Here is a 461,373-nt window from a genome sequence, read left to right as displayed (position 1 = left end):
GCATTACGGTCACTGAAGTTAAAGGTTTTGGCCGTCAGAAAGGGCATACCGAGTTGTATCGTGGCGCGGAGTACGTCGTCGACTTTCTACCCAAGGTAAAAGTGGAAGTGGCCGTAGACGACGCCCGTTTGGAGAGCGTATTGGATGCGATCTGTAGTGCGGCTAACAGCGGCAAGATCGGTGACGGCAAGGTGTTTGTGACACCGCTTGAAGACGTTATTCGGATTCGGACAGGCGAGCGCGGTGCAGATGCCGTTTAACGCTGCTTTTTCGGATCATTTCTATAGTTCAACGGGGAACTTACAATGAATGAGTTGACTGATCTGAGCTACGCGCTCGATACGTTCTACTTTCTAATTTGCGGTGTGCTCGTCATGTGGATGGCAGCAGGCTTCTCCATGTTAGAAGCGGGCTTAGTACGCTCCAAAAACACCGCTGAGATCCTGACCAAAAATATTGCGCTGTTTGCCATTGCCTGCACCATGTACCTGCTGGTGGGCTACTACATCATGTACTCCAGCAGCGCTGGCGGGTTCCTGCCCAATCTGGGCTTCTTGATTGGCGCTGAAAACAGTGTGGATGCGGTTACCGCAGGCGGCGATGACGCGCCCTACTACTCCATGCGTTCTGACTTCTTCTTCCAAGTCGTGTTCGTGGCAACCGCCATGTCGATTGTGTCGGGCGCCGTCGCTGAGCGTATGAAACTATGGGCATTCCTGGCCTTTGCTGTAGTAATGACCGCGTTTATCTATCCGGTGTCTGGCTACTGGACTTGGGGTGGTGGCTGGTTGTCTGAAGTGGGCTACTCTGACTATGCGGGTTCCGGCATTGTGCACCTTGCCGGTGCGGCGGCTGCGTTAGCGGGTGTGATCGTGCTAGGCCCACGTAAAGGCAAATACGGTAAAGACGGTTCTATCCACGCTATTCCCGGTGCCAACATGCCGCTGGCGACGCTGGGTACCTTCATTCTGTGGATGGGCTGGTTCGGCTTCAATGGCGGTTCCGAGCTCAAGTTGGCGGCCGTTGATTCCGCTAACAACGTGGCACAGGTGTTTGTAAACACTAATGCAGCAGCGGCGGGTGGTGTTATTGCCGCACTGATTTTGGCCAAACTGTGGTTCCGCAAAGCGGATCTGACCATGGCCTTGAACGGCGCCCTGGCTGGCCTGGTGGCCATCACCGCTGATCCGCTCTCTCCGACCGCACTGAGCGCTACCATTATCGGCGCGATTGGCGGCATCATCGTGGTCGCAGCCATCGTCACCCTCGATAAAGTGAAGCTGGATGATCCGGTCGGCGCGATCTCGGTTCACGGTGTTGTCGGTATCTGGGGCGTGCTGGCAGTGCCGCTGAACAATGACGGTGCATCATTCGGTGCTCAAATCATCGGTATCGTAGGTATCTTCGCTTGGGTATTCCTGGCCAGCCTAGTGGTATGGCTCATTCTGAAAGCCATCATGGGCATCCGGGTTAGCGAAGAAGAAGAGTATGAAGGCGTGGATATCGCTGAGTGCGGTCTTGAAGCCTATCCCGAATTTGGTATTAAGAAATAAACAGCGGTATTAAGAAATAATTTAATGCTGACCTAGTGAGCAGGCGTGCTCCTTCTGGCCTCCCCTTAGTGGGAGGCTTTTTTATTCTCTGTCGATAGCGGTGTATGCTGGTAGTTAGCGGTTAACGGCTGCGACATTCGCAGCCGTTCAACCCGACCCCATCACGGCCACCCAGTTAGAGGATATGGTAATGAAATTGATTACAGCGATTATCAAGCCGTTTAAGCTCGACGATGTGCGCGAGTCACTCTCCGATATCGGTGTACAGGGTATTACAGTGACGGAAGTGAAGGGCTTTGGGCGCCAGAAAGGGCATACCGAGCTGTATCGCGGTGCTGAGTATGTGGTGGACTTCCTGCCCAAGGTGAAGCTGGAAGTCGCCGTGGACGACGACATGGTCGAGCAGGTGATTGATGCCATCACCCAGGTGGCGAACACAGGTAAAATCGGCGACGGCAAAATCTTTGTGATGCCGCTGGAGCAGGTGATTCGTATCCGTACTGGCGAAACGGGCAAAGACGCGGTTTAACGGTGAAGGGTAAGGTGTGAATGGTAAGTAGTGCCGAGTAGACAAAGCCCCTGTGGATGCTCTCCCCAGGGGCTTTGTATGAGTGATGCGATCATTCTGGCGGCTATAAACTTTTTTCTATTCACCACTCACTCATTACGATTCACTATTTACGTCTCACTTCTCAACAAACGCACGCTCGATGACGTAGTCGCCCGGCTCGCCCATGCGCGGCGAGATATTCAGACCCAGCTCGTCAAGTAGCGCGCTGGTATCGTCCAGCATGGCGGGGCTGCCGCAGATCATTGCGCGATCCTGGCGCGGATCAATGGGCGGCAGGCCGGTGTCTTCAAACAGCTTGCCCGTACGGATATGGTCGGTTAGGCGCCCCATGGTGTGGAACTCCTCCCGAGTAACGGTGGGGTAGTAGACCAGCTTTTCAGCGATGTCTTCACCCAGGTATTCATGGGCTGGCAACTCTTTGGTGATAAAGTCGGCGTAGGCCAATTCAGAAACTTCCCGCACACCGTGAACCAGCACTACCTTCTCGAAGCGCTCGTACACTTCAGGATCCTGGATCAGGCTCATAAACGGCGCCAAGCCGGTACCGGTGGAGAGCATGTAGAGGTTGCGGCCCGGCAGTAGGTCATCGCATACCAGTGTGCCGGTGGGCTTGCGGCTAACCATGATCTGATCGCCTACTTTCAGGTGCTGAAGGCGTGAAGTGAGCGGGCCGTCGGGTACTTTAATGCTGAAGAACTCAAGGTGGTCTTCGTAGTTGGGGCTGGCAATGGAGTAAGCGCGCATCAGCGGCTTGCCGTTCACTTCCAAACCAATCATCACGAACTGACCGGTTTTGAAACGCAGGCTGCGCTCGCGGGTGGTGCGGAAGCTGAACAGGGTATCGTTCCAGTGATGGACGCTAAGCACTTCTTCCAGAGCAAACTTACTCATGCCGTTTTCTCCATTAGTCGATGCTGGCGCTAGTCCGCATCGGTCATATTCTTAAAAAGAATAAAAATGATTAAATATGTTGCCAGCAAGTCTAAGCAAAGGGTGGTATATCTGTTAAGCGAATTATATTGATAACGGTTATCTGAAAAATAGATATAGATCAAATAAAGGTCAGACTCTATGCACTACACCCTGCGGCAGTTGGAAGTCTTTGTGGCGGTTGCTCAGCATGAGAGCGTCTCCCATGCGGCGCGGGCGCTGGCCATGTCTCAGTCGGCAACCAGCACGGCGCTTGCGGAGCTTGAGCGGCAGTTCGACTGCCAACTGCTGGATCGGATTGGTAAACGCTTAAAACTCAACGCACTGGGTTTTCAGCTGTTGCCCAAAGCGGTGGCGCTGCTGGATCGCGGCGAAGAGATTGAAGAGCTTCTACGTGGCCAGAAAGGGGTTGGGTCGCTGGATGTAGGGGCTACGCTGACCATTGGCAACTATCTGGCCACGCTGCTGATCAGCGATTTTATGCAGCGCCACCCCGGTAGCCGGGTGCGCTTGGCAGTGCGCAATACGCGCCATATTATCGAAGGCGTGCGCCAGCACTCGCTGGATTTAGGCTTGATCGAGGGGCAGTGCGACGATGACATGATCATCAGCCAACCCTGGGTGGAAGATGAGCTGTGCGTGTTTTGCTCGCCGCGACACCCACTGGCAGGCCGCGAGCACCTTGAACTTGAACAGCTGCTGCGTGAGGACTGGATTATGCGCGAAGAGGGCTCTGGCACCCGCATGACTCTGGAGCATGCCGCGCGCCACCGCCGCAGCCGGTTTAACACCCTGCTAGAGCTAGAGCATACGGAAGGTATTAAGCGTGCCGTGGAGTCAGGGCTGGGGATTGGCTGTGTCTCGCGCCTGGCACTGCGAGATGCCTTCAGGCGCGGCAGCTTGGTGCCGCTGCCTACGCCGGAGTTGGATCTAAAGCGTCAGTTTACGTTTATCTGGCATCGGCACAAATACCTCACCACCGGCGTGCGCGAATTCCTGCGCCTGTGCCGTGAAATGACCGCTGGGGCCAAGCGCAGCGACGATATTGCGCTGCCGCCGATTCCTTAAGCGTTTATCGCTCAGTCAATTCGGGAGCAGGCAACTGATGGTTGCTAGGGGCGTTTTTTGGCTCAAGTGTAAAGCCGCCTACCAGCGCAGCGAGCCTATCCGCCTGATCGTTTAGCTGTTCAGCGGCGGTCGTCGACTCCTCCACAAGCGCGGCGTTTTGCTGGGTCATTTGGTCTAGGTCGGTGACGGCAATGCTCACCTGGCTAATGCCCTCGCTTTGTTCTCGAGCGGCCGTACTGATATCTCCCAACATTTGCGTTACCCGCGTGACGCTTTCTGCTAATTCGTGCATTGCCGACTCCGCATCTCGAACCATTTGGGTACCGCTTTCAACCTTGCCAGCCGAAGTATTAATACGCTGGCGGATATCCTTGGCGGCTTCGCTACTGCGAGAGGCTAATTTGCGAACTTCGTCGGCGACCACGGCAAACCCACGACCGTGTTCGCCAGCCCGGGCGGCTTCCACAGAAGCATTCAGGGCAAGCAGGTTAGTCTGAAAGGCGATGCCGTCGATGACGGTCACGATGGCCTGAATTTCATCGGAATTGGATCGAATATCATCCATCGTTGCCACGACTTGCTCAAACGCGCTGTCGGTACGCGAGGCTAACTGCGAGGCGGTTTGTGAAAGCCCACTGGCTTCTTGCGAGGCGTGAGTGGTATGGCTAACGGTGCTGCTGATTTCTTCCATCGCAGAGGAGGTTTGCTGCAGGCTGGCAGCGGCCTGTTCAGTGCGCCGTGAGAGGTCGTGGCCACCTTGAGTAATTTCATTAGCCGCGTGGTTGACGGCTTCACTACTACGGCGCACATCCACCAGAATAACCTGAATTTTTTCTGCAAAGGCATTGAACTGCTCAGCTACCGCGGCACTTTCATCTCGCCCATGCACCGGTAGACGTTGGGTAAGGTCACCATGGCCTGAAGCAATCTCTGCCATGCGGCTTGCAAGCCGCTTAAGAGGCCGTGCGATTCGCCCGCCAATCCACCATAGCGCTGCCACCCCCAATGCTGCCAGAAGTAGCCCTACTACCGTCATGCCCAGCGTATTTTGCTGGCGCTGCTCGCTGAGAACTGCTTGCAGCTCGCCTAACTCCGCAAGCGCTACGTCTTCAGGGAGCTGGAGTACCAACACCCAGGGGAGGCGAGTATCGCCAATGGTAATAGGCTGATAGCGCTGCAGTAGACCATCGTTAACGCTGCTTTGCAGGCTACCTTGCTCTGATGCCTCTCGGATGCCCGCGAGAATTGTACTGCTAAGGGAGTCACTGGCAGGCGAGCCCAGACTCTTTGCGCCTGCCGTGTCGGCGACTAGCCCCCCACTTCCCGCGACGAGAGCCATGCGCCCAGCGCCTTCGTATAGCGCTTGGTTGGCATCGCTTAGCAGGGTTTGGATAAAGTTAAGGGAGAGGTCTACCCCCGCAACGCCACGAAACTCGCCATCCACCAAAATGGGGGCGTTAAACGAAGTGACCAGTTGCGTCTCGCCGCCATAGTCATAAGCCGCCGGATCGATAATGCAGGGAACTAGGGTTTCACGAGGGCAAAGATAGTATTCTCCTTCCCGAACGCCGCTGGGAAGGCGTTCTTCACTCTCCATGGTATCTCCCAGCGGCAGCACTTCTAGAGTTTCATCCTCGGTGCGGTACCACCAGGGCATAAAGCGACCGCTACCGTCATGGCCATAGCGCTCATCTCCTGCATATCGTGCGTCGTCACCAAACGCATTGGGCTCCCAGCCGATAAATGCATCCAGCAGTGTCGGGTTGTCGGCCACAGTTTGGCGCACTAAGTTAGATAGTTCGCGGCGGTTCAGGTAAAGCGAGCGGCGCCCCTCTTCATCCTCCATACCCATCAAAGCATTAGTAGTCGCCAATTGATTGGCGATAGTCATGGCATTGTTGAGTTCGCGCTGAATACGCCCGCCCTCTGCTTCGGCAATGGCATCCAAGCGCGCATTCAATGCACTTTTCATCAATGCGCCGGTATGCTCATTCACCGTTTGCTGGGTGCGGGCCGCGGCGACCAAGTTATAGATGACTAGCGCAGCCACAATCGCGAGCAAGCAAGGGCCCGCAAGTGCGACGACAAAAGAGCGTAACGAACGAAAATGCATAGCGTTACCCCTTAAGTAATGTGATGGCGGCGGTTGTCATGTGCTTGGTACTGCACTTGCAGGGCAGGTGCCGCGGCGTGAGACAGCTTAAAACTACTGATAGTGCCTGCCAGATGATCGGCCTGTTCTTTTAGCTGCTCGGCGGCGGTCGTGGACTCTTCCACCATGGCTGCGTTTTCCTGAGTCATGCGATCCAGTTCTGCGACGGCAATGTTGACCTGATTGATGCCATCGCTTTGCTCGCTGGTGGCCGCATTGATCTCCTCCAAAACATCGGTAACGCGGGTAATATGCGCGACGATGTCTTGCATGGTAGATCCCGCATTACGCACTAAAGTGGTGCCATTGTTAACCTTGGTTTGAGAGTCCTCAATCAGCTTTTGAATATCGTTGGCGGCATCACTGCTACGCCCAGCCAGCTTGCGTACTTCGTCGGCCACCACGGCAAAACCACGGCCATGCTCGCCAGCGCGGGCAGCTTCCACCGACGCGTTAAGCGCCAGCAGGTTGGTCTGGAATGAAATGCTGTTCATCAAGGTGACAATCTCACCGATCTTATCCGAAGCGTGGGTAATGTCTTCCATGGTGGTCACCACATTTGCTACAACCTTCCCACCTTCGTTGGCTACCTCTGAGGCGGTTTGGGAGAGCTTGTTGGCTTCTTTTGCGGATGCAGCCGTGTGTTGAACCGTGCTGGTGATTTCCTCGATCGATGCAGAGGTCTGCTGCAGGCTAGCGGCAGCGTTATCGGTGCGACGGGATAAGTCCTGGCCACCCATGGCGATCTCATTGGCCGCGTGGTGAACAGATTCACTGCTGGTGCGTACATCGATTAATACGGCCTCCATTTTGCCTACGAAACGGTTGAAGGCCTTGGCAATTTGTGTGACTTCATCATTACCCTCTTCGGGCAAGCGTCGGGTTAAATCGCCCTCTCCCGATGCGATATCATCCATCGCATTACGAACTCCCAGCAAGCGGCGTAGCAGCAGAGAAAGCAGCAAACCGAAGACCACTGCCGTGATTGCGGCCACAATCAGCAGCGTGACTATCGATGTAGTGGCGATGGCGCGCAGGCCCGCTGTTGCCTCGTGTTCGTCCAGTGCCACAATCAACTGCCAGCCACTGCTACCACCCACGTTATTGCCCATTAGCAACGTATCGCTGTTTTGCAGTGAAAGCGATTGGGGTTCATCGGCTTGGGCGATTTCGCTAAGCCGGGTGTTGGTCAGTTCATCGCTCAAACGTGTGGAAGGTTCGAGCGTCATGTCAGCGTCAGGATGCGCGATCAGGGTGCCGTCTTCAGTGGTTAAAAAGCCGAAACTGGACGGCGTAGGGGCAATGCCGGTAACAATTTCGATCACATCCTCAATAGTAATATCCGCACCAATGACTGCGGCCAGCTGCCCATTACGGTAGAAAGGGCGTGCAAAGGTAACGATTAAGCCCCCCGTTTGGGCATCCGTGTAAGGTGCCGTAATAATGGTCTCTTGCGCTTCGGCTGCGCCTTGGTACCAGGGCCGCTGACGCGGGTCGTAATCGCTGGGGGGCTGCCATCCATCGGAAAAAATAGCGTCTGGTGTGGAAGGATAAGCAATGTAGGCTGTCATAAAGCTGCCTGAGCCAGCCAGTTGTCGAAGTGCGGCAAGTGGGTCATCGCTATTGGCTGCATCATCCATGCTGGAAAGCATGGTATAGCGTGCGTTAAACCACTCGTTGATAGCTTGCGTATTACCGTTAACCACGGCGCTAAGATTGCGCGTTATTTGCTGGCTATTATGGTGTTTTACGGTGGTGTAACTGGCAATGCCGTTAACCACCAGGGCGAGGGTAATCGCCACTAATGCAGCCAATAGGATGCGTGCTCGGAGGGTAGATAGCATGGTCGCTCTCGACGTAGAAGTGCATGTCAGTACTCAGGGGGAGGTACCGTTTATAATGTCTTCTAGGCTATCGGCGAGAGCGACCCTTTCTTTAGTCTTACATGGTCTTTAAGTTTTGGATATTACTAGCGTAAATCACTAACTGCTTGTTGAATATCGGCCATTGAAGCTTTACTTAGATCTTTTGATAGGGAATGAATCACCAGCTTTTGGGTAGGGGCATCGAGTTTATCGCGTAAAAGCCCTAAAAATTTAGGTGGCGCCACCATAATGAGCTTCTTCATACTGTTGCCTACTCGAGCACTATAAAGTCGCTGAGCGACCTCTTTCGCAAACAACTCGTTTTCGTGCTTAGTAGCCGTTCCCTCTTCGCCAGCCGAGCGAGAGGTAGTGGACATCGACTCATGCACATCGCCTCGACCGTCGGTGACCAAGTCACCTTCGTGTAGACGTCCTTCAGCGTGAACCATGCTTTCTTGCTCTGCCAACGTTAAGGCATCTCGGGTAAAAATGCGTGCGCGAGCGGCGTCGGCTACCACGATATAGGTTGTCATCGCTGTGCATACTCCATGTCGTTGATGGTCATCTAACCATGGCAAGCGTTTGGCGTTAGGTCAAACGCTTGCCTCGGCTTAAGCAACGTGGGTTACAGCACCTTGCTACGCAGCAAGCTGGTGACGGCTTCACCAATCAGTACCAGCACAATAATGGCAATCAAAATGGTCGCCACGGTAGGCCAGGCAAAGGTGTCAATTGCGCCCTGGAGGATAACGCCGATACCCCGGCGCCCACCAACCCAAGTACCGTCGATTCGCGGATATTGATATCCCAGCGGAGGATGACGATGGCAAAAAACGCGGGCATGACCTGAGGCACGATTGCATAGGCGACCACTTTGGCCTTGGAGGCCCCGGTGGCTTCCATGGCCTCTACGGGGCGCCGGTCAATCTCCTCTATTGCTTCGCCCATCAGCTTGCCGATAAAGCCAATCGAGCGAAACATGATGGCGAGTATGCCCGCTAATACCCCAGGGCCAAAAATGGCCACGAACAGCAGCGCCCAGATGATGGTGTTCACCGAACGGCTTGAGACCAGAATGAAGCGACCAAACCACAAAAGGCGCGGTTGGGGGTAGTATTCTGGGCGGCGATGTAGGCCACCGGGAGCGCCAGGAAAATCGTCAGAAAGGTAGCCAGCGTAGCGATATGCACGGTCTCGATCAGCGCTGCGATAATGCCATTGAGCCCCGCCGCACTGGGTGGCCACATGCGTGCGCCAAGCCCGGAGATTTGGTTGGGCGCATCCCACACCCAGGGCCAGAAAATATCAATATCGCGCACCGCCCAAACCACTAACATCAAGGTAGCTAGCAGAACGGCGTAACGAATCAGGCGCTGTTTGCGGTCATAGCGTTGCCAAATACGATCGGCAAGCTGCTGTGCGTGATCTACCATATTTTTTTCCTTACCCAGCCGCTGACACCTTCACTGAGCAAAATGACCGCGATGATAATGAGCAGAATCGCAAAGGCGAAATCGTAGTCGTAACGCCCAAAGGCATTCATCAGGGTGCCTCCAATGCCGCCTGCCCCAACGATTCCGACCACCGCTGATGCGCGCAAGTTACTATCCAATTGGTACATGGATAGCCCTACCTGGCGTGGCAGAATTTGCGGAAAGACCGCATAAAACAGAATGGCCACATAGCCTGCGCCGGCGGCTTTCATCGCCTCTACTTGGCCCCAATCAATCTCCTCGATCTCTTCGGCGAGCAACTTGCCCACAAAGCCGATGGAGTAGAGTGTCAGAGTCAGAATACCTGCGAGTGGGCCAAATCCAACGGCAGCGACAAACAGGATGGCAACAATTACCGGATGAAAGCTGCGCGATACGATAATCACCGACCGGCCAATCACATAGATAGGCATTGGGGCGATATTACGTGCCGCCATCACGGCAAAGGGAATAGAGAGTAAAACCCCCAATAGCGTCGCCAGAATGGCGATTTGAAAGCTCTCTTTAAAGCCTGTCAGCAGCAGCTCGTAGCGCTCTAGGCTGGGTGGGAAGCCGCCGCTAAATATGCGTGCCGCGCGGGGCAATCCTTCAGAGATCCGCGCCCAGTTGAACGGCAGCGAGCCGAACGCCCAGACCAGATAAACCACGGCAACCACGATTAACCCATAGCGTAGCAACGGGTTGGCAATGAACGGCGGCTTTCGCCAGGTGCGGGGCGCCGTTGAAGGGGCCTCAGGCGGAGTCATGTGAGGGTTCCTCCGCTGGCGTATCAGTAATCGCATCGTCCGGCGCTTCAATGCCACCGTAGATGGCGTCTAACGCGTCTTTGTTGAAATCGGCAGGCAACCCATCAAAGATCATCTTGCCGTGGCGTAGGCCCACAATCCGCTCGGTATAGGTTTTGGCCTGTGCGACGTTGTGAATATTGATGAGTACTGGCAGCGAGAGCTCACTGGCCAGGCTTTGCAGCAGTATCATGATTTGCTCGGAGGTGCGTGGATCCAGCGAGGCAGTTGGTTCGTCCGCCAGCAGAACATCAGGCTCCTGCATCAGGGCTCGCACGACGCCTACCCGCTGGCGCTCGCCACCGGATAGCTCATCAGCGCGCTTGTTGGCGTAATGAGCGATTCCCACCCGCTCCATTAGCACAAACGCACGCTCAATATCTGCCTGAGGGTAGCGGCGCGATATCGCTTGATAGAGATTCACATAACCCAACCGCCCGGCCAACACGTTCTCCATCACGGTCAAGCGATCCAGTAGGTTAAAGCCTTGGAACACCATGCCGATCTTGCGGCGAGCACGGCGCAGCTCGGCGCCTTTCAGGTTCACCAGCTCATTGCCGTTGAGTTTGATAGAGCCGGAGGTTGGTTCGACCAGACGATTGATACATCTCAGCATGGTGCTTTTGCCCGCACCCGAGGCGCCTACGATAGAAACAACGCTGTTTCCCTCTACCTTGAGGTCAAGCCCTTTCAGCACGGCTTCATCGTGGCCATAACGTTTGACCAGATTGGTAATTTCCAGCATGTGTCCGCTTCCATCGTCGAGACAATAACCGCACCGCCGGCGGCGGTGCGCTACGTTTACTCTTCCAGGTTTTCTGGCGTATAGCTCACGTTATTGGCCGCTTGGATGGTACGAATTACCTGCCAGTTGTCTTGGTAGTTGATGGGTATGAATTTCTCGACGCCCTCAAACTCTTCACCAAGTTCGGTGCCGACAAAATCAAAGCTAAAAAAGGCTTCCTCTATTTTCTCGACCAGGTCGGGATGCAAGTTGTGCGCGTAGTTATAGGAGGTAGTGGGGAAACGGTCGGATTCGTAGATCAGGCGCACGTCTTCTTCATCGTAAAGACCGCGTGCTGCCATCCGCTCGACGACTTCTGAGGCCACGGGGGCCGCGTCGTAATCCTTGGCCACCACGCCCAGCATGGATTGGTCGTGGCTACCCGAATAGACCACTTCGTAATCCTCATCGGGGGTGATGCCGAGTTCCGGCAGTAGCGCACGAGGGGCTAAATTGCCCGAGTTTGAGGTGGGTGAGGTATGGGCAACGCGTTTGCCTTTGAGATCCTCAACCTCATGGATATCAGAGTCAACATGAGTAAATAACTGCAGGGTGTAACCGAATTGGCCGTCATCAGAGCCCATCAAGGCAAACGGCACGGCACCGGCCAAATTCACCGCAAACGGCGTAGGGCCAGTGGAGAAGCCAGCGATATGCAGCCGACCGCTGCGCATGGCTTCAACTTGGGCAGCGTTTGACTGTACGGCGAAGAAACGCACATCCCGTTCGGTAACCTCGGCCAAGTGATCGATAAACGGCTGCCAGATATCCGAATAGATAGCCGGATCCTCCACGGGGGTATAAGCAAAAATCAGCGTGTCTGGATTGACCCACTCAGCCTCATCGGCAGGGCGATCCGCCACCATATCGCCATCTTCATCACAATAGATGGTATCCAGGGCGCCACGTTCGCACTCCGCGAAGGCATGGGTAGAGAGCAGGGTGAGCGGTAGTAGGGATGTAGCGATAAGTATCGCAAGCGGGCGCTGGCGGAAGAGCGAAGTTGTCATGGTGAGCCTCGTTTGTGCGTTATTGTTGTGTTCTTGCTATGGGTCAGGCTGTATTTCCTTGGCTGCGTTTTGCCACTATTGAAAGCGGAAACTGTTTCGTAAGTGGACATTCCGCGTCAAGGATGGTTATTTTCGAAAGTAGACACCTTCAATCTAGGGTTTGTGACAAACTTATGTCAAATACTTTACAGCCGCTCTCCGACCATTGGCGCAACCGCTATTTATTCATGCGCCACGGCCATAGTCAGGCTAATCAACAGAGGGTGATTGTCAGCTCGCCGGGGCGCGGGGTGGAAAACTTTGGTCTCTCCGAGCATGGTGAGCAACAGCTTGCCCAGCTCGTTGCCGACTGGCAGTGGCCTGTGCCGACCCGCGTGGTGCATTCAGACTTTTTGCGTACCACCCAAACCGCTGCCCATGTGGCGGCCAGGTTCGAGTTGGTACCCAGCGTGGATACGCGCTTGCGGGAACGAAATTTTGGCGAACTAGAGGGTTGGGGGACGAGCACTATCCCAGTGTATGGGCGTTAGATGCCGAGGATGCTGAACACCAGCACCATGGAGTAGAAGCGTTGAGCCGGGTGGCGAGCCGTATGCAGGCGGTGATCGGTGATTGGGAACAACAGGTAAGCGGGGAAGTCATTCTGCTCGTCAGTCACGGTGATCCGCTGCAAATTCTGCTGACTGCCCTGGCCGGGAAACCGCTGACGTCCCACCGTGAGCAAACCCCGTTAGCACCCGCTAGCATTACTCTTTATGGGCATGGCGTGTAATCCACTAAAAGCTGTGTGGTAGTCTCTAAGAAAAGTAAAGAGAACCTGCTATGCCTGCTCCTTTTTCGCCGGATGCGCCGAGCCTGCTGAATGCCCTTGCTGTGGGCAGCCGCGCGCTCATCGACGCGCACTTTTGGAGTGAGGGCGTCGATCAGCTATTGGCGGCGCTAGGGGAAGCGTCGGGTGTCAATCGGGTGTGGATATTTCAAACCATAGAGCGCAACCCAAACGGTGTCTTGCAGGATTTTGTTTTTGAGTGGGCATCTTCATCGCACTATCGTGAGCGAACGCAAAAACGCTTTCGCTTTTTTACCACGCTGATCGACGATCCCGAGTATGAGGAAATGGTCAATCGTCGGGAGCGTGGTGACTCACACACCTGTATTACCTCGCAGGTGGATTTGGGGTCGCTGCGCGACAATTTGGAAAGCCAGTCGATTTTATCGATGGTGACCGTTCCGATTATGGTGGATGGTCAGTGGTGGGGCACTTTGGGCTTCGATGACTGTGAGCGTGAAGTTGACTGGGAGGGAGCGGGGTTGCAGGCGCTAGTGATCGGCGCTGAACTGATCGCTTCGGCTATTTATCGTCAGCAGCTTACCCGCAGGCAGCGGCAGGTTGATCTGCTGCAGCAGGTCGCCGCCTGCGGCACCTGGGAGATTAATACTCGCAGTGGCGCAACCTGGTGCTCTTCGGCGTTGCTGCTTTCGCTGGGTTATCCTGGTGATTATGCAAGGCTCCCATTGCGCCGCTTACTGGCTCACGCCATGCCCACTGACCGCTTACGGGTGTTTGGTTTGATCCGCGAGTGCCAACAGCGGCTGCAAACCCAATGCCGCATTGATGTTCAGCTCAGGGTCGCATCCGGGCAATGGCGTTGGCATGAGCTGGTGATGGAAAGCTACTACTCCGATGATGGCTATTTAGCGCGTATCGGCGGCCTAGTCATCGATATTAGTCAACGTAAAAAAAGCGAAGAGCAGGCCTGGGCGGCGGCGGAGTTTGACGCCTTGACCGGCACACGCAACCGACGTGGCTTGGCTAATCACTTAGCACAACTCAATGAGCAAGCTGAAGCGGCAGCCTATTATTTGCTGATGATTGATATTGATTACTTCAAACATATCAATGATCGCTACGGTCACCCCGCGGGGGATACGCTGCTGGTGGAGATGGCAAAGCGAGTACACGAGGCCCTGCGGCCCGAGGATTGTCTGGCAAGGTTCGGCGGTGAAGAGTTTGCTGTTACGGCGGGTGATTTATCGCACCAACAGGTAGTCCAGCTGGGTGAGCGTATTCGCCAACGAAGTAGCCCAGCAGCCGTTTTACCTGACGGCGGGTGATTCGCAAGCGCCGATGATGGTGACACTCACCGTCAGCGTGGGGATTGCACCTCTGGCGCTCACCAGTGATTTAGACCACAGTCAGGCAGTAGCCGTTGCCCAGGCCGACCAAGCGCTCTATGCCGCCAAAGAGGCGGGGCGAAATCGCGTTGTGGCTCACTGGCAGCCGTGATGACGACGACTGATGAGGTTTATTGCTGCGACGGTGGAATCCAGGCAATCATATCGACTTCCACATCAGCGCCGCCAGCCAAGCCGGTTACCCCGATACAGGTGCGGGTGGGTAGAGGCTGGGGAAAGTAACTGGCGTAGACCTTATTCACTTCGTCGAAGTGGCCCATATTGGTAATGAACACCCGGGACTGCACCACATATTCGAAGGCACTTCCGACTTCTTCCAGCACAATCGCCAGGTTCTGCATTACCCGATGAGTCTGTTCGGTGAAGGTGCCCAAAAGCATCTCGTTGGTCTCTGGCACCGTCGGCATCTGGCCAGTGATAAAGACCAGATCACCTACGCGGCAGGCGTGGGAAAAAGGCGCAATCGGTTGCGGGGCGCGGTCGATAAACAGCTTTTCAATCATGTTTTTATCCTTTTTTAATGTTTTTAAAACATCATGGGCCTCAAGTGAGGCCCATGATGACGAACTTATCCACAGCTGCTTTGTCGCTGGGGCTGTGTATTAATGCCCCAGAATCTGGCTTAAGAACAGCTGGGTACGTTCAGACTGCGGGTTGTTGAAGAACGGCTCTGGCGCGTTCTCTTCAATGATTTGCCCCTGATCCATAAAGATCACCCGGTCGGCGACGGTTTTGGCGAAGCCCATTTCGTGGGTCACGCAGATCATGGTCATGCCCTCTTCCGCCAGTTCCACCATAACGTCCAGCACCTCTTTGATCATCTCGGGGTCGAGGGCGGAGGTGGGCTCGTCAAACAGCATCACGTCGGGGTGCATGCACAGCGAGCGGGCAATCGCTACACGCTGCTGCTGACCGCCCGAGAGTTGCCCCGGGTACTTAGTTGCCTGCTCGGCAATGCGCACCCGTTCTAGGTACTCCATGGCTAGCGCTTCAGCCTCTTTGCGCGGCTTCTTTTGTACCCACATTGGCGCAATACAGCAGTTTTCCAGCACTGATAAATGCGGGAACAAATTGAAGTGCTGAAACACCATGCCGACACTACGACGAATCTGCTCAATGCGCTTAACGTCTTGGGTCAGCGGTAGACCGCCCACCACAATTTCACCTTTTTGGTGCTCTTCAAGGTGGTTAATACAACGAATCAGCGTTGATTTACCCGAACCTGAAGGGCCGCAAACCACGATACGTTCGCCGCGTTTTACCTCAAGGTAGATATCCCGCAGTACGTGAAAATCGCCGTACCACTTGTTAACGTTATGCATCTCGACCATCAGGTCAGAAGCACTGGTGTCAGAGGTGTTGGTGGCTGCTTGTGTCATGTTGAAATCCTACTTAAAACGTAATGAGATGCGGCGTCAGTGCTTATGGCCGGTGTTTAGCTTGCGCTCCAAGTACTGGCTGTAGCGCGACATGCTGAAACAGAATATCCAGAACACGAACGCGGCAAATACATAGCCCTCTACCGAGAAGCCCAGCCAGCGCGAGTCGGAAAGCGCCGCTTGCACAATGCCCAACAGGTCAAACAGCCCGATGATCATGACCAGGGTGGTGTCTTTAAACAGTGAGATAAACGTATTGACGATGCCAGGAATCATCATTTTCAGTGCCTGAGGCATCACGATTAGCCCCATGCGCTTCCAATACGTCATCCCCAGTGCCGCGGCGGCCTCATCTTGCCCTTTGGGAATCGCCTGCAAACCACCGCGAATAACCTCGGCCATATAGGCACTTTGGAACAGCGTCAGGCCGATTAGCGCACGTATAAGGCGATCCACGTTAAGTTCAGACGGCAGGAACAGCGGCAGCATCACCGAGGCCATAAACAGAATGGTGATTAGCGGCACACCGCGCCAAAACTCGATAAAAATCACGCAGAAGGTTTTGACGATGGGCATGTTCGAGCGTCGCCCAAGGGCTAATACAATGCCAATAGGCAGTGCGCCAATCATCCCCACGCTAGCCAGTAGCAGCGTCAGCATCAAACCGCCCAGCGGTGGGTGGAGACACGCGGTAGATCAAAGTAGCCGCCGTGTAGCAGCACGTAGGCGATCACCGGGAAGATCAGCAGCGCAAACAGTGTCATCCAGCGCTTAAACGGCAGGCGCGGAATGACCATCCAGGCAATAATGCCCGCGAACATGGCAAACACGATATTGGCGCGCCAATACTCCTCACTCGGGTAGAGGCCGTACATAAACTGGGAAAAGCGTGCGTTAACGAATACCCAGCAGGCGCCCACCCGTGTGCAGTCTTCGCGGCTGTCGCCCACCCAGTTGGCATCAATAAATGCCCACTGAACCGTTGGCACCACGAGTAGATAGAGCACGTACAGGCCCAGTAGCGTGAAGATGCTATTGATAGGGCCGTTGAACAGATTGCCTCGTAGCCAGGCAACTGGCCCAATGGTGCCTTTAGGAGCCGGGCGCTGAGGTATGGTTTCTTTATTGTGAATCATGGGGTCGCCTCCGGCCTAGCGTTCGACCAGCGCAACGCGAGCGTTGAACCAGTTCATGAACATGGACACCAGCAAGCTGATGATCAGATAAACCGCCATGGTCATGGCAATGACTTCGATTGCCTGACCGGTCTGGTTGAGCGTGGTGCCGGCAAAAACCGATACCAGGTCGGGGTAGCCGATGGCGGTGGCCAGTGACGAGTTTTTAATCAGGTTGAGGTATTGGCTGGTGAGTGGCGGAATAATGACGCGCATAGCCTGGGGAATGATGATTAGGCGCAGCACTAGCTTGCGCGGCAAGCTCAATGCCTGGGCGGCTTCCGTTTGGCCATGGGGGATGGCTTGGATGCCCGAGCGCACAATCTCCGCAATGAAGGACGCGGTATAGATAGACAGCGCCAGCCACAGGGCCAAAAATTCAGGGATAATGGTAATACCACCGCCGAAGTTAAAGCCGCGCAGTACCGGCATCTCCCAGGTCACCGGTACACCGGTAGCGACCAATACCAGCAGCGGTAGGCCAAAGATAATCACCAGCGACATCCAGAAAACCGGCAGGCGCTTGCCGGTGGCTTCGTGACGGCGCTTGTTCCACATGACCAGTGCGATGCTGGCAATAATGGCTACCACGAAGGTGGCTGGGATAAGACCAAATCCTGATTCGAACAGCGGTTGAGGCAGGTACAGCCCGCGCACGTTCAGGAAAATGGCTTCGCCAAAGGCCATGCTCTCTCTAGCGCTGGGTAACGTCCGCAGTACCGCGAAGTACCAGAAGAAAATTTGTAGCAGCAGCGGGATATTACGAAACGTTTCGATATAAGCGTTAGCTAGCCGGGCGATCAACCAATTGGGCGATAGCCGCGCAATACCGACGATAAAACCAATAATCGAGGCAGCTAACACCCCCAATCCACCGACTAGCAGCGTATTGAGCAAGCCAATCACAAAAGTGCGGCCGTAGGTACTTTGGGAGGAGTACTCGATTAAGCTTTGACCAATACCAAAGCCGGCTGTGTTGCCCAGGAAGCCAAAGCCAGTGGTAATGCCGCGAGCATTCAGGTTGGCTTGGGTATTGCCGATAATATAGATCAGGAAAGCCGCGACAACGGCGACCAATATAAGCTGAAAAATAAGTGCGCGCTTAGCGCGGTCTCGCCAAAACGGCGGCTTGTGGCCAGCGGGGCGAACGTTAGGTCTTACAGACATGGATGGCGTCTCCGCTACACGGAAGGTCAATCAAATGGCCCGCCACGACCTTTAAACAGATACCTGTGAAGAGGGCGGCGGGCCGGGGTCAAGCGAGACGCTTAGCGAATCGGGGGAGCGTACTGGAAACCACCGTCGGTCCACAGGGCGTTAACACCGCGCTCAATTTCCAGCGGCGAGCCCATGCCCACGTTGCGGTCGAAGCTTTCAGCGTAGTTACCCACTTGGCTAATAATGTTGTAGGCCCAATCTGCTTCTAGGTTCATGCCTTCACCGTAGTTGCCGTCTTGGCCTAGCAAGCGAGCGATGTTGGGGTCTTCAGAGTTAAGCATTTCTTCAGCGTTTTCACTGGTGACGCCGTACTCTTCGGCGTTAATCATGGCGAACAGCGACCATTTCACAATGTTGAACCAAAGATCGTCACCCTGACGAACCACAGGGCCTAGTGGCTCTTTGGAGATAACGTCAGACAGGATCATCGAGGCTGAAGGATCGTCTAGCTGAATACGTAGCGCCGCTAGCTGAGAGGTATCGGAGGTTAGCACGTCACAGCGGCCGGCCTGATAGCCACCCACGGTTTGCTCAGAGGTATCAAATACGATCGGGTTGAATTCCATGTCGTTAGCACGGAAGTAGTCAGCCAGGTTCAGCTCGGTAGTGGTGCCAGACTGAATGCAGATGGAGGCGCCGTCGAGTTCATCAGCACCGGTAATACCCAGGTCACGGGATACCATGAAGCCCTGACCATCATAGAATGTTACGCCGGTGAAGTTCAGGCCCAGGGTGGTATCGCGGGTAGTCGTCCAGGTGGTGTTACGTGAGAGAACATCAACTTCACCAGACTGCAGGGCGGTGAAGCGCTCTACGGCATTGAGTGAAATATAGTTGACGGCTTCTGAGTCGCCGAGCACCGCTGCCGCTACTGCGCGGCATACATCAACGTCGATACCTTGCCAGTTACCGTCGTCGTCCGGAGCTGAGAAGCCCGGCAAACCATCGCTCACACCACACTGAACGGCGCCACGCTCAATGGTATCTTCCAGGGTGTCGGCTTGAGCAGTTGCCATTCCCGCCAGGCTAAGTGAGCCAGCGGACGCCAGAAGCGCTAAGTGTTTTTTTATTGAACATCTAGTTTCCCTCGAAGTTATTGGAATCAGCTACTGAAATCAGTTAATGAAACCAGTAGTTGAAATAGTTATGCATGCCGTAGCATGTCACTAAACCTAGCAAGGAAGATGCCAACAAGGGTACAGGCGTTAATTCAGCGCTTTTCAACGCTACTCAACGAATTCGAGACGAAGGTCTAGGTGCAAAAAAGGTTACCGCCCACCTCGCATTGCACCGTAATAGGGCAAGCTGAGGTGGGCGGTAACACGAAGGCAGGTATTAGGCGTGGTTTACTCGGCTGCGAATGCCTTGCGCATAAATGGCGGAAGGGCGAGCGCACCGCGATGGGCGTCAACGCTATAGTATTCAAGCGGCAAGTCGTGGTTGGTGGCTGCCTGCTCGCGGAACGTATTCACGTCGGTGGCTTTACCCGCCAATGTTACGCTCCACCAGCCTGAAGGATAAACCGGCTGCGGGAAGGGCAGCGTGGCAACGCTGTCAAAACCGGCTTTCAACATGTCGTTGCGCAGCTCTCGGATGATCGAGCCACTGTGGTAAAGCGGTGATTCGCTCTGCTGCACCATTACGCCGCCGCTTTTCAAAATACGGTGGCAGCGCTTGAGAAAATCGGTTTTAAACAGCCCTTCAGCGGGCCCAACCGGGTCGGTGGAGTCGATAATCAGCACATCGATGCTCTCATCAGGTGCATCGTCCACCCACTTGACGCCGTCGGCGAACAGCAGTTCAGCGCGGGGGTCGTTATTCGACGCTACCAACGACGGGAAGAAGCGCTCAGAGGCCTTGGTGACCTCTTCGTCGATATCAATTTGGGTAACTTTCTCGACACTCGGGTGGCGCAGCACCTCTTTTAAGGTGCCGCAGTCGCCACCGCCGATGATCACCACACGTTTGGGATCTTGGTGGGTAAACAGCGCCGGATGCGCAATCATCTCATGGTAGAGGAAGTTATCGCGATCAGTCAGCATCACGCAGCCGTCCAGCACCATTAGGTTGCCGTAGGTTTCGGTGGCGTAGACCTCTAGATGCTGGTATTGGCTCTGCACATCCAGCAGTTTTTCAGAGATCTTCAGTGAGAAAGCGCTGCCGTGGCTATCAAAGACTTCGGTAAACCATTGGTCGTCGCGTAAATCGCTCATCAATTGGCTCCTGAGTGCTGTGCATTTGTGTGCGTTGGAATATCGCGGTGATACTGCGGGCTTAATTCGTGCAGCGCCTCCATAAAGGCAGTGACGTTGTCGGGGTTGGTAAACTGGCTGATACCGTGGCCCAGGTTAAACACGTGGCCAGGGCCATGGCCGTAGCTTTCCAACACGCGGGCTACTTCAGCGCGGATAGCCGAGGGGCGGGCAAACAGAACGTTGGGATCAAGATTGCCCTGTAGCGCCACTTTGTGACCAACCCGGGCACGGGCATCGGAAAGCTCGGTAGACCAGTCGATCCCCAATGCATCGGCACCGGCGCAGGCGATATGCTCAAGCCACTGGCCGCCGTTTTTGGTGAAGAGAATCACCGGTACGCGGCGACCGTCGTGCTCGCGGATCAGTCCCGAAACGATCTGCTCCATGTAGCGCAGCGAGAACTCAAGGTACGCAGGGGTAGAAAGTGCGCCGCCCCAGGTATCAAAAATCTGCACCGCTTGGGCGCCCGCGCGAATTTGGGCGTTCAGGTAGTCAGTTACCGCATGCGCCAGCGTATCCAGCAACTGGTGCATGGTATCCGGGGTATCATAAAGCATGGTTTTCAGATGGCGGAAGTCCTTGCTGGAGCCGCCCTCCACCATGTAAGTCGCCAGCGTCCAGGGGCTGCCTGAGAAGCCGATCAGCGGCATGCGGCCGTTCAGCTCACGACGAATGGTCGACACCGCACGCATCACGTAATCCAGGTCGCGCTCGGCGTCGGGCACGCTTAGCGCGGCGACTTCTTCCTGTGTACGCACGGTTTTGCGGAATTTTGGGCCTTCGCCGGTTTCAAAATAGAGCCCCAAGCCCATTGCATCGGGAATGGTTAAGATATCTGAAAACAGAATGGCCGCATCAAGCGGGTAACGCTCCAAGGGCTGCAGGGTGACTTCGCAGGCCAGGTCATGGTTGCGGCAAAGATCCATAAAACTGCCCGCATCGGCCCGGCTGGCGCGGTATTCCGGCAGGTAGCGGCCCGCTTGACGCATCATCCACACCGGGGTGCGGTCGACGGGCTGGCGCGCTAGTGCGCGAAGAAAGCGATCATTTTGCAAAGGTGTAGTGGTCATAGACACTTGCTCTTAGGAAATTTGCCCGCATCGTATTGGAAACCGTACTTGGGAGCGTACTTGAAACCGTTTTGGGGATCGTATGAGGGCAATTGTACTTGAAGATAGGTGTTAGGGCGGCGTACTCGATGGCAAAAATCGTCGCACCCGGCCAATTTTTCTCCATTATTTAGTCGCCTTGTCAGCGTGAGGCGGGCGCCGCTTCCTGTTAGAATACTGACCCACTTTGCCAACACTGGTGTGGTTAACTGGTTTGGTCAATCAGCGAGGTAACCTGTGACCATTCGCTTCATTGCCGCTTCCCGGCTGCCCACGCCCTGGGCAACGTTTACTATGCATGGCTTCGAAGATGAGGCTACCGGCAAGGATCATATCGCCTTAACGTTGGGTGATGTGACCGGCGGCGAGCCGGTGTTGGGGCGGGTGCACTCCGAGTGTTTGACCGGTGACGCACTCTTCTCCATGCGCTGCGACTGTGGCTATCAGCTCCAGGAAGCGCTAAAACGCATCGCTGAAGAGGGCCGCGGCGTGCTGTTTTACCTGCGCCAAGAGGGGCGGGGAATAGGCCTGTTAAACAAAATTCGTGCCTACCACCTGCAAGATCAAGGTGCTGATACGGTCGAGGCCAACGAGCAGCTCGGTTTTGGCGCCGACATGCGCCGCTATGATCTGTGCGTGCCGATGCTTAACCATTTGGGCATCACAGCGTTAAGGCTCATGACCAACAATCCGCGCAAGGTGGATGCCCTCACCCGCGACGGCGTGAATGTCGTCGAACGTTTGTCGATCACCACCGGCCTGAACCCTCATAACGAGCAGTATCTCTCAACCAAAGCGGGCAAGCTTGGCCATATGATGGCCCTGGATGACTTCACTCACGCCAGCGATGTGGATATTGAGCGCAAGGGGTGATAATGGCTTGGAGAGGGTGTTTATTGGAATATGACTAATAGTTATCGTTAAATGTTAGTTAAACATTGGAATGCCATTGCGGCAGCGGATGTACGGTTTTCAACGCCGAGCTTTCGAAAGACTTGCTCTAAGTGTTTGTTAACAGTGCGAGGGCTCAGTTCGAGTATTTGGCCTATTTCACGGTTGGTCTTGCCCTGTGCAATCCATAGCAGCACTTGTGATTCACGGTTAGTCAGCCGAAGTTGGCTTTGTAAGAGCAGGCTTTCACTGTCCCCATTCTGATGCAGCAAGCGAAATAAGTGTTCATTTGCGGTAGATTCACCCAGGTATCTCAATCTTAAAGTGTTATGCGACAAGGGCAGAGCTAATTGATCGCCGGTTTGCGGCGTTCTTATTAGCCAGCGCTGAATTTGTTCGGCAAGCTCTGTGCGTGGGTTGATACTGCTCTCTTCAGTTATGTTGATCCACTCCTCGGCCTGAGGCGTACCCAAAGCCATCTTCCTTGTGTATCTGTTGAGAATGATACTTGGCCAAGTTTATCAAGGGCAGTGTGAGCACTTTGGGAGAGGCGGGCATTATTGAGGTGTACGCGAATACGAGCCACCAGTTCCTTCGGCCGAACGGGTTTTGTCACATAATCCACGCCACCAGCCTCAAGTCCCCGCACGACATCTTCGGTATCCGTCAGTCCTGTCATAAATATAATGGGTACGCTGGCTAACTCGGCATGTAGCTTAAGATGACGACAAGTCTCAAAGCCATCCATGGTAGGCATTAAGGCATCCATTAGAATTAAGTCGGGTGTCATTTTCTCAGCGATTGAGATTGCTTGAGCCCCACCCATCGCCACTAATGCTGTTAATCCAGCCTGCTCTAAAGCATGGTGAATCATTCCCAGGGAGTCGGCGGAGTCATCAACGACCAGGATGAGATCCTTACGCTGAATTGGGTTCATGGCAATTTCTCCAGCAAACGCATCACTTGGTGGAAGTCAAAACGATCTAAAGCATTTTCCAGCGCTGATACCAGTGAAGAGCTGATCTTTCCATGATCCTGGGCTTCGTTCAGACTGTTACGTAAACCGCTTATATGGCCGATTTCTACTAGCGACACGAGTTCTTCCCGTAATACCGCGTCAATATAAGCTGGGACTGTCATTTGAGCCTGAGCAGAACTAGGTGAAGAGGGGGGCTGATGATGCCATTTCAGCTGTAGCTGGCGTGCCAGGGTGTCAAGGAGTGCTCCCTGTTTGAAGGGCTTAATCAAGTAGTCGTTATGCAACCCTTCAGATAATGACTCAACTTGGCTCTCACGTGCGTTGGCCGAGAGCATGACAATAGATCCATGAAACCCTTGCTGGCGCAGGTGGCGAGCTGTTTGCCATCCGTCTGTGTGCGGCATGGCGATATCCAACAATATCAGGTCAGGAAGAGAACGGTTGGCTAGCCCTAAACTAGTAATACCATCGGGTGCTTCTAATATGGTAAATCCAAGTGGTGTTAGCATGTCACTAATTAGACCCCGATGAGAGGGATCATCATCGACTACCAGCAGGGTGCGTCGTTCACCTTGATATCCTTGCACGACATGATGGGACGATCTTACAAGCTCTAAGGGCTCGATACTGGACAGCATTACTGAAAGCCGAAACTCACTGCCGCGTCCTGGTGTACTAACTACTTGTAGATCCCCACCCATGATATCAGTCAGTAGTTTAGTAATTGTTAAACCTAGTCCAGTACCGTTGGCGACTGGAACGCCGGGTTTGCGCACCCGTTCAAAGGGTTTGAAAATTCGCTGAATATCTTCCTCTTCTATACCCACGCCGGTATCGCGAATAGTGAATTCTGCTACCTGATTGCGGTAGCGAAAGTTGAGCGATACCTTGCCATGGTTAGTGAATTTAATGGCATTGGAGAGCAAATTAATAAGTATCTGACGCAATCGCTTTTCATCGGTAATGACCCATTCCGGGATACGCCCCTGGCTAGTAAAAGTGAAGTCGATGCCTTTTTCCTGAGCCTGAAGACGAAACATGGCAACAAGCTCATCAATTAACTCGCTGATGCGTACTTGGTTGCGATAAAGCTCCAGGCGGCCCGCTTCAATCTTGGAAATTTCCAACAACCCTTCGATCAAATCAGATAGATGTTCAGTACTGCGGCGTATGATGGCGACCGCTTTGCGTCGCTCCGGTGGGATAGTGTCATCGTGCTCCAGGAGCTGGGCATAGCCGAAAGCGGCATTAAGCGGCGAGCGTAGCTCATGGCTGAGGCTCGTCAGGTAGCGGCTTTTAGCCTGATTGGCCGCTTCAGCAAGCTCTTTTGCTTTTTGTAACTCTCGGTCAGTTTCCTCATGAGCATCGATCTCCTCTAGTAGCATACGTGTTTGACGATGGGACTCCTCATGTGCCACCACCCGGCTCTCGCTGGCCAGCACGAAGAGCCAAGCCACTACGCCGCTAACAATAACGAGAATGGCGAATATTTTAGCTAGAGTGGTAGCCATTAACGCCTTCACATCCGGTGTAAGGTCTGGGAGTTGGTAGAAAACCAGTATTAAGAACCCGGCAATAACCAGAGTTACCAGCATCAATAGGCTGGCGAAATGGCCCATTCGGGAGTTGAAATGCTTGAGCATATGATCAGGTAGCAGAGCACCCAACCAGTCCATTAATTGCTCTTGGAAGGTGGCATGCTGCTTACAGGCATCGTTACAGCGAGCATCCAGAGAACAGCAGAGTGAGCAGATAGGCGCATTATAAGCAGGGCAAAAGGCCATATCTTCGCTATCGAAATGGTGCTCGCAAATGATACAGGCTTGGCCTTGGACGACCGTTTTGGGTTCTGGGGGACGGGCGATGTAATAGCGTCCCTTGGTCAACCAAGCGATAGCGGGCGCGCAGATGAACGCGGTCAGCAAAGCCAAAAAGGAAGCCAGTGCTGCTGCCGTGTCGCCCAGAGCCCTGCCCTGGCGGCGAGCGCAACGGCCGCCGCCAGGAGCATGGCGCCGAAACCAACTGGATTGATGTCGTAGAGATAAGCGCGTTTGAACTCGATATGGCGTGGGCTGAGTCCCAACGGTTTGTTGATGACGAGATCGGCCACCAGCGCGCCTATCCAGGCCATTGCGACCATGGCGTAGTTGGCCAAGATGACTTCAAAAGCGCGATAAATGCCTATCTCCATGAGTACTAGAGCGATCATTACGTTGAAGAGTAGCCATACCACGCGACCTGGATGGCTATGGGTAAGTCGAGAAAAAAAATTGGACCAGGCGATGGATCCAGCATATGCATTGGTGACATTAATTTTAAGCTGCGAAAGTACGACGAAGATGCCAGCCAGAGCCATCAACATGGCAGGGTGTGTAGTGACATGGCTGAACCCTACCAAGTACATATGCATTGGCTCCTGAGCTAGCTCTGTGGCCAAGCCATGATGAAGAGCAAGTACCGCAAGGAACGAGCCTGCCAATGCCTTGATAGCGCCAATGATGATCCAGCCTGGTCCTCCAGCGAGCATGGCAGCCCACCATCGCAAGCGTTTATCCGGCTGAGCTTCGGGTAAAAAACGCAGGTAGTCGACTTGTTCGCCTATTTGGGCGACGAGTGAAAACATCACCGTGGTGGCTGCCCCAAACAGCAATAGATCGAACCCTTGAGTGCCGATGAGAGGGTTGTCGAATGCCAACCAACGTGGGAGTGAGTCGGGATCCTGCAGAAGAATAAAAACAAAGGGCGTCAGTTGCAGGATGATCCACAGTGGCTGAGTCCACACTTGGAAGCGGCTAATGTAGGTAAACCCATGGGTGACGATGGGGATCACCACCAGAGAGCTAATGACGTAACCCAGGGTAAGCGGAACGTTGAACAGCACCTCTAGTGCCATCGCCATGATGGCGGCTTCTAAAGCAAAAAAGATGAATGTGAAGGTGGCGTAGATGAGGGACGTCAGCGTAGAGCCAAGATATCCAAAGCCGGCGCCGCGAGTGAGTAGGTCAATATCCACTCCGTAGCGCGCCGCATAGTAGCTGATAGGGATACCGAGCAGGAAGATAACAAGCGTGACCACGGCGATGGCGGCAATAGCATTCGTAATGCCGTAGTTGAGGGTAATAACGCCCCCAATCGCTTCCAGTGCCAAAAATGAGATAGTTCCTAAAGCCGTCAGAGCAACACGCTTAGCACTCCAGCGCCTTGCGGATTTGGCTGTAAAGCGAAGCGCAAAATCTTCTAATGTTTGATTAGCGACCCATTTATTGTAGTTGCGTCTAACCGGAAATATTCGTTGTTTTGTGGTCGTCATAGCGGGCCTTGTATCGGCCAATGGGTATCGGCCAGTAGGGTTGGATGACCTCTTAACGCTCAATGCTGAAAAGAATGATGCAACGTCCATGCCCGAGGCGTATGGGTGAGTCTAAACGGTGGGTTAGGGGCTAGGTATGGGGTAAATGACGTAGTGGCCTGGTGCATTCCCCGCATGGTTGCCTTACTTAGGTCTCCCCATACTCGATAGCGAGGGATCCAACAAGATTCCGCGGTTTTTGAAGATCTAGCTTTCGCTGACTTGGGGACTCACCATTATGACGACGAAACATACCACTCGGTCGCACTTGCGGCGCCTTTTATTGACCGGAATTGTGGCGCTGCCTATTGCACTAAGTATCTCGACGCACGCTTTAAGTGCACCACCTACCGAAGAGGTCAATACCACAGGGCTTGCCGTGACTGACGATACGGTACAGGTGGGTATTTTGCATTCGCTGACGGGCACTATGGCCATCAGTGAGACTGGTTCGGTCGAAGCCGAACAATTGGCTATTGAGCAGATCAATGCTCAGGGCGGTGTGCTTGGCCGTCAAATCGTACCGATCATTGAAGACGGGGCGAGTGATTGGCCAACCTTCGCTGATCGAACGCGGAAGTTGCTCACTCAGGATAATGTTCCGGCCATCTTCGGTGCATGGACGTCGGCTTCGCGTAAGGCAATGCTGCCGGTACTGGAGCGTGAGAACGGTCTGCTTTACTACCCAACGTTCTATGAAGGGCTCGAAGAGTCGCCTAACGTCATCTATACCGGCCAGGAGGCTACTCAGCAGATATTGGCAGGCATCAACTGGGCATGGAATGAACAAGGAGCACGAACGTTCTACCTGATTGGCTCGGATTATATCTGGCCACGTACCTCAATGAAGATTGCCCGCATCCACATTGAAGAAGTGCTTGGTGGTGAAGTGTTGGGTGAGGATTACGCCCCGTTGGGTCACACTTCCTTCGGCTCCAACATCAACCGTATTCGTCTTCGCAAACCGGATGTCATTTTTGCGGCGGTAGTCGGTGGCAGTAACGTGGCTTGGTTTCGCCAGCTTAATGCCGCTGGGATTAATGCCGACAATCAAACGTTGCTGACCATTTCGGTCACTGAGGATGAAGTTCTCGGTATTGGTGGTGAGAACGTCGAAGGCTTCTACTCCTCGATGAAGTATTTCCAGAGCCTAGATAACGACAATAACGCTGCCTTTGTGGAAGCGTTCAAGGAGCGTTGGGGTGAAGACAGCGTTATTGGCGACGTTTCACAAGCCGCCTATCTCGGGCCATGGTTATGGAAGGCAGGTGTCGAGAAAGCGGGCAGTTTTGACGTAGACGCGGTTTCCGCCGCCATGGCCGACATCGAGTTGACGACAGCGCCGGAAGGTTACGTCCAAGTGCATCCCAACCGCCACTTATGGAGCAAAACACGCATAGGTCGCTGGAATGAAGATGGTCAAGCTACCGTTGTGTGGGAGTCTGAGCTCGTCGAACCCAACCCTTTCCCTGAAGGTTATCAGTAAGCCTCGCTACGTATCACAGCGGCGCAAGCCGCTGTGATGCCTAACGCTTGTTTTATCTAGACCTTACTTAAACTAGATCTTATTTAGCAGCGTTGCCGAATTTTAATTTTCATTAAAAGTAAGAGGGGAGGCCGCCATGAGTGGATTCACTACCCAGGAACTACTGGCGATTTTTGCCATGCAAGGTTTTGCTGGCGTGAGCTTTTTTAGTGTCTTGCTGCTGATGGCCTTGGGGTTAGCCATCATCTATGGCCAGATGCGCGTGATCAATATGGCACACGGCGAATTCATGGTGATTGGTGCCTACGCCACCTATCTATGCTCCATCACCCTGGGTGCCTTGCCCGGGATGGCTGACTACTATCTTTTCTTTGCTATTCCCATCGCCTTCGGTAGTGCTTTTCTGGTCGGCTATGTGGTCGAGATTGTGCTTATCCGGCACCTGTATCACCGCCCCTTGGATACCTTGCTGGCGACCTGGGGCTTGGCTTTGATTATGCAACAAGGGTTTCGGTCGGCCTTCGGTGCGCGGGAGGTGAGCGTATTGGTGCCGGATTGGTTACGTGGCTCTTACAGCCCCCATGATGATCGATATTCCACTTAACGGTATCGCCATCTTGGTGCTTACCCTGCTGGTGACATTAGGTGTGTGGTGGTTCCTCTATCGCTCGCGCTGGGGACTGCGTGTGCGCTGTACCACTGCTAATCGTGATATGAGCGGTGCGGTGGGCATTAACACCAAGCGGGTCGACCGAGTCACCTTTGCGCTCGGCTGCGGTATTGCCGGTATTGCTGGCGCTGCGTTTACCACTATTTCCTCCACAGGCCCCACCAGTGGATCGCTATATATCGTCGATACCTTCCTTGTGGTGGTATTTGGCGGCGCAGGCAGTCTAGTAGGCACGATCGCGTCGGCCTTCTCCATCGCTCAGGCCCAGTCACTTATGGAATTCTTCCTGGGCTCCTCCATGGCCAAGGTACTCACGCTGCTAACGGTGATCGGCATTCTGCTGCTGCGCCCTGAAGGGCTCGTGGCTAGTAAGGTTCGCCGCTAAGGAGACCCATCTAATGAACAAACTTTTCCGGTTTTTCCAGGATCGTCACGCCGGTTTAGGCAGTATTTTGCTGCTGGCAGTTGTCCTGATGGTCGTTATGCCGCTTGTGTTTGATATTTACCGTCTGAACTTGGCAGGTCGATACCTGACTTACGCCTTCGTGGCGCTTGGCCTGGTGCTTTGCTGGGGATATGGCGGGATTCTCAGTCTTGGTCAGGGAATTTTCTTTGGCATCGGTGGTTATGCCATGGCGATGTTTCTGAAGATTGAAGCCTCAGATCCAGAAAGCACCAGCATTCAGACCACGCCGGGTATACCCGACTTTATGGATTGGAACCGTATTACTGAATTGCCGTGGTTCTGGGTTCCCTTCAACAGCCTAACGTTCACCATCATTGCGGTGCTGGTGCTACCTGCGGCTTTTGCCTTCTTGATTGGTTTCGCCATGTTCAAGCGGCGCGTTAGTGGCGTTTACTTTGCCATTATTACCCAGGCCCTAGCGGTGGTGCTAACCATCCTGATCATCGGCCAGCAGGGCTATACCGGTGGCATCAATGGCATCACCGATCTGCGAACCTTGATGGGATGGGATATCCGCGATGATAGCGCCCGTTATCTGCTTTATTACCTTAATGCCATGTTGCTTATCGGCTGCCTGCTGATTGGCCGCTGGGTACTTAACTGCAAATACGGCCGCATTTTGACCGCCTTGCGTGACAAGGAGGAGCGGGTGCGCTTTTCCGGCTATGACGTGGCCAACTTTAAGGTGTTCATCTTTTGCCTTGCCGCGTTTATTTCCGGCATCGGTGGCGCGATGTTCACCCTTCAGGTTGGCTTTATGTCGCCCTCCTTCATCGGCATCGTGCCCTCCATCGAGTTTGTGATTTTTGCCGCAGTAGGCGGGCGCCTATCACTGGTAGGGGCGTTTACGGGGCGCTATTGGTTAGCTTTGCTAAAACCATGTTTGCCGAAGCCTACCCGCAACTATGGCAGTTCCTGATTGGTGCCGTTTTTATCCTGGTGGTGTTAGTGCTGCCTTACGGATTGGCGAGTATTTACGGCCGCTTTGGTCACCGCCTGCGTGCCCCTTTTGAGCGCTGGCTCGGTGAAAAAAGGGCTCACTCATCTGCTTCAGGTGATGGTTTTCAAGCGCCATTGCCAGAGACGCTGCAGGAGAAAAGGTCATGAGCTCTAACACCAATTTTCTACTCGCCATCGAAAATTTGACGGTCTCTTTTGATGGTTTCAAAGCCATAGAAGATCTGAATTTATATATGGATGAGAGTGAGTTAAGAGTCATTATCGGGCCCAACGGCGCGGGTAAAACCACGCTGCTGGATATGATTTGTGGAAAAACCCGTGCCAGTGAAGGGTCGATCAAGTTCAGGGGAAAGGAGCTGACTCGGATGCGTGAGCATCACATTGTTTGGGAGGGCGTGGGGCGTAAGTTTCAAACACCTTCCATCTACGAGGAGTTGACTGTGTTTGACAACCTCGAAGCCTCTTATCCACGTGGACGAAGTGTCTTCGGCGCCTTGGTGTTCAAACGTGACGAGGAAGTGCTCCGCCGTATCCATGAAGTGGCCCAGGAAATCCAGTTAGAAACGCGTCTTGATGAACCGGCGGGCTTGCTCAGCCATGGCCAAAAGCAATGGTTGGAGATCGGCATGCTGCTTATTCAGGATCCGGAGCTATTAATGTTGGATGAGCCAGTAGCCGGGATGAGCGTGAGTGAGCGTGAAGAAACGGCGCATCTGCTACGCAAGATTGCAAAAGGGCGATCAGTGATCGTGATTGAGCATGATATGGAGTTTGTCGCCTCACTGGGCGGCAAAGTGACGGTGCTTCATCAAGGAAAAATTTTGGCGGAGGGTGACATGCAGGCTCTCAAACAGGATCAGCGCGTCATTGATGTTTACCTGGGCCACTAAAGGAGGGCGCCACCATGCTTGAAGTCAACGATTTACGCGTTAGTTATGGTCAGAGTGAAGTGATCCACGGCATCAATTTCGCCATGAATCAGGACGAAACCTTGGCTGTTATGGGTCGCAATGGCATGGGCAAAACCACCCTGTTCAAAGCCTTGATTGGGGTGCTGCCAAGCGGGGCGGGAAGCATTCGCTTGGAGGGTAAAGAACTGATTGGCCTGCCCGCCCATAAGCGCGTCGCCGCAGGTTTAGCCTACGTCCCCCAAGGGCGCATGATCTTTCCCAATCTCACCGTGATGGAGAACATCGAATCCGGGCTTGAGACCGCGAAAAGCCGCAAAGTACCCCGGGAGATATTTGACCTTTTCCCAGTATTACTGGACATGCGCAACCGCAAGGGCGGCAATCTCTCTGGCGGCCAGCAACAGCAGCTCGCCATTGCTCGTGCACTGGTCACCGAGCCCAAGGTGTTGCTGCTTGATGAACCTACCGAGGGTATTCAGCCCTCAATCATCAAGGAGATTGCGCGGACACTTAATGACATTCGTGAGATGAAGAAGATCGCCATTTTGGTTTCCGAGCAAGTACTCAGTTTTACCATGGAGATCGCCGATCGGCTCACGGTCATCGAGCGGGGCGAGCTTATTCACGAAGAAACACGCGCCACCGCCGATCAAGCCAAGATCGCCAGTTATCTGTCTGTTTAATCCTGCTTTTTAATCAGTGCTCAACAAGCACAGGAGTGAATTTTATGCGTCATGGCGATATTTCCAGCAGTGCTGATACCGTCGGCGTAGCGGTGGTCAATTACAAAATGCCGCGCCTACATACCCGTGAAGAGGTGTTAGACAACGCCCGTAACATCGCAGAAATGATCAAAGGCATGAAAGTGGGTTTACCGGGAATGGATCTGGTGGTGTTTCCCGAATACAGCACCATGGGCATTATGTATGACAACGAGGAAATGATGGCCACCGCCGCCACTATCCCTGGCGATGAAACGGCGATTTTTTCAGCCGCCTGCCGGGAAGCCAACACCTGGGGCGTGTTTTCACTCACCGGTGAACGGCATGAGGATCATCCCCACAAGGTGCCCTACAACACCCTGATATTGATCGATAACCAGGGCGAGATAGTACAGCGGTATCGTAAGTGCATTCCCTGGTGTCCTATCGAAGGGTGGTATCCCGGCGACACTACCTACGTCACTGAAGGCCCGAAGGGCATGAAACTTAGCCTGATCATCTGTGACGACGGTAACTATCCGGAAATCTGGCGCGACTGCGCCATGAAGGGGGCCGAGCTGATCGTGCGTTGCCAAGGCTATATGTACCCCGCCAAAGAGCAGCAGGTGTTGATGTCTAAATCGATGGCCTGGGCCAACAACTGTTATGTAGCGGTGGCGAACGCCAGCGGCTTTGACGGGGTTTATTCCTACTTTGGTCATTCGGCGATTATTGGCTTCGACGGTCGCACGCTCGGTGAGTGTGGTGAAGAGGATATGGGGATCCAGTTTGCCCAGCTTTCGATCAGCCAGATTCGCGATGCCCGTGCTAATGACCAGTCGCAAAACCATCTGTTCAAACTGTTGCACCGGGGCTACTCAGGTGTTCATGCCTCGGGTGACGGTGATAAGGGCATCGCCGATTGCCCCTTCGATTTCTATCGTACCTGGGTTATGGATGCCCAGAAGGCGCAGGAAAACGTCGAGGCGCTAACGCGCAAAACGATTGGCGTTGCCGAATGCCCAGTGGGTGAGTTACCCGTCGAAGGCAAAGAGCGTGGCGCAGGGCAAGACTCACACTGAAAGGCCGCAAAGCCCTGGGGAGTTATAAATTGCCCTTTATTAATGATCGCCTGGAGGGGAGTCGTGAGATCGCTGATCTGGAGCGGGAACCAAAGGCCAACGGAAGGCCTTCACGCTTTCGGTTTGACCCTGCACAAGTAATGCAGCGATTGCGCGAACGTATTGTTGGCCAGGAGCACGTACTCGATGCCATGGAGGCGATGTTGTACGTCGTCAAGGCCGATATCGGCGCCGAGGAACGCCCGCTAGCAGTCAATCTTTTTCTAGGGCCCACCGGTGTAGGTAAGACCGAGACGGTACGGCTGCTAGCAGAGGCTATTGTTGGCCGTGCAGATGCGCTGTGCCGTATCGATATGAACACGCTTGCTCAAGAGCACTATGCGGCGGCACTGACGGGCGCCCCGCCGGGCTATGTGGGTAGCAAAGAGGGCCATACGCTATTTGATATCGATGCCATTCAAGGCAGTTACAGTAAACCCGGTATCGTGCTGTTCGATGAACTGGAAAAGGCCTCGAAGGAGGTGGTGCGTAGCCTGCTTAACGTAATGGACAGTGGCCAGTTAGTACTGTCGGGCGGTACACGGAGGATTGATTTTCGTAACACGCTTATTTTTATGACCAGCAATATCGGTGCTACTGACGTGGTGGTCTATCGCGGCCGTTTTGAGCAGGGTTGGCGTCGCTGGTTAGGTCTGAAGCCAAGCAAAGAAACCCGCGTGCAAGAACAGGCGCTGCAACGCCATTTCGACCCTGAGTTTCTTAATCGTATAGACCGCATATTGCCTTTCGAGAAGCTGGATGAGAATTGGTGGTCGTCCCTGTTGGATATCGAGCTCGCGAAACTCGATAAACGCCTCGCTAAACAGCAAATCACGCTGCAGCTAACTGACGAAGCTCGAAACTGGTTGTGCGAGAAACGCGACCCAAAATTTGGCGCTCGTGATTTAGCACGAAGGCTGCGTGTGACGTTAGAGCCAGCGCTGGCCAGCGCTCTGCTGACGTATCCAGATAAGCAGTTATTCCAAGCCAGCATCAACGAAAAGCATTCGCTTAGCGTTCTTCCCATCGCCACTCAATAGTTTTGATACGTCATATAACGTAGTGGCCGTGGTGTATTAGCTTATGGTTGCCTGAGTAACTATTTTACATAGTGGTACAGGGAAAACGGGTTTCTCTATAACCATTATTCGACGTTACGTGAAAGGGGTATGTGTCATGGCTGAAACAATCATTAAAATTGACCTTAATCAGTCACCTTACGAGAACGAGCAGATTCACAATCGATGGCATCCAGATATCCCCATGGCCAGCATGGTGAAGCCTGGTGATGACTTTATTATTGAATGCCATGACTGGACCGGAGGACAAATCCATAACAATGATAGCGCCGACGATGTGCGTGATGTGGATTTAACTCAGGTTCACTTTTTATCAGGCCCAGTGGGTGTTGAAGGCGCCGAGCCTGGCGATCTACTGGTGGTCGATATTCTCGATATTGGCACCTTTGAAGAGAGCCAGTGGGGGTTCAATGGCTTCTTTTCCAAACAGAATGGCGGTGGTTTTTTAACCGAGCACTTCCCAGAGGCACAGAAGTCGATTTGGGACTTTAATGGCATGTTCACCAAGTCCCGCCATATTCCTGGTGTAGAGTTTGCCGGTCTGATCCATCCCGGCTTGATCGGCTGCCTGCCTTCAAAAGAGATGCTGGATGAATGGAATAAGCGAGAAAAAGCGCTCTACGATACCGAGCCTGATCGCATCCCCCAGTTGGCCGCGCTGCCCTACGCCGATACGGCGCATATGGGCAAATTGTCAGGCACTGCCAAGCAGCAAGCTGCCGCTGAAGGTGCACGCACTGTGCCTCCGCGTGAACATGGTGGTAACTGTGATATCAAAGACTTATCACGGGGATCCACCATTTACTTTCCCGTTTATGTCAAAGATGGCGGGCTATCGGTAGGCGATTTACACTTCAGCCAAGGTGATGGGGAGATCACTTTTTGTGGCGCCATTGAGATGGCCGGCTGGATTCATTTGCGCGTTAACCTAATCAAAGGAGGCATGGAGAAGTACGCCATCAAGAACCCCATCTTTAAGCCGAGCCCCATAACGCCTAAATACGATGATTATCTGATTTTTGAAGGAGTATCGGTAGACGAACAAGGCAAACAGCACTACTTGGATGTCCATGTTGCCTATCGTCAGGCCGTTCTCAATGCCATCGAATATTTAAAGAAATTTGGTTATACAGGAGCCCAGGCATACTCACTACTGGGATGCGCACCCGTACAGGGGCATATTAGCGGTGTCGTCGATATTCCCAATGCTTGTGCAACTCTTTGGTTACCAACCGATATTTTCGATATTGATGTGAAGCCGAATGCCAATGGGCCCGGTGCCCAAGTCGCCCAGGGGGCTGACTTACCACTCTCAAAGGATAAGTAGCGGTTAATAGCATTGAGATAGGCGGCGGCGTCTTAACATCGCTGCCTGTTTGAAACAGAAACTATTAAGGAGAAAGAGGTATGCCTCTCTACGACTATAAATGTGCTGCCCATGGCTTATTCCACGAGCTGGTTCCCCTACGAGAATCAGGTGATGCTCACGTTTGCCCAACTTGCGGAACGCTATCCCCTAGAGTACTGATGGTTGCCCCTCAGCTGTTAATGATGGACGCCACAAAACGTAATGCTTTTGCTCGCAATGAAAAAGCCGCACACGAGCCTAGGCATGGGAATCAGAATAGTGAGCACGAGAGCGGATGCTGTCATCGAGAACGTCATAAACCCCAGGTATTTTATACGGCGGAAGGTAATAAAATGTTTCCCTCAGCACGTCCGTGGATGATTAGCCATTAAGCCCCCGATCGCTTCTACCGCACCACTCACGCCAATGATGTAGATATTGAGCGTAAGGGGTGATAATACTGGGGCATGGCATGTTAGGAGCCTCAGATTGAAAGCGGTCTATGAAAAGCAGTGTCGAGAACAGCGTGAAAACCCTCCCGAAGAGCAGGGCGAATTCAGCGTTGTCGAAGAGTACCTGAACAGCATCACCCACGGTATCGGTGCTGTGCTCAGTCTGGTGGGAATGGTAGTACTGTTGGTTGCGGCGAGTTACGCTGCCCATGCCGACCCGTGGAAAATCGTTAGCCTGAGCCTGTACGGCACCACGCTAGTCCTGCTTTATACCGCTTCGACCCTTTACCATGGCATCCCTCATCGGCGCTGGAAGCAGCGCCTTCAGTTACTTGATCACTGTGCGATTTATTTACTCATCGCGGGTACTTACACGCCTTTTTTACTCGTCAATATGCGTGGCACTACAGGCTGGGTTTTGTTTGCCGCCGTGTGGTCGCTGGCGTTGGTGGGGATCGCCTGCATACTGCTATGGCCTCAACGTTTTTCGATATTACGTGTGGCGATTTATCTACTCATGGGCTGGATGATCGTGCTGGCATCAGGAGAGATGGCGGCAAGTCTTTCAACGACCGGCATTGCCCTGCTGGCCGCAGGAGGAATTACCTACACGCTAGGGGTGATCTTCTACGCAGTGCGTGCGATCCCCTACAACCATGCGATTTGGCATCTGTTTGTAGTGGCTGGCAGCATCTGTCACTACTTTGCCGTTTATAGCGCCGTTCTACCGCACGTTTCAGCTGCTTAATGGTTAATCGCTCGACTTCGAACCATTGCCTGCTTGAACCCGCCTGTAAATTAGATGGTTTTTAAGGGGTTAAAAATACCTGTAACTCGCAGTTTCCCACTGTAGACTAAACGTTAAACTTAAGTTTTAGGATGTTGAGCCGACAGTAGTATCAGGTTTAGATGCAGACCTTGATGTATTTAACGCCGTGCATCCTGAAAAAACACAGTGGGTTCGTATAGTGATGTCTATTGCCACACCCAAAACGACATTCAATAAGCTTTTCCAACAAGAGGATTGTCATGAGCACTGTTAACAACGCCCACGACACGACGATGCCGTCGGTACTGGGCAAAAAAGACAGTACTGATGAGATGGTGCATCGCATAGGCCACTTAACGCGCCTACTGCGGGACAGCATGAAAGAGCTGGGCCTAGATCAGCAGATTAGCCAGGCGGCGCAGGCAATACCGGATGCCAATGACCGGCTCAACTACGTTGCCTCAATGACGGAGCAGGCCGCAGAGCGGGCATTGAATGCCGTTGAGCGCGCTCAACCGGTGCAAGACAGCCTTGAAGAAGAAGGCGCTGCGCTTAATGAGCGCTGGCAGGCGGCGGCAGCTAAGCTCGCGGCAGTAGAAGGTGATGCTAAGCTCGTCGAGGATACACAGAACTTTTTGAGCAGTAAGCTTCCCACCGCAACCGGGGCTACTCAAAAAGAGCTGCTTGAAATCATGATGGCCCAAGACTTTCAGGATCTCACCGGTCAGGTGATTAAGAAAATGATGGAAGTCATCAAGCTCATCGAAGAGCAGCTTGTTCAGGTGCTGGTCGATAATGTTCCTCACGTCACCGACGGCGTTAAGATGGAAGATGACCGCGATGAACATGCCAAGCTTCGTAACGGGCCGCAGGTGAACCAAAATAAGACGGATGTGGTGGCAGGGCAGGATCAAGTAGACGATTTGCTTGATGACCTTGGCTTTTAAGCAACGCCCGACTAGTTTAAAAACCGTTGCCACATACTGCCAGCAACGGTTTTTAAAGCGTTTAGATGTTGATTAACTCTCTGCTGCTGCCTGCTCTTTTTCGATTGCTCTAGCCATCGCGGCGCGCTGAATATGGCGTTCGCGATAGGCCAATAGCGGTTCGGGTAAGCGGTGCTTCATGCTGACCGCCCACGATAAAGTATGGGTTAAAAACAGATCCGCAAGGGTAAAGGTGTTACCCACCAAGTTTTCTTGCCCGTTGTAGCGGCGCTCCAGCGCGCTTAGCGCACGCTGAAACTCCCATGCGCAGACCGGCAAAATAGCGGGAACGCGTTTATCTGTGGGCAGGGCAAACTTATGCTTGGCCTGATTCCACAGTGGCTGCTCCATTTCGGTGACGATAAAGCTGAGCCACTGGTCGACCTGAGCTCGAGCGGCAGGGCTGCTGGGTAGGAGGTGCCGTCGCCATATTGCTCCGCTAGATAACGGCAAATCGGCACTGATTCAAATAGCGATACTTCTCCATCTTCAAGAACTGGCACCTTGCCATCCGGGTGACGCGCCAAATGCTTGGCTGTTTGCCCCTCGCCTTTATCCAGCGCCACATGCTGGCACTGATACTCTAGGCCTAACTCTTCAAGCGTCCACGCTGCTCGTAGCGAGCGGGAGTGGGGAAAGCTGTACAGCGTGATCATGGCGTGCTCCTGGCGAAAAAACGATTCTTTAATCTAGCGGTCGTTAGCGACGCTGTCGATTCTCTTCCTTGCCCACAGGTTTTTTTAACTGGGCTTTGGGGGAGTGTCCAACGGTTCGTTTAAAGGCGGTGCCGAAAGCACTCTGTGACATATAACCCACGGTTTCAGAAACCTCTGCGATACTTAGGCCTTCCTGAATCAATCTTTGCGCCAGCTGCATTCGCCAATGCAACAAATAATCGATCGGTGATTTTCCTACAGCTGTTCGGAAGGCATTAGAGAACGAAGATCGCGACATGCCGACTCGATGTGATAGGTCTGCGACTGTCCAGGGGCGACTAGGCTCAGAATGCATGAGGTCTAACGCGGCGCCAATTTGAGAGTTATTCAGTGCTCCAATCCAGCTGGTTAAAACATCTTCAGGTTCCGCTGTGGTGCCAGCATATTCCCGTTTTGCAAAAGCACGTAGAAGTTGAACCAGCAGCATGTCAGCTAAATGTCGCCGCATTAAACCGAAACCAATCTCGGTACGACGGATTTCGGTATCCAGGATTTCTAAAGTATGTCGCAAAGAGGCTGCCGATGGTGCAGCAGCCGGAATTCGCATGAATGGCGGTAGAGTGTCGATCAATAATTGCGCGTGTAGATCATCTAATAGAAAGCTTCCAGCAAGCAGTACTGTCTCGGCGCCGCCGTAATGACCAGTATCGGAATGTTCCCAGTCGATAACGGCCACTCCGTCCTCGGCCAAGAGGTTGGGATCACTGGCAATAACGTAGGGTGGCGTGTGCGAAAGAAGGAATACATCACCTTCATCAAGCCAGATATGTTCTTGGTTTGGATATATCAGCCAGCAGCCTCCACGCATAACGGCTGCGAATTTAAGAGCAGGTTTTGCAGGAAATCGAAGTGCCCAGTCCCCACCGGCTTCGAGTCTGGTACATCGCGCACTACGCAAATCGAGTAGCGAAAATACTTCCGTTAGCGTATCGCTCATTATTAATACGATCTCTATAAAAAACTGTATTTTCCAGCATAGATAAACCAGTTGAGGCTCACCATAATATTTTCATTAACCGAGAAGGGGGATATGAAATGACGGGTATCAGCGGCAAGGTTATCGCTATCACGGGAGCAAGCAGCGGCATTGGCCGAGAAACCGCACTTAAGCTGGCTGGAGTGGGGGCAAAGCTAGTTCTAGGGGCTCGCAAAAGGGAAGCGCTGGAAAGCCTCGAGGAAGAGATAACGCTGATGGGGGGCGAAGCGGCCTTCGCAATAACGGATGTCTGCGTCCGCGAGGATCTGCAGAGACTGGTTGACGTTGCCTGTCAGCGGTTTGGTCAGCTTGATGTTTTCATTTCCAACGCAGGCATCGGCCCCATCTCAATGTTAGATGAACTGCGCGTTGACGATTGGGATGCGATGATTGATGTAAATTTGCGTGGAGTCATCTATGGCATCGCGGCTGCACTACCGATTTTCCGTCGGCAGTCCTCGGGGTACTTCGTGAGTGTGATTTCAACAGCCGGGCTAAAGATCGTTCCAGGGCAGGCAATTTACGCAGGTACAAAAAATGCCGTACGCACTATCCACGAGGGACTTCGACAAGAAGCAGGCCCCAACCTGCGAGTAACGGGGATATCTCCCGGCATAATTCGCACGAGTTTTGGCGACGCTATCCCTTCTCAAGAGCTTCGAAATAAGGTTGCGGACAGCATGGAGTCAATAGCCATTGACCCTGCTGCTGTTGCATCGGCCATCGCTTTTGCCATTGCCCAACCACCCGAAGTCGATATTGGAGACATTGTCGTTCGGCCAACGGCGCAAGGGTAAGATCAAAGGCCTAGAGCTATCGAAGTTACCCTTGTGGGGCCTCGTTAACTAGCTTTTGGAAATTGGCGATTGCGGTCAGACTAAGCGTTCCCCCTTGCCTCGCGGATCCGCTCGTAGGCATTGCCGATTTCGCTGGTGCGTGCCTGTGCGATATCACGCATGCTCTCGGGCAGGCCTTTGCCGGCCAGTTTGTCCGGGTGGTTTTGGCTCATCAGACGGCGGTAGGCTTTTTTGATTTCAGCATCGCTGGCGTCATCAGAAACCCCCAATACGCGGTAAGCGTCCTTGAGAGCCTCTTCGCTGGCGCCTTGAGAGTTCGCGGCCGCGCCGTGCAACATCGCTTCGATCTGCTGCACTTCGGCGTCGCTGCAGCCTACGCCCCGGGCGACACGTAGAATCATCTCGTGCTCGGCGGGGTGAAGCACGCCATCTGCGGCGATAGCAGAAAGCTGAACCTGGATAAATACCTGGCGCAGTACCGGCTGGCGTTGGGTTAAGCGGTTAACGGTGGCCAGCTCGGCGTCTAGATCGAAGTCATCGGCGCGGCCACGCTCGAAGGCGGCGCGAGCCTTGGCGCGCTGTTCGCCCTGGAGGTGCATTTGATCAAACAGCTTTTCGGCAACGTCCAACTCGCCGTCGGTCACTTTACCGTCGGCTTGGCATAAGCAGCCCATCACCGAGAAAATCGACTCCAAAAAGCCTTCCTGGATGCGCATCCGGGCGATATTCAGGCGACGGCTAAGGCGCTTGCCTAGCCACCAGCCCAGGCCACCGCCAATCAGCAGCCCTACCGGGCCTCCAAACGCAAGGCCAATCAAGGCGAAAATAATAATTAGAAATAGCATATTAGTCTCAACGTAATTTAAAAAATAATGGCTTATGGCAGTCGAGCGCGAATAGCCTGCTCAATGCCTTCGATATCCAGCTGACAGTCGGCAAGCAGCTGCGCGGGTGTGCCGTGCTCTATAAAGGCGTCCGGCAGGCCGAGATTGAGCACTTCCACCTGAACGCCTTCGGCGTGGAGCAGCTCATTCACGGCGCTACCTGCGCCACCGGCAACCACATTTTCTTCCAGTGTCACCAATAGTTCGTGCTCGTCGGCTGCGTGCAGCACCGCATCGCGATCCAGCGGTTTGATGGAGCGCATATTGATATGGGTTGCGTTGAGTCGTTCGGCGACTTCCGCAGCGGCGCTGTTGAGGCTGCCAAAGGCGAGCAGCGCAATACGCACACCATCGTTGTCGGCATGGCGGCGCACTTCCGCTTTGCCAATGGCGAGTGGCTCAAGATGCGCGGGAATTTCCGCACCTGGGCCGGTGCCACGGGGGTAGCGCACAGCAGCAGGGCCAGGGTGGTGATAGGCGGCACTCAGCATGGCGCGGCACTCGGCTTCATCCGCCGGGGCCAGAACCACCATGCCGGGCACACAGCGCAGAAAGGAGAGATCCATGCTGCCGTGGTGCGTGGGGCCGTCTTCGCCCACCAGGCCCGCGCGATCAATGGCGAAAGTGACGTCCAGGTTCTGCACGGCAACGTCATGAATCAACTGGTCGTAGCCGCGCTGCAGAAAGGTGGAGTAAATCGCCACCACGGGTTTCATGCCTTCGCAGGCCATACCCGCCGCGAGCGTTACCGCATGCTGCTCAGCAATCGCCACATCGAAATAGCGCTGAGGGTACTCTTTTGAAAAGCGAATCAGGTCGGAGCCTTCGCGCATGGCGGGGGTAATGCCCATCAGGCGCTTGTCGCTTGCCGCCATATCGCACAGCCATTCGCCGAACACATTGCAGTATTTTTTCTTCGCGGGTGGCGGGGTAACCACCGGTTTCTTGACCGTAGTCGCGTTGGCTAGCGTTTCGGGTTTTTCCAGCTTAGTAATAGCGTGGTAGCCAATCTGATCCGCTTCGGCGGGCAGAAAGCCTTTGCCTTTCACCGTCTTGATATGCAGAAACTGCGGGCCGTCGAGGTCGCGCAGGTTTTCGATTGTATGGGTTAACGCGTCTAGGTCATGGCCATCAATGGGGCCTACGTAGTTAAAACCCATCTCTTCAAATAGCGTGGCGGGGCTGACCATGCCTTTCATGTGCCCTTCAGTGCGCCGGGCAAGTTCCAGGGCGCCGGGCAGGTGCGAAAGCACTTTTTTACTCTCTTCGCGTATTTTCAGGTAGGGCTTGCTGGAGAGCACCCGGGCTAGGTAGGTCGCCATGCCGCCGACGTTCTCGGAAATCGACATCTCGTTGTCGTTGAGCACTACCAATAGATTGGCATTCACGTGGCCAGCGTGGGCGAGGGCTTCAAAGGCCATGCCGGCGGTCAATGCGCCGTCGCCAATAATCGCGCACACGTGACGCTTATCGCCCTGTGCCTTCGCTGCCAGTGCCATACCCAATGCCGCCGAAATCGACGTGCTGGAGTGGCCGACGCCAAAGGTGTCGTACTCGGACTCGGCGCGGCGTGGAAATGCTGCCAGACCGCCGTGCTGGCGAATACTTAGCATGGCCTCGCGGCGGCCGGTGAGAATCTTGTGCGGGTAGGCCTGATGGCCCACGTCCCACACTAGTCGGTCGTGGGGCGTTTGGTAGACATGGTGCAGGGCAACGCTCAGCTCGACCACGCCGAGCCCAGCGCCAAAGTGACCGCCGGAAACACCCACGCTATAGAGCAGGTAGGCGCGTAGCTCGTCGGCCAGTTGGGCGAGCTGGGAGGCATTCATGGCCCGCAGCGCGGCGGGGTGGTCAAAGGAGTCGAGCAGCGGCGTCGTTGGGCGCTCGCGGGGGATTTCGTCGAACAGCTTCATGGGCATCTTTAGTGGTCGCGCTCGATCATGTAGTGGGCTAAGTCGGCCAGCGGTGCAGCACGCTCGCCTAATGGGGCGAGTGCGGCAATGGCCTCGTCAATCAGGCTGTGCGCTTTGCGTTGAGCACCCGCTAACCCCAGCAGGCTGGGGTAGGTGGGCTTGGCGCGTGCGGCATCGGCGCCTGACGTTTTGCCTAGGGTAACGGTATCGCCGGTCACATCTAGGATGTCGTCGTGAATCTGAAAGGCTAGACCAATGGCGCGGGCGTAGCGAGTAAGCGCGTCTAAGCGCGGGTCATCGTCGTCGACGGCTACCAGGCCGCCCAAACGCACTGCAGCGACGATCAGTGCGCCGGTTTTATGGGCGTGCATATGGGCCAGGGCATCGACATCTGGGTGATCGCCGACGGCGTCTAAATCCAGCGCCTGCCCCGCCACCATGCCGTCACGGCCAGAGGCGGAGGCCAGGGTGTGCACCAAATGGCTCAGCCGGGGGTGCGCATTGCTGGCCAACACTTCGAAGGCCAGCGCCTGCAGGGCGTCTCCGGCCAGAATCGCACTCGCTTCATCAAAGGCTTTATGCACAGTGGGCTGACCACGACGCAGGTCGTCGTCATCCATGGCTGGAAGATCATCATGGATCAACGAGTAAGCGTGGATTAGCTCAATGGCCGCGGCGGGGGCATCCAGAGCATCGTCTTTAGCACCGAGTGCCTGACCAGCCATATACACCAGTAGCGGTCGCAGGCGTTTGCCGCCGGCCAGCAGGCCATGGCGCATTGCCGCCTCGAGGCGTGGCGCTACCGCTGGGCGGTTATCAAACAGCGCCGCTAGGGTGGCATCTACGCGGGCATTGCTGGTCTGACGCAGGGTGGCAAGCTGGCTAGGCTGCATGGCTACCATGGGGGCGTCTCCTTGCTCTCATCCTCGGCCGCATCCTTAGGGTCGTCGGGGCCAGTAAAGGGCGTTACGTTTAAACGTCCTTCGCTATCTTCACTCAGCGCCCGCACCTTGAGTTCGGCGCTATCCAGGCGCTGCTGGGCATCGCGGGTCAGCCGCACGCCCTGTTCAAACGCGGTCAGTGCATCTTCCAATGAGAGCTCGCCTGACTCGAGACGTTCAACGATGGTTTCGAGTTGCTCAACCGTCGCGGCAAAGTCCTGTGGGGGTGATGTCGTGTCACTCATTGGGGGGTGCCTGTAAACCGGTATGTTTTTTAAATAAGCTTAAATAAGCCCACAGTATACACCGAGGCTGGGGGGCGGCGTCTGCCCTCTTCGAATACAGCTTGTTGCGCGACTTGCGATCCATTCATTGTCACCACGCAGACTTTTCATCATTCACACCCGGCCTGAACGATGCGGGTTGTGCTACGATATGCGGCTCCCGTGAACCGATACACGGCGCATGCCGCCGACCATAGAGGTTGATTCAGCCATGGCCAAAACGTCCCTGGACAAGAGCAAGATCAAGATCCTGCTACTCGAGGGCGTCCACCAAAGTGCGGTGGACAATTTTCACACGTCAGGGTACGCCAATATTGAGCACCTGCCGACGTCCCTTGATGAGGATGCGCTGATCGAAAAGATCCGCGATGTTCACTTCATTGGTATTCGTTCCCGCACCCAGTTAACGGAGCGCGTGTTCGAGGCGGCAGAGAAGCTAGTCGGCGTTGGCTGTTTCTGTATCGGCACCAATCAGGTCGATTTAACCGCTGCCCTCACCCGCGGTATCGCGGTATTTAACGCGCCGTACTCCAATACCCGTTCGGTGGCCGAGCTGGTGCTGGCAGAAGCGATTATGCTACTGCGCGGTATCCCAGAGAAAAACGCCCGCGCTCACCAGGGTGGCTGGCTGAAGTCAGCGAAGAACTCCCACGAAGCGCGCGGTAAAACGCTGGGTATCGTTGGCTACGGCAGCATCGGCGCGCAACTTTCGGTGCTGGCCGAATCGCTGGGCTTTAACGTCATTTACTATGATGTCGTCGCCAAGCTGGGTATGGGTAATGCAAACCAGGTAGCAAGCCTTGAAGAGCTGCTGGGTCGTTCCGATGTCATTAGCCTGCACGTGCCTGACCTTGCCTCTACCCGCTGGATGATCGGCGCAAAAGAGATCGCTGCCATGAAGCCCGGTGCGATCTTTATTAATGCCTCCCGCGGTAGCGTCGTTGAAATCGAACCGCTTGCCGAAGCGCTTAAAGCGGGCAATCTCAACGGCGCGGCGATTGACGTCTTCCCGGTAGAGCCGAAAGGCAACGAAGAAGAGTTTGAGAGCCCGCTGCGTGGCTTGGAGAATGTGATTCTGACCCCGCATATCGGTGGCTCTACCCTGGAAGCTCAGGAGAATATCGGTATCGAAGTGTCAGAAAAGCTGATTACTTACTCTGATAACGGCACCACCGTGACCTCGGTCAACTTCCCCGAGGTGGCGCTGCCCGCTCACCCGGACAAGCACCGTTTGCTGCATATTCACGATAACGTACCGGGCGTGCTGTCGCAGATTAACCGCGTGCTGTCTGAAAATGACATCAACATCTCCGGTCAATACCTGCAGACCAACGAAAAAGTCGGTTATGTGGTCATTGATGTAGATAAAGCCTACGGCCCCCAGGCGCTGGAAGCATTGAAGCAAGTGGATCACACGCTGAAAATTCGTGCGCTCTACTCGGCGCAAAATAGCTAACGCAATTGGTTAAATAAGTTGGCTGTAAAAACGGCGCCTCTTGCGAGGCGCCGTTTCGGTTTAGGCAGTTTAGTAGGTTCGGTCTTTAAGCAAGATCAAACAGCAGCACTTCGCCTGCTTCTTTGCCGGTAAGGTTAATCGCCTCATCCGGTTGGAACGCCGCGGCGTCGCCTGCGCTCAGTGTCTCACCGTTAACCTCCATTTCGCCGTTCACCACATGCAGCCAAGCGTAGCGCAAAGGCGGCGCTGTTGCCTGCTCGCCAGCATTAAACAGCCGCGCAAAGATTCACATCCTGGTTGATGCTCACAGACCCGTCGCGGCCTTCTTCAGAAGCCACTAAACGCCATTGCCCTTGACGCTCAGCGCTAGGAAAAGCCTTTTGCTCGTAGCTGGGCTTAATGCCGAGCTGCTTGGGTTCAATCCAGATCTGCAGGAAGTGCAGCTCATTCTCCTTGGAGTGATTGAACTCGCTGTGCAGCACGCCGGTGCCCGCCGACATGCGCTGCACATCGCCCGGGCGCATCACCTCGCCATTGCCCATGTTGTCTTTGTGCTCCATCTCACCTTCAAGCACATAGGAGATAATCTCCATATCCCGGTGAGGGTGGGCGCCAAAACCATGGCCGCCCGCTACGCGGTCTTCATTGATCACGCGCAGAGCGCGGAACCCCATATGGTTGCGGTCAACGTAGTTGGCAAAGGAAAAGGTATGGAAAGAACGCAGCCAGCCGTGGTCGGCGTAGCCCCGCTCGTTTGAACGACGAATAATCATGGTGTGCTCCGCAGGTTGCGTGAGATTGAATAATGACAATATACGCCTTACTGACGCTCCGTGGGTGAAGCTTTCTGCACGTTCCTGTCGAATAAATCGATGTATTAAATGTGATTGCCAGCGCTAAACTTTTGGTTAGCTTTCGAGTAAAATCCTGGCCTCTTCTAACCCGGTCCGCCCTTTGCGAGGGTGACTACCAGGAGTTTTGCATGTCAGTAACTATTCAAACGCCGCCCATTGTGGTCGCTGCGCTGTACAAATTTGTCACCCTCAATGACTTTGAAGCGCTGCGCGAACCGCTGCGCCAAACCATGCTCGATAACGATGTAAAGGGCACTCTGCTGCTCGCCAAAGAGGGCATTAACGGCACGGTGGCGGGTAGCCGCGAAGGTATCGACGCACTGTTGACTTGGCTGACTGCTGACCCACGCTTGGCTGATATTGATCACAAAGAGTCTTTTTGTGACGAAACGCCGTTCTACCGCACCAAGGTCAAACTCAAAAAAGAAATCGTCACCCTCGGCGTGCCGGATATCGACCCTAACGATACCGTGGGCACTTACGTCGAGCCGGAAAACTGGAACGACATCATTGCCGATCCGGAAGTACTGGTGATCGATACCCGCAATGATTACGAAGTGGCGATTGGCAGCTTCGAGCGGGCGATCGATCCTAAAACCACCACTTTCCGAGAGTTTCCTGAGTACGTGCGCGAGCACTACGACCCGGAAAAACATAAGAAAGTAGCGATGTTCTGCACCGGCGGCATCCGCTGTGAAAAAGCCTCCAGCTTTATGCTTAAAGAAGGCTTTGAAGAGTCTACCACTTAAAAGGTGGCGTGCTGAACTACCTGGAAAAAGTCCCGGAAGAGCAGTCGCTGTGGCGCGGTGAGTGCTTTGTGTTCGATAACCGGGTCACGGTGCGCCACGACTTAAGCAAAGGCGAGTTCGAGCAGTGCCACGCTTGCCGCATGCCGATCTCCGCCGAGGATATGCAGTCTTCTGCTTACGAGCCAGGGATTAGCTGCCCCCACTGCATCGACTCGTTGCCGGAGAAGACCCGCGCGGCGGCCCGTGAGCGCCAACGCCAAATCGATTTAGCCAAACAGCGCGGCGAGCCGCACCCCTTAGGCCGTGACACCCGCCTAATGAAAAAATGAAGTAGCGCACTTGTAGGTAAGATTTTTAAACAAAAACGTACGTAAAGCTTGTGCGCTAGACTGATGGGCAAAGTGTTACTCAACCTCAGGAGTTCACCATGCCCATCACCACTGATGACCTTTCCACAACGGCCTCCCTCCTACAACGTTTTGACCAGCAAGGCCTCACAACGCTGACGATGAGCGCGCCAGAGCGCTTTAACGCGCTCTCGGAAGCCATGTTGCAAGCGCTTCACGACGCGTTAGCCGAAATTGCCGACGATAGCAGCGTGCGCTGTGTGGTACTTGCCGCCGAAGGCAAAGCCTTCTGCGCCGGGCATGATCTGAAGCAGATGCGTGCCAACCCCGATAAAGCCTACTATCAAGCGCTGTTTGCCCGCTGTAGCGAAGTGATGCAGGCCATTGTGCACTTGCCTGTGCCGGTCATCGCCAAAGTGCAGGGCATAGCCACCGCTGCGGGCTGCCAACTGGTGGCGAGCTGTGATCTGGCTGTGGCGGCGCGCAGCGCACGCTTTGCTGTTTCCGGTATCAATGTTGGCCTGTTTTGTTCTACTCCAGCGGTAGCGCTTTCCCGCAACGTTGCGCGTAAACACGCCATGGAGATGCTGCTTACCGGGGAGTTTATAAGCGCGGATCAAGCCGCTGAGTGGGGGTTAACCGCGTGGCAGATGATGACGCGCTGGACGAAGCAACTGAAGCCCTGACCACCAGTATCTGCGCGAAAAGTGCTGTTGCAGTGCGCACCGGAAAAGCCATGTTTGCCCGTCAGTTGAGCATGCCGCTCGACGAAGCCTACGCCTTTGCCGGGGAAACCATGGCCTGCAATATGTTGGCCGAGGATGTGGGTGAGGGGATCGATGCGTTTATAGCCAAGCGGCTACCGCGCTGGAACCATCGCTGAATGAATGGAATTCGTTTCCGTAAACGCGACAATTGCCATGTTGTCACGTTATCCTGACGCCCTTTGTATTTTAGGGAAGGCGCCGTCAGCAAGGGCGCTTTTAGTAAGTAGTAGGAGCGCTTTTGGGAGCGTCTTTTAGCAGTGCCTATTTGGAGAAAGCCAAGTGAGTGAAGCCAAACGCAGGACGGTCGGTCGTCCGGCGAGTACCGCCAGAGCTAGCGGAGGCCATAGCCAGTCGTTGGTGCGTGGCTTAACGCTGTTGGAGTACCTTGCGGCCAGCCCGCTTGGTTTAGCCCTTTCAGATGTGGCGGAGATGGCTGAGTTGGCGCCCTCTACCACCCACCGCTTGCTGCAAGCCTTGCAGAGTCAGGGGTTTGTGACCCAGGAGAACGAGCAAGGCCTATGGCGCATCGATGTCAAAACCTTCCGTATCGGCAATAGCTTTCTTGAAGCCCGCGACGTGGTGGCCACAAGTCGCCCTTTTCTACGCCGTTTAACCGCTGAGACCGGCGAGACCGCTAATTTGGGCATTCGCGATGGGGTCACGGCGGTATTTTTAGCGCAGCATGAATCACCGCAAATGATGCGCATGATCACCCGCCTAGGTTCCCGCGCGCCGCTGCATGCCTCCGGCGTAGGTAAAGCGCTGCTAGCGTGGATGCCCGATGATGAGCGCGCCAAACTGCTGGATGGCAGCGAGTTGGCAAGAGTGACCGCCAATACGCTCTATCAATCCGACACACTTCAAATGGAAACGGAGCAGATTCGCGCCCAAGGCTTTGCCTGTGACCGTGAAGAGCATGCCATTGGCCTGCACTGCGTGGCCGCCTGTGTGTTTGATGAGCACGGCACGCCGTTGGCGGCGATATCAGTGTCTGGCCCGGTGGCGCGAATCCCGGAGGCTCGCTTACTCACCCTGGGGGCGCTGGTTCGCCAAACGGCCGATGAGATAACCCAGCAGTTGGGTGGGCAGGTGCCACGTTAACGTGGCTCACTGAGTCTATGCTAAGCCTGTTTTTTGTCGCCCTGGTCAGCGCCACGCTGCTTCCCGGTGGGTCTGAAGTGTGGCTAGCGCGGCTGTGGTGTCTCGGTGAGCCGCCTCTGGGGCTGTGGGCGGTGGCCACGGCGGGCAACACTCTCGGCAGCATGATCAACGTGGCGATGGGCCGCTATGCGCGTCAGTTTCAAGATCGCCGCTGGTTTCCGGCCTCGCCACGCAGCTTAGCCCGAGCGGAGCGCTGGTATCATCGCTTTGGCGAGCTAAGCTTGCTGATTTCCTGGGCACCGATTATTGGTGACCCCCTCACTGTACTGGCCGGCGTTTTCCGGCTGCCCTGGTGGCGGGCGCTAGCGTGGATTGTGGTCGCTAAAGGTGTGCGTTACGCGGTGGTGTTACTGCTGGCACAGCAGTGGCTATTACCGCTTTGCCAGTGAAACGCCTTATTAATCAAGTCATGTTAACCTGTACAACTTTTTCACAAGCGGCGCTGGCAGTGTAGAGTGTAAGCAACTTGGGCTGCCTATTATTGGCTTGCGTAAAACTAAGCAGCCGTTAGATTGAACAGAACACTCACCCAAAAGGAGGTTTAGGTGTGAAGCCACTTCGTTTATTACCCTGGCTAGGTGTCTGGCTATTGGCAATGATTGCCTTAATAGCCACGCCAGCAATGGCGCAGAGCGCGCCAAGTGAGTCGGCCAGCGCCGATGGTGCAGCATCCTCTGAAGAAGCAGCGCCTACGTCCTATGAGGCGCTGGCGAACCTGCTAGAGGATGAGCAGTCGCGGCAAGAGTTGATTGAGATGTTGCGCAATCAAGCCTCAGCGCTGCCCAATGGCGTTGCTACCGAACTCTCCCCGGAAGCGGCCGCTCAAGGCAGTGAGATAGCGCCGGAGGATGTCTCGCTGCCACGCCAACTCGCTGAGCTCACCAGTCGTGTGGTAAGCGATGTGGGGGGCCAGTTCGAGCAAGTGGTAGGCATTGTCGGCGGTCTGTTTTCTGGCCAAGAGGCAGACAGTGTCTTTGATATGGCCGCCTTCACCAGTGCGGCGATTAATCTGGGTATGGTGATTGTCGCCACCTTTGCACTGTTTATGATTGTTCGGCGGTTGGCTAAGCCGCTGTTTACCAAAATCAGCGGCTGGTCGCTGAATGGTAAAAATTTAACCCCCGTTTTACGTTTGGTTTTCTGCGTGGCGATTGCGGCAGTCATCGATGTGCTGATTGTCGGCTTGGCCTATGTGGGTGGTAATCTGCTGGCCACCTTTGCGATTGGTGAAGCAGGGGAGCTCTCGACCCGTGCCTCGCTGTTTTTAAATGCGTTCTTGATTATTGAACTGCTCAAAGCCGGTGTGCGGATGCTGTTCTCTTCGCGCTACGAAGGGCTGCGGCTACTGCCTATCTCTGCCCAGGAAGCCTCCTACTGGAACCGTTGGTTAGCGCGGCTGATCGGCATGGTCGGTTATGGCCTGATGGTGGTAGTCCCGCTGGTTAACTTCTATGTGGCGGCCTCGCTGGGTCAAGCGGTTGGTACGCTGATTATGCTGTTGGCGTTTATCTATGCGGTGGTTGTGGTGCTAAGAAACCGCGCCCGTCTGCGCGATAACCTGAACGAGATGGCGGCAAAATCAACGCTGACTGCCAGCCGCGTCTCTCTGCAGCTATTTGCACGTACCTGGCACCTGTTCGCGCTGTTCTATTTCTTGATCGTATTTGTGCTGACGTTAACGCGCCCTGGCGATGCGCTGCCGTTTGTAATGTTTGCCACCTTGAAGTCCCTGGCTGCCATTGTTGTGGGGTTATTGGTCTCCTCGCTTCTTACCCAGACCATTGGCCGTCGGATTACCCTGTCGGACGATCTGCGGCGCAAACTACCGCTGCTTGAAAAGCGCTTGAACAGCTACGTGCCCAATGCGCTTCGCGTGCTGCGTACGATCATTCTGATTGTGGTCATCATGATGGTGCTGAACGCTTGGGGCGCCTTTGACCTAGCTGCCTGGTATGCCTCTGAAGGTGGCGCCGTGCTGGTCGGTAACCTGACCAGTGTTGCGGTGATTTTGATCGTGGCGCTCGCCGTGTGGCTGGGTCTGGCAAGCCTGATCGAGCATAAGCTCAATCCGGAAACCGGCTACGGTGAGCCCTCGGCGCGGGCAAAAACCCTGCTCAGCCTGTTTCGTAATGCCCTGGCAATCGCTATGGTCACGATTACCGGCATGATCGTGCTGTCGGAAATTGGCATTAATATCGGCCCACTGATTGCCGGTGCCGGTGTGCTTGGTCTAGCGATTGGTTTTGGCGCCCAGAAACTGGTGCAGGACGTTATCACCGGGGTGTTTATCCAGGTTGAGAATGCCATGAACACCGGTGACGTGGTGACAGTAGGCGGCGTGACGGGCACCGCCGAGCGGCTCAGTATCCGCTCTGTAGGGATTCGTGATCTATCCGGTACTTATCACATCGTGCCGTTCTCCAGTGTGGATACCGTATCTAACTACATGCGTGAGTACGGCAACCATGTGGGCGAATACGGCATTGGCTATAACGAGAGCATTGACGAAGCCATTGAGCAGCTCAAACTGGCCTTTGAGGATCTCAAAGCCAGCGAAGAGCACGGCAACAAGCTGCTGGCTGATCTCACCGTTGCGGGGGTTACTGCCCTGGCAGATAGCTCTGTAAATATCCGTGTGGTGATTAAAACCACGCCGGGTGATCAGTGGGCCGTCGGCCGTGCCTACAATCGTCTGGTTAAACTGCGCTTTGATGAGGCGGGTATCGAAATACCCTTCCCGCACACCACGCTCTACTTTGGCGATAACAAAAACGGCAACCCACCGCCTGCCCATGTGCGGGTATTGGAGTCGACCGCTAAAGAGAAAAAGGTGGAGGAGTCAGCGGTGGCTACACCGGCTGCTAAGAGCGACACCCAGCAGGACGTGCAGAAGATTAGCGAACCTGACCATCTAAAGCCCGACCACGACGATGTTGATGAAATCTAAGGTGTTGATGAAACCTAAACGGTGCTCATCTTAGCATTCAGCGGGGCCGCCTTCGGGCGGCCCCGCTGCGTTTGGAGCAGAAGAAATTTTAAAGCCAAGTTCTTAAGTAAAGTTCTTTAAGCCGAGTAATTTTCCGAGTGACGCCCCTCTAGGTTGATTGACTCTCCGCCATCGACAAACAGAATCTGCCCCGCTACAAAGGGGTTGTCCAACAAGTAGTGCAGAGCTTGTACAAGGTGGTCGGGGTGCCCCTGGCGCTTGAGCGGAATGCCTTCAATACGCCACTCAATATAGGCGCTAGTGCGCTGGGAAGCGGGCAGTACCACGCCAGGGGCGATGCCGTTAATGCGAATGCGCGGTGCGAACTCCAGTGCCGCCATACGAGTCATCTCCGCTAGGCTCTTTTTCGATAGCAAATAGGCTGCATAGGGATACTGGTGATAGGCCACCTTATTATCGATGATATTGATCACCTGGCCCTCTTGAACGGTTTCGGCAAAGTAACGGGTGAGCAGTAGCGGGGTAAACATATTGACCCTGAACTGTGTCTCCAGCATCGCCAGCTCGGTCGTCGAGATCGGCGCTGGTTCATAGGCAGAGGCGCTGTTCAGCAGCAAATTAAGCCCTGGGAAGCGCTGTTTGGCCGACTGGAGTAAGTCGTTTAAGTCTTCGTTTAAAAAATCGCAGGAAAATATTTCGCACTCCCGCCCTTTAGCGCGGATACCGCTGGCGACCTCTTCGGCCTCTTTGCGGGAGCGATTAACGTGTAGAGCAATATCAAAACCGGCATCAGCCAACGCTTCGGAGAAGAATCGGCCCAAGCGGGTAGCACCGCCGGTTACCAGAGCAGCCTGATGATGCATAAAGCGTTCCCTACTGTTTTATTGGTATAGGAAGACTTTCTGCGTGAGTGTAGCGTTTGTCAATAACTTATACACAGCTTGCACGTGGCACGTGCTTAGAGGTATTGATAGATGAGTCCTGCTTACAGGGCCATTCAAGAAGACGTCACTTTTAACAGGATGTCGCTATGCCACCAACGACGTTGTTTACCAAACAATCTGAAGCGCTCCATGAGTGCTTGATCTCTTTAGGTTCTAACATCGACCCAGACCACTATGTGGCTCAGGCGGTCGATATCATTAACCGTGAGTGCAATCTGTTGGCTCGTTCCAAAACGATTCGCACCCAGCCGGTGGGGTACCAGCAGCAACCCGACTTCCTAAACGCCGCGCTATTGGTGAGCACACCGCTTGAGCGTGAAGCGTTTCGTGCTTATCTCAAAGGGGTGGAAGATCGTTTGGGCCGTGTTCGGGGAGCGATTAAATCGGGGCCACGTACCATGGATCTAGACATTGTGGCTTGGGATGGAGAGGTGGTCGATGACGGTTACTACCTGCACGACTACGTGAAAAAGCCCGTCGATGAAGTGCTGGCGAGTAGTGGCCGCAGCCTTGAGCCTCAAAAGTGTTCATGATTTTTGCGTTTAGGCCGATAGTAACGTCATAGCCTCCAGATTTTGGGGGGGCTACCCTTTTGCCCGAGGTGTGCGTTGTTCAGCCTAAATACCAATTTGATGTCGCTTATCGTGCAGAATAATCTGCGCGGCAGTCAGCAGGCCATGCAGACCGCAATGCAGCGCCTCTCTTCTGGGCTGCGCATCAATAGTGCCAAGGATGACCCTGCCGGCCAGGCGATTGCCAACCGTATGACGGCGCAAATCAAAGGTATGACCCAGGCGATCCGCAACACCAATGATGGCATATCAATGGTGCAGACGGCGGAAGGCTCGCTTAATCAGATTAACGACAACCTACAGCGCATCCGTGAGCTGAGTGTACAAGCAGCTAACGGCACCAACTCTTCCGACGACCTGGATTCTATCCAAGACGAAATTGATCAACGTTTAGAAGAGATTGAGCGCATCGCCGGGAAAAGTAACTTCAATGGCATTGGGCTGTTGAACGACACTAAATCACTGAACATTCAAGTGGGGGCTAACGTTGGCGATACCATTGCCGTTCGTTTTGAAGCCATGAATTTACAGGGGTTGGGTCTTGATGGTTTGGACGTGACTGAGGATTTCAGTGGGACGGATAAACCGATAGATAGAGTGGATGAGGCGATCAAGCGGTTAGATCGCCAACGTAGCTATTTGGGGGCGGTGCAAAACCGTTTTGAAAGCGTAATTGATGGCCTCAATAACAGTATTGTTAACACCTCCGCTGCCCAGTCGCGTATTCAGGATGCCGATTATGCTAAGGAAGTCTCCAACCTTGTGCGCGCCCAGATCCTGCAGCAGGCAGGCATTGCTATGTTGGTTCAGGCCAACCAGCAGCCGCAGATGATTCTGCGCCTGCTGGAAGGGCTATAAGGTAAGCACTGTAGCGCAGCTCTCTTAATCAATAATGCCCTGTTCCCGTGCCATGGCGTAGGCCGCTTTAGGGCCATCCCACAGTGAGGGCAATAGAATGAACGATACTGGGATGGCGGTTATCACAATAAATTGTTGAAGGGCCGAAATTTGGCCAGCTCCCATATATAACAGCACCGCCGCCATAACCGCCATGGCGATCCCCCAGAAGGCGCGTATATAAGGGCTTGGATCGTCGTGGCCTGCGCCAACAACCGCAATGGCGTAGCTCATCGAGTCACCGGTGGTGGCTACGAATATCGTCGTCAGCACTAAAATGGCTAGCGTCATCCAGGCCCCGCCCGGCAACGCTTGGGCAACCGTCAAGGTGGCGACATCAAACTGGAAGTTATTAAGCGCCTCGCTTAGCTCAATGGCGCCCGTCATTTGGTAGTAAATACCCGACCCGCCGAGCAGGGTAAACCACACGGTGGTGGCAATGGGGGCGAGAACTGCCACTGCGATGATCATCTCGCGGATGCTGCGGCCGCGGGAAATACGCGCCACAAAAATCGCCACCAGCGGGCCAAATCCGATAAACCACGCAAAGAAGAATACCGTCCACCACTGCATCCACCAGGCGGGAGCGGTTTCTGCTGTGATGGTTGCCATGGGGAAGAATTCACTAATATAAACACCCATGCTGGAAAGGTAGCTATTGAATAAAAATAGGCTAGGGCCAAACACCATAATCACGCCGCCCACAGCAAGGGCCAGGAACACGTTGAAACGGCTAAGCATCTGCATCCCTTTATGGACGCCACTCATGGCTGAAAGCACGTACATGCTGGCTAACACCGCTAATATGACCAATTGACTGGCGTAACTATTGGGAAGACCGAACACTTCATGCAGGCCAAAACTGACCTGTGTCGCTAAAAAGCCAATAGGGCCTACCGTACCGGCGACAACCGCGATGACACAGCAGGCATCAATGATTCCACCCAGAGGGCCACGCATTAGCCGCTCTCCCAATAGCGGATAGAGCAGGGTGCGTGGCTGTAACGGCTGGCCTTTCACATAGTGAGCATGGGCCAGCACGATCGCGGTTAGCGATCCCAATACCGCCCAGCCAATAAATCCCCAGTGCATAAATGACTGCCCCAAGGCGTTGGAGACGGCTTCCACCGTACCTGCTTCGCTCTCAAAAGCGGGCGGCGTGACGATGAAGTGGTAGACCGGCTCCCCGGCGGCAAAAAATACCCCGCCGCCCGCAAGTAACGTACACAAAATAATCGAGAGCCACTTAAACGTGCTCATTTCTGGTGCATCTAAGTTGCCGATTTTGGCTTTTGCTGCGGGTGTGAGCGCCAATCCCATCGCAATAAAGAAAGTGAGCAGCAGAAGCAATTGGAAGTAACTACCCAAGGCTAACGCCGTCCAGGCGAAGCCTCTGCTGATGGACTCAGCGACTAGCGTCACGTCGTAAAGTGATAGCGACAAAAAAGCGACGATAAAGCCGATGCTCAAGAGCAAAACAATAGGATCGCCGAGCGAAAGCCGCCCAGAACTGTAAGTGTCAGGGGCTTCGCCGATAGAGGCGGGGTGATTCATGTTAAATACCTTGTAGGGGGGAGGGCCAGCTAAAACAGCAGCCTATTAACACCTTTTGTTAAGCGGCGTAGTGCTGGTTAACGTGCCAAATAACAGGTAAAAAAAAGCGCCATTCAAGGAATGGCGCAAGACAGGAAACTGAGCTTAGTATATCGCCAATTTAGACCAACGTCTAATATGTTTTAACTTGGTGCGTTGCTCAGGTGCAAATGCACCATTTTGGCCATATAGCGGAGGGCAGCGGCACTTAACTGTCTACCTAATAGCATGAAAATTAAATAAAAAATCAATAATGGCAGTATTGCTGCAATGCTAAAGCATATTTTGTATACAAGGTATGCTCACGATGATGACCTCCACTTCTAAACGCCGTTTTTCTACTTCAACACTAGGCTTTCCCACTGCAACACCAGGTTTTTCTACGGCGCGCCTGCTCACCGGCTGCGCGGCAGCGCTGATGTTAATACCGGCTATCAGTTACGCCGACGATACCCAAATACGTTTTCAGCTGGATTGGCGCTTTGAAGGCCCCTCCGCGCCGTTTTTGATGGCTGAAGAGAAAGGCTACTTCGCCGACGAAGGGTTGGACGTTCAGATTGATTCCGGCAGCGGCTCGGCGGGTGCGATTAATCGCGTGGCGTCCGGGGCCTATGAAATGGGCTTTGGCGATCTTAATGCGCTGGTCGAGTTTCTCGCCGAAAACCCCGATGGCCCCGGTATCCAAGGCGTCTATATCGTCTACGACGGCACCCCCGCCGGTGTTTGCCCGCAAAGACCGCGGCATCGAGAGCCCGGCTGATTTAGCCGGTAAAACCATCGCCGCCCCCACCTTCGATACCGGCTACCGCGCCTGGGGCGTGTTTGCCGCGGCTAATAATCTGGACGCCGACGCGGTGGAGTGGCAAAACGTCGACCCTACGCTGCGCGAAACGCTGCTAACCCGGGGCGATGTGGATGCAATCACTGGCTTCTACTTCACCAGCCTGCTCAATCTTGAAGAGCGGGAATGAGCGAGGACGAGCTGACTATTATGCCGTTCCCAGACTACGGCGTGCCCCTGTACGGCAACGCCATTATCGCTAGTGAATCCTTCGCCGAAGAAAATCCGGAAGCCGTGCAGGGCTTTCTGCGCGCCTTCAACCGCGCCCTGGGCGACACTATTGCCGATCCCGAGGCTGCCATTGAGTATGTTAAAAACCGCGATGGCCTGATCGATGTGGAAATGGAGACTAGGCGCTTAAAACTTGCTCTGGATGGCGTCGTCGACACTCCTGAAGTGCGCGAAAATGGCGTGGGCGGAGTGGATGACGAGCGCCTGGCTCAGGCGATTCAACTGGTTGCCGATGCTTACGACCTCACGTCAATTCCTTCGCCCGATCAGGTGTTTAGTTCAAACTACTTACCTGCCCAGGAAGAACGCATGCTGTTTCCGGCCGAGGGCGAATAAGCATGTCGGCAGCATTTGTCACCTTTGATGACGTTAGCCTGGCCTACGATGCGTCGGGTAACGCCATTGAGGATATCAACCTGAGTATCCACGAAGGCGAGTTCGTCGCTTTCGTGGGCCCCTCCGGCTGCGGTAAATCGACCTTTATGAAGCTCTGCACCGGGCTGCATGCGCCTACCACTGGTGCCGTGCAAGTGGATGGAGAACCGGTCACCGGGCCGTTGAAGATCTCCGGCATGGCGTTTCAAAACGCCAACCTGCTGCCCTGGCGCACCACACTGGATAACGTCCTACTGCCGTTGGAGATCGTTAAACCCTACCGCCATCAGTTTCGTAAACGGCGCGAAGAGTTTGTCGGCTGGGCGCGCAAGCTGCTCAAGACCGTGGGGCTTGAAGGCTACGAAGAGCAGTACCCCTGGCAGCTTTCCGGTGGTATGCAGCAGCGGGCATCGATCTGCCGGGCGCTGATTCACCAGCCGCGCCTGCTAATGCTGGATGAACCCTTCGGCGCGCTGGATGCGTTTACCCGCGAGGAGCTGTGGTGCGTGCTGCGCGATCTGTGGGAAGCGCAGCGCTTTACAGTGGTACTCGTGACACATGACCTCCGCGAGGCGGCGTTTCTGGCCGATACCGTCTACATCATGAGCCGCCGCCCAGGCCGGGTGATTGAGCGCCGTGAAATAGAGTTGCCGCGACCCCGTGCACTGGAAACCACTTACCAAAAACCCTTTATTGATCTGGTTCAGGAGCTGCGGGCTCAAATTGGCGAAGTGCGCAGCACTTAATAAAAGCCCCCAGCACCTGATGAAAGGCGCACTTATGACGAAAAATAATCAGTTAATTGAACGACTGGCGCCGTGGATAGCGGTGGTCGCGTTGGTTGTTATCTGGGAAGTAACGGTGCGGGTGTTTGATGTGCCCAGCTTTATCTTCCCCAGTGCCTTGGAGACGGCCCAGGCGCTGGTAACTTATTCCGAGCCTATCGCCATGCACTCCTGGCAAACCTTCTGGACAACGCTGATTGGCTTTGGATTGGGTGTGGCCGTGGGGCTGGTGTTGGGCTTTATTATCGGCTCGTCACGCTTTCTATATAACGCTTGCTACCCACTGTTAGTCGGCTTTAATGCCATTCCCAAAGTGGCTTTCGTGCCCATCCTGGTTGTCTGGTTTGGGATTGGCTCGGTGCCGGCGATACTCACCGCCTTTTTAATCTGCTTCTTCCCTATTGTGGTGAACGTGGCTACCGGTTTAGCCACGCTGGAGCCTGAGATGGAAGACGTACTGCGAGTGCTGGGCGCGCGGCGTATCGATGTGTTGCTGAAAGTGGGCCTGCCACGCTCGCTGCCGTATTTCTTTGCCTCGCTAAAAGTCGCTATTACTCTGGCGTTTGTAGGCACAGTAGTGTCAGAAACGGTCGCCTCCAATCAGGGCATTGGCTATCTGATGATGAGCGCCGGTTCGCAAATGCGCATGGGGCTGGTCTTTGCCGGGCTGCTGGTGATCAGCGCCATGGCCATGGTGATGTACGAGCTATTTGCCCAACTGGAAAAACGCATGACCGGCTGGGCGCACCGTGGTCAGAATCGCTAGGGCCAGTGCGCAACTCACCAGCGGTAAAGCAGTGAAGCGCTGGTGGTGTTGTCGGTGCGCTCGCTGGTGTCGTCAGGCGGTTGGGAGTTGTGCTTGATTTCATGAGATAAGCGCAGCGACAGCTTTGAATTGAGCCTTGCCGTGAGCGCTGTAAGCGACCGCGACGTGGTATTTTGGTCGGTGTACTCAAACGACATTTCCTGCTGAATATCGGCGTAGTCAGAAAAAAACCATTGATAATCCAACGCTGTATAAGCCACTGCTAACCGATAATCGCCATGTTCGCGTAGTCGGTCATGACGATAGCCTGGCCCTGCCTCCAGCGAAAAAACATGGGTATCGTTCTCTAAAATCTGACGCCCATAGCCACCGATGGCAGAAAGCTGCTGGTCGTAACCGGCAAAGCGATCCTTCTCCCAGCGGGCAAACCCAAACAGATAGTGGGGGCCATCCAGTTCATAGCGTTCGCGTCCTGCGACTAAGTACTGCTCGGCGCTGGTTTTGTCATCCTTGGTGACGTTACGCACTTCACCACGCAGCGAGTAGGTGAAGTTACCGGTAAGCCACGTCAGCAGCGTTTTACCGATCAGCGTCTGGCTATCGGTATTGCCCGAGAGGCGGGTAAAGCCCAGTTCAGCATCGCCACTGAACACGGGCGCATCTTCCTGGGGAGGCGGTGGAGCGTAGAACGGGTTGGCATATGCCACGGTTAGCCATAGCGGCCAGCAGGCCAGCAAGAGTATCCATCTAACGATCGCCACTACATCCCTCCTTGATTTCGGCATTGGGCCATTATATCAGCGAACGATGACTCTGGGGTGACGGCGATTAACGCCGTTGGCTGGCGCGTGCCATAATGGCGCGGTCACGCATTTCGAGTCTACCTATGAGCGCTTCCCGCCCCCGAACGTTAGCCGACCTGCAGCGCTGGCGCCGCACTCGCGCAAGGCGCAGCTGGTATAAACGCAGTTTTCGCCTTCAGGTAATGCTGTTAGTCGGACTACTGTTGGCAGGCATGCTACTGGCGCAGGGCACCTACCTCAATCACCGCAAGGCGGAAATTATAAGCCAGCAGATGGGCGAGCGAGCGCTGGCGGTGGCCAAAACGGTGGCGTCGATGCCGCAAATTATCAACGCCTTTTCAATTCCCGACCCCTCTTTCATTATTCAGCCCCTCGCAGAGCGCGTTCGCCATGAAACGGGCGCGCGCTATGTCGTTGTAGGCAACGCCCAAAGTATTCGCTATTCCCACCCCGTGCCGGAGCGGATTGGGAAGCCAATGGTGGGGGGCGATAATGACCAGGCGCTGATTCATGGCCAATACTATGTATCCGAGGCAACCGGGTCATTGGGCACTGCCATTCGTGGCAAAGCGCCCATTTGGGATGAAGAGGGCAATATCATTGGCCTGGTGTCCGTCGGCTTTATGATGGATCGCGTGGCCATGGACGTAGCCCGCTACAACAGCTTTGGCTGGGCGCTGGTGGCGCTGATGATTTGTCTCGGCTTTGCCGGTGCTTACTGGCTATCGCAGCATCTTAAAAAGGTCATTTTAGGCCTGGAACCCTACGAGATTGCCCGCTTGGCTATGGAGAAAGAGGCCATTTTGCAGTCGATCCATGAGGGCATTCTGGCGGTTAATCGTGAAGGTCATATTACCTTGGTCAACCAGCAGGCGCGGCGCTTTCTCAACCTGGACGATGAGCATGTGCTGCTGGGGCAGCCCATCCGCGAGGTCGTGCCCAATTCGCGGCTATTGGAGGTGCTCCGACGCGGAGAGCAGGAGTTCGACCAGGAGATGTGGCTGGGCGATCACCCGGTAGTGGTCAACCGCGTGCCGATTCTGCACGAAGGCGAGATTGAGGGGGCGGTGGCCACTTTCCGCAGCCGTCGCGAAATTGTCGATCTTTCCCACGCGCTTACCCAAGCCAGCCGTGATGTGGATATGCTGCGTGCCCAGGCCCACGAGTTTTCCAATAAGCTCTATACCATCTCAGGATTACTGCAGTTAGAACGCATCGAGGAAGCCCTCGCGCTGATCCATCAAGAAACCGAACGCGCCCAGGCGCAGATGAGCTTTTTAATGCGCAACGTGGCCGACGCCGTGCTTAGCGGTACGCTACTGGGTAAACTTACCCGGGCGCGGGAGCTGGGCGTAGCGTTGGAAGTCGATGAGCAAAGCTCGCTCTCCTGCCCGCTAATGCCCACCGGCCAAGAAGTGATGATGAGCGTGGTGGGTAACTTGCTGGACAACGCCTGCCATGCAGCGCTGAATGGGCCGAGTAAAGCGCCCAAAGTACGCCTGTTTTTCACCGATTTGGGGGAGCAGCTGTTGATCGAAGTGGAGGACAACGGGCCCGGAGTACCTGCCCAGCTCGCCGAATCGATTTTCCAGGAAGGCTTTTCGACCAAAACGGGCAAACACCAGGGCATTGGCCTGGCGCTGGTAGCCAGGCTCTGCCGCCAGCACGGCGGCGCCGTGACCCTGGAGGAGAGCGAGCTGGGGGGCGCATGCTTTATCGCGGTGCTCGACCGCTCGCTGTGTGCGCAGCAAGACCAACAGCAGTCTCAACAACAATTTTAAAAACAATTTCATCAACAATTTCAAAAACAGTGACCACGACGGCTAGGGGGGAACGCAATGTCTGATGGGCAGTACGGCATTTTGGTCATTGAAGACGATTTTCGCATTGCCGATATCCACCGGGCCTTTATTGAACAGAGCGACGGCTTTTATGTGGTGGGCATGGCGCGCAACGGTAGCGAAGCCAAGGCGATCATGGCGGAACAGGCCACCAACATCCAGTTGATCTTGCTCGACGCCTACCTACCCGATGTTGAAGGCCTGGAGCTGCTATGGGCGATTCGCCGCGACTACGTGCATGTGGATATCGTCATGGTTACCGCTGCCCGGGAAGTGGAAACCATCAGCGAGGCGCTGCGAGGCGGGGTATTCGACTACCTGATCAAGCCCATTGAAGCCGCGCGAATGACGCAAATGCTGACTCGCTTCCGTCGCGAGCGTGAAGCCTTGGCTAACCGTGCCGAGATGAATCAGGATGAACTGGACTCCGTGCTGGCGCGCCTGAAGCCCGGCGAGCCGTTGCGTGCTAAAAGCCAAACCCTGCCTAAAGGTATTGATCGGCTGACGCTGCGCCGGGTGATTGATGCCCTGGCCGACGCACCCGACTCGCTCACCGCCATGCAGATGGCGCGCATCATGGGTGCCAGTCGCTCAACCGCCCGCCGTTATTTAGAGTTTTTAGTTGCCGAGCAGGCGGTGAGTGCTGAGCTGGGCTATGGTGATGTAGGGCGGCCTGAGCGCCGCTATCGGCTGTTGGAGGCAGCACACGAGTGGCTGGCTTCTCTATAAGCGCATGCTATAAGTAAGTCGGCGTGAACAAAATGAACAAAATGCCCATAAAGAACATTTTGTCTTTTATGCGCACAAGCTTGTCGGTCAGGGGCGTGGTCTTCTAACGTTCGCGGCGTGCAGTCTCACAATAAGAAGCTTTAAACAACAAACTCATTACACAACAAAACTGATACGTGGAGAACGCCATGATTCTCAAGCCTGCCTTTAAATATATAACCCTGCTGGCCCTTCCACTGGCGGCTGTTACAGCCTTCTCTAGCACTGCCGCTGCCTTCGAACCGGAGGGTAAGGTGGAATGTATCGCTCCGTCCGATCCAGGCGGCGGCTGGGACTTTACCTGCCGCAGTGTGGGTAATGTCATGCAGGAGCTTGATCTAGTACCGGCGAATGTACAAACCATCAATATGGCTGGCGCTGGTGGCGGTGTGGCGTTTGCTCATACTATAAGCAAGCGCGCCGGTGACGACCATCTGCTGGTAGCGGCGTCCACGGCTACTACGACTCGTCTGGCTCAAGGACAATTCCCTGGGCTGACCGCCGATCAGGTCAATTGGATCGGTGCTCTAGGTGCGGATTACGGGATTATCGCCGTAGCCGCTGATTCCGAGATCGATGACCTGAATGAATTGATGGACTCACTTAAGGAAGACCCGCGTAGTGTCAAGTTCGCCGGCGGTAGCGCTAAGGGCGGTTGGGATCATCTTAAAGTGTTGATTGCTGCTCAGGCAGCCGATGTCGAGAATCTTCCGCGTATTGCCTACCTTTCGTACAACAATGGTGGTGAAGCGTTAACCCAAGTGATCGGCGGGCACGTAGACGCCTTTACCGGTGATATCACCGAAGCCCAAGGGTTTATGGAGTCTGGCGACTTGCGCGTCCTAGCGGTACTCTCCGAAGAGCGCCTACCGGGCGACCTGTCTGATATCCCCACCGCACGCGAGCAAGGCATCGACGCCCTTGGCCCCAACTGGCGCGGCTTTTATATGCCTGCGGATGTCTCCGAAGAAGCTAAAGCGTATTGGACCGATGCCATGGACACTATTTACCAGAGTGAAGAGTGGCAGAATGTCATGGCTCAAAACGGTTTGATGCCTTTCCACATGACCGCTGGTGAGTTTGAAGAGTTTGTACTCAACCAGATCAGTGACATTGAACAGCTCTCTAAAGATATTGGATTGATTCAGTAATGACTTTCAATGACCGCATCTTTGGGGTCTTGATGATCGTCCTGGCCGTTGCGTACGGCTGGGCCGCGACTCAGTTCCCGGAGCCGTTTGGTGGGGCCGAAGCCGTCGGCCCTGACACTTTTCCGAAATTGCTGGCCGTGGTACTGGCAATTTCCAGCCTTTATTTGATTGTACGCCCTGATCCCGACAACGCCTGGCCTTGGAGCCGTACGGGTGTCGAGCTAATCATCGCCGTGGTGGTGCTGATCTTTTACGCCATGCTGCTTCAGCCGCTGGGCTTCATTATTAGCACTACGCTTGCCGTGGGAACGCTTTGCTGGCGCATGGGGGCTCGGCCGTTCAATGCTTACATGACCGGGGCAGTCTCGGCAGTAGTCGTGTACTTTCTGTTTAGTTTTGCACTTGATCTCGCCTTACCGCTGGGTCTGTTGTCATTCCTGGAGGTGAACTGATGGAAACTCTAGGTTACCTAATGGATGGTTTTGGCGTTGCTCTGCAACCCCATAACCTGATGTTCGCCTTGCTAGGTGCTTTTCTTGGCACGTTGATCGGCGCTTTGCCGGGGTTAGGCCCTGCCAATGGCGTGGCCATTCTGATACCGCTGGCATTTAGTTTAGGGCTCGCTCCAGAAACGGCTCTGATTATGCTGACGTCAGTGTATGCGGGTGCCATGTACGGTGGGCGTATCTCATCGATTCTGTTAAATATTCCCGGCGATGAACCGGCCATGATGACCTGTCTTGATGGTTATCCTATGGCCCAGAAGGGCAAGGCTTCCGAGGCACTGGCGATCTCTGCGGTGGCCTCTTTTATCGGTAGTCTTATCGCCACTATTGGTTTGATCTTGCTGGCACCATTGTTGGCTAACTTTGCTTTAACGTTCGGCCCTGCGGAATATTTTGCGCTCTTCCTGCTGGCGTTCGCTACCTTAGGCGGTATTACCGGTAAAAACCCCATCAAAACAGTGGTTGCCGCCTGTATTGGCCTAATGATCGCCACGGTGGGTATCGACAATACCGGCGTGCAGCGCTACACCTTCGGGTGCTCGAACTTTTTGAAGGCGTGGACTTCATCATTGCTATCGTCGGTCTGTTTGCCATTTCCGAGCTGCTCTTCTTCATCGAAGAGCGTGCAGGCGGTGGTAAAGAGAAGATGAAGGTCAACAAACTTTCGCTCTCCTGGAAAGATATCCGCGAAATTCTTCCCACCAGTTTTCGCGGTGGGGTGCTAGGGTTTGTCGCCGGGGTGCTGCCTGGTGCTGGTGCTTCGTTGGGTAGCTTCATCAGCTATACCCTTGAAAAACGTGTGTTGGGTAAGAAAGGCTATTTTGGACAAGGCGACCCGCGTGGTGTGGCTGCTCCAGAATCTGGCAACAACGCTGCTTCGAGCGGTGCTCTGGTTCCCATGCTAACCCTAGGTGTGCCGGGTAGTGGTACTACTGCAGTACTCTTAGCGTTGTTGATTTCGCTCAATATTACCCCTGGGCCGCTGATGTTCACCCAGAATGCCGACATCGTCTGGGGCGTGATCGCAGCACTATTGATCGGTAACTTTTTGCTGCTGATCCTTAATATTCCGTTGGTGGGCATCTTCGTCAAGCTGCTGTCCGTGCCGCCGATGTACTTGCTGCCGATCGTCACGATGATTGCCTTCGTGGGTATCTACTCGATCAGTAACACCATCTTTGACCTCTACTTTATGGTGGCCTTTGGGGTGGGTGGTTATGTCCTGCGCAAGCTTGAGATTCCGCTGGTGCCAGTGATTCTTGGCTTGTTGTTGGGGCCAGAGATGGAGAAGAATCTGCGCCATGCCATGGATATCTCCGATGGCGACTGGATGATTCTTTGGGATAGCGGTCTGGCTATCGGCCTTTGGGTTTTTGCTGGATTGGGCTTGATCCTGCCTTATATTGTGGGCCCTCTGCTGCGTCGTGGTATGAAGGCAACCCCCAATTCAGGTTCGCCTGAAAGCGATTAAATACTTAAAGAAGTAATGTTGAGCAACGGAGCGCCGACGGAAGTCGGCGCTCTTTTTTTATTTCCGTTTTTGACGGGTAACAAAGAGTGGTTATGTAACTGATAAGTAATCACTGGGTTGCTGTTATGTATTTTAAAAGCCCGCGTATCTAATTGGTGCACCGAATCTTATTGGTGCATTGGCAGGGTGCTTTAGCTGCTTTTCTGCGCTTTATTTTGGTGCATATTGAGAAAGTCGAGATTTTCTGATGATTATTAAGTGGCTGATTAGATAGCTATAAGACAACTTTGTGCCAATCTGGCGCACCCCTTGCAAGAGCTGTTGGCTAGTAGACGTATTGGGGGGAGCTAACACAACCACCCCAAGTGCGAAGCCAATCATCAAGCCCCGGTCATAACAAACCCCAGTCATAAGGGGCGCAAGGAGATTAACAATGCACACTCTCAAACGCTCGACACACCCTCGCCCATACCTTTCAAGTGGCCGTTTCGCGACCGCTTTACTCACCACTGCCATCATGGGGGTCAGCACCCAGGCTATCGCCCAGGACGACGACCCGATCAAAGTTGGTATCCTGCACTCCCTCTCCGGCACCATGGCGATTAGTGAAACTGTCCTCAAAGACACCGTCGAAATGCTTATTGAGCAGCAGAACGAAGCCGGTGGTTTGCTGGGCCGTCAGTTAGAGGCCGTGGTGGTTGACCCGGCGTCTAACTGGCCGCTGTTTGCCGAACGCGCCCGGGAGCTGCTGGATCAGGAAGAAGTGGACGTGATTTTTGGCAACTGGACGTCGGTTTCGCGTAAATCCGTACTGCCCGTTGTAGAGGAGCTCAACGGGCTGCTGTTCTACCCGGTGCAGTATGAAGGCGAAGAGTCCTCTGAAAACGTCTTCTACACCGGCGCAGCGCCTAACCAGCAGGCGATTCCTGCGGTTGAATACCTTATCAACGAAGTCGGTATCGAGCGCTTTGCGCTAGTGGGTACCGACTATGTCTACCCGCGCACTACCAATCGTATCCTCGAGGCCTTCCTCAAGGATGAACACGGCATCGCGGATGAGGACATCATGGTCAACTACACGCCGTTCGGTCACTCCGATTGGCAGAACATCGTGGCAGAAATTCGCCGCTTCGGTGAAGAGGGTAAACCGACCGCCGTAATCTCGACGGTTAACGGCGACGCCAACGTGCCGTTCTATACCGAGCTCTCCAACCAGGGTATCGACGCTGCCGATATTCCCGTCATCGCCTTCTCTGTGGGTGAGCAGGAGCTTACCGGTATTGATACCGGCCCGCTGGTAGGCCACTTGGCTGCCTGGAACTACTTCATGAGCGTCGATAACGATGACAACTACGACTTTATCGATGCCTGGATCGAGTACACCGGCGACGATATGGCCGTGACCAACGACCCAATGGAAGCGCACTACATCGGCTTCAACATGTGGGCCGAAGCGGTTCGCAAAGCGGGCACCACGGACGTCGATACGGTGAAAGACGCCATTATCGGTGTGACCGTGCCTAACCTTTCCGGCGGTTATGCAGCCATGATGCCCAACCACCACATCACCAAGCCAGTGTTGATCGGTGAGATTCAGGACAACGGCCAGTTCGATATCGTGTGGCAGACGCCCTCTACCGTGGCCGGCGACGCCTGGTCTGACTACCTGCCTGGCTCCCGTGACCTGATTGCCGATTGGCGCAAGCCGATGGAGTGCGGCAACTTTAACGTCGTGAACGGCTCGTGCGGTGGCAGCACCGCAGCAGAAGAAGCCGAAGCGGCACTGGCTGAGTAAGCACGTCTACCGCAGTGGGAATGACTTCTTTTAAAACTGCCTGCTCGCTGGTGCTAGGGCAGGTTGATGCGAGGGTCTTTTTCCAGGGATGGAAAAAGTAGCGCCCATGGATGGGTTTACAGCGCCCTCGCGGAAACCTGCACTGGCACCGATATATTCAGTTACCCTCTTAGATAACCAAAGGAAGAACCCCATGAGGCGTTTCCTTTCCTTGGCGCTGCTCTGCTTCCTGCTGTTGGGTATGACCCTCACAGCACAGGCACAATCAACAGACGCCGCCAGTAGCTCCACTAATGATGCGGCCGCGCTCGAACTGTTGGAGGCGCTGGACGTTGAGTCTTACGCCGCCAAAGGCGAAGCGATTACCGCTATTCTGCAAAGCGACGACGAGCGCGCCCGTGACTGGCTGCAAGCGCTGTTGGATGGCCGCTTGCAGCGCACCGAAGACGGCCGGTTCGTGCTGGTGCTAGAGAACCGCGGCCGCGACTGGCCGGTGGCCGATGTCCTAACTGGCGAAGCGCTGGGCGAGATGTCCCGTCGTGATCTGGAGCGTATCGGCATCAACAACAACCTGCGTAATCAGTTGCGCAGTGCCATCGCGGTAGTTGACCTTTACTCGCCTAATGTGGAGCGCCGCCGCACCTCGGCCGAGCGCCTGTTAGGGGAAGTAGATGGTGAGCTGGTGCCCACTCTCGACGACTTGATCGAACAGGAAGAGGACGAGCAGGTGCGTTACCGGCTGACCCAGGCCGTGGCGATCTACCGCGCCGAAGCGGGCGAAATGGCTGGGGTCGAAGCGCTGGACGGCAGCCTACACCCCCGTTCCCGCGTGGCATTGAGCCGGGCAGCCAATAGCGATGATCCCGTCGTCGCCAATGCCGCTGCCGCTTCTCTGGCGGGCATTGAGCAGCAGCTCAAAATCAATCGTGGTCTGGAAACGCTCTATTTCGGCTTGAGCCTCGGCTCAGTGCTGGTGCTAGCTGCTATTGGCCTGGCGATCACCTTCGGGGTCATGGGCGTGATCAACATGGCCCACGGCGAGCTGATGATGCTGGGCGCCTACACCACCTGGGCGATGCAGCAACTGCTGCCCGGCCAGCCTGGGCTGGCGTTGATTCTATCGATTCCCGCGGGCTTTATGGTCGCTGCTCTGGCGGGTGTGGCGATCGAGCGCGGTGTTATCCAGTTCCTCAAAGGCCGCCCGCTGGAGACGCTGCTGGCGACCTTTGGTATCAGCCTGATTCTGCAGCAGCTGGTGCGCACGGTGATTTCACCGCTTAACCGTACCGTCATCACCCCCGAGTGGATGAGTGGTTCGCTAGTGGTGAATGATGCGTTGTCATTAACGCTTAATCGCATGTACGTGCTCGGCTTTGCGCTGGTGGTATTTGCGGGTCTGATGCTGATCATGCGCCGCACCCGGTTGGGGCTTGAGGTGCGCGCCGTGACCCAGAACCGCGCCATGGCCCGCTCCATGGGCATTCGCGCCACTCGCGTGGATATCATGACCTTTGCGCTAGGTTCGGGTGTGGCCGGGCTTGCCGGTGTCGCGCTCTCCCAGCTCACCAACGTCGGCCCTAACCTGGGGCAGAACTACATCATCGACTCCTTCATGGTGGTGGTGTTCGGCGGTGTGGGTAATCTATGGGGCACTCTGGTTGCTGGCTTATCGCTGGGGGTGATCAACCAGGTGCTGGAACCCTGGGCAGGCGCGGTATTGGCCAAAATTATCGTGCTGGTGTTTATCATCCTATTCATTCAGAAACGCCCGCGTGGACTCTTCCCGCAGAAGGGCCGGGCTGCGGAGGGCTAAGCGATGTCTTTAACGACCGAATCATCGACGAATTTTTGGCTAACACGCCCATTCAGCGAGCGTTCTACGCAGATTTTTCTCGGCGTGCTACTGGCCGCGCTGGCGCTGGTCACCCTCCTGCACGTGGCAGTGCCGCCGGATAACCCGCTGCATGTGGGCGCCTATACGGTCAACCTGTTTGGCAAGTACCTGAGTTACGCACTGCTGGCCGTTGCGGTGGACTTGGTGTGGGGCTATCTGGGCATTTTAAGCCTGGGGCATGGCGCCTTTTTCGCCATTGGCGGTTACGCCATGGGCATGTACCTGATGCGCCAGATTGGCGATCGCGGTACCTACGGCCACCCGGTGCTGCCCGACTTTATGGTGTTCCTGAACTGGGACAGCCTGCCGTGGTTCTGGCACGGTTTCGATATGGCTTGGTTCGCCTTTGCCATGGTTCTGCTGGCGCCGGGGCTGCTGGCGTTAGTGTTCGGCTTCTTGGCGTTTCGCTCACGGGTCACCGGGGTATATCTGTCGATTATCACCCAGGCACTGACCTTTGCCTTGATGCTGGCGTTCTTCCGCAACGAGATGGGCTTCGGCGGTAATAACGGCCTGACTGACTTCCGCGAAATCGTCGGTTTTGACCTGCGCAGCGATGCCACGCGCCTAGGGTTGTTCCTGGCCACCGGCGTTGCGCTGGCGCTGGGGTATATCCTGTGCCGTGCGATTGTGACCAGCAAGTTGGGGCGGGTGAGCGTGGCCACCCGCGACGCCGAAGCGCGTACGCGATTTCTCGGCTACCGGGTCGAGCGCTTTCAGCTGTTTGTGTTTGTGGTCTCGGCGATGCTCGCAGGTCTGGCGGGCGCGCTCTATGTTCCTCAGGTGGGAATCATTAACCCCAGCGAATTCTCGCCGATTTTCTCCATCGAGATTGTGCTGTGGGTAGCGCTGGGCGGTCGTGCCACGCTGTATGGCGCGGTGATAGGCGCCATTCTGGTCAACTACGCCAAAACCATCTTTACTGGCGTAATGCCCGATGCCTGGCTGTTTGCCCTGGGTGCAATGTTCGTACTGGTCACGGTGTTTCTGCCCAAGGGTGTGGCGGGGCTGTTTCGCTACCTCAAACGCCGTAAACGCGAGGATCAAACGACTGATCCTGACCATCCACACACGTCCAAGGAGGCCTCCGCATGAGTTTGCTGCAATCGCTGTCCCAGCGTGACCGGGTGTTCGATTTTATGGCGCCCCAAGCCTCGCCGGTGGACGTTCGCCATGGGCCGATACTTTACATGGAAGATGTCACCGTGAGCTTCGATGGCTTTAAAGCCATCAATAACCTCAACCTAACCATCAACGACGGTGAGCTGCGCTGCATTATCGGCCCCAACGGGGCGGGCAAAACCACCATGATGGATATCATCACCGGCAAAACCCGCCCCACCAGCGGCAGCGTATGGTTCGGGAGCCGCCATAACCTGCTGCACATGAACGAGCCCGATATTGCCAGCCTGGGCATTGGCCGCAAGTTTCAAAAACCCACGGTATTCGAAGCGCTCTCGGTGTTTGAAAATCTGGAGCTGGCCATGGCGGCGGACAAGCGGATTTTTCCTACCCTGACCGCCCGCATGACCGGCGAGATCAAAGACCGCATTGATGAAGTACTGGAAACCATCGGCCTGACGGAGCTGCGTCACCAGCCCGCGGGTATTCTTTCCCACGGCCAGAAGCAGTGGCTGGAGATCGGCATGCTGCTGATGCAGCGCCCGCGTCTACTGCTTGTGGATGAACCGGTGGCGGGCATGACCGAGCAGGAGATGGAGCGCACTGCCGAGTTGCTCACCGGGCTGGCCGGTAAACAGTCCGTGTTGGTGGTCGAGCATGACATGGGCTTTGTGCGTTCGATTGCCCGCCAGGTGACGGTCTTGCATCAGGGCAGCGTGCTGGCGGAAGGCACCATGGATCAAGTCTCCAACGACCCCAAAGTAATCGAGGTCTACCTGGGTGCCGATGACGAGGAGGCCGCCTGATGCTAGCGATCGAAAAGCTCAACCAGTTTTACGGCGAAAGCCACACCCTCTGGGATCTCGATCTTGAGGTACCCGCCGGTCAGTGTACCTGCGTGATGGGACGCAACGGCGTGGGTAAAACCACGCTGCTGAAAGCCGTGATGGGCGAAGTGGCCGTCAAAAGTGGCGAGCTGCGCTACACCTCCGAGACCGGCGAGATCGAGCTGACTAAAAAAGCCGTTGAGGCGCGCTCGCGGTTGGGAATTGGCTACGTGCCCCAAGGGCGGCAGATATTTCCGCTGCTGACCGTAGAGGAGAACCTGCGCACCGGCCTTGCCGCCCGCAGTGACGGGCTGAAGAAAATCCCAGAGCGGGTCTATGAACTGTTCCCAGTGCTAAAAGAGATGAAACACCGCCGTGGCGGCGATCTCTCCGGCGGGCAACAGCAGCAGCTGGCGATTGGCCGCGCACTGGTCATCGAACCCAAACTACTGATTTTGGACGAGCCAGGGGAGGGCATTCAGCCCAATATCGTCGCCCAGATTGGCCAGGTGATTCGCCAGTTGATCAACGAAGATGGCCTAACGGTGCTACTGGTAGAGCAGAAGCTGCCCTTTGCCCGTAAATACGCCGACCGCTTTGTGATCATGGATCGCGGCCGACCGGTGGCCAAAGGTGAGATCAGCGAGCTCTCCAATGAGCTGATCAAGCAGCATCTGACGGTTTAAGTTATCCACACCCGGTTACCGTCTGCCCGGCCAAGCGGTTGTCGAAAGGCGGTCGCTTTTTTGCGCGCGGATGAGCGGTGTTTCCAAAAGCTGGGCTTCAAACGCTGGGCGGCGGTTCCACCGGCGCCTGGCGTGCCCGTTGGCGTTTGACCAGTTGGGTAATCACGCCGTAGCGTGGCCCTGCCAGAAAGGCGAGCATCAGGAATACGCCGGTCATGACGGCCATCATGCCGCCAATGGAGACGTTGAGATACACTGCGAGGTAGTAGCCAGAAATACTCGAGGCGATAGAAATTAGCGCACCGATGATAAACATCATCCACAGCCGGTCGGTCAGCAAATAGGCGGCGGAGGCGGGAACAATGGCAAAGGCGATAAACAGCACCGCGCCTACCGCATCAAAGGCCGCCACGGCAGTGGAACTAGTTAGCATTAGCAGCACATAGAAAAGAATCGAGGGCATAAAGCCGAACGTTTTGGCCAGCGCCGGATCGAAGGTGGCCAGCTTCAGCTCCTTATAAAAGAGTCCGATAAACGCGTAGTTGAGCACCGTCATCACGCTCATCGATACCAGCGCCTGGGGATGGGCAGGCCGAAGATGTCGAGTGTATCCAGCCAGACAAAACCGATCTCACCGAGCAGCACGGTATGCGTGTCGATATGCACATCATTGGCATAAATATTCAACAGCAGCACGCCGATAGAGAACAGAGCCGGGAAGACCAGGCCGATAGCGGTATCCTGCTTGACCCGTTTGGTGCTCGCTAAGGCTTCGGTGAGCAGGACGGTTAACAGCCCAGTGAGGGCGGCCCCGATCAGTTGTACCGGCCCGCTCTGTTGCTTGGTCAGCAGCCAGACGATGACGATGCCAAACACAATCGAATGGCTGATTGCGTCGGATAACATGCTGTTGCCGCGCAGCACTAAAAAGGTGCCCACCGCCGAGGAGGCGATGCCTACCATCGCGCCCACTAGCATAATGGGCAGGGCAGTTGTGGTCAGTAGCTCTGCCATCATGATGCTAATTCCTCAAAGGCCGCGACCACTCTTCTAGCCTCCGCCTGGCCCTGTGCCGTTAGCCCCCAGCCGTCGTCGCTTGGGGTGGCACCGCGTGGAGAGCGGATTAGGTAGCCTTGCTGCTTAAGCTTGTTGAGCATCCTGCGTGAACCGAGTGTTGAGGGGGCGCATGAGGGATCGGCCGAGTGTTTATATAGCGCATAAAGTAGCTGCTGTTTCTGCAGCGCTGACTTCTGGCGATAGTGCTTTATCACACCCCACAGCAGGCCACGGCCGGGCGCCAATGCCAACGATATAAGCACGATGGCGGTTGCGGTAAGGACAATCAGCGGGCCGGTTGCCAGGCCACGCGATAGGGTGCTGATGGTTGCCCCTGAAACACCACTGACAATACCGACGCCTGCGGCGATGGTGAGCATGCCGCCTAGGTGGCGGCTCCACTGTCGGGCGGCGGCCGCGGGTGCCACGATCATGGCGGCCATCAAAATCACACCGACCATCTGCAGGCCGACGACGACTGCTAGCGCAACCATAGCGGTGAGCGATGCTTCAATCACGGTGATAGGCATGCCGAGCGTGCGGGCGTACTCCGCATCAAAGGTGACCAGCTTGGCCTGTTTCCAGAAGACGGCAAGCAGCAGCAGTGTGACCAGCGTAATGCTGCCCATCACCCATAAATCGGAGCGCAGCGTCGCGGCGGCCTGGCCGAAAAGAAAGGCCTCAAGACCGCCCTGGGAGGCGTTATTGGTACTCTGGATATAGGTGAGCAGAACGATACCCACGGCAAAAAAGATACTGAGGCAGGTGCCCAGGGCTGCGTCCGTTTTCAGGCGGCTTAAGCGCGTCAGCATCAGCATAATCAGCGCGGCGGCGGAGCCGGTGATCAGTGAACCAATAATAATCCCGCCAATATCCCGGCTGCCGGTGATGATAAAGCTTAAACAGATGCCGGGAAGGGCTGCGTGGGAAATTGCGTCTCCCAGCAGGCTTTGGCGACGCAGCACCGCAAAACAGCCCAGCGGGCCGCTGATCAGCCCCAGCAGCGAGGCGCCAATGACTACATTCTGAAAGGTGTAGTCAGATAAAAGCTCAAGCCACACCATGGGTTACTTCACCTTTGAGGCGGCAAACATTAACGATTCATTGTCGTTAAGTAGCGCGATTTGGCCGCCGTAAGCCTGGCGCAGGTGATCGATCTTGAACACCTCCTCGGCCTTGCCGCTGGCGATGACTCGCACGTTGAGTAGCAGTAGCCAGTCAAAGTAGGTGCGAACCGTTTGCAGATCGTGGTGTACCACAATCAGCGTTTTGCCCGCGTCGCGCAGGTGGCGCAGGATATCGATAATGGCCCGCTCGGTGGTGGCATCGACGCCAGCCATGGGTTCATCAAGAAAATACACATCGGCCTGCTGCACCAGCGCGCGAGCCAGAAACACGCGCTGCTGCTGGCCACCAGAAAGCTGGCTAATCTGTCGTTCAGCGAAGGCGCTCATACCGACCATTTCAAGTGCTTCCTGCGCTTCATGGCGCTCTTTGCGACCCGGTCTCTTGAGCCAGCCCAAGCGCCCGTAAAGCCCCATGGTGACCACATCCAGCGCCGTGGTGGGAAAATCCCAGTCAACGCTTGAGCGCTGGGGCACGTAGCCCACCCGTTTACGCTGTGTGGCGTAGGGCCGTCCATGCACCATCACCTCTCCCGACAACGACGGCACCAGCCCAAGCAGGCTTTTGATCAACGTACTCTTGCCCGCCCCGTTAGGGCCGACAATGCCCGCCATGACACCGGCGGGGATATCCAGATCGATATCCCATAGCACGGGCTGGTTATAGTAGCTCACCGTCAGGTTTTTAATGCTCAGTGCGGTGTCTGTAGGGTTGAATATCGCCATGGATGCACTGCCTTATCGAATGCTTATTGAGCGAGTTGCCACTCGCTGGCCCAGTCATCCAGTGCCTTTGGCAGCGGGGCCAGCGAACCGCCTAGCGCCTCGACAATGTGCTGGGTGTTACGGTAGATCATGCCCATATAGGTACCATCTACCGTGCCTTCATCGCCCATGGCGTCGGAATAAAGCTGGCCGCCGATGGTCACATCATGGCCTTGCTGCCTTGCGGCATCGATCACTGCCTGAATGGTGCGCGGGTTGATGGTGCTCTCGACAAATATGGCGGGCACGTTACGGGCAACAACGCTATCCGCCATGCTGCGAATATCGGCGATCCCAGTTTCGGTTTCGGTACTGATGCCCTGAATCCCTTCCACCTCAATGTCATAGGCACGACCAAAGTAGCTGAAAGCGTCGTGGGCGGTGACAAGAATACGCTGCTCTTCGGGGATGCTGGCAATGCTCTCTTTAACCCACTCATGCAGGGCTAGCAACTGAGCCTGATAACGCTCGGTATTGGTTTCAATCGACGTGGCGCACTCAGGGCGTGCTTCGCTCAATGCATCGCTTAGGGTGGGCAGTGTTTGGGCCCATAAAGAGACATCCATCCACAGGTGAGGGTCGACTCCGTAGACATCCTGAGCGGTGATCAACGACGCCGGATCAATGGAAGCGGGCGCCACGGCAAGCGTGGGTGTTCGTGCCGAGAAATTCTCCAGCACGCTCCCCAGCTGTCCTTCCAATGAGTAGCCTGAATAGAGAATGTGTTCGGCGCCCCGCAGCAAGGCCACGTCGCTAGCGCTTGCCTGATACAGGTGGGGGTCTACGCCGGGGCCCATCATGGCTTCCACATTAACGCATTCGCCGCCTACTTCCTGCGCTACATCGGCAATCATCCCAATCGTTGCCACCACGTTTAAGGGCGTTTCATCGGCAGTTGCCAACGCACTAAAAGGCAGCGTTCCCAATAGAATCACGGCATATTTTGTTGCCATTATTTAGCTCCAGACTCGTCATGAGGTAGATGGGCTGAAATTGCTTTGTGTAAACTGATTGTCCCGAGGAAAGAAGTATAGCCTTGGCTAAGTTTGTGGCGCTATTCATGAAATGTCAAGCGGATAAAAGGCGCTGAGGTGGGCTGAAAAGGGGAGCCTGAGTTATGGCGGGAGTAAGCGCAAGGTGCGCTACTCACGTACCTCTACGCCAGGTAAGGCATCAACAGGCCTTGGTTATGTTTTGGAGCGTCACTCGCTTACCGATTGGCCCTATAGTATGGCGAAGCACCGCTGCCGCGCCGCCATGCGAGCCGCTTGTGGGCTTATTCGCTAAAACCCTGCTCTGTGTTCGGTTGACGAAAATGCTTGGCGTGTAATATTGGCTGTTGATCAATAAGAAGCAGGTGGGGTATGCGCTATAAAGATAAACATCAGCTCGCCGCCGAGTGGCAAGCGCTTCTGGAGCGCACGCCCAAACCGTTGCGGCAAGCAGTCGAGACGTTGGTAGAGCACCACGGGCAAAGCTTTGCTGACCACTTTTACCGGGTGATGTTGGAAGACCCGCATGCTTCGCTGTTTCTCTCCAACGATCAAGTGGAGCAGCGTTTACACCCCTCAATGCAGCGCTGGCTGAAGGCCATGTTTGCCGTTGAGCACGCCGATTTTGAGTCCCTGGTTGAGCAGCAGGAAAAAGTGGGGCAGGTGCATGCCCGCATCGATATTCCGGTCAACCTGGTGCTAAGCGGAGCGCGGCAGCTTAAGCAGGTGTTTTATCAACAGATCAACGCCACGTTCAAAAGCCCGCTATCGCCGGGGGATGCCTCGGTGTACGTCTCCGACCATATTGATATGGCCATGGAAATCATGAGCCACGCCTACTCGGTGGCCAGTGACCGTAATGCGCGCACTGAAGAGGCGTACAAGCTGTTTTCACTCACCCAGAGCATTGGCGACGAGCGTGAACGCCAGCGTTCGGCGTTGTTGAATTGGGAGAATGCGCTGATGTTTGCCATAGCTGCCCAGCAGGATATCGCCACGCTGCCGCGGTTATCCAATTCCGATTTTGGTCTGTGGTACTTCCATAAAGCGTGCATGCGTTCGAGGGCGTGCCGGAGATTGCCACTATTTCACGCCATATTCAGCAAGTGGATCGTGAGTGGCTGGAAGTGCTGATGCATGAAGATGCTAGCCAGCGACTTAAGGCGCTGGGCGAGATTCGTGATGCCGCCCGTACGGTGTTGATGCTGCTCGACAATGTATTAGAGCGCGCCTCCGGTTTGGATGCAGGGCGCGACAGCTTAACCCGGTTGCTCAACCGCAAGTTTTTGTCAGTGGTGCTTAGTCGCGAAATAGACATTGCCCGCCACTCGGAGCACTGCTTTGCGCTGTTGATGGTAGATATCGATCACTTCAAATCGATCAACGATACCCATGGGCACGACGCCGGCGACAACGTGCTGCAGCAGGTGGCGAGCATCCTTGATCGCTCCACCCGTGGGGGGGATTACGTGTTTCGCATGGGCGGCGAGGAGTTTTTGATTGTGCTGGTCAATACTGACCATGACGGCAGCCGGTTATTTGCTGAGCGTTTACGCCAATCGGTGGCTAAGGAGCCGATGCTCGCCGGTGCCGATACGCTGCTTAACGTGACGATTAGCGTGGGTGTAACGCTTCACGATGGTCACCCAGACTATCACCACTCCCTGCAGCGTGCTGATCAGGCCCTTTATGAAGCGAAGCGCGGCGGGCGTGACCGGGTCGTTGTGCAGTAATGGTGTGAAGAGTGAGTGCAGGCTGAGCACTAAGCAAGTAGTGAGTGCATTTATTTGGTGCATTTGAGGTCTGATGTGGTGCTGTTTTGGTGCGCCTAGATGCGTGGCACTGCCAGTCACCGCCGTTCATCCCTACCATTGACCGCACAGCAGGGCTTTTCACCATTTTGGCGCATTAATTGCTTACCTATGTCAAAGGCTTAGTGAAAAGGAAGCGGTAGCAACCCATGATCCTGTGCGAACTCGCCAAACCACACATTGCCTCTGGCCACCGCTTCGATGCAGGCCGCCATTGGGCAGCTTCGTTAGCACTCACCTTCGCTCATCGGGGCAGTGCTACTCGCATGGTGCAGGCGCGTCATCAGGGACCACTGCGGGTGCAGCGCCCTTTCTATCCCGAAGGGCGTAGTGAGGCTTGTCATGTTTATGTGCTTCACCCGCCGGGCGGGTTAGTCAGCGGCGATGCGCTTACCATTAGTGCCCATGTAGAGAGCGGTGCCCATGCGCTGCTGACGACTCCGGCTGCCAATAAACTCTATAAAGCCGACAGCCAGGGCGTGGCATGGACGCAGCATACCCGGTTGAGCGTTGAAGATGGCGCGACTCTGGAGTGGCTGCCCCAGGAGACCATCGCCTTTGATGGTTCCAAGGGTGAACAGCGCACCCAAATTGACCTTCACGGCAGCGCCCGTTGCCTGGGCTGGGAAGTGATGGCACTGGGCCGCCCGGCCAGCGACTTACCCTATGTTTCCGGGCGTATTGAGCAGCACTTCCGCTTAACCCTGGATGGCAAACCGCTGTGGCTAGAGCGCCAACCGCTAGACCCACTACACCCACGCTTTGCCGGGCGCTGGGGGCAGGGCGGTGCCACGGTGCAGGCCACGCTCTGGGCAGTGGGGATTGCCGACGCGCCTGCTGCCATTGAAGCCTTGCGTGAAGCGCTGCCGGATAACCCGCGCTGGGCGGTCACCGTCCGCCACGGTGTTTTGCTGCTGCGCTATTTAGGCAACTCGCGTAACGAAGCCTGGGCGTTATGCGAACAGGCTTGGCAACTGCTGCGCCCCCGCTGGATCGAGCGTGAAGCACATACACCACGAATTTGGCTAACCTAATTAGCATCACTGCGATGCACTGCTGGAGACACATTCCATGGAATTAACCCCAAGAGACAAAGACAAGCTGCTGCTGTTCTCAGCCGCCCAATTGGCGGAGCGCCGCAAGGCGCGTGGTTTAAAACTCAATTACCCGGAAGCGGTGGCGCTGATCAGCTTCGAGATTATGGAAGGCGCCCGGGATGGCCGCAGTGTGGCGGACTTAATGAGCTATGGCCGCGAGATCCTTAGCCGTGAGGATGTGATGGATGGTGTCGCCGAGATGGTCGACGAAGTGCAGGTGGAAGCCACTTTCCCCGACGGCACCAAGCTGGTCACTGTCCATACGCCTATTGTGTGAGGGGTGAGAAGTGAATGGTTAGGGGTGAATAGTAAGTGGTGAAGAGCGGTGTTACTCATCACACCTAACGCCTCACTCCTCACAAGAACGAAGGAGCAAGTAGATGATTCCCGGTGAGTACAAGTTAAAAGAAGGTGATATCGAGCTGTGCGCGGGGCGTGAGCGGATTAGCGTCGAGGTGGCCAATACCGGCGACCGCCCGATCCAGATCGGCTCCCACTACCACTTTGCCGAAGCCAACCCGGCGCTGGTGTTTGATCGCGATAAAACCCGAGGCTTTCGTCTGGACGTGGCCGCAGGCACGGCGATTCGCTTTGAGCCTGGCCAGACCCGCGAAGTCACGTTGATTCCCTTTGTGGGCAAGCGCGAAATTTACGGTTTTCGCGGCGATGTCATGGGCGCGCTCGACGGAGGTAAACAATGAAACCGGTTAACAAGATCAGTCGGCAAGCCTATGCCGATATGTACGGCCCTACGGTGGGCGACCGCGTGCGCCTGGGCGATACCGAGCTTTGGATCGAAGTCGAACAGGATGCCACCCACTACGGCGATGAAGTGAAGTTTGGCGGCGGCAAAGTCATCCGCGACGGCATGGGTCAAAGCCAGCGCGCCGACGACACGGTAATGGATACCGTGATTACCAACGCGCTGATTCTGGATTGGTGGGGTATCGTCAAAGCCGACGTGGGCATTCAAAATGGCCGCATCGCCGCGATTGGCAAGGCAGGCAATCCTGACGTACAGCCTGATGTTGAAATCGTCATTGGCCCCGGCACCGAAATCATCTCCGGCGAAGGGAAGATCCTGACCGCGGGCGGTATCGACTCCCATATCCACTTTATTTGCCCCCAGCAGGTCGAAGAAGCGCTGATGAGCGGTATCACCACCATGCTGGGCGGTGGCACCGGTCCGGCGACTGGTACCAACGCAACCACCTGTACCCCGGCGCTTGGCACATCGGTAAGATGCTGCAAGCGGTGGACGATATGCCCATGAATATCGGCTTTCTGGGCAAAGGCAACGCCAGCCTGCCTGAGTCCCTAGAGCTCCAGCTCCAAGCAGGCGCCATGGGCCTCAAATTGCACGAAGATTGGGGCACCACGCCTGCCTCGATCAATAACTGCCTTAACGTCGCTGATGCCTATGATGTGCAGGTGGCGATCCACACCGACACCCTGAATGAGTCGGGCTTTGTGGAAGACACCCTGGCCGCGTTTAAAGAGCGCTGTATCCATACTTACCACACCGAAGGCGCTGGCGGCGGCCACGCCCCGGATATTCTCACTGCCTGCTCGAAAGCCTACGTGCTGCCCTCTTCTACCAACCCAACGCGGCCCTACACCGTCAACACCATCGACGAACATCTCGATATGCTGATGGTGTGCCACCACCTGGATCCCAATATCCCTGAGGACGTGGCCTTTGCCGACTCGCGCATTCGCCGGGAAACCATCGCCGCTGAGGATATCCTCCACGATTTGGGCGTGATCTCGATGATTGCCTCGGATTCCCAAGCCATGGGGCGGGTAGGCGAAGTGGTCTGCCGCACCTGGCAAACCGCCCACAAAATGAAGGTGCAGCGCGGCCTGCTGCCGGAAGATGAGGCCCTGGGGGCCGATAATCTGCGCGCCAAGCGCTATATCGCCAAGTACACCATTAACCCTGCGATCACCCACGGTATCGCTCACGAAGTAGGTTCCATCGAAGTCGGTAAGCTGGCGGATCTGGTGCTTTGGAAACCGGCCTTCTTTGGCGTGAAACCGGCGATGATGATCAAAGGCGGCATGATTGCAGCGGCGCCCATGGGCGATCCTAATGCCTCGATTCCCACCCCGCAGCCGGTGCATTACCGCTATATGTTCGGCGCTTTTGGCCGTGCGGCCAGCCAAACCCGGCTCAGCTTTGTCAGCCAGGCCGCGCTGGATGTGGGCATCAAAGAGACACTGGGGCTAAATAGCGAACTGGCGGCGTGCAAAAACGTGCGCCAAGTGCGCAAAAAGGATATGAAGCTAAACGATGCCTGCCCAGAATTAACCGTCGACCCGCAAACCTACGAAGTGCGCTGCGATGGCGAAATTTTAACCTGCGAGCCCGCCACCGAACTGCCGCTGGCTCAGCGTTATCATTTATTTTGAATAGCGCACTATGACCGCCAGCAAGTGCAGTGCCGGGGGTAGGTCTACGTGAGGGCGCTGTAAATACATCCCTGTACGCTACTTTTGCCATCCATGGCAAAAGACCCTCACTACGACCTACCCCCGGCTCGGCTACTGGGTGCTTAACTGCAGGTTCTGAACAGGATGATACCAATGCTTAAACTCATAGAACGCTTAGGGCCGATAGAGGAAAGCGCAGCGAGCGATACGCTCACGCTACCCTTTGAGCTACGTATTCGCGGGCGCTTAAAAGCCCAAAGCGATAGCGGCCGCGAACTGGGTCTGTTTCTGGATCGCGGCCCGGTGCTGCGCAGCGGCGAAGGTCTAAAAGCCGAAAGCGGCGAAGTGGTGCGTGTCTGCGCAGCGGTAGAACCGGTGGTTACCGCGCGAGTGAGTGCTGGCTTACCGCTGGCACGGCTGGCCTACCATCTTGGCAATCGCCACGTACAGCTGGCGCTGGGTGAAGATGAAAAGGGCGGCTGGGTGCGCTTTCCGCCGGATCACGTGTTGGAAGAGCTCGCCGAGCTGTTAGGTGCCGAACTAGAGCACCACAACGCAACGTTCGACCCGGAGCCGGGTGCTTATAACCAAGTAGGTGGCGGACATTCACATGGTCATTCGCACGGTCATTCGCACGGTCATTCACACGACCACGATCATGACCACTCGCATGAGCACCACCATGCCCACTGAACTCACTACGCTAGAAAGCCAAAGTGATGAGCTAGCGCTGCTAGGGCTGATGCAGTTGGTGAGCCCAGCGTTGCCCATCGGCGCCTTTGCCTTTTCCCAAGGTCTGGAAAGCGCCTTTGAGCTGGACTGGGTGCGCGATGAAGCCAGCCTCGCCGAGTGGCTAAACGGTGTGCTGGAAGATGGCTTAACCCGCTGCGAACTGCCAGTGCTGGCGCGGTTGCATGATGCGTTGGTCAGGCGTTTGGCCAGGCGGACATGGCAGAAGGTCGTAAATCAATTGCCGCGTGGGATGAGTGGCTGGCTGCTACCCGGGAAACCGCCGAGCTCGCCGCCGAAGATAGCAGGCTGGGCGCCTCGCTAAAACGCCTACTGGGCAGCTTGAACTTGTTGCCGAGAGAGCAGCAGTTGCAAAGTGAGGAATTACTCCCACCCTTGCTTCCGCCCCAAGCAGGTTATGTAACGCTGTTTGCCTACACGGCCCACGTCCGTGGCGTGTCTGTTCGCCAAACGCTGCTGGGGTTTGCCTGGGCGTGGATGGAGAACCAGCTAGCGGTGGCCTGTAAAGCCTTGCCGCTTGGCCACACCGCTGCCCAGCGAGTAATTGAACAACTGCGCCCCGCGCTAGTGAATGCCGTTAATCAGGCACTTACGCTGGATGATGAAGAGCTGGGCCCGGTGCTGCCCGGTCTGGCACTGGCTAGCGCCTTGCACGAAACCCAATATTCGCGCCTGTTTCGAAGTTAGATGGCCTAGAAGTTAACGAGGAGAGAACAATGACTCACTGTTTACGCGTTGGTGTGGGTGGCCCGGTTGGTTCCGGCAAAACTGCACTGCTCAAGCAACTCTGTTTAGCGCTGCGTGATTACTACGATATCGCCGTAGTCACTAACGATATCTACACCCGCGAAGACGCCGACTTCCTGCTCAAGCACGATGCCCTTCCAGCGGACCGTATTCTGGGCGTGGAAACCGGCGGCTGCCCGCACACTGCCATTCGTGAAGACGCCTCGATGAACTTGGCGGCCATTGATGAGCTCCAGGCGCGTCACCCGAAGCTGGAACTGGTCATGGTCGAGTCGGGCGGCGACAACCTCTCGGCGACCTTCAGCCCCGAGCTTTCCGACCTAACGCTCTACGTCATCGACGTCTCGGCAGGCGACAAAATCCCCCGCAAGGGTGGGCCGGGCATTACCAAATCGGATCTACTGATTATCAATAAAATCGATATCGCCGAGCAGGTGCACGCCTCACTAGAGGTAATGGAGCGCGACTCCAAGAAAATGCGCGGCGAGCGGCCCTTCGTGTTCACCAATCTTTATGACGGAGTAGGGCTTGAGGAGATCATCCGCTTTATTCTCGATAAAGGGATGCTGGATGAGCGGCGTCCGCAGGCCGAAGTGACCGCTAGCTAACGTCAATCGACCCGCGTAATTGGTTGGCGATTGGGGTCGACGTGCCATGGCAAGCCAAGGCGGGTATTGCGTTCCAATTCGGCAATCACCTGGGCGCCCAGCAGTAAAATGATGGCGCCCACTTCCAGGCTAATCAGTACGACCACCAGCGCTGCCAGCGAACCGTAGACGGCGTTAACGAACGAGAGATTGGCGAAATAGTAAACCAGCAACAGGCGAACCCCCTCCCACAGCAGTGCTGCCACAAAGCCCCCTACGATTGCCCGACGTAAGGCGATGCGCACCACCGGCAGCACTTTGTAGATAGCGCTGAACAGCAGGAACACCCCAGTGAAACTGGCCAGGTTAAGCACCGGCTCGGAAAATCCCGCCAGCGGCAGTTCCCGTTCAAATAGCAGCATCACCAGCGTATTAAGCGAACTGGCCAGGGTGACTACCAGCGTGAGAACCATAAGCGCCGCCCCCAGTACCACCATAAAGGCGTAGGGCAACATTACCGAAACCCAAACGCTGCGTTTGATATGCGGGCTATCCGGCGCATGGAAAATGATCGCCAGGGCGTCTTCCAGCATACGAAAGGCGAATGAGCTGAACAGGAGCAGAATGGGAAAGCTCAGAATGCCAATCACATCTCGCGATTCCAGCAGGCTGCGAACGGCCTCCAGCAACACTTCCGCGTGGGCAGGCGCCATATGGCGTGCCTGTACGGCCAGCACATTGAGTAAGTGCTGCTGATCGACGACTTGGGTTAACAGCACAACGAGCACGGCGAAAAGCGGCACGATAGAGAGCAGGATGTTGTAGCCCACTCCGCCGGCCAGCAGGACACCGTGATTTTTCAGGAAATTGCGTAATACGCGCCAAGCAAAGTGAGCCAACCGAGGGAGCAAGAGCAAGACAGCGCTAACAAATGGGTGGTTTCGAACCATGCTTGCTATTCTCCTTGGACATTAGGCCCTATCGCCATGATACGCTGATGGCGATGGCAAATAACAAGGGCAAATATCAAGGAAGTCACGAATTGCCTGATCTGGCTTCAGGAGAGAGTAGTAAGAGGCAGAAGCTAACTCACCGCCCAACAAACAAAAAGGTCGCCCTGACCAGGCGGTAGGGAGGTCAGGGCAACCGAAGATTGTGGTTAAGCGACTTGCTTAAAACGGGCCATCCCTGGCCACCACATCCTCACAGTGAACCTTTACTTTATGAATAACCTTAACTTAGGTTATGAACCTAACTATTAGTTGCTAATTATTTGAATCTTAAGTAAAAAAAAAAAAAAAACTGGTAAAGTTCGTGCACTTTAGGTCGATAAGGCTCCTATAACTACTAAAAACTCTTCACTCAAGACTGACTCTGGAGCTTGCTCACATATGTCCACTCCTTCTGCTCCCAAACGAGCCCTGGGTTTACAAACCAAGGTGCTGATGCTTGTACTGCTCCCTCTTCTGTTAGTGACGGTTGTGCTGGTCGGGTTTAAAGCCTACAGCAGCGCCCAAGACACCCGCGATACGTTGGCAAACCAGCGTGAAATGCTGATTGAAGAGCGCCGCCATGCGGTGCGCGATATCGTCCAGATGGCGACTTCTGCCATCGAGCCCATTTACGAACAAGCCGGTGCCAACGATGAGGCAGCCAAGCAGCAGGTAGCCGAGCTGGTGCGTTCCATGCGCTTTGAAGATAACAACTACATTTTTATCTACGACTATGACGGTAACAATATCGTCACGGCGCCTGCACCGGAGCGTGAAGGTACCAACATGATCGACGCGCAAACCCCCGATGGCACTTATCTGATTCGCGAGATCATTCAGCTTGCTCAGAGTGGCGGGGGCTTCTACAGCTATATGTGGGATTACCCAGGTACCGACAGAATTGAACCCAAGCACTCCTTCGTTGACCGCCTTGAAAAATGGGACTGGCTCATTGGTGCAGGCGTTTATGTCACCGATGCTGACGATGCTATTGCCGAACTTGAAGCCGCGGCCGCCGCCGATTTGCGCCAGGGCATTATATTTGCCTCCTTGTTGGGTATGGGTCTATTTATTGTGATTGCACTGATAGCGTATGGCTTGGTGCGTCGCACGCTGGGGCCGATCAAGCGCACTACTGCGGCTATGCACGATATTGCCCAGGGGCGCGGTGATTTAACCCGTCGCTTAGCAGTTGAAAGCGGTGACGAAATTGGCGAGCTTAGCGTTCAATTCAACGCCTTTGTAGCGCGGATGCAGAACACACTTCGTGATGTACGCAGCAGTACGCTCAGCGTGCACCAGGCCGCGGGGGAGATCTCACAAAGCTCTGATGAGCTTGCCACCCGTACCGAGCAGGCGGCCGCGAACCTGCAACAAACCTCAGCTTCCATGGAAGAGATCACCTCGACCGTTAATCACAGCGCCGACAATGCCCAGCAGGCCAATACGCTGGTGCAGTCTACTGCTGATGTAGCCCGCGAAGGTGAGACCTCGATGGGGCAGGTGGAAAGCACCATGAGCGATATTAACGACTCCGCATCGCGCATCAGTGACATCATCAGCATGATCGATTCGATTGCCTTCCAAACCAATATTTTGGCGCTTAATGCCTCGGTGGAAGCCGCAAGGGCAGGTGAGCATGGCCGCGGCTTTGCCGTGGTGGCACAAGAAGTTAGAGTTCTGGCCAGTCGTTCCAGCGATGCTTCCAAAGAGATTCGTGCGCTTATTGATGCATCGGTTCAGCACACTAACTCCGGTGCGAAGCTGGTACGCAGCGCCGGTGATACCATGCGTGAGATTGTCTCCAGCGTGGCGAAAGTCACCGATGTAATCGGTGAGATCACCGCTGGCGCTAAAGAGCAGAGCAGCGGTATTGGCCAGATCAACACTGCCGTGGCTGAAATGGACACCATGACCCAGCAGAACGCCGCCATGGTGCAGGAGTCCACCACCGCTGCCGCCAATATGCGCCGCCATGCGGAGCACCTGAATCAGTTAATCAACTCCTTCGTACTTGGTGACGATGAGCCCACGCCGCGGCACGAAGCGCTAGCGTCTCCGGCCCCTCAGCAACGTGGCAGTGATAGCGCCATGAAGCGCCCTGCGCTTTCATCGCACTCCTCATCACAGCCATCATCAAAGCCCTCACCGGCAAAGCATGCTGCAGATGAGTGGGAAGAGTTCTAACGTTCACTACCAGTGCTTGTGATATCAGCGCTTGGGAAAGATGGGTATAAAAACGGGGCTTGCCATTTGGCAAGCCCCGTTGCGTTAACGACGGTGATGCTTATCCGGCATGCCGCCTGGCCAGTCCTTCAGCCAGCAAGATGACGGCCCGCTTTGCCAGCGGTGAAAGCGGGGCATCCTCGCGCTCCAGTGTGGCGACCAGGCGATGCTTCATGGAGCGTGCCCAGAAGGTTTCCAGGTGGCGGCAGGTGGCCGCTGCCGCCGTTTCTTCATCGCGACCGCCGCCCAGGTTAGCGGCGATCTGGTTGGTCATGTGAATCAGCTGGTTATCGTGGTGCGACGACATGGTGTATCTCCTAAGCCGTGGCCATTGCCGCCGTAGCGGGTCGATGGTAGATCAAATGGCGGCCGGGCCGTGCAAAGCCTGCCAACAGCAGCCCCGACGCCTGGGCCTGCTCCACAGCCAGGGCGGTGGCCGCCGAGACAGCCACCAGTGCGCCAATGCCGGCACTGGCGCACTTGTGAACCATCTCGTAGCTGGCGCGACTGGTGACGAGCGCGAACCCCTCACCTAGCGGGCTGGCCTCGTGGGCGAGCGCACCGATCAGTTTGTCCAGGGCGTTGTGCCGACCGACATCCTCGCGCAGTTGTCTAATGTTCCCCCAAACATCGCACCAGGCGGCACCGTGGCTGGCGCCAGTGGCCGCCTGCAGCGGTTGGTGGGCGGACAGCTCCCGCAGGGAACGCTGGATGGCGGCATCACTCAACGGCGGCGCCATGACATGGGGAATCGGCCGTATGGCCTGCTCCAGGGCTTCGGTGCCGCATAGCCCGCAGCCAGTGCGTCCTGTCAGGCTTCGCCGCCGCTGTTTGAGCTCGGCCATTCGCTGGCTGGCAATAGTGAGATGAATGGTGAGGCCTTGAGGCTGTTCGTGGATGTCTAGATCGTAGCACTCGTCAACGTTTGCCAGGATACCTTCGGAAAGGCTGAAGCCCAGGGCAAACTCCTCAAGATTCGTCGGGCTGGCCATCATCACTGCGTGGGAGATGCCGTTGTAGACCAGTGCCACTGGCCTTTCCAATGCCAGTAGATCCTCCTGGGCATCGGCGTACCAGCCGTTGGTACCCCGGTGCACTTCCACCCGCTGGCGCATCAGGGCTGCTTGCGGCGCTGGCGCCGTGCCGTTCATAGGTGAACTCATGGAACCTCCTGCTGGGCCTTGGCTAGGTAATTACGCTGGGCCAGGTCAAAGGCGCTAAAGCGTTGCTGCCAGGCCGAAGGTTGGCTGACCTTCTCTACCTGCACTGCCGTGACCTTGTATTCCGGGCAGTTGGTGGCCCAGTCCGAGTTGTCCGTGGTGATGACGTTGGCGCCACTGCCGGGGTGGTGGAAAGTGGTGTAAACCACGCCTGGCTGCATACGTTCGCTGAGCCGGGCACGCAGCACCGTCTGGCCGGCACGGCTGGTGATGCCCAGCCAGTCGCCGTCGCGGATGCCGCGTAGCTCGGCGTCAGAAGGGTGCAGCTCCAACACGTCCTCGTCGTGCCAGCGCTGGTTATCGGTGCGCCGGGTCTGGGCGCCCACGTTGTACTGGCTAAGGATCCGGCCGGTGGTGAGCAGTAGCGGGAAGCGGCGGTTGGCCCGCTCCTCGGTGGCCACGTACTCGGTAATCGCAAAGCGGCCCAGCCCGATGGGGAACTCAACCTCGTGCATGGTCGGCATGCCCAGCGGGTACTCGGCGTTGCAGGGCCACTGCAGGCTGCCGTGTTCCTCCAGCTTGGCGTAGCTGACGCCCGCGAAGCTTGGCGTCAACTGAGCGATCTCGTCCATGATTTCGGAAGGGTGGGTATAGTGCATCGGGTAGCCCAGCGCATTGGCCAGATCCTGGGTGACTTGCCAGTCTTCCTTGCCTGCCAGCGCCGGCATCACCTTGCGCACCCGGTTGATGCGCCGCTCGGCGTTGGTGAAGGTGCCATTCTTCTCCAGAAAGCTTGAACCCGGCAGCAGTACGTGGGCGAACTTGGCCGTTTCATTGAGGAAGATATCCTGCACGATCAGGCAGTCCAGCGACGTGAGCGCCGCCTCGACGTGCTGAGTGTTGGGATCGGACTGGGCAATATCCTCGCCCTGAACATAAAGCGCCTTAAAGGTGCCTTCGATGGCAGCATCGAACATGTTGGGAATGCGCAGCCCCGGCTCGTCGTCCAGTTTCACGCCCCACACGGCCTCAAAGCGGCCGCGGGCGATAGGGTCGGCCACGTGCTGGTAGCCAGGCAGCTCATGGGGGAAGGAGCCCATGTCACACGAACCTTGGACGTTGTTCTGGCCACGCAGCGGGTTGACGCCCACGCCTTCACGGCCAATGTTGCCGGTGGCTAAGGCCAGATTGGCAATGCCCATCACCATGGTCGAACCCTGGCTGTGTTCGGTGACGCCCAGTCCGTAGTAGATGGCGCCGTTGCCTGCCATGGCGTAGGTGCGCGCGGCTTGGCGCACGGCCTCGGCGGGTACGCCGGTAATCGCTTCGGTGGCCTCCGGGGAGTGGCGCGGTTCAGCAATAAACTCACGCCAGCTGTTATAGGCATCGGTGTCGCAGCGCTTGGCCACGAACGCCTTGTCCTCAAGGCTTTCGGTGACCACTACATGCCCCAGCGCGTTTATCAGCGCCACGTTGGTGCCCGGGCGCAGCGGCAGATGTTGGGCCTCGCTCATGTGCGGGGTCTTTAAAAGGTCGATACGGCGAGGGTCGGCGACGATCAGCTTCGCCCCCTGGCGCAGGCGTTTGCGCATCAGCGAGCCAAACACCGGGTGGGCATCGGTGGGGTTGGCGCCGATCACGATAATGGCGTCGGCCTTCATCACCGAATCAAAGGTCTGGGTACCAGCGGATTCGCCCAGCGTGGTCTTCAGGCCGTAGCCGGTGGGCGAGTGGCAGACCCGTGCGCAGGTATCGGTATTGTTGTTGCCGAATGCAGCGCGAATCAGCTTCTGCACCAGATAGGTCTCTTCGTTGGTACAGCGCGACGAGGTGATGCCGCCGATGCTCTCGCGGCCGTGCTCAGCTTGAATCGCCTTGAGACGGGCTGCGGCAAAGCCGATAGCCTCTTCCCAGCTTACTTCGCGCCATGGCTGGTCGATGCTGTCGCGGATCATCGGTGTGGTCAGGCGATCCGGGTGTGTAGCGTAGCCGAAAGCAAAGCGCCCCTTCACGCAGGAGTGGCCGTGGTTAGCGTCGCCGCCCTTGTAGGGCACCATGCGAACCAACTGATCGCCCTTCATCTGGGCTTCGAACGAGCAGCCCACCCCGCAGTAGGCACAGGTAGTCACCACGCTTCTATCCGGCACGCCGTGATCAATCACGCTTTTTTCCATCAGTGTGGCCGTGGGGCAGGCCTGCACGCAGGCCCCGCAGGAGACACAGTCCGAGTCCATGAAGGCTTTGTCTTGCCCGGCGGCCACCTTGGAGTCGAATCCGCGGCCGTCGATGGTCAGCGCGAAGGTGCCCTGGACTTCGTCGCAGGCGCGCACGCAGCGTGAACAAAGGATGCACTTGCTGGGATCGAAGGTGAAGTAGGGGTTGGAGTCGTCCTTGACGGATTTCAGGTGGTTCTCGCCCTCAAAACCGTAGCGTACTTCGCGCAGGCCCACGCTACCGGCCATATCCTGCAGCTCGCAGTCACCATTGGCGGGGCAGGTCAGGCAGTCCAGCGGGTGGTCGGAGATGTACAGTTCCATCACGTTGCGACGCAGCTTGGCGAGCCGCTCGTTCTGGGTGGTCACCTTCATGCCCTGCGCCACCGGCGTGGTGCAAGAGGCGGGAAAGCCCCGACGCCCCTCTACCTGCACGGCGCACAGCCGACAGGAGCCAAAGGCTTCCAGGCTGTCGGTGGCGCACAGTTTGGGAATGTTGATATCCGCCAGAGCCGCCGCGCGCAGTACCGAGGTGCCTTCCGGCACATTGATTGTCACGCCGTCGATATCAAGGCTCACCGAGGCAGTGCCGACGGCCTGAGCAGGGAAGGGCGTGCCGAGGTCTTTGCTATGCCCGGCGTTGCTGGCATGCTGACTGGGGTCGAAGTGCTGAATCATGATCTGTCTCCGTTCGCCGCCCGCTGGAAATCCTCAGAAAAGTGTTTCAGCGCGCTCTGCACCGGGAAGGGGGTCATGCCGCCCATGGCGCAGAGCGAGCCGTCTACCATCGTTTCGCAAAGATCACTCAGCAGGGCGAGGTTGGCCTCGCGATTGTCGTTGGCGCGAATGCGATCGATCACCTCCACGCCACGGGTCGAGCCGATACGACAGGGCGTACACTTGCCGCAAGACTCCTCCTTGCAGAACTCCATGGAGAAACGCGCCTGCTCGGCCATATCGACGCTGTCATCGAACATCACCACGCCGCCGTGACCGACGCCTGCACCGACCTCGGCGAATGTTTCGTAATCCAGCGGCATATCCCACTGGCTTTCGGGCAGGTAGGCACACAGCGGGCCACCGACCTGCACGGCGCGCAGCGGTCGGCCGCTTGCCGTGCCGCCGCCGAACGCTTCCATCAGGGTGCGCAGGGTGGTACCAAACGCCAGCTCCACCAAGCCGCCGCGCTGAACGTTGCCCGCCAACTGAAGCGCCAGGGTGCCCCGGGAGCGGCCCATGCCATGGGACGCGTAGGCCTCGGCACCTTCGGCGAGGATAAACGGCACGGCGGCCAGCGAGAGTACGTTATTGACCACGGTAGGGCGGCCGAACAGGCCCTCGATGGCGGGCAGCGGCGGCTTGAAGCGCACCAGCCCGCGCTTGCCCTCCAGGCTTTCCAGAAGAGATGTCTCTTCGCCGCAAATGTACGCCCCGGCGCCCAGACGTACTTCCAGATGGAAGGTGCGGCCGCTGTCGCGGAGGTCGTTGCCGAGATACCCGGCGGTCTCGGCGCGGCGGATGGCCTCGTCGAGGATCTCTTTCGCCAGCGGATACTCCGAGCGCAGGTAGATATAGCCTTGGGTGGCGCCCACCGCGAGGCCGGCAATCGCCATGCCCTCGATCAGCATGTAGGGGTCGCACTCCATCACCAGCCGGTCGGCGAAAGTGCCGGAGTCGCCTTCATCGGCATTGCAGACGATGTACTTCTGCCCTGCTGGCGTATCGAGCACCGTCTGCCACTTGATGCCGGTGGGGAATGCCGCCCCGCCGCGTCCGCGAAGCCCCGAGGCTTTGACTTCCTCGACGATATCCTGGGGCTCGCGTTGAAGCGCAGCCTCCAAGCCGCAAAAACCGCTATGGGCGCGATAATCCTCAATCGATAACGGGTCAGTAATACCGATGCGCGCGAAAGTCAGCCGCTGCTGGCGGGCGAGGTAGTCGATTTCTTCCGTGGGGCCCTGCGCCAGTGGGTGGCTGACGCTGCCTTCCAGCAGGCCGCTATCGAGCAGCGCGGTGACATCGCCGGGGGCTACCGGGCCGTAGGCGAACCGGCCGATGGGGGTGTCGACTTCCACCAGTGGCTCAAGCCAGCTCAGCCCGCGGGAGCCATTGCGCACCAGCGTGATGGGTTGGCCGCGTGCGGATGCCTCTCTCTCCAGTCGGCTGGCGATCGTATCGGCGCCCAGCGAAAGCGCGGTGGTATCGCGGGGTACATAAACGCGGATGCTCATCCCATCACCTCCAGTGGCCGGGTTTGTAGCTCATCTATCAATTCATCGAAGGCTTCCGGCGTGACGCGGCCGCGTACGCTGTCGTCCACGCGGATCGACGGGCCGCAGGCGCAGTTGCCCAGGCAGTACACGGCCTCGAGAGTAATTTCGCGATCCGCCGAGGTCTGGTGGTAATCGACCCCCAAACGCGCTTTGGCGTGGGCCTCGAGCTGGCGCGCCCCTACCGACTGACAGGCCTCGGCGCGGCAGATCTGCACAACGTGGCGCCCCGGCGGCGTGGTGCGAAAGTGGTGGTAGAAGCTGATGACGCCGTGCACTTCGGCACGTGTCTGGTGCAGGGCATCGGCGATGATCGGCACCGCTGCCTCAGGAATAAAGCCGATGCGATCCTGAAGGGCGTGGAGGATCGGCAGTAGGGCGCCGGGCTTGTGCTTCAGGGCGTCGACCTCGGCCTGAATAGCCTGTGGCGCCCACTCCTGGGAATGGTTCATGGTGCCTTCCTCACTACTGTTTATTATGTTTTAAATATGCACTTTTTTTCATATTTAAAAAGGCGTGCATCACGGTTGATCTAACGCTAGCATCAAGTTAATGACTGCAAAATATGAAATTGTTTGCCTATGAAACGGATCAAGGTAACGCCCACCTGGTGCTTTAGCGATGAAGATGGGCACCGTCTCGATACCAACCTTCTGCGCCTGCTGGGGGCGGTGCATCGTCATGGCAAGTTGACCCATGCTGCCGAAGAGGCGGGTATTTCCTATCGCCATGCGTGGAATTTACTGCGCCAGGGCGGGGATTTTTTTGGTGTCACCTTGGTAGAAATGGCGCGTGGGCGAGGGGCGCGGTTATCGCCGCTGGGTGAAAAGCTGCTATGGGCCGAACAACGCGCCACCGCTCGGTTAAGCCCGCAGCTTGATAGCCTGAGCTCAGAGCTTAACCTTGCCATCCAGCAGCACCAGGAAGGCGTGCACCCCGTACTGCGTCTCCACGCCAGCCACGGTTTTGCGATAGAGCTGCTGCCGCAGCATTTGGGGGATCTGCAGCTTGACCTGCAGTACTGCAGCCCTCTGGAAGCGTTGGCGGCGCTTAACCGCAATAGCTGCGATCTGGCGGGTTGCCATCTCCCCAGAGGCGCGGTGGGCGAGAGCATGCGGCGCAAATACCGCCGACTGCTCAAGCCTCGCTATCATCGGCTGGTAGGTTTTATCGCCCGCCAACAGGGGCTAATGGTGGCGCCGGGTAACCCGTTGGGGATTGATGGCTTTGCAGCGCTGGCCGACAGGTCGGCCACGTTTATAAACCGGCAGGCGTCGTCGGGAACCCGGAAGCTGTTGGATGGCCTGCTGACCGAGGCGGGTATTGCTGCATCCAAAGTGAACGGTTATGAGATTGAGGAGTACACCCACTCGGCGGTAGCGGCCTATGTGGCGGCGGGAATGGCGGATGCAGGCTTTGGTGTCGAGGCCGCCGCGCAGCGGTTTGGACTTGATTTTGTGCCGCTGGCCACCGAAGACTACTTGCTGGCCTGCCACAAACGCTCCCTGAAAGAGCCTAAATTTGACGATTTTTTGCAAGCGTTGCGCAGCGCTTCCTTCCAGGAGGCGGTGCAGCGCCTACCAGGTTATAGCCCGAGCCAGTGTGGCTGCGTGATTGAGATCGCCAGCTTTTTATAAGGTCGTGCTGATTGGAAGAGTGCTAGAGGTAGCTACGTGGGTGTAAGTATCATGAGTATCGCATTTAAACTATAGGCTCTCTCTTTAGCTAGAGAGGGCCTATAGTTCAGCAATATCATTTAGTGGATTGCGGTTATTCTAAAAGGTAGTGACCCACAAAATGATGTTGGGAAATAGCGTAAATACTCCTATGGCGCCAAGTAAAATAAGCCAGTAAGGCAAGGAGGCCTTTGCAGCAGATGTTAAATTAACTTCATTTTTAGAAATGGATGATAGGACAAAGAGATTGAGTCCTACGGGCGGCGTTATCATACCGATCTCTATAAGTAGCGTGACAATAATACCGAACCAGATGGGGTCGAACCCTAAGCTTGTGATCATCGGGAAGGTGATGGGGAGAGTCATGAGAAGCAGTGATATGCCATCAAAGAAACAACCTAGCACGATATAGACGATGACGATCATCAGCAGTATGCCATATGGACCTAGCCCAAAGTTGCCAATCGTTTCGACTGCAGTACGAGGAATGCCTAGTAGGCTGACGGCTTGAGAAAGGATCACTGTACCAATCAAAATCATACCGATCGCGGTAAACATGATCGAGGCGTGCTTAAACGCCTGCCATAGTCTTTTGAAGGTTAAATCACCCCATGTTAAACCTAAAACGATACTGGCCACTACGCCCAAAGCCGCCGACTCCGTAGGCGTCGCGATCCCCAGGTAAATAGTTCCCAGCACGAAGAAAATAAGTACGGGAAGAGGCCATATCTCCTTGAGTCCAGTTATTACGTGCTTGAAGGTCACTTTCTCTTTAAACGTAGGGGTTATTGGCTCGCCAATTTTAGAGCGGATCATGATCCATGTGGAAAAGGCGGCAGCAAGGAGCAAGCCTGGCAGCATACCAGCGATAAAGAGTTGGCCGATAGAGACGTTTTGAGTCGCTCCGTAGATGATCAATGCCAGGCTGGGAGGAATGAGAAGCCCAAGGGTGCCCCCTGCAGCTAACGTACCCACCACTACACTTGGCTTATACCCACGTTTTGTCAGTTCAGGATAGCCAACTGCGCCTATGGCGGCTGCGGTAGAGGTGCTTGACCCGCTAACCGCACCAAACAGCGTGCAGACGGCAATGTTGGTATGGAGTAATTGCCCTGGAACACGCGCGAACAGAGGGGTTAGGCCGTTATAAACGCGTTTTGACACGCCGCTTGCGAGAAGTATTTCACCTAAAAATATGAATAGAGGAACTGCGCTTAGCGTAAAATCCGTTAGCATGTTCCAAGTTGCGTTAATCGCCAAGGGGGTGGCGCCGTTAGCTTGAAAGTGAAGCAGGAGTAGACCCGTAAGCCCCAGCGCCGCCCCTAGGATTGCGCCACTGGTTAAAAATAGAACTAGCGCCCCGCTCAAGAGTAACCAGCTCATATCGCATCCTCCGCTGAGGCAGTGTCTGTCGTGGGCTGTTTAAAACCATGGCTGAGCTGAATCAAGATGCACAGCATCATGGAGAAAGGCATGATGGCCATCCACGGCCATAAGAGAATGCTACTGATATCCGTACGCGAATTGAGCGAGAACGAGAAGTTCATGAAATTCCAGGACTCAAAGGCGAAGATGGCGCAGAACGTGAGTAATACGACGACGCCAATAAAGTCCATTATCCTCGCGATCCCTGCTGGCATCAGGTTGACGAGTATCTCTATGCGTATGTGGCGGCCCTTATTGAGCACATAAGGTAGACAAAGGAAGGTCAATGTTAAGAACAGCAGCCCCGCCAGCTCATCGGAAAAACGCAAAGGATGACCACCCAGATAGCGCATCAAGGTGCTGACGAATATCAGTGCCGTCATTGCGATACCGCTCATAACGCCCAATAGAAAGAAGGCATAGGCGGTATGGTTCAGTACAGTGTTGATTTTTCTCATCATCACGACTAGCTCCAAAAAGAAAGAGCCAATAGGTATTGGCTCTCGATTGGTTTATGTACCCATTACTCTTCGGAGATCGCTTGAGTGACTGTCTCGTAGTAGCGTGTGCCGTCCTCGCCTGCGTTTTCCGCCATGGCTTGCCACGCCTGCCAAGCGGCGTCTACAAAGGTTTCAACGTCATCATCTGAGAAGTCGGGAAGCATGGTGATTCCCAATTCTTTACGCTCTTGACGCGCCTGCGCTTCACGTTCTGGATCAACCGCAGTGGCGCGGGTCTCGTTCCAAATCTCTTCACCGGCTTCTTCCAGAGCCTGACGTTGGTTGTCGTTGAGGCGGGATAGTGCTTGTTCACTGATACCAAAGAGCCATGGGGAGGCAGCCCAAGGGTGTAAATAAGACTCGTACTCGGTGACTTCTTGAAGCGAAACGGTGGGGGCCACGGTAGATAAGTAATAGGCACAATCTACAACGCCTGTTTGAAGTGCCATATACATATCGTTTTGCGGAATGACTTGAGCTGAAATGCCCAATAATTCAAAAGTATCCACAAGGTGTCTGGACCAGACGCGGACTTTCTTATCCTGTAGATCTGCCAAGGAGTGTACCGGCTCTTTGCAGTGCAAACCTACATCGAAAATAGGAGCAACGACGCCACCAACGATTTGAATATCCCAATCTGAGAAGCCGTCTTCATAGAGTTCCCTGATTACATCAAGAATTTCGTCATGTTGGGAAGATTCCGTAATGGCGCCCTGAGCATATACAGATGCCAAGGCAGGCGCATCACGTGTGTAATATTCACCATACAGTAGTGCCATATCGACCATGCCCTGCTGCAATACTCTCAGCATGTCGGCTTCTTTAAGACCTAAGGCGCCTGCATGGTAGACTTCGATGTCAAGCTCGCCATCTGACTTTTCACTCACTAAGCTAGCGAATCTGTTGATCTGCTCTGCTTCAGGGCGAGATTGTGAAAGCCCGCTATGGAATTTCAACGAGATGTTCTCTGCCTGGACACTCCCGATGGTTGTTAAGGACAAAAGAGTTGCAGCGCCCAGAGTAACTTTTTTGCTTTTAGGATTATTCATAAGTTTATTTCTCAGAGGACAGGGGGATGGATTTTCATCTTGAATCAGTTACGACTTTCGAAAAGGTATTTTTTGCGACACTAAGGGCCTAAATAGCGACATTTGATGAACTTTTAAAAAGTACGTGGCGATGGGTATGTTTTTGTTATCTGACGAAGTAAGGCGAGAGGAAGGTTCGCGCCGCGGGACGCTAGAGGCTAAGGTTGTGTTAGTAGTAGGCTCATGAGTGAAAATGACAAAGCCATCTCTACCCAGTGCGATATCGAAAAGTTCAGTGAAAGACGACTGATGTAATACTCGATTGGCTGGTACGGCTGAAATTCGTACTTTTACTATAAGGTTTTTAAATAATATAACTATTTTTACTTTTTAACCAGTCACGTAGGGGTCGTGTAAATTGTTCAACTTGATACAAGGTTGGGCAGGTTTTACATGATTGGGTTTGAGATCTTGTGGTGTTGGTGAATTCTAATTATCCTGATTTTATTGGCTTATTTTTCCATGGCGTGATTTTTGCTTAAAATAACTATGACTAAAAAAATTGAGGTTCATCATGAAGGATAAATTCTCAAGCATATTGAAAAATAAAAACATGGCTTACATTTCTTCGACTGACTCTTTAGGGAAGCCTAAGATAACAAAAAAAGTAGCTTTTATACTGCTAGAGAACTTTTCAATGATGGCTTTCACTGGCGCTGTGGATGCACTCGTTACAACGAATTTAATGCAATCTACTACGATGTATGAGGTCTTGGTGGTGGGTAGCGAGGCGCCTGCAACGGTTTCTGACTTAGGTATTGAGGTGGCCGCGGATTATTCGTTAGACCAGTTCGATGCTACAAGCCTCAATATTGATGTGCTGATTGTATGCGGTGGCCTGCGTGTACTTCCTAAAAAACCCTCCTACTGCGCAGCAAACTGAGGCATGCCGACAGCAAAGACATGATGTTAGGAGGGTTATGGAACGGCGCCTACTTCCTTGCAGAGGCAGGATTATTGAACGGCTACCAGTGTGCTTATCATCCTGATGGCCGCGCGATGATGGCAGAGCAGTTCTGGGATGTATCGGTATCTAGCCGTAGCTTTATTGTGGATCGTAATCGTATCAGCTGTGCCGGGGCGAGTAGCTCATTGAGCATGATGCTTGAAGTAGTCAGAACTGATTGTGGCAATGAGGTGGTCAGTGCAGTTGAAGAGATGCTTAGCTGTGATAAGGGCTTAGACTCCCCAGATATTTCAACGATAGGTGTCGATCAAAACCTCACTCTGCCAGAAAAATTGAAAATATCGCTGCAATTGATGAAAAATAATATTGAAGAGCCTTTATCTATATCCGAAATAGCTAATTGGGTCAATATTTCGAGACGCCAATTAGAACGTATGTTTGGTAATTACGTTAATGCTAGCCCTTCTCGATACTATATGGAACTTCGTCTAACGCGTGCGCGTCAGCTTCTTCAGCAAACTAACAAGCCCGTCGCCGAAGTGGCAGTTGCCACCGGTTTTGTGAGTATCTCTCATTTTCGCAGCTGTTTTTTCCAGCTCTTTGAAGTAACACCGGGACAGTTTCGAAAGTTGTGCCAAGCTGGCGAACATTCAATGTGAACTTCTTGTTTGAGTTCAAGATGAATGCACTGAGGCTAGATAAGCGTCACCTTAAAAAGAGAGCCAATAAGGCTCTCTTTAAAAAGTGCAAACGCTGACTTAACCACCCGACCAACCCAACATAATCGGCACGTAAACCACTAACAGCAGCACCCCGATCAGCCCCAGCAGGTAAGGGATGATCGCACGGGTAATGCGCTCCAGCGGTAGCTGGGTGATCGATGAGGCCACATAGAGGTTGATCGCCACCGGCGGGGTAATCATGCCGATGGAGAGCCCCACCACGATAATCAAACCAAAGTGGATCGGATCAATCCCCAACTGCAGCACCAGCGGTAGCAGCACCGGGGTGAGGATAATCAGTGCACTGGCGGTTTCGATAAACACCCCAGTGAGCAGAATGATCCCCACGATCAGCAGCATAATCACGTAAGGGTTGGTAGACAGCGACAACACGGCCTGGGCAATCCCCCGGCACTTGCCAGCTAGACAGCGTCCAGCTCAGCACCGCCGACATGGCAATCACCAGCATAATCACCGCGGTGGTCATCGCTGAACGGATCAGCAGCTTATAAATCTGGGGCAGGTTAAGGTCACGATACACAAACAGCGATACCAGCATGGCGTAGTTCACTGCCACCACGGCGGCTTCTGAAGGGGTGAAGATGCCCGAGAAGATACCCCCCAGGATAATCACCGGCGTCATCAAGCCCCAGCTGGCGTCTTTAAAGGTCGTCCAGATGGTTGCCAGCGAGAGCGGTGTGCCTTTGGGGTATTGGCGTTTATAGGCTTGAGCAATGGCAATCGCCATTAACCCTAAACCCATCGCCAGACCCGGTAAAAAACCGTTTAGAAACAGCTTAGAGACCGACTGCTGGGCGATCACCGCGTAGATGATCATCGGCACCGAGGGCGGAATCACCACCCCGATGGTGCCGCTGGCGGCGATCAAGCTGGCTGCTGAGGCCGGGTCATAGCCTTTGCGTTTTAGTTCAGGCACCAGACTGGAACCCACCGCTGCGGTGGTCGCGGCGCCAGAACCGGAGATTGCCGCAAAGAACATGCCCGCCATCACCGAGACCACCGAGAGCCCGCCGCGCATAAAACCGACCAGCGAATCGGCAAAGCTGACCAGCTTCTCGCTCACCTTACCCTGGGCCATTAAATCCCCAGCGAGGATAAACATCGGGATCGCGACCAGGGCAAAGGAGTTGATGCCCTGGAACATCTGCTGGGTGACGACCATCAGCGGCACGCCGGATTGATAGAGCGCATAGAGCGTGCTGGCGCCAATCGCAAAGGCAATTGGCACGCCCAGCAGCATAAACAGGAAGAACAGCCCAAACAGCAGCAGCGTCATAGCGACTCCTCCTGGGGCTGGGAGGTTTCACCGTTAATCAGCAGCTCGATGATATCGACCAGTGCATACCACGCCATAATCGCCGCGCAGATTGGCATCACCGCGTAGACATAGGTCATCGAAAGCCGCAGCGAGGCGGATTTCTGAAAGCTCTGTACCTGCATATAGCGGTAGCCGATAACGATCAGCGTGATCATGAACGCCAGCACCACCAGCAGAGCGGCAAGCCGGGCGATTTGGCGCAGGCGGCCGGGCAGGGCATCCACCACAAAGGTCACGGCAATGTGTCGCCCGCGCTGAAACGCCAAGGTGCCAGCTAAGAAGGTGATCCACACCAACAGAAAGCGGGCGACCTCCTCAGTCCAGCCCACCGCGGTGAATAGCACCCGGGAGACGATCTGCAGGGTAATCACCCCAATCAGCGCCGCCATGCCCGCAAAGACCACGGGCTGTAGAATGGCGTCCAGAAAGCGTTCAGTACGCTGTAGCAACATTACCAATGGATGCGTGTGAGTGGGCACTTACTTCACTTCCTCCTGGATGCGTTGCAGATAGTCACCAAACTGATCACCGTACTTCTCATACACCGGGGCAACGGCTTCCTGGAAGGCGGCGATATCGGGCGACTCATTAATTTCCATGCCTGCCTCAGCTAATTCGGCTAATTGCTCGGCTTCCATGATGGCATTTTGTTCTCGGGCATAGCTAGAAGCTTCGCTGGCGGCATCGAGTACGATCTCCTGAACCTCCTCTTGAAGGCCGTTCCAGGCGGGTAAGCTCATAATGAAGATCGCTGGCGCATAGATATGCCGCGTCATGGTGAGGTAGTCCTGGGTTTCCGCCAGATTAAAGGCATGGATGGCGTTAACCGGGTTTTCCTGACCATCAATCGTGCCTTGTTGCAGGGCGGTCAGCGCTTCTGTCCACGCCATGGGCACGGCATTGGCGCCGAGTTCCCGGAACGTATCCACATAAACCTCGTTCTCGATGACGCGCAGTGTTAGGCCTTCGAGATCCTGGGGCGCATTAATCGCGTGCTGACTATTGGTGATATTGCGAAAGCCGCGCTCAGCAAATGCCAACCCTTTAAGGTTCACATCCTCTAATTTGCCCAGTATTTCCTGGCCGATCTCACCATCCAGCACGGAGTAGGCAGATTCAGCGGAAGGGAAGAGGAAAGGCAGCTCAAATACCGAGAATTCATCAACGAAGTTGGCCACGGGCCCGTTGGTGATCACGCCCATATCGACAGTGCCGATCTGCATGCCTTCTAGAATGGTGCGCTCGTCTCCCAGAGAAGCGTTGGGGAAGATCTCGACAGAGACCGCGCCGTCGGTCTGTTCGCTGACTAACTGCTGAAACCGCTCGGCGGCGATATGGTAAGTATCTTCTGTATTTACCACGGTCGCTAAGCGCAGATTGGTAGGCGTTATTTCCTCGGCGTGGGCCATGAGCGGTAAACCAAGCAGGCCAGCGCATAGCAATGTCAAGTTTAACTGTTTGAATTTACTTGTATAACAGGATGCGGCGTGAGCGGTGAAGCGGGCGTTGTGATTCACATTATCTCCTAGTGGTGGCTGTTCTTATTGTCTTATTGGGCTTCATCTATATCACATCGAACTAACAGGGCAAATTACTTATTTTCATTCCACTATTCGCGATAATAATCCAAAAAATCTTTATAGATCTGGGGCTTGAGAGTGGTGATAGTTAGCGCTAGCCTGCAAACATTACGATTGATTAAATGCCTTGGAAGGCCATTGTAAGGCTTAGTCGATGGCTAAGTCTTGCTACCCATGGCAACGCCAGCTAAAACAGGAATAACCAATGGACAAGTTGCTTAACGACCTAGTAGCGGTAGTCGGCCCAGAAGGCGTGCTGCTCGGTGAAGATGTCTCCCAGCGTAGCGTCGACTGGTTTACCGGGGCGCCCTGTCGTGCCAAAGCCATTGTAAGGCCCCGCAACACCGAACAGCTTAGCAAAGTCATGGCCTTATGCTATCAGGCCGACCAGCTGGTGGTGACCCATGGCGGCATGACCGGCATTGTGCACGGTGGGGAAGCCAGCCCTGAGGAACTGGTGGTTTCCTTGGAACTGATGAACCAGATCGAAGAGATCGACCTAGTCGGCTCTACGATTCAGGTTCAGGCTGGGGTGACGCTCCAGCGTGTGCAGGAAGCCGCGGCGGAGATCGATATGCAGTTTCCGCTCGACCTTGGCGCCCGGGGCTCGTGCACCATTGGCGGCAATATCGCCACCAATGCGGGCGGAATACGGGTCATTCGCTACGGCATGATGCGCCAGCAAGTGCTGGGGCTGGAAGCCGTACTTAGCGATGGCACCGTGGTTAGCTCGCTGAACAAAATGCTCAAGAATAACGCTGGCTACGACCTCAAACAGCTATTTATCGGTAGCGAAGGCACGCTGGGTATCGTCACTCGCGCAGTGCTCCGGCTGCAGCCACATATGCCCAGCGAGCAAACCGCGCTGGTCGCGGTGCCCTCCTTCGATACCTTGACCCAGCTGTTACGCAGGGTCTCCCAAGAGCTCGCCAATAGCCTTAGCGCCTTCGAGGCGTTGTGGAATAGCCACTACAAGCTGGTGACCACCGAGAGCGGCAAGCACGCGCCCCCGTTGGCCGACGACTCGCCTTTCTACGCGATCATCGAAACCCTGGGGCTAGATGACACCCAGGATGCGGAGCATTTCTCAGAGATTCTGCAAAAGGCGATGGAAGACGGCTTGATCACCGATGCCGTGCTGGCCAGTTCCGGTGCCCAGCGCCAGGGCATCTGGGCGATCAGAGAGGATATCGAAGTGCTGGTGCATCAACTGAAGCCGATGTTCTCCTATGATATCAGCCTGCCGATTCCGCATATGGACGCGTACGTCGATACCCTGGAGCAGAACCTCAAGGCGCAGTTTCCCCAAACAGGTAAAATGATAGTGTTCGGCCATCTTGGCGATGGCAACCTGCACATCATGATCACGGTGCGCGACGACAGCTCGCAAAGCCGCCGCCAAGTGGAGCAGTTGGTTTACTCGCCCCTGAAAGAGTACGGCGGCTCGATATCTGCCGAGCACGGCATTGGTCTCGAAAAACGCGATTACCTCAGTATTTCCCGCTCCAGCGAGGAGATCGCTTTAATGAAGCGCATGAAGGTCGCTCTGGATCCCAAGCTGTTGTTGAATCGAGGCAAAGTCGTGGCGGTGGAGTGAGTTTGGCTATTTGATTAAGGGTCGCCCAGGGCGGAGGGGGCTGGTGTCATCAGCTCCCTAGTTAATTGCCGCAACCAGTGTATGCCAGGATCGTGATCCTTCCTTTCATCCCAGCTCAGGCAGACTTTGAACGCTGGGACGTCTAAGGGCAGAGCGTAGAACTTCAAGCTATTGTTGCGGCAAATGACCCTGGCCGCGCTCTCTGTCACCACGCAAAGCAGTGCTGTGGATGCCAATATCTCCTGCAGCGGATTGATGTAGGGCGTCTTGGCGACGATTTTCCGCTCTAATCCCAGCTCCCGCAGTTTTTCATTAATTAAAAGCGGGCTGTCCTCGCGATGGGATAAAGCGACCTGCGGTGAGTTTAAAAACGCCTCAAGGGTAATGGCGCTACTCTCGCCATGAAATGTCGCATCACCCACACAGCCAATCACATCGTCAAACAGGTACTCATGATGAGAGGTGAGCGGCAAGGTTTCGAACTGCACCACCGCCAGGTCGATATCGTGCTCTTGAAGGACTTGCTGGGCACCCTCTGCACTTGCGATACGCGTGGAGAGCATGTTGAAACACAAATCGGGCGCGTGTTCCAAACAGTGCTGGATAAGCTTGGGTTGCAGCTGTTGGCTGACATAGTCCACCAAACTGACACGAAACTCGCGCTTTGAGGTGGCAGGTGAAAACTCGTTATTGCTGTGGAGTGCTTGATCAAGGTAGAACAGCCCTTTGGCTACGGCGGCATCCATCTGCCGGGCAAGCGGGGTCGGTTGCATGCCCTCCAACGTCTTGATGAAAAGCGGGTCGTCCATTAACAGGCGGAGCTTTTTCAGCGAGTGGCTAACGGCCGGTTGCGTCAGGCACAGCGCTTGTGCGGTGAGCGTCAAACTCCTTTTCCAATACAGCGTGTGAAAAACCAATAGTAAATTGAGATTGATCTTATTGAGCCTGTTCGCCAGCTTCGTATGGGTGGTGTCAGCCATCAGGCGTGTCTCTTGGTTGGAAGGGCCGTTCCGGCGTGGGAACAGCCCTCAGCCATTGCTGTAAAAGCACTTTATCTACTGTCGGGCTTGCCTAGATGGAACGCGAGTTACTTAAGCGCTTCCTGGATACGCGGCAGGTAATCCCCGAACTGTTCGCCGTACTTCTCATACACCGGCGCGACGGCGGCTTGGAAGGCCTCCATATCGGGATCGTCGTTGATCTCCATGCCTGCATCACGCAGGGCCTGCAGCTGTTCGCTTTCCATCTCTGCGTTTACTTGGCGCTCATGCTCCGCGGCTTCCTGTGCCGCCGCTAGCAGCACCTCTTGGGCGTTTTCAGGCAGCTGGTTCCAGGCGGGCATACCCATCACAAAAATCGCCGGGGCGTAGGTGTGGCGGGAAAGGGTCATGTAGTTCTGGGTTTCATCCAGGTTGAACGAGTGGATCACGTTCACCGGGTTCTCCTGACCGTCGATAGTGCCTTGCTGCATGGCGGTGAGCGCTTCAGTCCACGCCATGGGAATCGCGTTGGCGCCCAGCTCACGGAAGGTGTCGGTGTAGACCGGGTTTTCCATCACGCGGATGCGCAGGCCGTCCAGATCTTCCGGCGAGTTTACAGCACGCTCGCTGTTGGTCAGGTTGCGGAAACCTCGTTCGGCGTAGGCCATGCCTTTCAGATTCACCTCAGAAAGCTTATCGAGCAGCTCCTGGCCAATCGGGCCATCGAGCACTTCGTAAGCGGCTTCCGGGGAGGGGAACAGGAATGGCAGTTCGAATACCGCCATCTCTTCGACAAAGTTGGCCACCGGCCCGTTGGTGATCACGCCCATATCCACGGTGCCGATCTGCATGCCTTCCAGCAGCGTGCGTTCGTCACCCAAGGTGGCGTTGGGGTAGATCTCAATATCCACCTTACCGTCGGTGCGCTCTTCCACCAGCTCTTCAAACTTGGTGGCGGCGATATGGAAACCATCCTGCTCGTTGACCACGTGGGCCAGGCGCAGGGTGACGGGATCCATATCAGCAAAATCAGCGGCGTTCGCGGCGCTCACCAGCGCCAGTGAGATGCCCAGTGCCAGCGTGCTACGTGCAAATGTTTTCATATTATTGTGTTCCCAATGGACTAAGGTGCAGAAGTGCTCCCAAAGCATGCACCACACCAGGGAAAACGGTCAATTGACTAAAGGTACTCAAGCGCCATACGGCTGGACACAGCGCCCCGGCACAGTTACGATACGCACCCACAAGCGCCCGTAGCTCAGTTGGATAGAGTATCGGCCTCCGAAGCCGAGGGTCGCAGGTTCAAATCCTGCCGGGCGCGCCAAACATCAGAAAAGGGGGCCTGCGAGAAATCGTAGGCCTTTTTTTTGGTTTTAGAAGCCGATGTTAGTCCTGTAACTTCTCTTCTTGCCACACATTCAGTTCTCCCCTCTTATGTCAGGGTTACTGACGAAATTGGTTGCCATGTCACTATATGATTTATTCTAGTGCTCCGACCCTAGGTTCTGGTGGTAATGTTGACTTAATTCCCATACCACGCAACGATCACCTGATCCGGCATGAAGGGTATATGCCAGCGTCTCAGGAAGAGAGCAGTCACTGCCAGAGGTACGGGGATTAATTATTATAATTTGAGGGCTAGCCGGAGTGATTTTGAAAGATTAAGGTATTTTATGAGCCATTTCGAAATCTGGAGACCTCCACTGAGCTATTTCCGTTCGATAGGAGGAATCATTCACTATATATCCAAGAGCCTAAATGAGGCTATTAGAGAGATATAGCTTGCTAGCTAATGCATTTGACTGATTAAGTGTCTTAAATGGATACGGTATTCATCGAAATAATTCAAATGGATACGGTTTTGGCCTCCTAGCCAATTGATCAACGAGACGTGCCCTCTCCTTATTGCAGTTGGCACTGGGTATATGAATAGAACGAGTGGTAGTCAGATGGCAAATATGCGAGTCAAGTACCATCCAAATGAGCACAGCATCCTTTATGGAGAAACCGGGGGAGCTTGCCCACTCTGCGGATTACCTATGATGTTTAAGAAAGCGAGTTCGAAACATCCTAGTATAGGCTACGAAATAGCTCATATTTACCCGTTGAATGCAAATGCTTCTCAGGCAGAAGCTCTGACAGGCTATGCAGAGCCCGCCGAGATAAATGGTCTTGAAAACGTCATTCTTTTATGCCCAACCTGCCACACAAAATACGATAAAGACTTCAAAATTGAAGAATATTGTAAATTACTTGATATTAAGAAAAATTACCTAAGTGAGGCTGAGGCAAAACTTACAGCCTCTCAGTATGAGATACAGGATGAAGTGCATGAGATACTAGATCTTATTGTTAACAACGATAACGATTATGGCGATCTATCAGCTACGGAGTTAAACGTTAGTTCCCTTCATGAAAAGCTAAAGACAGGTATTAGCCCTTTGCAGAAAAGGGACATTCGCTCAAATGCCATTGATTTCTTCGTGCCGATTAGAAACAAGATTCGCCTTATTGAGCAAAGGGATCAAGTCGCAATAAGAATTCTGCAAAACCAGATCAATACCTATTACCTGATTATAAACAGAAAAAATCCTGGAAACAAAGACATTGTTTTTAATCATATCGCTCAGTGGATAAGTTTAAAAACTGGAAAATCCATTATTGCGTCTAGAGTCCTCACTTCATTTTTTGTTCAAAACTGCGAGGTTTTCGATGCTGATTCCAACTAAATTCACAACTCTCGAAGAATCCACTATTTTTAAAATGCGCGCTATTTTAGAAGATAAACAAAACTGTGAGACTATCCCCGAACTGTTAGCCAGAACACTATATGGTTTCCAAGATGCTTCAGAATTCCTATATGCAGTAGACATCCTCTACGTCCTTGGAGCGCTTGATGTCAATGCCTCTACAGGAGTGATCGAATATGCTGAGTAAGATTACCTGCCCATTATTTAATCATGGCGAGATCTCCTTTCATTCGGGTTTGAACATAGTTCTTGGAGATGACGACGCTAAGAACTCCATTGGGAAATCATCAGCCCTGATGGTTGTTGACTTTGTTATGGGCGGCATGTCTCTATTGGAAGATAAAGTAGGTACAATTAAATCTCTTGGTCACCATGCCTATAGCATTGAGTTTGTTTTTGAAGGTAAAAGTTTCTTCTTCAAGCGGTCTACTGACTCATCCGATGTTATTCAAGTTTGTAATCAGTCTTATGAGACTCTGGAGGAGATCAGTGTCGATGCATATCGGGCTCAGCTCAAAACCTTATACAATCTGGATCATCTAAATAGTAGCTTCCGCTCACTCGTTAACCCTTTTAGCCGTATTTGGAACAAAGGTGGGCTAGACCCCGACCAGCCTTTCTCTGGCAATTTTAGGGAGCCAGCGGGAATAGCCATTGAACGGCTCATAGATTTTTTTGAGCGCACTGACGATATTTTGGAAGAGAAAGCCGTACTAAACTCCCATAATGAAAGAAAAAAGCTCATATCTAAATCGATGAGTGCAGAAATTATCCCCAAAATTAACAAAACTCAATATAAGAGTAATCAGAAATTAATAGCTGATAATACGGCTGCTATTGAAGTTTTAAAGCAAGGCTTCACTGGCGCACTTAGCGCATATGAAGCTCTTTTCGATGAGGGACTGCGTGCGCTGCATCAACAGAAAAATGATTTAATTACTAGGCGAAATGAACTGCTGACAAAAATAGACCGACTTAAACGTGATCTTTTAGGGGTGACGCCGAGGTTAACGGCCAACATTAGTCTTATCAAGGAGTTTTTCCCTGATGTTAAGGCTGAGCGGCTTGAACAAGTTGAAGCTTTTCACCAAAATATCAGCAAGATGGTGCAGAAAGAGCTCAAAAAAGAGCTGACCTTATATTCCAAGCATGAAACAAAACTTATTGCTGAGATTAGTGAGCTGGAAAGCAATATGCACGCTTCCCTAGACGCCAAGGGAACACCAGACGATCTTTTTGCGCGAGTTTTTGATCTTAAAGAGGTTACAGATAAAGCTGCTGAAGAGAATAAATTTTATGATCAAAAGGCGGCAGTCGCTAAGGAGCTGTTGTTAGCAAAAGAACGATTGGAAGCAATTTATGCTGGTATTTTTCTAGATATTGAGGCCAAGTTAAATTTTAAATTGAAGCAGTTCAATAAAGTCGTGTATGGGCCGAATAGAAATGCTTCGCAGATTAGAATCAAGAGTTCAAGTTCTTATAGCTTCATCTCCTCTGAAGACACTGGTACTGGAAAATCCTATGCAGGCCTGGTTGGTTTTGATCTTGCAATGCTCTCTTTGACACACCTTCCATTTATAATCCATGACTCGGTGATCTACAAGAACATTGAAGTGACTGCCACTGGGAATATTATTCGCATATTAGCGGCTGTTAAGCGTAAACAGATTTTCCTCGCTTTTGATGAAGCTGCGAAATTCGGTGACGCAGCAGAGCGGCGACTGCGAGCTCATACAGTGATTAAGCTGAGCCATGACGATCTTTTGTACAATAAAGATTGGAGGGAGCAGTAATAAAGAATGTTTTGGCAGAATACTACGACGTTAGTCTATCAGTCTCACGTATCAAATCAAACACCGGCGCAGCTTTGCCACGTCCGGGTATTTTGACTTGTCAGATCTAACGGTGCATCAGAAGATTGCAGTTTGGACATAAAATTAACACATTAGAAATGTCTTCACTACCGCCATGGTTAATAGGGGTAATATAGTGTAAATTTAAAACATTATTATCCTCTGTTGATTGTAAGCCGCACAATTGACATCGAGTGACATTTCTTCCTTCTAGTTCTATCTCTTTTAGTATTTTAAGTCTATTTTCTTGCCGGTGAATAAGTTTGTTACTCTTTGATTTTATGGTCCTGAATTCTTCTTCTGATTTTTTAACATCTTCTATAATGTTCTCGGAAACATTAAAGGCTTCAAGGAATTCAGAAAATATTAATAGATTTATTTCTTTGCCTGAAGATGCTTTTTTATATTCAGTAAGCAGCTCAAATTTAGGGGAGAAAGCCGATCCATTAGACTGGTTCCACCAGTCAGGTTTACGATCTTCGCTAACAAAAATTAAATCTTTTTTATATTTTTCTCCGATACATAATATTGTTAGCCAAACTATTAAGTCTCCCGCAGAATTTGCTTCTTTTCCTGAGTCTTTAAATCCTGGTGCGATTTTATGAGTATTCCTTCTTTCTAACTCACGCGTTATATATTCATCATCCTTGTCATGGCCAACAATGGTAGTGCCATTAAAATACTTACTATACATTTGAACTACAGGATCATTCGAAGACCAGTCCTTAATTTTGTTTGCTAATTTTTCACGGAAAAGTTATAGCTTTTCGCCACGCTTTCAAGTTGCTCTCTTTGCTGCTCTAATTCCTTAAACTCATTAGTACCTTTGAGTATCGCAGCTTCAGGTATTTTCAAGATAGAAATGTTGCGGTCACAAACTGTTTTGTATAACTCAGACAGCTTTTTATCCTTATTTGCTGCAAACTCTCTTGCTACATGCTCTGGCAAAAGCAACTGATCCCTTTTCGACAAAGATTCATAGACTTTTTCGATTTCTACAACATCTTCACTCCTAAGGGTATATGGTATAAGCAATACATTTGTATCTAGCACGACGATACAGTCGAAAATGGAGGCTAATGATAACTTTTTATAACTAGAAAAAATGTATTCTGTGCTACCAAACCTTTCTTGATAGGAAATAGATTTTTTTAAATCTTCTTCAACTGATGTCGGCTTTGACAATGATTACTCCTTATTAAGTTAAGTCTAACGGGTATTAACGGCCGATCCTATGATTGCATGAACATGCTGGCATACTTGTCTGAAAAAAATGTAGTCTGATAAGCTCCTCAAACCCATGAATTTTTAATTGTTAATATTAATTAGGTCCTGTGTCCAGAATTTGTGCGTCTTCTACATTTTGCCAGCATGCCCGTTCAGGACAATTTTTAGTAGCCATAAGCTGCCTTTTAGCTTTCAGGCTCACGCTCAATTCTCTACTGAATTTAGCCTAGCACAAGCCGCTTAATTGGGCTGAGACTTGTCAGTCTTCTTTTCAACGCTCCTTCTTGGCCTGCTGATTAGGGCTCGTAATATTCTCAAGCGTTGGCAGGCATGCAGCAGGCGCAGCCTTGATTAGATGGGAACTGGTGGGCAGAGACAAAGTGCCGAGGAAGCAAGAGCTCCGCGTAAGGTCGTGAGAACCTAGAGGCGGGGGTATGTGTTCATGGTCATCACGCTTGCCAGTGCGAAGTCTTGACTTTAAGCAGACATAAAATCGTTCCAGCGCCTTACCAAATAGTTACGCTCGTCCATGACGGTATTCCACATCGCGATACGGCACCTTCTTGTCTGGTAGTCTCCGCCGTCGCGGATTTCGCCTCGATGAATCATATCAGCGGTGCCACCGGGGCCTGGAAGGCTCTTGGTGGCAGGTTTGCCGCCATACCAAAAGTCCCACTCCGCAGCGGAAAGGTGAGGGCGCTTCATAGGAAGCGCCTTCATGGTAACGGTAAATAGAGTGCGTTACTTAAAACTCGACAGTCGCCGAAAGCTTGAAGGTACGCGGTTCGCCTTGAACCAGGTAGTTCGCAAAGGAGGTCGAGGCGCCGGACCAGTAGTTTTCGTCGGTCACGTTGTCGATGCCTGCGCGCCAGACCCAATTAGCGCCACCGACCGGTGTGGTAGCGCAGGCCGAGATCGAGGCGTGTCCAGGAGTCCAGCTGCAAGTCGTTGGCGACATCGGCGTACTGGGAGCCCGTGTGCAGGACGCGACCCGTGGCGGTGAGGCGTTCGATGAAGGGCGTGTCCCATTCGCCACCGAGCACAAAACGATACTCAGGGACGCCCGTGGCGTCATTTCCTTCGTTGCCATCCTGTGTTTTGGTGAGTTCGGCATCTATCCAGGTCGCGCTGCTGAACAAGCGCACTCCCGTCGTCGGCTCACCGTAAAGGCTTAGCTCCAGGCCGCGATTACGCTGCTCGTTATCCAGGTTGCCGACGCCATCGACGACCGCTGCAGAGGGTAGCTCGATCTGGAACAGGCTAATGCCACCGCCTAGGTTGCCGTAGTCGAACTTAGCGCCCACCTCTTGCTGCTCGGCATGGGCAATGCCCAAGTGCTGCCCAAAGTTCAGCGCTGTGGTATCGGTGACCGTGCCGCCATCCCGCAAAGCTTCGACATAGTTGGCGTAGAGCGAGATATTTTCCGTGGTCTTGAACACCGCGCCGACGGCGGGGTTACCCGACGATCGGCATAGCGATTGCTGCTGCCGTCGTTAGGACGTTCGTCGATCTCGAGTTCCTGATAGCGTGCGCCCAGCGTCAGCAACAGTCGGTCATCGATGAATCCAAGCGTATCGCTCAGCGTGACCCCTTGGGAGCGTGTGCGCGTCACGCTACCCCCCACGAAAGGCGTGCCATCCGGGCGAGATAAATCGACAGGATCGTAGATGTTGGTCGTGCCTGCCGCGAGGAAATTCCAGTCCGTGTCGAACTTGCGATAGGCGCTAGAGTAGCCAACGGTGATGTCATGGCTAACCGGGCCGGTCAACACATACCCACGAAGCCCCGCCTGGCTGGCGACGTTGTCGATATGGTTGTTGGTCTCGAAGTCGTTGACACTGGCGTTACCCCGCGTCATCGGTAAGGCGCGGAGTCGCCGACACGATGCCTTCGAGCGTGCGGTTACCCCCAAGGCCGCGAAAGCGGTCCAGGTGTTGGTGAGGTCATATTCGCCTCTGACCATGCCGAAATTGGTTTCTAGCTCGGTTCCACCGAAAGAGGGGGTGTAGTTCAACGAGGAATCCGGCGCAGCGGGCACCTGAGTGGCCGCGCCGGTGTTGACGCTTGAACGGCCGCCATCCAGGGTGAGCTTTTGATGACCGACATCGAACAATATCCGGCCTTTATCTCCACGGTAGTCGAGCCCAACGACAAAGGAGGTATCGCGCTGGTTTTCGTCATCAATGGCGTTGTCACCACGGCCGCGCATGGCACTTACCCGTGCCCCCCATTGCTTTTGATCACCATAACGCTGGCTAGCATCGACGCCCACTTCGCCGTAGCCATCGGAGCGGTAGCCACTGGATAGATTGAGCATCGGGTCATCCCCCGCATGCTTGGGCTCGATGTTGATGGTGCCACCAATTCCGCCGCTCCCGCCGATGGGAATGCCTGACGTAAAGGCGCTGGCGCCTTTGAAGACTTCGACGCGCTCGGCAAGGTTGCTGTTGATGATTTGTCGTGGCAGTACACCGTAGAGGCCGCCATAAGCCACGTCGTCACCGTTCAGGTCAAAACCGCGCACTTTGTACGCTTCGCCATAGATGCCAAAGCCCAGCCCTACCGATACTGAGGCATCGTTCTGAAGCGTATCGCCCAGTGTTTGGGATTGTTGGTTCTCCATCAGCTCACTGGTATAACTGATAACGTTGAAAGGCACGTCCATCGCGTCCTTTTCACCGATCAGGCCCACTCGGCCACCCGCCGCGATTTGGCCACCGGCAAAAGCCGGAGGTGGCGTATCTCCATAGGTCGGTACGGAGCCCGTGACGGTGACGGTATCCAGAGACTGATTGTCAGCACTCGTTTGCGCCCAGGCGGTCGCGGGCGTAATACCCATCGCGATCAGCGTCAGCGCGCGCAGAAGCCCTGCTTTACGGCGCTTAGCCGCTGTGTTGGAGGTGTTCCCAAGAGACATAGTGTCGATCCTATCGTTTTTACAGCAGCGCCCAGCCGCCACGTTTTTATGAAACCGATGTAAGAAAGCGGAGGCTTGGCTGTCGTGCCATGGTCACCTTTCCGGTATGGCTTTATATGATAAACAAAATGAGATGTATTAACATATGCGGATGACATTTTTCCGTACTGCCTTGCAAAAATCCGCATTGACGTCTCAATGTGATTCCTTTTTTCTGATGCTCTCGCTGCTATGTGCCACCGGTCGATGCTCTCTTTCTTGGCTCGCTGCTGTTTAACGGCCGCTTGCTTGCTGCCCTTTTCGAGTGCCCACGCGCAGTGGGCCACTATCAACTGGACCATTGCTGAAACGCTACTGGCCATTGAGGCGCCGCTGAGTGGTACCGCTCAACAAAATGGCTACCATGAGTGGGTAGGGGAGCCAAGGATCCCCGACGGCGTTGCAGATCTTGGCCTGCGATCACAGCCCAACCTCGAACTCATGGCGCAATCGCCACCGACGCAAACGTTCACTTCGCCGATGTTCGCCAGTTTGACAGAGCGTCTGGAGAGAATTGCCCCCGTCACGTCGTTCTCCCCCTATTCACCCGGCACTCATACCTGGCAAGAGATACAAACACTCACCCGGCAGCTAGGTGAGTTGACCGGCCACCGGCTGCAGGCAGCGCAGCTAATCAACGAAACGCATGCGTTGATGGACACGCTTAGCCAACAGCGCCCCGATGCACCGCCGCTACTGATGGTGCAATTCATGGATGCCCGCCATGTCAGGGTTTTTGGCGACAACAGTCTCTATAATGCGGTGCTTGAACGAATCAATTTGACCAATGCCTGGGATCGGCCCACCAACGCCTGGGGATTTTCACTCGTGGGTATCGAAGCGCTCTACGACTTTCCTGAGGCCACGCTAGTCGTTGTCGAGCCGGTGCCCGCTGGGGTCGAAGACACGCTGGCGAAAAGTGGTTTATGGCAACATTTACCCAGCGTTAAAAACGCCACTCTGTTGCGCTTACCACCGGTATGGAGTTTTGGCGCGCTGCCTTCCGCTCAACGCTTTGCTCGGGAGCTGGTTTCTGCCCTGGTGTTACGCAACCCCTTCGAGTAAGCGATTGCGCTCTTAATCCCATTTTTCGATCAGGCCAAATGCTAGATCAAGCACCGGCCTTAAGCAGACATAAATTCATTCCAGCGCCTTACCAAATAGTTATGCTCATCCATGACGGTATTCCACACCGCGATGCGGCTCATTCTTGTCTGGTAGTCTCCGCCGTCGCGGATTTCGCCTCGATGAACCAGATCAGAAGTGCCATCGGGGCCCGGAAGGCTCTTGGCGGCAGGCTTACCGCCGTACCAAAAGTCCCACTCAGCGGTGGATAGGTGAGGGCGGGTCAGTTCAGGGGTGGAAATGTAATAGCCTTGGCGGGCCATGACGGCGCCGGGCCATCCAGAGATCCACCAGTTGAGGTAATCATAAGCCGCATCTAGCGTGCGCCCCTTCACATGGCGTGAGATTGACATGCCACCGTACCAGGCGCGATAGCCCTCTGTTGGCGCTGCCATGCGCACCTGGATGTTGCGTTTTTTGAGGTCAGTCATGGCGGGTGACCACAGGCTTTCGATGCCGACCCGGCCGCGAACCATATCTGAAGAGGCTTGATCCTGATTGCTCCAGAAGGCGCGGAAGTGTTGCTGACGCTTAAGATTGATAAGGCAATCAATCAGGCTGTCGATCTCTGCCAGGCTGAGATTACCCAGGTCTTCGAACTCAACCAGCCCTGCGGCTTTTGCTGCCAGTGCGGCGTCTATTGCGCCGATGGCGCTGTCATTTTGCAGGCTGACCATGCCTTTCCAGCGCTTGTCCAACAACCAGCTCCAGCTCTCTTTGTTGATATCCAGCCCTTTGGGGAGCATGTCTGTGCGATAACCGAAGCTGTCCACATTGTGGCTAACAGGAAGCATGGTGATATGCCCACTTGGGCGAGAACCGTAGCTGCCATCGGGTTGAACATAGAGGAGGTTGACCGGGTTACTGCCTGCGCCCAGGGGCGCGTGGGGTGTCAGCCTTCCTGTCTTGGGGAGGTCATTGATCATATCCCAGTGTTTAATGCGATCCACCTGAATGGGTTGAATCGCATTAGCGGGCCACACGAAGTCCACGTTGTGAAACCATTGGTCATAGATATCGAAGCTGTCAGGGGTTAATACCCCCGCTTGCTGTGCGGCAACACCATCGAGCACCTCAAAGGTTAGGCGAAGGCCCAAGTCTTCCCGAGCACGCTTGCGAATGCTTTCAAGCAGCGTTACCGAGGTGCCGAGCACCCTTAGGGTAACGGGGCCTCGCTGCACATAGGGCATGGCTAGCGGTTTGGGTGATGCAGCTTCATGCATGGAATATCCTGGGGCTTGGGTGGTTGCTAACGGCATTCATGAAGGTATTCAGCGAGTCTGTCACGCACTTGGCGGTGATGCCATGAGTGATGAAAATCAGCTCCGAGATGCGGTCGTCTTTAGGCCAGGCGTCTACGTGCTCGGGTGGATGAACGGTGTGCTGAACGCCATGTATGATCACCGGGCGGGTATCCCCTTTGACATGCAGCACGCCTTTGACGCGCATGATGTGACTGCCATGGCGGTTGAGCAACATCGATAGCCAAAGGCCAAAGCACGTCCAGTCCACTTCGCCGTCGAAGCAGAGGCGGAATGACTGAACATCTCCAAGATGAGCAGCCGCGTCAGGTGTTGGCGGCTTACGCCAGGGCCCAAGCCATGTTTTTACCTCTGAGTAGCTGTAGTGGTCAATATGCGGCCCACTGCCGAATAGCTCATCACTGGCCTGCTTTAAGGCTTCCTGCCCCAATTGCTGCGCTGCCGGGTTGATGGAGTCAATCAGGCTTTGAACTTCATCAAGCTGGGCTTGATCGACCAGGTCGACCTTACTGATGACGAGTTTGTCGGCGACGGCAATCTGAGATTCCCACACCGGCTGGAGCTTGCGGCTGGCAGTGGCGTTGAGGGCGTCGACCAGAGTGAGATTGGTGCCTGGGCGCAGATGGTGCCGCAGTACAGGATCAGCGGTGATCGTTGAGGCGATGGGGCCGGGGTCGGCCAGGCCAGTGGTTTCCAGGATGATGCGCTTGAAGGGCGGAATTTTGCCGTCCTGCCGCTGTGACATCAGGCGCCTTAACGCATCAGACAGTTCGCCACGAATGGTGCAGCAGACACAGCCACTGGAGAGCAGCACGGCGTCTTCGGCGATTTCACCCAGCAGGCGGTTGTCTAGGCCCACGTCGCCGAATTCGTTGATCAGCACGGCGCTGTCGCCGAAGTCTTCACTGGCCAGTACCGATTTGAGCAAGGTGGTTTTGCCACTGCCCAGAAAGCCGGATATCACGTGCACCGGTAGCAGTGGCGTCTTGTCGTTCATTGATCGGTTCCTCTCTGGGGCGCATTAGTTTAACGAAGCCAGAAAATTTGCATCCAACGGGTCGATATCCCGCCCGGTCATCAGCTCGGCTTGGCGCCAGATGCCGCCTAGATCCTGGACGATCTCGCGCTTGCCAGTTGCGCTGGCAATCACAAAGCTGGAGGCCTGAAAATCTTCGAGTACGAGGCGATGTGGCTTGAGTACGCGGTTGATCAGTTCTGCCCGATAGGCCCTGGCACGGCGACGTTCGTAATGGGCCTGCTCAGGGTCTTCGATGTGAGTGCTCCAGTGGTTTTCACCGCCGAATACGCCGCATAATCCGCACATAACAGCTCCTTTAACAGTTGATTCAGAGTGGCAACGGGCCTATTGGGGTTCAGTTGAGAGGCCCAAGTGATGGCTGGCGGCAAGCGCTACGCGCATAAGTGCTTCATCCTCTCCGCAAGGTGCCGTTAGCTGGATGCTGGTGTGCTGCTGGTTCTCGTCCACACCGCTGGGCAGTGCGATAGCGGGGGAGTCCAGCAGGCTTGCCACCATGCTCAGCCGCAACGTGGCGAGATTCACTTCAGCGAAACGCTCTGGGTTATCTTCCAAAGGGGCAAGGAGGGGGGCCGTGTGGGCAACCGTGGGTGAGAGTAGCGTCGCCCCGGCGAGTTCACGGCGAAGCTGCGCTTGCAGTGCCCTGCGTTGGCGATAAAGCGTCACTATGCTGTCCGGTGCCATCTTCTGCGCACTCAATAATCGCTGCCGAACCCTTGGATCCATAGCCTCTGCAGCGTCACTTTCCAGCAGCTCACGGTACTCGGTGTAAGCTTCTGCTGCGCCCAGCCAGCCGTGATGCTGAATGAGGTTCAGAGTGTCGCTCACGCTGGCAAGCTTGCGTTTGACCAGGTGAAAGCCAGCATTAATAAGCTGCTCGGCGCTGCGCTCCAGGTTTTGCCGTACACCTTCTTCGATACGCTCATCCTCCAGATAGGCGGTATCCAGCACGATTACCGTGCGTTCGGGGTCAACACCCTCCCGCGTTGTGACCTCTTCTCCTCGCATGACATCGTCGATGGCCAGGCAGTCTTCCAAGGAATTAGCGATGACACCAATGGTGTCCAGACTATGGGCTAGGGGAGTGACGCCTTGCCGACTATGGCGAGCTTGGGATGGGCGATAGGATGCCAGACCATTAAAAGCGGCAGGTACACGAAGCGAGCCTGCCGTATCGGTTCCGATTGCTGCAGGGACGATACCCTTGGCAACTGCCACTGCTGAGCCGGAGCTGGAGCCGCCGGGCACTCTGGGTTCTCCGGTACCCGGCGTATGGTGAGGCGTGCCATAGTGCGGGTTCAGCCCCAGGCCTGAGTAGGCCAGTTCAGTCAGATTGGTCTTGCCCAGGCATACCATGCCAGCCGATGTCGCATGGCGAACCGCCGTGGCATCGTACATGGCGGGTTTTTCGGTGAGCACTCGGCTGCCAGCAGTCGTCACTGCCCCAGCAATATCGAACAGATCCTTCCAGGCGATCGGGACACCATCGAGCGGCCCTAGCGAAGCGCCGTGCGCTTGGCGCCGAGCGGCGGCCTCGGCCTCGAACATTGCACGCTCCGCAGTGAGCGATATAAAAACTGAGTCACTGTCTTTAGCCGCCACCAGGCATTGACGCGTCAGCGTTATAGGGTCGAGCTTGCCATGTTTGATGGCTTCGCCGATGGCAAGGGCAGTGCTTGGGTAAGAGACCATAAAAAGATTCCCCGAGTTGGTCGACTGGAACTGTAGCGACGATTAATGCCAGCTTAGCGATCTTCACGCTTAAGCGCAGAGGTCGGGATGTCGTCGGTTGTCAGGCGCTCGAAGCGTTTCTGCTCGGTGTAGACCCAATTAAGACCTACTGATGTCGCCAGAAAACGATCATCAAAATTGCTCTCTAGCTCTTCTTGAGGATAGCGACGCAGGACCCAGGTTTTCATCAGTATCACGTACACCACCAACGCGGTGATAAAACCAACGGCATAAGCGTACTCTAGGAATATGAGTGCCATAGCCCCGCCCGCCAGCCAGGCGATAATGCCAGCTGGATTGAAGCCGTTGAAAAAGCGGAATTGGCCTTCGGGATCGTACAAGGCGGGCACATTAAGGCGACGGTGCCGCAAAATATAGTAATCCGCGACCATGATGCCGCCGACAGCGGAGAGTACCGCGCCATAGTAGCTAAGGAAGGTAAACAAATTGTTCAGAATCAGCCAAGGCATGGAAGCGGTGCCGATGATACCGGCGATGACCAAGGCGACAGGATAGCTAATACGAGGTGCACCGGCATTGACGAAGGTAAGGGCGGCCGGAATCAGGTTGGCGGCATTATTGGTAGACCACTGAGCCAATATCACCATGGCTAATAGTGCCACCATGGTGAAGCCCCCGCCCTGGCCTTGAATGACGGTGACGGGGTTCCAGTCACCTGCCGCGATAAAGGACACGCCACCAATCAACGCCACCCAGGCCTGAGTCGCAGGTAAGGCCAGAAACTGTGCGACGAAGACGTTGCGATTGCGGGCGAAGAAGCTGCGTTGTCCTCCTGGCGTGCGTAGGAAGCGGGTCAAGTTGGGAATATCCACCGCTAGTGCTGACCAAAAAGCCATGTTGGCGAAGAACAGCGCCAAAGGCACTACTTGTTGATCGCCAACAAACGTCCAGATATTGATGCCGTTGGTCTCAGCTAACACGTTGAGCGTGAAGTACATCCAGACTGAGATGGCGACGATGCAGGGGGCGGCGATAGAGGCCAGTAATTCTACTGCGCGAATGCCGAGAGCGGTGTTGACGATCTGCACTACCGCGAAAAGCACATACCACAATACCCAATTATCAAACCCCCACAGGTACTCCACAATGCCGTTAAGGGCCAGGGCGCCGAGGTAAGTTTGTACACCGAACCAAATGGCAGCGACCACGCCCCTGGAGACCGCAGGAAGATGCGTGCCCTTGAGCCCAAAGGGGGCGCGTAAGTAGACGGCAAAAGAGAGACCGTGTTCTGTACCAATATCAGCGGTCAGACTCATGACGATGCCAAGCACAAGGTTGGCAAAAAAGATGATCGCCACGACCTGAATCAGTGGTAGGCCAGCAACACCACCCGCGCCGAGTTGGAAGGTGGCAATGATGACGGCCATGCCGATCCATAACCATATAAAACCAAAAAAGCCAATCGTTCGCTGATTCAGCCAGACCGGCAAAATGGAGGCTTCTAGCAAGCTCTGATGGCTATTGTTTGATCCAGCCGACGTTGCTGATTCGTTGATGTCTTTTGTATGTCCCATTGCATTGTTCCCCTGAATTGTTGGTAGTCAGTTTTGGTGACAATGGCGTGCTCATTTTTAAAGTTATAAAATGTAGTATGGATACAAAAAACATTATCTGGCAAGTGGCGTGCTGTAATTCTACGGCGCAGACTGGCGTTAAATAATCTAATATTTTGTTTTGTATAGAAAAAATTACACGAAATCTTGGTGAGTATCAGTTTGAGGGTGTTTGGCAGGCTATTGCCGGTGTTGCTCGGCTCAAAAGGCGGGGTGGGAAGTGTTAAGATATAACAATTTACGTGTATCTTTGCCTTGATGGTGGTAGCTAAGCAGGACTTGGTAATAACTAGGGAAGGATAAGTTTGTGGAGGATGTGGTTCTGACCATTGACGATAGTTCTAACAGCGTTCAAGAAGGGCAAGCTCCACGCTATGCCAAGATTCAAGAATCGTTACGCGATGCCATTCTGTCTCAGCGTTTGCCGCCCAGCTTGGTGCTGCTTGAGGGGCCGCTTGCGAGGATGTATGGAACCAGCCGTGGGCCAGTACGCAAGGCGCTTGAGCTATTGCATCAAGAGGGGGTGATAAGTCGCTTTGAGGGGCGTGGCTTTTTGGCGACGCCGGAGCCTGAAACGGTAACACCGGAGCGTCAGACACTGACACCGGAGATGTTGGGGCTAGCCCCTGACTATAAGTCCCAGATCGATGCCCGTCCGATATCTGATCGTATATATGCCGAGGTGGAGGAGGCTGTTGCTACTTGCTTAGCCTTTGGTCACTTTCGCATCGTTGAGACGACGCTGAGTGAATATTATGGCGTCAGTCGTACCGTCGCCAGGCAAGTGTTGGGACGCCTTCGCAACCAAAGGTTGGTAGAAAAAGATAATTACTCGCACTGGTTGGCGGGGCCCCTTACCGCCCAGGCAGTGGCTGAAGATTTCGAAATTCGTGCTCTGCTTGAGCCGGCGGCTCTTAGGGCTTCAGGCCCTCTGCTGGATAAAGCTGAACTAGAGGCGATGAAAGCAAACACTCAGCGCTTGATTGACCATCCTGAACTACAGAGTGCGGAGTCGATCACACGCCTTGAGCAAGATTTGCATCAGCGATGCCTGCGTCATTACCGAAACCGCAAGGCTTGCGAGATGATTGCTCAGAGCCAACTGCCGGTCATCGTAAACCGTATGTTTTTTCAAACGGTCGGTGTGCCCCCGAACGAGCCCCTTTTGAGGGAGCATCAGTTGGTACTTGATCATCTATTGTTTGGTGCTTTCGATGCTGCCGCTTCAAGTTTACAAGCGCATCTCCAGGCGGCTGCCGAGCGTACCCGGCGCCGGCTAAAGGTATTGTCAGTTTTTCCAGAGCCAGACCTCCCGCCTTACCTGCTCAAAATTTCTTGAGCCGCTCTCTTTGAACGCCCCTGTTGTCCTGTTAAAGCGCTAGCTACTTGCGATAAGGGCAGTTTCTAGCGCTTTGGGTTCTCTTCTGAAACGTAACCTGGATTTAAAAGTCAAAAAAATGCCCAATTTTGGGGCGTTTCCATAGTTTTCAGCTCTCCTTCAAAAATGTGCTGCACCATGCAGTCTGGGTTTTTGCTGTCAAAATTCATGAATTTATCGAGCTTATAGCCTTATTTTTGGGCCTTTTAGCGATTTTTTGCCTTTTTGGTGCGATTTGAAACGATGCATTGAGCATTTTTGGGTGTTGATAATACTTCATTGACAAAAATGACTGTTGTGTCCAATCTTCAATTTATGGCGTTTGGTGACAGTGATCATTCGCCTGCTGCAAGCACACCATGACCAAGTATTAATAACGAGGTGTTCAAAATGGCTAAAAAAGAGATTCTCTGCGCATTTGGTGTTGACGTTGATGCCGTCGCTGGCTGGCTGGGGTCGTACGGTGGTGAGGATTCGCCCGACGATATTTCCCGCGGCTTGTTTGCTGGTGAAGTTGGTGCACCGCGCCTGCTTAAACTGTTTGAGCGCTACAACCTGAAGACGACCTGGTTCATTCCCGGCCACAGCATTGAGACCTTTCCGGAGCAGATGAAAGCGGTTGTTGATGCCGGTCACGAGGTTGGCGTTCATGGCTATAGTCACGAAAACCCCATCGCCATGACGCGAGAGCAAGAGCGGGACGTGCTGGACTACAACATTGAGCTGGTCACCAAGCTGTCCGGCAAGCGCCCAACAGGCTATGTGGCTCCATGGTGGGAGTTTAGTCCGGTCACCAATGAGCTTTTACTTGAGCGTGGCATTAAGTATGACCACAGCTTAATGCACAATGATTTCCACCCCTATTACGTTCGCGTCGGCGACTCCTGGACAAAGATTGATTACTCCAAGCCTGCAAAGGAATGGATGAAGCCGCTGGTTCGCGGCGAGGAAACCGATTTGATCGAGATTCCTGCCAACTGGTATCTCGATGACCTCCCACCGATGATGTTCATCAAAAAGTCGCCTAACAGTCATGGTTTTGTTAGCCCACGCCACTTGGGTGAAATGTGGCAAGACCAGTTTGATTGGGTCTACCGCGAGAACGACTACGCGGTGTTTACCATGACCATTCACCCTGATGTTTCGGGCCGCCCTCAAGTGCTGATGATGCTTGAGCGTCTGATTGAGCATATGCAGAGCCATGAGGGTGTGCGCTTCTGTACCTTCGATGAGATCGCTGATGACTTCGCTAAGCGCAGCCCGCGTAGCTGAAGTCGATAAGCATTATTAATAATACAAAACGATAATTGAAAAGAGGGTGAAGTCGATGGCCGAGCCAAATTCAAATACGACTTCCGAGGCAAGTCAGCACGCTGATGAGCCCTGGAATGCTGTCATCACTAAAAAACAGATCGGCTATGCCTCGCTGGTTTGTTTCATTGCCTGGGTGGCGTCGGTCTACGACTACACCCTGTTTGGAACATTGCTTCCTGTCATTGCTGAGGATTTTGGTTGGAGTGCGGCTAAAGCCACTGCCATTAACACCTTTGCAACGATAGGCGTATTTTTGGTTTCGCTGGTAGTCGGCTTCATGCTTGACCGTTATGGGCGCAAGAAAACGCTGATTTTACTGGTGATTGGTGGAGCAGTGAGTTCTGGGCTATCGGGTGTCGCCATAGGAGCGGCTTCGATGGTTATTATTCGCGCCTTCTCTGGCTTTGCGGTTTCAGAAGAGGTAGTCAACGCCGTTTATCTCAATGAGATCTATAAGAAGGCCAAGGGGCGGGGCTTCATGTACAGCCTTGTACAGAGCGGCTGGCCTGTGGGTGCTCTACTAGCTGCAGGTATGACCTCACTGTTATTGCCCATCGTGGGCTGGCGCGGCAGCTTCTTTGTTGCCGCTTGTGCCTCGATTATCGTGATAGTGATGGCAGTCAAGTTGCCTGAATCGCCCGTGTTTGCGGCTATTAAAGAAGTAGAGCGTCGTCGTAAGGCTGGAGACGCAGAAGGCGCAGCAAAGTTGGCTGCTGAGCAAGATATTGAGGTCGACACTGGAAATAATCTGGGTCTAAAAGGGGTTTTTTCACCAGAATTGCGCCGTCATACCATCTCGCTATCGTTGGTTTGGCTATTCAGTTGGATGGCAATTCAAGTCTTCGCGGTGCTGGGTACCACCGTACTAGTTGAAGCGAAGGGGGTTAGTTTTGAAAACTCTCTTTACGTGTTGATTCTGGCTAACGCCGTTGGCTTTGTCGGCTACCTGAGCCATGGATGGATGGGAGATCGTATCGGCCGCCGTAACACCGTGCTGATGGGGTTCCTGCTGGGCGGTTTAGCCAGCATCGTTATGTTGCTTGGCCCAGCGGATGACAGCTTTATCTACATGATGTACGCCATCACACTGTTTTTCCTGCTTGGCCCTTTTGCGGCAATTCTGTTCTATATGGGCGAATCTTTCCCTGCGCACGTTCGTGGTACGGGGACTAACGTGGCTCACGTAATGGCCCCGGTAGGCGCGATTATTGGTTCCGGCTTGGTTTCCATACTGCTGACGATTGGCGTCAGTATGATTTGGGCAGCGATTTTGGCGGGCTCTTTGCCATTAGTTCTCAGTGGCTTGTTGATGTTCGGTACGCGCCATGTGGATCACCTCGAAAATGACCCAATGGAGGAGGCTGTGGCATGAGCGTATTAGCGCGCGACGATGGTTTGGCAGGCAAGGTGGCTATCATCTCAGGTGCCGCTAGCGGCATTGGGCAAGCCCTTGCCGTCCGCTATGCCAAGGCTGGCGTTAAGGTAGTGGCAGGCTACTACCCGAACGACCCCCATGATGTAGAGGAAACGGTCTCTGCGGTAAAAGCCATTGGCGGAGAGTGTGTGGCGGTTGCCTTAGATGTTAGAGATGCTAGTCAATGCGATCACTTTGCGCAGAAGGCTATCGACACCTTTGGTGCCCTACACATCGTTGTTGCTGGGGCAGGCATTCTACGCCAGGCACCCTTAGGTGAGCTTACCGATCAAGCATGGGACGACATGCTATCCGTAGACTTGACGGGGGTAATGAGAGTCTTCCGTAGCGCTTCCAAGTTAATGCAGGAAGGCGGCGCTATGGTGGCTATTTCCTCTATCGCAGGGGGCGTGTATGGGTGGGATAACCATGCCCATTATGCGGCAGCCAAAAGTGGCTTAGTAGGCTTAGTAAAGTCTCTGGCAGTTGAGCTAGCCCCCCGAGGTATTCGTGTTAATACCCTGATTCCAGGACTGATCGAGACGCCTCAGTCGTTGGATCCCGTTAATTCGCTGGGGCCTGACGGCTTAGCGGCAGCCGGTAAATCAATTCCTTTAGGGCGTGTGGGGTATGCCGATGAAGCAGCCCGTACTGCGCGTTTTCTGAGCAGTGACGATGCAGCCTACGTAACAGGCCAGCAACTGGTGGTCGATGGCGGCTTGACCGTGCGTTGGCCGAGCTAATCGTTTGCCTATGAAGCGAGGAGACATCCTCGCTTCTTTTATTTAATAAGCTGGGTGATCCTTATGTCTAAAAAACTTCAGGGACAAGTTGCTCTTGTCGTGGGTGGTGCTAGCGGTATCGGCCGGGCTATTGCGGAGTGTTTTCATGCGGAAGGCGCCACCGTTGCTTTGGCTGATCGCAATCTTGAGGCATGTGAAGAAATAGCATTATTACTCGGGGAAAGTGCAACGCATCATGGTGCCGATGTCGCTGATGAAGCTTCTGTAAAGTCGATGGTTGATGAGGTGATAAATCATCACCAAGTTATCGATGTGCTGGTCAATTGTGCGGGCATTTTGGATGAAACGCCTTTCTTAGACATGTCTGCTGAGACGTTCGATCGAATGATCAGTATTAATCTGCGCGGTGCTTTCTTGGTGGGACGCTATGTTGCCGAGCAGATGGTGAAGCGAAAAAGCGGCCGGATCATCAATATTTCCTCCCAGCTAGCGCTCAAAGGGGGAGTGGGTTTATCTCACTATTGCTCAGCGAAGGCTGGGCTATTGGGGCTTACTAAATCGATGGCTAGAGAGTTAGCACCTTATGGGATTCTTACCAATGCCATCGCACCAGGCCCTATTCTAACCCCGATGTTAGAAGGGCTTAGTAAAGAGTGGGTGGCCAATAAAGAAGCCGAACTTCCTCTCGGTCGGTTTGGAACAGCAGAAGAAGTGGCGCCCACGGCGCTTATGCTCGCTGCCTCTCCCGATGGCGATCTTTACCTTGGGCAAACGCTCGGGCCTAACAGTGGCGACGTCATGTAGCGGGCTGAAAATAGACTTATGCTAAGCCTTATTCTTGTAAAGTGGTTTTCCACCACGTTGGTGGTGGTCTGCGTATCGCTTGCAGCCGTTCGCCTGGGCCCCAAAATCGGAGGTGTTTTGGCAGGTACGCCAATAGTCCTGGGCCCAGGCTACTTCTTCATGATTCGTGAGCAATCCGACCCCTTCGTCGCTGATGCGGCACTGGGCTCTTTGCATGCTATGTTGGCAACGTTGCTATTTTGTCTTAGCTACGTGCTGCTGGCTAAGAGATTGGGGGCTTTTGCGAGTGTTGCTTGCTCTGCACTTATTTGGTTACTGGCTGCAGCAATAGCGGATCAGCTGCCAGGAGGCGTTTTCCTAGCCTTGGCGCTTTTCGGCATAATGTTACTGTTTTCGCGGGTTTATATTAATTCAATCGGGCTCTCTTCCAAGCCCGTTTCGGCACCCGTACGTTGGGGAGATTTGCTCGTTCGCGGTGTGTTAGCGGGAGGTGTTGTCTGTTTAGCGACAATTCTATTGGTGAATGTCGATCCTGCTATCTCGGGTATTGTGCTGAGTTTCCCTATCGGAATGTTAACGATAGCGCTGACGCTTCATCAGCGATATGGAGTTAAAGTAGCGCGTGTTACGTTAGCCAATACGCAGCTTGGAATGCTCAGTTTGGTAGCGTTTAGTGCTATGTTGAGTGCAAGTATCGAATTATTGCCTTCCAGTTTTGCATTTTGGCTTTCATTGTTTTTATCGCTTCTCGTTAGCACTTTTCTATGGCTTTTTAGTAGATGGGGGGATAGTCGCAAAGTTGTTTGTAAGTCCTGAATAGACCTGGGTTTTGTAGATATCTAGAGATATATGCTAATAATATTTAATATAAGTCATGATGTATCCCTGCCATCTACTAAATAGAGTCTGTATCTGAAGTGTTATAAAAGCCAGTTACTTCCTGCACAGCCATTGGCCTGAGTAAGCGTTTCCATTTAATGCAGGCGCTGACATCCACTTGGTAAACCAGGGTGGCTGCGTTTCTCCTCCGGATGCTGCAGTTGTAGCCCTCTAACATGGCGTGATTGCCGTTTTCAGAAAGCAGCTCTGGCTCATGTGCTTGATGCACGCAACGGCTAAGGCTCCTCTATAACAACGCGTTGGGGCGGCGCTATGCACTACCCTGCGGCGCCGCCGACACAGTGAGTTCAATCGCATCATGGCGCCAAAGTTCATCGTCGTAATCGATGGCTCGGCCATTCTGGTCGTAGTTGATGCGAGTAACTCGCTGAGCAGGCCCTCCCGAGGCCGCGCGCAGTGCCTCAGCCGCACGACAATGCAGCACCGTGGAGCAGAGTTCGAAGCTGACACGGCTGATGCGTATGCCGTAGTGGCTGCGATAGAGCTCGGTGAGTGAGCAGGTCACGAGGTCGTGCTCGAGGATCCCGGGGAAGCAGTCCGCGCGCAGGTAGTGTTCGACGTATAGCACGGGGCGCCCATCGATACGGCGTGCCCGGATGATGTGGAAAACCGGTGCTCCTTCCAGGATGCCCAGGCGGGCCGCGACCTTGGGTTGGGCGGGGCACTGGGTGGCTTTGAGTACCTCGGTTTCCGGGCAGCGCTGCTGGGACGCTACCATTTCCTTGAACGGCAGAGAGGCGAGTAAGTCGTAGCGAAGACGAGGAGGAGAGACGAACCAGCCGCGGCGGCTCTCCCGATAGATGCGACCTTCGGCTTCCAGTTGCATCAACGCCTCACGCAGTGTGATGCGTGTGGTTGAGAAGCGCTCCATCATCTGTCGTTCGGAGGGTAGGCGCCCGGTGGCAGAGGGGGCCTCCTCGGCCAGCATGCCCAGTAGCGCCTGCTGAAGGCGGCTGGTCGGTGGCGTCAGGCGGGGTAAAGCGTTATCCGCGCTAAATGGCGTGGCGTGTGGCAGCGTAGTGGTCAAAGGAAGCTCGCTTCTGGTCTAGTTCAGGCTGCGTAAGCTCGCACGCAGTCGTCTGCAGATTATTTTAGCGAAGGTATCATGTCAGGGGGATGACATGTTTGAGCTATAACCGACAATTTCAGCAGCAATTGTCGCTATTGTAAGGACATGTGAATGTCATTCAAGCGACATGCCTTTGTCATTTCCACTCCCTAGTATGCCTTTTGTCAGCCGTTACTGAACTAGACCAGATGGCGGCATCACCCTGACTAACCGAATGAGGCCATACTGTGAATCCGACACGCTCGTCGCTGCTGCAACTGACGCTAACCGCTGCGCTCGGAACGGCGCTTCTCGCCAGCCAAGCCCAAGCGGATACCGACCTGTCCGAACTGATCGCCGCTGCCCAGGAGGAGGGGCGCGTCGACAGCGTCGGCATGCCGGACTCCTGGGCCAACTGGAAAGACACCTGGGCCGATTTGCACGAACAGTATGGTTTGGAGCACATGGATACCGACATGAGCTCCGCCGAGGAAATTGCCAAGTTCAAGGCCGAGGGTGAAAACGCCACCGTCGACATCGGTGACGTGGGCATCAGCTTTGGCCCCATCGCCGTGTCAGAAGGCGTGACTCAGCCCTACAAGCCGACGACCTGGGAAGAGATTCCCGATTGGGCCAAGGATGAGGACGGCCACTGGGTATTGGGCTATACCGGCACTATTGCCTTTATGATCAACAAGCAGCTAGTGCCGGAGGAGGAGCGGCCGCGCACCTTTGCTGACTTGGTCGAGGGCGACTACAGCGTAGCGCTGGGCGCCGTAGGGCAAGCGGCGCAGGCTAACAGCTCTGTGCTCGCCGCCGCCTATGCCAACGGAGGTGATGAAAATGACCTGCTGCCAGGACTGGAGCTGTTTGCCGAGCTGGCCCGCCAGGGGCGGTTGTCACTGGCGGATCCCAGCATCGCCAACCTCGAGAAGGGGGAAGTCGAGGTGGCGCTGATGTGGGACTTCAACGCGCTGAACTACCGTGATCAGATCAACCGTGATGCCTTCGATGTGGTCATTCCTGCCGATGCCTCGGTGACTTCTGGCTACGCCACCATCATCAACAAGCACGCCCCGCATCCAAACGCGGCCAAGCTGGCTCGCGAGTTCATCCTCTCCGACGAAGGGCAGTTCAACCTGGCGGAGGGGTATGCCCGCCCGATTCGCGCCGAGCACCTGACCCTCCCGACGAGATCGCCGCCAAACTGCTGCCCAATGAGCAGTACGCCAATGCCCGCGCGGTAGACGATTTCGACGCCTGGGAAATGAGCGCTCGGCAACTGCCGAGCCAGTGGCAGTCCCAGGTGCTGATCCATCAGCAGTAACCGCCTCCTCTTCCCGACTGACGGCCGCCTCCCCGAGGCGGCAAGGAGCATGTGATGTCTCATCGCGTCATTCTCGTGGTGCTTGATGGCCTTAACCATGCCGTGGGGCGGCACGCAATGGGTCACCTGCATGCCCTCTGTGAAGCGGGCCGTGGCAGCTTCCACGCGCTTAATTGCGAGCTGCCAGCCATGTCCCGCCCCCTCTATGAGTGTTTGCTGACCGGCGATCGGCCTGTGGACTCGGGGGTGGTACATAACCAAGTGGTACGCCGATCAACGGGCACCAACCTGTTCGATCTGGCGGTTCGTCAAGGGCGGCGTACCGCTGCGGCGGCCTATCACTGGGTCAGCGAGCTCTATCTTGAGGCTCCCTTTGTGCCTGCCCGCCACCGTTTCCACCAGAATGCGGAGAGCGCGATCCAGGTGGGTCTCTTCTACTGGCAGGATCACTACCCTGACGATCACCTGTTCAGCGACGCCGAAGCGCTGCGCCGGCTCAACGCCCCTGACTTTCTGCTGGTGCACAGCATGAATGTCGATGATGCCGGTCATCGCCATGGCGGGGATTCGCCCCAGTACCGCAACGCCGCACGTCGCGCCGATAGCGCCCTGGCAGACTATTTGCCGCAGTGGCTGGCTGAGGGCTACCAGGTGATGGTGACCGCCGACCATGGCATGAACGCCGACGGTTCTCACTCGGGCCTGCTGGAGGAGGAGCGCCGGGTGCCACTATGGCTATTTGGCGAGGCATTTGCTCATGCGCCGGTGGCATCGCTGCAGCAGCCAAGGCTGTGCGGTACCTTGGCCACCTTGCTGGGCCTGGAGCATGACAAACCCTATCACGCCGAGCTGCTGGTCGAGGGGAGGGCGGCGTCGTGAAGCGTCTACTGCCCGCCTGGCTATGGCTGGTACCCTTTGCGCTGGTATTCGTGGCCTTCCAACTGGCGCCGCTCGGCTGGATTGCCATCAGTGCCTTCCACGTCGAGGGCGCCTGGGGGCTCGGCCACTTCAGGGAAATCGCGGGTTCGCCCTTCTTTCGGCAGGCCATTGGGCGCAGTCTGGAGATCTCACTGATTTCGAGCCTTCTGGGGCTGATCATCGCCACCCTGGCGTGCCACAGCCTGACCCGCACCAGCGGCCCGCTGCGGCGCTGGATGATCGCCTTCACCAATATGACCAGCAACTTTGCCGGTGTACCGCTGGCCTTCGCGTTCATCATCCTGATGGGCGCCAACGGGGTGTTGACCATAGCCCTTCAGCGTCTAGGGCTGATCGACAGCTTCTCGCTCTATTCGCGCAACGGCCTGATCGTGATCTACACCTGGTTCCAGATTCCCCTGGGCATACTGCTGCTGTTTCCTGCCTTCGAGGGGTTGCGGGCAGAGTGGCGGGACGCTGCCAGTTTGCTGGGCGCCGGGCGCATCGCTTACTGGCGCCATATCGGTCTGCCGATCCTCCGGTCGGCACTGGCGGGGACGCTGACGATTCTGATCGCCAACGCCATGGGCGCCTATGCCACCGTCTATGCGCTGGTCAATACCAGCTACAACCTCATGACTATCCGTATCGCCAATCTGGTCTCGGGGGATCTCTTCCTGCAGCCCAATCTGGCCAGCGCCCTGGCGCTGGTTCTGGTCGGGTTACTGGCAATGGTCACCCTGATTCAGCAGTGGATAGTGCGCAGGAGCCATTATGTCGCAGAACGCTGATCTCACCCTATCCCGACCAGGGGAGTCGCCACTGCCAGCACTTCGCCTTGCCTGGCCGTCGCCCTATGCACTGGTGTGTGTGGGGTGTGTTCACGCTACTGGCGCTGCCGCTGCTCGCCACCCTGGGGTATGCGTTGGCGTCCAGCTGGGGGGCCACCCTCCTGCCTGATGGGGTGACCCTGAAGTGGTTTTGGGAGCTATGGAGTACACCGCGCTTTCAGTGGGCCTTCGCCCGCTCACTGCTGGTCACGCTAGGCGCGCTGGCGCTGAGTTTGGTGCTGGTGGTGCCGGTCGCTTTCCTGGCGCATACCCGCTATCCACGGCTGGATGCCTGGATGGGTGGCCTTATCCTGGTGCCCTTTGCAGTGCCTCCTGTGGTCTCCTCGGTAGGCCTGCTGCAACTCTACGCGGGCGGCCCGCTGCCCCTGGTGGGCACCCCCTGGATTCTGATGTTTACCTACGTGACGATCGCGCTGCCCTTCGTCTACCGGGCCATTGCCAACAGCCTGCGCACCATCGATGTAAGGTCACTGATGGAAGCCGCGCAACTGCTGGGGGCAACGCCCTTCAAGGCCTTCCTCCTGGTCATTCTTCCTAATATCCGCGTAGGGGTGCAGGTCGCCGTGTTCCTGTCCTTCTCCTTCCTGATCGGCGAGTTCGTCTTCGCCAACATGCTGGTAGGCACGCGCTTCGAGACCCTGCAGGTGTATCTCAACAATATGCGTGGCTCCAGCGGCCACTTCACCAGCGCATTGGTGATAACGCTCTTCCTGTTCACCCTGCTGCTGACCTGGTTGGGGAACCGTCAGGCCGGTCACGCCATTACCAAGGGGGCCAACCCATGACGACCCTAAGCGGTGCTCCGGTAGCCAACGACAGCCCCCTGGCCTCTGGCTATCTCCATCTCGAGGGGTTGGCCAAGCGTTTCGGCACTACCCAGGTGTTTTCGCACATCAATGCGGTGATAGCTAAGGGTGAGTTCGTCACGCTGCTGGGGCCCTCTGGCTGCGGAAAATCGACCTTGTTGCGATCTATTGCCGGGCTGAATCGGCTGGATGAGGGGCGAATCGTGGTGGATGGCGAAGAGATCACCGCACTCCCACCGCAGCAGCGTGGTGTTGGCATGGTCTTCCAGCATTATGCGCTGTTTCCCAACATGCGGGTGACCGACAACGTCGCCTTCGGCCTGCGTATGCAGAAGGTGCCGCATGAGGAGCGCCGCCGCCGGGTGGATGAGGTACTGCGTCTGGTAGAGCTCAATGTGCATGCTGACAAGTTTCCCCACCAGCTCTCCGGCGGACAATGCCAACGCGTGGCTTTAGCAAGAGCGCTGGTGGTTGAGCCACGTATCCTATTGATGGATGAGCCGCTCTCAGCGCTCGATGCCCGTATCCGCGGCCATCTACGTCAGCAGCTGCGCGATATCCAGCAGACATTAGGGCTGACGACCCTGTTTGTGACCCACGACCAGGAAGAGGCACTGGTGATGTCTGACCGTATCTTCCTGATGCATGACGGGCACATTCTGCAGCAGGGAAGCGCCGAAGAACTCTATACACGGCCCAGGGACTACCACGCGGCGGGCTTTATGGGGCACTACAACATATTGCTCGGCGATCAGGCCCGTCCGCTGTTAGGAGAGGGTTTCGACTCAGCACGCGTGGCGCTGCGGCCAGAGGCCCTTTACCTCCAGCCACTGGCAGACGGAGCGATGGGCGTGGAGCGACCGGCTCGCCCTGGCCCGGAGTGCTCTGGCGTCATTCGCCGCTGCCAACTGCTCGGCAACATCGTGCGTTATTCGGTGGAGTGCGCCGAGGTGGCGCTCTGTGTCGATACGCTCAATCGCGGTAGTCGGCATCTGCTCACGGAAGGCAGCCAAGTAGGGGTAGTGGTGGATCTCGATGAGGTTCAGGTGTTCGTAGAGTGAGTAGGTGCCGTTCATCGATGTCCTTTATCCGTGGCGCTCTAAAGCATAGCTGCAGCAGCGCACATCCTAAATTATTAACGAGGTACTATGCCGTCGACTCACTCTTCTTGCGGCGGGACAGTCGTGAAAAGAGAGGCATAAGAATGACAAGAAGAATCATGACAATAAGCACCTTCGACGTTGTATTCGCTGCCAAGGCTGTCCAATCGCCGCCACCAATACGCAGAGCCAGACGCAAGTTCTGCTCGGCGAAGCCACCGAGAATGAGGCCCAGCACAACTGGGGGCAATGGGAACTTCAGTTTGTCCATAAAGTAGCCGATAAAACCGAAGCCCAGCATCAAGTAAACGTCGAACATCCGGCCATTGATCGAGTAGACCCCCACTAGAACCAGGGTGATGATGAAAGCGCCAAGTAGTGGACGCGGCAGACGCAGAACCTGCGCAAAGCTGTTGGTGGCCAGGGCGCCGCCAAGTACGATCAGCAAGATGGCGGCGAATAGGAACTGCCACATAAAGCCGAACACAATGTCGGGGTTGTCACGGAAGAGCATCGGGCCAGGTTGCAGACCGTGGATCATCAGGCCACCGAGCATCACTGCAGCCACCGCGGTGCCGGGGATGCCGAGCGTCAAGGCGGGAATCAGTGCTGAGGCGGTATCGGCGTTGTTGGCGGTCTCGGAGGCCGCTACGCCCTCGGGTTCGCCCTTGCCCCAGTCTTCGGGATTACTGGATGCGCGACGTGCTTCGTTGTAGCTGAGAAAGGCCGCCATTGATCCGCCAGCGCCCGGCAGGATGCCGACGAACACGCCGATCACCGAAGAGCGCAGCCAAGTCTTCCAGAATCTCAGCATGCTCGGAAAGGCCTTCCAGAGGCTCGTCGTATTGAGCTTTTTGGCCGTGGAGGTGTCGACATCCACGACTTCCTCCAGGAGGGCGATTGCCGGCGGTATGGCGTAGAGCCCGACGAGTAGCACCACGATGTTGATGCCGTCGAGTAACTCCAGGTGGCCGAAGGTGTAGCGGTCATATCCGGAGATAGAGTCTAGCCCGACCAGCGAGACAAAAACGCCGAAACAGGCGCTCAACAAGCCCTTGAGGACGTCTCCGCCGAGCAGGAAGACGATGGCCGAGAGGCCGAAGACGGCGACCCAGAAAACCTCGGAGGGGCCAAACAGCAGTGTTACCTTGGCCAGCGGCGGGGCCAATAGCATGAGCACGATAGCCGAGACGATGCCACCGATGGCGGATGACACCACTGAGACCTGAAGCGCATAACCGCCCCTGCCTTGCTGGGCCATTGGGTAGCCGTCGAAGCTGGTGGCTACGGCGGCGGGGGTGCCGGGAATGCGCAGCAGAACCGCGGGAATAGCACCACCGTACATGGCGCCGTTATAGATACCGGCCATCATGCCAAGTGCCACCAGTGGGTCCATGCCGAAGGTGAAGGGAATCAGTACCGAGATTGCCATGGTGGCGCTGAGCCCGGGCAAGGCACCAATACAGATGCCTGTTATAACGCCGAGCACGACAGCGGCGAAATTGCCGAGAGACAGCACCGCTGGGAGTGCATCAATCAAACTTCCATACATGTGTCAGCCCTCTTTCAGCGTATAAAGAATTCAGTGGGGAGATCCTGACCCATTAGCAAGGCGAAAATTATTGCCAAGCCTCCGGTGAATATCAGATCCGCCAACAGCAACCGTTTGATATCCCGATAGCCGAAGCTCCACGCCACCAAAGGCACCATAACCGCGGTGGTTGTGTAAAAGCCGATCAAGCTCACGCTGGCCACGTAGAGCCCAATGGCCACGACGATGCCGAGAAAGCGCGGCAAATTCTCGAATATTTGGTGCCGTGGGGCTTTAAAGCGCTCGCTTCGCGTGGCGGCAAAAACCCGTAAGATCATTAATACAGAGAGCCCGATTAGCGTGCTCAGCATTGTTATCGGCAGCAGGGAGCTCATGGTCGGCATGTCGGGTGTGCGTAACAGAAGAAACCCTGCGACAACAATGATGGCGATACCGGTGATGAGGTCGGGATGAGGCCCTTGCCCTGAAGTGGTCTGTTTCATGTTCTATTCTCTGGCTGGCTTGCTCGTATAGCGTCTACCACCAAGCGAGTCGAGCGACATGGTGGAGGTGACGTTTTATCCTGTTACGGGGCGTGACGAAGGGGGGCTTGCCATGGTTGGCCGGGTTGATTGAACACCCCGTCCAATCAATTTATTTCCAGGGTGAGGATTCCCAAACACGCTCGGCCAGTTCAAGCTGCTCTGCGTTAAGTGCTTGAAAATCATCTCCTGTCGTCAGACTGATAGGATTCCCAGATTTGAGCATAGCCTCTTGGAATTTTGGATCCTCGTACGTCTTCTCGAAGGCACTAATCAGGCTGGCCTCGACCTCTTCCGGCAGGCCGGAGGGGGCAATAAACCCACGCAGCGAACCGTTGACAAGATCGTAGCCTTGCTCGGTAAAGGTCGGCACACCTTCCAGTAGTTCAGAACGTTCGTTGGTGGCAATGCCCAGCACATTTAGCTCGTCACGGAAGTTGACCACCTCCGATAAGTTGATGATCCCCATTGCGACATGACCGCCCATGAGAGCACTGCGCGCCGGCGCGGAGCCTGAGAAGGGAACGATGGTATATTCAGCGTCGGTCTCCTCGGAGAGCCGAATAAGGAAGAAGTGATCATCGCCGCCGAGGCTTGACATGCTGACGGTGATGGCACCATCACGTTCCTGGGCTGCAGCGACCAGTTTTTCCATGCTGTCGATGTCGCTGCTCTTAGGTGTGACGATCACGTTGGGATCGTCTACCACGTTGGCCAGGTAGGTGAAGCTATCGGCGTCGTAGTCGGCGTCGCGGTCAAGGGTGCGGGCCATCATGCCGGGCAGGTTGTAGGTGCCGATAGTGTAACCATCGGGATCGGCCTGGGCCGTGGCGGTGACGCCGATCTGGCCGCTGGCACCGGGCATATTCTTTACTACGACGGTAGCGTCGTCGCCAAGATACTGCTCAAGGAAGGGCGCAACGGTGCGGGCCATGACGTCGGTTCCACCACCTGCAGCATAGCCGACGATCAGGTCTATCTTTTTCTCTGGATAGTCGGCGAGGGCCTGAGTCGAGGTAATGCTAGCGAGGCAGAGAGTGGCGGCGATGGTTGAAAACTTTGTGATCATGTTGTTGTACTCCCGTTTACATTCACGGATGGTCTAAAAGGCAAAGCCTGTCTAGTGCAGTGAACAGTACAGAATTACTTGATAAAAGCGAATAATGTTTAACTGTGTGGTAAGTTTTTCTGTATCTATGGAAAGGATAGGCGATAAAGCCCATGTCATCGGGGTTGGCCGCTAATACCATGACGAACGGCCAGTAAAGGCTTACGACTATGGTCGGGGGGAGTGGGAGTAATTCAGTGTGACTATGTATTGAGTGAGGCTGGTGCGCCGGGGGGATGAAATAGAGATAAACCGGCGCGGGACAGCAGTGCCTCGCGTCGGTCTGTTAAATAAGATTACTTCCAGGGCGTCTCTTCCCAGGTGCGCCGCGTCAACTCATCCCGGGCCTCGGCCAGGGCTCGATAGTCTTCCCCATAGATGACGCTCAGCGGGTTGCCCTGCTGTGCCATGTCGGAGCTAAAGTTGATGTCCTCGGCCACATCCTCAAGGGCGCCCAGCAGAACAGAGCGGATGTCAACCGGTAGGTTGGCCGGTGCCGCCAAGCCGCGGAACGAGCCCATTTCGATATCGAAGCCGAGCTCCTTCGCCGTCGGCACGTTGGTGGCTTGTTCCAGGCGCTCGTCAGCCAGCACGGCCAGTACGCGTAGCTCATCTTCAAAGCCCACCGTCTGGCTATATGCCATGGTGCCCATGGCCACGTGCCCGCCCATCAGTGCGCTGCGCGCCTGGGCTGCGCCATTAAACGGTACGTAGTTTAGTTCAATGTCGGCCGCCTCGGCGAACTGGATAGCGGAGAAATGGTCGTTGCCGCCTAGCGAGGACAGGCCCACCGGCATCTTGCCTTGGACGTCCCTGGCGTACGCGATCAGGTCTTCCACCGAGGCGATGTCAGAGTCTTTCGGCACCACTAGGGTATTAGGGTCGGAGACGAAGTTGGCTAGCCAGGTGAAGCTGTCCACGTCGTAGTCAGCCTCGCGGTCATAGGTCAGCGCCAGGGCAGCTGGCAGATTCATGGTGCCAATCGTGTAGCCGTCTGGACTGGCCGAGGCTAGCGCCGAAAATCCGATCTGGCCGCCCGCGCCAGGCATGTTCTTAACCACCACCGTGGCGCCGTCGCCCAACTGCTCCTCCAGATACTTGGCGACTGTGCGGGCCATGACGTCCGTGCCGCCCCCGGCGGAGTAGCCGACCACCAAGTTGATCGGTTTGTCGGGATAGTCGGCTTGAGCGAGGCTGGTGCCGACCAGGAGGGAAGTCGACGCGACAGCGGCGAGGGACAAGCTTAAAAAACGTTGTTTCATGTTGGCGTACTCCGATCTTGTTGTTGAACTTGCGGGCATGGCTCATTAACGGCGCGGTTAGTTAGGTCATGAACCGGCGGGTAGCCGGTAGACCCGTGTAGCCGTGTCGTGAAACACGGCGTTGCGTTCCTCCTGGCTCCAGGAGGCAGTGAGTCGGTGATAGGCATTCCACAGCACGCCGTAGGAGATACTGCCCTTATCGACAGGAAAGTTGCTCTCCAACATGCAGCGCGATGGTGTAAAGCGCTCAATGCAGGCGTCCACGTCGGGGGCGATGGCATCGGCAAGGTGCTGTGAGTTCGGTGGCGTCTTTCCTGTGTTGAAGCTGAAGCCCATGATCGGCATGCCAAAGCCGCCGATCTTGAGCATCACATTGGGGAGTTCGGCCAGTCGCGCCAAACCGTCGCGCCAGGCCTGGCGATGGATCGAGTTATGGTCACTATGAGGACTGGGATAGGATCCGACGCCCAGAGGCCCTCCAGCATGGTCGAGAACGATGGTCAGCTCGGGCAGGCGGCGGGCCAAGGTTGCTACCTCGTCGAGCTGGGTTTGGTAGGCCCATATATCCAACGACAGGCCGAGGCGGGACAGCTGCCGTGCTGCCTCGACGAAGGGCTTGCTGACCATCAGCCCCTCCGGTGCTGGCACGGGGTTGGAACGAACGGTGGGGTCGGGATGCGCCGCGACGGGCATGCGCACACCGCGAAAGTGCCCGCCGCCAGCCTCCATCAGCGCCTCGAGCACCGGCGCGACGCTAGCACCCATCAGTAGGTCGGCATAGCCAACGATGGCCGTTGCCACGTCGGTGGGCCCGTAGTGGCCGCTACGCGACTGGGCGGAGAGGCCGCGAACGAACTCGATCTCACCGACGGATCGATAGGCCTCGGGGCCGCTCGCGCGATACATCGTCCGGCACTGGATGTAGATCGAGGCAGTCACCCAATGGCCACTGTCGCCGATGTCGTCGGTGAACTCCTCAAGCAGATAGCGAAAGCCTCGGCGATCCCAAAGGTGGTGATGGGCATCGACGATCTTCTGATCCGGAGCCAGCGAGGGCTCCCGAACCTGGGTGAGCCAGTCCGGCCGCGGCGGCGGGTTCGGTGAGTCTACGACGGGGCGTCGGCGCCAGGGTCGCTCGTTGGCGGCATCGTCACTGTCTTGGTGATTCCGCTGGGTCGTGGAACAGGAGGCAAGGAAGCTGTCGTAGGGCTGCGGCTTCGTCGTCAGCATCACATACCCCAGCCGGAAGCCATGGGAAAGCCGCCGACGGGCAGCTCAGCGCGCAGAATAGTGCCGGTGTCAGACTCGGTGATGAAGAGTGTACGGCCTTCCGGCCCGCCGAAGGCGCAGTTGGTGGTGCCGAGCCCACGAGGGGATCTCACCACGGCGATTGGCACACCGAGCGCATCGTGTACCCAAACCAGTCCCATGCCGGTCTGACAGACCACCACGCCACCATCCTTGGTAAGCGCCAGACCGTCCGGGCCCGCACGGCCGCCGGAAAACTGCAGGAATAGCCCCGCTTTTACCACGCGTCCGCTGTCCGAGATCGGCAGACGCCAGACAGCATTGGCTCGGGTTACCGCCACATAGAGTGCATGGCCAGCCTTATCGAGCACCAGCCCGTTGGGGCTCGGCACTTTGTCGATAAGGCAGTCCAGCCGACCGCTGTCCGGGTGCCAGCGGTAGACACGGCCAGAGGGGTCCTGCAAGCCGGTTTGGCCCTGATCGGTGAAGTACAGCGAGCCGTCGGGGCCGAAGTGCAGGTCGTTGCAGCCCTTGAAGCCCTCGGTGTCAGCATCGCCCAGCGCGGTGGTCACTTCGCCGGTGTTCGGATTCAACTGCATGATGCCGTTACGAAAATCGGCAATGTAGATGTGCCCGCCCGTATTGATCTTCAGGCCGTTGGGTTGGCCTTCGTACTCGGTGATCTGCTCGACGGCGCCGTTAGGTGAGACGCGAAAGACACGACCGAAGGGAATATCAACGAACCACAGGTTGCCCTCAAGATCGAAGGATGGGCCCTCAATGAAGCTGTCGACCACCGCCCCGCGCCGGTTGCGATCCGCCCAGTAAGAGCGTTGGCCGGATCTTCTCAGTGACGTCGGCAGTGTGGTGAAAACCTCGGCCTCAATCAGTATCGGGTCGGGATGGGGGAATGCCATGTTCAACCTCCAAAGGTCGTGGTTGGGAGCCACAGGGCGATGTCGGGGAACCAGATCAGCAGAACAAGGAAGGCCAGGATGATCAGGAAGAAGGGCAGCACACCCATGACGACGTCTTCGACTTTAACGGTGGGATCCGAACTGGCGACCACGAACAGGATGATGCCCAGTGGCGGCGTCAGTTGGCCGAGCTCGACCAGGATGACTACGAACACGCCAAACCACACTGGGTCGATGTTCATCGCCATCAGCACTGGAAAAATGACCGGCACAATGATCGCGATCATGCCTAGACCTTCCATAAAGCAGCCGAGGATGGCGAAGGTGACCAGCAAGATCATTAGAAAAACGAACGGCGACATGTCCGCCTCGGACACCCAGCTAACCAGATCCTCGCCGACGCCGGATAGCGCAGTGGCGTAGGCGAAAATCATCGAAATGAAGACGATGAACAGCACGTTGCCGCTCATCACCAGGGTACGTGAGATGGCTTTGCGTAATATGCTCAAGCTGAGCCTGCGGTAGGCGGCAGCGATCACTACTGCCCCAACTACGCCAACAGCACCGGCCTCGGTAGGCGTAGCGATGCCCGAATAGATACTGCCCAGTACGAAGCTGATCAATATCATGAATGGCACGACATCCAGCGCCGCCTTCAGGTAATCGGAAAGCCGCAACTGGGTGGTGTCGCGTGGCACCAGCGAGGGGTTGAGTAGCGAGCGCGCGGCAATAAACAGGCTATAGCAGCCAGCCAGCAGGATACCGGGCACCAGCCCGGCCGCGAACAGCTTGGCGATGGAGGTTTCGGTGAAGGTGGCGTAGATGATCATGGTGATCGAGGGTGGAATCAATATGCCCAGGGTGCCACCGGCGGCCAGTGAGCCTGCGATGATACGCTTCTGGTAGCCCCGTGCGGATAGGGCTGGCAGGGCTACAGTCGACATGGCTGCGGCTGTGGGAGCGCTGCCGCCAGCGACGGCGGCGAAGATGCCGCTGCCTATGATGTTGGTATGTAGCAGTCCGCCCGGCAGGCGGCGCATGAAGGGTGCGATGCCGTTATAGAGACGGCCACTCAGCCGCTGCCGCCGAGTAGGATTTCCGCCATCAAGATGAACAGCGGAATGGCGGCTAGGGTGAAGCTGTTGGATGCCCCCCAGCTAACCATTCCAAGGGCATTCCAGCCAGCAAATTCCTTCATCAGCCAAAGATACCCAAGGGCCGCGGCTCCTACAGCGAAATGCACCCAAAGACCGCCGAGGATCAGTAGCAGCAAGACGGAAAAGGCAATGATTGCATCCATCAGCGTTGTCCTCCGATGCCTAGTTGCAGCAAGGCACGCTCTAACAGGAAAAGGGTCATCACGGACAGGCCCACAGGCAGCAGCATCTGCGGGATCCAAAGCGGTGTCATCAGAGCGGTGGGCGCCACGTTGCCGCGTGCGAACGAACTCATGACGAGCAGGGAGGAGTGCCAGGCGAGCACACCGCAGATGCCCATGGCTAGCGCGACGTACACCAGACCAAGCACCTGTCTGACCCGAGGCGGCAAGGTTTCGTATATAAAACCGACCTGAAACAATGCATTGTTCCTGATTGCTAGGCTAGCGCCGAACAGAGTGGTGGCGATAACCAAGTAGCCGGAGAGCTCCTCCACTACATGTAGGGAACTGTTGAAAAGCAACCGTGATCCGATCTCGGCGACGACCAATACCGTTAGCGTTATTAGCCCAGCGCTAGCGAGAATGCGCACAATAGCGGAGAGTACGTCAAAGATGGGGCCGGCGGAGGCCGGCCCTTTTCTTGTTTCATGTTGGGAGGCAGACATGTTGAGATCCTCTGAAAGATCAATTACTTGCCGAGCGCTGTGAGCACATCCTGCAGTGCCTGTTCATGCTCAGGACCGGCTTCGCTGGCCCATTCCTGCCAGAAGGGGGCGAGGGCTTCCTGGGCCTTGACGATCTCTGCGTCACTTGCTTCAACAATGGTCATGCCAGCGTCCCCCTGAGATTCCTTTTGGGCCTGCTCGTCTAGAAGGAAGGCCTCGGTGATGTTAGAAGCCTCCTCTCTGATGATGGTGGCGAAGGTTTCGCGATCGGCTTCGTTCAGGGACTCGTAGGCGTTGGTATTGGCGATAATGGCGCTATAGGCGTAGTTCACCGGTAATCGGTAGTTGTAGTCGAGGAACTCGTGCCAGTTTTTTGCACCGCCCGCACTGGCTGTTAGCACACCATCAATTACGCCGCGCTCCAGGGCAGTTGGAACCTCGGAGCCGGATAGGGTGATCGGTGAGCCCCCGAAGGCCTCGACGAAGGCACCCTGCTCGGGCGAGGTCACGCGGATCTTATGACTTTCGAGATCGTCGAGGGAGTCGATCTCGAACGAGGTGAAAATGACTTGTTGAGGGTAGCGATAAGCGCCCAGAAAGGTAACATCCTGCTCGGCGAAGCCTTGCGTGAGATAGGGAGACATGGCCGCGTAGGCTTTATCCCACTCCTCATCGTTCTGGATCAGCATTGGCAGATTGAGGATACGCGCGATGGGCACATTGCCGGAAAAAAACAGATCAGCCGAGAAATCGATAAAGCCATTACCGACCGCCTGGGTAATATCGCTGGAGGCAATCTGCAGTGTTTTTCCCAAATGCAGCGTGATCGACAGGTCTTCGGTTTCAGCTTCAGTACGGTCTATGATGCGCTGCATTCCCTTTACTGCCGCGGTAGTGGAAACCGACGAATAGGTGTAGCCGGTCCAATCAGCGGCTTGAGCAGCACCTGTCGTGGCTATACCCATGATGAGTAGGCTAGTTACCAAAGAGGACTTGAAGGCTTTCATATCGATACCTCATTAATCGTTGTTATGTCTCTACCGTTCGAGGAACTGGCGGTACAGCGCATGTTGTTAGATGTTGATCTATGATCGAAAAGACGCGAACCACGGGCATCTAAGCTATTGGTAAGCGTGTTTCTAGCAGAAGTGGAACATGAAAAGACTTTCTGTATAAAGCGCGTTTTTCTTGAAGAAGTATGAAGAATTTCTTTATTAAAAATTCGTGTTTTTACAGACTTGTATATGCCGCTTTAGTGGTAGTTTATTGGCATGGCGTAGCAAAAAGATGCAAACGTACCTGAGGCGATATCAACCTATACGACTGCATCGGGGGGGAGACAATCTTGGAACGGGGAGCGCGCCGAATCGAACTCCGCTAATCTGTATCAAAAGAGGAAAATGATGAGGTTTTACAGATTATCTAGTAACCCATAATAGTAACGTATCTATGAACGTTATTGATTTGAAGTCTTCTGCAGATTCAAGGGCTATGAGTCACTCAGCTTTTTTCGATCCTTGTTTAGAGCCACTAGCAGCACAAGCAACATTGCTACTATTGGTAGGCTGCTCAAGCCGAAGATGACGCGGTTGGATGTATTCTCGGCGATTAGTCCGGCTACCATAGCCCCCATCGCTGGTAGGCCTCGAAAGATCATTGTATAGAGTGACAGCACTTTTCCTCTCACCGACTCTGGCACCTGTGTCTGCAGAACAACTTGCGTACACACACCATTGGCCAGGATGGCTCCTGACAAACAGGCGAGGGTTAATAATCCTGCCCATAACACATGGCTAATCAGAAATAATCCGCATGCCAATATTGCCGATAGTCCGAAGCCTATGGCCAGTGAGAGAGGAGAGCCTTTTGTTAGTAAGAAGGAGGTCATCAACCCACCGCCTATCGCACCGAGCCCTTGAGCTGATGTCATCAAAGAGAAGGCCTTTGCTCTTGCTGCTTCTCCAATAACGACCTGACCGGCAAAAGCCGGTAATAATTCGAAAATAGGCCTATAACATAGCGCTAGAAGGGCGAAGAACAGCAGCAAGAGCTTGTGATGTCCAGTCAGTGCATGTATTACCGCTGACCATGTTGAGTGGCTGAGTTTGCCTTCCGTCGACCCTTCCAGTCCCTCAGACCCTCGCCTTTGGTTAGTATTTTCTGATTGGGAAAGCCGCGCTAGTATCAGTGCAAAGAGCAAATAGCTAATTGTGTTAAATAAGAAGACCGACCAAAGTGCTTCCAGCGTTAGCGCCATGCCGGCGGCGGCTGGACCTAACATCCGCGCAAGGTTAAACACCATGGAGTTGATCGTTATCGCTCCAGGCACATCTTCTTTAGGGACGATGCTACCGACAACGACCATACGCGTTGGATGATCGAATCCGTTCAGGATGCCAGTTAATCCAGCCACGATTAGCAACATTGTCGGGCTGACAAGCTCGGCCATTATGGCAATCAGCATAATGCAAGGCGGCGCTATTGAGAGAAGCTGCAGCCACAGGGCTAGGCGAATTTTGTCTTGTCTATCGACCAATGTGCCTGCAAAGGGAGCCACGACCATTGATGGCAGCAGGTCCGCCATTGCCATTAACCCTAGCATGAAGCTCGACTGTGTCATCTCCCAGGCGAGCCATAGTAGCACCACACGTTGCGCCCAGGTGCCAACAGCCGAAGCCGCGTTACCCGCCAAGTACGCGCGAAGCCGAGCGTTTGCCAGCGGGGCGGCGGCTTTGGGCAGGTGCAAACTCAGCCTCGCAGGAGGCTGCAGCCCGTCGTTTCCAAAGCCTTATCAACCCAGGTGCGGTCGTTCTCGCCAGTATGTATGGCGACCATTTGCTTCTCTTCGGAGGCCTGTTTCGCTTGGGCGGCTTTTAGCACTGTCTCGGCATCAGCGTAGGGAACGGCCAGCACGCCATCGGCGTCACCCAGAATTAGGTCGCCCGGCTCAATAACCATCCCGCCAAGGTTGATCGGAGTATTGATCTCACCTGGCCCGTTTTTGTATGGGCCGCGATGCGTGACGCCCACGGCGAAGGTCGGCAGGTTGGTATCGCGAAAGCCGTCCAGGTCGCGCAGCGCACCGTTGAGCACGAAACCCGCAACGCCTTTCTTGACCGCGTAAGCCAGCATTAACTCACCCATCAGGGCATTGGTGGTGTCCCCTCCGGCATCGCAGACGATGACGTCACCGGGCTGGGCCATGTCGATGGCCTTGTGCAGCATCAGGTTATCACCGGGGCGCGTACGAACAGTAAGGGCGACCCCGGCTAAATTGCCAGCGCGATGCATCGGGCGAAGGTCTGGGCCACCGGCGAAGACGCGGGACATGCTATCGCTGACCACCGCTACGGGCAGTACTGCGAACGCCTTAACGAGGTCGTCGTCGACACGGCGCTGGCGCTGAAGAACTCTATTTCCGACTGTCATAGCATTACTCCGTCATGTGACTCAACATTAAAGATGGTGCGTTCAGGCTAGGGTGTTGACCAAGCGGGCTTTCGGTAGGGTTTCTCCAGCGAGGAAGTCCACGATACCGCTTACCGCCAGTTCGCCGACGCGCTTGCCAGCTTCTTTGGTGACGCCTGCGATATGGGGCGTGAGAATGACTCGCTCAGACGCGGCCAGAGCGTTCACGTCCAATGGCGGCTCCTGTTCGAAAGTGTCTAGTCCTGCGCCTGCGATATGCCCACTCTCTAGGGCGGCAAGCAGGGCCGCCTCGTCGATCAGACCACCCCGAGAAGTATTGATGACGTAGCTGTCGGCCGGCATCAGGGCGAGCATCGCGGCGTTAAGCATGTGCGTATTGCTTTCGGTAAGGGGGCAGTGCAGGCTGACGATGTCCGATTGGCGGAGCAGGTCCTCTATGCGTTCGGCTCGGCGTGCGCCCATCGCTTTGATAGCGTCCACCGAGGCATAGGGGTCGTAGACGAGCACGTCGAGACCCATGCCTTTCACCAGCTTCGCTACGGTGGCAGCGATGGCGCCGCCACCCACTAGACCTAAACGCATGCCGGATAACTCTCGACCGAGGAACCCCGCCTTTTCCCAGCGCCCTGCCCGCATGCCCGCATCCAGTGGCAGCAAACGTTTGATCGTCGAGAACATTAGAGCAACCGTGTGTTCCGCAACAGAAACTGCATTGCCACCTGCCGCCCGGATGACTTGGATACCATGTTGGGTTGCTGCATCGATGTCGATATTGTCGACGCCTGCGCCATGCTTGGAGATAACGCGCAGCGATTTCCCTGCTGCGACAGCACCGGCACCAAATTGCCCCATTCGAGACACGACCCCAACCGGGTCGTACTGTTTGAGGAAGTCAGCGAGTACCTCCTCAGATGGATAGGGGGGTGTGTGAACAAGGGTATAGCCAGCGTCTTCGGCCATTTGCTTTGCAGTGGGGGCAAGGTCGGGGCCTGTTATTAGAATCAAAGGTTGTAGTGCCAAATCAGATCCTCCCTGTTGTAACGAGGGCAGCCGGACACTGATCGGCGTAGCATCACAGGCGACTGCTTTCGAATTGATTTTTAGAATACAGGAAGATTTTTTATACAAAAGCGAATAAAATTTGCCTTTATGTTAAGCATTTCTTCATTTAAGGAGGGTTTATGGACACTCGCCAACTACGAACATTCGTAGCGATTGCTGAGCATGGCACATTCGCGCGGGCGGCCTTGATCGTAAATTTGACCCCTTCCGCTGTTAGCCAACAGGTCCATTCGCTTGAGCAGGAACTGGATACCAAGCTGTTCAATCGTGACTCCCGCCCTCCTAGCCTCAACCTCCAGGGGCTGAAAATGCTTGAAACGGCTAAACAGATTCTGGCCTTGGTGGATGAAACGCGTGGCGTTCTGTCCGGGAAGCAGATAACGGGTACGCTCAATATTGGCTCGGTGCGCACCAGTACTATCGGCCTACTGCCACGTGCCATCGTGGCACTGCGACAGGAGTTCCCCGAGCTGAACGTAAACCTACGAGTGGGCATGTCTTCGACGCTGATCAGCGACGTCAACGCCGACCGGCTGGATGTGGCGGTGGTCGCCGAGCACTCCGGCGTGTCGCGCGATCTCTTGTGGTCGCCGTTCATACGCGAGCCGTTAGTGGTGATAGCGCCGCCCGGCACACCGCCGATGCCGGTTCAGCAGTTGCTGGAAACGTTGCCCTTCGTGCGTTTCGGCAGTAATGTGCCGTTGGGCGCAATGATCAACAACGAGCTCGCCCGGCTAGGCATAGCGGTGCAGGACATCGCTGAGATTGACACCGTGCCTGCCATCGTGGAGTGCGTGGCCGCGGGTCTTGGTGCCAGCATCGTGCCAAATATCGCGGTGCGCGAGAACGGTCGCGACATGCTGACATTGCCGTTCGGTGAGCCCCAAGTCTTCAGACAAATTGGCATGATCCATCGCGCCAGTTCGGCCAAGGCCGAGCTACTGACAGCGTTACACAATAAGCTGGCGGAAGTTGCGGGAGAGTTTGGTGTTTATCGAGAATAGTCGTCATTACGGAAGTCGTAGATACAATATCGCACTTGCCCGAGCCGTCCCCGCTACGCTGATGAAACGTCAACAGGCCCTAGTAATGCGCGATCACCTGGGCCGCATTCGCCTTTAGGGTTACTGGCCACTTACCTGGCGCAAGCACTTTGATATTAACGCTTATGCCCATCAACCCATACAGGGTTTGCTGATCATGATGGATCCGTCAACTACCAGTTCATGAGCTGGTAACCTATAGTGTTCTTTCAGCGTGGTTAATATTGGCCATCTTGAATTCTGAATTCAACTAATAAGCGCAGCACTTTCGGGAAACATCGGCGAATCAGCTTATTGGTGGTTTTATTAGTATCAGCCTGGCATAAGCGGCACGATTCGAAAGTTGGTCTTTTTGAGGAAGGTTTAAAAACACCTTTAAGAGGAAGCGTTTATTGAAATTATGTACTAATAAGTTCTAGCAAAATTATGACGCCTGGAATCCAGCCGGTAAAGATCGCGCAAAAAATGGTATAAGTTGCAACGTACCGCTGAATAGGCTTCGCTAGCGCTAATAGGTAGAAGAAACTAAGCCATAAAAGAGACCATGAAAACCAGTTAACCGTATTCCATAATTTGAAACTTGTCGTGTAGCCAGCGATTGAGTGCACACCAATAACCGCGGCGGTGATGCTTACAAAAAGACAGAACCAACCTAATCCTTTGCCATCAGATTTTAGCCACTGATTGGCACCTACCCAAAGATAGGTTATTGAAAATAAGAGCGTAAAAGCCCCTGCGCTAATCTCAACCGTGTTGTTAGGGTCTTTGAAAATTAAGTGCATGGCTATAATAAAGCTGAGCAACCCAACCAGGACGTTGATGATTGAGACTTCTTGGTTGCTGATTTTTCCCAGCAGCCAGATACCATTTATAAACAAAACAGCGCCCACATATAGCAATGTAAGACCCAGGATCATACTGTCTTGCTCCAGATGTTTATTTTTAATAAAGCCACGTGCTCGTTCCCGTGGCTTTGCTTTAACGGTAGGGTGCTTTTAGTAAGGCACTACTGTGTATCGTTAGTGGGTATTGACCGCTTGCGCCGTTAGCTGCGGTGTTGATTCATTCAGCTTAAACCGGGCGACGATGGAGTTGAGGCGTTCGGCCTCATGCTGAAGCTCGATGGCGGCCGTACTGGCTTGTTCGACCATCGCGGCATTTTGTTGAGTCGTTTGCTCCATATCGTTAGCTGCGATATTAACTTCTCGAATACCCGCGCGTTGCTCTTCGGTTGCTACGGATATCTCGTCCATTAACGTGGTGACCTGGGTCACCGATGCCATGATTCGCGCCATGGTTTCGCCTGCTTTATCCGCTTGATGCGTGCCGGCTTCTACCATATTGACCGATGTTTCAATCAGCTTTCGAATATCCGTTGAAGCGCTAGCGCTGCGGGTAGCGAGCTGGCGTACTTCACTGGCCACTACCGCAAAGCCGCGGCCATGCTCTCCAGCACGTGCCGCTTCTACTGAAGCATTGAGGGCGAGAATATTGGTTTGGAAAGCAATGGAGTCAATCAGTTTGATGATGTCGGTGATTTTCTGTGAGCTTTCGCGGATGTTGTGCATATGGCTAATGACCTCCATAACCACACTACCGCCTTGATCCGCAGTGTTCGCCGCTTCACGAGCTACTTGTCTTGCTTGGATAGTGTTTTCGCTGTTGCGCTCCATTGTTGAGGTCATTTCTTCGATGCTTGACGCGGTTTCGGTTAACGAGGCTGACTGTCGTTCCGTACGCGCCGAGAGATCCTGATTACCTTTGGCGATCTCTTGGGCGCTGGTAAATACTTCGCTACTGCTTTCTCTAACCGTCATAACAGTTCCGAGTAAGCTTTGCTGCATATGACGCAGAGAGGTGAAAAGCACGCCGATTTCATTGCGACCGCGGGTTTCCACTTCTCTTGAAAGGTCGCCTTCCGCCATGCTCTTGAAATGCTCGGTAATGCGGTGCAAAGGCCGTATTAAATTAGCACCTACGCCCCAGTAAACAATCACGGTAACCATGAGCGCGATAATGAAGACGGTGATGATGGTAATAGTGGAAAGGCTGATGACAGAGTCAAAATTGGTCAGCCGGTTGTTACCTTCTTTTTCTACTTGATGAAAAAACCAATCGCATCTTGATAGAAAGCTGCATAAGCCTGGTAAGCGGCGTCACGCTGTTCGCGGTAAGTAACTGTATCGCCTTCATACAATGCAGCTACTTGCGGCAAAAGGTGTACATCTATCATGGTGTCAAAGCTTGTTACGATAGGCGAGATGATCGCCTCATGGGCTGCGTCGGCGGGCAGTGAGATAAAATTCGAAAACACGTCTTGGGTACTATTAAGTGAGCTATGCAGCTCATTAGCTCGCTGCTGCCTCTCTTCATTGGTAAGCGTTGTTTGTGGCTCAATCAATTCCTCATAAAGGCGCGCCATGCTAAGGCGTGTGGCTTGTAGCGTAGAATTAGTTCGGTTGAGACTAGCCTGCTGGTTAACATTGACATTAGTGAGCTGCTCGATGCTTTGTTGGCTGTGATTGACGGCATAAAGCCCTGTGCCACTGAGCACAAGAAGCATAAGTAAGAATGAGAGTAGAACCAGCGTCCAGCTCATCCTTAAAGTCATATTATCTAATATACGCATTTATATTCCCAAGTTAACCTATAGAGCCATGCACCTTAACCACAAAATAGAACTGCCAGCGCACGCAGCAGTTCTATTTAATGGTGGCCAAATGGCTTCTAATTAGGTGTACATAAAACTGTTTAATTAGAGTGGGTGCTGTTTTGTGAGATTTTCTGGCTTCATTTGTCGCTGTCGGCCTTGGCCGCCTCAGCATCTGCTTTGGCGATCGCCTCTCGCTCTTTTTCCTCGTCGGTTAGTGATTTGTTAGGTAAGGCTATGTTAAGCGTGAAGGCTGTTATCGCAGCAACTACAATAGGCGCACCACCAATCAGGTCTCTCAACACCGTCGGAAACTGCTCAATGGCTGAGGGGACAGAAGCGATCCCTAGGCTCAATGCTAAAGCGAGCCCCACGATCGTCATATTTCGAGCGGACATTTCATCTTTTACCAACAGCTGAATCCCCGTCATGGTGATCATGCCGAATACGGTAATGGTTGCTCCACCCAATACGGGATAAGGAATGGTGGTCATGATTGCCCCAAACTTTGGGCTAAGGCCGGCCAGAATCATCATGATGCCCGCCAGCGCCAGAACATAACGGCTAATAACCTTGGTCATCGCCACAATGCCTACGTTCTGGCTGAAGGTGGAGGTAGGTAATGCACCGAAGAAAGAGCTCAGGGTGGTAGTCAGGCCATTGCCCAGTAAACCTCCCGTCAACTCGCGAGTCTTCAGCTCGCGATTCATGCCGCCGACGGTTGTTGCGGACAAATCGCCGATAGTTTGTACGGAATTGATGATGCAGATAACGACCATAGAAGCGATAGCGGCCGCGTGAAATTCCATCTCGAAAGGCATTACCTTGGGTATGGCCACCCAGGAAGCATTGGACACGCTATCGAAATTGACCATGCCAAGGGCGAGCGAGAGCAAGTAACCCACGACGATGCCAACAATGATTGCGGAAAGCTTCACCACGCCTTTACCGAACTGAGCGGCAATCAATACTGTGAGTAGCGTTACCACCGCCACGACCCAATTAATCGGATCGCCAAAATTGGGTGCGTTTACGTTGCCACTGCCCGCCATGTAACGAATAGCAATATCGTAAAGTGATAAGCCAATGACCAATACCACTGTGCCTGCGACAACAGGCGGAAAGAGGTGGCGGATATACTGGATGAAATAGCCCACTATCACCATGGTCATACCGCCGATTAACTGGGCGCCAAGAATCCCTTCAATACCATACTGAGCTCCTACTGCGACCAGGGTTGGTACATAGGCAAAGCCTACGCCAAAGATGGCGGGCAAGCGGGCGCCAAATTTCCAAACACCGTAAAGGTGGAAAACAGTACATACCCCTGATGCCAGCACGGCAATCTGAATAAGCAGGAGTTTTTTTCTATGCTCGCCCCGACAACACCGGCAACGATAATAGGCGGAGTGATGACGCCAGCGATCATGGCCAATAGATGCTGAAGAGATAGAGGCAAAGCCTTTGAAAACCGCGGTTTTCCATAGAAATCAAACAGAGAGGTGTTCTTTTCGCTCACGCGTTTCCGATCTTCGGAAGAGGCTAATGCATCATTCATAGATGAGTCTCCATTGTTATTGTATTCAGTGCTATTAATTTTTTGTTTATCTGATTTGATCATACTGTACACAAAAATAAATCAGAAAATAAATAATTTTGCAGCCATCCTCCAACCCCATATCAGCAATGTGCGTTTTTTCCGGATAACTATACCTAGAAAATAATACTGGTATGCCCAGTTTCTTCTAACAGAAATTTAATTAAAGTTATTAAATAACAGTGACTTACATTTGTATTGCCTGTTTTACATCTACCTGCTGTAGCCGATCTTTCTAAAGATAAATTCCCTTAAGGAATTCCTACTAAAGTCGCATTCGCTGACGTTGGTCATCAAAATATTCCAAAAATGTATACAGAAAATATTTGAAATGTGTCCATTAAATAGCTAAAAATGTTGTCAATAAGTACATGGGTACTGTTTAGGATGTGCTAATACTGCGTTGCCAATGATGAGCTAGCGGCACAGGATTCGCGGAAAATCAGAGAGAGGGTGATGGGAAAACTGACAACACATGTTTTGGATACAGCCCAAGGCTGCCCTGGTGAAGGAATTAAAATAGAGGTATTCCGTTTAGATGGGGGGCTACGCCAGCTTCTTAAAATAGTTAAGACCAATGACGATGGTCGTTGTTGATGCTCCAATACTTGAAGGAAGTGAATTAGTAAAGGGCAATTATGAAATGGTGTTCCATGCAGGTGACTACTTGATGCGCCAAGGCTTAAAAGCGCCAGAGCCGAGCTTTTGGACATCATACCACTCCGTTTCGGGGTTAATGATGCGGCGCAGCACTATCATGTGCCGTTATTGCTAACGCCATATGCCTATTCGACTTATCGCGGCAGCTGAACATCCATTTTGAGCGTCAATGTACGTTTTGTAGTTAGCCCCCAACAATAATCAAATGAGGCGAGGTTCCCCTAATGGAAGCCTATTTACTTGAATTTGGAAACTTTATGCTGCGCTGGCTGCATGTCATCGCGGCCATCGCTTGGATAGGCGAATCCATCTATTTTGTGATGCTGGACAACGGCCTCAAAACACCTAAAGACGAAAACTGCCGCCAAAAAGGGGTGTTTGGTGAAATGTGGGCTGTACATGGTGGTGGTTTCTATCACAACCAGAAATATGCAACGAGTCCAGAAAAACTACCGGATGATCTGCACTGGTCGTTCTGGAAGTCTTACACCACATGGCTGTCCGGTTTTGCCCTGTTCATCATTTTGTATATGGTTAACCCAAGCTTCTACTTGGTGAACCCAACAGTAACTGGGAGTGGGCGGCTAACCTTGCTGGTTGGGAAGCTAATATCCTGGCGCTGGCCTTCCTGCTACTAGGGTGGGTTGTTTATAACGAGATGTGTAAGCGTATCAGCCCGAACATGGAGCGTGATGGTCTCTTGAGTATCGGCGTAGCGGTCATGATGATCGTAGTTGCCTACTTGAGTACTCAAATGTTTTCGGGGCGCGCGGCTTTCCTGTTAACAGGGGCTGTGATGGCTACTGCGATGTCGGCGAATGTGTTCTTTTGGATTATTCCTGGTCAGCGTCGCATGGTAAAGGCGATGAAGGCTGGCGCAACACCCAATCCGCTTGATGGTAAGCGTGGTAAGCAGCGCTCGGTTCATAACACCTATTTCACCCTGCCCGTCGTATTGTTGATGATCAGCAATCATTACTCCTTTGCTTACACTCATGAGCATGCATGGGTGCTGATGACACTCTTTATCTTTGCGGGTGCATTGATTCGTCAATACTTTGTCTTAATGCATGCGGGTAAAATTCAGCCAATTTATCCCATTGCTGGTGTTGCTCTTCTCTTAATAGCTTTTTGGGTGGCTATGCCTGCGCAAAGCTCGAGTCAATCTGGTGCTCAGGCAGCAGAAAAGGGGCCAGATATCACCGAGATCGGTGCCGTCATAGAGCAACGTTGTGTCGCTTGCCACTCACAAACGCCGACACAGCCAGGCTTTTCTGCTCCTCCTGCTGGTTTTGCATATGACGAAATCGAGCAAATCATTAAACAACAAGAGAGCATTAAGCGAGTAGTAGCGAGCAGCTATATGCCGCTTGGCAATATGACGAATATGACGGAGGAAGAACGTGCATTGATTGAGGAGTGGGAAGAGTAAGCGTCTAAATAATTCGTACGTATTTAACGTCAGTGCTATTTAAAGCCTGCCTTATGGTGGGCTGTATCTTTCGCTATGTACATTTTTATTGTTTTTAAACACTCATTAGATCGCTGTTTTATAACAAGGAACTTGCATCATGCATTCGCCCAATTATCCTCGTGACTTGGTCGGCTATGGCTGTAATCCCCCTCAGGCCAATTGGCCTGGCAAGGCGAAAATTGCTGTGCAATTCGTGCTGAACTATGAAGAGGGTGCAGAGAACTCGGTACTACACGGCGATACCGGTTCCGAGCAGTTCCTTTCCGAGATAGTCGGTGCGCCTGCTTTTTCCAATCGCCACCTGAGCATGGAATCCATTTATGAGTATGGCTCGCGGGCAGGGGTATGGCGAATCTTGCGTGAATTCGAACGACGTGGTTTGCCGCTGACCATTTTCGGTGTGGCCATGGCGCTGGAGCGTAACCCCGAGGTGGCTCATGCCTTTCAGGAGTTGGGTCATGAAATTGCGTGTCACGGCTATCGTTGGATCAATTATCAGGAAGTGCCAGAAGCGCTGGAACGCCAGCACATGGAGCGTGCTATCGAAGTGTTTCAGAACCTTTACGGCGCGCAGCCGCTGGGTTGGTATACCGGCCGTGACAGCCCCAATACGCGTCGTCTGATATTGGATCAAGGCGGTTTTTTGTACGACAGCGACTACTACGGTGATGACTTACCGTTCTGGACACGCGAGAAGGACAGCCAGGGCCATACGCACTCTCATCTAGTAGTGCCTTATACACTGGACTCTAATGATATGCGCTTTGCCTCGCCACAGGGTTTTAATACCGCTGATCATTTCTTTAGCTATCTGCGTGATGCTTTTGATGTGTTATACGCGGAGGGAGCAGAAGTGCCAAAAATGCTCTCTATCGGTTTGCATTGCCGCCTGATAGGACGCCCTGGCCGTTTTATCGCACTCCAGCGTTTTCTTGATCATATTGAAGCGCATGACCGTGTCTGGGTCAGTCGGCGCGTGGATATCGCCCGGCATTGGGTAAAGCACCATCCCGCCTACTGAGCTTATCGATGCAGGTCTAAAGAAATATTTATTAGTAATTTCTTATCTACTAAGGTCTCTTTTTTTGTTCGCCTAAAAGCGATAACCCTGAAGCGAGTGAACGAGCCATGAGTGACAAGGATAACAAAAAACATCTGATACCCGCGCTTGAACGAGGGCTAATGATCTTAATGGAGCTCAATCGTCATCACCGAGAGATGAGCTTTTCCGAGCTTGTTAAGCGAGTGGGTTATCCACAAGCAACTTCGCATCGAGCGGTACAGACCTTGGAGCACATGGGGTTTTTACGCCATCACCCCGTCACCGGTTTATATTCCCTGGGGGTCAATGTATTGCGCCTAGGCTTTGAGTACGTCGCTTCGCTGGATGTCGTACAGATCGGACAGCCGGTTATTGAGTCTTTGTGTGAGCAAACCGGTTGTTCGAGCCATATCGCTATTCGAGATGGTCGTGATGCCGTCTACGTGGCGAGAGTTGGGGCATCGAACGCTACTATTCGCCGTGTGAGTGTCGGAACCCGCTTGCCGTTGCATTGCACTTCTTTGGGACGAATGCTGCTTACCGATCTATCACGAGAGGAATTCGAAACTCTTTATCCATCAGATTACCTTTTAGATAAGGAGCCGGGTGCGCCTGCCAACCGTGATGTTCTCTGGGATCTAGTGCAGGAAGACCGGCAGCGTGGATATGTTATTGCGGACTCCTATTATCACTTTGGTATCTCTTCGGTTGTCTATCCCCTCTATAACCATGATGGCTCTATGGAAGGCGTTATCAGCATTATGGTGCCAGTACACGAAGTCTCTGCCGAAAAGCGTGATCGACTACAGAGCTGCGTAGCTGAAGCTGCCGCGACCATTTCCGCAATGTTGGGTTACGGATAAATTTCTAGATCCCTTTCTATATATAAAAAATCCAAACGATAAAATTGACCACAATAAAGGAAAGATGATGGCCAAGCGTAACTATTATGCCCCCCAGGGAGGGTTGCCAGCACAGACACAGCTGCTGTCGGATCGCGCCGTGTTTACCGAAGCCTATGCAGTGATACCTAAAGGGGTCATGCGTGACATTGTGACCAGTAATTTGCCGTTTTGGGATAAAACCCGCTTATGGGTGTTGTCTCGTCCCCTGTCTGGCTTTGCCGAGACGTTTTCACAATACATTATGGAAGTATCTCCTGGCGGTGGTAGCGAAAAGCCGGAACTAGATCCGGCAGCCGAGGGGGTGCTGTTCATTGTTGAAGGCGAACTGACGCTCACTCTGGCGGGTGAAACACACCTTATGCAGCCCGGCGGCTATGCTTTTTTACCCCCAGGTATTAGCTGGCAGGCGCATAACAGGGCTGACGAGCCGGTTCGTTTTCATTGGGTGCGCAAGGCTTACGAATATGTTGAAGGCATTAAAGCACCTGCGCCTTTCGTCACTAACGAAAATGCCATTGAACCATCGGCTATGCCGGATACCGATGAGAGATGGGTGACTACACGCTTCGTCGAACCGGATGACGTCCGCCATGACATGCATGTCAATATCGTCACTCTGCAACCTGGAGCCGTCATCCCTTTCGATGAAACCCATGTCATGGAGCACGGGCTTTACGTGCTCGAAGGTAAGGCTGTTTATCACTTGAATCAGAGTTGGGTTGAGGTCGAGGCTGGCGACTTTATGTGGTTGCGCGCGTTCTGCCCGCAGGCCTGTTATGCCGGCGGCCCAGGGCCGTTCCGCTATCTGCTCTACAAAGACGTTAACCGCCATATGAAACTGGGTTGCGTGGGGGCACGCTGAGTCGTTACCTGGCACGAGTTGAAACCGAAGATGATGGCGATGACGTACACACTCTGATCAATAGCGTTGTTAGCCTGTTGAGATGCCTTTGGCGCTAAATTTTCTCGAATGTCATCCGCTATTCCTTAAGGTTTTTAAAGGCTAACAGCCAAGGCTGTTGGTCTATTAGTGGTGCCTGAATTTCCCTCCTTGGTTCTACGATTCCACCTCTGCACTATGTGCATATCCCCGTAGCTGTGATTTCAATAACCTTTTGTTTATTAAGGGTATATGTTGGCATTTAATTTTTTATGGAAATATTTTCCATAAAAAATTGACACTCATCGAGTAGGCGCCTATTTTTGAATACAAGAACAAATCGAAAATGAATACAGCAATTGTATTCAATTGTTGAGGAGAAATTGTAATGGCTAAAATGACAGCTGCGGAAGCCGCCATTCACGTTCTGAAGAAAGAAGGTATCGACGTTGCCTTTGGGTTGCCGGGGGCCGCAATCAATCCTTTTTACGCTGCCATGCGTAAGGTGGGTGGAGTCGATCACATTCTGGCACGCCATGTTGAAGGGGCGTCGCACATGGCCGAGGGTTATACCCGAACCAAAGCGGGGAACATCGGGGTATGTATCGGTACTTCTGGTCCCGCCGGCACCGACATGATCACCGGGCTGTATTCCGCCAGCGCCGACTCCATACCGATTCTGTGCATCACCGGTCAAGCGCCACGGGCCAAGTTGCACAAGGAAGACTTCCAGGCCGTGGATATTCAGACCATTGCCGGGCCGGTCACAAAATGGGCGATTACCGTGATGGAACCGGCCCAAGTGCCGCGGGCCTTCCAGAAAGCCTTTCAACTCATGCGCTCAAGCCGCCCCGGCCCGGTGTTGATCGATCTGCCGATCGACGTTCAGATGAGCGAAATCGAGTTTGATCCGGATACCTACGAATCACTTCCGGCCTATAAGCCGTCTGCTTCGCGTGCCCAGATTGAAAAAGCGTTGACCATGCTCAACGAGTCCGAAAAGCCGCTGTTGGTCGCGGGGGGCGGGATCATCAATGCAGATGCCGCAGAACAACTTGTCGAGTTTGCCGAACTTACCGGCGTGCCGGTCATTCCGACGCTGATGGGCTGGGGTACGATTCCCGACGATCACCCGCTGATGGCGGGCATGGTGGGCTTGCAGACATCTCATCGATACGGCAACGCAACCATGCTTGCCTCGGATTTCGTGATGGGCATCGGCAACCGTTGGGCCAATCGCCACACCGGTAACGTCGAAACATATACCAAAGACCGTAAGTTTGTTCACGTCGACATCGAGCCGACGCAGATCGGGCGTATCTTCGGCCCTGATTACGGCATCGTTTCTGATGCCAAGCTGGCATTGGCACTTTTCCTTGATGTGGCTCGGGAAATGAAGGCGAAGGGCAAGCTCAAGGATCGCAGTGCCTGGGCCGCGGAGTGCCAGGAGCGCAAACGCACGCTGTTGCGCAAGACGCACTTCGATAACGTGCCGGTCAAACCCCAGCGTGTTTATGAAGAAATGAACAAGGTGTTCGGCAAGAATGCCCGCTATATCAGCACCATCGGTCTGTCCCAGATTGCGGGCGCTCAGTTCCTGCACGTTTACAAGCCGCGTCACTGGATCAACTGTGGCCAGGCGGGGCCGCTAGGCTGGACCATTCCAGCGGCGTTGGGCGTTTGCCGTGCTGATCCTGAAGCTGAAGTGGTGGCACTTTCCGGTGACTACGATTTCCAGTTCATGGTCGAAGAGCTGGCAGTCGGGGCGCAATTCAACCTGCCCTATATTCATGTGCTGGTGAACAACTCCTATCTCGGGTTGATTCGTCAGGCCCAGCGCGGCTTCGACATGGATTACTGCGTGCAGCTCTCTTTCAAAAACATTAACTACACCGACGAAGAGGCTGAATTAGCTGAATACGGTGTAGACCATATTGCTGTTGCCGAAGGCCTGGGTTGTAAAGCGCTGCGCGTACTAAAGCCTGAGGATATCGCTCCGGCATTTGAAAAGGCCCGCGAACTGATGCGTGAACATCGCGTACCTGTAGTCGTTGAGATCATTCTTGAGCGCATCACCAATATCTCAATGGGTACCGACCTTGATGGCGTCAATGAATTCGAGGAATTGGCTGAAAACCTGACGGATGCGCCTAGCTCCATCGCCAGTTTGACCTAAGCTTGGCCCTGGTGACTACCGAGGTTCGGTACCAGGGCAATTATTATCACTAAGATAAAAACAAGGAGACTTGCATGCCCAAATTTGCCGCGAATCTCAGCATGATGTTCACCGAAGTAGACTTCCTCGATCGTTTTCAGGCCGCCGCCGAGGCTGGGTTCGAGGGGGTTGAATACCTATTTCCCTACGATTACACGGCGGCGGAAATCAAAGAGCGTTTATTAGCCAACGGCCTTACCCAGGTATTGCACAATTTGCCTGCGGGCGATTGGGCAGCGGGTGAACGCGGCATCGCTTGTCACCCGGATCGGGTGGAAGAATTCCGGATCGGCGTTGATCGTGCCATCGAATATGCCACTGCTTTGGGGTGCAAACAGGTGAACTGCCTGGCGGGCATTAAGCATCAAGGTGTAAGTGATGACGAGGCACGCAGCACGCTGATTGAAAATCTGCGTTATGCGGCTGAAAAGCTCAAGTCGGTTGGCATTCTTCTGTTGGCGGAGCCGATCAACACTCGTGATATCCCAGGCTTTTTCCTCAACCGCACCGAGCAGGCTCTGGCGCTGTTCGACGAGGTCGGTAGTGACAATCTGAAGCTGCAATACGACATCTACCACATGCAGATCATGGAGGGAGATCTAGCGCCCACGATAGAAAAGCATCTGGGCTGTATCGCGCATGTGCAACTGGCGGATAACCCGGGCCGTCATGAGCCGGGTACCGGTGAGATCAACTACCCTTTTCTGTTCTCACAGCTTGACCGCCTAGGTTACGACGGCTGGGTTGGCTGCGAATACAAGCCCAAGACGTCGACGTCGGAAGGGCTGGTTTGGTTAGAGGCGGTGCGCTGAACATCCCAAGTATGAATAAGTACAAATTGCGTTAGTTTGAAGGAGAAAGAGGATGAGCAAGATTGGTTTTATCGGTTTAGGCATTATGGGACGCCCAATGGCAGGCCACCTGCTCGATGCGGGCCACTCTTTGGTGACCGTCAAACGCGGCCCCTTGGACGCAACGCTTGCCGATAAGGGCATGCAAGAGGCGGCTAATCCAAAAGCGGTTGCCCAGGCGTCCGATGTCATTATCACCATGGTGCCGGATACGCCAGATGTAGAGAGCGTACTGTTCGGTGAGGACGGCGTGATAGAGGGCCTCAAGCCCGGCACCTTGGTCATCGACATGAGCTCCATTGCCCCAATGCAGACCCAGGCATTCGCCAAGCGCATTACTGAAGCCGGTGGTGAGTTTGTTGATGCCCCTGTTTCCGGTGGTGAAGGCGGTGCGATCAATGCCGCGCTGACCATTATGGTAGGGGCGACGGACAAAGGCTTTGAAAGGGCTAAGCCGCTGCTTGAAGTCGTCGGCAAGGTCATTACGCACATTGGGGGTCACGGAGCAGGCCAGACCTGCAAGGTCGCCAACCAGATCGTTGTTGCACTGACTATTGAGGCCGTTGCAGAGGGGCTGCTGTTCGCCTCCAAGGCCGGTGCCGATGTCGCCAAGGTGCGTGAATCCCTGTTGGGCGGCCTCGCTCAGTCGAAAATTCTGGATGTGCATGGCGAGCGTATGATTAAGCGTACCTTTGACCCTGGCTTTCGCATCCGCCTGCATCAGAAAGATCTCAACTTGGCATTGGAGGGCGCACGTAGCCTTAACCTCTCGTTACCGGGGACGGCAAATGCCCAACAGCTGTTCCAGGCATGTGCCGCTAATGGCGGTGCGGATTGGGACCATGCGGGAATTCTGCGTGCCCTGGAAAAACTGGCGAATTATGAAATTGGCCAGTAATGCCTTTTATGGCGCGACTGACTGATTGACGGAGGTTTCATTACTGTTTTACGGCGGGCATCGTTCTGCGGCCCGCCCTTGTTATTGTATGTGACTCGTTGCCTTTTCCCGGTGCAAGACCTCCGTTCCGTTATGTGTCTTTCACCGGTTTTTTTGCCCCCTTTTTTCTATTCCCCCGGCCCTTGCCTGTGGAGTCTACCGATGAATGCCCTTTTTCGCTTAGCACCCTTTACTAGTGAAGAGGCCTCGCGCCAGTGGTTAGTGCACCTGGCTGAAACGGCCATCGCTGCGGTGCATCCTTTCAGCTTACTGCCAGACCAACTACCAGAAAAACCGGCCGGACGAACCATTGTCGTCGGTACTGGAAAAGCCGCCGCTGCTATGGCAAGCGCACTAGAGTTAGCTTGGGTTGAGCGTGCACGTAACAACGATGAAGCAATTGACTTGGACGGAGTGGTGGTGACTCGCTATAAACACGGTGCTGATTGCCAATATATCGAGGTGTTAGAAGCCTCCCATCCCATGCCCGATGCTCTTGGTGAGCAAGCCGCCAAACGTATGCTTGAAGCGGTGAAAGACCTCAGCGAAGACGATCAAGTGATTGCTTTGATCTCTGGGGGCGGCTCTGCATTGATGACGCTACCCCGCAGGTATCAGTTTGAAGGACAAGCAGGCTGTTAACAAAGCGTTGCTGCGCTGTGGCGCACCGATCCGCGAAATCAATACGGTGCGGCGTCACTTGTCTGGGATCAAGGGTGGTCGTTTGGCTGCTCACGCTCACCCAGCTCGGGTGGTGACCTACCTTATTTCTGATGTGCCGGGTGATGATCCTACACTGATTGCTTCAGGTCCCACCCTGCCAGATAACTCAAAACCGCTTGATGCCCTGGAGATTCTCGAACGCCACGCCATCGAGGTTCCTGATAACGTGCGTCAACATTTGATGGCCAATCACGGCGCGCCTCAAGCCTCTAGCCCTGAGTTTGCACGCGACCAGTCCATAATCCTGGCGCGAGCCAGTGATGCCCTTGAGGCTGCTCGACTCAGTGCCGAAAAAAGTGCGGTCGACATCAGAGTGCTGGGCGATGATTTGGAAGGTGAAGCTCGTGATTTAGGTATTGCTCAAGCGCGTATGGTGCGCAAACTGCAAAGTGAAATTAAACGTCCACTGCTGGTGCTCTCCGGTGGTGAGACCAGCGTCACTGTGCGTGGCGATGGGCGTGGCGGGCGCAATGTCGAATATCTATTAGGGCTTTTCGACACACTTGAGGGTGTAGAGGGCGTTTATGCACTCGCTGTTGATACCGATGGCATTGATGGTTCTGAGGACAACGCCGGTGCTGTATTCGGCCCCGAGAGCTGGCAACGTGCAAAAGCCTTGCAGTTGTCAGCAAAGGATTATCTGAACCGTAACGATGCTTACAGTTTTTTTGCTGCTATTAACGACCTGGTTGTGACCGGTCCGACCCGAACTAATGTCAATGATTTTCGAGCTATTCTTGTTCTCCCGAGGCCAGCATGAAACCAACCGCTTTACCCCCATTCGTCGCACCAAAATAGTGGCAACCTTAGGCCCCGCCAGCGACCGTGAAGGTGTACTGGAAGGTATGCTGCGGGCAGGTGTGGATGCCGTTCGACTCAATTTCTCCCATGGTTCGGCTGATGATCATCGCCGTCGGCTAGTCGAAGTGCGTGAGATTTCCCAACGTCTAGGCCGAAGCGTCGCGGTGTTAGCTGATTTGCAAGGCCCTAAAATTCGTATCGCTCGCTTCAAGGACGATTCGGTTTTGCTTGGAGAAGGCCAGCCCTTCGTGCTTGATATGTTGTTGGATAGCAATGCCGGCGATATCACACGCGTCGGTTGTGATTACAAGACGTTGGCGGACGATGTCATCGTGGGTGACCGCCTCCTGCTTGACGATGGTCGTTTGGTGCTCGAAGTCAGTGCCATTGAGGGCCAAGAAATCCATACTCGGGTTGTTGTTGGAGGTAAGCTTTCCAACAACAAGGGCATCAATAAGGAGGGAGGCGGGTTGTCTGCGGCCGCTCTTACCGAGAAGGATAAACGAGACATTAAGACCGCCGTCGAAATAGGTGTTGACTACCTTGCGGTATCTTTTCCACGTAGCGCTGCTGACATGCAGGAAGCTCGCAAGCTGCTGGGTGGGCAGGGTGAAGAAATCGGTCTTGTCGCGAAGATTGAGCGTGCCGAAGCGGTGGCGGATGATGAAATTTTAGATGGCATTATTATGGCATCCGAAGCAGTCATGGTGGCACGGGGTGATCTGGGGGTAGAAATCGGGGATGCTCAGTTGATCGGCGTGCAAAAACGCATGATCAAGCGCGCGCGTAGCCTCAACCGTGCGGTGATCACCGCCACGCAGATGATGGAGACGATGATTAGTGCGCCGCTGCCAACGCGTGCTGAGGTTTTCGATGTTGCCAATGCCGTTCTTGATGGCACGGATGCGGTGATGCTATCCGCTGAAACCGCTGCTGGGGACTTTCCTGTAGAAACCGTGAAGGCAATGGATCGTTTATGCCTGGGGGCCGAACGTGAGCGGAGCGCTCAGGAGTCTGGCCATCGTATCCATCAAGATTTTTTGCAGGTCGATGAAACGGTCGCTCTTTCTGCCATGTACGCTGCGAACCATCTCGCTGGAGTCACCGCTATTGCCTGTATGACGTCTAGTGGTTTTACGGCGTTGATCGCCTCACGCATACACTCTGGATTGCCCATTATCGGTTTAGCGCAAAGTGAAATTTCTCAACGACGTATGGCACTGTATCGCGGTGTGGTCTCTCTGGCCTTTGATACAACAAGTATGAAAGCCGAAGAGCTCAATGATAAAGCAATAGAATTACTGGTATCTAAAGGAATTGTTTCCCAAAATGATCATGTCATTCTTACCCGTGGCAACCATATGAATGCACACGGAGGTACTAACACCATGAAAATTCTTGCTGTAAACCAGAGCATAAGATGATCGGAAACGCTACAAAAAATGCTTGAGTTAGCTCTTGAGAAATAACCATCTTCAACGATAAAGCATTGATCTTATGTTGGTTGTATTGGGGGATACATGTTAAGTTCCAGCGAGGATCGTTAGAGACAAAGAATATGAACCTCGGCTGGCATAAAAATCGCTTTAATAAACCCAAAGAAGGTCGCGTCGGCGACCAGGACATCGTTGACCACATCCGGTCGGCTGTGCTGATGCAACGTTTGACTCCCAATACTAAATTGCCTGAGATAACGCTAGGTGAAGTATTTGGAGTCAGTCGCTCGGTGGTGCGTAAGGCATTAACACGGCTTGATGCCGAGCATGTCATTGATCAACGCCCCAATCAGGTCGCTCGCGTGCGTGCTCCTTCAATCGAAGAAACTCGTGAGACCTTTTCTGCACGCAGGTTAGTCGAAGGTGAAATTGTTGCACTGCTAGCAGGCAAGTTGGAGACTAGCGCTAAGAAAGCATTGCAACAGCAAGTCGTACTTGAAAAGGAGGCTTATGAAAATAATAATGAACCAGCACGCATTGAACACTCTCTGAATATTCATCATCTTCTTGCCGAATGCTCACCTAATAGTATCATGGGTGCGATGCTTACTGATTTGGTACTACGCACTTCTATCGTTATTGCACTTTATAAACCGCCGAGTTTATTGTCTTGTTATTTAGAGGGAGACCATGCTCAACTACTTTCGCATCTTGTAAATGGCGATGCCGAAGCAGCTCGGAACTCCGTATATACACACCTCAATAGCTTAGAATCCTTGCTTGTACTCACCTCCAGAGAACCTGATGCTGATCTTATGGCCATTTTAGGTGGTAATTAAATTAATAAAGAAAAGTTTTTTTTTAAATAAATGGCGCCTATAAAGGCGCCATTTATAAGTCCTTTTTTTATCGTTAACTACAACAGTAAGCGACGAATATCGGACAGCACATCGGCCAGGAAGGCGGTAAAGCGTGCCGCATCGGCGCCGTTGATCGCACGGTGATCGTAGGAGAGCGACAGCGGCATCATCAGGCGCGGCTGGAAGGCGCTGCCATCCCAAACCGGCTTCATCTGTGCTTTGGACACGCCCAGAATGGCCACTTCCGGCGCGTTAACGATCGGTGTAAACGCCGTGCCACCAATCGAACCGAGGCTCGAAATGGTGAAGCAGCCACCGGTCATCTCGTCGCGCTTGAGCTTTTTGGTCTGGGCTTTCTTGCCTAGCTCCGCCATCTCCTTGGCAATCTCGATCAAGGATTTGTTATCGGCGTTGCGCACCACCGGCACCATCAAGCCATCGGGCGTATCCACGGCAATACCGATATGGACGTAGTTCTTCCATACCAGGGTTTCACCGTCACCCTTCAAGCTAACGTTGAACTGCGGGAATTTACGCAGCGCAAAGGCGCAGGCTTTAACCATAAACGGCAGCGGCGTCAGCTTGGCACCCTGGGCTTCCGCTTCGGCCTTCATCGCCTTGCGGAAAGCTTCCAGCTCGGTGATGTCCGCTTCGTCGAACTGCGTGACGTGGGGCACATTGAGCCAACTGCGATGCAGGTTGGTCGCGCCCATCTTGAGCAGACGCCCCATCGGCTTCTCTTCCACTTCACCAAACTGGCTGAAGTCGACTTCCGGAATGGGCGGAATACCCGCGCCGCCAGTAGCCGCGGCTGCCGCACCTGGCTGGGCTTTACCCTGATTGGCAATCGCCTGCTTCACGTAGGACTGTACGTCCTCTTTGAGCACGCGATCCTTCGGGCCGCTGGGCTTAACGAGTCCCAAGTCGACACCCAGCTCACGGGCCAGCATGCGAACCGCAGGGCCGGCGTGCACCAACTTGCCATCCCGGGGCTTATAGGCGGCCATCTGCGCTTCCGGGCTGGGGGTGCCGGCCGGAGACTCAGCGGGTTTGCTCGGCTGAGCTTTTTCAGGCGGAGTTTTTTCAGACTGAGTCTTTTCAGACAAGGCTTTGCCCGATGGATCTGGTTCGGGGGCTGCCTTTTCCGGTGCGTCTTCGTTGTCGCCACCTTCACCGGCGATCTCCATCTGGCCGATCACATCGCCTTCCGAGACCGTGTCGCCCTCTTTCACGGTAAAACTGACGATCTTACCGCTATGGGGGCTGGGCACGTCCATGGAGGCTTTGTCAGACTCCAACGTGATCAAGGTGTCTTCGGCCTCAACCTCATCGCCTTCGCTGACCGCGACGTCGATAATTTCGACGCTGTCGGAGCCGCCGAGATCGGGCACTTGATATCCACCGTCTGCTTACCGCCGGCTGACTTTTTAGCCGCGGGCTTCTCTTGAGACGGCTCTTTCGGCTTGTCTTGCTTCGCTGGGGCCTCTTCAGGCTGGCTGTCAGACGAGCTCTCTTGCTGCTCGTCGCCGCCACCTTCGACTTCCAGCTCAACGATATCGTCCCCTTCCGAGACGCTATCGCCTTCTTTGACCAGCACTTTGAGTACCTTGCCGCCTTTCGGGGCCGGTACGTCCATGCTGGCTTTGTCGGATTCCAGCGTGATTAGGGTGTCTTCCGCTTCAATGACGTCGCCTTCTGACACCGCAATCTCGATGATTTCGACATCGGTATCGCCGCCGATATCGGGAACTTTGATGATTTCGCTACTCAAGGTCGCGCTCCTTCCAAATCGGATCGAGCCGGTGGGCCACCGCCCACCGGTCAGCGGTTTAGCTAGTCAGCGGGTTAGGCTTATGGGCATCAATGCCGTACTTCTTAAGCGCTTCACCAACCTGCTTGCGATCAATCTCGCCACGCTCAGCCAGCGCACGTAGCGCCGCCACGGTCACGAAGTAGCGATCTACTTCGAAGAAGTAGCGCAGCTTCTCGCGGGTGTCTGAACGGCCAAAGCCATCGGTACCCAGTACAGTGTAGTCACCCGGTACCCAGGCACGCACTTGATCGGCATACAGCTTCATGTAGTCGGTCGACGCGATCACCGGGCCGTCGCGCCCTTCCAGGCACTGTGTGACGTGAGGCTTGTTGGCCTCGGCGTCTGGGTTCAGGAAGGCTTCACGATCCAGCAGCAGCGCTTCACGACGCAGCTCGTTAAAGCTGGTCACGCTCCAGATGTCGGCGCCGATGCCCCAATCGTTCTCAAGCAACTCAGCGGCAGCTTCCACTTCGCGCAGAATGGTGCCAGAGCCCAGCAGTTGAACGCGGCCCTTGTCACCCTTGGTTTCGCGCAGTAGGTACATGCCTTTAACGATATCGTCGGCGGGCACATTTTCCAGCGCGGGTGCTCGTAATTCTCGTTCATCACCGTCAGGTAGTAGAAGCAGTTCTCCTTGTCGGTGAACATGCGCTTCAGGCCATCCTGCAGAATGACGGCGACTTCATGGGCATAGGTCGGGTCGTAACTGCGGCAGTTGGGGATGGTGGAGGCCTGAATCAGGCTGTGGCCATCCTGGTGCTGCAGGCCTTCGCCGTTGAGCGTGGTGCGCCCGGCGGTGCCGCCGACCATAAAGCCACGGGCTTGCAGGTCACCCGCCGCCCAGGCCAGATCGCCGATACGCTGGAAGCCAAACATCGAGTAGTAGATGTAGAACGGCAGCAGCGTGACGTTGTTGTTGCTGTAGGAGGTCGCCGCGGCGATCCAGGCCGACATGGCGCCGGCTTCGGTAATGCCCTCTTCGAGGATCTGCCCTTTCTGATCCTCGCGGTAGAACATGATCTGGCCTTTATCCACCGGCTCGTACTTCTGACCTTCCGAGGTGTAGATACCCAACTGACGGAACATGCCTTCCATACCGAAGGTACGCGCTTCGTCAGGGATAATCGGCACCACCTTCTTGCCCAGCGTCTTATCTTTGACCAGGCCGTTAAGCACCCGCACAAACGCCATGGTGGTCGAGACTTCACGCCCTTTCGAGCCGCCCATTTGCGAGGCAAAGGTCTTGTCTTCGAGGCTGGGGATCTCCAGGCCTCGAAGTCGCTTTGACGGCTGGGTAGGTAGCCGCCCAGACGCTCACGCTGCAGGTGCATGTACTTGAGCTCGGGAGAGTCGTCTTCCGGCTTGTAGTACGGCACGTCTTTGAGCTGCTCGTCGGTTAACGGAATACCGAAGCGATCGCGGAAGGTCTTGAGCGCTTCATACTCCATGCTCTTGACCTGGTGCGCTTCGTTGGCCGCTTCGCCATCGCCGCTACCCATACCGTAACCTTTAACGGTGTGCGCCAGGATGACCGTGGGCTTGCCGTTAGAGGTGTTAACCGCCTCGTTATACGCCGCGTAAACCTTGAACGGATCGTGGCCACCGCGGTTGAGCTTCCAGATATCTTCGTCGGAGAGGTCTTTGACCATCGCCTCGGTTTCTGGATATTTGCCAAAGAAGTGCTCACGGGTGTAAGCGCCGCCGTTGGCTTTGTAGTTCTGGTACTCGCCGTCGACCGCTTCGTCCATGCGTTTCTGAAGGATGCCTTTCTTATCCTTCTCGAACAGCGGATCCCAGTGACGCCCCCAGACGACCTTGATCACGTTCCAGCCCGCACCACGGAAGACGCCTTCGAACTCGTCCATCACCCGCGAGTTGCCGCGCACAGGGCCGTCAAGGCGCTGCAGGTTACAGTTGATGACGAAGATCAGGTTGTCGAGGTTTTCGCGACCAGCCAGTGAAATGGCGCCCAGGGATTCCGGCTCGTCACACTCGCCGTCGCCCATGAAGCACCAGATCTTGCGGTCATACATATCCTTCAGCTCACGGTGATGCAGGTACTTCATCACGTGCGCTTGATAGATAGCCTGAATCGGGCCCAGCCCCATGGAGACCGTGGGGAACTGCCAGTAGTCCGGCATTAACCACGGGTGCGGGTAGGAAGAGAGGCCATCGCCATCGACTTCCTGGCGGAACCTGTCCATCTGCTCTTCCGATAGACGCCCTTCCAAATAGGAACGTGCGTAGATGCCCGGTGCTACGTGGCCCTGAATATAAATCAGGTCACCGGCAAAATCGCCCTGAGGCGCGCGGAAGAAGTGGTTAAAGCCCACGTCATACAGGGTAGCCGAGGACATAAAACTGGCAATGTGGCCACCCAGGCCCGGCTTGGCGCGGTTATTACGAATCACCTGGGCAATGGCGTTGTAACGGATCAAGGAGCGGATACGGCGCTCCATGAACAGGTCGCCAGGCATCGGTGCTTCGCGGTGAACCGGGATCGTATTACGGTGCGGGGTCGTCACCGAGAAGGGCACCTTCATGCCGTCCCGGCGCAGGCGATCCGCCAGGCGGGTCATCAGGTAGCGGGCACGATCTTCGCCCTCACGATCCAATACCGATTCCAGGGAATCAATCCATTCCGTGGTTTCGATCGGATCGAGATCTTCTCTTGTCTCCAGACTCATAGAGGTCTCTCCGAATGACGATAAAGGGTAAGCCTCACAGCCTGAAGGGCGAGCACCGTTCAGGCTGTGGGAAGAGTAATCTCATGGGGTTTTGCAGCCGTCTCGGCACGCATGTGCAAGCGAAAGCGCGCTATCTGGATGATTTGATTAATGGCTGTTTGTCGTTCAGTTACGGCGTCGTTTTCAAGTCGCTTTTCGAATGCATCGAGAATGGCGTGACGATCAAGCCCTTTAACGGCAATCACGAAGGGGAAGCCGAACTTATCCTGGTAAGCCTGATTCAGCCGTTGGAAGCGCTCAAACTCTGCAGCGGTGCACTGGTCTAGGCCTGCTCCCGCCTGTTCGCGGGTGGAGTCCTGGGTTAATTCGCCGGCCAAGGCGGCTTTTCCCGCTAGATCAGGGTGAGCGCGGATAACCGCAATTTGCTGATCAACATCGGCGTTCCTAAGCACTGCTCCCATACTGTCTGCTAGTACATCGGCATCATCATGCTGATCAGTAAGCTCTTGTTTCCAAAAAGCTTCTGCTACCCATGGCGAGTGTTCGAATATATCGCCGTAATGGGTAAGAAAATCTTCTAAACCAAGGCTGCTAGGGCGTGCGGCGTTTAAAATTAGCGACATTGTATGCTCCTTTTGTATTTTATTGTCATTCTTATTGTATACAATAAATATAGATAAATGTACTCTAAGAAGTGCTGTTATCGAAAAAAAACGGTTGTTCACGCCAGCAAAAACATTCGCGGCGTTAAAAAATGCGTCTAAAAAATCAAACAAAAGAGGTTTTCGCATGTTGAAGAGAAACCGAGCAGTGGCTAAGTACGTGTCGGTGGCCACACTTCTTGGCTGTATGTCGGCAGGTGCTCATGCGGCGGCGTGGAGTGATACGTTTGTGGGTTATCGCTATGGAACACAGTTTATGGAGCCTAATAACCCTGAAAATGTGGAGAAGCATATTCTCCAGTTCACCCATGCAAGTGGTTATTCACTGGGGCAAAACTTTTTCAATCTGGATCTTCTACAGTCCAGTAATGAAGATCCCGCCAGCAATAGTGACTCAGGGGCAACGGAAGCGTACTTGACATACCGTCATCAACTGCATGCGGGGGGCGTGTTTGATGAGCCGGTAGCATTCGGGCCAGTGAGGGATATGGCACTAACCTTCGGGTTTGACCTCAACACTAAAAACACCGGCTTTGCGCCGCGTAAGCGCCAACTGGTAGTTGGGCCAACGTTTAAGTTTGACGTGCCGCGAGGATTTGTAGATCTAAGCCTGTTTTATAGCCGGGAGTGGAACCACTGCGGCCTGCCACCCTGTGGGCTACCCGAAAACCAGAACAGCATCTCATTTGACCCTTATTACCAAATCAATTTGGCTTGGGGGTTACCGTTTGAAGCGGCTGCGTTACCGCTAAAATTTCAAGGCTTCTATAACTACAATGGTGCGAAAGGGGATGACTACTTTGGCGATTCGACCAAGCCTGAGCAGTTAATGCGTACCTCGCTGATGCTGGATGTAGGACAAGTCGCGTGGGGGGCGGAAAACTCGCTATGGGCCGGCGTTGGCTACGAATATTGGCGCAATAAATTTGGTAATCACAATAAGCCAGGGGTTGATACCGACGCTATGACGCTTAATATCGAATGGCATTTCTAATATAGAAACTCAGCTGCCTAGCCTTTAATTCTGAATTCAACCAATAAATGCAGCGGCTGCTAGTGCTTCTGCGTATTCTCCTAATAACACCTGGGCTGGGGTTCGGTATCCCAGCCGCTTTCTTGGTCTATCGTTGAGGTTACTGACGACGACCCTTAGCTCTGTGTCTGACCCGTGTCGGAAGCCTGTCCCTTTCGGGAAATATTGGCGAATCAGTCATTGGTGTTTTCATTAATACCACGCTGGCATGAGCGGTGCGGGTCGCAAATATATGTCTGGCCGACAAGGCCTGTTCTGGCGCATAACCCTGGTCGGCTCGTTGCGTTTTATCTCGAAGCTAATGGTGCTGCTGTGGGATCCAATGGCCCGCTGGCTGATGTCGGTCTAAAGATAGCTAAAAATTTGGTATCGTTGGGCCTGAGTCGGTTGTCGATATCCCATGCCCTGCTTCACTATGGCAGGTTAAGGCAGAGAGGATGCCGTTGCTGGCCCTCCTATCTTTACCTTATGATCCAAAGTGCTGCGGTTATTCTATGCATCCAGGCCTGAAAATTGAGCTTTCCTTTTCTCAATGGCTATATTAAAGCTATAATGCGTAAGATATATGTTTAAGGGTTACCTTAAATTTTAAAAATATAGGAATTTAGACTATGGCGTCGGTACTGAGTAACTATCTCAAAAAAGAACAGATGTTAAAGCAGCTGCAGGAAGAGCTGCAAGCGCTGGAAAACAACAGTGAGCTAAAAGCAGAGCTTGAATTCAAAGAAAGACTACAAGCACTTATGACTGAGCACGGAAAATTAGCGCGCGACGTATGTGAAATGCTTGACCCATCTTACCGCTCTAAACCAGCAAAAGCTGGCAAGGTAAGCACCAGCAGCACAGATGGGCGTAAAAAACGTCCCTTGAAGGTATACAAGAACCCACACACTGGTGAGGTAGTAGAAACCCGTGGCGGGAATCACAAAGTTATCCAGGAGTGGAAGGCTGAATTTGGTAATGAAGAAGTGGTCAGTTGGGTTGTGAAAGAAATCGCGCAATAAGACTAATTTTTATTAGTGGTGACAACGCCAGCTTGGCAAAGTTACCCTTTAAAACGCTCACTGAGCCCGCTCAGTGAGCGAAAAATTATTTAAGCGATGTGCTGGGAAAGAAAAGTAACGAGTAAGTCCATCAGCCATCCGTTAATTTCGCGACAGGTCTTCCCTGAGGATAGGTACTTCTACTCTACTAAGGCCGCCCAATCTCCACGCCTCGACTGAGTTGCTACCCTCTGGCACGTTGAACGACCCCCAAATCACTCGAAACGTGGTTGCGTACACAGACCCGTCTCCCATGACGATGTTTGCATCAATGTGAAATCGACGCTTTTGCTCTTGCATTAATGCATCATCAAAATCAGATGTCGTTTCAATATTTGCTATACCGTTATCTCTGCATGCTGTATGGAAGGCAGAGAATTTTTCCTCATAATATAGATCGGGTTCAATTTTCCGCTGGTGCATTGAAAGATGTCTTTCTTTATCACCCTCGCAGATCGCTTGAACAGCGGCTTCGACCATACCGGTTGCTGTCTCGCTGTACACCTCATCCGCCAAAGCCGAGGAAGATAGCAGCAGAGAAAGAGCCGTGGCGGTCGAACGAGAGATTAAATAGCTGTTTTTTAACATTCCCATTTCCCTTTATTTTTTAGCTCCGCTCAACTAGAAGCCGAGCATAAGCGTAGGGCGACTGATGACCACATAGGCTATAGAGGCTTTCCTCTGCTGCCCGATAGAGTGCTCTAAAGCAATTCATGTGGGTGCAGGCCTATGGGCACCTACCCCAGCAAGCAACCACAACACCTTAGTTCCGTGCAGTGATTCGGACGGCGCCTTCTAATATTAGTGGTAGTGAGCGGGCTCGCAAATTTAACTTTACTAATGCAGTGATTCTCCTCGGCGGTGCTGGGGGGATGTAGATGCTAAGCCTCACACGGGTCGTAATCTGATAGCTACCCTATCGCAGTAGTATAAAGCCGTAATGGCTGTTCGTAGGTTCTTGTGCTTTGATCAGGTCTGATCAATAGATTTTGTATTTGACCGTACCGCTGAAGTACGAGGGATAAAGAACTTAACCGTTGTCGACGACGATACCCATGAAGCATGGCCATCGTGCCCGAGCATGCTATGGGCTGCCATTAACGCAGATTCTGGATCAACTGGCTGTGTAGCGTGGGCCATCTAGCACCATTCGTACAGATGATGGAAAGGAATTCTGTGGGCGCGCTATGTTGACGTGGGCTCATCAGCGTGACGTTGCACTGTTTTTAATTGAGTCTGGAAAAATCAATCATAACGCCCACATCGCATCGTTCAACGGGCGGTTTCGAGATGAATGTCTGAACGAGCGTTGGTTCACCAGCCCTCATCACGCCAAGGTCGTCATCGATACTAATTGCTGCTAAGACGCTTCCAGAAAGTATCAGCAGTTGCATCATGATTACCTAGCCATCTCACCAAAATTATCTCTAAATGATTCGAGGGCATATCGGGGTATAGTCTAACCAACCGGCCTTCCTCGACTAGAGGAGCTATCATGTTATGTGGCATACAGGCGATGCCCATCCCTAACGAAACCATAGGCTTGAGCGCTTCTGATACAGTAGCTTCGAAGGTTCTTTTTAGGCGATTTGGTTCAGGATGCCGAGCTACTTGAGGTCGCGATAATTCATGTAATTGAGCCGATCTGGCATAAGTGAGCCAAGGAATAGTGCCATGAGACTGTTGGCACAATTTGGCCATCTCCGGTGTGCCTACCCAATAAAGCTCTTCTGTTCCTAGCGAGAGCACTTCAAAGTCATCGCGCTGAAAATACCGCTCCGATTCAGTGTCACGGTAGAACAGAATAAAGTCGCTGCGCCCAGACACAAGTGACATGTAATAATTCTCGGTACTTTTATGCCCTGTATCGATCCGTGTAAATAATGGTTCGTCTAGAGTGGAGTACTGAGATATCCATTGTGGAAAGAAGTTGCAGGCAAGCGTATGCAACGATGCAAAGGTCAAAGGGTGGTCAAGTACTCTTACACTCTGTTCGCATTCTTGAGAAAGCCGTACTAACTCAGACGCAGTAGGCGTGAGCGCTTTACCAGATGGGGTCAGGCGAATAGGTGTGACACGTCGATCAAAAAGCTGTGTGGCTAGGTGATTTTCCAGCAACTGAATTCTGCGACTTAAAGTAGATTGTGAACATTGCCTTAAGCTTGCAGCAGCTGTGAACTTGCCCGTTTCCGCAAGTGCTAGAAAATCTTGGTACCAAGTAATGTCCATGTCGTCTCCAGATAGACCTTAGGGATAGCAGTCTCTGTTTGTAAGCCATATGCGGAAGTTCAATAAAATTGCTAACCAATATTACTTGAGAACTGCACTGGAACTGGTAGCTAGTGTGCCAGATTAGCGGGCATCTTTAATATTAGACTATCCGTATATTAGATACTGGGTGCAAGAATGGCGATCAGTCAGCACTCGCGAGTGATTCTTAGGGGAGTAGAGTTATCGAGAAGAAACAAAGCAATATCAATAATAAGTCAGATTAAAATCTTGACGAAACAAGGATAAAGATATGAAAAAACCACTCTTATTGAAAAAATGTGCAGTCTACAGTGTTCTAAGTGTTGGTATCTCCATGATGGGCAGCGTTCAAGCAAGTCTGCTCGAAGATGTGAAATCCCGCGACACACTGCGCTGTGGTGTCAGCAGCGATAAGGCAGGTTTCTCTCATCTAACAGATGACGGTGAATGGGGTGGGATGGATGTCGATCTCTGTCGCAGCGTGGCCGCAGCGGTACTCGGTGATGCCAGTAAGGTCGATTTCGTGATCACTACGGCGAAAAACCGATTTACTGCACTCGCCTCAGGAGAGGTGGATGTGCTGGCTCGCGCTACTACCTGGACAGCTTCGCGTGACGCCAACCTCGGGGTTGATTTCACAACACCTTGGTTTTATGACGGCCAAGGTGTAATGACGCATGCCGACTTCGGTGTTAGCACTATCGAAGAGCTCGATGGGGCTGTCTTCTGCCTTTCTCCCGGCACTACCTCCGAGCAAAATCTTGAGGATTACTTTGGTCGTCGCGACATGAGTTATAGCTCTGTGGTGATCGAGAAGAGCACTGAATTGTATAACGCCTTTCAGCATGGCCGCTGTGATGCCATCACCAACGATATGAGTGGCCTTGCGTCAAGGCGAACACAGTTTGCTGATCCAGATGCCTTTACCCTTCTACCCGAAACCATCTCAAAGGAGCCTTTGGGTGCTTATGTCCCTCAGGGTGATGCTCAATGGCGCGATATTGTTACCTGGACAGCCTTCGCATTGATGAATGCTGAAGAGCTCGACGTGACGTCAGAGAATGTCGAAGAAATGCGCAATAATTCTGACAACCCCAACGTTGCGCGGCTGCTTGGCAGCGATGGTCATATTGGAGAGAAGTTCGGGCTGGATGATGCATGGGCATACCAGGCCATCAAACAGGTCGGGAACTATGAAGAGATCTTCAATCGCAATGTCGGTCCCGATACTCCACTGAATTTCGAGCGCGGGCTTAATCGTCTGTGGAGCGATGATGGCATCCTCTACGCTGCTCCCGTTCGATAACTCTGTGCCTACTTAGTAGGCATTGACTGACTGGGGCGTTCGAACAATAAGGCTATCAGGCCGCCCTTGTCTTGCCTCTCATGTCTCAACTGCTATTTCGTCATCACACGGCCTAACAACAGGTAACACTTATGTGGACCAAGATTGTTCATAACGCCCGCGTACTCAGCGCATTACAGCAGTGTATTGTGTTAGCCGTTGTTGCTGTTGCTTTCTATGTGCTGATCACTAATGCCAGTGCGAATATTGATGCTTTAGGCATCGCCTCGGGATTCGGTTTTCTTCAAGAGCGGGCTGGCTATGCGATTAGCTTCCAACTGATTGACTATAGCCCGAATGATACCTATTTGCGTGCTTATGCAGTAGGGCTTCTCAACACATTACTTGTTTCAGTATTGAGTATTGTTTTCGCGACGATTATTGGTGTCTTCCTTGGTGTATGCCGCGTTTCTGAAAATTGGCTGCTTGGGCGTCTTAGTCACCTAGCAGTTGAGTTCCTCAGAAACGTGCCACTCATTGTGCATTTGATTTGGTGGTACGGGCTTATGATGGCCCTCCCTAATGTTCGCCAAGCGATCTCTTTTCAGGATGGTGCCTTTCTTAGCAACCGTGGGTTGACCGTTGCATGGGCATCCGATGGTTCTTTAGTCGGCTGGGGAGTCGTGTCTATCATCGGAGGCGCTGTCCTCGGTTACGCACATGATTGCACGTTATCGAGCAGGTTTACAATGGAAGGGATTTGGCCCTCAGTGTGGCCAGCGATAGTGGCCGGTGCCATCGCAGTTCGATACTCGTATACCTCTTACTGTAGTTCCTGGCAATGGGATGTGCCGGTTTCGCGAGGTTTTGGCTTTGCAGGTGGGGTCAACTTACCACCCGAGCTACTGGTCTTTGGTTAGCGCTCTCCTTTATAGCGCGAGCTATATTGCCGAGATCGTGGGGCTCGATTCAGTCTGTTTCACGCGGCCAGTACGAAGCAGCCAGGCGCCTTAGGCTTCTCTGAAATGCCTACCATGCTGCGTCTGATCGTACCCCAAGCAATTTACCCAATGGTTCCCCAAGTCACCAGCACCTATCTCAATATCATTAAGAATTCTTCTTTGGGCGTGTCGTAGGCTACATGGAGTTAGTGTCTGCCACGGGAGGCACAACGCTTAACCAAACTGGCCAGGCGATCGAATGCATTGCCTTAGTGATGGCTACCTACTGCGCTATTAGCCTCATTACATCGCTGCTGATGAATATTTACAACTACCGCATCAGCCTGCGCACCCACGGTTAAGGAGCGATGATGACCGTATCAGCTACACAAAGTCATAGCGGTGTACAAGTACCACCTCACCATCCTTTGGGCATCAAGTGACTCGATGGATCAAGACGCAACTCTTCCCTACTCCATTTCAGTCTTGTTTGAGCCTGATCACATTGGCGCGATTGGTATGGTTCACTCCGCTCGCACTGGATTGGTTGCTGTTCTCCGCTACCTTTGTTGGCGACAGCAAGGCCGGTTGTGTCGGTGGCGGAGCCTGCTGGCTACCAGTGACACAACGTATCGAGCTATTTGTCTATGGGTTTTATCCTGATACCGAAATTTGGCGCGTCAATATCGCGTTCGGTCTAGCAGCGGCAATCTTGCCTTTGCTGTATATCAAGCAAATTGATCGCCGCTGGGTGTTGGGATACCTAATCGTTCTTCCGTTTTTGATGTGGTGGCTTCTAAAGGGTGGTATTGGCCTGCCCGAGGTCTCCTCAACGAAATTTGCAGGGATTCTGGTTACCGTATTTCTTGGCGTAATCGGCATGCTATTCGCTCTGCCGATGGGGATTCTGCTTGCCCTCGGTCGACGCTCTAATAAGCCGGTGATCAAACTACTTTCAGTACTTTATATCGAGCTCGTGCGCTCGGTACCGGTGATCACGCTGCTGTTTATGGCGTCTCATGATCCAACTGCTATTCCCCGAAGGGATGACCATCGACATTTTCCTGCGCGTGCTGATCGTGTTGATTATGTTCACTGCGGCCTATATGGCAGAAACCATTCGTGGCGGCCTGCAGGGCATGCCAAGTGGGCAATATGAAGCCGCAAAAGCCCTGGGTTTTTCCTATTGGAAAACGATGGGCTGATCATTCTGCCGCAGGTCTTACGTAACACCATACCTCCATTGCTTACCCAGTTCATTGGTCTCTTCAAAGAAACCACCCTCGTCGTGGGGTCGGCGTGCTTGATGTCGTCGGTATCGCGATGAGTACCACAGCAGCTCCTGAATGGCTCGGACTCGAGCATGAGGTCTACCTCTTCCTAGCCTTATTCTTTTTTACGATCTGCTTCACGTTGTCTCGCTACGCGCGACATTTGGAAAAACAAATGGAAAAGAGTCGCTCATGAGTACTGCATCCCAATTCAGCAGCACAGTATCAGCTAACCACGACACTACTGCGATTAGCATCGACAATCTCAACAAGTGGTATGGCGACTTCCACGCGCTAAAAAACATCTCTCTCAAGGTAACCAGTGGCGAGCGTATTGTGGTTTGTGGGCCTTCGGGTCTGGAAAATCAACGTTGATTCGCTGCGTCAATCAGTTGGAACGGCATCAGCAAGGGTCTCTGACCGTGCTAGGAGAAACGCTGGATGAAAACCGTAAGCGCCTGCAACGGATCCGGCGCAACGTCGGGATGTTTTCAGCATTTCAATCTTTTTCCCCACTTGAGCGTACTCAAGAATTGTACGCTGCCTCAAACTGCGAATTTGAGGGTTCCCCAGGCGGAGGCGATTGAGTATGCGCTGTCTCTTCTGGATCGTGTTCAGATGCGAGAGCACGCCAATAAATATCCTGGCCAACTCTCAGGTGGCCAGCAGCAGCGTATCGCTATAGCTCGAGCATTGTGTATGCGGCCAAAAATAATGCTCTTTGACGAACCTACTTCGGCACTAGATCCCGAAATGATTGCTGAAGTACTGGAGGTAATGGTGGATCTTGCCAATGATGGCATGACCATGCTGTGCGTCACTCATGAAATGGGGTTCGCGCGGCGCGTCGCCGACCGTGTTGTCTTTATGGATCAGGGCGAAATCGTGAAGAAGCTCCACCGCAGCAGTTCTTGATACCCCTCAGTCAGCCCGTACCAAGCGATTCCTGACACAGATTCTCGACATGGAGTAACTGCTGCATGAATAAGCCCCCTATCGCCATTGCGATTCACGGTGGCGCCGGTGTGCTAACCCCCGGCTTGTTGTCGCCTCAGGATGAGGACGCGATTCATGAGGCCTTGCGCCAAGCTATTGATGCTGGCCACCGGATACTGGCAGCAGGTGGCACCAGTCTGGATGCAGTTGAGGCCTGTGTCGTGTCGCTAGAAGAGTGTTCCTGGTTCAACGCAGGCAAAGGTGCTGTGTTCACTGCAGACGGCATTCATGAAATGGATGCTGCTATAATGAACGGAGCTGATCGGAGTGCAGGTGCCATTGCGGGTGCTCATTATGTCCGTAATCCGATCCGTGGAGCTCGTGCTGTTATGGAGCACAGTGATCATGTCATGTTGGCTGGAGAAGGCGCGATCGTTTCTTGCGTGAGCAGAATCAGCCTCAAGTAGCCAATGATTGGTTTGATACCGAGCTACGCCGTCGTCAATGGCAGGGCAACCGCTCTAGCTCAACAGCCCCCAGTCTCGAACCAAGCCACGCTGATCACCATATTGAAGAAACTGTGGTAAATGATAACTCGGGACATAAATTTGGCACCGTAGGGGCTGTTGCTCTTGATAGCCATGGTCATGTCGCAGCCGCCACATCGACCGGCGGCATCACTAATAAACGTTACTCACGTATAGGCGACACGCCGATTATTGGCGCGGGCACTTGGGCAGACGACCGTAGTGCAGCGATATCGGCGACAGGGCACGGTGAATACTTCATGCGTGCTGTAGTAGGGCATGACATAGCCGCCCGCATGCGCTTTGCTGGCCGCGATCTTCATAGGGCCTGTGACGAAGTCGTCCATCAGGAGCTAAAAACGTTAGGAGGACAGGGTGGCGTTATCGCCGTGTCACCGAATGGAAAAACCCAGTTGAGCTTCAATACACCTGGCATGTATCGGGCGTGGAGGGATGATTACGGTCAGCTTCACACTGCGATTTATGCAGAAGACGACCGAGTGCATGGCTAATCGGATATTAAGGGAAAAAGAGGTTGGGAAGCCAATGGCTTCCTACCATCTTGGCTATAATCTGGAACTCAATCAATAAGTGAAGCACCTACGGTGTTCGTTCCTCAGTCCTTTGCTCTGTCATTCTTCTCCAGCAACGATAGACATGGTTTAAGCGATTATCCGGGCTTCAAAAGCCTCCGGGCTGATCATCTCTGCCGCGCTGCTTGTTGTAGTCGATTTCCTTCGGTGGTTCATCACCCGCTAACGGCTGCGCCTTTTGATCTGATACATATGGCTGTCAGCACGGCTCAGCAGGGTATCGGCGTCTTCCCGTCGGCGGGATAGCAGGCCACGCCGATGCTGCAGGATGGCATTTTGACCTCGCCGAATTCAGCGCCTAGTGGCTCGTTCATGACCGTGAGAATCTGTTCCACCTTTTCTGTCACAGCGTGCGCTGACTTGATGTCCGTTAACAGCACCGTGAATTCATCACCGCCCATGCGGGCCACCGTGTCCGTCTCGCGTACACAGCCTTCCAATCGTCTTGCTACCGTGCAGAGCACCCGGTCACCCGCCGCATGTCCATGAATATCGTTGATGCTTTTGAAGTCGTTAATATCCAGAAATAGCAATGCCAGGTTGTTCTGATAGCGATGGGCCATGCTCAGGCCCAAGGTAAGGCGGTCATAGAAGAGCGCTCGGTTGGTCAACTTTGTCAGTGGATCATGGTGGGCGAGGTAGCGTAACTCTTCCTCGGCCTGCATAAGCGCTGTGACGTTGCGCGCTACACCGACCCGCACTTCCTCTGCTTCGTACCAGCGGGCAGACCACAGGATATGCACGATACCGCCGTCTTTGCGGATATAGCGGTTGCGGTAATCAATATGGGGCTTACCGCTCATCACACGAACAATGGAGTCCCGCGTTGCGGCTAAATCGTCAGGGTGCATGTAGTTCGTGATTAGAGTGCCGATCAACTCTTGAGGAAGGTAACCGAGCAGCGACTCACAGGCATCACTCACGAAGACGATCTGGTTGTCTTTATCGACCACGAAGACGGTGTCCAGCATCAGGTGAATCAGTTTGGGGTAAAGGGCTTGCAGGTCAACGGTCATAGACAAGGGATAATCCGGTTAGCGTTCCTCGACTATAGAGCAATCGCGAAGTGGACGATAAAGAATTCTGGAAATTTTGGGGGAAAGGTCACTCCCGTAATGACAAGCGCGTATCGGCCATCGCCAGGGTAGGCTTTGCCCTCCCGGGGCGAGTGCCAACGGACGACATTCAGGGGTTGAAGCTTTAGTTACTAGAGGTTTTATAGTACCGGGAATGAAAAAACTTAACGAGGTTTATATATGGGACATCATCATGATCATCCCCACATTGATCCTGCCTCTGGCGACCGACGTGTCAGTATTTCCATTTGGGCAAATGGCTTATTAACCATCGCCCAGATCGTCGGCGGTATTATGGCGGGAAGCCTCTCGCTGATCGCTGATGCGCTGCATAATTTTTCTGATATGGCAGCGCTTGTTATTGCCTTTGCTGCGCGCAAGATCGCAAGACGGCCCGCCGATGCGCAAATGACCTTCGGCTATGGCCGAATCGAGATAGTGGCAGCACTGATTAACTACACTACGCTCATTCTCGTTGGCCTCTATCTGATTTACGAAGGCGCCATGCGCATGATTGAACCGCCAGAGATCCAGGGTTGGTTGGTCGTTATCATCGGTGGCGTCGCTCTTGTTGTCGATGCCCTCACCGCCATGCTTACTTGGTCAATGCAAAAAGGTAGCGTCAATATTCGCGCCCTTTTTCTGCATAACCTGTCTGATGCGTTCGCCTCCATCGCTGTGATTATCGGCGGTTCATTAATTCTGCTCTACGACATGCGCTGGGTAGACCCTGCGATTACGATAGGTATTGCGCTGTATATCCTTTACCTCGCCTTTTCGGAGATTGGGGGGCCTATCCGCACACTGATGCTGGGCTCTCCCCAGATATTAACGGTCAACTCGTCATTGAAGCCGTGCGTGGTGTCGAAAGTGTCCACGATATTCATCATGTGCACCTATGGCAGATGCAGGAAAACATGGCCGCCCTTGACTGCCACGTGGTCATTACGGAAGCAGGCTGGCAGCAGCTTGAGGCAATTAAGACAGAGATCAAAGAGCAGTTAAAAACGCGCTTCAACATTGTCCATTCCAGCTTAGAGTTTGAGCATATTGATCACGCACATCAGGATGCCAACTTCTATGGGCATGAGTAATACACGCTCACGCTGGTCTACATAGGCAGTCATTTAGCTTGGTTTGTGCAATCAAATCTTGGCCTAATTTGCCAAATAATCACTGAAATCGAGAGAGAAAAATGTTCAAAAAAGCGACTTTTATGCTTGCGGGTACGTTGATGCTGACAGCTGCCATCGTGGTGGTATTGAAACCTGCACTATTGGACATGCAAGCTGAGGCGGCGAGTGAGGATGCTGGACAGGCCGAGAGCTCCTTGGTGCGTTCACACTCACCGATCCTGGGGCCGCAAGAGGCACCTATAACCATTGTGGAATTTTTCGACCCGGCCTGCGAAGCCTGCCGTGCTTTCTATCCTCTCACCAAAAGTATTCTGGAAACCTATCCTGAGCAAGTGCAGCTAATCGTGCGCTACACACCTTTCCACGGTGAGGTTTCTGATACGGCCATACGCGTGCTGGAAGTCGCTCGACACCAGGACGTATTCGAACCGGTACTCGAAGCTCTGCTCTCTCGTCAGGATCAATGGGCATCTCATGGCCGTTTCGATGAATCAGCTATCTTGGAGATTGCCAGCCAAGCCGGTCTTGACCGAGCTGCCGCTGAGGAGCAACTCAACTCAGCTGAGGTGCAAGCGGTGATTGACCAAGACATGGCAGACGTCAAAACGAATCAGATTCGCCAGACGCCAACCTTTTTTGTCAACGGTGAGCTGCTAGAACCCTTTGGTATGCAGGAGCTGATTGATGTCGTAAAGAGTGAAATCGAGGAGATATCTGAAGAAGCAAAAGCCCAATGAATCAGCGCTGGTTGCTGATAGGGCTTATGAGTTTAAGCCCCGCGCTGGTCGAAGGCGGTTGGCGAGAGCACCTATTTTTGGGGTAAACGCGGCCAAATTGACTGCCCAATCGGCGTTGTATTCGCCACAAGACAATAAGGCAAATCATTCAACTTTCATTTTACTGACATCGCCTCGTCACTTAATACCCGCAATCTGCTTAATGTTGGATCGTCTTCCTCCTTACGAAACAACGTCGAAAGAACGATCGAACGGCTTCAGCTTTGGCGTCATAGGCGCATCATTCGAACGACATCTCTCTGGATTAAGGAGCAGTAAAATGGCCGATACTCCCTCAGTAGATAATGCGGGTGGCGGTGCTGATTCCGCAATCGCCGACATGAAAGCAGTGTTCGATCAGGCGATCGAGAAGTCCGCAGAAATCACCAAAGTCACGACAGAGAAGAAAACCGAGCTCGACGCTACCAAGCAGCGTCCGCAAAACTGATGCTCGGAAGTCGCGGGCGGCGTCAGTCGCTCGCGGCCTTGTTGTCGTTTCCTGTCCACGCATTCCTGGACGGTAGAGATTTCAAAACCTCGCCCGGATGAATGCCCCTGTATCGAGACATTCGACGGAAGAGCCCCTCCAAGCTTCGTACGACACGGCGAGTTAAGTATATGACTTTATTCACCTCAGCTTCAGCGTCGGTACGCGAAGCCGTTACGACGCTCAAGGTTATCGCAGGCTTGCATCGTGGTGCCTCCATTACGCTCACTGAGCCGGTCTGCTGTATCGGTAGCGACGATTCTACTGATGTCATGCTCGGCGATCCGGGCACTGCGCCACACCATATTGTGTTGAGATTCTATGGTCGTTATATCGCTATCGAGGCGCTTGGTGGCGACATCACCATTAATGGTCGTAGTGTCAGCCAGGGCACTGGTTTGCGCTGTGAATTGCCAGCGAAGCTCCATTTCAACGACGTGGCACTCGAGCTTTCACGCCCCCCAGCGCCTGCCATATTCCCTGGGCTGCCGACAGTTCCTGTGCGTTGGCGTAAGTGGCTAAATCGCAGTGCCACGCTTGCCGCACTAGTCGTAACGCTGGGAGTACTGGCTTTCTATGAGTTCATCGATGTCAATCAAGCCGACGCCAACATTGGCTATCATCCAGTCACGGCAATGCTCGATGAGCAGCACATGATGGACACTGCTCAGAGTACTCCCCAGTGATGGATGAGGTTCGCCCGAGCCCGGTTCAAGCACTGCGTGAGCGCCTGGCGGAAGCCGGGCTTGCATCGCTGGAGGTTGCCGACAGTGGCGACTATATCAGCGTCTCCGGTCACTACGACCCCGACCAGGTGGGCGCTTGGAATGCCACACAGCGTTGGTTCGACCAACATTACGGCAGCCATAATGTATTGCTGAATGAAGTCAAACAGCGCGAGGCCCCGGTTCGACCCGACCTGCAGTTGCAGGCCGTATGGTTAGGCAAGAACCCGTACGTGATCGACGCTCGTGGACAGCGCCTCTATCCAGGCGCGTCGCTGTCGTCTGGCTGGGTTATTTCCGCTATCGAAACGGATCGAGTGCTGTTGAGCCGTGGCGATGACCAGTTCGCCCTGACACTATAATCCGGCGTATATCGCTATGAAGATCACTGATCGTCTTGTTCCAAGGGATCGTTATCACGTCGCTGGCATTGATCCCGTCAAGCCTAGCGTCGTTGAGAAACCGCCGCAGCAGGACGATACGTTCACACACGCTGCCAGCGAAGCCCGGCAACGTGGCTCAAACCGCCCGGCGTGGACTGAGCGCCTCGAAGCACTCGCACGCCCGGAGGCCATTGATCCTGCCAGCTACGCTAACCTTCGCAGCATCGAGCTGCTCCAACACGTAGCTGACAACGTTCTACCTTCGCTGGACGCCGATGATGAGATCATGGCGTTGGCGAAGGAGGTGATCGGTGAAGAGATTGATTGGCGCCAGGCATGGGAAGGGCGGATGAGTGAAGCAAGCGCGCTGCCGCTGGACAACATCGCCGATCAGGAGAGCGTGCCATGAGCGATACCGCTGATCGCGATGCCGTCGACCTACTGCATTTGATGGGACACCTCTATCTCAAAAGTGGTCAGGTACAGCGCGGGTTGATATTGCTGCTTATCGCGACACGCATGGCACCGAATCACACCGGCGTGCTGCAGGCGCTGTGCCAGGGGTTCCTTGCCAGCGGCAACGGTCAGCGTGCGCTCAATGTGCTCGACCGGCTCGAGGCCGCCGGTGAACAGGATGACGCCATGCAACTCTTGCGTAGCCGCGCCCACTGGGTCAACGGTGAGCATGATACCGCTCGTCGCCTATGGCGAGAGTATCTTGAGCGGCGGCGTCACCCGGAATCCCGGCAGGGAGAGACCGTAACATGAACAAGCTCCTCGGCCGTCTCAATACCCTGGCTCGTCAGGCGTCCCAGCGCAGTGACGTGATCATCGCTGTTTTCATGGTGCTTGCAGTAGTGATGATGATCATCCCGCTGCCGACGGCGATGGTCGACACGCTGATTGGTATCAATATCGGTTTCAGCCTGCTGATTCTAGTGGTGGCATTCTATATCTCGCACCCGGTCGAATTCTCCTCACTGCCGCCAATCATTCTGCTTGCCACACTGTTCCGGTTGGCGCTTTCGATCTCCACTACTCGACTGATTCTGCTAGAGGGTGACGCCGGCCAAATCGTTTCCGCCTTCGGCAATTTCGTTATCGCTGGCGAAGTGGTCATCGGCATGGTGGTTTTCCTGATCATTACGGTGGCCCAGTTCCTGGTGATTACCAAGGGCTCGGAGCGCGTAGCGGAAGTGGCGGCGCGTTTTACACTCGATGCCATGCCCGGCAAGCAGATGAGCATCGATAACGACATGAGAAACGGCGACATCGAACCCGCTGAAGCCCGTCGCAGACGCTCGCTGCTGGAGAGCGAGAGCCAGCTCTACGGTGCCATGGATGGGGCGATGAAGTTTGTTAAGGGCGATGCCATTGCTGGTTTGGTGATTCTGTTCGTCAATCTTATCGGTGGGCTGTCGATCGGCATGCTCAAGCACGACATGCCCTTCGGCACGGCGGTGGAAACCTATTCGCTGTTGACCGTCGGCGACGGCCTGATCGCACTGATCCCTGCATTACTGATTTCGGTTGGCGCGGGTACCGTGGTGACCCGCGTTAGCTCCGATAACGCCAGCGATTTGGGCAGTGAGATTGTCGGCCAGCTTGGCAGCAACGCCAAGGCACTTGGTTTGACGTCGGCGGTGCTGTTCTGCGCGGCCTTCGTACCGGGTTTCCCATCGACCGTCTTTCTGACGTTGTCAGCATTGCTGGGCTTAGCTGCCTTTTTCCTGCATCGCCGTCGCCAGACGGCCGATGCCGAGACGGAGCAAGCAGCGCAAGCCGAGGTTATTACCGCGACCCCAGCTACTGAGACCAACGCCGTGAACGAGGCGGTGAACGAGGCAGCACCGTCCAATGCCGCCGATGACGACCCACGCCAGTACCGCGTTATGCTCTGCCTGGCTGCGGGGCTTGTGGATAAGTTATCACTCGACAGGCTGCGTGAAAGTGTTCAGGCCACCCGCGAAGGCGTTGAACGCGGTCTGGGAATCGCCATTCCACAGGTCGGACTACGCCTGGAACCCGCCTTCACCGACCAGCGCTTCGCCATTGAGCTGGATGAAGTGCCGGTGCTCAACGGTGAACTACCCGACTCTTCAATACTGCTCGACGACGATGCCGATGTGTTGGAGCTGCTTGAGTTGACGCCCTTCACCCTGCCTGCGCTCGTTGGTCGCGGTAGTTGGCAATGGCTTGCCGATGAGGCGACTTCAGCGCTGACAGAAGCCGGGATTCGCTATCGCACGCTGGATCAAGTGCTGGAGCGCTGTCTTGAACGCACGCTAACGCGTTACGCCGGGGAGTTCGTGGGGATTCAAGAGGCGCGTGCCCTGCTTTACAAGATGGAAACACACTATGCCGAGCTGGTGACCGAGGCCGTTCGCGTGGTATCGCTACAGAAAATTGCCGATATTTTACGTCGCCTGGTCAGTGAGGGCGTTCCGGTACGCGCCATGCGCACTATTCTTGAAGCCATAGTGGCCTGGGGGCCGCAAGAATCGAGCAGCGCTCGGCTGAGCGACCGCATACGCATTGCCATGGCGCGGCAGATCAGTCACCGCCATGCCCGCAGCGATCGGGTTCTGCCTGCCTGGATCGCGACCCGGCCATTGGAAGAGGCTCTGCGTACCGCCCAGCGAAATAGTGAGAATCAGCCCGTCCGTAGCGGCATGCCGGCACCGCTTTCGCGGGCCTTGAACGGCTGGTTCCAGCAGCAGCTTGAGGCGCTCGATAGCGACCTTCAGCCAGTGGTGGTAGCGGCAAGCGACGTGCGTGCCGCGCTGCAGCAGTGGCTAAAGCAGCACGATATCGATCTTCCGGTCATGGCCTGGCAGGAGATCGCACCGGAATTCAGCCTGCAAGCAATTGCTCAGATACGCCTGCCCAAACCGGTTCCACGCCGGGAAACGGAAACAACCGCCAAGTTGTAACACGCTTGCGAAACAATGGCGCCGTGCGTCGATGATTCAGCACCCATGCAAATCGCTACAACAGGGATGAAGAACAACCGTGATCAGCATAAAACCCGCCGATAGAAACCCTCCCCAGGCTGTCCGGAATTCGACGCTTTGGGTATGGGCGTTACTGCTGTGGTTCGCGGTAATTACTGCCAGCGCTGATGTTTCCGTGGACGCTTCCGGAGGTGCGATGACGCTGGAGACCGGGCAGGGGCGTATCCTGCGCTTCGACCAGGACGTTGCGTCGGTGTTCGTCGCTAACCCTGAAGTTGCCGATGTGCAGGTGGTTTCTTCCGGCGTCATCTATCTCTTCGGCAAACAGGCCGGTGACACCAACCTTATCGCGCTGGGGGCCGACGAGCAGAGCCAAGCCTCGTTGCGGCTGCAGATTCGCAACGATAGTGCGTTGGCTTCTCAGGCGCTACGGGATATCGACGGTGACAGCCAGATCCACTTGCGTATGGCGGGCAACCAACTGGTGGCCGAGGGCAGCAGCCCCACGGTCGAGAGCGCCATGGCCACGCAATCGACCCTTGATGCCCAGGCGCCGGCCGGCGGTAGCATCAATCGCTCGACTTACGACGGCGCCACTCAGATCAACATTCGGGTGCGCTTCGCCGAAGTCGCCCGGGATGAACTGCTCAGCTATGGAGTCAGTTGGAATACGCTGATCAACAACGGCTCGTTCTCTTTCGGTGTGCTCACCAGCAATATCGCCCCCAATCCTATCGGTGGGGTACCGATAGCATCGACGGTTTACTCCAGGCGCTACAGCAGAACAATCTGCTGCAGATCCTCGCCGAACCCAACATCACCACCGTCTCAGGGCAGACGGCGAGCTTCCTTGCTGGCGGCGAGATTCCTATACCGGTACCGGTTAACAGCGAACTGGTGGGTATCGAGTACAAACAGTTCGGTGTCTCGCTGCTGAGCACGCCAACGCTACTGCCTAACGGCCGCATCTCGATGGAAGTCCGCCCCGAAGTCAGCAGCATTGCCAGCGATAGTGTCCGTATTGGTGGCTATGACGTTCCGTCGCTTCAAGTTCGGCGCGCCGATACCGTAGTCGAGGTGGGTAGCGGGCAGACCTTTGCTATCGCCGGCCTGTTTCAACGCCAGGCGAGCAACCAGATCGAACGAATCCCGCTCCTCGGTGATATGCCGATTCTGGGCAATCTATTTCGATCACGACGTTTTCAGCGTAACGAGACCGAGCTGGTCATCCTGATCACCCCCTATCTGGTGGCGCCATCCTCCGCGCCGGTACCCAGAATGCCGCTGGATCGGGCACAGGTCAGCCGTAATCCCCAACTCGAAGATGACCCATTCGGATTCTATCTGCAATGAGTAGAGGCAACGTTTGCATGTCGCAGCTATTTACCTATTGGACGCGTACGGCTTCACGCCTTGGGCTCTGTTTGGTGGCGTTGCTGCTGGCCGGCTGCCAGTCCTCGATGGGGCCGATGGGCTGGGATACCGGGTACCGTCAAGTGACGACTGCCGCGGCGACTAACGCCCCCCATGAAGCAACGATCATGCCGCGTCTCTGCCAGGCTGGGCCTGACGATGCAGAGCGAGTCGGGCTGCCACCCGGCTGCGCCAACGACTTCAATCTGCAGCAGATGATCGTTGAGCCACAAGATTTGGTAAGGGGAAGAGCAATGGGGCCCGCCATGGGGGCGCCGGTAGCAGATGCCGCGAATGAGTATCTAAACGGCCGCGAACGTGCCAACCAGCGTCGTTCGCTATTGGAGCAGGAAGCGCGCAATGCCATGGGCACCAACGCCACTACCAGTGATCTGTGACGGTATTAGTTAGAGGCTGATGCCAACCCGAGTGCCCGGGCGCGAGCGGCGGCATCGGGCAGCGTTGCTATGTGCTCGGCACTGGCTATCAGGGAAAGGCGGTTGGCCGCTGATAGGTCGGGGATATCGACTTGCTGTGCCTCATCGCTACGCCCGGCCAGTACCAGCACAAGAATCAGGTTGCGGAAATGGCGTTCCTCTGCCAGCGGGGAGCCCGTAATGCGCTGCATGTTCGCGATGGCCTGGGTATTTTCGCCGGCTAACGCTTCGGCTAGCGCCAGGTTGGCCTGAGCGTCGAGATCACGCGGCTCGAGCGCTACGGCGTTAGCAAACGCACTGGCCGCTCGGGCGGGCTGACCGGCCAGCGCTTGGGCGGCGCCAAGACGGCTCCAGGCTGCCACGCTGTCCAATTCGGGCGCCGCCAGGGAAAGGTTGCGCAGGGCGCTTTCCGGTTGACCTAGGCGCAGTTGGGCCGTCCCGAGGCCGAGTAATGCTGGCGCGAAGTGGATGTCTTCGGCAAGCGCGGCACGAAACGCCTCAGCGGCTGCCTGGGGCTCGCCACTGGCAAGCAGTGCATTGCCCAGGCGAACCTGAATATCTGCGGAGGGGGCGTTCTGCTCCAGGGCGCGCTCGTACATCGTGGCGGCGGTCGCATGGTCGCCTTGCTGATCGACATCTTTGGCCAAGTTTAGCAGGCGACCTTCATCGATCTCGACAGGCGTCGCAGCGCAGGCTGACAGTAGCAGGCTCAGTATCAGGCTTGGCCCGGCGACGAACGCAGGTCGGCTCATGCTGGGCAAAAACGTACAAAATTCCTTCATCCGTGACTCAGTCCAGAGGGTTAGGAAATGAAAATCAGTGTACCGGAGAAACCAGGCTTGGGGCAGCAGGGATATGGATGAAGCGTGATGCGTGTTTACCCCAGAAGGGCAAAAACTCAAAAAGACAGATTGCCGGTCACTCAACTGTCATCGGGGGGTGGGTAGGATGATGGCAGATAGGTGGAAGCACCCCTGGCTGGGCCATCTTGTGATGCTGGTGCTTGGTTGTTGTTTGCCAGACAGCCCCACGCTGGCCGCCGAGGCGCCTTGGGCGGATCGTGAATATCGCTACATTGTTATTGAGCAAAGCGTGCGTGATGTGTTGCAGGAGTTTGGTCGCAACCTGTCCCTGCCCGTTGAGGTCAGCGACGCGGTGGATGGCGAGGTGCGTGGTGATATCCGCGCCAGCACCGCTGGCGAGTTCCTCGAACAGGTCTGCGAATCCAATGGCCTGGGATGGTTTTACGATGGCTACGTACTGCATGTCGCCGCCCGACAGGAGCTGAGCCGCCGGAGGTTTGAACTCACGGATGTCGATGTACCACGCCTGCGCGCGGAGATTACCCAGGCACAGGTCGGCAAGCCGTTGAGCGCAATGATTAATGCAGAGCACGACAGTCTTGAAGTGATGGGGCCACCCGCCTGGATAGCGGACATAGCCCAACGGGTCGAAGCGTTGCGCCAGCCGAGTGCGCCGTCGATCCCCGCTGAAGTTAAGGTCTTTCGAGGCAGTGTGGCCCAGCCGCCTGGCTCGTGAGTGAGCAAGCGATGAAACCCACAGGAGGCAGTCCATGGCTATCGATCCCGTAAGCAGTAGTAACCCGGCAACAGAGTCGCTCCCCGATTCCCAGGCTTTCGACGACGCCGTCGATAACGCGAAGCTGCAGGAAACAATGGTAGAGGGAATGGTCAAGGTCGGCGGGCAGATGATTCTGATGCCGATGATGAACAATATTCTCAAGGAAGCACAGTCCGACGAGTAATGACGAGGGCGCGACCCCAACCGCGGTGTTCGCGCCTTTCTCATTCTATGCGACGGGCTATTCCGACGAGGTGAATGATGACTCCCGTGACACCACCGGGCAGCGGTGCGCTAACTCCGACACCCATGCCAGAGGTTAGCGCCGATACGTTGGCATCACAGAATATTTTCGAACATATGACACAGCAAGCCGGTTCATCTTTATCGGGGGCCAGCCCCAGTGAGCTGGGGTCAAGTCTGCTCAACAACCTTGATGGCTTTATTGACCGAGTCAATAACTTCGCTCAGCAGGCTAAGACTCCCGATGTGCAAACACCTGATCGTTTAGCTCAGGTGATGCCCCAGAGCGTGCCCGACGCTGGCGACACGCCACCCGCCTTGGGGGATGACAAGCTGGCGCAAGTCGTCGAATCGCTGGGGCGTGTTTTTGATCACTCCATCGAAACCACCATGATCGTTCGCGGCGCCACTCAGGTTTCGGGGTCGGCGAATACCTTGCTAAAAGGCCAATGACACTTGCACTTTAATAAACAATTCGACGGCAAGCAGCAAGTGTCACAACGCAGGTGGCGTAACGCCCTGCGGGGCATGGTGTTTCTGGTAATGGCGCTGCTGCTTCAGGCCTGCGACACCGATCTCTACACTAACCTCGACGAGCGCGAGGCGAATATCATCGTGGCAACGCTGGCCCGCAACGGCATACCTGCCGCACGTCAGGCACAGGACGAAGGCCAAATGACCGTCACGGTCAGTGAGGAGCGCTTCGCCGAGGCGGTAGAGATACTCGATCGTGCCGGGCTGCCGGAACAGAAATTCGCCAATATGGGCGATATTTTCCAGGGTAACGGGCTGGTGTCGTCTCCTGTGCAGGAACGCGCTCAGATGATCTTTGCGTTGAGCCAGGAGCTCTCGCACACCGTGTCGCAGATCGACGGCGTACTCTCGGCGCGGGTTCATGTTGTGCTGCCGGACAATGATTTGCTGCAGCAGAACAGTACGCCGTCTTCGGCCTCGGTCTTCGTACGCTACATTCCATCGCTTGAGATCGCCCCCCTGATTCCACAGATCAAGACGCTGGTAGCCAATGGTATTGCTGGCCTCTCCTACGACAAGGTCTCGGTGGTGCCCGTCGTCTCTGCTATTCCCGAGGAAATGGACACGCTGCCGCAGCCGATGATGGGCTCATTTCTGGGTGTCGCGATGCCAGCGTCCAGCGTTTCCCGTATCGGCTGGATCATCGGTCTGCTGAGCGTTGCGGTGATCGGACTTGCCGGTGCGGTGTGCTGGTTGGTCTGGCGTCAGCGTCGCCAGCGTCCCTATTCATTGACGACAGCGCCATGAGACAGCTCCATGAATAGTGCCTCTAAACGTGCTAGCGAATCGACCGCACCGGGCTCTGATATCGAGACTGATATCGAACCACCGGTACGGGTTGCTCTCGACCACTGGGTTGACTGCCTGGACGGCATTGCCGCCGACGCGGTGCTGCGCCGTTGGTGCACTCAGCCGCGCTTTCGCCAGCGCTTGCTTGCCCGCCTGCAGCGCCGTCATCAACTCACCTCTATCGCGGAACAGCCGCTAATGGATGCCGCCGACCAGGTGCTATGCCAACTGGACAGCGATGATTTTACCGCCTGCGCCCGTGCCGCTGGAGTGATCATTCACGCCAATGCCTTTGTACGCGAAATTCATGCACCGCGAGTTGCGGTACTCAAACAGCGTTTCGGCGCTGAGCTCTATTCCCTGGCGCTTACCCACCGTGACCACGCCAGTACCGAAGCCTGCGCTGAGGATGATCTCGACGCGCTGGAGGCCGCCGTCGAGAACGATGGTCGACGCTGCCTGGAGCGATGGTGGCAAGCGCAAACGGTGGAACTTCGAGACTGGCTAAGGTTGGGTTGGGCTGACCAGTTCGAGTTGCCTGAAACGATCGTGGCGGACGCCGCTGCTGTTGATATTGCCCGCTTGGCCGCTACACACGGCCTCTTCCAAGCCGACGATGAAGAGCGAGCAGGGATATGAGTTCACTGCCACCCCGCCCTGGGAAGATCATCCTGCGCGCAGAGGAGGCCAACGCTTGGGTCGATGGCTACGCTTTTCTCGAGCGGGCGCGTCAGCGAGCCGATGAACAAGAAACCCTCATTCTTCGTGCCCGCGAAGAGGGCCATGCCGAAGGCTTCGAAGCCGGTCGCCGCGATGGTGAAGCCCGCGCCGCTGAGCTGCTGGCCAGCACCCAGCGTGACGTCAAACGTTATCTCGACGGGCTCGGCCCCGAGCTAGCCGAACTGTCGCTGACTCTGGTACGGCGTATTCTCGGCGAGTTCGACGATGTAGAACTCATCACTCGCTGCGTACGCCATGCCCTGAGCGAGTGGCGCCATGAACACCTTATCCGTATTCGTGTTGCACCGCCGCTAGAGGCGCGAGTCGCCGAGTCTCTCGCCGCGTATTCGCCCGCGACGACCGACTATCAGGTCGAGGCCGACGCTCAATTGGCGCCAGGTCAGTGTTTGCTGGTGAGCCCCATCGCGGTTATGGACATCGGCCTGGAAGCGCAGCTCGAGGCACTGCGGCGTGCCTTGCGGGATGATTGGGAGGGTGCATGAGCGCGAATGCGTTCGGGGATCTGCTGCCGCGGCTCGGCGAACGTTTTGCCCTAGCCCAAACTCGCCCCGTCAATGGCCGGGTACGCCGCATTCGCGGTTTGTTGGTTTACGCTAGCCTCGAAGGTGCTGGCATTGGCGAGCTTTGCTACCTGCGCGATCCCGTCAGCGGTCGCCGTGTCGCCGCGGAGGTGATCGGCTTCGAAGAGGAGAACGTCGTGCTCTCGCCGATTGGCGAGCTCCAGGGGTTGTCGACCCGCAGTGAAGTAATTGCCACTGGCAGTGCCCAGGGTGTGGCCGTGGGTGATGCCCTGCTCGGTCGCGTCATCAGTCCGCTCGGCGACTGGCTTGATGGTCGCGCTGCACCAGCGCCCGGCTCACTGCGCCATTACCCCGTCCATGCCGAGCCCCCCGCGCCGCTGTCCCGCCAGTTGATTGAGCAGCCGCTGGCACTCGGGGTACGTGCTATCGATGGTCTCAATACCGTTGCCCGCGGCCAGCGCGTCGGACTGTTTGGCGAAGCCGGCGTCGGTAAGTCATCACTACTTTCGGCCATCGTCCGTGGCAGTAGTGCAGAGATCGTGGTACTGGGGCTGGTGGGCGAGCGCGGTCGGGAAGTCCGCGAGTTGCTTGATGTGCAGCTGGGTGCCGACGCGCGCCAGCGCACGGTATGCGTCGTGTCCACGTCTGATCGACCGGCGATCGAGCGCGCCCGTGCTGCCATGGTGGCGACCAGCGTGGCGGAGTATTTCCGCGATCAGGGGCGCGATGTGCTGTTGTTGGTCGACAGTCTTACCCGCTTCGCCCGCGCCCAGCGCGAGATCGGACTGGCTGCCGGTGAACCGCCGACGCGTCGTGGTTACCCGCCTTCACTGTTTGCGGCGCTGCCCCGTTTACTCGAACGCGCCGGGCCCGGTGGCGCGTCGGGAGGCACCATTACGGCAATCTATACGGTATTGACCGAGGGCGATGGCATGCTGGATCCGGTGGCCGAGGAGGCCCGGGCCATTCTTGACGGTCACATCGTTCTGAGCGCCGATCTCGCCCGCCGTGACCACTTTCCAGCCATTGATATCCTCGCCAGCCGCAGCCGCTTGATGGAAAACGTTGCCAATGCTGAGCATCGCCGTGATGCCGGCAAAATGCGTGAGTTGATGGCGCGTTATCGCGATGTCGAGCTGCTACTGCAAGTGGGCGAGTACCGGGAAGGTAGCGACGCCGCCACGGATGAGGCGATTCATAAACGTGCTGAGGTTGAGGCGTTCCTACGCCAATCCCGTGACGACCACAGCGCCTTTGAAGACACCTTGAAACAGTTAAGGGAGGTCGTCCAATGACGTCGCAACGTCAGCTTGACCGGCTGATGCAGCTTCGGCGCCAGCGTACGCGTCTCGCCGAGGAAGCCCTGGCGGCAGAGCAACGCAACTGTCGGGAGTTCGAGGCTCACTGCCAGACACTCGGGCAGGCCCTGGAGCACCACCAATACCAAGCAGTTCAGCGCGAGCAGGCGCTGTTCGAACAGGGTGAACAACGACCGCTGAACGCCGAGGATCTGGCCGGTTGGCAGCAAACACTTGCCGACGATGCCGCCCACCAGGAGGCATTGCTTGAGCAGCAGGCAAGCAGCATCCAGACCCTGCGGGCCGCTGAGCGAGAGCGCGAATACCGCGCTACGGAATGGGCGTACCGGTTACGCGCCCAGCGTGCGCTGGAGCAACTCCAGACTTGTCAGGGGCAGGCGCGGGCGGTCAAGGCCGAGCATCTGGCCGAACTGGAGATGGAAGAGAGCCGGATCGGCCGGGCAGGTGAAGTATGACTGCCTTCAGCTCAACCGTTCGCGCGGAAGTGACGCCAGTGCCGCTAACCCTGACGCACTATGATGCCGAAACGCTAACCCTGCATAACGCGCTGCATCGTTCTCGACAGCCGCTGACTTTCGGTTGGCATGGGCGTTCTGCCAGCTTGTACCTGATGCCGGAAGCGGCGGAGGTCACCGCTGACATGACCGTCGCGGTATGCCTCGGCAACGAGCAACTGGCCTTGAGCGCCAGTTGGCGGACATTCGACCATCTCAGTGAGCACCCTGATCGCAGGCGCTCTATGGAGGACGTAGATGCGGAGCTGGCCGCGATGTGGCTGGAGGCGGTGTGGTTGGCGTGGCTTGAACCGCTGGAGGCGACACTGGGTGTCGATATCCGTGTGCAGCCCGCCGACCTGCATGGTCGAACGGCAAACCCGATCCACATCACTCTGGCCTTCGAGCTCGACGGCGATGTTCATCCGCTGCGTGTGGGGCTCTCGGCCGCTACTGCCAAACACTTGCTGCCCCTGTTTGATCGCTATTTCCCCACGCAGCCCGCGATGGCGAGCAGCGTAATGGTGATGTTGAGCCTAATGGCCGGAGCCCAGACATTGACCCTGGGGGAGTGGCGCAGCCTTCGCCCAGGCGATGTGGTTATGCTCGAGTCATTCGCCACTAGCGACGATCCCAATGGCGCAACGTTGAACGTTGGCGACCGGTTTAGCGTCGGCGTCAGCTTAAGCGCCGATAGCGTGTGCCTTAAAGGCCCGCTGACCTCTCTTACCTCTTCCCAAGCGTCGAACCCACCATTCGAGAACCTCATGAGCGAACCCCCCGTGGATAACCCAAACCTGGATGATCTGCCCGTCCGCCTGACTTGTGAAATGGGCAAACTGGAGATGTCGCTCGGCGAGCTGCGCGCGTTGGGCGAAGGCAGCGTACTGCCGATGCAGCGTCGACCTGAGCAGGCGGTTGACCTAATCGTCAACGGCCGCTGCATGGGGCATGGCCGCCTGGTGATGATCGGTGACAGCATCGGGGTGCAGATCGAGAGGCTCGCGCTCGATGAAGGACACGCCGGGGATGAGTGAATTTCAGCCCAATTTGATCGCCATCATTATCGTCGTTGCGACCATCGGCCTGGTGCCATTGGCGGTGGTGACCATGACGGGCTTTCTCAAAATTGCCGTGGTGCTGTTCTTGATCCGTAACGCGCTCGGCGTGCAGCAGACGCCGCCTAACCTGGTGCTCTATGGCATTGCCTTGATTCTAACGGTCTACATCACCACGCCGCTGGTCGGCGATATGCTTCATCAGTTCGAGCAGCGACCCGCAGGGATGGGCAGCGTCGAGGAGATCAAGCAAACCGGCGAGGCGCTGCGTGGGCCCTTGCAGGATTACCTTTCTCGCTATGCCAGCGAACGCGAACGGGCTTTTTTCATTGATGCGACGCGCACACTTTGGTCGGAGGAAGCCCGCAGCGGTCTTCAGGACGACGACTTAGTGGTGCTTATTCCTGCCTTCGTGAGCTCGGAGCTGACCCGTGCTTTCGAAATCGGTTTTTTGCTCTATATCCCGTTTCTGGTGATCGACTTGATCGTCTCCAATGTGCTGATGGCAATGGGCATGATGATGGTCTCACCCACGTTAATATCAACTCCTCTCAAGATATTTCTGTTCGTTGCCGTGGACGGCTGGTCACGGCTAATGCACGGCTTGATTCTTAGCTATGGTGGAGGCTGAGATGAACGACGATATCTTTCTCTCACTGATGCAGAACGCGCTGTGGACGGCACTACTGGTGTCGGCGCCGGCGCTACTGGTGGCGATTATGGTCGGGTTCGGGGTCGGTCTACTGCAGGCGTTGACGCAGATTCAGGATCAGACACTGCCGCAAGCCGTCAAGCTGGTTGCCGTACTGCTGGTGCTGATCATCGCCGGGCCGCTACTGGCCGGGCCCGTCGTCAACATCACCGATCAGGTGTTGAACAACTTTCCAGCCTGGTCTCGTTGAGCCGGGCCGGCGTCGCTTATGCATTACGACGACTTCGCCCGCTTCCTGACCGATTTCGCCTATCCAATGATCGCGGCGGCAGCGGTCGGCGTGGCACGGGCGCTAGGCATGGTGCTGGTCACGCCAGCGTTTAATCGCCTGGGGCTGACCGGCATGATCCGCTCGGCAGTGGCGGTGACGATCTCGATTCCGCTGATGGTGCCGCTGTTCGATGCCATGGTGAATGCTGAACAGCTATCAAGCTTCACCCTTACCGGCATGGTCATCAAGGAGTTGCTGATCGGCGTTGTCATCGGGCTGGTCTTTGGTGTTCCGTTCTGGGCCGCGGAAGTGGCTGGCGAACTGATCGACTTACAGCGCGGCTCAACCATGGCGCAGATACTCGATCCCATGGGCTCGACTGAATCCGGCGTTACCGCAACGTTGCTGACCGTGACTTTGCTAGCGCTGTTCTTCATTACCGGCGGCTTCATGCTGCTACTTGATGGCTTTTATCGCAGCTACTCGTTGTGGCCGGCGGTGAATTTCACGCCACTCATGACCAAAGCATCGGCGATGGCGCTACTTGGCCTGCTCGACCAGGTGATGCAGATTGGTGTGTTGATGATAGCGCCGCTGGTCATCGCGCTTCTGGTCGCAGATTTGATGCTCGCCTACCTCGCGCGTATGGCGCCCAACCTACACGTCTTTGACCTGTCACTCCCTATCAAGAACCTGTTGTTTGCATTCTTGATGCTGGTCTACGTCATTTTTCTGATCCCCTTTATGCTGGAGCACCTCGATGCCGCCAATCTCTATATGGAACGCCTGGAAGCCATATTGGGCGCTATGGTGGGAACGCGGTAACAACAGGGGACGCGGGGTACTTTGAAAAGAGGGTATCAAAGCAGCATCACAAAGTTGCCATTAGAGTGTCACGCAGTCTCTTCAGACTGGTTTTCCGTCAGTGAAATTGGGCTTCTCGTTGCCTGCCCCATCAGCTTGCGCTAACCGTGGAGGAGTATTCGATGCGTGTCGATCCAAAAACCAACCCCAAAGCAACACCGTTGACCAGCGCCTTTGGAAATTTTGGCTTTGTCCTCGACCTGGCAAAAAAGGCGGAAGCGGGCAAAGATACTGTGGAAGCGGGCAAAACGCCGTTGATGCCGGGCAGCCAGGATTATGAGGACACGCTGAATTCACTGGCAGTGGATATGGCGGATGGCATCGATATCGACAACCGCAAGGTGTCCGCCCTGAAGGGAGACGCTGCGGATAAGTTCGAGGCGCTGGTCACCGCCGAGCTCAATGCGCAGCGCGCCGATGGCAAAAGCGCTGATCTGTCCAAGGCGATCGACAGCGCCAAGGACGCGCTGTTTGACCGCATCGGGCATGCCCTGGACAACGCAGATCGAAACGCCGACAAGGGCCTCGATGTCTTCGAGGGTTACTGGAAGCGCCATGGTGGTGAAGAGGCTGCGATCAACGCGGGCTATGACGCCTATGATGACTTTCTGGCCGATACCACGCTGACCGACAACCCTAGCTACGAAGATAACCTCAACGCTCTCGCTTCCGGGTTGGCTGGCGGCACGCTGACCGATCAGCGCAAGATACTGCACCTTGACTCCTCCGATACACTGTCCCAGCTCTATAAGAATCTGATCAAGAGCAAGCTGGACGAAGGTGCCACTACTGAGGAAGCGCTGAGCGAGGTCAATGATGAGCTGCGTGACCGTCTCGAAAACGCTGGCGGTAAGAGTGTGGTCAACGTCTTCGATGGCTACTTCAAACGTCACGGTGGTGAAGAGGATACCAAAGCGCTGGCCGAAGAGACTTACCTGACCAATCGCGACGAAGGTGACATCGCCTACGACGATACCCTTAATTCGCTCGCCAGAGATATGGCTGAAGGCATCGATATCGACAACCGCAAGGTGCGACCGCTGACAGGAGACGCCAGCGATCAGTTCAGCCAACTGGTGGAGTACCAGCTTAACCAGCAGCGTGAGCGCGGCGATGCCCCGGATTTACAGGCAGCCATCGACGATGCCAAGGATGCCCTCTTTGACCGTACCGGCAACGCGCTGACCGATGCCGATAAGGACAGCAAGGACGGGCTCGATGTGCTCAATGGTTACTGGGAGCGTCATGGTGGCAAGGATGCTGCCACCTCCGCTGGCTTCGAGGCCTACGACGACTTTCTCGCCGACACCACCTTGACGGATAACCCGAGTTATGAGGATAACCTCAACGCACTGGCCTCTGGCTTGGCGGGCAGCACGCTGACGGGGTCGCGCCAGATTCTGCATATCGAAAGCTCCGAAACGTTGTCGCAGCTCTATCAGAACCTGATCGACAGCAAGATGAGCGACGGTGCCTCCCTCGAGGACGCCACTGCCCAGGTTAACGATGACCTGCGCGAGCGGATCAGGCACGCTGCCGGAGACGACGGCAAGGCGGTTCAGAATATCTTCGACGGTTATTGGTCGAGGCACGGTGGGGAGACCAACACCCAGCGTCTCGCCGACAACGCGGAGCTGGACACAGCCCGGCGCGATCACGATCTACCGGCCTTCAGCGATGTCGATATTCAGTCGATGGAAACCAGCGAGACAGATCCGGACGACAGCTCACGCAAGCTGACCGTCAGCGAGCTGACCTGGCAGAACCTGATCGAAGAGTGGAAGACGGGGATAGAGGACGGCAGTATCGATAAAAACGATGAGCGCGCCCAGTTCTACCGTGCGCTGCGAGCCCAGGGCGCGCTTGAAAACGGCCTGGATCTGGTCGGTCTCGATATGTCGGAAGGCTTGAGTCTTGACAACGTCACCGGCGAGGATCTCTCATCCATCATCGACGGCGAGAAGCTCGATGAAAGCCTCGGCGAGCTATTCGCCTCCGAGGCGGTGCAGGAGGATTACCAGGCGACCCAGGCAGACGCGATCGACAAAGTCGCCAATAAGGACGCGATCGCTTCGCAGCTGGAGGAGACCGCCTTCAGCGAGGAGTACATCAACTACATCAACGACCTGCGCGAGAGCGGTCAGGGGGAACTCGCCGAGCAGGATATCTCGCGAACCTACAATGCACTCTCGGCGATGTTCCCGGCAACGGAAGAGAGTGACAAGGCAGCCGAGTTCGCCCAGAGCCTGCAGCTCGACTCGATGATCACCGATCTTGATGATCTGATTGCCAATCCTGATCAAATCAATGATGCCAACACCGCGACGGCCACGCAGGATGTGGTCAAGATGGTATTGACCGCGCTCAAGCGTGCCGGTGTCGATATTCCGCGGCGCACGGCGGAGACGATCGACAAGTTTGTTAACGAGTTTCTTGACGATAAGCAAACTGCTAAGAACTTCGGTAAGGCGCTGCAGGAGCTCGGGGATCGCTTCCAGAAAAATGGTTCGATCACCCAGTCGGACATCGATGGCCTGCTGAAGAACGGTGTCTACAAGGCGCTCAACGAACAGACCAACGGCGGCATGATGGCGCTGATTGGCACGCTCAACAGCAACGGCGCGTTGGGCACGACCGGCGGGCTGATCTCGCTCGCCTCGGGCATCTATCAGCTCGCAGGCGGCGCCAGCAAGCTGGCGGACAGCCACGAGGCGCGAATGGCCGTGGCCAAGGAGTTCATCAGCTTTCTGGGTGCCAGTCAGCACTTCGTCAACCTCGGCAGCAACATCTGGGACAAGGCCAAGGGCACCAACGTCAATACCATGCTGGGGCTCGACAAGACGCTGCCGCAGATATGGGCCGACGACAAGGTCAAGGGCAAGGCGCCCGCTCCTGATGCCCACACCTGGGAGCGTTTCAGCGAGAACTTCCAGCAGATCATCGACGATGCCCCGGTAGGTGATCAGAAGGCACTGGCCAAGAAGCTGGATATTTCCTATGAAGACGCTAAGAAGATAGTCGAGGGCGCCCAGAACGGATACGCCAAGAATCCGGCTCTGCCCGATGCCACGACGACGACCCGCACCGTCAGCTCTTTCCTGCGTGTGCTGGATGGCGCTGCCAACTCCGCCACTGGTGCGCTGGACATTGCCCTCGGCGGGCTGATGATCAAGCGCGGCGTGGACAGTGGCGACGGCGCTACCATCGGTCAGGGCGCCGTCACCGTCGCGGCGGGTGCCTTCGGCCTTGCCGGTGGAGCGTCATCGCTGGCGGCGCTCAAGGGCATTGCCGTCGCCCGTGCCGTCACCGGGCCGCTGTTCTGGATATCCGCCGGTCTGACGGTGGCGACGCTGCCATTCACTATTGTCCAGGATATCAAGCGCACCAACGCGCTGGAGGGGCATAAGGCTGACCTCAAGGAGCTTTTCTCGTCGCTCGATGAGGATGGCCTACTGACCAAAGACGGCCTGACCCGTTATGAGTTTCTCGAAGCGTACGTCCGGAGCTACGGTCAGCGCGATGCGCCGGACGACGAGAGCATTTTCGACTACCGCAGCGACGAGTATGAGTTCTACGTAGAGGAAGGGCATCTACCTGACTCGACCTGGGACGATTTCGAGCACGAAGATTACGCAGGTGATGGCAACAATCTCGATACGCAAATGGATAAAGGCTCGACAGTAGGTTCATAGGGTCACAGCAGCGGCATGAGCCAACAGCCCTCTGAAGAGAAATCGCTGCCGCCATCGTCGAAAAAACTTCGCGATGCGCGCAAGAAAGGCCAGGTCGCCAAGAGTGCTGACCTGGTCACCGCGATGGTGATGTTGGCCTGCACGCTTTATATCGCTATCAGCGTGAATGACATCATTGCCCGCGTGCAGGGGTTGATCGACTCAACCGCGCTACTCTATACCGAGCCGTTCGATACGCTGTGGCCACAGTTGATGACCCAGGCAGGCGAAGTACTGCTGCTGTCGGTGCTGCCGCTGGTCGGCCTAACGCTGTTGGTGATCGTGCTGACCAACATTGTGGTATTGCAGGGTTTTGTATTCTCCACCGAACCGGTTCAGCCTAAGCCGGAGAATATTGATCCGGTTCAGGGGGTCAAGCGCATCTTTCGGTACGCGGGCTGGTCGAGTTTCTTAAGTCACTGTTCAAGATGGTGGCATTGGCCGTCGCGCTGGTGATTGTCTATCGCCTGGGCCTACAGTCGCTGATGGAGTCCTCACGCTGCGGCTACCCCTGCGTTCAAGGTACTTTTCTCGCCTTACTCCAGCCGCTGGTCATCACTGCACTGATTGCCTTCTTACTGGTTGGTGCTTTCGATGTGCTGCTCCAACGCTGGCTATTCGAGCGCGACCAGCGCATGACAAAGACCGAACAGAAGCGTGAGCGCAAGGATCAGGAAGGCGATCCGACAATGAATCAGGCGCGCCGCAAACAGCGGCGCGAAATGCATGAGCTGAACGCCAAGATCGGTGTTCAGTATAGCTCGCTGATGATCGGCACCGCAGACGGTTGGCTGGTCGGCATTCGCTACATTCGCGGCGAAACGCCAGTGCCGTTGGTGACCTGCAAGGCCTCACCCGATCAGGCCGCTAGCTTGTTGGCAAGTGCTGCGCCTCGCCGAGTCCCGAGAGTCGCCGACCCGAGGCTGGCCGAACTCATCGCCAAACGCGCTGGCAATGGCGATCCGGTTCCTGATGGTACCTTTCAGGCGGTCGCCGATATGCTGGTGGCGGCCAAGCTGATTTAGCCATCACTCGGTTGCAATCGTTTGCCATGCCACATGATTCATACGAATGACATTAAACCGAGCAACAATAAACAGGCTGTCCAACCAAACCTCTGCTTGGGAGATATCCGATGTCTACTACAGTGTCACCTACAAGCGTAAACGCCCCCACTCAAAAAACCTCCACCTCATCCTTCGACGACCAGTTGAATATTGCCAAATCCAGTCAGGTTCTAGTGGATTATTTGAAGCAGCAGGGCAAGTCGGCGATCAATGCCGATGAGCTCGCTCAGCTTGCCAACAATTCGTCAGGCAGTGTCCCTGCTGAAGTTTCGGCAGCTGCCTCCTATATGACGCGCCACACCAGTGTTTATACGGCCATCGAGACTCATGATGTCCAGGGTCAAGATGGCCTTTCTGGCGTCTGGAATTTCGAGTGGGCGGCAGACGGTGGCCTCGAAGGCACATCGGTAGAGGCGATGGCGAACATGCAGGATGTCTTTGATCGTGCGATCGCTAAGTCTGCAGAAATTACCAAGTTGACCACAGAGAGCAAAACTGGATTGGATGCCACCAAACAGCGTCCGAGCAACTGAGTTTGCTTGCACGATGAACAACTAGACGCATTAAATCGTTTGTCGAGTGGCGGATAATAAAGGCCTAGGCCTAATAAACCATCGGCGACGTAGCTGCATAAAAAAGCTCTGGTGGGTATACAGTCCTGGTAGGTATAAACCTAGCGGGTATATAGAATACCGTTAGTGATGCTTACCCTGTTCCTGGAGCTGCCTTGGATAGATTCGAAGAGATGCGTGTGTTTGCAGCGGTGGCGCAACTGGAAAGCTTTGCGGACGCCGCACGGCAGCTTGCGCTGTCGCCGCCTCGGGTTACCCGGCGGTGGCAGCGCTTGAGGCGCGTTTGGGCGTTGCCTTGTTACAGCGCACCACAAGGCAGGTGCGCGTGACGGAGGCGGGGCGCCGGTATCTGGAGGATGCCCAGCAGGTGCTTGCTCAGCTTGTGGAGGCCGAGGCCGCTGCGACCGGCAGTTACCTTACCCCACGTGGCCTGTTGCAGGTGACCGCGCCGGTGCTGTTCGGCGAGTACTTCGTTACCCCGCAGATCGTCGATTATCTGGAGCAATACCCTGACGTGCAGGTGCGCGCTGAACTGATCGATCGACCGGTCAACCTGCAGGAGGAGGGCATCGATGTGGCGGTGCGCATCGGCCATGTGCCCCAGGATTGTCAGCACTTGACCGTGCCAGTCGGTGAGGTGCGGCAGGTAGTTTGTGCAAGCCCCGCGTGGCTGGCCGAGCACAATGAGCCAACGCACCCGCAAGAACTGGAAGCATTGCCTACCGTGGTGGCCGAAGGCGGCAACTTGAGCGGCCACTGGTGGTTCGAGGAGGAGGGCAAACGCATTGAAGTAACGCCCTCGCCACGGCTGCGCATCAGCGCTATTCATGCGGCGTTAACGGCGGTCGAGGCAGGTGCCGGGCTTACTCGGCTGCTGTCTTACCAGGTGGCTGCCAGTGAAGCCGAAGGTCGAGTACGGCGCGTGTTAACGCGTTTCGAACCAGTGGCCATTCCCATCAATATCTGGGTGACAGCGGGCCGTGGGCGTGCCGCCAGTGTGCGTACCTTCGTTGATTTTCTTGCCGAGCGGCTACGTGCCGACCCGGCGCTCGCCTACCGCAGTTAACCATGGCACTCTCCCCTGAATCACCGCTACGCTTTGAGGCCTTAAAGGCGCTTTCCGCCGTTGCCAGGCACGGCAGCGTGCAAGCCGCGGCTGAAGCGTGCAGCCAGTCGGCGGCGAAGCTCCACCGTCTGCTGCGTGCTCAGGAGCAGCATCTGGGGGTTGCTTTGGTCACTACCTCTGCCAGAGGCAGCACGTTGACGGCGGCGGGCGAGCGATTGCGCGCCTACGCCGATACGCTGATCCACGCAGTCTCCGACGCCGACACCAGTGCGCGCCAGGAGCACCGCGAGCTCAACGGCACGCTACGTTTGCAGGCGCCCCAGGCGTTGATGGAGCCACTGCTGGTGCCGTTAGTGTTGCGGCTGCAAGAGCAGCATCCTGCGCTGAAGATCTGCCTGCTGGCTGATGAATATCCCATCCGTATAGAAAGCGATGCACCGGCGCACCTACGTCTGATGCGTGGGCCGCTGCCTGCCTCCGCTTATGCCAGGCCCCTGGGTGATTTGCGCGTTGGTCTGTTTGCTAGCCCCCGTTACTTGGACAAGACCGGGCGCCCCGGTAGCCTGCAAGGCTTGGCCCGTCATGCGCTTATTCACTGCTCCAGTGAAGGACAAGCGCCTGTCTGGCGCTTGGCTGAAGACTACCCGCTCCGTTTTGAGCCCAGGCTTGCCATCAGTACCAGTGCTGCTGCGCTGCGGGCTGCCATTGGAGGTGCGGGTGTCGTGTGTTGCTACCAACTGCAGGCGCGTCGCGCCTGCGAGCAGGGGCTGCTTGAACCCGTTGCTGAACCCCTTTGGCCTGCGGGACACCCTCTGGCGCTCACCTATACCCTTGGCATCCGGGCGCCTGCCAGCGTTATGGCCTTCCTGGAACTGGCAACACCCTGGTTGCGAACGCAGTTGGTCGGCTGATTATTTCATTCAGCGCAATTTTGTATTGTTCAGTATCGCTATTCTTGCACTCCTTGATTTGGCGCAGGATGGGTGATGTCGCTTAACACCTGTGACGTTCATCTATCGAGGCGCTCACTCAAGGAGATAATTACATGCCACACGCTATCAAGGTTTACCGCCACGCTCTTTCCGGCCACTGCCATCGCATTGAGCTGATGCTTTCGCTGCTCGGTTTGCCTGCCACTTTTATCGATGTCGATCTTGCCGCGGGCGAACACAAAGCGTCGCCTTTCCTGAACCTGAACGCCTTCGCGCAGGTGCCGGTGCTCGATGACCAAGGGGTTATCCTGGCGGATTCCAATGCCATTCTGGTCTATCTGGAACGCCGCTATGGTTCTGGGCAGGGTGCTGGTCGCTGGCTACCGGACGACCCGTTGATTCAAGCCCAAGTGCAACGCTGGCTGTCCGTGGCGGCAGGGCCTTTGGCGAACTCCGCGATGAAGGCCAGGCTGGTGACGGTCTTTAATGCCCCTTTCGACCCTGAACCGCTGATTGCCGATGCCCATGAGCTGTTCGCGATTGTCGATGCCCACTTGGCGCATCAGCCCTTCCTGGCGGGTGAGCACGCCACGCTGGCGGAGATTTCGCTCTACAGCTACATCGCCCATGCGCCTGAAGGGAATGTCTCGCTGGAACCCTACCCGCATATCCGCACCTGGCTGCAGCGTATCGAGGCGCTGGAAGGGTTTGTACCCATGAAGGTGACCAAGGTGGGGCTGGTGCGCTAGGCCAGCCGATGCAGCATTTCAAATCGGTGCGGGCGACCTGCTCGCGAGGAGTCGAGGGTGAATAACGACGTCACCAGCAGCCCATGGCATGAAGGCGAGCTTGCCTTGCAGCGCGTGGTCGGCGTGGAAAAACAGATGGTGGAGGTGGGCCGCAAGGTGATGCGCCCCTTTCTAACGCCGCAGCTGCAACACTTCTTTCCCCAGTTGCCCTTTGTGGCAGCAGCAGCGGTGGATCATGACGGTTGGCCTTGGGTCACGCTGCTGGAGGGCGCGCCGGGGTTTGTTCATGCGCCGGACGAGTCACGGCTCGATTTAGCATTAACGCCGCCTGTGGATGACCCTCTTGCACCGCTACTTAACAGCGGCACCAGCATTGGCCTATTGGGCATTGAGCTGCACACGCGCCGTCGTAACAGGGTCAACGGTGTATTGCGGGGCTCAGCAAGCCAATGGCAGTTGGAAGTGACTCACGCCTTCGGTAATTGCCCCCAATACATTCACGACTGGTCGGCGATGAGGCCGGTGCAGCCCCAGACGGGCCCCGTGCTAAGCAAGCGCGACGCGACCCTCGACCAGTTGCCAGAGCCGGTGCTGGCACATATCGACCGGGCGATCACCGCCTTCGTGGGTAGTTACGCGCATACCGACCAGGGCGCCCAGGTGGATGCCTCTCATCGCGGAGGGCAACCGGGGTTCATTCGGCGTCAGGGAAGTGATCTGATTCTGCCTGATTTTGCAGGCAATCGATTCTTCAACACCTTGGGCAACGTGCTGGCCAGCGGACGCGCGGCCCTGGTGATACCGGATTTCACCAGCGGGAATGTGCTGCATCTGACCGGGGAAGCGCGGCTGGTGGACGAGGAGGCCGCTGGGGCGCGTTATCCTGGCGCTGAACGCTACTGGTGCCTAACCCCACGGCATATCGTTTGGCGACCAAGGGCCTTGCGCTGGCGTAGCCATGCCAGTGCAGTGGCCGTTGAGGCGGCGCCCCATGGGCTCTGGCAAGTGCTTGCGCCTTCCTCTCAACAGCGTGTTCAGGTGGCCGCCGTGGTGCAGGAGACACCCGAGATCCGCTCTTTCTATTTGAAGAGTGCCCGACAAGACAAGGCGCTGACGCCCTTTAACGCGGGCCAGTTCATTACGTTACACGTGCCGCGCCTGGATGGCACGGCGCTGGTACGCAGCTATACGCTTTCGGGTGACAGCCAGCAGGCCGGCTATCGCATCAGTATTAAGGCCGATGGTGAGGGCTCGCACTACGTGCACAGCGCGCTTCAGGTGGGTACTGAACTAGCTGTGAGTATGCCAATGGGGTCATTCACGGCAGAGGCTAGCGGCTCAGAGCGTGCCCACTGGGTACTGCTGGGTGGCGGTATCGGTATTACGCTCATATTGAGCCTGGCACATGAATTGACCGGGGCAGGCCGTGGCCCGGTAACGTTAGTGCAGAGCGTGCGCGATGTGGCCGAAGCCCCTTTCGGTGCAGAGCTACTCGACCTTGAGGCGCGAGGGCTGCGTTTGCAGCGGCATGTCACCAGAACTACAACTGCCCTCAATGGATGGATGGCAGGCCGGGTTTCACTGGGGCAGGTGTTTACCGATCAGGTGCTATCAGAAGTACAGCTCTACCTATGCGGCCCCGCCGCCTTTGTAGAGCGCTACCACCAGGAGGCGCTGGAGCTCGGACTTATGCCCGCGCAGATACACACAGAAGCGTTTGGCCCCTCGGCGCTGGCGCAAACATATACAGCCCCCACCGCCGAACAACCGGTAGAAGTCAGCTTTGCCAACCCCAGCGCGGTGGCCCACTGGCAGCCGGGTGAAAGCCTGTTGGAAACCGCTGAAAAAGCGGGGCTTCAACCTGCCTATGGGTGCCGCAGCGGTAGCTGTGGCGAGTGCGCCTGCACGTTGGTGCAGGGGGAGGTTACCTACCCAGATGGCATATCCGCGCCAGAGGGGGAGATTCTGCTGTGCAGCGCTCGCCCAGCGGTAAACTCGGGGAGGGTAGAGATTACGCTGCCTAACGGTTAATCGCGCCTCAATCGATTAGAAGGTTCCTGGGTAGGCACCGCCGTCGAGCAGGATGTTCTGCCCTGTTAGATAACCTGCATGCTCGCTGCACATAAAGGCGCAGAAGGCGCCAAACTCCTCGGCGGTGCCGAATCGTCGGGTCGGTACGCCTTGGGCTCGCTGCTCGCGTACCTGTTCGATAGTTTGCTGACTCTTCTCGGCGACATTTTTGAAGTTGCCGCGCAGGCGGTCGGTATCAAAGGAGCCGGGTAATAGGTTATTGATCGTGACGTTGTGCGAGGCAAGTTGCGGCTGGCGAGCAAGCCCCGCGACGAAGCCGGTTAGCCCACTGCGCGCGCCGTTGGATAACCCGAGAATGTCGATGGGGGCTTTTACGGCGCCCGAGGTAATATTGACCACACGTCCAAAGCCGTTGGCGGCCATACGGTCTACCGTGGCCTTGATCAGCTCAATAGGCGTGATCATGTTGGCATCCACGGCCTGTATCCACTCCTCCCGACTCCAGTCGCGAAAATCACCCGGCGGCGGCCCGCCATTATTGTTGATCAGAATATCGACCTGCGGGCAGGCGGCCAGCAGCGCCTCGCGTACCTCCTCGCGCCCGATATCCCCAGCCACAGGGCGAACCTCGATGGCTGGATTAAGGGCCCGCAACGCGTCGGCGGTCTTGTCGAGCACCTCGGCATTGCGTGAATTAATGGCTAGATTGACACCCTCTTTGGCCAGCGCTTCGGCGCAGCCTCGCCCCAACCCTTTGCTCGCTGCGCATACCACGGCCCAGCGTCCCGCGATTCCAAGATCCATACCATGTACTCCTGTGTGTTCGATATTTGGGCTCAACGTGACGAATAGCCATCGTCTACCGGTAATAGAATAGTACGCCCGTTATAAAGTTAGCGCCCGGCGAGGTCGTTGGGGTTACCCCAGCGCCGTCACACTGGTGGTCATGCTGATGCAGACCAGAAGCGCTCCATGCTCTTGTAGCAGTGCGTTGCCATTGTCACCAGAACATACATTGCGACCAAAGTATGTCGTGATAATTGAAGCGCTATGAGCTAGGGTCTGTACTATAGTATCCAATAGTATTCAAAGGTATTCTTGTTGGGGAGTGATGATTTGATGGGTACTTCTGTCGAGGGTGCCAGGCAGTTGGAGTGTGAACTACATACTTATGAGGTGAAGTTTGCCGATGCGCTCGTAGCGCGTACCCGGCAGGCTGAGCGCATACTTGCTGAGCGGGCTGCTAGCAACGCATAAACAGGGCTCGTTATTAACATTGGCGCACTGAGGTTTATCATGGCGACATTACAGGAACACAGAACCATGACAGGTCATATTGAACAACCCGGCCTGATAAGAGCGTTGGATAAGGTTTGTAGATGCCTGGAAAACGCTCTTGTTTTTGTTGCCGGATCTATGATTATTTGCGCCATGGCAATTACGTTTGTCGATGTCGTAATGCGTTATATCTTCAACTCGCCGCTTAATTGGTTTTTTAACCTAATCACCATGTACCTTCTTCCAGGGTCTTATTTTCTGGCGTTCTCTTATGCGTTGAGAACGGGAAGCCACCTGAAGGTTGATTATTTCAAAAGCAAGCTGCCTTTAAAATTTACCAGCTTTTGCCTTTTGGTCTTCGGCCTCATCGCCACATTGATGTTTAGCTATATTGCTTATACCTATTCTTTAAGGGCATACAGTGCCTGGCAAGAGAACGAGATCGTTTATGGCGTTGTGAGCTGGGTTGTTTGGCCGTCTGAATTTATTATCGCTATCGGCTCCTTTGTTTTCTCGTTCAGGTTGTTAATAACAACAATAAATAACTATGTTTCTAAAGGGGGCGAGCTGTGATGGTCATTGCTTTATCTTTTCTCTTTCTGTTTTTTCTTTTGATAATAGGCATTCCGGTTGCAATCAGTCTTGCGATATCCGGTGCTTTGGGCATTTTTCTAACCAATGGGATAGATGTCCTGCTGGGGATCCTATCGGCTTCGCCAGGCTCTGCTCTGACGACCTACGAGCTGCTCACCATTCCGATGTTTATCCTCATGTCGGAATTTATGGGGGTCAGCGGTATCACCAGCTCCCTGTTTAGCGCCATTGCCAAGTGGACAGACAAGATACAGGGTGGCGTGGGGATTGCTGCTGTTGTCACAGGTGCTGCTTTTGGTGCAATTTCTGGCTCCAGTACAGCGGCTGCAGCCACGCTGGGGAAAATCAGCACGCCCGCCATGCAGGCTGAGGGGTATTCTCCGAAAATGGCTGGCAGTATTGCCGCTATTTCGGGCACTATTGCCATGCTGATTCCTCCCAGTGTCGCACTGATTTTCTATGGGCTGCTCAGCGGGGTTAGCATCAGTGACCTTCTGATTGCTGGCATAGTGCCTGGCATATTGGTGACGCTCACTATCGCCATTACCATCAAGATTCTGATCATCCGAAATCCAGTAGCCTCTAATAATAAGACCTATAGCTTCCGCGAAAAGCTGACAGCATTGAAGGTAGCTACCCCCTTTCTGATGCTGTTCAGTGTTGTTACGGGATTAATCTACACTGGCATTGCCACACCCGTTGAGTCCTCGGCTTTGGGTGCACTAGGCGCACTTTTGCTTGCTTTTAAATCAGGCAATCTCAATGCTGAAGCATTCAAAAATGCCGTTATAAATACGTGCTGCATTTCTGCCATGATCGGCCTTATTGTTGTTTGTGCACATGTTTTCGGTTACTTCATAACCATGACCGGCATCACCCGAAACTTAGTCAACTATGTGGGGCTGCTGGATGTTTCGCCATACCTTATCTTGTTCTTTTTGGTGATCCTCTATCTGGTTCTGGGGTTGTTTCTAGACCTGATCTCCATTTTGATTCTCACTATTCCTGTGGTTCTTCCGGTTGTTGTTTCGCTCGGATTCGACCCGATCTGGTTCGGTGTGATCGTCATTTTGTTGGCTGAGATAGGTATTGTCACGCCACCGGTCGGCATGAACGTCTTTGTGGTGGCGAAAGTGGCCAATGTGCCTGTCGAGGAGCTTTTTTCAGGCGTCATACCCTACATCGTCATGCTGCTTGGTTTGATCGCTTTGTTAATAGCATTTCCACAGATTGTGCTGTGGCTTCCATCAACGGCTATGTACTGACGCGTAATGTTGGTAACTAGTCTTCGCCAATTTGTAGGAGTTTGGGTCAACGATAGATAGGGTTCATCTATATAAAGGTGGGTTAAGGTTTAAGCTTGTTGTAAAAACGTTATACCTATCATCAATGCACCATGCATTATTGGAAGATTTTGTTTATCCCGCTGTATTGATTAATGACTGGCACAAAAACTGAAGAGCGATAAAAAAGGGAGTACCATCATGAATAACTATAAAAAGCACCTTCCACTGCTGTTGACGGGTGTTTTGGCATGCGGTTCAGTCTCCGCGGCAGAGGTTGAACCAGTGACATTGAAGTTTGCCGAATGGCTGCCCACCACTTCTTTTGCCATAGAGTATGGGGCCAACCCGTTTATGGAAAAGGTGGCGGAGCTCTCCGACGGACAGATACAGTTCGACTTTTATCCGGCAGAACAACTTGGGCGTGGTTCTGAATCTCTGACCTTGTTGCAGACAGGTGTGGCGGATATTGCCAACGTATCTCCGGCTTATATACCGGAAAAGCTCCCTTTGTCTGGCGTTGTTGAGCTACCGGAAATCGTAAAAAACTCCTGTAGCGCGGCGGATAGCTTCTATGAGATGGCCCAGCCAGGTGGGGCTATTTATGAAGCGGAGTTCAAGCGGCATCACATCCGCCCTCTTTGGGTGGGCAATATGGGGCGCTATCGAATACTGACCAACAACAGCGATATTTCGTCGCTCGATGACTTGAATGGTCTGCGAATGCGTACTGCCGGTGGACCTATGACACTCACCGCTGATGCTCTGGGTTCAAGCCCTGTCACAATGCAGGCTTCAGACGTACTAACATCACTCTCTCGCGGTACGCTGGATGGTGTGTATTACCCGCTTCGAGGCATCCTGGACTATGGCCTTGCACCAGCACTGGATCAATTAATTCCGAACTTCTCCGTCGCTAGCTTTGGTCTCACCTACTCGATTAGTGACCGAGTGTGGGAGCGACTGTCACAGCAGCAACAGGATATTCTGGTAGAGGCAGGAAGGTACGCTATGCAAACCTACTGTGATTACGTGGATAACTCTGAACCGGAAATCATCCAGACACTTGAGGAGGAGTACGGTATTGCCCAAGTGCCCCTATCTGATAGCGATCTTGAACAAGCACACGCCAACCTTGAAGGCGTCTATGACCGCTGGGCAGAACCCTTGAAAGCGCGCGGCCTGCCAACTCAAGAGGTAATTGAAGGTATGCAGTAAGTGGTGTCGCCGGGCTCAGCAAATGGCCCGGCAGTTTTAGGCGGGTGTGCAGGGCTGCGGGAAAAGCAGGCAGTTCACAGGAGAGATGACATGAGCAGAACAAAATTGCAGGGCAAGGTGCTAGCCAGTGGACTGGCGTTTCCTGAAGGGCCGATTGCCATGGAAGATGGCAGCATATTAGTCGTGGAGATTCAAAGAGGCCGCTTGACGCGTGTCCTACCTGACGGCGAGCTACAGACCGTGGCGGAGGTGGGTGGGGGGCCAAATGGGGCGGCTCTCGGGCCGGATGGGCACTGTTATATCTGCAACAATGGTGGATTCAGTTGGCGTACTGACGATGGCTACAGCCGACCTACCGGCGCTGCATCCGATTATGACGGCGGTTCGATTCAAAGAGTCAACCTTGTCACCGGCTCTGTTGAGACGCTTTACACCCACTGCCAGGGCGTTCCGCTGCATGGCCCTAACGATATCGTTTTTGACGATCAGGGTGGTTTCTGGTTTACCGACTTTGGCAAGAAATTTGATGACCGCATTATGCTGGGTTACCTCTACTATGCCCGATGCGACGGTAGCTCGATTCGCCGCGCGGCAAAGCATCTGCTGACGCCCAATGGGGTTGGCCTGTCGCCAGATGGGCGTATGTTGTACGTCTCTGAAACCGAAACCAGTCGGCTTTGGCGTTATCCGATCACCGCGCCCGGTGAGCTGGGTCAGGAGCCTTGGCCATCTCCCAATGGCGGCAAGTTGGTTCACGGCCTGCCGGGCTATCAGCGCCTTGATTCTATGGCTTTGGAAGAGAGTGGTAACATTTGTGTCGCCACCCTGGTGGATGGGGGGATCAGTGTTTTTTCTCCGCAGGGGGATTTGCTGGAGTTTCATGAAGCCCCTGAAGGGTATTGCACTAATATCTGCTTTGGTGGATCGAACTTGCAGACTGCTTACATCACGCTATCAGGTTATGGTCAGCTGTTAGCTGTTCCTTGGCCGCGCTCTGGTTTGCGTTTACATCACCAATAACTTAATCAGAGAGATATGCGCTTGGAAGGTATTTAACTGAATGGATTTAGGAGGATATAAAAGAGATTAATAATTAGCCATGCTGTTTTTGGTTCTCCTGAGAGCTGCGTTAAAGAAATATTTAAATATATAACAATTATTATTGAAGGACAGCCAACCCTTGATCCCTACAGGGCTATTAGTGCTCAAAAAAGTGCCGCACACCTTGGCGGCTCACTTCTCATTGTCATTGCCACCAGAACATACACTCGGCCAGTAAATTGCGCCCGAGGGATAACTTTTTGTTCTGGTGCTGTTATGGCGCTCAGATAGTTCCCCCACAATTTGTGCAGCGGTTCGCTATCGGTTTTCATCATACATTGCGACCAAAGTATGTCGTGATAATTGCAGCTCTATGAGCTAGTGTGTGTATTATAGTATCCAACGGTATTCAAAAGTATTCTTATTGGAGGTGTTGGTTTGATTAGTACTATTGGTTTTATTGGCCTGGGGGCAATGGGTGAGCCCATGTGTAAAAACCTGGCCAAAGGGTCTGGTAAGAAGGTGTTGGCCTATGACCTTGCCTCTGAGCCGCTGGAGAGACTGGTTGCTGAGGGTGTGCAGAAGGGCGAGGACGCTCTGCAAGTGGCGCGCGAGAGTGATGTCCTCTTCCTGTCTTTGCCAAGTGGCCAGCATGTAAAAAGCTTGATGCTAGGAGAGGACGGCATTGCCAGTGAACTCAAGCAAGGCGCTACAGTCGTCGACCTGAGCACAACCTCCGTAGAGGATGCCAAGTGGTTAGAGCGTGAGCTGCAGGCCTACAAGGTGAAGTTTGCCGATGCGCCTGTCGCGCGCACTCGGCAGGCTGCGATTGATGGCAACTTGTGCGTCATGGTGGGTTGCTCCGAAACCATTTACGGAAATATTCAAGAGCTGCTGCAGAACATTGCATCAGACATCATCCATTGTGGGGATGTTGGGGCCGGCCAACTGGCCAAGATTCTGAATAATATGGTGCTCTTCGATACGGTGGCCAGCCTTTCCGAGGCATTGGTGATTTGTGAGAAAAGTGGCGCCGACCCTAAAAAGATTTTTGAAGCTATGTCGTTAGGGTCCGCAGATAGCTTTGCCCTGCGCAACCACTGCATGAAATTCATGCTCGAAAATGATTTCCCAGAAAAAAAATTCCCTACCTCATATGCATTAAAAGACCTCAGCTATGCGCTGGAACTGGCAGAGAATTACGGCTTGACGTTGGGAATGGCAGAAAATACGAAGTCCCTATTTCAGAAAGCTATAAAGAAAGGATACGGAGAGCAGTACTTTCCGGTCATCGTTAATAGTATGCGTAATGACTGAGTTTAGTCTTTAACGGAAAGTTAAATATATAACAATTACGAGAGGTGACTATGGCTTATACGAAGCAAGCATCCGTGCTGGCGGTGGTAATTTCCTTATGTGCAGCAGGCGTTGCCCATGCCGATACTCGATTGACGATTGGTTCTACATCCTCTTCGTCATCACATTATGGTTATTTCGTCGCCGTTTCGCAGATCATTAACGAGAATGTCGATGGTGTGCGCTCTTCCGTCATGGAGACGGGGGCAACCATTGATAACTTGAGAAGGATCAAACGTAATCAGGCCGATATGGGGTTAGTGACCACCAATGTTGCCTATGATGCCTATCACGGCGAGGGGGCGTTCGAGGGTAATGAAGTCCCCACTAATGTGCTATGGGTGTATGGCCCTTCGGCTCAGAATGTCGTAGTGAGAGCGGATGCTGGCCTGAACACTATCAGTGATCTGGAAGGTGTCAAATTCAACCCGGGTATTGTTGGATCGGGCACGGAAGCGACTGCCGAAGCGGTGTTCGATGTGATCGGTGTAACGCCTGACTATGTGCGTGGTTCCACAACCGACATGGTTAACCAGATCAAGGATAACCGTGTCAAAGGTTATGTGAAGAGCGGTAATGGCCGAATGCTGGATGCCTCCAGTATCGATATCGCCACTATGACCCCAGTTAATATTCTTGGCTTGAGCGATGAGCAGGCAGATGCCATTCGCCAGGAACTACCTAGCTTGGGCATCATGAATATTGAAGAGAATGAGGCTGGTGATGGCTATCCGGCATATACCACCTGGGCGTATGGCAACACGGTAAGTTCAAGAGCTGACTTGGATGAAGAGGTTGCCTACAACATCGTTAAAGCTATCGTCGAGCATCAGGATGCTCAGGCGGCCGCTTTCTCAGTTTTAAAAGATGCAGATATCCCAGAGATGACAATTGAGCTTGCAACGACGCCTCTTCATCCCGGCGCTATTCGCTATTTTGAAGAGCAGGGATATGAAGTCCCTGAACATCTTAAACCCTAAGTTGTGAAATAAAGAGTGGTCGTTTTTATGAAATGGAGCTGACTTGAGTGTTAGCTCTATTTCCTTCTGGCGTGAAGTTATCTTCATGGTGAGACTTATGTTAGAAGCTGTTGAATCGGAATCACAGCCTATAGAAAGTACATCATCCAGGCTTCCTGAGGTGATAAAAAAGCTGGTTGCATTCTCACTTGGCATGATGATCCTTTATACGGGGATCGCTGGTGCTTTTGATTCTCTTGTGCAGCGTTCAGTGATGCTGGCAAGTGTGATTTTATTGGCATTCATGGTGTATCCGCCAAGTATAAAGGGACGTTTTCTTTTCCTGGGGCGAGCCATTGATGGCTTGCTGTGCGTTTTTGCCATTGCCGCGTGTCTTTATGTGGCCTGGAATCAAAACCGAATCCTCACGCAGCTGCCTATCGCTGGGGTGGTGGATATCACCTTATGTGTACTTCTGGTGATCACGGTACTGGAAATTTGCCGCCGCTCCGTTGGGATCGCGTTTCCATTGATGGTGTTGTTGTCTCTGGCTTATGTCTTCTTTGGCGATAGATTGTCAGGTGATTTTGGACATCGTGGGTATGGCGTTGAGTTGGTTGTCGAAACCCTTTTCCTGTCGGATCTGGGGTTGTGGGGCATGCTGACGGGTATTGGCGCAACGGTTATTGCCTCATTTGTGCTGTTTGGCGCTGTTCTCATCCGTACTGGCGGCAGTAAGGTCTTTATGGATCTTGCCATGATCTTTGCGGCCAACCGGGTTGGTGGGGCAGCCAAGATGGCAACTGTCGCCTCGGCAGCATTCGGTTCGGTAAATGGTAGTGCGGTAGCCAATGTGGCCACCACTGGCGCAATGACCATTCCCCTAATGAAAAGGATGGGCTATCCCGCTCCGATTGCTGGTGCTGTAGAAGCGGTGGCTTCCACTGGTGGGCAACTGACACCACCGATTCTTGGTGCGGCGGCATTTATAATGGCCGAGACATTAGGCATCAGTTATCTGTCGGTGGCGTTGGCTGCTTTGATCCCTGCGTTGATGTTTTATTCCAGCGTGTTTATGACCATTCACTTAATCGCCTTGAGAAAGGGGATCGGCGGGCTGACGGAAGAGAACGATGTGCCCAAGATTAGGGATGCCATCAAGCTTTCCAAGTCAGCGCCGCTGTTTGTTGGCCTTGGGGTGTTGGTGTTGATGGTGTTAAGCGGTCGTTCGGTCGCTTTCTCGGCCTCCTTGTCTATCGTGGGAATGCTGATTACTTATACGGTGGCCGTAATCGTCCGCGGCGAAGGCATCAAGCCGGTACTGAACACTTTTGTTGACTCGTGCGTGGATGCTGGTTACGGAATATTGATCATCATCACGATGCTGGTAAGCGCTCAGATTGTTGTCGCGATGATAAATATGACCGGAGTGGGCGTGACAATATCGTCCTTGGCAGTTGGTCTGGGCGGTGGTTACCTGTTTGGTGTCGCCTTTATTGTGGCGCTGGCCTGTCTGTTATTGGGCATGGGCATTCCGACAACCGCAGCCTACGTACTGGTAGCGGCGGTCATGGCACCCGCACTAGTGTCAGCAGGTGTGGAGCCGATTGCCGCGCATATGTTTGTCTTCTACTTCGCGACCATTTCGGTGATTACACCTCCTTTGTGTGTTGCCGTATTTGTTGCTTCCTCGATTGCCGATACGCGCTGGGAAAGAACTGCGCTGCAGGCGGTACGTCTGGCAGCCGTCACCTACGTGATTCCGTTTCTGTTTATTACCTACCCAGGCGTTCTCTTTAACGGAGATGTGTCCCAGATATTGGAAGCGGTGCTGTCTGGCGCAGTGCTAGTGGTATCAGCGTCGATCGTGCTCTCTGATATTTTTGAAAAAGACATGAAGAGGAAAATAGGCGCACTGCTGTGCATTGTATCAGCGGCGATGGCCATTATCCCTTCCCTTTACGCCCTGTTCGCGGGAGCGGTTGTACTGCTGTTTGTTCTAGCGTTCGTGAAGCCATTCTCCAGAAATGCTGCAACGTTAAACTAATACATATGACTAAATTGAAGGAATGATGTAATGGGTGAGATGAAGCGCTATCAACTTCGTATTGGAGATCAATGGTGTGATGCGGCAGATGGAAAAGTGCTGGAATCGATCAATCCGCTTAACCAGCAGGCATGGGCATTGATCCCTCAGGCAACTGCTTCTGATGTTGACGCCGCGGTGCAAGCTGCACGACATGCCTTTGAAACCGAATGGCGGTCTACAAATGGCATACAACGTGCTGCGCTAATGCACGAATTGGCTAATCTGCTCGAATCCGACACCGAGCGCATGGCCCAACTTGAGACCACCGACAACGGCAAGGTAATCCGCGAGACACGGGTGCAGATGCGTTTTGCGGCTCGCAACTACCGCTACTTTGCTGGCTGGGCGGACAAGCTCCAAGGCGAAAGCATTCCGCTTGACCGCCCTGAGCTGGTTGATTTCACTACTCGCGAGCCGCGCGGCGTGGCAGCCTTAATCACCTCTTGGAACTCGCCGATAGCGATCCTCGCCAACAAGCTTGCACCGGCCTTGGCGGCGGGTTGCACCGTTGTAATTAAGCCCTCAGAGATGGCGAGCGTGACCACCCTGGCTTTCGCTGAGCTGTGCGAAAGAGCTGGCTTTCCTCCTGGCGTGATTAACGTGGTGACCGGTGACGGTAGCGTCGGTGCGGCACTCACCGGGCACCCTGATGTCGACCTGATCAGTTTCACCGGCGGTACCGCTACAGGCAAGGCGATTTCTCGGGCCGCCGCCGAACATCTAACACCGGTGACCCTTGAACTGGGAGGTAAGTCGGCCAACATTGTATTTGCCGATGCTGATCTTGAGCAGGCTGTGACCGGAGCCGTGGCGGGGATCTTTGCCGCCGCCGGTCAGACCTGTATTGCTGGCTCGCGACTGCTGGTGCAGCGGGACATCTACGATCAGGTGGTGGCGCAGGTTTGTGAACGCGCCCGGGCGATTCGTATTGGTGACCCTCGCGATGAGAACACTGAGATGGGCCCGATGGCGACCCAGGGGCAGCATCAACGAGTACTTGACTTCATCGAACGTGCCCGCACTCAGGGTGCTAAGTTGGCGGCGGGCGGTAGGGTGCCGCAGGGCGACGTATATGGTCGCGGCTATTTCGTCGAGCCGACGGTATTCTCTGATGTGGCGCTGGACTCCGAACTGGCTCAAGAAGAAGTGTTTGGGCCAGTGTTAGCGATTATTCCCTTTGATACGGAGGAGCAGGCCATCGCCATCGCCAACGGCACCGCTTACGGGTTAGTCGCCGGGCTATGGACGCAAAATTTGGCAAGAGCGCATCGCGTTGCCAGACAACTTCAGGTTGGTGGGGTATGGGTCAATACCTATCGCACAAATGCTGCACAAGCACCATTCGGCGGGGTTAAGGCCAGTGGTAGTGGCCGCGAGCGCGGAATGCACGCTTTAGATGAGTACCTTGAGATTAAAAACCTGATGATCGACTTGTCTAACGAAGCCCGCGATCCTTTTGCGATTCGTACTTGATTTAGTCGTCATAACTCTCAAAAAAAGCCTCTAGACGGATCTTGTAGGCCTCACGGATATGGTTGCGTGCCAGCTTTTCCGCGGCTTCCGGGTCGCGTGCTTCGAGCGCGTCAATGATTGCCTGATGCTCACTGCGCGCGGCTTCGGCACGGTTTGGTTTAGCTAGGGTGCTACGCCCAAGCAACATCATTGATTCATGCAGTGAGTGCAGCATTTTAAGCAGGTAGCGGTTGTGTGCACAGCGGTAGAGAGTGCTATGAAATAGCTTATTATTCTTAACTAGATCTTGGGTCTCCTTTAACCGTGCATCGCGATCGCTAATTTCGCGTAGGAAAGCGATTTCAACCTCTGAAGCGTGTTGTGCGGCAAAGCCCGCAGCAGTCCCCTCTAACATCTCGCGCATAGCATATAGCTCGCTAATCATGCTGTGGTCGAGTTCAGTGATGATGGTGCCACGGATCGGATCATTAGCTACCAACCCTTCAAGCTGTAAACGATTAAGAGCTTCGCGTACGGGTGTACGACTTAAGCCTATGCGCTCAGATAAGTCGACTTCACGAATCCTTGTCCCTGGTGGCAGGGTGCCTTCCTTAATAGCTTCGATGATGTAGCTGTAGGCCTGCTCACTGCGCGGTTCGCCGCGCTGATTGGCTGCCTGGGTGGCGTGCTTGCGTGGTGTGGATTCAGTCATAGCTACAAGCCTTAAATTGCGATTTTGACGAATGGTAATGATATGACAATGAACAACACTTGTCATTTTGAACACTGTTGGATACATTTGTATGTATTAGAATTTGGTGTGCGCTTTTACCGTCACCATCTCTTCTTGTCAGTAATCATGAGGGAGTTCCAATGTTGTCATCGACTGGAGAGCGGCTCAGTGAGGCCGATCTGACTGGCCATGACGTGCTGGTGATTGGTGGAGGTAATGCTGCGTTGTGTGCCGCTTTATCGGCGCGTGAGCAGGGCGCCAGCGTGCTGTTACTGGAGAGTGCTCCGCGTCAATGGCGTGGTGGTAATAGTATTCACACCCGTAATTTGCGTTGCATGCATCGTGAGCCTACTGATGTGCTTAGTGACGCCTACCTTGAGGATGAGTTCTTCGATGACGTTTGGCGTGTTACCGGCGGCATTACCAACGAAGTGTTGGCGAAGCATGTGATTCGAGCCTCAGAAACCTGCACCGAGTGGATGAAAAGCTACGGGGTGCGTTTTCAACCATCGCTGGGTGGCACTCTGCACCTGGGGCGAACCAACGCCTTTTTCCTGGGGGGCGGCAAAGCGCTCGTCAATACCTACTACCAGGCAGCTGAGCGACTTGGGGTGACAATTCTCTACGAGGCTGAAGCCGAACAGTTGGTCTTTGATGACAACCGCTTTGACCATGCGTTGGTGACTTACAATGGCTCACCACGCAAGGTGAGTGCTAAGTCAGTGGTGATTGCCTCTGGCGGCTTCGAGTCCAACCAAGCGTGGTTGGAGGAAGCATGGGGAGAGGTCTCCCGTAACTTCCTGATCCGTGGTACTCGCTTCAACCAGGGTAAGATGCTGCGCAGCCTGATTGATAACAGCGCCATGGTGATTGGGGATCCAACGCAAGGTCACGCGGTAGCTATCGATGCACGCGCGCCCAAGTACGATGGCGGTATCGTCACCCGTGTCGACTGTGTATCCCTGGGGATTGTGGTTAACCGCGATGGCAAGCGCTTCTATGACGAAGGCGAAGACTTCTGGCCCAAGCGTTATGCCATCTGGGGACGGCTGATTGCCAAACAGCCGGGGCAGGTGGGCTATTCGATTACCGACTCCAAGGCGCAGGGGCGCTTTATGCCCTCAGTTTTTCCCCCTGAGCAGGCCGATACGCTTGAGGAGTTGGCGCTTAAGCTCGATCTGCCGGTTGACGCCGTACTCAAAACTGTCGATGAATTCAATGCTGGCGTACAGCCTGGCAACTTCGATCACAGTGTGCTCGACGATTGCCATACACAGGGTGTTACGCCCGAAAAGACCCATTGGGCGCAGCGTATCGACGAGCCTCCATTCTACGGCTACCCACTTCGTACTGGCATTACCTTCACCTACTTAGGCGCTAAAGTCGATGAAAAAGCGCGTATGTACATGGCTAACGGCGAGTTGGCGGACAATGTTTTCCTAGCCGGTGAGATCATGGCCGGTAATATTTTAGGCCAGGGCTATGTTGCTGGCTTTGGTATGACCATCGGCACCGTATTTGGTCGCATCGCAGGCACAGAGGCAGGCAATTATGCAAAAGATTGACGCACTAATCGAAGAAACCCGCAACAACATGACGATCTGCAATGCCTGCCGGTATTGTGAAGGGTTCTGCCCGGTATTTCCGGCCATGGAGCGGCGTCGTACGTTCACTCCCGAGGATCTTAAGTATCTGGCCAACCTATGTCACAACTGCGGTGAGTGCTACTACGCTTGCCAGTACGCTCCGCCCCATGAGTTTGCCGTTAACGTACCGCAGTCAATGGCCAAGCTTCGTGTCGAGTCTTATCGACAGTATGCTTGGCCACAGCCGTTGGCCCGTCTGTTTGACCGCAGTGGCTTGCTTGCCGCCTTGGCACTGGCGGTAGGGTTGACGCTCATCCTGTTGATTGCCATTGCGCTAAATGGTGATCTGTCGGCACTGGTCACCACACAGCATAGTGGCGACTTCTACGCGCTATTGCCACATAACACCATGGCGGTGACCTTTGGCTCGGTGTCGTTGTTTGTGCTGTTAGCGTTGATCATGGGGATGGTGCGCTTTTGGCGCGAAAGCGGCGAGGGCGTCACTGGGCTTGGCGATGCCGAAAGCTGGCGGCAGGCACTCAAAGAAACTTTTTCACTCCAGCATCTGCACGGTCAGGAAGAGGCTGGCTGCACTTACCCAGATGCCTATCATTCGCACTGGCGGCGGCGCTTCCACCATTTTACCTTTTACGGGTTCATGCTTAGCTTCGCAGCGACCGTGACCGGCACCATCTATCACTATGTGTTTGGCTGGCAGGCGCCCTACGATTTTATCAGTCTTCCCAAACTGTTCGGTACCTTGGGCGGCATCGGCCTTTTGATAGGTCCGGCGGGGCTTTTGTACCTCAAGCTGGTGCGTGATCAGGACACTGCTGATGTGCGCCAGATGGGAATGGATGTGGCTTTCATAGTGCTGCTGTGGCTGACCGGCTTAACAGGCCTGTCCCTAATGCTGCTACGTGAGACCTCAGCCATGGGGGTTATGCTGGTGGTGCATTTAGGCGTGGTTATGGCACTTTTCATCACCATGCCCTATGGCAAGTTCGTGCATGGTTTCTATCGTTTATTGGCGGTCTATCGTAACGCCCTGGAGCGCAATCGCCTTGACCAATAATCTTCTCTCCAGAGGCAGCACCCGCACGCCAGCCGACATAATATCGTCTGTAGGACTCTACCAGGTGTCACCTTACCGATTATCAAGCGGCCGTGAATCAACTTATGACTAAATTAGCCATAAGAGGTTGCCCTCTCATGGTTGTTACGACGAAGACGCTGAGCGGCACGGAAAGCGTCAATGAGGAATTGTAGCCCTAGCGCGGCGAAGCCGATCGGTAGGAGTACTGACGTTAAGCTTGCTGGCTACGCTTGTTTCACGAAGGTATTCGTTTGCCTGGTAATGGCCATTTAGAATCAGCTGGAGTCCTGAGAGGGCACCTCAAAGGTCTTATTAATCCAGGTTATCGAGCGATCAGTTCGGCAATTCGCTGGGCAGCTGCTTTTACTTCCGTGATAGCGGTCTCTTTATCTAGATCCTCCATGGCCACCACGCCCACACAGGCCTCAATGGTAGGGCGAAACGATGTGGACGAGATAGCGCTGGCCACGCCTACTGCCCCGCGTTGTAGCTGCCCATGAGTCAGGCTGTAGCCGTCGAGTCGTGCCTGCTTTATCGCCTCACCTTCTTCCGGGTGAGAGGGCCGTTCGGCAAGGATGGCAATACCGGCAGCGCCCAACGTCAACGGATGGCGGCTACCCACTCGGTAGCCGATTTGCAGAGGCATTTCTCCTGACTCTGCCACCATTAACACAACGCATTCCTCCCCCTGAGCGACAGAGATGAAAGCGGTGGCGCGGGTGGCTCTGGCTAGTGCTTGCAAGAGTGGCTGGGCAATAGCGCGTAGATGAGGTTCAAAGCGAGACGCAAGCAGTGCCGTACCAGCACCCAGGCGAATGGGGCCTTCGGGGGTGCGCGTAATCAGCCCATGGCTGGCCAGAGTGGTCACGATGCGGTAGGCAATGGCTCGATGAATATCGAGGCGTTCAGCTAGATCGGCAATGGAAATGCCATCGCTATGCTCGGAGACAATTTCCAGTGCCTTGAGTCCGCGATCAAGCGTTTGCAACGTGTTGTTAGCCATAGAAAGGCACCTCGGTATTAGGGTTCGGTAAGTGGGCGCGATAACAGGACTCAATAGTTAGCCAAGCGATACAGACTAACGCAGCTACGCTGAGGAGTTGACTCGCCGACAGAAACTGCCTACCTTCATTGTGCATTAAAAGAAACTAAGTGTTCGATAAAAGTAAAATAAATACGAGCCACTTAATTTTACGGAGCCCTTCATGGCATCAGTGTCTCACCGTTCTGGTAGTGCATCAGGCGAGTGCCCTTTTCAACCATCACAGGCGTCCGTGGCATTATCGCCTACCGGTTGCCCTGTCTCCCCTGAAGCGGCCGAATTCGATCCCTTCGATGCGCCTTATCAGCTTGACCCCGCTGAGGCGCTGCGTTGGTTCCGCGAACAGGAGCCGGTGTTCTACAGTCCCAAACTCGACTACTGGGTCGTGAGCCGCTATGAAGATGTGAAGGCGGTTTTCCGTGACAACGTCACCTTCTCGCCCTCTATCGCGTTGGAGAAACTAACCCCCGCACCGCCCGAGGCGACGAAAATTCTCGAGGGCTACGGTTTCGCAATGCGTCGTACCATGGTCAACGAGGATGAACCGGATCACATGGAACGCCGCCGCCTCCTGATGGATGCCTTCCTGCCCGAGAACCTTGAGAAGCACGAAGCGTGGGTACGTGAGTTGGTGCGTGACTATATGGATTGCTTCATCGACAAGGGGCGTGCGGATCTGGTGGGCGAGATGTTTCGGGAAATTCCCATGACCGTCGCACTGCGCTTCCTGGGTGTTCCCAATGAGGATGCCAAGGAACTTCGCAAGTTCTCGGTTGCCCACACGCTGAATACCTGGGGCCGCCCATCCCCGGAGCAGCAACTGCAGATTGCCGAGGATGTGGGTCAATTCTGGAAAACCGCACAAACTATCCTCGACCGCATGTGTGCCGACCCCAGCGGCGAGGGATGGATGTACGACTCAATCCGCATGCACAACCGGCATCCTGACATTGTGCCGGAGAGCTATTTGCGCTCGATGATGATGGCCATTCTTGTGGCTGCCCATGAGACCACCGCATTCGCCACCACCAATGCCTTTCGTACTCTGCTATCGAACCGGGAGTCATGGAACGACATCTGCGAGAACCCTGCTTTGATCCCCAGCGCCATCGAGGAGTGCCTGCGCGCCGCCGGTTCGGTCGTGGCCTGGCGACGTATCGCTACCGAAGACACCCTGGTAGGGGGCAAGAAGATTCCGAAGGGGGGGAAGCTGTTAATCGTGCAGGCGTCGGCCAACCGCGATCCGAGACACTTTGAAAATCCTGACGAGTTCGATATCTACCGTCATAACGCAGCGGAGCACTTCACTTTCGGCTACGGTGCGCACCAGTGCATGGGGAAGAATATCGCCCGCATGGAAATGCGCATCATCCTTGATGAATTTGTCCGTCGGTTACCCCATATAGATCTGGTCGAGGACCAATCGTTTGAGTATCTGCCCAACACCTCTTTTCGTGGGCCCACGTCGCTATGGGTGGAGTGGGAGCCTGCGCAGAATCCTGAACGGCGACACCACGCTGTGTTGGAGAACCCTACGCTTTTCCATATTGGTGCACCTATCAAGGAGGATATCGTGCGTCGGGTCGTGGTCGCCGAGGTGAAGCGTGAAGCTGAGTCGGTGATCCGTGTTGGTTTGGTGGATCCCCATGGGCGTGAGTTACCCGACTGGACCCCCGGTTCGCATATAGAGCTGGTATCGGGAGAGTGGCGCCGCTACTACTCACTGTGCGGGACACGCGATGACCGTAACCGTCTTTCCATCGCCATCCTGCGTGAGCCCGAGGGGCGCGGCGGCTCGGTGCACTTCCACGACACGGTCAAGCCGGGGGATGTACTGCATATTGCTGGTCCCAAGAACCATTTCCACCTGGACGAGACGGCAACGCGCTATACCCTGATTGCCGGTGGTATTGGCATCACGCCGATTATTGCCATGGCGGATCGACTCAAGGCTCTCGGCAAGCCCTATGTACTCCACTACTGCGGCGCTGGGCGGCGAACCATGGCCTTTTTAGAGAGAGTTGAACGTGACCATAGCGCCGCGCTAACCCTCCATGCCGGTGATGAAGGGTGTCGCCTTGATCTACCGAGTGCACTTAGCAGCCTAGCCGAAGGTGAACAGGTTTACGCCTGCGGCCCTGAGCGCCTGCTGGAGGCGCTTGGGTCGCTGGCGGAGAAGTGGCCCGAGGGTACCTTGCACGTTGAGCACTTCACCGCTCGCTCCAACATCCTCGATCCTGAGAGCGAGCACGCCTTCGAAGTAGTACTGGCGGACTCCGACCTGACGCTGCAGGTCGGTAACCACCAGACCCTGCTTGAGGCGCTAACCGCGGCGGGGTGGATGTGCCGAGCGACTGCTGCGAAGGCCTGTGTGGTACCTGCGAAGTGGCGGTGACCGAGGGGCATATCGATCACCGAGACCTAGTGCTCAGCCGAACTGAGCGTGACGCCAATGATCGCATGATGGCCTGCTGCTCGCGGGCAGCGGGCAAGCGTCTGACTCTGGCGCTCTAAACGTTAACACCCTTAAAAGAACCTCTGTTTTACACTGGCACCATCGGGTACATGAACCATCAAAAAGGATAATCACAATGAAAAAAATGGCGACGTTGACCACCTTTTCAGCCCTGATGCTCTTGAGCTCTTTTCAAGGCGCGACAGCGGCCGATACCGTGCTTCAGGTGAGTACCTGGGCGGGCCCTAACCACGGCGTTAATACCATCGTCTGGCCCACTTGGGGGAAATGGGTTGAAGAGGCGACGGACGGTCGCGTCAGTGTCAATGTGACCCACGACCTTGGGCCGCCTAACGCGCAAATGGAGTTGGTGGCAGACGGCGTCGCCGATGTCACCTGGCTCTTCCACGGCTTAATGCCAGGGCGCTTTGAGCTGACCAAGCTACCGGAATTCCCCACCTTTGAAGACTTTTCATCGGAAAACGCCTCTGTGGCTTACTGGCGTACTCACCAAGAATACCTAAGCGATGCCAGTGAGCATCGTGGTGTAGAGGTACTAGGGTTGGGCGTGCATGGCCCTGGGGCGCTCTTTCTCGCTGAACCGATCGAGAGCCTTGACGACTTGCAAGGTAGGCGTGCGCGTATAGGGGGCGGCGTGATGGCAGATATTTCCAGCGCGCTAAGCCTCACCGGTGTCGCCCTACCGCCAGGTGGGACATACGAAGCAGCCACGCAAGGGTGATCGACGGTGCAATGCTAACCCTTGAGGGACTTAAGAGCTTTCGATTAGCCGAGGTATTGCCCTACACGGTACAAATGCCGGGTGGCTTCTATCGTGGCAGCTTTTCCCTGGTCATCAATCCCGATACCTGGCAGTCGCTTTCCGAGCAAGACCGTAACGCCATTATGGATGTCTCAGGCGAAAAGTTGTCCCGCCTGTTTGGTTTCATGATGGATACCGTCGATGTGCGTGGCGTTGAGTTTGCCAAGGAGGAGGGCAACACCTTTATCGAGTTGCCTTCTGAAGAGGTCGAAAACTTCATGCAATTGGCGGCCAACCTTCCCAGCGACTGGTTTGAAGTGGCAGCTGCGAAAGATGTTGATGGAGAGGCCGCCCGCGCATTCTTTCTCGAACAATTGCAGGTTGTTGCAGGTGACGATGAAGGCCTGAGCGCTGACGATGTGGTTGATCCTGACGCCTAAACTACGTGTTTTTAATGTGCTAACTCGTATTCAGTCAATGCTGCCTCGCTTAGAGAAAGAGATATTGGCAAAACGTATCGGAATGAGGGAGTCTTGATCTAGGCAGTAATAGGCTTTTGGTGAGTATAGCGTTTCTGAGGAGCTGTATTGCTCATAAGCGAACTCGTTGAGTTCGCTTATGATGTGGCTGAATAATTGTGGGTTATTTATTCGATCTGGCCATGGTTGTCAGGTTTTTAACTAGAGATAAAAATAAGTTAGAACTTATGAAGTGATACTGTTAAGGCTCTCTATGCTTTATGCATAAGTTGCCTGCTAAGTCTTCAACGACAGGTATGGCGTCAAGTTTGTCACAGTCGCCTGTTAAGCAGTCTCCCGTTTTAATGTCAAACGCCGCCCCATGCGCACTGCATAGAAAACGGTGGCCATCTGATGAAATGATACTGTCCGACCGATAGTTTAAAGGTAAATATTGGTGAGGGCAGGCATTAACGTAGCAATAAATCGTGCCATTTATGCGTGTTGCAATAACCGGGAAAGATCCATTGCTGCTCATTACTTCCACGCAGCGTGCTTTGCCTTCTGGTATAGCGCTAGAAGGGCAAATAACAGCCCCCTCTTGGGGGGCATTTTCATAGTTACGCCAAGCGTCATGCACGGTGTGCCCTTTTACTATTCAGCGGTACTTTGCAACACGCCGCGGTTAATCTGATCCTCTTCGATGGACTCGAAAAGTGCTTTAAAATTGCCCTCTCCAAAACCATCATCGCCTTTACGCTGGATGAACTCGAAAAAGATGGGGCCAATCACCGTTTTGGAGAAGATTTGTAGCAAAATTCGGGTTTCACCGCCGCCCACGACACCTTCGCCGTCAATCAAAATGCCACGGCTGCGCAGTTTATCGAGAGGCTCCTGGTGGTCTTTAACACGCTCTAGCGACTTTTCGTAGTAGATGCTCGGCGGGCCAGGCATAAATTCGAGACCTGCATCAGCGATTAAGTCAGTACCGGAGTAGATGTCGTTTGTGGCAATGGCGATATGCTGAATGCCTTCGCCGTTATATTCGCGCAAGTACTCTTCAATCTGACTGTGATCGTCGGCACTTTCGTTAATGGGTATGCGAATTTTACCATCTGGAGAAGTCAATGCACGGCTGGTAAGACCTGTCATTTTACCGGTGATATCAAAGTAGCGTATTTCGCGGAAGTTAAAGGTGTCATGGTAAAACTTATACCATGTGTCCATATTGCCGCGAATAACGTTATGAGTGAGGTGATCAAGATAGTAAAAACCAAACCCCTTAGGATTAGGATCTACCTCATCGAACCACTCAAATTCGTTTGAATAACAGCTGCCTTTTTCGCCATACGTATCAATAAAGTAAAGCAGCGAACCGCCTATGCCAATAACCGCAGGCGCATCGATGGACTTATTACCTGTGAACTCTTCTGCACCCAAGTCGACGGCACGTTTTAGCGCATGCTGAGCATCAACGACGCGCCAAGCCATTGCTGGAGCACAGGGGCCGTGCGCCTCAATAAATGCTGACGCATGCGAGTTAGGCTCACTGTTAAGCAGGTAGTTGATATCGCCTTGACGATAAACGGTGATCGACTTGTCACGATGTTTTGCAACGGGAACGAAACCCATTTGCCGAAATAAACTATCTAGTTTTTCCGGCTCGGGGTGTGCAAATTCAACAAACTCGAAGCCATCTGTGCCCGCTGGGTTTGCATCATTTATGGTTGCTTTGGGTGCGTCATGAGGGAAGGGGCCCATCGTTGTCTCTCCTTTATTGTCTTGTTGGGTGACAAGTTCAGTATAGGGAAGAGCCGGTACAATTAGGTTGCAAACTAACCTAAGATGCAGCCAAATAGTGCATAGAGTGTGCGCAAAAGGAGTGCTGTATGCACGGAATTTCATTGGATCGTTATGATCTTGCAATTTTGTCAGCATTGCAAAAGAACTCAGCCCTCACCAATTCAGAGCTGGGTGAGCGAGTCAGCCTGTCTCCCTCTCAGTGCTCCCGACGCAAAGCGCGGCTAGAAGCCGAAGGTGTGATTAAGGGCTATTCGGCTAGGCTTGATGCTACTAGCCTAGGGTTTGGGCTGCGCGCTATCACCAGGGTTAATCTCAAAGCTCATGGTGAAAGCATGGATGATGATTTTGTGACATTACTGACGAAGCACGCCATGGTTCGTGAGGCCTATTCTGTGTCGGGAGACGCAGACTATGTGTTACATATCATCGCCAAGGATCTAACAGCGTTTTCGGACTTTATTCATCATCATTTATTACCTCATCCTAATGTCACCCAGGTTCGCTCTGAAATAATACTGCGTAGTATGAAAGAGGAGCAGGGGTTGCCGGTGGAAGGTGGCTAAGTAACTGCGTTTGTTTTGTGCTGTGAGGGTTCTATGCGTCTTAAATTTCACTGTCAGAATCGAATCGGCATTCTTCGCGATATTGTGGCCCAATTTGCTGACTACAGAATTAATGTCGCGCGAGGTGAAGTGGGGGGCGATCACGGCAGTACCATCTATCTACATGTCCCACAATTACTTAATGCTCAGTTGAGTACGCTTAAACCAGTATTGGAAGGCATTCCCGGTGTGTTTGGCGTTAAGCGCGCCAGCTTGATGCCCAGCGAACGGCGCCATTTGGAGTTGGATGCGCTGCTATCCTCGCTTTCTGACCCAGTGATGTCGATAGATATGCAGGGTCGGATTGTGGCGGCCAACCGTATTGCTGTCCAGGTATTGGGGGTGCGTGTTCAAGAAGTACCAGGGCTCTCGCTGGATCGTTACCTTGATGAGGTAGATCTTCCCGATTTAATTCGCCGTAACAACTCACGCATCAATGGGCTGCGAATCAAGCTGAAAGGCGATACCTATCTTGCTGATATAGCTCCCCTGCACACCGAAGACACGAATGTAGATTCATTAGCCGGAGCGGTTGTGACGTTACATCGTGCTGACCGCATCGGTGCCCGTATTTATCAAGTACAGCGCCAAGAGCTGCGTGGCTTTGAAGCCATCTTTCAATCGAGTTCGCGATTGGAGGCCGTGATCAACGAAGCGCGTCGCATGGCGCCATTGGATGCACCGCTACTGATTATGGGTGAAACGGGAACCGGGAAAGAGCTGGTGGCCAGGGCCTGTCATTTGGCCAGCCCCCGTGGGCAAGCGCCGTTTGTGGTGCTTAATTGTGCTGGGCTTCCTGAGTCGATGGCCGAAACAGAGCTTTTCGGTTACGCACCCGGTGCCTTCGAGGGCGCTCGCCCGGAAGGAAAGCTTGGCCTTCTGGAGCTTAATGCAGGCGGTACGGTCTTTCTTGATGAAGTCGGTGAAATGAGCCCTCGGCTGCAGACGAAACTGTTACGCTTCCTTCAGGATGGCGGATTCCGTCGAGTTGGGAGCGACGAAGAAACCTTTCTTGATGTGCGGGTGATCTGCGCCACTCAGCAAAACCTACCTCAGCTATGTAGTGAAGGTCTGTTTCGGCTAGATCTTTATCACCGTCTCAATGTGCTCTCTCTACAGGTGCCCCCTTTGCGTGAATGCCTGGACGGCATCGAAGACTTGGCGGCCTATGTGCTTGATCGTGCGGCGCGTCAGATAGGCTGTCCTTTACCGGAGTTTTCGACTGCTGCGTTGGAAAAGATAACCGGCTACGACTGGCCGGGTAATGTGCGTCAGTTGGAAAATGTGCTGTTTCAGGCGGTGTCATTATGCGAAGAGACGGCCATTCAGCCAGCGCATTTGCGCCTTCCGCCGAGCGAAGTGTCGCCTGCGCTTACTGGCATTCCCTTAGAGGGAAGCTTGAGCGACATGTTAGGGGAGGTGGAAAGAAATATCTTAAGTACGTTGTATCAACAGTATCCTTCCAGCCGCCAGTTAGGAAAGCGGTTGGGCGTTTCGCACACCACTATTGCCAATAAGCTCAAGCGTTACGGCATTGGTGCTCAAGAAGATTCTTAAAAAGTCCCATGGCAGGTGAATTAACTGTCACGATTTGTTTACGGGGTGTCAGAAAAACGCAACGGCAAGACCCCTGCCCTCGGCATATCCTCTTAAGCGTAACGATTAGTTTACAGTTGCACCTCTCTTATGTGGGTAGCATCGCGCCCAATGCGATGTGACCCCATTCCTGCCCTATCGCTATCCCCATAGACTCTTTATAGATTGCTCTTGATGACTGGTTGATCACAGTTGGTTGGCTTTTATAAGTAGCTAATCGCTCTTAAGTAGCTGTTCTAGCTGCTCATAAATAAATAGCCTAAAAACAATATAAATTTATAAGGTTTCCCAATGACAACGACAAATACGCCTCCCAATACGCTGTGGCTGGGCCGCTGGGGATTTGTACTGGCAGCCACTGGTTCTGCAGTGGGACTCGGTAATATCTGGAAGTTTCCTTACATCACGGGCGAGTTCGGGGGTGGCGCTTTCGTGCTGGTCTACCTGGCCTGCATATTGGCGGTAGGCGTCCCCATCATGATGGCTGAAATCAGTTTTGGCCGCCGCGGGCGAGGAAGCCCGGTTGACGCTATCCGTCGGGTGGTGCATGAGTCGGGCCATGGTAGTTTTTGGTCGATCTTTGGCTGGATGGCCATGCTCTGTGGTTTCATGATTCTGTCGTTCTACGTCGTAGTCGCTGGCTGGTCATTTTCCTATCTGTGGAAAATGCTGAGCGGCGGACTGGCCGGTAATAGCGTCGATGACATGGCGGCAATTTTCGCCGCTAATAATGCCAACCCTTTCACGCTAGGTGCTTGGAGTACGCTAGTGACGGTGCTGACCATGTTCATCGTCGGCAAAGGCGTACAGGCTGGCATTGAAAAGAGTGTCAGCTGGATGATGCCAGGCATGGTGATCATGCTGGGTATATTGATCGGCTACGGTGCTTTTTCCGGTGGCTTTGCTGAAGCATGGTCTTTCCTGTTCTCTTTCAATACCGAAGGGTTAAGCAGTGAAGGATTATTAGCAGCGCTGGGGCATGCCTTCTTTACCTTGTCGCTCGCATCGGGTGCGATTCTTACCTACGGCTCTTACCTGCCAGAAGGGCACTCCATCGCGCGCACGACATTCAGCGTGGCCATTGCCGATACCGTTGTTGCACTAATGGCAGGCTTGGCTATTTTCCCGATTATTTTCGCAAACGGAATGAATCCCGGCCAAGGGCCAGGATTGATCTTCATGAGCTTGCCATTGGCCTTCCAAGCGATGCCGTTTGGTACGCTGTTTGGCGTTCTGTTCTTTGTCATGCTGTCGATGGCTGCGCTTACGTCGTCGATTTCGATGATTGAGGCGACAGTCGCCTGGCTTGTTGCAAGCAAAGGGCTGACGCGTAAACGAGCATCGTGGGGTGTGGGTATCGTGCTGTGGTTGGTGAGTACCTTGGCAATGCTGTCATTCAACATGGGCGCGGATTGGACGTTTGCAGGTCGCACTTTCTTCGATTGGCTGGACTACTTGACCTCCCCTGGATGATGCCGTTAGGCGGTTTGGGTATGGCGCTAATGGCAGGTTTCCTGCTGCGTACTGAAATATTCAGGGCGGAGCTAGGGCTCTCCCGTACCCAGCATGCACTGTGGCTATTTATGGTGCGTTACGTCAGCCCATTAGGCATCGTGTTAATTTTCATTGATACGCTGGGCCTAGCGACACTCCAGATAGGTACTCAGTGGCCGTGGTTGCTAGCACTGCTGGTGCTGATCACCGTGGTAGGAGAGTTCGCTAGCCCGCGATTACGTCAACCGGCTTCCTGAAGCTTTTCAGGAACAAGTGCTCAATAGATCTGAATAGAGAGATTGAAGCGCTCCCATCCACAGATGGGGGCGCTTTACGTTAGAGGGATACAATGAGCCGGTTTGCCTGCTGCAAGTTGCCTTGCCACTTCCTGCTCAAAGTGTGGTTCTAGCGGTTTCTCCAGGTCATTGACGAGTGCATTGAGCGTAGCGCCTGCTTCTGCTTTAAGTTGTGGGCTAACGTTGCGGTTGACGTTACATAGCAGCGTTTTGTTAGCGAATCGGAATAGCGTCTCTTCTTTGATATTACGTAGCACGAAATTGGAATTGACCTGGGAAATGCCATCCAAGGTGAAGAGTTTCTCATTCAGAAAGCGGTCATAAGCCGCCATGTCTTCGATAACCACTCGCAGAACGAAATCCGCGTTGCCGGTAGTGGCATAGCACTGCAGCACTTCTGGGTATTGCAGGATGCGGTTTTCGAACTCGACAGTATTGTCAATATGGTGGCGAACCAACGTCACCATCACCAATGCCGACAGTGGCTGGCCCACCAGGCTGGGTTCCACCAACGCCGCAAAGCGGCGGATCACGCCACTATCTTCCAAAGCCTTTACACGTCGCCAGCAGGCGGCGGGGGATAGCCCGATCTGTTCGGCGAGCTCATTGTTGGTAATGCGCCCCTGTTGCTGAAGCAGGGTAAGAATGCGCTGATCATGCCTGTCTAAGGTGATTAGTTTGGTCGCTTCTTTCATAGTGCCATTTCATTTGTTTGTGGTTTGTTGAATATCATTGCGTTAAATCTCAAAAAATGAAAGTAATGATCAATAACCAGGCTTTTGAAGAGTGAATTAGCAAGCACCTTTAGTGCGCTCTTGGCTAGACTCAAGCGTATTACAACCATAACTCTTCAACCGTACTGGTGAACTCCCATGACAACCCCCTCGATCGCTGAGCAGGCGGGTTCTATTGCCCAGCCTCTCGATATTGCACTCGATGACAATCTTCTCGATGACTATGCGCTGGCCGATCGCTATACCCGCGGAGAAGGCCGTGTCTTTCTCACAGGCACCCAGGCATTGGTGCGTATCGCCTTACGCCAAGCCGAGCTTGATTGCCACAATGGCCGCCACACGGCAGGACTCATCAGCGGCTATCGAGGCTCGCCCTTAGGCGGTGTAGACCAAGAGATCTGGCGGGCGAAAGCCGCCATGGAAGAGCACCACATCGATTTTGTCCCTGCTATAAACGAAGACCTTGCCGCCACCATGATGCTGGGTTGCCAGCAAGTCGAGACAGACCCCGATAAGCAAGTAGATGGCGTGTTTGGCATGTGGTACGGCAAGGGGCCTGGCGTTGATCGCGCGGGCGATGCCTTAAAGCACGGTAATGCCTACGGTAGCTCGCCGACTGGCGGTGTGCTGGTGGTCGCCGGGGATGACCATGGGTGTGTGTCGTCCTCCATGCCACACCAGTCTGATGTCGCCTTTATGGCGTGGTTCATGCCGGTAGTGAGCCCTGCATCATTGGCGGAATATGAACGCTTTGGGCTTTGGGGCTATGCACTTTCACGCTTCTCGGGTTGCTGGGTGGGTTTCAAAGCCGTTTCTGAAACCGTAGAGAGTGGCGCGTCGGTGGACGTGCCTCCCTTGCCAGAATATGTAACGCCCGATTTCGATATGCCGGAAGGCGGGCTGCACTACCGCTGGCCCGATCTGCCGGGGCCACAGCTTGAGACTCGCCTTGAGCACAAGCTGGCTGCCGTTCAGGCGTTTGCCACGGCCAATCCGATTGATCAGTATCTATTTCGCCAGGAACAGGCGACTTTTGGGCTAGTCACCACAGGCAAGGGCCATCTGGATTTACTTGAAGCGCTGCGTTTGTTGGGGCTGGATGAAGCCAAACTGCGTGATCTAGGGATTGAGATATATAAGGTCGGGATGGTGTGGCCGCTTCATCGCCCCGGCATCCTTGAGTTTATTCATGGCAAGCGCGAGGTGCTGGTCATTGAAGAAAAGCGCGGCATTATCGAAAGCCAGCTGAAGGAGTACATGTCGGAACCCGATCATCCAGGCGAGGTCATCGTGACCGGCAAGCAAGATGAAACCGGCAAGCCCTTGATTCCCTTTGTTGGAGAGCTGAGCCCGCGTCTCTTGGCAGGCTTCGTGGCAGAGCGTTTGGAGCGCTTTTTCAAGATTGATTTTAGCGACAAGCTGGCAACCGTTGATGCTTGCCAAGCCGGCGTTAAGGAGCTCGGCGGTGTACGCCGCATGCCCTATTTCTGCTCCGGCTGCCCGCATAATAGCTCGACTAAGGTACCCGAAGGCAGCAAGGCGCTGGCGGGTATCGGATGCCATTTTATGGCTTCGTGGATGGATCGCAGCACTGAATCGCTAATTCAGATGGGTGGCGAAGGTGTTAACTGGGTGGGCAAGAGCCGCTTTACCGGCAATGGCCATATTTTCCAGAACTTAGGCGAAGGCACCTGGTTTCACTCGGGCTCAATGGCCGTGCGCCAGGCAGTGGCTGCCAACGTTAATATTACCTATAAAATTCTGTTCAACGACGCGGTTGCCATGACGGGCGGCCAACCTGTAGATGGGCAAATCAACGTGCCCATGATTGCCCGGCAATCGCTGGATGAGGGCGTTCGCCGAGTCATGGTGGTCAGTGACGAACCGGAGAAGTACCGGGGGCATGAAAAGGAATTCCCTAAAGAGGTTACCTTCCATAGCCGCGAAGAGATGGATACGCTGCAGCGTGAGCTGCGCGAAATTCCAGGCTGTACGGTGTTGATTTATGATCAGGCATGCGCGGCTGAGAAACGTCGTCGGCGCAAGCGCGGTCAGTTGGAAGACCCTGCCCGCCGGGTGTTTATCAACCACCATGTTTGCGAAGGCTGTGGTGATTGTTCCGTACAGTCCAACTGTTTATCGGTGGTGCCTCGCGAGACCGAGCTAGGTCGCAAGCGCAAAATCGACCAGTCCTCCTGTAACAAGGACATGTCCTGCGTCAGTGGTTTTTGTCCCAGCTTTGTCACTGTAGAAGGTGGCGGGCTGCGTAAAGGCCAGGGCGTTGCGGCAGATAATGCCTTTTGGAAACGTATAGCGCATTTGCCTAGTCCTGCTATCGCCCCTTTGAATGCTCCTTATGACCTGCTGGTAGGGGGCGTTGGTGGCACGGGGGTGGTGACCGTCGGGCAACTGATCACCATGGCGGCACACCTGGAAGGCAAGGGCTCCAGCGTGCTCGACTTTATGGGGTTTGCGCAAAAAGGTGGGGCAGTACTGAGCTATGTGCGCTTGGCATCTCAGCCCAGTGAGCTTAATCAGGTACGTATCGAAGCGGGGCAGGCCGATGCGATGATCGCTTGCGATATGGTGGTGGCGAGTTCTCAAAAGCGCTGAATGTGCTGCAGCCGACCACGCGTATTGTGGCGAATCTGGCCGAGCTAGCCACAGCGGATTATGTGCTTTATCGCGATGCGGATATGCAGCCCAGCAAGCGTCTTAACATGTTGCGTGAAGCGGTAGGAGATGAACGCTTTGCTTCTCTAGATGCCAATCGCCTAGCTGAACAGCTGCTAGGGGATACCGTATTCTCCAATATGATGATGCTCGGGTTTGCCTGGCAGCAAGGGCTGGTGCCGCTTTCTGAGCCTGCGCTGCAGCGTGCTCTAGAACTCAATGGCGTCGCAGTGGAAAAGAACCGCCAAGCATTTGCCTGGGGCGCTTGGCAGCGGTGGAACCCGATTACCTCCAGCAGCACCTGGATAAGATGCCACTGTCCGCGAATGCCACACTGGACGAAGTGGTAGCGCGTAATCGTCGCCACCTGGAGCGCTATCAGAACCGAGCCTGGGCTGAACGTTACGTGACCCAGGTGACTAAAGTGCGTGAAGCAGAAACAGCGCTAAAATGTGGCCAATCACTGAGTGAGGCCGTTGCTCATCAGCTCTATCGTTTGATGGCGTATAAAGATGAGTATGAAGTGGCACGACTTTACACCCAGAGCGATTTTCTGGATGAGATCAAAGCAACGTTTTCTGGTGATTACCAGTTAACCTTCCACTTGGCGCCGCCGCTTATAGGTGGTCGTAAGGATGCTCAGGGGCGTCCAGTGAAGCGCCGCTTCGGCCCCTGGATGCTGAAGGCAATGGGCGCGTTGGCAAAGATGCGCGGTTTGCGCAACACGGCTCTCGATCCTTTCCGCTTCAGCGCCGACCGCAAGCTCGACCGCGCCTTATTGGCTGATTACGAGCAGCTTATCGATGAGTTAGTGGCTCGTCTTGATGGCACTAATCATGGGACTGCCTTGGCGCTGGCTAAGCTGCCGGAAGAGATTCGTGGTTTCGGGCCAGTCCGCGAAGCTGCCGCCGAGAAAGCCAATGAGCGCCGTGAGACGTTGCTGGTGGAGCTACGCGAAGGTCACTCGAAGACCATCGCTGTCGAAGCCGCTTGAGTTGACTCATATAGGTAAGAACAGGCCACGTAATGCGTGGCCTTTTGCTATGCATCTATACAACGACCCACTAAGCCTCTTTTCGGCGGCGTACCAGCAGCCAGTGGCTTAGCAAGGCGAGTAGCCCCATCAGCCCGATCGTCAAGGCCATGGTGCGCGAGCTGCCGTCGTGGAATTGCCCGACTAATCCACCTACCACAGCGGCAATTGTCATTTGCAGAAAACCAAACAAGGAAGATGCCGCGCCTGCACATTGAGGGTTGGGCGCCAGTGCACCGGCCATTGTTTGTGGCATCAAAATGCCCACCCCCAGCATAAACACTATATGGGGGCCCACCACCGCCCAGGGGTGATGGACGCCAACGGCAGCCAAGCCCGCCATGACGACACCCCCAGTTGCGCAGATTACGGTGCCTAGGGTAATGAGGCGATCACGACCCAAGCGGTGGCTATATCGGCCGCTGACCAGCGTCCCGACGAAGAAGCCCGCGACAATCAGCGTGAACAGCACGCCATACAGGGTAGGTGCGGCGCCCATGTACTCGATGAGCACAAAAGATGAGCCAGAAAGGTACGCGAATAACCCGGAGAACGCGGCAGCATTCACCAAGGTGTAGCCAATAAAGGCACGCTGAGTCAGTAGTAAGCGAAAGTTAGCCAGTACGGATTTCGGGTGGATCGATTGCCGCCGCTCCTTCGCCAACGGCTCGGGCAGCATAAGTATCAGCACCGCCAGCATCACTGCCGCGTAGAGCGCCAGCACCACGAACACCGATTCCCAGCCAAAAAACAGCAGTAACCCCGCGCCTACCACAGGGGCCAGAGCAGGGGCGAGCGCCATGGTACTTGCCATATAGGCGAGGATACGTCCGGCCTCGATGGGGCCATGAATATCACGTACCGCTGCCCGTGCTAATACCGGTCCAGCAGCACCGCCGAAGGCCTGCAAAAAGCGGCCTGCCAGTAACCACTCGACGCTAGGCGCCCAGGCACACAGTAGGCTCGCAGCGAGAAACAGCGATAACCCTGCGATCATCACCGGGCGGCGGCCAAAGCGATCAGAGATTGGCCCGCACAATAGTTGGGCCAGAGCGAATCCAGCCATATAGAGGCTAAGGGTCAGCTGTATTCGGTCTGGGCCAGTATTCAGTGCTTCTGCCATGGCGGGCATGGCTGGCAAGTACATATCCGTCGCCAGCGGGCCGAGTGCAGTCACCGCGGCTAGGGCCACGACGGTGGCGGTAGAGGGCAGCTTTAGCACCCCTTAACTCCTTATGGTTGGACGTGATGCCCCTTCGGACACGAGGCGGGCGCCTTCCCGAATGGAAAGACGCCCGCTTATGTTAGCCAGCTAAGTATAGCTTGACTTAGCTGGCGTCAGGCTGCGCCTCTGGTGCTGCCTTTTCGAAGGCTGGCAGTGAACGGCAATTGGTAACGATACGTTGGATCGCCGGATAGGCTGACAAATCGCACTCGAAGCGTTCTGCGTTATACACCTGGGGAACTAGGCAGATATCCGCAAGCGTTGGGGTGTCACCATGGCAAAAATCTCCGCTGCTGGGGGCATTGGAGAGCGTTGCTTCCAGGGCGGTGAAACCCTGGGCAATCCAGTGGTGGTACCAGGCTAGCTTAGCCGCTTCATCCGCTCCCATTCCTCTCACTAGATACTTGAGTACCCTCAGATTGTTGAGTGGGTGAATCTCGCAGGCCACCGACTGAGCGAGCGCACGAACCCGAGCCCGCTCTAACGCGTTAATCGGCAGCAGGGCGGGCTCTGGGTGCACTTCATCGAGATACTCGCAGATCGCCAGTGATTGGTTAATCACCGAGCTATCGTCCAACACCAGGCTAGGCACTAGCCCCTGAGGGTTGCGCATCAGGTGGTCGTCACCCCGTTGCTCACCTTTCACCAGGTTGACCGGGATCTGGTCATAATCCAGTCCCTTAAGGTTTAAGGCAATACGCACCCGGTAAGCAGCCGACGAGCGGAAATAGCCGTAAAGCGTCGTCATGTTGCCATCCTTTATTTGGGCTGGTACTGCACTACTTGCTGATCGATCGTACCAAATATGTTGTTGCCATTGCGGTCAAACATCTCGATACGAACCCGGTCGCCAAAGCGCATAAAGGGAGTTTTTACCTGGCCGTACAGTATCTGCTCCACCATGCGCACTTCGGCTAGACAGCTATAGCCAACGCCACCGTCAGCCACCGGCTTTCCAGGGCCGCCGTCGGGGTCTGGGTTGGAAACGGTGCCTGAACCAATGACAGCGCCGGCACCGAGATAGCGGGTCTTAGCCGCATGGGCCACCAGCTGTGGAAAGTTAAAAATCATATCTGGCCCGGCTTCAGGCTCGCCAAACTTCTCGCCATTCAAGTGCACGGTCAGTGGCAGGTTCACTTTACCATCCTGCCAGGCATCGCCCAGTTCATCCGGGGTCACCGCAATGGGCGAGAAAGAAGAGGCGGGCTTTGCTTGGAAAAAGCCGAAGCCCTTTGCGAGTTCACCTGGAATCAGACCACGCAGACTCACGTCGTTGACCAGCATCACTAGCTTAATGTGCTTGGCGGCTTCCACGGGGATACTGCCATCGGTACGTCACCCGTAATGACCGCGATCTCGCCTTCAAAGTCGATGCCATGCTCTTCACTAACCGCCTCGATATCGTCGGTGGGTGCCAAGAAGCAGTCGCTACCGCCCTGATACATGAGCGGGTCTGTCCAGAAGGTGTCAGGCATCTCGGCATTGCGCGCCTGGCGTACCAGCTGGACATGGTTCAGATAGGCGGAGCCGTCAGCCCACTGATAGGCACGCGGTAAAGGGGAGTGCAGCGCACTCTGATCAAGCTTAAACGCGTTTTCAGCACCACCTTTATTAAGCTGAGCATAGCGCTCTTCAAGCTGAGGGCTAACCGCTTCCCAGTTCTCGAGGGCAGCCTGAAGTGTGGGAGCAATATCAACGGCGCTCACAGCGCGGGAGAGGTCACGCGAGACGATGATGAGTTCTCCGTCGCGGCCCTTCTTAAGTGTTGCCAGTTTCATAGTGATTCAATCCTTGTCGTCAGGGTGGTATAGGGTTCAGGGCTGGCTTGGGTTGAAGTGGGAGCGCAGCGTCGACCAAACATCCACATAATCACGTTGACGGAAGTCAGCATTCAGTGCCGCAGGGGTCGGGTGAAAGAAGTAGCGGCTTTCAAACATGAAGGCCAGTGTATCGCCTATGAAGTGGGGCTTAAGCTCCGCGTTGGAGGCCTTTTCAAAGGTCTCAGCATCGGGGCCGTGGGGCGACATTGAGTTATGTAGACTGGCGCCACCAGGGGTGAAACCTTCCGCTTTTGCATCGTACTCGCCATGAATAAGCCCCATAAACTCGCTCATTAGATTGCGATGGAACCAGGGTGGCCTAAAGGTATTCTCGGCAACCATCCAGCGTGGCGGAAAAATCACAAAATCAATATTAGCCATTCCCAGTGTATCGGAGGGTGATGTCAATACGGTGAAGATTGACGGATCCGGATGGTCGAAGCTCACCGTATTGATGGTGTTAAAGTTGGCGAGATTATATTTATAAGGCGCGCAGTTGCCGTGCCACGCCACCACATCTAACGGTGAGTGGTCGAGTTTGCTCTCCCAGAAACGACCAGAGAACTTAGCCACTAGGCGGTAGTCGCCCTCCAGGTCTTCATAGGCCGCCACAGGGCTTTGGAAGTCACGCGGGTTTGCTAGGCCGTTAGCCCCGATAGGGCCGAGGCCGGGCAGCTCTAAAGGACTACCGTAGTTCTCGCAAATATACCCCCGTGCAGCCTCAACACCCTGAGCTTTACGCACTTGGAATTTCACACCGCGAGGAATGACGGCAATTTCACCGTTATCGATCTCAATGTCACCAAATTCGGTACGTAGACGAATGGCCCCCATTTGCGGAACGAAAAGCAGTTCTCCATCGGCGTTGTAAAAAAACCGCTCGGTCATGTCCTTATTAAAGGTGTAGACATGCACGCCCACGCCCGCTTGAGTACCCGCATCGCCGTTCACCGCAATGGTAAACAAGCCATCGATAAAATCAGTCGGTTCATTAGGTAATGAAACGGGATCCCAGCGCATCTGGTTAGGATCCGCCGCTGGCTTGTCTAACGGGGCCGTGTGTACGTTGTTATTTTCTAGTGGCTGGTAAGCGCTCTGAACGACAGAAGGGCGAATGCGGTAAAGCCAACTGCGAAAGTTTTGATGACGTGGCGCTGTGAATGCGGAACCGGTTAGTTGTTCAGCGTACAAGCCATAAGCACAGCGTTGAGGTGAGTTTTGCCCAATCGGCAGTGCACCCGGCAGCGCTTCGGTTGAAAAGTGATTATGAAATCCATTTTGATATTTCAATTGTTCATTCATTGTTAAGACCTGCTTTATTGGAACGTTATTTTGATAAAGCTATATTTTGATAAAACTGTATGTTGATAAACCAAGGGGCGCGGCTATTGATCGCCATCACCAACCGCATGGGAAATCGCTTCTTCAAGCACGGTTTGATCGCCGATGTGATTAGCAAGTAAGAGAATCAGGCGTGCATTGATGCGCTCGCTCTCTGTTTCGCTGCGGTCGCGATGTAGCGCCGTGAGCGCAGCGTAAAAGGCGTCTGGATCAGTGAAGTTCGAATTCAGCTCAAGCCTTGGCATGGCAGCTTTCCTGGAAGGTAGTGTCAGCGGCACCCGCAAGATAAACGCCCAGCGCGCGGTCTAATGCGTCTTCAACCCTGCGGGCCATGATGGCGTGCCAGCGGGCAGCAACGTGTTGATCAGGGCGAATAAGGTACCCGCCACCTGCTTTCAGGCCATATCGTTGTGTCACTAGCCCCTCGGAATCGTCTACGATGGTTGTGCGCGGTAGAGCGCTAAGCTCATCCGTTGCTGGGCCAACGACCACCAGGCTTAAATCAGTGCGACGGCCTAACAGCTCTTTCAACGGCGCGGCAAGCGTGTCGGTGTGTCCATCCTCAAAGCGGCCGTCGAGTAACAACACAAAGCCATCGCCAAATTGATTGAGTAGCCAGGCGTTCTCTTCTCTCAATCGAATGGGAGCGTCCTTGGCCGGGCTGCCGGGGCGCAGTTCTCTCGGGCCACCATTAACATCGGGTGTATTGAGCGGTGAGGTGTCATAGCGGCAGGGCATGGAAAGGCGACCGCTGTTGACCAGGCTACGTGCGAAGGCATGTTTCTCAGCCAGCTCCAGCGTCACATCTCGGAACACTTGGCTGATATGGCTCTTCGGGGTAATAAAATCAGTGGCGCGGGTCGAGTTAAGGATGTTCTCTGCCGCGCCATGCTGGCGCTCAGTGTTGTAGGTGGACAAAAGCGTTTTTGGCGCCTGCTGTTTGAGAACGCGGGCTAGTTTCCACACTAAATTATCCACACCCTGTAGGGCACCATTGGCGCCCCTGGCGCCAAAGGGGGATACCTGATGAGCCGCGTCACCTATGAATATCACGCTATGGTGAATGAAATTATCCATCTTACGGCAGCGGAAGGTGTAGACACTGGCCCACTCAAGCTCGAACTCCACGTCTTGGCCAAGCATTGCCTGAACTCGTGGGCGAATGTTCTCTTCTTTCTTTTCTTCTTCCGGGTCAGCATCACATCCTAATTGAAAGTCGATACGCCACACATTGTCCGGTTCTTTGTGCAGCAGGACTGACTGATTGGGATGAAAGGGCGGGTCAAACCAAAACCAGCGTTCTGTAGGGAAGTCGGCCTTCATCACCACATCAGCAATCAGGAATCTGTCCTGAAATACTTGGCCTTTGCACTCAAGGCCCAGTATGTCTCGGATTCGGCTGTTAGCTCCATCCGAGACGAGGAGGTAGTCACAAGTCAGCTGGTAATCACCGTCTTGGGTAGAGACCTTGATGGCGGAGCACTCAGGCTGAGCATCGACATCAATGACCTTATGTTTCCAACGAAGGTCAATTTGCTCTGGAAAGTCGTGAGTGCGGTTGACCAGAAACTCTTCAAAGTAATACTGCTGTAAGTTAATAAAGGCGGACATACGGTGGCCGTCTTCTGGCAGCAGGTTGAAGTCATAGACCTCGCGATCCTGGAAGAAGACGCGACCGTGCTGCCAGGTGACGCCTTTTGCAAGCATCGGCTCGACGCAACCCAGGCGGTCTACAATTTCCAGCGAACGTTTAGCAAAACACAGGGCCCGCGACCCCACGCTAACGGTGTTGTTATCGTCCAGAAGAATCGAATTAACGCCTTGGTGAGCCAAGTCGATGGCGGCGGCGAGGCCGCTAGGTCCCGCTCCGACAATCACTACCGGATAGTGGCGAACTTCTTGAATATCGAGTTCAGGCGGGCGCCGATAAGGATAGACAGGATTTTTATAGGTTGTTGGCATCTATTTGCTCCCGTTCAGCGTCGGGTGCGTGACACCCGACTGCTGGGCATGATCAGTGGGTGTCACTGGTGGCACTTACTGATTTTCGACGGCGTCCTGTAGCGAGTGCCACATAGCGGTATCGCGTTCTGCCGTCCAGATGCGGGGATCCGGGTACTCGCCGCCTGCTTCGTCGTAGCAGCGAGTGATATCGAAAGGCACACAGTGATCGAAGATGACCCAGTGACCATACTTCAGCTTAAGTACCGCGTAGGTCTCGGCGTAACACTCGGAGAGAGACTTGCCCGCCGCCTTGCCCGCTTTAACACTTCCATACATATCATTTAGGAAGTCGCGAGTGCCCTGAATGGCTTCCTGGCACTGTTCGGCAGTTTGCAGTGCATCACCGCGGCCGGGCACCAGCTTTTGGGGCTGCATGGATTGCAGGCGATCAAGCGTGGCAGGCCAGTCCTCGTGGTAAGCGTCACCGGTGTAAGGGGTGGCGCCATACTCAACGAGGTCACCGGAGAACATTACTTTTTCCTGAGGTAACCAAACGATGGTATCGCCCTTGGTATGTCCGCGGCCTAGGTGAATGATTTGTACCTCACGCTCACCCATGTAAACCGTCAGCTTTTCTTGAAAAACTATGTTTGGCCAGGTTAAGCCAGGCACAGAATCCACACCCTTGAACAGGCGAGGGAAACGACCGACTTCTGACTCATAGTCTTGCTGACCACGCTCGTTGATCAGGTCATAGGTGTTCTGGCTAGCGTAGATATTCTCTGCATCGTATGCGGAAGCGCCGAGAACACGCACGGCATGGTAATGGGTCATTACCACATGCTTAATCGGTAGGTCAGTCACTTCGCGGATACGGCGGATGACATCCTGAGCCATGACGGGCGTTGCCTGGGTGTCGATAACCATCACGCTGTCATCGCCAATCACGATGCCCGTATTGGGGTCACCTTCAGCAGTGTAAGCATAGAGCCCTTCTGCCAGCTTGGTGAAGCTGATCTTCTTCTCTTCGGTATCGGCATGGGACGCGAATTTCTTGCTCATGATATCTCCGGTGCTATCAGGGTGATTCAGGTATTCATTGAATTGTTGTGTGCTTGAAGGATAGTTTCTAATGAAACTAAATGTCCAATGTTTCATGGACGAATCACTCTGTCTTTTGCATCGTATTGACGATAATTCTTAATAAATCAGGTGATTATTGCAAATTAATACTTAAGTATAATAAATAAAATCGTTAAATTAGTTGCAAGGGAGAGTATCTGTCGGCACTGTTCCACCTTATGATAGGTGCATTGCTGGAGCCTACATTCCCAGCTATCGTGCGGATTTTGGTCATCACCACTTCTGATAAACGGTGGCTTTAGGAGAAACAAAATGACGATGGATAAAGCAGACGGCGATGTGTCACTGGAATCTTCAGCCAGGGTAGAGCTGGATCTCAACCAATTTTTACCCTATCAGCTTAACCGTTTAGCTGACCGAATCAGCCAGGCGTTAGAGAAGCTTTATGCCGAGTCTTATGAACTCAATATTGCCCAGTGGCGTGTGCTTGCCTGGCTTAGCCACTGTGATGATTTAACCGCTAAGAAGGTCTGCGCTTACACCAATATGGATAAGGCTCGCGTGTCTCGCGCTATTCAGTCACTGGAAGACCGTGGACTGATAAGCCGCACGCCCTCACAGCAGGATCAGCGACTACATGACTTGCAACTGACGGACGCCGGACAAGCGCTACTCAATAAGTTAGTGCCCGAAGCCCAGGCGTGGGAGGCCGGCCTGGTGTCGACCCTGAGCGTTGGTGAATATCGTGATCTGCTTAATACAATGCGCAAGCTTGAACGGCAACTGGAGAGAATTGGCTAGAGGCTTGATGCTGGGAAGTCGAGCCCAGGTGACAAATCGCATTTTTGCCGGTGGTGTGTCGTTAGTGTATTGATAGATAAGATTTGTGTAACAAAAGAATGGGCGAAAAATAGCCCCATATAGCCATTGATAGTCACTCGAAGAAACAATGCTTTTGGTGTAAGTGGTTGTAGTTTAAGTTAATAATGTAAATTAATACTTAAGTATTAGAATCTATTAGTTGATGGATCGTTGCATGATCCACGTATCTAAAGGCATTGTGATAAATAACGTGATTCGTATAATTTCTATATTTTAATAATAAAGTATCACGTTAGGCGCAATGAGTGATTAACTAGCAATCTCACCCACCGCACGCATGGCTTATCAACATCATTCAACAAAAACGATGAGCGCTTTACCCAGTTCGTGACGACCAGAGGAAAGAGAAGTGAATAAAACAACAACCTGATGATCGGCGCTATTGCCGCCGCAACGCTGAGCACCTCCGCCTTTGCACAAAACGACAATCACCGTGAGTACCTGGGCTGGTCCCAATCACGGCATCAACACCATGGTATGGCCAACGTGGAAAGCGTGGATTGAAGAAGCCACTGACGGGCGCGTGACCGTTGACGTTGTGCACGACCTCGGACCTCCCGCCTCCCAGATGGAGATGGTCGCCGACGGCATTGCTGATGCTACTTGGGTATTCCATGGCTATAACGCAGGGCGTTTTCTGGCCACTCAGTTACCCGAATTTCCTACCTTTGAAGACTTCTCCTCGGAGAACGCCTCTGCTGCTTATTGGCATACGCATCAGGGCATTTAGCCCAAGCTGATGAGCATCGCGGCGTTGATGTGGTGGCTGCGGGGGTACATGGCCCGGGTTGGATCTTTAGTCGTGAGCAGTACCAAACTCTTGCTGATTTAGAGAACGAGCGCATTCGCGTCGGCGGCGGGGTCATGGGAGATCTCTCTAATGCCCTTAATCTGACCGGCGTGGCTTTGCCGCCAACCGGGGTCTATGAAGCTGGCTCTCAGGGCGTTATTGATGGCGCTATGCTGGTGCCGGAAGGCCTTAGAAGCTTTCGGGTAGCCGAGGTATTTCCCTATACCTTGACGGTGGATGGGGGCTTTTATCGAGGCAGCTTCACCATTGTAGTGAATCCGAGTATCTGGGATGAGATGTCTGCAGAAGATCGTGCCGCTGTGGAAGACGTCTCGGGTGAGCGGTTATCGCGACTGTTTGGCTACATGATGGATGTATCCGATGAGCGGGGCGTCGAGTTCGCCGAAGAGCAGGGCCATACCTTTACAGCCCTCGGCGACGAAGATCTTGAGACGCTGCGCGGTATCAGTAGTGATCTGGTTGACACCTGGTCCGAGAACGTAAGTGAACGGGGTGTCGATGCGCAGGCGGCGCTCGATTACTTCCACCAACAGCTTGAAGAAGCTGCTACACAAGAGAGCGTGGCATCCTTAGTGCCACAATCATAATTACCCTTCGCCAAGTGGAGGGCGACTATGCAGATCCTGACGTCTCGCTGGTCAAATGTCGGTAGGGTCATGCAGCTGGCGCTGGAGGGGGTGGCGGGTGCCACCCTCTTTGCCTTGATGCTGCTGACGACTGCTGATGTAGTAGGCCGTTATTTCTTTAATTTACCTATCCTTGGAACCGTCGAGTTGACCCAGCAGATGCTGGCCGCTGTGGTGTTCTTGTCACTGCCAGTAGCATGCTGGCGTGAAGAGCACGTTAGCGTGGATCTCTTGGATGCCATATTCCCTGTGCGCTGGATATGGCTGCGCCAGATGATCGTCAACTTAATTATCGCCGTGGCTTTATGGGTGATCGCTACACGGGTTTGGGCACTGGGCGTGCGTGCTTTCGAGTGGGGCGATGTCACTGAGTTTCTACGCATTCCCGATGGTTACCTTATTTACCTGATTGCCATCATGCTGTTTCTTTCCGCTCTACTCACCCTCGGTCGAGCGGTGAGTTACCTCCTAGAAGGCGTGGGTGTGATTAAGTGCGGTGGCCCAGTCAGCCAGGGAGATAAGCATGATTGAAGCACTTTATGGGTTTGCAGCGCTGTTGATATTGGTATTCCTGCGCATGCCTCTGGCTTTTGCCATGGGGATCGTGGGTTTTGTGGGCTTCTACTACCTGACCGGTAACTGGAACGCGGCTGAAGCCATGGCGTCGCGCCGGGTAGTCGACACCGCTAGGGACTACGGTCTATCGGTGATACCACTGTTTATCTTGATGGGTAACTTGGTGTCCCATGCTGGGCTCTCTGATGCGCTATTCCGGGCCTCCAATGGTTTTCTTGGACACCGTAAGGGCGGTCAGGCGATGGCCACCATCGTGGCTTGTGGTGGTTTTAGTGCTATTTGTGGGTCGAGTCTTGCGACCTGCGCCACTATGGGGCGTGTTGCCATGCCCCAGATGCGCAAGTACGGCTACAAGGACTCGCTGGCGGCAGCCTCCATTGCAGCGGGCGGAACCCTTGGGATACTGATTCCTCCCAGCGTGATGCTGGTGATCTACGGCATCATTACTGAGACCAGTATCCGTGAACTGTTTGCAGCGGGCTTTATTCCCGGCATATTGGGCATTGTGATGTATCTCGGCGCGGTTAAGTGGGTTCTGTGGCGTGATCCCAGCGCTGGGCCAGCGGCCGAAAAAGTACCCTGGAACGAGCGCCTTGCGGCCCTAAAAAATGTGGGGAGTACCCTGGCGCTGTTCGTATTGGTTATCGGCGGCATCTATTTGGGTATATTCACCCCAACGGAAGCGGCGGGTATTGGCGCAATGGGTGCCTTTGTGATTGCGCTGCTCAAGCGTGCTTTGACGTCGACTATACTCATGAATGTCCTGATGGACACTGTGCGAACAACAGCGATGCTGTTTGCGGTGGTGTTGACGGCGCTAATCTTTGCTAATTTCATTAACCGCGCGGGGCTTCCCAATGACCTCCTGGCGTTGGTCACCGGGCTGAACGTGGCCCCCTTCGTGGTTATTCTCGTCATCTTGGCCATTTACGTACTGCTAGGCTGTGTATTCGAAAGCATGTCCATGATGCTGCTGACCGTGCCAGTCTTCTTCCCGGTCGTGGCGGGGCTTGGCTATGATTTGGTGTGGTTCGGTATTCTGGTGGTTATCGTCATTGAGATCAGTTTGATAACGCCTCCTGTCGGTATGAACGTGTTCGTACTGCGTGCCGTATTACCGGACGTATCGACAGGCACTATCTTCCGCGGCGTCACCCCTTTCTGGGTCGCCGGTACCATACGCGCACTACTGGTGCTTATATTCCCAGCGATCGTGCTTTTCCTGCCGCAGTTACTGTATTAAAACTACGCTATTAATACGGTTCTATTAACGTCCTTGCTAAACAAACGGATGACAGGGTTAAGTGCCTTGTCATCCGTTTTTTTGTATTACATTTTTGTCTGGTTGTATCGGCTGGGGCGTTACTGCCGCTTCGCGACCAGCGTTAAAATGTCGTAGCTGGCGACCAGTTCATCATGTTGATTGGTCACCGCTACGTCCCACATCACCACGCCTTGTGGGTGCCCATCGGGAGAAGTTCGGCCCTGATCAATCTTGCGCTTGCAGGTTAGGCGGGCGCGGATAGTGTCGCCGACCAACACAGGTGTAATAAAGCGCAGTGTATCCAGGCCGTAGTTAGCCAGTACGGGGCCTTCGCCTGGGTAAACGAATAGACCCGCAGCGGCAGACAGCACAAAGTAGCCGTGGGCAATGCGCTGGCCGAACTGGGTCTCTTTGGCGGCAATGTCGTCGAAGTGCATATAGAAGTGGTCGCCGGAAAGGCAGCCAAAATTGACGATGTCGGCTTCAGTGACGGTGCGGCGGTGGGTTAACAGTGACTCCCCAACCTGCAGGTCGTCGAAATGGCGGCGGAACGGGTGGACGTCAGTCTCGATCACCTTGGCGCCACGCACATATTCCTTTGTGACTGCCGCGAGCATGCTCGGAGAGCCCTGGATGGCGGTGCGCTGTAGATAGTGGTGAACCGCACGAATGCCGCCGAGTTCCTCGCCACCGCCTGCGCGGCCGGGCCCGCCATGCTTGAGCATCGGTAGCGGAGAGCCGTGGCCAGTGGATTCCTTTGACGCCTGAGCATCCAGAATCTGCAGGCGGCCGTGATGGGCGGCCAGAATGGGGATCATTTCAGCCGCAATGGCAGGGTCTTTCGTGGTCAGCGTGGTCACTAAGCTGCCCTTGCCCTTGGCGGCGATGGTCAGGGCTTCGTCGATGCCGCTGTAGGGCATTAGCGTCGCGACGGGGCCAAAGGCTTCAATGTCGTGAGCGCCGCCGTCGTTCAACGGGTTACGATTGATCAGCAAGTGGGGAGTAATGAAGGCGCCGTTTTCAACACCCTGGCCGACAGGCTTAAAGCTGCCGTCTCTGCCGAAGACGCACTCACTAGTCTCTAGCAGTTGTTCAATTGCGTGGTTAACGTCTCTCAATTGGTCACGGGAAGAGAGCGCGCCCATGCGTACGCCTTCTTCATGAGGATCACCGACCACAATGTTGGCAAGCCGCGACTTAAGTGTGTTCGCCAATGCATCCAGATGCTCGGCAGGCACTAAAATTCGGCGGATCGCGGTACATTTCTGACCTGCCTTGGCGGTCATCTCCTTGACCACTTCTTTGGCAAAGATTTCGAACTCTTCGTCTTCCGGGCTAACATCCGGGGCCATGATGGCGCTGTTGAGCGAGTCCGCCTCGGCGTTGAACGGGATGCTCTTCGCCATGATGTTAGGGTGGCTTTTTAATTTGAGAGCGGTGTTTGCCGAGCCGGTAAAGGTGACAAAGTCCTGCTCTTCCAGGTGATCCAGTAAATCACCGGCCCCGCCGATAACCAGTTGCAGCGCCCCTTCCGGCAGAAGGCCTGAGTCGTTGATGACACGCACGGCTGCTTCGGTCAGGTAGCTAGTGGCGGTTGCCGGTTTGAAGATACACGGCATGCCTGCCAGAAAGGCCGGCGCGAACTTCTCCAGCATGCCCCAAATGGGGAAGTTAAACGCATTGATGTGCACAGAGACGCCGCGGCGGGGCACCAGAATATGGGTGCCATTGAAGTGGTTATCCTTACCTAATTGGGTCACCGGGCCTTCATGGGCCACATTGCCGGAGGGCAGTTCCTTGCGGCCCGTGGAGGCGTAGGTAAATAGGGTGCCGAAACCGCCGTCGATGTCGATCCAGGAGTCGGCCTTAGTGCAGCCAGTGTGGTGAGAGATGGCATACAGCTCACGCTTACGCTCTTGGATATAGGCGGCCAGCGCTTTAAGAATGGCGGCCCGCTGCTGGAAATCCAATGCCAGCATATTTCTCACACCGGTGTTGCGGGCATACGCCACCGCTTCACGGAAGTTGATCTCTTCTTGGTGAGTATGCGCAACGGTTGTGCCGTTAATGGCGCTAATCAGTGCTTTGGACTCGGTCTTTCCGAACCACTGGCCTGCGATGTAACTCTGTAAAACTGACATTGCGTACTCTCCCGCAAAACATAGACTAAGCCGACGCGTTTGCCGGCTTGGAAGTAGGTGGGTTAGGGTTTATACCTCGTCATAGTCAAGCACCACCCTGTCGCTGATCGGATAGCACTGGCAGGACAGCACGTAGCCGGCATCGATTTCGTAATCTTCCAGGGCGTAATTGGCGTCCATTTCCACCTCGCCTTCGATGACTTTGGACTTGCAGGTGGAGCACACCCCAGCCTTGCATGAGAAAGGTATATCGGCCCCGTGCTCGTTACCCGCGTCCAGGATGCTCTGGGTATTGCGGGGCAGGTCGTATTCAATGGTGCGGCCGTCGATGATCACTTTAATGTGCGAGGTTTCAGCTTTCAGCTGAGCCGCTTTCGTCGCCTGGCGGCGCTTGGTGCCTGCCGTCGGTAGCCCAGTAGTGAACAGCTCGAAGTGCACTTTTTCCTTCGGCATTCCATGTTGGGTCAGAACACCACGCACGATCTCGGTCATTTCGTGCGGGCCACAGATAAACGCGGCGTCGAGCTTGGATACGTCTACCCAACGGTCAAATAGGGCGTTGCATTTGTCGGCGTCGATCCGGCCGTTGTAAAGATCGATTTCCTGTTGTTCGCGGCTGAACACGTAAATGATGTTGAGGCGTTCCAGGTAGCGATCCTTGAGATCCTGAAGGCGTTCGCGAAACAGCGTCCCCGTGGTGGAACGATTGCCATAGATTAAGGTAAAGCGGCTCTTTGGCTCGCTCTCCAGGGTGGTGGAAACAATCGACATAATGGGCGTGACACCACTGCCAGCGGTCACCGCCAAATAGTGCCCTTCACGGCTGGGGTCGAGCGGCACGAAGAACTTGCCCTGGGGCGGCATTACTTCCAGGCGGTCACCGGGCTGCAAGTGCTGGTTGGCAAAGGTGGAAAAGCTGCCGCCCGGCACCAGCTTGACGGCGACTCTCAGCTCATGTTCGTGGACACCGGTGCAAATCGAGTAGGAGCGACGGACATCCTCACCTTCGATGTCGCGACGTAGCGTCAGGTACTGCCCTTGGGTAAAGCGAAAGGCGTCCAGCAGGTCATCGGGAACGTCGAAGGCAATGGAAACGGCATCATGGGTTTCCTTGCGCACATCCTTGACGGTTAGGGCGTGAAATCGGCTCATGGGAAATGGTCTCGTCGTTTTACAGACACTTGAAATAATCGAAAGGCTCCAGGCAATCGCGGCAGCGGTAGAGCGCCTTGCAAGCCGTAGAGCCGAATTCGCTGACGCGTTCGGTCGCGTTGCTGCCACATAAAGGGCAGGGCACTACCGGGTCAGACTGGCCCGTCAGGCTACGTTTGCTAGCACTTTCTACCGGTGGCGCGATGCCGTAGGCACGCAGCTTTTCGCGTCCGGCTTCGGTCAACCAATCGGTGGTCCAGGCGGGCGACAGGCGGCGCTGAATCAGCGGGTCTGAATAGCCAGCGGCCACCAACGCTTCATGGATATGCTGTTCGATAACTTCTGTGGCCGGGCAGCCGGAGTATGTTGGGGTCACATTGACCACCAGCCGTCCATCAAGCCAAGCGATATCGCGCACAATGCCCAGCTCAACCACACTGACCACCGGCACTTCCGGGTCTGGCACTTCCTGTAAAACCGCCAGCACGGCGTTGATATCGCCTTCGTCACCGGCTGGCGGCAATCCGCTGCGGTCGCTGCCGATCAAGTCGCTGGAGGGCCAATTATCGCTAAGCGCAGATGGATAGTTACCAGACAGTCGCATCGGGATATGCCCTCGGCAGGTATTGCATTTCCGCCAATAAAAAGCCCAGGTGCTCGGTGTGATGGCCGACTTTACCGCCGGTATACATCCAGGCGTCGTAAGAAGCCGCTCCAGCGTGGCTTCTTCAAGCACCTCTTCCACGGTGGCTTTCCAGTGGGCGGCAATGGTTTCCGGGTCAGGCGCGATGCCGGCCTCTATCATGGCCTGATCAATCTCGTCGCCCTGCAGTAGCTCACCGGTAAACTGCCAGAGGTTGTTGAGCGCGCGCTGCATACGGGTGTGGCTCTCCTCTGTGCCATCACCCAGGCGAATAACCCATTCAGAGGAGCGACGTAGGTGGTACGTTGCTTCCTTAAGCGACTTGGCGGCCACTTCAGCAATGCGTGGGTCGCTGGAGTGAGACAGCCCGTCAAGCAGGTGGACGTGCCATGCATCGAACAGGAACTGGCGCCCCATGATGTCGGCGAAGTCACCGTTGGGCTGTTCAACGAGCAACAGGTTGCGAAAATCCTGGGCATCGCGGCGAAAGGCTAAATAGTCGGCATCATGGCCCTGGCCTTCCAGGTCAGCAGTCATCAGCTCAGCAGCATAGCCAAGCCAGTTGCGTGCCTGTCCGAACAGATCAAGACCCACGTTTCATTAAGGCCAGTTCCTCTTCCAGCGCTGGTGCCTTGCCGCACAGTTGTGCGTGGCGCTGGCCGAGTACTAAGGCGTTGTCGCCAAGGCGCAGTAGGTAATCAATCAACGGGGTTTGTGTTTTTGAGCTGTGTTTTTCTGAGCCGAGCTTCGATGAGATATGTTTTGCATCGCTACCTCCCTTACATGTGGCCGACTTCTTTCGGCAGTTTGTAGAAGGATGCGTGGCGATAGACCTTATCGTTAGACGGGTCGAACAGCGGCTCTTTCTCATCGGGAGACGAGGCGGTGATTTCGCTGGCCGGAACCACCCAGATGCTCACCCCTTCATTGCGACGGGTGTACAGCTCACGGGCGTTTTCGATTGCCATGCGGCGGTCGGCTGCATGCACACTGCCGACGTGCTTGTGGTTAAGACCGTGCTTGCTGCGTATAAAAACTTCAAAGAGGGGCCAGTCAGCCATGAGAAAAGCCTCAGTGGTCAGAGGAGTCTCGTCTCGCAAGACTCCATGTTGTTTTAAAAGATAGCGTTTTAAAAATAGGGTTCTAAAAAATTGAGTTATTGCTTTTCATGGGTGCCCAAGCAGGCGTGGCCAGTTCAGGCTGCTCGGTGCTGACGCTTGGCGGCGTGGGCCACGGCGGCTTCACGTACCCAGGCGCCGTTATCGATGGCGCTGCGGCGTGCTTCGATGCGCTCGCGGTTGCAGGGGCCGTTACCCTTCACTACGTCGAAAAATTCCTGCCAATCGATTTCACCGAACTCGTAGTGGCCGGTCTCTTGGTTATATTTGAGATCCGGATCAGGGGCGGTGCAGCCCAGCAGCTCTAGCTGCGGTACGGTTTGGTCGAGGAAGCGCTGTCGCAGCTCATCGTTGCTATGGCGCTTGATCTTCCAGGCCATCGACTGGGCACTGTTAGGAGAGTTTTCGTCGGACGGGCCGAACATCATCAGTGCTGGCCACCAGAAGCGGTTAATAGAGTCCTGCACCATGGCTTTCTGGTCGTCGGTGCCCTCTTGCATCATGGTCAGCAGAATCTGATAACCCTGGCGCTGATGGAAGCTCTCTTCCTTGCATACGCGAATCATGGCGCGCGCATAGGGGCCGTAGGAGGTGCGTTGAAGCGGCACCTGGTTGACGATGGCTGCGCCGTCGACTAACCAGCCGACGGTACCCATGTCTGCCCAGTTGAGCGTTGGATAGTTGAAGATGCTGGAGTACTTGGCGCGGCCATCGTGAAGCTTGTCGATCTCTTCGTCGCGGTCGGCACCCAGGGTTTCCATAGCGCTATAGAGGTACAGGCCGTGACCTGCCTCATCCTGAATTTTGGCCATTAGCTGCAGCTTGCGCTTGAGGGTTGGTGCCCGTGTCAGCCAGTTGCCTTCCGGCAGCATGCCGACGATTTCTGAGTGGGCGTGTTGCGAGATCTGGCGGATCAAGGTCTTGCGGTAGGCGTCCGGCATCCAGTTCTTGGGTTCTATTTTAATTTCATCATTGATGCGCTCCTGGAACTGGCGTTCCTCAGGGCTCATCTCATCAAGCGTTTTGAGTTTGTTAGAACCGGTTTCAACGAGCTGCGCGTACATAGAGACCTCCGCGGCGTCGGCATATCAGGGAGTGTGGCTTATCTTTCCTAAAGTATAGTGACACGAAATATTTTATCAATAAGTATTTTTGTGTGTCACTTTAAGACTTTATGATAACGTATGAATCCAAGGCTATTGGTTTATAAAGGAAAAATCGCTAATTATAAATGATTCTTGATGTGCCGATTTTTCTAGCTAAAGTTGACTGTTTAGGCGCATAAAAGCCCCTTAAAGGAGTTTTTTAAAGGGCTTTGCCTGAGAGGGGGTGGCGCTAAACGGCGGCTAGGCGCTAGAGAGGCTGAATCAGCGAAGATCTTTTACCCGCCTAGCCTTACCCATCGAGCGCATAACACTTTCTACCGGGCAAACCTCGACCTGGGTGCTGATACCAATGTGCGTCTTGATGGCATGCTGGAGCTGTAGCGCGGCTTCTTCACAAGCTACGGGGTCGCGGGCGATGTCATGATGATTCGCCTCTACACGAACAAGCACCATGTCCATATTGCCTTGGCGGCTGACTTCGATCTCGTAGTGGGGAGAAAGCGACGCGATCTTGAGCAGTTGTTCTTCGATCTGGGTGGGGAACACATTCACCCCGCGAATGATCAGCATGTCGTCGCTGCGGCCAGTGATTTTGTCGATGCGTCGCATGGGGCGCGCGGTGCCCGGTAGTAGGCGGGTCAGGTCACGGGTGCGGTAGCGAATCACCGGTAGGCCTTCTTTGGTCAAGGTGGTGAACACCAGCTCGCCGTATTCACCGTCGGGTAGCACTTCACCGCTGACCGGGTCGATGATCTCGGGGTAGAAATGATCTTCCCAGATGGTCGGGCCATCTTTGGTCTCCAGGCACTCCATGCCTACGCCCGGGCCCATTACCTCAGAGAGACCGTAAATATCGAGGGCGTCGATGCCCAGGCGCTGCTCTAAGGCCGTGCGCATGCTGTCGGTCCAGGGTTCGGCACCGAAAATGCCGGTGCGAAGGGGCAGGGCAGCGTGCGCGGGTCGATGCCCTGGCGATCCATCTCGTCCGCGATGTTGAGCATATACGAGGGGGTGACCATGATGATGTCCGGCTCGAAATCACGGATCAATTGAACTTGTTTCTCGGTCTGGCCGCCCGACATGGGGATCACCGCGCAGCCCAGGCGTTCGGCACCGTAATGCGCGCCCAGCCCACCGGTGAATAGACCATAGCCATACGCCACATGCACCTTATCGTTGCGGCTGCCGCCGGCGGCGCGGATCGAGCGCGCCATCACATCAGACCACACATCAATATCGTTCTGGGTGTAGCCTACCACCGTCGGTTGCCGGTGGTGCCGCTGGAGGCATGGATGCGAACGATCTCGCTCATCGGTGTGGCCAACATGCCGAACGGGTAGTTGTCGCGCAAATCTGCCTTGGTGGTGAAAGGCAGTTTGGCGAGATCCTCCAGCGTCTGGATATCGTCGGGATGCACTCCAGCCTTGTCGAAGGACTGGCGGTAGAACGGCACATTGTCGTAAGCGTGCTTCAGGCTCCACTTCAGGCGCTTGACCTGAGTGGCGCGCAGCTCGTCGACGCTGGCGGTTTCCAGGGGATCGAGAGTCGCGGTGTTGATACGCGTTGCGGGCTGATTCATCAGGGGTCTCCGATCAAGCTAGTTGTTATTGGACTAATTTCTAAATGCGCCATGGGCGATGAAATGGCTTTAGTAATGGGCTTATAAGCGCTCAATGATCAGCGCCTCTTTCATTGGTTATCTCCAGCAGCGGTGTCTTCCAGGCGGCGTACGCTGCCGCGAATTTTGTAGGAACGCCCGCGGAACAAGGCAACGGTATCGCCGTGCTGATTGCGCAATGTAATGTCGTAAATGCCGGTACGCCCGCGGCGGCTGCGCTCCTCGGCGGTGGCGGTGATCTCGTCGCCCAGCTGGCCGGGGCCGAGATAGTCGATACTGCAACCGGAGGCTACTGTGGCTTCGTCGTAGCTGTTGCAGGCAAACGCGAAGGCTGAGTCAGCCAGGGCAAACAGAAATCCGCCATGGCAGTTGCCGTGCCCCTGCACCATGTCCTGACGCACGGTCATGGTCAGTTCGGCGAAGCCGGGAGCCACGCGAGTAATGCGCATCCCCAGCCCTTGGCTGGCATGGTCGCGGGAAAACATTGCCTCGGCGCAGGCTTCCGCCAGTTGCTGCGGGGTCAGTTGGGAATCATGCATGGAAGCTTTCCTCGTATAGGGCTTCGAGCCGAGCAAACACCTGATGCTTGGCCCCAAGGTTCTCGACGATAGCCTCGATAACCAAACGGCTATCGGTCAAGGCATTAATGGCGCCTGTGCTGATGATGCTAATAGTGGCGGTAGAGAGAATGGCTGGCATATCACTCTCCCTTGAAGGTGGGGCGACGTTTTTCCATAAAAGCGCTAACGCCTTCGCGGTAATCTTCGCTGCGCCCAGCAAGGCGCTGAAGGTCGCGTTCCAGGTCGAGCTGTTCGTTGAAACTGTTATCGCTGCTGGCATGCAGGGCGCGCTTAATCAGCGCTAGGCCATGGGTTGGTTGAGTGGCCAGGTGGCGAGCCATGCTCATGGCTTCTTCTTGAAGCGCCTCATCGTCGACGCAGCGCCAGATCATGCCCCACTGTTCGGCGGTCTCGGCGGGGAGCTTGTCGCCCAGCATCGCCAGGCCCTTGGCGCGAGCCATGCCCACTAAATTAGGCAATGTCCAGGTACCGCCAGAGTCTGGAATCAAACCGATCTTACAGAAGGCCTGAATAAAGCTTGCCGAGCGCGCGGCCAATACGATGTCGCAGGCCAGGGCGATGTTGGCACCGGCACCTGCGGCCACGCCGTTCACCGCACAAATGGTCGGGAACGGCATGTCTTTAAGGGCGCGCAGCATGGGGTTGTAACGTTTCTCAAGCGACTCGCCGAGGTCGGGGGCTTCTGCGCCGGGCGCGACGCTACGGTCGGAAAGATCCTGGCCGGCGCAGAAGCCTCGACCGCTGCCGGTCAGCAGCAAAGCGCGAACGCTTGAGTCTTGGCGCACGGCTTTTAGCACCTTGCGCATCTCGGCATGCATTTCGGTATTGAAGCTGTTCAAGCTTTCGGGGCGGTTCAGCGTGATGCAGGCGACGCCGTCTTCCACGCTGTAAAGCAGGGGCGCTTGGCTCATGGGTAATGTCCTTGTGTCAGTGCCCTTGAAAAGTGGCAGGTCGTTTTTATTGGAAGGCGCATGCCCTTTTCGCGGTCGGCGGTGCCCGCCAGTGACCGTTCGGCCTGTGATCCACAGGATGAATCTCTGCCGAGTATAGATTTATTTTGATACACATCAATATTATATGGGTGATTATAATGTGTCGCTTGTTGGTGTTGTTGGTAGTTTGTTATTTATTAACAATAAGTTGTGTGACTTTTTTGCGAATATAAGATAATTGTTAGACGATGGTATAAAAAAACCAAGGTCGTCTAAAAAACTGACTTACAGCAGGGTGCGTCGAGTTTTTAGATAGCGGTGTGCCCATTCTTCAGTAGACGGCGACAGGTAAAGTGTTTGATGTTTTGTTACGTAAAATATAATCTTAGTTGATGTTGCGTATCAAGATAGATTGAGCGCAGGAGCGCCCCATGACGCAATCAGCGCAGCAAAGGCGCGATAACCCTAGGTGGCTACACAACTGATGGGGCAGGGGCCGAACAGTTCGAAGAGCGGGCGATGGGGGCAGCACCCCACACGGCCAATCAAGCTAACGGAGAGTGTTATGCCTTACTATCGACTTGAAGGGGTGACGCCGGTGGTACACCCGACCGCCTATGTCCATCCTACTGCGGTGTTAATTGGCGACGTAATCGTGGGCCCCAACTGTTATGTAGGCCCCGGCGCGGTGATGCGTGGTGATTTCGGGCGGCTGGTGCTGGAAGAGGGATCTAACCTTCAGGATACCTGTGTGATGCACGGCTTCCCAGGCTGCGTCACCAAGGTTGAGAAGGATGGCCATATCGGCCATGGCGCGGTACTGCATGGCTGCGTGATTGGGCGTGATGCCATGGTCGGCATGAATGCCGTGGTGATGGACGGCGCCAACATTGCCGAACGATCTATCGTTGCGGCGGCAGCGTTCGTTAAGGCGGGCTTCGAGTGTGAGCCCCAGTCACTTGTGATGGGGGCACCCGCAAAGGTTAAGCGCGCGCTGAGTGATGAAGAGTTCGACTGGAAACAGCAGGGTACCCAGGAGTATCAGCGCTTAGTGGGCCGTTGTCGGGACAGCCTGGAGCCCTGTGAACCGCTGGCAGAACTCGATGCTGACCGTCCAACCTTGCTGGCTGGTGATACTCAGCCTAAACAGCAGACGCTGGATCAGTCGCCACAGCCATAAGGTGCGTTATGCTCGATGTGACGACTGATTAAGCAGTCTTGTTAGGCGTTCAATCCAGCCCGCCGAAGCGCTGGTAGAAGCTGGGGCCGGGGGCGGGTAGTGGGCCCTCGGCGGTTTCCAGATGTTGATCCAACCAGCGTTCTGCACGTTCGTAGAGCAAACGATAAAGGTTGCGGCAGAGCTGATGGGCGTAGCGTCCTTCCCACGCCGTGGGGAGTAGTTCCTCAGGCAGGAGGGGGTCGCGTAATTGAACCTTGCGATACTCATGAATAAGCAAAGTGCGGGCAATGAAGCACTCTTCCTGCCCCAAATTGTTCTCTGCGTTGAGCGCGTTCCAGAGTGGGCGAAACTTAACGAGAAAGCGTTGGTAGAGCTCGGCTAATTCGTCGAGGTTCCAGCTCTCTCTGACCTGGAGACGCAGCGGCTTACTGGTCATGGGCTCCATTGCCTGCGTTTGCATTACAATCGTATCGTCTGCTGCATCTAGTTCTTGCAAGGCCGCCATGGTCTCTGCACATGACAGCGTTGGATGCGCCAGCACGCCCTGAGCAAAACTACCAAAGCCTAGCCATTCAAGCTCATCACGAATCTGCTGGCGCCGGTCTGGGGAAGCTGTGTCAGCAATACCAATGTCCACTGTCCCGACCAGGCTGGCTGGGCGCCGTGATAGACACGCTTGAAGGCTTGTTCGAAACGACGCCGACCAGGGCCACTCAACCGATAGTAGCTGCGACGACCGACCTTTTCACCCCGTAGCCAGGTTTCATTGGTCAGCCGGTAAACCGATGTACGCACCAGCCGCTCATTGATACCGATGGGCTCCACCAGTTTCGATAGACTGCCTAACCACACGGTACCGCCCCGAGGAACGATAGAGTCGCCATAGACGGTAATAATCAATGAGCCGGCGCGAATTGGCCGACGCTTTTGGAAGTCATCAATAAGCGTAGCGACGCAGTCTTTAGCTGACGACATGGTGAAAGTTGATTCCCTTTGCGGTGAGGTTGTCGCTAAAAACGACAGAAAATATGACGAATAAAAAAGATTATCGTATCACGTTTTTTTGTCGTTTGGCCTGAGTCGACCCTCTCTTGATAGGAAGTCGCTGCGCCCGCTTCCTGGCGTAAGAGCGCCTATGAGCGCTGTATTGCTTTGCCAATTCAGGTTTTAAGGTAACCGTCCAATGTGTACATTATCACTGGAAGAATTGTGAAAAGTACCATGGCTATGACTAATAGCAGGGACGGTGTGTTTAATGCGATAAAGAGCCGCTTAGTTATAGTCTTCCGAAGGGGGTATGTGAAAGCTGAGGGCGCCCTGAATAGACCCTCTTTATGTGGATTAAGTGGGCGAAGAAAATAGCTGACTTAATCATGAGCTAGCGGAGCCAGCTCACTCTTTATCGCGACTTATCGGTGGAATTGCTTTTCGCGTTCGGGCTGCCAATAAATAGCATCGATGCGGAGCCGTGCTTCGGTATTGTTGGGTAACGGCCATTCGATGATGTCGCCCACTTTAAGGCCGATCAATGCAGCACCAATAGGTGCCATGACCGAAATGCCATCCGCAACGCTTTCCAGGGAGTGCGGATAGACCAAGGTGCGAATCATCTTAAGCCCGCGGGTGAGGTCGGTGAAGCGAACCTGGCTATTCATGCTGACCACGTCATCTGGAATATCCTCCGGATCACAGACTTCACCTCGTGCTAGCTCTTCCTCAAGTAGCTGAGCCACGGCCATGTCTTTCTCGGATGCATTATCGATCAAGCGCTGGAGGCGTTCGGCATCAAGACGGTTAATAATAATAGCAGGACGTTGTCCCATGATTACTCTCCTTAGAAAGCAATAAGTTTAAACCAATAAAAAACAGCCCTTCCCCAATAAAGGAAGGACTGCGTGCTTTTTATAGTATAAGCGATTTATAAAATAAAGACGATCAGGTGACCCCTTGTTCAATCATGGCATCAGCCACCTTTCTGAAACCTGCAATATTGGCGCCTAGTACCAAATTGGTTTTATCACCAAACTCCTCGGCAGTGTCGGCGCACTGGCGGTGAATATTGGCCATAATCTGTTTTAATTTTTGGTCGACTTTCTCCAGTGGCCACTGCTCCATGCTGCTATTTTGTGCCATTTCTAACTGACTGGTAGCAACGCCACCTGCATTGGCCGCTTTGCCAGGCCCATAGGCAATTTTAGCGTCTAGAAACAGGTCAACGGCCTCTTTGGTAGAAGGCATGTTGGCCCCTTCACTAATACACGTTATGCCATTAGCGAGTAGGATTTCCGCATCGCTTTCGGTCAGCTCATTCTGCGTCGCGCAGGGGAACGCAACATCGGCTTGAATACGCCATACGGCATGCCCGCCCTGGGGGTAGTCACGTGCAGACATGTAGTGCGCGTCAGGGTGCTCGTGTAAGTAGGCTTCTAAAGAGGTGCGCTGCACTTCTTTGAGCTGTTTGAGTAAGCCTAAATCAATACCGTTTTCATCGTGAATGGTGCCACGCGAATCGCTGCAGGTGACTGGTCTAGCCCCCAGTTCGTATAACTTCTCAATGGTATAGATGGCTACATTGCCAGCGCCGGAAACTAGGCAGGTCTTGTCGCGCAGCTCTTCTCCCCGGGCAGCCAGCATGTTTTGTGCAAAGTACACCGCACCGTAGCCGGTGGCCTCTTTACGGCCTAGCGAGCCTCCCCAATTTAGCCCCTTACCTGTTAGCACGCCCTCATAGTGGCCAGTGAGTCGTTTGTACTGGCCAAAGAGATAGCCAATTTCACGCGTGCCGACGCCGATATCGCCTGCAGGTACATCGCAGTGAGGACCAATATGGCGGTAGAGCTCGCTCATAAACGCCTGACAAAAGCGCATGATCTCGTTATCTGATTTTCCTTTGGGGTCAAAATCGGCGCCGCCTTTACCGCCGCCGATTGGCAAACCGGTTAACGCATTTTTGAAAATTTGCTCAAAGCCGAGAAATTTGATGGTGCCCGAGGTAACGCTGGGATGGAATCGTAAGCCACCCTTGTAAGGGCCAAGGGCAGAGTTGAACTGAACGCGATAGCCTTTGTTGACCCGCGCTTTCCCAGCATCATCTACCCAGCTTATCCGGAACATGATTTGTCGTTCGGGCTCGACTATTCGCTCAATAATGCTGTGGTGATGATAGTAATCACTTTGCTCAAGTAGCGGGCGCAGGCATTCGAGCACTTCTTCAGTGGCTTGATAAAATTCTGACTGTGCAGGGCTGCTTTTATTAAGGCGTGTCAGCGTATCGTGAACGTAGGGCATCGGAGCATATCATCATGGTTATTCAACAGAGTATTGGCTGGCCAGAGCGTTAGAATATTTAACTGGCAGCATGCTTCTGTGCATAGCCTAGCCTATGCCGGTTCGGTATGGGCAAATATGATGGGGGGTTTAGACTAAAGTATGCGTTTGAAAGGTTCGCCTCGCTTATTTTTCTCACTCTAATAAACGATGGATAAACGTTTTTGAATTGGTTGAGATTTTTGTATAGCGCCTAGATAGATGTGCTACCGGCCGGAAACCTAGTCAATCCCCATTTCTTCGCGGCAGCCTTCTATCGAAATAGCTATCAACAGCAGTGCAGACTCTTTTCGAACTATAATTAATTTAATAGAAACCCTTTATCTATCGCTATAAATTCACTGGCCGCATTAATCAGCGACGCTGCCGTCAGTTGGGGAACGCCATAAACTTCGACTTTTTTGCCATGCTTAGCACGGATTTTTTGGACTAGTAGATCAAAGTCGCCATCGCCGGATACCAGCACGATCACATCTGCCTGTTCTGCGTACTCCATGGCGTCGAGCGCGATGCCTACATCCCAATCGCCTTTTGCGGAACCGTCTGACCGCTGAATAAAAGGCTTTAATTTCACCTCAAAACCAATTGCCCTGAGTATGTTTTGAAACTCTCGCTGCTTTTGGTCACCCCTATCGATGGCATAGCAAACAGCTTTAATAACCTCTCTGTTAGCGGTTACTCGTGCCCAGAATTTGTTGTAATCAAAGTTTTTTCCATATGCTTCGCGCACGGTGTAATAGACGTTTTGAATATCAACAAATACGGCAACGGTGGTCATCAATTCGCCTTTTCAGGAACATATTAGAAGAAGCCGGGTTAGCTAACACCAGTCTAACACTCAGCCGGTTGTCGCCCTTCATCCGTTGGGCGCAAGGCTATAGAAGATCATTTTTGTACAATTATCGGTAGCTTTTGTATGAGTTTTTTGATTTTGAATGTCGTCATATGTTGACCTATGCCAACCTCTACCTCGTATGCGCTAAAGCGGCTTTGTCTCATTTAGTGAGATGAACTCGTGAATTTGTCTTGTTATGTTTTAGCTCACATAGACAAATAACGATAAACATAATGCCGGTAAATGAAAGCATCACCTCATCAGGCCCTACCACTCTCGTTCATGCCATGCAGATATTGCAGGTTACTGCACGTGGCGGCCACCGGGGTGCAAGTGTAGACGATTATCTGGATGAATTGAGTTTCAGCCGTCCTACTCTCTATCGGTTGTTAAAAGGTCTCAAGCAGCAGGGATTTTTACGATCTTCTCCCATTCGTGGGCGTTACCTGCTGGGTTATGAGCTGCTGGTGCTTGGCGCCCAAGCGGGAAATGGTGCCGGGTTGCGTGATTTGGCCCGACCAAGGTTGCTGACACTCGCGCAGCGCTGGGGCGACAGCTTCTACCTGTTCGCTCGCGATGGCGTCAATGCCGTTTGCCTGGAAGTGCAGAACGGCGCTTATCCCGTGGGCAGCTTTGTTAGAGCGACGGGTGGCCGTTTGCCGCTAGGCGTCGGCCAAGCATCGATTGCCTTGCTCGCGTATCTCGGCGCGGATGAGAGAAACGAAATACTCAGCCATAACGCGGAACGGTTGATGGCCGAGTATGCGATTGCCATCGCCGACATCGAAGCCGAAATAGCACACCAGCTGAAACATGGTTACGCCCGTGGTGTAGAAGGTTCTCTGCTACCGGAATACAGCGGCCTGGCCATTCCTATCCTCGATCATAGCGGCCACCCCCTGGGTGCCATGAGTTGTTCGATGCTCAAATCGCGTATGACGAAGAGCCATAAGCTGGAAGTACTCCAAGGCATGCAGGAAGAAGTGGCTGCCATGGTCAATCAGGCCCATGGCCTGCTGTATCTGGATTAACTCTCTATGCCACACACTACGCACCCAAGCCATCAACGCCCTTGCGGCTGGAACGCGTGGCCAACCGAGCGCCAGCCGCGCCCCGCCTTAAGTGGTCAATCTGAGGCAGATGTCGTCATCATCGGGGCTGGTTATACCGGTTTTGCGGCAGCCTCGGCCTGGCAGCAAGCGCGCCCTGAAGACCGCATCAAAATCCTCGAAGCTGACCAGGTAGGTGAAGGGAGTCCAGGGCGTAACTCCGGCTTTATGCTGGAAATTGCTCTAGCCAACGATGCTCGCCCCGAAGAGCTTGAGCGCATGGAGAAGCTGAACGCGTTAAGCCGACAAACCATGGCGTTACTGCGCGAGCGTGTCGAACGCCTAGGCATTGACTGCCAACTCGAGCGTAGCGGCACCTATCGCGCTGCCCGTAGCACGATAGGCCAACGTGCCTTGAGCCAGTATGAGGAGTTTCTGAAAGCTGCCGGTCTGTCTTACCAGACCTTGAACGGCAGCCAACTCGCGGAGCGAATCGGCACGCGCTACTACACACAGGGTATTTATTCACCGGACTGCTATCTCGTCCAGCCTGCAGCATTGATTGTTGGTTTGGCAGATTCATTGGAAGCCGGCATCGAGCTGCATGAGCACTCGCCCGCGACTCAAATAGTGCCTGATGGCAAGAAGTGGCGTGTGACTACACCCGAAGGCGAAGTAACGGCTGGACAGGTAATCCTGGCCAATAACGCTTTTTCTAGGGCCTTGGGTGCAGACCCTTCGCGGCTAACCGCTATTTATACCTATGCCGCCATTACCGATCCTTTACCGCAGCCCGAGCGCCAACGCATCGCCGAGACGACCTGGGGGCTGCTACCTGCACACCGCTTAGGCTGTACGCTGCGCACCACCGCTGACGGACGTTTGATGATCCGCTCACGTTACAGCTATGAACGCGAAGCCGATAACGCCCGTATCGAGGCCGAACTGAAAGCGAGCCTTGAGGCCCGCTACCCCGAACTTACCCCAGTGCGCTTCGACAAGGTTTGGGGAGGTACCACCGGGCTGACTTATAACGGCGCTCCGCTCTGGGGCGAGATCCAGCCCGGATTATATGTATCAGCGGGGTGCAATGGCGGCGGTATCGTCAAGGGTACCTTTCTGGGTGATGCTTTGGCTCGCCACGCGCTCGGCCAGCCGGTCGAGAATATTGCGTCTTTATTCGGCAAAGCGAGCTGGATGCCGCCCGATCCCGTACGTCGGTTGGGTTTCTACCTGACCAGTGAAATGGAGCGCCGAAAGGCAAAAAACGAAACCTGACTCCACCCACCACTATAAAAAAAGAGAGATGACAATGGATCCTCAAGATCATATAGGGCTGCTGTCCGTCATGCCGGCGGCATTGGCCATCGTGCTGGCATTTGTCACCCGTAATACGGTTTTCTCGCTGGCTGTTGCTTGTTTCGTTGGGGTGATTACCCTGGGCAATGGATTGATGGGGTTTCCGACGCTGCTCAAGGAAACCCTGGGCACCACCAGCTTCTCCTGGATACTGCTGTTGGAGCTATTCATTGGCACGGTGATCGCTTTTTTCCAGCGCACCGGGGCGATTCAGAACTTTACCGCCTGGGTGGAACGCCGTGCCTTATCGCGGGTGCGGGTTCAATTGGTTGCCTGGGTGATGGGCATGTTCGTTTTTTTCAGCGACTACTTCAGCCCTCTGTTTGTCGGCAGCACTATGCGTGGACTGACGGATCGTTACCGGGTCTCGCGGGAAAAGCTGGCGTATATCGCTGACTCCACCTCGGCCCCGGTGAGTGTAATGGTGCCTATCACTGGTTGGGCAGTGTTTATCTCCGGTTTGTTGATCGGCATGGGCCCATCGAAAATGCTGCCCAGGCGATGGGGGTATTCCTGCATGCCATACCTTTCAATCTCTATGCATGGCTATCGGTGTTGGTGGTCGGGCTGGTGATCGTGGGCGTCATTCCGCTCTTCGGGCCGATGCGTGAAGCTGAGCGTCGGGCTCAGGAAGAGGGCAAAGTGCTACGCGATGGGGCAGAACCGCTGGTGGGTGAGGAACTGACGGAAATTCCGCCTTATGAAGGAGCACGTACCAGCCTGTTTTGGAATTTTTTCGCCCCGGTGCTGGTAGTGATCGGCGTTGCGGTGGGCACCTTTATCGTGATGGACTCGGCCAAGACCATGGAGGCATTTCTGGCGGCTTCCGTGTTTCTCGGTATCGTTATGCGCCTTCAGGGCATTCCCTTCAACGACATTATGAAAACCTCGATGGCAGGGATGAAGGGAGTAATGCCAGCCATTATCATTCTGGCGTTAGCCTACTCGTTGAATCAACTTTCCAAAGACATGGGCACGGCCAGCTATATCGTCGAAGCCACCGCTGGCTGGCTAACACCTGCTTTGCTCCCGGCCATGACGTTCCTTATTGCCGCCGTTATCGCTTTTTCCACAGGCACTTCATGGGGCACTTTCGCTATCATGATGCCACTCGCCGTGCCGCTCGCCTTTAACTTCAGCGGCGATATGATTACACCGCTGGTGTATGCCACAGTGGCCGCTGTGGCGGGGGGCGGTGTCTTCGGGGATCACTGTTCGCCCCTCTCGGATACCTCCGTGCTCGCCTCGACAGGGGCTGCTTCTGATCATATCGATCATATCAAAACGCAAATTCCCTTCGCGCTAGCCGTCGCCTTGCTTTCCCTGGCTATGTACCTGTTGCTCGGCCTTACCCTGTAACGCTCTCCGCCCTGCGATAACAGAGAGAGGCCGTTGTCGTAGGGCTAACACCAATTTGATACTACCCTGCCGGGCGGCGCATCACGGTCATCAATATCCTTGGTCTGTCTACTGGTACGCAGCTGGATGCTATGGCAGCAAGTTAGTAAGTCGACCTTAGCTGGCTAAATTAATAGAAAGGGAGTGGCGAAAGCCTCAATGGCAGTTCTATTTAAATAAGCATTGATGGCTTAAACAGTTCCGTACGGTCGATGGATTGACCCGACAGCATGAACTCTCCCATCCCCCGGTAGTGCAGCGATTCTTCCTCATCTGCCGAAGGCGCTGCGTGGGCTTTAACGACCTCAAAAACAAACAGGTTGTAGCGTTCAATCATGGCGTCATCGTGCAAGCGGCACTCGAAAGACGCATAGCACTCCTCTATCCGGGGCGCTCCGACCTTTTCTGACTTGCCTGGGGTTAGCTCAAACGCTTTGAACTTGTCGATCTCGCTTCCTGAACAGTTACCGATACCCACGACCTTATCGACAAGTGATGCCGAAGGAATATTGATAACGCATTCACCGCTGTTGCACACCAGCGCATGGGAGTGATTCCCGGCATCAATAACGCAGCCTAGGAGTGAGGGGGAGAACGCCATGACCATGTGCCACCCCATGGTCATGATGTTGGTTTGTTGTTGCCATTGTGATGACACCAGCACAATCGGGCCAGGTTCAAGAAAGTGCCTGACGTTGGAGACAGGAAAATCCTTCTTCGCTATCGGGTGTGGCATAAATAATCTCCGATTAGATTAGTTAGGCAGTCGGGCGGCGCATTAAGGTCATCAGCACACCAGCGCCAATCAAACTACCGGCGCCGCAGCGGTGTAAGAGGCGGCGAAACTTGGCGGTCATCAGCTGTCTGCTAGTGGTCGACAGCAGTGTGTAGCCGAGATCTGAGATGACACCGATCACAAGAAACGTAGCAAACAGAATCGCCAACTGGGGCGCCAGAGGTTGGGTTTGGTTAATAAACTGCGGCATGAATGCCATGAAGAATAGAATGCTTTTGGGTTTAGCAGCGTCACCCAGAATGCTTTTGCGGTGCTTTGCTGAACGTTCACCCCAGAGGCTTCCAGGTCATTCAATTGGCCGGATTCACGCCACATCTTGATGCCTAGATAAAGCAGATAGAGAACCCCTAGCCATTTAACCATGGCGAATAGCTCCGCCGATGCCATCAGCAACGCGCCTACGCCGGCAAACGAAAGTGACATCGCCACCAGGTCACCCAAGAAAAAGCCAGGCAACATCGCCAGAGCAGCTTTGCGGCCTTGATTGATACCGGTCACTATCAGTAGAGCAACGGCGGGGCCGGGGACGCGATGAACAAAAACGAAGCCAACACAAACGATAGCCAAAGCTCAATCGACATAGCGTTAATCTTCCTGTTGTTGAATTATTAATTTTATCTCGCCGTATAGTTGTAAGCCCTGGAATGCCGCGTGGCAATTATGTTCAGTGGTCATTCTCTCACCTATGTGAGTGAGGGAAGATATGGCTGGTAGTCCTTGGTGGAGGCTTCCGTAAGCCTGAAAGCGGACATTCAACAAAGGCTGCCTGCTTAACTCCACTTATCGTTCTGATGATCACTGGAGATTACCCGCTACCTGTTCAAAATCTGCATTGCTCATCGCGGAAGTTGCGAAGACAATGCTCATAGCGACCTTGTATACATGCAGCCAATGGCAGTGGAGGACTCCGCATGAAAGCGTTGTCGAACATGGGGTTTGCCCTATTTGGAGCCGCGCTGGTGGCGATCAGTTACGGGCTTGCACGTTTTGCCTTTGGTCTGTTTGTACCTTCTATCAGTGCCGAGCTTTCGCTGACGTCTTACTTGGTCGGCATTATCGGGGCGCTGCCGTTTATTAGCTTTGTGCTTTCCACACTGGTCGCGCCGCTTGCCGCTGATCGGCTCGGTGCGCGCAACTTAGCCATTCTCTCAGGGTCTTTCGGTGTTGGCGGTTTAGCATTGATCAGCCAGTCGTCAGACGCGCTATCGCTTGGTATTGGTGTGTTTATCTGCGGGATCTGCACTGGTTTAATGATGCCCGCGCTGACCGCTGCGATGCAGGCGCTGGTGAGCCGTGCAATGCATGGGCGCGTCAGCTCGATTATGAATGCCGGTACTAGCATCGGTATTATCGTGGCGGTACCGACCGTTGTGTTCTTGTCGGATGCATGGCGACTGACCTACACGATATTTGCTGCGCTTACCGCTATGGGGGGCGTGGCGGCATGGTACTTCATCCCTTCAGTGTCACGGGTCATTCCAGCTAATGCTGCACCACCACCGCCCATCACTAGGTCGCAATGGTCGCGCCTCATTCGGCTTACGATTTTTGCCTTCGCAATGGGCTTTGTATCTGCGCCGTACTGGCTTTTTGCTCCCGATCTGGCGGTTACCCTTGGCGCGCTCTCTCCAGGGCACACCGGTTGGCTATGGTTCGCGGTAGGTATCGCCGGGCTCGGCGGTGCCGTGATAAGTGATTTGGCCGACCGTAATAATCCACCCATCACCCAGGCGTTGATGTTGATGATGCTGTCTTCAAGCTTGGCGTTGCTGGCCGCTAGCCCTGGTCAATTAGCGCTGGCGATATTTTCCGCGATGGTTTTCGGTCTCGCTTACATGAGCTTAACGGGGCTGTACCTGATGACCGGCATCCGACTGCTGCCTGGGCGGTTATCGATGGGGCCGGTATTACCCTTTATGGCCTGCGCGCTTGGGCAGGCGGTGGGCTCGCCGGTGATTGGTGTGCTGGTCGACAGGCTTGGGTATGCGGATGCGTTTTCGATCTTTTCGGTGGTCGGCATCCTGGTCGCGGTGCTATCACCGCTTTATCCGGGCCATATCGACTATTTGACAGAAGAAGAGCCGCAACCGACAGAGGTTGAAGATACTGGCCTTCAGGCCGCTTACGATCATCAACTGCTGGATGAAAACGGTGACCCCATCAAACCTGTTGCTGAAGATGCCGAGGCCCCTTAGCTGAGTAAGCTACTAGCCAGCTTAGGCGCTTGGCGAGAGGCTGCATTGCATTATCCTCCGTGACCTTACAAAGGTTTCGGAAACGACCTCCAGTGTTGCATTTGCGACGGAGAGCCAAGTTCGCGCAATCGTTTTGTCGCTATCCGCCCTATTCGTGCCAATATACGACCAAAGAGCAATGCCACCCCTGAACTAGTGAGTATTCACGCTAGTAAAGGGAAACTAAAAGACGCCAGCGACGCCTACATACTAATAAGAAAAAAAAAGATGATTAAAAGGTGACGGAGGGTAAAACCATGACATCAAATCTAGCAAAAGACCCGGCAGCAAATACCAATCGTGCGGGCGAACCGCAAACCCTTGGTTTTCTACTATTAGATAATTTCACACTGATTTCCCTGGCGTCGGCGATAGAACCTTTACGGATGGCCAATCAACTGGCCGGTCGTGAGTTGTATCGCTGGTTTACCCTGACCCAAGACGGTCTGCCCGTACGCGCCAGCGATGGGCTGCAGGTGACTCCTGATGCCTCTATGCAGACCCCGCTCTCGCTTGAGTGGGTGGTCGTTTGTGGCGGGGTAGGTCCGCAGCACAGCGTTACCCGTGACCACATACGCTGGCTTCAGTCGCAGTCACGCCAGTTAAAACGATTAGGCTCGGTATGTACGGGCAGTTGGGCGCTAGGGCAGGCCGGATTGCTGGATCACTATGAAACCAGTGTGCACTGGAGTGTCTGGCCTCCATGCAGGAAGCGTTCCCCAACGTTATTCTGACCCCGCACCTTTTCTCTATTGATCGTGATCGATTCACCGCTTCAGGCGGCACAGCGCCGCTCGATATGATGCTCAACCTGATTGCTCACGACCATGGGCGCGAGCTTTCGGCAGGCATTTCCGAGATGTTTATCTATGAACGCGTGCGTAACGAGCAGGATCAGCAGCGGGTACCTCTTAAGCACGTGCTGGGCACCACTCAGCCTAAGTTGTTAGAAATTGTGGCGTTGATGGAATCCAACCTTGAAGAGCCCATCGAGCTCGATGAACTGGCAAGCTATGTGAATGTTTCACGGCGCCAGTTGGAGCGGTTGTTCCAGCGCTATTTGCTTTGTTCACCGTCTCGCTATTACCTCAAGCTGCGTTTAGTGCGCGCTCGGCAATTGCTCAAGCAAACGCCTCTGTCGATTATCGAGATTGCTTCTGTTTGCGGTTTTGTGTCCACGCCCCATTTTTCCAAGTGTTATCGTGAATATTTTGGTGTGCCGCCGAGAAATGAGCGCTTGGGTGTGCACGACCGCCAAGGAAATAACCAAACTAAGTCGACATCGTTAATTCAGCGATGGGGGGCGAGCCTTATAAAAGCGAACCTCTTTCGAGTGCCCAGCAGGCGCTTGCCCATGCCCAGGGTGAGCCTACCTTTGCCAGCGTGCCGCTACTGAGCTGATAGGTACTTCGTCACCACTATTCCAAACCTGCTGCTTACCTCCGGGCAGCAGGTTTTTTAGTAGCCGCTATCATTAAAGTACTCCCCCTTCTTTGCAAAGGTCAGCGGATACACGGGTAGTTGTCGTGTTCACGACACGATGACGCTTTTGGAATTTCCGCCGTCGTTTCCAAGAGCAGCTAAACCCAACGTCAGCGCTATGCTCGCTACATTAACCAATGTTGGAGCTTAGCTATGACCCCCTCTGAACTGCACAATGACGCCATCGTCATTGATGGTCTGATCATCGCCAAATGGAATCGTGAGCTGCTTGAGGACATGCGTCGCGGCGGTCTTACCGCTGCCAACTGCACAGTCTCCGTGTGGGAAGGTTTTCAGGCCACGGTCGATAATATCGTCAAGTCTAACCAGTTGATGGCGGAGTGTAGTGACCTGGTGCGCCCTGTTCGCACCACCGCTGACATCACTCGCGCGAAAGAAGAGGGCAAGACCGGCATCATCTTCGGCTTCCAGAATGCCCATGCCTTTGAAGACCAAATTGGCTACGTTGAGATCTTCAAGCAGCTGGGCGTGGGTATCGTACAGATGTGCTACAACACCCAGAATCTGGTGGGGACCGGCTGCTACGAGCGTGACGGCGGCCTGTCTGGCTTTGGCCGCGAAATCGTTGCCGAGATGAACCGGGTTGGCATCATGTGCGACCTCTCTCACGTCGGTGCCAAGACCTCCGAAGAGGTCATTCTTGAGTCCAAAAAGCCAGTCTGCTACTCACACTGCCTGCCCTCCGGCCTCAAAGAGCATCCGCGCAACAAATCTGATCAAGAGTTGAAATTCATTGCCGACCACGGCGGTTTTGTGGGTGTCACCATGTTTGCGCCGTTCCTCAAAAAGGGCATCGACTCAACCATCGAAGACTACTGCGAGGCGATCGAGTACGTCATGAATATCGTCGGTGAGGACGCTATCGGCATCGGTACCGATTTCACCCAAGGGCATGGTCAAGAGTTTTTCGAGTGGTTGACCCATGACAAGGGCTACGCCCGTCGCCTCACTGACTTTGGCAAGATCATCAATCCCAAAGGAATTCGCACCATTGGGGAGTTCCCCAATCTCACCGAGGCACTCCTCAAGCGCGGCTTAAGTGAGACCCAGGTGCGCAAGATCATGGGCGAGAACTGGGTGCGTGTGCTTAAGGATGTGTGGGGCGCCTGAGGATACCGCCATAGCAAGGGACGGGCGCCAGAGGTAAAGCCGCAGTAGTGCCCTGACACGCGGCTTTACCGGCGATAGGCCTACGAGGGGGCGCTGTGAGTCCCTCCCTGGACGCTACTTTTGCCATCCATGGCAAAAGACCCCCTCTACGGCCTATCCCCGGCGCCGCTTCCCTTGCAGAACGGCTGCTTAGCTACTTCATAACAATCAGCAAGATTTGAGGAATACAACCGTGACCAAACTGGCCCCCGCACTGCCCATCGAAGTGGATAGCGAAACAGGCGTCTGGACGACCGATGCGCTGCCTATGCTCTATGTACCACGGCACTTTTTTATCAACAACCATGTGGCCGTCGAAGAGGCGCTGGGTGCCGAGAAGTATGCCGAGATTCTCTATCACGCCGGCTACAAGAGTGCTTGGCACTGGTGTGAAAAAGAGGCCGAATGTCACGGCATCGAAGGTGTGGCCGTCTTCGAGCACTACATGAATCGTCTCTCCCAGCGCGGCTGGGGGCTTTTCCTTACTGAGCAGATCGATCTCGACTCGGGCACTGCCCAAGTACGACTTGAGCACAGCGCTTTTGTTTACCAGCTTGGCAAAACCGGGAACAAGGAAGAGTACATGTTCACCGGTTGGTTCGCCGGGGCCATGGATCAAATCCTCGCTGCCTGCGGAAGTTCACTGCGTACCGTTGCCGAGCAGACGCAGAGTGCAGCCGAGCCTGGCTGTGATGTAGGCATCTTCGCCGTCCAGCCGCTGACCGACGCTGCCCGCTAACTGGGGTACGAGGAGAGACAAACATGGCATTCGACGCAATTTTCGAGCCGATCGAGATCGGTAAGCTGACCATCCGCAACCGTGTGGTCAGTACCGCTCACGCTGAGGTGCATGCCACCGACGGCGGCATGACCACTGAGCGCTACGTGAGGTACTACGAGGAGAAGGCCAAAGGTGGTTGTGGTCTATGTATTTGCGGTGGCTCATCGGTGGTGTCCATCGATAGCCCTCAGGGCTGGTGGAGCTCGGTAAACCTTTCCACCGATCGCATTATTCCGCACTTCCAGAATTTGGCCGATGCCGTGCATAAGCACGGCGGCAAGATCATGATCCAGATTACTCATATGGGACGCCGCTCCCGCTGGGACGGTTTCGACTGGTCGACCCTGGTATCCCCCTCCGGTATCCGCGAGCCGGTGCACCGCTCGACCTGTAAGACCATTGAGGAAGAAGAGATCTGGCGTATTGTCGGCGACTTTGCCCAGGCCGCGCGCCGGGCAAAGGAAGGGGGCCTCGACGGTGTTGAGCTCTCTGCCGTGCACCAGCATTTGATCGATCAGTTCTGGAGCCCACGGGTCAACAAGCGTGAGGACGAGTGGGGCGGTAGCTTCGAGAACCGTATGCGCTTCGGTATGGAAGTGCTTAAAGCCGTACGTGCTGAAGTGGGCGACGACTTCTGCGTTGGCATGCGTATCTGTGGCGACGAGTTCCACCCGGATGGTCTTTCTCACGACGATATGAAGCAGATCGCCGCCTACTACGATGCCACCGGTATGGTGGATTTCTTCGGCGTTATCGGTTCTGGCTGCGACACTCACAACACCCTGGCCAACGTTATCCCCAATATGTCCTACCCGCCGGAGCCTTTCCTACACCTGGCGGCGGGGATCAAGGAAGTGGTGAACGTGCCGGTGATCCACGCCCAGAACATTAAGGATCCCAATCAGGCCCAACGTATCCTTGAAGGGGGCTATGTAGACCTGGTGGGCATGACCCGGGCACATATTGCCGACCCTCACCTGATCGCCAAGATCAAGATGGGCCAGATTGATCAGATCAAACAGTGCGTGGGCGCTAACTACTGCATCGACCGCCAGTACCAGGGCCTCGACGTGCTGTGCATTCAAAACGCCGCGACATCCCGGGAGTACATGGGACTGCCGCATATCATCGAGAAAACCGAGGGCGCCAAACGCAAAGTCGTCGTGGTGGGCGGTGGCCCGGCGGTATGGAGGCAGCGCGGGTAGCCGCTGAGCGCGGTCACGATGTCACACTGTTTGAGGCCGCTGACGCCTTGGGTGGGCAGATTACGATTGCCGCCCAGGCGCCCCAGCGTGACCAGATCGCCGGTATCACCCGCTGGTTCCAGCTGGAGCTGGCGCGGCTAAAAGTCGACCTGCGTCTGGGCACCCGCGCCGATGAGGAAACGCTGCTCGATCTGCGCCCGGATATCGTGGTGCTTGCCACTGGTGGCCAGCCCTTCCTTAGCCAGCACCCCGAGTGGGTTACTCGGAGAATGCTGAGGAGAGCCTGGTAGTCAGCACCTGGGATATTCTCTCTGGCAAAGTGGCACCAGGTAAAAACGTGTTGATTTATGACGCCATCTGCGAGTTCTCCGGCGTCTCGGCGGCGGATTTTATCGCCGATAAGGGCGCCAAGGTGGAGATCGTCACCGACGATATCAAGCCCGGCGCGGCGGTGGGCGGTACCACCTTCCCCACCTACTACCGCAGCCTCTACGAGAAGGAGGTGATCATGTCCTCCGACCTGATGCTGCATAAGGTTTACCGCGAGGGCGATGGCTTGGTGGCGGTGCTCGAAAACGAGTACACCGGGGCTCTGGAAGAGCGCGTGGTGGATCAGGTGGTCGTTGAGAACGGTGTACGCCCTGATGAGGCGCTTTATTACGCGCTTAAAGAGCAGTCCCGCAACAGAGGGCAGGTGGATCTGGAAGCACTCTATGCAATCCAGCCGCAGCCTTGTCTGAGCGAGTCAGGAGATGGTTTCCTGCTGTTCCGGCTAGGCGACTGCACGGCACCGCGTAACACCCATGCGGCCATTTACGACGCCCTGCGAATCTGCAAGGACTTTTGACTTAGGCGAAAGCCAACAATAATGCGGGGCGCCAGAGCAGCCCCGCCGCCGAAGCCAATGGCACCAAAGATGAGGTGAGCACCATGCTCGAAACGCTCTTGCCGATACTGATTTTTACTGCCCTGGCCCTGGCAGTAATCGGCGCTGTACGCCGTATACGCCTGTGGCGTCAGGGGCCCCCTCGCGGGTGAGCCTGTTCAAGGGGTTGGTGGCCCTGCCGCGCCGCTATTTGATGGATCTGCACCATGTAGTGGGGCGTGACAAAATGATCTCCAACACCCACGTGGCCACCGCCGGTGGCTTCGTGGCCGCCGCCGTGCTGATGATCCTGGTGCACGGTCTGGGGATCGCCAACCCATTGCTAGGCGGATTACTGCTACTGGCTAGCACCTCCATGTTTGTCGGTAGCCTCTTCGTGGCGCGGCGGCGGCTTAACCCTCCAGCTCGGCTCTCCAAGGGCCCCTGGATGCGCTTGCCCAAGAGTCTGATGGCGTTCTCGATAGGCGTCTTCCTGATTACGCTGCCCACGGTAGGTCTGCTGCCCGAAGGTCTGCTTGAAGGGGGCAGTAGCTGGTTGCTGGCGCTGGTATTAGCGGGCGTCGTGGCCTGGGGCCTGGGGGAAATGTTTTTCGGCATGACCTGGGGCGGGCCCATGAAGCATGCTTTCGCCGGCGCCCTGCACTTGGCCTTCCACCGTCGCGCCGAGCGCTTCTCCACGAAAAAGGGGGCGTCGGCCGGTCAACGGGTCTCAAGGCGCTAAACCTTGAGGATGAAGCAGCGCCTCTGGGCGTGGAAAAGCCTGCCGACTTTGCCTGGAACCAGCTGCTGGGCTTCGATGCCTGCGTGCAGTGCGGTCGCTGCGAGGCGGTTTGCCCGGCATTTGCCGCCGGTCAGCCGCTCAACCCCAAGAAGCTGATTCAGGACATGGTGGTGGGTATGGCCGGGGGTAGCGATGCCGCCTATGCCGGCTCCCCCTACCCCGGTAAGCCGGTAGGTGAGCACGCAGGCTCTCCCCACGGGCCCATTGTGGCACTGCAGGGGAAGGCTCTGGTCGACGCCGATACTCTCTGGTCCTGCACGACTTGCCGTGCCTGTGTCGAAGAGTGCCCGATGATGATCGAGCACGTGGATGCGATTGTCGATATGCGCCGCCACCTGACGCTTGAGCGCGGTAAAACGCCCAACAAAGGCGCCGAAGTGCTCGATAATTTGATCGCCACCGACAATCCCGGTGGTTTCGACCCTGGTTCGCGGCTCAACTGGGCGGCGGATCTTAACCTACCGCTCATGGCCGACATCAAGCAGGTCGACGTGCTGTTGTGGCTGGGGGATGGAGCCTTTGATATGCGTAACCAGCGCACTCTGCGGGCACTGGTTAAAGTGTTGCGGGCCGCCGAGGTAGATTTCGCGGTATTGGGCACTGAAGAGCGCGATAGCGGCGATGTGGCCCGGCGCCTGGGCGATGAAGCGACGTTCCAGTCCCTGGCGAAGCGCAATATTGCCACCCTGTCCCAGTATCGCTTCCTGCAGATTGTTACCTGCGATCCCCACAGCTTTCATGTGCTGGGCAATGAGTACGGCGAGCTGGGCGGACATTATGAGGTGCGTCACCACAGCACCTTTATCGCCGAACTGTATGATGCCGGTCGGTTGACCTTTGCCCCCTGGAAAGGCGGCAGCGTCACCTATCACGACCCGTGTTACCTGGGGCGCTATAACGGTGAATACGAGGCACCGCGCAACGTACTTAAAGCGCTGGGCATCGAGGTCAAAGAGATGGAACGCTCCGGTTACCGCTCGCGCTGCTGCGGCGGCGGTGGCGGGGCACCGATTACCGATATTCCCGGCAAGCAGCGGATTCCCGACATGCGCATGAATGACGTCAAAGAGAGCGGCGCTGAGCTGGTCGCGGTGGGCTGCCCGCAGTGCACCGCCATGTTGGAAGGGGTGGTGGATGCCAGCGCCGAGGTGCGCGACATTGCCGAACTGGTGGCCGATGCCCTGGTAGAGCGTCCCGCGGGTGATGCGTCTGGCGGATCCCGATGGCCTGCTGCAACGACGACTGCTGAGGAGGTGATCGTATGAGTGAGATTATTCGCCGCGATCCGCGTCGTGAGTGGATCGCCCGGAACCGTCTGCATCCCGAGTACGCCAGCGTGCTTGCCGCTCTTGGTGTAAACAGGGATGGCAGCGGAGCGGTCAGCGAGTGGCTGGGCCCCAACGGCGTGGTGCGCAAGAACCCTCGTGCCATCGGTTTTATCGGCCCCAATGGTGTCAAACGGATTGACCGTAGTGGCCTCCAGCAAGGGGGGCAGGCCACCGCGACCACCACTGCGGCCCGCGATAGCCGCCGCACGGTGACCATTGATCAGCCCGCCTTCCTGGTGGCCGTGGTGCCCGACCTGACCGGCGGGCGTCTCTCCGGACATGACAAGGATCTGCTGGGCCTGGCCCGGCGTGTGGCGGATGCCGACGCCGAACAGCCCGGCGCTGTGGTGGCGATCCTATTTGGTGAGTATAAGGGCGAGGGTGGCGGCGAGCTTAAGGAGCAGACGCTGGGCGAAGCCGGGATCGATCGCGTCGTGCATCTTGATGATGAGTTTTACGCGGGGTTTGCGCCTGAAGCGCGTCTGGCGGCTTTAAGCGCCGTCGAGCGGGAGATGACGCCGCGTTTCTGGCTATTGCCAGACTCACCCCTGGGCGGAGCCGATCTGGGGCGGCGGCTTGCCTTGCGCCTGGGTGAACGCGCTGCCACCGGGGTGTGGCAGGTGGAAGCTGATAATGAGGCCACTTTGGGTTGGCGCTGCACGGCCCGTGGTGCCGCTGGGAGCCTGGATATCCAGCGCCTCTGCCGCGGGTTGCGCTGGCGCTGGCCGAGTGCGCCGAGCCGGTGGACGAGACGCGTCACGCGGCCGAGCACCTGAGTCTGGCGGCAACAATCCCCACCACCCTATCGCGTATAGAAGACCTGGGGCAGGTGGCCGTGGATCCCGCTGGCGTGGCGCTGGCCGAGGCTGAGTTCATCCTCTCCGGTGGCAACGGCGTCAAGCAGTGGGACGCCTTCCACCATGCCGCGAAAGTCCTCGGCGCTACCGAAGGGGCCTCGCGTGTCGCGGTGGACGACGGGTTTATGGCCCGCGATCGTCAGGTGGGCGCGACGGGCACCTGGGTGACCGCCCGAGTGTATATGGCGGTGGGTATTTCAGGCGCTATCCAGCACCTGCAGGGCATTCAGCGCTGCGACAAGGTGGTGGCGATCAATCTCGATCCGGGGTGCGACATCATCAAGCGCGCCGACCTGGCGGTGATTGGCGACAGCACGCAAATTCTGGCCGCGCTAGTGGCCATGGTGGAACAGCAGCGGGGAGGGCAGCGCGATGCAGCCTGATCTACACCAGAAGCAACAACAACAGGGAATCGACGTGGCGGTGCTGGTCTCCATCGGCCGTCACCCTACCACCGGCCGTGCGAGGCGCGCAGAGCAGGATGCCCGGGGCCTGGAGCTTGCGCTGGCCATAGAGGCCGAGCTGCCGGGCACCCGGATCAGCATGCTCCACGCGGGTTCCCAGGACGATGGCAGCGAAGCAGCTCTGCGCGGCTACCTGGGCATGGGGCTCGAGTCCATGACATTGCTAGAGCAGCCCGAGGGCAGCGACGCCATTCCTGCCTTGGCGGAACACCTGGCCGCTACCTCGCCTCAGCTAGTGATTACCGGTGCCCGGGCCGAGCGCGGTGAAGGCTCTGGGCTTTTGCCCTATGCGTTGGCAGAACATCTCGGCTGGCCATTGGTTAATAGTTTGGCGTCGGTAGAAAAGGTGGAAAATGGCGTGGTAACGCTGCTTCAGGCGTTGCCAAGGGGCCAGCGTCGCCGTCTCAAGGTGCGCTTGCCCGCCATCATCAGCGTGGATGAAGCAGCGCCGGCGCGTCAAAGCGCCTTCGGCCCGGCGCGTCGCGCCACCTTTGCGATCACGCCGACTACCCCTGAAGCCGACAGCGAGTTAGCTCAGTGGCATCTGGCCCCAGCGCGTAAACGGCCTAAGCGTCTGAAAATCGTTAAAGCTGCGTCGGCCAGGGATCGTTTCAAGGCGGCAGCTTCCAAGTCGGAGGGCAAAGGCGGGCAGGTGCTCACCGATGTGTCCCCCGAACAGGGCGCCGAGGCGATCTACAAGCTGCTCAAGGAGGAGGATGTGCTGCGCTGAACTAGCCTGCGCATCACGCCGCTAATCATCACTCAAGCCCACCTTTGTCAGGTGGGTTTTTCTATTGACCGGTAAAGCCCGGATAAAGCCGCAGGCGCTGTCTTTCCAGACGCAAGCCTATCCAGGCATGCACTACCAACACCAAAATAACCACGCCACCGCCGACCAGCGTCGAGGTCGTAGGGGTTTCTCCCAATAACCACCACACCCACAGCGTGCCCAATGCCGTTTCAACCAGATAAAACAGCGCCACTTCCGTTGACGACAGATAGCGGGTGGCGCTGTTGATCAGCACCGTGGCCAAGGGCATCTGTACCAGCCCCATTAGTGCCAGTACGCCATAGCGCTGGGCATCCAGATCCAGCGGCGAGGCCATGGGCAGGGCAACCGCCGCAGAGAGCAGCCCACCACCGGCAACCACCGTCATAGGGTCAATCGCTGGGTAGCGTCGCAGCAGGGTCAGGTTGCCGCCGATAGCTGCCGCGGCCGACAAGGCATAAAGATTACCTACCAGCATTCCCATGGCCCCTTCGCCCATGAACACCAGGCCCATGCCCAGCATGCAGACAGCAATGGCCACCAGCGTTCGCAGCGCGACTTTTTCACCCAGGAAAATCCGTGAAAACAGCGCGGCAAACAGCGGCGCCGTACTTAGAATCACTACTACATTGGCCACGTTGGCGTTCATCACCGCCAGCACAAACAGACTGGAGATCAGGCCCAGCAGCAGCGCCGAGGCCAGTGAGGAGAGCGGGTTGCTGCTCAGTGTTGCCAGCCGCTTGCCTGCCCAGCATAAAAGCCCCAGCACGCAGAACATCAATAGACCGCGCCAGAACACGATGGTCCAGCCGTCGGCGCGCGCTAGGCGGATCAGCAACCCGTCGAAGCTGAGAAATATGACGCCCAGCACCACCATGAGCAGACCGCGCTGGTAAGGGCTTGACTGCATTGTCTTACTCCCGGCTGACACAAAAGGAAACCGCCCGCCGGATAGGCGGGCGGTTTAGCGTTGATTAGCTCGCGATTCTGGGCACCGCGTTGAGCTCGCGCCACTCTTTGTGGAGCCCCCTATAGAGGCTAAAACACATCAGTAACAGCACCAGCGTAAAGGGGAGTCCCGTAGCGACTGCGCCCGCCTGCAGGGCGCTGAGTGCTGTGCTCCCTCCGCCATACAGCAACACACCCGCAATAATACCCTCCAGCGTCGCCCAGAACACTCGTTGACTCTTGGGTGCATCTGTCTTGCCGCCGGCGGTGATGCTATCAATCACCAGCGAGCCGGAGTCTGAAGAGGTGATGAAGAACACCAGCACCAGAATGATCGCCAGCGTCGAGGTAATGCTGGTCAGGGGGAGTTGCTCCAGCATGTGGAACATGGCGAGTGAGACGTCGCCAATGCCGTTGGCCAACTCGCCCACGCCGTTTGAGGCTTGAAAAAGTGCCGTGCCGCCAAAAGCACTCATCCATACCAAGGTGACCAGGGTGGGTACCAGCAGTACGGCGATAAGGAATTCACGCACCGTGCGTCCCCGGGATACGCGGGCAATGAACATGCCGACAAACGGAGACCAGGAGATCCACCACGCCCAGTAAAAGATCGTCCAGCCGTGGTACCAGGTATCGTCCTCGCGGCCAATCCAGTTCGACAGCGGCAGAAGGTGGCCCACGTAGTCCAGAGCCGTGGTGCCAATGCCTGTCAGAATCATCAAGGTAGGCCCCGCTATAACCACAAACAGAAGCAGCGCCGCCGCAATGACCATGTTGATATTCGAGAACAACTTAACGCCACCGTCGATTCCCCGCCATACCGAGAACAGCGCGATCACCGTGACCACTAGGATTATCGCCAGCTGTGTGCCGATGGTATTGGGAATGCCGAACAAATAGGCGAGGCCTCCAGCCGCTTGGGTAGCGCCAAAGCCAAGCGAAGTGGCCAGGCCAAAGATGGTGGCCAGCACGGCAAGGATATCGATGATATGGCCCGCCCAGCCGCGCGTTCGCTCGCCCAGAATGGGGTAGAAGGCGGAGCGAAGCGTCAGCGGCAGGCCCTTGTTATAGGAAAAGAAGGCCAGTGACAGTGCCACCACGCCATAAATGGCCCAGGGGTGTAGTCCCCAGTGGAACATGGTCGCCCCCATGGCGGCGCTGGCACCCTCAGGCGTCCCCGCCGGTGCATTCAAGGGCGTTCCATACCAGTCGGTGTAGTAGGCTACGGGCTCAGCAACGCTCCAGAACATCAGGCCGATACCCATGCCCGCCGCAAACAGCATGGCGAACCAAGAGGTGCGCGAGTATTCCGGTTTTGCATCCTTGCCGCCTAGCCGAATCCGCCCGAGTGGCAGGCAGATCAGTACAAGGCAAAACACCACAAAAATATTGCCAGCAATCATAAACAGCCAGTCGAAGTGTTCGATCGACCAGTTTTTGGCAAGCCCTAAGTGAGTATTAGCAGCATCTGGATAGACCAGCGCGTAGATAATAAACAGTAGGATGGCTAGAGCAGAAAGCGGAAAAACGGGGTTATGAAAGTCCAACCCCAATATCTGGGTATTGTCCTGTCCAGGCGACAGAACCGGGTCGTCGTTGTTTTTCATTGGGTTTCCTTGGTGGCTCTTATTAGACGTAGGCGGTGCCTTACATTGCCGACGCTATGAATTGTTGAGCCTGTTGCAAAGGAGGAGTGTCGTGAAAGCGACCTCTATCTATCCATCTTGGTTAGGATGTCTTGAATAGATATGTGAGTGCCTTTTTGGGGTAAGTCCCAAGGCGCGGAGGGGATAGGGTGGGATAGCGCAATCAACCATCATGAACAGAACAATAAGCCACAGGAGCCAGCCATGAATGCAGCCAACCGCGGAGTGGTCTACAAGGGGCCGGGCGAGGTCGCCGTCGAGTCCATCGCTTATCCTGAACTCGCCATCGGCAATCGCAAGTGCGATCACGGCGTGATTCTCAAGGTAGTCACCACTAATATTTGTGGCAGCGACCAGCATATGGTGCGGGGCCGTACCACTGCACCGTCCGGTCTGGTACTCGGCCACGAAATCACCGGCCTGGTAGTTGAATGCGGCCGCGACGTTGAATTTATTCAGCAGGGTGATCTGGTCTCGGTACCGTTCAATATTGCCTGCGGTCGCTGCCGTAATTGTAAAGAAGGTCGTACCGGCATCTGCCTTAACGTCAATCCAGCTCGTCCTGGCGCCGCCTACGGCTACGTGGATATGGGCGGCTGGGTCGGCGGCCAGACAGAATATGTCATGGTTCCCTATGCCGACTTTAACCTGCTGAAGTTCCCGGATGCCGATCAGGCCATGGAGAAGATCAAGGATCTGACCCTGCTCTCCGATATCTTCCCCACAGGGTTCCACGGCTGCGTAACTGCCGGTGTCGGCCCCGGCAGCACTGTTTATATTGCCGGTGCTGGCCCCGTAGGTCTGGCGGCCGCGGTTTCCGCTCAGCTGCTGGGTGCGGCCTGCGTGATCGTTGGCGATATGGTCGAAGAGCGTCTGGCCCAGGCGCGCAGCTTTGGCTGCGAGACCATCGACCTGACCCAGGACGGCGACATGGCCGATAAGATCGAGGTGATCCTCGGTGAGCGTGAGGTCGACGCCTTTGTCGACTGCGTCGGTTTCGAAGCCCACGCCTGTGGCTGCAACCACGGCAAAGAAGCGCCCGCGACCGTGCTGAACTCGGCGATGTCGTTGACCCGTGCAGGTGGTCAGATCGGTATTCCGGGCCTCTATGTGACCGAAGACCCGGGTGCGGAAGACGAGGCCGCCAAGCAGGGGGCTCTGAGCATGCGCTTTGGTCTTGGTTGGGCCAAGTCTCACAGTTTCCATACTGGACAGTGCCCGGTGATGAAGTACCATCGACCACTGATGCAGGCTATTCTGTTTGGCAAGGTCAATATTGCCGATGCGGTGAATGTCCAGATGATCACTCTGGATCAGGCACCCCAGGGCTACGCCGACTTCGATGGCGGCGCTGCTAAGAAATTCGTTATTGACCCCCATGGCAGCGTAGCTTAATAGCTTATTTAAGAAGTACTGAGCAACAAGACCTGATCCCTGCCTGAAGGCAGGTTAGTGCGACCCTAGACGGCGCCCGAGGGGTGCCGTTTTTGTTCATCCGGTATAAAACCGATCAAGATAATAATGAGTACCCCATGACCGTCCAGACCGTGACCCCCAAGCGCCGCTTTCGCGGCAAGCCCCGCGGCCGTGATCTCGATCCCAGTCTTCTAGAGGGGTTGCGAGAACTGCTGGGCGACGAACGACAGAACGCCACGCTGCGCCGCCGCGACCTACTCATTGAACATTTACACAACATTCAGGACACCCGGGGCCATCTACTGCTGGCGGATTTGCGTGCCCTGGCGCGTACATGAACTTGCCCATGGCGACCGTCTACGAGACGGCCACTTTCTATGCGCACTTCGATGTCATCCACGACGATCAGTTGCCGCCGCCGGCAGTGACTATTCGCGTTTGCGACTCCCTCACCTGCCAGTTGGCCGGTGCTGAGGCGCTTAAGGCACAGCTTGAAGCGAACGTGGATATCGAGCAGGTACGGGTGCTGCGGGCGCCCTGCATGGGGCGCTGCGACACGGCGCCGGTAGCCGAAGTAGGGCACCACCATGTGCTGTTCGCCACCCATGAGCGTATCGCGTCGGTGATCGAAAAGGGCCACTTTCACCCGGATCCCGTCGACTGGCAGCGATTGGACGACTATCGCCGCGAGGGCGGCATGGCGTTGCTCCAGGCCTGTCACGACGGCAGCGTTACAGTAGAAGCGCTGATGGAGGCGATGCAGCAGGCCAATCTGCGCGGCTTGGGTGGCGCGGGTTTCCCTACCTTCAAAAAATGGTATTTCGTGCGCCAGGAGGCTGGCCCCCGCTACTGCGCTATCAACGCCGACGAAGGCGAGCCCGGCACCTTCAAGGATCGCTATTACCTGGAAAATTCGCCGCACCAGTTTCTTGAAGGGGCCTTGGTGAGCGCCTGGGCAGTAGAGGCTGAGGCACTGTATATCTATTTGCGTGATGAGTACCCAGCGTTACATAGCGTGGTGCGCGAGGCGATTGGCGAGCTTGAGGCCGCTGGCCTGGTGGCGCCGGGCTACATCGTGCTGCGCCGCGGCGCGGGGGCTTATATCTGCGGCGAAGAGTCGGCGATGATCGAGTCCCTGGAAGGCAAGCCGGGCAAGCCCCGCCATCGTCCTCCGTTTGTGGCTCAGAAGGGGCTCTTTGACCGCCCAACGCTGGTCAATAACGTCGAGACGGTCTACTGGATTCCGATGATTTGGCAGCGCGGCGCGGAGGCCTTCTCCAGCCAGGGCCGCCACGGCCGCGTAGGGCTGCGCAGTTTCTCGGTGTCGGGCCGGGTAAAGCAGCCTGGGGTGTATTTAGCGCCTGCGGGCATCACCCTCAACGAATTAATTGATGAGTATTGTGGCGGCATGGCCAATGGTCACCGTCTGGTCGCCTATCTGCCCCGGCGCCTCTGGCGGCATTCTGCCCGCGGGCAAGGCCGATATTCCCCTCGACTTCGACACCCTTCAGGAGCATGGATGTTTTATCGGTTCCGCTGCGGTAATCGTACTCTCCGATCAGGACGATCTGCGCGGGGTGGCTACCAATCTGCTGGCCTTCTTTGCCGATGAGTCCTGTGGCCAGTGCACACCCTGCCGGGTGGGCACGGAAAAAATGCTCACCCTGCTCGAACGCAACGAATGGGATGCCGGGCTGATGACGCAGCTTTCCCAGGTGATGATTGATGCCTCCATTTGTGGGCTTGGTCAGGCTGCACCTAACCCGGTGCTGGGGCTGCTCAAGGATTTTCGCGGTGAACTTGCCGCCCAGAATGTCATCGTCAGGGGGTAGGGGAGATGAACATGAGCATGAGCGAACAAAACCCAGGCACAAGCTTTACCCTGACGCTGGATGGTGTTGAGGTGAGTGCAAGCCCCGGTGAAAGCCTCTGGCAGGTGGCCAAGCGCGCCGGCGAGACCATTCCCCACTTGTGTTTCAAGGACGCCAGCGGCTACCGCGCTGACGGCAACTGCCGCGCCTGTATGGTGGAAATCGAGGGCGAGCGGGCACTGGCCGCCAGCTGTCTGCGCGAAGCAGCCCCCGGCATGGTGGTCAAGAGCGCCAACTCCGAACGAGCCTATACGGCTCGCAAGATGGTCATGGAGATGCTGCTGGTCGACCAGCCTGAGCGGGAAGAGAGTCCCGACAGCTCAAGCCATTTCTGGGCCATGGCTGACCAGTTGGCCATTGATGCCACGGCGGTGCGCCGCAAGCTGCCCAGGCGCGACGAACGCGAGGCTCCCACCGTGCACCATGTGGCGTCCCGGGTGGATAGCCTGGCTCAGGACAGCAGCCACTCAGCCATGCGTGTCAATCTTGACGCCTGCATCGAGTGCAACCTGTGTGTGCGCGCCTGCCGCGAAGTACAGGTTAACGACGTGATCGGATTGGCTCACCGGGGGGCGGCGTCCAAGATCGTGTTTGATTTCGACGACCCTATGGGGGATAGCACCTGCGTGGCCTGTGGCGAGTGCGTTCAGGCCTGCCCCACGCGCCCTGATGCCCGCTACCCTGGTCGATCAGGCGGGCCACGGCGATTCTGCCGTCGCCGACCGTAAGGTCGACTCGGTATGCCCCTACTGCGGGGTGGGTTGCCAGCTCACCTACCATATCAAGGATGATGAGATCCTTTATGTGGAGGGCCGCGACGGCCCCTCTAACGAGAACCGGTTATGTGTTAAAGGGCGCTTCGGCTATGACTATCCGCGCCATCCATCCCGGCTTGTTACCCCGCTGATTCGTCGCGAGGGTGTCGCAAAGGGAATCGACCCGGACTTCGACCCAGCCAAGCCCTTGACGCATTTCCGCGAGGCGAGCTGGGATGAAGCCCTAGAGGCTGCCGCCAGCGGGCTTGTGAACCTTAAAGCGGCCCATGGCCCTGATGCCCTGGCGGGGTTCGGCAGCGCCAAGTGTTCCAACGAAGAGGCGTGGCTGTTCCAGAAGTTGGTGCGTACCGGCTTTGGCTCCAACCATGTGGATCACTGTACCCGCTTGTGCCACGCAAGCTCAGTGGCGGCACTCATGGAGTGTATTGGTTCAGGCTCGGTCACCGCCTCCTTTATGCAGGCCAGCCAGGCCGACGTGGTGATTCTTACCGGCTGTAATCCCGCGGTAAACCATCCGGTGGCGGCCACCTTCTTTAAACAGGCCGCCAAGCGCGGTACCAAGATAGTGATAATCGACCCCCGTGGTCAGTCGCTGGATGCCTACGCCCACCTGAGCGTGCGCTTTTCACCGGGCGCCGACGTGGCCCTGTTTAACGCCATGCTGAATGTGGTCATCAGTGAAGAACTTTATGATACGGCTTATATCGCCGAGCATACCGAGGGCTTCGAGGCCCTGAAAATTCATACCGTCGACATGACCCCCGAAGCGATGAGCGGCCTGTGCGGCGTTGAGCCCGAGACCATTCGCGAGGTGGCTAGGCTCTATGCCAACGCCGAGCGGGCAATGATTTTCTGGGGCATGGGCATTTCCCAGCACACCCACGGTACCGATAACGCCCGGTGCCTGATTTCGCTGGCGTTGGCCTGCGGCCAGACCGGTCGCCCTGGCACCGGCCTGCATCCTTTGCGGGGGCAGAACAACGTTCAGGGGGCTTCTGATGCCGGGCTGATTCCCATGGTCATGCCCGACTACCAGCCGGTCAATGATGATCAGGTTCGTGCGGCGTTCGAAGAACTGTGGAATACCAAACTGGATCCCACGCCGGGTCTCACCGTGGTGGAAATTATGGACGCTATCACCGCGGGCACCATTCGCGGCATGTATATCCAGGGCGAAAACCCGGCGATGTCCGACCCGGATCTGGCCCATGCCCGGGCCGCACTGGCCAAGCTGGAACATCTGGTGGTACAGGATCTGTTTGTCACTGAGACCGCCCAGTTCGCTGATGTCATCCTGCCTGCCTCCGCCTGGCCTGAGAAGAACGGTACCGTCACCAACACTAATCGTCAGGTGCAGATGGGGCGTGCGGCGTTGCCGCTACCGGGCCAGGCCAAGCCGGACTGGTGGATTATCCAGGAAATTGCCAACCGTTTTGGTCTGGACTGGAATTATCAGCATCCGCGGGACGTCTTCGCCGAGATGAAGCAAGGCATGGCCTCTCTCGACCATATTTCCTGGGAGCGTTTGGAGCGCGAGCAGTCGGTGACCTACCCCTGCCCAGCGGAAGACGCACCGGGGCAAGACGTGGTCTTCAGCGATGCCTTCCCCACTGTCAGCGGCCGGGCGAAGTTCGCGCCAACGCGCCCGCTGCCACCGGATGAGCCGGTAGATAACGACTACCCAACGGTGCTGACTACCGGGCGCCAATTAGAGCACTGGCATACTGGTTCCATGACCCGACGTGCCAAAGTGCTCGATGATCTGGAGCCGGAAGCCGTGGCGAGCTTGGCGCCCGCTGAGCTTATCCGGCTTGGGATGGTGCCAGGCGATGATCTGACGATCACCACCCGGCGAGGAGCCATCACCCTCAAAGTGAGGACGGATCCGGGCATGCCAGAGGGTATGGTCTTCGTACCCTTTTGTTACGGGGAAGCAGCAGCGAATCTATTGACTAATCCAGCGCTGGATCCCTATGGCAAGATTCCGGAGTTCAAATATGCGGCCTGCAGCCTTGCCTCTGCCGGAAAGTTGCCCGCTGATGGTGGAGCTATATAGATAGTGGATCGGCGGTTGTATTAAAGGTCTTTGACCAACCTGAGCGCGTCGTAGATGGCCGCGTGGGTGTTCCGGGACTCGACGGCATCGCCGATCCGGAACAGCTGGAAGCGGCCATCCGGGTTGCTAGTCACGGTCTGGGGGGCGCCCACGATCAGGTCATCGTAATTCACTTCGCCGCGGTTGCTGGCGTGCGGTTTTAGCTCGAAATAGATATCGGCCATCGGTGTGGTGCCGTAGTTGACGACCACTTGGTCGATACGTCGCTCATGCCCACTATCCTGCTGGCGATGAATGGCATAGTCGCTGGTGATCCCGGCGAGCAGTTCACTACCGTCGCGCTGCACGGACTTCAGCCGGTAAGTCGGGGTGAAGGTGACGTTGGCACGCTGCAGGGAACGCATGTAGGGCACCAGGTTCATGGCCATGATCTCTGCGGAGAAGGTGCGATCCGGCGTCATAATCTCGAGCTCGGCCCCCGCGGCGGCAATGATCTCCGCCGCCTGCAGGGCTGCATGGTCGCCTGCATCGTCGAACAACAATACCCGTTTGCCCGGCGGCACGTGCCCGGAAAGAATGTCCCAGGTGTTGACGACTAAGTCGCTACCCATCGCGGGTTGATCTTCCAAGGGATAGCCGCCGGTGGCTACGATCACCACATCGGGTTTTTCGGTGAGCACGTCCTCGGCTTCGGCCCAGACGTTGTAGCGGATCTCGACGCCGAGTGCTTCGCAGCGCGCCAGGCGCCAATCGATGATGCCCATCATCTCGCGACGTCGCTCACTCTGCGCCGTAAGACGTATCTGCCCTCCAGCATCGCTGGCGGCTTCGAACACCACCACCGAATGGCCACGCTCACCGGCAACACGAGCGGCTTCCAACCCTGCTGGCCCTGCGCCGATAATGACGACTCGCCGTTGCTGTGCCGCCTTGGGAATGGTGTGGGGCATGGTGGTTTCGCGCCCGGTGGCGGCGTTATGGATGCAGTAGGCGGCACCGCCTTGATAGATGCGATCAAGGCAGTAGTTTGCGCCAACGCAGGGGCGGATCTCTTCCTCCCGCCCTTCGGCGATCTTGCGCACGATGTGCGGGTCGGCCATGTGGGCACGGGTCATGCCGATCATGTCGACCTTGCCTGAGGCGATGGCATAACGGGCAGTGGCGACATCCTGGATTTTGGCGCCATGGAAGGTGGGGAAGTCGATCTCGCGACGTATTTCGCCGGCAAAATCCAGGTGCGGGGCGCTGGGCATACCCTGGATGGGAATCACGTCGGTGAGCCCTGCATCGGTGTCGATGTGGCCGCGAATCACGTTGAGGAAGTCGACCAAGCCGCTACTCTTCAAGCGTCGCGATATCTCCATCCCATCGCCGGAGGTCAGCCCGCCCGGCAGCATCTCGTCGCCGGTGTAGCGCACGCCTACGATAAATGCTTCGCCCACCCGCTGGCGAATAGCGCGCAGCACGTCGAAGGTGAAACGCAGTCGGTTATCGAGGTCGCCGCCATAAGGTTCCTCAAGGGTATTGGTCAGCGGCGACCAGAACTGATCCATCAGGTGGCCATAGGCCTGCAGCTCGATGCCATCGAGACCGGCGGCGTGCATACGCTCGGCGGCATCGGCGTAGTCGCGGATCAGGCGCTCAATATCCCAATCCTCTACCTGCTTGGGAAAAGCGCGGTGGGACGCCTCACGACGATGAGAAGGCGACACCGCTGGCAGCCAGTCGCCCTTATCCCAACGGGTGCGCCGGCCCAGGTGGGTGAGCTGGATCATCACTGCGGTGCCGTGCTCGTGACAGGCGTCGGTCAGCTCACGCATCCAGGGCACTACTTCATCCTTATAGGCGAGGATGTTGTTGAACACTGGAGGGCTGTCCTTGGCTACCGCCGCGGATCCGGCAGTCATGGTCAGGCCAAGGCCTGCCTTGGCGCGCTCGACGTGATAGGCCCGGTAGAGTGCCTTGGGCATCCCATCCTCAGGTAAGCGGGCTCATGGGCTGTCATCATAAGCCTGTTTTTCAGGGTGAGATGCTTGAGCTGGAAGGGCTGCAGCAGCGGATCGTTAACCATGGGTAGCGCTCTATTTTATTGTGTATTGAATAAATCTAGGCGCTAATGTTCATTGTTGTCAATTAAATGTTCAATGATGTACATTTCGAGGCGAGCATGTTTAACCGCTGGTACGGCTGGGAGGTAGGTGGTGTTAGCCGATCAGGCTTGCTGTGGGCTAGTAAGTACCGGTTGGAGAATAATATCCATGGCGGGCATGGAAGCGCTGCAATTCCCTGGATCCAGGCGGCTGGCCGGTGAAGATTTCGACATAGGCGGGGATGCGCTGCATGCGCACTTCGAGCGGTTCCTGGGTCTTCATCGAGATATAGCCGATCTGGGTTAGGTAGATGGTGCGACCCCGAACGTTGGCCGCCAGCGGATCATAGCCGTAACGCTGGAACATGCGCGCCAGTGCTTCGATACGGGTGGCATCAGCCGCATCGATTTCACTTACTACTGACGCTGACTGTAGCGCCCAACTGCGCATGGCGAACTCTAGCGGGGAGTCGAACAGTTTAGGATCCAGCCAGCAGTCGAAGACATTGAGCATCGCCTCGACGATATTCTCGGCATAGGCTTCGGTTTGATGCACTAGCCCTTGGGTATTCTTTTCACGCCAGCGTGCGATCAGTGCCTCCAGCAGTGCCTCGCGATCCTTGAAGAACCAGTAGAAACTGGTTCGAGAAAGCTTTAGTCGCTTGGCCAGAGAAAGAATGCGCACGCTATCGACGCCCGATTCCAGTAGCAGCTCAAACGCCGCATCTAGCCAGACGTCTTGAGAACCCTTGGCAGCGGGAATATCGGTGGATGGCATTGAGCAGGTCTCTAAGAATAGTCTAGGAATAGTGTGGCAAAGTGTACACAGGTGTCTCTTATGTGTACACGTTGTCAGCTACTCTGGCTAAGTCCTAGTGACGGTAAACGTCGCTGCCTTGATCCTTCAAGTTTTAACCTTGGGCTAAGTGTAACGTCGGCGCATCATATCCTAGGTTCTCGAGCATGCGGGCGGCGTACCAGTCGATAAAGTCGATAACACCGAACTCATAGGTCTCGGAGTAAGGGCCGGGTTGGTAAGCCTTGGAGTTAATGCCACGCTGGTTCTCTTCGGCGAGTTGGCGATCCTGGTCGTTGGTCGCATCCCATACTCGGCGTAGCTGCTCGGGGTCGTAGTCAACGCCTTCCACGGCATCCTTGTGAACCAGCCATTTGGTGGTCACCACGGTTTGCTGCGGGCCAAGCGGTAGCACGCGAAATACCACCGCGTGATCGCCCATGAAGTGATTCCATGAATTGGGCAGATGCAGAATGCGCAGTGAGCCCATATCAGGGCTTGTTAATCTGCCCATTAGTTTCTTGCAGCCGGGTTTACCGTCCATTGTCATGGAGACAATGCCATCCAGCAGCGGCGTGCGGGTCAGTCGATTGCGTTTGCCAAAGCGCTTCAACTGATAGGGAACTTGTTCCTCATCCCAATCTGCTTGTTTGCATGCCACCAGTTCCTTATAGGCAGGCGTTGCACGCGGATCCTCGGTGTCATCAAACTCTTGCAATGAGTTCAGCAGCTCAGGATGAGCGCCGTTGCAGTGATAGCACTCGCGGTTGTTTTCGATGACGAGCTTCCAGTTGGCTTGCTCGACGATACTGGACTCGACGGCAACCTTGACGTTGTCCATTTGGTACGGCTCAAGGTAATGCTCAAGCGTTTGCAGAAAATCATCAATCGCAGGCGGTTCATCGCTCAGGTTGATAAAGATGAAGCCTCCGGCTGTATGCACGTTGACCGGTTTGAGGCCAAATTGATCGAGATTGAAGTTAGTGCCCATATCGCTACCGGCAAACAACAAGCGGCCATCAAGTTCATAGGTCCACTGGTGATACGGACAGACGAGCTTTGCAACTTTACCCTTATCCTTTACACAAAGGCGCGAACCGCGGTGGCGGCAAACATTGTGAAACGCATGAATAGCGCCTTCACTGCCGCGCACGATGACGATGGGATTATTACCAATATCCAATGTCATGAAGTTGCCCTTGGTAGGGATCTCGCATGTCATGCCGGCAAACAGCCATTCCTTTTCGAAGACCTCCTGCATATCAAGCGCGAACAGGCGGGCATCGTTGTAAAACGGCTGTGGAAGCGAAAAGGTACGTCCTCTTTCTTGCAGCATCTGAACCGTTGAGTCACGAGCTGCAGCGAGTGGATCATCCATCCGATTAGAAACATTTTTTTCCATTACCAGTATCCTCGTAAACCTCCGCTCCCCCCTCAAGGGCTGCGAATCGGCCGATAGTCAATATTGCGTATCTTGTTGTTCTGTTGCGTAACCTGGCGTTTGATTCAAATGTGGCCTGACGTCAGGCTCCGATTGTGTTGCAGGCGCTGGCCTGCCAATTGTCTGCCCGCGACATTAGATGGCGTAGTGGCGACGAAAAAAGAGGTTTCTAAGCGATAAAGAGTGGCACGAGGTAAGTGCGAGTCGCTGTCAGGTAAGTCGGTCGGCAGGCGCGTCCCCAAAATGCAGCTCAAAGGTGCTGACCGTATCGCAAATACGGTTCGGCGATGCATGGTGATGAAGGCTGGTCAGGCAGAGGCGACAATGACAACTAATTTTTTCAATCCGGTCACGACCCAAACCTGGACCAACGGCCGCCACCAGGTGCGTTGCGTCAAGGTGATTCAAGAAACCCAGGATGTGCGCACGTTCTGCTTCATGGCCGAGCAGCCTGTACTGTTCTTCTTCAAGCCCGGTCAGTTCGTGACCCTCGAGCTTGAGATTGATAATCAGCCGATCATGCGCTCCTATACCATTTCCAGCTCTCCCTCCATCCCTTACAGCTTTTCCATCACCGTTAAACAAGTGCCGGGCGGTAAAGTATCTAATTGGCTACACGCCAATCTGAAGGTGGGCGACGAGCTGGTGGTGCACGGGCCGGTAGGTAATTTTAACTCTATCGATTTCCCTGCCGAAAAAGTGCTGTTTCTCTCGGGCGGTGTGGGCATTACCCCTTTGATGTCCATGACGCGCTGGCTTTTTGATACCAACGCCGCTGTTGACGTTGAGTTCATACACAGCGCTAGAGCCCCCCGTGATGTGATTTATCACCGCGAGCTGGTGCATATGTTTTCGCGTATTCCCGAGTTCAAGCTGCATATTATTTGCGAGAACAAAGAGGATTCGGCGAGGCCTGGGCCGGCTACCGTGGCTACCTTACCCAGCCGCTGTTCGAACTCATTGTGCCGGATTTTATGGAGCGGGAGATATTCTGCTGCGGCCCGACCCCTTACATGAACGCCATCAAAAATATTCTTCGTGCCAACAACTTCAACATGGATCACTACCATGAGGAGTCGTTTGGCGCTACGCCGGTTGAGGTACGTGAAGATGTCCTTGAGCTGGCCGAACAGGCAGAGGTTGATGCTGAAAATGTCGACACCAGCGACTTGTTTAGTATCGAGTTTGCCTCTTCAGGGAAAAGTGTGCGTATTCAGCCGGGGGAGACGGTTCATGCGGCGGCGGCCAAGCTGGGTCTGCATATCCCCAAAGCTTGTGGCATGGGGATTTGCGGTACTTGCCGAGTGGAGCTCAAGTCGGGAGAAGTGGAAATGGAGCATAACGGCGGTATTACCGATGAGGATGTCGAAGAAGGCTATATCCTGTCGTGCTGCAGTCGGCCGAAGGGGGATTTAATCGTCGATTTTTAGCCCCGGCAAGCACCTTGCTGCCTAGTTTTAAGCGCCCTAAACGGTTACTTCCCGTCTAGGGTGCTTTGCTTTTTGGGCGGCGTCAGCCGTGTTATTGGCTAAATCTTGCCGATGTCGCAAATACATCGCGTGGTGACGTCGGCAAGCATCTTGGGCCCGGACTCCAACGATAGTATCGCGGTAAGAACGCGTTGATAGGGACTTTGGTTGAAAGCGACCTGGGTTTATCAGCATTAAAGAGTATGTCCAGCACTTAATAAAAAAGTGACTAATGAGGAGGCGGTAATGCTTCAGAATAATTTTTCCCCCAATGCCCGTTTGGCCAATTACGACAGTCTGCTTGCTGAAGCAATCGCTGAAGAAACGGTTCGCCAAGAAGCGCATATTGAGTTGATCGCCTCCGAAAATTACACCAGCAAACTTGTTATGGAAGCACAAGGTACACAGCTAACCAACAAATATGCAGAAGGTTATCCAGGTCGCCGTTACTACGGTGGCTGTGAGTTCGTTGACAAGGTTGAAGCCTTGGCCATTGAGCGGGCCTGCCACCTTTTTAGTGCCAATTATGCCAATGTGCAGCCACACTCCGGGGCTCAGGCTAATGCCGCTGTGTTCATGGCACTGGTGTCACCGGGCGATACGGTATTGGGTATGAGTCTGGCCCACGGTGGCCACTTAACCCATGGTGCTGCACCCAACTTTTCGGGCAAGCATTACAACGCCGTGCAGTATGGCCTCAAGCCGGAAACCGGCGAGATCGATTACGAAGAAGTCGAGCGCTTAGCTCGCGAGCACCAGCCGAAGATGATCATCGCGGGCTTCTCCGCTTACTCTCGTGTGGTGGACTGGCGACGTTTTCGCGCTATTGCCGATGAGGTAGGCGCTTGGTTGATGGTCGATATGGCCCACGTCGCTGGCCTGGTAGCCGCTGGCCTCTATCCGAGCCCGCTGCCTTACGCTCATGTGGTCACCACCACCACCCATAAAACGTTGCGTGGCCCACGGGGCGGTTTGATTCTCTCCGCCCATGGTGACGAAGCACTGTATAAAAAGCTTAATGGCGCGGTTTTCCCAGGCCAGCAGGGCGGCCCGCTGATGCATGTGATTGCCGCTAAGGCGGTGGCGTTTAAGGAAGCCATGAACCAGGAGTTTGTGCGCTACCAGCAGCAGGTGATCGATAACGCCCAGGCCATGGCCAAGGTGTTTATGGAGCGTGGCTACGACGTAGTGTCCGGCGGCACCGACGACCACCTCTTTTTGGTCTCGCTTATCCGCCAAGGCATTACCGGTAAAGATGCGGATGCTGCACTTGGTCGCGCACATATCACGGTGAATAAAAACACGGTGCCCAACGACCCGCAAAGCCCCTTTGTGACGTCTGGACTGCGTATTGGAACCCCTGCGGTCACCACGCGCGGCTTCGATGCCGAGGAGTGTAGCGAGCTGGCTGGATGGATCTGCGACATCTTAGACGAATTGGCTGCAGGCAAAGATACGGCTTCCATTGAAGCCGAGGTGCAGTCCAAAGTGACCGACGTGTGTGCCCAGCATCCTGTCTACGCTGAGTCCGCCGCTGAAGCCGTCGAATCCATTGCTTGAATCGGCTTGCCGGCAGGGCCCGGCGCGGCTGAACTGAGGAGACCACTATGCAACGCTATTCCGGCTTCGGCCTGGTCAAGCACGCGCTGAGCCACCACGAGAACTGGGAGCGCCAGTGGCGCAACCCCACACCCAAGAAGCAGTACGATGTAATCATCGTTGGTGGTGGCGGTCACGGCTTGGCCACGGCCTACTATTTGGCGAAAGAGTTCGGCGTCAAGAACGTGGCGGTGATTGAGAAAGGCTGGCTGGGCGGTGGTAATACCGCCCGTAATACCACCATCGTGCGTTCCAACTACTTATGGGACGAATCCGCTGCGCTTTACGAACATGCCATGAAACTGTGGGAAGGGCTTTCCCAAGACCTTAACTACAACGTCATGTTCTCCCAGCGGGGGGTGCTCAACCTGGGGCATACCCTGCAGGACATGCGCGATATACAGCGCCGGGTTAATGCTAATCGGCTGAATGGCATTGACGGCGAAGTATTAGACGCCAAAGGAGTGCAGGAGCTGGTGCCGATTATGGACTGCTCTGCGAGCGCTCGCTATCCGGTGATGGGGGCTTCCTGGCAACCGCGTGCAGGCGTGGCTCGCCACGATGCCGTGGCCTGGGGCTATGCCCGCGGTGCCGATGCCCATGGAGTGGATATTCTGCAGCAGACCGAAGTCACCGGCTTCAAGATTCGTGATGGCCAGATCTACGGTGTACACACCAACCGTGGCGATATTGAAGCCAAAACCGTCGGTTGTGTGACTGCCGGTAACTCCTCCGTGCTGGCCAAAATGGGCGGCTTTAACTTGCCGTTGGAGTCCCATCCGCTGCAAGCCTTAGTCTCTGAACCGATCAAACCTATTCTCGATACGGTGGTGATGTCGAACCAGGTGCATGGCTACATCAGCCAGTCCGACAAGGGCGACCTGGTGATCGGCGCGGGCATCGACGGCTATAACGGCTATGGTCAACGCGGCAGTTATCCCACCGTGGAGCACACGCTCCAGGCGATCGTTGAAATGTTCCCGATCTTCTCTCGGGTACGCATGAACCGTCAGTGGGGCGGTATCGTCGATACTTGCCCGGATGCCTGTCCGATTATCTCTAAAACGCCGGTGAAGGGTCTGTACTTCAATTGCGGCTGGGGTACCGGCGGCTTCAAAGCCACACCAGGGTCGGGGCATGTATTCGCTGCCAGCCTGGCCAAGGGGGAAATGCACCCCATCGCCGAGCCGTTCTCCATGTTCCGCTTCCATAGCGGTGCGCTGATCGACGAACACGGCGCTGCCGGCGTGGCCCACTAGGGTTCATACGAGAGGAGTATTCGCATGTTCTATATCTACTGCCCCTACTGCGGCGAACACCGTGAGGAAGAGGAATTCCACCCCAAGGGCCAGGCGCATATCGAGCGCCCCAAGGAGCCCGAGGCGTGTAGTGACGAAGAGTGGGGGAATTACCTGTTCTTCCGTGACAACCCCCGTGGCGTTCACCATGAAATGTGGGTGCATGCGGTGGGTTGCCGCAAGTTTTTCAACGTGACGCGTCACACGGTGAGCTACGAGATTCTCGAGACTTACAAAATGGGCGAGCAGCCGTCGATTACCGCTGACAGCCAGAGCCAGGCTCGCGAGGGCGCTGCGGTAAGCCAACAAGAAGGAGTGCGGGCATGAGCCAGTCCAAGCAACAAGTGTACCGCCTTAACACGGGCGGCCGTATCGATCGCTCCCGCACGTTGAGCTTTACCTTTAACGGCCAGCGTTACCAAGGGCACCCCGGGGATACCCTGGCCTCGGCGCTGCTAGCTAACGGTGTGGATATCGTTAACCGCAGCTTTAAATACTCTCGGCCCCGCGGCATTGTCGCTGCGGGTGCCGAGGAGCCCAACGCCATTGTACAGCTAGGCAGCAGTGAAGCGGCCCAGGTGCCCAATGTACGCGCCACCCAGCAGGCGCTATATGAAGGCTTGGCCGCCAGCAGCACCAATGGCTGGCCGAACGTACAGCGCGACCTGATGGGCCTGTTCGGCAAGCTGGGCGGGCAGTTCATGCCACCGGGGTTCTACTACAAGACCTTCATGGCGCCGGCCTCGATGTGGCTGACCTACGAGAAGTACATCCGCAAGGCGGCGGGGCTGGGTCGCAGCCCCATGGAAGCCGATCCGGATAACTATGATCACTTCAATCAGCACTGCGATGTGCTGGTCGTAGGCGCAGGCGCCGCGGGTCTGGCGGCAGCGCTGGCCGCCGCGCGCAGCGGCGCTCGGGTGATGGTGGCCGATGAGCAGGAAGAGATGGGCGGCTCGCTGCTGGCCAGCCGCGAAACCCTAGAAGGCAAGCCGGCGGATCAGTGGGTGGCCCGGGTGCTGGACGAGTTGGCGAGCTGCGAGAACGTCACGCTGCTGCCGCGTACTACGGCCAACGGCTATCACGATCACAATTTCGTTACCCTGCATGAGCGGCGTACTGAACACCTGGGCGATACGGCACCGGTGGAAAATGGTCACCGTCAGGTACGCGCACGCCTGCACCGGGTACGCGCCGGTCAGGTGATTCTGTCCACGGGCGCCCACGAGCGTCCGCTGGTCTACGCGGGCAATGACGTGCCGGGCAACCTGCTGGCTGGTGCTGTATCGACCTACATCCGTCGCTATGGCGTGGCACCAGGTCGCAAGCTGGTGCTCTCCACCAGCAACGACTACGGCTACCGCGCTGCCCTGGACTGGAAAGAGGCTGGCTGCGAGGTCGTCGCTATCGTGGACGCCCGCGAGGCGCCGGCGGGCGATTGGGTCGATGCCGCTCGCGCCCAGGGCATCAAGATTATTACGGGCAGCGCCGTTATCGAGGCGAAGGGCAGCAATAGGGTTACTGCAGCGCGGGTCGCCAAGATTGATATTGGCGCTTTCAAAGTCAGCGGCCCGGTTCAGGAGTTGGCCTGCGACACCATCGCCAGCTCCGGCGGCTACAGCCCGGTGATTCACTTGGCTTCCCACACCGGCGCGCGGCCTACCTGGCGCGACGATATTCTCGGCTTCGTGCCGAGGCTGGTGAAGGGCGTTCAGGCGTGTGGCGGTGCCAACGGCTGCTATGCCCTGGGTGACGTGCTGGCGGAAGGTGTCGAAGCGGGCATCAAGGCAGCGGCCGCCATGGGCCATGCCGTTCAGACGGTTACTCTGCCGAGCGCTGAACGTCTGCAGCAAGGGCCTGCGGTGGCGCTCTTCCAGGTGCCTCACGAGAAGCCCACGCTGCGCGGCCCCAAGCAGTTCGTCGACCTGCAGAACGACGTCACTGCGGCGGGCATCGAGCTGGCGACCCGGGAAGGCTTCGAGTCCATCGAGCACATCAAGCGCTATACCGCGATGGGCTTCGGTACGGATCAGGGTAAGCTGGGCAACATCAACGGCATGGCGATTGCCGCCCGTTGCTTGAATCGCTCCATTCCCGAGGTGGGCACCACGGTGTTTCGCCCCAACTATACCCCGGTGACCTTCGGCGCCATCGTCGGTCGCCACTGCCGTGATTTGTTCGATCCCGAACGCTACACCGCGCTTCACCAGTGGCACGTGGAGCGTGGCGCCGAGTTCGAGGACGTCGGCCAGTGGAAGCGCCCCTGGTACTACCCACAGAAGGTGAATGGCAAAACCGAGACGATGCACGAGGCAGTGGCTCGCGAGTGTCTGGCAGTGCGCGAGAAGGTCGGTATCCTCGATGCCTCAACGCTTGGCAAGATCGATATTCAAGGGCCAGATGCGCGTGAGTTCCTGGCGCGGATTTACACCAACAAGTGGGAGAAACTGGCAGTCGGCAAGTGCCGCTACGGCCTGATGTGCAAAGATGACGGTATGGTCACCGATGACGGCGTGACCAGCTGTCTTGCTGAAAATCACTTTTTGATGACCACCACTACCGGTGGCGCTGCCGCGATCCTGGAATGGTTGGAATTATGGCATCAGACTGAGTGGCCGGAACTGGATGTCTACTTCTCTTCCGTGACTGACCACTGGGCCACCATGACCATCACTGGCCCGGAAGCGCGCAAGCTGCTCGCTGAGATCAGTGATCTCGATCTTGACCGGGATAGCTTTAAGTTTATGGATTGGCGATCCGGGAAAGTGGCGGGAGTGCCTGCCCGAGTCTTCCGCATCTCCTTTACCGGCGAGCTGACCTTCGAGATTAACGTGCAAGCCAACTATGCCATGCATGTCTGGCAGACCCTGTTCAAGCATGGCGAGAAGTATGGCTTGACGCCCTATGGCACCGAAACCATGCACGTTCTGCGCGCTGAAAAGGGCTTCATCATCGTGGGTCAGGAAACCGACGGCTCGGTGACGCCGGAAGATCTGGGCATGCATTGGTGCGTTGGCTACGACAAGCCCTACTCATGGATTGGTAAGCGGGCCCTGACACGCAGTGACACCAAGCGTGAGAACCGCAAGCAGCTGGTGGGGCTCAGGCCGAAAGACCCGAAGGTGATTCTCGAAGAGGGGGCCCAGATCGTGCTTGATCCCAAGCATGCGATCCCTATGCCGATGGTGGGCCATGTTACCTCCAGCTACTACAGCCCGATTCTGGATTCAGGCTTTGCACTAGCGGTGGTCAAGGGTGGCCATCAGAAACTAGGCGAGACGGTCTACCTGCCCATGGCGGATGGACAAACCCATGAGGCTGAAATCGTCAGCACCATTTTCTACGACCCCAAGGGAGAGCGCCAGCATGTCTAACGCGGCCACCTTCGACACCCGTACTGATACCGCGATCCCGGTAGAGTCCCCGTTAGCCTATAGCTATCGTCGCAGCGGCGCGCCCCAGGCCAGCGGCCCAAGCCGGCTTCAGCTACGCGAGCGGGCAATGCAGGGGCATCTGATCCTGCGGGGTGGCGCCATCGTGCTCGACGAGGCGGTGCGCGACGTACTAGGAATCAGCTTGCCTGGACAACCCCAGGCGTTGGTACAAGATGCCAGCGGTGAACGTTCTATCCAGTGGCTTTCCCCGGACGAGTGGCTGGTGATCGTACCCGGTGGTGAGGAGTTCCCGCTTGAGACGAAGTTGCGTGAGCATCTGGGAGATACCCATTTCGCGATTAGTGATGTCAGCGGTGGTCAGACGTTGCTAGAGCTTTCCGGCGAAGCAGCCCAAGAGCTGTTGATGAAAACGGTGATCTACGACGTTCATCCCAGCAATTTCCCGGTGGGGAAGGGTGTCACTACCGTCTTCGGCAAGGCAACTACCATCATTCGCCGTCCCAGTGAAGATCGCTGGGAACTGGTGATCCGGCGCAGCTTTGCCGACTACTGCTATCGCTGGTTGCTGGATGCAGCGGCAGAGTATGGCGTTAACGTACAACAATAAGCGGGCAGGCCGGAACGCTGTTCCGGCCGCTATGATCTTCCGCAACGGTCTGCCGTTAACTGAGAAGCATGCACTATGAGCCGAATGAGTGATACCTGGATACTTGCCGCCCAATGCCCCAGCCGCTTGGGAACGGTGGACGTCGTCACGCGCTTTCTAAAAGAGCAGCAGTGCTATATCACTGAACTCAACTCTTTCGATGATCGGCTGGGCGGACGCTTTTTCATTCGCGCCGAGTTTCGCCCAGAGCGAGACGGGTTCCATGAAGATAGCTTCCACGCCGATTTTGCAGCGCGGGCAGGCGAATTCGACATGCAGTTTGAGCTGACGGCGCCGGGCAAACGCACAGGCACCGTGATTATGGTCTCCAAGGCCGATCACTGCTTGAATGATCTGCTCTACCGTTATCGGACAGGGCAGCTTCCTCTGGATATCAAAGCGGTGATTTCCAATCATCCTGATCTGGAGCCATTGGCAGCATGGCACGATTTGCCCTACCACTACCTGCCGATCACGCCCGAGACGAAATTGCAGCAGGAAGCCCAGGTACGCGAAATCATCGCGGATACCGACGCTGAATTGGTGGTGCTAGCAAGGTATATGCAGGTGCTTTCCCCCTCTATGTGTGAACTATTAGCCGGACGGGCGATCAATATTCACCACTCGCTCCTGCCCGGTTTTAAAGGCGCCAAGCCTTATCATCAGGCATATGAGAAAGGGGTTAAGCTGGTCGGCGCAACGGCGCACTACATTAATAATGACCTTGATGAAGGGCCGATTATTGCCCAAGGTGTCGAGCCTGTGGATCACACCCATTACCCGGAGGATCTGGTTGCCAAGGGGCGTGATATCGAGTGCCTCACCCTGGCTAGAGCGATTAGCTATCACTTGGAACGTCGTGTGTTCTTTTATTCAGGGCGCACAGTGGTTTTTGGTAACTAGTTTTTTGGTAACTAGCTTTTAGTAACTAATGCTTGTTATCTGGTGCTGTTGTTAATAAACGCAAACAGTTTGAACGCGCTTTTATAACTGGGTTGCTGTCGTTGCTAAGTTTTTCCCAGAGCGATATGTAACCCCTTGTTATATGTGAGAAGTTGTATGTGATAAGTCGTGCCTAAAAGTATGATTTTATAAATATAAAAATATCATCAATAAAAGATAGATTAGCTTTATTTGCCATCACATCAATAACTTATTGAAATTGTCAGGCACCGCCTGATTTTCCCCTGTTTATACGTCAAGAGGTGCTCCAATGCCTATCAGTGTTTTCGACCTTTTTAAGATTGGAGTAGGCCCCTCCAGTTCCCATACCGTCGGGCCCATGCAGGCGGCTTTTAAGTATGTCACAACCCTGCGCGAAAACAGCCAGCTCGATGAGGTAGGGCATCTTGAAGTCCATCTTTATGGCTCGTTGTCCGCCACGGGTATCGGACATGCCACCGATAACGCAATTATTATGGGATTGATGGGTGAACGCCCTAGCACAATAGATCCCTCGATTATTGAGCCAGCCATTCAGGCGCTTAAAGAGAGTCAGTCATTACAGCTTGGTCGACAAAAAGAAGTGAAGTTTGTTTGGGAGAGTGACCTGTATTTTCATGAAGAGAGCTTGCCTCATCACCCTAATGCCATGAAGCTGGCGGCTTTTACGCATCAGGGCGACTTGGTGTATGAAAATACCTATTACTCGGTGGGCGGCGGCTTCGTGGTTGAACAGGCCCAGGTGGATATGCCACTGGACGATTTGGGTGGCGTTACCATTCCTTACAACTTCGATACGGCAGACGAGCTCTTGGCGCTATGTAAAAAAGAGCAGCTAAGTGTCAGCCGGCTGATGCTGGAAAATGAGAAAGTCTGGCGGACGGAGGAGGAGGTCAGAAACGAACTGTGGCGTATCTGGAAAGTGATGTGTGAATGCATCGACAATGGATTAACCCACGAAGGGGTACTGCCGGGGGGGTTAAACGTTAAGCGCAGGGCTAAGCTGCTTCACCAGCATCTTCAAGCGGCAGAGCAGAACGATTGCCTGATCGCCTCAACGTTTTCAGCGATGGAGTGGGTGAATATTTTTGCCCTCGCCGTTAACGAAGAGAATGCCGCAGGGGGGCGCATGGTCACGGCGCCCACCAACGGCGCCGCAGGCATCATCCCGCCGTCTTGCACTACTATATGAAGTTTCAGCCCAATGCCTGTGAGAAAAACGTGGTGGATTTTTTGCTGGCGGCAGGCGCCATTGGCATTCTGTGTAAGAAAAATGCTTCGATCTCCGGCGCCGAAGTAGGCTGCCAAGGGGAGGTCGGATCGGCTTGTGCCATGGCAGCAGCTGGCTTGGCTGATGTGATGGGGGGAACGCCCGAACAAGTCGAGCATGCGGCCGAAATCGGCTTGGAGCACAATTTAGGATTAACCTGTGACCCTGTGGGTGGGTTAGTTCAGATTCCCTGTATCGAGCGCAATGCCATCGCAACGGTAAAGGCGATCAATGCCGCTCAGATGGCATTACGCGGCGATGGCACTCACTTTATATCGTTAGATAAAGTGATTCGTACCATGCGTGATACAGGGAAAGACATGTTGGATAAGTACAAAGAAACATCTAAAGGTGGATTAGCGGTTAATGCTATTGAGTGTTAACTAGCGCCTGCTGAACTAAATATAAATGCTGGATTCTTGCTAAGACAGAATTCGGCATTTTCGTTTTGAGAGGTGGGTGCAATAGAGGTAGTTAGCTGGTCAGCCCGGCCATTCCCTGACCAGAAGTGGTAAAGATGACGATATAAAGAGCCGGTATAACCGCTGTGTGGCTTCATCGGAATAGTTTAGCGATTGCTGTGCTGCATAACAGGCTCAGTTTTTCACTAAAAAACCGGATCAGTCTAAAGGAGGTGGCGTTTGAAGTACTCGCTAAAAGAGGCTTAATAACCTGCCTAGTGTTTCCATGCCGCGCTCACTGCTAGGTGTCCAGGGGTGGCCATAGCTCAGGCGCACGCAGTGTCGAAATTGCTGGGTCGCGGAAAAAATCGGGCCCGGCGCTAAGCTAACGCCATGTTCGAGCGCCGTATTGAATAGCCGCAGCGAATCTACTTGCTCGGGAAACTCCACCCATAAAAAGTAGCCGCCCGCAGGACGGGTGATGCGAGTATTGGCAGGAAAGTAGCGATCCGCCGCTACCAGCATGCTGCCTTGTTGGGCTTCCAGAGCATGGCGGAGCTTGCGCAAATGGCGGTCATAACCGCCATGCTGCAAGTAGTCAGCGATGGCTGCCTGAGCGGGCAAGGAAGGCGAGATCGTCGTCATCAATTTTAGCCGCGAAATAGCCTGAGCATAGCGACCGCCTGCTACCCAGCCCACCCGGTAGCCCGGCGCTAAGCACTTTGAGAAAGAGCTGCAGTGGATGACCAAACCCTCATCATCGAAGGCTTTTACGGGCTCGGGTGGCGTACTGCCAAAGTACAGTTCGGCATACACATCATCCTCTAGCATCGGAACCTGGTGCTGTTTTAACAGCTGATAAAGCGCTTGTTTGCGCTCTTTACTCAGGCTGGCGCCGATTGGGTTTTGCAGATGGCTCATAAACCAGCAGGCTTTGATCGGAAGCGTCTCTAGCCGCTCTGCCAGTACCTCAAGGTCGATGCCCTCCCGTGGGTGAACGGGTATCTCCACCGCGCGTAGCTTTAACCGCTCTAACACTTGCAGGCTGGCATAAAACGCTGGGGATTCGATCGCCACCAGGTCGCCCGGCTCGGTAACGCACTGCAGGGCTAGATTAAGGCCCTCCATCGCGCCGTTGGTAATCACCAGCTCTTCCATCGGCAGTTGAATGCCGCCCAGCATGTAGCGCAGGGCAATCTGCCGACACAGATCGGTATGCCCGGTGGTCATGTCAGCCACCACCTGTTGAGGCGAAAGCGCCCGCAACCCCCGCGTCATGCTGATACTCAAGCGCGAAAGCGGAAACAGCTCAGGACTGGGAAAGGCCGATCCAAAGGGCACCGTGCGGTCATCCTGAAGCGAGCCAAGCACTGAGAACACCAACTCGCTGACTTCTACCTCTGCTGGGTCGGTGGGCTGCAGTGTTACACGTGGTTCGTCCAGCAGGCGCCGGGCGTGTTCACGCACAAAATACCCCGAGCGTGCCCTTGCGGTGATAAGCCCACGGTTCTCAAGTAAATAGTAAGCCTGGAACACCGTAGAAGGGCTAATGCCGTGATGGCGGCTAGCCTGGCGCACCGAGGGGATTCGTTCCCCTGGGCCAAGCACACCTTGGCGAATCAGCGTCGCTATCTCATCGGCAAACTGTTCGTAGCGTTTCATGGGATAAATCGTCGGTGTATTGAGTAAAACGCCCGAATGCTCCATCGCAGTGTTAGCTGGCACAGCGAGGATCTCTGCTTATAGAAAGCACCACTGTGCCGCATGTGCGAAGCGTAAAACAGACTCAAATATAGTAATAAACAGCATATCAGAAAGCAGCGGTGTGAGAGGCTAGTGCTAACTGATACGCCTTATTTCTCTAAAACTGCATCTGTTTGTGCCATCCCTGTATGAGCATAGTAGCGGCTAACTTAAAAGTCGCGCCTTCTAACAAATGCTTAATCATCTGCCCCGCGACGCCCCTCGACCGCATAAGCCTCCATTCTTTTTTTTTGGATATCGGTATGACGCAACGCATTCCACTGCAAGACATGACTACCGAGGCGGCGGTTGAACACCATACTCCTCCGTCTAAGTCGCCCAATTCTCAGTCTCCCAGTAGCAAGCCACCGAAGCTCGGACATATTTATGTGCGAGAAATAAGCGGTTTTTTTCAGCGTATCCGGCGCTTTTCTAACTGGCTGTTGATGGCGCTCTATTTCGGCTTGCCGTGGATCAATTGGGGTGATCGGCCGCTGGTGTGGTTTGACCTCTCAGCCCAGGAGTTCCACCTGTTTGCGGCGACGTTTTATCCACAGGACTTTATCTTGCTCACCTGGATTCTGGTGCTGTGCGCTTTTGGGTTGTTTTTGATCACGGTAGTGGCTGGGCGAGTGTGGTGTGGCTACAGCTGCCCGCAAAGCGTGTGGACGTTTCTGTTTATCTGGTTTGAGCATCGCCTGGAAGGGCCTCGGCACCGGCGCATTCGGCTTGATAAAGCACCGCGTAGTTTGAATACGCTATGGCGCAAAACCGCCAAACATGCGGCTTGGCTGCTGATTGCGTTGGCAACGGGAATAGCCTTCGTTGGTTACTTCACGCCGATAAGAACGTTAACAGTGGATATGTTTACTCTGGATATGCACCCTTTGGCGCTGTTCTGGATCGGTTTCTTTACCCTGTTTACCTACTTGAATGCCGGTTGGCTTCGCCATCAGGTTTGCCTGCATATGTGCCCCTATGCGCGCTTCCAGTCGGCGATGTTCGACGCCAATACGCTGATTGTTTCCTACGATGCCGCCCGCGGCGAGCCGCGTCGGAACTCTCCTCAAAAGGGCGTTGAGGCAACTCAGATCGGTGACTGTATCGACTGTGAACTCTGTGTTCAGGTATGCCCTACCGGCATAGATATTCGCGATGGGCTGCAATACGAGTGTATTGGCTGCGCGGCGTGTATCGATGCCTGCGACAGCGTTATGGCGCGGATCGATAAACCGCTTGGCCTGATTCGTTACACCACCGAGCGTGCTCTGGAAGGTAAAGCGCCCCGTTTCTGGCGCCCCCAGCTGTTGGCTTATACGGCGGCGTTATTCTCCATGGTGGTGCTGTTAGTCGGTTTCTTGAACGCCCGGGTACCCATTGATGTAGAGATTGCCCGTGACCGTCAGGCGTTGTTTGAAAGCACGGCAGAGGGTCGCATTATCAATTACTACAACGTGACGCTGCGCAATCAAGATGGCCAAGCTCATCATTACGCGGTATCAGCCGCGGGGTTGCCAGGGCTTCGTCTGCAGGGAGTGGATACCTTAGAGGTGGCGGCGTTTGAAACACGCAGCCTGCGTCTAGCACTCACCGCCGATGCGGATGACCTAACGAAGCCTAGCCATCCTATCGAACTGCACTTTATCGCCTTAGATGACCCTTCAATAACGAATGTCAGTGAAACACGTTTCCTGGGGCCTTCAGGGGAGTAGTGGGTACGGGTAGCTGATTTTTGCTATCCGTAGTCTGATCCGGCTTTTTTGAGGCTTTCTGAGCCTGTACTTGTCAGCTGTGCGCAGGCATAGTCGTTAAGTTAGTTTGAACGCTAACAAAGCTGTTTTTCGCCTAGCAGGTTCGGTTTTGTTTAGGAGGTGTCTGTTAATATGTTGATATACATTGTCTTTTTTATGATTTTTGTGGGTGTGACCGTTGCTTTATATCAGGTATACGAAATTCACTACAATATAAACGTCGGCAATGATAAGAAGTTGTCGAAGGCCGATAAAAACCGCTTAAAAACGCTTTCTGACCAAGCTAAAACCACCCAACAAAACCATGCATGGGCAGATTTCGATCAAGTGGCGGCCAATGCCTTGGGCCCTGAATTCAATCGGGATATCGCCTTGGCAGCGTTTTCTGAAGAGGAGGCAGGCAGCTATGCAATCCCCTTACTGCGGCGTAAAAAAAGATTGAGCTTTAACGGCGTTAGAGAAGGAGCGGAGAGAAACCGCATAAAAGTACGCCACTTGCCGTTTTGGAAAACAACGCTGCCGAATGTGAATATACGAGCAGCGTTGATTACCCTGGTGATTGTTAATTGTTTTCTGGTTCAGCTATTAGCGGCCATGACTGTCTACACGATCAGCTATCCGATATCGACTCCTTTTCTGGCCTGGCTTAACGAACCCTTGATCGTCATGCTAGTTATTTATGCCTTTATCTTTATGTCACTGCTTGTTTCAAAGTTTGATAGGTATATGCACGACCTTTATCAACTTGGAAAGCTATTTAATAAAAAAGCAGTTTAAGAAAGACGCTGTTTAGGCATCGGTGCAACGCGCAATCTCATTAGCCAGCTGTTCCAGTAGCGCATCGTAAAGGCCAGCATCCAGCGTCAGACCCACGCCCAAGGGATCCATGGCGCCGATATAAGCCGACGTATCCCAAACACGTTATTGACCATTTGCGGATTGAACTGAGGTGCACTGAAAATGCTGATCGGTGTGGTAAAGCCCTAGTCGGGTCAGGTGATCATTACCTCGCAGCAGCGCATCGGCTGTGTACCCCAGCGGCTTCACCTGGATCCCACCCTGCTCATGACGCGGTGGCGCGCAGTGAGTGGAATTGGTAAATGTGTTTGGTCTCGCCTGGTAGATCGGAGACGAACGATTGTTGGCCTTCCATGCAGCGCTTGTTTAGGATCAATAGCGGATCTCAACAAAAAAATAGCGAGCCGTTCTCATGAAGCCAGAAACCATTGCTCTTCACCATGGCTATTCGCCTGACTCACAAAACGCCGTGGCTGTGCCGATTCACCAAACCACGTCGTTTTCATTCGATAACGCGCAGCACGCAGCGGATCTGTTTGACCTGAAAGTCGAAGGAAACATTTACTCACGCATTATGAACCCGACCTGTGCCGTGTTGGAGCAGCGGGTAGCCGCACTGGAAGGCGGTATTGCCGGGCTAGCGGTGGCATCGGGAATGGCGGCGATCACCTATGCGATCCAGACCATTGCCGAAGCAGGCGATAACATTGTCTCGATCAGCGAGCTGTATGGCGGTACCTACAATCTGTTTGCCCACACCTTGCCGCGCCAAGGCATTCAGGTGCGTTTTGCCGACAAAGACGATATTGATGGCATCGAAGCGCTGATCGATGAGCGTACCAAAGCGGTTTTCTGCGAAAGCATTGGTAACCCTTCGGGTGGCGTGGTCGACCTAACAAAGCTCGCCGAAGCGGCGCATCGTCATGGGGTGCCGGTAATAGTCGATAACACCACGGCGACGCCGTTCTTATGTCGGCCGATTGAGCACGGGGCGGATATCGTTGTCCACTCGGCGACCAAATATATCGGCGGTCACGGCACCACGGTGGGCGGTGTGATTGTTGATTCGGGCACCTTTCCCTGGGCCGAGAATGCCAGCCGTTTTCCGCTGCTCAACGAGCCTGATGTCTCCTATCACGGTGTGAGCTATACCCGTGATGTGGGCGATGCGGCCTTTATTGCCCGCGCCCGCGTGGTGCCGCTACGTAATATGGGCGCGGCGCTCTCTGCCCAGGCGGCCTGGAACCTGCTCCAGGGGTTGGAAACGTTGTCACTACGGATTGAGCGTATCTGTGCCAATGCCTTAGCGGTTGCCAAGCATCTGGAAAGCCATCCGTTGGTCACCTGGGTGCATTATGCTGGCTTGGAAAACCATCCGGATCATGCGCTGGCCCAGCGTTATATGAACGGCCATGCCTCGGGGATTCTTAGTTTTGGCATTGAAGGTGGGCAGGCCGCTGGTGAGCGCTTCTACGATGCGCTGGCGCTGATTCTCCGCTTGGTGAATATCGGCGATGCTAAAAGCTGCTCTTCCATTCCCGCCTCTACCACGCACCGCCAACTCAACGAGCAGGAGCTAAAAGCCGCTGGCGTCACGCCGGATATGGTGCGCCTATCGATCGGCATCGAGCATATCGACGATCTGCTGGCGGATATTGATCACGCGCTGACGGCCTCTCAAGGATAGTCTGTTCCGCCCCCGCCATCTCAATACCATCAGCCTAGAGATGGCGGAGGCTAACTGTTAAACGCCCTTAGATGCCGCCAGGGTATACAAAAACTCAAGCCCCAGCGTCGCGGCGGCAAGCGAGGTAATGTCGCCGTGATCGTAGGCGGGGTTCACTTCCACCACGTCCATACCGACCAGTTCCATGCCTACCATGCCACGAATCACTTTCAGCATCAGGTCGGTGGACATGCCACCGCACACCGGCGTGCCGGTGCCGGGGGCGTAGGCGGGGTCGAGGCCATCAATGTCCAGGCTGACGTAAGCGGGATGATGACCCACTTTGGCGCGAATACGCTCCAGTACAGCGGCTGCACCGTGCTCATTGACCCAGTCCGCATCCAGTACCTCGTAAGGGTGGTTGTGGCGGTCGTAGCTTGTGCGAATGCCAATTTGCAGCGAGTGCTCAGGCACCACCAAGCCTTCTTTTAAAGCGTGGTGAAAAATAGTGCCGTGGTCAAAGCGCGTGCCTTGCTCGTAGGTGTGTGTGTGGGCGTCAAAATGGATCAGCGCCAGCGGGCCGTGCTCTCGGGCGTGGGCACGCAGCAGCGGCAGGCTAATGTAGTGGTCGCCGCCCAGGGTAAGCATCTTTTTGCCCGCCTTTAACCAGCGGTTGGCGTGGGTTTCCAGGTTATCGACCAGGCTTTCGGGCTCGCCATAAGCGTAATCAACGTTGCCTGCATCGCACACCTTGAGGCGATCTTCCAAGGCGAAGTCCCATGGCCAGCGCTTGCCTTCCCAGATCAGGTTGGCGGTTTGACGAATAGCATTTGGCCCCATACGGGTGCCCGCACGGCCAGAACAAGCAAGGTCAAAGGGAACGCCACTCACCACAACCTCGGCGTCGGTTGTCTTAGGATCCGATGCTTTTGCTACGCCCATAAAGGTAGAGATCACATCGCCATAAAGGCTGGGCATGGTTTGTGCGGACATAGCTTGTGCAGACATAGCTTGTGGGTGGGTCACCGGTGTGCTTCTCCTTGAGTGCTGGATTATCGCTGATAGTCGCGTGGTGGGCGAATGAGAGGCAGACAATAAGCAATTCCTGGTGATAAATTAAATGAATGTTTAGAATTTAATCATTCGTGATATGAATAATGAGAAGCTATGCGCTCGCTACGCCATTTCGACCTGAACTTGCTGCTGGTATTTGAGGCGCTGATGCGCGAGCGTCACGTCACTCGCGCAGCAGAAATGCTGCATTTAAGCCAACCGGCCTTGAGCCATGCCTTAAAACGGCTGCGTGAATCGCTGGATGATCCGCTGCTAGTGCGCACCGAAAACGGTATGCAGCCGACACCCGGGCACTCGCGCTGCTACCCGTGGTGCAACAGGCGCTAGCGATGCTTCGACAAGGTCTTGCGCCCCCCGCGATGTTTACGCCTGCCAACAGCACGCGACGCTTTACGCTCGCCACCACGGATTACTTTGAAGAGGTCATGTACCCGCTCTTTTTAAGTCAGCTGCTGGCCTATGCACCGGGCATTAGCTTTCCATTGAGCTGATTACCCAGATGTGCTGAGTGAGGGGCTGGAACAGCGCCAAATTGATATGGTGGTAGGGCTGGATAGCCAAAGCGCGCTGCCAGCGGCGTGATTCAGACTCTCTGGATGGATGAGGAACTGGTCTGCCTGGCTGCTACCCATAATGTTCGCGTGGGCGATGTACTGAATATTGGTCAGTTTGCGGATGCGCTCCATGTGGAGCTGGCGGATATTAGCGGTCTGCGCCCCAGTAATATCGACAGCTGTCTTGTTCAACACGGCTTAACCCGCCGGGTCATCTCTAAAAACCTCAACTATATCGCCGCGGCACGGGTGGTGGCGCTGACGGAAGCGATCATGACGCTCCCACGTCAAATGGCTGAACGGTTCGTTGCTATGCTGCCGGTGCGTTTGGTGGAGCCGCCTAAAGAGCTCCCCGCACTAAAAATGACGTTGATTCAGCATGGGCTCTATGCCAATGATCCTGCTAACAGGTGGCTCTACCAGGTGCTTACTGAGTTTGCTAACGACTTTAGACGTTAAGGGAACCATCATGCACACTAGTGGATGTTGTAATTAAACAACCCTGTTGTATCAAAGGTTGAATAGTATCTGGCAGCCACCCCGTTAGATCCTAGACTGCTATTAAGGCGTTATCACGGACGCCGTTAAAGGTGCAGGGCCCATTGAGCAACTGCGGCACTGCAATAAGGTTAAGCAAGGGAGAACAAGAGTGAAAATAGGCGCACCGAAAGAGAGTGCCCGGGGGGAAGCGCGCGTCGCGCTGACCCCTGAGAGCGCGAAGCAGATCCAAAAACTGGGCCACGAGTGCTTGGTAGAAACCGGCGCTGGCTTGGCAGCGGGCTTTAATGACGACACTTATCGTGATGCAGGCGTTACCGTCGTGGACGGGGCTGATGCGCTCTGGAACGACGCTGAGGTGGTCATTAAAGTCCGAGAGCCCTCTGATGAAGAGGCCGAGCGGCTGCGGGAAGGCCAAACCTTGATTGCCTTCTTCTGGCCAGCGCAAAACGAAGCGCTGCTCGAGAAGTGCAAGGCCCAGGGCGCCACCGTTATTGCTATGGACATGGTGCCGCGTATTTCACGGGCGCAGAAAATGGACGCGCTCTCCTCCATGGCCAATATCGCCGGCTACCGGGCGGTGATAGAGGCGGGCAACAACTTTGGCCGCTTCTTCACTGGCCAGGTAACGGCGGCAGGTAAAGTGCCCCCGGCCAAGGTGTTGGTCATTGGCGCTGGCGTGGCGGGATTGGCGGCGATCGGCACGGCCACCAGCCTGGGCGCCGTAGTGCGCGCCTTTGACGTACGCCCCGAGGTCTCTGAACAAATCGAATCCATGGGCGCGGAGTTTCTGTTCCTCGATTTCGAAGATAGCCAGGACGGTTCCGAAAGCGGTGGCTACGCCTCGCCCTCAAGCCCGGAGTTCCGCGAAAAGCAGCTTGAGTGTTTCCGCGAGCAGGCGGCCGATGTGGACATCGTGATTACCACCGCGCTGATTCCCGGCAAGCCCGCACCTAAGCTGTGGTTGGAAGATATGGTCGAGGCCATGAAGCCGGGCTCGGTGGTGATCGACTTAGCGGCTGAGAAAGGCGGCAATTGCGATCTCACCAAGCCAGACGAGCGGGTGGTGTCGGATAATGGCGTGGTGGTGATCGGCTACACCGACTTCCCCTCGCGCATGGCAACGCAATCATCGCTTCTCTACGCCACCAATATCCGCCATATGTTGACCGATCTGACGCCCGAGAAAGACGGCGTGATCAATCATAATATGGAAGATGACGTGATTCGTGGCGCCACCGTGACGCACCAGGGTGAGGTCACCTTCCCACCGCCGCCCAAGGTGAAAGCGATTGGCGCGGCCAAGCCGAAGAAGAAAGAAAAAGAGCCCACGCCGGAAGAGAAAAAAGCCGCCGAACATGCGGCGTTCAAGGCGCAAACCAAGCGTCAAATCGGATTGCTGGCTGTCGGCGGTGCGCTCATGCTGCTGCTTGGCCAGGTGGCGCCGACCTCATTTATGCAGCACTTTATTGTCTTTGTGCTGGCCTGCTTTATCGGCTTCCAGGTGATTTGGAACGTGAGTCATTCGCTGCATACGCCTTTAATGGCGGTGACTAACGCGATCTCGGGCATCATTATTCTCGGTGCTATTTTGCAGATTGGCACGAGTAGCGTGATCGTGGGCATATTAGCGGCGATTTCGGTGCTGATCGCGTCAATCAATATTGTGGGTGGCTTCCTGGTGACACGCCGGATGCTGGCCATGTTCCAAAAATCTTAAGCGGCGGAGAGACGATATGTTAGGACAAGGATTCGTATCTGCCGCGGCAATCGCGGCGAGTGTGCTGTTTATTCTGTCGCTGGGCGGCCTGAGTAACCAAGAAAAAGCCAAACGAGCCGTGTGGTACGGCATTGTGGGCATGGCGGTGGCGGTGTTCTTTACCGCTTTAGGCCCGGGTATTGGCGGCTACTGGTGGCTGATTCCGATGATGGTGATTGGGGCAGGCATCGGCGTGTACGTAGCGGGCAAGGTCGAGATGACCGAAATGCCCCAGCTAGTGGCGGCGCTGCACAGCTTTGTCGGTTTAGCCGCGGTGTTTGTGGCCTGGAGCGCGGACTTAGAGCGCCGCCGAGTCATGGCGGCGCAGGCAGTGGATGGCGCCGCACAGGAGTTTTCCGCTTTTGCCGCGCTGGTGGCCACCAAGGCCCCAGACGAACTTACCTTTCTGCAAATTGAGGTGGTTTTCGCCATCTTTATCGGCGCGGTGACCTTCACCGGCTCGGTAATAGCGTTTGGCAAGCTGGCAGGTAAAGTCGACGGTAAACCACGCCAACTGCCCGGCGGCCATTTGCTCAACGCCGGGGCGGCCGTGCTATCACTGCTATTGGCGATTTTGTACCTCAACGGCGCAGGCTTCTGGACGCTGCTAGTGCTCGCAGCGCTGGCGTTCTTTATTGGCTATCATCTGATTATGGGTATTGGCGGGGCCGATATGCCGGTGGTGGTCTCAATGCTTAACAGCTACTCCGGCTGGGCGGCGGCGGCGGTCGGCTTTACGCTCTCCAACGACCTGCTGATTGTCACCGGTGCGCTGGTGGGCTCCTCCGGTGCGATTCTCTCTTACATTATGTGTAAGGCGATGAACCGCAACTTCGTCAATGTGATCCTAGGCGGCTTTGGCGGAAGCACTGGGCCAGCGGCGGAGATCGAAGGCGAGCAGGTGGCGATTGACGCTGGTGGTGTAGCGAGCGCCCTGAACGATGCCGATAGCGTGATTATCGTGCCGGGCTACGGCATGGCAGTGGCCCAGGCGCAAAGCGCAGTGAGCGACCTAGTGCGTAAGCTGCGTGCAGCGGGCAAGACCGTGCGCTTCGGTATCCACCCGGTCGCGGGTCGCTTGCCAGGGCATATGAACGTACTGCTGGCAGAAGCCAAGGTGCCTTACGATATCGTGTTGGAAATGGATGAAATCAACGACGATTTCGCCACCACCGACGTGGTGATCGTGATTGGCTCCAACGACATTGTGAACCCGGCGGCCGAGGAAGACCCCAATAGCCCCATCGCTGGTATGCCGGTATTGAAGGTATGGGAAGCCAAGCAGGTGTTCGTCAGCAAACGCGGCCAGGGCACCGGCTACTCCGGTATCGAAAACCCGCTGTTCTTCAAAGAGAACACGCGGATGTTTTATGGCGATGCCCGGGATAGCCTGAATACACTGCTGCCGTTGATTGATTAGGCCTTTGCAACTAAGTACTGAGCCCGCGAGCAATCGCGGGCTTTTTAGTTGTGCGCCTGACTGGCTCAGTCCTGCGCGACTGCCCATGGGTCGATGCCGATCAGTTCGGCGTCCATGTCGCGTTTCCTCCAGCGTATTAACCGCATAGCGGGCGAGACGAGTGCCTACTCGTCAGCCCAGGCGGCGAGCGCTCTCTCATCGAGTATCGTCTTCGGCAGCGTGAACCAGATACAGGTGCCTTTTCCCGGTTTGCTCTCGATGACGAGTTGGGACTCGTGGCGCTTCAGCACTTCGGAGACGATAGCGAGTCCCAGCCCGGTGCCTTCACCCCGCTCACGTCCAATCGTGGTGCGATAGAAGCGCTGTGAGATAAGGGGGATTTCTTGTTCGGGGATGCCGACACCGGTATCTCTGACTCCGATCTTGAGTCGGGTATCGTCGAACTCGAGAATCCGGATCGAGACCGTGCCGCCGGTGTTGGTGGCGGTGATGGCATTGTCGACCATATTGGTCAGCGCGTGATCGATCAGTTCGATGTCGGCGGAGACCTCGGCTATCGCCGCCTGGTTCTCCACACGAAGCTCGATGCCTTTCTCCAGCGCGCGAGGGTGAAATTTACCTAGAATGTCGTTGGCCAATTCGGCGAAGGAGAACGTGCTTGGGCATAGCGGTCGGCCAGCGATATTGGCGCGAGACATCTGAGAGAGCTGGTCGGCCAGCTGGGCCAGTCGTTCCACGTTGGCGCGAATGGCGTCCAGACCGCTGCGTGTTTCATCGTCGAGAGGCCTGCGATCCAACTGCTTGGCATAGCCTAACAGGGAGGTCATCGGCGTGCGGAATTCGTGGGACAGGTTGGCGATGAGTTCCCGACGCTGGCGGTCGGTATCGTGCAGCGCCTCGACCTGGGCTTCGATGGTGGCCGCCATGTCGTTGAAGGCACGCCCGAGCCGGCCGATTTCGTCGTCGATTGACTCGGGACTGCGCTGCCGGTAATCGCCCTCGGCAAAGTGTTGGACGGTGCGGGTCAGCCGGGAAAAGCGGCGCGTCAGAAAAGCGAAGAGGGCGAGACCCACCGCCAGCGTCAATGCCAACGCCACGCAGCCTGCGATGAGCAGCGTGCGCGAGATGCTGCTCGTCTGCCAGATGTTGGCCATCGAGACGTCTGTGTTCGCCTCCAGTTGCACCATCAGATAGCCCGATTGCTGCTGCGGGCCGTAGGTGATCGGGGCAACCGAAAAAACGCCCTCGTCGCCCCGGCAGGGCATGTCTGCGTAGACCGGCAGCATGGGCATGTCGGAAAGCAGTTCGTCGATAGCATCCCGGTCGATTCGCCGGCCGAGTCCACAGCGGTCGGGGCCGTAAGCGCCAACCACCGTGCCGTCGATGTCGAGCGCGTAGAGCGAGAGCGCCGGATTGATGGTCATGACCTGCTCTACGGCCGCTCGAGTCGAGGGGACGTCGACGCCGTCGTCGAGCGAATCCTGCAGTACGCGGGTCAGGTGATGGGCCATGTCGATCTCATTGCGTTGCAGCCATTCGCGTCCCAACTGATTGAACTGATCGACCGCCACCAGCGTGGTCGTGGTGGAGAGTGCGATCATGCTCACCAGATAGACGAACACGATGCGCGCGAACAGGCTGCGGTAGGTTCTGCGCAACGATTGGCCGAGGCTCATGGGGCGTTCTCGTCGGAGGCTGGTGCCGGGGCGTCGGTGAACCGGTAACCGGTGCCCCATACGGTGAGAATGTACTCGGGCCGCGCCGGGTCTGGCTCTATCTTGCTGCGCAACCGATTGATGTGCGTATTGACGGTGTGATCAAAGCCGTCGAATTCCGGGCCCCATACGGCATCGAGCAACTCGCTGCGGGAAAATCCCTTACCAGGGTGGCGGGCAAAGAACACCAGTAGGGCGAACTCCCGGGTCGTGAGTTGAATCATGTTTCCGTCGAATTTGACGCTGTAGCCGTCGATGTCGATCTCCAGCGCCTTTATCTTCATAAGCGTCGACGACGTACGCGCCTCCATCGCCTTTCGACGACGCAGAAGCGCTTGGATTCTCGCCAATAGGATGTCGGTGTCGAATGGCTTGGTGATGTAGTCGTCGGCACCGATTTCCAGACCGACGACCACGTCCCGCGTTCCGGCGAGCGCCGTCAGCATGATGATCGGAATGGTGGCGTCGTGAGTGCGAATGTCTCGACACACGGCGAGACCGTCGATGCCCGGTAACATCAGATCAAGAACGACGAGCGAGGCATTCCGCCATCGATGCAAGGCTTCTTCCCCGGTCGAAACCCAGGTCGGCTGATGGCCCGCCTGTACGAGAATGCTCGTTAATAGCCGACCGATATCGGGATCGTCCTCGACGCAAAGTATCGGGCACGACATATCGGTTCTCCTTTAAGTGAGCTGTGAATCCTAGCCCAGTGTACCTCGTCAATCATCACGGAAACGTTATCACCGAACGTTATGATTCCGTGATGATTGAGCTGCAATTCCTGTTTATCTTGGGCAAGCCGTGTCGGACCGGACACGGTTTGCCTAGATAAATCAGGAGAGCATCATGACCCGCACGACACCCAAATATCTACTCGCCTTGAGTGCTGTACTGCTGAGCGGCGGCCTTGCCTTCACCACGCTCGCCAGTGCCCAGACCGACAATATGTCCCAGGACTCGATGAGTCAGGACGGCATGAGCCACGATGATGGCATGAGCCACGATGATGGCATGAGCCACGACGACGGCATGAGCCACGACGACGGCATGAGCCACGACGATGGCATGAGCCACGACGATGGTATGAGCCACGACGACGGCATGAGCCACGACGATAGCATGAGCCATGACGAAATGAGCAGCGACTCCATGGAGCATGCCAACTAAAAGTTGCGGTCCGGCAGCCAGGCGCTGTCTGGTTTGCCGGACGCCTTCGTTTCGAGGTCAATATCATGTCTGAGTCTGTCAAAGCTACGATCGATAGTGACTCGACCGGTAATGTGCCCGGTGCGCCGGCCACACGAGTGATCAAACGACATACGTTGGCGACTCGTCTGTGGCATTGGACGAATCTCGTCTGCCTGATCGTGTTGCTGATGAGCGGTTTGCAGATATTCAATGCACACCCCGCGCTTTATTGGGGGGAGCAATCCGATTTCGCCAACCCTTTCATCGCGATACATGCGCGCACCGCCGAAGATGGTGAGCGCATGGGCGTGGTTCGCATCGCTGGGCAGGCGTTCGACACCACCGGTGTACTGGGGCTTTCCGATGACAACGGCCAGCTACGCGAACGGGCCTTCCCCCGCTGGGCGACGCTGCCGGGGGACAAGTGGCTGACGATGGGGCGCAACTGGCATTTTCTGGCTGCATGGATCTTCGTGCCGCTGGTTGTCGCGTATCTGCTCTATACCCTGTTGGTGCCCCAACGACGACGGGCGCTGTTTCCAACGTGGGTGCAGTTGAAGAACATTCCGCGGACGCTACTTGATCATGCGCGGCTGCGTTTTCATCACGAAGCTGACTACAACGGTATCCAGAAGCTGACCTATCTTCTGGTGCTGTTTGGGTTGCTGCCAGTAATGATTCTGTCGGGGCTGACCATGGCACCCAGTGTCAACGCCGCCTGGCCGTGGCTCACCGAACTTTTCGGCGGACGACAGAGTGCTCGCACCTTTCATTTTCTCTGTGCAACGGCTCTCATTGGCTTTTTCGTCGTGCACATCGCGCTGGTGCTGGTATCCGGCGTTTTCAACAACCTGCGCTCGATGGTAAGCGTCGCTACCGCATCCAGGTAGAAGCGCATGACGGATCGGAGCCGAGGCATGACTGACTCGAACACCAGACTCTCGACATCACCAGCGCCTGACCGCGCTCGACGGCGACTACTGGGTGGCCTGTGCGCGTTGGGGGCTGGCACCTTCCTCACCGGTTTGCGATCGACTGTCGGAAAGCGCGCCCGTGCGCGCGGCGCTGAGTAACGTCGAGCAACTCTCTTACAAGGCCCAGCGTTTGATCGCCTCGCGCCAGGCACTCGCCAAGGAGTTCGACGAGAGTCAGATCGCGCCGGTGTTTCGTCCCAATGGCACTACCAACCCGCAGGAGGATTACTATCGTGCCTGGGTCGAGAATGGATTCGCCGACTGGCGTCTGACCATCGACGGGCTGGTCGAAGAGCCGATGACGCTGTCGTTGCCGGCGCTTCGGGAGATGGCTTCACGAACCCAGATCACTCGTCACGATTGCGTCGAGGGTTGGAGCTGTATCGGGCAGTGGACCGGCGTTCCTCTGGCGGATCTGCTTGATCGGGTGCGTCCGGCAGATACCGCGCGCTTCGTGGTTTTTCACTGTGCAGATCACACCTACGGTGGGTCGGATCTGTATTACGAGAGCCTCGACATGATCGAGGCGTATCATCCGCAGACGCTGCTTGCCTACGATCTCAACGGCGAACCGCTACCGGTGGCCAATGGGGCGCCGATCCGTCTGCGCGCCGAGCGTCAGTTGGGTTACAAGCAGGCCAAGTACGTGATGCGCGTCGAACTGGTGGAAAGCTTCAAACAGCTCCACGGCGGCAAGGGAGGATATTGGGAGGATAGGGGCTATGACTGGTGGGCGGGCATCTAGGCGATGACTACCGAGCGCGTGAGGGCTTCACTTTCGGCTCGTCGTACAATCTTTAACATGCTATCTGTTGTCTGACGTCCCGATACTTCCGCTCGACGGCTGGCCGACTAGATTCTGTGCAGGGCACTGCTACTCCTGCTATGGTCGAATACCCCCTTATTGTAGAGCAATCGCTACTATGAATCAAACGCCCCAATCCCCGAGTACTGCTGCGTTTGTTGGGTTTACTGCGCCCCTACCGCATGCGGTTGGCTCTGGCTGGCCTAGCGCTACTCATGGCATCGGGAAGCGTGCTACTGCTGGGAATGGGCTGCGCTTAATCATCGACCGCGGTTTTCTGGACGCGGATGCGCAGGCGCTAGCGCAAACGCTGGCCCTGATGCTGGTGGTAGTGGCCGTGCTGGCGTTTGCCTCCGCACTGCGCTACTACCAAGTGACCTGGATTGGCGAGCGCTTGGCTGCCGACCTTCGCCAGCGAGTGTTTGATCATTTACTCACTTTAGAACCCAGCTTTTTCGAGAGCGCAAGCGACGGCCGCGCGCGGGGAAATTGCCTCACGGCTGACGGCGGACACCAGCGTACTGCAGAGCCTGTTTGGCTCCTCGGTATCGCTGGCGCTGCGTAATCGGTCATGCTGGTGGGCGCCGTGGTGCTAATGCTGGTCACCCAACCGTGGCTCTCGGCAATGGTGCTGATTGGCATCCCCGCCACTCTGCTGCCCATCGTGTGGTACGGCCGCCGGGTGCGGCGGCTTTCGCGCACCAGTCAGGATCGCGTGGCCGAACTAGGTCGCTATGCTGAGGAGGCGCTGAGCGGTATTAAAACGCTCCAGGCATTTACCCACGAGGCGGTGGATAAAAGCCACTATGGCCAGCGAGTTGAACAGGCCTTTGGCAGCGCCGTAGAGCGCACCCAGCAGCGCGCTTGGTTAACCGGTGTCGCTATGCTAGTGGTGTTTACCGCGGTTGGCTTAATGCTCTGGCAGGGCGGTCAGGCGGTGCTAAACGGTACCATGAGTGCGGGCGAGCTATCGGCGTTTATCTTTTACGCCGTGCTGGCAGCAGGGGCCATTGCCACCCTGGCCGAGGTAGCAGGGGATGTGCAGCGCGCGGCAGGGGCGGCGGAGCGCTTATTGGAGCTGCTCGATACCCAGCCCGCTATTCAGTCGCCCGTGAATCCGCAGAGCCTGCCAAGCCCTTCGCGTGGTGAAATTACACTGGAGAACGTCACGTTTACCTACCCCGGTCGGGAAACCCCAGCGCTTGAAGGGTTTGATCTGCATATTAAGCCGGGAGAACGAGTAGCGGTGGTGGGGCCTTCCGGGGCAGGTAAAAGCACGCTGTTGGCGCTGCTGCTACGCTTTTATGACCCCAGCCAGGGGCGCATTACCTTGGATGATAGGGATGTCCGTACGCTAGATCTTGCCGCCTTACGCAGTGCCATGGGGTTAGTGGCGCAGGAACCGGTGCTGTTTAGCGGCTCGGTGGCCGAGAATCTTCGCTATGGTGATCCTGAGGCTGATATCGATAGATTACGCATTGCCGCTCAGGATGCCAGCGCCCTCGACTTTATCGATGCGCTGCCCAAGGCTTTGACACGCCCTAGGCCCCGGTGGTGTGCAGCTCTCCGGAGGCCAGCGTCAGCGGCTCGCTATTGCTCGGGCGCTGCTCAAAAATCCTGCGGTACTGCTGTTGGATGAAGCCACCAGCGCCTTGGATGCGGAGAGTGAGCGGCTGGTGCAGCACGCGCTGGATCGGCTGATGGTCGGGCGCACCAGCATCGTGATCGCCCATCGGCTGGCGACTGTCATCGCCGCTGACCGCTTACTGGTGCTTGATGGTGGGAAACTGGTAGCGGCGGGCACTCACGCGGAATTGCTCACCACCAGCGCGCTCTATCGTCATTTAGCCGCGTTGCAGTTTGGCGGTGAAACGTTATAAAACGATTCTTTTAATGATGGGAATACCGATGTCGAGCTTCTTTCAGCGCCTTAATGCCGTAAATGCCCCTTCGATTGGTCTGGGCTGTATGAATCTCTCCCACGGTTACGGCAGCATCGTGCCGGAAAGCGCAGCCCTACGGGCGCTGGATGAGGCCTTTGATATGGCTATCGCCACTTCGATACCGCCACGCTGTATGGCGCCACGGCCAATGAGAAAGTGGTCGGGCGCGCCCTGGAGGCAAGCGGCACCAACTCTTTCTGGCCAGTAAATGCGGCATGGCGATGGACCCTGAGTCAGGCAAGCGGGTCATTGATGGCCGCCCGGAAACCCTGCGAAAACAGTGCGAAGCGAGCCTTGCGCGCCTGCGTACCGACCATTTAGATCTCTACTACCTGCACCGCTTGGATCGCCAAGTCCCCATTGAAGAGAGCGTGGGTGCGCTGGGGCGCCTGGTGGAAGAAGGCAAGATTGGTGGCGTGGGGTTATCTGAAGTCTCTGCGCTAACGTTGCGGGCGCGGTCACCGAATATCCCATTGCCGCGGTGCAGTCGGAATACTCGCTGTGGACGCGCAACCCGGAAATCGCCCTGATCGATGCGTGCCGCGAGGTGGGAGCAGCCCTGGTCGCGTTTAGCCCTCTGGGACGAGGCTTCTTAACCGGTGCCATTCAAGATCCCTCGCGTCTCGAAGAGGGCGATATGCGCCGTAATATGCCGCGCTTCAGCGCCGAAAACTACCCGCATAATCTAAAACTATTTGAACGCCTTGCGTCGCTGGCGCAGGCCTTAAGCGTCACGCCGGGGCAGCTGGCACTGGCGTGGCTGAAAGCCAAAGGCGGCGATATTATCCCCATTCCCGGCACTCGCTCCGCTGACCACATGCGCGAAAATTTAGCCGCGGAAACGCTGCACCTCGATGTCACCACAGTGCAGCAGTTGGATGCCATGATGACGCCAGAGCAGGTCGCAGGGCTCGCTACAGCGAGGTGCAGCAGGCAGATATCGACACCGAAGAATTTTAACCACTGTAGCGCCAGCAGACTGCCGATGTATAAAAGCTATTAGATCGGTCACTAAAGCAAATTGTGCCTATGAGGGATCTGCTTTAAAACAGTACCAAGTGAGTGAAGCGCCCTTCCCCTGCACAGCAGGCAGAGCGATAGCACTATCGTAAGCATTAGGGGGCTCACCGTCAGTCGACTTGGTAGCCGCTCTTTTCAACATACCCAAGACGAACGCAACCAAGACAAAAGCCGTTAAGACACACTGAAGTTAGAGGGAGAGAGCTATGAGTGGTAAATGTCCTGTAATGCATGGTGGTAATACCTCCACAGGCACGTCTAACAAAGACTGGTGGCCGGAAGGAATTAACCTGGATATCTTGCACCAGCATGACCGCAAAACGAACCCGATGGATGCTGATTTTGACTATCGGGAAGAGGTCAGAAAGCTCGATTTTGACGCGCTGAAGCAAGATGTTCACGCGCTGATGACAGATAGCCAATCCTGGTGGCCTGCCGATTGGGGCCACTACGGTGGTCTAATGATCCGCATGGCGTGGCACTCTGCGGGTACTTATCGTCTGGCCGACGGCCGCGGTGGCGGCGGTACCGGTAGTCAGCGTTTTGCACCACTCAACTCCTGGCCGGATAACGTTAGTCTTGATAAAGCGCGCCGTCTGCTGTGGCCGATCAAGAAAAAGTATGGCAACAAGATCAGTTGGGCCGACCTGATGATTCTAGCCGGTACTGTTGCCTACGAATCCATGGGACTGCCTGCTTACGGCTTCTCGTTTGGTCGTGAAGACATCTGGCACCCGGAGAAAGACATCTACTGGGGCGATGAGAAAGAGTGGCTGGCACCTTCCGACGAGCGCTACGTGGACGTTGAAAAGCCGGAAACCATGGAAAATCCGCTAGCTGCGGTTCAGATGGGTCTTATTTACGTTAACCCTGAAGGTGTTAATGGTGTGCCCGACCCGCTGAAGACCGGCCAGCAGATACGCGAAACCTTCGCTCGTATGGCGATGAACGACGAAGAGACCGCAGCCCTGACTGCCGGTGGCCACACCGTGGGTAAGTGCCACGGTAACGGCGACGCGGCAGCACTGAGTGCTGAGCCCGAAGCGTCGGACGTTGAAAATCAGGGTTGGGCTGGGGCAACCCAACCATGGGTGGCAAAGCGAGTAATGCTGTAACGTCTGGCATTGAAGGCGCCTGGACCACTCACCCCACCAAGTTCGACATGGGCTATTTCGACCTGTTGTTTGGACACGAGTGGGAGCTACGCAAGAGCCCAGCAGGCGCTCACCAGTGGGAACCGGTGAACATTAAGGAAGAGGACAAGCCGGTTGATGCCAGCGACCCCTCTATTCGCCACAATCCGATCATGACCGATGCGGATATGGCCATGAAAATGGATCCGACCTACCGCGCCATTTGTGAAAAATTCATGGCGGATCCGGAGTACTTCAAGCAAACGTTCGCTAAAGCATGGTTCAAACTGACCCACCGTGACCTAGGCCCGAAATCGCGCTACATCGGCCCGGAAGTGCCCGCTGAAGACTTGATCTGGCAGGATCCTATTCCGGCTGGTAGCACTGACTACAGCGAAGAAGTGGTTAAGCAGAAAATCGCCGAGGCCGGCCTGAGCATCAGTGACATGGTCAGCACCGCCTGGGACAGTGCTCGCACTTACCGCGGCTCTGACATGCGTGGCGGCGCCAACGGTGCCCGCATTCGTTTAGCACCTCAGAAAGACTGGGAAGGCAACGAGCCTGCGCGTCTCGCCAGCGTATTAGCAGTTTACGAGAAGATTTCTGCCGACACCGGCGCAAGCCTTGCCGACGTGATCGTTCTGGCCGGTAGTTTCGCCATTGAGAAAGCCGCCAAAGCCGCAGGCTACGACGTTCGCGTACCTTTCCTGAAAGGGCGTGGCGATGCTTCTGCCGAAATGACCGATGGCGAATCGTTCGAGCCGCTAGAGCCGCTGGCTGACGGTTTCCGCAACTGGCAGAAGAAAGACTATGTAGTGAAGCCGGAAGAGCTGTTGCTGGATCGCGCTCAACTGATGGGGCTGACAGGGCCGGAAATGGTCGTGCTACTTGGCGGTATGCGTGTACTCGGCACCAACTATGGTGGCACCAAGCACGGCGTATTCACCGACCGTGAAGGCCAGTTGACCAACGACTTCTTCGTCAACTTGACCGATATGGGCAACAGCTGGAAGCCGGTGGGCAAAAATGCCTACGAGATCCGCGACCGTCAAACCGACGCCGTGAAGTGGACGGCTACCCGCGTTGACTTGGTGTTCGGATCTAACTCGCTGCTGCGCTCCTACGCGGAAGTCTACGCCCAGGACGATAATGACGAGAAGTTTGTCAAAGACTTCGTCACCGCCTGGACGAAAGTGATGAACGCGGATCGCTTTGACGTCGCTTAAATATATCGAAATTTATTGAAAGCAAGCGAACCCCGCATCCTCGGATGCGGGGTTTTTTTTGGGGATAATAGTGGTGTTTTGAATTAACAATAGCCCTTTTATGCCGGGTTTAAGCTAACTCAGAATTTCTGATGCAACAAAAAGGAAAAGGCGTTTTTACAAACAAAGTAGCCAGCGACACACTCTTCTCAAACCACCACTGAGAAGGAACGTAGCATGATCCGTACTGGCGAAGAGTATCGAGAAGGGCTCCGGGATGGTCGTGAAATCTGGATGGAAGGCGAGCGTGTCAAGGATGTGACGAAGCATTCTGCTTTCAAGCCTATCATTGATGTGAAATCCCGGATGTACGATATGGCGCATGAACCAGAGCATAAAGACGCCTTTACTTATCGAGAAGCGAAAGAAACAAATTCGATCTTCTATCGCCCTCCCCGCGAAAAACAGGACTGGTACGACAAACTCGATGCCACTGATCGTTTTCTAAAGGATATCGGTGGGGTGGCAACCCGCGTCGGTGATGAGACGATCGGCGAGATGTGGTCATTGCTGGATGGCCGAGACATGCTGGCCGAAATCGACCCACGCTTTGCCGATAACATTGATCGCCATATAAGCGGGTTTTTACTCAGGATATCTTCCATGTGTCGGCAAACACTGATCCTAAAGGAGACCGTTCACTCCCGCCGCAAAAGCAAGACCCCGATATGATGGTGCGGGTTGTTAAAGAGACAGATGCGGGAATAATCATTCGTGGTGCAAAATTCGAGACAGCCGCAGCCTACGCTGATCAAGCCTTCCTAAAGCCCACCGTCGGCGCTTGGAGTACGCAAGAACTTTCGGACTATGCGCTTGGCTGTATCGTTAAAATGGGCGCACCTGGCGTCAAACATATTTGTCGAGCCGGTTTTGCAGGCCGTTCTGACCCTTTGGACTACCCGTTAGCTAACCGTTTTGACGAGGTAGAAGCGTTGGTTGTTTTCGACAACGTGCTGATTCCCTGGGAAGACGTTTTCTTCTATCGGCATACCAAATCCGCCCAGTTTGTCCGTAACACACTACACCGTTACTCGGCCTTTCCGTATGTGCTTCGCCTCAGGTATGTCGCCGATATGATGATCGGTACGGCGATGTGGAATGCCATGCAAACGGGGTTGGATAAATTACAACCGGTGCGGGAAAAACTGGCCGATCTGGTTTGTTACCGCGAAAGTATCAATGCTCACCTGACAGCCTCTATTGCTACCGCAGAGAAGAGCCCTGCGGGCCTGTTGATGCCTAATCAGTCGCTACTTTATGCCGGTCGCGTTCTGGCCTGTTCACAGCTGCCTAAGATGATGCACATTGCTCGTGAGCTCTGCGGCGGACAACTGTGTGTTACCCCCAATGCCGCAAACTTTCATACCGAAGGCTCCAAGGAGTGGTTGGATAAGTTCTACTCACTGAATGATCGTTGGAACTCGGAAGACCGCCGAAAATTGATGGCGTTTGCCCGTGATTTGTTGACATCCGATTACGCCGGGCACCGGCTTACCTTTGTGCAATTTGCCCAGGCTCCCCACTTTAGCCATCTCGCGGCGGTCTACAACAGTTTCGATTTCTCGGGGCCGCTAGATTTTGTACGTAAAGCGGCAAGCCTTTCCGATAATGTACTTGGAGGTGATTAATCTCATGATGACATCTGAGCTATTTCGTGAAGCGATGAGTTTGACCGCCTCTGGTGTGTCGGTCATTACCACCGATGGGCCTCTAGGGCGTGCCGGTTTAACCGTGTCTTCCTTATGCTCGCTCTCTATGACGCCGCCTTCTGTAGTGCTATGTGTGCACCAGGATAATCGGGCGTTGCCAACCTTTATGGAACATGGTGTTTTTGCCGTTAATGTATTAGCCAATGATCAAGCCCAGATTGCCAATATCTTTGCCGGTGCTGTAGCTGAATACCGCGAAAACCGTTTTGCGGTGGGAGAGTGGACAACATTAAACAGCGCTTCACCTGTATTACAAGGGGCCACCTGTAGTTTTGATTGCGAACTCGTCGACTTTAAAGATTTTGGCTCTCACCGAATACTTATTGGCGAAGTTATTGCTTTAGAAAATAATACTAAATCACCATTAGTTTACAGTGAGCGCGCTTTTCACCGTACAGCTGCATTAGCCGCTGTATAACTCTCTTAGCAACGCTTTAAGCATTGCAATAATCGTTACTATAACTGGGGTGTACAATGAAAAAATCATTATTTATCACTGCCATTGTTATTGGTGTTAGTTCTGGAAATGCCATAGCTAAAGATGTGTTAGTGGTTGATACGTGGGGTGGGAGTTTTCGCGATTTAATTGATGAAGCGATTGCCCAAGAGTTCACCGAAGAAACGGGTGTTGAGGTGGTTTACACCACCGGTGGCACAATTGATCGTCTTAATAAAGCCAAGTTGGCCAGTGAGCCTGAGAGCGACGTTACTTTCACTACCTCTCATGTGGGATGGCTTTACGCGACAGACGGCTTGTTTGAAGAGCTGGATATGACGCGGTTACCCAACGCGGAACATTTGGTCGATCAGGCGAGGGTCAGTCCCTATCACATTGGTGCCTGGGGCTATGGTTACACCATTGCCTACCGACCTGACTTAACTCCTGAGGGGGTAAGTTTTGATAGCTGGGAGGATCTCTGGAGTCCTGAACTTGAAGACTCTGTTGCATTACCCGATTTTGACCCCAGCCACATTATTGCTGTTTCAGCGCTGCTCTCAGGGGCTGATGCTGAGAACTGGCAAGAGGGTATTGAGCGGCTGGAGAGTTTAAAGCCTAATCTGCGCGCTTTTTATACCAATGATGCCAATAGTCAGCAGTTAATTTCGACGGGTGAAACGCCCGTACAATTGATGCTTTCAATGAACGCGCAAAACATGATTAACGAAGGCGTTAATATCGAGCTGGCAACACCTAGCGAGGGTGTCGTATTGGGTGTCGACACCATGGCGATTACTCGTGGCTCGAGTAATCAGGATCTTGCCTATCAATTCATTAACATCGCGTTGTCTCCTGATGTACAGGCCCGCATTGCCGAGATCAAACATGGCAGTCCCACGGTCGATAATGCAGAGCTATCGGCGGAGCTGGCCGATTCAGCAGCCATTCTGGCGACACCTGAAGAGTGGAATCAGACCATTAACGTTGACCCTCAATTACGTGCCGAGAAAATGGGTGAATGGCGTCAGTGGTTTACTGAAAACATCATGAACTGATTTGTAGCTCAATAGCGAAGTACTCGATGGGTGCTTCGCTATTTTTGGGGACGGCAAGGTTATGCAACGAAAACCACGCTTTGTTTATTGGTTTCTTCTTCCTTCTACGTTGACAGCTTTGGTTGATCTGCGCCATGCTGGCTATTCTGCAATATAGCGTGCGCAGCTATATACCTGGTTCGCTTGAATGGGCGATTTTACACTGGCAAATTTCCAGGCATTACTGAGGCCACTGTACGCCAGTGCCTTTCTGGAAAACCGTCGTGCTCAGCTGTATACCGCGATATTACGTTATGATTGGCTACCCTTGGCTTATGCGATGATCCGGGCACGGCGTGCATGGTGTCGCTCCTTGATTCTGATTGTTGCGATTACCCCGCTGTTTTTGGGGGAGGTGGTGCGCACCTACTCAGGATTATCGTGCTGGGTAGCAGCGGATTTCTGAACAGTGTGCTGATGGGGCTTGGCATTATTGAACGCCCTCTACGTTTTATGTTTACCCAATTAGGCGTTGTTATTGCGCTGGTGCATGTCACTTTGCCCATCATGGTGCTGATTTGTGCAGCTGGGCTATCCCATATTGACCGTGCCTATGAACGGGCAGCAATAAGCCTTGGAGCGGGGCCGGTGCGAGCGTTTATGACGGTGACCCTACCTTTATCCATGCCGGGTATTATTGCGGGCACCATGACCTCCTTTGCATGGACATTTAGTGCCTTTGCAACGCCGCAACTGATCGGCGGCGGGGTGTTAATACCATTTCAACGATGGTTTATCAGTTAGGTTTCTCATCGCTTAATTTGCCTTTCGCTGCCAGTTTGAGTGTGGCGGGTCTGGTACTCACCATGCTGGTGCTATGGCTTACAAGCGCCTGACGAATTCACTGGAAAGAATAGGAGGGCACTGACATGCAGCGTTCACGTACCGATTATGGCTGCTGCGCGCCGGTCAGGGGCTTATCGCGCTAATCCTGCTATTCATATTGCTGCCAGCATTGGTGGTCGCTATTGCCTCCTTCAATGCCTCTTCAGTTCTCGCCTTCCCTCCCAGGGGTACTCCCTTCGCTGGTTTAAGAACGCTTTTGAGTATCGCGATTTTCAAATTGGCCTGGAATGGCCTGATTGTTACCGCTTGGGCATCGTCGCTGGCTACCCTGGTGGGTACTACGCTGGCGGTTGTCATTCATCGATATGAATTCAAGGGCAAGCGTTTGTTGGAAGGGCTACTGTTATCGCCGCTTTTTATTCCGCACTTTATGGTCGGTCTTGGGTTGCTGATGCTGGTGTCTCAGCTTAGCCTCTCAAGAGGTTATGCGGTCGTAGTGTTTTGCCACCCCTATTAGTTCTGCCGTTTGTGCTTCGCAGTGTGTATGGTCTATCCACAATCTGGATCCTCGAACCGAACTTGTGGCGGCTAGCCTGGGAGCAACACCCTTGCGGGTTGTGACGACGATTACATTCCGCAACTGTTGCCTGGGCTCGCCGGTGGCTGGCTGTTTGCTGCGATTCTGTCGTTTAATGAGTTCACTGCTTCACTATTTGTAACGACCAAAGCACCCAGACACTGCCGGTCGCTATGTACAACTACGTACGCGAATACGCTGACCCCACGCTACGGCGGTGTCGGTGGTGTATATCTTGGCAACAGCCATGGTGATGATTTGGCCAATCGTTATCTAGGGCTCGGCAAGGTACTCAGTGTCGAGAGTCGGTGATCGTATACCGCCAGCACCTGGAGTGCTGGCGGTGAGTCGAAAGGGCGAAGTGCGCCGAAGTAAGTGATCGTGAGAAAAGGAGTTTAATAACCGCGGTTTAGGTCAACGCAGTGAAGGGGCGGCTGTTTATCACGTACACGGTGGATGTTCGCCGCGACCTGTTTAACTGCGGAGCTAGGCAGTGCAACTGACGCGAGATGGGGAGTAATGAGCACATTTTCCATTGCCCAGAAAGAGTGGCTATCCGGCAGCGGTTCATGTTCAAACACGTCCAGCGTTGCGGCACCTATCTGGCCGGAAGATAGGTGTGCAATCAATGCGGGTTCGTCGACGATATCTCCCCGAGAAACATTAATCAGGCTTGCGCCATGGGGCAGCATGGCCAAGTGTTGATCATTCATTAGACCACGTGTATCGGGGGTGGACGGTAACATGATGACCAGGATGTCGGTGCGCGAAAGAAAACTCTCGAGCGATGCCATGCCGTGATGACCCTCAACACTCTCGATCTCTTTGGCGGTTCTGGACCAGCCTGCGACTGAAAAACCTTGCCGGGTCAGCTCCTGTGCCGTTTTTCCGCCTAACTCACCCAATCCCATAACGCCGACACGGATCTCTTCCGCTGCGCGGGGATGGCGATATTGCCAGCGTGCCTGTTTTTGCATCTGCTCGAAGAAGGGGATATCTCGGGCATACCGGAGTACCGCAAACAATACATAGCCGGCCATCATCCGCGCCATGTTGGGATCCGAGAGGCGAGTGACCGGTATGTCTGATAGGTCGGGCCTACCAACAAGCGCATCGACGCCAGCACCAAGGTTGATCACGAGTTCAAGATTTGGCCAGTGCTGGAAAAAGTTTTCGGGTGGCTTCCAAACGAGTGCATAGTGTACCTTCTCAGGCGCTGTTACTGCATTGGCATGCTGCACATTGAGGGAGGGGATTTCACGCTGTAGTAGTCGTTTCCACTGATCAAAGTCGTCAAATTCACTATAGAAAACAAGTGTACCCGTCATAGTGTCAGCCTTTCTGTTGAGTGAGCAACTGGGCCGTGGCGTCTAATGCAAGCCGATAGCCGATGACGCCGAGCCCGGCGATCACACCAGTGGCCGCCTGCGAAAGCATTGAGTGATGACGAAAGGGTTCGCGCTTCCAGATATTACTCATGTGGGCTTCGATAATCGGCCCTTCGAAAGCCAGCAAGGCATCGAGTATCGGTATTGAGCGGTAACTGAGTCCAGCCGCATTAATGATGAGCGCATCATGATGCAAGCGGGCTTCCTGTATCCAGTCGACCAGTACGCCTTCATGATTGCTCTGTCGGAAATCCAGCGTTATTGACAACGTTTCTGCATGGCGTTGACAGCTTTGTTGTATGCCCTCGAAGCTTTCACGGCCATATGTGCCGTCTCGATCCAGGCCGTAGAGATTGGTGTTGGGGCCATTAAGAAACATAACGTGGGGAGACAAAGATGCTGACATGGAATTCCCTCTTAGTGGCTGCTCATTCATATGGGCGTGTAGCGATCATTGCGGGTTGGGTATCGAAGTCTTTAAACCAGCGTGCTGCCTCTGGGCAGTGGCTGCGCCAATCCATATCGGGAAAGCGGAAATCCAGGTAGCCCAAGGCACAGCCGAGGGTAATGGAACCAATATCACTAGGAGTGCTCGCAAGTGCAGGGACCTGCTGATCGATACTTGCCAAAGCCGCCTGCACTTTACCAAGTTGAGCCTGATACCAAGCATCAGACTGAAGCTCTTTAGGGCGCGCTAAGCGTTCATATCTGGCTAGCAGCGCAGCGTCTAGCAGCCCGTCGCCAAGTGCTTGGCGTGCCAGGGCTTCCCAGCGCGCAGCACCCACCGGGAATAGGCCGCCCTGGGCATAATCGTCGAGATACTCACAGATAACGCGGCTGTCGAATAATAACTGCCCATCTCTCGTTTGGGCTGCAGGTATCTTGCCGATAGGGTTGAAAGTCGCGATACGACTGTCGCGATTGATAGGATGCGCGGCGCTAGCCAGCAGCTCAACCTGGGATGCCAGACCAAGCTGTGTCGCCACCGCCATAACTTTGCGTACGTAAGGCGAGGTTGTTGCGTGGTAAAGACGTAAGATAGGGGCAGCAGCGGTTGTCATGATGTCCTCACTCTTCCAGTGTGCTGGTGGTCAGTACTACTTTGCCGATATTGCTGTTCTGCTCTAATACGTGGTGGGCTTCCACCGCTCTCTCCAGAGGGAGCGTCTTGTAAATAACAGACGTGACGCGTCGGCTGGCGAGTAGGGGCAACAGATGGTGGGCGACTCGCTGCGCCAAGCGTGTTTTTTCATGGTGGCTCTTGGGGCGAAGCGTTGAAGAGGTCAGTGTCAGGCCCTTACGCATAACGGTCGGCAATGGCAGCGATACTTCGGCGCCCGCAAAAAAGAGAGGCTGACATGTCGTCCTTCGGGAGCCATCACTTCCAGATTTCGGCCAATGTAGTCGCCACCCACGGTATCCAGCACCACATTGATAGCGTTTTCGCCCCAGGCTGCATTAATGACGCTGACGTACTCCTGTTCGCGATAATTAATCGCCAGATCAACGCCTATATTGTTCAGCGCAGCCACCTTTTCGGCGCTGCCCGCAGTAGCGGCAACCCTTGCTCCGGTGGCTTTCGCCAGAGCAATTGCCAGAGTGCCCAAGCCACTTGCACCGCCGTGGATAAGCAGGCTGTCCCCTGGGGAAAGGCGTCCGCGTTCATATAGGTTATGCCATAGGGTGAAGAGCGCTTCGGGCAGTGCGGCGGCTTCGATTAGCGAAACCTGTTCAGGAACGGGCAGGCAGTGATCGGCGATAGCAAGGCAGTGACTGGCATAACCGCCGCCATTGAGCAGCGCCATCACACGATCGCCTACTTTCCAGTTGGTTTCACCTGGGCCGACGGCTTCCACCAAACCGGATGCTTCGAGCCCGAAGATGTCGGTAGTGCCTGGAGGTCTGGGCATGCCGTTGCGCTGCATCAGGTCTGGCCGATTAACGCCGGCAGCGGCTACCTTGATCAGTATTTCGCCCACTCCTGGGGTGGGGATCTCCCGAGTGACGCTGTGCAGAACCTCCGGGGAACCATATTGTTCAGCGATAATGGCGGTCATGTGTTGCATCAAGTTTTCACTCCTTCCACTAGTACGGCCTCTCCCGCCTTGGCCACCTCAATATCCTGCTGGCCGGTGCCGGAGCCGACACCAATGCCGCCAACACAAACATCGCCAATCATTAACGGTTGGCCGCCCTCAAGGTTGGTTAGCCGCCCCCCTGCCGCGATAGCGAGCTTGAGTTCAAGGTCAGGGTCAAGCTGAGCGGTTGGCTGCCGGTGAGAGGCCGCTGATATCGCTTTAGAAATCGCCGTTTCACGGGATAGAAGCTTTGCCCCATCCATACGGATAAACGCGAGCAAGTTACCTCCTTCATCAACAATCGCAATGTTCTGCGCCACGCCAAGCTGTTCTGACTTTCCAATCGCTGCATGTAACACCGCGAGTACGGCATGATGTGTCAAACGTGGTGTGTGGCGTATCCAGTCGCTCATTGAGTGCTCTCCTCTGAGGTTGAGGGGCGTGTAAATGCAGTGGTATCTCTGCACACAAAGCTGATTCCCACGCCACTACCCGTTGGCCAGCGCTCCAGGGCATCTAACCCTGGGCTGCGAATAGTGACCGGATGATCAATGCCACAATCCGGCACGTGAATGGATACATCGACGTGATCGCCCTGGAATACATGCCCAATCACTGTGCCCGCGAGATCGGCTTCTGCGTTGAGGGGAACGAGGCGAACATTCTCAGGACGCGCATATAAATCGACCACATCGCCAACTTGACCATGAATGTTGGCAATGGGAAGAAGCAATTTGGTGCTGCCGAACTCAACCACACCCATAGTGTTGTCATGGCCGGTATAGCACGCTGGGAAAATATTGGCGTCGCCCACAAAAGAGGCAACGAATGGATCAATAGGATGCCGATAGATTTCGTGTGGCGAGGCTACCTGTCGAACGTGGCCTGCTGACATCACAACAACTCGGTCAGACATCGCTAGTGCTTCATCTTGATCATGGGTCACGAAAACCGTCGTCACCCCTAGTTTGCGCTGGATCTCTTTGATCTCCTGCTGCATGTTGAGCCGCAGGTTTTTATCCAGTGCCGAGAAGGGCTCGTCCAGAAGTAGAACCTTCGGCCGTATAACCAAGGCGCGGGCGAGTGCCACGCGCTGCTGCTGTCCCCCTGACAACTCTTTTGGTCGTCGCTCCTCGAAACCTTCCAGCTTCACCATCTTTAAGGCCTGATCGACACGTTGCTTAATCTCCGCCTTGGGAGTGCGACGCATACGCAAGCCATAGCCCACGTTCTCGCTGACGTTCATGTGAGGGAACAGTGCATAACTTTGAAACACGATACCTATCTCCCGCTGATAGGGTGGTGTCTCGGTAACCAGTTCACCATCAATAAAAATCTCACCATTATCGGCTTCAATGAAACCCGCCATTAGATTTAACAAGGTGGTTTTGCCACAGCCAGAGGGGCCTAATAATGTTAAGAACTCTCCTTGGAATATCTTCAAAGAGACACGGTGCAATGCCGTGGCATCGCCAAACTGCTTCAGTACACCATCCAGTTGCACAGCAATACGGGTTTCCGTTATTGGTACTGATGTTTGCGTCTCAGCAGGTTTAAAACTAACTAACTCACTCATATGCATTACCCCAGGGGATAGGTACCGAAAATATTTTGAGTAGGTGGGTCGTTTGAGCATACCGACGTAACAGTTGTGAGGCAGTTCGTCCTTTCTAAAGACAAGCTTAAGAAAAGCGGAAGCAGGGTGAGTGGAACATAGCGACCTTGAGCCATGCTTCGGTACAGCAACTTTCAATGCACCAATAGGTATGTTGTGGACTAGATCGTTTTTATTGAACCGCAGGTGCAGATAATGTGATTGTCGCTAAGCGGATCAGATGGCTAGCTTCAGTAGCAAGCAAATTCAATTAACGACGGTGGGCCTCTGATGCAGCAAACGACCCGAGCGGTAACCCATGAACGAATCCGAATGTTTAATACGAAGGCGACATATCCAAATCAAAGTTTAGATAATGATCTTTGCCAAGCGGTACGAGCGGGTAACACCATTTATGTGCGTGGTCAGGTCGGCACTGACTTCGACGGCAACCTTGTTGGCCTGGGCGACCCTGCGGCTCAGGCAGAACAAGCCATGAAAAATATCCAGCAATTACTACAGGAAGCAGGCAGTCACCTTTCTCACATCGTTAAAACAACAACTTATATTACCGATCCTCGCTTTCGTGAGCCTGTATACCGTGAAGTGGGCAAGTGGCTAAAGGGCGTTTACCCCATTTCAACTGGGCTGGTAGTGGCGGGGCTAGCACAGCCTGAGTGGCTGATGGAAATCGATGTGATCGCGGTTATTCCGGAGGTGAAGCAGTGACATTCTCAATTGCTGCAGTGTGTAAGGAAACCGGCGAAACCGGGTGTGCTGTTAGTTCATCTAGTATCTGTGTCACCAGTCGCTGCGCTTTTGTAGGCCCAGGAGGTGCGGCATTGACTCAGAATGTCACTAATCCTGCTTTAGGCATGCAGGCTATCCAACTGTTAAAGGAGGGAATGGCACCACAGCAGGTGATTGATACGCTGCTACAGGACGAACATTACCCTCAGTGGCGCCAGTTGCTGGTAGTCGACTCACGGGGGCGTAGTGCCCTATTCGACGGTGAGAAAGCCCTCGGAGTCGTGGGACGGGCTAAAGGCGATGGCTGCGTAGCCGCCGGTAACTTACTGGCTGATAGCCGCGTCCCCGAGGCGATGGTAAAGGCGTTCGAGAATTCGGAGGGCCAGCTTGCTGAACGGCTGATATTAGCCATGCAGGCGGGAGTGGCTGCTGGTGGTGAAGCTGGCCCTGTCTACTCTGCGGGCCTTCGCGTGGCACGCCCCAATATCGAGTGGCCGGTTATTGATTTACGGGTTGATTGGCATGATTCGCCGATTGATTCGTTATATGAGAACTGGCTGCGGTATGCCCCGCAGTTGGAAGATTATGTGATGCGGGCGGCCAATCCCGACGCCGCTCCCAGCTATGGTGTGCCCGGTGAGTGACATGATGCAGAGTCGATTGCTGCTAGAAAAACTGGTGGCCTTTGAGACCGTGAGTCGTGCTTCCAACCTGAATTTGATTGAATTCATACATGACTACCTGGACGAGTTGGGGGTTACCTCTCAGTTGGTCTATAACGATTCGGGTAGCAAAGCCAACTTGTGGGCCACCATAGGCCCTGCTGATCGCGGCGGCATTGTTCTGTCAGGGCATACAGATGTCGTGCCGGTGGATGGTCAGGCGTGGACCTTTCCCCCATTCAAGCTGACCGAGCGTGATGGGAAGCTTTACGGCCGCGGCAGTACCGACATGAAAGGCTTTCTAGCCTGCGTGCTAGCCGCAGTGCCCACCTTCTTGGCAACACCTCTACGCACGCCGATACATTTGGCTTTTTCCTATGATGAAGAAGTGGGATGCTTGGGTGTGCGCTCCCTCCTTGAGCACATTAAAGAGCAGGCTCATCCTCCCATCGCTTGCATCGTGGGTGAGCCAACCGAGCTCAAGCCAATCTTAGGGCATAAGGGAAAACTCGCTATGCGCTGCCATGTGCATGGAGCCGCCTGTCACTCTGCCTATGCCCCTGACGGTGTGAATGCCATTGAGTACGCTTCCCACTTAATCGTAAAGCTAACGGAAATGGGGGCTGAGCTTCGCGATAAGCAGATTGATTATCGGTTTGACCCTCCTTTTACAACGGTACAAACCGGCACTATAAGAGGAGGGAGTGCACTCAATATTGTGCCCACTGATTGCTGTTTCGACTGGGAAATTCGCACTTTGCCAAGCGCTGATGGCGAACAGATATGCAGCGAATTAAAACAGTATGCCTGCCAAGAGCTTGAGCCGCAGATGCGTGCTGTTAAAGCGGACACGGGGATTCACTTTGAACCCCTACAAGCCTATCCCGGGCTACTGCTGGATCAAAGCGACCCCCTCGCTAAATTTATTGCCTTACTGGCTAATAGCAATGACTTCAGCACGGTGGCCTTTGGCACAGAAGGAGGATTATTCCATCAAGTAGGGATACCAGCGGTCATTTGTGGGCCTGGGAGTATGGCTCAAGGGCATAAGCCCGATGAGTTTATAGCAACTGATCAACTGTTTAGGTGTGACGCCATGATGAGTCGCCTAGCTAGGTTTGCCACAAGCGAGGAAATCCTGAAGTAAATCTTAAGAAGTTATTTGTTTTCTTGGGTTTAAACACCCTTTTCAATGGTGAATACGTCAGTCAGCTTTTATCAAGGAAGTAATAAGAGTCAATGCACCGTAACGATCCGAAAAATATAACAGCAGTAATAAAATTTAGTGGCACGGTGTAGGCAGGGAAGCATCCAATAGCATTTATTGTTTGCCAAGTGTTTTAAATCTTACGATTAAAGAGAAGTGGCACAAAAAATGCTTATAGTTGGTATGCAGGCGCATGCCTGAATAATCCCTATATTGTGGAAAAAAAGCATGTTAAAACGAAAACTCCTGACGTATGCACTTATCTCCAGTTTATCATTTCCGATGGCCTCAACATTAGTTATCGCTGATGTTGCTAAGCTGAGACTAGCTGTTGAGACAACCTCGGGTGATCCTCTCAATGTTATGCTAACGAGCTTCAGGGACGCTCTCCAGGCGAGCGCCGAAGAGAGGGTTGAGCTTGAGTTCTTTGAAGGTGGGGCGCTGGGCAGTGAATCTGATTTGATTCAGTTACTTCGAGCCGAACAGGTGCAAGTATTGCCTATCGGGTCGGATATCGTTGAGCTAGACAGTAACTTCGCGCTTTTCGATATGCCTTTTATCTTTGCAGATAAGCAAACCGCGCGTGATGCCTTGGATGGAGAGCTTGGCGACCTGCTGGCCGACTCATTGCGTGACAAGAGTGGTCTTGAAGTACTGGCATTTGGTGAGCTTGGTTTTCGTGTGATTAGCAACAATCGTCGTCCGATCAATACGCCGGAGGATCTTTCAGGTCTGAAGCTGCGTACTCCTGGCAGCGCAACACGTATTCTTGCATTTGAAATGTTGGGTGCGGCACCGACGCCCATGTCACTTGGAGAGGTCTATATAGCGTTACGCCAGGGCGTTTTGGATGGGCAGGAGAATCCGCTTTCAGTATTGGAAGAGTTCTCTCTTTATGAGGTTCAGGATTACGTCTCTCTAACCAATCACGTTTACACCCCTATTACACTCGCCATGAGTGCCAACAGTTATGCATCGCTGTCGCCTGAAATGCAGGAGCGAGTAATCTCCGCTGCTCAGGAGGGGGCAAATAAAACCCGCCAGCTTTCTGATACCAGTGATGCCGAGCTAGTTGAGGTCTTCAACAATGCCGGAGTAGCGGTTAACCAGCCTGATTTAGCAAGCTTTCAAGCTGCCTCGGTGCCCATCCGCGATGCTATTTCTGAGCGTTTGAATGAAGCGTTCTGGGAGCAGGCACAGAATATCCTGGAGTTGAGATAATGAATTCATCTCATGAACAGCCGATGAGCAACCCTATGTTTCGCTATGACGGTAGCGGCGATGATGCGCGTATTGGATTGATTTATATGGCCTCAAGCATCGTGATGGAGGCTGAAATGTGGGCTATGTCGGCTCCTGGTGTTTCTACTCACACTACCCGTATACGGCTGCCAAAGGTCACCTTTGAGGGCATTGATGCAATGATGCGCTCTCCGGAAATTGAGCAGGCCGCAAAATTGCTCGGCTCTGCTCCCATTGATGTGCTCTGTTTCGGTGGTACCAGTGCGTCATTCCTGCATGGAACCGCCTACGACAAGGCCTTAATCGAAAAACTCAAGCAGTGGGCGCCAGGCCCGCAAGTCACCACTGCCTCAACGGCAACATTGGCGGCGTTAGCAGCCGTGAGGGCCGACAAAGTGGCCCTCGCTACTCCTTATGTGGATGCAGTGCATGAACGAGCGATCAACTTCCTGCAAGAGAATGGCCATGAAGTGCTTCGCCACGCCAATCTGAGGATTGATGAAGACCAGGCGTTAGCTGAAGTCTCTTTGCAGGAGGTGTATGACTTAGTGAAATCCGTTGATCATCCGGAGGCCAGCGCCATTTTTATCAGCTGTACCAACTTTCGTACCGTGGGGGTGATTGAAGCACTGGAAGCTGAGTTGGGTAAGCCCGTGATATCTGCTATTCAAGCCTCCTTTTGGCACTGTCTCGAGGCCGTTGATGTTAATGGCGCGCGCCCCGGTTACGGCTCGCTTCTTAAGCACCGTTTAGCGAAGGGAGCAGATGCAAATGAAGATCGTTAATTCGGGACGCTTGGCAATGGCTTCTTCATATCACATTGGACAGAAGTTACGAGTTCCAAAAGTAGGATTAGGCCTGGTAAAGATAACCGAAGCAGGCGCAGCCTGTTGCATTAGTAGTATCGCGTTACTTGTTTTCGCCAATGCCACCAGTCGTTATCTTTTTGGCCGCCCGCTACCTTGGACAGATGAAGTCGTCATTGCCTTAATGGTATGGGGCGCGGCGTTCGGGATTGTGTTGGCCAGTATCCGTGGTGCATTGATCTCTTGCGATCTATTGACCCGCTCTCTCTCGCCCGCTTGTTTGGTGCTGATGCGCAGGTTGTGCGCGCTGTTCAGTGCTGGAGTGATGAGTGTACTGGGCTGGCTGACATGGCAATACATTGATCTCTTTGGGAACGATGTAACCGCCATGCTCAGAGTGCCGAAGGGTATCGTCTATAGTGGGCTGCTATTTGGCTCTTTAGGTATGACCATCGCTTTTTTGCTCAGCTTACGTCGCTGAGGGAGCCATCATGTTGTTACTCGCTTGTGCCTCTATCGTGTTGCTTTGTCTGTTAGTAATTTTGGGTGTGCCCATCATTGTATCCCTGACGGCGGCCATACTGATGTATTTAATGTTTAGCGGTGGCTGGAGCTTAGCATTACCCCAGCAAACGCTGGCAGGTATCAGTGACTATATTCTTGTGACGATGCCACTGTTCATTTTTGCAGGCGCCATCATGAATGCTAGTGGCATTGCTGATCGCTTATTCGCATTTGCTGGAGCTTTGGTGGGGTGGATGCGAGGTGGCTTGGCACACGTCAATGTCACTTCAAGCATCATGTTTGGGGGGATGGTTGGGACTTCGGTGGCTGACTTAGCCGGTACTGGGTCGATTATGATCCCGAAGCTCAAACAAAATAACTATCCAGGCCCATTCGCAGCCGCGCTAACAGCAACCTCATCCGGTATTGGCATCTTAATTCCTCCAAGCTCGCCCATGATTCTCTACTCGGCGGTGACAGGTGTGTCATTAGGAGCACTATTTTTGGCGGGAGTGTTACCTGGATTGTTGATGGGCCTGTTGTTAATGCTAATTGTGGCTATTCAGGCGCGGCGACATGGCTGGAAACCTATAAGTAATTTTGCTTGGAACCGGGTTTTGACAACTGGAATGCAAGCGCTATTACCGATGGGGCTTCCATTTCTAGTATTAGGTGGGTTGGTTGTGGGGCTATTCACTCCCTCGGAGGCAGGTGCTTTTGCCGTTGCTTATGCGCTAGTGCTTGCCATGTTGGTCTATCGCACTCTCAGCTTTGCGCAGCTTTATCGTGCCATGGTGGACTCCACCGTATTGACAGGGGAAATTCTACTGGTGGTCGGGCTCTCCACTTCCTTCGGCTGGGCGTTGTCGCAGGCTGGTGTGCCAAGCGCTTTAGCGGCTGGTCTGGATACCCTTTTTCCTTTTGAATCAGTTGTGTTAAGAGTGCTCGTGCTGCTTTTATTGGCGCTTATTGCCGGCATGGTATTGGATCCATTGATTCCTATGATCATGCCAATACTTCTGCCAGCGCTGATGGCCATGGATGTCGACTTATTACACTTTGGTGTACTCATCATAGTGACAGTGGTGATAGGCCAAGTAACACCTCCTGTTGCATTAGCACTACTCGTTGCCGCCAAAATTGGCAACGAGGATGTGACGAGTGTTATTCGAGCGAATACTCTATTTCTTATTACGCTATTTGCCTTTCTACTGTTGCTTGTATTTATTCCGCAACTTTCGATGGCGCTGCCAACATTGATGCAGTGAACTTTACATCTTTAATATTTATTGAGGCTTTGTCATGAATCATCATTCTGGTGTCTTGGAAGCTTATCAACATCATCACTCATTCGGGCTTGATCAAAAAAACACGAATGAGAAACGTATCCTCTTTGTGACACTCATCACGATATTGGTAATGGCTTTGGAAGTGGTAGCAGGATATTTCTTCGGCTCCATGGCGCTGCTTGCTGATGGTCTCCATATGGGATCACATGCTATTGCATTAGGTATTAGTGCTTTTGCATATGCCTATGCCAGAAAACATGCCAATGATCCCTCGTTTACTTTTGGCACGGGCAAGGTTGATGCATTGGCGGGGTTTGCAGGTGCTATTTTATTAGGGGGTTTTGCTAGCGTCATTCTGGTAGAAAGTGGGTCGCGAATGCTGCAGCCACGAGCCATTGATTTTAATATGGCGATTCTTGTGTCGGTAATTGGCCTTGTGGTTAACATAGTGTGCGCCATCATCTTGGGCAAAAACCATGATCATCATTCACATTCACATAACGATGATCAAGTAGCTCCATCTAGGCAATCCCATGCACTAAGTTCCGCATATCTTCATGTTCTAGCCGATGCACTCACCTCTTTGTTGGCTATTATATCTTTGTTAGTGGCGAAGCATACTGGTTTGCTATGGGTTGATCCGTTAGTAGGTATTGTAGGCGCTTTTTTAATTGCGCGTTGGTCGTGGAAATTGCTGCGTACAACCTCTGCTAACTTGTTAGATAAGCGACCAAGTATAGCTTTACTTGAAAGTGTGCGGCAGGTAATTCAAGAAAGATCGTCAGATAGAGTTGTAGATCTTCATATATGGGAGCTAGGAGCAGGAAATCTTAGCCTAGCTATATCTATTATCTCAAAGAATCCTCTTACGCCGGATGAGTATCGAAGCCTGATTCCCTCCCAAATTAATATCGTCCACTCAACTATAGAGGTTAATGTTGTTGGCGAAAATGAATGGTGATTTTATGGATAAAGTTGTTGTTTGACTCCCATTTGGAGTGATTGTTTTTTATCGATGCTGGTAAGTTATAACCATAGACGGTTTTGATTGAAGTGAGAATATTATGCTTAGCAGAATTACACATCGCCAACTTGAATATTTTATAGCCTGCGGTGAAGAAAGCAGCATAATTAAAGCTTCTGAGAAAATTCACGTATCTTCACCCTCTATCTCTGCAGCTATAACGCACATAGAAGCAGAACTGGGTGTGCAGCTTTTTATACGCCACCATGCCCAGGGTGTCTCTTTAACTCCTATCGGCGGCATCGTGTTACAGGAAGCTAAGCTGATCGTTGAGCAGACAAAAAATTTGTATACATTGGCGTCAGACTCGATAAATGCAGTCAGAGGGCCATTGCGGGTAGGGTGCTTCAACTCGTTAGCGCCTATGATTGCACCTGAAGTGGTATATGGTTTTGCAAAGGCGTTTCCTGGTGTGCGAGTTACCTTAATAGAAGGGGATCACGATGAGTTAATTGAAGGGTTGCGACGATCCAAGATTGATATTGCCATTACTTATGACCTTCATATTTTTGAAGATGTGGAATTCACTCCCTTGGTAGGTTTACCACCTCATATTATTGTAGGGCATCATCATCCGCTGACCGAGTTTTCGGCGATAAGTATATCGGATCTTCGAGATTTTCCGATGATTTTCCTTGATTTACCCTATAGCCGAGAATATTTTCTTAGTCTATTTTCAAGTGCTGGGGAAGCCCCGCACATAAGGCTATGTTCAAATCAATTGGAAGTCGTAAGATCTATGGTGGCAAATGGGTTAGGTTACTCTATAGCCAATGTACGTCCCAAAGCCAATTTCTCTCAAGATGGAAAACGAGTTATTCGTCTGAAGCTCTCTGGGCAGCACCGACCATTGTATATAGGATGTGCAACTTTGAAAGGAGCTCAGCTTCCGAGGGTGGTAGAGGCTTTTGCTCAACGATGCAGCAATTTTATTTCTGAACAATACGTTCCAGGCATGTCGGCCCCCAGGTATTACGATGTACATTCAAACGAGTATGAGCACAGTTAAGTTGAGCAAAAAATAGCTAATTCATGATGGTGAGAATCATGGAGTTTTCCAGCATTGATTGGCGCTGTCTTCTCTTGGTGTTCATGATGATCAGGGAAAGCTCGCCAACGCAGAAGTGTCGGCGGTTATGTACGACGGTGAGCAGTTACTGCTGGCCAGCCAGCGACACGCCTATTCCTGGCGAGTATCGTTACGCGATCTTAGCCTTACCGATAACGGGCCGGATTCTATTCGCTTCCATCTCACGTGGCATGCCTTTGTAAAACCCTATTATGCTGACCTTGGTTGCCACTTTTTAGCTAAGCCCGCTGATACAACTTCTCCTACCATCCCTCAGGATAGCCGCCTACAGAGGGGGAGATGCTGACATAAATGCATAAGCCGCGCCTGGTTTCGACGCAGCCATGGCAATTATTTTTGGAACAAATATATAGGGGAAGTCCAAGCCTGGTTACCGTCCTCCAAGTTAACGCAAAGCCAAACTGGGGTATCACCGTCTTCTTCGATCTCTATTTCTTTTTGAAAGTGCGCTGAAGTAGCTAATCCGCCTGCAGGTAGCCGCTGGGCTATTAATTTCCGCTCAAGCCCTCCTGCACTCATTATTACCGGTTTGCCATCCATCTCTTTAAGTGTAAGTGAAAGCGCACCATGATTGGTTGTCACCTCAACTTCAGAGCTCTCTTCTTCAAGCCAAATATCACATCCCATCCGATTGCCAGTGGTAATCGTATTGAAAATCACACTTTTTGACCCGACTTGTTCTAAGGTTTGCTCAGGGTTTAAGCGATTGACTGGTGAAAACCTTTCTATACAACCACCATTGATTAATATTCGCCCCTGCCAGCGAGTATTACGGCCACGGCCACGATATTCTGCGCCTGACCACATGAGACGCAAACGATTACCAAGGTTTTTGTCTTCGTAACCACGCCATAGGGCAACCGTGCTTGTGCCTCGACGCAATTCAATGCTTTCAATACCGACGGGGGCGTCCACTGATACTGAAACTTTCACCTTTTTGTCCGTTATTTGCACAATATCACCCATAGTGCAGACAAAGACTTTTTCGGTTGCACAATCAGGCTCAGCGATAGGGTTGCGGTGAAACAGTGTTCCACCAGCGGTCAGCTCTGCCTTAATGTCTATGGCTACACGCGGGCCCGAGGTGCCGTAGGTATGGCGACGGCGAATCGCTTCAAAGACAGCATCACGTGTATTTTCTTTCATCAGAAAGCAAGTCAAGCCGCCATAGGCACCGAAAAATGAAGCGCCTGGATAAGAGGCACCGGGGCGACCTTTATGTCCATCAGAATTCGCAACGACCCCAACTCGACGACGCATAGGGAAGCCATCGGTTAATATCCATTCGAAACTACCCCACGCAGAGTGTACCTCCACCGCTGCTTCTAACCGGGGATCGTGATCGAAATGAATATTGGCATAGCGGCCTCCAACATGGGCATACATGACGGAGTCCACTGGCTCGTCATGAAGCCTGTTATAAAGGTCAGTCAGTGTATGTGCATCAGTGTCAAGGTCATCATGCTCCGCAACCAATGCGTGAGAACAGCGATATATTCTCGCCCCTTCCTTTCTAAAAAAGACGTTATGATCGCCACCCACTGCTGTATTGCCAGACCACTCGTAACCTGGTAACACAGTAAAAACACCGGGTTCATTCAATGTTTCTGTCAAATGATTGAGCTTTTTCCAGAAAGCCGGTTTAATTTGGAAATCATTAGCCTGGTGGGCTGTCACGTCCAGAAACGACTTGTTTCGAGCGAAATCAAAATAGTGCTCTATGGAGTTGGTGCCGACGGTCTCGCCGGTCTGCCCGTGTAGATCCCCCAGAAATGTGCTGGTCCATCAGTAAGAACCTGCATCGGCCCAGCTTCTACAACGGTTCCGTCTTCAGCAGTAAGCCAAATCCTCAATATCCCCTCTTCTGCGGCTACTCGCAGAGGTTCAATGCGCATCGCTCCACTGGCTGAAGCGAAATCAATGACACTCGGAAGGCCTTCGACGGGTAACGAGCTTTCAATAGCAAAGCGTGTACTGCCTTTTGATGTCGGGTTGCCCCAAAGATCCTCGGCTTTTAATCCAAGGCAGAAGACGTCGTTTAAGCGTCGGCGCGTCGGCAAAATTGCTAAATACCGATGCGCTGGCCCTGCTCCAACCGTGAACGCCAAATGAGTATCAGGCAATGGAATAAAATTGCCCGTAGCCTGCACGTCTGCCATTACGCGGATAACCCTTGCGCCTTCATAGAAGGTCGACATTAAGAGGCCAGGAGAACCTTCAGTCGTGTCGCCCAGCACAATCTCAATCGTCTCACCAGGTTTGAGGTAGCCGCCTCGCTGGTAAATCGTAAGGGTTTCATTCCATGGACGCTGTCCCCCGTTACGGTCATATTTTAGAAACAGCTGTCCATCACCGGATGAGCGCGCCGTAACGTAATTTGGAGCGGTTGGGTCGGTCGTCTGTAGTGACCCAGCGTCTGAGATTAACCTAAGGGCCAAGCGTATCGCGCCTGTATCGTCCAGGCCCAGCTTGCCAGTCGTGTATTGAATACGAAAAGTTTGGTAGCTACGCACTTCAACATGTTCAGGCCCACTCATCACCGCGGTGCCAAACAAGGCAGGATCAGTGCCCGGTGTCGTTAGGAGCTTAGATTCACCTATCATTTCAGGGTCTATATCGAGTCTTCCTAGCATGGGGAACCTTTGATGAGTTGTTTTGAGTTCAATTAAAACTACATAGTAATATAGGGATAAAAAAGTCAGAATAGCAAATTTTTGTTGACATATGCCCGCAAAGCCCTCTTTACTGTGAAGTAATAACAATAAGTCAGCACACTCACGCCAACTCCGCGTAGCAAAAAAATGCCCATTCGGCGTCAATTTATGCTTCACCGGCTATGAAGTTGGTTAAAATTCGCACAAAACTTCATAGTAATAACACTATAAACAGGAGTACTGAGATGCGTAAGCTTGTTCAAACAATTTTCATTCTCACTATGATGTCTCTGCCCTTTGCTGCTCTGGCCGACTATCCAGAAAAACCGATCACGCTCATTGTTCCCTATCAGGCAGGGGGATCTATGGAGACCATGGCGCGTGTTTTTGCCGAAGAACTGGGTAATGAATTGAATATAAATGTGCTTGTCAGGACCCAGCCTGGCGCAGGCGGAAAGATCGGCACGACCGCTGCATCTCGTGCTATAGCGGATGGCTATACATTATTATTTGCGCCAGAGTCTACCGTCCTGTGGCCCCCTATTGCTGAAAACGTGAACTATTCGCTGAGTAGTTTTGACCCCATAATTAGGGTTACAGACCTTCCCCAGGCAATCGTTACGTCTAAGAGCTCAGGCATTGAAACGTTCGAAGACTTGCTTGCACTCTCTGCTGCACAAAGCATGAGTTATGCTGATCAGAACTCAATCTCGCGCGCCTTTGTTGATTACATTGCCATGCGTGAACAGGTTGTTTGGGTAGCAGTGCCAACTAAAGGCGGCGGTGAAATGGTTCCCTTTTTGTTAGGGAATAAGGTGAATTTTGCATGGTCTGGCGGGGCCCATAACCGTTACTTAGATCAAATGAATGTTGTTCTCTCCATGACAGCAGCCCCTCAGGAAACGATGCCCGAAGTGCCAACCATGCAAGAAAGATATGGTGTTTCCATGCCTGGAGGCGCGACTATATGGGCTCCAGCCGGATTGTCAGAAGAATTGCGCGCCAAGTTAACAGAGGCTGCTATTACCGCCGCTCATTCCGAAGCCTTCAATGACTTAATGATGAACACGCTCGGTTTTCCTTTAGCGGATCTAACTGGAAGCCAATTAACGGCAGAACTAATGGCCATTAATGAAGATTTGGCAGCCATTTATGAGGAGACTGCGCCATGATAGATCAGAAACCTTGTACACAAGATGCTTCTGATCGTTTCGATTTTTTAATAGGTGCAATTACCGTCAGCTTCGCGCTGTTTGTTATTTTCTTGCTGATTCCAGTCGGTGTGGAAACGACCACGTATCACAGCCAGCTTTCTCCTGGTTTTTTTCCTAAACTGGCTTGCATTTTCATTGGGCTATTTGGCGCGATGCTAATGTTTAAGAATCGCCACTGGGCGCTCCGACGAATTCCTCATAACGGCTCCCGTATATTGCTAGAAACTCTCGCTTGGCTTGCGTGGGCCATTGCCACAATGTTGTTACTCATGTATGTAGGATTCGTCGTCACCGCCGCCGTATCATGTTTTACGGGCATCGTATTAGCTGGCCAGCGCCGCTATTTAATCCGATGCGCACTAGGCTCAATATTACTGCCGCTGGCCCTTCAGCAACTCGCATGGCATGCCTTTTATATTCAACTGCCCTGAGGTCATCCATGTTAGATATTATCTTACAGGCATTCGCAGCAGCGTTAGAGCCGATGAATTTACTGTTCATCGCTTTAGGAATTGCCTTAGGCATTGTGATTGGTGTTTTGCCTGGACTCGGCAGCGTAACCGCCATGGCGGTACTGATACCGATAACCTTTTACATGTCCCCGTTAGCTGCCATTGCTTTCCTAGTAGGAGTCAATAAAGGAGGGACATCCGGTGGGGCCATTCCGGCTATTCTGTTAAATTCTCCCGGCTCACCCGAGGCAGCAGCAACGGCCTGGGATGGCTACCCTATGGCTAAGCGCGGAGAAGCTTTTCGTGCAATGAAATTCTCGCTTTTTTCATCGGTTACCGGCGATACGATTTCTGATTTACTACTCATCGTCCTTGTTGTGCCTTTTGCCGCCTTCGCATTGCAGTTTGGGCCAGTAGAATATACAGCTGTATTGTTATTCTCATTTGCATTAATTGCTGGAATTGCAGGAGATTCACCCTTAAAAAGTGGAATAGGTATCTTCTTTGGTATTCTACTCTCAACGATAGGCCTTGACCCCGTTGCCTCCACTTCTCGCTTCACATTTGGTCAACTTAAATTAGAAGATGGCCTCTCACTGTCAGCTTTGGCAATCGGCGCGCTTGCACTCTCATCTGTGGTTATTCAGCTTTCTGATCTCATCACACGGCGTGAAAAAGATGACTTCGCCTCGAATCAAGCTGATACGAAAGCAGGCCGATCTGTTTCTGCACGTGAATTTTTCTCTTACTGGCGCACGCTAATCCGAGGGGCATTGACTGGCTCTCTTGTTGGGATGCTACCAGGGCTAGGCGTAACCTTAGCCTCTTTTCTATCTTACTCAGCCGCTAAACGTGCTTCCAAAAACGGCGATAACTTTGGTAAAGGAGAGCCCGAGGGTATCATTGCTACAGAAAGCGCCAATAGCGCTGTGGTTGGTTCTAACCTGATTCCAACAATCGCACTTGGCATTCCTGGCAATATCGCGGCAGCATTACTTGTTGGCGCCCTAGTTATGCATGGTGTTGTACCGGGGCCTTTCATGCTGAGCATGCATGGGGAGCTTATTTATGGACTCTTCGCCTCCATGATTTTGGCGAATATTTTCCACCTTATAATTGGCCGGGCGGGTTTATCACTATGGGTGCAGTTTGCTCGTTATCCACGTCGCCTGATTTTGCCGCCAGTGCTCATGTTTTGTATCTTTGGTATTTACCTTCCGACCCAATCGCTTTGGGACGTCGGTGTAATGTTAGCTTTTGCGGGTCTAGGTATTCTTTTTACTCGTGCGCGAATTTCAATTGTGTGCACTGTCATCGGTTTTCTATTAGGAGGAATGTTTGAAACTTCTTTACGCCAAGCTCTCTTGCTTCATCAAGTAGAAGGGATCTCAATTCTGGCGAGCCCATTAGCACTAGTATTCTTGCTACTTACAATCGCCGTTCTTTCACGTGCAATATGGCGAAGCCAAAAGGAGAGTAACAAATCGGCATGACTAAAAAAAATCAGGATGCTGCCCTGTGCTCTTTATTAATACAGAAACTAAAAGAAGAGCGTCACCGCAATCCACAAGAAACCAAGCGTACTGCACTGCGGCTAGCTTTGATGGCAGCTATACGGGAAGGAAAGGTCAAGCCTGGAGAACGGTTACCATCAGAAAGCGAGCTGGCGAGAAGCCTTGAGCTTTCACTCGGCACAGTGCAAAGCGCACTGGGTCAGTTGCAGGATCTGGGGTTAATCGTGCGTCGACGCGGAGACGGCACTCGCATAGCGGATGCAGAACCGCTAGGCCCTAATATTTGGCATTTCCGCTTCCGTGTTGCCGCCACAAATCGTCCACTACGCCTGACACAGGTCAAGGTCGAGGTACTCCGCACCAATGAACGTGGCCCCTGGAGCGAACACTTGGGCCCCGGGCCTTACGTTGTCATTCGTCGACGTCTCACTGGTGATAACATCAACCTTGGTGCAGAAATGTACTTACCGCAGAGACTGATAAATATAGATGATATTGAATTGAGTGAATTAGAAGGCGTCAATCTTCGCATCTGCCTTGAAGCATTTTTGGGGCAACGCTCTCATCAAGCAAATACGCTCATTGCAATAAACCACCTCTCTCTCCGTCATGCTGCTTTGTTTGAAATGCGGCCTGATAACGCGACATTCTGTGTAACAGCCTGTACATCACTAGGCGATGGTAGCCCGTTCTACTATCAGGATATCTATGCACCTTCTGACTTGTTAATATTAGAAATTTAAAAGCACTGAATAGCCCCAACTTGATGGGCGCCACACTTAAGAGTTCAATCATGCTCACAAAGGGGTTGAACATAATGAACAGGCTTTTCAGCGAAGAGCAGATCATAGGTTTCTTGGGCGAAACAGAGCAGGGGCTTCATTAAGGAGCTATGGCATGAGCAGCGTGATATTTTACAGGGAGGTGAACTAAGTTCGGCGGTATGAATGCTATGCCAGTGAAACTCTCTATATACTTTTGCATATTGGTCACGAAAGTTTACGAACTTTAAGCTAAAAGGCACCCAAGCTGAACTGCACCCCAAAAGTTGGACGCTCATCCAACGATTGGGGTGTTTTTCATGACGAAACATAATGAAGCGTTCAAGTTACTAGTAGTGCAACGCTACGCAGAAGGACAGCAGGGTTACAAGAGTCTGGCCAGACAGTACGGTCTTGGCCCTACAACCGTCAGGCGTTGGGTTAAACACTTTGAACAGCATGGTCTAAGTGGCTTGCAGAAAAAGTTCACCCACTACAGCGCTGAGTTCAAATTAGCGGTGTTGCAACAGATGAGGCAAGAGGAGCTATCAGCCTTACAAGCGACGACTCTGTTCGATATTCGAGGTGGTACGAGCGTCGTACGGCAGTGGGAAAGCCAGTATCATGAAGGAGGCTTCCAAGCGTTGGAGCCTAAAGCCCGAGGACGTCCGACGAAGATGCCTACAACAGAGCCCCCAAAGCCCCCACTTCCACTGACGGATAAGAGCTCGCTGGAGCAGCTGCTCCAAGAGAATGAGTACTTGCGTGCTGAGGTGGCCTACCTAAAAAAGTTGAGGGCCTTGCGTCAGGCAAAAGAACAAGCCGCGCAGAAAAAGCGCAGATAGTCCTTGAGCTGAAGCAAGGCCACCCTTTGGCGGTGCTGCTAAAAGTAGCAGAATTGTCGCGTAGTACGTTCTATTATCAGGCAAGGGCTCAGCAGTTGGAAGATCGGCATGCTGGTCTGAAGCGACGCATTCACGTCCTCTACGAGCATCACAAAGGCCGCTACGGTTATCGCCGAATCACAGCAGCGTTGCGTCAGTCGGGCGAGCAGGTCAACCATAAGACAGTCCAGCGCCTAATGCAGCATCTAGGCTTGAAGTCGCTGGTACGCCCGAAGAAATACCGCTCCTATCGTGGACAACAGGCCAGTGTTCCCAATCTTCTTGCCCGCCAGTTTCATGCTGAACGACCCAACCAAAAGTGGGTAACCGACGTCACGGAGTTTAATATCCGAGGCGAAAAGCTGTACTTGTCGCCTGTGATGGATCTCTACAACGGGGAAATCGTGTCCTACTCAATGCAGAAACAGCCGCAGTACTCGCTGGTAGGGGGATGCTCAAGAAAGCCTTGGCTAAGTTGGCCGACCAAGACGCGCCTTTACTGCATTCTGATCAAGGCTGGCAATATCAGATGTCAGCTTACCGGCGTAAGCTCAGCGAGCATGGCGTGATTCAGAGCATGTCACGTAAAGGCAATTGCCTGGATAATGCCGCAATGGAGAGCTTCTTTGGTACGCTGAAGTCAGAATATTTTTACCTGAACCGCTTTGACACCATTGAGCAATTACAGGCGGGCATTCGGCACTATATCCATTACTACAATCACGAGCGGATTAAGACCAAATTAAAAGGCCTGAGTCCGGTGCAGTACCGAAATCAGGCCTTGGCTGCTTAGTTTTTCACTGTCCAAGTTTATGGGGTCAGTCAAAGCGGGTGCCTTTTAGCCTTATTAATGATGAGAAATTAGAACTCTTCCCATTCCGCCACTTCATGCTTTTGCTGAGTGGCCTGGGGAGGGCGGCTAGGTGCTTGAGGTAGTGCAGTGCCTGTCCGCGCTTTATGTGCTGCCGTATAGGGTAGCGCAGAGTTCTCAGCGCCGCCTTCACTGAGCACAAACTCGCTCATCAGTTGATCCAGCCGTTGCGCATTATCGCGCATATTGGTGGCAAGCGTGGCGCTCTGGCTGACCATGGCAGCATTCTGCTGGGTCATCATATCCATCTCTGCCACTGCGGTATTGACCTGTTGGATGCCAGTGGTTTGTTCCCGGGCGCCGGCAGCAATCTCGGCGATCACATCCGACACTTGAGTAACGCTGTGGCGAATCTCCTTCATGCGATCAGCCGCCGCCTTGACAATATCACCGCCTTCTTTTGAATGACTCACGGACATATCAATCAGTGCACGAATATCATGTGCCGCAGATGCCGAGCGACTGGCGAGTGTGCGGACTTCGCTCGCTACAACAGCAAAACCACGGCCCTGCTCGCCAGCGCGGGCAGCCTCCACCGATGCGTTCAGTGCCAATATATTGGTTTGAAATGCAATCGAGTCAATCAAGCCAATAATGTCGCTTATTTTATTGGCCGAATCACTAATCGCGGCCATCTTGGCTTCCATTTGATTCATCGAATCGGTGCCACGTTCTGAGGCATTGGCGGCTTCTAGCGCGAGGCTATTCGCCTGTTCGGAGGCCTGGGAAGTATGCGCTACCGTGGAGTGAATTTGCTCCATTGAGGCAGACGTTTCCTGGAGGTTAGCCGCCGCTTGTTCGGTACGCGATGAAAGCTCATGAGTACCATCCGCCATATCGCTGGCATCGGATAATACCGTGCGAGCGTTTTGGCGCACTTCCTGAAGGGTAGACTGCATACGCTCGACAAAGGCATTAAAGCCGTGGGCGAGGTCGCCAATTTCATCCTGGGTTTTGGCTTCTAAACGGCGCGTTAAATCACCTTTTCCTTTGGCAATATCAGCCATGGCACTGGCGGTATGCTTGATGGGGGCAAGTGAGCGCCGCGCCGCATAGGCAACCACCACCAACAGCAATGCCAATAGCAGTCCACCCGCCAGCAGCAGCGACTGCAGCAGGCTATTAGTCACGGTCGTAAAGGCGGTGATGGGTACGGTGACCCCGACCACCCAGGAAGTGCCTTCCACCGGGCTCCACATGAGCACGGTCTGCTCACCGCTGGGCATGGTTATTTCACCGGAGCCTGCCGTGCCGCTGAGTATTTGCTGACTCAATGCATCCAGGCCTTGGTAGCCCTGCTGGTCGGCATCGGTGTAATTGAGCGACATGCGATACTCTTCAACCGGATGAGCAATGACTTGCCCTTGGCTGTCGATTAGCCAGCCGTAGCTGCCATCGCCAACATTAATATCGGAGGTAATATCAGATACGGCGGCCATGGAAACGGTCATGCCCAGCAGTCCCGCTCGATTGCCACGCTCATCGAATACAGTATCAGCGACAATAGCCGTTGGCAGGCCACTCACCATGGAGATAACCGGATCGCTTAGCAGACTATCCTGGGTGCCGTCAGTCACTAAGGCTTTGAAATAAGGACGTTCGGCTATCTCCAAGTTGACGCCTGCGTGAGTTAGGGTTGCTCCGGATGCGTCAGCAAAGAACAGTGACTCGATGGTGCCCCCTGGTGGGTAGCGCTTTTCGAGCCAAGCGCGGTGAGACGCAAGCGGCACGTCTTCCACCAAACGCTCATCCTGAGCAAGTACGGAGATCCAATTACGGTACCCGGTAATCCAGCGGCTGATTTCATCTGCCCGTGCTTCTACCTGCCGCTTACCGGCATTATCGATTAACGCTGGAATAGCCTGGTTAAGCTGTTGATTGACGACAAAGCCTAAAATGACGGCTACCACTAAGAGAGGTATAGCGACAGCGACCAGCAGTTTCTGCGTCAGTGAAAGACGAGAAATTTTTTTCATTTGTTGCCTCGATATGTTGGCCAGAAGCAAAGCACGAGGATGTTGATGAGTGCCATGCTTTGACTGTTTAATGGTTCCCTGGGTGTTATTCTTACTACCGCTAATCATTAACGGTCGATCCTGCACTTGCTTAAATATTTGATTTTTTTAATATCTTTTCGACTAATATAATAATGTTAAACTGAAAGTCTGTTTCAGATTTTAATGTAATTTTTGTTGTGATTTTTGTTGTAGTCTTGTATGCATTTTCGCGCTTCTTGTATTTTTTTGTGATTTTGTTAAATCATCGAGGTAGTCGACGTCAGTGCACACGCCTGGGTCGTTGAGAGAGGCATAAATAACACAGTCGCTATGCTTTTTGATGACAGGACTTGCACCTCTGTCATTTTCTAAAAGTGCCAGTTCGTGCCAGAATTCTCTTCCAAAAACAACAGGGTGCCCAGGGTTTTCTTGGTGTATTGGCTGTACGATACTCCCTGGGGTGGCCATTTTTGTTAATACACCGCATGTCTCTTCACTTACCCAAGGGAGGTCGGCTAACCATACTGCGGCAGCACGATAATGATGTATGCTTTCATCGCTGCAGAGTTGTCTAAAAGCATCGCTAATACTGTAACCAAGGCCTAAATGACTGCGCTGACTAATAATAATGTGATTCGTTGGTGTAAGGCCGAGTGACTGGGCGTTATCTTCGGGTTTGATAACAACGCGGCTATTAGAAAAAGTTTTCTGAATAGTTCGTAAAGTGGAGCTAAGCAGCGTTTCCCCATTGCCTAACTTGGCGACTCTTTTATCGCTGCCAAAGCGGCTTGATTGCCCTGCCGCCATCACGATGACTATGATATCGCTACAAGGCATGGCGTTCTTTTCCGCGAGAGAGGCGAGCAATATCGGCCATCACGGCTAGCGCAATTTCAGCCGGTGTTTTGCTACCCAGATTAAGCCCAATGGGCATGGCAATTCTTGCTACTTGGCTTTCCGTCAGGCCGCCAGAACGTAGCAGTCGTTCGGCACGCTGCTGTGATGTCTGCTGAGAGCCCATAACGCCAATGTAAAAGGCTTCCGTTCGGACGGCTTCGATCATCGCTAAATCATCGATACGCGGGTCATGGGTCAAGGCCACAACGGCGGTATTGGCATGGCAACCGCCAGAGGCAATAAACACGGAGGGCAGTACCGCCTGCACTTCCACTCCGGCGACAGCAAAATTTTGCCTAGGCTCGTCTCTGGGGTCGCAGACAATCACTTCAAAACCAAGCGTTTGGGCAAACAGCGCACAGGGCGCAGAGACTGAAGAGATCCCCGCGATAATCAGCCGTAGCGCAGGGCCTATGCGAATATTGACGCTATCTGTATCGAAAGTAACGGTGGGCTCGGTGTTATTCGATGGGTTAAAGCGCTTGCCGCTGCCATCCAGTGTGATACAGCGGGTTAGCGGTTGGCGACCCAGTAGCGTGGCATGCATCACTTCTAGGTGAGTGAGGTTTTCGGTGTTGGGCGCTAGCCGTTCAACCAACACTTCAAGGCGACCACCGCAGGGTAAACGAATATTCGCTGAACCAGCGTCACCGCCATAGCGCACCCGTTGAACCGGTTCGTTAAACTCACCCTTTTGAAGCCTTGCGATAAAGTCTTCTTCGACACAGCCACCTGACAGTGACCCCAGATAGTCGCCTGTCGAACATGCGACCAGCATGGCACCCGGCTCCCGGGGGGCCGAGCCAAAAGTTTTCAGAACTGTGCATAGCCAAACGGTCAGCCCCTGGTTGGCCCATTTCAACGCACGTTCGATAACCTGTAGATCAAGATGGTGCATTAAATCGCCGCCTCCATGGGGAGTCGAAGGGCGGCTTTCAGTGCATCGCGAATGGTGTCAGGGGTAAAAGGGGATGGGTAAAGCGTACCCCCGTGGCATCAAAAAGCGCGTTGGCAATCGCGGGAGCGCCGGGCAGTGAGGCGGACTCCCCAACACCGAGTGGGGGCAGTTCAGGGCGATCAAGCAGCATGACGTCGATGGGAGGCAGCTCCGAGAAACGCAGAATAGGGTAGCCGCCCCACTCTCTGCTGGTTGGTAAACCATCCTCAAAGGTTACCCGCTCCTTTAAAGTGCGGCTGAGCATCTGGATCACATTACCATGCACCTGATGGCGAACGCCGGCGGGGTTCACCATCAGGCCCGCATCCTGACCTACATATAGGTTCTCGACGACAACCCGTCCACTCTTCACATTGACTTTAAGCTCAATCACCCAGGCGGCGAGCGCGGCACCAAAGCCGGGAAATTTACTATGTACGTACTGGGCGTAAGCGAATCCTCGGCCGTAGCGCCACTCGCCATCGCTACTCGGATTGGTGTTAGCGGTGCAGGGTTTCCAGTTCGCACGTTCGGCTAACGCTTCGACAAGCTCGCAGGCGCGGTTATCGGCTAAGTAGCGCAACCGATAGGCGACAGGATCTTCACCCGCCAAGTAGGCGAGTTCATCAATATAGCTTTCGTGGGCGAAAGTGCTGGGCAGCGCCGAGACACCACGCAGCCAGGAGGCGCGCACCAGGGTCGGGACGTCGTCGCACACTATTTGGCGATGAGGGTAGCGGTAGGGCGGCACCGATGTTCGATCCCCCATTTCAAAGGGGATATCAATAGGTGGGGCAGCACCGGTCAGCAGTAGTGCCAGGGTGGGCGCACTGTTAGAGGGGTAGCGCGTATTAAAGCGATAGCCTGCTGGGCTGCCATCTGCGTTTAAGCCTCCCTGAATGGCCATATACTGAGCAGCCCCTTTAGGCTCCCAGGTGTGCTCCTGCTCACGGGTTAGTTGTACACGAACAGGTCGACCCACCGCCTGAGAGAGCAGCACTGCATCCGCGCCAACGTCGTCGGCGCAGTTGCGGCCATAGCAGCCTGATGTTTCCATACGGGTAATGGTGATAACACCTTCATCCAAACCGGTAAGGCGGGCGAGGTCGGCGCGCAGGCTGTGTGGATTTTGGGTGCCCGACCATACGTGAAGGCCATCTTCGTTGGCATCGGCGACAGAGCACGAAGGGCCGATGGAGCCATGCAGTTGGAAAGGCCACACATAGTGACGATTGAGCGGATGTTGTGCGGCGGCCAGAGCGCTGTCGAGATCACCCTCTTCGAGGAGTATGCGCTGCTTGCTGGGCAGGTCGAGCAGTGCTTGCTCTATGTTGTCCAACTGAGGCAAGCCTTCGATTGGGCGCCACTGGATCTTTAGCTGCTTGGCTGCGGCAGCAGCCTGCTCTTCACGCTCGGCCACCACGCCAACAAAGTCACCGACCACCACGACGCTTATCACACCTGGCAAATGCGCCACAGAGCTTTCATCTACCGCGATTAAACTGTTGCCAATAAAGTCGCCGCTATCATGGCCTACATAAGGCGGACGAATCACTCGCCCATGCAGCATGTTGGGCAGACGTAGGTCGTGGATAAAGGTCAATTGCCCAGTGGCCTTGGCGGGTATATCCACGCGGGAGGTCGATTGGCCGACCAGGGTATAATGGCTGACCGGCTTAAGCGGCACCTCATCGGCAAGCTTTAATGCATGACGGGTGCCCCGCAGCAACTCCCCAAAGCTAACGGATGAACGGTTATTATCACTTGGCGTAATAGCGCCGTTCTGGCAGCTAAGTAGTGAGTGCTCAGTGTCAAAGTGCTTGCTGCCAGTTAATAGGTACTCCCGCGCCTGTGCCGCAGCTCGGCGTAAAGGCTCGGCAGTGATCTGAATCGATGCACTGGCTATGGTGGGGCCTTGGTTGGGGGCTTCAACGGAGTTGCCCAGCACCATGGTGACGCTGTCGAACGCGACGCTGAGCTCTTCTGCAACAATTTGAGCGAGCGCCGTGCGTATGCCCGTGCCCAGGTCTACGTGGCCGTTGAAAGCCACGATATGACTAGCGCTCAGTACGGCAATGAATATCTCAGGCTCATGGGGGGTGAAGTTTGAGTGTGTACCTGGCTGTCCGGGCGCGGGCTTGGGGGGCGTAACCGGGTCGCGATAGATCACCAGAACATCAGACCCATACAGCAGTGACTCTCTTGTATAGTCTGATTTATCAGCCATGTCTGCCTCCCACGCTCGCGTTTACGATGATCAGTGCGGATGAATTTTAGGTGATGAAAGAGCGATAACTAAGGTAAAATTATAGCGTGTACGCCATAAAAGCATGATGAATTGATCCAGCGCAAGGAGTATTTCATACGTTGATGCATCATTTTGTTAACCAGTGCCATACTCGATACACGACGTCGCCAATAGATTAAGGATATGGAATGACAACGGATAGTGCGTTCAAACACTCGTCTTCCGGCGAGCACTCTACGCCTTCAGAGCAAGGGTATGATTTTTCTGAGCAAGTAGGGCATCTACTGCGTAAAGCCTACCAGCGGCATACGGCTATTTTTCAGCGCTACAGCAGCGATAAACAGCTCACGGCCATTCAATTTGTAACGCTATGCACGGTGATGGAGCGCGGCCCCAGCTCGTTAACCGATATCGTCAACGCCACGGCGATTGATCCCGCCACTATCCGTGGCGTCATTAAACGTCTTAAAGCGCGGGGGTGGATCTCGCTAACCACCGACCCCAATGATCAACGCAAAGTCATGGTCGTGATCACTGAGGCCGGGGAGACATTAGTCGAGGCTATGGTGCCCAGTGCCAAGCAAATTAGCGATCAGACCATGAAAAATCTCAACCCGGCAGAGCGGGTTGCCTTAATGCATCTGCTGGAAAAAATGAACGCGGACTGATGACTCAACAGAGACGTCCGCTTCACCTGCGTTTTCGGATACTCCTAACGCTTCATTAAGTATCCCAGTGTTTCATCCAGTCCAATCACATCGCCATATTTGCTATCGATATCAAACAGGTTAGCTTCATGGGGCGCGGGGTGACGGTCACCCACGCAGTCACGCACGACCATCACCCGAAAGCCGTGCTGTACTCCATCAACGGCGGTGGCGCGAATGCAGCCGCTGGTGGAGCAGCCGGTGATGATCAGCGTATCGATACCCATGGCGACCAGCGTGGAGGCGAGCGAGGTGCCAAAGAACGCGCTGGCATACTGCTTGGTCATTACCAGCTCGTCTTCACGGGGTGCCACCTCGGAGCAGAACTCGGCGTAAGGGTTGCCCGCCACCATCGCCCGCATGACCGGCGCCTTCTTGACCCAAATGCCGCCATCGATTTGATCCGGGGCGTGATACAGGATGTTGGTGTGGATAACAGGCGTGCCAGTGCGCCGTGCGGTATTGAGTAGCGGCGGCATATTGGCCACCGCATCCACCACGCCCTGGGCAAATAGCGGCGAACCTGGTGTGGTGTAGCCTTGCATAAAATCAACCACCAGCAGCGCGGGCCTTTTGCCAAAGCCGATGCGCCCATCCCACACGCCTCGGTAGTTGTCCGTGGCAGTGTTATCGCTAACGCCATCGCTGTTATCAGTCGTGTGTGGTGACATGGTCGTCTCCTTAATCAGCACTCTATATCGTCAATAAGTACCTGATCTCGTTAGTAAGCCCCTGACAAGAGGGCGCCCGCGCCCGGTACGATGGGCTCCAGGTCGAGTGCCTTGAGCATGGCGTAGGTGGTCGCAATCGCGGCGGTAACCACCGGCTTGCCGGTCAGGGCTTCGACCTTGGCGACGGCCGGCAGTGACGGCATTTGCACACAGGCTGACAAGACGATGGCGTCCACGTTACTTAAATCGAGACTGGCGACGATTTCGGGGAGATTGGCGGGGTCGTGGCGAGCGACATCCAGGTTATTGGGGATCTCAAGCGCCCGGTAGTCGAGCACGTCAATGCCTTCCTGACGGATGTAGTCCACCACCATTTCGGTCAGCGGCTTCATGTAGGGGGCCACCACCACCACACGTTTGGCTTTCATCACACCCAGAGCATCAACCAGGGCACCGGCGCTGGTGACCACCGGCGTGTCGCAGCCGTTCTCTTCGGTGCGGCTGCGCAGACGCTTTTGCGACTCTCGGTGGTAGCCGGGCCCCATCGCCATAATGGCAACCAGGCAGGCATACCCCATCACATCCACTGCGGCATCGGAGAGCTCCAGGGCGCAGCGATCCGACTCCGCATCCATAGCGGCCAGCTCGTCCTTGCTGACGTTCTTCATGCGCATGCGGCTGGAGTGGAAGGTAAAGCGCTCCGGGCGGATTAACTGCCGTGCCGTAAGCATGGCGGGTATTTCGGTCTCCATGGTGATATTGGAGCTGGGGACGATCTGGCCGATACGGTAGCTTTTGATCTCGTTCTTTATATAGTTGCTGGTCATGGTATTTGGCCTCTCTTAGAGCTCGCTGCCCAGGAAGTCTTCAAACGCGGCAAAAAAACCGTCGAAGTCATCCCAGGGAATCATGTGACCCGCTTGTTCCGCGGTAGAAATACGAACCGTCGGTAGAAGGGCGCGTATTTCTGCGCGATCTTCATCCTGGATAACCCCCCCCTTGCCTGCACACATCAGCAACGTGGGCACTTTGATAGCGGGGAAATCCTGGTGGATATCGACGCTGTGGAACTCTTCAAACGCTTGAACGATGGCGGGCTCAAAGCAAGTGTGTAACCACTCGGCGCGTAATCGCAGTTGCTCGTCGCTCCAGGTGGGGCAGTAGTGGCGCATGGTCTCGATATCGGCACCACGTGTGCAGTCGCGAATCGAATCCACGTACCAGGGCAGCTTGCTGGGGTACTCACGGCGTCCTGGCCCTGAAACCGGTGGGTCGATAAGTACCAGTTTGTCGATTCCCTTGGCGCCGCGACTCATGGCGCGTAGCGCAAAGCGCGCACCCATGGAGTGGCCCGCCAGAATGACATTGCTCAGACCCAGCGCATCAATAAAGGCGATCACATCGTCGGCGCAAGTGTCGGTGTCATAATCGAGCTCGGGTCCGGTAGACGACAAGCCGCGTCCACGAACATCCAGCACATAAGTGTCGAAATGCTGGCCGAGCCGCTCGGCCACAAAACGCCAGGTGATGGCTGGGCTGGTAATGCCCGGTATCAGTACCAGCGGTTGGCGCGAAGTCTCGGCGCTGTCGGCAAAGCGCAGGTAGTGCTGACGAATACCATTGGCGTGCACGTTGGCGCCATAGAGATAGATGCTGCTCATGCTGGGCTCCCTTGACTGGTTGGTTGCTTCAGCGGTACTTCAAAGGGGTCATAGGCGAATACCCAGGCCGGGTCTTCGTCTTCCCGTAACCAGGTATTGTCGTGGGAAACCTGCTGAACCCGCGAGGCGCGTTCAAAACGGTTGGTGCGGTAAAGTTCGAATGCCTGCTGGTAGTGCTCGGCGCCTACTTCCTCCAGGCAGCGTACCAGCATGGCGGCATCCTCGATGGCCATGGCAGCGCCCTGGGCCATATGAGGCTTCATCGGGTGGCAGGCATCGCCCAGCAGCACCAGTCGATTTTCATGCCACAGTGGCAGCGGGTTGCGCTCCAGCAAGGGCCATTTGGTGACGGTTTCAGTGCAGTCAATCAGCGCTTGTACGGTGGGGTGGTAACCCTCGAATGCTTTGCGCATCTCTTCCCGTGAGCTGTCGACGAAGGAAGTGCCGTGGTTCCAATCGGGTTCAGGCACGCCGGTCACGTAGTAATACTCCTTCTCGTCGCCGGTCACGAAGTACACCATCATGTGCCGGTCTTCCGACCACCACTTCACGCAGGCTTCGAAATCCAGGTCGTATGCCTTGAGTTTTTCGGCAGAGATAATTGCCCGGTGAGCGACCCAGCCGCTATAGATCGGAGCCTCTGGGCCCAGTAGCTTCTCGCGCAGCCGAGAATTGACACCGTCTGCGCCGATTACCAGGTCGGCCTCTTCCGTCGAACCGTCAGCGAAGGTCATGACGACCTTGTTGCCGCTGTCGTCGACATCGACCAGGCGCTTATCGAAATAGAGGTTGTCCTGGTCGAGCGTGCTGACCATCAATTCGTGCAGATCACCACGGTGTACGGTGATGTAGGCCGCCCCATAGTTTTCGCGAGCAAACTCGCCTAGCGGGATGCGAGACTGATACTCACCGGTCATGCCGTTGCGGCTGAACCAGTAATCGGGGTGTGAGCCCATGGCATTGAGCTTCTCTTCAATACCAATGCGGCGCATCACTTTCATCACGTTGGGGCCAAGGTGAATGCCTGCCCCAAGGCGCGCAAACGCTGGTGCCTGTTCGTACACCTTGGTGGGGTAACCCGCTTTCTGCAGTAGTGCGCCTGCAGCGGCGCCGCCAAGGCCCGCGCCAATAACGGCTATGGTGGGTTTATTTTTCATATCCTGGTTTCCTCGCTGTTTTATTCGCCTATCACTCGTTTCTGAATGCGTTCGTGAATGCTATAAAACAACGTATACACCATTTATTTTTTGGTCAAGAATTAGTTTCGAAATTATTTTTTAACGAAAACAAGGCGATATTTTTAAATAAATACTTGAATTTAATGGATTTATTGCTGTTTTTTTGGTTTTATGCAAAAACTTGAACAACGTGTACATTGAGTGCTATACGTTTATTAGGCTTATTTTTATAGCGTACGCACCTTTAATGCTCGATGGGTATTAGCTCTGCACTCAGCTGGTGCAAGTCGATTGGCCGTATGTGAAAGGTAGATGAAAATAGGCTGGTTTAAGGTGCTACGAAGCGTGTTTGGCAGGCAGTATTTATTAGTAATATCTAAGTCATATCCAAGCCCTACTCAGAGCAAGAGGGCGGGCTTAACAATAACGATGATGATCCCCTATGACGCTAAAGCTAACTATCAATGGGCAAGAACGCGAGCTGGCCGTGCCGCCGCAGACACCATTGCTCAATGTGTTGCGTAACGACCTGGCGCTCAATGGACCCAAGTATGGCTGTGGTTTGGGCGAGTGTGGGGCATGCAGCGTATTGATTGATGGCATGGCAGCACGCACCTGCGTGCTGCCCGTGTCCGCTGCCGTTGGCCATGAGGTAACCACCCTTGATGGTCTTTCCCAGGGCGGTGAGCTTGACCCTGTACAACAAGCCTTTATCGATGCTCAGGCAGCCCAGTGTGGCTACTGTTTGAACGGCATGATCATCACTATTCGTGCGCTGCTAAATCATAATACCCAACCCTCTACGCAGCAGATTCGCACCGCTTTAGAGCATAACCTCTGCCGATGTGGCACCCATGTTGAAATTCTCCAGGCAGCGGAGCGTGCCGTGGTCATTAACGCGGCCGCGTTGCAGGAGGCTTCTCATGAGTGAAGGGTCGATGCTCCATGGCCAGCAAAAACAGGCCGGCATCCCCGCGCTGCTAGCGCAGGCACGTTTTGGTGTCGTCGTGCGTCCACCTTACTACCGGTGGAATGGTGAGCGTTTTGAGAGTGATCGCTTAGTTGGCGTCGATAGCAGCCGCATTGCCTCACTATCTGGATCTATTGAAGTCGTGTGGAAGGGAATTTTGTGGGGGTGGTTGCCGATAGTTTGGCCTTGGCGACCGATGCCGCTAAACAACTGAAGGTTGAGTGGCAGGCCGTTCACCAGACGCCCGAACAAGTGCCTGAAAGCGATCAAGCGCCCTCTGAATCGCCTCTTGTTATGCCTAGCCAGTCGTACATGCATTCGAACCACGGGTATGGCTGGCCGAGTCGCATGCGCTGGGGCAGTCACCCCAGCTGGGTAATTGCCGATTGTTGCGACCAACAATTGAGTGTGTGGGGGAAAACCGTCACCCCAGCGGCGCTTAAACAGGATCTAAGCCGGTTAACCGCGCTGAATATTAGCCAGATTGAGCTTTATAGCGCCGATGGTAAACACGCATCAAATCAGGCCTCAGGGCTGGGTCGCCATTGCGGTGACGATGCCGCCGTGGATGCGGCGTTGATGTCGCGGGCTGTGGGCGGCCCGGTAGCCGTCTGGCTTGATGCCCGCTACGCCAAAGATGTTCAGGCATTGGGCCAAGCGCAGCGAATTACCTTAAACGCGGATATTGCCAGTAGTGGTGAGATAGCCCGTTATCACTATCAGCAGGCCAATCTCACTGGTGAGGTGGCTGCCGTAGGGTTGTTGTTAAGTGGTAGGGCCGCGATAACACCGTCTAGCGCTGAGGCCTCCACCGGCGAGCAAGACACAACGCCGTTCTCGCCCTATGTATTTCGCGACCAATACCTTGCCGCACGCTCCCAGCCAGACTCGCTCTCCACCAATTCCACCTTGATGGGTATACAGCAGACGTTCGCTCGAGAATCTTTTTTAGATGAGGTTGCCCGCGAGAGTGACCAAGACCCTGTCGCGCTGCGACTTCGACATCTTGACGATGCGCGTGGTATTGAGCTGATTGAGTCCGTTGCTAAACGGGCCGAGTGGCAAAGGGCGTTCAATCCATCAGCGGACTCTTTACCCCAGGATCTATTGCGCGGGCGGGGTTTTGCCTACTCTCAACTACCTGACCGTGAACAACGCGTGGAATCGGGAGTGCGCTCTGCCTGGATTGCCGATGTGGAGGTCAATCGCGTTACCGGCGATGTTCAGCTTACCCGTTTGGTCGTTGGTCAGGACGTCGGCTCTGATGTGGATACTGATCGCCTTCAGCAAACGCTACAGGCCCGGGTCTTGGGTGAAGCGCGCCCCCTTTTGGGGCAGGCACCCAGTTTCGACGAGTGGGGTGACGGCAGTCGTACACTGACTAAAAGTGAATATTCAGCAGGATTACCAACCACCCCTTCTTCGCCGAGCCCTGTTGAGGAAGGTGTTAATCAAACCGTCGGTGAAGACGTATTAACCGGTGCGGAGCTATCGCCGGGTGTTGCGGTAATAGCCAATGCGCTTTTTGATGCCACCGGCCTGCGTTTTCGCCAACCACCGTTTACCGCCAAGCGCGTGCGCCAGGCACTCGAAGCTTCGTCCACCGAGGAGGCAGGGAGCCCATCTAAATTGAAACCGCCGCGGTCAACGAAACGGCGCTGGTTAGCCGCCGCAGCGTTTACCACCATTGCGGGCACTGCGGCCATGGCATGGCCGTGGAAAGGGGCCATTGCGCCTGTCTCTCGGCCAGCCGCCAATCTCTATTCTGCCGAGACCATTGAGCGCGGGCGACTCGTTGCGGCTGCAGGTGACTGCGCGGCGTGTCATACCACCGAAGGTGGCGTGACCAATGCCGGTGGGCGTGGGTTTGAGACACCTTTCGGGACGCTCTACAGCACTAACATTACACCGGATGAGGCGACGGGGATTGGTCAGTGGTCTTACGCAGCCTTTGAGCGCGCCATGCGCCACGGCATTAGCCGTGATGGCAGCCACCTTTATCCCGCGTTCCCCTATACGGCGTTTGCTAAGACCAGTGATGCCGATTTACAGGCGCTTTACGCCTACTTAATGGCCCAGCCAGCCGTCGCCGCTGAAAAGCCATCGAATGAACTCTCTTTCCCCTTCAGTGTGCGCGCCTTAATGGCGGGCTGGAACGCGCTTTATCACGATCCCAAGCCGTTCCAGCCAGACCCCATGCAGAGCGAACTGTATAACCGGGGCGCCTACCTTGCCGAAGGATTAGGCCACTGCAGCGCTTGCCATAGTCCCCGCAATGCCATGGGCGCTGAGAAAAGCGGCGAGGCGTACTTTGCCGGTGCCTTTGTAGATGGTTGGGAAGCACCACCGCTTAATACGCTGTCGCGTGCGCCCATCCCGTGGAGTGAAACATCGCTTTACGACTATCTGCGCCACGGTGAATCTGAGCTTCACGGCGTTGCCTCTGGCCCTATGGCCCCGGTGGTAGCGGGGCTGGCTGAGCTGCCTGAATACGATGTGCGGGCTATTGCCCACTATGTGGCCGCCCAGATGCAGGCGCCCACAAGTAATAGCGATGCGGCCGTGGCAGACGCTACGCAGCGCGTGACCAGTGCAGCTGTTAGCTCAACAGAAATGGAGGCAGGGGAGCGGCTCTTCGAGGGCGCCTGTGCGGCGTGCCATGTCGATTCTGGCGTTCCTACCTTTTCGAGGGCGGGCACTAATCTGGCGCTGAATACCAATTTACACAGCGATCATCCCGATAACGTTATTCAGTCAATTTTGGGGGTGTCCACGCCGAACACGTTCCCGGTATTGGTAGCATGCCAGGCTTTGCCGACAGCTTTAGTAATACCCAGGTCGCTGATTTGACGACCTATCTCCGAGCGCGTTTTGCCCCAGAGAAAGCGCCTTGGCAAAAAGTAAAACAACGTATCGCAGATATACGCCAGCCTCACCACAACAACACTCACTCTTCTCCCTGACGTAATAAAACGAGGTGGATTATGAAACGCAGTAAATGGATATGGCTAGTATGGGCAGTGGTCCTGCTGAGCTACCTGGTGCCTTATACCCTCTTGAGCGGTGTCGCGCTTTGGTACGGCAGCTTCCTGTTCTGGATGTTGGCAGGGTTGGCCATCATTGCGCTGAATGTGTTTATCACTAAAGATTTTGAGGAGCACAGCAATGACTGAGTCACTTATCTGGTGGTCCATTGCCATCTACTTATTAATCGCTATTGGCATTGCGATTATGTCTCGCCAAGGCCCTTCCGAAAGTATGTCGGGATACTTCCTGGGTAACCGACAAATGAACGGCTTTGTCTCGGCGCTGAGCTACAGTGCCACTACCTACAGTGCCTTTATGATGGTGGGCTTGGCAGGTCTTACCTATGCCGGCGGCGTTGGCGCGCTCGGTTTTGAAATCATCTATTTCGCCGGTGTCTCTCTGGTGGCTGTTTTCGGTCCCAAATTCTGGGCAGTCGGCAAGAAGTTCGGCTATGTGACGCCCAGCGAGATGCTGGGCCACCGCTACAACAGCAAACATGTGGCCATGGCTGTCTCGATTGCCAGTTGTATCTTCCTGATTCCCTACTCGGCCGTTCAGCTCGCGGGTGTCGGTTACCTGTTGCAGGGGATTACTGATGGCGCGATTACCTTTACTACCGGGGTGGTGCTGGCCACGGTGATCGCCATCTTCTTCTCCTATATCGCGGGGATTCGTTCGGTGATGTGGACCGACTCGCTCCAGGCCATCATGATGATTGTTGCCTCAACCCTGGTGGCCTTCCTGGTGATCCAGGGCTTGGGTGGTTTCGGCGCACTATTCGATACGCTGGCAACGGAACATCCGCAGTCACTCACGGTGCCTGGCCCTGGCCTGTTCAGCTTTGTCACTTTCCTGGGGCTCACCATTCCCTGGTTCTTCTTTAGTATCTCCAACCCACAGGTCAGTCAACGCCTGTTTATGCCCTCCTCGCTGCGCTCCATGCGCCACATGCTGATTGGCTTTCTGGTGTTTGGTTTTATCTACACCATGGTCTCCGTACTGTGGGGTTTCTCTGCCTTAGCTGCTTTCCCAAGTCTTGCAAGTGCAGATTTAGCCACGCCCACGCTGCTGGCCTCGGAGTTTGTTCCGCCAGTATTAGGGGTGATCGTGATGATCGGCATCATGGCGGCCGCGGTCTCTACTATCGATTCGATCATGCTGACCCTGGCGTCCATGGTTTCCCGCGACGTCTATGCGAACGTTAAACCGAACGTCAGTGAAAAGCGCCAACTGCTGGTGGGCAAGTTCGTGGTGCCGGTGATTGCACTGATGGCGCTGGCCTTTGCCGAGCTGCAGCTTGACCTTATTGCGGTGCTGTCGGTGGCGGCCTCTTCGGGGCTGGTTGCCATGGTGCCCGCCCTTATCGGTGCCTTCTATTGGAAGCGCGGTACTGGCGTCGGTGCACTGGTAAGCGTGGTGGGTACCAGCGCCTTTGTACTGCTGATGTATGCCACTGGCAATTCACTGCTGGGCCTGCCCGCTGGCGTTTGGGGCATTGTGGTCGCGAGTGTGCTGTTTGTTGGCGTTAGTTTAGCCACCAAGCCTCATCAAGCCACCACGGATGCTTTCTTTGCGGCTATCTCTGAAGAGCTGAGCAAAAAGCGCAGTACTACCACCGATCAAGCGACGAAAGAGGCGGCTGCCTAATTGACGTTCAGCTTTGACCCGATAACACCATAGAGCGCTTGGTGTGCCCAAAGGCGAGCACGAGCGCTCTCAGCTAACACTTCCCGGTACGTTACAGCTGTGCTTTCGCCTGGGGAGTTAGGAGACTTTATGGATCACGCAAGCTTTGCCGAAATTTGCCTCCATCAGCTAAAAATGTCCGGCGTACATGAAGGCGAAAAACTCGTCGTACTGACCCAGGGCAGCGAACGCCTTGATTATGCGGATGCCTTTATGGCGGCGGGGCAGCGTTTAGGCGCCAATATGTACCACATGCGGTTACCCGCGCCGTTACCTACTGGTGGCTGGGCCGTGGGAGCAACGGGGCTTGCAAGCATGCCCGATGCGGTGGAAGCGCTTAAAAACTGCGACATGTTGATCGATTGTATTTTCCTGCTGTTCTCTCCCGAGCAAATGGCGATCCAAGCCGCGGGTACGCGTATATTGACGGCGGTTGAACCGCCAGAACTGCTGGCCAGAATGTTGCCCACCAAGGAGCTAAGGGAAAAGGTCGAACTGGCCGCCGCGCTGCTGGAAAAAGCCAAAGTGATGCGCATCACCTCGCCCTACGGCACGGATGTCACCTACCAACTGAATACTTATGAGACGGTTGCTGAGTATGCCTGTACCGACGAACCGGGGCGTTGGGATCACTGGCCCTCTGGCTTTGTCTTTACTGGCGGTGATGACGATGGCGTTGATGGCACCATCGTGGTGGCGCCGGGCGATATTCTGCTCCCCCAGAACATGTATGTCAGAGAGCCCATTACCTACACCATTGAAAAGGGCTGGATTACCGACATACGCGGTGGGCTGGATGCGGAGCTAGTGAAATCCTATATGGATAGCTTTAACGACCCGCGCGGCATGGGCATGAGCCACGTGGGCTGGGGCATGAACCCGAACGCCAAATGGCACCGCATGGTGCCAGGGGAGTTCCCAGGCGGCATGGGGATGGAACCGCGCAGCTTCTATGGCAACGTCATGTTCTCCACCGGCCCGAACAGTGAGCTGGGCGGGTCTAACGATACCGCCTGCCATTTGGATATTCCCATGCGCAACTGCTCGCTCTTCCTGGACGATGAGCCCATCGTCATTGATGGCGATATCGTCGTTAAAGAGCTGCAGATGGCTAGAAACTAACGCGCTTGAGACAAGAGATACTGATAAAGCCCCTGGTTCGGGGCTTTTTTTAATTTAGCGCCAAACCGTTAGCTGATGTCGGTAATCATCTTGCGCCTGGCTGGCGCTAACGGGCGTTAGCCAAACCTGGGTGCCGGGCAAACACTGGGCCAGCGTAGCGCAGGCGATGGGGGTGAGAGCGCCTAGGCGCGGGTAGCCGCCAATGGTTTGGCGGTCGTTCATCAGCACGATAGGCTGGCCGTCCGGCGGTACTTGAACTGCTCCCAGCGGAATGCCTTCGGAAATAATGCCCTTGAGTGAGCCGTGTAGGGCTGGGCCGGTGAGGCGTACGCCCATCCGGTCGGCGCGATTATCCACTGTCCAGGGTTGGTTGAACGCCTGGAAAAGTGCATGGCCACTGAAGGAGGCGATTTGCGAGCCGAGCACGATGGGTAAGCGGCAGCCAGACGCAGGCATGCGCGGGCCCTGGCTTTCAGGAATGCGCCGCACTGCCGGAGCGGTGCCTTTCCAGGTTAACCGGTCGCCCACGTTTATCGGTTTGCCATCTTCATGTAAGCCCCCCAATTGCTCGCGGGCAGTGCAGGCGCGGCTGCCCAGCACTTCTGGCGCATTTAGCCCGCCGGGAAAGGCGAGATAGGCGCGCAAACCCTGGCGCGGTTGGCGAAATACCAGGCGCTGGCCCGGCAGTAGCTTGAAACTGGTATTGGGTGCAAGCGGTTTGCCATCCAACTGGGCGTCTAGATCGGCGCCGGTCAACGCCAGACGCACTTCGCGTTCGGTTTCAAAGCTCAAGCCGCCGCCCATGACGATTTCCAGCGCAGCGCTGTTTAAAGCGTTGCCCAGCAGCCAGTTAGCCCAGCGAAAAGAGATCCAGTCGGCAGCGCCGCCCTGAGTAACGCCTAAGTGGCCGACGCCAAATCGTCCGGCATCTTGAATCAGCGTTAGTGGTCCCGCTTGCTTAACCACCAGCCCTTGTGTGCTTCATTCATGGGCGCTCCTCCATGGGCGTGGTATCGCCACCATCTGCTTCAAACTCTTCCCGGGAGATCGCTCTAAAGCGCACCTTGTCGCCGGGGCGAAACAGTGGATCGCCACGTTTGGCATGCTCGAATAGCGGCACGTTGGTGCGCCCTAGAATATTCCAGCCGCCCGGCGAGAGCAGTGGGTAGATCGCGGTTTGACGATCGGCAATCCCCACGCTACCTGCTGCGACTTTACGGCGCGGCGTTTTCAAGCGCGGCGTAGCGAGAGATTCGTCTACCAAACCCATAAAACCGTAGCCGGGGGCAAACCCCAGCGCGAACACGCAGTAGTCGTGGTTGCAGTGCTGCGCTATCAAGTCATCAATGCTTAAGCCTGCGCGTTTGGCGACCATGGGTAACTCGGGGCCCACGCTTTCGTTGTACCACACCGGGATATCGTGCAGCTCACCGGCTTGAGTATCCACAGGGGTAAGACCAGAAAGCGCCTTGTGAATAAGTTGAATCGCCTCGCTATGGGTTAACTGCTGGCAGTCGTAATGCAGCAACAGCGTGGTGTAAGAGGGCACTAGATCAATTAACGCTGAACCAAAGGTGCTACGCAACTTTTGGTCGGCAGCGATGACCCAGGCCATATTGGCCTCATCGATGGTGTCGAACAATCGCACCATCAGGGCGTCCATCGCGGCAGTTTCAACTCTTCTTTCACTAATGGGTTTCACGCCTGCTCCAGCGCCTGAAAGGCCTCGCGAATAGCGCGCACGGCGGCCACTGACTCGGGGTTATCGCCGTGAACGCAGAGCGTATCGCAGGCTAGGTGCAGCGGTGTTCCATCAAGCGCGGTGAGCGGCTCGCCTTTGGCCAGCATTACCGCTTGATTGACGATAGTGTTTTGGTCGTGGTGCACAGCGTTAGGCAGGCGACGTGAGGCCAAGTGGCCGTTGCCATCATAAGCGCGGTCGGCAAAGGTCTCGAACCAGAGGGTAATGCCTATTTGGGCGGCCAGCTCGCGATGTGGTTCGGGGTCGGCGGTGGACATAATCATTAACGGCAGGCTGGCATCATAAGCACGTACTGCGCGCATGACGCCTTCGAGCAGCGCCGAGTTGGCGGCCATATCGTTGTACAGCGCACCATGAGGTTTGATGTAGCTCAGTTGGGTGCCTTCCGCTTGGCAGATGCCCGCCAAAGCCCCCACTTGGTAGAGCACCATATCTTCCGCTTCTTCCGGCGAGCAGGCCATTGAGCGGCGACCAAAGCCCATCAAATCCGGATAACCCGGGTGCGCGCCAATGCGGACGCCATTTTGAACCGCTAGTTTGACGGTGCGGCGCATGACATGGGGGTCGGAGGCATGGAAGCCGCAGGCGATGTTGGCGCAGTCGACGAAAGGCATCGCATCGGCATCCAGGCCGAGGTGCCAGTTGCCGAAACTTTCGCCCATATCGCAATTAAGCAGGGGGATGGCCATAGCGACTCCTATGTCGATGCAGTGGGTGCGCTTGATTGGTTAGCGCTGAATTGTAGTCCACCACCAATATATGAACATGGCTTGCCCAGTGCCAATCGTTTTTGACGATACTAACTATCGGGTGCTTCTATCATATTGTTATTTATTGGAAAAAGGGTTGACGCTTGGGCACGATACGCTTATCACATTAGGAGCGGGGCGTGATAATAACGTTGGTGAGATAGCGCTGCTGGGAGTGGCCTTAAAGTTGCATAGTGGTCTTGAAGTTGCGTAGTGGTGGTCAAGTTGCGTAGCTATCAGGTCGTCATGAGCCGTAGCACTCCGCCGGTCTCTTTGCGTATCAGCACAGCAGTGTTTTTACTCCAGTAAGTCATATTTGTAGGCGAGTCACTATGCTCGATTTTAAAGAACTTGAGGCGTTCGTATGGGCAGTGAGGCTCGGCTCCTTCCGTAAGGCGGCGACCCGCCTGCACCTTACTCAGCCCTCTGTTTCTGAGCGTATTTCACGCTTGGAAACCACGGTAGGAGAGTTGCTGCTGGAGCGTGCCGCCAGGCCTATTCAGCCTACTATGCGGGGCCGCGAGTTCTTTGTGCACGCTGAGCGGATGCTGCACCAGCGTGATGAAGCGATGAAGCTTTTCGATGACGAAGAGGCGTTTTCTGCACCATTGCGGCTCGGCACGATTGAAACCATCGCCCATAGCTGGTTTCCCGAATTTATGCGCCGTTTAACCGAGCGGTATCCGCGTTTGACCATTGAACTGACGGTCGATTACTCGCCGGTGCTCAATGAGCGGCTACTGGGCAACGAACTGGATATTGTATTGGCGATGAATGGCTATTCACCGCAAAAGCAGATCGAGTACGAGTCCTTGAGCCCTTATGAAATGGGCATGTTTGTCTCTCCGCGGCACGTCAAGCAACTGGGCGAAAGTGCCGACACTTGGGGCAAGCAGTTGCCGTTTATTTCATTTGGTAAGCAGGCTCGTCCCTATGCAGAGTTAGTGAGTTATTTGGCAGAGCAGGGAATCGCTAATCCTCGTATCCATAGCGTCAGCACACTAATGACCATTGTACGAATGACCACCGAAGGGTTGGGGATTGGCGCGCTGCCTGTCGCCACTGTGCTGGATGAGTGGCAGCGAGGGGAGCTCTACCGTCTCTCGCTACCGGTGCCGTTACCGGCCATGCACTATGATGTGATATGGCGCAACGCTAACCACCCGCGCTTTTGTCGTGGCGTTGCCCGATTGGCTCAGCAGTGTGCCTGCAGCTATGCTCAGGCGCGCCGTGCCGATATGACAACAACACTTTTCTCCGGGCGCTGGGTTACTGCCAGTGCCTCCTCTGGTACCACCGAAGCAACACACTATTAGCACCATACTATTAATAGAAATAAGAGGGTTCTTATGATGCGCAAGACAATAACGACTTCATTGCTCCTGGCGACCGCCTGCGGTTTAACGGTGACGGCTCATGCCGCGGAATGGACCATGGCCACGCCTTACGGTGATGCCAGCTTTCATACCCAAAACAACAAGCAGTTCGCTGAGGACGTGGCCGAAGCTACCGATGGCGAGTTAACCATTACCGTACATAGCGGCGGCTCGTTGGTATCGCATGGTGAAATCAAGCCGTCGGTTCGCCGTGGCACGATTGATGCGGGTGAAGTATTCCTCTCCGTTCTTTCCAACGATGATCCCATTTTCGAAGTGGATACACTGCCTGGTGTGGCCGGCAGCTATGACGACGCCTACGCGCTGTGGGAAGCCACCAAGCCGATGATCACCGAGCTGTTTGCCTATGAAGGGTTGATTCCGCTCTACGCCGTCGCTTGGCCTGCGCAAGGTATCTATACCTCTGAACCTCTTACTGACCCTGAGCAGTTTGAAGGCTTGCGCGTTCGTGCACCTAACATCAATACCCAGCGCTTTGTCGATAACCTTGGCGGTAGCCCCACCGAGACCGAAGAGTCTGATATACCCACTGCGTTTAGCACTGGCCGGGTGGATGCCATGATCACCTCAAGCTCTACCGGTAACTCCATGGCGGCGTGGGATTACGTGACTGATTACACCGACGCTAACCTATGGCTGCCAAAAAATATCGTCTTCATTAGCCAACGTAGTTTTGATGGCCTGGATGAAGCGACTCAGGACGCTCTGATGGAAGCCGCCGCTGAGGCTGAAAAACGTGGTTGGGAGATGAGCCGCGAAGATAATCAGGCGAGCTTAGAAGCTCTGCAAGAGAACGGTATCTCTGTTTCAGAGCCTAACGAAGCTGTTTCAGAGGCACTCCAGGCAGCCGGTGACAAACTGTTTGAAGATTGGCAGTCGCGTGCTGACGACGAAGCCAAACAGGCACTGGAATCCTATCGCGAGCAGCGCGACAGCTAAGCGCTATTTAGCCTAAACACGGTTTAAGCTAAATACTTTTTAACTAGGCTCTATCGTGATGGTTTCCGCAGGGGCGGTGATTTTGGCGCTGCCCCTGCTTTTGCTACGCGCTTTTCCTAAGTACGTTTTATAAGTACGTTTTCCCGCGTGCTTCGTGAGGCTGCGAACATGACGTTTAAATTCGACAAGCTCTATCGCCTGGGTGCTTGGGGTGCGGCGGCCTGCATGGTTGCCATTTGCACGCTGATAGCGCTTCAGGTGACCTTCCGCCTGGTAGACGCCCTGCTGGTGCTCGTGGGGCTGAGCCGCCTGGGCATCAGTATTACCGGCGTTTCGGAAATCGCTTCTTATCTATTGGTGGGGCGACCTTTCTGGGGTTGGCATACACCTTTGTGCATCACGCCCATATTCGTGTGACGCTGTTGATTACCCGGCTACCACCGGCAATTCGTGTGTGGTTTGAAGTGTTTTGCCTCATCATCGCCCTGGCGATCAGCTTAATGCTCAGTTACGGCCTCATTGGGTTGGCGAGGGAGAGCGTGCAATACAACGATGTCTCTTCAGGCTTTGTGTCGATTCCGCTCTGGATCCCCCAGCTTGTGCTCGCGACCAGCGTAGGGCTGCTCTGTTTGGCGCTGGCTGAAGCCCTGTTTATGGCGCTACGGATTGCCATTCGCGATCCTGCGAGTTTTCGTGAAGCGACTGCCCCAGATGAAAGCGAGGGCCACTAAATGGTGACGATAGCTATGTCTTGGTTGAGTACGTCGTCTGTGTTGAGTACGCAGCGGTTAACGGGACCACTGTTAACACTGCTTCTGCCGTTTAAATTGGAGAGATCCTTGTGCTGCTACTAAGTCTCGCCACCATTTTCACCCTCGTGGTTCTGCTAGGGAGCGGGGTGTGGATCGCCTTTGCGCTAATCGGCACTGCCTGGATAGCGCTAGAGTTCTTCAGCTCTTTCTCGCCGGGCGCTATTTTAGCCTCCGATTTTTGGGGCGCCAGCTACGGTTGGGATCTCACCGCGCTACCGATGTTTATCTGGATGGGGGAAATTCTGTTTCGCTCTGGGCTTGCGGACAATATGTTTCGTGGCCTGTCGCCCTGGCTGAACCGCCTGCCGGGACGTTTACTGCATACCAATATTATTGGTAGCGGCATGTTTGCGGCGGTGTGCGGCTCTTCGGCGGCCACCTGTGCCACGGTGGGTAAAATGACCCTGCCAGAGCTCGAGCGGCGGGGTTACGACAGCAATATGGCGATTGGCACCTTGGCCAGCGCCTCCACTTTGGGACTTTTGATTCCACCCTCCATTGTGCTCATCGTTTACGGTGTGGTCACCGAACAGTCGATCTCCAGGCTGTTTATGGCCGGTATTGGCCCGGGACTGATGATCCTGGCCATGTTTATGAGCTACCTCATTTTGTGGGCGTTGCTCAAGGGCAACCGTGAAGGGCTTACCGGCGAAGATGAATCCGGTATGAGCTTTGCTGAAAAGCTGCGCAATACCTGGTCGCTGGTACCTATTCTGCTGTTGATCGGCGGGATTATCTTTTCGATCTATGGCGGGTTAGCGTCGCCTACTGAGGCCGCGGCAGTCGGTGTGGTATTGTCAATCGTGATTGCGCGCTTTAACGGTCACTTTGATCGCGACATTTTTAAAAGCTCGCTGTTTGCCGCCGTGCGTACCGCCTGCATGATCGCTTTTATTATTGCCGGTGCGTCGTTTTTAACCTCGGCCATGGGCTTTACCCAGGTGCCCATGAAGCTGGCGCAGGCGATTGGTGAGATGGGGCTTTCACCTACCATGCTGCTGATTGCGCTTACCTTGCTGCTGCTGGTGATGGGCTGTTTTCTCGACGGTATCTCGCTGATCCTGCTAGTCACCGCGATTATCATGCCGCTGGTGAGCGCCGCTGGGTTCGACCTGATCTGGTTCGGTATTTATCTGGTCGTGGTGGTCGAGATGTCCCAGATTACCCCCGGTGGGCTTCAACCTGTTCGTGATTCAGGGGCTAACCGGTAAAGATATTCTGACCATTACCAAAGCCACGCTGCCGTTCTTTCTTCTCATGCTGTTGGCGATTGCCTTAATGCACATCTTTCCGGGTATCGCTCTCTATCTACCTGAGGCAATGACTCGGTGAGGTGCTTATAAAAGAAAGACGGTTAAGCATGAAGTAGAGAAAACGCCCTGGCCGGAACGCCTGATGGCATGCATGTTCTGGCCAGAGGTTTAAGATTTAGCGCGGGATTGGGGGTTAAGTTTTTTGAAAGCAATGTTTTTGTTGAATCCATCCGGGTCGCTGTACCCTTTACGCAACATCGTTAATGCTTTGTGTTGGGCTTCTCTACGGCTATTGAGTATAAGCGTATGATTTAGCAAGAGCTGCTGAGCATTTTCAAGCAGCTCTTTGGGATCAATAGCCGCGGGGGTGTCAATCATCAGCGTTTTAGCGATCAACTCCATTTTGGGCTGAACTTCTTGTAGAACGCTTTTAAATGAGAGAGAGGGCACATCCGCTGTCGTGCTTATATCGGCTATCAGGGCGGCCAGCTGTTCTTCAGGAGCTTTTGATAGGCAGGCATCCGCCGTGGGGCCGGATAGACGAACACACATATCCATTAAGCTATCGCTTTGATAGCAGGCGTGACTAAAACGTATGGTGTTGACCATCGCCGATGGGAGCCCCCATTTGGCTGCCAGCCATGCTCCAATAACGGTGTGGTCACCACCAAAGTAACGCTGCTCCTCCTCAATAAGCTGGGTATGGGAGATAGCACTATCACTATAGAGTTCGTCTGCTTGCTCGGGGTAAGTCGCACTCAGTGCCAATATGCCAATATCCTGTAGCAGCGCTGCTGTAAACGCATTACCTGCCTGTTTAGGGCACGCTTGTTCAGCAAGTTGGCGCGCTATCAGCGCAGACATGATAGACCGTCGCCAAATATGAGTATGCTGCGGCCCTTTACTGGGGTGCTGAAAAAGGTTAAAGCTCAACACGACCGTTAACGTTGCATCTAGCCCTAGTCGCTGGATAGCCTCCAGGCATGTTTGTGTCGGATTGGCGGAGCGGGTGTGGTGGACGCTATTGGCGAGAGATATTAACCGAGTGGTCAATGCTGGATCGTGTTCAATGGTGTCTGCAACATCGTTGATAGTCGCTTTTGACGATTGCGTTAATCTGAGGATGCGTAATGCGATTGAGGGAAGCGAAGGTAAGCGTTGGCACTTGAGGAAATCGCTGATCAGAAAACCAGGCAGTGCTTCAGTTAGCATTCCATACAGTGCTTCATCCTTGGTCGATGTATTAGTCACGTTATCTCCTGCGCACTTTGTAGCGTAGCCGCCAGCCATTATGAGGCGATACCTAATTTTACCATATATCCAGCTACTGTTGACGTTGTTATAGTTGGAAAAGAGCGGTTTGTGCTTTGTAGGCCGCTATATATACTTTATGAGGTTAGTGGCAGGCGCCCAAGCCGCTTCAGAATTAAAAAAAGTGAGTGCAACAATGCACACAAAGAACGACGCGGCCGATATATTCCGCCAATTGGCAGAAGGCGTAGGGCACAGTGGGAGCCCGCGTTTTTATGCAACGTTGGTGGAACGTTTAGCGACGATACTAGGCGTTGATCATGTGTTAGTCGCCGATGTAACTCAATTGCATCGGGCTGAGACGTTGGCCGTTTGGTCAAATGGCAACTTGCTGAGCAATGTTACTTACACGCTGACCGGTACCCCTTGCGAGACTGTGTTAGGACGCGAAATCTGCCTTTATGACCATGATGTTCAGTCACGCTTTCCTGACGATAAACTGCTTTGTGAACTGGGTGCCGAGAGTTATTTGGGGCGGGCGCTCTATGCGGCGGATGGTTCGCTAGTTGGTTTGTTAGCGGTACTCAAAAACGCCCCCATGCAGTTGGACGATCTAGCCAATGAGATATTGCAAATCGCCGCCGCCCAGGCGGGTGCAGAGCTGTGCCGACAAAAAGCAGAGCAGGCATTAAGAAAGAGCGAAGAGGTCGCGCGGGAAAGCGAGCGCCGTTTGGATACGCTGCTCAACCATCTGCCGGGCATGGCCTATCGCTGCCTGAATGACCGCAATTGGACTATGCAACTGGTGAGCCAAGGGGCCGAAACGCTGACCGGGTACCGGCCTGACGAATTACAGGGTAATCGGCTGATCAGTTTTGCTGCCCTGATTCATCCTGATGACCAGGACAAGGTCTTCCATGAGGTACAGTCTGCCATTGCCAACAGATGCCCTTACCGTGTGATCTACCAGCTGCGCCATCGCGACGGTGGTTATCGGTGGATGTGGGAGCAAGGCCAGGCCGTCATAGATGAGGCGGGCGAAATCGTATGCTTGGAAGGGTTTATCTCGGATGTGACCGACCAGCAAGAGTCGCAGCGGGTGCAAAACGCCGTGGTTCAAGTGGCTTCTACGGTCACGACCCAAGTCGGGGATGGTTATTTTCAGCAGTTGATTGTGACCTTGGTCAAGGTGCTGGAAGCCGATGCAGGCTTTATTGCGTTGCTGCATACTTCACCCCAGGGCGATGAAAATGTCTATGGGCAGGCGACGACTGTCAGCATGGTGGTTGATGGGGCTCAGCGAGAACAGCACACCTTTGCGCTGCGAGGCTCGCCCAGCGAGCAGGTAGTGTTGGAGCGTGAAGCAGTCATGCATGATGGTTCGCCGCTGTTATTACCAGGCACACTGCTACCCACAAGAGCATGGATTGGGCGGCGTTTGGATAATGCCAACGGCGAGGCCATTGGCGTGATGATGGTATTTTATCGACAGCCGCTGACCACCAATGCGTTCGCCACTTCTGTGCTGCAAATTCTTTCGACCGGTGCTGCAGCAGAGCTTGAGCGTCGGCGCGACCATCGGCACATGCACCAGTTAGCCTATACCGACAGTACCACCGGTTTACCTAACCGCGTCCGTTTTATGGAGTTGCTAGCGCAAATGTGGCAAGAAGCCCAGCAAGGCGAGCATGGGCTTTCACTGCTGTTATTGGATATCCGCCGTTTTAAAGAGGTCAACGATCTGCACGGTCACCAAGTGGGCGATCAACTGCTGGTGACAGTGGCTGATCGTTTAGCGAAGATCAGCCACTCATACGGCTCGTTGGCGCGTTTGTCAGGGGATGAATTTGCCCTGCTGGTGGCCGATACCACCCCTCGTGACATTGGCAGCCTTGTGGAGCAGCTACGCTTAGTGGTTAAGCCGCCGCTTCATCTGGAGCGGCGTGTCTTTCACCTCGATGTCAGCATCGGTTTTGCTCATTATCCGCAGCATGTGAGCGAGGCGGGCGAACTATTTAACGCTGCCAGCATTGCTCTCCACCACGCCAAGCGGCGCGAAAATAGTATCTGCCCCTACTCCCAAACGATGCGCCACGCGCTACATCGACGCCAACAGATGACCGAGCGACTCAGCGCGGCAATTACTGAACACAAGTTAGAACTCTACTTTCAGCCCCAGGTGAACCTTACCAATGGTCAGTTGACCGGTGCAGAAGCCCTGTGCCGCTGGCACGATGCCGAGTGGGGCTGGGTGAGCCCCGGCGAGTTTATTCCCCTGGCTGAAGAGCGTGGTTTGATTCGTGCCTTGGGAGACTGGGTGCTGGAAGAGTCCGCAAGGCAGCTACTGGCATGGCGTGAACAGCCTGAGGGTGGGCTGCCAGGGAGGCTATCGATCAATATTTCCGCCCAACAGTTTGCCGATCCTGAGCTTACCCACCACATTGCGCAACTCACCGCCGGCGTTTCGTCGAGCGCTATCGCCCTGGAGCTCACTGAAAGTGATTTTATGCGCGACCCAGATCAGGCCGTTGAGATCACCCACGCCATGCGACAAGCGGGCTATGCTCTCTCTATCGATGATTTCGGCACCGGCTATCTTCGCTTTCCTACCTACGGCGCTTCGCTGCCGACGCACTGAAAATTGATATTTCCTTTGTGCGTGAAATGCTCGAAAACAAAAATGACCGCACCATTGTTCAGGCCATCATCGCCATGGCAAAAGCGCTAGAGATGAAAACCGTGGCGGAAGGCGTTGAAACGCGCGACCAAGCGAATTTGCTTGCCGCAATGGGTTGCAATGAGGCACAAGGGTACTGGTTTGGCCGCCCGCTGCCTGCCGATGAGTTTGCGACGCAGTGGTTAACTACTTAGTCTTCTAGTTTGCTCATCGTCGTCTTCTATTAGCGTCATCGTCCTGTCATCACCTTTGGGTGCGCCAGGCAAAGCCTGGTCATCCGGGAAACCGAGGAGGTGGAAAGGATGAATTGAAACCCAGTGGGTGCAAGTCCCACCCGGCCAAGGCTAGCCACCAGCCGGTAGCGAGTGTTGCGTGGTGTCGGGTAACCGCCACTGCGAAGCGTACACAGCGAGTGGATAGGCCGTGTGATTGAGCCTCGAAATGTTGATCTTTGTGGTCGCCGACATCCTTCAATTGATGGAAGGCAACATGATCCTGCCGTACGGCTTGGCAGGGAAGGGCCGCCGGGGTCGAAGAGCAGGGCATGTCCACACAGGGGTTTCCCAGGAACCTGGGAGGCCCGCCTTTCTCCCCTGAGAGGTAATGAATCAGGCGCGGGGCTGCCTGTCTCGAAAGCTCCCGGTCCGGTGCTGTGGTGCCTGACGGTAGCGGAAGCAAACAGCAGGCACTTAGGGGGTACGGCCAGGCGACCATAAGGAGCCAGCCGGAGGGAAGGGCGGGAGTCGGAGTTGCTCATAGTACCGAAGAAGGCGGGGAACCGACTCGACGGGACCCGTTGGAGGGAAGGGGCGACCAATCATCAGAACTGCACGAGGGCAACATGACAGGTGCACAGGAACCTGAGGTCATGTCCACGAAACAAGTGCGGATAGCAGCGCTGGCAGAGCGCTTCCCGCAGCGTGCCTTCACGTCACTGGCGCACTACATTGACGCCCAGTGGCTGAAGACGGCCTACCTGATGACGCGCCGGGATGGCGCCGTCGGGATCGATGGCCAGACGGCGGACGACTTCGCGCGCGGCTTCGAGGCCAACGTCCAGCGACTGCTGGAAGCGGCCAAGAGCGGCCGCTACCGAGCGCCGCCGGTACGGCGTGTCCATATCCCCAAGGGAGATGGGCGCACCACACGGCCGATCGGTATCCCCACCTTCGAAGACAAGGTCCTGCAGCGTGCCGTGGTGGCCCTGCTGGAGCCGCTCTACGAGCATGACTTTCTGGACGGCTCGTACGGCTTCCGGCCGGGACGCTCGGCACACCAGGCTGTCGAGACGGTGAGGAACAGTCTGATGTCGATGGGAGGCGCCTGGGTCATCGACCTGGACATCAGGGCCTTCTTCGACACGATCGACCATCAGCACCTGCGAGCGTTTCTGCAGCAACGAGTGAAGGACGGGGTGATCCTCCGCCTGATCGGCAAGTGGCTCAAGGCCGGGGTATTGGAGGCCGGGCAGTGGCAGAAGGGAGAGATCGGTAGCCCGCAGGGCGGGGTGATTTCCCCCTTGTTGGCGAATGTCTACCTCCACTATGTGCTGGACGAGTGGTTTGAGAAGGACGTCAAGCCGCGTCTGCGAGGACGAGCGTTCTCGGTGAGGTTCGCCGATGACGCCATCCTGGCATTCAGCAATGAAGCCGATGCCCGCAAGGTGCTGGAAGTGCTACCCAAGCGCTTCGCGCGCTTCGGCCTCACTCTGCACCCGACCAAGACTCGGCTGGTGCGGTTCCGACCGCATCGGGAGCGGCGTGCCGAGACCTTCGACTTCCTGGGCTTCACCTTCTACTGGGGCAGGTCCAGACGCGGTCGCCTGATCATCAAGCAGAAAACGGCCAAGGATCGGTACAAGCGCGGCCTCAAGCGAATCTCGCTATGGTGCCGAGCCAACCGTCACCGGCCGCTGCGAGAACAGCACCGTCAACTCTGTCGGAAGGTCACTGGGCATTACGCGTACTACGGGATCACGAACAACATCGAAGCTCTGCAGCGCTTCGTCAACGCGGTCCGGCGTATCTGGATCAAGTGGCTCCGGAGGCGCTCGCAGAAGGGATGGTTCTCGTGGGAAAAGGCAGCGCAGCTGCTGTCGATTCTCCCGTTACCGTGCGCCAGGATCATTCACCGTTTTACCTGGTAGCGAAACTGATGGTTGAGGAGCCGGATGCGTCAATCGCGCACGTCCGGATCTGAGGGGGGCCGGGACGAGCAATCGCCCGGTCTACCCGACCATACCCTACGCGCCGCCAACCCGCGATGAAAGGAGTGCTCCCATGCGCCTGGCCCTGTTTGATCTTGACGACACCCTCCTGGACGGAGACTGCAGCGACCGCTGGAATTTATGGATGATAGAGCAAGGCTGGATCAGCGATGCCGAAGCGTTTATGGCGCGGGCGGAGAAAATGCACCAGGCCTATCACGCGGGGAAGCTAAAGCTTGAAGAGTATTTGGCCATGACCCTAGCACCGCTGCGAGGGCGCAGAGTGAGAGATGTGCAAAAAGAGGTCGAGCGCTTTGTTGCCACGCACCTGCAACCGCGTATTTTTGAACAAGCTTGGGCCTGTCTGGAAGCGCACCGCCAGGCAGGCGATACCCTGGTACTGATTTCCGCCTCGTCACGGCATCTGGTCGAGCCGATAGCGACCACTCTGGGTATTGAACACGTGCTGGCGGTAGAGCTAAGCGTGGAGCACGGCATCAATGAAGACGCGCGCTATACCGGCGGCAGCGAGGGTATTTTTTCTTATCGTGGCGGTAAGGTGCTGCGCTTAAAACAGTGGTTGGCCGAGCAGCAGTTCACCCCTAGCCACACTACTTTCTACTCAGACTCCCGCAACGACCTCCCGCTGTTGCAGTACGTGGATTGCCCTGTAGCGGTCAATCCCGATCCAGTGCTCGCTGAGGTGGCTAGCGTTGAAGGTTGGCGGCGCTTAGACTGGCGGGCGCCCTCAAGCGCTTCGTCACCTAATGCTCTGCCAGGAAAATCGGCGCATGTCTGATGCCTACTATCTAAAGTTAACCGAACAGCTTCGTACCTTGATCGACCAAAATGCTGCCCTGTGGGAAGGCAAGCTTCCCGCAGAGCGGTCATTGGCCGAGCGTTTTGCCACCACTCGTGTGACCCTGCGCCAAGCGCTTTCACAGTTGGAAATGGAGGGCTTAATCCACCGCAGCAACCGGCGCGGCTGGTTTATTTCTCCTGCCCGTTTAGTTTACGACCCCACCCGTGACGCGGGCTTTAACGACTATGTACGTGCACAGGGGCGGCAGCCACGCACGGCAGTATTGAAGCTGGAAACCCGTGCCCATCTGCCTGCCGCGCGGGCACTGAATTTGCCGGATGACCAGCCGTTTCAGCATATTCGCCGCCGCCGCTACGTGGATGACCGCGCGGTGCTGGTGGAGTCGCTGTGGGTGGTGCCCGAGCGTGCCCCAGAGTTGCTAGATATCTATAGTGGGCAATCGCTTTGGGGGCTGTTGCGCGAGCGCTGGGGGCACTACCTGGCCAATCGCTCTATTCGCATGGTCTCAGAAGCGCTTTCGCCAATGGATGCCGAAGAGCTATTCGTTGCACCCGGCACTGCCGGGTTAAATATTAACCGTGCCATTTTAGACGACCAGCAGCGCCCTATTGAGTTTGATGAAGAGCACTGGCTGCACGATTCGCTGTGTATCAGCGTGGAGCTATCCGGTCAGCGCTAGCGGAAACGACCTAGCCGCGGTCATCACCAGTTAAAAAAACGGTCAAACAAGCGTCATCGCAGTGTCATTTAACGCCTGCAAACTTCTGGTCTATACCAATCAGCCGGGAGACTATCATGATGATGCCACGCCGTTTATTCCCTTCAACGTTGTTAGCAGGTGCTGCTGTTGCGCTTGCTTCCAACGCCCAAGCAACTGAATTAACGGTGTATACCGCCGTTGAGTCGGACGACCTGCAAAAATATGCTGAACGCTTCAACGCGGCCCACCCGGATATCGAGATTAACTGGGTGCGCGACTCCACCGGCGTGATTACCGCCCGCCTGCTGGCCGAGAAAGACAATCCCCAGGCTGACGTGATCTGGGGCCTGGCCGCTACCAGCCTGCTGGTGTTGGAAGAGGAGGGCATGCTGGAGCGCTACGCTCCCGCTGGCGTTGAGAATCTCGACCCCAAATTTGTCGATGTGGCCTATCGTGATGGTGAAGACCCGGCTTGGGTGGGTATGGACGCCTGGGTCGCTGCTATTTGCTACAACACCATTGAGGGCGAGCGCCAGGGCGTGCCGATGCCGACCTCTTGGGAAGACCTTACCCAGCCTGAGTTTGAAGGCCATGTGATCATGCCTAACCCCAACTCGTCGGGTACCGGCTACCTGGATGTAGCCAGCTGGCTGCAGCTATGGGAAGAGGATCAGGGTTGGGATTATATGGATCGCCTACATAACAACATTGCCCGTTACACCCATTCGGGCTCCGCCCCTTGTAGCCTGGCGGCTACCGGTGAAACCGTAGTGGGTGTGTCATTTGCCTTCCGCGGTGCGCGCTTGAAATCCCAGGGTGCGCCTATTGAAGTTATCTTCCCTGAAGAAGGGCTGGGCTGGGATATGGAAGCCGCCGCTATTGTGGCCGGTACCGACAAGCAGGAAGCCGCGCAAACGCTGATGGATTGGGCAATCTCCCGTGAAGCCAACGAACTGTATAACGAAGGCTATGCGGTGGTGGCTTACCCAGGTGTGGCACAGCCGATTGAAAACTACCCTTCCGATATTACTGATCGAATGATCGACGCCGATTTCCAGTGGGCTGCCGTCAATCGTGAACGCGTGCTAGCCGAATGGCAGCGTCGCTACGATGGTAAAACCGAACAATAAGCCGCGATCAGTTGCCCGGCCGGTTTGCCGGGGCTTGGAGAGGTTATGCACACGACAATGACATCGCTGCTGGCGGCCGACACACCAACGGTGATGACTCCCACTACTCCCCATTTAACCATTGAAGCAGTCACTAAGCGTTTTGGTAGTTTTACCGCGCTGGATGGTATTTCCCTAACCATAAACGAGGGCGAATTTGTCTGCTTTTTGGCCCCTCCGGATGCGGCAAAACCACCCTGTTACGCACGATTGCAGGGCTGACCCAGCAAACGACGGGCACGCTTATTCAGCGTGACAAGGATATCTCCACGCTGCCCACCCAGGCGCGGGATTTCGGCATTGTGTTCCAGTCCTATGCGCTGTTTCCCAACCTCACGGTGTTCAACAACGTGGCCTATGGGTTGCGCAACCGGCGGGTAGAGCGGTCACGCATCCAAGCACGGGTGGGTGAGCTGCTCGCGCTGGTGAACTTGACGGGCAGCGAAAACAAGTACCCGGCGGCGCTTTCCGGCGGGCAGCAACAGCGCGTGGCGCTGGCGCGGGCATTGGCCACCGAGCCTGGCCTGCTGCTGCTGGACGAGCCGCTTTCGGCGTTGGACGCCCGGGTGCGGGGCCACCTGCGCAGCCAGATTAAAGCCCTGCAGGCGCGCCTCGGGGTGACCACCATCATGGTGACCCACGACCAGGAAGAGGCGCTGACCATGGCCGACCGCATCGTGGTGATGAACCACGGCGTGATCGAGCAAGTGGGTACCCCGGCGGAGATCTACCATCAGCCTGCCAGCGCCTTTGTGGCCTCGTTTATCGGCAGCATGAACTTCCTGGAAGTGACCGCTCAGGGCGATAACCAAGCGCTGCTGGGTACCATGCCCTGCGCCTGCCTATCGCATACCTTAAAAGTGGGTCAAGCCGCCCAACTGGCTATTCGGCCCGAAGCAGTGGCACTTAGCCGTCAAGCGGGAGCGCTGAACGGTGAGGTGATCGGCATCGAGTTTTTAGGTCCCTTTCAGAGGGTCACTTTGCGCCTAACGGACGTTGACCAAACGCTAATTGCCGATGTGCCTAGCCGCGATAGTACCGACTTAAACCTTTACCAGGGGCAGGTTCTAGGCATTCACCTGCCCGCCGAAGCCGCCCGTCTTTATCCCGCCGGGAGCAGCCAGCAATGATCGCCGAGAGCTTTGTAAAATCGGCGACCAAGCCGTCGCTAGAGTCGCTGATCCGCTTGTTGGCGTTACTCGCTGGCGTTGCATTGCTGGTGGTGGGGCTGCTGTTCCCACTCGTGACCATGCTGATCAAGAGCCTGCAAGACCGCGCCGGCGACTTTATCGGCCTGGCTAACTTCGCGCACTATTTTCAAACCCCGGCGCTGGTCAATTCGATTGCCAACTCGTTGCGGGTGGCGTTGATGACCACCGGTGTGGTGGTCGGATTAGCGTTTCTATGCGCCTACGGGATTACCCGTACCTGCATGCCGGGCAAGCGGCTGTTTCGCATGTTGGCGATTCTGCCCATTTTGGCGCCATCGCTGCTGCCCGCGATTAGCCTGGTCTATCTGTTTGGCAATCAGGGATTTCTGCGCGATTTACTGGCCGGCCAATCGGTTTATGGACCCATCGGCATTGTCATGGGCATGAGTTTCTGGATATTTCCCACGCGCTAATGCTGCTGACCACCGCGCTGACCAACAGCGACGCGCGGCTCTACGAAGCGGCTGAAGCGCTGGGAACCCCTAAGTGGCGTACATTTTTGACTATTACCTTGCCCGGCGTGCGCTACGGGCTGATTTCCTGCCTGTTTGTGGTGTTTACCCTGGCGATTACTGACTTCGGCGTGCCTAAAATTATCGGTGGTCAGTTCAGCGTATTGGCCACCGACGTCTACCGCCAAGTGGTAGGGCAGCAGAACTTTCAGATGGGCGCGGTAGTCAGCGTGATTCTGCTGCTGCCCGCGGTGCTCTCGTTTATCGTTGACCGCTGGATACAGCGGCGCCAAGTGGCGCAACTCTCGGCACGGGCCGTGCCGTGGCAGCCTAGCCCCAGCCCGCTGCGGGATTGGATATTTACACTGCTGTGCTACGCGGTGGCGGGGGCCATTGTGCTGGTGATCGGCACAGCGGTGTATGCGTCGCTGGTGCAGTTCTGGCCCTACAACTTATCGATAACCTTTGAGCATTATACCTTCCAAGGCATGGCCGATGGTGGTTGGGGGGCGTGGTTTAACTCGCTCAAGTTAGCGTTTAGCGTGGCCTTGGTGGGCACGTTAGTGATCTTCTTTAACGCCTGGCTAATCGAAAAGAGTGAAGGCTTTCGCCCGCTGCGCCAAGGGCTGCACTTTATGGCCATGCTGCCCATGGCGGTGCCTGGCATGGTGCTGGGGCTTGCCTATATCTTCTTTTTCAATCAGGCGGGCAACCCGTTTAACTGGCTGTACGGCACTTTGATGATTCTGGTGCTCAACACGTTGGTGCACTTTTATACGGTGTGTCACCTCACCTCGGTAACCGCGCTTAAACAGCTCGACCCTGAGTTTGAAGCCGTCGGGGCCTCACTGAAAGTACCGTTTTGGACAACCTTCTGCCGGGTAACGCTGCCGGTGTCGCTGCCCGCGGTACTGGATATATCGGTTTACCTGTTCGTCAATGCGATGACCACGGTATCGGCAGTTGTGTTCTCTATAACAGTGACACGCGGCTGGCCTCGGTGGCGGTGCTGCACCTGGATGAAGCGGGCTACTTCGCCAGCGCTGCGGCTATGGCGGTGCTGATTTTCCTTACCTCGCTGGTGGTGAAGCTGCTCCACACCGCACTCACCCATGTTTTATTAAATAACGCCCAGCGCTGGCGCCATGCGTGCTAGCTGACACCTAGACAGCCGCTGTGCTTACTATTAAAGTGTTTTAAAAATCTGGTATATACCAAAATGACCGATAACGTGAGCAAGGACATAAAAGACCCCTATTTACTAACCCCCGGGCCGCTGACTACTTCCCATGCGACCAAAGCCGCCATGATGCGTGATTGGGGCTCCTGGGATGACGACTTTAACCAAGTGACTGCCGGCATTCGCACCCAGCTGCTTGCCATGGCCGAGGCAGCAAGCGACGAGTACGCCTGCGTGCCTATGCAGGGCAGCGGCACCTTTGCTGTTGAGAGTGCGCTGGCTTGCGCCACTGATCCCAACGGTAAAGTACTGGTGCTGATGAATGGTGCTTACGGCAAGCGAGCTGGCCAACTGCTGGATACCATAGGGCGCGTCTATATCACCTTGGATAAAGGCGACTATCTGCCACCCCAGCCCAATGAGGTGGCGGCGCTGCTGGAGCAATATCCTGATATTACAGCGGTATTTTTAGTGCACTGTGAAACCAGCTCGGGCATTTTGAACCCGTTAGAGGCGATTGCAGAGGTGGTGAACGCTCATGGTAAAACGCTCATCGTCGATGCGATGAGTTCCTTTGGCGGCGTACCCATCAGCCTCGCGAAAACACCCATCGATGTGCTGGTTTCCTCTGCCAACAAGTGCATCGAGGGCGTGCTGGATTGGTTTTGTGATTATTCGCAAAGCGCTGCTTGAAGCAGGCAAGGGGCGCGCCCACTCACTGAGCCTGGATCTGCACGACCGTGGTCGTATATGGAACGCACTGGTCAGTGGCGCTTTACGCCGCCCACTCACACCGTGGTGGCCTTTCAGGCCGCACTTGCCCAGCACCGGGAAGAAGGCGGTGTGCCAGGGCGCTGCGCGCGCTATACCCGCAATCGTGATGCGCTGGTAAAAGGCATGCGAGCGCTAGGCTTCAGCACGCTGTTAGAAGACGAATGGCTATCGCCGATCATCACTACCTTCTTAAGCCCAACCGATCCAGCGTTTGAGTTTAACGCTTTCTACGCGGCGCTAAAGGCGCGCGGGTTTTTGATCTATCCCGGCAAGTTGACTGAAGTGGAGAGTTTTCGTATCGGCTGCATTGGTCAGCTAGGCACCACGGTGATCGCGGAACTGCTAAGCGCCATTCAAAACACACTTGCCGAGATGGGCGTTAGCCTTTTTCCAGGCCTATCTTCACAATCAGGGAGCGCCTAATGCAGTATCAATCTCCCCAATGCTTGCAAGCGGTTATCTGTGACTGGGCAGGCACGCTGGTCGACTTTGGCTCCTTTGCGCCTACCCAGATCTTCGTCGAAGCGTTTGCTGAGCTGGGCGTGGCGATTAGCCTGGAAGAAGCTCGCGGCCCCATGGGTATGGGTAAGTGGGATCATATTCGCACGCTGTGCAACCATCCGGACATCGCCGAACGCTTTGTTCAGGCGGTAGGCCACGCGCCTTCTGATGACGATGTAACGGCGCTTTATGAGCGCTTTATGCCGCTGCAGATTGCCAAAATTGCCGACCACTCGGCGGTGATTCCCGGCGCGCTCGACACCTTAACTACGCTGCGCGCCCAGGGGCTGAAAATCGGTTCCTGCTCTGGCTACCCGGCGGTGGTGATGGAAAAAGTCGTCGCTTTGGCTGCGGATAACGGCCTGCAAGTTGATCACGTAGTGGCGACGGATGAGGTGCCCAATGGCCGTCCGTATCCTGCTCAGGCGCTGGCCAATGTGATTGCGTTAGGCATCAGCGATGTGGCAGCGTGTATTAAAGTGGACGACACCACGCCGGGCATTCTTGAAGGGCGCAGCGCGGGGATGTGGACAGTGGCGCTTACCTGCTCGGGCAATGCGCTGGGGCTAACCTATGCGCAATATCAAGCGTTGAGTGATGCCGAGCGCCACGCCGCCCACGAGCGGGTGGCCGCGCAGTTTGCCCCCTCAGCACCGCACTATTGCATTGAGACTATTGCCGAGCTACCCAGCGTTGTCGAAGCCATCAATGCCCGCCTTCGCCGTGGAGAGCGTCCTTGAGCCCAGCCGCGCTTGCTCTAGTGCTGGTCTCGGTATGTATGCACGCCGGATGGAATGTGTTGGGCAAACGCAATGCGCCGTCGTTAGCCTCTTTTACCCTGGCTTACGGCGCGGGTGGCGCGGTGATGCTGCCGCTGGTGTTGATTGGGCCGTCACTCACTGCATTACCAAGTGCATTCTGGGGCTGGCTGGCGCTTTCGGGATTATGCCAAATGCTCTACATGGGCGGCTTAGCCTGGGCCTACGCGAGAGGGGACGTTAGCGTACTCTACCCCATTGCCCGGGCATTGCCGGTAGTGTTAGTGCCGCTGGTATCCATTGCGCTGCTGGGTAGCCGGGTGCTGGATAGATGGGATGGCCTTGGCATGGTGCTAGTCGTAGCAGGCGCACTCTGCCTGCCGCTTAGCCATCCGCAGGCGCGCAGGGTATCCACCTATCTCACCCCGGCCATGGGGTTTGCGCTACTAGCGGCAGCAGGCACCGTTGGCTACTCGCTGATCGACAAGCAGGCCCTCGGGCTAATGCAGGGGGCAGGGCACAGCGGGTTAACCGCCGGGGCGGTGTTTATGGTGCTGCAAGCGCTGATGACACTAACCTGGTCGGTACCGCTACTGGCATTGCTACCGGCAGAGCGCCGCCGCCTGCCTGCACTCCGCCAGCAGGGGCTGACCATGCTGGTCGTTACCGGGCTGATGATGACTTGCACCTATGGCCTGGTATTAATCGCCATGGCGCTTACCGACGAGGTGAGTTATGTGGTGGCGCTGCGCCAGCTCTCCATTCCAGTGGGGGTGCTAATGGGTGTGCTATGGCTGAAGGAGCCCGCATCCAGGGCAAAAGCCATCGGTACGCTGGTGATGTTGGCGGGGCTGGTGCTGGTGGCGCTTTAGGCCATTACGCTGGCGGCGCTATTGGCACTGCCAGCGTGAGGTGATCTAGCCGGCCATCGTCGTTGTTTTCGGCTGCCAGCGGATTGTCAGGTCTTCGATGCTATTGGGCATCCCCAGCCGATTCCGCTTGGGGGCTGACAGTTGGTTGATAAGCATTGGAATATAAGATGGTTAGAATAATCGCAGTGAATACATATATAAACGTGTTCACTAGTGGGGTTATCAAAGCAAAAGATATCAGGCTAAAGAATTGACCGCCAATCAAGCTGGAAAAAAGTCCAATGCAATATTCAAAAATAAATAGCAGAGCGATTAATAAGGCAAGAGAAAAGAATAGCGACCATTGGCAGCTTTTAGTCATGCTCAAAGATTCTCTCAATGATATGCTTCTGTCAAGCGCTACACCTACAAAAATAAGTGACAGCCTTAATGTGAAAAATAAAGTCACTAAGAAGAAAGTTAAGGGGATAACGCCCATCAAGACGTTATACATGATTAGAGTTAAAGAAGCTCCGATAAACATGCTTGGTATTATCCATAAAGCCAAGAATCCAATGCTGTACAAAAGATATTTTATTTCGCGCTTTTTGAATTTCAATTTAAAAGGCTCTGGCTGATCGTCGAGTAAAATTGTCCGTGTTGTATTTATTGAGATGATCGTCAGAATGGCCATGTCAGCAACAAAGAAAAGTATATATAAAAGTGAGCTGGCACTGCCATATGAAAATCCTGTATAAGCTGATCCGTAGCGTACCAATTGAAGCAAGATATACAAAATTAAAGGCAAGATGACGCCTTTTAATATAGCGCTCCTATGTTGGATCATAAGATACAGTGAGCCGAGCGTGAATTTTGCAAACATGCAATTTCCTTAGTGTTTAAGATGTTGTCTAAAAGATAAGTCCCGAAAAATCAAGGCCACACTGTCGATAAAGGTTGTCACGAGAGATTTTTCTTTTCGGTCAACAGATGTTTTGAATGTTTTATGAAAATAAGTGATTGATTTTACTATCGTTGATGCTTTGGATGCTGTGCTTATTAGTTGAATTAAGGCGTTGAAGATTTTTGCTCATATCCTTCGCCACAAGTCCTTATCCGAAAAATAAGCGAACCCTAGTGTCAATGATATGAATATTTTTTGGATTTCAGAGAATGCAGTTTACCAATGGTGTTGCTACGAATAACCCCCTACTAAGCCTTCTATAACCCATAGTATCATGCTAATAAGAAGCACATTACGGAAAAAACGTGGCTTAAAACACATTCCTAGAATGCCTATGATCTCAACTATCATAATTATTATATTTAAGTTTCTCAAGCTTTCATAATCAATAATTGAAAAATAACCTTGCCAGTCAAGTAGTCGGATATGCTCATCTGGCATGAGTTCAGCCATCTTCCAGCCAAAGTAATTCAGAGTAAGAGTGCTGAGAAATGAGGCAGCTATCAACGATCTGAAAAGAGAGCTTCTAATCATGTAAACCTAACCTTTAGTTATGATGTCACAGATATTTGCGTCATCGTTAGAGTTTTGCGTCTCATGTCTGTCAATTTCTCTGAGAGCTCTCTGAAGGTCAATAATTAATGTGTTATCCACATCATCCTCATGCTCTAATAGTCTATCGAGTGTTTCATAATAGAACATATTGTCTAAATACCTTCCTGAGAGAGCAAAGGATGAAACAAAAAACAATAAAAAAACAAGAGATGTTACTGTTATTCTAATGATTATCATTCTTGCCACCGTATAACTTTTCTTTTGCCTAGCTCATCTATTTCATTTTATTTTTTTTTATTTTCAATCGCTGGGTTGTCAGGAAGAAGTTTTTCGATTTCACTGCATACTTTCTCACGTTTATTTTTAGCATTTTCTTCAACTTGCGCTTTGTGCACTTTAAATGACTCCTGTGCTTGGGAGGATGTCGTCAAATATGATGCCGCCAGACCTAATAGCAAAGCTATTAATGCCGGGATTAGTATGACTTTAGTTATTGTCACGATTTTCTCCTACTTAACCCTTGATCTATGAAGGGTGTAGCGATGAGGGCGAACTACACTCTCAGTACATTCTAATCCTTCAGGCATATCATCAGGTACCGGTGGATAGGGCTCTTGATCCAAAGGAATCAATTGCGGGTAACTATCATCTAAGTACTCAATTTCCCCTTCCCCTGCGTCATTGTCATAGGTGGCTTTAGTGCACATCATATGGTCATCCGGTAAACAGTCACCATAGGTTGCACATTTTAATTCTTCTAAAAAACCTCCCAAATAACCCCAATGCGTTTCTTTATCAGCAGTATCAGGCATCCTCTGTGAGCTATTAGGGGAAGGTTGCGTACTTGAGAGTCTCCCTCTCAACCCCACGGATCCACCATCCCCGTCGGATTCGTCACATACCCATACAAATTCGTGCCGCCGTTAAGACCAATCGGATCCTGGCTAATATACCGCCCCTGCTGCGGGTCATAATAACGGTGGCGGTTGTAGTAGAGGCCACTTCTTCGTCGTGCCATTGGCCCTGGAACCGGATCGGCTGGGTGAGGTTGCGCACGGCGCGTTGGTTTTTGACTGCCGCCCAGTCGTCCGGTTCGGCGAGCCAGCGGGGGTGGCCGTTGGGGGTAACTAACTGCATGGGCGTACCCAATGCGTCGGTGATATAGGCGCTGAGTATTTGGCCTTGTTCAGTATCATCAATACGCAGCATGGGCACAAAACTGCCCGGCTCGTAGACCACCGTAGTGCGCTGGTTGTCCGTTTCTTCGCGGACGATGCGATCACCGTCCCAGCCGTAGTAGGTGGTGGCGGTGGTGCCGTTGGGGTGGCGCACGTTTTGCTGATGCGTCTTCCCAGGCCGTCGTAGCGGTAGGTGACTTCGCGGGTCGCCCCCAGCTCACTGGCGTGGATCAGGTGCACTAAGCGGTTGGCGCCGTCGTAGCCAAGCGTTAGGCGTTCGCCGTTGGGCTGTTGGCGTTCGACCAGGTTACCGGCACCGTCGTAGCGGTAGCGGGTACCGTTTAACTGCCCCAGGCGATTATCAGAAAGGGCCTGTTGGCCTTCTAACCGGTTACCGGCCGCGTCCACGCTATAGCGGTGGGCGTGGTCGCCGTGCTGGCTGCCGATCAAGCGCCCGGCAGCGTCGTAACTGTAGGCGATGACTTTTTCTGCTGGATCACCTTGCAGGCTGCGGAAGCTCATACGGCCCAGGGCGTCGTATTGGTAGCTCTGCTGGCTGGTGGTGTCCGGGCTGCGTAGGGTGAGGTGATCCAGCTGGCCCAGGTTCGTATACCCGCGCTCCAGCATCAGCGGTTGATTGTGCGCATTGGCACCGGTGCTGAGTCGGCGCTGGGTTTCCCGGTGCAGGGCATCGGGTTCCAGGGCGATCTCAAGATCCAGGCCGGGGGCGCTCATGCCGTGCAGGTGGCCGCTGCCATAGGTATGCCAGTTTAGTGCGGGGAGATCCCCAAACTGGCTGGCCTGGGGCGCGCCGGTAGCCGTGAGGCTGTGCTGGTGCTGCCACTGCCAGCCGCTATCGGCATGTTGCTGCTGTTCGCCGATTAAGCGTTGGGCGTGGTCGTAGTTAAAACTGACCTCACCGTGGTCGTTGGTGACGCTGAGTAGCTGGCCATTCGTACCCCACTGGTACTGCTCCGTGCTGGCCGGGGCGTGCTCGGTCGCGGGTAGATGGCGGGCGGTGAGGCGACCGGCTTGGTCATAGTCGTAGCGGGTAACCAGCGGCTGGCCGTCGGGGCCAGGGCGGTTGGCTTCGACACGTTCGATCAAGCGCCCGGCGTCATCGTAGCGATACTGCTGCTCCCGGCCATCGGGGCCGGTCTCGCTGGCGAGGCGATCCATCTCGTCGTAAGTAAAGCGGTACATCGCGCCGTTGCCCAGAGTCAGCTCGCTGAGGCGGCCCACGTCGTCATAGGCGGTGAACTGCTGGCTGCCGTCGGCCTCGATGCGTTGCACCGGGCGGCCGTGGTCATCAAAGAAGAACTGCTGCCGAAACCCTTGCGGGCCTTCCAGCTCCACCTGCCGCCCAAGAGCATCCACATGGTGGTGCCAGTGGGTGCCGTCCGGCAGTTGCGTGGCGAGTCGTCGACCCATCTCGTCGTGCTGGGTGCGGGTGGTCTCGTTCAGCGCATTGGTGACGCTGGCCAGGTAGCCGTGGCAGTCATAGCTATACGTGGTGCGCTTCTGTGAGCAGTCGATCTGGGCGGTGATCTGGCCCAGGGCGTTCCACTCGCGCTGGTGGGTGGCCCTGCCTGCATCGGTAATTGTCGTAGGGCGATCAGGCAAAGCATCGTGTTCGTAGGCGAAGGCGATAGTGCCTTCCGGCCCGGTGACTTCCACTGGAAGCCCCTGTTCGTTGCGCGTTATTTGCCACGTTTGATCCTCAGGCCCTTCGATACTCACCGGCTGGCCCAGGGGATCGCGCTCAATCGCCCAGCGGGTGCCGTCCGGGCCGGTCTGTGCAATCACTTGCCCATGCTCATCCCGTTCGATCAGCGTCTCGTGGCCCAGCGGATCCACCGTCGCTACCTTGAGACCGGCACGGTCGTAACGAAACTCGATGCGCGAACCGTCGGCGCGGGTATGGGCTGTCCAGCGGCGGCCGGGGCCACTGCCCACAAAGTGGTAGCGCTCCTCCCGACCCAGGCTGTCGGTGACCAGGGTGTGATCTACTTGGTAGCTGTACGTCCGCGCTAAACCTCCGGCTTCCTGCTGGCCGACCACCCGGCCATCCGGGGCGTGGCGATCCCAGGTGTAGTGGGCTTCCATGCCCCCGGGTACCCGGTGGGCGGTGAGCATATGGTCTTGCCACTCAAACTCGCGCACCACCTCGCCGTGGCGGTGGCGCACCGCAATCAAATCCCCGACGGGGCTATAGGAGTAGCGTACCAGCCACTCGTCCGCTGACTCACCGTCGTGCTCTTGCACCAGCTTAACGCCGGTTAGGCGCTGCCCGGCATCGTCGGGCTGGGCAGGAAGCAGGCTGTCGTAAACGAATTGATAGTGACGCTGGGCGCTGTCGATCACCGTGACCAGCAGACCACCTTCCCAGTGGTACTGGGTGGCATAGCCGTTGCGGTCGCGCTCTTCGATTAAGGGCCAGCGAGCAGCGTTATCTTTTGAGCTATCACCTGAAGGCGTATCCGAGGTTGCCGCCACGTCTGCTGGATGGGCAAACACATAGTAAAGCCCGCTGGCATCGCTAAGAACAATACGTTCGGGATCCTGGCGCAGCGCCTCATCCAACACTTGCCAGCGAGGCGCGTTACTTTCTTCATCGGCTGAAGCACCCCACGGCGTATCCATAGCTGCTCGGTGGGCGAGAAGCGTGCTTGGCCGGGGGCCAGTGCGCCAAAGGTAATCGCACGGCCCTGGGCATCGTGGACAATACAGGCGTCATCGTTAAGGGTGAGGGCGAGACTTTCGCCGGGTACCGACCAGCCCTGACCGAGTACCCCAATCCGCCCGTTGCTGGAGAGATAGCCACGGCTAAACACAAACGGCCGTGGCGCGGGTAGCGCAAAATCGGTCTCGGCGGGCAGCAGCTTGGCGCCCAGCAGCGGGTTCACCGGGCTACCCACCGCGGGTTGGCAGGCACTGCAGTCGTCGGCCAGGCCATCGGTGATGTCGATATCGTCTAACGCTAGCGGGGTCGCGGCGGCAATCTCACTGCTCAGCAGCGGTGCCTGGTGCGGCTCGAGGGTGACGTCCTCGCTCTCCTCAGGCTCGGCTTCCCCGGGTAAGCGGGGCAGTACAATGGCGTGGCCCTGGCCTCGCCCGGGGCTACCGCCGGAGTTGATCTTGACCTGGGGGCCGACAATGGTCACCCCGCCGGGGTCGAGCTTGATAAAGCTGCCGCCCGCCTTCAGGGTGATCTCGCTGCCTGCTTCCAGGACGATCTGGCTGCCCGCTTTGTGGTGCAGCTCGCGGCCGGTCTCGACCAGTTGGGCTTCACCGTACACCTCATGGCGGGTCTGATCGACCTGGAGGTGGTCATCGCCCTTGATCTGGGTGTAGCGCTTGCCGTGTACGGTGAGATGATCGTCGTTATGGATTTCGCTCAAGCGGTTGCGGTGCAGCTTAAGGTGGCTGTCCCGGCGGATCTCCTCGGTGCGGTCGTTAAGCGTCAGTAGCTCCAGGTCTTTTTGGGCATGCAGCCAGATCTGCTCCTGGTCGGTGGCGTCCTCGAAGCGCAGTTCGTTAAAGCCTTCCGACTTATGGCTCTGGGTGCGGATCACCGTGCGGGTCTTGTTGGCCGGAGCGGTAAGGCGGGGTATTCACCGCGTGTAGGTGCGCCCGGTGACCAGCGGTTGATCGGGTCGCCCTCTAAAAACGAGACAATGACCTCATGGCCGATACGGGGATCGCCATGCTGCCGTAGCCACCCCTGCCCAACCCTGGCCACCCGTATCCAACAGCTGGCGGTCTCATCAGGATCGCATAACGATCCCAGGGGAACTGCACCTTGACCCGGCCGTGTTCGTCGCAGTAGATCTCTTCGCCTTCCGGCCCCACCACAAAGGCCACCTGGGGGCCATCGACCCGCGGCTTGGGGTTGGGCACCGGGCGGAAGGTCTGATCCTTCGGCATGATCACCACGTCATTGTGGTACGGGTCATCAGCTCGCCTGCTGGCACGCTCCCTTATTCCCCGGGCCATACCGTCCTCTTCCAGGGCCTGGGGCTGCTCGCCGTGGTGTACCACTGAGACCACCTGCCACGCTTGGTTAAGGCTATCGATATCGTGGTCGGTGAGGGTAAAGCAGATGCCGGGGCGAGCTCGGGCAGGTCACTCTCGGCCTCGGCGGTGGTGGCGTCGGCGCGCAGGGCTCTAAGCGGTGGCGGGTAAACGGCTTACCGGAGCGTCCTTCTTATAGCGGCCGGGGTAGTCAAAGTGTTCGTAATCCTCCCGCTGGGCGTGTTCGCCCAAGTTGGGAGCGAGGTGCTCGTGGATCTGCGCATAGGGCGGGTTTTAAAGGTGTAGTCCTTGAGCATCGCCGAGGCGGGGCGCACGCGGTTGGCCTGACGCAATTTACGCAGGTGGCGTCGGGGCGGTGTGCCCCCGGCACGACGTGGTAGGTGCGCTCGCCCACGCTGGCAGCACCACGGTGGCATCGGCAAATACCAACTGGTGCTTGCCGCCCTCGGCGTTCTCAAACTCATGGAAATAGAAGCAGCCCTCTTCGGCGGCTAAGCGCTCGATAAAGGCCAGATCGGTCTCGCGGTACTGAACCAGAAACTCCCGGTCGAGGGGCGTGCGGGTGGTGGCAAAGCCGATATCGGTGAGGCTGCGTTCGCTGGCTAAAGTGGTGATAGCGTCAAAAGGCGAGGTGTCCTGAAAGATCCGCGAATTATGGCGCAGCGATAACCGCCACAGCGCGGGACGAATCTCCACCCGATAAAAGCTGCGCCGGTGTCCCCGGTCGCCGCGGTGTAGCTCAGCGATTATCCCATGCACGCGGCGCAGCGGCTCGCCGTCCTGCCAAATGGTCAGGGTGGCGTTTTGATCCAAGCAGTCGCTGGGCGACAGGTCGTGGGTGCGGCTGGCAAACTCAACCGAGAGCGCAAACGGCTCCGACAGCGCCTCGCGATGGGTAAAGCGCACCACGGCGGTGTCATCGGCCCCGGGTAGGGTCAGGGTAAATTGCAGGCCCGTTTTGTCCGCCATCGCACCGCTCCTTGGATCAAGTAAATGAGAAACGATCAGGGTAGCGGGCCGGGGCCAGAGAGCAAGGCCTGGAGGGCAAGTGACAGGGATCTCTTACACGCTTGTAAGAGATCTCTTACAAAATTTTAAGCGATGTCTTACAGCTTAAACGCTTAAAGGATGATTGTATGAAAAATGAGCTGCACTCCGTAATGAATCCCGCCCTATTTCAGCGCCTGCCAAATCAAATTAAAACCGACTAAAAACATGGCAAAAATCACCAGTCGGTAGAACAGCGTCTCGTTGACGCGACTTTGTAGCCACAAGCCGTTGCGTACACCGACCCAGGCGATGGGCACCAGCAGCAGCGACGCCCAGGCGCTGGTAACGTTGATTTCGCCAAGCCACATATAGGGCGCTAGCTTGATCACGTTGACCACCGCAAAGGTCACTGCGCAGGTGGCAATAAAGGTCTCTTTCGATAGTTTGCGCGGCAGTAGATAAACGTTGAGCGGCGGCGCGCCCGCATGAGCCATAAAACTGGTAAAGCCGCAGACGCTTGCCGCTGGCAATGCCCAGCGAGTGGAGATCGGTTTCTTGGCAACGGGCTTGAGCAGCATGTAAGCGGCGAACAGCAGGGTGATAACGCCGAGAGTCAGGCGTAAGCCCTGTTCACTCAAACTGCCAAACAGCAGCGTCCCTACCGTCACGCCGATAAACAGCCCCGGCACAAAGCGCCAGACCTCAGTGGCGTCCTGTTTGCCCCACCATGCTTTCACCGCAAACACGTCCATCACTAGCAACAGTGGTAGCAGCAAGCCCGCTGCCTGGGCGGGGCTGATCGCCAGCGCCATGAGCGGCACCGAGAGCGTGCCAAAACCACCCGCGAAACCGCCTTTTGAAACGCCGGTCAGGTAAACGGAAAATGCAATTAACACCCAGGCGATGATGGAGTAGTCGGGGAGCATTGAAGCCTCTGGATAAATGAGATAGCTAACCGTAGGAATAACGAACAATAAAAAGCCCCGCAGCAGCGGGGCTCATTAGCATAGCATTAGATAAACGTTAGCGGGCGAAGTGTCGATCTATCCAGCGTTCATCAGCCATTCGTGATCGGGGTCGTTGTGGAATTTCCATGCCCGCTTGGGCCCCGCCATCACATTTAAGTAGTAGAGCGAGTAGCCATGGGAGGCGCCTACTGGATGGTAGCCCTTAGGCACCAACACGCAGCAGCCGTTCTCCACCGCCATGGTTTCATCAAGGCTGCGGTCATCGGTGTAAACGCGCTGAAAGGCGAAGCCCTGCTCAGGGTTAATGCGGTGGTAGTAGGTCTCTTCCAGATGTGATTCGTGGGGTAAGTTATCCACATCGTGTTTGTGGGGCGGGTAGCTCGACCAGTTACCCGCAGGTGTGAATACTTCGACTACTAATAGGCTATCGGCGGGCTCGGTTTCCGGCAGAATATCGTGAACATGGCGGGTGTTGGTGCCCTGGCCACGGGTGCTTTGCTTGATGTTGTCAGGCGCGATGAGCCGTGGGGCATGGTTGCCATGCCCAGGGGCGGCGCACACCGCTAGCTCTAAGTCTGTGGTCGCTTCCACCGCGTAGCTAACATGGTCAGGTAGGTAAACCGCATAGGGCGGGGTCTGTTCAAAGATATCCATGCGCTGGCCGATATCTTCAAAGCGGTGCTCGCCGCAGGTTACCGTGGCTCGACCGGTGAGCAGCACCAGGCAGATTTCCTGATCATCGCTGCTGGCCTCCAGGCGTTGGCCCTTGGCGAGTTTATGCACCCGAAAGCCAACGTGCGTCCAGCCAGCCGATTCAGGGGTCACGTCAATCACGGTGCCTTGGGCATCTGGGGCGGTGGGGCGTACCAGTAGGGAAGCCATATGTCGCTCCTTCTGATGGTTAGCTGCTCTGTTGGCAGCTAACCGTTTACGATATGAAGGGTCTCCACAGACCCGTTTGCGTCTGTTTAGATCGAGGCGTCGAGCAGAATTTTGCGACCTTCACGCAATGAAAGCTCCGCTGCATCGGCTAAGCGCAATGCCTCTAGGCCATCCTGGGCACCTGCGAGTGGCGCACGTTTCTCCTTCCATGCGGCGACAAAGTCGCCAATTTCAAGTTGGTAGGCTTGGGCGTAGCGCTCCAGGAAGAACCACTTGGGTTTGTCTTCCACTTGGCCTGCTTCACCGGTGAAGCGCAGCCGGGTATCACTCTCGTTCTGGGCTTGCAGCATGCCTTGGCTGCCAAATGCTTCGATACGCTGATCGTAGCCGTAGCAGGCGCGTCGTGAGTTGCTGATCTGGCACAGCTTTCCACTGGTTGTGGTAAGGGTGACCATGGCGGTATCCACATCACCCGCTTCGCCAATCGCTGGGTCGATAATGCTACTGCCGACGGCAAAGACACTTTCGATGGGTTCATCGAGCAGCCAGCGCGCCATGTCGAAATCATGAATCATCATGTCTCGGAACAGGCCGCCGGACTCAGCCACGTACTCGGCAGGCGGGGGAGACGGGTCGCGGCTAATAATCGTTAGCGTTTCAAGTGCGCCAATACGCCCTTCGGTAATCGCTTTTTTCAGTGCCGAAAACTGAGGATCGTGGCGGCGGTTAAAGCCTAACGCGCAGGTCACCGGATGTTCACTGAGTACCTGCAGAGCATCTCGTGTGCGGGCTAAATCCAGGGCGATGGGTTTTTCGCACAGAATCGCCTTGCCCGCGCGGGCGGCACGCTCCAGATACTCCGCGTGAGTAGGCGTGCTTGAAGCAATCAGTACGGCGTCAATGGTGTCATCCGCGAAGATTTCATCCACAGAGGCCGCTCGGCTGGCGTACTGCTCGGCCAACGCTTCTGCGGCAGGCTGATGAAAATCGGCCACGGCGGCCAGGGTAACGTTTGGGTGTGAATAAATGGCCTGGGCATGCACCTTGCCGATGCGTCCTGCGCCGATGAGTGCGAGTTTCATAAGCTCTCCTATTTTGTTTTTGCTGTTGGCTTGCTTTTGGTGTTTAGGCCTTACGTTTTTTGTCACGGCCCTTTTCTTTGTCGCGTGTTTTGTCTTGCCGCACGCCCAGGGCAATCGCCAAGGTCTGGGTCAAGCAGAGCGACGCGGTCAAACTCCGGAAACTTTTTACTTCGGCTTCGTTGACCACGAAGACGACATCCGCGAAACGGGCCAGCGGGCTAAGGTTCGAATCGGTAATCACTACACTAGGTAGGCCGCGCTGGTGGGCGTCTTCGCAGGCTTTTTGGCTCTCTTCGGCATAGGGAGAAAAGCTAATCGTTAGCAGAGCGTCGTGTTGGCTCATGGCGCGCAGCTGCTCGCCGTACATCCCGCCCAAACCATTGACCAGCAGCGCAGGTTTATCCACATGCGCCAAGGCATAGGTCATGTAGCTGGCGACCATAAAGCTTCGCCGTGCCCCCATCACATGAATCGCATGAGCCTTTTCAAAAATATCCAGCGCCTTCTCCAGGCTCTCTGGATCGATACGGCTGGGAAGCTGCTCCAGAACAGCACGATTGGCATCGGCGAACTCCCACAACAGCTGGGTGCTGTCGGGTGTTTCCCCGGTGGCGCTACGTACTGCGCGAATCCGTTCTGTGTAGTTAGGCAATTCATCGACTAGGCGGCTGCGAAACAGCTGCTGCATTTCGGAAAAACCCTTAAAGCCCAAGCTATTGGCCAAGCGGATTAAGGTGGATGGAGTGACATCTGCCTGCTCAGCAATTTTGGCCACGGTCGCTAAAGCAACCTCCTGGGGGTGATCAAGCATAAAACGCGCGGTTTGCTGCAAACGTTTGCTTAGCGTGGCGTACTCGGCGGTGATCAGCGTTTCTAGCTCGCGGTAGCTTTGTGGGGGCTGCGGCATACAAATTCCTTAGCGTTAACTTATGTACCACTCATTTACTCATGCATAACTGGGCTGTAGCACTGAGCAAAGTGGCCGATTGTTATGCAGTCTAGTTGATTGAAATAAATATTCCATTTATACCAAAGTATGGAATAAATAATTTGCAATAATTGCTATTTGGAATCTATATTTCATAGCGCCAAGGCATTTAATGCCACTTCCCTACCAACAACGATAACGTTATGAGGAATTATTTATGGCACGTCTATCTCAATGGCTTCTAGCCTCTGCCGCCACCACGGTATTAATGGCGGGAGCTGCACAAGCACAAGAACCGGAACAAGAAGCGAGCCGTTTCGTCATGGTGACCCATGGTGTTCCCTCTGATCCTTTCTGGTCCGTGGTGAAAACGGCGCAGAGGCAGCCGCTGATCTCGTCGGCGCTGAGCTGGAGTACCGTGCACCATCGACCTTTGATATGGCCAAGATGCAGCAACTTGTACAGGCAGCGGTGGCATCTGATCCGGATGGCTTGATCCTCTCTTTTACCGACGAAAATGCCCTGGGCGGCGCTGTCCAAAATGCTGTCGATAACGGCATCCCAGTGATTACCATTAACTCCGGTGGCGACGTGGCGAGAGATTATGGTGCCCGGCTGCACATTGGGCAGAGTGAATACGAGGCGGGCAAACAGGCCGCCGAGCGCATGCAGGAACTGGGCGTTGAGAAAGGCGTCTGCGTTAACCATGAGCAAGGCAACCAGGGGCTTGATCAGCGCTGTGATGGCTTTGTAGAAGGCTTTGACGGCAATGCTGAGCAGCTAGCGACCACCTACGACCCCACCAATATTCGCAATGCCATTGTCGCTTACCTCAACGAGAACAGTGACGTGCGTGGTGTGCTGACCTTGGGTGCGTTGGCCGCTGATCCGATGATTCGGGCCATGCGTGAGCAGGGGGCAACCGATATGTTCACTCTCGGCACCTTTGACCTTTCCCCCGGTATTTTGGAAGCCTTGGATGCAGGTGAACTGGACTTTGCGATCGACCAACAGCAGTACATGCAGGGTTATTTGCCCGTCATGTTCCTAGATCAGTTCGTCAAAAACGGCCTGCTACCCGCAGGGGATGTTGCCACCGGCCCAGGGTTTGTCACTCAAGAAAACGCTGCACAGGTCATTGAGCTGAGTAGCCAGGGCATCCGTTGATAACTACCTAATCGAAAAAGGCTCGACGGTGTCGAGCCTTGGGGTCGATCGCCATGAATTCTACTGAAACGAAACAGTCGGTTGCGCCAGCAACCGCTCCTCAAGATGAGCGTATCCAGAGAGTCTCTTTCTGGAAGAAGGCGCTTAATCGCCCGGAGCTGGGGGCGCTGGCCGGTGCCGTGCTGGTGCTTGCCTTTTTTATAGCTGCTTCCAGCGGCACTGGGATGTTTACCCCAGCGGGTATTATTAATTTCCTTGAAGTCGCCGCTCAGCTCGGCATTATCGCCACGGCGGCTGCGTTGCTGATGATCGGCGGAGAGTTTGATCTTTCGATAGGTTCGATGATTGGCTTGGCAGGCATTCTGATTGCCATCCCAGCGGTGGAGTATGGCTGGCCGCTGTGGGCCGCAATTTTATTGGCGTTCGCCTGCGCGGGCCTGGTGGGCTGGATTAACGGCAATCTAGTCAATAAAACGGGGTTGCCGTCATTTATCGTTACCCTAGGCTTCCTGTTCATTCTGCGTGGCCTGGCTATTGGTACCAGTCGGTTGTTGACGGGACGTACTCAGGTGGGGGGAGTGCAGGATCATATCCCCGGAGATTGGTTCGCGGCGCTTTTCTCTGGAGAAGTCGCTACGGGACTATTTAGCTGGATGGCGGCAAATGGCTGGATGGCGACCAACTTTGCGGGCAACCCCACGGTCACCGGTATCCCTGTCTCGATTGTCTGGTGGCTGGGTTTAACCGCTGTAGCGACTTGGGTGCTGCTGTGCACGCCTTACGGCAACTGGATCTTCGCCAGCGGTGGCGATGCCAATGCGGCGCGTAATTCGGGCGTCCCCGTCCATCGCGTCAAGATTTCACTGTTCATGTTCACCGCTTTCTCAGCCACCATTTTTGCCTGCATCCAGGTCATGGATACCGGTTCGGCGGACACCATTCGAGGTTTATTAAAAGAGCTGGAGGCCATTATCGCTGTGGTGATCGGTGGCGCTTTGCTGACCGTGGCTATGGATCTGCCATTGGTGCGGCCCTCGGTGCGCTGATTTTCGGCATGGTGCAGATGGGGATCTTCTACACCGGTGTTAACACCGACTGGTTCCAGGTCTTCCTGGGTGTGATGTTGCTGGTGGCGGTGCTATTCAACAATTACATGCGCAAAAAGGCGATGGAGGCTAAATAACATGACTACACGCACTCCAATGATTGAAATGCGCAGTGTCAGCAAACACTTCGGCAGCGTCATCGCCATCAGTGATATCTCGATGCAGGTCTATTCCGGTGAAGTTATGTGCCTGCTGGGGGATAACGGTGCCGGCAAGTCAACGTTGATTAAAACCCTTTCCGGTGTTCACCAGCCCACCCATGGCGAGATGCTACTGGATGGCAAGCCCGCTCGTTTCAAGTCCCCGGCTTACGCGCTCGACGCCGGTATCGCGACCGTTTTTCAGGATCTGGCCATGGTGCCGTTGATGTCGATTACCCGTAACTTCTTTATGGGCCGCGAACCGACGGTGGGCTGGGGGCCTTTAAAGCGGATTGATTGGAAATATGCCGACCGGGTTGCCAAAGAGGAAATGGCTAAAATCGGTATCGATGTGCGCGACCCTAGTCAGCCGGTGGGAACGCTTTCTGGTGGGGAACGCCAGTGTGTGGCGATTGCCCGTGCCGTCTATTTTGGCGCCAAAGTGCTGATTCTTGATGAGCCCACCTCAGCGCTGGGGGTCAAGCAGGCCTCCGTCGTACTGCGCTACATTGCCAAAGCCCGCGCGGATGGGCTTGCGGTCATCTTTATTACCCACAATGTTCACCATGCTTACCCAGTGGCCGATGCGTTCACCCTATTGTCACGCGGCGGCAGTTTGGGCTCCTTCCGCAAAGAGGAAGTCAGCCGCGAAGAAGTGCTCAATATGATGGCGGGTGGCGCTGAGCTTGAAAGCCTGGATGCAGAGCTTGCGGAATTCCAGCGTGACGATAAAGCCAAGAAGGCCAACTTAGCCGGTCAAGACACTCAGCCTGCCGATGGAACAAGCAGCACTGAGCAACCTTCACCGCGAGCTGCGAGCGGCTATTAAGGAGCCATGATGAATAAACCTACCCCATCATCCCCGTTCACGCTGGCCGTTTGCGCTGAAATGGTGTTCCGCCACTTGCCCGTGTTGGAGCGTGTTAAGCGTATTTCTGAACTGGGTTTTCAGGTCGAAATCTGGGACTGGACTAAGCACGATATCGAGGCACTGGCCAATAGCGGGGCGACGTTTTCATCCATGACCGGCTATGTCACCGGCACCCTGGCGGATGCCGCCGGTGCAGATGAACTGCTACGCACCGCCGCTGAGTCGGTTGAGGTAGCAAAGCGCCTTGGCATTCCGCGCCTTAACCTTCACGGCACCGGTCTAGATGGTAATGGGTTGCCCGTTCAGCCTTGCCAGCAGATGACTGGCGCTATGTGGCTAAAAGCCCGAGACACCCTCAATCGGCTGGCGGATCTGGGCGAGCAGAACGACGTCACCTTTGTGCTTGAAAACCTCAATACCGACGTTGATCACCCAGGTGTGCCGTTTGCGCGCTTGGAAGATGTTCTAGCGCTGGTGGAAAGTGTTGGTCGGCCCAGCTTGCGCATTATGTTGGACGTTTATCACGCCCAAATTGGCGAAGGTAATTTGATTGAATTGATTCGCCGCTGTGGGCCCTACATAGGTGAAGTGCAGGTGGCTGATGTGCCAGGACGCTGCGAACCCGGAACCGGCGAGATTAACTATCCGGCCATTGCCAATGCGCTTAACGACATGGGCTACCGCGGCACCATAGGGCTGGAAGGCTGGGCCTCTGGGGATGACGACCTCGCGCTCGACCGATTCCGTGCCGCCTTCACACTTTAATCCACGGTTGATAAGCCTTATCGATTGCCAGCCAAGACGCTTTTATGCCCAGTGCCATCCTGTGACTAGTACCACGAATTTGTGACGTGGGGAGACATTTATGCTGAATAACAATAGTCAACACCGACCGCTTGACCTGATTTGTCTTGGACGCGTGGCGGTCGATCTTTACGCCGAGCAGATTGGCAGCCGTTTAGAAGACGTGGCCAGCTTTGCCAAGTACCTAGGCGGGAGCTCGGGTAATATGGCCTACGGCACTGCGCGCCTAGGATTAAAATCCGCCATGCTCTCGCGAGTTGGCGACGAGCAGATGGGCAACTTCGTGCGCGAAGAGCTGGAGCGGGTGGGCGTGGATACCTCCGCGCTTCAAACCGACCCCGAGCGCCACACCGGCCTGGTTCTGCTGGCTTTAAAAGACCGTGAAAGCTTCCCGCTGCTATTTTACCGCCGCGACTGTGCTGATATGGCCATCGACGCCGAGGCCATCGACCCTGAATTTATCGCACGGGCCAAGGCGCTGGCGATTACCGGCACCCATCTTTCTACCGATACCACCCGCCGGGCGTGCCGCAAGGCACTGGACGCCGCCGCCCATTATGGCGTGAAGCGGGTGCTGGATATCGACTATCGCCCCGTGCTGTGGGGTCTGACTAACCCTGGCGATGGTGAAACCCGTTTTATCGCCGATGAAAAAGTCACTGCAGATCTTCAACGCTGGTTGCCGGACTTTGACCTGATTGTAGGCACCGAAGAGGAGTTTCATATTGCCGGTGGCAGCACCGACACCTTAACGGCACTGCGTGCAGTACGTGAGGTTAGCCAGGCGACCCTGGTATGCAAGCTGGGGCCCATGGGCTGTGTGGTGTTTGAGGGCGACATTCCTGACCGCATTGAAGACGGCATTCTGGTCAAGGGTGTACAGGTCGAGGTGCTCAATGTGCTGGGCGCCGGGGATGCCTTTATGAGTGGCTTGCTACGCGGCTGGCTACGCAATGAACCCTGGCAAACCAGCGCCGGTTACGCCAATGCCTGTGGTGCGCTGGTGGTCTCCCGCCACGGCTGTGCCCCGGCTATGCCCACCGAAGATGAGCTATTCGATTACCTGACACGTCGCGACGAGGTACCCCGTCCGGATATCGATCAACGCCTGAATCATCTCCACCGGGTCACTACCCGAGTGACTGCTCAGTGGCCCGAAGTGTTGGGGTTGGCATTTGATCACCGCCGCCAGCTCACCGATATGGCACGCGAAGAGTATGCCGACAGCGCGCGGCTGCCAGCACTTAAAAAACTCCTGGTCACCGCCGCCGAAGAGGGTGCCAAACTGGGCGGTATTTCCACGCCCGCGATCCTGGTAGACGACGTGCTGGGTCAGGACGCGCTCAATCAAGCCAGTGGAAAAGGCTGGTGGATTGGTCGACCGGTGGAGCTTCCTGGCTCACGACCTTTGCGCTTCCAGCATGGCGATGATTTAGGTGCCTGCCTGCGCAACTGGCCTAGAGAGCAGATCATTAAATGTCTGGTGTTCTATCATCCCGACGATGAACTCTCGCTGCGCCTGGAGCAGGAGGAGCGTCTGCGTCAGCTCTACCAGGCGGCCTGTGCTTATGGGCTGGAGCTGCTGATTGAAGTCATTCCGCCCGCCGACATGCCCAATGACGACACCACCTTGCCGCGCAGCCTTCAGCGGCTCTACAACCTGGGCATTCGCCCAGACTGGTGGAAGCTACCTGCCATGTCAGACGCTGCCTGGCAGGCGGTTGGCGACACCATTGAGCGGGAAGATACCTATTGCCGTGGGGTTGTGCTGCTTGGGCTAGACGCCCCCATGGACGACATGAAACGCGGTTTCGAAGCAGCGGCCAATCATGCCTGCTGTAAGGGGTTCACCGTTGGGCGCACGCTATTTGCCAGCGCGAGTCGTGATTGGCTAGCCGGGCGTATCGACGATGCCCGCTTGGTAGAGCGGGTCGCCCAGAACTATGCCGAACTGATAAAAGCGTGGCGGCAATTAAGACAGGCGCAGCCGCAAACCCTGGCCCACACGGAGGAGGCGTAAGATGAGCACCATTCGACTCACCATGGCCCAGGCGCTGGTCAAGTACCTCGCCGCCCAGCGTATCGAGATGGATGGCCAAGAAGTGGCGCTGTTCGAAGGCGTATTTGCGATTTTTGGGCATGGCAATGTGGCGGGGGTAGGCGAAGCGCTCTACCACGTACAAGACGCGCTGCCGACCTTTCGCGCCCACAACGAACAGTCCATGGCCCACGCGGCGATTGCCTTTGCCAAAGCCAATGGCCGCCAGCGCTTAATGGCCGCGACCAGCTCGATTGGCCCAGGGGCGACCAATATGGTCACCGCCGCGGCGCTCGCCCATGCCAACCGACTGCCAATTTTGCTGCTGCCGGGGGACACCTTTGCCACCCGCGAACCGGATCCGGTACTCCAGCAGGTGGAGCATTTTGGTGACCCGACCATTACCGTCAACGACTGTTTTCGCCCGGTGTCGCGTTACTTCGACCGCATTAACCGCCCGGAACAGCTGTTGACCAGCTTGCCTCAGGCGATTGCTACTTTGCTTGATCCCGAGCATTGCGGCCCGGCGACCCTGGCATTACCCCAGGATGTGCAAACCTTTGCCTACGATTACCCGGTGGCCTTTTTTGCCCCCAGGGTACATCGCATTCGCCGCTCGCCGCCGGATGCTTACGAGCTTCGTCAAGCCATCGCCGCGCTGCAACAGGCTAAGAGCCCGCTGATCATTGCCGGTGGCGGCGTGCATTACGCCGCTGCCTGCGACGCCTTGGCCGAGTTTGCCAAAGCACGCGGCATCCCCGTAGCCGAAACCCAAGCAGGCAAAGGGGCGTTGGCCGATAGCCACCCTTGCGCGGTGGGGCCATTGGGGTGACCGGCAGCGCAGCTGCTAACCAATTGGCGGAGCAGGCGGATGTCATTCTGGCGGTGGGTACGCGGCTGCAGGACTTTACCACCGGCTCCCGGGCGCTGTTTGAAGGCAGCGATAAAACACTGATTTCCCTAAACGTTGGCCGCTTCGACAGCCTCAAGCATCAAGCGCTGCCGCTTAGCTGCGACGCCTTGATCGGGCTGGGCCAACTCGACACGGCGCTGGGCGAATGGCGCGGCAGCGATGAGTGGCGCGAACAAACCGGAACGCTCAAGCGCGAGTGGGCCGAAATAGTGCACAGCGTGACCGCCGACCAAGGGCTGGCGCTGCCCACCGATGCCCAGGTGATTGGTGCGGTTAATCGCCAGGCAGGCAACGATACCACCGTAGTATGCGCGGCCGGTGGCTTGCCCGGCGAGCTGCATAAACTCTGGCAATGCTCGGGCCCCGGCAGCTACCACGTGGAGTACGGCTTCTCCTGCATGGGCTATGAAATAGCAGGCGGGCTGGGCGTCAAGATGGCCAAGCCAGAGCGGGAAGTGGTGGTGATGGTCGGCGATGGCAGCTACCTGATGCACAACTCGGAGCTGGCAACCTCGGTGATGCTGGGCCACAAGCTAATTGTGGTGGTGTTGGATAACCGCGGCTATGGCTGCATCAACCGCTTGCAGCAGGCCACAGGCGGCGCGGGGTTCAACAACCTTCTGCAAGATTGCCGCACTGTGGAGGCCGGCGCTCCCAAAACCGATTTTGCCGCTCACGCCAAAGCGTTGGGCTGTGAGTCTGAATCGGTGACCGGTATTGCGGAATTGGAGCAGGCGCTGGTGCGTGCTCGCAGCGCCACCTCGACCTACGTGATTGCCCTGGACACTGACCCGTTACCCAGCACCCAAGAAGGCGGCGCTTGGTGGGAAGTGGCCGTGCCCGAGGTTTCCGAGCGTGAAGCGGTCAATAAAGCCTATCAAGGGTACCGCGAAGCCAAACAGCTCCAACGCCATTAATACCAACAACATAATCATAAGGAATACGCTATGCCAACGGTTACTTTAGGCATCAACCCGCTCACCTGGACGAACGACGACTTGCCCAGCCTGGGTGGCGCAACACCGCTGGAAACCTGTTTGAAAGAGGGCCGCGAAGCGGGGTTTAGCGGCTTTGAATTAGGTAACAAGTTTCCCCGCACGCCCGACGCCTTGAATCAGGTGCTTAGCGCCCACGACTTGGCGCTTGTGTCGGGCTGGTACTCCGCACGCTTGCTGGAGCGCACGCCTGAAGAAGAGATTGAAGCCATTCAGGATCATATGAACCTGCTCAAGGAATGCGGCGCGAAGGTGATGGTGCTGTGTGAAGTTACCCACTGTGTACACGGCGATCAGGAACGTCCGCTCTCCCAGCGTCCGCATCTCTCCGAGCAAGAGTGGCAGCGACTGCTGAATGGCCTGGAGGTAGTGGGCGACTACCTGAAATCCCAGGGTATTCAACTGGTGTATCACCACCACCTGGGCACGGTGATCGAAAGCCAGGCCGACGTCGAACGTTTAATGGACAACACCGGTGAAGGCGTGGGCTGCTGCTTGATTTTGGTCATTTGCGCGGTGCTGGCGGCGACCCGCTCGCCATCGCCAAACGCTACAGCCAGCGCATTCACCATGTGCACTGCAAAGACCTGCGCTTCCCGGTGCTGGACGCGGTACGCAACCGCGACAAAAGCTTTTTAAATGGCGTGTTAGACGGCCTGTTTACGGTGCCGGGGGATGGCAATGTGGATTTCCTGCCCGCCTTAACCCACCTGTGCGAACAGGGCTACCAGGGTTGGTTAGTAGTGGAAGCCGAACAAGACCCGGAAGTCGCTCACCCGCTGACTTACGCCCGCTTGGGTTACCGCAACCTACGCCAACTTGCCGAGCAGGCCGGCTTCGACATTGCCAGCTAAACAGCGCCAGCGCCGCCTTTTAATCAGGAGCCTATATGCAAACGTTATCCCACTATCTTAATGGTCAGCTCTCCGCCGGTCAGAGCCAGCGCACTTCGCCGGTTTATAATCCCGCCACCGGTGAGCAGAGCGCCCAGGTGGCGCTGGCCACCGCTGACGAAACCCGCGAAGCAGTGCGCATTGCCGATGAGGCCTTTGTCGCTTGGTCAAAAACCTCGCCGCTGAAGCGCTCGCGCATCCTGTTTAAGTTTAAAGCGCTGGTTGAGGAGCACACCGATGAGCTGGCGCGACTGATCTCCAGCGAGCACGGCAAGGTATTTTCAGATGCCAAAGGCGAAGTGACCCGGGGCCTGGAAGTGGTCGAGTTTGCCTGCGGCATTCCCCACCTGCAGAAGGGCGAGCACTCCATGAACGTCGGCACTGGCGTCGATAGCTACTCGATGATGCAGCCGCTGGGCGTGTGCGCAGGTATCTCGCCGTTCAACTTCCCCGCCATGGTACCCATGTGGATGTTCCCCATCGCCCTGGCCTGCGGCAACACCTTCGTCATGAAGCCTTCGGAAAAAGATCCCTCTACGCCGCTGCGCTTAGCCGAGCTGCTTAAAGAGGCGGGCCTGCCGGATGGTGTCTTTAATGTCGTCAATGGTGATAAAGTAGCGGTGGATGTACTGCTCACCGATGAGCGTGTCCAGGCAGTGAGCTTTGTGGGTTCCACGCCCATCGCTGAGTACATCTACGCTACCGCATCAGCCCATGGCAAACGCGTTCAGGCCCTGGGCGGCGCCAAAAACCATATGGTAATCATGCCCGATGCGGATCTCGATCAAGCTGTGGGTGCCCTGATGGGCGCGGCCTATGGCTCGGCAGGCGAGCGCTGCATGGCGATTTCCGTCGCGGTGCCAGTGGGCGAAGATACCGCCAACCGCCTGCGTGAAAAACTGGTGGCCGAACTGGATAAGCTGACGGTCGGGCCTGGCCTGGTCGATGGCCCAGACAACGATATGGGGCCGCTGATCACCCGCGAGCATCTTGAGAAAGTGGCGGGCTATATCCAGGTTGGCGTGGATGAAGGCGCAGAACTCGTGGTCGACGGTCGCGAGACAACGGTTGACGGCGCAGGCGATGGCTACTTTATCGGCGGCAGCCTGTTTGACCATGTCACGCCCAGCATGCGTATTCACTCCGAGGAGATTTTTGGCCCGGTGCTGGCCATTGCTCGCGTGGCGAGCTTCGACGAAGCGGTCAGCATGATCAATGCCCACGAATACGGCAATGGCACGGCGATCTTTACCCGCGATGGCGATGCGGCGCGTCAGTACTGCGAGCAGATCCAGGTAGGCATGGTTGGCGTTAACGTACCGATCCCGGTACCCATGGCGTTCCATAGCTTCGGCGGTTGGAAGCGCTCGCTGTTTGGCCCGCTGCATATGCACGGCCCCGACGGTGTACGTTTCTACACCCGCATGAAAACCATCACCCAGCGCTGGCCCAGCGGCATTCGTGAAGAGACCAACCACTTCACCATGCCGACCATGTAAACAGGCTACGGGGCACGACATCATTCAACGCCGGGCCCAGCCCGGCGTTACTGTTTTAAAACAGGGATAATCACAATGAACACCCTCAAGATTGGCCTAATCGGCACCGGTTTTATGGGCAAAGCTCACGCCATCGCCTTTAATGCGGCGTCCAGCGTTTTTGAACTACCCGCTAAACCCGTTTGCGAACTGCTGGCGGATGTCGACCTCGCCACGGCAGAGAGCCGAGCGCGGGCCTGGGGATTTGCCCGCGCCACCGACGACTGGCGTGCCCTGGTGGCCGACAGTGACGTGGATGTGGTGGATATCTGCGCGCCCAATTTCCTGCATAAAGAGATGGCGTTAGCCGCCATTGCGGCGGGCAAGCATGTTTACGCTGAAAAACCGCTGGCGCTGAGCACGGCAGACGCCGACGAGATGGTCGCCGCAGCTGAAAAAGCGGGCGTCAAAACCCTGGTGGGCTTTAACTACATTCGCAATTCCGCCACCCAGCTGGCCCGCCAGATTGTTGCCAGCGGCGACATCGGAGAGCTGATCCACTTTCGTGGTCGGCACAACGAGGATTACCTGCTCGACCTGGAAAAGCCCCACGATTGGCATACCAAGCGAGCGACCGCAGGCGCCGGTGCGTTAGGCGATGTGGGCTCGCATATTCTCAATATGGCCGAGTTTTTAACCGGGCAGCGCATTACTGAGGTTTGCGGCCAGCTACAAACCGTCATTGCCATGCGTCCCAATGCTAACGGTAGCGGGATGGCTGCGGTGGAAAACGACGATCAAGCCCAGGCCATGCTGCGGTTTGACCAGGGGTTAATCGGTAATATCGAAACCTCCCGGGTGGCGGCTGGCCGCAAAATGGGCTTGGCCTACACGCTAACGGGCACCAAAGGCGCCATTGTGTTTGATCAGGAACGCATGAGCGAACTGCAGCTATATCGCCACGGCGATGCCCACGGCAGGCGTGGCTTCACCACCCTGTTAGCGGGCCCCGAACATCCCGACTATGCCGCCTTCAGCCCCGCGCCAGGGCACGGTCTGGGCTATAACGATCAGAAGATTATCGAGGTGCGCGATCTGGTGGAAGGCATCATCAACGACCGTCCCCTCTATCCAGACTTCCGCGAAGCCGCGCGGGTTAATCGGCTTATTGAGGCCATCGAAGCGTCAGATCGGATGGGGCAGTGGGTGACGGTATCGTAGTTGCTTCTGCCTTGAGCGCCTGGGCTTTTCAATAAACGCCCAGGCGCCTGCCGGGAGGAAAAAGTTACAGAATAATCAGCGTCGCGAGCCCAAGGAATGATAAAAAGCCGACCACATCGGTCACAGTCGTCAAAATAACCGCACCGGATAACGCGGGGTCGATCTGCAGCTTTTTCAGCACCATAGGAATTAGTACGCCGGATAAGTTAGCGAGACTCATATTGATAAAGATGGCCAGGGTGATCACCAGCGTGATCATGGCATCGCCAAACCAGAGATGGGAAATCAAGCCGACCACTAATGCCCAAACCAAGCCGTTACTCATCCCCACCCACATCTCTTTGTTATACAGCCATTTTATATTGTTACCCGCAAGCTGGCCCAGCGCCAAACCGCGTATGACGACGGTAAGGGTTTGACTCCCAGCGATCCCCCCCATGCTTGCCACCACCGGCATCAAAATGGCCAGCGCCACAATTTGATCTAATGCCGCTTCGAATTGACCGATAACGAAGGCCGCTAAAAAAGCCGTTAACAGATTAATGCCCAGCCAAATGCCGCGACTTTTTGCACTGCGTAAAACGGGTGTGAAGACTTCCTCTTCGTTACTGACGCCAGACATATGCTTTAACGTCATGTCAGCGTCGTCTTGGGTAATTTCAAGTACGTCGGCGGCGTTTAGCTGGCCTACCAATAATCCATCGCTATCGCACACGGGCACAAAGTGCAGCTCTTTAGAACGCAGTAACGCCGCCGCATCACTGACTTTCATTTGATCATTTAGAGTAAAAAAGTCATCCATATAATCATCAACCACCGCCTCTTGTGGTTGCTTGATTAAATCAATCAGGGTCAAAGTGCCGAGTAAGCGTTTATCCTTATCCGTAATCATGATCTGTTGCGACTCATCGTCGAGCAGATGGTGGATGCGGATATAGCGCTGCACGGCCTCTAACGACACGCCCTGTTTTACATTGACCGTCTCGGGATCCATATAGCGGCCAACCACGTCATCTTCATAGGCGTGAAGATTCTCAACCTGGGCGCGGATCTCTTGCTCTAGGCTAGCGTAGACGCTGGTTTTTATGGCTTCATCAGCAACATCTAAAACTTCAGCAACTTCTTGAGCATCCAAGCCTTTAACAATTTCTTCTACATCGCTGGCCGATAAGTCTTCGATGTAGTCAGCACGGATGTCTTCGTCAACTTCGGCGAGAACCTCGCCGATAAAATCGTCGGGAACATACTCCCAAAGGAAATCTCGCGTTTTGGCCGGGAAGGACTCCAGTGTTCGCGCAATGTCTAAAATATCGAGTTCAGAGAAATACGCTTTTAGTGCCGTTGTGTCTGGATCATCTAGCAGGTTTTGAAGGTGGAGTAGCTGCTCTTCGGAATTGGTGTACTTGTCATCATCGCGCATAGAGTCCGTCCTTGTTGGAAGCTAAATATTAAAGAAGTGCAAACTCCTGGCGGCTCGCTTTATGAATGTTATAGACAGGTATGGTTGAACGCCACGCGAACACCATAGGCCATGCGCTGCTGGGCAGAAACGGGCGGTACGTCGGTGCCAATCATCTCATCATCGGCGTCGGCCCAGGTGAGCGTGCCGTGGGTGAAACCCAACGGCGCCAGCGTGCGGCCAATCCACTGCGTACCGGTAAAGCATTGCGTCTCGCCATTCTGGTCGGTAAGCACGCTGATGGCGTTACCCTGATGCAGGCGCACGATGTACCAGCCCCTATCGAGCCCATGTACCTCAACCTCGGGCAGCGGCGCTGGGTACTGGGCAAGTTCGTCAAGGGTGAGGTGGGCGGGAAGCGTTGAAGACATGGCGTATCCGTGAACATCCTATACGCCAAGACTAAAGGGTGTGCTTTATTTGTACAGCAGTAACCGTCTGACCGGCGTCATTGAGGCGCTGTATCAGACGGTTTGAGGCAGGTATTTTATTTCTTATCCATTTCTAAACAGGAAACTATAGGCATTTAACGCAGGTACGCCGCCTAGGTGGGCGTAGAGTACTTTGGAGCCGGGCGGGAATTCGCCGTTGCGCACCATGTCGATCATGCCGTGCATGGATTTACCTTCGTAAACCGGGTCGGTAAGCACACCCTCCAGACGGGCACAGAGGCGAATGGCTTCCAGCGTGCCTTCGTTGGGCAGGCCATACTCGGGGCCGCCGTAGCGGGTATCCAAAATGACATCGTCATCGCTAATGCCGCCTTCCAATTCCACCAACTCAGCCGTATTGCGCGCGATGCGCAGGATCTGTTCACGGGTTTGCTCAGGCTTGGCAGAGGCGTCAATGCCAATCACTCGCTGGGCACGGCCATCGGCGGCAAACCCCACCACCATGCCTGCCTGGGTGCTGCCGGTGACCGAGCACACCACGATATAGTCAAACGTGAAGCCCAGTTCTTTCTCCTGCTGACGCACCTCTTCGGCAAAGCCTACGAAGCCTAAGCCGCCGTAAGGGTGTTCAGAGCAACCCGCGGGTATAGGAAACGGTTTGCCACCCCGCTGACGCACATCTTCCATCGCCTGCTCCCAGCTTGGGCGAATACCGATATCAAACCCCGCCTCATCCAAGCGCACATCGGCGCCCATGATGCGTGACATCTCGATATTGCCCACGCGGTCATACACCGCGTCGGAGTAGTTGACCCAGTTCTCCTGCACCAGCACGCACTGCATGCCCAGGTGAGCGGCCACCGCGGCAACTTGGCGGGTCTGGTTGGATTGAATGCCGCCAATCGATACCAGCGTATCGCAGCCCTGTTCAAGTGCCTCAGGAATCAAGTACTCCAGCTTGCGGGTCTTATTGCCACCAAAGGCCAGGCCGCTGTTGCAGTCTTCGCGCTTGGCGTAGAGCTCTACTTCACCGCCTAAATGTTCGCTTAGCCGCTTGAGCGGCGTAATGGGAGAGGGGCCAAAGGTGAGTGGGTAACGTGGGAAGCGTTCGAGGTTCATAGCAATCTCCAGCTTTAAATCATTGGGTGCGATATAGGGCGGCTAAGGTTGTTGTGAACAATTGGCGTGCTCTCTGCTATTTATAGTAAGTGTTAGCTATGATTTTTGTGTTGCAAAGTTAGTTAGTTTGAGGCAATAAAATATGGTAAAAAATGATAGATATGGGTTGAAGTGGTGTTTATTGGTCAATAAGGTAAATAATAGTGCGCGCAAAAACCTCCCGATCACGCCCTGAGCCTGATGATCAGGCGGCTGAACTAGACCGAACAGATCGGCGTATCCTTAAACTGCTTCAGGACGATGCCACGCTTTCCAATGTGGCACTGGCAGAGCAGGTGAGCTTGAGCCCGGCGGCGTGCTTACGCAGGGTGGAAAGGCTCAAGCGGGATGGGGTAATCAGCCGGGTGGTGGCGCATTTAGACCCGGAACAACTACAGGCAGGTATGGTGGTGTTGATTGGCGTGGTACTGGATCGCTCGACGCCGGAATCCTTCGCCGCCTTTGAAGAGGCGGCCCAGAAGGTATCTGGCTGTATGGAGTGTCACGTAGTAACCGGGGAGTTTGATTATTTTATGCTGGTACGCACCCGGGACAGCCAAAGCTTCAACAGGTTGCACGCTGAACAGTTGCTCTACCTGCCCGGCGTGCGCCAGATCCGCTCGTTTATGGGGCTGCGACAGGTGGTCTCTACCCATAAGGTGCTGGTTTAGGCGTGTGTTAAGAAGAAGACGAAGGCTCTGGCCGAGTAGCCAGCCAAACGGCAATCAGCATCAGTAGAGCGATCACCCCCCAGCGTGTCCAGCCGGGGCCGAGTGACCAAGCAGTGATCAGTGCGCTCAACGCTATTATGCTAACAGCCGCCAACTTAGCGCGCCGGGGGATGGCGCGCTCTTGCTCCCAGGTAACCAGCAGTGGCCCGACATAGTGGCGGGAGCGGATCCAGGCCTCAAAGCGCGGTGAGCCTTTGGAGGCACAGTAAACAGCCATTAGCATAAACACGGTGGTCGGCAGCAGGGGCAGGAAAATGCCTAACACACCGATGCTAAAACTCATCCCTGCCAACACGACCCACATGAGGCTGATCAGTCTCATTCTTGCTCCCCAATTGGCACACGGTGATGCATATATTGCCCGTTACGTATGGATAAGTATGGACTTATATGAGGGCTTTGCCACTCGACTCGTTGGCTGCTGAAAGCTGTCTTAAGGCGCCAGGGCGAGCAGAGGCTTGCCATGGGGGCCGCCCTCAATGTGCTGAAGTTCGGCTGCGTAAATCTTCGCAATGGTCGCGGGGTTAAGCACCTGGCTGGGTAGTCCGTGGTCAATACGCTGCCCTTGATGCAGCAACCATACCCGGTCAGCGTAGGTGCTGGCGAGATTAAGGTCGTGGAGCACGCAAACAATGGCCATGCGGTGCTGTGCGGCCCAGCCGCGTAGTTGCCGCATCAAGCGCTGCTGCTGGCCGATATCCAAGGCACTGGTCGGCTCATCCAGCAATAAAATACCACCATCCTTGGCGGTGGGAGAGCCCCTTGAGAGTAGTTGGCAGGCGCCTCGTGCGATCATCACCCGCTGGCGTTCGCCACCGGAAAGCGAGAGCACGCTGCGCTTGGCGAGGTGGGTTAGATCCAGGTCGTCCAGTAGCGCTGCGACCAGTGATTTGGCCGGATTACTGCCTAGACTCAACAGTTCGTCAGTTTGCCAGTCAAAGCCGGGGAGCTCCTGCTGGGCGACCAGCGCACGCCGGTTGGCAAGTTCGGCGATGGGCCATTCGCGCAAGGGTTTGCCATCCAGGTGTAGTTCGCCCTGCTCGGCAGGGCGAAACCCCGACAGCATGCTGAGCAGCGTGCTCTTGCCCGCGCCGTTGGGGCCGACAATGGCTAGCAGCTCGCCGGGTCGAATCGTGCCATCTAGTGGGGCGATAGCGGGGGTGGTGGTTAAACCAGCCTGATGGAGAGTTAGCATGCTCGGTTCCTGCACATCAGTAGGTACAGGAAGTAGGGGCCGCCAAGCAGACTGGTTAGCAGCCCAACGGGGATTTCCGCCGGGGCAGCGACGGTGCGGGCTAGCGTATCAGCAACGACCAGAAGCAGCGCGCCGCCGAGCATTGAGGCGGGCAGCAGCAGCCGATGGCCAGGCCCTAACCAAAGCCGTAGGCAGTGGGGTACCAGCAGGCCCAAAAAGCCAATTACTCCGGTGAGCGCTACACACAAACCTACGCCCAGCGAGGTCGCGACCACCACCCGGCGTTTTAAGCGGCTTGCATCCAGCCCCGCCGCATGGGCGGTCGCTTCGCCTAGCTGGAGCAGGTCAAGTTCACGAGCGCTACGCATTAACAGCCACAGGGCAACGGCAATGAGTACCAGGGCGAGCGCCGTGGTGCGCCACAGGGCGTTAGTCAGCGTGCCCATGCCCCATAAACTAAGCTGGCGAAGCTGCTCATCGCTGGCGATAAAGGCTAAAACCCCACCGCTAGCCCCGGCGAGAGTATTGATGGCCAAACCAGCCAGCAACAGGGTCATCACAGCGGCACTGCCGCCGCCTTGACGCTTGGCGATGCCAAAGACAATCAAACAGACGCATAAGGCGCCTAAAAAGCCTGCCGCAAACTGACCGTAAAGGCTGCCTGCGCTGCTGTCTTGAAAGAGCACAATCCACACTGCTACGAAAAGCCCAGCACCACTGGCAAGGCCGAGCAGGGTCGGGTCGGCCAGCGGGTTACGAAACAGCCCCTGCATGGCGGCGCCGCTACCGGCAAGCATCGCTCCCACGGCCACGCCCAGCAGTAAGCGCGGCAGGCGCAGCTGCCACCACACCTGCACGCTGAGTGGATCGGCTTGGCCGCGGAGTACTCCCCAAGGGGAGATGCCCAGTGCGCCAGAGGAGGCCGCCCAGCCTAAAGCCAGTAGCAACGCAGCGGTTAATCCGACGAGAACGCGGGTAGTGCGGCTAACCGGCAGCCGCACCCGGAAACGGTAAGTGTTAAGAATGGCTATCATGGGCTTAGCTGGGCAGTGCTGTTTTGAGCGGTACTGTTTTGAACGGAACTGTTTTGGACAGAATTAGCCTGGGCGCTAGTCGGTGCGCCCAATAGCGCTTCAACTTCCTGGTGCAGGGTGAGTAGCTGATCGGGCGTGCGCGGGCCAAAGCCAAGCAGCGCTTGGTCATCAATGACAATCAACTGCTGCTCTCGGCCTGCGGGGGTTAACGCCATACCGGGTAACTGCCATAGCGCGGCTTCGCCACCCATTGCCGCCAAGCCCCGCTCGGAGACAATCACAACCTCCGGTGCTTGCCGGGCCAGGGCTTCGGCACCCACGCTGTGGTAGCCCTGCATCTCGGCGAAGGCATTTGCCAGGCCCACCGCTTCGAGCGCGCTATGTGCTGCGGTATCGCTGCCCGCCGCCCGGGGTGTTAAGCCGCTATGCTGCATGATAAACATCGCGCGGGTCGTCGGTAGGGCGGGCAGGTTGGCTAGCCGGTCAAGTTTCTCGTTCAAGGTGTCTGCCAAGGTTCCTGCCGCGTCGCGACGGTCAGTTAATTGGCCGACGGCGCGGACTTTATCGGCAATGGCATTGAGGGAGGGTGGGGCGTTGATAATCTCTACGCTGACACCGACAGCCGCTAGCTGCTCCAGCACTTCCTTGGGGCCTGCGTGCCCGGCGGCTAACACCTGGTCAGGTTTAACCGATAGGACGCTTTCAGCGGAGAGCTGGCGCAGGTAACCCACCGAGGGCAGCTCCGCCATGGCGGGTGGATGCACGACTGTGTCATCCCGAGCAATGACATTGATATCGGCATCTAACGCGGCCAGGGTTTCCGCGATATCGCCACCAAGCACCACCCAGCGTTCGCTGGCCAATGCGGCCCCGGTGGTTAGCCACCCCATCAGCAGTACTGCCAGTGAGCGGCGCATCAGGCGTTTTGCGTTCATGCCACCGCCTCTTGGCTGCCGAGTTCATCCAGCAATTGCCGCCACTCGCGACGCTCAACGCGGCCTTCCTGGCGTTCCGCGTAAAGTTGCAGCACTAGCGAGCCTTCGGCATCGAAGGCTTCAATGCTGGTCACGCCGCCGTCTCGGTTGGGCTTGCTGACTTGCCATACTTGGTCAATCGCAGTGTCATCAAGGTGCAGGGTGAACTGCTCGCCAAATAGATTCAGCCAGCCGTGGGCGCGTTGAGGGGTGGGCAATGTGCCGGTGTGGATCTGCACGCAGCCGGGGCTAGCGACAAACAGCATCAACGGCAGCGCGCGAAGGCTGGCGTGCTGAAGCACTGTTTCCAGGGCATTGACGGGCAGCGTTTGGGTATAGCGTCCCTCCATTAACTGGTTGGCCTCAATACGCTCCAGATGATGGCGCTGGAGGAGGGCAAAGAACTGGTGCACATCGCGCATCGCGCCCCACTCGCTAGCGAGGGTCGGCGCTTCGGGCAGTGGGCGCTTCAAGCGAGGCATGCTCTGGGTAAACGCTGGCGTATCCCGAGTGCCCAAGGCCGCTAAGGCACCCCAGGGACGCGGCAGTGGGTTCTCCAGGGCAAAGCATTTGTGAACGGCGCAGCCATGTTGATTGAATATCTGCAGGCTCCAGCGCCACTGCGCCTCTTGAGTACTGGTGGCAGGCATAGAATCACGAATCAGGCAGGCCCAGTGCCAGCTCGTATAGAGCAAGCGTAGATCCAGGCCACCTGGGTCGAGTAACAGGCCTGTTTGTGGCCCGCCGCTAAGTTCAGGGTAGTCGCCGGTTTGCTCTAGCACGGCCAGCCGGGAACGGGTCAACGCTTTAACCCGCCCCAGTTGGGGCAGGTAGGCGGCGATATCGCTGGGCGAGAGCGGCAGCGTCCATACGTCGCGCCCTAAACGAGCGGCCTGCAGCTCGCCTTCACTGATCGATAAGCGTTCGGCAATCTCAATCGCAGGTAGCCGCGGCTGCGCGGCGCGCGCCGCGTCAAAGGCTTCGATAATCGCGATCTGTTGGGATGTAATCATGACGCACCTCTATCGGGTTGACTGCGTGGATTTACCACTGCCAGTTGAGGGTGGCGAACAGGCTGCGCCCATCGCCCAGGCTGCCGTCGGGGCGGTACCACACCTTGTCGCCAATATTGGCAAGGCGCAGCGAGGTATCCACGGCCGGGGTGATTTGCCAAGCGAGATGCACATCGTGCAACCCATAGCCGGGCAGGCGCTCGTCATCGCCCTGCTTATCGAAAGATTGGGCAAAACGCGCTTGCCAGCCCAGGCGGATATCGCTGTTATACAGAACCACCTCGCTTCCCAGGGTGGCTTCCAACGGTGTTTGACTGCCTAGGGGCTCGCCAGAATCGCGGTCTTTACCGGAGACTTCCGAAAGACCCACAAAGCTTGTAAGAAGCGGGAAGGCGCTGGGCTGCCAGGTCACCCGGGCGTCATAGCCCCATAGCTGGGCGCGCTGAACGTTCACTGCCTGGGTGGTGCCCGCCATGATGTCGACGTGGGTGTCGATAAAATCGTCGGCGCGAGTATCGAAGTAGCTGGCACGAACCTGCCAGTCGCCCTGATGCCAGACCACGCCGCTTTCCCAGGTGTGGCTAGATTCAGGCGAGAGACTAGGGTTGGGAATCCAGTAATTGTCCGGTGTGCAGAAGGCTGGCCCGGCGCAGAAACCGGCAAAGTGGCGCTCGTTGGCGTAAAGCTCGGATAGGCTAGGAGCGCGGAAGGCCTCAGCGTAGCCCGAAAACAGCATCAAGGCGTCATCGGGCCGCCAGGCAAGACGAAAGCGCGGTGACACTTGGTCGTGGACGCTATCGGATTCATTTTGGCCGCTGGCGTCGTAACGGTCGTAGCGGGCTCCCAGGCCAATATCAAACTGCCCGGCGCCGCCATCGGCTAAATAGCGCCCAGCGGTAAGAGTAGTGTCGAGATAGGCTGACTGGGTATCGATATCGGCTTTAGGAAAGCCATTCGCTTCGCCATCTGGCCGTTGGCGGGCCTGCTCCAATTCGGCGCCGAACACCAGCGTTTGCGAAAGCCAGCCGTGATCCATGGTGTGGAAGCCGTCGCTCTGAAGACCGGCCCGCTCTAGGGTACGGTTGGCCTGGGGCTCGTCGATATCCTGCTGGCTAAAGGTAAGCTGCGAGGTGACTTCGGTGGCAGCGCTGGGCTGCCAGCGGTGGCCCAACTGGACGTTGTTGCTTTCCACATCGCGATCGCGCAGCGGATTGCTGGCATCGGTTGAAAGCTGCTGTGGGTTGGCGGGCTGGGTGGCGCGTTCGTCGTAGTGCTGCCAGCTGATAAATAGCCGCTGGTCGTCGCTTGGCTCCCAACCGCCTTTTAGCAGCAGGCTATTGAGGGCGGCATCCTCTTCGGCTTCATCGCCCCCGGCGCGGCGAATATCGCCGGATTCACTGCGGCCGATTGAAAACAGGCCATCCACCTGGCCGTTGGCGGTATTGCGGCGGCCGAAGCCAGTCAGGCTCCCCCGCATTTCGTCGCTGGCCGTCGCACCGCCTATGGAAAGGCGTACGCCGCTATTTTCGCCGGGGGCAAGCAGGTCGTTGGCATTCACACTGGTGAAGCTGACGACACCGCCCATGGCATTGCTGCCGTACAAGCTGGAGAGCGCACCGCGTGCTATCTGTACTTCTTGAATCAAGCCAGGGTCGAGAAAGAAGTTACCGATGTGGCCGGTGGAGATATCCTGACGAACGCCATCCAAACGCACCAGCACCCCTTTGCTGCCAAAGCCGCGCATACTTAAGGTTTGGCCATTTCGGCGCCCTTGGCCAGCCACATGCAGGCCGGGTTGGCGGCTAAGTATGTCTTCAACCCGGCTGGCGGTGGCCAGCACAGCGTCATCGCGATCAATAATATCGATAATCAGCGGTGCCCGGGAAAGGTCAGTAGGCGCCCGGGTGCCGGTGACCGTCACTGGGTTAAGCTCGGCGTCGTCTGCTTGGGCGGTTAACAGTGGAAGCAGCGTTAAAAAGAGGCCACCAAAAGCGCGTGTGTGGTTCATAAGCCAGAGATTTCCAACAGGGATAAGTGGAAGAGGTCGCTGGCTGGGTGCGATGGGCTACCTGGCTGGCTTTGCTGTATAAGTCTTTAAATTAATCAGGGGCTGAAATATTAAGAGCTTTAGGCGTTAAGAATTAACTTGCCGCTTTTAGTACGGCGCAACACATAGCGGCGCTGTTCATGGTGGATAACCAATTGATCTGAGTTGCCAAGTAATTCTCTGCTATTCACCTCGCGGGTCGTCGAGGCCGACGTATCTCCCTGGCCAGTGCCCTTAGCGGGTAACTGCATGAGAGAGTAACTCCTATGTTAATGATAACTATTAGCGTTAATTTAGCAGAGTTGCAGGCATTCCTCAACAGGTCCTAGCATTCGACCTTTCTTCATATAAATGCAGGCGCTCCGTCATCGTGCTGTCATTAAGCTTCTTTAGTGTCTCCTAACGTTCAATCGTTGACCTACAAACGATCAGGGGGAGACCAAAATGAGTAAAGAGATCGAAGATCATCGCCTGCTTAACCACAGCGGCAACCAACCTTTCGCGGAAGTATTGGCGCGCCATGTATCCCGGCGTGATGTGATGCGCGGTGGTTTGAGCATGGCGGCTGCCTCGATGCTTAGTTTTGGTGGTGCTGCTCAAGCGCTTGCCTCAAGCAGCAACCAAAAAACACCCCTGACACTGGCGTTTGAGGCGGTTCACGGATCCCGCACCGATGCCGTGGTGGTGCCGGAAGGTTATGTGGCCCAAGTCTTGGTGCCGTGGGGCACGCCGCTGAACCAAAATGTTACCTGGCAGCCTGAACAGCCGATGACCGCTGAGCGTCAGGCGGAGAGTGTGGGCATGCACCATGACGGCATGGCCGGTTTTGCCCTGGATACCGACAACGCCTCGCGCCGTTTTGTGCTGGCGCTCAACAATGAGTATATCGACCAAGCAGCGCTATGGGCGCCCCAAGGAGGCCCCACTAATGCGGATGAGGGCCAGCGGCCAGCAGCTGAGTCGCGCACTGAGATCAACGCTCACGGTGTCACCCTTGTTGAGGTCGAAAAGAACGCCAGCGGCCAATGGGCGCATGTGCCGGGTTCGCGTTATAACCGTCGCCTCACCAGTGCGACGGTGATGGAACTTTCTGGGCCAGTGGCGGGCAGTGACTACGTCAAAACGCGCTTTTCGCCTGAGGGTACCCAAACCCGTGGTACCAACAATAACTGTGGTAACGGGGTAACGCCCTGGGGCACCTATATTGCCTGTGAAGAGAACTGGCCCAATGTGTTCGTTAATCATGGCGAACGCTTCCAGGACGACGCGCGGATTGGTATTCCCACCGCTAAAAGCCGCTATGGTTGGGATACTTCGGCGGGAGACGCCTCTGAACAGAATGACGAATTTGCTCGCTTCGACATTACCCCGCGCGGCGAGCGTGCTGAAGATGATTATCGCAACGAAGCACGCACGTTCGGCTACCAGGTGGAGGTCGACCCCTATAGTGATGCATTGGCGGTTAAGCGTACGGCACTTGGCCGTTTCCGCCATGAAGGGTGTTGGTTAGGCAAGCTGGAAGCCGGTCAGCCAGTGGTTTACTACTCGGGGCACGATTCCCGCAACGAGTACGTATATAAATATGTTTCTGATGCTGCCTGGGATCCCGCCGATGCCAACCGTCCAGGTGAAGAGTACGATCGTCTTGCTATTGGCAACAAATATTTGGATAACGGCACCCTCTATGTGGCTCGTTTCCATGCCGATGGCAGCGGTGAGTGGCTACCGCTAACGCCTAGTGCTCAAACGCGCGATGGTCGCACGCTGGCGGCGGCGTTGGGGCTAGCCGACGACGATGCGGCAGGTATCATCATCAACACCTGCGATGCAGCGGATTTGTTGGGTGCCACGCCAATGGACCGCCCTGAGTGGGCTTCCGTCGATCCTGCCTCCGGCGAGGTGTATCTCACCCTAACCAATAACACTCAGCGTACCGCTGAAGAGACAACCCCAACTTACACTAATGACGGTGAGCATCTGGAACAAGTAGGTGTTGGTTACGATTTAGCGCCCACCAATGCCGCCAACCCTCGCGCCAATAACGAAGCAGGGCATATTATTCGCTGGCGCGAAAGCCGGTTGCCCAATGCCTTTACTTGGGAGGTGTTTGTGTTTGGCGCGGCCGCTGACGATGCGGATAATCACTCGGGCCTGACAGAAATGAATCAGTTCGCCAGCCCCGATGGGCTCTGGTTCGACGAGCGAGAGGACGGTCAGGGTATCCTCTGGATCCAAACCGATAACGGTTATGATGGAGTAACCGAGTACACCAACGACCAACTGCTTGCCGTGGTACCTAACGGGCTCGACGATATTCAAGGCACCGGCCCGGTGATTAACAGCAGCAACCAGCAACAGCTTAAGCGCTTTGCGGTAGGGCCGAACGGCTGCGAAGTGACGGGTATTTTTGCCACACCGGATAAAACAGCGCTGTTTATTAACATCCAGCATCCTGGTAACTGGCCCGCTGATGGTAGCGAGCTAGTGCAAGACGCCACTGTTGCAGCCAGCGGCCAAGTACGCCCTCGGGCGTCGACCGTTGTCATTCAGAAACGCGATGGCGGGCCGATAGGAGTTTAAAAGCTGGCGTTGAGCGCAAAGCTTAGTAACTATATGAGGTGCTTAAAACGCTATTAAGGGCTTCATTAAAAGCTTCGAACCTCTCACAGGTTCGAAGCTTTTTTGATTCTAGGCCTGCTGAACTTGCCGCTTTTTCTGCTGGGCTTCTAACGCGTGAATGGCATCGACCTTCAATGGGAGCTGGTTGGCCCAGAGTATATCTTCACGACAATGGCCAATATCCAACAGTACATGGTCATCGTAGGCCAGCAGCGGCACTATATGGCGGCGAAAAAACCAACGCCGCCGGTAACGCCACCAGGCCATATCAAGCGCACGAATTAGCCGCATCGACGGCATGGCAGGCATGTAAAAATGCAGTGCTGGTGGCTTGGGCGGCGGCGCCAGTTGGCGAGCTTTTTCCCAGGCGTTATGGGCATGTTGGGCTGGGCATTCACACTTCATCGCGCACCTCCTTTTATTCACAACGGCTGTACAGTAAGCGGCGCCTGGGCACCGACTGAACCGATGTGACCTGTGATTAATAAGTGGAGGGTCGCGACCTCTGGTTATCAGCTTGGCGCTTTACCTTGGATCAATCAAACGAAAAGAACTACACTGTGGGTTAAGTTTTTCTGAAAGGTGGGTGTGATGAATCAACTCTCTAGCATAGCTCCCAGCCGGGCCGTCTTGCCGCTACTGGATAGCGAGGTGCTGCGCACCTTTGTGACCATTGCCGAAAGCGGCAGCTTCACCCGCGCCGCCCAGCAGCTATTTCGCACCCCTTCCGCGCTGAGTATGCAGATCAAACGCCTGGAAGAGATCCTCGGCCAGACGCTGTTTGTCCGCGAGGCGCGGCACGTACGCCTGACTGCTGAGGGGGAAGTGCTGCTGGGTTATGGGCGGCGGCTACTGAAACTCAATGCAGAAGCCGTGACCCAGTTTTTAGCCCCTACCATAGAGGGGCGTGTAGGGCTGGGGATAACGGATGACGTGGTAGGGCGTATTTTACCCACGGTACTCGCCCAGTTTGCTCGCTCGCACCCGGCGGTGCAGGTTGATGTCGAGGTGGGACGCAGCAAAGACCTGCTCGCCAGGTTGGACGAGGGCGAGCTTGATCTTGCCTTGGTGATGGCTGGAGGGCCTGGTCAGGCGACGCGGGGAGAGATCGTCCACAGCGAACCGCTAGTGTGGGCGGGCCGTGAGGATGGCGTTGCCGTGCAGCGAACGCCACTGCCTGTGACCCTGGCCCAGCAGGGGTGTGCGTGGCGCAGAATTACCCTTAATGCCCTTGATCAAGCGGGGATTGCTTACCGAATCGCTTACTCCTGCGACCACTGTGCCGGGCAGGAAGCTGCTATGCTGGCTGATCTGGCCGTGACGGCTTTTCCAAAAAGCTTGATTCGACCACCGCTCAAGCGTCTCCACAACGAGTCACTGCCACCGCTAGGGGATTATCAAGTAGCGCTGGTGAAGCGTGCAGGTAGTGGTGATGCCAGCGAAGTGTTGGCCGAACGCGTGGTGGAGGCGTTTCGTGAGGGGTGAGTGGTAATGAATTATCATTATCTTTTGAGCGGTAATGATTTTTTAGCGTGATGGTGCTAAAGATTACATGACCACACTCTTGCTTAGTGAGGCCATGTAATGGGGTAACGAAAGTGGTTAGGCAACCTGACTTTCAAACTCGCTAGGAATCAAGAAGCCGCGCAGGATTTTTTCCATTCGCTGCCGTGCGTCAGCATGCTCAAGGTCAAGAAAATGCCCTGCGTTGGGCACGACTTCGAACTCGCATTTCGGCATATAGTCGTCGGCAATCAGAATGTCTTCCGGCGTTGTGTACTCATCCAGTTTGCCATTCACGAACAGCGTCGGTATCTCAATATTACCCAGGAGCTGTTCATAATCGGTGTCGTTCATGGAGAGTATTTGTTCAATATGAAAGCAGACCTGTTGAAGCTCTTGATCATCTAACCGTGAGAGATGCCGGTAATTAATATATTTTAGTAAGCGGGGTAAGTATTTGCCCACTTCTTCATTAAGCAGGTTAGCCGCGGTTTTAACATCGCCAATTTGAATATAATGGCGAGCACCATTGATATAGCGCAGCATGCCGTCGTTAAGCTGAGTTGAAAATGAGGCTAGCACCGCTCTTTTAATGGAGGTGGGGGATTGCGCCAATGCCATCATAGCGGCATAGCCTCCCCAAGAAACGGAAAGTAACGACGTTGGTTGGTAACGTTCAATCAGAGCTAGGAGGATATTGACTTCATCCTCCTTGGTAATGATGCCACCCACAGGGTTATGTAGTTTTGACTGGCCAGCAAAAGGCAAGTCAAACAGGATAACGTTTAATCCATCACTCAAGTATTTGACACAATTGGTAAAGGAGGCCGTGGTGGCTAGCGCGCCGTTGACCATAATAATACTTTCAGTATTTTGTGGCTGTTGATAGATTTCTACATGCACGCAATGATTGCCTATCTTAACGAGCTCGGTGTTGGCTTTCATGATGTTTTCCTTGCAGTAATTGGGTCAGTTAATGCGAGTCTAGTGCGTGCATGTCTGCGTAATGGGTTCTGAACCTAATAAGTTCATTAGCTGTCACAAGTGTGCAAGTTTTTTAGTATTTCTTTATTTGTGTTTACCTGATTGTTGAAGGTATAGGCGACTGCGTATGTAGGATATTGCTGACAGCATTTGTAAGAGATTCGCTATGCTTATGTAAGAAATGTCTTATAAGTAATTTTTTAATACACAGTTGTTAAGTAATGTGTGGTCAAGTGAGATTGGATTAATTAACATTGTTAAATATGACTGATGGTTTTACGGCGATGAACGATAAGTTCAGCAAAAAGGTGAAAGAGTAAATAGGTGAGGGTAACGGGAAAAGTGGGCGGGGAAATAGAAGAAAGAGGCAACCCCTCACCTATCTCCAGTGAGGGGCATAACGACTTAAATAGCGATTTGATCAGTACGCGACGCAGAAACGTTGGTTGGTGTTATGTGGGTTTTCCAGCTCATCAATCATGGCGATGGCATAATCCTGCACGGAAATACGACTATTACCTTTGCTATCGGTGAGTAGCGTATCGCCGCCAAGCCGGAAACTACCCGTGCGCTCGCCGGGGAAAATCTCAGCGGCGGGAGAGAGAAACGTCCACGCTTGCGCCGTTTGCCCGCGCAGCGTTTCAAGGGCCGTTTTCGCCCCTTCCGCCGTGGCCCGGTACTCTGCTGGAAACCCCGGTGCATCTAACAAAAGCTTACCCGGCGCTACCTCGAGCGTCGCCGCGCCACCCACTATCAGTAGCCTAGGCACGGAAGCTTGTTGAGTGGCTGACAAAATCGAGTGAAAGCCTTTGAGGTAATAGCCGTAAACATCCTCTTGGGCATGGCCACTAAAGGCGCTGATAACGGCCTCGGCACCGCGTAGCTGCTCTGCAAGTGCCTCGGTATTTAACACATCACTTTTAACGGTAGTGAGATTCTCCTGTGGCGCTACCCGTTCAGGCCGAGTCACTAACGCCGTCACGTGATGGCCGCGGGAGAGCGCTTCGGTTAATAGGGCGGATCCAATGAATCCGCTAGCGCCAATCAGTGCAATCTTCATAACAGTTCTCCTTAAGTGGGTTGTCGCTGCATTGTCGGACGCTTTATTGATTTGAAAAATAGCGATTAACGTAATTTACTGTTATCGATTTCATAACAGTAGGGCGATAAATGACCACCGCCAACGAGTTCGATTTAAACGGTTTGCCGATCTTTGTCGCTCTGGTGGAAGCCGGCAGCTTTACCAAGGCAGCGGAGCGGCTAGGCTGCACGAAAACCCGTGTCAGCCTGCAAATTCGGCAGTTGGAAACGCGCCTGGGTGTAACGCTGTTCCTCCGCACCACGCGGCGGGTTCAGCTCACTCAGGCCGGAGAGGCGCTCTACCATCAGTGCCACCCGCTGTTAATAGATCTGCAGGGGGCGCTTGCCAGTACCGTGAGCGACACCCAACAGCTGCACGGCGAGTTGCGTATCACGGCTCCCGAAGATTACGCCGCCGGGGTGTTGAGCGACGCAGTGGTGGCGTTTAGCCGCTTGCACCCTGCGCTGCATATAGAACTACGTAGTGGCGACCAAGTAAGCGATATGGTGCAGGACGGCATCGATTTAGCGTTTCGTCTAGGCTGGCTAAAAGACTCCACGCTACGCGCCCGTCGAATAGGCACTTTTCAACAGCATGTGGTGGCTGCTCCTGATTATCTGAAACGCTACGGCACGCCTTCACACCCCAAGGCGCTGGAAGACCATGCATGGATCGCTTTTACGCCGTTAAAAGCGCCGTTAACCTGGACTTTCCAGCGACGCGATGAGCGGTATGAGGTGCAAATGAGCGCAGGGTTGGCAGCCAACTCAACGGTGAGCTTAGTCGCACTTATGGTCGCTGGCGGCGGTCTCTCCGTATTGCCGGATATGACCGCGGCGCCAGAGATCGCGGCTGGGCGTTTAGTGCGAGTGCTTGAAGAGTGGACACTGCCGGAAGGCGGCGCCTATGCAGTCTATCCGCCGGGGCGGCACATAACCGCCAAAACGCGCGCATTTATGACCTTTTTTGACGCCTGGTTACAAAAAGAGCCCTAACGTGGGGCTGCACTTAATTCGCTGTCACTTTCATAAGTTAGGTTGGTTTCCCAGCTTTCACTGCTAACGGCTATCGCTGCATGAATACCGGCGGTATCGCCTGCTTTGAAGGCCGCATAGATAGCTTTATGGTCCTTCAAGGCGGTTTCCGGTAGTGAGCGCATGGAGGTTTCCAGTGCGGCTTCGATCAGTTGCAGCAAGGTTTCGCCGACGCGGATGGTCATGGGGTTATGGGTGCTGTGCAGAATGGCGCGATGGAAGGCAATATCGTGCTTGGAGGTTTGAGCACCCGCTCGGATGGCTTCTTCCATGGCGTCGATACTCTGCTGAATACGTTGATGGTCCTCTGCTGTGGCGGTATGCATGGCTTGAAGGGTATACGCTGGTTCAAACATCAGACGGAATTCCAGTACATCCCGCGTCATGCCTCGCGCCAGGATCATCCCGAACGCCATCGGGTCGACGAGCGGTGTGCCTGGTTCGCGGCGGATCATGGTGCCTTGACCCCGTTTGACCTCAACGATCCCTATCGCTTGCAGCATCTTGATGGCTTCACGCACGCTGGATTTACCAATGCCCAGGGTGTGAGTGAGCTCCGTTTCCGAGGGCAGGTAATCCCCTGGCTTGAGGTCGCCTCGTATAAGAGCGCTTTTAATACGCTCTAGCAGTTGCAGCGCAACTGAACTGCGATCCATTGAATCTCCAAAAGAGGCTGTACGGGTCGAGCTAATCTCGGGCTGGCGTTTAAAACTCATGAGGGCCTCGCGTGGCTCATCGGTGTTTCCTGCATTTTATCAATGCCCTAAGCCTAGCGGCTTAAGACAGCCGATTGCATATATTTAAAAGACATATTCTTATTTTCCATTGTTTTATGTGACTGCCTTGCTAATGGTTTGTTCTTTAGTCTAGTCTGAAATCAGACATCTGATGTCTGTTGTCTGTGACGCAAAGCATAAAAGATGGGAACCTGAATGACCAAAAAGCACATCGTGGTATTGACCACGGGCGGCACTATTGCCAGCAAGCCCAGTGATTCAGGCCGAAGCCAGTCAGGGGAGCTAAGCGGCGAGCAGCTGCTGGATCAGGTAGCGCTGCCGCAGGGTGTCGACGTCACGTTAGAAGTGATGTCGATCCTGCAGAAACCCAGTAATGCCGTCACTCTCGCCGATCTTGCTGAACTCCATTGCCAAGGGCGGAGAGCATTGTCGCGAGCCGATGTGGACGGTCTGGTGATTACCCACGGTACCGATACCTTGGAAGAGACCGCTTACTTTCTATCGCTCACGCTGCCAGCGGATAAACCGTGTGTGATCACCGGTTCCCAGCGGGCGCCTCACCAGTTAGGTACCGACGCCTTTAAAAACATCTGCGATGCCATCGTGGCGGCGGTCAGCCCCCAACTGAGTCAGCTTGGCTGTGTCGTGGTATTCAACGAGTCGCTGTTTGCTGCGCGCTATGCCCGCAAGGTGAGCAGTTTCCAGTTGCATGGATTTGATGCCCCGGCGCTGGTTCGCTGGGGTATATCGACGGTCAACGGCTCAAGCTTTATCACACAGGGACTGCGATTGAGCCCCCCATTGAAGGCTGGGATGTTCCGCTGCCGCGTGTCGATCTACTGCCCGCCTATCTGGATGCCTCGCCAGCACTGCTGAAAGCCTGCTTAGAGAGTGGCGCGAAGGGGGTGGTGATCGATGGCTTAGGCCGGGGCCACGTGCCACCTGGCTGGATGAACGAAATACGAGCATTGGTTAGCGCAGGTGTCCTTGTAGCGGTCGTGAGTAGTTGCGCTCAAGGGCCGGTGAACACCAGTTATGAGTTTAGCGGCAGCCTGGCTGATTTGGTCTCGGCTGGGGTGATCGCGCTCAACGATATCAGTGCACGCAAGGCAAGGCTTGCACTTGCTTTGCTGCTGAGTAGTACCCCGCGCGAAGCGCTGGGGATGCGATGGAACGCTTGATGGCGTGAGCGGCCTTGTAACATTGCTCAACTGCAATAACAGGAAACTAAAAAGCAATTCACCATAACTAAATAAGGTGCTGGACATGAAACTAACGCTGACAAAAGCCACCCTCTCTGCTGCTATTGCCGTCGCTTCTCTAAGTGCGGCTCAACTCCATGCGGCCGACTATACCTTCAGCTTCGCACACGTGTTGATTGAAGAAACGCCAAACGGCCAGGCGGCGCTGCGCTTTAAAGAGGAGGTAGAGGAGAAGTCCGACGGTCGTATCGAGATTAACGTACTGCCGGCCGCTCAGGTGGGTGGCGACGTTGAAATCATTGAGCAGATTCAGATGGGCCTGGTCGATATCGGTATCCCGCCAACGGCCACCCTGGGCAACTTTGAGCCGCGCATGCAGATTTTGGATCTGCCGTTCTTGATTGCCGATTACGACACCATGGTGGAAACCCTGGATGGTGAAGTGGGTCGCGAAATCCTCGATACCCTGAATGGCCATAACATGTACGGCGTCAACTTCTGGGGAGCGGGCTTCCGCCATATCACCAACAATGATCGCCCGATCAAAACCCCCGAGGATATGGACAGTATCCGCATGCGCACCATGCAGGCGCCGATCATCATCTCCACCTATGAAAACCTGGGCGCTAATGCCACCGCAATGGCCTTCACCGAGGTTTACAACGGCCTGCAGCAAGGCGTGGTGTCGGGGCAGGAAAACCCACTGGCCAACATCTATACCATGCGTTTCCATGAGGTGCAGGATTATCTCTCGCTGACCAATCACGCTTACCACGCCTATGCGGCGGTAATGAACCAGGACTCCTGGGACTCGCTGCCGGAAGATCTGCAGGCGGTGATGCTGGAAGCCTTCGATAACGGCCGAGACGCGTCCCGTGCGCTAACGCTGCAGGACGAAGAGACCATCATGAAAGAGATCAAAGACGAAATTGCGATCAACGAACTCACCCCAGAGCAGCGTGACGCCTTTATTGAAGCCAGCATGCCGGTGCACGAAGAGTATGAAGATATCGTCACCACGGAGTTGCTGCATAAGGTCTATGACGCTGTGGGTATCGAGTATTGATCCACCTGGTCGGCTAAGACCTGGCTCCTCTCTTCTTACCCCTGTCAGGGTGTGGATATCTCATGTTCGAAGCGCTCAATAAATGTCTTGATCGCTTGGAAAGTGTGGCGATGGTCGTTTTCATGTCGATTGCGACCATCCTCACTACCATCCAAGTCGTGTATCGCTACGGCTTTAGCGGTTCGCTATTTTGGGCTGAAGAAGTCGTTATTTACTCCATTATCTGTATGAGTTTTATAGGTGCCAGTATGGGGGTGCGCCATGGCACGCATATTTCGGTGGATGTGCTGAATGCCATTGCCTCGCCCGCTGTGAACCGCTGGCTGCACATGATCGCAGCACTGATCGGTATCGTGTTCGCTGGCTTCATGACCTATTACGGCTTTGTTCTCTATTTCAGCACGTTGGATCGCGGACAGTTAACCGCTGCACTTCGCCTGCCGATGGCATGGTTCTATCTGCCGATTGGCGTTTCCGGTGTGCTGCTGATTCTGCGTTATCTATGGGTCATCAATGAAGTCTGGAAAAAGCCTCCGGTGAGTCTCTCCGAAGAGCTTGTGGCTGAGTCGGATAAGCTCATTTAACCCTGGAGGGCGACCATGATTACTGCATTATTACCGATCTTTTTTGCCGTTCTACTGCTTGGGCTGCCCATCTTTGCTTCTTTGGCATTGGCGGTGTTTCTTGCCATTGAGTTCTTTGGCGCTACCAATCCGGTCATCGTGCCGATGCGCATGTTTACCGGCATGAATAACTTCTCGCTGATGGCGATTCCGTTCTTTATCCTGGCGGCGGAGCTGATGCGGATTGGCGGGCTTTCCGACCGGTTGATCAACCTTGCCAAGGCGCTGGTAGGGTGGGTGCCAGGGGGCTTGGCAGCGGCCACGGTGCTGTCATGTCTCTTCTTCGGGGCCATTTCCGGTTCAAGCCCTGCCACGGTGGTGGCGATTGGTTCGATCATGTTCCCGGCACTTGTCGCTGCTGGCTACGATAAGCGCTTTGCGATTGGTTTGATCGCCACCGCTGGTACCTTGGGGCCGATCGTGCCGCCGAGTATTGCGCTGATTATCTACGGCTCAGTGACCGGTACTTCGGTGGGGCGGCTGTTTGCAGCGGGCCTGCTGCCTGCCATTGTGATTGCCTCGATTCTCATCGCCTACTGCATCGTCTTTAGCAGCATCAAAGGCTATGAGCGCGCCCCTTTCCCCTCGCTGAGGCAAATCTTGGTAGCCTTTAAAGATGCTGCCTGGGGCCTTGGCCTGCCGGTGATTCTGCTGGGGGGCATCTACAGTGGCGTCTTTACCCCGACCGAATCGGCGGCGGTCGCCTGCGTATATGGCCTGTTTGTCGGCATGGCGGTTTATCGCACCATTAACGTAACGGAACTGGTGGGAACACTAAGAAGCTCTGGATTGATTTCCGCGACGCTGCTGCTGATTACCGCAGGTGCCTCTGCTTTCTCTTGGCTGCTCGCCATTACCGGTACGCCTAGCCAACTGGCAGGTGAGGTGCTGTCGTGGACAGACGATCCGTTTCAGGTCATGGCGCTGTTTAATGTCGTGATGATCGTTGCTGGCTTCTTCCTCGATAGCGCCTCGGCCATCATTGTGCTCTCGCCACTGCTGCAACCGATTGCGGCCCAGGTAGGCGTGGACCCGGTGCATTTTGGGGTGATCACGCTGATCAACTTCTCGGTGGGGATGATTACGCCGCCGGTAGGGTTGAACCTGTTTGTCGCTATGTCGATCTCCAAGATGTCGCTGCAGGAAGTGTTCAAGGCCTGTTTGCCGCTGATTGGCTTGATGCTGTTAGCGCTGATCATCATCACCTATATACCGTGGCTGAGTACCTGGCTGCCCTCGTTAATCTATTAACAGCTGGTTTAATGAAGCTAAACAATAAGGACAACGAACCATGAGCAAAACGATTGAACAAGCGGTGGCGGAGCAGGGCCTTACGTTACCGGCGATTCCAAGGCCGCGTGGCATGTTTCTGCCCTGGTCTCAGTTGGGTAGCCAGTTTTTAGCTGGGCAGATTTGTGAGCGTGGGGGTGATGTTCTCTATCCCGGCAAGGTAGGGACTGAGTTCGATCTTGAAACCGGCAAGCTGGCGGCCCAGGCGTGTGCCTTGAATCTACTGGCCTCGCTCAGCGATGCCGTTGATGGCGATTTTTCCCGCGTGGTGCGATGCGTGCGCATGAATGGGTTCGTCAATGTGGCGCCGGGCTTTCACGATGTGCCACTGGTGATCAACGGGGCATCCGAGCTTTTTGTCGCGCTATTTGGCGATGCAGGGCGTCACGCTAGAACCGCCATTGGGGTAGCGACACTACCCGGCAATGCGGCGGTGGAAGTCGAAGCGATTTTTGAAGTGCGTTAAGCACCCACAGAGGTACGTAAAGCATGCAGGATTCACCCATTTTTCTACCGTTGCGTGAGCAGCGCGAGCGGCTGCGTGCGGGCACGCTGACCGCTACCGCGCTGGCCGAAGCGGCAATCGCTGCTTATCAGCAGCGCGGCAAACACGACCACGCCTACCTCACCTGGAACGGTGAGCAGGCACTGGCAATGGCAAAAGCTGCCGATGCGGTGCTTGCCCAGGGTGGTGATGCGGGGGCGCTAATGGGTATGGCGGTATCGATCAAGGATATCTACGCCGTGACGGGGCTGCCGACTTATGCGGGCTCTTCCCAACGCCTGCCGAAGCGCTGGGAGCGCCCCGGCCCGGTGGTGAGCACACTATTGAAACAGCTGCCTTCTGTGATGGGTAAAACCCACTCCGTTGAGTTTGCCTTTGGCGGCTTGGGTACCAATGCCCATTGGGGAGCACCACGCAACCCCTGGGATGCACATCAGCACCGCACGCCTGGCGGCTCAAGCTCCGGGGCGGGTGTTTCACTGGTGGGCGGTACGGCAAGTTTGGCATTAGGCACCGATACCGCCGGTTCAGTGCGTATTCCCGCCTCAATGACCGGCGTAGTCGGCCTGAAAACCACCGCCGGGCGCTGGTCGACCGAGCAGATCGTACCGCTTTCAAGCACGCTGGATACCCCAGGGTTACTGGCGCTGCGGGTCGATGACCTTGCCTTTGCGTTCGATGCGTTGGATGGCGGCCTTAGCGGTCAGGATGATCGAATGCCAGCAACACCGACGCTTGCCGGGTTGACCTTTGGAGTACCAGAAACGTTTTTCTGGGACGACTGCAGTCCAGGTATCGCGGAAACCGTACGCGGTGCCATTAAGCAGCTGGAAGCCGCCGGGGCGCGAATAGTGACCCTCGAGTTGCCCGGCATCGACGAAGCGTACGAACTCTTCAAGCTGGGCGGTGTGGCTGCGCCGGAATTGGCAGCGTTTCTAAACACCGAGCTACCCGAGATGATTGACTCCCTGGATCCTAACGTCGCCGCCCGCGTTAAAGCGGCAGATGACATGCCTGCCTGGGAGTATGTGCGTCGTCGCACGGTGCTGGACTCGCTTGCCGCCTCTGCTGCCGCTCGCATGGCCGATGTAGATGCAGTCCTTACTCCCACGGTAGCGATTACCCCGCCCACTATCGAAAGTCTCGAGCCAGAAGGCGCCTATCCCAAAGCCAACATGCATGCTCTGCGCAACACGGTGATCGCTAATTTCCTAGGCCTGTGTGCCTTAACGCTGCCGGTTGGGAAGGACGCTGCCGGTATGCCCGTTGGCCTGCAAGTGCTGGCCGGGCCGTGGCAAGACGCCAGCCTGCTGGCAATCGGTCAGGCAATTGAAAACGAGCTGGGATCAGGCTTGGAGATTCTTGGTCAACCGCCAGCGATATGAGCGCTGAGGTAGCCTAAGTACTCCCGCCGGTTTGGAGCGTAAAGCCCACATCGTGCTGGCGGCGGTAGACGTTCTTGCCGCTTAGCCGGCGAATGAGTTCTTTGGCGGCTAAGCGGCCCATCTCTTCTCTGGGTGAAAGAATGGTAGTGAGCTGAGGAGTTACATGCTGACCAAGGGGCAGGCCGTTAAACCCGGCAATGGCGATATCCCCTGGCACGCTTAGCCCTTGACGTTGAGCCGCCAGCAGGGCGCCTGCCGCCAGGTCGTCGTTGGCAAAGTGAATGGCTTGGGTATGAGGGTATTGCGCGAGCACTTGGGCCAGTCCTTCAGCGCCCGCCTGTAGGCTGCCCAGGGTATCTAGTTCCAGTAGTGGGGCGTCGATTCCTTTCTCCTTTAGTACCGCTTTATGGCCTTCGTAACGCATGCTGGCGCGATAATCCTGCGAGAGCCGGGCGCCTACATAAACAATCTGGCGGTAGCCTTTTTCGATAAGATGGCCGGCCATGCAGCGGCCTGCCGCCACGTGATCCAGGCCAACGTTAAGATCCATGCCTTTGCCCAGCTCCATCACCTCCATAATGGGGTGATCCCAGTTCGCCAGCAGCGTATGGCACGCCTTGTTATGGCGCAGCCCAGCGGTGACCAGTGCAGAGCATGACCAGCCCAGAAAAGTACGTACCAACTGATACTCGCGGTCTAGATCGTAGTCGGTGTTACCTAGCAGTATCTGGTAGCCCTCGGCTTCCAGCGTCTCCTGCAGCCCCTTGATGACTTCCACAAACACGCTATTGATCAGTGACGGCACGATCACGGCAATCAGCCGTGATCGGGATGAGGCCAGACTACCGGCTACCAAGTTGGGTACGTAGCCCAGTTTCTCTACGGCTTGTAGAACACTCAGGCGTGCACTATCGCTGACCTTATCAGGGTTGTTCAGTGCTCGAGATGCGGTAATCGGTGATACCCCTGCCGCTTGCGCCACTTGGCTGAGCGTGACTTGGTCGGAGCTTCGGCGCTGCCTGGCAGGGCTGGGAGAGGCAGCGTTGGGCGAGTCTTTAGACATTGGTCGCACGTCCCTGATTTTCAGCTTGTCGTAACGCCAACAATAATCTAAAACGAATGGTAGCGCTATCATGACAGCGCTACCATTTAGCTTCTAATTGCACTGCGACGAGAGCAACAAACACAACAACGATCTCAGCAACAGTCTCAACAGCCGTCTCAACCACTGTCTCAACAACAAAGAGGTGCCGTTAGGTGAGCCAACACTATAAGCAATCACTTCAAGTAGGTCTTATTGGCCTGGGCGCCATGGGCATGGGTACGGCCACCGCTATGCTCAAGCAGGGCTTTAATGTGACCGGGTGTGATATTTCCGCTGGGGCACGCGATGCCTTCGTGGCAGCAGGGGGCAAAGCGTAGCCACTCCTGCCGAGCTTGCTCACTGCCATATCGTGTTGGTGGTTGTCGTTAACGGGGCGCAGGTTGAGCAAGTGCTGTTCGGTGAGCAGGGTGTGGTAAGCCACTTGGCTCGAGACAGTCTGATCATACAGTGCGCCACGGTGGCGCCCAGTCAGGCCAAACAGCTTGGTGAGCGTGTGGCGGCAGAGGGCTTGCTGCTGCTGGATGCGCCGATTAGCGGCGGTGCTGCTAAAGCCAAAAGTGGTGAACTATCGGTAATGGCATCCGGGGCAACGGAGGCATTTACCTACGCCGAAGCGGTGCTAAACGCCATGGCTGCCAAGGTTTATCGCCTTGGCGATGCGCCTGGCGTTGGCTCAAGTATGAAACTGGTCAATCAACTGCTGGCAGGTGTGCATATCGCCACCGCTGCTGAGGCCATGGCGCTGGGCATTCGCATGGGGCTCGACCCAGAGGTGATATATGACGTCATTACCCACTCGGCGGGCAACTCCTGGATGTTCGAAAACCGCGTGCCGCATATCCTGAGTGGTGACTACACGCCGCTTTCGGCGGTGGATATCTTCGTCAAAGATCTCAACATTGTGCATCAAACCGGCCGCGAGCTGGCATTGGCAACACCGGTAGCGTCCAGCGCTCTGCAGCAGTTTACCGCTGCCAGCGGTGCAGGTTTTGGTCGCGAAGATGACTCGGCAGTGATTAAAGTCTACCAGCGATTATCGGGCATCGCGTTGCCAGAAGCTGCCAACGACGCCCAGGGAGCCTAATAAAATGGGAATGGGAGCGAACATCGTACTGGGCGCCATTGCCGATGACTTCACTGGAGCGACCGACCTTGCCAATAACCTGGTGCGCGGCGGTATGCGCTGCCTGCAGGTGATTGGCGTGCCTCAGCAAGAGGTCGACCTCACTGATATCGATGCGGTAGTCGTGGCGCTGAAATCGCGTTCCTGCCCGGTAGACGAAGCCGTGGCGGACTCAATGGCTGCCCTTGAGTGGCTTCGCCAGCAGGGCGCCCGGCAGCTGTTCTTCAAGTACTGCTCCACCTTTGATTCCACCGACCAGGGCAATATCGGCCCAGTGGCAGATGCGCTGCTGGATGCTCTGCGGGCGCACCAAACGGTGATGGTTCCCGCCTTCCCGATTAACGGCCGTACGGTCTACCAGGGCCATCTGTTCGTAGGCGACCGCTTGCTCAACGACAGCGGTATGCAGCACCACCCACTGAACCCCATGCAGGACGCGGATCTCGTGCGAGTACTCGCTCGCCAAACGCCGCACCCGGTGGGCTTAGCCAACCGCACGGTGCTGGTTCAAGGCGTAGAGGCGACCCGCACTCACTTAACGATGCTGGCAGGTCAGGGGGTTCGCCACGTGATCTGTGATTCCTTGGACGAACAGGATCTGGATATTCTGGCTGAAGTTACCGTTGCGATGCCCTTAGTTACCGGCGGTTCTGGTCTGGGGCAGGCACTGCCTGCTCAGTACCGCGCACAGGGCTGGCTGGGCACGATCAATGAGCCGGGGCGTTTATCGCCTGCCTCGGGCGGTGCACTGGTGCTCTCCGGCAGCTGTTCCCGTGCCACGCTGGCACAAGTAGCGGATTTTCTGGCCAAGCACCCTGATGGCGGCTTCGCCCTTGATCCCTTGGCGTTGGCTGAAGGAGGACAACAGCAGGAAGAGGCGCTGGCCTTTGCCCGCAAGCGCTTATCTCAAGAGGCGCCGGTACTGCTCTATGCCTCGGCTGATATTGAAAAGGTTAACGCCGCCCAGCAAGCTCTTGGCGTTGCGCATGCGGGTGCGCTGGTGGAAAAAGCATTGAGCCAACTGGCAGTGACGCTGGTTAACGAAGGCGTGGGCCGGTTGCTGGTCGCCGGGGGCGAAACCTCCGGCGCGGTGGTCTCGGCGCTGGGTATTACCACCCTGCGCATCGGCGAGCAGATCGACCCCGGCGTACCCTGGACCCAAGCCCCTCTAGCCGGTCGCAATGCGCCGCTGTCGCTGGCGCTGAAATCTGGCAACTTTGGTGGCGTCGACTTTTTTACTCGGGCGTTTGAGGTGCTGGTATGAGCATCCACTTGCATCGCCATCCCCAGAACAGTTTACGTGAGCAGATCAGCACTCTGGGGAAATCGCTGTTTGACCGCGGCCTGACCATGGGCTCTAGCGGTAATATCAGCGTGCGCCTGGACGATGGCGGCTGGCTGATGACACCCACAAACGCATGCTTGGGGCGGCTGGATCCTGCGCGGATCTCCCATCTGGATAACAGCGGCCAACTGCTGAGTGGCGATAAGCCTACCAAGGAGCAGTTTTTGCATATGGCGATGTACGAGGAGCGCCCGCAGTCCGGCGCGATTGTGCACCTGCACTCCACTCACTCGGTGGCGGTCTCTTGCCTGCCGGGCGTAGATCCCTGCGACTGCATACCACCACTCACTGCCTACTACGTGATGCGGGTGGGGAAACTGCCGCTGGTGCCGTATCACATTCCTGGCGACCCCAAACTGGGCGATGCAGTGCGGGGGTTAGCGGGCAAACACAGCGCGGTATTGCTGGCTAACCACGGCCCGGTGGTGGCGGGTAAAAACCTCGAGGCAGCGATCTACGCCACCGAAGAATTGGAAGAAACCGCCAAGCTCTACCTGCTGCTACGGGGTGAAAACCCGCGAGGGCTAACGCCGGAACAGGTGGCGGAGCTGGAAGCGCGCTTTCCACGGGATTAACGACGTACTTAACAATGACGTACTGAACAACAAGAGCACCACGATGATTCGATTAGCCGCCAACCTCAGCATGCTGTTTAACGAGCACGCCTTTATGGATCGCTTTGCCGCTGCTGCGAAGGCGGGCTTTAAAGGCGTTGAGTACCTGTTCCCGTACGCCTATGCCGCCGATGAGTTAAGAGATGCGCTGAACAAGCACCAACTGGAGCAAGTGCTGTTTAATCTGCCGCCAGGCGATTGGGATGCAGGTGAACGAGGCTTGGCGAGCTTGCCGGGTCGAGAAGGAGAGTTTCGTGACTCGGTGATTGAAGGGCTACGTTACGCTGAAGCGCTCAACTGTCCTCGGGTGCATGCAATGGCGGGCCTGCTACCGGAAGATGCCGATGCCGCGACCCAGGCTGAACACCACGCTACCTATATCCGCAATCTACGCTTTGCTGCGAGTGAAGCGGTCAAGGTTGGTCGGGACATACTGATTGAGCCGATTAATACGCGCGATATGCCCGGCTTTTTTCTCTCTCGCCAGGCCCAGGCCATGGCGGTATTGGAAGAGGTTGGGGCAGAAAATCTAAAGCTACAGTTTGATCTCTACCACTGCCAAATTATGGACGGCAACTTGATTCGCCACCTTGAGCGCCAGTTCAGCGCCATAGGGCATATTCAAGCCGCAGGCGTACCCGGGCGCCACGAACCGGATGTGGGGGAGGTGCATTACCCGGCCATCTTCGAGCGCTTAAACGCGCTGGGCTATAGCGGCTGGATCGGCTGCGAGTATCGCCCCCAGGCCGACACTCGCGCGGGGCTGGGGTGGGGCGAGGTGTGGGGCCTAACCACACACTGATCGGCACTATCTGCTCGACTCCCACTGATCGGCCCCAACTGAATGAACAATAATAACACTACAACAGGATCCTCACGATGCATATTGCCATTACCGGTGCTGCTGGGTTTCTCGGCCAGCGTTTAGTCAAGCAATTGCTTGAACGTGGTGAGCTTCGCCAGCAGCCTATTACGCGCTTGACACTGATTGACCAGATCGAAGCGCCGCAGCCTGCAGCGGGAAGTGTTGCTGTGACATCAGTGGCGCTGGATATTACCCAACCCGACGCACTGGATAGCGTGTTAGAGCAGCGACCTGATGTGATCTACCACCTGGCGGCGGTCGTAAGCTCCGCCGCAGAAGCCGATTTGGAACTCGGTATGCGGGTTAACTTCGATGCCACACGGGCGCTGCTGGAAGGTTGCCGGGAGCAGGAGCTATCCGATACTCGCTTGATTATGGCCAGCTCCGTGGCGGCCTACGGCGGTGAGTTGCCGGAGGTACTGGATGATATGACGGCACTCCATCCGCAAAACTCCTACGGTGCACAAAAAGCCATGTGCGAGCTGCTCATCAACGATTACAGCCGCCGAGGGCTCATTGATGGTTTAGTGCTGCGCCTACCGACGATTGTGATTCGACCCGGCCGCCCTAATGCTGCGGCCTCCAGCTTTGCTTCCAGCATCCTACGTGAGCCGCTCAAGGGCGAAGAGGCGGTTTGCCCGGTGCCTACCGAGCTGCCGATGTTTGTGATGTCACCGGGCAAAGTGGTGGCGGCGCTGATTCATGGTGCGGAAGTGCCGAGCGAAGCCCTGGCCTCTTTTCGCGCCTTTATGCTACCCGGCATTACCGTCACGGTAGCCGATATGCTGGCAGCACTGCGCGATGTGGCCGGCGAGAAAGCGCTTTCGCTGGTACGCCATGAGCCTGACCCGCGCATTGAAGCCATTGTGGCGAGCTGGCCTGCGCGTTTTGAAACCGCGAAAGCCAAGCAGCTTGGTTTTGTGGGCGACGACAACTTTAAACAGATTATTGATGCGTTCGTTACTGAACCGTCGTGAGTTCCGGCCTGCCACCCGAGGTAGGCAAAAGCCTGGGGCGACGCTACCAATAGCGTGTGTCGCTCCACACTCCACCCTCACAACAACATAAAGAGGGCACTTCAATGACTAAGCAACACTCTACAAAGACACCCACAATTACACGCCATGCCCTGGTGGCGGCGATTAGCGGTATTGCTACCGTTGGCATTGCACTACAAGCCCATGCGGCGACGGAAGTGAACCTGGGGCACACCCTTTCTGATAGCTCCCACTACTCAGTGGGTGCAGATGCCTTTAAAGAGGCGCTGGAGCGTTTGTCTGATGGCGAGTTTACGGTGACCGAGCACACTTCGGGGTCGCTGGGCGGCGAGCGGGAGATGATCGAAGGGTTGCAAATCGGCACCGTCGATGTGGTGATTACCTCCACTGGTCCACTAGGTAACTTCGTTCCCGAAACCTATGTGCTCGACCTGCCGTTCCTGTTCGAAAACTACGACCAGGCGCGCTGCGTGCTGGATAGTGAGCTTGGCGACGAACTACTGGAAAAAATGGCTGATCACGATTTGATCGGCCTGGCTTGGACAGAGAATGGCTTCCGCCATCTGACCAATAGCCAGCGAGAAATCGCCACACCCGCAGATGCCGAGGGCCTGCGCGTGCGCACCATGGAGAACGCAGTGCATCAGGAAGCATTCCGCCAAATGGGCGCTCGGCCAACGCCGATGGCCTTCCCGGAGCTGTTTACCGCGCTCCAGCAGGGCACCGTCGATGGCCAGGAGAACCCTATTACCGTCATCGTGGCGACCAACTTCTGGGAAGTGCAGGATTACCTCTCGCTAACCGGACACGTCTATTCGCCGGCCATCGTACTGGGGTCGCCAATTCTGATGGATGGTTTAAGCGATGAAGAGCGTGGTTGGTTTAGGGAAGCTGCTGTCGCATCTGCTGAAGCGACCCGTGAAGAGGTCTCGCGGCTAGAGCGTGAAGGTGTGGCGCTGCTGGAAGAGAACGGTATGACGGTAAAAACCGATATCGATGTTGCTCCTTTCCAGGAAGCGGTACAGCCCGCCTATGAGATATTTACCTCTGAGTACGGCACGGAAATGCTGGATCGTGTTCAGGAAAAAGCCAGCAGTTGCTGAGCGCTTCTCCCTCCTCGGCCTCCGGAAACGCCGGAGGCCGCTTTGGCATGGTGATCTCTTATGCTAGCGGTATTTCTTCGTTTTGAGCATCAGTTAACCCGGCTTGCAATGCTGATTGCAGTGGTGATGCTGGCGATATCGGTAACCCTCAGCTTTTATCAGGTGCTCACCCGCTTTGTGTTTAACGCCCCTTCTACCTGGACGGAAGTCGCCTCCCGCGCTGCCATGATCTGGTGCGTATTTATGGCCGCTGCCGCCACCTTTCGGGGCGGTTACATGATGGCGGTGGAGGTCGTTTATAAAGTGGTACCTGCGCGTTTTCTCACTCTTTTAGAGGTGCTCATTGTGGTGTGCTGCCTGCTGGTGCTTGGGGTGCTGATCCATTACGGCATCCAAATGACGATGCGGGTGAGCAATCAAACCATGTCGGGAATGAATATTTCGATGTCGTGGGCCTATGCGGCGATTCCCACGGGTTCAAGTTTTGCCATTGTGGCTGTTGCGGCTCGGCTTTTAGCGCAGCTCAGTGGACGTGAAAAGGTAGGGCCGGAGAATAGCGAAATTACCCCTGAAAAGGCGTTGGTTGAAGATGGCCATCTCCCTAAAGGAGGGGCGCAGTCATGAATATGGTTATTGGCCTGTCGCTGATCATTCTATTCACCTTCGGCGTGCCGATCGCGATTTCGATTATCCTGGCGTCAATTATCGGCATCGAATTCTTTACTCGCCTGCCGCTGCTGTTGGTGCCGCAGCAGATGTTTATCGGCATCGATAAATTCCCGCTGATGGCGATCCCGTTTTTTATTCTTGCCGGGAATTTGATGGCCGCAGGGGGCATTTCCCAGCGCTTGGTGGACTTAGCCAAATCTATTGTGGGGAAGGTGCAGGGTGGCTTGGCGATGTCCTGTGTGCTGACCTGCATGATGTTTGCGGCGGTGTCAGGCTCCAGTGTGGCCACCACCTTTGCGATTGGCGCCATCTTGATTCCGGCGATGGTAAAACATGGCTACCCTAAGCCCTTGGCTGCCTCCATTCAGGCGTCATCCGCTGAGCTGGGTGTGCTTATCCCCCCGTCGATTCCTCTCATTCTGTATGGCGTGAGTACCGATACGTCCATTGGTCAGCTGTTCCTCGCCGGCATTGGCCCCGGCATATTGATTGCAGCGCGCTGATACTCTTTCTCTACCTGTTCTGCAAAGTCCGCGGTTACGGCAAGGACGACTATAAAGACAGTACCGGCTTTATGATCTCGGTAAAGCGTGCCTGGGTGGCGATGCTGATGCCGGTGGTCGTGATTGGCGGTATCTATGGCGGGATATTTACCCCGACTGAAGCCTCCGCCGTGGCGGTGTTTTTTGCCCTGATCGTTGGCGGTTTCTACTACCGTGAACTGAAGGTCGATGACCTGTGGCCGATTATGCGCCAGAGCGTTGTCTCAACAGCTGCCGTCATGCTGATTATTGCCGCCGCCTCGCTCTTCAGCTTTCTGCTAAGCCGAACGGGGCTGCCCGCGCAAATTGCCACTCTGGTCACCAACACCATCAATGATCCTCTGATGTTTTTGCTGGTGGTCAATGCATTGCTGTTGGTTGTCGGCATGTTTATCGAAACTTCCGCCGCTATTCTGGTGTTGGCACCGATATTGACGCCCATCGCCATTCAGTTCGGTATCCACCCCGTTCATTTTGGGCTGGTGATGGTGGTTAATCTGGCGCTTGGCATGATTACGCCGCCGCTAGGCGTAAACCTCTTTGCTGCCTGTGCGGTCGCCAAAATATCGATCGATCAAATGCTGCCATGGCTGTTGCGTTTTGTCTTGGTGGTGCTGGCCTGCCTAATGGCGATTACCTATATGCCGTGGATTTCCATGGGGCTGGTGACTGCTTTTTACGGTTAATGTTTTCCTGAATCCTGTCGCTTTTTAGCATTACCCGAACAATGACAATTAAAGGAGTGCGATATGCAAGATGCATTAGTGTTACCGCCTCAGCAGGCGCTGATTGGTGGTGAGTGGGTTGATACGGCCACTACCTTACAAGTAGAAGCACCAGCTTCGTGTGAGCCTTTGGCACGTATAGCACGTAGCCAGGAGGGTGACGTAAAGGCAGCCGTTGAGTCGGCACACCAGGCGTTTTCCGGCCAATTGGGCGAGTGGGCGAGTTGGTCTGCCCGGCAGCGCAGCGAATGGTTGCTACGCTTTGCAAATATTATCGAGGCGCATCACGAGCAACTGGCACAGCTTGAGTGTGCTGATACCGGGAAGCCCATGACTCAAGCCAGGGCGATATTGGTGCCTGCGCGCGCTACTTTCGCTTCTATGGCGGGGCGGCGGACAAGCTTCACGGTGAAACCATCCCCTTTGAGACCGACTTCGCGGTCATGACCCTGCGTGAGCCCTACGGCGTGTGTGCGCAAATCATTCCCTGGAACTACCCCTCACAGATCTTCGGGCGCTGCGTAGCGGCGGCGCTGGCCGCGGGTAACACCGTTGTACTCAAGCCCGCGGAGGATGCTTGTTTAAGCGTACTGCGTTTAGCGCAACTGGCAGTGGATCATGGCCTTCCGGCGGGTGCACTCAACGTGGTGCCAGGGCTTGGTGCTGAAGCGGGTGCTGCCCTTGCTGCCCACCCAAACATTGATCATCTCTCCTTTACCGGCTCGCCAGAGACCGGCACCCATGTCGCCCAGGCGGCCGCGCAGCACCATGTACCCGTCACCCTGGAACTTGGCGGTAAGTCTCCTCAGTTAGTGTTTGCTGATGCGGATCTTGATGCCGCGCTTCCTGCGGTGGTGCGAGGCATTATCCAGAATGCCGGACAGACCTGCTCTGCAGGCAGCCGTTTGCTGGTGCAGCGGGAGATCGCAGAAAGCGTGGTTGCTAACCTCAGCGAGCGCTTCGCTGCCCTGCGCTGTGATGCCGGCGAAGCGGACGCTGACTGTGGCCCACTGATCAATGCGCGTCAAAAAGCCAAGCTGGAAGCGCGCTTGGCGGCCGCCGAAGCCGACGGTATTCGCGTGGCGGCAAAAGGCCAGTTAGCGGCAAGCGCGCCAAGTGGCGGCCACTTCGTCGTGCCTCAACTACTCACCGATATTCCCGAAGGGCATGAAGTGCTTCAAGAAGAGCTGTTTGGCCCAGTGCTGGTGGTGCAGGTGTTTGAGGACGAAGCGGAAGCTCTGGCGCTGGCTAATGCCACCGATTTTGGACTCTGTGCCGGTATTTGGACGCGCGATGGTGGCCGTCAGCTCCGTTTGGCCAAAGGGATTCGTAGCGGCCAGGTATTCATCAACAACTACGGGGCCGCCGGTGGTGTAGAGCTACCATTTGGTGGTGTTGGCCGTTCCGGGCACGGTCGGGAAAAAGGCTTTGAGGGCCTGCGAAGCTACACTCAGATTAAAACTATCGCGATTAAACATTAACGGACGAACCAGCTTTAAGGTGATAACAATGACATCAGTCAGCCAAGTAGGCATCGTCGGCGTGGGCCTGATGGGCCATGGGATTGCGAGTAGCCTGCTACGCGCAGGCCATCAGGTCAGTTTTCTGAACCACTCCGGTAACCAGCCAGTAGATGATCTATTGGCAGCCGGTGCCATCGCGTTGAATACAGGACGAGAGGTGGCCCAGAGTGCTGAGGTGGTGATTTTATGCGTCACCGGCTCGCCTCAAGTAGAAGCCGTGTTGTTTGAACCCGACGGCGTATTAGCGGGGTTAAAGCCCGGTTGTGTCGTGGTGGATTGCTCCACTGCGCTGCCCAGTTCAACAGAAAAGGTCGCTGCCAGAGTCACAGAGGCTGGCGGGCGCTTTATGGATGCCGCCATGACGCGCACCCCCAAAGAAGCGGCTGAAGGGCGGCTCAACTTGATTGTCGGTGCGCCGAAGGCACTGTTCGATGAAACGCTGCCTCTGCTGCAGGGCTTTGCCGAAAATATTGCCCATGCGGGCGATATGGGCGCGGGGCATACCCTTAAACTGCTGCATAATTTTGTTTCGCTTGGGTTTTCTGCGGTATTGGCGGAGGCCACTGTCGCTTCACGTAAAGCGGGCATCAGCGATACCGCCTTGCTTGAAGTGCTTGGCGCAGGCGGCGGCGGAGGGGTAGTACTCGAGCGGCTGCGCCCTATATCGCTGACAATGACCCTTCAGGCTTTAAGTTTAGCGTTGCCAATGCCAGCAAAGACCTCGGTTACTACCATACGATGACCGAAGACCTCGCCGTGGAGGGAGGTATCGCTGAAGCCGTCCGCAACCTGTATAAATCGGTAGAGGATCAAAGCCTGCCAATACCCGCACTAATCGGTGTGCTTGAGCAGCGTTAAGGTAGAGGGTGACTCAACCGTTATTATCTCTACAGGGCTTCCCATACGCCGCCAAAAACACATCCACGGCGCTACTGACCTGATGATGCAGCTCTTCATCGCTGGGGAGGTGGCGAACGCCCATGCGGACTTCTGTGACCAACATGCCTTGCCACATACTGCACAGGTGGCTGGCGGCAAGCGTGGGTGTGCCAAGCGTTAAATGCCCGGTTTGGGCTAGTCCCTCCAATTTCTCCTGCAGCCACTGCTTAGTGGCCCAAGGGCCTGCCTCAAAAAAAGCCTGTAGCAGCTCAGGGTGCTGCTCTCCCTGAGTGTTCATCACCCGCTCAACCGCCAAGACATGGGGTTCCAACAAAAAGTGCACTAAGCTCATGCCGACTTCGATCAATGATTGGCGAACCCCCTCGTGGGTGTCGGGCAGTTTATCTAATCCCCTGCGGATGATTTCGGTTTCGCGACGTATCACACTGCCAAACAGTGCCTCTTTGGTCACAAAGTGGCCGTAGACTGTGACTTTGGAAACCCCCGCTTCCCGGGCAACGGCTTCCATCGTTACCCCCTCTAAACCGTGGCGAAAAAACAGACACGTCGCCGCATCCATCATGGCATCCCGTTTAGCCATATCCTTGGGTCGTCCAGCGCGGCGCTTTGGTTCAGGCGATGTATGTTGGGGCTCTGTCATTCGGTGCAATCCGGGCTATTGAGTAAATAAATATTGAACGTGAGCGTACAAATATTATAGTGAACGGTATCGTTCAAGAATAAACCGTTTCGAGGCCAACATGGGCACTCCTCTAAAAACTTCCTGGAACCACCGGTTTCGCGGCACGCTGGCGGCGCTGTTGATGGTAGGTGGCACACTGGCGACGGTGTTTTCTCTCTCCAGTCAGCACAGCAGTGCTCAGCAGACCCGCCAGCAAGGCGCTGATAACGCCCTGTTACAGGTGTCGACCAAGGCCCTGGAGCAAGCCGAGCAACTGCAACGCGATGTGCGCTTAACCGGACGTGTGGTGGCGCGCCAGTCGGTATCGCTGGCGTTCGAACCCGCGGGGCGGGTCAGTGCTGTGTCAGCAGACAGAGGCTATGCTGTTGAACAGGGGGATGTGCTTGCCACGCTGGATACCCGTCGATTGGAAAGCCGCTTAGCAGAGGTAGCTGCACGCAGTGAAGAAGCCCGTGCCAGCCTCGCCCTGGCTCAGCGCCAGGAGGAGCGTGAAGCGCAGCTAAACCAGAATAACTTTGCCAGCCGCACGGCGCTGGATCAGGCCCGGACAGATCGACTGACCCTCCAGGCTCGCCTGGCGGCGCTGGCAGCCGAGCGCGATAGCCTTACCGCCGATTTGGATGACAGCACGTTAAAAGCGCCCTTCGGCGGACGAGTGATCGAGCGCCATGTCAGTGTCGGCAGTTTGGTGAGTAGCGGCACTACCGCTTTCGATCTTATCGATGTCGAGCAGTTAGAAGCGCATCTTGGCCTACCCGCAGCGCTGGCCGCGACGTTTACGCCAGGTGAAGCCGTTGAGCTGATGGTGAATGGTGAGGAAGTCAGCGGTAAGGTACGTGCTCGGCTCCCCCAGGTTGATAGCGACAGTCGCACCCAGACGCTGGTGGTGTCGCTGGAAACCCCAGACCATGCCGTGCCCGGCGATCTGGCAGAGCTGCGCTACAAGATCACAGAGCCCGCAAACGGATACTGGGTGCCGTTGGATTCCCTGCAAGCCGCCGACCGTGGCCTGTGGAACGTATTGGTGGCCGAGCCGTTAGAGAACGATCACTACCGTGTGGCCCAGGCCAGCGTGGAGCTATTGCATAGCGAAGGAGACCAGGCCTTTGTACGCGGCACGCTGGCGTCGGGCATGCGGCTGATTACCGGTGGCACCCACCGTGTAACGCCAGGTCAGCAGGTCACGCTAAGCGAGGAAGTGGCCTATGAAGCGCCTTGAGTGGTTATTTAACCGTCGACTGTTAGCGCTAGCCCTGGGCCTTCTCGTTGTCGCCGGACTGTCGGCCATTCAAACGCTGCCACGCGCGGAAGACCCCCATTTGGTGGCGCGCATGGCCACCGTGCTTGCGCCTTTTCCTGGCGCCACCCCCGAGCAGGTCGAAGCTTTAGTGGCGCGTCCCATTGAGGATGAGCTGCGCACTATCGCTGAGATTAACGTGCTGGAATCCACCTCACGCCAGGGCATTGCGGTGATTAGCCTTGAGCTTGAGGACGAAGTGACAAACGTGACGCCGGTGTGGAGTCGCGTACGGGACAAACTGGCCGATGTCGCCCCTACCCTGCCTGACGGCGTGCAAACGCCGGAACTGCTGGATGATCGGGGCTACGCATTTAGCATCGTGGCCGCATTGCGCTGGACACTGGATACCCCGCCCAATCCCCAACTGATGGAGCGCTACGCCGAGCGTTTGGAAGCAGCGTTTAGAAACGTCCCTGGCACAGAGTATACCCACCGCTTTGGCGTGGCGGGGGAGCAGGTAGAGGTGAGGGTTAACCCGCTTGAACTGAACGCCTTGGGGCTCTCCGTCGGGCAATTAGCGGCCACTATTGAGGCAAGCGATGGACGACGTACCGCTGGTGAAGTGGTCACCGACGGCCACCGGCTGACAGTGGGGCTAAGCGGTGAGTTTGATGCGCTCGATAGGCTACGCGAGATAGAAGTGACGACTCGGCAGGGGCACACCGTAAGACTTGGCGAGTTGGCTGAGCTACGCCGGGGCGTGCAAGACCCGCCCGCCGCAGTGGCACTGCTTAACGGCGAACGAGCGGTGTATGTCGGCGCACGTATGGCTCCCGGCCAGCGAATTGATAACTGGGTGGAAAAAGCACAAGAGCAGTTGGCGGTGTTCGCCGATGAATTGCCTGTCGGCATCGCGGTTGAAGAGGTTTTCGAACAGGCCAGTTACACCAACCAGCGCTTAAGTGACGTGGCTGGCAGCCTGCTGATGGGGCTAGCGCTGGTGGTGGCGATTCTGTTCATCACCATGGGCTGGCGCTCGGCGGTGACGGTGGGGTTGGCGATTCCCGCCACGGCCCTGCTCACTCTGGCGCTCTTCCAGCCGCTGGGTATCGATATTCACCAGATGAGCATTACCGGTATTATCGTGGCGCTGGGGCTGATGGTCGACAATGCCATTGTGATGACCAACGCCCTGCGCGAGCGCTTTTTGAAAGGTGATTCAGCGCTTGCCGCTACCCGGGACACATTACGCCACTTAGCGGTGCCGCTGCTGGCCAGCACCTTAACCACCATATTGGCGTTTATGCCGATTGTGTTGATGCCAGGCCCTGCGGGGGAATTCGTAGGGCCCCTGGCCATGGCGGTGATGGTCGCACTGGTAAGTTCTTATCTGGTTTCGTTGCTGCTGGTGCCTGCGCTGTCACCCATGCTGTTAGCCAGGGTCGCTGATAAACCTCCAACGCCTCGAAATAACGGCGTCAGTGGGATGCTCAAGCGCGGCTTCCGCCGTACGGTACGCAGCGCGCTGCGTCATCCCTGGGCCGCCATGATCATCACCCTGTGCGTGCCAGTGGGGGGCATGGCGTTGATGCCCACGCTGGACGTGGCGTTTTTTCCTCCTGCAGACCGCGACCAGTTTCACATTGAGGTGCGCCTGCCCCCCGCCAGCAGTATGGCCAACACCGAAGCACTGGCCCATGAAGTCGATGCCATGATTCGTGAGCTGCCGGGCATCATCCGCGTCTCGGCGTTTGTCGGTGAAAGCGCGCCAATGATGTACTACAACGTGCTTACCAATGAGGATAACAACCCGGCATTTTTGCACCTGATTGTGGACACAGCTTCTTTACAAATCACTAATGAACGGGTGCCCGCCTTACAGCAGGCGCTTGATCGGCATTTCCCCCAGGCCCAAAGCGTAGTGCGCAAGTATGAGCAGGGGCCGCCGTTTAAAGCCCCGATTGAGCTACGTGTCTATGGTGATGATCTAGCAGTGCTGTCATCGCTGGGACTTGAGCTAGCGGGTCTGATGCACCAACTGCCTCAGGTGACCCATGTGCGCGCCGGCATGCAGCGTGATTTGCCCAGGTTAACCCTGGATATCGACCACACCGCACTGAGTGATGCGGGGCTAACGCCGCAGCGGCTAGCGGAACAAGTGGGGGCCGCGCTCTCGGGGCAATCAGCAGGCATGTTGCTGGAGGACACGCAGCAACTGCCGGTGCGGGTGCGCTACGCCGATGAGTGGCGCACTAACGCCGAACAGCTGGCGGCGCTGCGCCTGGTCAGCGATCAAGTAGCTGAGGGACTGCCACTGGCGGCGGTGGCAGAGGTGTCACTCACGCCTGCCTGGAGCGTGATTACCCGCCGTAACGCTGAACGGATGCAGTTGGTACAAGGGTACCTGGTGGCCGACGCTCTTCCGGCGGTCTCCATGGCTCAGTTGGATGCCAAGCTTCAAGCAGCGTTGGCGTCAGGGGCGTTTCAATTGCCCCCTGGTTACCGAATCGAAACCGGTGGTGAAGCCGCCGAGCGAGATGACGCCGTGGGCAAGTTGCTTGCCTCGGTGGTGCTGCTGGTCATAGCCATGGTGGCCACCGTGGTATTGGCATTTAACTCCTTTCGGCGGGCCGCCATCGTATTTATTGCCGGCGCCCAGGCGATGGGTATGGGCATTGTGGCGCTGCTACTAAGCGGGCATGCGTTTGGGTTTGTGATTATCGTCGGCATCATGGGGCTGGTGGGGGTAGCGATCAATGCCACCATTATCATTATTGCTGCCTTTGATGACGATGAAGCCGCCCGCCGAGGCGATATCGATGCCATGCTGGCGGTGATCAGTGGCCCTACCAGTCGGCATATCGTTTCGACCACGGTCACTACCTTTGCAGGCTTAATTCCGCTGATGTTGGCCACTGGTGGGCTGTGGCCCCCATTCGCGCAAACGGTTGGTTTTGGACTACTCTTGGCGACGCTAGTGTCGTTTTTCTTTACCCCTGCCCTTTATCGGCTGTGGGTATCGAGATCTGTTGACGTTAAGCCTCATGACCGCACGACTATTTTACAAGGATGAGTAAAATAGAATGTATCAACAATCGGTCAAAAGCGTAATGAAACGAGTGGATAACGCCCTTTATCTAGTCAAAGAGAAAGGGCGTTATCGCATTTCAACGGGTGGCCTATTAAAATCGGCGCAGCAGGCTTAAGCCGGGTCGCGATCAACCGCAAACGCTGACCATGCCTGACGAACGGTCATAATTTCCAAGCGATTGATGTTGATATGGGCGGGCAGCGTGGCCAAGTAGTAAAGCTGCTCGGCGATATCTTCTGCTTGAAGTGGCGTCGTACCCCGGTAAAGTGCATCCGAAGCGGCCTGGTCGCCTTTAGTTCTGACCAGCGTGAACTCGGTTTCTGCCATGCCGGGCGCCAGGTCAGTGACTCGCACGCCAGTACCTAACAGATCGCAGCGTAGGTTGTAGCTGAACTGCTGAACAAAGGCTTTCGACGCGCCATACACATGCCCGCCTGGATAGGGCCACTGTCCCGCTACGGAACCGAGATTGAGAATACTCGCGCCTTTACCGGTTTTCAGCAGCAGCGGCAGCGCCGCGTGTGTCACATTGACCAACCCCGTGATATTGGTGTCGATCATGGTGTGCCAATCCTCCAGCGCCACCTTTTGCGCCGGTTCCGGTGCCAGGGCTAACCCCGCATTATTGATTAAACACGTCAGCGGCAGAAACGTTTCCGGTAAGTTGCTAATGGCGTCAGTCACCGCGTCACTATCGCGGACATCCAGCGCCAGCGTTAGCACGGGAACCTGCTTGGAAAGCTCCTCTTCAAGTGCTTTGAGGCGCTCTACGCGTCGCCCGGTTAAAATCAATGACCAGCCCGCTTTGGCAAAGCGCTGGGCTGCCGCTTTACCAAACCCTGACGTCGCTCCGGTAATAAGTACGCTAGGCATTGCAATCTCTCCACGTTATTTAAATGATTAAAAGGCGATGGGGCGAGTTCTGACATCACTGTAAGCAACGCTGGTTCAAGCCTTTAGAGCCAGTTCGTGCCCGTTACTGTGACATCACTCGTCTGTCCCTCTGGTATGTAACGACTGGCCCTACAGCCTAAACGGTTGACTCACTAGGCTGGCAAGCACGCTATTTCTTAACGGATTACTTAAGGTGCTTGCTATGAATACCAATATTGCCGCTTCACATCCACCCGAAAGCGGTGTGGATAATACTTATGTACACACCTTAGATCGCCAGTATGTGTTCCACTCCTGGGCACAGCAAGGCAGTTTAGACCCCATGGTGATTGCAGGGGCTGAAGGGTGTCGCGTATGGGACTATGTGGGGCGCTCGTATCTGGATTTTAGTAGCCAGTTAGTCAATACCAATATCGGCCATCAGCACCCCAAAGTGGTGAGCGCGATTCAAGCCCAGGCCGCGAGCCTGTGTACCATTGCCCCCGCCCATGCCAACTTGGCTAGGGGCGAAGCGGCCAAGCGCATTATCGCCAAAGCGCCCGCTGGGTTTAGTAAGGTGTTTTTCACCAATGCGGGCGCGGATGCCAATGAAAATGCCATTCGTATGGCGCGTCTTTATACCGGGCGAAGCAAAATACTATCCGCCTACCGCTCCTATCACGGCAACACCGGTTCAGCGATTGCTGCCACCGGTGATTGGCGGCGGGTGCCCAATGAGTATGCCAGCGGCCATGTGCACTTCTTCAACCCTTACCTTTATCGCAGTGAGTTTTGGGCGCGCAATGAAGAGGAGGAGTGTGAGCGGGCGTTGCAACACCTGCGCCGGGTAATTGAGTGCGAAGGTGCTAATGCGGTCGCGGCCATCCTGCTGGAAACCATTCCCGGTACGGCTGGCGTACTGTTACCTCCGAAGGCGTATCTTCAGGGCGTTAGAAAACTCGCCGATGAGTTCGGTATTGTACTGATTCTAGATGAAGTGATGGCTGGCTTTGGTCGCACAGGGCGCTGGTTCGCTTTTGAACATTACGACATGGCGCCGGACTTAATCGTCTTCGCCAAAGGGGTGAACTCGGGCTATGTGCCTGCCGGGGCGTGATTATCTCTGAATCCATCTCACGCTATTTCGATGACCACTTCTTTGTCGGCGGTCTGACGTATTCCGGCCACCCGCTGGCAATGGCGGCGATAGTCGCGACCCTGGATGCGATGGAAGCAGAGGGCGTGGTTAAAAACGCTGACGCGGTGGGTAATGGCCCGTTAGCCGCAGGGTTGCAACAGCTTGCCGAGCGATACGCCATCATTGGAGATTGGCGGGGCGTTGGAGTGTTTCACGCTTTAGAGCTCGTCAGCGACCCGGTTTACAAAACACCACTGCCAGGGGCGGCAGTGTTGCAACTCAAGCAGCAATTAATGGAAAACGGACTGCTGGTCTTTACCGTTGAGAACCGCATCCATGTGGTTCCGCCGTGTATCGTAACGGCCGCTGAAGTAGAGGAGGGTTTAGCCATCTTGGATCGCGTGTTGAAAAACTATACGGCATCACGCTAGATTGGTTTTTAAATGCCCGTTTTAAGTGCCCGTTGTTAAAGTACTCAGGGCGTTATCGTAGGCGAGGCCCAGGCGCTGTATGCCTGGGTCGATACGCTCCCTCTCGATGGCGCCAAACCCTAGCCGGAAAAAGCGCCGCGGCGGGGCGGCATCGAAGAAGTGCTGGAAGCCGGGTTCAATGAGCACACCCGCTGGGCGGCATGCCAGGCTAGCCGCTGAGTGTCGATGCCCGCATCCGCTTCCATCCAGAAGGCGCTGGAACGACTGCTGCTGTGGCTGAGGCAGCCGGGCAATGCCTGATCAATAGCGAGCCGCATCGTGTCGCGCCGCCGGTCGATCTCCTCCACATGGAGCTTGAGGTAGCGTTCGTAATAGCCTTGTGAAATAAACTGTGCCAGCTGGTGCTGTAACGCGGCGGGTGGGTGACGGTACATCATGCGGCGCAGCGCTCGCAGCTCGTCAATCACTTCAGCATCGGCCACGACATAACCCATGCGCAGCCCAGGCGAGAGCGCTTTGGATAAGCTGCCCATGTAGATAATTCGCGCGCTCTGCGCACTGGCTTTGAGGGCTGGCAGTGCGAACTGGTCGCCATGAATCTCGGCGTCGTAGTCATCCTCAATCACGATTTGGTCGCGATGGGGTAGCTGGGCCAGCAAAGTCTCGCGTCGCTCGCGGCTCATGGTGACGCCCGTGGGCACCTGATGACTGGGCATGACGTACAGATAGTCACACTGCTGAGACCCCTCAAGACGCATGCCTTCCGTATCCACGGTTTGCAACTGCAGACTGGCTCGGCGCTGAGCAAACACATTCATTGCCTCGCGGTAACCGGGAGATTCCAGGGCCACTCGGGTGCCCCGATGGCAGAGCAACTGGGCAATCAAATAGAGTGCATTTTGCGTTCCCATGGTGATCAGAATTTCTTCTGAGCGAGCAAAAATTCCCCGGCGCGGCAAAATACGTTTGCGCAATTGCTCAATCAGAAGCGGGTCGTCCTGGTCAATACGGTCGCGCAGCCAGGGTTTATCGCGTTGCGAACTTAATAAGCGCCGAGAAACATCTCGCCACTGGGCTAACGGAAAAAGTCGCGTATCTAACTGGCCGTAAATAAACGGGTAGGCATATTCCGACCAATTGCCGGGCTTGAGGATTCCTTGGTAGTTAGTAGGGCGCTGAGCAATGCGTTTGTGCCAGTTTGGTGCGCTTATTGCGCCGTTATTGGTTTCGGTTAACGCTGTTAGTGATGAACTAAGCGTTGATTGAGGGTCGCTATAATCAGGGTGTAAATAGTAGCCGCTACGAGGGCGACTTATTAAATAGCCATCCTCGACCAGCTTTTCGTAAACAATCGCCACCGTATTACGCGAAATACCCAGCTGTTGTGAAAGCTTGCGGCAGGAGGGCAGCGCGTCCTCGCTGGGTAAACTGCCCATACGAATCGCTTCCAGCAGCGTTTTGCGTAGTTGTTCTTGAAGGCAGGCGCCAGCGTTAGGGTCGACCTCAAGACACAGCGATGTCATGCACATCTCCTCTTCAAAACCCTGGCCGTCTAGCCCATTCACTCAAGCATCTCTCCTTAAACAAAAGCATCTTTCGTGCCAGTTCTGTTGTCGGCAGCGGCTATCGGTAACTGTCCTTTTAATTTGCGCTAACTGGCTCTAATCGCAGAGAGGATAAAAATCTAGGGTGAAGTCAGCTTCTGCATATCGCCCAACTGTTTGCAGACCCGCTGCAAACGCAAAGGCGAGCGATGTTTTGACTGCTTTTTCTAAAACGTATTTTTTAAAAGCGTATTTTTGAAAACCTAGGGGATATCAGACGATGAAAAAAGTAACTGCCTTAGCCTCCGCAATAAGCATCGGCGCACTTGCTTTAAGTGCGTCACTGACCGTTTCCGCTGCGGATTTAGATGAAATAGAGAGCCGTGGCTATATGAGCGTGGCCACCGAAGATAACTACGCGCCGTTTAACTTTATGAGTGGCAGCGACCCCGATGGATTTATCAAAGACATCTTGATTGAGCTTGAGGAGTACGCTGACTTTGAAGTCCGCCAGGATATTTTGCCTTGGACGGGGCTTTTGGCCTCGGTTTCATCGGGCCAATACGACATGGCACTTACCGGCGCGTCGGTGACCGACGAACGCCTGCGGGTGTTTAACTACGCGCCGCCGTTTGCATCGGCACAGCACTTTACATTAAGCGGGCAGGTGATGACCGTATCAACAGCATTGAAGACTTAAGTGGTATGACGCTGGGTGTTCAGGCGGGCAGTGCACTGCTATCGCGCCTGCCAGAGTTGGAGGTCATGCTGGAAGAGAGTGGTGGCGAGCTGGGCGACGTAATGCAGTATGAGGCCTATCCAGAAATCTACGCTGACCTGGCCAACGGTCGTGTCGATTACGTGATTAACTCCATCGTGCCGGTTAATGACCTGATCAGTGAACGCCCTGACGTATTTGAAGCCGGTCAAGCGGTCTCTGGTCCTGGCTATGTTGCCTGGCCGATGCCTAAAGACAGCCCACAACTGCTGGCCTATATCACCGACTTTATGAGCCACCTGCGTGATTCTGGCCGCCTGGCCGAGCTGCAGGAAAAGTGGTTTGGCGAGTCCTTTGATGACCTGCCGACAACCCCTATCACCTCAGTGGAAGAGTTCCACGAAATGGCCGGTATGTAAGCCATCACATTCGCCTGCCGCCCAGGCTGGGCGGCGGTTTTCTTATCGCGAATTAGGGGGTGAGCATGGACAGTAGCGCATGGGGGCTTCTCATCCAGGGCGCCTGGACAACGCTTTGGATATCCGGCATCTCCATTGCCATCGGTGTGGTAATGGGGCTTTTGATTGCATTGCTTAGGGTGGCCAAAATTCCCGTTTTGCATCAATTGCTAGGCGTCTACATTAGCTTGGCGCGGGCAACGCCGCTGGTGACGCTGGTGCTGTTTATCTTCTTAACCGCGCCGACCATGGGCGTTAACCTCAACCGCAATGTGGCCGGTATTATCGCGTTAACCCTCAATACCACTGCTTTTAACGCTGAAATCTGGCGCTCTGCCTTTAACAACTTCTCCAAAGAGCAGCGTGAAGCGGCCCTGGCCATCGGTATGACACCGTGGGTCTATTTCCGCCGTATTATGCTGCCACAAATCACCATTACCAGCCTGCCGGGCTTGGTGAATGAAATGTCATTTCTGATTAAAGGCAGCCCCGCTATTGCGGTCATCGGCGTCGTCGACCTGACTCGTGTGACCAACCGTATTTCGGCGGTGACCTACGACCCACTGCCACCCATTTTAGCGGCTGCGGCGCTGTATATGCTGATTATCAGTCTGTTGGTGTGGTTTCAACGTGTGGCTGAGCGTAAAGCCAGCCGGCTGGCCGTTTAAGGTGGTCGTTTTAGGGAGTCTCTATGAGCAACTGGGAAATTCTTTGGTCATCTTACGATGTGTTTTTAAGTGGTTTTTATAACACCTTAAAGCTATTTGGTTTATCCGCTGTCTTGGCTTTTTTAATGGGCAGCGCCATGGTGTTTTTATTGGAGGGTTCCCGCCCACGGTTAAAGGTTCCGCTGCGGATTTTTATCGATGGCATGCGTATGCTGCCATTTTTGATCCTGGCCTACCTGCTGTATTACGGCTTACCTAGTGCAGGCATCCGCATGAGTGCCTGGACGGCCGGGATTATCGCCCTGGTGATCTACCATGGCGCATACTTCGCGGAGATTCTGCGCGGCTGCCGCGCTACCTTCGCCCAAGGGCAGGTAGAGGCAGCAATCGCCCAAGGGTTCTCGCAGCCCCAAATGTTTATGCGCATTATCTTGCCGCAGCTGATTTTGAAAACCCGCGGCTTATTGGGTAATCAGTTGATTATCCTACTCAAAGACACCGCCTTTCTGGTGATCATCACCGTGCGCGAACTCACCGCGGCGGCGAGCAGCCTGTCGAGCACCTACTTCATTCCCATGGAAGCGTTCATCGTGGTGATCGGCTTCTACTGGCTGATCAGTATTGGTTTAGAACTATTTATCAAAATGATTGGCCGTTTTGGCGCCAAGCGAGGATTCGAAAATGCCTGAGACCGCCGCTGTTAGTATTCGTAACCTTTCCAAAAGCTTCGATGGCACCGAAGTGCTGCGGGATGTATCGCTGGAAGTTCAGCCCGGCGAAGTGGTGAGTATTTTGGGCTCATCGGGTTCGGGTAAATCTACCCTGCTACGCTGCATTAACTGGCTTGAGCAACCCGACCGGGGCGACATCCGTATTGCTGGTGATCGCATTGGCGTGAGTGACACTGGAAAACACATGTCGCGCCGTGAGCTGGCAGGCATGCGCGCGCGCTTGGGCATGGTGTTCCAAGGCTTTAACCTCTGGCCTCATTTAAGCGTGCTGCGCAATGTCACCGAGGCGCCTATTCATGTTCAGGGGCTAAGCAAAACCGAGGCTGACGCGCGGGCCATGGCGCTGCTCGAAAAAGTCGGCATGGCCGACAAGCGTGAACAATATCCCTACACACTCTCTGGTGGTCAGAAACAGCGGGTAGCGATTGCGCGGGCACTCGCCATGCAGCCTAAGGTGATGCTGTTCGATGAGCCCACTTCAGCCCTCGACCCCGAGCTGGTGGGGGAAGTGCTTGGGGTGATCAAAGACCTCTCCAAAGAAGGCTACACCATGGTGCTGGTGACCCACGAAATGGAGTTTGCCCGGGCAGTCTCCGATCAAGTGGTCTTTCTCGACAAAGGCATCATCATTGAAAAATCCCACCCCAGCGAGTTCTTTGAGAACCCTAAAACCGACCGAGTACGGCGCTTTCTGGAACTTGAAGCGCCTGCGGTGTGAGCACACTGAATCTGGCGCTGGCTAGATCATTACCCCAACTGCCTGCGCCAGCGGTTCTCTATGGTATCCAGCTCTGCCGGGCCGTAGTGCGCATGATCATGCGGCCCGTAGTAGGCCCATAATTGATCGCCATAATCGAAGTGCCACCACTCGCTGGGCAGGTTGGTGAAGCCTTGTTGTTGCAGGGTGTGATAGAGCAGGCGGCGGTTATCCCGCGCCTTATGTTGCTGCGGGGTAAGCATT

At 55.2% G+C, this 461,373-nt stretch carries 348 protein-coding genes, 1 tRNA gene and 81 pseudogenes (2 of these 430 cut by a window edge); 259 read left to right on the top strand and 171 right to left on the bottom strand.

What is annotated here, in order from left to right; translation table 11 throughout:
- The 3 genes from FDY98_RS21125 to glnK all read left to right on the top strand — a co-directional run.
- A protein-coding gene (locus FDY98_RS21125) for a P-II family nitrogen regulator (protein ID WP_007112359.1) crosses the window boundary here: on the top strand, positions 1 to 260 show its 3' portion. Its footprint begins 79 nt before the window's first position; the window shows 260 of its 339 coding nt (coding positions 80-339); its start codon lies beyond the left edge, outside the window; it ends in the stop codon at positions 258 to 260.
- Between the two features lie 45 nt (positions 261 to 305).
- A complete protein-coding gene (locus FDY98_RS21120; RefSeq protein WP_009286189.1) occupies positions 306 to 1,553 on the top strand; it encodes an ammonium transporter in 1,248 nt (415 codons plus the stop codon).
- Positions 1,554 to 1,743: 190 nt separating this feature from the next.
- The gene (gene glnK, locus FDY98_RS21115; protein WP_027957942.1) at positions 1,744 to 2,082 is read left to right on the top strand and encodes a P-II family nitrogen regulator; all 339 of its coding nucleotides are present in this window, start codon (positions 1,744 to 1,746) and stop codon (positions 2,080 to 2,082) included.
- A gap of 156 nt (positions 2,083 to 2,238) precedes the next feature.
- Here the strand turns inward: glnK and FDY98_RS21110 are convergent, their stop codons facing one another.
- Complete coding sequence (locus FDY98_RS21110) at positions 2,239 to 3,015, bottom strand: ferredoxin--NADP reductase (RefSeq protein ID WP_007112363.1); 777 nt, start codon at positions 3,013 to 3,015, stop codon at positions 2,239 to 2,241.
- A 180-nt stretch (positions 3,016 to 3,195) separates the two neighbouring features.
- Here FDY98_RS21110 and FDY98_RS21105 point away from each other — a divergent pair, with 180 nt between their 5' ends.
- A complete protein-coding gene (locus tag FDY98_RS21105) occupies positions 3,196 to 4,122 on the top strand; it encodes a LysR family transcriptional regulator (protein WP_009286188.1) in 927 nt (308 codons plus the stop codon).
- Between the two features lie 4 nt (positions 4,123 to 4,126).
- On the opposite strand, the gene FDY98_RS21100 is transcribed toward FDY98_RS21105, so the two are convergent.
- From FDY98_RS21100 to phnD, 7 genes and pseudogenes are all read right to left on the bottom strand, one after another.
- Positions 4,127 to 6,235, bottom strand: coding sequence for a methyl-accepting chemotaxis protein (locus FDY98_RS21100; protein ID WP_027957941.1), 2,109 nt, complete (start codon positions 6,233 to 6,235; stop codon positions 4,127 to 4,129).
- An 11-nt stretch (positions 6,236 to 6,246) separates the two neighbouring features.
- Complete coding sequence (locus FDY98_RS21095) at positions 6,247 to 8,118, bottom strand: methyl-accepting chemotaxis protein (protein WP_027957940.1); 1,872 nt, start codon at positions 8,116 to 8,118, stop codon at positions 6,247 to 6,249.
- A 125-nt stretch (positions 8,119 to 8,243) separates the two neighbouring features.
- Positions 8,244 to 8,672: a host attachment protein gene (locus FDY98_RS21090; RefSeq protein ID WP_022521305.1), complete on the bottom strand. Its 429-nt coding sequence runs from the start codon at positions 8,670 to 8,672 to the stop codon at positions 8,244 to 8,246.
- A 92-nt stretch (positions 8,673 to 8,764) separates the two neighbouring features.
- Positions 8,765 to 9,572 (bottom strand): annotated as a pseudogene (gene phnE, locus FDY98_RS21085) (phosphonate ABC transporter, permease protein PhnE).
- Positions 9,566 to 10,378 carry a phosphonate ABC transporter, permease protein PhnE gene (phnE, locus tag FDY98_RS21080; protein WP_022521307.1) on the bottom strand — a complete coding sequence of 271 codons (813 nt, stop codon included), beginning with the start codon at positions 10,376 to 10,378 and terminating at the stop codon, positions 9,566 to 9,568. The pseudogene phnE (FDY98_RS21085) and the gene phnE (FDY98_RS21080) overlap by 7 nt, the downstream one beginning before the upstream one ends.
- Positions 10,365 to 11,162 carry a phosphonate ABC transporter ATP-binding protein gene (phnC, locus tag FDY98_RS21075; protein ID WP_022521308.1) on the bottom strand — a complete coding sequence of 266 codons (798 nt, stop codon included), beginning with the start codon at positions 11,160 to 11,162 and terminating at the stop codon, positions 10,365 to 10,367. The genes phnE (FDY98_RS21080) and phnC overlap by 14 nt, the downstream gene beginning before the upstream one ends.
- A gap of 56 nt (positions 11,163 to 11,218) precedes the next feature.
- Positions 11,219 to 12,211, bottom strand: a complete 993-nt coding sequence (phnD, locus tag FDY98_RS21070; protein WP_022521309.1) for a phosphate/phosphite/phosphonate ABC transporter substrate-binding protein — start codon at positions 12,209 to 12,211, stop codon at positions 11,219 to 11,221.
- 173 nt (positions 12,212 to 12,384) lie between these two features.
- Here phnD and FDY98_RS28765 point away from each other — a divergent pair, with 173 nt between their 5' ends.
- Genes FDY98_RS28765 through FDY98_RS28755 form a run of 4 tightly spaced genes read left to right on the top strand, consistent with a single transcriptional unit; the run spans position 12,385 to position 14,498 of the window.
- The gene (locus tag FDY98_RS28765) at positions 12,385 to 12,741 is read left to right on the top strand and encodes a histidine phosphatase family protein (RefSeq protein WP_340146919.1); all 357 of its coding nucleotides are present in this window, start codon (positions 12,385 to 12,387) and stop codon (positions 12,739 to 12,741) included.
- Entirely contained in the window at positions 12,705 to 12,983 is a 279-nt protein-coding gene (locus tag FDY98_RS28760) for a histidine phosphatase family protein (protein ID WP_340146918.1), read from the top strand. Before FDY98_RS28765 ends, FDY98_RS28760 begins: the two co-directional genes overlap by 37 nt.
- Positions 12,984 to 13,033: 50 nt before the next feature.
- Positions 13,034 to 14,326 carry a sensor domain-containing diguanylate cyclase gene (locus FDY98_RS21060; RefSeq protein ID WP_340146917.1) on the top strand — a complete coding sequence of 431 codons (1,293 nt, stop codon included), beginning with the start codon at positions 13,034 to 13,036 and terminating at the stop codon, positions 14,324 to 14,326.
- Positions 14,271 to 14,498, top strand: coding sequence for a diguanylate cyclase domain-containing protein (locus FDY98_RS28755; protein ID WP_340146916.1), 228 nt, complete (start codon positions 14,271 to 14,273; stop codon positions 14,496 to 14,498). Before FDY98_RS21060 ends, FDY98_RS28755 begins: the two co-directional genes overlap by 56 nt.
- A 19-nt stretch (positions 14,499 to 14,517) precedes the next feature.
- Here the strand turns inward: FDY98_RS28755 and FDY98_RS21055 are convergent, their stop codons facing one another.
- The 7 genes and pseudogenes from FDY98_RS21055 to hemE all read right to left on the bottom strand — a co-directional run bounded on the left by FDY98_RS21055 (position 14,518) and on the right by hemE (position 21,504).
- Entirely contained in the window at positions 14,518 to 14,910 is a 393-nt protein-coding gene (locus FDY98_RS21055) for a RidA family protein (RefSeq protein WP_022521312.1), read from the bottom strand.
- Positions 14,911 to 15,009: 99 nt separating this feature from the next.
- On the bottom strand, positions 15,010 to 15,786 hold the full coding sequence (locus tag FDY98_RS21050; protein WP_022521313.1) for an amino acid ABC transporter ATP-binding protein: 777 nt from the start codon (positions 15,784 to 15,786) through the stop codon (positions 15,010 to 15,012).
- 36 nt (positions 15,787 to 15,822) lie between these two features.
- Positions 15,823 to 16,922 (bottom strand): annotated as a pseudogene (locus tag FDY98_RS21045) (amino acid ABC transporter permease).
- A gap of 15 nt (positions 16,923 to 16,937) precedes the next feature.
- Positions 16,938 to 18,128, bottom strand: coding sequence for an amino acid ABC transporter permease (locus FDY98_RS21040; RefSeq protein WP_022521314.1), 1,191 nt, complete (start codon positions 18,126 to 18,128; stop codon positions 16,938 to 16,940).
- Positions 18,129 to 18,229: 101 nt separating this feature from the next.
- Entirely contained in the window at positions 18,230 to 19,195 is a 966-nt protein-coding gene (locus FDY98_RS21035; protein WP_155706157.1) for an amino acid ABC transporter substrate-binding protein, read from the bottom strand.
- Positions 19,196 to 19,525: 330 nt separating this feature from the next.
- The gene (gene speE, locus FDY98_RS21030) at positions 19,526 to 20,392 is read right to left on the bottom strand and encodes a polyamine aminopropyltransferase (protein ID WP_022521315.1); all 867 of its coding nucleotides are present in this window, start codon (positions 20,390 to 20,392) and stop codon (positions 19,526 to 19,528) included.
- Positions 20,392 to 21,504, bottom strand: coding sequence for a uroporphyrinogen decarboxylase (gene hemE / locus FDY98_RS21025; RefSeq protein ID WP_035539256.1), 1,113 nt, complete (start codon positions 21,502 to 21,504; stop codon positions 20,392 to 20,394). Before hemE ends, speE begins: the two co-directional genes overlap by 1 nt.
- Positions 21,505 to 21,780: 276 nt before the next feature.
- Between hemE and ribA the strand changes: the two genes are divergently transcribed.
- Positions 21,781 to 22,416, top strand: coding sequence for a GTP cyclohydrolase II (ribA, locus tag FDY98_RS21020; RefSeq protein ID WP_009286177.1), 636 nt, complete (start codon positions 21,781 to 21,783; stop codon positions 22,414 to 22,416).
- Between the two features lie 47 nt (positions 22,417 to 22,463).
- Here the strand turns inward: ribA and FDY98_RS21015 are convergent.
- Positions 22,464 to 23,371, bottom strand: a pseudogene (locus FDY98_RS21015) (response regulator).
- A pseudogene (locus FDY98_RS21010) lies at positions 23,368 to 26,723 on the bottom strand (hybrid sensor histidine kinase/response regulator). The pseudogenes FDY98_RS21015 and FDY98_RS21010 overlap by 4 nt, the downstream one beginning before the upstream one ends.
- Positions 26,724 to 27,000: 277 nt before the next feature.
- Between FDY98_RS21010 and urtA (FDY98_RS21005) the strand changes: the two are divergent.
- The 11 genes and pseudogenes from urtA (FDY98_RS21005) (at position 27,001) to cheZ (ending at position 37,672) form a co-directional block, all read left to right on the top strand.
- A complete protein-coding gene (gene urtA, locus FDY98_RS21005) occupies positions 27,001 to 28,248 on the top strand; it encodes an urea ABC transporter substrate-binding protein (protein WP_027957934.1) in 1,248 nt (415 codons plus the stop codon).
- 136 nt (positions 28,249 to 28,384) lie between these two features.
- Positions 28,385 to 29,303: pseudogene (gene urtB, locus FDY98_RS21000) on the top strand (urea ABC transporter permease subunit UrtB).
- A gap of 13 nt (positions 29,304 to 29,316) precedes the next feature.
- Positions 29,317 to 30,491 (top strand): annotated as a pseudogene (urtC, locus tag FDY98_RS20995) (urea ABC transporter permease subunit UrtC).
- On the top strand, positions 30,488 to 31,234 hold the full coding sequence (gene urtD / locus FDY98_RS20990) for an urea ABC transporter ATP-binding protein UrtD (RefSeq protein WP_027957931.1): 747 nt from the start codon (positions 30,488 to 30,490) through the stop codon (positions 31,232 to 31,234). The pseudogene urtC (FDY98_RS20995) and the gene urtD (FDY98_RS20990) overlap by 4 nt, the downstream one beginning before the upstream one ends.
- Before the next feature lie 14 nt (positions 31,235 to 31,248).
- Complete coding sequence (gene urtE / locus FDY98_RS20985; protein WP_027957930.1) at positions 31,249 to 31,938, top strand: urea ABC transporter ATP-binding subunit UrtE; 690 nt, start codon at positions 31,249 to 31,251, stop codon at positions 31,936 to 31,938.
- Between the two features lie 44 nt (positions 31,939 to 31,982).
- Complete coding sequence (locus FDY98_RS20980; protein ID WP_027957929.1) at positions 31,983 to 33,038, top strand: aliphatic amidase; 1,056 nt, start codon at positions 31,983 to 31,985, stop codon at positions 33,036 to 33,038.
- Positions 33,039 to 33,067: 29 nt separating this feature from the next.
- Positions 33,068 to 34,117, top strand: coding sequence for an AAA family ATPase (locus tag FDY98_RS20975; protein ID WP_027957928.1), 1,050 nt, complete (start codon positions 33,068 to 33,070; stop codon positions 34,115 to 34,117).
- Between the two features lie 136 nt (positions 34,118 to 34,253).
- The gene (fmdA, locus tag FDY98_RS20970) at positions 34,254 to 35,483 is read left to right on the top strand and encodes a formamidase (RefSeq protein ID WP_027957927.1); all 1,230 of its coding nucleotides are present in this window, start codon (positions 34,254 to 34,256) and stop codon (positions 35,481 to 35,483) included.
- Between the two features lie 80 nt (positions 35,484 to 35,563).
- Positions 35,564 to 35,896, top strand: coding sequence for a zinc ribbon domain-containing protein (locus FDY98_RS20965; protein ID WP_081742674.1), 333 nt, complete (start codon positions 35,564 to 35,566; stop codon positions 35,894 to 35,896).
- A 97-nt stretch (positions 35,897 to 35,993) separates the two neighbouring features.
- Complete coding sequence (gene trhA / locus FDY98_RS20960) at positions 35,994 to 36,704, top strand: PAQR family membrane homeostasis protein TrhA (protein ID WP_027957926.1); 711 nt, start codon at positions 35,994 to 35,996, stop codon at positions 36,702 to 36,704.
- A 281-nt stretch (positions 36,705 to 36,985) separates the two neighbouring features.
- On the top strand, positions 36,986 to 37,672 hold the full coding sequence (cheZ, locus tag FDY98_RS20955) for a protein phosphatase CheZ (RefSeq protein WP_022521318.1): 687 nt from the start codon (positions 36,986 to 36,988) through the stop codon (positions 37,670 to 37,672).
- A 72-nt stretch (positions 37,673 to 37,744) separates the two neighbouring features.
- Here the strand turns inward: cheZ and FDY98_RS20950 are convergent, their stop codons facing one another.
- The 3 genes and pseudogenes from FDY98_RS20950 to FDY98_RS20945 all read right to left on the bottom strand — a co-directional run bounded on the left by FDY98_RS20950 (position 37,745) and on the right by FDY98_RS20945 (position 39,364).
- Positions 37,745 to 38,164: a glutathione S-transferase family protein gene (locus FDY98_RS20950; protein ID WP_340146915.1), complete on the bottom strand. Its 420-nt coding sequence runs from the start codon at positions 38,162 to 38,164 to the stop codon at positions 37,745 to 37,747.
- A 32-nt stretch (positions 38,165 to 38,196) separates the two neighbouring features.
- Positions 38,197 to 38,367 (bottom strand): annotated as a pseudogene (locus tag FDY98_RS28750) (glutathione S-transferase N-terminal domain-containing protein); the annotation flags it as partial.
- A 43-nt stretch (positions 38,368 to 38,410) separates the two neighbouring features.
- Positions 38,411 to 39,364 (bottom strand): AraC family transcriptional regulator, encoded by a 954-nt coding sequence (locus FDY98_RS20945; protein WP_027957923.1) that lies wholly within the window; start codon positions 39,362 to 39,364, stop codon positions 38,411 to 38,413.
- A 98-nt stretch (positions 39,365 to 39,462) separates the two neighbouring features.
- Between FDY98_RS20945 and FDY98_RS20940 the strand changes: the two genes are divergently transcribed.
- On the top strand, positions 39,463 to 40,200 hold the full coding sequence (locus tag FDY98_RS20940; RefSeq protein ID WP_027957922.1) for an SDR family oxidoreductase: 738 nt from the start codon (positions 39,463 to 39,465) through the stop codon (positions 40,198 to 40,200).
- Positions 40,201 to 40,280: 80 nt separating this feature from the next.
- On the opposite strand, the gene djlA is transcribed toward FDY98_RS20940, so the two are convergent.
- The 4 genes from djlA to FDY98_RS20920 are packed head-to-tail and all read right to left on the bottom strand — an operon-like array spanning position 40,281 to position 44,183.
- A complete protein-coding gene (djlA, locus tag FDY98_RS20935; RefSeq protein WP_027957921.1) occupies positions 40,281 to 41,045 on the bottom strand; it encodes a co-chaperone DjlA in 765 nt (254 codons plus the stop codon).
- Positions 41,046 to 41,077: 32 nt separating this feature from the next.
- On the bottom strand, positions 41,078 to 43,003 hold the full coding sequence (dxs, locus tag FDY98_RS20930; protein ID WP_035539248.1) for a 1-deoxy-D-xylulose-5-phosphate synthase: 1,926 nt from the start codon (positions 43,001 to 43,003) through the stop codon (positions 41,078 to 41,080).
- 2 nt (positions 43,004 to 43,005) lie between these two features.
- Entirely contained in the window at positions 43,006 to 43,899 is an 894-nt protein-coding gene (gene ispA / locus FDY98_RS20925; RefSeq protein WP_009286173.1) for a (2E,6E)-farnesyl diphosphate synthase, read from the bottom strand.
- Positions 43,893 to 44,183: an exodeoxyribonuclease VII small subunit gene (locus FDY98_RS20920; RefSeq protein ID WP_022521324.1), complete on the bottom strand. Its 291-nt coding sequence runs from the start codon at positions 44,181 to 44,183 to the stop codon at positions 43,893 to 43,895. Before FDY98_RS20920 ends, ispA begins: the two co-directional genes overlap by 7 nt.
- Before the next feature lie 250 nt (positions 44,184 to 44,433).
- On the opposite strand from FDY98_RS20920, the gene serA reads away from it, so the two are divergent.
- The gene (gene serA, locus FDY98_RS20915; RefSeq protein ID WP_027957919.1) at positions 44,434 to 45,678 is read left to right on the top strand and encodes a phosphoglycerate dehydrogenase; all 1,245 of its coding nucleotides are present in this window, start codon (positions 44,434 to 44,436) and stop codon (positions 45,676 to 45,678) included.
- An 85-nt stretch (positions 45,679 to 45,763) separates the two neighbouring features.
- On the opposite strand, the pseudogene FDY98_RS20910 reads toward serA, so the two are convergent.
- Positions 45,764 to 46,451: pseudogene (locus tag FDY98_RS20910) on the bottom strand (pirin family protein).
- 209 nt (positions 46,452 to 46,660) lie between these two features.
- Here FDY98_RS20910 and trhO point away from each other — a divergent pair.
- The 5 genes and pseudogenes from trhO (at position 46,661) to ybiO (ending at position 52,503) form a co-directional block, all read left to right on the top strand.
- Positions 46,661 to 47,610: pseudogene (gene trhO, locus FDY98_RS20905) on the top strand (oxygen-dependent tRNA uridine(34) hydroxylase TrhO).
- A 98-nt stretch (positions 47,611 to 47,708) separates the two neighbouring features.
- Positions 47,709 to 48,511: pseudogene (locus tag FDY98_RS20900) on the top strand (enoyl-CoA hydratase).
- 163 nt (positions 48,512 to 48,674) lie between these two features.
- Positions 48,675 to 49,496, top strand: a complete 822-nt coding sequence (locus tag FDY98_RS20895; RefSeq protein WP_027957915.1) for an IclR family transcriptional regulator domain-containing protein — start codon at positions 48,675 to 48,677, stop codon at positions 49,494 to 49,496.
- Between the two features lie 17 nt (positions 49,497 to 49,513).
- Complete coding sequence (locus FDY98_RS20890) at positions 49,514 to 49,945, top strand: YqaA family protein (protein ID WP_027957914.1); 432 nt, start codon at positions 49,514 to 49,516, stop codon at positions 49,943 to 49,945.
- Positions 49,946 to 50,103: 158 nt separating this feature from the next.
- Positions 50,104 to 52,503 (top strand): mechanosensitive channel protein, encoded by a 2,400-nt coding sequence (gene ybiO / locus FDY98_RS20885; RefSeq protein ID WP_027957913.1) that lies wholly within the window; start codon positions 50,104 to 50,106, stop codon positions 52,501 to 52,503.
- Between the two features lie 116 nt (positions 52,504 to 52,619).
- On the opposite strand, the gene FDY98_RS20880 is transcribed toward ybiO, so the two are convergent.
- The gene (locus FDY98_RS20880) at positions 52,620 to 53,366 is read right to left on the bottom strand and encodes an SDR family NAD(P)-dependent oxidoreductase (RefSeq protein WP_027957912.1); all 747 of its coding nucleotides are present in this window, start codon (positions 53,364 to 53,366) and stop codon (positions 52,620 to 52,622) included.
- 167 nt (positions 53,367 to 53,533) lie between these two features.
- Between FDY98_RS20880 and folK the strand changes: the two genes are divergently transcribed.
- On the top strand, positions 53,534 to 53,980 hold the full coding sequence (gene folK, locus FDY98_RS20875; RefSeq protein ID WP_027957911.1) for a 2-amino-4-hydroxy-6-hydroxymethyldihydropteridine diphosphokinase: 447 nt from the start codon (positions 53,534 to 53,536) through the stop codon (positions 53,978 to 53,980).
- 75 nt (positions 53,981 to 54,055) lie between these two features.
- A complete protein-coding gene (locus FDY98_RS20870) occupies positions 54,056 to 54,877 on the top strand; it encodes a flagellin N-terminal helical domain-containing protein (RefSeq protein ID WP_027957910.1) in 822 nt (273 codons plus the stop codon).
- A gap of 24 nt (positions 54,878 to 54,901) precedes the next feature.
- Here the strand turns inward: FDY98_RS20870 and FDY98_RS20865 are convergent, their stop codons facing one another.
- Positions 54,902 to 56,470, bottom strand: coding sequence for a BCCT family transporter (locus tag FDY98_RS20865; RefSeq protein WP_027957909.1), 1,569 nt, complete (start codon positions 56,468 to 56,470; stop codon positions 54,902 to 54,904).
- Positions 56,471 to 56,927: 457 nt separating this feature from the next.
- Between FDY98_RS20865 and FDY98_RS20860 the strand changes: the two are divergent.
- The 3 genes and pseudogenes from FDY98_RS20860 to FDY98_RS20850 all read left to right on the top strand — a co-directional run bounded on the left by FDY98_RS20860 (position 56,928) and on the right by FDY98_RS20850 (position 59,507).
- Positions 56,928 to 57,917: pseudogene (locus FDY98_RS20860) on the top strand (ABC transporter substrate-binding protein).
- A 2-nt stretch (positions 57,918 to 57,919) separates the two neighbouring features.
- On the top strand, positions 57,920 to 58,702 hold the full coding sequence (locus tag FDY98_RS20855; RefSeq protein ID WP_022521336.1) for an ABC transporter ATP-binding protein: 783 nt from the start codon (positions 57,920 to 57,922) through the stop codon (positions 58,700 to 58,702).
- Positions 58,703 to 58,736: 34 nt separating this feature from the next.
- Entirely contained in the window at positions 58,737 to 59,507 is a 771-nt protein-coding gene (locus FDY98_RS20850) for an ABC transporter permease (RefSeq protein ID WP_022521337.1), read from the top strand.
- Between the two features lie 14 nt (positions 59,508 to 59,521).
- Here the strand turns inward: FDY98_RS20850 and FDY98_RS20845 are convergent, their stop codons facing one another.
- On the bottom strand, positions 59,522 to 60,292 hold the full coding sequence (locus tag FDY98_RS20845) for a DUF481 domain-containing protein (protein WP_009286167.1): 771 nt from the start codon (positions 60,290 to 60,292) through the stop codon (positions 59,522 to 59,524).
- 101 nt (positions 60,293 to 60,393) lie between these two features.
- On the opposite strand from FDY98_RS20845, the gene FDY98_RS20840 reads away from it, so the two are divergent.
- The 10 genes and pseudogenes from FDY98_RS20840 (at position 60,394) to urtE (FDY98_RS20795) (ending at position 72,371) form a co-directional block, all read left to right on the top strand.
- On the top strand, positions 60,394 to 62,091 hold the full coding sequence (locus FDY98_RS20840) for an ATP-binding protein (RefSeq protein WP_035539244.1): 1,698 nt from the start codon (positions 60,394 to 60,396) through the stop codon (positions 62,089 to 62,091).
- 57 nt (positions 62,092 to 62,148) lie between these two features.
- Positions 62,149 to 62,880, top strand: coding sequence for a response regulator (locus FDY98_RS20835; protein WP_027957906.1), 732 nt, complete (start codon positions 62,149 to 62,151; stop codon positions 62,878 to 62,880).
- 188 nt (positions 62,881 to 63,068) lie between these two features.
- Entirely contained in the window at positions 63,069 to 64,070 is a 1,002-nt protein-coding gene (locus FDY98_RS20830; protein WP_051430621.1) for a Bug family tripartite tricarboxylate transporter substrate binding protein, read from the top strand.
- Positions 64,070 to 64,522, top strand: a complete 453-nt coding sequence (locus tag FDY98_RS20825) for a tripartite tricarboxylate transporter TctB family protein (protein ID WP_027957904.1) — start codon at positions 64,070 to 64,072, stop codon at positions 64,520 to 64,522. Before FDY98_RS20830 ends, FDY98_RS20825 begins: the two co-directional genes overlap by 1 nt.
- Positions 64,523 to 64,590: 68 nt before the next feature.
- Positions 64,591 to 66,047 (top strand): annotated as a pseudogene (locus FDY98_RS20820) (tripartite tricarboxylate transporter permease).
- A 433-nt stretch (positions 66,048 to 66,480) separates the two neighbouring features.
- Complete coding sequence (urtA, locus tag FDY98_RS20815) at positions 66,481 to 67,842, top strand: urea ABC transporter substrate-binding protein (RefSeq protein ID WP_027957902.1); 1,362 nt, start codon at positions 66,481 to 66,483, stop codon at positions 67,840 to 67,842.
- 193 nt (positions 67,843 to 68,035) lie between these two features.
- Complete coding sequence (urtB, locus tag FDY98_RS20810) at positions 68,036 to 69,655, top strand: urea ABC transporter permease subunit UrtB (RefSeq protein WP_027957901.1); 1,620 nt, start codon at positions 68,036 to 68,038, stop codon at positions 69,653 to 69,655.
- A 3-nt stretch (positions 69,656 to 69,658) separates the two neighbouring features.
- Positions 69,659 to 70,831, top strand: a complete 1,173-nt coding sequence (urtC, locus tag FDY98_RS20805) for an urea ABC transporter permease subunit UrtC (RefSeq protein ID WP_027957900.1) — start codon at positions 69,659 to 69,661, stop codon at positions 70,829 to 70,831.
- Entirely contained in the window at positions 70,828 to 71,664 is an 837-nt protein-coding gene (gene urtD / locus FDY98_RS20800) for an urea ABC transporter ATP-binding protein UrtD (protein ID WP_027957899.1), read from the top strand. Before urtC (FDY98_RS20805) ends, urtD (FDY98_RS20800) begins: the two co-directional genes overlap by 4 nt.
- Entirely contained in the window at positions 71,664 to 72,371 is a 708-nt protein-coding gene (gene urtE / locus FDY98_RS20795) for an urea ABC transporter ATP-binding subunit UrtE (protein ID WP_027957898.1), read from the top strand. Before urtD (FDY98_RS20800) ends, urtE (FDY98_RS20795) begins: the two co-directional genes overlap by 1 nt.
- 97 nt (positions 72,372 to 72,468) lie before the next feature.
- Here urtE (FDY98_RS20795) and FDY98_RS28745 read toward each other — a convergent pair whose 3' ends face one another.
- The 5 genes from FDY98_RS28745 to FDY98_RS20775 are packed head-to-tail and all read right to left on the bottom strand — an operon-like array spanning position 72,469 to position 76,269.
- Positions 72,469 to 72,936 (bottom strand): metal ABC transporter permease, encoded by a 468-nt coding sequence (locus tag FDY98_RS28745; protein ID WP_340146914.1) that lies wholly within the window; start codon positions 72,934 to 72,936, stop codon positions 72,469 to 72,471.
- A complete protein-coding gene (locus FDY98_RS28740) occupies positions 72,933 to 73,388 on the bottom strand; it encodes a metal ABC transporter permease (RefSeq protein WP_340146913.1) in 456 nt (151 codons plus the stop codon). The genes FDY98_RS28745 and FDY98_RS28740 overlap by 4 nt, the downstream gene beginning before the upstream one ends.
- Positions 73,385 to 74,491, bottom strand: coding sequence for a metal ABC transporter permease (locus FDY98_RS20785; RefSeq protein ID WP_035539242.1), 1,107 nt, complete (start codon positions 74,489 to 74,491; stop codon positions 73,385 to 73,387). Before FDY98_RS20785 ends, FDY98_RS28740 begins: the two co-directional genes overlap by 4 nt.
- Positions 74,492 to 74,494: 3 nt before the next feature.
- Positions 74,495 to 75,277, bottom strand: coding sequence for a metal ABC transporter ATP-binding protein (locus FDY98_RS20780; protein ID WP_035539239.1), 783 nt, complete (start codon positions 75,275 to 75,277; stop codon positions 74,495 to 74,497).
- A gap of 23 nt (positions 75,278 to 75,300) precedes the next feature.
- A complete protein-coding gene (locus FDY98_RS20775) occupies positions 75,301 to 76,269 on the bottom strand; it encodes a metal ABC transporter solute-binding protein, Zn/Mn family (RefSeq protein ID WP_027957897.1) in 969 nt (322 codons plus the stop codon).
- A 411-nt stretch (positions 76,270 to 76,680) separates the two neighbouring features.
- On the opposite strand from FDY98_RS20775, the gene FDY98_RS28735 reads away from it, so the two are divergent.
- The 9 genes and pseudogenes from FDY98_RS28735 (at position 76,681) to ureG (ending at position 83,754) form a co-directional block, all read left to right on the top strand.
- A complete protein-coding gene (locus tag FDY98_RS28735) occupies positions 76,681 to 77,442 on the top strand; it encodes a protoglobin domain-containing protein (RefSeq protein ID WP_340146912.1) in 762 nt (253 codons plus the stop codon).
- Complete coding sequence (locus tag FDY98_RS28730) at positions 77,376 to 78,041, top strand: GGDEF domain-containing protein (protein WP_340146911.1); 666 nt, start codon at positions 77,376 to 77,378, stop codon at positions 78,039 to 78,041. The genes FDY98_RS28735 and FDY98_RS28730 overlap by 67 nt, the downstream gene beginning before the upstream one ends.
- Before the next feature lie 227 nt (positions 78,042 to 78,268).
- On the top strand, positions 78,269 to 79,153 hold the full coding sequence (locus FDY98_RS20765) for an urease accessory protein UreD (protein WP_009286154.1): 885 nt from the start codon (positions 78,269 to 78,271) through the stop codon (positions 79,151 to 79,153).
- A 37-nt stretch (positions 79,154 to 79,190) separates the two neighbouring features.
- Complete coding sequence (locus FDY98_RS20760) at positions 79,191 to 79,493, top strand: urease subunit gamma (protein WP_022521353.1); 303 nt, start codon at positions 79,191 to 79,193, stop codon at positions 79,491 to 79,493.
- Positions 79,494 to 79,596: 103 nt separating this feature from the next.
- Positions 79,597 to 79,917, top strand: coding sequence for an urease subunit beta (locus FDY98_RS20755; protein WP_027957896.1), 321 nt, complete (start codon positions 79,597 to 79,599; stop codon positions 79,915 to 79,917).
- Positions 79,914 to 81,628 (top strand): annotated as a pseudogene (gene ureC, locus FDY98_RS20750) (urease subunit alpha). The gene FDY98_RS20755 and the pseudogene ureC overlap by 4 nt, the downstream one beginning before the upstream one ends.
- 174 nt (positions 81,629 to 81,802) lie before the next feature.
- Positions 81,803 to 82,342 (top strand): urease accessory protein UreE, encoded by a 540-nt coding sequence (gene ureE / locus FDY98_RS20745; protein ID WP_027957894.1) that lies wholly within the window; start codon positions 81,803 to 81,805, stop codon positions 82,340 to 82,342.
- Positions 82,332 to 83,086: pseudogene (locus FDY98_RS20740) on the top strand (urease accessory protein UreF). The gene ureE and the pseudogene FDY98_RS20740 overlap by 11 nt, the downstream one beginning before the upstream one ends.
- A gap of 29 nt (positions 83,087 to 83,115) precedes the next feature.
- Positions 83,116 to 83,754, top strand: coding sequence for an urease accessory protein UreG (gene ureG / locus FDY98_RS20735; RefSeq protein WP_009286151.1), 639 nt, complete (start codon positions 83,116 to 83,118; stop codon positions 83,752 to 83,754).
- 2 nt (positions 83,755 to 83,756) lie between these two features.
- Here ureG and FDY98_RS20730 read toward each other — a convergent pair whose 3' ends face one another.
- Complete coding sequence (locus FDY98_RS20730; RefSeq protein WP_027957892.1) at positions 83,757 to 84,683, bottom strand: YihY/virulence factor BrkB family protein; 927 nt, start codon at positions 84,681 to 84,683, stop codon at positions 83,757 to 83,759.
- A gap of 441 nt (positions 84,684 to 85,124) precedes the next feature.
- Here FDY98_RS20730 and FDY98_RS20725 point away from each other — a divergent pair, with 441 nt between their 5' ends.
- Entirely contained in the window at positions 85,125 to 86,912 is a 1,788-nt protein-coding gene (locus FDY98_RS20725; RefSeq protein ID WP_027957891.1) for a methyl-accepting chemotaxis protein, read from the top strand.
- A 100-nt stretch (positions 86,913 to 87,012) separates the two neighbouring features.
- Here the strand turns inward: FDY98_RS20725 and FDY98_RS20720 are convergent, their stop codons facing one another.
- Genes FDY98_RS20720 through FDY98_RS20700 form a run of 5 tightly spaced genes read right to left on the bottom strand, consistent with a single transcriptional unit; the run spans position 87,013 to position 93,046 of the window.
- Positions 87,013 to 87,258: a formate dehydrogenase subunit delta gene (locus FDY98_RS20720; protein ID WP_027957890.1), complete on the bottom strand. Its 246-nt coding sequence runs from the start codon at positions 87,256 to 87,258 to the stop codon at positions 87,013 to 87,015.
- Positions 87,259 to 87,268: 10 nt separating this feature from the next.
- Complete coding sequence (gene fdhD / locus FDY98_RS20715; protein ID WP_027957889.1) at positions 87,269 to 88,114, bottom strand: formate dehydrogenase accessory sulfurtransferase FdhD; 846 nt, start codon at positions 88,112 to 88,114, stop codon at positions 87,269 to 87,271.
- The gene (gene fdhF, locus FDY98_RS20710) at positions 88,111 to 91,002 is read right to left on the bottom strand and encodes a formate dehydrogenase subunit alpha (RefSeq protein WP_027957888.1); all 2,892 of its coding nucleotides are present in this window, start codon (positions 91,000 to 91,002) and stop codon (positions 88,111 to 88,113) included. The genes fdhD and fdhF (FDY98_RS20710) overlap by 4 nt, the downstream gene beginning before the upstream one ends.
- On the bottom strand, positions 90,999 to 92,555 hold the full coding sequence (locus FDY98_RS20705; protein WP_027957887.1) for a formate dehydrogenase beta subunit: 1,557 nt from the start codon (positions 92,553 to 92,555) through the stop codon (positions 90,999 to 91,001). Before FDY98_RS20705 ends, fdhF (FDY98_RS20710) begins: the two co-directional genes overlap by 4 nt.
- Complete coding sequence (locus FDY98_RS20700) at positions 92,552 to 93,046, bottom strand: formate dehydrogenase subunit gamma (RefSeq protein WP_027957886.1); 495 nt, start codon at positions 93,044 to 93,046, stop codon at positions 92,552 to 92,554. The genes FDY98_RS20705 and FDY98_RS20700 overlap by 4 nt, the downstream gene beginning before the upstream one ends.
- A 129-nt stretch (positions 93,047 to 93,175) precedes the next feature.
- On the opposite strand from FDY98_RS20700, the gene FDY98_RS20695 reads away from it, so the two are divergent.
- On the top strand, positions 93,176 to 94,231 hold the full coding sequence (locus tag FDY98_RS20695) for a substrate-binding domain-containing protein (protein WP_035539234.1): 1,056 nt from the start codon (positions 93,176 to 93,178) through the stop codon (positions 94,229 to 94,231).
- A 138-nt stretch (positions 94,232 to 94,369) separates the two neighbouring features.
- On the opposite strand, the gene FDY98_RS20690 is transcribed toward FDY98_RS20695, so the two are convergent.
- The 3 genes from FDY98_RS20690 to dctP (FDY98_RS20680) all read right to left on the bottom strand — a co-directional run bounded on the left by FDY98_RS20690 (position 94,370) and on the right by dctP (FDY98_RS20680) (position 97,244).
- Entirely contained in the window at positions 94,370 to 95,653 is a 1,284-nt protein-coding gene (locus FDY98_RS20690; protein WP_155706154.1) for a TRAP transporter large permease, read from the bottom strand.
- A complete protein-coding gene (locus FDY98_RS20685; RefSeq protein WP_027957883.1) occupies positions 95,650 to 96,156 on the bottom strand; it encodes a TRAP transporter small permease in 507 nt (168 codons plus the stop codon). Before FDY98_RS20685 ends, FDY98_RS20690 begins: the two co-directional genes overlap by 4 nt.
- Before the next feature lie 62 nt (positions 96,157 to 96,218).
- Entirely contained in the window at positions 96,219 to 97,244 is a 1,026-nt protein-coding gene (gene dctP, locus FDY98_RS20680) for a TRAP transporter substrate-binding protein DctP (RefSeq protein WP_027957882.1), read from the bottom strand.
- A gap of 553 nt (positions 97,245 to 97,797) precedes the next feature.
- Here dctP (FDY98_RS20680) and FDY98_RS29735 point away from each other — a divergent pair.
- A pseudogene (locus tag FDY98_RS29735) lies at positions 97,798 to 98,849 on the top strand (GlxA family transcriptional regulator).
- A gap of 99 nt (positions 98,850 to 98,948) precedes the next feature.
- Here the strand turns inward: FDY98_RS29735 and FDY98_RS20670 are convergent.
- From FDY98_RS20670 to FDY98_RS20660, 3 genes and pseudogenes are all read right to left on the bottom strand, one after another.
- A pseudogene (locus FDY98_RS20670) lies at positions 98,949 to 100,209 on the bottom strand (TRAP transporter large permease).
- Positions 100,206 to 100,703, bottom strand: a complete 498-nt coding sequence (locus FDY98_RS20665) for a TRAP transporter small permease (RefSeq protein ID WP_035539296.1) — start codon at positions 100,701 to 100,703, stop codon at positions 100,206 to 100,208. Before FDY98_RS20665 ends, FDY98_RS20670 begins: the two are co-directional and overlap by 4 nt.
- 27 nt (positions 100,704 to 100,730) lie before the next feature.
- The gene (locus tag FDY98_RS20660) at positions 100,731 to 101,768 is read right to left on the bottom strand and encodes a TRAP transporter substrate-binding protein (protein ID WP_027957879.1); all 1,038 of its coding nucleotides are present in this window, start codon (positions 101,766 to 101,768) and stop codon (positions 100,731 to 100,733) included.
- 268 nt (positions 101,769 to 102,036) lie between these two features.
- Here FDY98_RS20660 and FDY98_RS20655 point away from each other — a divergent pair, with 268 nt between their 5' ends.
- Entirely contained in the window at positions 102,037 to 103,428 is a 1,392-nt protein-coding gene (locus FDY98_RS20655; protein ID WP_027957878.1) for an FAD-binding oxidoreductase, read from the top strand.
- 14 nt (positions 103,429 to 103,442) lie between these two features.
- Here the strand turns inward: FDY98_RS20655 and FDY98_RS20650 are convergent, their stop codons facing one another.
- Both FDY98_RS20650 and FDY98_RS20645 read right to left on the bottom strand, forming a co-directional pair.
- Positions 103,443 to 104,408 (bottom strand): LysR family transcriptional regulator, encoded by a 966-nt coding sequence (locus FDY98_RS20650; protein ID WP_027957877.1) that lies wholly within the window; start codon positions 104,406 to 104,408, stop codon positions 103,443 to 103,445.
- Positions 104,409 to 104,515: 107 nt separating this feature from the next.
- Positions 104,516 to 105,511 (bottom strand): TRAP transporter substrate-binding protein, encoded by a 996-nt coding sequence (locus FDY98_RS20645; protein ID WP_022521381.1) that lies wholly within the window; start codon positions 105,509 to 105,511, stop codon positions 104,516 to 104,518.
- 144 nt (positions 105,512 to 105,655) lie between these two features.
- On the opposite strand from FDY98_RS20645, the gene FDY98_RS20640 reads away from it, so the two are divergent.
- From FDY98_RS20640 to FDY98_RS20625, 4 genes are all read left to right on the top strand, one after another.
- Positions 105,656 to 105,732 (top strand) — tRNA-Arg (locus tag FDY98_RS20640).
- Between the two features lie 625 nt (positions 105,733 to 106,357).
- Positions 106,358 to 107,137 carry an ABC-three component system protein gene (locus FDY98_RS20635; protein WP_027957876.1) on the top strand — a complete coding sequence of 260 codons (780 nt, stop codon included), beginning with the start codon at positions 106,358 to 106,360 and terminating at the stop codon, positions 107,135 to 107,137.
- Positions 107,121 to 107,345, top strand: coding sequence for an ABC-three component system middle component 7 (locus tag FDY98_RS20630; RefSeq protein ID WP_027957875.1), 225 nt, complete (start codon positions 107,121 to 107,123; stop codon positions 107,343 to 107,345). The genes FDY98_RS20635 and FDY98_RS20630 overlap by 17 nt, the downstream gene beginning before the upstream one ends.
- Positions 107,335 to 108,951, top strand: coding sequence for a DUF2326 domain-containing protein (locus tag FDY98_RS20625; protein ID WP_027957874.1), 1,617 nt, complete (start codon positions 107,335 to 107,337; stop codon positions 108,949 to 108,951). The genes FDY98_RS20630 and FDY98_RS20625 overlap by 11 nt, the downstream gene beginning before the upstream one ends.
- Positions 108,952 to 109,057: 106 nt before the next feature.
- Here FDY98_RS20625 and FDY98_RS20620 read toward each other — a convergent pair whose 3' ends face one another.
- From FDY98_RS20620 to FDY98_RS20595, 5 genes and pseudogenes are all read right to left on the bottom strand, one after another.
- Positions 109,058 to 109,705: a PIN-like domain-containing protein gene (locus FDY98_RS20620; protein ID WP_155706153.1), complete on the bottom strand. Its 648-nt coding sequence runs from the start codon at positions 109,703 to 109,705 to the stop codon at positions 109,058 to 109,060.
- Between the two features lie 44 nt (positions 109,706 to 109,749).
- Positions 109,750 to 110,196: a PIN-like domain-containing protein gene (locus FDY98_RS20615; protein ID WP_155706151.1), complete on the bottom strand. Its 447-nt coding sequence runs from the start codon at positions 110,194 to 110,196 to the stop codon at positions 109,750 to 109,752.
- 519 nt (positions 110,197 to 110,715) lie between these two features.
- A pseudogene (locus tag FDY98_RS20610) lies at positions 110,716 to 110,937 on the bottom strand (spermidine/putrescine ABC transporter substrate-binding protein); the annotation flags it as partial.
- A gap of 179 nt (positions 110,938 to 111,116) precedes the next feature.
- Entirely contained in the window at positions 111,117 to 111,677 is a 561-nt protein-coding gene (locus FDY98_RS20600; protein WP_155706146.1) for a TonB-dependent receptor domain-containing protein, read from the bottom strand.
- On the bottom strand, positions 111,587 to 113,155 hold the full coding sequence (locus FDY98_RS20595) for a TonB-dependent receptor (protein ID WP_155706143.1): 1,569 nt from the start codon (positions 113,153 to 113,155) through the stop codon (positions 111,587 to 111,589). The genes FDY98_RS20600 and FDY98_RS20595 overlap by 91 nt, the downstream gene beginning before the upstream one ends.
- Before the next feature lie 246 nt (positions 113,156 to 113,401).
- On the opposite strand from FDY98_RS20595, the gene FDY98_RS20590 reads away from it, so the two are divergent.
- Complete coding sequence (locus FDY98_RS20590) at positions 113,402 to 114,259, top strand: ABC transporter substrate-binding protein (RefSeq protein WP_027957870.1); 858 nt, start codon at positions 113,402 to 113,404, stop codon at positions 114,257 to 114,259.
- Positions 114,260 to 114,318: 59 nt separating this feature from the next.
- Here the strand turns inward: FDY98_RS20590 and FDY98_RS20585 are convergent, their stop codons facing one another.
- The 5 genes from FDY98_RS20585 to FDY98_RS20565 are packed head-to-tail and all read right to left on the bottom strand — an operon-like array spanning position 114,319 to position 119,883.
- Entirely contained in the window at positions 114,319 to 115,542 is a 1,224-nt protein-coding gene (locus tag FDY98_RS20585; protein WP_081742673.1) for an ABC transporter substrate-binding protein, read from the bottom strand.
- Positions 115,535 to 116,578: a CobW family GTP-binding protein gene (locus FDY98_RS20580; protein ID WP_027957868.1), complete on the bottom strand. Its 1,044-nt coding sequence runs from the start codon at positions 116,576 to 116,578 to the stop codon at positions 115,535 to 115,537. Before FDY98_RS20580 ends, FDY98_RS20585 begins: the two co-directional genes overlap by 8 nt.
- A gap of 24 nt (positions 116,579 to 116,602) precedes the next feature.
- Positions 116,603 to 116,905, bottom strand: coding sequence for a hypothetical protein (locus tag FDY98_RS20575; protein ID WP_027957867.1), 303 nt, complete (start codon positions 116,903 to 116,905; stop codon positions 116,603 to 116,605).
- Positions 116,906 to 116,944: 39 nt separating this feature from the next.
- The gene (locus FDY98_RS20570) at positions 116,945 to 118,309 is read right to left on the bottom strand and encodes an amidase family protein (protein ID WP_051430620.1); all 1,365 of its coding nucleotides are present in this window, start codon (positions 118,307 to 118,309) and stop codon (positions 116,945 to 116,947) included.
- A gap of 53 nt (positions 118,310 to 118,362) precedes the next feature.
- On the bottom strand, positions 118,363 to 119,883 hold the full coding sequence (locus FDY98_RS20565; RefSeq protein WP_027957866.1) for an NCS1 family transporter: 1,521 nt from the start codon (positions 119,881 to 119,883) through the stop codon (positions 118,363 to 118,365).
- Positions 119,884 to 120,229: 346 nt separating this feature from the next.
- Between FDY98_RS20565 and FDY98_RS20560 the strand changes: the two genes are divergently transcribed.
- The 6 genes from FDY98_RS20560 (at position 120,230) to FDY98_RS20535 (ending at position 126,391) form a co-directional block, all read left to right on the top strand.
- Positions 120,230 to 121,261 (top strand): GntR family transcriptional regulator, encoded by a 1,032-nt coding sequence (locus FDY98_RS20560; RefSeq protein ID WP_197029755.1) that lies wholly within the window; start codon positions 120,230 to 120,232, stop codon positions 121,259 to 121,261.
- Positions 121,262 to 121,690: 429 nt separating this feature from the next.
- Positions 121,691 to 122,572 carry a polysaccharide deacetylase family protein gene (locus tag FDY98_RS20555; RefSeq protein ID WP_027957865.1) on the top strand — a complete coding sequence of 294 codons (882 nt, stop codon included), beginning with the start codon at positions 121,691 to 121,693 and terminating at the stop codon, positions 122,570 to 122,572.
- A 55-nt stretch (positions 122,573 to 122,627) separates the two neighbouring features.
- A complete protein-coding gene (locus FDY98_RS20550; protein WP_035539226.1) occupies positions 122,628 to 123,986 on the top strand; it encodes an MFS transporter in 1,359 nt (452 codons plus the stop codon).
- On the top strand, positions 123,983 to 124,771 hold the full coding sequence (locus FDY98_RS20545; protein WP_035539224.1) for an SDR family NAD(P)-dependent oxidoreductase: 789 nt from the start codon (positions 123,983 to 123,985) through the stop codon (positions 124,769 to 124,771). Before FDY98_RS20550 ends, FDY98_RS20545 begins: the two co-directional genes overlap by 4 nt.
- 63 nt (positions 124,772 to 124,834) lie before the next feature.
- Entirely contained in the window at positions 124,835 to 125,575 is a 741-nt protein-coding gene (locus FDY98_RS20540) for an SDR family NAD(P)-dependent oxidoreductase (RefSeq protein WP_027957863.1), read from the top strand.
- A 159-nt stretch (positions 125,576 to 125,734) separates the two neighbouring features.
- On the top strand, positions 125,735 to 126,391 hold the full coding sequence (locus tag FDY98_RS20535) for a hypothetical protein (protein WP_155706141.1): 657 nt from the start codon (positions 125,735 to 125,737) through the stop codon (positions 126,389 to 126,391).
- A gap of 79 nt (positions 126,392 to 126,470) precedes the next feature.
- On the opposite strand, the gene FDY98_RS20530 is transcribed toward FDY98_RS20535, so the two are convergent.
- Together FDY98_RS20530 and FDY98_RS20525 are read right to left on the bottom strand one after the other, a co-directional pair.
- Positions 126,471 to 126,683 carry a hypothetical protein gene (locus tag FDY98_RS20530; RefSeq protein ID WP_155706125.1) on the bottom strand — a complete coding sequence of 71 codons (213 nt, stop codon included), beginning with the start codon at positions 126,681 to 126,683 and terminating at the stop codon, positions 126,471 to 126,473.
- A 42-nt stretch (positions 126,684 to 126,725) separates the two neighbouring features.
- The gene (locus FDY98_RS20525) at positions 126,726 to 127,502 is read right to left on the bottom strand and encodes a UTRA domain-containing protein (protein ID WP_081742672.1); all 777 of its coding nucleotides are present in this window, start codon (positions 127,500 to 127,502) and stop codon (positions 126,726 to 126,728) included.
- Between the two features lie 293 nt (positions 127,503 to 127,795).
- On the opposite strand from FDY98_RS20525, the pseudogene FDY98_RS20520 reads away from it, so the two are divergent.
- From FDY98_RS20520 to FDY98_RS20500, 5 genes and pseudogenes are all read left to right on the top strand, one after another.
- Positions 127,796 to 128,850: pseudogene (locus tag FDY98_RS20520) on the top strand (ABC transporter substrate-binding protein).
- Between the two features lie 54 nt (positions 128,851 to 128,904).
- A complete protein-coding gene (locus FDY98_RS20515; RefSeq protein ID WP_027957859.1) occupies positions 128,905 to 129,729 on the top strand; it encodes an alkaline phosphatase family protein in 825 nt (274 codons plus the stop codon).
- Positions 129,726 to 130,559 carry an ABC transporter permease gene (locus FDY98_RS20510; protein ID WP_027957858.1) on the top strand — a complete coding sequence of 278 codons (834 nt, stop codon included), beginning with the start codon at positions 129,726 to 129,728 and terminating at the stop codon, positions 130,557 to 130,559. Before FDY98_RS20515 ends, FDY98_RS20510 begins: the two co-directional genes overlap by 4 nt.
- Positions 130,560 to 130,624: 65 nt before the next feature.
- Complete coding sequence (locus FDY98_RS20505) at positions 130,625 to 131,404, top strand: ABC transporter permease subunit (protein WP_196518321.1); 780 nt, start codon at positions 130,625 to 130,627, stop codon at positions 131,402 to 131,404.
- Entirely contained in the window at positions 131,401 to 132,486 is a 1,086-nt protein-coding gene (locus tag FDY98_RS20500; RefSeq protein WP_051430619.1) for an ABC transporter ATP-binding protein, read from the top strand. Before FDY98_RS20505 ends, FDY98_RS20500 begins: the two co-directional genes overlap by 4 nt.
- A gap of 85 nt (positions 132,487 to 132,571) precedes the next feature.
- Here FDY98_RS20500 and FDY98_RS20495 read toward each other — a convergent pair whose 3' ends face one another.
- The 13 genes from FDY98_RS20495 to FDY98_RS20440 form a co-directional block, all read right to left on the bottom strand.
- A complete protein-coding gene (locus tag FDY98_RS20495) occupies positions 132,572 to 134,077 on the bottom strand; it encodes a tripartite tricarboxylate transporter permease (protein ID WP_027957856.1) in 1,506 nt (501 codons plus the stop codon).
- 14 nt (positions 134,078 to 134,091) lie between these two features.
- A complete protein-coding gene (locus FDY98_RS20490; RefSeq protein ID WP_027957855.1) occupies positions 134,092 to 134,559 on the bottom strand; it encodes a tripartite tricarboxylate transporter TctB family protein in 468 nt (155 codons plus the stop codon).
- A 151-nt stretch (positions 134,560 to 134,710) separates the two neighbouring features.
- Positions 134,711 to 135,667: a Bug family tripartite tricarboxylate transporter substrate binding protein gene (locus tag FDY98_RS20485; RefSeq protein ID WP_009286103.1), complete on the bottom strand. Its 957-nt coding sequence runs from the start codon at positions 135,665 to 135,667 to the stop codon at positions 134,711 to 134,713.
- Positions 135,668 to 136,002: 335 nt separating this feature from the next.
- Positions 136,003 to 136,824, bottom strand: coding sequence for a tripartite tricarboxylate transporter substrate binding protein (locus tag FDY98_RS20480; protein ID WP_231500629.1), 822 nt, complete (start codon positions 136,822 to 136,824; stop codon positions 136,003 to 136,005).
- Positions 136,825 to 137,034: 210 nt separating this feature from the next.
- A complete protein-coding gene (locus FDY98_RS20475; protein ID WP_202606161.1) occupies positions 137,035 to 138,198 on the bottom strand; it encodes an amidohydrolase family protein in 1,164 nt (387 codons plus the stop codon).
- Positions 138,198 to 139,133: an SMP-30/gluconolactonase/LRE family protein gene (locus FDY98_RS20470; protein WP_027957852.1), complete on the bottom strand. Its 936-nt coding sequence runs from the start codon at positions 139,131 to 139,133 to the stop codon at positions 138,198 to 138,200. Before FDY98_RS20470 ends, FDY98_RS20475 begins: the two co-directional genes overlap by 1 nt.
- A 2-nt stretch (positions 139,134 to 139,135) precedes the next feature.
- Positions 139,136 to 140,173: a TRAP transporter large permease gene (locus FDY98_RS20465; protein ID WP_340147080.1), complete on the bottom strand. Its 1,038-nt coding sequence runs from the start codon at positions 140,171 to 140,173 to the stop codon at positions 139,136 to 139,138.
- Between the two features lie 32 nt (positions 140,174 to 140,205).
- Positions 140,206 to 140,433, bottom strand: a complete 228-nt coding sequence (locus tag FDY98_RS28715) for a hypothetical protein (RefSeq protein ID WP_340147079.1) — start codon at positions 140,431 to 140,433, stop codon at positions 140,206 to 140,208.
- Positions 140,433 to 140,957 carry a TRAP transporter small permease gene (locus tag FDY98_RS20460; RefSeq protein ID WP_027957850.1) on the bottom strand — a complete coding sequence of 175 codons (525 nt, stop codon included), beginning with the start codon at positions 140,955 to 140,957 and terminating at the stop codon, positions 140,433 to 140,435. Before FDY98_RS20460 ends, FDY98_RS28715 begins: the two co-directional genes overlap by 1 nt.
- 23 nt (positions 140,958 to 140,980) lie before the next feature.
- On the bottom strand, positions 140,981 to 141,964 hold the full coding sequence (dctP, locus tag FDY98_RS20455) for a TRAP transporter substrate-binding protein DctP (RefSeq protein ID WP_027957849.1): 984 nt from the start codon (positions 141,962 to 141,964) through the stop codon (positions 140,981 to 140,983).
- Positions 141,965 to 142,446: 482 nt separating this feature from the next.
- The gene (locus FDY98_RS20450) at positions 142,447 to 143,703 is read right to left on the bottom strand and encodes an MFS transporter (RefSeq protein WP_027957848.1); all 1,257 of its coding nucleotides are present in this window, start codon (positions 143,701 to 143,703) and stop codon (positions 142,447 to 142,449) included.
- Positions 143,704 to 143,705: 2 nt separating this feature from the next.
- Positions 143,706 to 144,386, bottom strand: a complete 681-nt coding sequence (locus FDY98_RS20445) for an RraA family protein (RefSeq protein ID WP_027957847.1) — start codon at positions 144,384 to 144,386, stop codon at positions 143,706 to 143,708.
- A 42-nt stretch (positions 144,387 to 144,428) separates the two neighbouring features.
- Positions 144,429 to 145,406, bottom strand: coding sequence for a hydroxyacid dehydrogenase (locus tag FDY98_RS20440; protein ID WP_027957846.1), 978 nt, complete (start codon positions 145,404 to 145,406; stop codon positions 144,429 to 144,431).
- A gap of 161 nt (positions 145,407 to 145,567) precedes the next feature.
- On the opposite strand from FDY98_RS20440, the gene FDY98_RS20435 reads away from it, so the two are divergent.
- Positions 145,568 to 146,452, top strand: a complete 885-nt coding sequence (locus FDY98_RS20435) for a LysR family transcriptional regulator (RefSeq protein WP_027957845.1) — start codon at positions 145,568 to 145,570, stop codon at positions 146,450 to 146,452.
- A gap of 437 nt (positions 146,453 to 146,889) precedes the next feature.
- Here the strand turns inward: FDY98_RS20435 and FDY98_RS20430 are convergent, their stop codons facing one another.
- From FDY98_RS20430 to FDY98_RS20420, 4 genes and pseudogenes are all read right to left on the bottom strand, one after another.
- Positions 146,890 to 147,408, bottom strand: a complete 519-nt coding sequence (locus FDY98_RS20430) for an AmiS/UreI family transporter (protein WP_027957844.1) — start codon at positions 147,406 to 147,408, stop codon at positions 146,890 to 146,892.
- Positions 147,409 to 147,510: 102 nt separating this feature from the next.
- Positions 147,511 to 148,497, bottom strand: a complete 987-nt coding sequence (locus FDY98_RS28710; RefSeq protein WP_340147078.1) for a methyl-accepting chemotaxis protein — start codon at positions 148,495 to 148,497, stop codon at positions 147,511 to 147,513.
- 89 nt (positions 148,498 to 148,586) lie between these two features.
- Positions 148,587 to 149,120: a Tar ligand binding domain-containing protein gene (locus FDY98_RS28705; RefSeq protein WP_340147077.1), complete on the bottom strand. Its 534-nt coding sequence runs from the start codon at positions 149,118 to 149,120 to the stop codon at positions 148,587 to 148,589.
- 161 nt (positions 149,121 to 149,281) lie between these two features.
- A pseudogene (locus tag FDY98_RS20420) lies at positions 149,282 to 150,699 on the bottom strand (uracil-xanthine permease family protein).
- A 495-nt stretch (positions 150,700 to 151,194) separates the two neighbouring features.
- Here FDY98_RS20420 and FDY98_RS20415 point away from each other — a divergent pair.
- The 11 genes and pseudogenes from FDY98_RS20415 to FDY98_RS20365 form a co-directional block, all read left to right on the top strand.
- Positions 151,195 to 151,530: pseudogene (locus FDY98_RS20415) on the top strand (hydroxyisourate hydrolase); the annotation flags it as partial.
- A gap of 92 nt (positions 151,531 to 151,622) precedes the next feature.
- Positions 151,623 to 152,830, top strand: a pseudogene (locus FDY98_RS20410) (urate hydroxylase PuuD).
- 139 nt (positions 152,831 to 152,969) lie between these two features.
- Positions 152,970 to 153,893, top strand: coding sequence for an allantoinase PuuE (puuE, locus tag FDY98_RS20405; protein WP_027957839.1), 924 nt, complete (start codon positions 152,970 to 152,972; stop codon positions 153,891 to 153,893).
- Between the two features lie 107 nt (positions 153,894 to 154,000).
- Positions 154,001 to 154,777 carry an IclR family transcriptional regulator gene (locus tag FDY98_RS20400; protein ID WP_027957838.1) on the top strand — a complete coding sequence of 259 codons (777 nt, stop codon included), beginning with the start codon at positions 154,001 to 154,003 and terminating at the stop codon, positions 154,775 to 154,777.
- Between the two features lie 67 nt (positions 154,778 to 154,844).
- Positions 154,845 to 155,681, top strand: coding sequence for a bifunctional allantoicase/(S)-ureidoglycine aminohydrolase (locus tag FDY98_RS20395; RefSeq protein WP_027957837.1), 837 nt, complete (start codon positions 154,845 to 154,847; stop codon positions 155,679 to 155,681).
- A 406-nt stretch (positions 155,682 to 156,087) separates the two neighbouring features.
- The gene (gcl, locus tag FDY98_RS20390; RefSeq protein ID WP_027957836.1) at positions 156,088 to 157,875 is read left to right on the top strand and encodes a glyoxylate carboligase; all 1,788 of its coding nucleotides are present in this window, start codon (positions 156,088 to 156,090) and stop codon (positions 157,873 to 157,875) included.
- A 74-nt stretch (positions 157,876 to 157,949) separates the two neighbouring features.
- Positions 157,950 to 158,726, top strand: a complete 777-nt coding sequence (hyi, locus tag FDY98_RS20385) for a hydroxypyruvate isomerase (RefSeq protein WP_027957835.1) — start codon at positions 157,950 to 157,952, stop codon at positions 158,724 to 158,726.
- A gap of 52 nt (positions 158,727 to 158,778) precedes the next feature.
- On the top strand, positions 158,779 to 159,663 hold the full coding sequence (locus tag FDY98_RS20380; RefSeq protein ID WP_027957834.1) for a 2-hydroxy-3-oxopropionate reductase: 885 nt from the start codon (positions 158,779 to 158,781) through the stop codon (positions 159,661 to 159,663).
- Between the two features lie 201 nt (positions 159,664 to 159,864).
- A pseudogene (locus FDY98_RS20375) lies at positions 159,865 to 161,185 on the top strand (glycerate kinase type-2 family protein).
- Complete coding sequence (pyk, locus tag FDY98_RS20370) at positions 161,145 to 162,650, top strand: pyruvate kinase (protein ID WP_155706123.1); 1,506 nt, start codon at positions 161,145 to 161,147, stop codon at positions 162,648 to 162,650. Before FDY98_RS20375 ends, pyk begins: the two are co-directional and overlap by 41 nt.
- A gap of 134 nt (positions 162,651 to 162,784) precedes the next feature.
- Positions 162,785 to 163,501 (top strand): GntR family transcriptional regulator, encoded by a 717-nt coding sequence (locus FDY98_RS20365; RefSeq protein WP_027957831.1) that lies wholly within the window; start codon positions 162,785 to 162,787, stop codon positions 163,499 to 163,501.
- A 77-nt stretch (positions 163,502 to 163,578) separates the two neighbouring features.
- On the opposite strand, the pseudogene aceF reads toward FDY98_RS20365, so the two are convergent.
- From aceF to uraD, 3 genes and pseudogenes are all read right to left on the bottom strand, one after another.
- Positions 163,579 to 165,293, bottom strand: a pseudogene (gene aceF, locus FDY98_RS20360) (dihydrolipoyllysine-residue acetyltransferase).
- Positions 165,294 to 165,351: 58 nt separating this feature from the next.
- Positions 165,352 to 168,022 (bottom strand): annotated as a pseudogene (gene aceE, locus FDY98_RS20355) (pyruvate dehydrogenase (acetyl-transferring), homodimeric type).
- A 59-nt stretch (positions 168,023 to 168,081) separates the two neighbouring features.
- Positions 168,082 to 168,645 carry a 2-oxo-4-hydroxy-4-carboxy-5-ureidoimidazoline decarboxylase gene (uraD, locus tag FDY98_RS20350; protein WP_155706121.1) on the bottom strand — a complete coding sequence of 188 codons (564 nt, stop codon included), beginning with the start codon at positions 168,643 to 168,645 and terminating at the stop codon, positions 168,082 to 168,084.
- Between the two features lie 166 nt (positions 168,646 to 168,811).
- Between uraD and FDY98_RS20345 the strand changes: the two genes are divergently transcribed.
- On the top strand, positions 168,812 to 169,678 hold the full coding sequence (locus FDY98_RS20345) for a hypothetical protein (RefSeq protein WP_197029728.1): 867 nt from the start codon (positions 168,812 to 168,814) through the stop codon (positions 169,676 to 169,678).
- Positions 169,679 to 169,714: 36 nt separating this feature from the next.
- Here the strand turns inward: FDY98_RS20345 and FDY98_RS28700 are convergent.
- Positions 169,715 to 169,953: pseudogene (locus tag FDY98_RS28700) on the bottom strand (transposase); the annotation flags it as partial.
- Between the two features lie 375 nt (positions 169,954 to 170,328).
- Here FDY98_RS28700 and FDY98_RS20340 point away from each other — a divergent pair.
- Positions 170,329 to 170,721 (top strand): histone-like nucleoid-structuring protein, MvaT/MvaU family, encoded by a 393-nt coding sequence (locus FDY98_RS20340; RefSeq protein WP_027958395.1) that lies wholly within the window; start codon positions 170,329 to 170,331, stop codon positions 170,719 to 170,721.
- Between the two features lie 141 nt (positions 170,722 to 170,862).
- Here the strand turns inward: FDY98_RS20340 and FDY98_RS20335 are convergent, their stop codons facing one another.
- Entirely contained in the window at positions 170,863 to 171,348 is a 486-nt protein-coding gene (locus tag FDY98_RS20335) for a hypothetical protein (protein ID WP_027958394.1), read from the bottom strand.
- Between the two features lie 391 nt (positions 171,349 to 171,739).
- On the opposite strand from FDY98_RS20335, the pseudogene FDY98_RS28695 reads away from it, so the two are divergent.
- Positions 171,740 to 172,112: pseudogene (locus FDY98_RS28695) on the top strand (integrase core domain-containing protein); the annotation flags it as partial.
- Here FDY98_RS28695 and FDY98_RS20325 read toward each other — a convergent pair.
- Positions 172,111 to 172,989: a LysR family transcriptional regulator gene (locus FDY98_RS20325; RefSeq protein ID WP_081742569.1), complete on the bottom strand. Its 879-nt coding sequence runs from the start codon at positions 172,987 to 172,989 to the stop codon at positions 172,111 to 172,113. The pseudogene FDY98_RS28695 and the gene FDY98_RS20325 sit on opposite strands and share 2 nt — an antisense overlap.
- 292 nt (positions 172,990 to 173,281) lie before the next feature.
- Here FDY98_RS20325 and FDY98_RS20320 point away from each other — a divergent pair, with 292 nt between their 5' ends.
- The 5 genes and pseudogenes from FDY98_RS20320 (at position 173,282) to FDY98_RS20300 (ending at position 178,482) form a co-directional block, all read left to right on the top strand.
- Entirely contained in the window at positions 173,282 to 174,316 is a 1,035-nt protein-coding gene (locus FDY98_RS20320) for an amino acid ABC transporter substrate-binding protein (protein WP_009286732.1), read from the top strand.
- A gap of 131 nt (positions 174,317 to 174,447) precedes the next feature.
- A pseudogene (locus tag FDY98_RS20315) lies at positions 174,448 to 175,598 on the top strand (amino acid ABC transporter permease).
- Positions 175,599 to 176,255: 657 nt separating this feature from the next.
- Positions 176,256 to 176,441 (top strand): ABC transporter permease subunit, encoded by a 186-nt coding sequence (locus FDY98_RS28685; RefSeq protein ID WP_340147074.1) that lies wholly within the window; start codon positions 176,256 to 176,258, stop codon positions 176,439 to 176,441.
- 258 nt (positions 176,442 to 176,699) lie between these two features.
- A pseudogene (locus tag FDY98_RS20305) lies at positions 176,700 to 177,480 on the top strand (amino acid ABC transporter ATP-binding protein).
- Between the two features lie 7 nt (positions 177,481 to 177,487).
- Positions 177,488 to 178,482: pseudogene (locus tag FDY98_RS20300) on the top strand (isoaspartyl peptidase/L-asparaginase family protein).
- A 243-nt stretch (positions 178,483 to 178,725) separates the two neighbouring features.
- On the opposite strand, the pseudogene FDY98_RS20295 reads toward FDY98_RS20300, so the two are convergent.
- Positions 178,726 to 179,579 (bottom strand): annotated as a pseudogene (locus FDY98_RS20295) (diguanylate cyclase domain-containing protein).
- A gap of 240 nt (positions 179,580 to 179,819) precedes the next feature.
- Between FDY98_RS20295 and FDY98_RS20290 the strand changes: the two are divergent.
- The 10 genes and pseudogenes from FDY98_RS20290 (at position 179,820) to FDY98_RS20250 (ending at position 187,911) form a co-directional block, all read left to right on the top strand.
- Positions 179,820 to 180,733 (top strand): annotated as a pseudogene (locus tag FDY98_RS20290) (cation diffusion facilitator family transporter).
- A 122-nt stretch (positions 180,734 to 180,855) separates the two neighbouring features.
- Entirely contained in the window at positions 180,856 to 181,512 is a 657-nt protein-coding gene (locus FDY98_RS20285; protein WP_340147073.1) for a DsbA family protein, read from the top strand.
- Between the two features lie 319 nt (positions 181,513 to 181,831).
- Positions 181,832 to 181,999, top strand: a complete 168-nt coding sequence (locus FDY98_RS26335) for a hypothetical protein (protein WP_162836275.1) — start codon at positions 181,832 to 181,834, stop codon at positions 181,997 to 181,999.
- 170 nt (positions 182,000 to 182,169) lie between these two features.
- The gene (locus FDY98_RS20280) at positions 182,170 to 182,724 is read left to right on the top strand and encodes an FHA domain-containing protein (protein ID WP_196518312.1); all 555 of its coding nucleotides are present in this window, start codon (positions 182,170 to 182,172) and stop codon (positions 182,722 to 182,724) included.
- Positions 182,724 to 183,125 carry a SctD/MshK family protein gene (locus FDY98_RS20275; RefSeq protein ID WP_340147089.1) on the top strand — a complete coding sequence of 134 codons (402 nt, stop codon included), beginning with the start codon at positions 182,724 to 182,726 and terminating at the stop codon, positions 183,123 to 183,125. Before FDY98_RS20280 ends, FDY98_RS20275 begins: the two co-directional genes overlap by 1 nt.
- A 16-nt stretch (positions 183,126 to 183,141) precedes the next feature.
- Positions 183,142 to 183,555: a hypothetical protein gene (locus FDY98_RS20270; RefSeq protein ID WP_027958386.1), complete on the top strand. Its 414-nt coding sequence runs from the start codon at positions 183,142 to 183,144 to the stop codon at positions 183,553 to 183,555.
- Complete coding sequence (locus tag FDY98_RS20265; protein ID WP_027958385.1) at positions 183,552 to 183,914, top strand: tetratricopeptide repeat protein; 363 nt, start codon at positions 183,552 to 183,554, stop codon at positions 183,912 to 183,914. Before FDY98_RS20270 ends, FDY98_RS20265 begins: the two co-directional genes overlap by 4 nt.
- On the top strand, positions 183,911 to 186,079 hold the full coding sequence (gene sctV, locus FDY98_RS20260; protein ID WP_027958384.1) for a type III secretion system export apparatus subunit SctV: 2,169 nt from the start codon (positions 183,911 to 183,913) through the stop codon (positions 186,077 to 186,079). The genes FDY98_RS20265 and sctV overlap by 4 nt, the downstream gene beginning before the upstream one ends.
- Positions 186,080 to 186,296: 217 nt before the next feature.
- Positions 186,297 to 187,453: pseudogene (locus FDY98_RS29730) on the top strand (type II and III secretion system protein family protein).
- Between the two features lie 17 nt (positions 187,454 to 187,470).
- A complete protein-coding gene (locus FDY98_RS20250; RefSeq protein WP_051051799.1) occupies positions 187,471 to 187,911 on the top strand; it encodes a hypothetical protein in 441 nt (146 codons plus the stop codon).
- A gap of 5 nt (positions 187,912 to 187,916) precedes the next feature.
- Here FDY98_RS20250 and FDY98_RS20245 read toward each other — a convergent pair whose 3' ends face one another.
- Positions 187,917 to 188,732 carry a tetratricopeptide repeat protein gene (locus FDY98_RS20245; RefSeq protein WP_051430491.1) on the bottom strand — a complete coding sequence of 272 codons (816 nt, stop codon included), beginning with the start codon at positions 188,730 to 188,732 and terminating at the stop codon, positions 187,917 to 187,919.
- 166 nt (positions 188,733 to 188,898) lie between these two features.
- Here FDY98_RS20245 and FDY98_RS20240 point away from each other — a divergent pair, with 166 nt between their 5' ends.
- The 20 genes and pseudogenes from FDY98_RS20240 to FDY98_RS20150 all read left to right on the top strand — a co-directional run bounded on the left by FDY98_RS20240 (position 188,899) and on the right by FDY98_RS20150 (position 207,165).
- The gene (locus FDY98_RS20240) at positions 188,899 to 189,489 is read left to right on the top strand and encodes a hypothetical protein (protein ID WP_051051797.1); all 591 of its coding nucleotides are present in this window, start codon (positions 188,899 to 188,901) and stop codon (positions 189,487 to 189,489) included.
- Positions 189,490 to 189,523: 34 nt separating this feature from the next.
- On the top strand, positions 189,524 to 189,715 hold the full coding sequence (locus FDY98_RS20235; RefSeq protein WP_035537911.1) for a hypothetical protein: 192 nt from the start codon (positions 189,524 to 189,526) through the stop codon (positions 189,713 to 189,715).
- A gap of 77 nt (positions 189,716 to 189,792) precedes the next feature.
- Positions 189,793 to 190,227, top strand: coding sequence for a hypothetical protein (locus FDY98_RS20230; protein ID WP_035537909.1), 435 nt, complete (start codon positions 189,793 to 189,795; stop codon positions 190,225 to 190,227).
- 75 nt (positions 190,228 to 190,302) lie between these two features.
- The gene (gene sctJ, locus FDY98_RS20225; RefSeq protein WP_035537907.1) at positions 190,303 to 191,055 is read left to right on the top strand and encodes a type III secretion system inner membrane ring lipoprotein SctJ; all 753 of its coding nucleotides are present in this window, start codon (positions 190,303 to 190,305) and stop codon (positions 191,053 to 191,055) included.
- Between the two features lie 9 nt (positions 191,056 to 191,064).
- Complete coding sequence (locus FDY98_RS20220) at positions 191,065 to 191,736, top strand: hypothetical protein (protein WP_027958379.1); 672 nt, start codon at positions 191,065 to 191,067, stop codon at positions 191,734 to 191,736.
- The gene (gene sctL, locus FDY98_RS20215; protein ID WP_027958378.1) at positions 191,733 to 192,320 is read left to right on the top strand and encodes a type III secretion system stator protein SctL; all 588 of its coding nucleotides are present in this window, start codon (positions 191,733 to 191,735) and stop codon (positions 192,318 to 192,320) included. Before FDY98_RS20220 ends, sctL begins: the two co-directional genes overlap by 4 nt.
- Positions 192,317 to 193,654: a FliI/YscN family ATPase gene (locus FDY98_RS20210; RefSeq protein ID WP_027958377.1), complete on the top strand. Its 1,338-nt coding sequence runs from the start codon at positions 192,317 to 192,319 to the stop codon at positions 193,652 to 193,654. Before sctL ends, FDY98_RS20210 begins: the two co-directional genes overlap by 4 nt.
- Positions 193,651 to 194,133 (top strand): hypothetical protein, encoded by a 483-nt coding sequence (locus tag FDY98_RS20205; RefSeq protein WP_027958376.1) that lies wholly within the window; start codon positions 193,651 to 193,653, stop codon positions 194,131 to 194,133. The genes FDY98_RS20210 and FDY98_RS20205 overlap by 4 nt, the downstream gene beginning before the upstream one ends.
- Positions 194,130 to 195,209, top strand: a complete 1,080-nt coding sequence (gene sctQ / locus FDY98_RS20200; protein WP_027958375.1) for a type III secretion system cytoplasmic ring protein SctQ — start codon at positions 194,130 to 194,132, stop codon at positions 195,207 to 195,209. The genes FDY98_RS20205 and sctQ overlap by 4 nt, the downstream gene beginning before the upstream one ends.
- Positions 195,202 to 195,861: a type III secretion system export apparatus subunit SctR gene (gene sctR, locus FDY98_RS20195; protein WP_027958374.1), complete on the top strand. Its 660-nt coding sequence runs from the start codon at positions 195,202 to 195,204 to the stop codon at positions 195,859 to 195,861. Before sctQ ends, sctR begins: the two co-directional genes overlap by 8 nt.
- Before the next feature lies 1 nt (position 195,862).
- Complete coding sequence (locus FDY98_RS20190) at positions 195,863 to 196,132, top strand: EscS/YscS/HrcS family type III secretion system export apparatus protein (RefSeq protein WP_027958373.1); 270 nt, start codon at positions 195,863 to 195,865, stop codon at positions 196,130 to 196,132.
- 18 nt (positions 196,133 to 196,150) lie between these two features.
- Positions 196,151 to 196,978, top strand: coding sequence for a type III secretion system export apparatus subunit SctT (gene sctT / locus FDY98_RS20185; RefSeq protein ID WP_009286087.1), 828 nt, complete (start codon positions 196,151 to 196,153; stop codon positions 196,976 to 196,978).
- 161 nt (positions 196,979 to 197,139) lie between these two features.
- A complete protein-coding gene (locus FDY98_RS20180) occupies positions 197,140 to 200,709 on the top strand; it encodes a hypothetical protein (RefSeq protein ID WP_027958372.1) in 3,570 nt (1,189 codons plus the stop codon).
- Positions 200,710 to 200,724: 15 nt separating this feature from the next.
- Positions 200,725 to 201,773 (top strand): annotated as a pseudogene (locus FDY98_RS20175) (EscU/YscU/HrcU family type III secretion system export apparatus switch protein).
- Positions 201,774 to 201,883: 110 nt separating this feature from the next.
- Positions 201,884 to 202,348: a hypothetical protein gene (locus FDY98_RS20170; protein WP_027958370.1), complete on the top strand. Its 465-nt coding sequence runs from the start codon at positions 201,884 to 201,886 to the stop codon at positions 202,346 to 202,348.
- A 212-nt stretch (positions 202,349 to 202,560) separates the two neighbouring features.
- Positions 202,561 to 202,670: pseudogene (locus tag FDY98_RS29725) on the top strand (helix-turn-helix domain-containing protein); the annotation flags it as partial.
- Positions 202,671 to 202,706: 36 nt separating this feature from the next.
- A complete protein-coding gene (locus FDY98_RS20165) occupies positions 202,707 to 203,453 on the top strand; it encodes a LysR substrate-binding domain-containing protein (protein WP_442907997.1) in 747 nt (248 codons plus the stop codon).
- A gap of 2 nt (positions 203,454 to 203,455) precedes the next feature.
- Complete coding sequence (locus FDY98_RS20160; RefSeq protein ID WP_009286083.1) at positions 203,456 to 204,364, top strand: LysR family transcriptional regulator; 909 nt, start codon at positions 203,456 to 203,458, stop codon at positions 204,362 to 204,364.
- A gap of 134 nt (positions 204,365 to 204,498) precedes the next feature.
- On the top strand, positions 204,499 to 205,134 hold the full coding sequence (locus FDY98_RS20155; protein WP_027958369.1) for a glutathione S-transferase family protein: 636 nt from the start codon (positions 204,499 to 204,501) through the stop codon (positions 205,132 to 205,134).
- A gap of 57 nt (positions 205,135 to 205,191) precedes the next feature.
- Positions 205,192 to 207,165 (top strand): 2Fe-2S iron-sulfur cluster-binding protein, encoded by a 1,974-nt coding sequence (locus tag FDY98_RS20150; RefSeq protein ID WP_027958368.1) that lies wholly within the window; start codon positions 205,192 to 205,194, stop codon positions 207,163 to 207,165.
- A 15-nt stretch (positions 207,166 to 207,180) separates the two neighbouring features.
- Here the strand turns inward: FDY98_RS20150 and FDY98_RS20145 are convergent, their stop codons facing one another.
- Positions 207,181 to 207,969 (bottom strand): SDR family oxidoreductase, encoded by a 789-nt coding sequence (locus FDY98_RS20145; RefSeq protein WP_027958367.1) that lies wholly within the window; start codon positions 207,967 to 207,969, stop codon positions 207,181 to 207,183.
- 492 nt (positions 207,970 to 208,461) lie between these two features.
- Here FDY98_RS20145 and FDY98_RS20140 point away from each other — a divergent pair, with 492 nt between their 5' ends.
- The 8 genes from FDY98_RS20140 to FDY98_RS20105 all read left to right on the top strand — a co-directional run bounded on the left by FDY98_RS20140 (position 208,462) and on the right by FDY98_RS20105 (position 218,456).
- On the top strand, positions 208,462 to 209,016 hold the full coding sequence (locus FDY98_RS20140; RefSeq protein WP_081742566.1) for a TRAP transporter small permease: 555 nt from the start codon (positions 208,462 to 208,464) through the stop codon (positions 209,014 to 209,016).
- Positions 209,016 to 210,302 carry a TRAP transporter large permease gene (locus tag FDY98_RS20135; RefSeq protein WP_027958365.1) on the top strand — a complete coding sequence of 429 codons (1,287 nt, stop codon included), beginning with the start codon at positions 209,016 to 209,018 and terminating at the stop codon, positions 210,300 to 210,302. The genes FDY98_RS20140 and FDY98_RS20135 overlap by 1 nt, the downstream gene beginning before the upstream one ends.
- A 219-nt stretch (positions 210,303 to 210,521) precedes the next feature.
- Positions 210,522 to 211,538: a TRAP transporter substrate-binding protein DctP gene (dctP, locus tag FDY98_RS20130; protein WP_022521409.1), complete on the top strand. Its 1,017-nt coding sequence runs from the start codon at positions 210,522 to 210,524 to the stop codon at positions 211,536 to 211,538.
- 90 nt (positions 211,539 to 211,628) lie between these two features.
- The gene (locus FDY98_RS20125) at positions 211,629 to 212,558 is read left to right on the top strand and encodes an SMP-30/gluconolactonase/LRE family protein (RefSeq protein WP_027958364.1); all 930 of its coding nucleotides are present in this window, start codon (positions 211,629 to 211,631) and stop codon (positions 212,556 to 212,558) included.
- A 459-nt stretch (positions 212,559 to 213,017) separates the two neighbouring features.
- Complete coding sequence (locus tag FDY98_RS20120; RefSeq protein ID WP_197029725.1) at positions 213,018 to 213,896, top strand: NAD(P)-dependent oxidoreductase; 879 nt, start codon at positions 213,018 to 213,020, stop codon at positions 213,894 to 213,896.
- Between the two features lie 50 nt (positions 213,897 to 213,946).
- A complete protein-coding gene (locus tag FDY98_RS20115; RefSeq protein ID WP_051430490.1) occupies positions 213,947 to 214,915 on the top strand; it encodes a TAXI family TRAP transporter solute-binding subunit in 969 nt (322 codons plus the stop codon).
- Positions 214,916 to 214,958: 43 nt separating this feature from the next.
- Positions 214,959 to 216,941, top strand: coding sequence for a TRAP transporter permease (locus FDY98_RS20110; RefSeq protein ID WP_081742565.1), 1,983 nt, complete (start codon positions 214,959 to 214,961; stop codon positions 216,939 to 216,941).
- A 30-nt stretch (positions 216,942 to 216,971) separates the two neighbouring features.
- Positions 216,972 to 218,456 carry an aldehyde dehydrogenase gene (locus tag FDY98_RS20105; protein WP_197029724.1) on the top strand — a complete coding sequence of 495 codons (1,485 nt, stop codon included), beginning with the start codon at positions 216,972 to 216,974 and terminating at the stop codon, positions 218,454 to 218,456.
- Position 218,457: 1 nt separating this feature from the next.
- Here FDY98_RS20105 and FDY98_RS20100 read toward each other — a convergent pair whose 3' ends face one another.
- Positions 218,458 to 219,147, bottom strand: coding sequence for a GntR family transcriptional regulator (locus FDY98_RS20100; RefSeq protein ID WP_027958360.1), 690 nt, complete (start codon positions 219,145 to 219,147; stop codon positions 218,458 to 218,460).
- A gap of 161 nt (positions 219,148 to 219,308) precedes the next feature.
- On the opposite strand from FDY98_RS20100, the gene tcuA reads away from it, so the two are divergent.
- Together tcuA and tcuB are read left to right on the top strand one after the other, a co-directional pair.
- Positions 219,309 to 220,733 (top strand): FAD-dependent tricarballylate dehydrogenase TcuA, encoded by a 1,425-nt coding sequence (tcuA, locus tag FDY98_RS20095; protein WP_051430488.1) that lies wholly within the window; start codon positions 219,309 to 219,311, stop codon positions 220,731 to 220,733.
- The gene (gene tcuB, locus FDY98_RS20090; RefSeq protein WP_027958358.1) at positions 220,720 to 221,829 is read left to right on the top strand and encodes a tricarballylate utilization 4Fe-4S protein TcuB; all 1,110 of its coding nucleotides are present in this window, start codon (positions 220,720 to 220,722) and stop codon (positions 221,827 to 221,829) included. Before tcuA ends, tcuB begins: the two co-directional genes overlap by 14 nt.
- Positions 221,830 to 222,172: 343 nt before the next feature.
- On the opposite strand, the gene FDY98_RS20085 is transcribed toward tcuB, so the two are convergent.
- The gene (locus FDY98_RS20085; RefSeq protein ID WP_022521418.1) at positions 222,173 to 222,853 is read right to left on the bottom strand and encodes an IclR family transcriptional regulator; all 681 of its coding nucleotides are present in this window, start codon (positions 222,851 to 222,853) and stop codon (positions 222,173 to 222,175) included.
- 202 nt (positions 222,854 to 223,055) lie between these two features.
- Between FDY98_RS20085 and FDY98_RS20080 the strand changes: the two are divergent.
- The 3 genes and pseudogenes from FDY98_RS20080 (at position 223,056) to FDY98_RS29715 (ending at position 226,550) form a co-directional block, all read left to right on the top strand.
- Positions 223,056 to 225,406: pseudogene (locus FDY98_RS20080) on the top strand (cytochrome P450/oxidoreductase).
- A gap of 77 nt (positions 225,407 to 225,483) precedes the next feature.
- The gene (locus FDY98_RS29720; protein WP_442907995.1) at positions 225,484 to 226,089 is read left to right on the top strand and encodes a hypothetical protein; all 606 of its coding nucleotides are present in this window, start codon (positions 225,484 to 225,486) and stop codon (positions 226,087 to 226,089) included.
- Positions 226,086 to 226,550, top strand: a complete 465-nt coding sequence (locus FDY98_RS29715; protein ID WP_442907994.1) for a hypothetical protein — start codon at positions 226,086 to 226,088, stop codon at positions 226,548 to 226,550. The genes FDY98_RS29720 and FDY98_RS29715 overlap by 4 nt, the downstream gene beginning before the upstream one ends.
- Positions 226,551 to 226,830: 280 nt before the next feature.
- Here FDY98_RS29715 and FDY98_RS20070 read toward each other — a convergent pair whose 3' ends face one another.
- The gene (locus tag FDY98_RS20070) at positions 226,831 to 227,208 is read right to left on the bottom strand and encodes a Rieske (2Fe-2S) protein (RefSeq protein WP_081742564.1); all 378 of its coding nucleotides are present in this window, start codon (positions 227,206 to 227,208) and stop codon (positions 226,831 to 226,833) included.
- Positions 227,209 to 227,222: 14 nt separating this feature from the next.
- Positions 227,223 to 228,329 (bottom strand): 4-hydroxyphenylpyruvate dioxygenase, encoded by a 1,107-nt coding sequence (hppD, locus tag FDY98_RS20065; protein WP_022521422.1) that lies wholly within the window; start codon positions 228,327 to 228,329, stop codon positions 227,223 to 227,225.
- Positions 228,330 to 228,457: 128 nt separating this feature from the next.
- Between hppD and FDY98_RS20060 the strand changes: the two genes are divergently transcribed.
- From FDY98_RS20060 to FDY98_RS20050, 3 genes and pseudogenes are all read left to right on the top strand, one after another.
- Positions 228,458 to 228,934, top strand: a complete 477-nt coding sequence (locus FDY98_RS20060) for an Lrp/AsnC family transcriptional regulator (RefSeq protein ID WP_022521423.1) — start codon at positions 228,458 to 228,460, stop codon at positions 228,932 to 228,934.
- Between the two features lie 33 nt (positions 228,935 to 228,967).
- Positions 228,968 to 230,530: a sigma-54-dependent transcriptional regulator gene (locus FDY98_RS20055; protein WP_155706115.1), complete on the top strand. Its 1,563-nt coding sequence runs from the start codon at positions 228,968 to 228,970 to the stop codon at positions 230,528 to 230,530.
- A gap of 330 nt (positions 230,531 to 230,860) precedes the next feature.
- Positions 230,861 to 232,320 (top strand): annotated as a pseudogene (locus FDY98_RS20050) (sodium-dependent transporter).
- Positions 232,321 to 232,572: 252 nt separating this feature from the next.
- Here the strand turns inward: FDY98_RS20050 and FDY98_RS20045 are convergent.
- Positions 232,573 to 233,054, bottom strand: a pseudogene (locus FDY98_RS20045) (Lrp/AsnC family transcriptional regulator).
- 177 nt (positions 233,055 to 233,231) lie between these two features.
- Between FDY98_RS20045 and FDY98_RS20040 the strand changes: the two are divergent.
- Positions 233,232 to 236,760, top strand: a pseudogene (locus FDY98_RS20040) (indolepyruvate ferredoxin oxidoreductase family protein).
- Between the two features lie 70 nt (positions 236,761 to 236,830).
- Here FDY98_RS20040 and FDY98_RS20035 read toward each other — a convergent pair.
- The 7 genes and pseudogenes from FDY98_RS20035 to FDY98_RS20005 all read right to left on the bottom strand — a co-directional run bounded on the left by FDY98_RS20035 (position 236,831) and on the right by FDY98_RS20005 (position 244,191).
- On the bottom strand, positions 236,831 to 238,021 hold the full coding sequence (locus tag FDY98_RS20035; RefSeq protein WP_009286072.1) for a multidrug effflux MFS transporter: 1,191 nt from the start codon (positions 238,019 to 238,021) through the stop codon (positions 236,831 to 236,833).
- A gap of 106 nt (positions 238,022 to 238,127) precedes the next feature.
- Positions 238,128 to 238,772, bottom strand: a complete 645-nt coding sequence (maiA, locus tag FDY98_RS20030; protein ID WP_027958352.1) for a maleylacetoacetate isomerase — start codon at positions 238,770 to 238,772, stop codon at positions 238,128 to 238,130.
- Positions 238,773 to 238,783: 11 nt separating this feature from the next.
- Positions 238,784 to 239,802: pseudogene (locus FDY98_RS20025) on the bottom strand (fumarylacetoacetate hydrolase family protein).
- Between the two features lie 36 nt (positions 239,803 to 239,838).
- On the bottom strand, positions 239,839 to 241,146 hold the full coding sequence (hmgA, locus tag FDY98_RS20020; protein WP_027958350.1) for a homogentisate 1,2-dioxygenase: 1,308 nt from the start codon (positions 241,144 to 241,146) through the stop codon (positions 239,839 to 239,841).
- Between the two features lie 83 nt (positions 241,147 to 241,229).
- Positions 241,230 to 241,430 carry a DUF2783 domain-containing protein gene (locus FDY98_RS20015; protein WP_027958349.1) on the bottom strand — a complete coding sequence of 67 codons (201 nt, stop codon included), beginning with the start codon at positions 241,428 to 241,430 and terminating at the stop codon, positions 241,230 to 241,232.
- Positions 241,417 to 243,147, bottom strand: coding sequence for an FAD-dependent oxidoreductase (locus FDY98_RS20010; RefSeq protein WP_009286069.1), 1,731 nt, complete (start codon positions 243,145 to 243,147; stop codon positions 241,417 to 241,419). The genes FDY98_RS20015 and FDY98_RS20010 overlap by 14 nt, the downstream gene beginning before the upstream one ends.
- A 75-nt stretch (positions 243,148 to 243,222) precedes the next feature.
- On the bottom strand, positions 243,223 to 244,191 hold the full coding sequence (locus FDY98_RS20005) for an MBL fold metallo-hydrolase (RefSeq protein WP_027958348.1): 969 nt from the start codon (positions 244,189 to 244,191) through the stop codon (positions 243,223 to 243,225).
- A gap of 333 nt (positions 244,192 to 244,524) precedes the next feature.
- Here FDY98_RS20005 and FDY98_RS20000 point away from each other — a divergent pair, with 333 nt between their 5' ends.
- From FDY98_RS20000 to FDY98_RS19985, 4 genes and pseudogenes are all read left to right on the top strand, one after another.
- Entirely contained in the window at positions 244,525 to 245,013 is a 489-nt protein-coding gene (locus tag FDY98_RS20000; protein WP_022521435.1) for a MarR family winged helix-turn-helix transcriptional regulator, read from the top strand.
- A gap of 450 nt (positions 245,014 to 245,463) precedes the next feature.
- Positions 245,464 to 246,492 (top strand): annotated as a pseudogene (locus tag FDY98_RS19995) (TRAP transporter substrate-binding protein).
- Between the two features lie 27 nt (positions 246,493 to 246,519).
- Entirely contained in the window at positions 246,520 to 247,062 is a 543-nt protein-coding gene (locus FDY98_RS19990) for a TRAP transporter small permease (RefSeq protein ID WP_022521436.1), read from the top strand.
- Entirely contained in the window at positions 247,055 to 248,350 is a 1,296-nt protein-coding gene (locus FDY98_RS19985) for a TRAP transporter large permease (RefSeq protein ID WP_027958347.1), read from the top strand. Before FDY98_RS19990 ends, FDY98_RS19985 begins: the two co-directional genes overlap by 8 nt.
- A gap of 119 nt (positions 248,351 to 248,469) precedes the next feature.
- Here FDY98_RS19985 and paaZ read toward each other — a convergent pair whose 3' ends face one another.
- The 10 genes and pseudogenes from paaZ to paaG form a co-directional block, all read right to left on the bottom strand.
- Entirely contained in the window at positions 248,470 to 250,512 is a 2,043-nt protein-coding gene (paaZ, locus tag FDY98_RS19980; RefSeq protein WP_027958346.1) for a phenylacetic acid degradation bifunctional protein PaaZ, read from the bottom strand.
- Between the two features lie 69 nt (positions 250,513 to 250,581).
- Positions 250,582 to 251,664, bottom strand: a complete 1,083-nt coding sequence (gene paaE, locus FDY98_RS19975; protein WP_027958345.1) for a 1,2-phenylacetyl-CoA epoxidase subunit PaaE — start codon at positions 251,662 to 251,664, stop codon at positions 250,582 to 250,584.
- A 19-nt stretch (positions 251,665 to 251,683) separates the two neighbouring features.
- Positions 251,684 to 252,268, bottom strand: a complete 585-nt coding sequence (paaD, locus tag FDY98_RS19970; RefSeq protein ID WP_051430487.1) for a 1,2-phenylacetyl-CoA epoxidase subunit PaaD — start codon at positions 252,266 to 252,268, stop codon at positions 251,684 to 251,686.
- Positions 252,252 to 253,064: pseudogene (paaC, locus tag FDY98_RS19965) on the bottom strand (1,2-phenylacetyl-CoA epoxidase subunit PaaC). Before paaC ends, paaD begins: the two are co-directional and overlap by 17 nt.
- 22 nt (positions 253,065 to 253,086) lie before the next feature.
- The gene (gene paaB / locus FDY98_RS19960) at positions 253,087 to 253,368 is read right to left on the bottom strand and encodes a 1,2-phenylacetyl-CoA epoxidase subunit PaaB (RefSeq protein WP_022521442.1); all 282 of its coding nucleotides are present in this window, start codon (positions 253,366 to 253,368) and stop codon (positions 253,087 to 253,089) included.
- A 134-nt stretch (positions 253,369 to 253,502) separates the two neighbouring features.
- Complete coding sequence (gene paaA, locus FDY98_RS19955; protein ID WP_027958342.1) at positions 253,503 to 254,489, bottom strand: 1,2-phenylacetyl-CoA epoxidase subunit PaaA; 987 nt, start codon at positions 254,487 to 254,489, stop codon at positions 253,503 to 253,505.
- A gap of 303 nt (positions 254,490 to 254,792) precedes the next feature.
- A pseudogene (paaK, locus tag FDY98_RS19950) lies at positions 254,793 to 256,110 on the bottom strand (phenylacetate--CoA ligase PaaK).
- Between the two features lie 110 nt (positions 256,111 to 256,220).
- Positions 256,221 to 256,688: a hydroxyphenylacetyl-CoA thioesterase PaaI gene (gene paaI, locus FDY98_RS19945; protein ID WP_027958340.1), complete on the bottom strand. Its 468-nt coding sequence runs from the start codon at positions 256,686 to 256,688 to the stop codon at positions 256,221 to 256,223.
- A complete protein-coding gene (locus tag FDY98_RS28670; protein ID WP_231500638.1) occupies positions 256,681 to 256,848 on the bottom strand; it encodes a 3-hydroxyacyl-CoA dehydrogenase NAD-binding domain-containing protein in 168 nt (55 codons plus the stop codon). Before FDY98_RS28670 ends, paaI begins: the two co-directional genes overlap by 8 nt.
- Position 256,849: 1 nt before the next feature.
- Positions 256,850 to 257,641 (bottom strand): 2-(1,2-epoxy-1,2-dihydrophenyl)acetyl-CoA isomerase PaaG, encoded by a 792-nt coding sequence (gene paaG / locus FDY98_RS19935; protein WP_027958339.1) that lies wholly within the window; start codon positions 257,639 to 257,641, stop codon positions 256,850 to 256,852.
- A gap of 586 nt (positions 257,642 to 258,227) precedes the next feature.
- Between paaG and paaY the strand changes: the two genes are divergently transcribed.
- Complete coding sequence (gene paaY, locus FDY98_RS19930) at positions 258,228 to 258,842, top strand: phenylacetic acid degradation protein PaaY (protein WP_027958338.1); 615 nt, start codon at positions 258,228 to 258,230, stop codon at positions 258,840 to 258,842.
- Between the two features lie 49 nt (positions 258,843 to 258,891).
- Here paaY and paaX read toward each other — a convergent pair.
- The 4 genes and pseudogenes from paaX to FDY98_RS19910 all read right to left on the bottom strand — a co-directional run bounded on the left by paaX (position 258,892) and on the right by FDY98_RS19910 (position 262,947).
- Positions 258,892 to 259,817 (bottom strand): annotated as a pseudogene (gene paaX, locus FDY98_RS19925) (phenylacetic acid degradation operon negative regulatory protein PaaX).
- Positions 259,818 to 260,251: 434 nt separating this feature from the next.
- On the bottom strand, positions 260,252 to 260,665 hold the full coding sequence (rnk, locus tag FDY98_RS19920) for a nucleoside diphosphate kinase regulator (protein WP_022521456.1): 414 nt from the start codon (positions 260,663 to 260,665) through the stop codon (positions 260,252 to 260,254).
- Between the two features lie 112 nt (positions 260,666 to 260,777).
- Positions 260,778 to 262,130, bottom strand: a complete 1,353-nt coding sequence (gdhA, locus tag FDY98_RS19915; protein ID WP_027958336.1) for an NADP-specific glutamate dehydrogenase — start codon at positions 262,128 to 262,130, stop codon at positions 260,778 to 260,780.
- A gap of 340 nt (positions 262,131 to 262,470) precedes the next feature.
- Positions 262,471 to 262,947: an NYN domain-containing protein gene (locus tag FDY98_RS19910; protein ID WP_027958335.1), complete on the bottom strand. Its 477-nt coding sequence runs from the start codon at positions 262,945 to 262,947 to the stop codon at positions 262,471 to 262,473.
- A 290-nt stretch (positions 262,948 to 263,237) separates the two neighbouring features.
- Between FDY98_RS19910 and FDY98_RS19905 the strand changes: the two genes are divergently transcribed.
- Genes FDY98_RS19905 through FDY98_RS28660 form a run of 4 tightly spaced genes read left to right on the top strand, consistent with a single transcriptional unit; the run spans position 263,238 to position 266,771 of the window.
- Positions 263,238 to 264,035: an IclR family transcriptional regulator gene (locus tag FDY98_RS19905; protein ID WP_231500637.1), complete on the top strand. Its 798-nt coding sequence runs from the start codon at positions 263,238 to 263,240 to the stop codon at positions 264,033 to 264,035.
- 6 nt (positions 264,036 to 264,041) lie between these two features.
- A complete protein-coding gene (locus FDY98_RS19900; RefSeq protein ID WP_027958333.1) occupies positions 264,042 to 265,331 on the top strand; it encodes an NAD(P)/FAD-dependent oxidoreductase in 1,290 nt (429 codons plus the stop codon).
- Positions 265,332 to 265,365: 34 nt separating this feature from the next.
- Positions 265,366 to 265,986, top strand: coding sequence for a hypothetical protein (locus FDY98_RS28665; protein WP_197029723.1), 621 nt, complete (start codon positions 265,366 to 265,368; stop codon positions 265,984 to 265,986).
- Positions 265,914 to 266,771, top strand: a complete 858-nt coding sequence (locus tag FDY98_RS28660; protein ID WP_197029722.1) for a Na+/H+ antiporter NhaC family protein — start codon at positions 265,914 to 265,916, stop codon at positions 266,769 to 266,771. Before FDY98_RS28665 ends, FDY98_RS28660 begins: the two co-directional genes overlap by 73 nt.
- Before the next feature lie 211 nt (positions 266,772 to 266,982).
- Here FDY98_RS28660 and FDY98_RS19890 read toward each other — a convergent pair whose 3' ends face one another.
- Together FDY98_RS19890 and FDY98_RS19885 are read right to left on the bottom strand one after the other, a co-directional pair.
- Positions 266,983 to 267,546, bottom strand: a complete 564-nt coding sequence (locus tag FDY98_RS19890) for a flavin reductase family protein (protein ID WP_027958332.1) — start codon at positions 267,544 to 267,546, stop codon at positions 266,983 to 266,985.
- A 22-nt stretch (positions 267,547 to 267,568) separates the two neighbouring features.
- Positions 267,569 to 268,104 (bottom strand): annotated as a pseudogene (locus FDY98_RS19885) (LysE family translocator).
- 413 nt (positions 268,105 to 268,517) lie between these two features.
- Between FDY98_RS19885 and FDY98_RS19880 the strand changes: the two are divergent.
- The 8 genes and pseudogenes from FDY98_RS19880 (at position 268,518) to etfB (ending at position 279,524) form a co-directional block, all read left to right on the top strand.
- On the top strand, positions 268,518 to 269,801 hold the full coding sequence (locus tag FDY98_RS19880; protein ID WP_027958331.1) for an MFS transporter: 1,284 nt from the start codon (positions 268,518 to 268,520) through the stop codon (positions 269,799 to 269,801).
- A 296-nt stretch (positions 269,802 to 270,097) separates the two neighbouring features.
- A pseudogene (locus FDY98_RS19875) lies at positions 270,098 to 271,078 on the top strand (GlxA family transcriptional regulator); the annotation flags it as partial.
- A 397-nt stretch (positions 271,079 to 271,475) separates the two neighbouring features.
- Positions 271,476 to 272,453: a dipeptidase gene (locus FDY98_RS19870; RefSeq protein ID WP_009286052.1), complete on the top strand. Its 978-nt coding sequence runs from the start codon at positions 271,476 to 271,478 to the stop codon at positions 272,451 to 272,453.
- 232 nt (positions 272,454 to 272,685) lie between these two features.
- On the top strand, positions 272,686 to 273,231 hold the full coding sequence (locus tag FDY98_RS19865; RefSeq protein WP_027958329.1) for a DUF5943 domain-containing protein: 546 nt from the start codon (positions 272,686 to 272,688) through the stop codon (positions 273,229 to 273,231).
- A 23-nt stretch (positions 273,232 to 273,254) separates the two neighbouring features.
- A pseudogene (gene dgcA / locus FDY98_RS19860) lies at positions 273,255 to 275,325 on the top strand (dimethylglycine demethylation protein DgcA).
- Between the two features lie 83 nt (positions 275,326 to 275,408).
- Positions 275,409 to 277,410, top strand: a pseudogene (locus tag FDY98_RS19855) ((Fe-S)-binding protein).
- Positions 277,407 to 278,713, top strand: a pseudogene (gene etfA, locus FDY98_RS19850) (electron transfer flavoprotein subunit alpha). The pseudogenes FDY98_RS19855 and etfA overlap by 4 nt, the downstream one beginning before the upstream one ends.
- Positions 278,703 to 279,524 (top strand): electron transfer flavoprotein subunit beta, encoded by an 822-nt coding sequence (etfB, locus tag FDY98_RS19845; protein WP_155706114.1) that lies wholly within the window; start codon positions 278,703 to 278,705, stop codon positions 279,522 to 279,524. The pseudogene etfA and the gene etfB overlap by 11 nt, the downstream one beginning before the upstream one ends.
- 61 nt (positions 279,525 to 279,585) lie before the next feature.
- Here etfB and FDY98_RS19840 read toward each other — a convergent pair whose 3' ends face one another.
- The gene (locus FDY98_RS19840; RefSeq protein WP_027958324.1) at positions 279,586 to 280,473 is read right to left on the bottom strand and encodes a DMT family transporter; all 888 of its coding nucleotides are present in this window, start codon (positions 280,471 to 280,473) and stop codon (positions 279,586 to 279,588) included.
- Positions 280,474 to 280,537: 64 nt separating this feature from the next.
- Positions 280,538 to 282,118, bottom strand: coding sequence for a BCCT family transporter (locus FDY98_RS19835; RefSeq protein WP_027958323.1), 1,581 nt, complete (start codon positions 282,116 to 282,118; stop codon positions 280,538 to 280,540).
- A 243-nt stretch (positions 282,119 to 282,361) separates the two neighbouring features.
- On the opposite strand from FDY98_RS19835, the gene fdhA reads away from it, so the two are divergent.
- The 3 genes and pseudogenes from fdhA (at position 282,362) to fdhF (FDY98_RS19820) (ending at position 288,276) form a co-directional block, all read left to right on the top strand.
- Complete coding sequence (fdhA, locus tag FDY98_RS19830; protein WP_027958322.1) at positions 282,362 to 283,552, top strand: formaldehyde dehydrogenase, glutathione-independent; 1,191 nt, start codon at positions 282,362 to 282,364, stop codon at positions 283,550 to 283,552.
- 137 nt (positions 283,553 to 283,689) lie between these two features.
- Positions 283,690 to 285,405: pseudogene (locus FDY98_RS19825) on the top strand (NADH-ubiquinone oxidoreductase-F iron-sulfur binding region domain-containing protein).
- A gap of 17 nt (positions 285,406 to 285,422) precedes the next feature.
- Positions 285,423 to 288,276 (top strand): annotated as a pseudogene (gene fdhF / locus FDY98_RS19820) (formate dehydrogenase subunit alpha).
- 20 nt (positions 288,277 to 288,296) lie between these two features.
- Here fdhF (FDY98_RS19820) and FDY98_RS19815 read toward each other — a convergent pair.
- From FDY98_RS19815 to FDY98_RS19805, 3 genes and pseudogenes are all read right to left on the bottom strand, one after another.
- Positions 288,297 to 290,347 (bottom strand): annotated as a pseudogene (locus FDY98_RS19815) (oxidoreductase).
- Between the two features lie 157 nt (positions 290,348 to 290,504).
- Positions 290,505 to 291,143 (bottom strand): TetR/AcrR family transcriptional regulator, encoded by a 639-nt coding sequence (locus FDY98_RS19810; RefSeq protein WP_027958318.1) that lies wholly within the window; start codon positions 291,141 to 291,143, stop codon positions 290,505 to 290,507.
- Between the two features lie 133 nt (positions 291,144 to 291,276).
- Positions 291,277 to 292,563: an aromatic ring-hydroxylating oxygenase subunit alpha gene (locus FDY98_RS19805; protein WP_027958317.1), complete on the bottom strand. Its 1,287-nt coding sequence runs from the start codon at positions 292,561 to 292,563 to the stop codon at positions 291,277 to 291,279.
- 363 nt (positions 292,564 to 292,926) lie between these two features.
- Between FDY98_RS19805 and FDY98_RS19800 the strand changes: the two are divergent.
- From FDY98_RS19800 to FDY98_RS19765, 8 genes and pseudogenes are all read left to right on the top strand, one after another.
- Positions 292,927 to 294,032: pseudogene (locus tag FDY98_RS19800) on the top strand (FAD-binding oxidoreductase).
- A gap of 285 nt (positions 294,033 to 294,317) precedes the next feature.
- Positions 294,318 to 295,631, top strand: coding sequence for a serine hydroxymethyltransferase (gene glyA / locus FDY98_RS19795; protein ID WP_027958315.1), 1,314 nt, complete (start codon positions 294,318 to 294,320; stop codon positions 295,629 to 295,631).
- A gap of 47 nt (positions 295,632 to 295,678) precedes the next feature.
- Positions 295,679 to 296,929, top strand: a complete 1,251-nt coding sequence (locus tag FDY98_RS19790) for a sarcosine oxidase subunit beta family protein (protein WP_027958314.1) — start codon at positions 295,679 to 295,681, stop codon at positions 296,927 to 296,929.
- Between the two features lie 24 nt (positions 296,930 to 296,953).
- Positions 296,954 to 297,295 carry a sarcosine oxidase subunit delta gene (locus FDY98_RS19785; protein ID WP_027958313.1) on the top strand — a complete coding sequence of 114 codons (342 nt, stop codon included), beginning with the start codon at positions 296,954 to 296,956 and terminating at the stop codon, positions 297,293 to 297,295.
- A complete protein-coding gene (locus FDY98_RS19780; RefSeq protein WP_027958312.1) occupies positions 297,292 to 300,342 on the top strand; it encodes a sarcosine oxidase subunit alpha family protein in 3,051 nt (1,016 codons plus the stop codon). Before FDY98_RS19785 ends, FDY98_RS19780 begins: the two co-directional genes overlap by 4 nt.
- On the top strand, positions 300,335 to 300,970 hold the full coding sequence (locus tag FDY98_RS19775) for a sarcosine oxidase subunit gamma (protein WP_027958311.1): 636 nt from the start codon (positions 300,335 to 300,337) through the stop codon (positions 300,968 to 300,970). The genes FDY98_RS19780 and FDY98_RS19775 overlap by 8 nt, the downstream gene beginning before the upstream one ends.
- A 75-nt stretch (positions 300,971 to 301,045) precedes the next feature.
- Positions 301,046 to 301,912 (top strand): formyltetrahydrofolate deformylase, encoded by an 867-nt coding sequence (gene purU, locus FDY98_RS19770; protein WP_027958310.1) that lies wholly within the window; start codon positions 301,046 to 301,048, stop codon positions 301,910 to 301,912.
- A gap of 310 nt (positions 301,913 to 302,222) precedes the next feature.
- Positions 302,223 to 303,604 (top strand): annotated as a pseudogene (locus FDY98_RS19765) (L-serine ammonia-lyase).
- Positions 303,605 to 303,874: 270 nt separating this feature from the next.
- Here FDY98_RS19765 and mapR read toward each other — a convergent pair.
- Positions 303,875 to 305,284, bottom strand: coding sequence for a GntR family transcriptional regulator MpaR (gene mapR / locus FDY98_RS19760; RefSeq protein ID WP_027958308.1), 1,410 nt, complete (start codon positions 305,282 to 305,284; stop codon positions 303,875 to 303,877).
- Positions 305,285 to 305,628: 344 nt separating this feature from the next.
- Between mapR and ccoG the strand changes: the two genes are divergently transcribed.
- The 3 genes from ccoG (at position 305,629) to FDY98_RS19740 (ending at position 309,601) form a co-directional block, all read left to right on the top strand.
- Positions 305,629 to 307,077, top strand: a complete 1,449-nt coding sequence (gene ccoG, locus FDY98_RS19755; protein ID WP_035537892.1) for a cytochrome c oxidase accessory protein CcoG — start codon at positions 305,629 to 305,631, stop codon at positions 307,075 to 307,077.
- Positions 307,078 to 307,248: 171 nt separating this feature from the next.
- Positions 307,249 to 307,893, top strand: a complete 645-nt coding sequence (locus FDY98_RS19750; protein WP_035537889.1) for a hypothetical protein — start codon at positions 307,249 to 307,251, stop codon at positions 307,891 to 307,893.
- 433 nt (positions 307,894 to 308,326) lie between these two features.
- The gene (locus tag FDY98_RS19740; protein ID WP_027958305.1) at positions 308,327 to 309,601 is read left to right on the top strand and encodes an O-acetylhomoserine aminocarboxypropyltransferase/cysteine synthase family protein; all 1,275 of its coding nucleotides are present in this window, start codon (positions 308,327 to 308,329) and stop codon (positions 309,599 to 309,601) included.
- 57 nt (positions 309,602 to 309,658) lie between these two features.
- Here the strand turns inward: FDY98_RS19740 and speB are convergent, their stop codons facing one another.
- Complete coding sequence (speB, locus tag FDY98_RS19735) at positions 309,659 to 310,558, bottom strand: agmatinase (RefSeq protein WP_155706269.1); 900 nt, start codon at positions 310,556 to 310,558, stop codon at positions 309,659 to 309,661.
- A gap of 189 nt (positions 310,559 to 310,747) precedes the next feature.
- On the opposite strand from speB, the gene FDY98_RS28655 reads away from it, so the two are divergent.
- The 5 genes from FDY98_RS28655 (at position 310,748) to FDY98_RS19720 (ending at position 314,885) form a co-directional block, all read left to right on the top strand.
- Positions 310,748 to 310,981: a helix-turn-helix domain-containing protein gene (locus FDY98_RS28655; RefSeq protein ID WP_340147071.1), complete on the top strand. Its 234-nt coding sequence runs from the start codon at positions 310,748 to 310,750 to the stop codon at positions 310,979 to 310,981.
- Between the two features lie 2 nt (positions 310,982 to 310,983).
- The gene (locus FDY98_RS28650) at positions 310,984 to 311,145 is read left to right on the top strand and encodes a hypothetical protein (protein ID WP_340147070.1); all 162 of its coding nucleotides are present in this window, start codon (positions 310,984 to 310,986) and stop codon (positions 311,143 to 311,145) included.
- 87 nt (positions 311,146 to 311,232) lie between these two features.
- Entirely contained in the window at positions 311,233 to 311,667 is a 435-nt protein-coding gene (locus FDY98_RS28645; protein ID WP_340147069.1) for a hypothetical protein, read from the top strand.
- A gap of 190 nt (positions 311,668 to 311,857) precedes the next feature.
- Positions 311,858 to 313,426 carry a Re/Si-specific NAD(P)(+) transhydrogenase subunit alpha gene (locus FDY98_RS19725; protein WP_155706112.1) on the top strand — a complete coding sequence of 523 codons (1,569 nt, stop codon included), beginning with the start codon at positions 311,858 to 311,860 and terminating at the stop codon, positions 313,424 to 313,426.
- Between the two features lie 16 nt (positions 313,427 to 313,442).
- Positions 313,443 to 314,885 carry an NAD(P)(+) transhydrogenase (Re/Si-specific) subunit beta gene (locus FDY98_RS19720; protein ID WP_027958301.1) on the top strand — a complete coding sequence of 481 codons (1,443 nt, stop codon included), beginning with the start codon at positions 313,443 to 313,445 and terminating at the stop codon, positions 314,883 to 314,885.
- Positions 314,886 to 315,049: 164 nt separating this feature from the next.
- Here the strand turns inward: FDY98_RS19720 and FDY98_RS19715 are convergent, their stop codons facing one another.
- Both FDY98_RS19715 and FDY98_RS19710 read right to left on the bottom strand, forming a co-directional pair.
- Positions 315,050 to 316,561: a sensor histidine kinase gene (locus tag FDY98_RS19715; protein WP_027958300.1), complete on the bottom strand. Its 1,512-nt coding sequence runs from the start codon at positions 316,559 to 316,561 to the stop codon at positions 315,050 to 315,052.
- Complete coding sequence (locus FDY98_RS19710; RefSeq protein ID WP_051430485.1) at positions 316,558 to 317,274, bottom strand: response regulator transcription factor; 717 nt, start codon at positions 317,272 to 317,274, stop codon at positions 316,558 to 316,560. Before FDY98_RS19710 ends, FDY98_RS19715 begins: the two co-directional genes overlap by 4 nt.
- A gap of 175 nt (positions 317,275 to 317,449) precedes the next feature.
- Between FDY98_RS19710 and FDY98_RS19705 the strand changes: the two genes are divergently transcribed.
- From FDY98_RS19705 to FDY98_RS19655, 13 genes and pseudogenes are all read left to right on the top strand, one after another.
- Complete coding sequence (locus FDY98_RS19705; RefSeq protein WP_027958299.1) at positions 317,450 to 317,770, top strand: hypothetical protein; 321 nt, start codon at positions 317,450 to 317,452, stop codon at positions 317,768 to 317,770.
- A 65-nt stretch (positions 317,771 to 317,835) separates the two neighbouring features.
- On the top strand, positions 317,836 to 318,681 hold the full coding sequence (locus FDY98_RS19700; RefSeq protein WP_155706110.1) for a cytochrome b/b6 domain-containing protein: 846 nt from the start codon (positions 317,836 to 317,838) through the stop codon (positions 318,679 to 318,681).
- Between the two features lie 27 nt (positions 318,682 to 318,708).
- A pseudogene (locus FDY98_RS19695) lies at positions 318,709 to 319,510 on the top strand (molybdopterin-binding protein).
- 178 nt (positions 319,511 to 319,688) lie between these two features.
- Positions 319,689 to 320,996 (top strand): annotated as a pseudogene (locus tag FDY98_RS29710) (ABC transporter transmembrane domain-containing protein); the annotation flags it as partial.
- Between the two features lie 130 nt (positions 320,997 to 321,126).
- Positions 321,127 to 321,177 (top strand): annotated as a pseudogene (locus FDY98_RS29705) (hypothetical protein); the annotation flags it as partial.
- A gap of 24 nt (positions 321,178 to 321,201) precedes the next feature.
- Positions 321,202 to 321,450 carry a hypothetical protein gene (locus FDY98_RS28630; protein WP_340147068.1) on the top strand — a complete coding sequence of 83 codons (249 nt, stop codon included), beginning with the start codon at positions 321,202 to 321,204 and terminating at the stop codon, positions 321,448 to 321,450.
- Between the two features lie 28 nt (positions 321,451 to 321,478).
- Positions 321,479 to 322,473 (top strand): annotated as a pseudogene (locus FDY98_RS19685) (aldo/keto reductase).
- Between the two features lie 266 nt (positions 322,474 to 322,739).
- Positions 322,740 to 324,892 (top strand): annotated as a pseudogene (gene katG / locus FDY98_RS19680) (catalase/peroxidase HPI).
- A gap of 216 nt (positions 324,893 to 325,108) precedes the next feature.
- Positions 325,109 to 326,559, top strand: a pseudogene (locus tag FDY98_RS19675) (4-hydroxyphenylacetate 3-hydroxylase family protein).
- A 4-nt stretch (positions 326,560 to 326,563) separates the two neighbouring features.
- On the top strand, positions 326,564 to 327,058 hold the full coding sequence (locus FDY98_RS19670) for a flavin reductase family protein (RefSeq protein WP_027958292.1): 495 nt from the start codon (positions 326,564 to 326,566) through the stop codon (positions 327,056 to 327,058).
- 56 nt (positions 327,059 to 327,114) lie between these two features.
- Complete coding sequence (locus FDY98_RS19665) at positions 327,115 to 328,134, top strand: ABC transporter substrate-binding protein (RefSeq protein ID WP_027958291.1); 1,020 nt, start codon at positions 327,115 to 327,117, stop codon at positions 328,132 to 328,134.
- Between the two features lie 61 nt (positions 328,135 to 328,195).
- Positions 328,196 to 329,041, top strand: a pseudogene (locus FDY98_RS19660) (ABC transporter permease).
- A 27-nt stretch (positions 329,042 to 329,068) separates the two neighbouring features.
- A pseudogene (locus FDY98_RS19655) lies at positions 329,069 to 329,848 on the top strand (ABC transporter permease).
- 83 nt (positions 329,849 to 329,931) lie between these two features.
- On the opposite strand, the gene FDY98_RS19650 reads toward FDY98_RS19655, so the two are convergent.
- The 7 genes from FDY98_RS19650 to FDY98_RS19625 are packed head-to-tail and all read right to left on the bottom strand — an operon-like array spanning position 329,932 to position 334,578.
- The gene (locus tag FDY98_RS19650) at positions 329,932 to 330,864 is read right to left on the bottom strand and encodes a 2-hydroxyacid dehydrogenase (protein ID WP_027958288.1); all 933 of its coding nucleotides are present in this window, start codon (positions 330,862 to 330,864) and stop codon (positions 329,932 to 329,934) included.
- A gap of 4 nt (positions 330,865 to 330,868) precedes the next feature.
- Positions 330,869 to 331,330 carry a type II 3-dehydroquinate dehydratase gene (locus tag FDY98_RS19645; RefSeq protein ID WP_197029720.1) on the bottom strand — a complete coding sequence of 154 codons (462 nt, stop codon included), beginning with the start codon at positions 331,328 to 331,330 and terminating at the stop codon, positions 330,869 to 330,871.
- A gap of 22 nt (positions 331,331 to 331,352) precedes the next feature.
- Positions 331,353 to 331,985 (bottom strand): glutathione S-transferase family protein, encoded by a 633-nt coding sequence (locus FDY98_RS19640; protein WP_035537885.1) that lies wholly within the window; start codon positions 331,983 to 331,985, stop codon positions 331,353 to 331,355.
- Between the two features lie 7 nt (positions 331,986 to 331,992).
- Positions 331,993 to 332,229, bottom strand: coding sequence for a zinc-binding dehydrogenase (locus FDY98_RS28625; RefSeq protein ID WP_340147067.1), 237 nt, complete (start codon positions 332,227 to 332,229; stop codon positions 331,993 to 331,995).
- On the bottom strand, positions 332,214 to 332,990 hold the full coding sequence (locus tag FDY98_RS19635) for an NAD(P)H-quinone oxidoreductase (RefSeq protein WP_340147066.1): 777 nt from the start codon (positions 332,988 to 332,990) through the stop codon (positions 332,214 to 332,216). Before FDY98_RS19635 ends, FDY98_RS28625 begins: the two co-directional genes overlap by 16 nt.
- Complete coding sequence (locus tag FDY98_RS19630) at positions 332,990 to 333,415, bottom strand: GlcG/HbpS family heme-binding protein (protein ID WP_027958284.1); 426 nt, start codon at positions 333,413 to 333,415, stop codon at positions 332,990 to 332,992. The genes FDY98_RS19635 and FDY98_RS19630 overlap by 1 nt, the downstream gene beginning before the upstream one ends.
- On the bottom strand, positions 333,412 to 334,578 hold the full coding sequence (locus tag FDY98_RS19625; RefSeq protein WP_231500635.1) for an ABC transporter ATP-binding protein: 1,167 nt from the start codon (positions 334,576 to 334,578) through the stop codon (positions 333,412 to 333,414). Before FDY98_RS19625 ends, FDY98_RS19630 begins: the two co-directional genes overlap by 4 nt.
- Positions 334,579 to 334,887: 309 nt before the next feature.
- Here FDY98_RS19625 and FDY98_RS19620 point away from each other — a divergent pair, with 309 nt between their 5' ends.
- The 9 genes from FDY98_RS19620 (at position 334,888) to FDY98_RS19580 (ending at position 343,089) form a co-directional block, all read left to right on the top strand.
- Positions 334,888 to 335,325 (top strand): RidA family protein, encoded by a 438-nt coding sequence (locus tag FDY98_RS19620; RefSeq protein ID WP_035537882.1) that lies wholly within the window; start codon positions 334,888 to 334,890, stop codon positions 335,323 to 335,325.
- The gene (locus FDY98_RS19615) at positions 335,322 to 335,990 is read left to right on the top strand and encodes a DUF1028 domain-containing protein (protein ID WP_155706109.1); all 669 of its coding nucleotides are present in this window, start codon (positions 335,322 to 335,324) and stop codon (positions 335,988 to 335,990) included. Before FDY98_RS19620 ends, FDY98_RS19615 begins: the two co-directional genes overlap by 4 nt.
- Before the next feature lies 1 nt (position 335,991).
- Complete coding sequence (gene argE, locus FDY98_RS19610; RefSeq protein ID WP_027958280.1) at positions 335,992 to 337,155, top strand: acetylornithine deacetylase; 1,164 nt, start codon at positions 335,992 to 335,994, stop codon at positions 337,153 to 337,155.
- 288 nt (positions 337,156 to 337,443) lie between these two features.
- Positions 337,444 to 338,436: a TRAP transporter substrate-binding protein gene (locus tag FDY98_RS19605; RefSeq protein WP_051430482.1), complete on the top strand. Its 993-nt coding sequence runs from the start codon at positions 337,444 to 337,446 to the stop codon at positions 338,434 to 338,436.
- A complete protein-coding gene (locus FDY98_RS19600) occupies positions 338,436 to 339,242 on the top strand; it encodes a maleate cis-trans isomerase family protein (RefSeq protein WP_027958279.1) in 807 nt (268 codons plus the stop codon). Before FDY98_RS19605 ends, FDY98_RS19600 begins: the two co-directional genes overlap by 1 nt.
- On the top strand, positions 339,229 to 339,744 hold the full coding sequence (locus FDY98_RS19595; protein WP_027958278.1) for a TRAP transporter small permease: 516 nt from the start codon (positions 339,229 to 339,231) through the stop codon (positions 339,742 to 339,744). The genes FDY98_RS19600 and FDY98_RS19595 overlap by 14 nt, the downstream gene beginning before the upstream one ends.
- A gap of 10 nt (positions 339,745 to 339,754) precedes the next feature.
- Positions 339,755 to 341,035: a TRAP transporter large permease gene (locus FDY98_RS19590; protein WP_027958277.1), complete on the top strand. Its 1,281-nt coding sequence runs from the start codon at positions 339,755 to 339,757 to the stop codon at positions 341,033 to 341,035.
- A 34-nt stretch (positions 341,036 to 341,069) separates the two neighbouring features.
- Positions 341,070 to 342,017, top strand: a complete 948-nt coding sequence (gene dmeF / locus FDY98_RS19585) for a CDF family Co(II)/Ni(II) efflux transporter DmeF (RefSeq protein ID WP_027958276.1) — start codon at positions 341,070 to 341,072, stop codon at positions 342,015 to 342,017.
- A 103-nt stretch (positions 342,018 to 342,120) separates the two neighbouring features.
- Positions 342,121 to 343,089 carry a LysR family transcriptional regulator gene (locus tag FDY98_RS19580; RefSeq protein ID WP_027958275.1) on the top strand — a complete coding sequence of 323 codons (969 nt, stop codon included), beginning with the start codon at positions 342,121 to 342,123 and terminating at the stop codon, positions 343,087 to 343,089.
- 411 nt (positions 343,090 to 343,500) lie between these two features.
- Here FDY98_RS19580 and FDY98_RS19575 read toward each other — a convergent pair whose 3' ends face one another.
- Positions 343,501 to 344,847, bottom strand: coding sequence for a DUF3604 domain-containing protein (locus tag FDY98_RS19575; RefSeq protein ID WP_155706105.1), 1,347 nt, complete (start codon positions 344,845 to 344,847; stop codon positions 343,501 to 343,503).
- A gap of 41 nt (positions 344,848 to 344,888) precedes the next feature.
- Positions 344,889 to 345,932, bottom strand: coding sequence for a hypothetical protein (locus FDY98_RS19570; protein WP_155706104.1), 1,044 nt, complete (start codon positions 345,930 to 345,932; stop codon positions 344,889 to 344,891).
- A gap of 137 nt (positions 345,933 to 346,069) precedes the next feature.
- Here FDY98_RS19570 and FDY98_RS19565 point away from each other — a divergent pair, with 137 nt between their 5' ends.
- The 5 genes and pseudogenes from FDY98_RS19565 to FDY98_RS19545 all read left to right on the top strand — a co-directional run bounded on the left by FDY98_RS19565 (position 346,070) and on the right by FDY98_RS19545 (position 351,442).
- Positions 346,070 to 346,996, top strand: a complete 927-nt coding sequence (locus FDY98_RS19565; protein ID WP_027958274.1) for a tripartite tricarboxylate transporter substrate binding protein — start codon at positions 346,070 to 346,072, stop codon at positions 346,994 to 346,996.
- Entirely contained in the window at positions 346,993 to 347,469 is a 477-nt protein-coding gene (locus FDY98_RS19560) for a tripartite tricarboxylate transporter TctB family protein (protein WP_027958273.1), read from the top strand. Before FDY98_RS19565 ends, FDY98_RS19560 begins: the two co-directional genes overlap by 4 nt.
- Positions 347,470 to 347,477: 8 nt before the next feature.
- A complete protein-coding gene (locus FDY98_RS19555; protein WP_035537878.1) occupies positions 347,478 to 348,983 on the top strand; it encodes a tripartite tricarboxylate transporter permease in 1,506 nt (501 codons plus the stop codon).
- The gene (locus FDY98_RS19550; RefSeq protein WP_009286024.1) at positions 348,980 to 349,747 is read left to right on the top strand and encodes a GntR family transcriptional regulator; all 768 of its coding nucleotides are present in this window, start codon (positions 348,980 to 348,982) and stop codon (positions 349,745 to 349,747) included. Before FDY98_RS19555 ends, FDY98_RS19550 begins: the two co-directional genes overlap by 4 nt.
- Positions 349,748 to 350,085: 338 nt before the next feature.
- A pseudogene (locus tag FDY98_RS19545) lies at positions 350,086 to 351,442 on the top strand (IS3 family transposase).
- A 68-nt stretch (positions 351,443 to 351,510) separates the two neighbouring features.
- On the opposite strand, the gene htc1 reads toward FDY98_RS19545, so the two are convergent.
- The 4 genes from htc1 to FDY98_RS19525 all read right to left on the bottom strand — a co-directional run bounded on the left by htc1 (position 351,511) and on the right by FDY98_RS19525 (position 357,578).
- Complete coding sequence (htc1, locus tag FDY98_RS19540; protein WP_035538718.1) at positions 351,511 to 353,496, bottom strand: methyl-accepting chemotaxis protein Htc1; 1,986 nt, start codon at positions 353,494 to 353,496, stop codon at positions 351,511 to 351,513.
- A 201-nt stretch (positions 353,497 to 353,697) separates the two neighbouring features.
- Positions 353,698 to 354,354 (bottom strand): nucleotidyltransferase family protein, encoded by a 657-nt coding sequence (locus FDY98_RS19535; RefSeq protein WP_051430579.1) that lies wholly within the window; start codon positions 354,352 to 354,354, stop codon positions 353,698 to 353,700.
- Positions 354,344 to 355,312, bottom strand: coding sequence for an XdhC family protein (locus FDY98_RS19530; protein ID WP_027957176.1), 969 nt, complete (start codon positions 355,310 to 355,312; stop codon positions 354,344 to 354,346). Before FDY98_RS19530 ends, FDY98_RS19535 begins: the two co-directional genes overlap by 11 nt.
- 37 nt (positions 355,313 to 355,349) lie before the next feature.
- Positions 355,350 to 357,578: a xanthine dehydrogenase family protein molybdopterin-binding subunit gene (locus FDY98_RS19525; RefSeq protein ID WP_155706103.1), complete on the bottom strand. Its 2,229-nt coding sequence runs from the start codon at positions 357,576 to 357,578 to the stop codon at positions 355,350 to 355,352.
- A 209-nt stretch (positions 357,579 to 357,787) separates the two neighbouring features.
- On the opposite strand from FDY98_RS19525, the gene FDY98_RS19520 reads away from it, so the two are divergent.
- On the top strand, positions 357,788 to 358,267 hold the full coding sequence (locus FDY98_RS19520; RefSeq protein WP_022521534.1) for a MarR family winged helix-turn-helix transcriptional regulator: 480 nt from the start codon (positions 357,788 to 357,790) through the stop codon (positions 358,265 to 358,267).
- A 44-nt stretch (positions 358,268 to 358,311) separates the two neighbouring features.
- Here FDY98_RS19520 and FDY98_RS19515 read toward each other — a convergent pair whose 3' ends face one another.
- Genes FDY98_RS19515 through FDY98_RS19500 form a run of 4 tightly spaced genes read right to left on the bottom strand, consistent with a single transcriptional unit; the run spans position 358,312 to position 361,795 of the window.
- A complete protein-coding gene (locus FDY98_RS19515) occupies positions 358,312 to 358,977 on the bottom strand; it encodes an N-carbamoylsarcosine amidohydrolase (RefSeq protein ID WP_027957174.1) in 666 nt (221 codons plus the stop codon).
- Positions 358,978 to 359,027: 50 nt separating this feature from the next.
- Complete coding sequence (locus FDY98_RS19510; RefSeq protein ID WP_009286021.1) at positions 359,028 to 359,804, bottom strand: maleate cis-trans isomerase family protein; 777 nt, start codon at positions 359,802 to 359,804, stop codon at positions 359,028 to 359,030.
- A 15-nt stretch (positions 359,805 to 359,819) separates the two neighbouring features.
- Positions 359,820 to 360,638 carry an alpha/beta fold hydrolase gene (locus tag FDY98_RS19505; RefSeq protein ID WP_027957173.1) on the bottom strand — a complete coding sequence of 273 codons (819 nt, stop codon included), beginning with the start codon at positions 360,636 to 360,638 and terminating at the stop codon, positions 359,820 to 359,822.
- The gene (locus FDY98_RS19500; RefSeq protein WP_027957172.1) at positions 360,635 to 361,795 is read right to left on the bottom strand and encodes an FAD-dependent monooxygenase; all 1,161 of its coding nucleotides are present in this window, start codon (positions 361,793 to 361,795) and stop codon (positions 360,635 to 360,637) included. The genes FDY98_RS19505 and FDY98_RS19500 overlap by 4 nt, the downstream gene beginning before the upstream one ends.
- Positions 361,796 to 362,258: 463 nt before the next feature.
- Here FDY98_RS19500 and FDY98_RS19495 point away from each other — a divergent pair, with 463 nt between their 5' ends.
- The 6 genes from FDY98_RS19495 (at position 362,259) to FDY98_RS19475 (ending at position 368,621) form a co-directional block, all read left to right on the top strand.
- Positions 362,259 to 362,747, top strand: coding sequence for a (2Fe-2S)-binding protein (locus FDY98_RS19495; RefSeq protein WP_022521538.1), 489 nt, complete (start codon positions 362,259 to 362,261; stop codon positions 362,745 to 362,747).
- Positions 362,740 to 363,000, top strand: a complete 261-nt coding sequence (locus tag FDY98_RS28620) for a hypothetical protein (RefSeq protein WP_340147065.1) — start codon at positions 362,740 to 362,742, stop codon at positions 362,998 to 363,000. The genes FDY98_RS19495 and FDY98_RS28620 overlap by 8 nt, the downstream gene beginning before the upstream one ends.
- Positions 362,946 to 365,636 carry a c-type cytochrome gene (locus FDY98_RS19490; protein WP_340147064.1) on the top strand — a complete coding sequence of 897 codons (2,691 nt, stop codon included), beginning with the start codon at positions 362,946 to 362,948 and terminating at the stop codon, positions 365,634 to 365,636. The genes FDY98_RS28620 and FDY98_RS19490 overlap by 55 nt, the downstream gene beginning before the upstream one ends.
- A 134-nt stretch (positions 365,637 to 365,770) precedes the next feature.
- Complete coding sequence (locus tag FDY98_RS19485) at positions 365,771 to 365,959, top strand: hypothetical protein (RefSeq protein WP_022521540.1); 189 nt, start codon at positions 365,771 to 365,773, stop codon at positions 365,957 to 365,959.
- Positions 365,952 to 367,460, top strand: a complete 1,509-nt coding sequence (locus FDY98_RS19480) for a sodium:solute symporter family protein (RefSeq protein WP_022521541.1) — start codon at positions 365,952 to 365,954, stop codon at positions 367,458 to 367,460. Before FDY98_RS19485 ends, FDY98_RS19480 begins: the two co-directional genes overlap by 8 nt.
- Positions 367,461 to 367,589: 129 nt before the next feature.
- Positions 367,590 to 368,621, top strand: a complete 1,032-nt coding sequence (locus FDY98_RS19475) for a leucyl aminopeptidase (protein WP_027957169.1) — start codon at positions 367,590 to 367,592, stop codon at positions 368,619 to 368,621.
- A gap of 54 nt (positions 368,622 to 368,675) precedes the next feature.
- On the opposite strand, the gene FDY98_RS19470 is transcribed toward FDY98_RS19475, so the two are convergent.
- From FDY98_RS19470 to FDY98_RS19460, 3 genes are read right to left on the bottom strand one after another with little or no spacing between them, the layout of a single operon-like run.
- Positions 368,676 to 369,590: a biotin-dependent carboxyltransferase family protein gene (locus tag FDY98_RS19470; protein ID WP_155706101.1), complete on the bottom strand. Its 915-nt coding sequence runs from the start codon at positions 369,588 to 369,590 to the stop codon at positions 368,676 to 368,678.
- Between the two features lie 16 nt (positions 369,591 to 369,606).
- Positions 369,607 to 370,314 carry a 5-oxoprolinase subunit PxpB gene (pxpB, locus tag FDY98_RS19465; RefSeq protein WP_425348462.1) on the bottom strand — a complete coding sequence of 236 codons (708 nt, stop codon included), beginning with the start codon at positions 370,312 to 370,314 and terminating at the stop codon, positions 369,607 to 369,609.
- Between the two features lie 5 nt (positions 370,315 to 370,319).
- The gene (locus FDY98_RS19460) at positions 370,320 to 371,072 is read right to left on the bottom strand and encodes a 5-oxoprolinase subunit PxpA (protein WP_027957167.1); all 753 of its coding nucleotides are present in this window, start codon (positions 371,070 to 371,072) and stop codon (positions 370,320 to 370,322) included.
- Positions 371,073 to 371,464: 392 nt separating this feature from the next.
- On the opposite strand from FDY98_RS19460, the gene FDY98_RS19455 reads away from it, so the two are divergent.
- The 4 genes and pseudogenes from FDY98_RS19455 (at position 371,465) to FDY98_RS19440 (ending at position 375,612) form a co-directional block, all read left to right on the top strand.
- Positions 371,465 to 372,448: a LysR family transcriptional regulator gene (locus tag FDY98_RS19455; RefSeq protein WP_009286012.1), complete on the top strand. Its 984-nt coding sequence runs from the start codon at positions 371,465 to 371,467 to the stop codon at positions 372,446 to 372,448.
- Between the two features lie 36 nt (positions 372,449 to 372,484).
- Complete coding sequence (locus FDY98_RS19450; RefSeq protein ID WP_027957166.1) at positions 372,485 to 373,468, top strand: TRAP transporter substrate-binding protein; 984 nt, start codon at positions 372,485 to 372,487, stop codon at positions 373,466 to 373,468.
- Between the two features lie 168 nt (positions 373,469 to 373,636).
- Positions 373,637 to 374,199: pseudogene (locus FDY98_RS19445) on the top strand (TRAP transporter small permease).
- A gap of 110 nt (positions 374,200 to 374,309) precedes the next feature.
- Positions 374,310 to 375,612: pseudogene (locus tag FDY98_RS19440) on the top strand (TRAP transporter large permease).
- Positions 375,613 to 375,701: 89 nt separating this feature from the next.
- On the opposite strand, the gene FDY98_RS19435 reads toward FDY98_RS19440, so the two are convergent.
- On the bottom strand, positions 375,702 to 376,784 hold the full coding sequence (locus FDY98_RS19435) for an HDOD domain-containing protein (protein WP_230804376.1): 1,083 nt from the start codon (positions 376,782 to 376,784) through the stop codon (positions 375,702 to 375,704).
- Positions 376,785 to 376,923: 139 nt separating this feature from the next.
- Here FDY98_RS19435 and FDY98_RS19430 point away from each other — a divergent pair.
- The 10 genes and pseudogenes from FDY98_RS19430 (at position 376,924) to FDY98_RS19385 (ending at position 390,107) form a co-directional block, all read left to right on the top strand.
- Positions 376,924 to 379,655, top strand: a pseudogene (locus FDY98_RS19430) (bifunctional diguanylate cyclase/phosphodiesterase).
- A 674-nt stretch (positions 379,656 to 380,329) separates the two neighbouring features.
- Positions 380,330 to 381,607: a group II intron reverse transcriptase/maturase gene (ltrA, locus tag FDY98_RS19425; RefSeq protein WP_196518201.1), complete on the top strand. Its 1,278-nt coding sequence runs from the start codon at positions 380,330 to 380,332 to the stop codon at positions 381,605 to 381,607.
- 133 nt (positions 381,608 to 381,740) lie between these two features.
- Positions 381,741 to 382,466 carry an HAD family hydrolase gene (locus FDY98_RS19420; protein ID WP_022521550.1) on the top strand — a complete coding sequence of 242 codons (726 nt, stop codon included), beginning with the start codon at positions 381,741 to 381,743 and terminating at the stop codon, positions 382,464 to 382,466.
- Positions 382,459 to 383,169, top strand: coding sequence for a UTRA domain-containing protein (locus FDY98_RS19415; protein ID WP_022521551.1), 711 nt, complete (start codon positions 382,459 to 382,461; stop codon positions 383,167 to 383,169). The genes FDY98_RS19420 and FDY98_RS19415 overlap by 8 nt, the downstream gene beginning before the upstream one ends.
- Before the next feature lie 116 nt (positions 383,170 to 383,285).
- Positions 383,286 to 384,320: a putative 2-aminoethylphosphonate ABC transporter substrate-binding protein gene (locus FDY98_RS19410; protein WP_009286004.1), complete on the top strand. Its 1,035-nt coding sequence runs from the start codon at positions 383,286 to 383,288 to the stop codon at positions 384,318 to 384,320.
- Positions 384,321 to 384,413: 93 nt separating this feature from the next.
- Positions 384,414 to 385,489 (top strand): annotated as a pseudogene (locus FDY98_RS19405) (putative 2-aminoethylphosphonate ABC transporter ATP-binding protein).
- Positions 385,486 to 387,178 (top strand): annotated as a pseudogene (locus tag FDY98_RS19400) (putative 2-aminoethylphosphonate ABC transporter permease subunit). The pseudogenes FDY98_RS19405 and FDY98_RS19400 overlap by 4 nt, the downstream one beginning before the upstream one ends.
- Before the next feature lie 63 nt (positions 387,179 to 387,241).
- Positions 387,242 to 388,399 (top strand): annotated as a pseudogene (locus FDY98_RS19395) (2-aminoethylphosphonate--pyruvate transaminase).
- A complete protein-coding gene (gene phnX / locus FDY98_RS19390) occupies positions 388,399 to 389,217 on the top strand; it encodes a phosphonoacetaldehyde hydrolase (protein ID WP_027957158.1) in 819 nt (272 codons plus the stop codon). The pseudogene FDY98_RS19395 and the gene phnX overlap by 1 nt, the downstream one beginning before the upstream one ends.
- Positions 389,214 to 390,107, top strand: a complete 894-nt coding sequence (locus FDY98_RS19385; protein ID WP_027957157.1) for an EamA family transporter — start codon at positions 389,214 to 389,216, stop codon at positions 390,105 to 390,107. Before phnX ends, FDY98_RS19385 begins: the two co-directional genes overlap by 4 nt.
- 100 nt (positions 390,108 to 390,207) lie before the next feature.
- Here FDY98_RS19385 and FDY98_RS19380 read toward each other — a convergent pair whose 3' ends face one another.
- The 9 genes and pseudogenes from FDY98_RS19380 to FDY98_RS19335 all read right to left on the bottom strand — a co-directional run bounded on the left by FDY98_RS19380 (position 390,208) and on the right by FDY98_RS19335 (position 401,647).
- The gene (locus tag FDY98_RS19380) at positions 390,208 to 390,969 is read right to left on the bottom strand and encodes a hypothetical protein (protein WP_027957156.1); all 762 of its coding nucleotides are present in this window, start codon (positions 390,967 to 390,969) and stop codon (positions 390,208 to 390,210) included.
- Positions 390,970 to 391,889: 920 nt separating this feature from the next.
- Positions 391,890 to 392,105: a hypothetical protein gene (locus tag FDY98_RS19375; RefSeq protein WP_155706099.1), complete on the bottom strand. Its 216-nt coding sequence runs from the start codon at positions 392,103 to 392,105 to the stop codon at positions 391,890 to 391,892.
- A 9-nt stretch (positions 392,106 to 392,114) separates the two neighbouring features.
- Entirely contained in the window at positions 392,115 to 392,417 is a 303-nt protein-coding gene (locus FDY98_RS19370) for a hypothetical protein (protein WP_155706098.1), read from the bottom strand.
- 47 nt (positions 392,418 to 392,464) lie between these two features.
- Entirely contained in the window at positions 392,465 to 392,623 is a 159-nt protein-coding gene (locus FDY98_RS29700) for an RHS repeat-associated core domain-containing protein (protein WP_155706096.1), read from the bottom strand.
- Positions 392,624 to 395,398: 2,775 nt separating this feature from the next.
- Positions 395,399 to 397,787 (bottom strand): annotated as a pseudogene (tssI, locus tag FDY98_RS29695) (type VI secretion system tip protein TssI/VgrG); the annotation flags it as partial.
- A 203-nt stretch (positions 397,788 to 397,990) separates the two neighbouring features.
- Positions 397,991 to 398,734 carry a sulfite exporter TauE/SafE family protein gene (locus FDY98_RS19350; RefSeq protein ID WP_027957152.1) on the bottom strand — a complete coding sequence of 248 codons (744 nt, stop codon included), beginning with the start codon at positions 398,732 to 398,734 and terminating at the stop codon, positions 397,991 to 397,993.
- 117 nt (positions 398,735 to 398,851) lie between these two features.
- Entirely contained in the window at positions 398,852 to 399,658 is an 807-nt protein-coding gene (gene iolB / locus FDY98_RS19345; RefSeq protein WP_027957151.1) for a 5-deoxy-glucuronate isomerase, read from the bottom strand.
- Positions 399,659 to 399,744: 86 nt separating this feature from the next.
- A complete protein-coding gene (gene iolG, locus FDY98_RS19340; protein ID WP_027957150.1) occupies positions 399,745 to 400,740 on the bottom strand; it encodes an inositol 2-dehydrogenase in 996 nt (331 codons plus the stop codon).
- A gap of 43 nt (positions 400,741 to 400,783) precedes the next feature.
- Positions 400,784 to 401,647 carry a MurR/RpiR family transcriptional regulator gene (locus tag FDY98_RS19335; RefSeq protein WP_027957149.1) on the bottom strand — a complete coding sequence of 288 codons (864 nt, stop codon included), beginning with the start codon at positions 401,645 to 401,647 and terminating at the stop codon, positions 400,784 to 400,786.
- Positions 401,648 to 401,885: 238 nt separating this feature from the next.
- On the opposite strand from FDY98_RS19335, the pseudogene FDY98_RS19330 reads away from it, so the two are divergent.
- The 9 genes and pseudogenes from FDY98_RS19330 (at position 401,886) to FDY98_RS19290 (ending at position 413,294) form a co-directional block, all read left to right on the top strand.
- Positions 401,886 to 402,835: pseudogene (locus FDY98_RS19330) on the top strand (sugar ABC transporter substrate-binding protein).
- A 53-nt stretch (positions 402,836 to 402,888) separates the two neighbouring features.
- Positions 402,889 to 404,018: pseudogene (locus tag FDY98_RS19325) on the top strand (ABC transporter permease).
- A gap of 1 nt (position 404,019) precedes the next feature.
- Complete coding sequence (locus tag FDY98_RS19320) at positions 404,020 to 404,910, top strand: ATP-binding cassette domain-containing protein (RefSeq protein ID WP_027957147.1); 891 nt, start codon at positions 404,020 to 404,022, stop codon at positions 404,908 to 404,910.
- A 9-nt stretch (positions 404,911 to 404,919) separates the two neighbouring features.
- Positions 404,920 to 405,717 carry a TIM barrel protein gene (locus FDY98_RS19315; protein ID WP_027957146.1) on the top strand — a complete coding sequence of 266 codons (798 nt, stop codon included), beginning with the start codon at positions 404,920 to 404,922 and terminating at the stop codon, positions 405,715 to 405,717.
- A 100-nt stretch (positions 405,718 to 405,817) separates the two neighbouring features.
- On the top strand, positions 405,818 to 407,776 hold the full coding sequence (locus tag FDY98_RS19310) for a bifunctional 5-dehydro-2-deoxygluconokinase/5-dehydro-2-deoxyphosphogluconate aldolase (RefSeq protein ID WP_027957145.1): 1,959 nt from the start codon (positions 405,818 to 405,820) through the stop codon (positions 407,774 to 407,776).
- A gap of 1 nt (position 407,777) precedes the next feature.
- Positions 407,778 to 409,624, top strand: a pseudogene (iolD, locus tag FDY98_RS19305) (3D-(3,5/4)-trihydroxycyclohexane-1,2-dione acylhydrolase (decyclizing)).
- A 30-nt stretch (positions 409,625 to 409,654) separates the two neighbouring features.
- Positions 409,655 to 410,556 (top strand): annotated as a pseudogene (iolE, locus tag FDY98_RS19300) (myo-inosose-2 dehydratase).
- Positions 410,557 to 410,591: 35 nt separating this feature from the next.
- Positions 410,592 to 412,094, top strand: coding sequence for a CoA-acylating methylmalonate-semialdehyde dehydrogenase (locus FDY98_RS19295; RefSeq protein WP_155706093.1), 1,503 nt, complete (start codon positions 410,592 to 410,594; stop codon positions 412,092 to 412,094).
- A 75-nt stretch (positions 412,095 to 412,169) separates the two neighbouring features.
- Positions 412,170 to 413,294, top strand: coding sequence for a Gfo/Idh/MocA family protein (locus FDY98_RS19290; protein ID WP_027957141.1), 1,125 nt, complete (start codon positions 412,170 to 412,172; stop codon positions 413,292 to 413,294).
- Between the two features lie 64 nt (positions 413,295 to 413,358).
- On the opposite strand, the gene mgtE is transcribed toward FDY98_RS19290, so the two are convergent.
- The 3 genes from mgtE to FDY98_RS19275 form a co-directional block, all read right to left on the bottom strand.
- Positions 413,359 to 414,714, bottom strand: a complete 1,356-nt coding sequence (mgtE, locus tag FDY98_RS19285) for a magnesium transporter (RefSeq protein WP_027957140.1) — start codon at positions 414,712 to 414,714, stop codon at positions 413,359 to 413,361.
- 68 nt (positions 414,715 to 414,782) lie between these two features.
- Positions 414,783 to 415,124, bottom strand: a complete 342-nt coding sequence (locus FDY98_RS19280) for a DUF6482 family protein (protein WP_027957139.1) — start codon at positions 415,122 to 415,124, stop codon at positions 414,783 to 414,785.
- A gap of 123 nt (positions 415,125 to 415,247) precedes the next feature.
- Positions 415,248 to 416,264 (bottom strand): 1-aminocyclopropane-1-carboxylate deaminase, encoded by a 1,017-nt coding sequence (locus tag FDY98_RS19275; protein WP_027957138.1) that lies wholly within the window; start codon positions 416,262 to 416,264, stop codon positions 415,248 to 415,250.
- 203 nt (positions 416,265 to 416,467) lie between these two features.
- Here FDY98_RS19275 and FDY98_RS19270 point away from each other — a divergent pair, with 203 nt between their 5' ends.
- Positions 416,468 to 416,974 carry an Lrp/AsnC family transcriptional regulator gene (locus tag FDY98_RS19270; RefSeq protein ID WP_027957137.1) on the top strand — a complete coding sequence of 169 codons (507 nt, stop codon included), beginning with the start codon at positions 416,468 to 416,470 and terminating at the stop codon, positions 416,972 to 416,974.
- Between the two features lie 7 nt (positions 416,975 to 416,981).
- On the opposite strand, the gene FDY98_RS19265 is transcribed toward FDY98_RS19270, so the two are convergent.
- The 7 genes and pseudogenes from FDY98_RS19265 to hemP all read right to left on the bottom strand — a co-directional run bounded on the left by FDY98_RS19265 (position 416,982) and on the right by hemP (position 423,548).
- On the bottom strand, positions 416,982 to 417,356 hold the full coding sequence (locus tag FDY98_RS19265; protein WP_022521607.1) for a YbaN family protein: 375 nt from the start codon (positions 417,354 to 417,356) through the stop codon (positions 416,982 to 416,984).
- Positions 417,357 to 417,467: 111 nt separating this feature from the next.
- Positions 417,468 to 418,169, bottom strand: a pseudogene (locus FDY98_RS19260) (ATP-binding cassette domain-containing protein); the annotation flags it as partial.
- 53 nt (positions 418,170 to 418,222) lie between these two features.
- The gene (locus FDY98_RS19255) at positions 418,223 to 419,263 is read right to left on the bottom strand and encodes a FecCD family ABC transporter permease (RefSeq protein WP_051430581.1); all 1,041 of its coding nucleotides are present in this window, start codon (positions 419,261 to 419,263) and stop codon (positions 418,223 to 418,225) included.
- A complete protein-coding gene (locus FDY98_RS19250) occupies positions 419,260 to 420,198 on the bottom strand; it encodes a heme/hemin ABC transporter substrate-binding protein (RefSeq protein ID WP_027957134.1) in 939 nt (312 codons plus the stop codon). Before FDY98_RS19250 ends, FDY98_RS19255 begins: the two co-directional genes overlap by 4 nt.
- Positions 420,195 to 421,250, bottom strand: coding sequence for a ChuX/HutX family heme-like substrate-binding protein (locus tag FDY98_RS19245; protein ID WP_027957133.1), 1,056 nt, complete (start codon positions 421,248 to 421,250; stop codon positions 420,195 to 420,197). The genes FDY98_RS19250 and FDY98_RS19245 overlap by 4 nt, the downstream gene beginning before the upstream one ends.
- A gap of 31 nt (positions 421,251 to 421,281) precedes the next feature.
- Positions 421,282 to 423,258, bottom strand: coding sequence for a TonB-dependent receptor domain-containing protein (locus tag FDY98_RS19240; RefSeq protein WP_027957132.1), 1,977 nt, complete (start codon positions 423,256 to 423,258; stop codon positions 421,282 to 421,284).
- Positions 423,259 to 423,377: 119 nt separating this feature from the next.
- The gene (gene hemP / locus FDY98_RS19235; RefSeq protein WP_081742641.1) at positions 423,378 to 423,548 is read right to left on the bottom strand and encodes a hemin uptake protein HemP; all 171 of its coding nucleotides are present in this window, start codon (positions 423,546 to 423,548) and stop codon (positions 423,378 to 423,380) included.
- 193 nt (positions 423,549 to 423,741) lie between these two features.
- Between hemP and FDY98_RS19230 the strand changes: the two genes are divergently transcribed.
- Positions 423,742 to 425,877 (top strand): PhoX family protein, encoded by a 2,136-nt coding sequence (locus tag FDY98_RS19230; RefSeq protein ID WP_027957131.1) that lies wholly within the window; start codon positions 423,742 to 423,744, stop codon positions 425,875 to 425,877.
- A gap of 108 nt (positions 425,878 to 425,985) precedes the next feature.
- Here FDY98_RS19230 and FDY98_RS19225 read toward each other — a convergent pair whose 3' ends face one another.
- Positions 425,986 to 426,321, bottom strand: a complete 336-nt coding sequence (locus FDY98_RS19225; protein ID WP_027957130.1) for a hypothetical protein — start codon at positions 426,319 to 426,321, stop codon at positions 425,986 to 425,988.
- Positions 426,322 to 426,507: 186 nt separating this feature from the next.
- Here FDY98_RS19225 and FDY98_RS19220 point away from each other — a divergent pair, with 186 nt between their 5' ends.
- Positions 426,508 to 427,401 carry a LysR substrate-binding domain-containing protein gene (locus FDY98_RS19220; protein ID WP_027957129.1) on the top strand — a complete coding sequence of 298 codons (894 nt, stop codon included), beginning with the start codon at positions 426,508 to 426,510 and terminating at the stop codon, positions 427,399 to 427,401.
- A gap of 117 nt (positions 427,402 to 427,518) precedes the next feature.
- Here FDY98_RS19220 and FDY98_RS19215 read toward each other — a convergent pair whose 3' ends face one another.
- Positions 427,519 to 428,364 (bottom strand): alpha/beta fold hydrolase, encoded by an 846-nt coding sequence (locus tag FDY98_RS19215; protein WP_027965497.1) that lies wholly within the window; start codon positions 428,362 to 428,364, stop codon positions 427,519 to 427,521.
- A gap of 460 nt (positions 428,365 to 428,824) precedes the next feature.
- Complete coding sequence (locus tag FDY98_RS19210; protein ID WP_027957128.1) at positions 428,825 to 429,463, bottom strand: NAD(P)-dependent oxidoreductase; 639 nt, start codon at positions 429,461 to 429,463, stop codon at positions 428,825 to 428,827.
- Positions 429,464 to 429,573: 110 nt separating this feature from the next.
- Between FDY98_RS19210 and FDY98_RS19205 the strand changes: the two genes are divergently transcribed.
- On the top strand, positions 429,574 to 430,479 hold the full coding sequence (locus FDY98_RS19205; protein WP_027957127.1) for a LysR family transcriptional regulator: 906 nt from the start codon (positions 429,574 to 429,576) through the stop codon (positions 430,477 to 430,479).
- Here FDY98_RS19205 and FDY98_RS19200 read toward each other — a convergent pair.
- Positions 430,476 to 431,174: a FadR/GntR family transcriptional regulator gene (locus FDY98_RS19200; protein WP_235270520.1), complete on the bottom strand. Its 699-nt coding sequence runs from the start codon at positions 431,172 to 431,174 to the stop codon at positions 430,476 to 430,478. The genes FDY98_RS19205 and FDY98_RS19200 overlap by 4 nt on opposite strands.
- 276 nt (positions 431,175 to 431,450) lie before the next feature.
- Here FDY98_RS19200 and FDY98_RS19195 point away from each other — a divergent pair, with 276 nt between their 5' ends.
- The 7 genes from FDY98_RS19195 to FDY98_RS19170 all read left to right on the top strand — a co-directional run bounded on the left by FDY98_RS19195 (position 431,451) and on the right by FDY98_RS19170 (position 437,326).
- Positions 431,451 to 432,131: an asparaginase domain-containing protein gene (locus FDY98_RS19195; protein ID WP_340147060.1), complete on the top strand. Its 681-nt coding sequence runs from the start codon at positions 431,451 to 431,453 to the stop codon at positions 432,129 to 432,131.
- Positions 432,044 to 432,436, top strand: coding sequence for a hypothetical protein (locus FDY98_RS28595; RefSeq protein WP_340147084.1), 393 nt, complete (start codon positions 432,044 to 432,046; stop codon positions 432,434 to 432,436). Before FDY98_RS19195 ends, FDY98_RS28595 begins: the two co-directional genes overlap by 88 nt.
- Positions 432,437 to 432,521: 85 nt before the next feature.
- Entirely contained in the window at positions 432,522 to 433,523 is a 1,002-nt protein-coding gene (locus FDY98_RS19190) for a TRAP transporter substrate-binding protein (protein ID WP_035538726.1), read from the top strand.
- Between the two features lie 62 nt (positions 433,524 to 433,585).
- Positions 433,586 to 434,107: a TRAP transporter small permease gene (locus tag FDY98_RS19185; protein ID WP_022521622.1), complete on the top strand. Its 522-nt coding sequence runs from the start codon at positions 433,586 to 433,588 to the stop codon at positions 434,105 to 434,107.
- A gap of 15 nt (positions 434,108 to 434,122) precedes the next feature.
- Positions 434,123 to 435,397, top strand: coding sequence for a TRAP transporter large permease (locus FDY98_RS19180; protein WP_027957124.1), 1,275 nt, complete (start codon positions 434,123 to 434,125; stop codon positions 435,395 to 435,397).
- Between the two features lie 40 nt (positions 435,398 to 435,437).
- The gene (locus tag FDY98_RS19175) at positions 435,438 to 435,902 is read left to right on the top strand and encodes a RidA family protein (RefSeq protein ID WP_155706091.1); all 465 of its coding nucleotides are present in this window, start codon (positions 435,438 to 435,440) and stop codon (positions 435,900 to 435,902) included.
- Between the two features lie 23 nt (positions 435,903 to 435,925).
- Positions 435,926 to 437,326, top strand: coding sequence for an amidase (locus FDY98_RS19170; RefSeq protein ID WP_027957122.1), 1,401 nt, complete (start codon positions 435,926 to 435,928; stop codon positions 437,324 to 437,326).
- Between the two features lie 13 nt (positions 437,327 to 437,339).
- On the opposite strand, the gene FDY98_RS19165 is transcribed toward FDY98_RS19170, so the two are convergent.
- Positions 437,340 to 438,389, bottom strand: a complete 1,050-nt coding sequence (locus FDY98_RS19165) for a LacI family DNA-binding transcriptional regulator (RefSeq protein ID WP_027957121.1) — start codon at positions 438,387 to 438,389, stop codon at positions 437,340 to 437,342.
- A gap of 254 nt (positions 438,390 to 438,643) precedes the next feature.
- On the opposite strand from FDY98_RS19165, the pseudogene ltnD reads away from it, so the two are divergent.
- The 10 genes and pseudogenes from ltnD to FDY98_RS19115 all read left to right on the top strand — a co-directional run bounded on the left by ltnD (position 438,644) and on the right by FDY98_RS19115 (position 448,796).
- Positions 438,644 to 439,515: pseudogene (gene ltnD / locus FDY98_RS19160) on the top strand (L-threonate dehydrogenase).
- Positions 439,516 to 439,519: 4 nt separating this feature from the next.
- Positions 439,520 to 440,818: a 3-oxo-tetronate kinase gene (gene otnK, locus FDY98_RS19155; RefSeq protein ID WP_027957119.1), complete on the top strand. Its 1,299-nt coding sequence runs from the start codon at positions 439,520 to 439,522 to the stop codon at positions 440,816 to 440,818.
- Positions 440,815 to 441,474: a 3-oxo-tetronate 4-phosphate decarboxylase gene (otnC, locus tag FDY98_RS19150; RefSeq protein WP_027957118.1), complete on the top strand. Its 660-nt coding sequence runs from the start codon at positions 440,815 to 440,817 to the stop codon at positions 441,472 to 441,474. The genes otnK and otnC overlap by 4 nt, the downstream gene beginning before the upstream one ends.
- A gap of 43 nt (positions 441,475 to 441,517) precedes the next feature.
- Positions 441,518 to 442,315 (top strand): 2-oxo-tetronate isomerase, encoded by a 798-nt coding sequence (gene otnI / locus FDY98_RS19145; RefSeq protein WP_027957117.1) that lies wholly within the window; start codon positions 441,518 to 441,520, stop codon positions 442,313 to 442,315.
- A gap of 77 nt (positions 442,316 to 442,392) precedes the next feature.
- On the top strand, positions 442,393 to 443,355 hold the full coding sequence (gene denD / locus FDY98_RS19140; RefSeq protein ID WP_027957116.1) for a D-erythronate dehydrogenase: 963 nt from the start codon (positions 442,393 to 442,395) through the stop codon (positions 443,353 to 443,355).
- A gap of 104 nt (positions 443,356 to 443,459) precedes the next feature.
- Positions 443,460 to 444,479 (top strand): TRAP transporter substrate-binding protein, encoded by a 1,020-nt coding sequence (locus FDY98_RS19135; protein ID WP_051430582.1) that lies wholly within the window; start codon positions 443,460 to 443,462, stop codon positions 444,477 to 444,479.
- 60 nt (positions 444,480 to 444,539) lie between these two features.
- On the top strand, positions 444,540 to 445,103 hold the full coding sequence (locus tag FDY98_RS19130) for a TRAP transporter small permease (RefSeq protein WP_009285964.1): 564 nt from the start codon (positions 444,540 to 444,542) through the stop codon (positions 445,101 to 445,103).
- Positions 445,100 to 446,376: pseudogene (locus tag FDY98_RS19125) on the top strand (TRAP transporter large permease). Before FDY98_RS19130 ends, FDY98_RS19125 begins: the two are co-directional and overlap by 4 nt.
- A 63-nt stretch (positions 446,377 to 446,439) precedes the next feature.
- A pseudogene (locus FDY98_RS19120) lies at positions 446,440 to 447,896 on the top strand (aldehyde dehydrogenase family protein).
- A gap of 28 nt (positions 447,897 to 447,924) precedes the next feature.
- A pseudogene (locus FDY98_RS19115) lies at positions 447,925 to 448,796 on the top strand (NAD(P)-dependent oxidoreductase).
- Positions 448,797 to 448,809: 13 nt separating this feature from the next.
- On the opposite strand, the gene FDY98_RS19110 reads toward FDY98_RS19115, so the two are convergent.
- On the bottom strand, positions 448,810 to 449,478 hold the full coding sequence (locus tag FDY98_RS19110) for a TetR/AcrR family transcriptional regulator (protein WP_027957111.1): 669 nt from the start codon (positions 449,476 to 449,478) through the stop codon (positions 448,810 to 448,812).
- Positions 449,479 to 449,578: 100 nt separating this feature from the next.
- Between FDY98_RS19110 and FDY98_RS19105 the strand changes: the two genes are divergently transcribed.
- Both FDY98_RS19105 and FDY98_RS19100 read left to right on the top strand, forming a co-directional pair.
- Positions 449,579 to 450,739 carry an efflux RND transporter periplasmic adaptor subunit gene (locus FDY98_RS19105; RefSeq protein ID WP_027957110.1) on the top strand — a complete coding sequence of 387 codons (1,161 nt, stop codon included), beginning with the start codon at positions 449,579 to 449,581 and terminating at the stop codon, positions 450,737 to 450,739.
- Positions 450,726 to 453,833 carry an efflux RND transporter permease subunit gene (locus tag FDY98_RS19100; protein ID WP_027957109.1) on the top strand — a complete coding sequence of 1,036 codons (3,108 nt, stop codon included), beginning with the start codon at positions 450,726 to 450,728 and terminating at the stop codon, positions 453,831 to 453,833. The genes FDY98_RS19105 and FDY98_RS19100 overlap by 14 nt, the downstream gene beginning before the upstream one ends.
- A 129-nt stretch (positions 453,834 to 453,962) precedes the next feature.
- Here the strand turns inward: FDY98_RS19100 and FDY98_RS19095 are convergent, their stop codons facing one another.
- Positions 453,963 to 454,724 carry an SDR family NAD(P)-dependent oxidoreductase gene (locus tag FDY98_RS19095; RefSeq protein WP_022521639.1) on the bottom strand — a complete coding sequence of 254 codons (762 nt, stop codon included), beginning with the start codon at positions 454,722 to 454,724 and terminating at the stop codon, positions 453,963 to 453,965.
- Between the two features lie 223 nt (positions 454,725 to 454,947).
- Between FDY98_RS19095 and FDY98_RS19090 the strand changes: the two are divergent.
- A pseudogene (locus FDY98_RS19090) lies at positions 454,948 to 456,293 on the top strand (aspartate aminotransferase family protein).
- Between the two features lie 21 nt (positions 456,294 to 456,314).
- Here FDY98_RS19090 and pdxR read toward each other — a convergent pair.
- A pseudogene (gene pdxR, locus FDY98_RS19085) lies at positions 456,315 to 457,816 on the bottom strand (MocR-like pyridoxine biosynthesis transcription factor PdxR).
- A 301-nt stretch (positions 457,817 to 458,117) separates the two neighbouring features.
- Here pdxR and FDY98_RS19080 point away from each other — a divergent pair.
- The 4 genes and pseudogenes from FDY98_RS19080 to FDY98_RS19065 all read left to right on the top strand — a co-directional run bounded on the left by FDY98_RS19080 (position 458,118) and on the right by FDY98_RS19065 (position 461,130).
- Positions 458,118 to 458,974: pseudogene (locus tag FDY98_RS19080) on the top strand (transporter substrate-binding domain-containing protein).
- 65 nt (positions 458,975 to 459,039) lie between these two features.
- Positions 459,040 to 459,681 carry an amino acid ABC transporter permease gene (locus FDY98_RS19075; RefSeq protein WP_022521643.1) on the top strand — a complete coding sequence of 214 codons (642 nt, stop codon included), beginning with the start codon at positions 459,040 to 459,042 and terminating at the stop codon, positions 459,679 to 459,681.
- A gap of 23 nt (positions 459,682 to 459,704) precedes the next feature.
- Positions 459,705 to 460,370: an amino acid ABC transporter permease gene (locus FDY98_RS19070; RefSeq protein WP_022521644.1), complete on the top strand. Its 666-nt coding sequence runs from the start codon at positions 459,705 to 459,707 to the stop codon at positions 460,368 to 460,370.
- Positions 460,363 to 461,130, top strand: coding sequence for an amino acid ABC transporter ATP-binding protein (locus tag FDY98_RS19065; RefSeq protein WP_022521645.1), 768 nt, complete (start codon positions 460,363 to 460,365; stop codon positions 461,128 to 461,130). Before FDY98_RS19070 ends, FDY98_RS19065 begins: the two co-directional genes overlap by 8 nt.
- Positions 461,131 to 461,159: 29 nt before the next feature.
- Here the strand turns inward: FDY98_RS19065 and FDY98_RS19060 are convergent, their stop codons facing one another.
- Positions 461,160 to 461,373, bottom strand: partial view of a M15 family metallopeptidase gene (locus tag FDY98_RS19060; protein WP_197029743.1) — the end only. The gene runs 548 nt beyond the window's last position; the window shows 214 of its 762 coding nt (coding positions 549-762); the start codon falls outside the window, past its right edge; its stop codon occupies positions 461,160 to 461,162.

It is taken from the genome of Halomonas sp. PA16-9 (assembly GCF_009728585.1).
GTDB lineage: Bacteria > Pseudomonadota > Gammaproteobacteria > Pseudomonadales > Halomonadaceae > Vreelandella > Vreelandella titanicae.
Note: the sequence above shows the minus strand (reverse complement) of the source record. Positions and strands in the feature narration are given on the sequence as shown.

Excerpts from the sequence above, each read along its gene's own strand:
- FDY98_RS20400 (WP_027957838.1), top strand. The coding sequence starts at position 154,001 with ATGAGTGACAAGGATAACAAAAAACATCTGATACCCGCGCTTGAACGA.
- FDY98_RS19185 (WP_022521622.1), top strand. The coding sequence starts at position 433,586 with ATGTTCGAAGCGCTCAATAAATGTCTTGATCGCTTGGAAAGTGTGGCG.
- FDY98_RS20755 (WP_027957896.1), top strand. The coding sequence starts at position 79,597 with ATGATTCCCGGTGAGTACAAGTTAAAAGAAGGTGATATCGAGCTGTGC.
- FDY98_RS20470 (WP_027957852.1), bottom strand. The coding sequence starts at position 139,133 with ATGGCATTCCCCCATCCCGACCCGATACTGATTGAGGCCGAGGTTTTC.
- FDY98_RS28740 (WP_340146913.1), bottom strand. The coding sequence starts at position 73,388 with ATGATGGCAGAGCTACTGACCACAACTGCCCTGCCCATTATGCTAGTG.
- FDY98_RS28620 (WP_340147065.1), top strand. The coding sequence starts at position 362,740 with ATGAGTGAAGGGTCGATGCTCCATGGCCAGCAAAAACAGGCCGGCATC.
- FDY98_RS19715 (WP_027958300.1), bottom strand. The coding sequence starts at position 316,561 with ATGAGCCTCGGCCAATCGTTGCGCAGAACCTACCGCAGCCTGTTCGCG.
- FDY98_RS20665 (WP_035539296.1), bottom strand. The coding sequence starts at position 100,703 with ATGTTGCTACAGCGTACTGAACGCTTTCTGGACGCCATTCTACAGCCC.
- FDY98_RS19245 (WP_027957133.1), bottom strand. The coding sequence starts at position 421,250 with ATGATTACATCCCAACAGATCGCGATTATCGAAGCCTTTGACGCGGCG.
- FDY98_RS20335 (WP_027958394.1), bottom strand. The coding sequence starts at position 171,348 with ATGTTAAAAAACAGCTATTTAATCTCTCGTTCGACCGCCACGGCTCTT.
- FDY98_RS20645 (WP_022521381.1), bottom strand. The coding sequence starts at position 105,511 with ATGAAAACATTTGCACGTAGCACGCTGGCACTGGGCATCTCACTGGCG.
- FDY98_RS19065 (WP_022521645.1), top strand. The coding sequence starts at position 460,363 with ATGCCTGAGACCGCCGCTGTTAGTATTCGTAACCTTTCCAAAAGCTTC.
- FDY98_RS19665 (WP_027958291.1), top strand. The coding sequence starts at position 327,115 with ATGAAAAAATCATTATTTATCACTGCCATTGTTATTGGTGTTAGTTCT.
- FDY98_RS19600 (WP_027958279.1), top strand. The coding sequence starts at position 338,436 with ATGAATTCATCTCATGAACAGCCGATGAGCAACCCTATGTTTCGCTAT.
- FDY98_RS19720 (WP_027958301.1), top strand. The coding sequence starts at position 313,443 with ATGTTAGGACAAGGATTCGTATCTGCCGCGGCAATCGCGGCGAGTGTG.
- FDY98_RS19310 (WP_027957145.1), top strand. The coding sequence starts at position 405,818 with ATGCTGAATAACAATAGTCAACACCGACCGCTTGACCTGATTTGTCTT.
- paaD (WP_051430487.1), bottom strand. The coding sequence starts at position 252,268 with ATGCGACTGTCTGGTAACTATCCATCTGCGCTTAGCGATAATTGGCCC.
- glyA (WP_027958315.1), top strand. The coding sequence starts at position 294,318 with ATGCTTCAGAATAATTTTTCCCCCAATGCCCGTTTGGCCAATTACGAC.
- FDY98_RS19515 (WP_027957174.1), bottom strand. The coding sequence starts at position 358,977 with ATGTCACCACACACGACTGATAACAGCGATGGCGTTAGCGATAACACT.
- FDY98_RS21095 (WP_027957940.1), bottom strand. The coding sequence starts at position 8,118 with ATGCTATCTACCCTCCGAGCACGCATCCTATTGGCTGCATTAGTGGCG.
- FDY98_RS19475 (WP_027957169.1), top strand. The coding sequence starts at position 367,590 with ATGGATCACGCAAGCTTTGCCGAAATTTGCCTCCATCAGCTAAAAATG.
- urtE (WP_027957898.1), top strand. The coding sequence starts at position 71,664 with ATGCTAGCGATCGAAAAGCTCAACCAGTTTTACGGCGAAAGCCACACC.
- urtC (WP_027957900.1), top strand. The coding sequence starts at position 69,659 with ATGTCTTTAACGACCGAATCATCGACGAATTTTTGGCTAACACGCCCA.
- FDY98_RS20515 (WP_027957859.1), top strand. The coding sequence starts at position 128,905 with ATGTCTCATCGCGTCATTCTCGTGGTGCTTGATGGCCTTAACCATGCC.
- FDY98_RS20765 (WP_009286154.1), top strand. The coding sequence starts at position 78,269 with ATGATCCTGTGCGAACTCGCCAAACCACACATTGCCTCTGGCCACCGC.
- FDY98_RS20825 (WP_027957904.1), top strand. The coding sequence starts at position 64,070 with ATGACTTTCAATGACCGCATCTTTGGGGTCTTGATGATCGTCCTGGCC.
- FDY98_RS20085 (WP_022521418.1), bottom strand. The coding sequence starts at position 222,853 with ATGGCTAACAACACGTTGCAAACGCTTGATCGCGGACTCAAGGCACTG.
- FDY98_RS20485 (WP_009286103.1), bottom strand. The coding sequence starts at position 135,667 with ATGATCACAAAGTTTTCAACCATCGCCGCCACTCTCTGCCTCGCTAGC.
- purU (WP_027958310.1), top strand. The coding sequence starts at position 301,046 with ATGAGCCGAATGAGTGATACCTGGATACTTGCCGCCCAATGCCCCAGC.
- dxs (WP_035539248.1), bottom strand. The coding sequence starts at position 43,003 with ATGCCCATGAAGCTGTTCGACGAAATCCCCCGCGAGCGCCCAACGACG.
- FDY98_RS19705 (WP_027958299.1), top strand. The coding sequence starts at position 317,450 with ATGACCCGCACGACACCCAAATATCTACTCGCCTTGAGTGCTGTACTG.
- paaE (WP_027958345.1), bottom strand. The coding sequence starts at position 251,664 with ATGAGCCGATTTCACGCCCTAACCGTCAAGGATGTGCGCAAGGAAACC.
- FDY98_RS19230 (WP_027957131.1), top strand. The coding sequence starts at position 423,742 with ATGAGTAAAGAGATCGAAGATCATCGCCTGCTTAACCACAGCGGCAAC.
- FDY98_RS26335 (WP_162836275.1), top strand. The coding sequence starts at position 181,832 with ATGGCCGATACTCCCTCAGTAGATAATGCGGGTGGCGGTGCTGATTCC.
- FDY98_RS20230 (WP_035537909.1), top strand. The coding sequence starts at position 189,793 with ATGACTCCCGTGACACCACCGGGCAGCGGTGCGCTAACTCCGACACCC.
- FDY98_RS21050 (WP_022521313.1), bottom strand. The coding sequence starts at position 15,786 with ATGACACAAGCAGCCACCAACACCTCTGACACCAGTGCTTCTGACCTG.
- FDY98_RS20850 (WP_022521337.1), top strand. The coding sequence starts at position 58,737 with ATGACGAAAAATAATCAGTTAATTGAACGACTGGCGCCGTGGATAGCG.
- FDY98_RS19555 (WP_035537878.1), top strand. The coding sequence starts at position 347,478 with ATGTTAGATATTATCTTACAGGCATTCGCAGCAGCGTTAGAGCCGATG.
- paaG (WP_027958339.1), bottom strand. The coding sequence starts at position 257,641 with ATGAGCCAAGCGCCCCTGCTTTACAGCGTGGAAGACGGCGTCGCCTGC.
- FDY98_RS20490 (WP_027957855.1), bottom strand. The coding sequence starts at position 134,559 with ATGAAACAGACCACTTCAGGGCAAGGGCCTCATCCCGACCTCATCACC.
- FDY98_RS20780 (WP_035539239.1), bottom strand. The coding sequence starts at position 75,277 with ATGGCGATATTCAACCCTACAGACACCGCACTGAGCATTAAAAACCTG.
- FDY98_RS28765 (WP_340146919.1), top strand. The coding sequence starts at position 12,385 with ATGTCAAATACTTTACAGCCGCTCTCCGACCATTGGCGCAACCGCTAT.
- FDY98_RS20000 (WP_022521435.1), top strand. The coding sequence starts at position 244,525 with ATGACGATGGATAAAGCAGACGGCGATGTGTCACTGGAATCTTCAGCC.
- puuE (WP_027957839.1), top strand. The coding sequence starts at position 152,970 with ATGCATTCGCCCAATTATCCTCGTGACTTGGTCGGCTATGGCTGTAAT.
- FDY98_RS20245 (WP_051430491.1), bottom strand. The coding sequence starts at position 188,732 with ATGAAGGAATTTTGTACGTTTTTGCCCAGCATGAGCCGACCTGCGTTC.
- FDY98_RS20445 (WP_027957847.1), bottom strand. The coding sequence starts at position 144,386 with ATGACAGTCGGAAATAGAGTTCTTCAGCGCCAGCGCCGTGTCGACGAC.
- FDY98_RS19275 (WP_027957138.1), bottom strand. The coding sequence starts at position 416,264 with ATGAACCTCGAACGCTTCCCACGTTACCCACTCACCTTTGGCCCCTCT.
- FDY98_RS20160 (WP_009286083.1), top strand. The coding sequence starts at position 203,456 with ATGGCACTCTCCCCTGAATCACCGCTACGCTTTGAGGCCTTAAAGGCG.
- maiA (WP_027958352.1), bottom strand. The coding sequence starts at position 238,772 with ATGACGACGCTTTACGGCTATTTCCGCTCGTCGGCTGCTTACCGGGTG.
- FDY98_RS19165 (WP_027957121.1), bottom strand. The coding sequence starts at position 438,389 with ATGTCTAAAGACTCGCCCAACGCTGCCTCTCCCAGCCCTGCCAGGCAG.
- rnk (WP_022521456.1), bottom strand. The coding sequence starts at position 260,665 with ATGGGACAACGTCCTGCTATTATTATTAACCGTCTTGATGCCGAACGC.
- FDY98_RS19565 (WP_027958274.1), top strand. The coding sequence starts at position 346,070 with ATGCGTAAGCTTGTTCAAACAATTTTCATTCTCACTATGATGTCTCTG.
- FDY98_RS19835 (WP_027958323.1), bottom strand. The coding sequence starts at position 282,118 with ATGAAAAACAACGACGACCCGGTTCTGTCGCCTGGACAGGACAATACC.
- FDY98_RS20280 (WP_196518312.1), top strand. The coding sequence starts at position 182,170 with ATGACTTTATTCACCTCAGCTTCAGCGTCGGTACGCGAAGCCGTTACG.
- folK (WP_027957911.1), top strand. The coding sequence starts at position 53,534 with ATGCCACCAACGACGTTGTTTACCAAACAATCTGAAGCGCTCCATGAG.
- speB (WP_155706269.1), bottom strand. The coding sequence starts at position 310,558 with ATGCCCAGCCTTTATGGCGATGTGATCTCTACCTTTATGGGCGTAGCA.
- FDY98_RS20495 (WP_027957856.1), bottom strand. The coding sequence starts at position 134,077 with ATGTATGGAAGTTTGATTGATGCACTCCCAGCGGTGCTGTCTCTCGGC.
- phnD (WP_022521309.1), bottom strand. The coding sequence starts at position 12,211 with ATGACAACTTCGCTCTTCCGCCAGCGCCCGCTTGCGATACTTATCGCT.
- FDY98_RS28655 (WP_340147071.1), top strand. The coding sequence starts at position 310,748 with ATGCGCTCGCTACGCCATTTCGACCTGAACTTGCTGCTGGTATTTGAG.
- FDY98_RS19590 (WP_027958277.1), top strand. The coding sequence starts at position 339,755 with ATGTTGTTACTCGCTTGTGCCTCTATCGTGTTGCTTTGTCTGTTAGTA.
- FDY98_RS20480 (WP_231500629.1), bottom strand. The coding sequence starts at position 136,824 with ATGGCCCGCACAGTCGCCAAGTATCTGGAGGAGCAGTTGGGCGACGGC.
- FDY98_RS28745 (WP_340146914.1), bottom strand. The coding sequence starts at position 72,936 with ATGAGCGTGATGACGGTGCTCAACTACGCGTTTATCGGACTCTTTTAT.
- FDY98_RS20345 (WP_197029728.1), top strand. The coding sequence starts at position 168,812 with ATGTTGAAGAGAAACCGAGCAGTGGCTAAGTACGTGTCGGTGGCCACA.
- sctJ (WP_035537907.1), top strand. The coding sequence starts at position 190,303 with ATGGTGTTTCTGGTAATGGCGCTGCTGCTTCAGGCCTGCGACACCGAT.
- FDY98_RS19135 (WP_051430582.1), top strand. The coding sequence starts at position 443,460 with ATGACTAAGCAACACTCTACAAAGACACCCACAATTACACGCCATGCC.
- FDY98_RS19990 (WP_022521436.1), top strand. The coding sequence starts at position 246,520 with ATGCAGATCCTGACGTCTCGCTGGTCAAATGTCGGTAGGGTCATGCAG.
- FDY98_RS19220 (WP_027957129.1), top strand. The coding sequence starts at position 426,508 with ATGAATCAACTCTCTAGCATAGCTCCCAGCCGGGCCGTCTTGCCGCTA.
- hmgA (WP_027958350.1), bottom strand. The coding sequence starts at position 241,146 with ATGAATGAACAATTGAAATATCAAAATGGATTTCATAATCACTTTTCA.
- FDY98_RS20320 (WP_009286732.1), top strand. The coding sequence starts at position 173,282 with ATGAAAAAACCACTCTTATTGAAAAAATGTGCAGTCTACAGTGTTCTA.
- FDY98_RS19625 (WP_231500635.1), bottom strand. The coding sequence starts at position 334,578 with ATGAGTGAGTTAGTTAGTTTTAAACCTGCTGAGACGCAAACATCAGTA.
- FDY98_RS19190 (WP_035538726.1), top strand. The coding sequence starts at position 432,522 with ATGAAACTAACGCTGACAAAAGCCACCCTCTCTGCTGCTATTGCCGTC.
- FDY98_RS19530 (WP_027957176.1), bottom strand. The coding sequence starts at position 355,312 with ATGCACCATCTTGATCTACAGGTTATCGAACGTGCGTTGAAATGGGCC.
- FDY98_RS20705 (WP_027957887.1), bottom strand. The coding sequence starts at position 92,555 with ATGAGCATCCGCGTTTATGTACCCCGCGATACCACCGCGCTTTCGCTG.
- FDY98_RS28710 (WP_340147078.1), bottom strand. The coding sequence starts at position 148,497 with ATGGTTACCGTGATTGTTTACTGGGGCGTAGGTGCTAATTTAATACGG.
- phnC (WP_022521308.1), bottom strand. The coding sequence starts at position 11,162 with ATGCTGGAAATTACCAATCTGGTCAAACGTTATGGCCACGATGAAGCC.
- FDY98_RS19280 (WP_027957139.1), bottom strand. The coding sequence starts at position 415,124 with ATGTCTTCAACGCTTCCCGCCCACCTCACCCTTGACGAACTTGCCCAG.
- FDY98_RS19225 (WP_027957130.1), bottom strand. The coding sequence starts at position 426,321 with ATGAAGTGTGAATGCCCAGCCCAACATGCCCATAACGCCTGGGAAAAA.
- FDY98_RS20180 (WP_027958372.1), top strand. The coding sequence starts at position 197,140 with ATGCGTGTCGATCCAAAAACCAACCCCAAAGCAACACCGTTGACCAGC.
- FDY98_RS20650 (WP_027957877.1), bottom strand. The coding sequence starts at position 104,408 with ATGGCTGACACCACCCATACGAAGCTGGCGAACAGGCTCAATAAGATC.
- FDY98_RS20595 (WP_155706143.1), bottom strand. The coding sequence starts at position 113,155 with ATGTCTCTTGGGAACACCTCCAACACAGCGGCTAAGCGCCGTAAAGCA.
- gcl (WP_027957836.1), top strand. The coding sequence starts at position 156,088 with ATGGCTAAAATGACAGCTGCGGAAGCCGCCATTCACGTTCTGAAGAAA.
- ccoG (WP_035537892.1), top strand. The coding sequence starts at position 305,629 with ATGACGCAACGCATTCCACTGCAAGACATGACTACCGAGGCGGCGGTT.
- FDY98_RS19620 (WP_035537882.1), top strand. The coding sequence starts at position 334,888 with ATGCAGCAAACGACCCGAGCGGTAACCCATGAACGAATCCGAATGTTT.
- cheZ (WP_022521318.1), top strand. The coding sequence starts at position 36,986 with ATGAGCACTGTTAACAACGCCCACGACACGACGATGCCGTCGGTACTG.
- FDY98_RS19635 (WP_340147066.1), bottom strand. The coding sequence starts at position 332,990 with ATGCAACACATGACCGCCATTATCGCTGAACAATATGGTTCCCCGGAG.
- FDY98_RS19910 (WP_027958335.1), bottom strand. The coding sequence starts at position 262,947 with ATGACCACCGTTGCCGTATTTGTTGATATTCAAAACGTCTATTACACC.
- paaB (WP_022521442.1), bottom strand. The coding sequence starts at position 253,368 with ATGGCTGACTGGCCCCTCTTTGAAGTTTTTATACGCAGCAAGCACGGT.
- paaI (WP_027958340.1), bottom strand. The coding sequence starts at position 256,688 with ATGCATGATTCCCAACTGACCCCGCAGCAACTGGCGGAAGCCTGCGCC.
- FDY98_RS20395 (WP_027957837.1), top strand. The coding sequence starts at position 154,845 with ATGGCCAAGCGTAACTATTATGCCCCCCAGGGAGGGTTGCCAGCACAG.
- FDY98_RS20240 (WP_051051797.1), top strand. The coding sequence starts at position 188,899 with ATGATGGCAGATAGGTGGAAGCACCCCTGGCTGGGCCATCTTGTGATG.
- FDY98_RS19105 (WP_027957110.1), top strand. The coding sequence starts at position 449,579 with ATGGGCACTCCTCTAAAAACTTCCTGGAACCACCGGTTTCGCGGCACG.
- FDY98_RS20210 (WP_027958377.1), top strand. The coding sequence starts at position 192,317 with ATGAGCGCGAATGCGTTCGGGGATCTGCTGCCGCGGCTCGGCGAACGT.
- FDY98_RS19510 (WP_009286021.1), bottom strand. The coding sequence starts at position 359,804 with ATGACCAGCAACTATATAAAGAACGAGATCAAAAGCTACCGTATCGGC.
- FDY98_RS28735 (WP_340146912.1), top strand. The coding sequence starts at position 76,681 with ATGCGCTATAAAGATAAACATCAGCTCGCCGCCGAGTGGCAAGCGCTT.
- FDY98_RS19290 (WP_027957141.1), top strand. The coding sequence starts at position 412,170 with ATGAACACCCTCAAGATTGGCCTAATCGGCACCGGTTTTATGGGCAAA.
- ispA (WP_009286173.1), bottom strand. The coding sequence starts at position 43,899 with ATGGTAGCCATGCAGCCTAGCCAGCTTGCCACCCTGCGTCAGACCAGC.
- FDY98_RS19450 (WP_027957166.1), top strand. The coding sequence starts at position 372,485 with ATGCGCAAGACAATAACGACTTCATTGCTCCTGGCGACCGCCTGCGGT.
- FDY98_RS19550 (WP_009286024.1), top strand. The coding sequence starts at position 348,980 with ATGACTAAAAAAAATCAGGATGCTGCCCTGTGCTCTTTATTAATACAG.
- FDY98_RS20505 (WP_196518321.1), top strand. The coding sequence starts at position 130,625 with ATGCACTGGTGTGTGTGGGGTGTGTTCACGCTACTGGCGCTGCCGCTG.
- FDY98_RS20550 (WP_035539226.1), top strand. The coding sequence starts at position 122,628 with ATGGCCGAGCCAAATTCAAATACGACTTCCGAGGCAAGTCAGCACGCT.
- FDY98_RS19295 (WP_155706093.1), top strand. The coding sequence starts at position 410,592 with ATGCAAACGTTATCCCACTATCTTAATGGTCAGCTCTCCGCCGGTCAG.
- FDY98_RS19250 (WP_027957134.1), bottom strand. The coding sequence starts at position 420,198 with ATGAACGCAAAACGCCTGATGCGCCGCTCACTGGCAGTACTGCTGATG.
- FDY98_RS19985 (WP_027958347.1), top strand. The coding sequence starts at position 247,055 with ATGATTGAAGCACTTTATGGGTTTGCAGCGCTGTTGATATTGGTATTC.
- FDY98_RS28715 (WP_340147079.1), bottom strand. The coding sequence starts at position 140,433 with ATGGATGCAATCATTGCCTTTTCCGTCTTGCTGCTACTGATCCTCGGC.
- FDY98_RS20325 (WP_081742569.1), bottom strand. The coding sequence starts at position 172,989 with ATGGACATTACTTGGTACCAAGATTTTCTAGCACTTGCGGAAACGGGC.
- FDY98_RS19505 (WP_027957173.1), bottom strand. The coding sequence starts at position 360,638 with ATGAGCAGCATCTATCTCTATGGCGCCAACGTGCACGCCAATGGTATT.
- FDY98_RS19595 (WP_027958278.1), top strand. The coding sequence starts at position 339,229 with ATGAAGATCGTTAATTCGGGACGCTTGGCAATGGCTTCTTCATATCAC.
- FDY98_RS20135 (WP_027958365.1), top strand. The coding sequence starts at position 209,016 with ATGGTCATTGCTTTATCTTTTCTCTTTCTGTTTTTTCTTTTGATAATA.
- FDY98_RS20720 (WP_027957890.1), bottom strand. The coding sequence starts at position 87,258 with ATGTCGTCGCACCACGATAACCAGCTGATTCACATGACCAACCAGATC.
- FDY98_RS19255 (WP_051430581.1), bottom strand. The coding sequence starts at position 419,263 with ATGATAGCCATTCTTAACACTTACCGTTTCCGGGTGCGGCTGCCGGTT.
- denD (WP_027957116.1), top strand. The coding sequence starts at position 442,393 with ATGCATATTGCCATTACCGGTGCTGCTGGGTTTCTCGGCCAGCGTTTA.
- serA (WP_027957919.1), top strand. The coding sequence starts at position 44,434 with ATGGCCAAAACGTCCCTGGACAAGAGCAAGATCAAGATCCTGCTACTC.
- FDY98_RS20855 (WP_022521336.1), top strand. The coding sequence starts at position 57,920 with ATGTCGGCAGCATTTGTCACCTTTGATGACGTTAGCCTGGCCTACGAT.
- FDY98_RS20555 (WP_027957865.1), top strand. The coding sequence starts at position 121,691 with ATGGCTAAAAAAGAGATTCTCTGCGCATTTGGTGTTGACGTTGATGCC.
- FDY98_RS20170 (WP_027958370.1), top strand. The coding sequence starts at position 201,884 with ATGTCTACTACAGTGTCACCTACAAGCGTAAACGCCCCCACTCAAAAA.
- FDY98_RS19560 (WP_027958273.1), top strand. The coding sequence starts at position 346,993 with ATGATAGATCAGAAACCTTGTACACAAGATGCTTCTGATCGTTTCGAT.
- FDY98_RS20840 (WP_035539244.1), top strand. The coding sequence starts at position 60,394 with ATGAGCGCTTCCCGCCCCCGAACGTTAGCCGACCTGCAGCGCTGGCGC.
- FDY98_RS19265 (WP_022521607.1), bottom strand. The coding sequence starts at position 417,356 with ATGAGACTGATCAGCCTCATGTGGGTCGTGTTGGCAGGGATGAGTTTT.
- mgtE (WP_027957140.1), bottom strand. The coding sequence starts at position 414,714 with ATGCGCGATGATGACAAGTACACCAATTCCGAAGAGCAGCTACTCCAC.
- FDY98_RS19775 (WP_027958311.1), top strand. The coding sequence starts at position 300,335 with ATGTCTAACGCGGCCACCTTCGACACCCGTACTGATACCGCGATCCCG.
- FDY98_RS20580 (WP_027957868.1), bottom strand. The coding sequence starts at position 116,578 with ATGAACGACAAGACGCCACTGCTACCGGTGCACGTGATATCCGGCTTT.
- FDY98_RS20500 (WP_051430619.1), top strand. The coding sequence starts at position 131,401 with ATGACGACCCTAAGCGGTGCTCCGGTAGCCAACGACAGCCCCCTGGCC.
- FDY98_RS19785 (WP_027958313.1), top strand. The coding sequence starts at position 296,954 with ATGTTCTATATCTACTGCCCCTACTGCGGCGAACACCGTGAGGAAGAG.
- FDY98_RS20570 (WP_051430620.1), bottom strand. The coding sequence starts at position 118,309 with ATGGTCTCTTACCCAAGCACTGCCCTTGCCATCGGCGAAGCCATCAAA.
- dctP (WP_027957849.1), bottom strand. The coding sequence starts at position 141,964 with ATGAAAGCCTTCAAGTCCTCTTTGGTAACTAGCCTACTCATCATGGGT.
- FDY98_RS19380 (WP_027957156.1), bottom strand. The coding sequence starts at position 390,969 with ATGTTTGCAAAATTCACGCTCGGCTCACTGTATCTTATGATCCAACAT.
- argE (WP_027958280.1), top strand. The coding sequence starts at position 335,992 with ATGATGCAGAGTCGATTGCTGCTAGAAAAACTGGTGGCCTTTGAGACC.
- sctQ (WP_027958375.1), top strand. The coding sequence starts at position 194,130 with ATGACTGCCTTCAGCTCAACCGTTCGCGCGGAAGTGACGCCAGTGCCG.
- FDY98_RS21105 (WP_009286188.1), top strand. The coding sequence starts at position 3,196 with ATGCACTACACCCTGCGGCAGTTGGAAGTCTTTGTGGCGGTTGCTCAG.
- FDY98_RS19205 (WP_027957127.1), top strand. The coding sequence starts at position 429,574 with ATGACCACCGCCAACGAGTTCGATTTAAACGGTTTGCCGATCTTTGTC.
- FDY98_RS21110 (WP_007112363.1), bottom strand. The coding sequence starts at position 3,015 with ATGAGTAAGTTTGCTCTGGAAGAAGTGCTTAGCGTCCATCACTGGAAC.
- FDY98_RS19535 (WP_051430579.1), bottom strand. The coding sequence starts at position 354,354 with ATGCCTTGTAGCGATATCATAGTCATCGTGATGGCGGCAGGGCAATCA.
- FDY98_RS20585 (WP_081742673.1), bottom strand. The coding sequence starts at position 115,542 with ATGCATGAAGCTGCATCACCCAAACCGCTAGCCATGCCCTATGTGCAG.
- FDY98_RS19805 (WP_027958317.1), bottom strand. The coding sequence starts at position 292,563 with ATGGAAAAAAATGTTTCTAATCGGATGGATGATCCACTCGCTGCAGCT.
- FDY98_RS20760 (WP_022521353.1), top strand. The coding sequence starts at position 79,191 with ATGGAATTAACCCCAAGAGACAAAGACAAGCTGCTGCTGTTCTCAGCC.
- FDY98_RS20005 (WP_027958348.1), bottom strand. The coding sequence starts at position 244,191 with ATGAGCAAGAAATTCGCGTCCCATGCCGATACCGAAGAGAAGAAGATC.
- FDY98_RS19500 (WP_027957172.1), bottom strand. The coding sequence starts at position 361,795 with ATGAAAAATAAACCCACCATAGCCGTTATTGGCGCGGGCCTTGGCGGC.
- FDY98_RS21120 (WP_009286189.1), top strand. The coding sequence starts at position 306 with ATGAATGAGTTGACTGATCTGAGCTACGCGCTCGATACGTTCTACTTT.
- FDY98_RS20435 (WP_027957845.1), top strand. The coding sequence starts at position 145,568 with ATGGACACTCGCCAACTACGAACATTCGTAGCGATTGCTGAGCATGGC.
- FDY98_RS20730 (WP_027957892.1), bottom strand. The coding sequence starts at position 84,683 with ATGGTTCGAAACCACCCATTTGTTAGCGCTGTCTTGCTCTTGCTCCCT.
- FDY98_RS20980 (WP_027957929.1), top strand. The coding sequence starts at position 31,983 with ATGCGTCATGGCGATATTTCCAGCAGTGCTGATACCGTCGGCGTAGCG.
- FDY98_RS19485 (WP_022521540.1), top strand. The coding sequence starts at position 365,771 with ATGAAACGCAGTAAATGGATATGGCTAGTATGGGCAGTGGTCCTGCTG.
- FDY98_RS29700 (WP_155706096.1), bottom strand. The coding sequence starts at position 392,623 with ATGGCACGACGAAGAAGTGGCCTCTACTACAACCGCCACCGTTATTAT.
- ureG (WP_009286151.1), top strand. The coding sequence starts at position 83,116 with ATGACTCACTGTTTACGCGTTGGTGTGGGTGGCCCGGTTGGTTCCGGC.
- FDY98_RS19900 (WP_027958333.1), top strand. The coding sequence starts at position 264,042 with ATGCCACACACTACGCACCCAAGCCATCAACGCCCTTGCGGCTGGAAC.
- FDY98_RS20265 (WP_027958385.1), top strand. The coding sequence starts at position 183,552 with ATGAGCGATACCGCTGATCGCGATGCCGTCGACCTACTGCATTTGATG.
- FDY98_RS20340 (WP_027958395.1), top strand. The coding sequence starts at position 170,329 with ATGGCGTCGGTACTGAGTAACTATCTCAAAAAAGAACAGATGTTAAAG.
- FDY98_RS19410 (WP_009286004.1), top strand. The coding sequence starts at position 383,286 with ATGATGATGCCACGCCGTTTATTCCCTTCAACGTTGTTAGCAGGTGCT.
- FDY98_RS20205 (WP_027958376.1), top strand. The coding sequence starts at position 193,651 with ATGACGTCGCAACGTCAGCTTGACCGGCTGATGCAGCTTCGGCGCCAG.
- hyi (WP_027957835.1), top strand. The coding sequence starts at position 157,950 with ATGCCCAAATTTGCCGCGAATCTCAGCATGATGTTCACCGAAGTAGAC.
- FDY98_RS20125 (WP_027958364.1), top strand. The coding sequence starts at position 211,629 with ATGAGCAGAACAAAATTGCAGGGCAAGGTGCTAGCCAGTGGACTGGCG.
- FDY98_RS28625 (WP_340147067.1), bottom strand. The coding sequence starts at position 332,229 with ATGCGTAAGGGCCTGACACTGACCTCTTCAACGCTTCGCCCCAAGAGC.
- FDY98_RS20235 (WP_035537911.1), top strand. The coding sequence starts at position 189,524 with ATGGCTATCGATCCCGTAAGCAGTAGTAACCCGGCAACAGAGTCGCTC.
- FDY98_RS20535 (WP_155706141.1), top strand. The coding sequence starts at position 125,735 with ATGATTCGTGAGCAATCCGACCCCTTCGTCGCTGATGCGGCACTGGGC.
- urtB (WP_027957901.1), top strand. The coding sequence starts at position 68,036 with ATGAGGCGTTTCCTTTCCTTGGCGCTGCTCTGCTTCCTGCTGTTGGGT.
- FDY98_RS21100 (WP_027957941.1), bottom strand. The coding sequence starts at position 6,235 with ATGCATTTTCGTTCGTTACGCTCTTTTGTCGTCGCACTTGCGGGCCCT.
- FDY98_RS20775 (WP_027957897.1), bottom strand. The coding sequence starts at position 76,269 with ATGGCAACAAAATATGCCGTGATTCTATTGGGAACGCTGCCTTTTAGT.
- gdhA (WP_027958336.1), bottom strand. The coding sequence starts at position 262,130 with ATGCCCTACGTTCACGATACGCTGACACGCCTTAATAAAAGCAGCCCT.
- FDY98_RS19650 (WP_027958288.1), bottom strand. The coding sequence starts at position 330,864 with ATGACGGGTACACTTGTTTTCTATAGTGAATTTGACGACTTTGATCAG.
- FDY98_RS20575 (WP_027957867.1), bottom strand. The coding sequence starts at position 116,905 with ATGTGCGGATTATGCGGCGTATTCGGCGGTGAAAACCACTGGAGCACT.
- hppD (WP_022521422.1), bottom strand. The coding sequence starts at position 228,329 with ATGGGCCCCTTCCCTCATGACGCACCCAAAGCAACCATAAATGATGCA.
- FDY98_RS20685 (WP_027957883.1), bottom strand. The coding sequence starts at position 96,156 with ATGATGAGAAAAATCAACACTGTACTGAACCATACCGCCTATGCCTTC.
- FDY98_RS20465 (WP_340147080.1), bottom strand. The coding sequence starts at position 140,173 with ATGCGCCGCCTGCCGGGCGGACTGCTACATACCAACATCATAGGCAGC.
- FDY98_RS19215 (WP_027965497.1), bottom strand. The coding sequence starts at position 428,364 with ATGAAAGCCAACACCGAGCTCGTTAAGATAGGCAATCATTGCGTGCAT.
- FDY98_RS19810 (WP_027958318.1), bottom strand. The coding sequence starts at position 291,143 with ATGCCATCCACCGATATTCCCGCTGCCAAGGGTTCTCAAGACGTCTGG.
- dctP (WP_027957882.1), bottom strand. The coding sequence starts at position 97,244 with ATGAATAATCCTAAAAGCAAAAAAGTTACTCTGGGCGCTGCAACTCTT.
- FDY98_RS28685 (WP_340147074.1), top strand. The coding sequence starts at position 176,256 with ATGATCCAACTGCTATTCCCCGAAGGGATGACCATCGACATTTTCCTG.
- FDY98_RS20105 (WP_197029724.1), top strand. The coding sequence starts at position 216,972 with ATGGGTGAGATGAAGCGCTATCAACTTCGTATTGGAGATCAATGGTGT.
- FDY98_RS20965 (WP_081742674.1), top strand. The coding sequence starts at position 35,564 with ATGCCTCTCTACGACTATAAATGTGCTGCCCATGGCTTATTCCACGAG.
- fmdA (WP_027957927.1), top strand. The coding sequence starts at position 34,254 with ATGGCTGAAACAATCATTAAAATTGACCTTAATCAGTCACCTTACGAG.
- FDY98_RS20655 (WP_027957878.1), top strand. The coding sequence starts at position 102,037 with ATGGACAAGTTGCTTAACGACCTAGTAGCGGTAGTCGGCCCAGAAGGC.
- FDY98_RS20920 (WP_022521324.1), bottom strand. The coding sequence starts at position 44,183 with ATGAGTGACACGACATCACCCCCACAGGACTTTGCCGCGACGGTTGAG.
- FDY98_RS19200 (WP_235270520.1), bottom strand. The coding sequence starts at position 431,174 with ATGGATCGCAGTTCAGTTGCGCTGCAACTGCTAGAGCGTATTAAAAGC.
- FDY98_RS20880 (WP_027957912.1), bottom strand. The coding sequence starts at position 53,366 with ATGCATCATCAGGCTGCTCTGGTAACCGGCGGTGCTACCCGCTTGGGC.
- FDY98_RS19110 (WP_027957111.1), bottom strand. The coding sequence starts at position 449,478 with ATGACAGAGCCCCAACATACATCGCCTGAACCAAAGCGCCGCGCTGGA.
- FDY98_RS19320 (WP_027957147.1), top strand. The coding sequence starts at position 404,020 with ATGACTACACGCACTCCAATGATTGAAATGCGCAGTGTCAGCAAACAC.
- FDY98_RS19780 (WP_027958312.1), top strand. The coding sequence starts at position 297,292 with ATGAGCCAGTCCAAGCAACAAGTGTACCGCCTTAACACGGGCGGCCGT.
- FDY98_RS19525 (WP_155706103.1), bottom strand. The coding sequence starts at position 357,578 with ATGGCTGATAAATCAGACTATACAAGAGAGTCACTGCTGTATGGGTCT.
- FDY98_RS20590 (WP_027957870.1), top strand. The coding sequence starts at position 113,402 with ATGCTCTCTTTCTTGGCTCGCTGCTGTTTAACGGCCGCTTGCTTGCTG.
- FDY98_RS20835 (WP_027957906.1), top strand. The coding sequence starts at position 62,149 with ATGTCTGATGGGCAGTACGGCATTTTGGTCATTGAAGACGATTTTCGC.
- FDY98_RS20100 (WP_027958360.1), bottom strand. The coding sequence starts at position 219,147 with ATGACTGAATCCACACCACGCAAGCACGCCACCCAGGCAGCCAATCAG.
- urtE (WP_027957930.1), top strand. The coding sequence starts at position 31,249 with ATGCTTGAAGTCAACGATTTACGCGTTAGTTATGGTCAGAGTGAAGTG.
- FDY98_RS29720 (WP_442907995.1), top strand. The coding sequence starts at position 225,484 with ATGAAAAAAATGGCGACGTTGACCACCTTTTCAGCCCTGATGCTCTTG.
- tcuB (WP_027958358.1), top strand. The coding sequence starts at position 220,720 with ATGCAAAAGATTGACGCACTAATCGAAGAAACCCGCAACAACATGACG.
- FDY98_RS19460 (WP_027957167.1), bottom strand. The coding sequence starts at position 371,072 with ATGGCCATCCCCCTGCTTAATTGCGATATGGGCGAAAGTTTCGGCAAC.
- FDY98_RS21090 (WP_022521305.1), bottom strand. The coding sequence starts at position 8,672 with ATGACAACCTATATCGTGGTAGCCGACGCCGCTCGCGCACGCATTTTT.
- sctR (WP_027958374.1), top strand. The coding sequence starts at position 195,202 with ATGAGTGAATTTCAGCCCAATTTGATCGCCATCATTATCGTCGTTGCG.
- FDY98_RS20145 (WP_027958367.1), bottom strand. The coding sequence starts at position 207,969 with ATGGATCTTGGAATCGCGGGACGCTGGGCCGTGGTATGCGCAGCGAGC.
- FDY98_RS19645 (WP_197029720.1), bottom strand. The coding sequence starts at position 331,330 with ATGTCAGCATCTTTGTCTCCCCACGTTATGTTTCTTAATGGCCCCAAC.
- FDY98_RS19175 (WP_155706091.1), top strand. The coding sequence starts at position 435,438 with ATGAGCAAAACGATTGAACAAGCGGTGGCGGAGCAGGGCCTTACGTTA.
- djlA (WP_027957921.1), bottom strand. The coding sequence starts at position 41,045 with ATGCTATTTCTAATTATTATTTTCGCCTTGATTGGCCTTGCGTTTGGA.
- FDY98_RS19170 (WP_027957122.1), top strand. The coding sequence starts at position 435,926 with ATGCAGGATTCACCCATTTTTCTACCGTTGCGTGAGCAGCGCGAGCGG.
- FDY98_RS19700 (WP_155706110.1), top strand. The coding sequence starts at position 317,836 with ATGTCTGAGTCTGTCAAAGCTACGATCGATAGTGACTCGACCGGTAAT.
- FDY98_RS19095 (WP_022521639.1), bottom strand. The coding sequence starts at position 454,724 with ATGCCTAGCGTACTTATTACCGGAGCGACGTCAGGGTTTGGTAAAGCG.
- FDY98_RS19350 (WP_027957152.1), bottom strand. The coding sequence starts at position 398,734 with ATGCTCCCCGACTACTCCATCATCGCCTGGGTGTTAATTGCATTTTCC.
- FDY98_RS19880 (WP_027958331.1), top strand. The coding sequence starts at position 268,518 with ATGAAAGCGTTGTCGAACATGGGGTTTGCCCTATTTGGAGCCGCGCTG.
- FDY98_RS19415 (WP_022521551.1), top strand. The coding sequence starts at position 382,459 with ATGTCTGATGCCTACTATCTAAAGTTAACCGAACAGCTTCGTACCTTG.
- FDY98_RS20430 (WP_027957844.1), bottom strand. The coding sequence starts at position 147,408 with ATGATCCTGGGTCTTACATTGCTATATGTGGGCGCTGTTTTGTTTATA.
- FDY98_RS20545 (WP_035539224.1), top strand. The coding sequence starts at position 123,983 with ATGAGCGTATTAGCGCGCGACGATGGTTTGGCAGGCAAGGTGGCTATC.
- speE (WP_022521315.1), bottom strand. The coding sequence starts at position 20,392 with ATGAGCGATTTACGCGACGACCAATGGTTTACCGAAGTCTTTGATAGC.
- FDY98_RS20625 (WP_027957874.1), top strand. The coding sequence starts at position 107,335 with ATGCTGAGTAAGATTACCTGCCCATTATTTAATCATGGCGAGATCTCC.
- glnK (WP_027957942.1), top strand. The coding sequence starts at position 1,744 with ATGAAATTGATTACAGCGATTATCAAGCCGTTTAAGCTCGACGATGTG.
- FDY98_RS19100 (WP_027957109.1), top strand. The coding sequence starts at position 450,726 with ATGAAGCGCCTTGAGTGGTTATTTAACCGTCGACTGTTAGCGCTAGCC.
- paaA (WP_027958342.1), bottom strand. The coding sequence starts at position 254,489 with ATGTACGCGCAGCTCGTTGAAACCGGTTCTAACAAACTCAAAACGCTT.
- FDY98_RS28670 (WP_231500638.1), bottom strand. The coding sequence starts at position 256,848 with ATGCCAGCCATTCTCTCTACCGCCACTATTAGCATCATCAGCACAGGC.
- pyk (WP_155706123.1), top strand. The coding sequence starts at position 161,145 with ATGATTTTCGAGCTATTCTTGTTCTCCCGAGGCCAGCATGAAACCAAC.
- hemP (WP_081742641.1), bottom strand. The coding sequence starts at position 423,548 with ATGCAGTTACCCGCTAAGGGCACTGGCCAGGGAGATACGTCGGCCTCG.
- FDY98_RS19520 (WP_022521534.1), top strand. The coding sequence starts at position 357,788 with ATGACAACGGATAGTGCGTTCAAACACTCGTCTTCCGGCGAGCACTCT.
- FDY98_RS20700 (WP_027957886.1), bottom strand. The coding sequence starts at position 93,046 with ATGAACCATTCCCAGGAGTGGGCGCCACAGGCTATTCAGGCCGAGGTC.
- sctV (WP_027958384.1), top strand. The coding sequence starts at position 183,911 with ATGAACAAGCTCCTCGGCCGTCTCAATACCCTGGCTCGTCAGGCGTCC.
- FDY98_RS19630 (WP_027958284.1), bottom strand. The coding sequence starts at position 333,415 with ATGAGCGACTGGATACGCCACACACCACGTTTGACACATCATGCCGTA.
- FDY98_RS20620 (WP_155706153.1), bottom strand. The coding sequence starts at position 109,705 with ATGTATAGTAAGTATTTTAATGGCACTACCATTGTTGGCCATGACAAG.
- phnX (WP_027957158.1), top strand. The coding sequence starts at position 388,399 with ATGCAGTATCAATCTCCCCAATGCTTGCAAGCGGTTATCTGTGACTGG.
- FDY98_RS21055 (WP_022521312.1), bottom strand. The coding sequence starts at position 14,910 with ATGATTGAAAAGCTGTTTATCGACCGCGCCCCGCAACCGATTGCGCCT.
- FDY98_RS20365 (WP_027957831.1), top strand. The coding sequence starts at position 162,785 with ATGAACCTCGGCTGGCATAAAAATCGCTTTAATAAACCCAAAGAAGGT.
- urtA (WP_027957934.1), top strand. The coding sequence starts at position 27,001 with ATGACGACGAAACATACCACTCGGTCGCACTTGCGGCGCCTTTTATTG.
- otnK (WP_027957119.1), top strand. The coding sequence starts at position 439,520 with ATGGGAATGGGAGCGAACATCGTACTGGGCGCCATTGCCGATGACTTC.
- FDY98_RS20690 (WP_155706154.1), bottom strand. The coding sequence starts at position 95,653 with ATGAGCTGGTTACTCTTGAGCGGGGCGCTAGTTCTATTTTTAACCAGT.
- FDY98_RS19420 (WP_022521550.1), top strand. The coding sequence starts at position 381,741 with ATGCGCCTGGCCCTGTTTGATCTTGACGACACCCTCCTGGACGGAGAC.
- FDY98_RS20830 (WP_051430621.1), top strand. The coding sequence starts at position 63,069 with ATGATTCTCAAGCCTGCCTTTAAATATATAACCCTGCTGGCCCTTCCA.
- FDY98_RS19905 (WP_231500637.1), top strand. The coding sequence starts at position 263,238 with ATGCCGGTAAATGAAAGCATCACCTCATCAGGCCCTACCACTCTCGTT.
- fdhD (WP_027957889.1), bottom strand. The coding sequence starts at position 88,114 with ATGAGTTCACCTATGAACGGCACGGCGCCAGCGCCGCAAGCAGCCCTG.
- iolB (WP_027957151.1), bottom strand. The coding sequence starts at position 399,658 with ATGGCTTCCCTACTGGTACGCCCCACCGCCCCAGATGCCCAAGGCACC.
- FDY98_RS19710 (WP_051430485.1), bottom strand. The coding sequence starts at position 317,274 with ATGTCGTGCCCGATACTTTGCGTCGAGGACGATCCCGATATCGGTCGG.
- FDY98_RS20250 (WP_051051799.1), top strand. The coding sequence starts at position 187,471 with ATGTCGCAGCTATTTACCTATTGGACGCGTACGGCTTCACGCCTTGGG.
- FDY98_RS19750 (WP_035537889.1), top strand. The coding sequence starts at position 307,249 with ATGTTGATATACATTGTCTTTTTTATGATTTTTGTGGGTGTGACCGTT.
- FDY98_RS19480 (WP_022521541.1), top strand. The coding sequence starts at position 365,952 with ATGACTGAGTCACTTATCTGGTGGTCCATTGCCATCTACTTATTAATC.
- urtD (WP_027957931.1), top strand. The coding sequence starts at position 30,488 with ATGAGCTCTAACACCAATTTTCTACTCGCCATCGAAAATTTGACGGTC.
- FDY98_RS19240 (WP_027957132.1), bottom strand. The coding sequence starts at position 423,258 with ATGAACCACACACGCGCTTTTGGTGGCCTCTTTTTAACGCTGCTTCCA.
- FDY98_RS20630 (WP_027957875.1), top strand. The coding sequence starts at position 107,121 with ATGCTGATTCCAACTAAATTCACAACTCTCGAAGAATCCACTATTTTT.
- ureE (WP_027957894.1), top strand. The coding sequence starts at position 81,803 with ATGCTTAAACTCATAGAACGCTTAGGGCCGATAGAGGAAAGCGCAGCG.
- FDY98_RS20275 (WP_340147089.1), top strand. The coding sequence starts at position 182,724 with ATGGATGAGGTTCGCCCGAGCCCGGTTCAAGCACTGCGTGAGCGCCTG.
- FDY98_RS19605 (WP_051430482.1), top strand. The coding sequence starts at position 337,444 with ATGTTAAAACGAAAACTCCTGACGTATGCACTTATCTCCAGTTTATCA.
- FDY98_RS20010 (WP_009286069.1), bottom strand. The coding sequence starts at position 243,147 with ATGCCAACAACCTATAAAAATCCTGTCTATCCTTATCGGCGCCCGCCT.
- mapR (WP_027958308.1), bottom strand. The coding sequence starts at position 305,284 with ATGAAACGCTACGAACAGTTTGCCGATGAGATAGCGACGCTGATTCGC.
- FDY98_RS20270 (WP_027958386.1), top strand. The coding sequence starts at position 183,142 with ATGAAGATCACTGATCGTCTTGTTCCAAGGGATCGTTATCACGTCGCT.
- FDY98_RS20785 (WP_035539242.1), bottom strand. The coding sequence starts at position 74,491 with ATGGTGTGGCTTGAGCTTTTATCTGACTACACCTTTCAGAATGTAGTC.
- FDY98_RS20475 (WP_202606161.1), bottom strand. The coding sequence starts at position 138,198 with ATGCTGACGACGAAGCCGCAGCCCTACGACAGCTTCCTTGCCTCCTGT.
- FDY98_RS20540 (WP_027957863.1), top strand. The coding sequence starts at position 124,835 with ATGTCTAAAAAACTTCAGGGACAAGTTGCTCTTGTCGTGGGTGGTGCT.
- etfB (WP_155706114.1), top strand. The coding sequence starts at position 278,703 with ATGCAGCCTGATCTACACCAGAAGCAACAACAACAGGGAATCGACGTG.
- FDY98_RS21040 (WP_022521314.1), bottom strand. The coding sequence starts at position 18,128 with ATGTCTGTAAGACCTAACGTTCGCCCCGCTGGCCACAAGCCGCCGTTT.
- paaZ (WP_027958346.1), bottom strand. The coding sequence starts at position 250,512 with ATGTCAGTTTTACAGAGTTACATCGCAGGCCAGTGGTTCGGAAAGACC.
- FDY98_RS19180 (WP_027957124.1), top strand. The coding sequence starts at position 434,123 with ATGATTACTGCATTATTACCGATCTTTTTTGCCGTTCTACTGCTTGGG.
- FDY98_RS20190 (WP_027958373.1), top strand. The coding sequence starts at position 195,863 with ATGAACGACGATATCTTTCTCTCACTGATGCAGAACGCGCTGTGGACG.
- FDY98_RS20695 (WP_035539234.1), top strand. The coding sequence starts at position 93,176 with ATGAAACGGATCAAGGTAACGCCCACCTGGTGCTTTAGCGATGAAGAT.
- FDY98_RS20845 (WP_009286167.1), bottom strand. The coding sequence starts at position 60,292 with ATGCCGAAATCAAGGAGGGATGTAGTGGCGATCGTTAGATGGATACTC.
- FDY98_RS20015 (WP_027958349.1), bottom strand. The coding sequence starts at position 241,430 with ATGCCAAGGCTTGAGCTGAATTCGAACTTCACTGATCCAGACGCCTTT.
- uraD (WP_155706121.1), bottom strand. The coding sequence starts at position 168,645 with ATGTCGCTAATTTTAAACGCCGCACGCCCTAGCAGCCTTGGTTTAGAA.
- FDY98_RS19640 (WP_035537885.1), bottom strand. The coding sequence starts at position 331,985 with ATGACAACCGCTGCTGCCCCTATCTTACGTCTTTACCACGCAACAACC.
- FDY98_RS19890 (WP_027958332.1), bottom strand. The coding sequence starts at position 267,546 with ATGCCACACCCGATAGCGAAGAAGGATTTTCCTGTCTCCAACGTCAGG.
- ltrA (WP_196518201.1), top strand. The coding sequence starts at position 380,330 with ATGTCCACGAAACAAGTGCGGATAGCAGCGCTGGCAGAGCGCTTCCCG.
- FDY98_RS28665 (WP_197029723.1), top strand. The coding sequence starts at position 265,366 with ATGGATCCTCAAGATCATATAGGGCTGCTGTCCGTCATGCCGGCGGCA.
- FDY98_RS19495 (WP_022521538.1), top strand. The coding sequence starts at position 362,259 with ATGACGCTAAAGCTAACTATCAATGGGCAAGAACGCGAGCTGGCCGTG.
- FDY98_RS21035 (WP_155706157.1), bottom strand. The coding sequence starts at position 19,195 with ATGGCAACTGCTCAAGCCGACACCCTGGAAGATACCATTGAGCGTGGC.
- FDY98_RS20725 (WP_027957891.1), top strand. The coding sequence starts at position 85,125 with ATGTCCACTCCTTCTGCTCCCAAACGAGCCCTGGGTTTACAAACCAAG.
- FDY98_RS19670 (WP_027958292.1), top strand. The coding sequence starts at position 326,564 with ATGATGACATCTGAGCTATTTCGTGAAGCGATGAGTTTGACCGCCTCT.
- urtD (WP_027957899.1), top strand. The coding sequence starts at position 70,828 with ATGAGTTTGCTGCAATCGCTGTCCCAGCGTGACCGGGTGTTCGATTTT.
- FDY98_RS20285 (WP_340147073.1), top strand. The coding sequence starts at position 180,856 with ATGCTTGCGGGTACGTTGATGCTGACAGCTGCCATCGTGGTGGTATTG.
- FDY98_RS19840 (WP_027958324.1), bottom strand. The coding sequence starts at position 280,473 with ATGCAGTCAAGCCCTTACCAGCGCGGTCTGCTCATGGTGGTGCTGGGC.
- tcuA (WP_051430488.1), top strand. The coding sequence starts at position 219,309 with ATGTTGTCATCGACTGGAGAGCGGCTCAGTGAGGCCGATCTGACTGGC.
- FDY98_RS20220 (WP_027958379.1), top strand. The coding sequence starts at position 191,065 with ATGAATAGTGCCTCTAAACGTGCTAGCGAATCGACCGCACCGGGCTCT.
- FDY98_RS19195 (WP_340147060.1), top strand. The coding sequence starts at position 431,451 with ATGACCAAAAAGCACATCGTGGTATTGACCACGGGCGGCACTATTGCC.
- FDY98_RS19210 (WP_027957128.1), bottom strand. The coding sequence starts at position 429,463 with ATGAAGATTGCACTGATTGGCGCTAGCGGATTCATTGGATCCGCCCTA.
- FDY98_RS19070 (WP_022521644.1), top strand. The coding sequence starts at position 459,705 with ATGAGCAACTGGGAAATTCTTTGGTCATCTTACGATGTGTTTTTAAGT.
- FDY98_RS20945 (WP_027957923.1), bottom strand. The coding sequence starts at position 39,364 with ATGAGCGATACGCTAACGGAAGTATTTTCGCTACTCGATTTGCGTAGT.
- sctL (WP_027958378.1), top strand. The coding sequence starts at position 191,733 with ATGAGTTCACTGCCACCCCGCCCTGGGAAGATCATCCTGCGCGCAGAG.
- iolG (WP_027957150.1), bottom strand. The coding sequence starts at position 400,740 with ATGAAACTCGCACTCATCGGCGCAGGACGCATCGGCAAGGTGCATGCC.
- FDY98_RS19315 (WP_027957146.1), top strand. The coding sequence starts at position 404,920 with ATGAATAAACCTACCCCATCATCCCCGTTCACGCTGGCCGTTTGCGCT.
- FDY98_RS20890 (WP_027957914.1), top strand. The coding sequence starts at position 49,514 with ATGCTAAGCCTGTTTTTTGTCGCCCTGGTCAGCGCCACGCTGCTTCCC.
- FDY98_RS19075 (WP_022521643.1), top strand. The coding sequence starts at position 459,040 with ATGGACAGTAGCGCATGGGGGCTTCTCATCCAGGGCGCCTGGACAACG.
- FDY98_RS20140 (WP_081742566.1), top strand. The coding sequence starts at position 208,462 with ATGGCGACATTACAGGAACACAGAACCATGACAGGTCATATTGAACAA.
- otnI (WP_027957117.1), top strand. The coding sequence starts at position 441,518 with ATGATTCGATTAGCCGCCAACCTCAGCATGCTGTTTAACGAGCACGCC.
- FDY98_RS20380 (WP_027957834.1), top strand. The coding sequence starts at position 158,779 with ATGAGCAAGATTGGTTTTATCGGTTTAGGCATTATGGGACGCCCAATG.
- FDY98_RS20460 (WP_027957850.1), bottom strand. The coding sequence starts at position 140,957 with ATGTCTGCCTCCCAACATGAAACAAGAAAAGGGCCGGCCTCCGCCGGC.
- fdhF (WP_027957888.1), bottom strand. The coding sequence starts at position 91,002 with ATGATTCAGCACTTCGACCCCAGTCAGCATGCCAGCAACGCCGGGCAT.
- FDY98_RS20155 (WP_027958369.1), top strand. The coding sequence starts at position 204,499 with ATGCCACACGCTATCAAGGTTTACCGCCACGCTCTTTCCGGCCACTGC.
- FDY98_RS20115 (WP_051430490.1), top strand. The coding sequence starts at position 213,947 with ATGGCTTATACGAAGCAAGCATCCGTGCTGGCGGTGGTAATTTCCTTA.
- FDY98_RS19335 (WP_027957149.1), bottom strand. The coding sequence starts at position 401,647 with ATGCCGCAGCCCCCACAAAGCTACCGCGAGCTAGAAACGCTGATCACC.
- FDY98_RS19455 (WP_009286012.1), top strand. The coding sequence starts at position 371,465 with ATGCTCGATTTTAAAGAACTTGAGGCGTTCGTATGGGCAGTGAGGCTC.
- paaY (WP_027958338.1), top strand. The coding sequence starts at position 258,228 with ATGCCTTACTATCGACTTGAAGGGGTGACGCCGGTGGTACACCCGACC.
- FDY98_RS21060 (WP_340146917.1), top strand. The coding sequence starts at position 13,034 with ATGCCTGCTCCTTTTTCGCCGGATGCGCCGAGCCTGCTGAATGCCCTT.
- hemE (WP_035539256.1), bottom strand. The coding sequence starts at position 21,504 with ATGACCACTACACCTTTGCAAAATGATCGCTTTCTTCGCGCACTAGCG.
- phnE (WP_022521307.1), bottom strand. The coding sequence starts at position 10,378 with ATGACTCCGCCTGAGGCCCCTTCAACGGCGCCCCGCACCTGGCGAAAG.
- FDY98_RS20940 (WP_027957922.1), top strand. The coding sequence starts at position 39,463 with ATGACGGGTATCAGCGGCAAGGTTATCGCTATCACGGGAGCAAGCAGC.
- FDY98_RS19130 (WP_009285964.1), top strand. The coding sequence starts at position 444,540 with ATGCTAGCGGTATTTCTTCGTTTTGAGCATCAGTTAACCCGGCTTGCA.
- FDY98_RS20865 (WP_027957909.1), bottom strand. The coding sequence starts at position 56,470 with ATGAATCACCCCGCCTCTATCGGCGAAGCCCCTGACACTTACAGTTCT.
- FDY98_RS19580 (WP_027958275.1), top strand. The coding sequence starts at position 342,121 with ATGCTTAGCAGAATTACACATCGCCAACTTGAATATTTTATAGCCTGC.
- FDY98_RS20565 (WP_027957866.1), bottom strand. The coding sequence starts at position 119,883 with ATGGGACATACAAAAGACATCAACGAATCAGCAACGTCGGCTGGATCA.
- dmeF (WP_027958276.1), top strand. The coding sequence starts at position 341,070 with ATGAATCATCATTCTGGTGTCTTGGAAGCTTATCAACATCATCACTCA.
- FDY98_RS28660 (WP_197029722.1), top strand. The coding sequence starts at position 265,914 with ATGGGGGTATTCCTGCATGCCATACCTTTCAATCTCTATGCATGGCTA.
- FDY98_RS20060 (WP_022521423.1), top strand. The coding sequence starts at position 228,458 with ATGCACGGAATTTCATTGGATCGTTATGATCTTGCAATTTTGTCAGCA.
- FDY98_RS28650 (WP_340147070.1), top strand. The coding sequence starts at position 310,984 with ATGCTTCGACAAGGTCTTGCGCCCCCCGCGATGTTTACGCCTGCCAAC.
- FDY98_RS20055 (WP_155706115.1), top strand. The coding sequence starts at position 228,968 with ATGCGTCTTAAATTTCACTGTCAGAATCGAATCGGCATTCTTCGCGAT.
- FDY98_RS19870 (WP_009286052.1), top strand. The coding sequence starts at position 271,476 with ATGACCCCCTCTGAACTGCACAATGACGCCATCGTCATTGATGGTCTG.
- dctP (WP_022521409.1), top strand. The coding sequence starts at position 210,522 with ATGAATAACTATAAAAAGCACCTTCCACTGCTGTTGACGGGTGTTTTG.
- sctT (WP_009286087.1), top strand. The coding sequence starts at position 196,151 with ATGCATTACGACGACTTCGCCCGCTTCCTGACCGATTTCGCCTATCCA.
- otnC (WP_027957118.1), top strand. The coding sequence starts at position 440,815 with ATGAGCATCCACTTGCATCGCCATCCCCAGAACAGTTTACGTGAGCAG.
- FDY98_RS28705 (WP_340147077.1), bottom strand. The coding sequence starts at position 149,120 with ATGCGTATATTAGATAATATGACTTTAAGGATGAGCTGGACGCTGGTT.
- FDY98_RS19790 (WP_027958314.1), top strand. The coding sequence starts at position 295,679 with ATGCAACGCTATTCCGGCTTCGGCCTGGTCAAGCACGCGCTGAGCCAC.
- htc1 (WP_035538718.1), bottom strand. The coding sequence starts at position 353,496 with ATGAAAAAAATTTCTCGTCTTTCACTGACGCAGAAACTGCTGGTCGCT.
- urtA (WP_027957902.1), top strand. The coding sequence starts at position 66,481 with ATGCACACTCTCAAACGCTCGACACACCCTCGCCCATACCTTTCAAGT.
- FDY98_RS19740 (WP_027958305.1), top strand. The coding sequence starts at position 308,327 with ATGAAGCCAGAAACCATTGCTCTTCACCATGGCTATTCGCCTGACTCA.
- FDY98_RS19370 (WP_155706098.1), bottom strand. The coding sequence starts at position 392,417 with ATGCCTGATACTGCTGATAAAGAAACGCATTGGGGTTATTTGGGAGGT.
- fdhA (WP_027958322.1), top strand. The coding sequence starts at position 282,362 with ATGAATGCAGCCAACCGCGGAGTGGTCTACAAGGGGCCGGGCGAGGTC.
- FDY98_RS20635 (WP_027957876.1), top strand. The coding sequence starts at position 106,358 with ATGGCAAATATGCGAGTCAAGTACCATCCAAATGAGCACAGCATCCTT.